Source organism: Nitrosopumilus maritimus SCM1, assembly GCF_000018465.1.
GTDB classification, from domain to species: Archaea; Thermoproteota; Nitrososphaeria; order Nitrososphaerales; family Nitrosopumilaceae; genus Nitrosopumilus; species Nitrosopumilus maritimus.
The window spans coordinates 786,976-1,248,348 of record NC_010085.1 but is presented as its reverse complement, the minus strand read 5'-3'; the positions used below and the strand labels follow the sequence as shown (position 1 = coordinate 1,248,348).

Here is a 461,373-nt window from a genome sequence, read left to right as displayed (position 1 = left end):
TTTTCTATTCTAGAGTTTTGACATAACAAACTGTATCATACCATTACAATCATCTCTATCTTTAATTTCAAATTTGCATATGGTGTATCATGTATGATCAACTAAAACCATGGGTTATAGTAAGCTCAATTGGAGATGATGCCTCAGAGAAAGACATTGAGAGAATTAGACCAAAAATCATATCACTGGTGGATGACTGGCAGTCATCAAAGGGCACAATGTGGTCTGGTTCTTTTAACAACCAGCCAAGCAGTATGGCAGTTTTTGAAGCAACAGAACAAGATGCAAAAAAATTCTATGCGGAATATTCCAAAGAATGTGATGGAGTTCTAGTACATCACATGTATCAGTGGGATGCAATGCCTATTCTTTCAGTTTTATCAAAATAATTGAAAGATTTTTTTATTTTTTGTACAAAAATGGATGTGATTTTTTTTGAATTCTTTTCCTCCCAAAATAAGACTCCATACTTCTACTAGTATGATTACATCGAAATATCTTTTAATTGACGAATTATGGTTTTTTGTATGATTGATTATTACAAGTATCTACAATGTCCAAAGTGTAAAGAATCGGGGCTATACTGCACCACTCATAGAAAAGAAGTAGAAAAGATACTTGAAAATGAAAATTAATTTTATTCCTAAAAACAGTTCAATCTAATGGGATTCAGACCAATATTCATAAAACAATTATTGATCTGTGAACCATTATGCGATTCAACAAAAAAGAAAAAATTAGTTGCTTCCTATGTGGAAGACAACGTGAACTGATGCTGTGACATCTTGTTCTGATGAGAACAGCTGTGTTGAACTGCTCTTCATTGCTGCATCAAAGACCATATTGCTGCCGCTAAATACTGGATATGGTGTTGGAATTCCAAATTCAGAAACAGAGATGCTCTTTACACCAATTATTTTCTGGTCAAGTGGAGCTAATACATTTTTGGCCTTTTCCTGTGCATTGATTACGGCCTGCTCAAGAAGCTGGTCTTTGAGACTCATCTGGGTTTCAGTAGACAGTGAATAGTAAACAGAGTCTACTTTGTTTGCGCCTGCATTAACTGATGCGTCAATGATTGATGCTGCCAAGTCAAGACTCTTTGTCTCTACTGTGACGATGTTGGATGCCTCGTATCCTACAAGCGTTCTTGTGTCTCTGTCACGTGTTTCATCGTAAACGTATTCGTACTGTGGACGAATGTTTAGTGATGACGTGCTGATTTCTGATTCAGAAATGCCCACGCTCTTTAAGGCCTGTAGTATTTTGCTCATCTGGGCAGAATTTGCAGTCAGTGCATCATTTGCAGTATCGCCTTTGGTCTCCAGTCCCAATCGAATTGTTAGAAGATCAGGATCTGTGGAAATCATTCCTATTCCTACAACGTCAATGGTTTTTTCAAAAGATAGCATTGATGTTGGCTTTTGTGCATCTGCCTCTGATGATACGGCAGTTGCAGACACTGCAACTACCAATACAGAAAGCATTACAACTGTTAGTTGTTTTTTATTCATGATGTGTGTGGGTGAATTTTGATTATAACGTTTGATTAAATTTGGATTTAACAAGAAGTCTTAATAATACACTAGTGCCCACACTTTTTTTATGGATTCCGATGAACCAAACATTTCTGACAAGGTTGACATTATATCAACAGAAGACGACAGACTAAAAGTTATCGGAGAAATACTATCATCTGATTCTAGCAGAAAAATACTGCAATTATTGTTTAATCAATCCTTTACTGCAAATCAGCTTGCACAAAAAACAGAACTGTCCTTGCCGCTTGTAATACACCATTTAAAAAAAATGCAGTCAGTTGGAGTGGTAAAAATAACAAACGTGGGAAAAAATTCAAAATCACACGACATGAAGTTCTACATTGTTGACAAAGTCGCACTTGTAATACTTCCAAACGCAATGTCCCAGCCCGCAAAAAAGAGCAAATCTTTGTTTAACTCATTTAACAGAATTCACAGACTGGCTACACTTGGCGGAGTGTCTGTTGCTGCGTGGTTCACATCACAATTCATGCAAAAGACATCAACAGTTTCTAGTCCAAGCCAGCCTGCTCCATCATCTGCACCGTTCATGTCAAGAAGTGCGGATTCAGAAATGACTGCACGGGTACCTGCAGGAAACATGGAATCTTCTGGAGCAGATTCTGCTGTAATGACAGGAGATGTGGCAGTTGATGTTTTCTTGTCTGTGATTGTGGTCCTTGCAATAGTTGTAATCGGGCTTGGAATTGAAGTTGCATTAAAGTCTAGAAAAAATAGATAAATGAAATATTGATGGGCAGAATTCCTGCCACAAACTTGTCATCAGACGATGTAATAATTACTGGTAATTTCTACAGTTGACAAACGTATATCTTAATTCTCTTCTGTCGTATCTCATGCAAGATACTGCTGTGGCAAAAAACAATAAAAGATATGACAAATTCCAAAAATACATGAAAAATAATTTTTTGGTATTTAGCTTTTCACTATTTAGTTTGGTTGCTGTATTGGCGGTTTCTCTTGTGTCGTATTCGTATGCAGATGATGTCAGGATACATGAAAAACATATTCCATACAACAATGTATGTGCACCAGGATTTGCATCTCTTGGGGACCTCTGTGTACTAAATGACAGATGCGGTCCAAGTGTCTATGCTGGAAAGGTTTGTGTGATGGATGGTGTCAAACAACCATACCTTAGACCCACTCAGCAAGGAAATGCTGGAATTGCAGCTTCTGATGTAATATGTGCAGAAGGATTGAATCTGATCTTCAAGTCTCGTGACGCCTCCCCTGCATGTGTCACTCCTGATTCTGCAGATAAACTTGAACAACGCGGATGGCAAACACAGTATCCTGTAATTGCATGTACACTAGAATATGCCCCCGTATGTGGAATTGACGGAAAGACATATGGCAACAAATGTGCCATAGACTCAAGTCACGTTGCAGTCAAACATGCAGGAGAATGTTCTGATGTAATTCCAACGGAATTTGAATTAGATGAAACTGTGTTACAACACACTCTGGTTCCTATTCAAACTGATCCTGATAAGGGATATGCTGTTCTAGAAATTGCTGATGGTGTATACTGGCTAGTTGGAAGTGGCTACCAGACAATGTTTCTAACTACCGGACAAGGAGTTGTTGCAGTTGATGCACCGCAACCTATAGGCGAAAAGTATCTTAGTGCAATAGATGAGGTAACTGATGAACCCATTACTCATATGATCTACTCGCATCATCATCAAGACCACACTGGTGCAGCTGGAGAAATATTTTCCCAAGATATTACATACATATCACACAAAGATGCTGCAGATGAATTAAAATCTGAAAATAATCCTGACAGGCCTATTCCAACTCAAATCCTAGAAGGAGACTTTAACACTCTTGAAATTGGCAACAAAACTATCGAGTTTTACAATCTTGGTGACTTTCATTCCAAAGGTAATTTGTTAATTCTACTTCCTAACTATAAGGTTGCAATGCTAGTTGACCTTTTGCGTCCTGCAGAGTCCCCATATCGTGCATTTGGAGTTACTCCTGATATTGATCTTTACTTGGATACACATGACACATTACAAAATTATGATTTTGAGGTTTTGATTTCAGGTCACACAAATCTTCTTGCAACAAAAGACCACATCAAAACAAACAAACAGTTTACACAAAGCGTCATGGATAACGCACAACTGGGACTAGATTCTGTTGATTCTGAAGCATTGGATGTTTGTACAACACTTACCATTGAACAATGGGAAGGCAAACTTGGAAATCTTGATGCATTCATGGATGATCATTGCAATGCCATGATTGAATACCTGACGCAATAACATGTGATATTAAACAGGATTAAACTAGTCTGCAAAATAGTTTTAATCTTTTAGGATTCAAACACATACTTACAAAATAACATTTGGTATGTATACTTGAATGTTGGACGTTAAAGAAAAAATTAAACCTCTTTTATGAGGGATTTTACTTTTGCAGTAAGGTCTGATGTCATCTCATCGTGTCCGTGGAGTTTTGCGTGCTCTGTTACTTTTTTCATCAACTCGTCTTCTGTTTCTTCTGTTGCACTCCATGAGCATTCTGAATGCACATGTGAGCAGCTAAATTCTTTTGCCATAATCTATAGCATGATATGAAATATTTATTTTTGTAGCATGTTTTTTCTATGGGATGAAACTTTGAGAAATTTCTCCTTGTTTTTAGAATTACGAGGACAAGATCTTAATCTGTATTTGCAGCATGGGCAAAACAATCCCTCCCAGTGAATAAAAATTTCACATGAATTGCATCTCTTTTGCCCTGCTGTATATCTGCCCTCATTGGAAGGCTTTTTGGCTTTGTACTTGTTGCAGATTCCATTACAGACTATGCCCAGTATTTCTCACCCATGATGTATGTTAACTAGAATACATGTTAAGTACCAGTCAACAAGAAAGCTTACCCAAAAATCCTCTTTGCATCAGTATTTTGATTTCAATCCCACACAACGTGTACCAGTTCTTTGAGATTTCTTCGTGGTTTTGGGAATTTTACCTGTTCAGGATACCCAATACACAGGACAGATGAGGGCGTCAGATCTGTTCCTATCACATCCATCACCTTTTGCTCGTCTAACATTCCAATCCATATGGAACTCAAGCCCAAGGCCTGTGCTGCCAATTGGGAATATGCAGCAGCCAATGTCGCATCCTGAATTGCAAATTTTTTCAAAATATGCTCTGGAAAGTCTAGCTTTACCCTGTCAGGATTTTTGCAAAACACCAGCACTAGTGGTGCATTAACATATGGCTGTTTGTTGCATGCTTCTATGAGCTCTTTTTTCTTTTGGGGACTCTTGATGTAAAATATCTCAAATCCCTGAAAGTTTCTTGCAGTAGGTGCAGTGTCTGCTGCGGCAATAATTTTGTCTACCTTTTCTGTTTCTACAATTTGCTTTTTGAATTTTCTTGTAGAGCGTCTCTTTGCCATTACTGCAAACAAGTCCGTATCGACAACTTCTGTAGGTGATGCCTTTAGAATTTCATTTAGAAGCTGATTTCTGATATTTGGATTCTCATCAACTTTTATTTTTGGCTCATAACCCTGAGGATAAATCTTCTTTGGATTGTCTTGCTCCAATAAACCCGATACTGTAATTATCTTATTTATTTATTCAAAAAGCAAATTAGATAAATACTGTAATGGTTAATCCCAATTTATGACAGTTGGAATTTACTTTGGCTCACAGACTGGCAAGACTGAGTTGGTATGTGCTAAGATAAAAAGCGAATTGGGTGATGCAGTTACAGACCCAAAAGACGTTTCTGAGCTTGGAGAAGATCCAAGTCAATTCCTAGAAATGGATGGACTCATTTGTGCCATACCAACATGGAATACTGGTGAAGATGAAAACAGATCAGGTACTGCTTGGGATGATCTGTTGGAAAAAATTGGCGAGTTAGACCTCAAAGGCAAACCCGTTGCAATATGTGGCTTGGGTGATGCTGCAGGTTATGCTGACAATTTTGTTGATGCAATGGAAGAGTTGCACAGGTATTTTCAAAAAGCTGGTGCAAAAATGGTAGGATATGTGAGCACTGATGGTTATACTTTCACAGGTTCAAAAAGCGTTATTGATGGCAAGTTTTGTGGACTGCCAGTTGATGAAGACAGTGAATCAGAACATACTGATGAAAGAGTCACAAAGTGGTGTTCCCAACTAAAATCTGAAATGGGATTGTAATTGAAATTATTTTCTAACAAATGATTTTCTACAACAAGCAATATTTGTGAATTAAGAAATACTTGTAAAACGGTATATGGGTGTAAACAAAGTGAGAATATTATGAATAAGACAGTTCCAATTGGCATAGGTATTGTAGTTGTTGCAATAATTGTTGGAATTTTCTATCTTGCACCCAATCTGTTTGTCGTTACAACAATGGACGTTCCTGAAGATCTTTTGCATGTGCAAATTGATGGTAAGATAAAACCATACGAGACACCACTCAATGCACCGCAAAGTGACAGAAAACCAGAATATGTGCTGATTCCTAACAAAATCTATTCAGAATTGCATGGTGCCATCCAAATTGCACTGTATAATGTAGGTACTCTGCCAGAAAATCTCCAACATGTCCAAGTTTCAGGATTCTATGATCCAGAAGCCCCTGACTGGTACTATCCAGAACAGGACAGGACAAAGCAGGTGATATTTGTCAATGATATTGTAGAGTTGGAACCCGTTGATCTTGGCAACAAATACACAACACAAGAACTTCGTGACAGATATGACCAAATACACAAAGAGTTTGAATTGCTAAAAGAAGAGTTTTCATCAGGCAATATGCCTCAAGAAAATTATCTATCTGCACTTCAGAGTCTGGCAGAGCATGAGGTAGAACTATTCCTGGACGTCAAGGAGCACACGTTTGAAAGAGATGAGATGACAGAGTACAACTTTTGGCATCGCGGTGTCATGAAGTTTCCAACAACATTGGAACAAGAAGTGACAAAACTAACCGTGAATTAAAAATGAAAACAAGGTATAGTCTGTTCAATCAGATCTAATTTTTCAAATGAAATTTGTCATTGCACAACTAGAAGTCAATTCCGTTTTGCAATTGTGATCAAAAACATTGGTAAGCTGTCAAGCTTACAGCTAATAATATCTGAGCACAAGAATACAAAAGCATGGAAACATGTCCAAAATGTTCAAATCTTGTTCAAAGAAGCGAGACAAACATCTCTCTACAAGCAGAACAGCCTTGGAGAAAGATTCAAGCAAAAATATGCTCTGGCTGTGATTTTGTAGAATTATTCCATAACTAATCATGAAAATCTTTAGAACGTGTATTCATTGTGGAAGAGAGTTTGCAAGCTTGTTTGAAAACATATGCTCAAACAAATGTGGAAAAGAGATTTCATGAATTGAAAACATCCAATTCTTGGAATTCCACTTTGTATTTTTTTAATTCCGTATATTCAAGACTGCGATTTTTGATTTCTCTTGCATTTCTTTGAGTTTTTGTGCCTGTTTTTGTAATTTTCTTCATTCATGGAATATCCACAATCGGGACAAACAACTTTCTTGGCTTTGGCATGAGATGTCATAAAATTGACCTAATTTGAAAAATGGTCACATATACTAGTTTGTCTTATTTTTGTCCTTTGAGAATTACCTCAAGATATTACTTGACACAGGTATGAATTTATTATGTATTTTTTATTGGGATTGACTGTGGCAAGACGCGTTACATTTGTAATTGACAGCTCTTTGGATAAAAAAATACGAACAATTCAAGCGCAATGGATGCAAAGAGACAAAAATCCTACAGCTATTCTGCAGTGATTAATGTGATATTGCGCAAATATCTGCAAAAACATAACTAAAATAATTTCTTGCCACAACATTGGCAAACTATGAGATTGGATTTGCCATTTGTCAAAACCCCTGTTGTAAAAACATCTCACTACATGTAAGCTTGGCAGCTTACCAATGTATATGATTTACAGTTGCGTATACTTCTCATGCAAGAGCACTGCTTCCCTAGACAAGAAGAAAATTATGAATCTGATATTCATAATGTTCTTGCATATTTTCCGCAAAAACTATCAAATCTATTTTCAAACAATTCAAAATCATCCTTACCACGTCACAAAAAATCATTTTACATTTTCTATGCTTTTTCTGCAATATCTGTAGTACTTCTCACATTGGGACTGTAGTGAGTCATCGTGGTAAAGCCAAATACAATCTATATTGTTGCAGGAATCATAATTGGATTTAGCATAGCATTTGCAATACTCTTACAGTCCCCTGAGATTCAAACAACTGTTGCAGACTCGTCTGACACTTTTCCAAAATTCAAAAACCCAAATCCGCAAACACTGTCTTATACTTTGATTGCACAAGATGCCGAAATTGAGGTGTCTCCTGGAGTCAGGGCCAAGGTTTGGACGTACAATGGAACGGTTCCTGCACCAACGCTTAGATTCTCTGAGGGAGATGACGTTACCGTAAAATTTGTAAATGATACTCCATATGCACATACCATTCATTTTCATGGAACCCATGATTCTGCAAATGACGGAGTCTTTCCAATGATAATGCCTGGAGAGGAATACACGTATCACTTTGTAGCAGAAGAAGCAGGACTGTTCATGTATCACTGTCATGCATTTCCTACGTCCGAGCATGTTAGAATGGGCATGTTTGGCACCATGATAATTGATCCTGCAATACGTCCAATGGATCCTGCACGTGAATACTTTTTTACTTTAAGCGAATTTGATCCAAATAACGCATTGGAGCATTTTACTGAATTTTATCCAATTAATGGATATGCCGGTCAGTACATGGATAATCCAATACGAGTTGTTTCAGGAGAATTGACCAGATTTTATGTTGTAGGTATTGGGGGAGTTTTACAGTCACCGTTCCATGTTCACAGCACAATCATGAAGGTGTACCCGTCAGGAATACTGTGGAATGAGCCATACTATGCACAGACACATCTGATAGGAAACGGTGACACTGCAATAATTGAAGCTACATGGACACAGCCTGGAATGTACCTCTTCCATGTACATGGAATACAAGAGGAACGTGGCTCCATGGCAATGATTGAAGTGCTTGAGGATGCATCATCATTATCAGACGTTCAAAGACCAAGCAACAACAAGGGAAGCTATTCCATGGTAGAGTGGCAAGAAGACCTAATCAGAACTTTGGAGCAACCACAGCTAATCTCATATGAAAACTTGGGAGAGTCTGCTGCCATATCATCTGAAAAAGTATCTGCTGACAAGGTATCAATTGTAAAGGATTCCTGGAATCCTGAAATCACAGAGTCATATGATCCTATTGCAATACAAGTTGACTCTGGTACTACCGTAACGTGGACAAATGATGACTCTGTAGTGCATACTGTAACTGACAATGAAAATTCATTTGACTCTGGATTCATACAGGCAGGAAATACATGGAGCTACTCCTTTGACAATCCAGGAGAGTTTGATTACATCTGTACTTTGCATCCTTGGATGAAAGGTACAATTAGCGTGAACTGACTTTATCATCATGAGCGCCACAGATGAATTACGTGCAGATCACATTCAGGTAAGAAGACTAGAAAAGATTGTCTTCAAATGTGCTGAGGAATTAAAAAACGGGGAGGACATTCCGTTTTCTGATCTTACAAAAATCACCATTGTAATATCTGAATTTGTTGATACAATTCACCATTCCCGAGAAGAGGACTCTTATTTTCCGTGCGTGGCAAGTCATGATTCTCTAAAAGATGAGATTCACAAATTTCTAGTAGAGCACGAGTTTGGAAGAAACGTTGCAAAGAAAATTCACCATCATTTGAAACGATGGAAGGCAGGAGAAGATGCACGAGAGTCAGTGTCAAGGTATCTCAAAACATATGCAGTATTTCTAAATGATCATCTAAACAAAGAGAACAAGTTCTTTGATGATGCAGAAGAAAAAGTACTTTCAGAACAAGAAGAGATAGACATGTACGAGCAGTACCGCTCAATTTTTGCAGTTGTAAAAAAAGTTGAGGACATGATTAAGGAAATTGATTATCTGGAATCCTGTCCGTGGTATCAAAAGTAAAATGTTTCCTGTCTTAGTTGAAGCTCATTTTCAACTAGTTTTTTTAGTGTATATCAGATGATCATACATGGAAGATCTTATTGATGAGGCAGCAGACTATGTTCTGGAATTAGCAAGTCCTCAGAGACTGAACATTTTATTCAAATTGCTAAGTAAAAATTTAACACCTTCTGAATGTGCCAAGGAAGTCGACTCAACAAGACAGGAAGTGCACCGAAATTTTGCACGTCTTGAAAAAAATGGACTGGTAAAAAAAACTCTTGACGGAAAGTACACTCTGACAACGTTTGGCAAGAGCATCTGCACGCAAGTGCCATCGCTGGTATTTCTTTTACAAAACAGAAAATATTTTGAGGGCCATGACTTTGGTGATCTTCCACACAAATTCAACATGCGTTGCGGCCAGCTTGCAATGAGCACTCATGTCAAAGGCGTATCAAAAGTCATAGAGCAATGGAAAAATATCTACAAGAATTCTGATGAGTATGTCTACGAGGTAATTGCAGAAGTGCCTCTGGATATTATTGAGCCGTTGGTAAAGCAAGTTAAGAAAGGCGTAAAATTCAACTATGTCTTTTCAGAGTCCACAATAGTTCCAAAAGGAAGAAAGGCGTTATTGAAAAAACTGGGCTTTGACAAATTGCTTGAGGCAGGGCTAGTTGAGAGAAAAATGATATCTAACATACAGACATCGCTTGTACTAAACGAAAAGGAGGCATGTGTCATGTTTCCTGACAACGAGGGCGAGTCTGACATTACTGAAATGTTCTATTCAAAGGATCCAATGTTTCACGAATGGTGTCTTGACTATTTCAGATACTGCTGGTATGGCTCTGACGTATTCCAGGAAAGCAAGCTAAAAGAATAAAAAAATAGTTTTGCTAGACGAACATTCCGCTAGCAACAAGGTAGGCGCCTACGCCCATTCCCATCACTGCTCCCATTCCCATGCATATGAGATCAAACTTTACGACCTTCTTGAATGGGGCGTGAACCATCTTATCCCAGTTTGAGATTTGTTGTGTTTTCATGTTTGTGATAAGTTGTAGAGTCTCATAGAGTCTGGTAAGATGTCCTCACTACAAGTAAGCTAAACAGCTGACCAAGGTATATGATCACATTATGCATATCAAAACCATGCGAGAACATTCTTCCCTAGACCAGACCGGCTGTGAGTCTTTTTTCTCACAATGTTCTCGTATCTTTTCTTTCAAAAAATCAAAACACTCTGCTAGAAAATTCGCTTTGGCCAGACCGCGTTACAAAAAGTCATTTTATGGATTCTATCTGATTTCAGCAGCATTGATTGTTATACTTTCTGCAATGCTATGATCTACAAAATTCTTGATTTTGCAATAATTGCAATAGGGCTGATGTTTTTTGCAGGTATTGTTTCATTTGAGTACAGTACAATTGGACTTTCAGAGCCTATACTATCTCTTCCTTATGAATCAAAACAGTTTTTTGATTTTCTGATTTGGCCTTTGATAATTTTGTTGGTGTTTGATCTGTACTTCAAGTATAACAAGGTAAGGGATCCAAAAAAATTTGTAAAAAAATACTGGATTGACATTGTAATGCTGACCTTGATTCCAATTTTTTCTGCATTCAAGTTTTTGAAAATAGGAATAAGTATAATTAAAAAATTAAAGACAGTAAAAATGGGAACAAAAGTTGCACATAAAACAAAAAAATCGTTAAGAAAGTGATTCTCTTGCTTTAGCAATAATCTTGTAATAGTCTGCTTCTGGCTCAGTACTGATTAACAATAATTCTTTTTTTTCAAGAGGAATAGTAATCATTGTAACTTTATCATATTCAATCACTGCTGATTTTTCATTACCTATCTTGTATGATAGATTGGTATGCTTTTCAGACCTATCCAGCGTATAATGAATTGACATCATCATTTCGTCTTTGCTAAGAAATTTCTCTTCAGGATTTTTGGAAATGCTTGCAATTAACTCACTTTTTGCATTTGTAACCCCACAAAATCGAATTTTAGAGTCAAAATGTAAAATATCCTTGCAAATCCTTTCGTAATCCATTTACCATTCTACTTCAAATTTCTATTAAAACATAGATCGTGCAAGTTTGACATGTGGTACAAATACCAAATTATTAATCATAATTAAAATACTCATAACTTCCATACGATACATGGGTTCATTTGTAAGCATCAGTACAAAATTAATTTTTTTAGTGCTTGCAATTAGCATAACATCCATTGCAGTAACTACTGGGCTGGCATACAATTTTGCAGATTCAATTATCAAAGAAAATTTCAAAGAATCACTCAAAGATGAATCTGAAACTAGAGGAAATACAATAGCCTCAATCATTGAATCAAGAATTGACAAGTTGGGAAACTTTGCACAAAACGAATCCCTTGTTAGTTCATTTGATGTTTTAATTCCTGTGTTGGATGATGTTTCCTTTAACAGGGCTTTAGAAGAGCAAACCCCACTACTGCACCATGAATTTCACTCATTCCAGTTAAATGAGTTTGAAGCAGGTATTCGTGATCTTCAAATTATTAACATGCGAGGAAAGCCCATTTTTTCATTAAACGAGCAGGTTGACCCTCTGAAATATGTTAAAGGAAACTACAAGGTATCAGAACCCACTGTAGAGTTTGTACAATCTTTAGATAAATCGCGCATTATGAAAATCTCATTACCCGTTTATTCTGATTCTGGAAAGCAAGAAGCAGTAATGATTGCAACAATGGGAACTTCGATTTTTGACGACATTTTGATGAATAGATTTGGCTTACATGATACAGGAGAAGTGTACCTTGTTAATCATAACAGAATGATGATTTCAGAATCAATATTTCTGGAAAACACTCCTTTTAATCAAAAAGTAGATACGTTTGCTGTCTCAGAATGCTTTGAGAACGGAAACAATGTAGAAGCATCAGAGTATACTGATTATAGGAATGTGGATATTTTTGGATACTCTTATTGTAAACCTGATTTAGGATTTGTTTTGCTTACAGAAGTGGATGAAGCAGGCATACTCAAACCAATAACTGAACTACAAACTAACATAGTGATTGTTGGAATTAGCCTCATAATTGTTGCAAGTATAGTCACATTTGTTCTCTCAAAGAGAATCTCAAAACCCATCATCAAATTACGTGATGCATCAAAACAACTATCTGCAGGCAACTTTGAGGTCAGAACAAATATTCAGACAAATGATGAGATTGAAGAATTATCTACATCATTTGATAACATGGCAAAGACTTTGCAAGAGACAATATCTGCAATTGGAAAACGAGAAAATATTATCAAACAACAGCAAGATATTCTCTTAAAGTTCTCTGAACAAAAAAGAGAAGGATATGTGTGTCTTGTTGACTTGGTAGGGTCACTCAAGTTGACACAAAATCTTTCTGATGATAAGAAAAAACGCTACACTGAAATCTTTACAGAGTCTGTTCTTCCAATTATCAAAAAACACGAAGGAATACCAATCAAAATCATAGATGATGCAATCTTGTTCTACTTCCCAATCTCTGCTGATAATCTGGAATCTCTATCAAATACTTTGAATTGTTGTCTAGAGATTACAAAGCTAGAGCATGAACTCAATGAGAAAACAGCTTCTGAAAACCTTCCTGGACTAGCGTATAGAATCAGCTCTGCATTTGGGTCAGTAAATGAATCTAAGACCTCTGATTCAAAATTGGATGATATTTTTGGAGAGCCTGTAAATGCTGTCTTTAAGATTAATCAGTACGCACTGCCTAATACTGTAGTAGTAGATCATTCTATCTATGAAAAGGCAAGTGAATCTGGTTTTGAATTTACCAAAATTGCTAGAAGTATAATCAAAGGTTTGGAATTTACTATTTTTGTGGTATCCTCCAAGTTCTAAATATTTTAAAATTAACAACTGACGATTACTGCGTTTTTTCCAGTTGTGAGAGTTTTTGTTAAATTAACTTGTTATTTGTAAAATGAATGTAAATTCTCTAAAAATCCAACGGGATGTACTTGTTTTGTTTTAACCAGTCTACTTGAGGCAATGTATATCTCCATAAAATATCTCCTCTTTGTTCCTTGCCAAATTCCCAAGGCGCAATGATTACCACGTCGTTGTCTCTGATCCATACCCTTCTTTTCAGCTTACCTCTTATCCTTCCTCTTCTTGCTATGTTGTCAGAGCATTTTACCATGACATTTTCTCCGCCCATCATTTTGATAACTCTGCCAAACATCTCCTCCTGTGTTTCAGGAAGTTTGATCTTTTTTAGAGCACTTTCGTTTTTTATTTGGCGTTTTCCCATGTTTGCAACAGTCCTCTAGTTTAATTAACACTGTTTATGGAAAAAACAGTAAATTATGTTTTGAAATTTAATTTCCATACATTAGCTTACAAAAGATTAACTTGTTTTACTCCAAATTATATTTGATGAGTGTTTCAGAATATCTGGTAAAAAATTTAATCAACATATTTGAAAAAGATGAATTACAAGTCATTCAAGCCAACTGTACTGGTTTTGAAAATCCTACTGATGTTGAAGGTGTGGCACCTGATGTGATCTGGTGGAATCCTCACAAAGAGCTGTATCATATTGGAATCGTGGCGGATTCTCAAACAGTCTCATCTGATTTAACTAAACAAAAAATCTTAACCCTGTCTAAACTAATGATGGGACGTGGTGCTTCTGAAGGCAAACGCCTGCCGTTTGTAATTGGTGTTCCACCTGAAGCAAGTAATGCCGTAGACAAGACATTTCAAGAAAATGAGATCAACTCTCAAGGAAACGCTCAAAAAATCATACTTTGATCATGACTTCTATTACATTTAGAGAGCCTCGAGTTGATGACGCTAACAAGATTTGGGAGTTGGTGCAAAACAACAAGCCTCTTGACGAGAATTCTAAATACCTCTATGTGCTCTTGTGCCACCAATTTTCAAAAACATGCGTAGTTGCAGAATATGATTCAAAAATTGTTGGATTTCTTTCAGGCTTTATCTCTCCAAAAAACCATGATACCCTCTTTGTCTGGCAGGCAGCAGTAGATGACTCGTATAGAAACAAGGGCGTGGCAAAAGAGCTTGTCTTTAAAGCATTTTCTCAAACGGATTATGATGTTAGATTTGTAGAGGCTACCGTCACTCCTTCTAACAAGGCATCTTTGAAATTTTTACAAAACTTTGCAGCACAACTGGATGCTGATTTTGTAAAGACTCCGTTGTTTTCATCAGATGTGTTGGGTGATGGCCACGAGCAAGAAGATCTAGTAAGGATTGGTCCTATTCAAAAAAGTCTTTTGGAGGTTACCGCATGAAACAAATCAACACAATTGAATCTCAGGTGAGATCCTACTGTAGGGCATATCCTGTAATGTTTGAAAAAGCAAAAGATCATCTCTTAATTGACAAAGACGGAAAAAAATATTTTGACTTTCTTTGCGGTGCTGGGTCATTGAATTATGGACACAACAACCACATACTCAAAAAAGAAATCATTGATTATCTGAACGAAGATGGCATCACCCATAGTTTGGATCTTGCAACAAGATCAAAAGAAGATTTCTTGAATTCATTTTCAAAATACATTTTGGAGCCAAGAAATTTGGATTACAAATTACAATTTACTGGCCCTACTGGCACTAATGCTGTAGAGGCGGCATTTAAAATTGCAAGAAAAATTACTGGCAGAACAAAAATAATTTCTTTTACAAACGGCTTTCACGGCGTAACGCTGGGAGCGCTTGCAGCTACGGGAAACAGTCATCATAGAGGTGGTTCTGGAATTCCTCTAAATGATGTCGTGTTTATGCCGTATGATGGTTACATGGGAAAGAAACTAAACACAATTGATTATCTTAGACGCTTACTAGAAGACAACAGCAGCGGAGTTGATCTTCCTGCAGCTGTAGTCTTAGAAACTGTTCAAGGTGAGGGTGGAATTAATATTGCAAGCTCAAAATGGCTTCAATCATTACAAGAACTGTGCAAAGAATTTGGAATTTTGGTGATAGTTGATGACATCCAAGTCGGCTGTGGAAGAACTGGAAGCTTTTTCAGCTTTGAAGGGATGGGGATAGAGCCAGACATGATAACCTTGTCAAAATCACTTAGTGGTTTTGGATTGCCATTTTCATTACTGCTGTTAAAGCCTGGCATAGACAAATGGGAGCCTGGTGAACACAATGGCACGTTTAGGGGAAACAATATGGCTTTTGTTACTGCAAAAACTGCCATTGAGCAATACTGGGCAAATGATGATCTTGAAAAACAAATTGCCACAAAATCTAATATTCTAAAACATAGGTTAGAGGAAATATCCGATGAATTTCCTTCTTCAGATATTCAGGTTAGGGGGAAGGGAATGGTGTATGGTATTGATTGCATACTAGAAGATTTGGCTAGCGAAATTAAACAAAAATGCTTTGAAAACGGTCTGATATTGGAGACATGCGGTCCTGATGATCAGGTTGTAAAACTTCTTCCACCTCTGACCATTTCCGAAAGCAATCTGACAAAGGGGTTGGATATTTTGGAAAAAAGCATCAAAGAAGTTATGCAAGAATCTGATTTTGATAAAAAATTGACTATGGTGACTGTGCAAAAATGATTGTCCGTAACATTGACTCGTTGCATGATGCAGAAAGAAAAGTCACTTCTGATAATTGGTCTAGCACAAGACTGTTGCTAAAAGATGATGGGATGGGATTTTCGTTTCACCAGACAACTGTTTTTCCCAAAACAGAAACAAAGATTTGGTACAAGCATCACCTCGAAGCTGTGTTTTGTCTGGAAGGAGTCGGCGAAATTGAAGAAGAAGACGGGACTAGACATGAAATTCATCCAGGAACAATTTATGCATTAGACAAACATGACAAGCATGTACTACGCGCATTTTCAGAAATGAAGATGATATGCGTCTTTAATCCTCCACTTGTGGGTCCTGAAACTCATGATACCCAAGGAGTGTATCCATTATTAACGGAGAAGTAAAATGTATCAAAATAACACTGAAATGGATTTTTATCCAACAAGAATGAATTCTGAATCAAAAATTATCCCAAGGACTGATCCTGTGGTATATCCAAGTTCTTTAACCTCTTTGACTAGGAAACAAGAGGATTTTTTTGAGAAAAACGGATATCTTGTATTTGAGAATCTGTTTTCTATAGATGAGGTGACTGCATTACTTGATGAACTAAAGGCATTGTCAAAAGATGACTCTAAAAAAGAACTGCCTCAATTCATCTTGGAGGAAACAAAAAAAGATGTACGTTCCATATTTGAAATACATAAACTAAGTGAGATTTTTAGCAGACTTTGCAAAGACAGTAGACTTGTAGATGTGGCTCAGCAGCTTTTAGGAAGCAAAGTGTACGTACATCAATCCCGAGTTAATCTGAAACCTGGATTTGATGGAAAAGAGTTCTACTGGCATTCGGACTTTGAGACGTGGCACTCTGAGGATGGCATGCCAAACATGCGTGCTGTCTCGTGCTCTGTCAGTCTTACAAAAAACTATGAGTTTAACGGTCCTCTGATGGTCATTCCAGGATCTCACAAAGAATTTGTCTCGTGTTCTGGTACAACTCCTGACAAACACTACAAACAATCCCTAAAAAGACAAGAGATAGGTACTCCTGACAAGAAAATCCTTGAGGATATGGTAGAAAAAGGAGGAATTGTATCTGCCAAAGGTGATGCAGGCTCTGCAATATTCTTTGACTGCAATATCATGCATGGCTCTAATGGAAATATTTCCCCTTATCCGCGAAGCAACGCGTTTATTGTATTCAATAGTATTCACAATAAACTAATCACACCATTTTGTGGATTGGAACCTCGCCCCAACTACATTGGATCCAGAGAGTTTTCTGTATTGGATCCTATAGAAAACTTTCTAAACTAAACTTGAAACGCATGTGAGAAGAAAATGGCTTTAGAAATCCATGCAATAATATCAATTCTAGTTACTGTTGTTGCCATTGCATCTGCAAAACTTGTTGATTTTTACAAGTTCAAAAAGCTAGAAGGATCCTACAAGGCACTAGTCGTCATTATATTGTTAATAGTTATTGCAGAGGGAATCTATCTTTCAATAAATTTTGATCTTCTAACGTATGCCTTGGAGACTGTAACGTCCCTTAGTGCAATACTGATTTTTGCAGCATTTGTGTATCTCAACAAATTACAAAATGCCGCATCTGGCATAAGCATAGCATTAAGCACAAACATTCATGTCGGTTCCAAGATTGAAATAGAAAATCGCAAAGGAACTATTCTCAAGCTGGGTTTGACAAAAACAATAATTGAGATTGATGAAGATAAAAAAAGAATCTGGATTCCAAATAAAAAATTTGACGAGGTTCTTGTTTCAATTTCTCGCAAAGAACAAAAACCCTCTACGATTAATCTAGAAAATAAAAACTAGATTTCTTTGAGTTCTGACAAAGATGTTTCAATTTCTTTCTGTTTTGCGGTAAGTTCGACAATTTTATTTGTTAACTGCAAATTGTAAGGATTGCTTGTTTTAAGCTCTTCGTATTCTGAAAGGAGATTCTTGTATTCGTCCTGCAAACTTTCGTATCTTTTTATTTTTTCAAATTCATTTTGAGACATCTTACTGTGTTATTCCAACATCAATGCTTTTGATGTATTTGGCAGCAAATGGTCTTACTAGTTTTATTATTTTTCTAATTGTAACTGTGCTTATGTTGGTTACCTTTGAAATTTTTGCCATGGACTTTGGCTCGTCATAATTTATTGCAGAAAGATACACAGCTGCAGCCGTAATCCCAAGAGGTCTTTTTCCTACATGTATTTTTTCTTTTTTGACATCGTTGATTATTTTTATTGCAAGCCGTTTTGTTTTTTCACTGACAGACAATGAGTTGGCAACCTGCGTCACAAAATCTGTTTCTGAAGGATCAATTTTCAGGTCCAGATTTTTTACAAGACGTTTGTATGCTTTTGACAACCTTCTTCTGCTGATGTTGGACACTCTTGTTGTATCGTCTGCACTTCTCGGAATTCCAAGTTGCTTGCATGTCACATAAACAGAGCCTGCTACCATTGTATGAATTGAGCTTCCTCTTATGAGGTTCTTCTCCAGTGCCTTTCTGTAGATATATGCTGCATGTTCTTTTGCGTTTTCTGGAATGCCCAAATTACTTGCATATGCGTCTAGTATTGAAAATGCTTTTACAAGATTTCTTTCGGCTCTGTCAGACTTGCTGCGTGAATCCCACAATCTTAGTCGTGAAAAATGCCTTTTTGCATCACTGTGCAGTTTTTGTCCTGCAGAATCCTGGTTTTTCTTTGAAATCATTGATGTCTTTGACATGTCTGAGATTGCAATTTTAGTTGGAGGGCCGTATTGAGTTCTATTCATAAAATCTTCTTTTGTATTGGCAGGTAAACCGTTTGAACGGTCAATAGTTTTTTCAACAATAACTGTACCACAATCACTGCAGCAAATCTCACCTGTAGTGATGTCTGTAATCGGAGATGTGTGGTTGTTCTTAAAACAATATTCCAGAACTTGCTTCATACGTTTAATTTCCCATCAAATCATATTATACTTCATACCGTTTTGAGCTGAAAATCAAGTTATTAGCTGAAATGTTATGCATTATTGAAATTTTTTCCAATATGCACGTATCTCATAAATTTCATTGATGTATTTTTTAAATTGAATCGAGATTGATGCAAAGAGAGTGTGTCTTGGGTAATATTCTAGCTCCTTGCATCAAAATCGTAATAACAGTATTACAAAGTTTGTTTAAAAATTATTGCATTAATAATTCACAGATATTTTTATCGATGGTTTTATAACATGTAAGGTGATAATATTTTGCCAACATGAAAGAATTGGCAATAGGTAAGATCATACGAGCACACAAATTTTCAAATCCCAATGTCGTCGGGAAGGTTTTTTGATCATATCATGAGTTCACAAGAAATCAAATGTCCTAGATGTGGAAAAAACGCGCTAGTCACTGATGTTGAATCGTCAGAAATATTTTGTTCAAATTGCGGTATTGTGGTTGAAGAGAAAACTAATGACCGCAGACCCGAAAGAGCATTTGCAAATTCAACTACCGATAAATCCCATACTGGCGACAAGACATCTTTGACAAGACATGACAGGGGACTTAGCACTGTGATTAACCCCTTTGACAAAGATTCTGCTGGAAGTCCCTTGTCTGCGTCAATGAAATCATCCATGACACGACTCCGGAAATGGGATAATCGAAGTCGCATAAAGACCAATGATGACAGAAATTTGCAACAAGCACTGCTGGAATTGTCAAAAATGAAAGAAAAATTGTCCTTGTCTGACGCAATTGCTGAAAAAGCATCGTACATCTATAGAAAGGCACTGGAGAAAAAACTGGTCAAGGGGCGTTCTATTGCATCTCTTGTTGCAGCTTGTCTTTATGCCGCATGCCGTGAATCAGAAGCTCCCAGGACACTCCGAGAAGTTGCAGCATCCATAGGAATTAAACGCAAAGAAATCTCTGCAACATACCGGCTCATATTCAAAGAGTTAGACCTTAAAATGCCCGTAATTGACTCTGTCTCCTGTATTGCAAAAATTGCAAGCAATGCAGAACTGTCTGAGAAAACAAAAAGATATGCCATAAAAATTCTAAAAAAGGCAGAAAAACAAAACATGTCTGCAGGGAAGCATCCTATGGGACTGGCTGCCTCTGCATTATACCTGGCGTCAATAGATTTGGAGGAATTTAGGACTCAAAAAGAAATTGCAGATGCAGCGGGAATCACAGAGGTTACTGTCAGAAACAGATGCAAAGGTCTCAAACAAATGATCTAAGTAAAACATCAATACCTCTGAAATGTGTTACATCGTAATACTTGATTAGATCTTAGCCCATGGAACTGATGTTGCAAATCTTGCCTAAAGAATTCTATGGATAGTTTTTTCTGCCAATCTTCCATTTCTCGAGTCTTTTTCTTTCGTATTCCTCCAAATCCCTATTTTTTGTCATGCTTACATTACGCTGGCATCACCTATAATCCCCATTCAACAAAACACTTGAAAATCAACACTTAAGCTTATGAAACAATAATAATGATTCTTGCTCAAAAAAGGTATGGATACATCGTATTTGCTTCTTACATGTGCGGTCAACAAGAACATTGAAGTTGCAAATTCTATCCAACAACTTTCTGGTGTAGAGGAAGCGACACCTGTCCATGGCGCATATGATTGTATTGTAAAAACTGAACTACCGCATGACAAACTACACAAACTAGTTCTATCCATTATCCGTCCTATGAGAAATGTACGTAGCGTTATTACATTACATGATGCACCATCTACAGTGATTTAGAAAATGTTTGGAAAGTCTAGACTTGACATCTATATTCTTGATGATGCTATAATTGTAAAAAACCAGAACAACGACACAAAACAGTTTCCACGATGCGGTATTACTAAAATTCAATCATTTGTTTTAGACATGGCTAAAAAAGGCCAGTTAGACGAACTGTTATAGTGAATTTAAGATCATCACAAGCACTTTAAAGAAGACGTTTCCTCTTTTTATCATGGTAGACTTTGAATACACATCTGCAGAATTTTTAGAACTTGCCAGCGAAATTAGATTAAAAATTTTATTTGATTTGATTCAAAAACCATCAAGACTTACTACGTTGGCAAAAAAATACAATGTATCGCCCCAGGAAATACACAGAAATTTTGAACGCATGGTCAACTCTGGACTGATAAGAAAACAAGAGAACAATTTCTACACACTTACAACTTTTGGAAGATCAATTAGCACTCAGATACACTCATTTTCATATTTGTCTCAAAACAAGAAATATCTGCAAACTCATGACTTTGGAAACATTCCTCCAAAATTCCTGCGACGCATAGGTGATCTTAGCAATTCAAAGGAAATTGTAGGCGTATCCAAGGTGCTTGAAACATGGAAGAAAATCTACAGGACGTCTGATGAGTATATCTTCAACATATTGTCAGAAACTCCCTTGGATCTGATTGAATTGATGATAAGACGTGTAAAGCGTGGCGTAAAGTACCGTCATATCATCTCTGAGAATGCGTCAATTCCTGCAGGGCGCAAGAAACTCTTGGAGAAATCCGGCTTTTATCCATTGCTGGAATCCGGAAAGATCGAAAGAAGGATGCTAAAAACAGTTCAGGTGTCTGTAATTCTAAACGAGCATTCTGCAGGATTGATGTTTCCTGATTTGAGTGGAAAACCAGACCTGCGTTCCATGTTCTACAGTCAGGATGAGGCATTTAGAGAGTGGTGTCTGGATTATTTCAAACACTATTGGAACATATCAGATGCATTCAAGGAGTTTAAATTAAAAGAATAAGCTGAAAATATCTCATTTAGCTTACGACATGCTATATTCTAAAAGATTCCTTGTTATCCTATGGACAAGCTGTTTGATCCAAACATGTCTTATCTTTCATGTGAAGAGAACATCAAGAATTATTTAAAAAAACTTTCAAACGAGCAGTTAAAGATATTTTATGAAAACGTAGAGTATACCCCGTTTCCAATATTGTTGATGCAAGAGTACAAAAAAAGATTCTCAAAACAAAAGAGGAGTTAAGTCTTGAGCGCAAAAACACAAACACATAAGAGAATCAAGAGCCAGAAGCTTTTTGACACATGCAAGCTGGTGGGTAAATGGAAACGAATCGACAAATTACTGCCACCTAATTACACCTCATTAGAAGATGGAGCTTCAGTGGAACTGTCAATCATAAAAGCAAACTATACAGAGTCATTTAGTTTTAAGAAGAATTCTGACATTGTAATCAAAGACAGCATCCTGGAATTCTTTGAAGAGGATATGTTGTATTGAGAATTGTCTGACATTTACTTAGCAGTAATATCACTAGCCATAACTGCAGTGCTATATTTCATTACAAGACAAGTCATCAATAACAAACTACAAGATCTGCAAGGCTCAGACAAATTGCTGGGAATGCTGCTAATCTTCATTACTCTGGGGGAGGCAATATATCTTGGAACTACTTTTGGACTTTTTGATCTAGCCCTTGAGGTAATCACGTCAATTGGGGCAGCCGCAGTAGTGATAGGAATTGCATTACAAAATCAATTAAAAAACATCATTTCAGGAATAGGAATATTCCTTAATCCTCAAATTAACGTAGGGGATAAAATAGAGTTTGATTATGTTCGGTGCCAAATTACCGGTTTGCATCTGACAAAGGTAGTTGCTGTGACAAATGACGGCAGTAAAATCATAATCCCAAATCACAAGCTAAGCGAAGAGATGGTGGAAATTTTCCCAAAAAAGCGTCACGTAAGCTAATATGTGTAAATTCAACATACCAGCTTAAGAGGTATTATTACAAGTAGAACACAAGCAAACTCATGCACAGTTTGATGAAGTATCAGTCAGAGTTTGACTATGCAAATTTTGGAACACATGATGTTGACGAACCATTAAGTTTGACATTTGCCAACAATGAAATTCAAATATCAAAAACAAATACGAATCAATTTCAATACATGCGAATATCTTCGGATTCACATATCAGACATGCATTGGATGTGGGGGATGATGTAAAAATTCACATTTGTCCTATGCTGCCCCTAAATGTACCTGAACCGATAACCTCGTTGCTGTATTTGGATCTTCAAAACCCGATACTTGTTGGAAAATCTGTAAGTGCAGAGATATCACTAAAGTGTCCAATTGAGATAGGCGTCTTTGCAAAGACTCCTAAAGAGGATGTACTGGTAGATTCTTTTTCATGTGATCCTCTGTTATCAAAATTTGCACTTTATGGATTGCCAACTGACGGGGATTTTTGTAAGTATTCCAAGATTGATGACAAAGAAAAAATCAAGCCATACCATCACGCAGTAGTAAATGTCAAAATAAAAAACAACTTGGATCATGCAGTCAAAGTCGGAAAAATAGTATTTGATGCATCTTCTCAAAACGTGTACTATTCAAATAACAAAATCATTGTCGACTCTATTTCTATGGAGATAAATGATGAGAAACATGCAACTCTTACCGTCAGTCCTTGTTCTGATAATCTAGAGAAATCATTGCGTACAGTTCCAGAAAAATCACAACCATTTGTAATGGATTCGGGGTATGATTAATGGTGCTGGAATTTCTTGACCAATACTCATTTGACATATTGGGAAACACGATTGGACTGGGTCTAGTAGCTACGTCATTGGTTTTTTTGTTGGCAGGATTTACAATCGCGTCAATCTCAAAATCCGTTTTTACAAAGAAATTTGCATCAAAATTGCCCGAGCATACATCAAAAAATATTGGGAAATTGCTGTACTATGGTATAATTTTGCTCTCCTTTGCAGGTGTAATGACAAGCACAGGAATAGATCTTAGCGGTCTATTGGTGGCAGGAGGTATTTTTGGAGTGGTCATTGGATTTGCCACACAATCAGTCGTATCCAACTTAATTTCAGGCATATTCTTAATGATAGAAAAGCCACTCAAGCATGGCGATACAATAGAAATTCCAGACATGGATGTGCTTGGAACTGTATTGGACATTACAATGTTCTCCACAATGGTCAGAAAGTTTGATGGAACAACAATGCGAATTCCAAATGACAAAGTATTCACGTCAAGAATTCGAGGATTTTCTTCAACAAATGCAAGACGTACATCTGTCTCAGTAGGAATCAGCTATTCTGCAAATACCAAGAAGGCAATTTCCAAATTGAAACAAACTTTGAATGAAAAAATGCCCTATATTTTGGCAAAACCCGAGCCGGAAATACATGTTACAGAGCTTGCAGACAGCAGTGTGAATTTACAAGTTATGGTCTGGCATCACAGGGATCACTGGGGCAAAGTCTATCCGGAATTGTGTGAGGTAGTAAAAACTACTCTTGATGAGAACGGTATAGAAATTCCATTTCCTCAAAGAGTCGTAGAAATTCACAACAAGAATTAATTTTTAAAATATGTTCTTTGTGATGGAATAATCCTGATGAGATTTTGGCCTGAATTCCAAACAGCTAAAAGTATCCCTTTGTGGGATGTCCAAGTTACAATCGCTTATGGGATGTATAGAAAGGGACATGGCGTTTTTTTGAAAACGGCATCAACTGTACTGTTGTAGTACATTTTTTCAGCATGTGTTCCGATTTTTGATTTACTCATCACAATTAAATCCGCGTTTTGATCTTTTGCATATTCAATGATTGATTTTGATTCCAAATCACTCTTGATTATCTTTGAGCTTGAAGGAATGCCAAATTTTGCTGCTTCTTTTTTCAGCCTTTCATGATGTCTCTCAGCTTTTTTCTTTTCCTTGGCAATCTCGCGTTTATCAGACTTTGTCTTAAAGAATCCAAATGTCGCCTTGTCATGTACACACGATAAAAATAGAATCTTTGAGTCATGCTTCTCAATTAGAGGCAGCACTTTTTTGACAGCCTTTTCGCTACTAGGTGTTGCATCGTATGGAACTAGAATTTTTTTGATTTTTATTACCATGAACATAATTTATGATGATTCTATTTAATACTTGGAGAAAAAAAATTACTTAACGGCCAAATTTTGTTTCAAGTTCTGAGAGTCGCTTGGCAGATGAATTGATTTTTTTGAACAGTCTTTCATTTTCTTTACATATTTTTTGACGCTTTTGCTGTATTCTTCTAATCGAGTCTTTGCTCAGTTTTTCTAATCCTGACATGGAGATTACAAGAGTTTGCAGCTTCTTGAGATTTTGTTTTAGTTTTTCAGAATCTTTTAATAAGATCTGTTTTTCATCTTTAATTTTTTCTCTTATGTTTGAATGCTTTTTGTTCTGATTCTGCTTGTTTTTTCTTTGTTTGGATATGTTTGTGATCTTAGGGCTTCCATGATTCTTTACTAATCGTTTTTTGTCAATTCCTAACGGATTGACTCTCACCTTTCTTTTTTTAGGCACGCGTAACACGTGTCCTGGTTTAATTCGTGGATTTTTTATATTCATTATTGTAATGTGAAAAATTGTTTATCTGCATTACATTCTAGGATTTTGTATCTAATAACTGGCAGTAAGCTCTGATATTGAAATTCAGCTAATAAGCTTAGGACTACTAATCAATATTGTCCCACAACAAAAATCATGACTGAATTCAAGCATATTTTGGTACCCTTTGACAATTCTGAAAAAGGCCTCAAGTCCATTACTACTGCGTCAAAAATTGCGGGAAATCTTGGAGGAAAAATCACAATTTTGCAATGTGTGGAAAAAAAGATTCCAAAATTCATGTTCTTTAAAACAAAACAAGACAAGATAGATGCCGCAAGAGATGTAAATATCGCTGAAAACGAGGCTTCTAAATTTAGAGAAATTGCAAAAAAGTATGGTGCTAATGTTGCAACAAAAATAGAAAAAATAGAGGATGATCCCCATCAATACATTATAGATTATGCAAACAAAAGTGACGTTGACCTGGTGGTTATGAATCCGTCTGAGAACATCAATACTACTGAGATTCACCAGAGTGTTGTTGACAAAATTTCAAGGAATCTTAATTGTTCTTTGTTGAGGATACAATGAGCTGTTATTTGCCAGAGTGTCATCTGGATGACCCATGTGAGCTTTGTAGTGATAAATTTGGAAGGCCTGCAAAATATTGTGAAGACTAAAAACTAATTCCTCTTTCTTATTATCTTCTTTTACGTTTTAGATAGTCTGAAATGATTTTTCCTGCAAATTCATCAGGTGACATGTCCTTTTTGTTTGATACTGTTGCAAGTCTTTTTGCATTTGTTTTTGAGATCTTAAATGACAAATTCCGTTTTATACGCATTGATTTTGCACGCTTTAGCAATTTTTGATGCGATGATTTTGGTGATTGGGATAACGCTTGGATGTATTTCTTTTTCAACCCCGAGTCTAGCTTTGAGATTCTTTGTGCTATTTTTTCTGCTTTTGTAATGTTTGGTATGATTCGATATACTTTTGTCATCTCGTCGCGCGAAAGAACTTTTGGTACCAGTAGCTTTAGTCTGTTTGGAACGCCTGAAAATCCAAGATACTTGTTCAGGGTTGGCAATGACATGCCCATAGATCTTGCAGCAGCTGATTTTCCCATCTGCTCTGTCAAAAATTTGCAAGAATCTGCAATTTCTTTGTGATTCATGTCGTTTCTGTGTATGTTTTCAACAACTGATGCTGCCTTTGCGTTCTCTAGATTATATGATGTCTGCTTTGTGAGCACATGTACTGGGATTTTTTTTGCGCCAAGTCTCTTCATTGCGGCAAGCCTTCGCTGCCCTGACATTAACAAAAAAGTGTTTTTGCCTTCTTTTTGAACTAGGGGAGGATTTAGCAACCCTTCATTTTTAATTGATTTTGCAAGTTCTGAAATGTTTTCTCTGTCTAGCTTGCGAGCTTGTGCTTCCTTCCACACTTTGATCTGTTTAATTGGTATTTCCTTTAGTCTGTAAGAAATTGTAGGCTTGTATTTTCTCACTGCTGTTTTATCGGATTCATCTTTAATGTAATGATCGGTTTATTGAAAACAATTATGACTCTAATTATTTCAACAAATTTGCATGAAAAGGATTCAAAAAAGTTGAGTTTGCTTCAAAATTATCTGATATGTCCTCTATTTAGTTAACATGTTTTGTCATTACTTTATGGCAACAAAGAAACGTGCTACCAAACGACGTTCTACTAGAAAAACTGCTTCTAAATCTAAGAAGACTGTAAGACGTTCAAAGCCTGTCAGCAAGGCAAAACGCAGAGCAACACTAGTAGCAAACAAAAGAAAACGAGATCTACAAAAAGCAAACAACAAGATCAAAAGTTTGAAAAAAGCACTAAGAACTGCTGAAAAAACTGCAAGAAAAAAGAAAGCAGACTACAAGAAAGCACAAAAACGAGCTTCTCAAACAAAGTAGCTGAGATTCAATTCTCATTTTTTTGTATTCAAACTTGATTTGCAATTGGACTAAATGAAAAAATTGTTCTCAAATGCTAGTCTTCCCTAGGAAGTTTCCCATTCTCATCAAACATGTTTTGAATGCTTTCTGTGGCGTTTCCATATTGCATGCTCAGATTCTTGTTAAATTCCATAACTTCTTGTTGGGTTACTGCAGCCTCGTTTTGAAAGATTTTCATGGCTTCAAATGACGTTCTTCCGTCTTTTAGTGCCATTTCTTTGGCTTCATGTGCCTGCTGAGTAATCCTTTCTGTAAACAAGAATTGTTGCCAGAATATTCCTCTGACAGAACTATCTACTTCTTGTATGAATCTGTAGAAGACATTTCGAGGACTGTTTACCTCGTTTCTTTTTTCAGACTCTGTCAGATCGTTTTGTAGGTCTTTTTGCGCCAGTCTTCTTTTCTCGCTGATTTCCTGCTGTTCTTTGATGCTTGTCTCTCTTTCTATTTTCTCTGCCTTTTGTTTTTCAAGCTCTTGAATCATTTTTGAGAAAGGATCTATCTCTTTTGGTTTCTTTGATTCTGGCTTAGTCTGTTTTGCTTCCTGAATGATTATCGGCTTGCTTTCAATTACATTGTATGTAATTTGTGAATTTGCCTGTTTGTTGTCTTTTCGAGCATATACTTCAATGTCTTTTTCTCCAACTTTGACTGGCAGTGGAGACGTTACCGAAAATTGTCCGGTAGCGTTTGTAGATGTTTTAATGATTTCAGATGGAAAGTACACATGAATTGTTACTTCAGATACCGGCTTGCCGTCCAATGTTTCTGTTTTGCCATTAATGATTGAATGTTGGCCTTCCTCATATTCAGACAAACTGCTGATTGTCAGCATGAAATTTTCTTCAGCCCATGATATGCTAGTCATTGATATTGCAATCATGCATGAGAGCAATACTGTAGATGTAATTTTTAACATGAAATTGATTTTATAAAAATAAAGTTAATTTGGAATATTCAAAAAAATGATCAATTCATCTGAAATTAGTAGAGTCAGATTGATGATTGTATTAAAAAAATAGCAACTAGTTAATCATACCTTAAAAGATTTCAATACTTGTAAAATTCTGATTGAATTGATTACATTGCTGGTTGTGTTTGATTAAAAGAATCAGTGCAAGAGAAAATCATGGAGATGTAAAATAACTTTTCTCATAGAGAGGGTTAATGACCTCAAAGTTTTTGGTAACTGTTGTAATGTTGTCATCAACAGTAATGGTATGTGTTCCTGACTCTAAATCCTCAGGAATGCTCCAACTTAAAGAGAAATCCCCGTCTTCTGTAGCAAACACCTCGAATTTTTCTATTACTTCACCTGATGTGATGCTAATTGCAATTTTAGATACGGTGTCTACGCCACTTCCCACCAATGTTAAAACATCTCCTGTCTCGTATGGCTCTACCTTGTCTATCTCAAAAGACAATGGGGGATCATTTCCGGTTACATGAAAAGTGGCTTCGTTAACTATGGATCTTCCTGTAGTTGCTATCTTCCATTCTCCTGTAGCTGCACTTGTAGGAAGATTAAACATGGTTGAAATTTTTCCAGATGCATCAGAGTATGATTCAATCTCGTGAACAAGATCACCATCAGGATTTATCACATCTAATGTAACTGCAGAATTACTACTTGCTGTTCCAAAAATTAGAACCCGTTCATTAGGAACATAGTGTTCTTTGGTGACACTGAGTGTTATTGGTAAGGTGGAACCTGTTTTTAGACCCACTGCAAAATCTACATCAACATCTTCGGTTCCATGTGTTAGCACTGCAGAGTAAACTCCTGACTTGTATCCGCTCAGATCTATGGTAGTTTCCGCATAGCCATTTGAATTGACGGTGATGTCAGATCTAAATTTTTCATGTTCTGCATAATCATACACTGCCAACTCTACTGTGGACAGAGGATCACTATACATCTCAATTAATAATTCGGAATCTAATTTGTTGTAAAAATCATCCACTACCAATTGAATGTCATTAGAATTATGTCCAATAGTTACAGGTGTTATTTCAGAGTCATCACTTTGTTCTGCAATCAGAAAGTAACGTCCCTCTACAAAAAAAGTCTCAGTTACTATTTGGAAGCTCACATTACCAGAAGAGTCCAATTCAAAAACCTCCGTGAAAACCTCTTTTTCGTTAGGATCAATCAAGGTTATCTCAAGATTCTGGTTACCTCTTGCCTTGCCTGAAAAATCAATTGTATCGCCAGGAAAGTAACCTACGTTTGTAGGCTCAATTACTATGGTTTTTTCAGCCTTTTGAGTAATTTCATCTTGCACTGTATTTTCAGATTCCTCTGTTTGTTTTTCTATGAGAGGAATTGGATTGTTTGGGACAACTATTGCAGAACCAGAGTCAGCTAGGCGAGTTGTAGAAGAATCTTTTACACATATGGCATTTCCACTGCTTCTAATCATTAGCTGTAATCCTTCCTTGCAAATTACATCCTCGGCAAGTACTCCTAATTTCATCTGTTTGTTTGGCGGTGCAATTTCTCCTAACACGGGAACAAACACGGACAAAGAAAGCAACAAAAAAATTGCTGTTACACTAGATATTGAAAACAATCTAATGCTATTCATTTGTTCTGAAATATGCTCTGTATTAAAATTACTTTATGGTGCAAGATTCGATTTCAAAAATAAAAAGAGCTCATGCAAAATTTTATTCAATATGTCGGCACACGTAACTAAAGCTTTGATAATTTTTACACGAAAACATGTTAAATATTGATTTTAAATCTAAAAACAAAGACCAGACAAGTCTTTAGATGTTGTTTTTCTTTTTTCTCATTATTCCAAAAAAGAAACTGATCAGAATTGCCATCATGATTATTGACAAGAACAAGTCAAAAGAGTCATCATCAATTGGAAATAATTCCTGTAGCGCTTCTGTTATTAGATAAATAGTAAACAGCGAAAATGCCAATGCAACATACTTTAATTGTGAGACTCCTGTTTTTCTATAAGCTGAAACTGCCATCACTGTCAAAAATATGGACAGTCCTGCAATTGCAACTGTCACAGATCCTGCAATAACGTCGTCCTGTGTTACAATGTCACTAGGATCATCAAAAGGATTGATGTAGTCAAGCTGCAGAAAAATATTTGATATCGCTAGCAGGTATGGCTCTAACATTATGCATCTGACTATTTCTGCTCAAATGCTGAAAATATATCTACCATGCTGTTGATCATAGAGTTCCATGTTGTTGAACTGCATTTTTTGAGATTCTCTAACACTTTTTCTCTGTCAACTAGACGATATAGGGTATATTTTCCTGAGTATTCTGATTCTACAATATTTGATTCTAACAATCTTTTCATGTGCCAGCTCACAGTTGATGATGATAACTCTATTCCTTTTGCTATCTCCTGATGCGTAGATGGCTGATGTTGAAGCAAATACATGATTATGCTTCGTGGGGATTCCAAGTTGAAAACAGATAACAGTTTTTCATCAGACTCGTTTATGTGGTAGTAATTTTTGTAAAATCTTGTTTTACTTGATTTTATCTTGCCTTCTTTTTCAAGTGTGTTTAGATGGTATTGAACTGTACCCATAGAGAACTGAACATTCTTTTTTATCATTCTCAAATGAGACCCTGGATTGTTTATTATAAAGTCCAAAATCTTCTCTTTTGGAGATGCCAGCACTTCGTCCATGAACTAACTTGCCAAATCACGAATTTAATCTATTCTACAAATTATTACATAATGTTGGTAAATTTTATTTTGTCAGATCTAGACTTGTATCATAGGATGCTCTGGTTAACTACAAATCAAAATGTCTGAAATTTTTTTGACTGTGGAACAAATCATTCCTGCCTGTTTTTAGTTTATTTTTAAAACTATTTCTGAAAATACAATTTAAATTCAATCTTGTATCACAAACAAAGTATATCTTATCTTTTTAAAAAAAACTGATTGATTAGCAGGTTTTTCATAATTCATATTATGATTGCAGTTGGCTTGTCTGTTACTGTTGTTGCAATAAATTTTGAAGAGTTTCCTGAAATAAATCTGGTAAGGGCAGATGCTGACAAAGATAGAATTAGCGATACTTCTGATAATTGTCCTACAATCAAAAATGAGAATCAGACAGACTTTGATAATGACGCTGTTGGGAATCTCTGTGATCCTGACGATGACAATGACGGCATTTTAGATATTCTTGATGTGTTTGATGATAATCCTGAAGAGTGGTCGGATTTTGACTTTGATGGGATAGGAAGTAATATAGATCCTGACGATGACAATGACGGAATCCTAGACTCTAGGGATGCTGTTCCTATTCCAATCTCTGAAGAGCTAGCCATAAAGTATCTTGAAGATATACAGGACTGTACAAAAATAGATGAGGGCTCATCTCGTTTGTTGTGTTACTCTCAATTTTTTGGCAAAGTTGCTCAGAATCAAGAAAACAACTCTGATGCCTTGGAATTGTCTATAGCATTATCAAAAATTGGACTAATTGACGATTGCCATTTTGTATCCCATGAAGTAGGACATGTGGCGTTCAATGAGAATCCCGATGTCATTGAAAATCTAATTGGAATGGATGGGACCATGTGCAGAGGAGGATATTTTCATGGCGTATTGGCTGCATATTTTCACGATGTTCAAGAAGATGGAGAGTCATTTCCCTCTGACTATGATTCTGTCTGTAATGCCTTGATAGGAACATCAAACTATCAGGACTGTATTCATGGTCTGGGACATGGTTTGGTTCATTATTTTGATGAAAACTTGGACTCGTCACTACAAATGTGCCATGATTTGTCGTTTTATCAGAATAGACTCTGCATGAAAGGAGTCATGATGCAGTATACAGACAATGTTTTGACCAGACAGGGAATGTCAGGAGATGTCTTGTCTGATCTTTGTAAAGAATCACAACTAAGTGGTATTGATTTTGCTGAATGCAGCATGTCTATTGGAACTACTTTGGCATTCTTTACAAATCATAATTTTGATGAAGGCGCAAAATCATGTAATCTGATTGAAAACAAGCAAGGACAGAACTATTGCCTAGAAGGACTGAAATTGGAAATTCAGGATTCAGAAAAATATGAAGAAGAGCCTCTGACTTTAGATAAAAGAGAAAAATTTCAGCCTCAGTTTGTAGATGAGACGTCTAAGGTAATTGACATACAAAGTCCTGCAATAATATCTGACTTTCAATTTGTACCTGAGGCAGGATTAATTTCATTTGTAATTGACAGGCCTCAGTACGTTGTAATGTATGTCCCAAATGAGTTTCTGACTTCAAAAATGGCAGTAACAGTTGATGGACAAATCCCCAACAGTATTAGTGCCAAGGGAAATGTTTTGGGAGACGATGTTTCCATGATCAGGTTTGTTCCTGATAATTCTGGATTGGTCATGATAACACCATTACCCAAGTAATGAAGTAAAAAAGTCAACAATTGATTCGATAATGTTTTTCATGACCTTGTTTGCAAAATTTGTATTTAATCTTGCTTCAAATTCAATCTTGTATTATGATTCCAATTATTTAGAATGATAGAGTCACAAAAACTATGTAAAAAATACTGACGTGCATAAAATGAAGGTTTTCATTCCGTTGGATTGCACCAACTACACGTAAGCCAATACTCGGTAAACAGTATTTGGCGTGCAAACCAATATCTCGTTTGATTTTTATGCCTAAATGGAACTTTTTTAGAGACAACTTGCTCTACTAGTCCGGTCGGATTCAAACCCCATTGCGGTATCGAAGTATTGGTTTGATACTCTTATTCTCTTAAAGGGAATTATCTGATTGGTTCAACCCTCTACACTCTCATAGGGTTTTATGATTTTGATTCAATACTCATGTAGAAATTTTTTATAAATTATTTTTATTTACAAAAAATTTCTTAGGTATCTTGGAGTGTTGATGCTACCTTACTTAGGCACAAATTTTCAACCTTACTAGCATCGATACTAAGATCTTAGTAAGGTATGGGTAAGAGATGGTAAGATCTTAGTAAGAGATGGTAAGATCTTGCTATCTACAGAATCGAGGCTAAATCAACTAAAAGATAGTATCTATACCAAGATCTTGGTAAGGTATGGTAAGATCTTACAAAAGATGCTGTATCTCTTGAGTATCTTTTGGTAAGGATAAAAAAGATATAATGAATTTGTGCCTATCAAAATTCTATCTTTGAAAAAATATAGACTAAGAATTTTTTATAAATAAAATTAATTTATAAATTAATTTTAGAAATTTATAAATTATTTTTTGTGCCCAAGTTATAGTCATGGCTTTTTTATCTGCTCTATTTTGTTGTGCTTAATTTTTTATAAATTATTTTAATTCATAAATTATTTTTTATGAACAATTTTCCTGCGTATCATTTTTGCATAAACAATTTTCTCAAGTGTAATTTTTTATAAATAATTTCAAAATAATTTATAAATTAATTTTTTATAAATAATTTCAGTTTGTAATACTATTTTGTTTTTGATTCTTTACAAACTCTATCTTGTCAAATACGTCCTCAAAGTATTCTTTCAAATATTCATCTACAATTGATTTTAAATCTGAATATCCTTTCTGATTCTTTTCTGATTCAATCTGTCTTTGCTCTAGCATCTTGATCTTTTCTTCAAGTTTTTTCTTTTCAGCATTTTCTTGCTCTTCTCTTTTTATTGCACTCTCAAGATTCAATGGTTTTCCACATTTTGTACATGTTACGCTGTCTGATGGATTGTACATTTCACAAAAATGACACTTTACAGGCATTTCTGGCATCTTTTCATCTTCTTTTTTGATTCCATAGTGCTTGAAGATTGCATCTTCCACATCAGAATTTACCAAGTGGACATATCTTGCAGGCATTTTAGAGTCAGACGACCATCCATGTCTTTTTCTCATCTGAGCTTCAGTCATGAAGTTTGCTGTAGTTGTGGCCTCACTATGTCTAAATAAATTCAGATAAACACGTTTTGAGATATTTGCAATCTTGCATCTTCTATGTAAGATCTGTCTTGCTGCAGCATATGTAATTGGACTGCCTTTCTTATGATGGCTAATATTTGGCCATAATGGCATTTCAGGTTCATCTTTGTATGGATGTACTGCAATCCATGCAGCCAAGTTTGGAGTAGCCCTTACGATTCTAATTGTTCTAGCTCCTGTCTTTCCGTCCACTTGAAGTACACAACCATGCTTGTCAAACTTTACATGTTTTAACTTCAAATTTAGAATCTCACCTGGTCTGGTTCCAGCTTCCATATGACAATCAATTAGAGCTCTGTCTCTTGCATTCTCGCCACATGCATACAGTATCTTTATTCTGTCTTCTTCATTTAGGAGGTCTTCACGTGCAATCTTGTCTTTGACTTTTTTCATCTTGACATTTTTTGTCTCAGGTGGATCTCCAACTTGAACAAATTCTCTAGAGCCAAGCTTGTACCATCTAAAGAAAATCTTGAGAATCTTTTTGTGATCATAAGAGTAATGTGTTTCCTGACCACTTTCATCTGCAAACTGGTCCATTATCAGAAATACCAAGTCATCAATATCATCCCTGGTCACATCCTTCCAGTTTTTCTTTAGCAATTTTGATAGTGTTAGCAATGTTCTTAGATGCTTTTGACGTGTTGCAATGGCAATTGATTGTGATACCATCTCCCTGTCATATTTTTTGATTAGTGAAATGTTCTCAAATGACAATTCTTGCTCGATCTGATTATTGACCTGTTTCATGCGTGATGGGTAGTTGTGAATGTCAATTTTTTGCCTTGAACCATACTTTGTATTCAATGACTTTACAATAGGTTGGGGGTGGGTTTTAAACTAATTTGTGTGTGCCGGGGGCGAGTTTCGAACTCGCGACCTCCAGATTATGAGTATTGCCTTAGTTGGAGAACCGCTAGAGTTTACCAAGTAACTGGCACTCTAACCAGGCTGAGCTACCCCGGCATAGTATAAGCCTGAAAATATGGGAAATTAAATGATTCTTTCAAAATTTTGATTGATTTTTCTGTTTTTTGACCATACTTTTTTGCCAAAAATGCACTGCACGGCAGTGAATACTTACTCTTTAACTTCTTTTTTTGATGTTTGTACCACAATGAGCAAATCCTACCCAAAATTCACTATTCTAACATCTATTTTGATAATTTCAACGATCATACTATCTACACAGGGTTTCTCAAATACTGTATTTGCTGATGATGAAGCAATTAGTCATGATTATGATTATGTTGCAGGAATTCATAATGTAATTACTTTTCATTTTAGAGATGGTGTAGAAACAGTAAACTTTCCCGTTTTTTCAACAACCTCTGATATAGTGTCTGATGCTGGAACAAGTTTTTCAATAGAGGGTGTGGTTGGTCATAATCCTCATCTTCATATGGCATTAGATGAAGCATTCAAACATAGACAATCAAAATTAACTGCTGGTAGTGCATTTGATTATGATCATCGATTTTTCGATGTAGATGTACAAGTAATGCAAGATACTACTGAGTTGAAATCATTCTCATATAGAAACTGTGAAATTTCTTCACAATCAGTAACAACTCAAACTGATGATTATGAATCCTACCATGTACCAAATTCTGGATTTGCTATTGTTAATTCAATAGAGTTTAACTGTGGTGGTGTTTCAATTAATCAAGAAGAAATTTTTGCAAGTGCACGTCCTAGCGATAAAATTTTTACAGATTATGGTTTATTGCCATTTAAACAAGCTAATGATATGCGTACTCTTCTAACATTTGACTTTGATAATGGTGCTGAAAAAATAGAATCAGTAATTTTTACATCAACTGGAGGATATAGCGAGGAAGATATTGGAACTCCTAGTTTTCAAATCATTACTGCAGTTCTACCTCACCCATTGATTGATAACGCAATCATAAAATCTCAAAAAGTAGGTGGTCTTGCAACAAGTTATAATGAAGATTTTGATGTAACTGTAGACCTTGTAATTCCTGAAAAGTTAACTGGATTAACAAAAACAGATACTCAAACAATACGTACTCTTAACTATGAAGATTGTATTGTGAGTGGTTATGATATACTCACTTTGCAAGATAAAGAAGAGGGTTATACTGGTAAGCGTGGATTTGCAACTGCCGAAATACTGGATGTTGAATGTTCTGGATTAAGTCCTGTGAATCCTGACAATGAACCTCAACCTGTAACTGTAAATTATAACATGGGTGCTGGTCCTAGAGCAGTAGCCACATTTAGCTTTGATAGCGGAACTGAAGTTGTAGAATTCCCTGAATTTTATCAAGGTAATTTGATTTCAAAAGCAAATCCAACATTTGAACTTGTAGGGGTACCTGGAGTCACTCCGTTGTTATATGAAGTAGTTGATGATTCCAGAAAAACTGGTGCAAAAACAACTGGCGTTTCTTCACTTGATGAGTTGTTTGATGTTAATGTTAGTATGATGTATGGAAATATTCATGCTCGTGGATATGATTATTCAAAATGTCATGTAACTGATTATAAACTTAAAACAGAACATGATCTTGAAGAGAGTTTTTACAAAGGCTTTGCATTAACTAATGAATTTCATTTTGAATGTATAGGATATTCTCCAGTGGAAATACACCTTACTTCAGCTGAAAAAGGAGATATGGAGTCTTCAAAAGATTATCAAGCAAAACAACGTTCTAGTTGGGGACCTGGATTTGCATATGTTCCTAAAAATTAATTTTTAATTATTTGATTTCCTTCCACTTTGTGTTTTCATTTTTGACCCAAAGGAATTTCTTTTGAAGTGCTGATGTGTATAGTTTCTCCCATTCTGCACCAACCTCATCTGTCCATGCTTTGAAAACACGTGGATCTATGTAATTTCTAAGTGACGTTCCAAGGTTGTAATCTCTAGTTTTCTCAGACAAGTCAACTTGTAATTTTAGTTTTTCAATTCTTTCTTTGTGTTTTTGTTTTTGTTTTTTGATTTGCTCATTTAATGTCTTGATTCTCTTTTCTTTGTTCTTTTTCTGAGTATCTGTTTTTGGCTCTGATGATTCTACTTTTTTGAGAGTTTGCTGTGTCTTTTCCCATGCTTTTTCTCTCTCTCTTTTCTTGAGAGTATCTTTCTTTTTTTGCAATGACTGCTCAAATGTTTTTGGAATTGTCCTTTTGTGATTACACATTATTGCAGCTTCTAGATTTGCCAATTTTGCATGGTATAATTTTTCATTATCTGATTTTCCCTTTATGTTGTCATGATTTACTAGGTAATTTTTAACCACGGTCGTTGCCTGATATGTTCTGAACACTTTTGCAGTTACTCCTTTCACAATTCCTGACAAATACTTGTTAACATCTCTAGATGTAATATCGTGGAAAATTTCCTCACTTGGTTTCTTCTTTTCAATTAATTTTTTGAGATTTTCTTGAAATTGTTTATCGTCTCCAACCACTTTTAATGTCTCTTGCCATCTAACACTATCTTTTCCCAAAAAGTCAAACTCAATTGTATCAGAAGTAATTTTGATATGTTCTTTTCTTAAGGTAGTTGCACCAACAGTATCTGCTTCATCTTCATCTTTTTCATCTCCAACTCTCATTGCAGTTTTGTAAATCAGATAACATGCAGTGGCAACGTTGTTCTTTTTAGAATCTTTCATGTCTTTGACCATTGCTTTTTTGATCTTCTCAATCTCCTTTTCAAGCTTGACAGCTTTTTCGTACTTTTCTTTGTCTCTTCCTTGTTTTAGGTCGGAACTATCTGAAAGCCAAACATACTTTCTTTTTTGTGTAAGAAAATCCATCCAACTTGCTAACCACATTGAATCTTTATCATGAATAATCTTACCCCACTTTCCTTCAGGAACTTTAGCTTCTTTTCCAAGATTTAGTGTTACATCTTTCGCAGTAACACGTGGTTTCCATCTTCCACGTAATGGATGTTCTCCTCTTCCAATAAAAATTCCTGGAGGCTCTGCCATGTAATTCCCAACTTCTACTTCTTTTCCATCCATCACCGCAACTCCATATTTTGATTTGAGTTCTTCTCTGAGTTCTTTTCTTTTTGCAGCAATTGCCTTTTTTTCTTCTTTTGTCATCATCTCCTTGAGATCTTTTTCTTTGTCAACTAGTTTGTAGGCATCTGAAAAATCAATATCTTCATATGAAATTTTTTTAAATTTAGAATCTAGAGTTTTTGCAAAGTCTGCTGTAAAGTTTTTTTGAAAAACCTTGTCTTGTGCATATGGTGTGTCCTTCTTTTTTGCCCATTGGTAAATCATCTCTTCTTGGTCTAAATTGAGATCGACTTTCTCTCCCTTGATCTTTATCTTGATTCCTTGTGCCTCATAGGCAGGAGGAAACAAGATTCCTTTGTGTTGTAGTGTTTTCCATTTCATTCTCTTTTCACCTTAAAATTGCGGACTTTGACAAAAACTGGGTTCTATGTGTATATCAAGTTAACGTACGAATAATGTTATCCTGGAAAGAGCTCTTTGCTCATGTATTTCTCAAATTCTAGGTCTGTCTTCATCTTTTTTGCCTCCATAAACATTGCAGCATCAGTTCCAACCACATATCTTGGAAGCATCTCATCATCATGAATTGCCTTGATAATTACTTCAGCTACTTGTGATGGAGCAGTGCCCATCTGAACCATCATCTTTAATCCTGCTAAGATGTGATCAGTTAATTCCTTGTATTTTGGGTCTGTCTTTGAATCTGGAATTTTCATTGATTCAAAAAAGTTTGTCTTGATAACTCCTGGTTCAATTAGAGTGGTCTTGATTCCAAACTGACCTAATTCATATCGTAAACATTCTCCTAGTCCTTCTAATGCAAATTTTGAGCTAATGTATGCTGGAGAACCTGGTAATCCCATTCTTCCAGCAACAGAACTAATGTTTATGATGCTTCCCGAATTTTGATTTCTCATAATTGGGGTAACTTCTTGAATAATTCTTACAATACTAAAGAAATTAGTTTCAAATTGTTTTCTAAAATCATCAACTGAGACATCTTCTGTACATCCAAACTGTCCATATCCTGCATTGTTAACTAAAACATCCAGTCTTCCTGCTGAATCTATTACTTTTTTTACTGCAGAAACAATTGATTCTTCTTTATCGACATCAAGCTCTATTACTTCGATTGGAAGATTATCTTTTTTTGCAGCATTCTCTAATTCTCCTGCTTTTGATGTGTCCCTCATACTGGCAAATGTGTGATATCCATCTTTTGCAAGTGCTAGTGATGCTTCTAATCCAATTCCTGAAGAACTTCCAGTTACAAGAGCTACTTTTTGCATAATGTCTCTAAATTTTTGTTATATTTATCCCATTTTGATTATACTAGAGGTCTGTCACCTTCAGTTGGATCAACTAGTTCTGTTTTCTCTCCTTTGTTAATTCTCTCCAAAATCTCTAGTGCTGAATATTTGTGCAGATATTCGTTGTTGTTTCCACATCTGTATGAGAATGTACATCTTGGACATCCGGCTTCATTTTTGCATGGACATTCCTTTACAATGAACATGCTTCTCTCCAGTGCCTGCTCAAATCTATCATAGAGAGCTTTGCTTGCCCCACTTCCTCCAATTGCCCCATCATAGATGAAAATCAAGCCTGATGTTCCCAGTGATATGCCTCCCAAATCCTGAGAGACTCCACCAGTAATCATATTGCTTCCCTCAATCACTACATGCTCTGTTGCATGGTATCCGCTGGCTTCAGTATATTCCTCATCTTCAGATTCTCCCATTACTTTGAGAGGTCTAGGTGCATGAAAGACAATCCCCTTTGTAACAAAATCATATTCTAGAGGTGTATCTAGCAGAACTTTTTCTCCTTGTGTTACTTCTTGTCCAAGCTCAATGTTGACATAGCCGTATACTTTTTTCTCAATGTGTAGTTTACAAAATGCAACTTCAACTCCGTTTGCAATCCTTTTATCAAAAACTGTCTCAATTGTAGGCCATTCTTCAGTTAGTGCTTTAGTATAGTATGGATAATCTCTTGGAATTTTCTCAATCTTTGCATAGTTTTTTTCTGGATAATCAAACTCTTTTACTTTATAACGAATACCTGCAAGAAAATAGATTGCATCTTTGTGTAACTCCTCTAATGCAATTGGTAAAATTCTATCTCCTACTTTTTTACCATTTAAGAAAATATCAATTGATTGTCCTATTCCTCTAATACTGTATTCATTGAGTAAAGAATTGATCTTGTCAAAATTTGGAATTATTCTATTGTTGAATTCTTTTAGATTCTCTTTGATGATGTGGTGCTCTATTACTTCTTGATGTTCTTTAAGCTCATGTTTTGAGATTGGTCTATCACATGCCATTGCTAATACCTGGAACTCTTCTACAAATGGATTCTTGGGATCGATGTAGGTTTTTTCAGTATCCTCAAAATAGTCATCTGGATGATTCTTGTAATATTGTGATATTGGGTCATTTCCCAATGCCAAAAATGCATAACCTCTTTGACCCTTTCTTGCGGCTCTTCCTATTCTTTGGATTAGTCGATTTACTGGTATGGTAGATGAGATAACACAGTCAACATTTCCCACATCTATGCCTAATTCAAGCGTGGGAGTGCATGAAATTGCATCAAGTAAATCATCTTTGAACTGTTTTTCAACAAATGTTCTGTAATTTGCCATCAGTCCTGCTCTGTGAACTTTGATGTTGACCTTTTGCTTTTTTGCCTGAATTGCTAAAAGTTCGGAATTTAGATGCGAGTTGTTAAAGACCATAGTCTTGTGATTTTTCTCAGTTAGTTTCTTTGTGAGTTCTACCATCAAAGCCCTTTGAGTTCGAAGTGATGGGAAAAGCATTGCAAAGTCTGTCTGGCCTTTCTTTCCTGACCCTTGAATTTTTTGCATCTTTTCTCCAAACAATTTTTCACAAAATTCTTTTGCATCTTCAAGTGTAGCTGATGCCGCAACAAATTGCAGCTTGTTTGTACATACTCTTTTGAGTCTCTTTATGATATAGTGAACATTAGAACCAAAAATTCCTGAATAGACATGTGCTTCATCTGTAACTATAATTCTTGTTGTTGTTAGTAATGATGAGAATTTTGTTTGGTGCCACATATGATAGTGCAATACATCAAAGTTTGTAACAAGAATTTGTGGTGGATTATCAATTATTTCTCTTCTGTCGTTTTGTTTTGTGTCTCCATCAAAGACCTCTACTCTAACCCCAATCTTTTCTACAAATTTTTTGATTTTAGGGAATTGGTCTCGTGCAAGTGCTTTTGTTGGGTATACAAAGATTGCAAAGACATTACCTTCGCTGGAATCTTTTTTTATTCTCTGAATTACTGGAATCAAAAAGGCTTCTGTTTTTCCTGAAGCAGTTGGAGCTTCAATTACTACATTTTCTCCATATGCAATCTCACTAATTGCCTCTTCTTGGAATTTGTAAAACTGTTTTATTTCCAATTCCTTTAGATGTTCTGTAATTGATTCATCTAGTCCCAAATCTTCTACTTTGCAGCCCATTTTAGGCTCAGGATTGCTCAAAACCTTGTATTGTGAAACATAGTCTTTTTTGGAATATAGAATCTCTTCAGTTATTTTGTCTGGCTTGTTTTTGCCAATCATATTTTTGATTTCAACTTCAGCACGGACAATTCCCTCATCTTTGAGGCCTTCAGAAAGTCCTTTCTCTGTGACTAGTCCCTTGTCATATCTTGAAAGAAATTCTAAAAACACTTCATCTACATTCTTTGAGAACTCTAGGAGATCTTCTATTCCACAACCACTACATGAGACGTGCATTTTTTTGTTGAAAGTCTTTTGGATCTCAATCCTGGACTTGCATTTTGGACATGATAGTTTCAAGATCTATTTGCTAAGAAACGATTAGTGATTTATTGTTACTTCATAGGATTTACCCATGACATTATTATGCTAGGAACTGGTCTTGAATTTAAAAATGAAAAAAATTGAGATTAACAAAATTTACAATCAAAATTGTATTGATGGAATGAGTTCTATTCCTAAAAACAAGATTGACTTGGTTATTACCGATCCACCATTTGCCATAAATTTCAAGGCAAAAAAAGCAAATTACAACAGAACATCATCTCGTGTTCTTTCTGGATATAATGAAATCAAACCTGAGGACTACTATGACTTTACATTTTCATGGATGACTGAAGTTTATCGAATCCTAAAGGATTCTGGAAGCATGTATGTATTTTCAGGATGGAATAATCTCAAAGATATTTTACGAGCCTTGGATGATGTTGGATTTGTTACCATTAATCACATAATCTGGAAGTATCAATTTGGTGTAGTTACAAAAAAGAAGTTTGTCACATCTCACTATCATTGTCTTTATGTCTGCAAAGATGACAAAAAAAGAAAGTTCTTTCCATTTTCTAGGTTCAAAAAAGAAGATAAAACAAAGGATGGTCGCAGTCTTCACTACAAAGACAAGGAAGATGTGTGGGATATCAAACGAGAATACTGGACTGGGGATGAAAAAACTCCAACCAAACTACCTTCTGAATTAATTCAAAAAATCTTGGAATACTCTAGTGAGAAAAAAGACATTGTGCTTGATCCTTTTATTGGTTCAGGACAAGTTGCAGTTGTAAGTAAATCTCTTGGTAGAAGATATCTTGGATTTGAAATTGTTCCAGACTATTACAAATTTGCAAAAAAACGACTTGACAAAGACCTGTATCGAATTAAAAAATCAAAATAATTACTGATTGTTTTCTGACTCGTCTATCTTTTTTTGACCAATCTTGTCTGCAATAATTTTTCGCAACTCATCATCAGTCTTTCCTTCAACTTTGACTCCAATTGATTTTGCAATTACCTCTAGTTTCTGTCTCTCTGATTCTACAGGTCCTGAAATCTTTGGTGCTTCTTCTGTAACTTCTTTCATACTTTCTTGAATGTCATTTTTTGCTTTGTTGTATTCATTGACTGCTTTTCCAAGCTTTCTTGCAGCACCAGGAAGCTTTCCTGTTCCCAAAATCAAAACCAGAGCAACAAAAATTATGATTATCCATTCACTACCTGCTACATTTAGTGAATAATCTATCATGATCTCAAAAGGCCTAATTTGAAATTAAACGTAATGTTTGAAATTATGCCTAGAATATTCATACATGAATATCACGAATGAGAAGTAGTTATTGATTTAAATAAATTCAAAATTATTTACCTGTATGAAAAAAGTTGAAGCAATAGTTAACGAATCTGCTCAAAATGCAGTTATTGATGCAATGAGAAAGGTTGGCATTAGCGGTGTAACTGTTAGCAAAGTTCAAGGTCAAGGCGCACAAGATCCTCCTTTAGTTGGTGACTTCTTTAGCAGGGTGTTAATCGTCTGTGTAGTCGATGATCCTAAACTAGATGAAATCCTTGATGCAATTGCAGGTGCTGCTTGTACTGGTACTAAAGGAGATGGCAAAGTCTATGTTTCAGATATTTGTGATGCTCTTGATATCTGCACTAAAAAGCGCGGAACAATGGATATCTAATCCAAGACTCTTTGTGGCTCTAGTTTCTTTCTAGTAATGATTGCAAGTAGTGCTACCCCAATTCCTATTACACAAAATATCAGATACGGTGTATCATCTCCTAGTGATTGTGATATTGGTCCACCAAGTGTTGGCCCTATTGCCCAACCCATTCCAAAGACTGTTTCATATACTCCTATGATTTTTCCTGAAATTCCTTTCTTAGTCTTGCTTAGAATAATCTCCAAAGTTAGCGGGAAGAATATACTGAATCCAAATCCCATTAGAACTAGTGCAATTCCAAAAGTAATGATAGAGTCTGCTACAACTGATATTGCCAGTCCAGCTGATACTGCAAATACTGCTGCAATCAATGTCTGACTAGTTTTTCTTGCAAACTTTCCTGCCAGTGCAAGTGAAATTACCCGTGAAATTCCAAAAACAAAAAACAATAACAAAATGTCTGTGTCTGTCATTCCATTGTCATTTAGAAATGCTGGATAGATTGTCAGAATTATTCCAAATGATGATGTACAAAAAAGCAACAAAATTATGACTTCAGGAAATCTCTTCATCTCTTTGATTGATGAAAATGAAAAATGTTCATGATGATTTCTAACGCTTTTTCTTGAAACTAGAATTGATGAAATCAATGCAGTTGCTAAAATGAATGCAGTAATCTGGAATAGGATTCTGTATGTTGTATCAAGACCCTCCAAAAATACGGTACCTAGTAGTGGTCCTACCATGAACCCAATTACAAAGAACATTGTAAACCACGAGATGTTCTTTACTCTGTTTTTCTCTGTACTTTCATTTGATATGATTGATTCACATGGAGGCCAGAAAAATGCATGAGCCACACCTGTCATAATTCTAAATCCCATAATCTCTGGTACTGATTGTGCAATTGATAGAAGGTAAATTGATGCAGAATTGATTGCAGTTCCCAATGCTAGCAAGTATCCATTATTGAATCTGTCAAGAAGAATTCCGACAAACAATGGAATGAACATGTAAGGAATGAAATTTGTTAATCCGATTAATCCAAGTTCAGAATATGTCGCACCTATGACATTTTTTGCAAAGACTGGAAGTATTGGTCCGTGTAGTCCATAAGAAATTCCAATAATCAGACCTGTAATGTTTACTAGAATCAGAACTTTGTTCATTTGTATGCAGCAACCATGATTGCTCCACCCATAAGATCTTTCTCAAATTCCACTCTGGAGAATTTCTCTAACAGTAAACCTTCAAGCTTTTTGTTTTGTGGCCATCTTTTGAAAGTTCCATAAAGTGTCCCAAACTTTAATCCAAGTTTTCCACCTGCACTAAATGCAAGAATTGGCAAGATGCATCTGAGATAAAATGCAACTCCTGCTCTGATGAATCCGCTATCTGGCTTTCCCAAATCTACAATTACAAATCGTCCATCTTTTTTCAAGACTCTGTGAATCTCTGATATTGCAATTCTCAAATTTATTGCATCTCTTAATGAATAACCACAAAGCACTGCATCAAACTCTTCATCTCTAAATGGAATGTGCTCAAAAACACCATTTGCCATGTCTGGTGTCTTTTCAAAATGGGTTCCAGTGTTCTTTAACATTGGAACCAGAGGATCATAAAGTGTAACTGAAATCTTTCCATCAGTTAGTTTTAGCGCAGTCTTTGACATATTACCAAATCCTGAACCTGCATCAAGTATCTTGTTTCCTGGAAGAACTCTGTTTGAAATTCCACGGTTACGATGTTCTACATCTTTTCCTAGCGATATGATTGAGTTTACCTTGTCATAAACTGGAATGATTTCTCGAAGTACTTCGATTACTTCGCTCCAATAACTACTTCCTAAACCCATTATCTATCATCTCATACACTAAAATGAATATCTTTCAAATCTGAGATTCTAAGGAACAAACTTTGATGCGTTTTGAGAATAATTTTGCAAGTCTGCTTCAGATACTTTTTCAAAGATTTTAGATTCAGTTGAAACCTTTGCCATCTTGATATCTTTGACTCCGCCCTTTTCCTCTGCCTTTAGATTAATTGCTGCAATTGCTAATGCTGCTGCATCTTCTAAACTCATGTCTTCTTTGTAATTTTTCTCCAAGAATGCATTTACATCATCTGAACCTGCTCCAATTGCAATTGCTGCAAATTGAACATATGTTCCACTTGGATCAGTTACATAGATTGATTCACCTTTCTGGTCAACACCTGCAATAATCATTGAAACACCATTTGGACGAACACCTCCATACTGTGTAAATTGATGAGCTTGGTCTGCTAGATGTTTTGCAACTGTAGCAACCTCTACTGATTCATCATAGGTCATTCTGTTTCCCTGTGAGAAGAATCTTGCACTGTCAACTTGAACACGTGCATCTGGGATGTATCCTGCTGCTGCAACACCAATGTGATAATCTACTTGGAAAATTTTCTGTGTAACATCAGTACTTTGTAATGTGCGAGGTTTTTCCTCAACTGCCATGATGACTCCTTGTTTACTGGCAACACCAATTGCTAAAGTTCCTCTTTTTACAGTCTCAATAGCATATTCGACTTGGTAAATTCTGCCGTCTGGAGAATACATTGTAGGGGTCATATCATAACCCTTTGATGCCATCATATCATCACGAGTTCATCCTCAGTCAATTTAAGGGTAATTGTCGAGGCTGAATATGGAAAAGATCTGGAAATACTGTTTTAAGCAAAACGAGCATATCTTCCTTAAGAAACATGACAAATCAATTACTAGAGTTTAAAGAAATTCTTAGATCTAGACAAGAATCTGAGCAAAGAAAACCCGATAAACAAACCAGAAAATTACTATTTTACTTGTTTACAAGCACTCGCGGTGGATTTACAAGACTTAGAATCATTATGAGTTTGCTTGATAAACCATACAACACTCATCAATTATCTCAAGAACTTGAACTTGATTACAAAGCCGTACAACATCACATGAAAGTACTTGAGAAAAACAACATGGTCTCAAAAATTGGTGAAAAATATGGTGCAATATTCCACTTGTCTAACTTTCTTGAAATGAATATCTCTGCTTTAGATGAGGCAATTGATAAACTGGACAGAAAGATGAATCACAAAAAAGTCTACATCTAATTCACATTTTATGAAATGCGATCAGGAATTTTTAACCAAACTTATATAATTGGAATATTCCTAGATCGATCGTCTTGGTAAAGAATGATCCTTTTGCAAATGCAACAAAACAGGTTAATGATGCATGTGATATTCTTGGAATTAAAGACAAAGGTATACGCGATTATCTTGCAATACCAAATAGAATTCTCAGAGTAAAAATTCCAGTTACTATGGATAATGGAAAGGTTAGAGTTTTCACCGGTTTTAGAAGTCAACACAATAACGATAGAGGTCCTTACAAAGGCGGTATCAGATACTTCAACCCAGAAGGTGGTGTTGAGTACATGGAACGCGAAGTCATGGCACTCTCATCTTGGATGACTTGGAAATGTGCCATTGTTGATGTTCCACTAGGTGGCGGTAAAGGTGGAATTTACGTTAATCCAAAAACTGAAAAGCTTAGTGAAAATGAATTAGAAAGACTTACTCGTGGATTTGCATATAAAATTTCTGAAGTTATTGGTCCAGAAAAAGACATCCCAGCTCCTGATGTTTACACAACAGGAAAAGAGATGACACAAATCATGGATACATTTAGCAAACTAAACGGAAACAAATACTCTCCAGGAGTTATTACTGGTAAACCAATCTCAATGGGTGGTTCTCTTGCAAGAAATGTTGCAACTGGTTTAGGTGCAGCATATACCGTTAGAGAAGCTGCAAAGACACTGAAAGTTAATCTCAAAGGAGCCAAAGTTGTTTTGCAAGGATTTGGTAATGCATCAACATTTGCAGGTGAATACTTGGAGAAGATGGGTGCAAAAGTAATTGCAGTCAGTGACTCTAAAGGTTCCATCTCAATTCCAAAAGGTGCAAAGGTTAGCAAAATCCTTGAACATAAACAAAAGAAAGGAAGCGTAGTTGGATTCCCTGGTAGCAAAAAAATCTCTACTGAAGAATTACTTACAACAAAATGTGATGTACTAGTTCCAGGTGCACTGGAAAATCAAATTGATGCTAAAATTGCTAAAAATCTAAAATGTAAAATTATTGCCGAAGCTGCAAACGGTCCAACACTACCTGAAGCAGACCCAATCATTTACAAAAAGAACATTTTGGTTATTCCTGATATCTTGGCCAACTCTGGTGGTGTATGTATCTCATACCTGGAGTGGGTTCAAAACAACATGGGTTACTATTGGACCTTTGATGAGGTTGCAAACAAGATGGAGAAGAACATCACTCAAGGATTCAAAGATGCTTATGCATTATCAAAGAAGCACAAAATCGACATGAGAAAAGCAACCATGGTTTTGGCAGTAGAAAGAGTTCTTGATGCCTTTAACACAAAAGGTATCTGGCCTTAGGCAAAGTAAGACTCGTAACAAACTAGTTGTTCAATAAACATTATCTTTCCTCTTGTAATTTGTCGTAATTTCTTTTTGTAAGAAAGATCCAATTTTGTTCTTCTTTGGAGTAATTGAATTGTTTTACCAGTTAGGTATCGTCCTTTTTTGTCTCTATCAAACAAAAGAATAATTTTTTTGTATTTAGCAACAGAGTCTGCAAAATTATTGATTCCACCAAACTTGTGAAATTCTAAAATTTCTCCTTGATATCCAATCTTTCTTAGTGCATTGAAATCTCTTTTACCTTCAACTATTACAACACCATTTCCTGAATTCAATTGAAAAACAAATTTTTGTAATTCTGAAATCTCTTGTTCTGTAACGAGCACACTTCTAAATTCATTTTAACATATTAAGCACTTTTGTATATACAAAACATGTCTGATGTATTACTTGTACAAAACACAAGAATCGAAGGTTCTGGATATCTTGGTGACTTGTTAAAGAAAGATGGATTTGATATTACATCAGTTAATGCAAAACATGAGAAACTTCCAGACAAAGATTTTTCTCTTGTTGTAATTTTAGGAGCTCCTGAAAGTGCAAATGATGATTTGCCTTATCTTAGAGATGAACAACAACTAATCAAAAATTCTGTTGAAAAAAATATTCCTGTTTTGGGAATTTGTTTGGGTTCTCAGTTAATTGCAAAAACATTTGGTGGCAAAGTTTACTCTGGTCTAAAAAAAGAGATTGGGTTTTACAATGATCTTCAGGTCTCATATAACTCTGGATTGTTTTCTGGCTTTCAAAACCCCTTTACTGTATTTCATTGGCATGGTGACACCTTTGACTTGCCTGAAGGTGCGATTAATCTAGCCTCATCTGAGCATTACCAAAACCAAGCATTCAGATACAAAAGCGCAGTTGGATTGCAATTTCATTTGGAGGTAAATGAAGAGATGGTAAATCTCTGGCTTGATAACACTGAAGAAAAATTGCAAAAAATCCCTTACATCGATCCAAAAAAAATCCGTTCTGATATTGATGAAAATATTTCAACTGTAAAATCGAATATGAAGAATTTTTACAATAATTTCAAATCAGAATTTCAACTTTGACCAAAGTTTAATATACTGAGTTTTGATTTCATCGATCGAACGATGGCTGCAGTTAAGAAAATTTTTGATGAAATTATTGAAACTGATCACAAAGTCATCACTGAAGAATCATCAAAATCTATTCTCAAAAACTATGGCGTTAAAGTACCACCATATGCATTAGTAACCTCTGCTGAAGAAGCAGCAAAAGAAGCTAAAAAAATTGGATTTCCACTTGTAATGAAAGTAGTATCACCACAAATCTTACACAAGACTGATGTTGGTGGAGTTAAAGTTGGTTTAGACAATGTCGCTGATGTAAAAAAGACATTTACTGACATGTATGGCAGACTCTCAAAGAAAAAGGGAGTTAATGTCAAAGGAATTCTTCTCGAAAAGATGGTTCCAAAAGGTGTTGAGCTTATTGTAGGTATTCAAAATGATTCCCAATTTGGTCCAATCATTATGGTTGGTATGGGAGGTATTATGACAGAAGTAATGAAAGATGTAGCATTTAGAATGCTACCAATTACAACTTCTGATGCAAAATCAATGTTAAACGAACTAAAGGGTTCAAAACTTCTCAAAGGATTCAGAGGAAGTGAACCAATTGACACTAACTTGGTTGCAAAAATGTTGGTAAACATTGGAAAACTAGGCGTAGAAAATGCAGATTACATAAACAGCATTGACTTTAACCCAGTAATCGTATATCCAAAATCTCACTATGTTGTTGATGCAAAAATTATCCTAAACAAAGAGAAGAAGAAAAATTCAATCTCAAAAGCAAAACCAAGCATTACAGACATGGAGACATTCTTTACTCCAAAATCAGTTGCACTAGTTGGAGCTTCTGCTAGTCCAGGAAAGATTGGTAACTCTATCTTAGATAGTTTGGTAAATTATGATTTCAAAGGTAAAGTATATCCAATTAATCCAAAGGCTGACAAAATCTTTGGACAGAAATGTTATCCATCTGTTGCTGATATTCCAGGTAAAGTTGATCTAGTTGTAGTTTCAGTAGACTTGTCTATGACTCCTCCAGTTCTAGAAGACTGTGCAAAGAAAGGAGTTCATAGTGTCGTAATTGTCTCAGGTGGAGGAAAAGAACTTGGTGGCGAAAGAGCAGCATATGAAGCTGAAGTTGCAAGATTATCTAAAAAACACAAAATCAGAATTATTGGTCCTAACTGTATCGGAATGTTCAATGCAGCAAACCGTCTTGACTGTGCATTCCAAGGACAAGAAAGAATGGTCCGCTCAAAACTTGGTCCTGTTGCATTCTTCTCACAAAGTGGAACAATGGGAATTAGTATGTTAGAGAGTGCTGACACATTTGGTCTATCAAAGATGATCAGCTTTGGTAACCGTTCTGATGTTGATGAGGCAGATATGATTTGGTATGCTGCAAATGATCCTCAAACCAAAGTAATCGGATTATATGTTGAAGGATTTGGTGATGGTAGAAAATTCATTAATGTCGCAAAACGTGTAATGAAAGAGAAAAAGAAACCAATTGTTATTTGGAAGAGTGGAAGAACTGCAGCAGGTGCAAAACAAGCAGCTTCTCACACGGGCTCACTTGGTGGCTCTAATGCAATCATTATGGGTGCATTCAAGCAAGCAGGAATTATCTCAGTTGACAGTTATCAAGAATTAGCAGGAGTTCTAAAGGCACTAGCATGGCAACCAGCCGCCAAAGGCAACAAGGTTGCAATGACAAGTAATGGTGCTGGTCCAATGATTGGTGGAATTGATCAATTAGAAAAATTCGGTCTTGCTATTGGAAAACTATCTCCAAAACTTCTCAAGAAGATGAAATCACGTTTCCCACCTGCAGTACCAATTCATAATGGTAATCCAGCTGATGTTGGTGGTGGCGCAACTGCTGATGACTATCAATTTGTAATTCAACAATTTATGGATGAGAAAAACATCGACATTGCAATGCCTTGGTTTGTATTCCAAGACGACCCATTAGAAGAAACAATAGTTGATCATCTTGCTGGTTTCCAAAAGAAAGCAAAGAAGCCACTTCTATGTGGAGGTAATGGCGGTCCATATACTGAAAAGATGATTAAATTAATTGAGAAACACAATGTTCCAGTTTATCAAGACCTCAGAACTTGGGTTGCAGCAGCATCTGCACTCCATCAATGGGGAAAAATTTCTAAAAAATAGATAACATTTAAGTCTCACATGGCTTGACAAATTCCCATGTCACTAGTTACCACATCTACTTCTGATGGCATTTGTACTGTCAAAATCAACAGACCTGACAAACTCAATGCTATGAACACTGATGTTGCAAAAGAACTAATCAAAACTTTTGAAGAACTAAACCACAATGATGATGTCAAAGTTATCATTTTGACTGGTGAAGGTGAAAAAGCATTTTCTGCTGGTGCAGACATTGAATACATGTCAAAAATCTCTGCAGATGAATCAGTAGAATATGCAAAGACTGGTCAACTTGTTACTGCAACAGTTGAATTAGTTAAACAACCAACAATTGCAGCCGTTAACGGTTTTGCATTAGGCGGTGGTTGTGAACTTGCAATGTCTTGTGATATTAGAATAGCAGCTGATACTGCTAAACTAGGTCAACCAGAAGTAACAATTGGTGTCCCTCCTGGATGGGGTGGAACACAAAGATTGATGAGAATTGTGGGAATAGCAAAGGCAAAAGAACTTGTTTACACAGGTAAAATGATCAAAGCTGAAGAGGCAAAAGAGATTGGTCTTGTAAACCATGTCGTTCCTCTTGCATCATTACAAGAAGAAGCTTTGAAAATGGCACAACAAATTGCTGGAAACTCTACAATGGGTGTTCAGATGTCTAAAGTTGCAATCAACAAGGGAAGAAATGCAGACCTTGATACTGGTCTTGGATTAGAAATCCTTGCTTGGAGAAACTGCTTTACACATCCAGACAGACAAGAGAGAATGACTGCATTTGTCAACAAGTCAAAGAAATAGCTATTTCCTATTTCCTTCTTATTTTATTATTTTTTGAGTTGTGTTGACTCTATGATACTGTAACTAGTCCTACTCTCCAAGGGTGGAAAGAACAATAGTACTTGTAAACACCTTCTTCTTCAAATACATGCTCAAATCTATCTCCTGTATTTAATGGTGGACTGTTAAATAACTGAATGACCTTTCCATTGACATCTATACTTTGGATGTTGTGTGGTACTGAATCATCATTTGTCCATGTTACTGTAGTTCCTACTGGAATCTCTAAATTCAATGGTGAGTAAAATCCTGCACCTGTGACATCATAGTTTCCATTTGGAATGATAATCTGTGCATCAGATACTTGAGGCATTGGTTCCTTTATGTTGTCTATTACAATTACCTCATTTTCAATCAAGAATTTTATCATATTGAGAAATTCTCCCTCTGAAACAATTCCTTCACCATACCACAATGCCGTATTTTTTACCCATTCTGGTACTGCTTGTGCACTTGCTACATTAATTGAAAGAGAAACTATTGAAACTGCAAAAATCATAACTAATACGGCCATTGTTTTTGAACTGCGTTTCATACCATATTATTGGAAATTCTGGGATTTATAAGATTTGAGTGCAGTGCAGTGCAATGTGTACTCGATTATTAAATCTGATAATCACCAATGATAATCATGCAAGAATTAGTTCAAACAAGAAAAATAATGGATGATGAAAGAAAGCAAATAATTTTAGAAGTCTTGGCAGACAAATATTGCAAACAAATCCTCCATGATACACTAGAAAAACCAAAATCTGCAATGGAGTTGTCTAGTGATAAAAAAATCCCTATTAGTACAGTATACCGAAGATTACAAACCCTATATGATGCAAAATTGCTTGCAATCTCCGGTTCCATAAATGAAGATGGAAAGAAATACTTTCTTTACAAGAGTAAGGTAAAGTCAATATCTCTTCAGTGCAATTTAGAAGAAACTTCCATCGAAATCGTTCCTAACTCGTCTAACGCGAGTTAGTTACATTTTATACTTGAGTGCCTGAAATATGTTGAAAGAAAAAATGGGTGCAAATCGGCAGGTCCACAACCAAAAAAAAGAATCTACCCGTAGTATTACCTATAGACTTCCAGAAAAACTCGTCAATGAACTAGAAACTGAAGCTACTATGAAGAGTATCTCTCAAAATGTCCTTGTAAAACAAATCTTAGAAAAATATGTTCAATGGGATAGATTTTCAAATAAAATTGGAATGATTCCTGTTCCAAAAACTATCGTAGAAACTTTGGGTAGTGAATTAGATGGTAGAGACATTGATGAAATTATCACACTAATCTTTCCAATGATTAAGGACACTGTTTTGTTCATCAAAGGTGGATATGATTTGAAACGATGTATTGAAACTCTAGAAGATTACATGAGAGCATCTGGAATGAACTCTGATCATAGAATTGAAGGTGATGTACATATATTTTTGATTCAACATGAGCTTGGAATGAAATGGTCTGTCTTTACTGAACAAATGTTAACTCAAGTCTTTCGTAGTTTCATGCCAGAAAAAGAACTAAAGTTTCAGACCACCGAATCTACAGTAATTCTTCATGTTCAATTGGGTTCTGATTTCAATGAACATGATTATCATGATTGAAATTCAGTAAATCCTTTGAAATATTACGTGACACAACCTTTTACATGAGTTCTGACACTGTTCATCAGAAAACTCTTGTCAAAGAAATTATGAGCAACTCTGTTATCTCTGTAGATTCTTCTATTACAGCAACTGATGCTGCAAAAATGATGGAAGACACTGGCGTTGGTGCAATTGCCGTATTAGAAAATGGCTCCCCTGTTGGAATTGTAACTGATAGAGATTTTGCAATAAAAATTACTGCTCATTCATATCCTATTGATACTCCTATCCGAAGAATAATGTCTGCCCCTCTCATTTCTATTGATCCTAATTCTGATCTATGGACTGCTTCTGATTTAATGACAACAAGAAATGTTCGGAAACTACCTGTAATTGATGATGATCGAATTATTGGTATACTCACTTCCAGTGATCTGGTCAAATATTTTGCTAGTCTTTAAAATTCTATTAAAAACACGGCCAATTTCTTGAATTACTAGTGTGTAGGGTTGGAAAAGCTTATTATATTTTGAGCCGACTTTTTTGTTCATTATGGCAACTGAGCAAACACAAAAGATGATCACAGTTACTGAAAAAGCAGCTGAGAAAATCAAAGAATTCATGAAAGAAGAAGCAGAATCTCCTGAATACCTTAGAGTATACGTTCAGGGTGGAGGCTGTTCTGGTTTGTCTTACGGAATGGGCTTTGAAAAAGCACCAGAAGAAGATGACATCGTCATGGAAGAAAATGGTGTAAAACTTTTAGTTGACAGTTACAGCGTTGACCACTTACAAGGTGCAAACGTTGACTATATTGAAAGCCTAATGGGTTCTGGATTTAAGATTAACAATCCAAATGTTACAAAATCCTGTTCATGTGGCCATTCATTTAGTACTGAATAAACACACCATCATTTTTCATTTTTCATTATACAATGCATACACTGCAGGCAGATTTTTTGAAAAATTCTAGTTTTTTAATGCAAATTTTTGCGATACCCTCATATATCGAATACAGAGACTCAAAACATGATAATTAAGGAGATGAATAATTTATGCCTCAATCAGGAATTGTCAAATATCATGTTAAACTTTCCTATGAAGTTGATGGGCTCGTTGAAAGAGCAGATATAATCGGAGCCATCTTCGGCCAAACAGAAGGACTGTTAGGCCCTGAGATGAATCTGAATGAACTGCAACGAGTTTCTAAAGTAGGTCGCATAGAAGTCAGTGCTAGAACTACTGCAAATACCACTGCTGGTGATGCATTAATTCCAATGAGTACTGATATTGATACTTGTGCATTGATTGCAGCAGGAATTGAAAGCATTGACAAAGTTGGTCCATTTGATTGTAAATTTACCTTAGAAGCAATTGATGATGTACGTGCTGCAAAGAAAGATGACATTGTAAAACGTGCAAAAGAAATCAAGCAAAAATGGGCAACTAAAACTGTTAGTGAAGGAGAAAGTATGCTAAATGATGTCCACCAAGGTGATTCTAAAAAATTAACCACTTATGGTCCATCCAAACTTACTTGCAGTTCTGGCCTAGCTGATTCTAACTGGGTAATTCTAGTTGAAGGAAGAGCTGATGTGATAAATCTTCTCAGAGCAGGATATGATAATGCACTTGCAATTGAAGGCGCAAAAATTGATGAATCTATCAAAGAATTATGCAATTCAAAAGAAACTGTTGTTGCATTCTTAGATGGCGATAGAGCAGGTGGATTTATTCTAAAAGAACTAAAATCAGTTGTCCCAATTGATTATGAACTAAGAGCAGACAATGATGTTGAAGTTGAAGAATTAACTCCACAAAGAATTGATGAAATTCTTAGTCCAGTTGCTGAAGAAATTAAAGGCGGTAAACCTGCACCAACACTCCAAAACGAAGATGATAAACCTCTTGCCGAGATGGCAGCAAAAGTTTTCCCAAATCTAAATGAAACTCTTGAAGCAGTTGCACTAGATGGTGATAACAATGAAATCTTTAAGGTTCCAATAAGTGAAGTTGTTAGCAAACTATCAACACAATCTGGAATCAAATATCTTCTACTAGATGGAATCATCACTCAGAGACTTTTAGAGGGCGCCAAAAACGCAGGAATTGAATGTGTAGTTGGTCACAGAGTAGCAAAACTATCAAACTCTGATGGAATGACTCTCAAAACATTCGGTGACCTGGGCGTAGCATAGGATCTTAGATGCCTGAACTAAAAATTCAGCACATCCTAACTTTATCTTATCTTCTCTCAAAAGGTGCTAAACACAACTATGTTTCAATAACAACCTCTTCATTGGGAAAGAGCATAAAAAAATCACAACAAGCAGCATCAAAACATCTGCTGGAACTAGAACAAAATCAATTCATTGATAGAATTATGAGTGGACGAAATGTTTCAGTAAAGATTACTCCAAAGGGATTTTCTGAAATGGTAAAACTTTCTACAACTCTACAAAAGAGTTTGAACTCATTTCCATCACATGTTGAACTAAAGGGAACTTTGGTTTCTGGAATGGGAGAAGGCGCATATTACATGGGGCTAAAAGGATATACCAAGCAATTCAAATCAAAAATTGGCTATGTTCCATTTCCTGGAACTCTTAACGTGCGATTAGACAAAAAAATCCACCAAGAAGCAGTCAAACAATTTGAAACTCTAGATGGGATCAAAATTAAGAGCTTTTCAGATGGAAAGCGAACTTATGGTTGGGTCAAGTGCTTTCCTGCAAAACTAAACAATTCAATTAATTGTGATATGATTCTTCTTGAGCGCACTCATCATGATAATTCTGTTGTAGAATTAATTTCAAAAACCTGTATGAGAAAGACTGGAAAACTAAAGGATGGCTCTAAAATAACCATCAAGATACCAATTTCATCTTAACCAAAAATTGATTAACAGTAAATTTCCTAGAATTAATGCTTGATTAAACAAATTACGGTAGCTATAATCACTCCAACCCATGACAAAAAGTCTTTTGATCTTGGATTGGAATTGGCAAAGAAACTGGGATGCTCTCTTTCTGTGATAGAGTGTTTTTATCAAAAACCTCCAACGTTTCATTTCTTTGAGACAAAGACTGACAAAATTGCCTTGCAAAAAAGAAAAGAACAAATCAAAAATGAACTTTCCAAATGGGAAAAGGCTGCAGCAAAGCAAAATGTACAAATCAAGACTAAATTTGCATTAACTGACTCTATAGCCCATTGGGTAATTGACTATGTGACTGAGAATAAGGTTGATTTGCTCATAGTTGATTATCCAAAACTATCCATGACTGAATCTACGCTTTATGATGACATTATCAACACCATTCATCACAAAGCAAAATGTCATGTTTTGACAACCAAGCAATAGTTTTGAAAAACTAAATTTTTTCATAGATTATTTATTTATGACAATTTTTGTATGAATATATGAAAATTGCTACTAAACTAATTTTAACTTATTTTCTAATAAGTGCGCTTGTTATTGTTTTAGGTATAATTTCTCTTTACCAGTTTTCACAGTTGTCAGAACCAATTTCTAATGAAATTCCATTACAAATAAGTGAACTTAATACAAAATCAGATCTTGATGCACATGCTCAATTAATTCGATATTATGATGAGGTACTAACACAGTCAGCCAGAAATTATGCTTTTACTTTGGATACAAAATGGAACCAAAGATATTTTGATACAGTTCCATTACTTGATGATGTCATAAATTATTCAATTGAATATGGAGACGAAAAAGAAAAACAGTTTTTTCAAAATGTTCATTTAGCCAATACTGCATTAATTGAAATGGAAACCAAAGCCATTCTTTTTGCTGACGAAGGTAATCCTGAACAAGCAATTGCAATACTAGAAAGTAATGAATATTGGACTCAAAAGACAATTTATGAACAAGGATTAAGAGATTATGTATACTCTCGTGGATTAGATTATGATGAAGCTTTAATCTCATCTTCTCTAACTTTAGAACAAGTTACTAATGATACTGAAGACATTCTAAATTTTGGAACTAGTATTGTACTAGTGTTTGTTATATGCGCAATTACCGTTTCTGTATTTTTAGGATTTCTTATACCCAAACTCATTACAAAACCTATTAAAAAACTTCAAAATGCTACTGAACAAATTATTCAAGGAAATTTTGATATTAAAACTGCAAGAAATTCTCAGGATGATTTAGGTCAACTATCAAGAAATTTTCAAAATATGATTGAAACCCTGAAAGACACAACTAATGTAAAAGAACAGCTTACCATACAACAAAATCTTAGAAAAGCACTTGAAGAATCCTCTATAGTGAGTATAATTGATAAAAATGGAAAAATCACTTATGTTAACGATAAATTTTGCCAAGTCTCAAAATACACAAAAAATGAACTCATAGGCAAACGTCAAGATATTTTGAGATCTAGAAAAATCCATCCTCCTGGATTCTATAAAGATTTGTGGACCACGATTTCGAGTGGAAAAATTTGGCATGGTGAAATTTGTAATACTGCTAAAGATGGAACTTTGTTTTGGAATGATACTACGGTTATTCCATTCTTAGATAAGAATGGACAAATTTTAGAATATGTTTCAATTAGAAATAATATTACTGAACAAAAAAATCTCACAGATAGATTGGTTCGTGCAGAAAGATTCAGTGCTATCGGTGAATTATCTGCTAGAATTTCACATGATATTCGAAATCCTCTGGCAATAATAAAAAGTGAATTTGAATTATTGAAACTTCAAAAACAAATTGATGAAAATGATTTTCGTAGAATTGATACCTCTATCAATCGAATAACACATCAACTAGATGACGTTTTAGAATATTTGCGTGATACACCTCTAGTTTACTCCAAATTCAACCTTACTGAACTTGTAACTGAAGTAATTGACACTTTGCAAATTCCTTCCAATGTAAAAATCACCATCAAAGACGATGAAATTTTTATGATAGGGGATAAAGATAAAATAAATATCATTTTAGTTAATTTGATTTTTAATTCTATTCAAGCACTTGAAGATGGAGGAGACATTGACATCATTTTATCTAAAACTAATTCTGAGATTGTTATTCAAATACGAGATTCAGGTATTGGTATCACTATAAAACCAATAGAAGCAATATTTGATCCGTTAACTACATCAAAACAAAAAGGAACAGGATTAGGACTTGCTAGCGTAAAAAATCTTGTAGAGCAACACGGTGGTATGATATCTGTTAAAAATAACCCTACAACTTTTACGATAAAGATTCCGCAAAAAGAGGATAAATCTGAATAAACTATACTCTATTTTGATAATCAAATCCCATGGATTGATTCGCCGTATTCTTTCTCAATTTTTGAGCTAGAACTATCTGGAATTGGGGATTGCAATCTTGCAACCTTTGCATCAAGATTGATTTTTTTGCATCCCTCTGTAATGAACTTCTCTTGATGAGCTTGGTCATATCCTAATGCGATTATTTGTGGTCTGACATTGTTTACTGTCTTGAAAATATCATCTTCTTGTCCAATTAGACAAAGGTCTACCATAGATAGTGAATTTACCAACTCTTGTCTTTGTTCTTGAGAATGTAATGGTCTTCTTTTTTTCATTTTTACTGCTGTATTGTCTGTTGCAACAACTACCACAAGAGCATCTCCTAGCTCTTTTGCAGCATTAAGGGTGTGGATGTGTCCTGGATGAATAATATCAAAAACACCTCCAGCCAAAACTACTTTCAACGAGTCTCGCCCTGATTCTGTTAGTGTTTTTTTGTCTTCATTGACAAGTTGTTTTTTTATCAACTCTTCAATCTTTGAATTGATTTGATCATCTGAAAATGCAGTTTTTCTTTTGATTTTCTCAATTGGATTAGTACCCTCTATCTGGCATACGTAAATTGTAGAAAGAATTGTTCTTTGACTTTGTTCCAACATTTTTCCTATTTTACTCCCTCTCTTTAATTCATCGCTGAAACTACATTTTGGGATCCAGGCCTTTTGCTAACCTTAATGCATCTACCAATCCATCTGCATAACCAATACTCAGGATTGCAACCTCATCTTGACCATCTTCCAAAAATTTCTCTGCATCTTTGACATACAATTCTGCATTTTCTAAAATTACTTGGAACTCTTTTTGATCCTTGTAGTATGGCTGTACTTCTTCAAGTGCTTCTCTTACCATTGGAACATACTTTTCAATCATTTGTACTGAAATTTTCCTTGTTTTTTCTGAATTGTCAAATGGTTCATCAATACATTCTCCCAAAACTTTGAGCGCATCTGATTCTGTAAAGTGTAATCTTCCTGGAATTATCACTGTGTGTGGTGGTTTTCCAAAATCTCTCTTTTTTAGGCTAGAAATTTTACCTGAAACTATCTCTTGGTCTTTGAATCCAATTCTTGATGCAACTATTGCAAAAGTTGATGGGCTAATCACCTTTCTTCTTTGTCCTTTTTCAGTTTCTAATAATTCGTTTAATGCATCTTTAGGATCTAAGAAAAAGTCTTTGTCTTGATTAAACTCCAAAAGTAGTACAGTGTGATTCCCTTCTATGACATTTTTGTAAATGACATAGTATGGTGTTGTAAGTGATTTCATTTCACTCATTATTGTTGCAATTCTTCCAACTTTGTAAAAGTGTAGACCGCACTCTCCGATCATTGAGGTTAATGATGAAGATGCATGAATGGAATATGTTTTGATTTTTTCTTTTATTGCTCTTTCTCGTAATTCAATATGTGTTGTAGCAATGTATGGATCTCCATAAGATAACAAGACAACTTTCTTTTTCTTTGCATTCTCTAAAATCTCATTTCCATCTTCTACTAACCATCTTTTTGCAGGTCTAAATTCCCCCTTTGTTGCATTTTTGATTTTAGTTAGATCTGATTTACCAATTGGACTTGTGAATTGCTCAAGATATACAATGTCAGCTTTTGCTAAAACATCAATTGCCTCATTGGGAATTGATTTGAATCCTGAAATTCCTAAACCTACAAACCAGAGCATTACTGCATCTTTCTATCGTGAAGTCTTTTTAAGTGCTGTAACATCTTCTTGAGAATTTCTATTCCTCTAAGATATTCATCAATTGAGACCTTTTCATCAATGGTGTGAGCTTCATGAGGATCCCCTGGACCATATGTTACAACTGGAATACTCCATTGAGTTCCTAGTACATTCATGTCTCCAGTACCTGTTTTTCTGATTAATTTTGGCCTAGTATGCTCTACATCCATAACTCCAAGCGTGAACGCACGCACTAGTGGGGAGTTATGTGCAGCCTCAAATGGCTCTGTTTCATCAAGAATTGAGTAAAACGCCTCTACCTCTCGTTTTTTTGAAATCTCCTTGACTAGATTTGCAATTTTTTGCTCAACGGATTTGCAGTTCATATCAACTGGAATTCTAATATCAAATGTGGTCTCACATTCTTTTGGTGTAACATTATGACTAGTTCCACCTTTTACTTCGGTCATGGTTGCAGTAAGCAACATTCCCTTTGTCCTGTCCTCTTGGTTTTCTTCTAGTTTCTCTTTTAGTTCTCTTGCAAAGATCATTGATTCTAAAATTGCATTTTTTGAAAGCCATGGTGCGCTAGCATGTGAACTATCTTCTACAGTAACCTTGAGATTTATTGCTAAACGTCCTTTGTATGCAATTGTAACTTGTTTGATTCCACTTGGTTCTCCAAAAACAGCATAATCTACACCCATCTCTTTTTTGACTAGGTTCTTTATACCCGTTGCATTTCCTTCTTCATCGACTGCGCCAACAAAGATTATTGTTCCATTATTGTTTTGTATTGATGCTGCAGCAAACAGCATTGCCATTAATGGTGCTTTTGCGTCAGACGCTCCTCTGCCATAAAGTGAATCTCCTTCTTTTCTTACCTTTACTTTTCCTGGAACAACATCCATGTGTCCACATAACATAATTTTTGGAGTACCTGAACCTTTTTTGGCAATTACATTACCAACTTCATCAATTTGTATATCTTCAAATCCTAAATCATCACACTTGTCTGCAAGAAACTCTGCCATTGGTTTTTCACTAAGAGATGGTGTGTACAATCGTAATGCTTTTTCAAGCATTTTTGTTGCAAATCTTGGTGTTACTGTAAAATGAGTGTCCAATTCTTACTTCTCTATCTTTAGTGCATAATCAAGCATTAACGAAGGAATGTCTACTTCGCATACTCTAACAGTGTTCTTGTATTCTGTTGTATTATTTACTTCGTGAACCACTAATCCTTTCTCTTCGCTTTCCATCAAATCTACTCCTACAATATCCCCTTGAACTGCATGTTTTGCCTTAATACACATTTCTTCCATTTCTTGTGTTACTTCGCATGGTTCTGCAACTCCTCCAAGAGCCATGTTTGTTTTCCAATGCTTGGAGTTGCGGTATATGGCTGCAACAATTTTGTCTCCTACCATAATTGCTCTAATGTCTCTGGGTGGTCTTTTTACAAATTCTTCTAGATAATGAACTTGATAAATTGGATACATGTTCTCTCTGCTTTCAATAACCCCCTCAGCAGAATCTTTATCATTTAATTTTGAGATTAGTCTGCCCCAGCTTCCAACTGTTGGTTTGATTACTTTGGGATATCCTTGCGTATCCAATGCTTCAAGGGCTGCATCTTTTGAGAAAGCAACTGTTGCATCTGGCGTTGGAACTCCAGCTTTCTTTAGTAGCATGTGTGTGAATAACTTGTTTCCTGCAAAGATTCCAGTGTTAAGACAGTTGATTACTTTGACTCCCAAACCTTCAAGAGCTGCAGTTGAATGCAAGTTTCTGTAATAACTTACACATCTTTGTATAACTACACCATAATCTTCAGGTTTTTTTTCTAAATCTACTGCTAACTTCTTACAATCAACCATCTGGATGTTGATGTTTTTTTTCTTACCTGCTTCTAAGAGGCCTTTTTCTTCCCAACGGATGGTATCATAAAGAATAGTAACGTCAGGACTCACTGTCCCCAATCCTCGCCAACCGTTTGGGCAGGCTTTAGATCGAAACCGTCTGAACCTTTTGCTAATTCAAAACTTGCGCCACATTCCGGACATGTTACAATTTCTCCTTCAAGTGCATCACTTGGTATAGAAATATCTGCATCACATTCTTCACATTTTGACATATTCTCTTCTCCACCTCCTCTCTATTTATCATTAATTATTTTTTCAAGTCTGTCTTCAAGCGGAATTTCAATTAAATCTCCCATTCTAAGACCCTTCAATCCAGCTGCAACTGCTTTTGCACTTTCATCATCCTTGTCTAATCCTAACAATGACATGAGATAAGCTGCTCCAGTCTTTCCTGCCAACTCTCCAAACACGATTCTTCTTCTGTTTCCTACTGCTCTAGGAGGAATAGGCTCGTATGCTGCAGGATTTCTCAATATTGCTGCAAGGTGTGTTCCAGCCTTGTGTTTGTATGCTGAAGAACCCACTATTGGTTTTGAGTCATAAGGCTTGATTGTAGTATACTCTTCAATTAATCTGGATAAATCTAGTAACATGTCTAATCTGAAATCATTTGGTGATTTGTACAAGTATGTCAATGCAACTGCCACTTCTGCAAGTGGGGGAATTCCTGTTCTTTCTCCAATACCGTCAATGGTTGTATGAATTTGATCAACTCCTGCATCACAAGCTGAAAAAGCATTAGCTACTGCAAAGCCAATATCATTATGAACGTGTGCATCTAGTGGAACATCAATAGAGTCTCTTACCTTCTTTACAAAATTGTACATTCCAATAGGACGCAAAATTCCAACCGTATCAGGCAAACTGATTCTGTCTACACCTGCTTCTTCAATTGCCTTGCAAACTTTGAGTAAGAACTCTGGTTCTGCTCTACTTCCATCTTCTACTGTAAATCTAATCTTTAGTCCATGAGATTTTGCATACTCTACTGTCTCAACAGCTCTTTCCATTGCATCTTCTCTTGAGATACGAAGTTTGTCTTTAAGATGAATATCTGAAATACCTAGATATGCTGCACACCACTTTGCATCACAATCTAATGAAACATCAATGTCCTCTTTGAGTGCACGTCCATGGGAAACAATGTCTGCCTTTAGTCCTTGTTTAATGATTGTCTTTGTTGCTTCTTTATGATCATTTGATACAACTGGTGAGATTTCAATTTGGTCTACGCCAAAATAATCTAACATCCATGCAATTTGGATTCTTTGTTTGTTTGTAAATGAAACACCTGGGTGTTGTTCTCCTTCTCTAAGAGTACTGTCTAACACTCTAATCTTCTTTGGATTCTTTTCATATGCGTTGTACAAGTTTGCATAGTGATTCGGATCTTTCATTACAGAATTCGTTGCCATAAATTGATGATATAAACATATTCGTACTAGTTTCGTTGGAAATAACTATAAACGATCCTAAACTAGTTTTGAATTAAAATTTTGAACCGAAAGTCGTCTTAGACGACTTTTCTTAGAATAATCACAGTATTGGTGTCAACTACACCTGGAATTTTTCTTAATGCATCAATACTGTTGTTAATCTCTGCAATACTTGATGCACTCATTATTGTTGTAATGTCGTATTGTCCTGTAATCTCATAAACTGTTTTTACACCTTCAAGCTTTGCAAGCTTTAGAGAAACTTTTGATGTGTCAGTAGCTGAATCAACTGATACCAAAACAATTGCACTAGTTGCGTTTTCTTCTCCTAATTCTAAAGTAAATTTTTTGATAGTTCCATTTCCTATGAGATTTTTTACACGTCTTCTTACTGCTGATTCAGAAAGCTTTAGTTTCTTTCCAATATCTACAAATGATTCCCTGGAATCTTCTTTGAGATATCCAATAATTTTCTCGTCTACGTTATCCTTGTACATTTCGCTTTTTCTCCTCTTCAGTTAGTATGACATCTAGGGCATGTAAAACTTTTGTTACATCCTCTTCAGTTATTACTAGTGGAGGTAGAATTCTTAGGATATTTCTTCCTGAATATAGCATAAGAACACCTTCTCTGATTAATCCCATCAAAATGTCTCGGACCTCAAACTTCATCTCAACTCCAATCATGAGTCCTTTACCACGAATCTCTCTAATCATTGTGTGATTTTCTTTTAATTTCTCTAGACCCTCTCTGAAAATTTTTCCCATCTTTTCAGAATTTTCAATTAATCCGTCTTCTGTAATTGATTTGAGTGCTGCAACTCCTGCTGCACATGATATTGGATTTCCTCCAAAAGTTGAAGAGTGCTCACCTTTACTCATTGAAGCTAAGATATCTGGTCTTACAAGAGTTGCACCCATTGGAACTCCTCCTGCAATTCCTTTTGCCAAACATAAAATGTCTGGTGCTGTGTTCCAATGATCACAAGCCCATAATCGTCCTGTTCTTCCTAAACCTGCTTGTATTTCGTCAAAGATTAACAGAATTCCTTTCTCATCGCAAAGCTTTCTTACGTCTTGCAAGAATCCATCGGGCGCAACAATAATACCACTTTCTCCTTGAATTGGTTCTAAAATTACAAATGCAGTGTCATCATCTATTGCTTCTTTTAATGATTCAATATCCCCATATGATGCAAATGAAACTTTGTCTACAAGTGGAGCAAATGCCTTTTTGTATTTTGGATTAAATGTAATTGATAATGCTCCAAATGATTTTCCGTGATAGGAACCTTTCATTGCAACCATTCCTTTTTTACCAGTAAACTTTCTTGCAAACTTTATTGCAGCTTCAATTGCTTCTGCACCACTGTTGTTAAGATGAACTTGTGTTAATCCTTTAGGAGCTAAACCAATTAATGTTTTCAAAAACTCTTCTCTTGTTTTATTGTAAAGTGAACTGTGTACTGTTATAATTTTGTCAACTTGTTCTTTGATTGCATTATTGACTCTTTGATTTTGATGTCCTACTAGAGCTACTCCGTATCCTCCCATACAATCGATGTATTCTTTTCCATCAACATCCCATACATGAGCTCCTTTGCCTTTCTCTACTGTAACTGGAAATCTCTGATAGAGATTGCCCATATGCTGGTCTTCACTCATGTTCAATCACCGTACAATTATCATGTGAAATGGCTGATGAAATTGGATTTTCTTTTTGACCATTTGCAATTAATGCTGTTGTAACTCCCATGTCTAGGGCCTCAGTTGATGCTAAAATCTTCTTTTCCATTCCTGGTCCAATTTTTGGTCTAATTTCTTTTGCTTCTGCTAGTGTTAGTTTTGGAACAACTTTGTCATCCATTAACAGACCATCAACATTTGTGATGAATAATACTTTATCACTTCCAACCTTTCCTGCAACATATGCTGCTGCTCTGTCTCCATCTACATTGAGAAATTCAGACTCTTCGCTTATTGCAATAGGTGAAATTACAGGCGTGAGACCTTGGTCTAGGAGTGATTTTATGAAACTAGCATTAACTTCTCTGATTTTTCCAGTATAACCGCCATCAATAGCTTGTTTTCGTCCTTTTTCATTTACGATTAGGAGTTTCTTTTTTCTGTCTGCTTCTATGACTTTGGCATCAACTCCTGATAGTCCAATTGCATTGATGCCGTTTTTTTGAAGCATTTGAACAATTGTTTTGTTGATTCTGCCAGACATTACCATTGTGAAAATTTCTGCAGTCTCTTTGTCTGTGTATCTACTTTTGATTCCACTAGGAGATGTTACAAACTTTGGTTCTTTTCCAAGTTGTTCACAAACTTTGGTAACTTCTTTACCTCCACCATGAACTAGAATTACTCCTTCTGATTCTGCAATTTTTTTGATGTCTGCAATAGTTGATGGATGTAAATCATCTACTACACTTCCACCAATTTTGATAGTAATCATTTCTAAACAGGTGTTAGTGGGGTATATCTTAGTCCATCCATTTCATCAAAACCACACATTACGTTCATGTTTTGGATGGCAGAGCCTGCTGCACCTTTCATCAAGTTGTCTGATGCAGATAATGCAATTAATCTATTATTGTCTTCGTCTAAATCAAATCCTATATCACAAAAGTTTGAACCAACCAAGAATTTTGGATCTGGGAATTTGTATAATCCTTTTTTGTCTCGAATTAATCTGACAAATTTCTCTTCACCATAAGTTTGACGATATAATTTCCACAACTCTTTTTCTTCCATGTCTTTTTGCATGAATGTGTGGTTTGTACAAAGAATTCCACGTACAACATCTACTGCATGTGGACTCATTGAAACATGAATCTTCTTTCCTGCAATCTCACTGAGCTCTTGCTCAATCTCACCAGTGTGTCTGTGTTTTGCTGGTTTGTATGGTCTGATTACTCCTGCTCTCATTGCGTGTGCAGTTCCTGAACCAGAACCTGCACCTGATGAACCAATTTTAGAATCTACTACAATGTGGTCTGTATCAATAATGTTGTTTCTAATTAATGGAGCAAGTGCTAGCATTGATGTTACTGCCATACATCCTGGACATGAAACAAGTTGTGCTTTTTTGATTTCTTCTCTGTGTAATTCTGGTACACCGAAAACTGATTTGTTCAAATAATCTGGATGTGGATGTTCCCAACCATACCATTTGTCATATGCATCTTGATCATGTAATCTGTAATCTGCACTCAAATCAATAATTTTGATACCTCTGTCATACAATGCTTTTACAATTTCAGTGGCAGTTCCATGTGGTACTGCTGTGAAAACCAAATCACATTTGTCAGTTAATTTATCATAATCTAATTCTGAGAAAGTCAGATCGGTAAAACCCTTCAAACTTGGTTGAACTCTGTGTAGATATTCTCCAACATGCTGTCTTGATGTGACCATTGTGATCTCTACATTTGGATGATTGACCAAAAGACGTAGTGTCTCTCCGCCGACATATCCTGATGCTCCTACAACACCTACTTTCATGATAAACCTCCTCGTAATGGAGTATAATTTATTTCCTAACGTAGTTTAGAGCGAATTCTACCATCTCTTTTGGTATATTTCGTTGTGCAACTCTTGCTAATCCTTTGAATTCTACTGTATTGTTGACTTCATGAACAACTAGGCCATTCTTTTCATCTTCCATCATGTCTATTCCTAGGATTCCTCCTCCCATTGCTTTTGATGCTTTTGCTGCCATATCTTCCATCTCTTTTGTGATCTCACAAAGTTCTGGATCGGCACCAAGTGCAATGTTTGTCTTGAATCCTCCTGAAGACTTTCTGTACATTGCTGCAACAGGCTCATCTCCAACAGTAATTACTCGAATATCTCTAGGTGGTCTTTCTACTAATTCCTGCAAATAGTAAATTCTATCATGTGGACTATCTGTAATATCTCTGATTTCAGAAATTGCATCAAACGTATCTCTGTCTTTAATTGGCATCACTCCTCTTCCCCAACTACCAATTACTGGTTTGATTACTAGTGGATATCCAGCTTTTTCTAAATTCTCAGCTGCACTTTCACTTGTAAATGAAAAATACGTCTTTGGTGTTGGTACTCCTGCTTTTTTCAAAAGCAATGTCATGAACATTTTATTTCCACAAATACTTGCAACATCAAATTTGTTTAGAACAGGAATGTCCATAAACTCAAGACTTGCAGTAAAGTGTAATCCTCTAAAGTAACTTACACATCTTTCTAAAACAACATCTCCCAAATCAAAATCTTCTTTTTTACTATCTGTGTTGACTTGAGTAATCTTTGCATCTAGCATTACAGTATCATGTCCAAGTTCAGATGCTTCCTTTTGAAGCATCTTCTCTTCCGCTCTTAGGCGATCAAACACAATACAGACTTTTGACATTACTCTCCCCAGTCTTCGCCTACGCTTTCTGCTTGTTTAAGCTCAACATTTGATCCGTCTTTTTTTGCGATTTCAAAGTCAGCACCACAATCAGGACAGGAGACAATTTCTCCTACTGCGGCATCATCTGGGATGTTTAGTGTTGCGTCACATTCTGGGCAGTTCATATTTTTGTTGACCTTTTCTTTTGTAATTTATTAGCTTCTGTTGATTGCATTCCCCACAATTCTACAAATCCTTTGGCCAATCTTTGGTCAAATGTGGATTCTGTACCATATGTGGCAATCTCATGGCTGTAAAGTGAGTTCTTGGACTTTCTTCCAACCACTCTTAGACTTCCTTTGTACAACTTTAGCTTGACTGTTCCTGTAACTGGCTTTTGGGATGCCTCGATAAATCCGTCTAAATCTGACTTTAGTGGGTCTTGCCACAATCCTGAATATGCTAGGTATGCCCACTCATCATCAATTATTGATTTGAACTTGTTTTCGTGTTTTGTGTGGACCATCTTTTCCAAGTCTGAATGGGCTTCAATCAAACAAGTAGCAGCTGGTGTCTCATAGACCTCTCTCGACTTTATTCCGACAACCCTGTCTTCAATATGATCAACAATTCCAACTCCTGCATCTCCTGCCTTTTTGTTGATGTACTCTATTAGTTTTTGACCATCCATTGTTTTTCCATCAACCCCAACAGGAATTCCTTTTTCGAATTTGATCTCCAAGTATGTTGGTTTATCTGGCAAATTTTTTGTCTTTACCCAAATGAATGCATCATCAGGTGGTTCGTTGTATGGATCTTCTAGTACACCGCCTTCGATTGCACGGCCCCACAAGTTTTGATCAATACTAAACTTTTTTGCTACAGTATCAATCTCTATTCCGTGTTTCTTTGCAAACTTTAATTCTGTAACTCTGTCCAAGTTTTTGTCACGAATTGGTGCAATGATTGGTAAGTTAGAACCAGAACGTAGTGTAATGTCAAAACGTACTTGGTCGTTTCCTTTTCCTGAACAACCATGAGCTAAAGATGTAACTTTTTCTTTTTTTGCAATCTCTAAAACTTTTTCAGCAATTAGTGGTCTTGCAAGTGCTGTTGCAAGACAATATTTCTTTTGATAAAGTGCATTTGCTTTAATTGATGGAAAAATGTAATCTTTGACAAACTCTTTTCTTGCATCAATGTTATAGTGTTTTTTTACTCCAAGCTTTTTTGCTTTTGCTGCAATTTTTTTATTGTCATCACCTTGTCCAACATCTACTGTAACTGTGATGACATCCATGTCATGTTCGTCTTGTAGATACTTTACAACAACTGAAGTATCTAGTCCTCCAGAGAATGCAAGAATTCCTTTTTGAGTCATAAAACATCTTTTCCGTTGTATTTTGGAATTTATCTTTTGTGATAGGCTTGATTGCGATTTTTTTCATTGAAAAATTTCTGGCTAGCTTGAGCTAAAATTCGATGATTATTTAACCGCCAAATATAACGCTGTTTTATGAAAATTCGTTCGGTAATTGCTGCAGGAATTGGGGCAATTATCGTATTTTCTGCACTTGGAATTGCTCTTAGCTCTAGTGATACTACCTATGAAAATAAAATTCGGATTGCTTACTTTCCAAACATTGGCCATGCCATTCCAATTGTAGGGATGGAAAAAGGATTCTTTGCAGAGCATCTTGGTGATGATGTAAAGATTGAAACCAAAGTTTTTGATAGCGGACCTCAAGCAATAGAATCTCTATTTGCAAACTCTATTGACATTGCATATGTCGGTCCTGGACCTGCAATTAATGGATTTTTGAATTCTAATAATCAAAATGTAAAAATTCTTGCTGGCGCTGCAAGCGGTGGTGCAAGTTTCATTGTACATCCTGATTCTGAAATAAACACTGCAGATGACTTTGCAGGAAAAAAGATTGCTGCCCCTCAAATTGGAAACACACAAGATGTTTCACTGCGTCATTTTTTGGCTGAAAACCAACTAAAGCCAGCTGAGAAAGGTGGAAACGTTGTTGTATATAATATTCCAAACCCTGACATCTATACTTTGTTTGTAAAAGGTGACATTGATGGTGCATGGGTTGCAGAACCTTGGGCAACAATTTTAGAAACCGAACTTGATGGAAAAAGATTATTCCATGAAGAAGAACTTTGGCCTGACAAAGAGTTTGCATCTGTTCTCTTAATTGGAAATGTAGATTACATTGATAAAAACAGTGTAGTATGGGCTGACTATATTCGTGCACATCATGAAACGCAAATTTGGATTGAATCAAATCCTATAGAAACTAGAAATGTTTTCAATGACTTTCTTGATTCTTACTTGGGACAATCACTTTCTGATGATGTTGTAGATGTTGCACTATCCAACATTATGATAACTGCAGATCCAAAACCAAACTCTGTGGTCTCATTTGCTGAAAAAGCAGATACTTTGGGATATCTTGGAAGAAATGGATATGATTTGTCTGGAATTTTTTACAGCTTTGATACAAATTCTCTAGAGGAGGCCAGCACGTAATGACCAAACTAGAGGCCAAAAATATTGTAAAGTACTTTAGCCATGATTCTCACAAGCTCAAGGCTCTAGGTGGAGTAGACCTCAAAGTAGAGTCTGGTGACTTTGTATGTTTGATTGGGCCCTCTGGATGTGGAAAGTCGACATTTTTGCGCATAGTTGCAGGCTTGGAAAAGCCTGATGAGGGTCAAATTCTCTTTGATGGCCGTCCTGTAAGTGAGACTGGACCTGAAAGAATCATGGTCTTCCAAGAAGGTGCATTGTTTCCGTGGCTTACAGTCCAAGACAACGTAGAGTTTGGACTAAAGATGGCCGGAATTCCAAAAGAAGAACGTGCAAAGATATCTCACAGATATCTTGACATGATGCAATTAACAAAATTCACTGATTCGTACACTTACCAACTTTCAACAGGAATGAAACAACGTGTAGCAATAGCAAGAGCTCTTGTGATGGATCCTGACGTATTACTAATGGATGAACCATTTGCAGCACTTGATGCACAAACTCGTGATTTGTTGTTAGTTGAGATGCAGTTGATCTGGGAGAAAACAAAAAAGACTATTCTGTTTGTAACTCATAGTGTTGCAGAAGCTGCAGTACTTGGAACCAAAGTTGCTGTTTTTAGTAACCGTCCATCAACAATCAAAAAAGAAGTTGAAAATGATTTTCCTAGACCAAGAGTTTCTGAAGATGAATCATTATTAAAATTCCAACAAGACTTGCTATCTGAACTAAGACCTGAGGTAAAGAAAAACAAACAGTGATTGATATGGCAAAGAATTACACCCCTCACAGAATTGCATTTTACATTGGTATTATCGCTGTTTGGCAAATAACTGCAATGACTGGACTTTGGCCTGATAATGTTTTTCCATCTCCATATGAGGTAGCTGAAGACTTGGCATATGGTGCAGCTGATGGAAGCTTGTTTTATGGTATTGCAACTAGTATGTGGAGATTGGCAGTTGGACTTGCAATTGCAATTGCTGGTGGCATTGTTTTAGGAATTTTCATGGCAAGAGTTGAAGTTGTAAATCAAACTGTTGGTTCTTTGGTATTGGGCTTACAATCAATTCCATCAATTGCATGGGTGCCACTTGCAATTCTTTGGTTTGGTTTGACTGATGCAGGAATTATCTTTGTTACTGCAATTGGTGCAATCTTTGCTGTAACCATTAACACCTACACTGGTGTCAAAAACATCAATCCTCACTTTATTGAAGCTGCAAGAAATATGGGTGCAAAGGGCAGTCAGCTAGTTACTGCTGTGCTGATCCCAGCTGCATTTCCATACATGATTTCAGGCTTTAAGCAAGGCTGGGCCTTTGCTTGGAGAGGTGTAATTGGTGCTGAAATTCTGTTTTCATTCCTAGGACTGGGCTTTTTGCTCAATGCAGGACGTTCACTAAATGATGTTTCTCAAGTAATTGCAATAATGCTTGTAATCATGGGAATCGGACTTGCAGTAGATGGTGTTGTCTTTAAGAAATTAGAAGACAAGGTAATGTCCAGATGGGGATTACGTTAATCAAAAAAAAAAGAAAAAAATTATTATTTTTATTCTATACTGTCTTAGATAACTCATGTCTTCTGATGAAATTACAAAATTTGAGCAATCTTGTCAGAAAATTCTAGAATTGCCCAAAATTCGATTTGTTGGTGTGATAAACAATATGGGCAGCAAAATTGCAGGCAATTTTAAAGAAGGTGTAACATCTTTTCTTCCTGATAAGGAAAATCGTAGAATGTATGTTCAATTAATGCTAGAATATATGATGCGAAAAGATTTTGATGAAAAATTAGGTTCTATTGATTACATTGTTTCAAGACGTACTAATGTCACTATGATCAGCATTCCAACTAAAGAATATCTTGTATTGATATCTGCAGAACGAGATGCCAACGCTCAAGATATAGTTCGAGAAGTAAATTCTGCATTTACTTCACTTCCAGATGTTAAACCCTAGTGATTGAACAAAAACATAGGCGCTGAGTCTATGGTTAATTTTCTGAATAAACCAGTACATTTGACAAATGAACCAGTTGTTTTTTCACCATTTTTGAAAAATCGTCTGTGTGTCTGATAGAGAATCTATGCTAACTGAAATAATTCATAAAAACCCTGGATTACACTATAGTGAGATAATTCGAGTATCTGGATTAAAGAACGGTGTTCTTTCTTACTATTTGACTAAACTAGAATCAAATGGAACAATCAAAATTGAACGTGAAAAAAACAAAACTAGATTTTTTACGCCTACAATCACGCATGAGGAAATCCGGATTATTGTTTTTTTAAGAAAAGAAACATCACGACGTATTTTGTCTGTACTAAGTGATTCAGATGGTCTCAAATTCAAAAGAATTGTAGAAAAGGTGGGAAAATCTGCACCAACTATTTCTCAGAATTTATCTAAACTAATAGCGTCTGATTTAGTGGTTTTGAAACTTGAAAATTCTGAAAAAAAATATTATCTTAAAAGAAATTCTACGCTGAAAAAATTAATTAAAAAATGTCAAATCAATAATTCTTACAAATAATTTTGAAAACAACTTTAAAAATTGCAATACTGGTATGTTTTACAAACGTAAAATGATTATTTCTAATCTACCAGTACAAGTTACTAATGTACCAATTTTGTTTTTAATATAATTGAAAAATTAAATTCAATGACTTTTCTAACACAGAAAAAAACATCTATGATTGCAGGCACTGCAATTCTAACAATTGCGTTAGCATTTGGTGGTTATTCATTTGCAAGTCACAGCTTTGAGGCTGGAGTATCAGGTGATAATATTCCTGATAACACACACATCTCTTTGAATGGTATTACATTGGGACCTGGTGAGGTCATGCCTTTGTACGATGCAAGTCCAAATTTTGTATCTGGCCATTTCTTACTAACTGATGAATGTGTACCTGTAGACGACGATACAAATGCACCAAGAGTTGCAGTAATTGCCGGACATATTGATGAGCACAACAGCGCTACCCATATTGAGCCAATGCCATTATTCTACATTGATCTGGTTTCCAACGGAGACAACAGATGTGTATGGCATGCACATATTCCAGATCCACTTAATGGTGGAGCACCAAGAGTTACTGATATAGCAATTGCTAATCTGGGAACCTCTGATGTTACATTCTCTGGACAACACATTGTTGATATCAATATCCAAAGCGTTCTAGGAAACATTGCTGATGCTCCATATACGGATGGTCCATATGTTGACTTGAGTGCTAACACAATCTATGACCTAAATGATGACGAACATGATAACGATGGATTAGGACATGGAGGTCATGACTAAAATGTTCTCAAAGAATACTTCAATGTTTATGATTGCATCTGTTGCAACAGTAATGTTGTTTTCAGTTGCTTCATCTGAGGAAGCCTTTGCACACGGTGGACAAGTAGTTTCATTTACTTTGCCAAACGGTGATCAACGTTTTATCACAATTATCATGGGACATAGCAACGAACCAACAAGAGCACAAGAAGCAGGAAAATGGTCTGGTGAACATAACATGGAGTTATTCATTAGTGACACTAGAACTAAACTAAATCTTGCAGAAGCTGATTTGAAAGTTGACAAATTCTATTACAAAAATGATAGACAGTACAACAAAGCAGTGGAAAAAGGTTTCAAACCTTTAGTAAAAGATGCTGATGTTGGCGGTGTTCATGGTGATCCAGGTCATTATTATGCTAGACAAATTCTAGCACAACCAGGAATCTATGGTTACCATGTAACTGGAACTGTTGACTACTTTGGTGTAATGGATGTTCCAATAGATGTAAAGGCAATTTGTCGTGATGCTCCTGACGGAGGCTCAGCATTCAACAATCCTTCATGGTTTGGAGGCTTTGGTTGTACTGCTGACATTGATGACGGCAAATTCCCAGCAAAAGGAAAAAAGTCTAATCACAATAACGACGATAAAGACGATTAACGTGATTAATTGACTATTCCAAATCATTTTTTCTTTTATTTTTTCTAAACTCCAAAAACTTCTTCTAATTCTGTTCTAGGCCAAGTTGGTTTTGTTGGTTTTCTAATTGATTTGCTAATGTCTATGTGTCTTGATTTGTATGCTGAAATTCCAATGAATACAATTGAACCTGCCATCCACAACCCAAAAAATGTATTCAAATCCATGAAACCATTCTGTAAGATTTTCTTAAAAACACTCCGAATTCTTTATGAGTGCTAACTCCATCACTCTGATAATTGACTGGTAAAATCATGCCTCTAAGATGTACTCATCTTACAGTTCATACTGTAATGTGCATGTATTGTGGAATGGTTATGTGTTCAGATTGTAAATTAAAACATAATTCAATCCATGTAAAAAATGGAGATAAAAAAATTCCAGAATCTGAGTTTGAAGATTAAATGATTTCTTACTAGAAATAAAAAAAGAAAAAAGAAATTGTCTATGGTTGAACTGCCATGACTCTTTCTTGAACTTTGTCATAGAATCCGTTTACTTCCATTGCTGGAATGTAAAATGAGGCTGAAACAACATCGCCTACCTTTGCGCTACACTCAGAGACTACGACACTTACACCATACATTGATTCTCCAACACAACCATACTCTGTAACTTCAAGTACAGTTATGGCTTCAGTTACTTCTACTGGAACAAAGTTCCATGGCGTTAACAATAGAATTAGCATAACAGCTAATCCTCCTGCCATCAATGCAATCACTGGAATTACTGGTGGTTTTTTTTGAGTTGTTTTTTGTTCTAACATTTGATTTTATTACGTCAAAATTTCTTAAATAATAATTGGAGACATTATCGAATGATTTTCAAATTAAAAAATAAAAAAGGATTAGTAATCTAAGATTACTGCACCTGAATCAATCAATCTCTGCATTTTAGGCATGTTTGGATGTGAATCAATTTCAACTCCTGGGAGCATATCACTCATACTGAAACCTGCCATGCCAACACAGTGCTGACATGCAATTACTCTTCCACCGTCTGCAAGAAATTGCTGTAGAAGATCATTGGATGCAGATAGATTTGAGTCTGGTTGATTAACCCCTGCTTTTACGCCATCTACATCAAGTAGAACTGCAACATTTTTTCCACTATCTAGCATTGCCTTTGCATGTTGAACCCCCATCAATACCCTGTGATTCTCATCAGATGTAATGTGGACCATTACTGTTCTTGCATATGCATCAGCAGGTTGTTCTTGTGCTGGCAATGCAGTTACTGCAAGCAGAAATACTGCTGCAAACACTGGAATAGACAGTGAATATTTTAGATATCCTTTCATTGTGAAAACTAGCACATTATGATAAAAAGCAGGTTTGGCGATTTTGTCGAATGTACCACTATAATGCCAAAAAGATATCTTCAGAGTGCTCTAGTTTTTCATCAAATAATTTAGTGAATTCTTTTTTGAATGTTTTTTTGAAAAGTTCTTTGTCTTTTACCCTGTAACATTGCTTGCCATCTTTTTTGCATTTCTCAACTACTCCTTCTTTCACAAGTTCAGATACATTCCAGGATATTGTTGAAGGACTTTTGTCAATTTTTAGGGTAAGATCTTTGAATGATGGATTACCTTCTACCATAATTCTAAAGAGTATCTCTTTTTTTGTTGGCTTGCGCATATTCCTAATTACTGGGAACTCTTTTTCTTCAACATCTACTGGATAGTACCTATGATATCTAGAACGTTTCTGTGTCCTTACGACTCCATCTTCTGTTAACTGTCTCAAATAATGTGTAACTACACCATTTTCAAAACTAGACTCTTTTATCACTCCCCTAACATGGATTCCAGGATTTGCTTGAATAATTTTTAGAATCTTTGTCTTTCTATCCAATGTATAGATTAGATGTTTTTTACATATCAACTTTGATACATTTCTCTGAAAAAATTTCATATGATTGATTCAACTCTCAAAGCATTTGATTATCTTTAAGTAAAGCTCAGAGTAAATTATCTCATTGAATAAAGTAATACCTGTAGGAATTGGAATTGCTGTAATTGTGGTAATTGCAATGGCTGCAGGATTTATCGGATATGAAGTTGAACCAACTCCTTCAGCAATCCCTATTGATCAACCATTTTCAATATCCTCAAGTGAACTAGAACAACAAATGACACTTGATCCTAATCTAGTAGTAATTGATATGCGGAATTCAAACTCATATGTGGATGGACATATTGCAGGTTCTTCAGTTGATGTAATGGAAGGTGCAACACTTGATAAGAGAATCAAAACAATGTTTGGCAGAATTCCTGAAGTAACACAAAATATGCATGTCGTTCTTGTTGGAGATTCCCAAAGTAGTGCATTAAACTCAGCACAAATTATGAATGATGCAGGAATTAAAACCTCTTTTCTTGTTGATGGGATACAGTCTTGGGATGAAAACCTTTCAACAAAGATGACTCCAACTGTAACCTCTTCAGAAGAACTCTATGAACAATTACAAAATCAAGATGACGTTTATCTTCTTGATGTACGAGAACCTTCTGAATTAGAAGTTACCATGATTTCAGGAAGCAAAAACATTCCATTAGCAGATATCTTTATTGAAGAAAATTTGTCTGAAATCCCAACTGATAAACCAGTAGTAATTATTTGTGGTTCTGGCAATCGTGCAACCATAGCAACATACGAGTTGGCACAACATGGAATTGACTTTCAGGTTTTAGAAGGTGGCATCATTGCATGGGATGCATATCTGGATGAAAACAATCTGCCTAAACACTGAAAATTTTACCTACCAAAGTTCTGAACTAGAATCTATAATTATCATACCTGATTTTTGAATTTAAGAATAAATATTCAAAATAATGTCATACTTTATTGGAAAAGATTTTGATTCCGTTTGATGGTTCAGGCTATTCTCAAAAGGCTTTTGATAAAGCATTGGAGATTGCCGAAAAATTTGCATCAAAACTTATCGTTACCACTGTTCTGCAATCCAAAGTGTCAGAATCTGCGGGTATTTCACTTGAAAGAATGCAGGAGATTCAAGATGAAGAGACAGACACTGCAACAGCTATGCTAAAAGAACTAGAATCACAAGCAAATGCCAAAAATGTACCATTTTCACTGGAAGTTATTCACAACCCTTCGCCTTCTGATGGAATAGTATCTTTTGCTGAAAAGAACAATGTTGATCTTATTGTAATTGGTTCTCATGGAAGAACTGGTTTTAGAAAGCTTGTATTGGGAAGTGTTGCAAACGGAGTAGTCGCACAAGCTAAATGCCCTGTATTGATAACTAAAGGAACAGAATAACAAAATAGGTTCAGGGCCTATTTTATTTCTAAACTTGATTTTCTTGTTTTTTTCTACTAAAAAATGACCACCATTTTTTCTTAGAATTTGTATTGTTTGTTGTATTTGATTCTGTCATGTATGTGATTAAGTTGAATTCATTTTAATCAAATTGGTACATTTCTAATTTGTACTGGTTTGTTTTTCAAAAATTCTTAATTGATAAAAAAATTGAAAAATAAACCAAGCTGAAGACTATAGCCCATTTCTCAAACATAATTTCGCAAAGTTCTAAAAAATACAATTGGTACAATTGAAAAATGTACCAGATCAATAATTAACAAATTTTCAAAATTCTTCTTTATATGAAATCAAAAACAGTTCTATTGGCAATCATGACTGTGGTTATTAGTACTGGAAGCATCAATGCTTTTGCAGATCATCCTCAAACTGAGATCTCTGTTGCTCCTGGCGCTAACCTCCCTGGTTGTGAAACTGCTGATGAATGTCTTGTTTCTTCTGAGGTTACAGTTAATGTTGGAGGAGAAGTGATTTGGACAAACAATGCTGAATCAAATACTACAATTTCAAGTGGAAATCCTGATGATGGACCTGATGGTATGTTTGATTCTGGATTACTTGGTCCTGGAGAAAGCTTTACCCATACATTTGATGAACCTGGAGAATACTCTTACTTTTCAATGATTCATCCTTGGATTCAAGGTGTAGTTATTGTACAAGAATCAGGAGATCATGACGAACACAGTGACGAGCACGGTGATGAACACAGTGACGAAATGATGATGCCAGAAGGTGATGCAACTGCAATGGGTATGCTATCTGATGGTACAATGGTTTCAATTTGGACTTCAGTCCCAACTGCAGGTGAAGCAATGGAAATTTCTATTGAGTTCAAAGATGCAGAACATGTTAATCATGACATAATGGTTACACAAAACGGTGATGAAGTTTTGCACGATGAAGGTGCACATCATCATGAAGGCACTGGCATGCATATGACTGCACCCCTAAGTTCTGCTGACCCAGTAGACATTACTATCACCTTCCAAGGTTATGGTATTGACGAAAAGACAGGACCAATTGGTGAAGAAGTAGTATTCACAAACGTTGTTCCAGAATTTGGTACAATTGCAATGATGATACTAGCTGTTGCAATCATAAGCATCGTAGCAGTCACTGCAAAATCTAGAGTAGTTCCAAGATTTTAGGAATTTTTTCCTTTTTTCTTTTATTTTTCCAATGATGATACTTGATTTCTTTTGTGAAAATAGGATTCACTGTTAATATGGAAGTATTTTTGGAAATGATTTATGGATCTTAACAGAATTTTAGTTCCACTAGATGGTTCAAAAAAATCCTTTCAAGCCTTAGATAGAGCCTTAACTTTAGCAGGATTCACTCATGGACAAGTTACTTGCATTCATGTAATTCCTCATGTTATTGATGGAGGCCCACGAACAAAAACATTTGATAAACAACTCCAAGAAGACGGAAAAATACTACTCAAAAAAGCAGAAAAACGAGCAGGAAACAAAAATGTAAAGTTTTCAACCAAACTTCTAAGAGGCTCCCCTGGACATGTGACACTTCACACTGCAAGAACAGGAAAATTTGATCACATTGTAATGAGTACTACTGGTTCAGGAAGTGCATCAAAAGATATGATTGGAAGTGTATCAAATCATGTTCTTCAAAAATCCAAAATACCTGTGTATCTGATAAAATAGGTGTCTTTTTGTCTGAACTAGTTTCTATCTCTCAAAAACCAATTACATCTGATAGTAATGAATCTCTAGACAAAATCATCACAAAGATGCTAAAGGACAACATCAGTCGGATTGTTCTTACCCAAGGAAATTCACCTGTTGGAATAATTACAGAAAAGGACATTGGATTGTTTCTTCTCACTGATGATACTGAAAGAAATCTTGCAGATATCCCTGCCTCGCAGATTATGAATAATTTCACATCCGTCAATGAATCAATGAGTGTTGAAAAGTGCGTAGAGCTTATGCTTGAACAAAATATCGGTTCTTTAGGAGTATCTTCATCTCAAAATGAACTTGTTGGAATAATAACAAAAACAGACATTGCAAAATATTATTCTCAAAACTATGTGGGCAAACACACGGTTGGAGATATTATGACAATATCCTACATTGCAGCAAACTCTGATGACTATCTAAAGGATGTTGTACAAAAAATGGTTGAAGAGAAAATCTCTAGAATTTTTCTAAAGAATAAAGAAAATGATCCTGAAGGCATTTTGACTTTTCGTGATTTATTTCATGTTGCATTAGAGAAGGGAAATACTGATGCTGTTCTTGATAATGCTGATGATGCAATCTCTGTGGTGTTTACTAGAAAAGGATTTTTGTCTGACTCTGGATTCGGAGCAACAACTATGGCAAAAGATGTCATGACAAAATCATTTGAAACAATAGATTTTGAAGAAGAGTTAACTGTAGCTTGTAAAGTTATGGCACAAAACAAGATTAATGGTCTAGGTGTAAAAATCAATGGAAAACTTGGAGGTGTCCTTAGTAAAACAGATACCCTCAAAGCAATCTATGTTGATAACCACTCAAAATAATCTAAAAATCTTTTACACAAGATCTTTAAATCTAAAATAAACTACAATAACACATGTCAAAGATTCTGTATTCTGATAAACACATCCAAATCTTTGAGGATAAGATTCGGTTCAAGTCTTGGTGTTTGCCTTGGGGGAAAAAGGACGTCAAACTATCTCATGTCAAAAAAATCTCTGAAAAGAAGATGGGTCTGTTCTCAGGCAGGCTGAGAATCTCTGGTTCTAATAATTTCAGAGATTGGTTTCATTTTGATGCAACAAGGCCTACAAAGAAAAAGGCTATTGTACTTGAGACTGATTTTCATGTGTACAAACGACTATGGATTACGCCTGAAAAACACAATACTGCGTTTAACATTATTAAAAAACTGATTTAGTTCTGGATTATTTTTTGATTTTCAGTGATACTGCAAAGGCACTAACAATGATGGCAATTGCAAAGTACATCACTGCAACATAGTCAAATGCAAATGCAATTCCACCTGCAATTACAGGACCAACTACTGTTGCAATTGATAGAGTTGAGCTAAATATCCCAGTTGAAGTTGAACGTGGGTTGTTGTCCATTAAGTGAAAGTTTCCACCAATAAACAAGAATGCCCATGTTGCACCAACCAGTGACATAAATGGCATTGCCATCCACCATTCAGTTACAAATGACAACCCTACAAAAACAAATGTTGTAGAGCCGACTCCTATCTTGAATTTAGTGACATTTGATAGATGAATTTTACTTGCCATTACATTCATCAAAATAAAAGCAGTCATTGTGTTTGCAGTATACACAATTGAAATGTGGTATAGTTCTCCTCCCCATCTATCTACAATCATTATTGGAAGAATGGTCCAAACAGCAGCAGCACCAATATGTCTTAGCAGTAATGACAAGAAAAGAAATTTGTTTTTTGAAATTACTCTTTTTGTAGTTCCAGGCTCTACTTCTTTTTCTTGCTCAGGATTTGGGAGTCTGATTGTAAATAACAGCCCTACTACAAATGATGCTGCACTTATCAAGAAAATTAACTGCAAGTCATTTGCAAGTCCAGCTGCTGCAATTCCTGCCATCCACCCTAATGCATGAAATGAGATTACTGTTGCTGCTCTTTTTTTGTCAACGTTTGCTTCATAGGTATATGCAATCATTGCTGGAATCATTATTCCACTTGCAATTCCTGCTGCAATTCTTACCAGAAAGAACATGGAAAGATCTGTTGCAAAGTAATGCATTCCAAATGCTATTGCACAGCCGATGAATCCAATTCTGATGAACTTGAGCCTGGTTCCCTTCTTGTCTGAGTGCCTACCAAAGTAGATTTCCGAGAGAATCTGGGCAAAACTAAATGAGGCTACCAAAAGGCCTATCTCAAAGACTGATTCTGTGACGCCTTGAGCAATAATAGGCATGAAAACAAAGACAATTGAGATACCAGCGTGCTGAAAAAATGTGGCACTTCGTACTAAATTGTTTACTTGAACTTTTTGCATAAATGTACTTGAAAATTCCGTTTGACCTAATTTCAACATACGTATCATTACTACTACAGTTGGTGGTTTTTTCTGAAAAGAGTTAAACTGTACAGATTCATTTTGAAATTAAATTGACTGAAAAAGAACCATTTTTGGATGCATTGCAAAACAGAGTTTTGCTTTTTGATGGTGCAATGGGAACTGAAATACAAAAGTTCAATCCAAAACCAGAAGACTTTCCAAACAATCAAGATGGATTCAATGATGGCTTAGTTGTAACTCGACCTGATTGGATTAAACAAATTCATAGACATTATCTGGATGCAGGAGCTGATTGTATTGAAACAAACTCTTTTGGTTCCAACAAAATTAAACTAGATGAATATGGTTTTGGTGATCAAACAATTGAATTTAACAAAAAGATTGCACAACTTGCATCTGAAGTATGTCAAGAATATTCAGACAGACCTCGATATGTGATTGGTTCTATGGGGCCATCCGGATTTTTACCAAGCTCAAATGATCCTGATTTAGGACAAAAACCACTTGATGAAATTAAAGAAGCATTTGAGCTACAAGCAGAAGGACTAATTCTTGGCGGAGTTGATGCATTATTAATCGAAACAAGTCAGGATATTTTAGAAGTAAAATTAGTAATTGAAGCATGTCATCAAGCAATGGAGAAAACTGGAAAGAAGATTCCAATAATTGCAAATACCACACTAGATCAATACGGCAAAATGTTACTTGGAACAAACATCCAAGCTGCATATACTACTGTTTCTGATATGGGAATTGATGTCTTTGGAATGAATTGTTCTACTGGTCCAATTGAGATGACACCCAGTGTGAGATGGCTTGATGAGCAAAATGAACATAATATTTTGGTGGTTCCAAATGCTGGAATGCCTGAAAACGAGGGAGGTCAGGCAGTCTACAAGATGACTCCTGAGAAGATGGGTGATGCATTAGGTGATTTTCTTAATCAATACAAAAAGGTACGAATAATTGGAGGCTGCTGTGGAACAAATCCTGAACACATCAAAGTTCTAAGAAAAGTAATTGACGAAAAAGCCAACTCTGTCGAGGGTTAAGTATTTAGAAAAACCGAGATGATTTTACACTATTGACTACACCTAGAGTAAGTTCTGCATTAAAGGCAGTTGATCTAAAACAAATTCCTGCCCCGCTAATCATTGGAGAGAGAATCAATACACAAGGTTCTCGTAAGGCAAAACAACTGGTTCTTGCAGATGATTATGACGGTCTAGTTGATTTAGGTAGAACTCAAGTTGAGGATGGAGCACATTGTCTTGATGTATGTGTTGCAACAACTGAACGTGCTGATGAAAAAGATTTCATGCTAAATCTAGTAAAGCGTTTGAGCTTGGAAGTTGATGCACCATTAGTAATTGATTCAACTGATCCAGATGTAATTGATGCATCTGTAAAACAGATTCCAGGAAGACCAATAATCAATTCTATTAATCTTGAAGGTGATGGAAGTAGATTTGAAAAACTTGCACCAATTATGGCAAAGTATGGTTTACCTGCAATAGCATTATGCATTGGACCAAACGGAATGGCAAAGACTCCTCAACAAAAACTAGAGACAGCTGAATTACTTTTTGAAACTGGTAAAAAATATGGATTAAAAATTGAACAATTTATCTTTGATGTTCTTACATTTACACTTGCAACTGGCGAGGACGAATTTCTTGAAGCAGGAAAAAATACTCTTGAAGGAATTCGACTAGTCAAAGAAAAATACCCTGAATCTTTTACTACCTTGGGTCTAAGTAACATTAGTTTTGGACTGGTTCCTTATGCTAGAAAAATTCTAAACTCTGTATTTCTACATCATGCAATAAAGTCAGGTCTTGATACTGCAATTGTTAATGCAAAAGAGATAATTCCTTATGGAGAGATTGATGAGAAGGAAAGAAAACTTGCCGAAGATCTAATCTTTAACACTCATCCTAATGCCTTATCTGAACTAATCACATACTTTGAGAATGCAGGACCTCAAACTAGTACTGCATCAAAGAAAGTTGATGTAGACCCATCTTGGCCTGCAGGAAAGAAGGCCAACTTTAGAATCGTAAACAGACTCAAGGATGGAATAGAAAATGATGTTGTATCTGCAATTGCTGATAAAGTTGGAAAAAATGAAATTCTAAAGGATACTGATGGTGTTCTTTCACTTGATGCTCCTCCTGAAGAAACTCATGATGGTGCAATTAGAACTCTCAATGAAGACTTGTTACCTGCAATGAAAGAAGTAGGTGATAAATTTGGAGCAGGAGAATTAATCCTTCCATTTGTTTTGAAATCTGCTGAATGTATGAAAGCAGCTGTTGGTGAACTTGAAAAGTATTTGGTCAAAGAAGAAGGCTCTAGCAAAGGAAAACTGGTTTTAGGAACTGTATATGGTGATGTTCATGATATTGGGAAGAATTTGGTAAAGACTATCTTTCAAAATAATGGTTATACTGTTTATGATCTTGGAAAACAAGTTCCACTGCAAAAATTCCTTGAGAAAATTGATGAAGTAAATCCTGATGCAATTGGGCTTTCTGCATTACTAGTTTCTACTTCAAAACAAATGCAATTCTTTGTAGAACATGCAAGAAAAAACAAGATGAATATTCCAATTCTATGTGGTGGTGCTGCAATTAACAGCAATTACATTAATCGTATTGCAAAAGAAGATGGAATCTATGAGCCTGGTGTCTTTTATTGTAATACAATGTTTGAAGGTCTAAAAACAATGGACACATTGATCTCTGATGAAAAACCAAAATTGTTAGCAGAATGGAAAGAAAAATTAGAAAACTGGAAAGAAAAATCTACTGCAACTGTTGATCCTGCCAGTCTACCAAAAAGTGACATCAAACCTGTACAAGCACCTACTCCAACAACTATTGGTGAACCTATTCGTCTCAAAGGAGAACAAATCAAGATGGATGAAGTATGGCAACTAATTGACAAGAAATCCCTCTTCAAGCTTTCATGGGGACTAAGAGGTAAAGCAGGCTCTGAATCAGAGGCTGATCACGAACAACTGCTTAGTCAATGGAAGATTAGAATAATTCGAGAAAAACTGTTTGAACCCGAAGTAGTTTATGGCTATTTCAAATGTCACAACAAGGATGGAAAACTATCTGTAGAAAATCCTCGTGGCGATGATGTATCCTTTGATTTTCCTCGTTCTACTAAACCTGAACATCTATGTTTAACTGATTATTTTGGTGATGATGATGTTGTTGCATTTCAAGCTGTAACAGTTGGTAACAAAGTTGCAGATATTATCGAACAATGGAATAAAGAGGACAAGTACACTGATGCATACTATCTTCATGGATTGGCAGTTGAAGTTGCAGAAGCATTAGCTGAATGGATTAATCGCAAAATAAAATCTGAATTGAATTTAGATGCAGGTGGTTTGAGATATTCTTGGGGTTTCCCTAGCTGTCCTGATGTATTGCAACATCAATTGGTATGGAAACTCTTGGAACCACAAAAATCTGGAATGGAATTAACTGAATCAGGTCAAATAATTCCTGAGCAATCAACTGCTGCTATAGTTGTACATCATCCTAAAGCACAGTACTTTGTACTTTAGAAACTTGTTTTACTCAAAAATTCGTTTAATCCTGTAAAATCATTTGGTGATGTTAGCAAGACATCACCTGTAATCTCATGTGCTTTTTTCAACAACTCTTCAAATTCTTGGCTGTATGATTCTAAATCTAAATCCAAAAATTCTGCGGATTTCTCATTTTTTTGTGAAGGAAATAGTATGATTGGAATGACTGAAAATTCCTTCAGATTATCTGCTAATGTCTGTACTTGTTCTACATTTTGAACTACTTGAGTCATGAACCCTTTTGGTTTTGCATCTTTCTTCTTTCCAAGTTTAGAGAAATTTGGTTTGTTTGATACTGAAAGATACAAATCAATTTTTGAATCTACATTTTTTTCTTTTAATTTTTTTACAGTCAAACTTGGAATCTGCCCTGAATCTGTTTTTCCTGTTTGTGAAGGATCTCCCATCAAAACTAGGATTCCTGAAAAGCCAATGTTAATACAATTCTCAACAAACTCTGAAATTTCTTCTTCGGATTTATCTCTGACTCGTAAACTTACTGTAATTGGTAAATCTGGAATTTCTTTTTTTATTATTTTTCCTACTTCTAGTGGAGAAACTCTCTGAAATCCTAACACATTTTCTGTAAGATGAATTGCATCGCATTTTTTTGAAATATCTTTTATCCTTTCAATGAATTTCTTTATTGATTGATCAGTATCTACATCAGGTAAAATTTTAGGTGGATTAGCTTCATACCTGATTGTCATATTGTCATTTTTTGCATCCTTGGTTAAAACCTTTGAATACCAAAACCCATATGGAAAAGTGGGACAATAATGTTGAATTTAGAACAAATACAATCTATATTTTCTACTCCAATTGATCCTGTATTGGAAAACACTGGAAAATATCGTTTGGCATCTGTTCTTGTTGTAGTTTATGGAGAAGAACCAATGGTTGTGATGACAGAAAAACCAAAAGACATGAAATTCCATGCAGGTGAAATTTCATTCCCTGGTGGAAAATTAGATCCTGCTGATTCGGATCTTTTGGATACTGCATTACGTGAAACAAGTGAAGAAATTGGTTTAACTATTACACGAGACCAAGTCATTGGACAATTAGATCCTGTAATAACATTGAATTCTGGTTTTCTTATTTTGCCTTTTATCTCTGTACTACGTGAAATTTCAAAACTATCTGCAAATTGTGAAGTTGAAAAAATTTTTCATATTCCGTTAGAATCGTTTTTGAAAACCATGGCCAAAGATCCTGATCCTTCTCATAACAAAATACAAGAAATGTATACATTTGAGTATCAGAATCAAATTGTCTGGGGAGCCTCTGCTAGAATCCTAAAACAGATGCAAAGTGGCTTAAAATCCTGAGATTCATTTAAAAAGAGCTCCGCGTGCCTGAAAATCTATGGCTGCTCGTAAGTCCTCTCCAAGGAAGATTCGTCTGTTAAAGAAAACAAAACAGGCATCACCAGTACCTGCATGGATTATTCTCAAAACAAAGAGAAGTGTAAGAACTAATCCAAAACGTAGAGCTTGGAGATCAACTGATGTGGAGGTAGGATAGATGTCTCAAGAATTAGAACGCGTTTACACAATTCCACTTGGTAAAGTATTACTCTCTCAGTCACAACACAGAGCAGTTAGAGCAATCAATATGATCAAAGAATTTGCTCGTCATCACATGAAAGTTGAAGATATTAAAATTGAAGAAGATTTAGCTCACCAAATTTGGGCAAAAGGAATTCGAAGTCCTCCAAGAAAGATTAGAGTTAGAATGAGCAAGACCGATGAAGGCTATGTTCTTGTTTCTCCATATGAAGAAGAAATTGAATCTAAAGTAACACCTGAAAAAGAAACTCCAAAAGTTGAAGACAAAGTAGAAGAGCCAACTAAGGAAGAAACTAAAGTTGAAGCAGAAGTAGAAGAACCAGAAGCAGAAACTAAAGTCGAGGCTGAAGTAGAAGAACCAACTAAAGAAGAGGCACCAGCAAAAGAAGAGAAACCATCTAAAGAAGAACCAAAGAAAGAAGAGGCACCAGCAAAAGAAGAACCTAAAGTTGAAGACAAAGTAGAAGAACCAACTAAAGAAGCACCTTCTGAAAAACCAAAGAAAGCAGAAAAAGAATAAACTCTTTCAAAAAATTATAATTTTAAAAAAATTATTTTATTCTAATTGGTATAAGTCTAATTCACAATCAATACTACAGTCTGGTGTAGACCAATCAAGTGTATCTTCTTGTGGAATCATTCCAAGAGGATCATAGTTATCAAATTTAGTCATTCCTTGAATGGATGATAGCATTACTACTTTGGATTCTTCATGTTCTGATGTCATGTCAATTTGTGAATTACTTTCACCTAGAATTCCACTTGTAAGATTGGTAATAGAATTTAGTACTCCTACTGGAATATTGCTTCCTCCAACAACATAAAGCATTGAGCGTTTTACTGCATTAGGTGGAGCATTTTCATATAACATTTTGAGTGAATCTCTAAGAGAATCTTCAATATCTTGTCCTTCCTTGCTTGTAGTGAGAATGTTTGTATCGTGAGACATTTCTGAGGTTCCAAGTGACTCTACTACGTGCATAATTGCAGAATTTGCAATATCATAGCATGCTTTTGGAGTCAAGTCTGGATTGCTTTCTAATAATGAATCATTATCAAGCACAACAGTGCATTCAGAGTTTTCTCTAACTCGTTTTAGTGATACACCTGAATTGAAAATTCTGTCTTTTTCATATTTGAAAGGCATAATTGCAAATGAAACTAGTCCGATGTCTGATTCTTTGCACATCTCTGATACAACCGGCGCCATTGCTGAGCCTGCTTTTCCAGCCAAATTACTCATCATAACAATAGTTGAATAGCCTGAAATTTTTGATTTGATTTCTTCTGAAGCATTGTAAGTTGAGCCTCTGATTAATTGCATTGATGGATTTACTACTGAATCTGTTGAAACATGCACAGAAGGAACATCTCCTGCAAAGTCCTTTGAATCATTGCTGATTAAGAGACAATCTGAATTTAGTGAATCTTTGGCTTTGAGTGCTAGTTTTGAGCCTGCACCACCAAGACCTACTACTAAAACTGGTTCTTTTACTTGAAAACTCATTTCAGATCCTATTCTCTGAATTCCATAAAAAACCTTCTTACGTTTTTTTAATCAAATTTTAGATCTAAAAAATTTAGCTTGCGATCTTTCCAAGAAGGCTATTTTGAGTAGCATCAATGATCTCAACTGCATGTAATTGACCAATGTCTACTTGTTCAGGGACAAAGACTGGCTTGTAAGCAAAGTTTCTACCTTTGATTCCCTCATCTGTCTGCTCATCAAAGAGAACGTCACCTTTCCAACCGATCCACTTTTTGTTGTTCTCCAATGATATTTTGTTGATCTGCTCAAAAATTCTCTTACTTCTTGATTTTACTTCTGCAACATCAATTTGCTCCCATTCAGCAGCTTCTGTTCCAGGCCTAGCGCTATATTTTGAGAGATTTACAACATCTGGTCTTGTCTCATCAAGCAGTTCTACTGTTTTCTCAAAGTCTTCTTTGGTCTCTGATGGGAATCCAACTATGATGTCAGTTGAAATGGTAAAGTCTGGGAATCTCTCTCTTGCTTTCTTTACAATCTCCCTAAAGGTTCCAGCAGTATGTCCTCTTTTCATGTCATGTAGAACTTTGTCACTTCCACTTTGTACTGGAATGTGTAGGAACTTGAAGACTTTGTCATTATCATATGATTCAATTAACTTTTCTTTGATTCGTGGCATGTACATTGGATTCATCATTCCAACTCTAATCATAAACTCTTCAGGAATTTCTGACACTGCATTAATCAAAGAAGGTAAATCTGTTCCAATGTCAAATCCATAACATCCATTGTCTGTTGATGTTAACCAGACTTCTTTACATCCTTCATTGATCTCTGTCTTTACTTGTCTTACAATGTCTCCTAGTCTGTAGCTTTGAAGATCGCCTTTTGAAATCTTAGTTTGACAAAATGTACATTCACTCATACATCCACTTGCAATTTCAACTATTCCTACTGCTGGATTCAATCTGACTTTGGGCAGCCCAACTTTTGAGAGATCAGTGTCTTCTAATGCAATCTTTTTCCTTCCTTTGAGTGTGGAATCAATAACTTGGAGAGTCTTTCCTAAAGAATTTGGACCAAGTAGACTTGCATTTTCAGAAAACTTTTCTACAGTTTCTTTTTCTGCCTTTGGTAGACATCCTGCCACAACTAGAGGCTTTGTCTTTAGTGACTTTATTCTGTGAACCATCTTGTTTGCAGTCGCATCCTTTACAGAACATGTTACCACAACATTGAGATCTGATTCTGAAGAATCTTCTACCAAAGTATGTCCTCCGTTTAGAATTAATCCTGAAATCATTTCAGAGTCTGCAAAGCTTGCAGAACATCCATAAGATTCTACAAATATTTTTGCCATACTTTATCCAAACAGAGAATCAATTTCTTTGTTAGTCATTAGTTTCTTTGAAACTACTAGTTCTCTGATAGTTTTTCCAGTCTTTAATGACTCTTTGAAAAGTTCTGCAGATTTTAGATATCCAATCTTTGGAGTCAGCAATGTTACAATCACTGGACTGTTTTCAATGTCTGCACGTAGCTTGTCTTTGTTTGCAGTAAGTCCATCAATTAGATTTGCAGAAAATATTGGCAAGAAGTTCTTTATCATGTCTGTTGACTCTAGCATGCACTTTAGCATTCCAGGTAACATGACATTAAGCTCAAACTGTCCACCTTGTGCTGCATATGATACTGCAGTATCATTTCCAATGATATTAAAGCAAATCATATTCATACATTCAGCTAATGATGGGTTTACTTTGCCTGGCATGATTGAAGAGCCTGCATGAACTGCAGGAATTCCAATTTCTGCCAAACCTGCAATTGGACCTGATGCCATTAGTCTGATATCATTTGCAAGTTTTCCAATTTCTAATGCCAAGTTACGTAATGCACCTGAACAATTTGCAACTGCGTACTTGCTTTGCAATCCATGTTGCATGTCTTTTTCAGGTCTTAATGGTAATTTTGAAATTTTTCCAAGCTCTGCAATTGCAATTTTTCTGTAACCTTTTGGTGTATTAGCTCCAGAACCAACAGCAGTTCCACCAAGTGCAACATTTTGTAATTCTTTTTGTGATGCAACAAGTTCGTTTCTTGCTTTAGTAATAGATGTAACATAAGCTGCAAACTCACTTCCCAAAGTTACTGGTAATGCATCCATAAGATGTGTTCTTCCAATTTTCTTAAATGATGAAAATTGTTTTGCTTTCTTTGATAATGACTTTATCAGAATATCAATTGCAGGAATTGTCTCTTTGAGATTCATCAAAATTGCAACATGCATTGCAGTTGGATATGTATCATTACTTGATTGTGACATATTGACATGATCATTTGGATGTAAGAACTCATACTGTCCTTTCTTTTTGCGCAGTATTTCTAATGCAACATTTGAAATGACTTCATTTGAATTCATGTTAAATGCGGTTCCTGCCCCAGAGTTTATCATATCTACAACAAATTGATCAACATGCTTTCCTGCCAAAATTTTGTCACAAGCTGAAACAATTGCCTTTCCTCGTTTTGTGTCAATTGCCTTTGTCTTCATATTTGCAACAGCAGCTGATCGTTTAATCATAACAAATGACTTTATCAAATTCTCATGAGATGTGTTTCCAGTAACATGATACTGTTTGATTGCTCTACCAGTAAATGCTCCATAATATGCGTCTGATGGAATTTTGACTTTTCCTAATGAGTCTTGATCTAATCTAAATTTCATACAAAATAGCCTCAACTACCCATTATTCATTCTTTTTCAGCATCATATCACATTTTCATAATTCCCAAATTGGGAAATTGTTATATAGGAACTGGGTACCATCGTGCATAATGAATAAGCGTGTTAGTATGCTCTTTACAATTGCAGCAGTAGCTGTAATGGGCGCAACCTTATTCGGAAGCACATACACACAAACCCAAATTGCTGGTCAATCTCTTGACATGGACCAAATGGATGTCTCTGTCATGGATAAGATCAGACACATGGGAGGTTTACAGCTTGTAATGCCTGAAGCATTCGCAGAAACTGATTGTGGTGCTCTAGAAAACTCTGGACGTAATGTCGTTGAGTTTAACTTGACTGGTGAAAGTGTCGAACTTCCAATCATGGGAGGAAAAACATATCACGCAATGACTTTCAGTGAACAAGTCCCAGGACCAACACTAAGAGTTACACAAGGTGATGTTGTTAAAATGACACTTACAATTCCAGATGATGAAGTTACTGGACACGGTAACGACATGCATGCATCACAAATGTCAGCAGGAAACTTTGAATCAGTTAATCCTGGTGAAACAAGTCAGTACTGTTACATCGCTGAATCTGCTGGTATGTTCAAATACCATTGTTCTGGTGTTAAACTAATTGGTATGGACCAACACGTACTTTCCGGCATGTACGGAATTACAATCGTTGATCCTGCAAATGGTTACAAGAAATTAATGGTTGAGAAAACAAGCGGAAGTGGTGAACTTGACAGAAAATTCTATGATGCAGATGCATTAGAGTTCCAACTCCAATACAATCAATTGTATCTTACACCTGAAGGCAACTATGATGCCGGTGCAATGTTCAAACATCAAAACACTGCAACAGTTGTAAATGGAATGCAATTTGGTTATGTACCAAACATGGCTCATAACTTACTCGTCAATGGCGATGTAAACAAGAACATCTTTGTTGCACAACCATGGAATGGACTTGAGCACAAGCAATACCAATCACAACTCTTATTTGTTGAAAATGATCAACACGTAAGATTATTCGTTGAAAACCAAGGTAACGAACCAGTATTCTTCCACATTGTAGGAGAAATTTTGGACAGAGTTACACAAGGTAACAGAGTACAATCCGCAGCAACTGAAACATGGTTACTCGGTGGCTCACAAGGAATGATTGTTGACTTGGTATTTGATGAACCAGGTGCATACGCAGCAGTTAACCATGACTATGCAGCAATTTACACTGGCGCAGCTACAGTATTTGTAGCAGGTGACCCATTCGGCTTGAACCCAGTTCTGGTTGAGAAAGGAGTTATCCCAGCACCAGTCGCATCTTATGCATATGCTTTGGGTAACCCAAGTAGTGCTGTCCCACCAATGGGAATGAACAGTATTGCTCACCCAGCAATTAACATTCATGGTCTTATGACTGACAACGTAGCTTCTGAAATGCAAGAAAGTGGCGATTATGTCGCATTATGGGAAGTAATTCCTGTAGTAGCAGAAATCTTAACTTCTTGATAACATAACATCTTTTTCTTTTTATTATTTTGAATGAATTATATTCCGTAGCTCTATTTTACATTTCATGGGATTTGACGAGTCTGTACTGATCTGTGATGAAGTAGATCCGATTTTGAATAAAATTTTACAAGATAATGGCTTGAAAATATCTTATGAACCAGAGATTACTCCTGAACAAATTTTAGAAAAAATTTCCGATTACAATATTGTGATTGTTAGAAGTAGAACTACCATCACAAAAGAGATGATCGATAAAGCAGACAATTGTAAGATTATTGCTCGTGTTGGTGTTGGACTTGATAATGTTGATCAAGAAGCCGCCAAAGCAAAAAACATCCGTGTAATTAATGCTGTAGAGGGTGCAATGAACGCTGTTGCAGAATTAGTATTGGGTTTGATGTTATCTCTTGCAAGACAAACTGCAAGAGGTGATAGAGGTATTAGGAATGAACAGTGGCTTAAAAAAGAATTGAAAGGAACTGAACTTGCAGGAAAATATCTTGGAATTGTTGGATTAGGAAACATTGGAAAAAGACTAGGAAGACTTGCACGTGCACTTAACATGAATATCATCGGTTATGATGTGGTTCCAATTGATGAAGAATTTTCAAAAGAAGTCGGTTTGATGAAAGCTGATTTGAATACTCTTTTACAAAGTGCTGATTATGTATCAATTCATGTTCCGTTACTTGATTCAACATACCATCTATTAGATGCACAAAAAATGTCCACAATGAAAAAGACTGCAAAAATTATCAATACATCTAGAGGTGGAGTAGTTGATGAGGATGCACTTTATGATGCACTCAAAAATGGAACACTTGGTGGTGCAGCATTGGATGTCTTTGAAAAGGAACCTGCTATTGGAACAAAGTTGGCAGAACTTGACAACGTCATTTTAACTCCTCACATTGGCGCTCAAACAAAAGAAGCACAATCCTTGGCAGCAAATGTGATTGCTGAGAAAATTGTCCAAATTTTGAGAGGCGTCATCTGATAATTCCTGCGTGATTCTTAAAAATACTCAAAAAAGTTGACTTTTACGTGATTAATTATCGTCTCTTTGTTTTTAACATCCATTTGGAGGAAGTCAATCGTTGAATAATCATAGTATAAGCCAATTACAATCTAATAGATTAAGAAATTTAACAAATGGTAATTCGCTGCTAAAGATATCCTTAGGCTTAATCTTCTTTACAATACTTTCATCTGCATTCGTATATGCTGAAACAATGTCTGTGGATGTAGATGGAACTGATTATGATGTTGATTATACTGTATCTGGAATGTCTGTATCTGGTATTGAGTCCGACACTGATTTTATTTCACTGATAATTTCAGTTGATGTTACTGATTCTCAAGGAATTCTAGATATTACATTTGATAGAACCTTCTTTGATTCTGTTTATGAAGGAGTAGATGATGACTTTATCATTTTAGCTGATGGTGATGAGCCAACTTTTTCAGAAACTGAAACTACATCTCAAAGTAGAACTTTAAGTATTGAATTACCTGCTGGAACTGAAGAGATAGAAATTATTGGTTCAGTATTTGGTAGAACTATAGAAGATACTCCAGTAGAAGAAACCCCTGTTGAAGAAACCCCTGTTGAAGAAACCCCTGTTGAAGATACTCCAGTAGAAGAAACCCCTGTTGAAGATACTCCAGTAGAAGAAACCCCTGTTGAAGATACTCCAGTAGAAGAAACCCCTGTTGAAGATACTCCTAGAACTGAATGTGGTCCTGGAACAATTCTTCAAGATGGTGTATGTGTTTTAGATGAAAGATGTGGTCCTGGAACAATTCTTCAAGATGGAGTGTGTGTTCTTGAACCACAAACATCTACACCTGAAATATCTACTCCAACATCAACTTCTTTCAAAGGACTAGGTAAGGAATTAGGTTACGGATTGATTGCAGCATTTGTTGTAACTGGTGCAATTGCAATCATCTTGGCATTAATGTCAAAGGCCGGTAAAAGTCGAGATTAATCACAAGTCAAATCTTCTACGTTCATCATTTGATCAAAATTAAATGCTGAAATTTGTGTAGTGGACGAATATGGTATTATGCCTAGAATAGGCGTGTGTGTTTGAACTACTACGATGAATTGATTTGGGTCTAATCTGATATCTCCTGAATCAAATTCAAAATCAAAGTTCATGAAAGTATGTTGTGCATTTGAAATATTCTCAGATGAAAAAACCCCTTCTTGAACTCCTGATGCTGATGGATTAAGTGTTAATGGTTTTACTTCATATGATCCAACATTTGTTCCAGTGTAAAACATTGAAACCTCAAACTTTTCAAATGTCATCCAAAATGGAAGTGTGTTACAAAACTCCATTTCCCCATGATTTGACATTGTAAAAAATGAAAAAGTTCCTGGAGAATGCCATCTGTATTCTAATTGTTGACTTCCAACAATATTCATTGTAGAAAATACAAATGGAGTAACAATTACTATGATTGCAATTGCAGTTATTACAGAATATTTATTCATATTTCATTTCCTGTCTCTTGTTCAAGTGAAATTATGTTTCTCTCAACGAGATTGTTTATTGCATTAACTAGATCATCGTCACTTATCATCCCTTCAAGCCACCAGTATCCTACATTTTTTACCCATTCTGGAATTCTAACATCATAAACAGTTGTTTCATTTATATCAAATGGAATTTTGAAAAGTTCTAAATCTTCTGTAAATTTTTCAAATGCATCAATTAGAAATCCATCTGATATGTTTCCTGAAAGCCAATTTGCCATGATTGGTTTTACTGTTTCTGGAATGCATACTTTACCTGAATCAATTAATGTAAACTCTGCAGTTGTCTGCACTCCTGAATACTCTATATCAATAAAGTATTTTCCTAACGGGAAAATTTCTTTTTCAAAAGCAACTCTTGATGGTACTGGATTTTCTAGTTCAGTTACTGGAAATGGAATTGCACTGCTTCCTTTCCCTGTCTCATCTCTAATGTGAATTATTGCAGGATTTCCTGTAACTTCTGAAACTTTGATTGTATAGAATAATTTTTCACAGTAACTGTAAGTCGTTTTCTCCATAATGATTTCTACTATGGGCTCTGCATGTGCAGATGGTAAAACAGTCAAACTTAGAACTATGATCGTAGATAATATCACATTTCTAACTCTCATCTTTTTTCATGCCCATTTTACTCAATAAAAATCTCAAAACAATTCTCAGGAATCCTTTTTAACAACTTTGGCGTAGTTGTTTTATCGAGTTTTCTGCGGATGCAACTCTTCGAGTGCGTGGAATGTGATGCCCCACTCAAGAGAATTTTAACTGCTTTAGCGATGCTTAGAATTACACGATTTACAGTTATTAAAGGGGATTTTACTATGCCCGATATGCCTAGTCGTCAAGACCAAGTATGGATCAGACTCTGGAAAGAAAACGCTCCAGAGCTACGTGAGCGTGTAGTTGGATGGCGTAAACAAAATGCAGTTACCCGAATTGACAAGCCTAGTAGAATTCAAAGGGCAAGAAGATTGGGATACAAAGCAAAACAAGGTGTTATTGTTGTTAGAATGCGAGTTGGTACTGGTGGCATGAGAAAGCAGAGACCTACTGGTGGTAGAAGACCAAAACATCTTGGTGTTACACGAATTAAGGCAGATGACAATATGAAAACTGTTGCTGAACGAAGAGTTAGTGAAAGATATCCAAACATGAAACTATTGGGTTCTTACTTTATCTACAAAGATGGTAAACACTACTGGTTTGAAGTAATCTTGGCAGACCCAGATCATCCAAGAGTTGCACAAGATAAAGAATTAACTAAACGTATTTCTCAAACAGCGTAAATTGAAAGTACTATTTTTCATTCCGTTATTATTACTTCTAATAATATCTCCTGTGTTTGGCCAACTTTCTGATAGAACAGGATTGTTAACCCGTCTTGATGTTGATACAAGTGGTCACACTTTTGAAGTTGTTACTGTTTCAAATTTTGATATTTTAGATCATGAGTTTAACAAAAATGAAAAACGATTAACTATATTCATTAACAGTGGTCTGGAAGATAATCTAGGTGAGGTAACAATTCCTAAAAACCTCCTTGGTGGCAATTTTACTTTTCAGATAAATGATGTTGAATCTATTCAAGAATACAAATCAAATGAAAGGATTTCATTTGTTACTTTGAACTTTACTGGAATTGGTAACAACAAAATCGATATCATTGGAACAGATGCACTTGTTGGTGTAAAAGAGATTGTAGAAGTTGTTCCTAATGAAAAAATTACTCATGAAGAACCTGGCGGTGGATGTTTGATTGCAACTGCAACATTTGGTTCTGAGTTGGCACCTCAAGTGCAACAGTTACGAGAATTAAGAGATGATAAATTACTACAAATAGAATCTGGAAAATCTTTCATGAATTCATTTAACGCATTTTATTATTCATTTAGTCCTCAAATGGCAGACTATCAACGAGAAAATCCTGTATTCAAGGAGATGGTGAGAATAGGAATTACTCCTATGATCACTACTCTATCTTTGATGGATTTTGCAGAAACAGAATCTGAGATTCTGTCAATCGGCGTATCTTTGATAATTCTAAATATTGGAATGTATGCTGGATTGCCTGCAATTGTTATCTTGGGAATAAGAAAAAAATCTATTTTCTAAACATAATCCATATTCTTGTTCCTACAAAAATCCCAACTGCTGCTGCAATTAGTAATGGAACAATAATTTGTCCTTCTTCCATAATCTTTGTTACATCAAATCGAATTAATGTTTTTTACAAATCCTTAAAATTTAGAGACCAAAGTTATCTTGTGGATAACGCAAAAATTGCTATTATTGGGGGTTTTATCACAGCTGTAGTACTATCAGTTACTGTTATTCTAATTAGATAATCTAATCTTCACTAAGTAATTTTTGAATCATTGCTTCTGCTTGTCCAACTTGACCAAATGAAACATCTCTTAGAACTCCTTTTCTATCTACTAGAATAGTTGATGGGGTTCCACGTAGTGCAAACTTTTCAAATGTTTCAGCAGAGTATTCTTTTGATTTCATATAGTCTTTGACTCTTTGTATGATTTGATTTCTATAATCTTCTGGTTGTGAATCAAATTCTGGAATTTGTGGATAGATAAACTCCATAATTTTTTCTTGGCTTATTTCACCTGTTGTCTTTACCAGGTTATCCATTGCTAAAGGAAATGGAATTTTGTATGGTAACTTGTCTCCTTCTTGTAGTTGTCCGCTCATTTGGAATGCACTTTTTGTTTCTCCAACTATTTCTCCTGTCTCAGCTAACATCTTCAAATTATCTAATGTATTTTTATCAAAATCTTCAAAAGCAGTAGCAATTCCAATTACTCTTACACCATCATCTTTGTATTTGTTGTAAATTTCAATTGCTTCAGGCAAGGCATGCATAAAACAACCTGGGCAGTTTACTTGGAATACCTCTACTAGAACTATATGGTCTTTTTCTTGGTCAAAGTTTGTTGGTGCACCTTGGACCCAATCTGAGACTCCAAAATTTGGTACCTTTTCACCAATTACTGCGCTCATGAGGAATTATCGTATTTTTTCCATTAAATACATACCTCAAAAATTTAAGATTCCGTCTGATTAACTAAATATAGGACGCAGAAATCTCAAAAAATATTGCAAGTAGTTACTGATGATCGATTGACTCTTTTTGCTGAAATGGAAAAAAAGTATGAGCAAAAGGATACTGAATACTTTGTAAAACTCTTAGATCATCCTGATTATGTGGTTAGAACCAGAGCTACGTGTATTTTAGTTGATTTTGGTGGAGAAGATAAAGTTCCCTATATTGCCAAAGTTTTGAAAGATGATGATAATGAATTGGTAAGACATGAAGCTGCCTTTTCTCTAGGCCAGATGTGTTATTCTAGTTCGGTCCCACCACTAACTGATGCAACTCTAAATGATCCTAGTATGTTTGTAAGACATGAAGCTGCAATTGCGTTGGGTGTTGTTGGCAATAAGGATGCAAAAGACGCATTGGAGAAGGCATTAGATGATCCTGATAAACCCGTAGTAGAATCTGCTGTTGTAGCTCTATCTAATATCGAATTTATGGAAAAGTTAAGTATGAACGAAAAGTTTGCAAAGTTAACAGGTGGATGAGATGAATTTTTCTTATGGAATTATAGCTGCAGTTGGAATTTTAGTTGCAATCTCAGTTGGATTAATTTCAATGTCTCCTGATGAGATTATTGAACCTAGAACAGTTGAAGAACAACCAATTGCTTGTACTATGCAATGGGATCCAATGTGTGGAGTTGATGGTGAAACTTACGGTAATTCTTGTATGTTGGATGCTGCTAATGTCAAACTAGATTATGTAGGTGAATGTGTTATCGCAGAGCCTGAGCCAGAACCAATTCCTGAACCAGAGCCTGAGCCAGAACCAATTCCTGAACCAGAGCCTGAGCCAGAACCAATTCCTGAACCAGAGCCTGAGCCAGAACCAATTCCTGAACCAGAGCCTGAGCCAGAACCAATTCCTGAACCAGAGCCTGAGCCAGAAACACAATCTGATTTACCAATGTCACTAACTATTTCTGCACCTGAAGGTTCAGGTGTTCCTGGATGTGAGGAAACTAATGAATGCTATTTACCTTATGAAGCAACTGTAGCAGTTGGTACAACCGTTACTTGGAGTAATGATGACACTGCAGCACATACTGTAACTAGTGGAAATGTAAGTGCAGGACCTACTGGAGTATTTGATTCAGGTTTGTTCATGTCTGGTGGAACTTTTGAATTCACATTTGAAGAAACAGGAACCTATGATTACTTTTGTATGGTTCATCCTTGGATGACTGGTATAATTCACGTGGAATAATTTATTCTAATAACTTAATTCATTAATCTTACAGTGTGGATAAATCTAGATTGTGTTTGATGAAAACAGATTGAAAAATCTGTTCCACAATTAACGCACCAAGGATCTGTTACTCTTGAAGAGTGATTACAGATAATACATAATTTTTGATTTTCTTTCATGATTGTTATGTAAATTTTGGTTTTAAAGATTAATTGAAGTTAATGCGGTATGCTATTGATTAGTTTTTTATCTGAATGTTTTTTGTGATTGTAAATTTTTGTAGAAACAATCTAAAAATTCTGGCATGTGTTTTGAACAATAATTATACGATTCCCATATTTCGATTCCGCATGTTCTGCATATTGTATTTGGCATTTTTTTCTCCGAAATAGGACTTGGGAGGAATTTCTTCCCCCCAAGGATAACATGAATTTCTATTATTACTACAGATAAGTGATATATGACAATACCAATCCATTTGCGGTATGGCTTTTGATTGATTTTGAATGAATTTTTACGTTGTATATTTTTTTAAATTATTTTGGAAAATTAGGAACGAAATAGGACTGCCGGGCCATAAAAAAATCGACCTGGCTGTCATTTGGGGCGTTTGATTAATTTAGATAATTGTTATATATGACAATACCAATCCATTTGCGGTATGTCTACAGAAGAAAATACTACAAAATATGGAAATCTATATTCATACAAATTCTATCTTAGGCCCACTGTTCATAGACTTTATGGTGATAGGTTCTCTTCAATTAAAAAAATCAAACATCATGAAAATGTCCAAAAATTGTTACATGTGTTGTTTCTTCATGGAACTTGTACTACATGGGAAATGGCAAAGATAAAACATCCAAATGATGTTTCTACAATTAGAACAAAAGAAAAAGAGTATAGACGATTAATCAAAGGACGTACTGATAGAGGTAAACACTCTTCTGGAATAATGGAATTAGGTTTAGTAATTAACGATGGTCAAAAGTTCAACAAAGGATATTCTGATACATACCGACTATCACTTCCAGGAATTCTTTATTGTCTTGATGTCTTGAATTTAAGTAAAAAAGAAATTGATCAAATGGCAGCAAAATATGCTATTTTTATGCCAAAACTTTTTGGAAAATGGGAATTTCTAAAATCCCTAGTAGATGATGATGTTTATAAAATTCAAATTCTTGCAAGAGGATTACTACTTGATAATCCTGAACTATCTTTGGAAAAATCACCTTTGTATGAACTAATGTCATATTTGAATTTCAAATATAGAAAATTTTATGAATTCATTTCTGAAAAAGATCTTTCTGAACAAATCTCGTACTGGTTTTACACTTGTATTCTATATCAAAATCAAAGAAAGGGGAAAAATACTCTTTCTGGCGTTGAAAAATTACATGCAATTTTTAAAAAGGACAAAGAAATTGCAACTTGGTATAAGGAATTTTTTAAGGAATCTGAACTCTATTTTAAAGATAGAACTAAAATCTTGAAAAACTCTGGAATTTTTTAATCGTTTTTTGCATATTTTTTTATCATTTTTTCATACTCATCAAAATCTGCAGGTTTGTTAATGATTCCACACAAATCCATCTCTTTTGCTTTTTTGTATTTTTCATTTTCTAATGCATAGCTTGACGCAAACACAATTTTTGCATCTGAATCTATCTTTTTTATTCGAAAAAATGCTTCATATCCATCAATTCCTGGCATCTTTATGTCTAAGAATACGATATCTGGCTTTGATTCTCGAAATTTTGTTATGCCGTCTTCTCCATTGATGGCAGGTATGACATCATAACCTTCATCCATTAACATTAACTGTGTAACTTCCAAGTAATCTGAGTCATCATCTACTAGTAGGATCTTAGTGGCTCTTTCCAATTCTATCCGATTACTTTTCTTTCCTTAAATTTTTTGGGATTTTAATGGTAAATGTTACTGGATTATTTGTCACCAAAATTGTACCTTGATGTTGCGTGATAATGTTCTGGCAACTTGAAAGACCAAGTCCTGTTCCTTTAAGTTTTGAGGTAAAGAGTGGCCTGAAAATTTTTGAAATGTTTTCTTCTGTAATATTTGGACCCGAATTCTCAAATGATATTGTAATTTCTTTTTCGTTTTGGTTTGAATTTATGCTAATTTTACCTTCTTTTGAATCAATTGACTGAACTGCATTTAGCAGTAGATTCTCAAAAACAACTTTGAATTTATCTGAATCACATTCAAATTTTATGTCTTCTTTTGGAATGTTAAGTTCAATATTTTTTGGGATGACAAGTGAGTTTATAGATGATTGAATTAAATCATTTAGTGAGTTTTCAGATAAATTGAGGGGAGTTGTTCTTACATAATTTAAGACACTTTCTACTTGGTGATTCATTCTTGCAACTGAGCGTTTGATTCTTTCTGTTTCTTGATTTATTGTTTCATTTATTGTTTCATTTTGTTTCTCAATTCTTGTAACTGAACTACGTATAGTTCCAAGAGGATTTCTTATATCATGTGCAATGTTTGATGCAAGCTGTCCTATGACTAACAGTTTTTCATTTTCAATCGATCTAACTCGTTTAATGACAATCACAATAAACAAAATTGTTATTATAAATAAAATTAAATTATTCTTTAGATCCTCAACAAATAGATTGTCTTCAATATCTTCAACTATTTGATTTACTGGAGTTGTTACAAAGAAAAAGAATCTGTTTTTTTCTTCTATTGATACAGGAGTTCCTGTGCTTATCACATCTCCAAATCTATGTGCTTCATACACAAATGAATCTGTATTTCCTAAGAAAATATTTTCATAATGAGAATTTTGAATTTCATTTTCCCCAAAATATCTTTGTGCAAAATAACTTGAAAATTCTTTTCCAAGTAAATCAGTATTTTCAGCAAATAGGATTTTTTGATTTTCATCAAATATGGTAATCGATGATATGTCAATTTCATAAATTCCGATATATTTTGAGATGATTTCTGATGGTTCAACTATCCCAAACACAATCCCTTTGAATTCCCCTGATTCTGAATCAATAATTGGGCTTGATACAAGTACTCGATAAATCCCATCTGTGCTAAATATCTCTCCTGAATACCCTGGTTTAGCCTTGAATTCTTCACTAGATTGAATATTTTGCAAATTTAATCCCACTAGGCGAAATTTTTCATCATTTACCTGTGATACTATTGTAAGTGAGTCATCTGTCAAAAATATGTCTGAGATCTTTGTAATTGAATTAATATTATTCCATCTGTTTGAAAGATATTCTTGTGTTTGACTACTTGTTAGACTTTCTTGAACTTGTGCAGATTCTGAAATAGTTTTCATATCTGTCAAAAGTCTCTGAAACTCTGAATTAACAGATGCTGCAAGACTTTTGGTCATAATCATTTGGATTTCAGTTTTTTCTTCAATTAGTGATTCACGAATGTTTGTTTTTGTAAAATCATTAATGTAGAATCCTGTGACTATAACCGATATTATGATTAATCCTAATAATCCCCATAAAATTTTATTTTTTCCTAATGCCATTTTGCCCCAATTTAGTTACCTGTATGCATTTATTTAATTAAATTTTTTATCACCTATGCTGCTTGAGCGTTAATTACTTTCATCTCTTCAGCAACTCTTGCTTTAAACTCTGCATTTGTCTCAAACCATTCTTGCTGAAATTTCTTTTCATCTGGAATTGTTTTTGTTTTCTTGTTTTTAGAACCCTTTGGTCTTCCTCTCTTTCGAACTTTTGGTATTTCTGGCGTAGACTCTAAATCTATTTTTTCTATTGATGTATTCTTAATTTCTTCTAATGTTTTTTCATTATTTTCTTTTATCTCTTTTTTAGAGATCAACATATTTTCTTGTTTTGTTTTCTGTTTTGATTCTGGAACTATTCTTAAACTAGAATGAATCTCTCCATTATCATCTAAGAAAAATCTGATGTCTATGGGTTTTGTATTTGAAAAAACAAACCTCACATCAGATGCAGGGGTATTGACGGTCTCGTTTGGTAAGGAAAAAACGAATGAAAAGCAACGACTAGAAGATGACTCTAAAAAACTACTGTCGTTTTCTTTTCCTGATGTGAGTGTTTGTTGATTCATAGAGTACAACACGAGTGGTGATATATCATAATACCAATCCTTTTGCGGTATGCCTTAGTTTGTGCTCAATTGAGTAATGTGACTCTGCTACCTTGCTCAGATGATTCAAATTTGTAAATTTGTTCCACTGTAGAATCTTCAAAAATCTCTGCATCGTGCGTAATTATGATAAATTGCATTGGTGTTTCTGAATTTGAAATATTTGATAACTGCGACAGCACACTAACTAGTGATTTTTTTCTCTCAGCATCAAGGTGGGTTGTAGGCTCATCTAGAATCATCAAGTTAAGATTTGATCCTCCAAGTAGATTTGCCATACCCAATCGTAATGATAATGCTACGCTGACCTTTTCTCCTCCGCTAAGTGATTCCAAATCTAACTCCTCACTCTTTGAATTACATATTATTGAAATATCTCTTGTCTTTTCAGTAAGTTGAATTCTTTGAATTTTTGTGTTAAGTAACGCAAGATACTCTGATGCTTTTGCTGAAATTGCATTCAGTGCCCATGATCTCAAACTTGTAGCTACTGGACCGTCTCTGCTAAATACATTATTCTGTATATCATCAAGATTTGTAACATATTCTTTTACAACTTTTAATTCTGAAATTGCATTTTCAAAAATTTTGATTTGCTCAACTCCTTTTGAAATCTTTTCTAAAATTGCTCCTATTTGTTGATCAATATTTGATAGTTTCATCTGTTTTTCGTTAACACTTTTTTTAAGATTAATGAATTCTTGCTCATCAAATCCCTTTGTTTCTGATTCTAATTGTGAAATATTTTCAAAAATTGTCTTTGCATGAGAGTCAATCTGTGATATTTCAATTAAATTTGAATTATTAGTTGAAGGAATTTTTTGTATGTTTTCTTTTTTTATCTTAACTTCTTCTTGAATCTTATCTAATTCTTCTTTGGATGAAATTGAATGAGCTCTGAGGGTTGCTTCTGCATCTCTTGCTGATTGTAGTTTTTCTGAGAATTCATTTCTTTTTTGATTGTACATCTGATGCTCTTTTTCTTTTAAGATAATTTGATCTTGAAGTGTTTTTAGTTCTTGTTTAAGGTGTTCTTCTTGGAATAATGGATTTAGCTTTTCTACATCTGAATCACATACTGGACATTTATTGTCCTTGAGCTGGAGTTTTGTAGCAAGTGATTGCTTTTCTCTAAGCGATGCAGTTTGGCTTTTCATCTCTTGTATTTTCTTTAATGTCTCCTCTACTGCCTGCTCAACTTTTTGAATTTTGGACTCTAAATCCTCTTTGAGGCTAGCGTACTCAAAACATCCCTCACAATCACGTATTTTACGCTCATTTTCGCTTATTTCTTGCTGAATCTCATGAATTGCCTCTTTTGCATATTCAATTAACTCTCTTTTTCTTGCTTCAAGTTGATTGAGTTTGTCAATTTTTGGGGCTTCAGTTTCCACTTTTTTCCTTAACTCTTCAACTTCACTCTGTAATTGTTTTTGTTTATTTTCTAATTGAATTTTTTGGGGCTCTGATTCCTTGATTTCGTTTTGATATTTTTCTAATTCTCTTGACAAAATATCGATATGTGTATCATCATATCCAATTCTTGATCTAATGCTTTCACGAAATTCTTTGTTTACGGTCTTCATTGATTCAGAAGCAACATCAAGCTTGTCAATCCCTATGATTGCATTCAGCAATTCTTTGAACTCTTTTGGTTTTGCATTGATTATTGCATTTAATTCTCCTTGTTGTACAATTGATGCAACTTTTAATTTTTCAAAGTCTAATCCAATTGCTTTTTCAACTTCTTGAGTCATTGATTCCCCAAACTGTTTTCGTTCACCTGCTGCAATCTCTATTTTTTCATCTCCTACAATTTCAGTGAATTTTGCTGAAAGAGTTCCTTTACTGTCAATCTTTCTTACAGCTTCAAAGGATTTTCCATTAACTGAAAAATTTACTTTGGAATATCCTTGATTTGCACCACGTTTGATTAACCCTTTGTTTGATTTTCTTGTATGTTGTCCAAACAATGCAAATGTAATTGCATCAATAATACTTGATTTTCCTGCACCGTTATGTCCTACAAAAACAGTTACCCCGTTATCAAACTCTAGTTTTGTATCTGAATGTGCTAAAAAATCCCCCAATTCAATTGATGTGATCATTGTTTTCTCTCCTTTTTGAATTTTTCAAAATTTTCAATGATTATCTGCGATGCTTCTTGAATTTGTCCTGATGATAAAACTGGTAGAAGTTCCTTGATGGCAAGATTGGCAGCCTGCTCTGAGCCTAATGCATCAACTGAAAGTCTAAACATCTCATCATCTATGATGTTTGGTTTGTCTAGGAATACTGATGAATCTGAAACTTGCTTTGTACTGATTCGCCAAAAACATCTCAAAACTATGGAGTTGAGCCTGGCAATTTGTGCCTGGATGTGGTCCGTCTCTATGTTTTCACCTTGAATGTTGACCTCCACGATAGGCTTTTTTGAAAGACTAGTAATTTTCTCTGAAATTTCATCTATGGTCTTTGATATCTCTTGATAATCTGTCTTGAATGAAAACTGTGGTCTTGTATCAAGTTCAATCCAGTTTGGATTTGCTTCTTGTCCTGAAATATCTACTTCGAAGAATCCTTTCTTTGTTTCTTTGATTCCTTCACTTGTTGTAAGTTCAATTGAACCCGGATATGCAATTGGTCCATTTAGATGATTGAATTTTTTAACATCTGTATCATGAAGATGCCCCATTGCATAATATGTAAAATTTTTTGGAAGATCAGTTGATTGCAACTCTCCTGCAAATTTGTTAAACTCTGTTATGCCTTGATGTAAAACTAAAATTTTATGTCCTGAAAAGTTTTGAGCAGCTTTGTCTACTTCTGCAAACTTTTCTTCGTATTGAGGAATTTCTGTTTTTCTTATCTTATCAAAACCTGCAAGAAGAACTCCTTTGTACTCTATTGGTTTTCCTTGACCAATATACTTTGAGAATTCTAAATTGTGGTATACATAGGGAATGGGTGTTGTTCTAATTCTACTAATATCATGTTCTCCTAAAATGAAAAATGAATCTATGTTGTTTTGTTTTAATCGCTTTAACCCATTTGCCATCTGTACAATTGCAGTGCCGTTTGGATTTGGAACATGAAAAATGTCCCCTGCAAATATTACAAAATCAACATGATCTTTAATTGACGTGTCAATTGCTTGGTTAAACACATCATAGACATCTTGTGCACGTTCTTCTGAACCATACTGTACTAATCCTAAATGAGTATCTGAAATATGTGAAAACTGCATCAGTCTAATAACAAATCTTTTTGAACGAGTCCTTGTGTTGATTCTACTGCAACTTCTTTCATCTTTTCTGCATTGGCCCAAGCATTTACTGCACTTTGGTCTGCTCCCATGATTTTTTCTTTTACTTCTTCAACATGTACTAGTGATGGCAAATTTGTCCATTGTCCTACTAGAACTGCATCACCCACATTCAGTGAGGTCAACTGAGCAATCAATTCACGGCTAGTTGACTCTGTTGCTGAGGCTATTTGGCGCTGATCATCTTCTTGAATTATCTTCATTATTGCAAAAGAGCCCATCTGACTGAGAACATTAAGATCTACACTTCGAGGTCTCTGAGATACAACTCCTAATCCCAATCCAAACTTTCTTCCTTCTCTGGCAATCTTTGCTGCCCAATATTTTGCACTAGTATCGTGGTCTTTTGGAATGAAAACATGTGCTTCTTCAATAATTACAAAAATAGGAGAATTGAATCTATAGTTTCTTTCTCTCTTACTTTTACCGTGTCTTGCAATACTTGCATCTTTTCTGTCTTTGAGTAGTTGTTGCAAGTAAAATGCAACTGCAACATTTGCTTGTTTTTCAGACAATTCTGAAATATTGAGAACATTGGTACGACCTTCTTTGATAAAACTAATTGGATCTCCCATATCAGGATCTAAAATATCTTCAAATCTTTTTTGAGCTTCTTCTATTATATCTTGAACTCTATATGCTGATGTTCTAATCTCTTTTAGTTTTTTATCTTCTGAATTCACAATAAAATCAATTTCATTTTCTAATTTACTCCAAAATTCTTTTGATTCTTTGACATGTTTTGTAAATGCCATTCTTAGTACTCTTTGTTGAACATTTGCACCGTCCCTGATTTCTAGAACTTCTGAAAGTTGATCTGCGTCAAGTAATCTTGGATTAATTTTTGCGTCAACCACATTAATTCTTGGAATGTTTAATGTTGTGTAGTCATTGTGATAATCAAAAATTATTACAGTCCCTTTTAATTTTGAAATTTGTTTTGTAACTAGTGATACAAGATTACTTTTACCCATACCAGTCATTGCTAAAATTCCTAAATGTCTTGAGACAATTTTATCCAAATTCACTTTAGCATCAATTGTCTTGTTTCTCAAAAGATTTCCAATCTTTACCCATCCATCATTTTTGGGACTAAAGATTTCCTCAAGGTCTTGTTTGCTTGGTTGAGTGATTTCCGTGCCTGGAATGGGAGGAATTGCAGGAATAATTGACTGACCTTTTCTCAAATTTTCTAAAAACCCCAAAATTCCAATATGTGCAGTAAACGTCTTATCTCTCTTGTTTAACTCTGCTATCTCTGTACTTTCAGCTGCTTCATCAAAATTCCTAACATCTGTAAATGCTGCACTTGTAACTGATGATTTTTCAACCAGTCCTAATATCTCTCCTTCATCAGAACCAATCTTGATGTATTCTCCAACAGACAAAGCTCTTGATGTTATTGCAGTGACAAATGTTGGTTTTGATTCACCAATTACAAATCCTAAACTCAACCTAATACCTCACGTGAACCGATCTCATTACTTAGACCTAACAAACTAACCATTTTTGCAAGTTCTTTATCAGATATTTTACAGTTATTATGTGCAAGCTTTAGTGCATATGGATATCCACCAATACTTGTTTTGTATAATTTGTTCATGACTGACTTTATGTCACCTTCACCATGTTGTTCTCCAAGAAATTCTAATTTGATAATTGGAGTTGAATCACTTAATCTTACAAATGTAGATGAAATGACCTTATCTGAACCATATTTTTTTTCTACAAATAATTTACTAAATCCTGGATTATTTGTTACATGATTATAGTAAAAAATATCTCCAGCAAGTGAACCTAATTTCTCAAATTGTTTTTTTGTGTTTGATGTTTTTGCAATAAAAATCACATTGTCTCTTTTTTTCATTGTTCTGACTACCTGTGCATCCAAAGCTGATTGTCTTGTCATAAACTGAGAATGCAAAGACCCATCCATCAGTACCAAATCTACTTGATCCACTGTTTTCTCACACGCGTCAATTTCCATCTTACTTGCAATTCGTGAAAGATCAGTATCTGAGCCTAATCCTGATTCATGTAAATCAACTAACACTTCTCCATCTGCCTTGATGGATACTGCTGTAGTTGCCCAAAGCTCAATTCCTTGGAATTTTGTGTTGTTAAAACTTGAATCAATGCCTGCAGTAACGACTTCTTCTTTTACAGGCGTAAATTCTACCCAATTTTCTCTTGCTTTTTGTATTATTTGTTCAAATTTTGGGCCCTTTAGAATAGACAACATTTTGTCTCTATTGATTATGGCATCTTTGTATACTGTATTGAGCACAACACTAGTTCGTTGGTTTGAATAAAATCTTTAGGTTATACTGAACCTTGACAAAACTGATCCATTCATCCAATCCTGCCTTTGAAAATTATTTTCTCTTCTGTTTCTGATGGTGTGCTTCTGTCAATGTATCTAATTTCATACTTGTCTCCAATGTGGATTGTTTTTCCATCCAATTCTCTTGGAATTTTGATCTTTACTTCAAACGTACTTGTGTTTGGGCCTGTTTCAATTAATGCCCAAGAATTTGCATCAAATTTTGGATTGGCTAAGGTGGTTCTAATCCCTCCATCTCCCCTATATTCAAATGAACTGAGAGATATTTTATCCTCATCTTTTGAATCCCTATTTGCATCAGGTTCATAGATTCTTAATGTAAATTCATGACCTATTCTAGAATTTTCTCCAGATGTTTCTACTTTGGCAAATGTTTTGGTTAATGCAATTGATTTTGTTAATACTCTCTTCTCTCCTGAATAATCTGATTGATCTAGATATCTGATTAAAACAACATCATCTTGTTTGACTGTATCAGGCAAATCTAATTTCAAATAAAATTTCCCTGTATCTGTGCCTGTTTCTATCATTGTCTCTGGTCCTTGTATTGGAACTCCGTTTATTGTGAACTCAAAAAGATCTTCTATATTTACGACATCAACACCACTATGGCTTGTATTCAGATCATCGTCTGAAATGTAAAAATTCACTGTGGTACTTTGGGATGCAGGTATGGTCTCAATCTCTTTTTCTGCTTTCTCAAACTTTTGAATGATTTGTTTCCAACCTCTTTCTTCTAATTTTTCAGCCGTAGCTGATTTTACACATGCAGGCATTCCTGATGTTTTTAACATCAAAACTAATCCTTCATTACAAGTGATTTTTTCAGGCAATACCCCTAATTTCATTTGTTTTTTTGGTGATTCTATATCTGCTAATGCTGGTTGAATAGCAACTAAAAATACTGTAAAAATTATCAAAACTTGAAATAATTTCATGGGTTTTTTTGAGTTTCTTTGCATAAATAACTTGATGATGAATTATTCTCTTTTGGAACTAGTTTGCCTAGAATTAATTAAGTGATGATTCCTAGATAATCTGTTTGAAACGAATAGCTCTTCTTGGATGCGGTTCAATGGGAACTCAAATTGCTCTTGCAATTGATTCAGAAAATTTCCCTGCTACTCTTACCCATGTATATGATGAATCAAAAGATGCATCCTTCTCCCTTACTCAAAAACTAAAAAACAAACCAGAAATCGTTGAAAATTCTCATCTCTTATCTTCTCAACCAATCGATATTGTTGTAGAGGCGGCATCACAAAATGCAGTAAAAGATGTTGCACTAAGTGTTATACAAAACAAAAAAGACTTGATGATAATGAGTGTTGGTGCGTTACTTGATGAATCAATTTATGATATTTTATCTGATGCATGTAATGATTTTAAAAAAACAATCTATCTTCCTTCTGGTGCAATTGCAGGATTGGATGGATTAAAATCAGTCAAAGACGAACTTGAATCCATATCTATCACAACAACAAAACATCCACGTTCTCTGAAAGGTGCAAAATTCTTTGAGACTTCTGACATTAACTTGGATGAAATTACTTCTTCAACTGTCGTGTATAAAGGAACTGCAAAAGAAGCTGTTACACTATTTCCTGCAAACATCAACGTTGCAGCACTATTGTCACTAACTGGAATTGGTAGTGAAAAAACTAGTGTAACAATTGTTGCAGATCCAAATACTGACAAGAACACACACCACATTGAGGCTTCAGGAAAGTTCGGAACGATGACCTTTACAATAGAAAATGTTCCTGATTCAAATAATCCAAAGACAAGTAGATTGGCAATCTTGTCTGCAATTGAAACTCTGAAAAAATACTGTTCAGATGATATTCAAATTGGCACATAACATGGCAATAATTGCCACTATTGCCAACATATGTGAAAATTCTAGGCGCGATCCCATTCTTTAAATCCCCACCACTCAAATTTTCTATGGTTTATGCTCGTACAACAAACCTCAAAACTCAAAGAAGAGATTGAACGTCTCAAGAAGGAAAAAGACGTGGTTATACTTGCACATAATTATCAAATTCCTGAAGTTCAAGATGTGGCAGATTTTACAGGTGATTCATTAGGATTATCAAGACAAGCAGCCAAAGTTCCACAAAAGACAATTCTTTTTTGTGGTGTGAACTTTATGGCTGAAACTGCTGCAATTATCAGTCCTCAAAAAAAGGTAATTTTACCTGACTTGGAAGCAGGATGCTCACTATCTGATTCAATCACTGTTGATGAATTAAGAAATTGGAAAAAACAACATCCTGGAGCAATTGCAGTTGGATATGTTAACACCACTGCAGAAATAAAAGCAGAACTTGATTATTGTTGTACATCATCAAATGCAGTAAATGTTGTTAAAGCAATTCCTGAAGACAAGGAAATTTTGTTTTTACCAGACATGTTCTTGGGTTCTTATGTTGCAAAAATGACTGGTAGAAAAAATATGCACATATGGGCAGGTGAATGTCATGTCCATGCAGGAATCACTCCTGAAGATGTTACTAAAAAACTAGATTCAATGAAAGATGCAGAATTTGTAATTCATCCTGAATGTAGTTGTACTACTCCCATGATGTATGATGTTGCTGATGGAAGTTTTGATAACCAAAAAGTTTCAATTCTTTCAACTGAAGGAATGTTAAATCATGTTAAAGAATCAAAAGCTAAAAACTTTGTTGTAGCAACTGAAACTGGAATTTTGTATAGAATGCGACAACAAAATCCTGATAAGAAATTCATCCCAGCTTCAGAAAAAGCTGAATGTCAATACATGAAAATGATTACACTTGAAAAAGTACACGATGCACTCGTAAATGAAAAAAATATCGTGACAGTTCCAAAAGATATTGCAGACAAGGCACGTTTAGCAATTGATAGAATGCTTGCAATAAGCTAATTGTGTGACTGTTTTGGTTGGATTATTTAGTAGAACTCCAAAAGATCCTAATCAAAAAAGAAATCAAGAAAAATTCAAAGAATTCAAGAAACTTGCCAAGCAAAAAAAGTATGATGATGCTCTAAAATTAGGTACAGAATATCTTAGGATGGTTCCAAACAACCACGATGCCTTGTTTACTGTAGGCGGAATCTATTATCTGAAGAAAAAATACAAAACTGCTATTTCTCATTTTGATCAAGCACTTGAAATTGGTTCGTATGATGTTGATGTCTTACTTTTGAAAGCATATTCACATCAAAAACTAGGTGAAAACAAACGTGCAATTCAATGTTGTGAAAAAATCCAAGAAGTAGATCCTAAAAATAAAGCAGCTTCTGAATTATTATCTCAATTAAATTCCTAAATTTCTAAACTTACATCAATTCCTTTTACGGAATTTGTAATACTTCCCACTGAAATAATGTCTACTCCTGTTTGTCCGTATTTGGAAATATTTTTTGAATTAATCCCCCCTGATGCTTCAAGCAAAACTTTTTTTCGTAATTTTTGATTCTTAAGAACTGCGATTGTTTTTCTAATTTGATTCGGAGTAAAATTATCTAACATGATAATTGTTGCACCTTCTTTTGCAGCAAGAACTGCATCAGGTGTATTTTCAACTTCAACTTCAAACTTTCTATGTTTCTTTTTTGCTTTTTTGATTAATGATTCAAGTGAACTACCTACTGCAATGTGATTATCTTTTATCATGACCATTTCATCTAGTCGTAATCTGTGTTTTTTACCTCCTCCTATCTCCACTGCTTCTTTGTCAAAGTATCGTAATCCTGGTGCAGTTTTTCTTGTAGCATAGAGTTTAGTTTTCTTTGGAATTTTTTTTACAAGTTCGTTTGTCTGCGTTGCAATTCCACTCATTCTTGTTAAAAGATTAAGTGCAGTTCTTTCACATGTCAAAATCTTTCCTGCATCCCCCGAAATGGTCATTATTGTTTCATTTGGACGTACCTTCGAACCATCTTTCTTCAATATTCTTGCATTACATCCTTTAATTTTGAAAATCTGTCTTGCATGTGCAGCTCCACCTACTATTGCACTTTCTCTTGAAATTATCCTAACTGTAATTTTCTTTTTAGGTAATAATGCACTTGTAATGTCTCCTTTACCAATATCTTCAGCTAGAAATTGTGACAACTGCTTTTTAGAATTAAATGACAACATTATGATAAAACGAAGTTTGATTTTAAATATTTAGAAATTTTATGTTACTTTAATTGCATACTTGCCTTTCTGAGTAATTCCAAGAGTTTTTGAAATCTCAGAGTTTGTTGGATCTACCACTAATACAACTCCACTCCAATCTGGTGTTAAATCTGATGATTTGCATACTGGACAAACTTTTCCAACAGTTACATACTTGCATTTTCTGCATGCCATTTCTCGTGCCATCTTAACTTGCCTCTACTTTAGCTTCTTTTGCTGGTTCTTCTGCACCGCCAGAAGATTTCTTAATCTCTTCTTCAATCCATTCATCTGCACCTAGGAATGGCTGTCTGCATGTAATTCCAATCTTTCCCATTGCAGCTGCTTTACCTAATGAAACTGCAGTGATTCTTGCACGAAGTGTTGAACCAACTTTTAATGTTCTTCCACTTTGATTAGCTAAAATCATTCCAGATTTTACATCACTCTTTAGATAATCATCCATAACTTGTGACAAGTGAAGTAATGCATCTGTAGGACCAATTCTTACAAATGCACCAAAGTCAGTAATGTCTACAATTTCTCCTTGTACAATTTCTTGTAATTTTGGATAAAATGTTAATGCTTCAAATTGAACTCTGTGGAATGTTCCTCCGTCTCCGGCAATCATCTTTCCCATTTCATCAACTTTAGCATCTAAAATCATAATGATGTAACCTAAATCTGCATTAATCATACTCTCGTACTTTTCTTTGAGAATGTTTACTGCTGCCTTTTTGAGTGTGGTTCCAAACAAGCTTGGAGGAATCCTGACAACATCAACTAGAGTAGATATAGAAAACAACTGTGCTGTTTTTCTTGAATTTCAATTTATGAATCTTTGGGTAATTTAGGCACATTTTTCCAAAGATTTTACTAATTTTAGAAAATAATGCCAATTTCTTTTGGTCCCCAACTTATGTTTAAATAATGTAGAAGGGCTTTTTGACGCAATGGTTGGCATAGATCAAGTCCTTGAAAAACTTAGTACAGTAATTGATCCTGACTTGAAAAAAGACATTGTATCAATGGGAATGATCAAAGATTTAGAACTTAATGATAACAACTTGAAATTTACACTAGAATTAACTACTCCTGCGTGTCCTTTCAATGTCGAAATTGAAGATGATGTAAGAAAAGCAATTGGCGAACTTACTGAATTGAAAAACTTTGACATGAATGTAACTGCAAAGGTAATGGAGGGACGCTCACTTGATGCAGACACTGGAATGGCTACAGTCAAAAATATTATTGGTGTCGCAAGTGGAAAAGGTGGTGTAGGCAAATCAACAGTATCTCTCAATTTAGCTTTGGCACTACAACAAACAGGTGCAAAAGTTGGATTACTTGATGCTGATATCTATGGCCCAAGTATTCCGTTAATGCTTGGAATGAAAGATGGATTTATGGAAGTTGAAGATAACAAACTTCAACCAGCAGAATCAAATGGTCTCAAAGTTGTTTCATTTGGTTTCTTTGCAGAACAAGCACACCAAGCCGCAATTTACCGTGGCCCAATTATATCTGGTATTCTAAAACAATTCTTAGTTGACACAAACTGGTCTGATTTGGATTATCTTATTGTAGATCTTCCTCCAGGAACTGGTGATATTCCATTAACTCTTGCACAAACAATTCCTATTACTGGAATTCTAGTAGTTACTACTCCTCAAGATGTTGCAAGTAATGTCGCAGTAAAAGCAATCGGCATGTTTGAAAAACTAAACGTTCCAATCATTGGTGTTGTTGAAAACATGAGTCATTTCATATGTCCAAATTGTGATGAAAGACATTACATCTTTGGTGATGGTGGTGCAAAGAAAATTAGTGAACAACACAACATGCCTTTCTTAGGTGAAATTCCATTAAACTCTGGAATCATGTCTGGTTCTGATATAGGAAAACCAATCATGATTACAAATCCTGATTCTCCAAGTGCTGATGCATTTAGAATTGCTGCCAAAAACATTGCAGCACAATGTAGTATTCTTGCAGCAAAACTTCAAGAAGAGATGGAGTCTGAAGGCTCTAATGAAGAATCTGCTCCAGAGGCAAGTACAAACTAGAATCGATTTTTGTGAAGTTACCTGATTCTCTTAGGGAACAAATGAAAATCCCTTTGGGCATTCTTTTGTCTGAAAATCAGGCAGACAAAGAAAATATTCTAAAACATCTTGAAGAAAACTCCTACATCATTACAGTTGGTGATAGAACTACTGAAAAGATGATTGATTTTGACTTGATTCCATCACTACAAATCGTAGATGGTATTGAAAAAAGAGAAAAGAGAGAACCTCCAAAACTTGTAAACACAACTGAGATTACAGTTGACAACCCTCCTGCAGAAATCACTTCCCAAAGCATTGATGTTATCAAAAAGGCATTCTCGATGGAATCTCCAGTAAGAATTCTTGTTACTGGTGAAGAAGACCTCTTGGTATTGCCTGTATGCATACATGCACCTGAAAATTCTGTTGTGATGTATGGTCAACCTAATGAAGGACTAGTAATAGTCAAAATTACCTCAGAAATTAGAAATAAAGTACAAAGTCTACTTGATTTAATGGAATAAAGGGTATGATGAGACGGTGGCTGTATGACTAATGATTACACTACTAAAACCTCTGACCCTATTAATTCCTAATTTTGAAGAATGAAAATCAACCAAATTTCTTACAAGAATTGACATTCCAAGATAAACACAGATTACAAGACTGGATTGTGTGAAGCTTGACCCTGAACTGAAATTACAAATTCTAGAAAAAGTTGGAATCTACTCTAATCGATTCTCAATACCCGAACCAACCATTCTATTAACAACAAAAGAAGTTCTTGATGCCCCAAAAGAGATGACTGAAGGAAGACGTACTTCTGCTTACAAGTACTATGGTGTATCTTATCTTCAACATAATCTAGTTTTCATAAATGTTAGAAAGATCCCTGATGAGAAAACTCTTGAGAATACAATTGTTCATGAGTTGATCCATATGCGATTCCCTTACCTTGCACATGGTAAGAGATTCAACAAGCTAGTAAGACAGGGCTTGCGTGGCAAATCATTTTTGCCATATAGAAAAAGAACCAAAGCCCACGCTATTTGATTTATATTTCCCAGACTTGGGCATGCGAGTATAACATGGAAATCTCTGAGATTCTGCCATTTATCGCAGGAATTGCATCATTTTTAGTTGCTGGTGGATTAGTTGCTTGGATTTCAAAGCAACCTGCTGGAACAAAAGAGATGATGGATATCTCAAATGCTGTCAAAGTTGGCGCTGCAGCATTTCTGAAAAGAGAGATGAAAATTATCATTCCTGTTGCAATTGCATTAACTGTAATTATTGGAGCATTCCTTACTCCTTCAAACGGTCTTGCATTTGCAGTTGGCGCAGCATTATCGGCTGTTGCAGGAATTATCTCATTAAAAATTACAGTAAAAGCAGCAGTAAGAGCTGCACATCTAAGCAATGACGGACTAGGAAAAACATTTGCCATGGCCTTTAGAGGCGGTGCAACCGTTGGTCTTGCAGTACCTGCAATGGCATTAATGGCAATTGCTGGTTTGTATGTAATTTATCCAGACCCAATTACAATTGCAGGTGTTGGAATTGGAGCAAGTCTTATTGCATTATTTATCAGAATTGGTGGTGGTATCTTCACAAAAGCTGCGGATATGGGAGCAGACTTGGTAGGAAAAGTTGAAGCAAATATTCCTGAAGATGATCCTAGAAACCCTGCAACTATTGCAGACAACGTAGGAGATAACGTTGGAGATGCAGCTGGAATGGGTTCTGATGTTTACGAATCTTATATTGTTACAATTTTGGCAGCATTACTAATTGCAGCATTAATTGGTGCACCAAACTATTTCCTTTATCCAATCTTAGTCGGTTCATCTGGAATGATTGCATCAATCATTGGTGTTGTTATTGTAGGTTCAAAAGGTGTTACGGATGTAATGAAACCGCTTAATCGTTCGTTTTATGTTTCAGCAGCAATTGCAATCGCATTAAACTATGTGTTTATCACTCAATTCATTGAACAAAACCAAGCAGCATATGCTTTGTTTGGAACTACCGTAATTGGAGTAATTTTGGTTCCTGTGATTCAAAAAATTACTGATAGATATACTAGTTACCAACACGGTCCTGTTAATGAAATTGCAGACTCTGCAAAATGGGGATATGCATCATTAACCTTGATGGGAATTATCAAAGGCATGCAATCAACTGGGCCATTCATGATTGCATTAGTTGTTGCAATTATCATATCTTATAGCATCGCAGCTGCAGCAGCTCCTGAAGGTGCAGACCCAGTACTATATGGCATATTTGGAACTTCTCTAACTGCTATGGCAATGTTGAGTCTTGCAGGAATTGTTCTAAGTATAGATGCATTTGGTCCAATTGCTGATAATGCAGGCGGTATTGTTGAGATGACTGGAATGGGAGAAGAAAATCGTAAAGTTACAGATGAAATTGATGCTGTTGGAAATACAACTAAAGCAGTTACAAAAGGATTTGCTATTGCCAGTGCTGCATTAGCTGCATTAGCAATGATTCAAGCATTCCAATTTGAAGCAGCACATATCTTTGAAGGCGTATTAGATTTAGATTATAGTTTAACAAATCCTGCAATCATTGTTGGTCTTTTGGTGGGTGGATTAATTCCATTCATCATCACTGGTCAGTTAATTAACGGTGTATCTCGTGCTGCTGGAAAGATGGTAGATGAGGTTAGACGTCAATTCAAATCTGATCCTGAAATTTTAACTGGTAAATCAAAACCTGATTATGCAAAGTGTGTAGATATTGCAACTGTTGCTTCTATCCGTGAACTTTGGAAACCAGCAATTGTTGCAATTATAGCTCCAATTATTCTTGGTATAATATTAGGTCCAACTGCCGTGGCTGGATTACTTATGGGTTCTGTTGTAACTGGCATTCTCCTTGCTTATCACTTGGCTAACACTGGTGGTGCATGGGATAACGCAAAGAAACTTGTTGAAATGAAAGGTGAGAAAGGTTCTGAAGTACACAAAGTAGCAGTCGTTGGTGATATCATTGGTGACCCATACAAAGACACTGCAGGTCCAGCTCTTAACACAGTAATCAAACTACTTAATACAATTGCAATAGTGTTTGTATCTGCATTTGTAGCAATACTTGCAATCTAAGCTTTTTCCTCAACTACTTGTGTCATATCTAATTCGTCGACTTGTGCTTGAATAGCTTTTTTCAAAGTATCTTCATGCATCTCGCAAAACTTGAAAAAATTATCTGCAGTTTGAAAACATCCACATATCCATTCAGTTTTTTTATCTCCTTCTACTGTCCATTTTGAATATTTGTGTTCGACCATACAAGCATGTAATGTTGTTAATCTAAAAAATGTGTCTTGTAGAAAAAGGAAAAAATGTTTAAGGACAGCCTTCCATTTTTTGGATAAAGTAGCCGTTTTCCTTAATTGCCTGTTCAACAGGCTCTGGTGCACCTTGGGAGTGACAAAATTGACATTCGTTTTGTGTCATTGTTGCATTTTCTTCTCCAATGGATTTCAACCACTCTTTACCATATGAGATGGCTTTGTCGTGGTCTTTTTCACCAGTAATTACATCAAAGTGCATAGTGTGACCGTCTGCTGCTTTGACATAAGTGTCGTATACGTGAATTTCCATGAATTTAATCAAAAAAAGGCATATTTAATTCAAAATGATGTTCTAAAGCATGAAACATAAAATTCACATTGATGTCGAATCTTCAAAAATAATCTTAAAGTTAGATGACACTTATTCTCCAAAAACTGTAAATGAATTTGTTGAAAAATTACCCTTTACAGTAGATCTTAATGTTTGGGGTGATGAAATCTATTCCTCAAAATCTCCCATTACTCAGCCTGAAGAAAATGCAAAGTCTCCTGTAGAACTAAATGATGTTGCCTATTGGCCAACAGGAAAAGCTATTTGCTTATTTTATGGTCCCACTCCAATTGGAAATCCTGGAGAGATAACTCCTGCATCACCTGTGAATGTAATTGGCAAAGTAGTGTCTCCTGACAAATCAATTCTTAGTATGGTTGATGGAACAAAGGCTACCTTTAGGAAGGCATGATTATCTTTCTTCAATTGGGATTTCTTTGATTTCGGATTCTAAGAAATATGCTCTAAAATCTTTGTTTACTCCAGAATAGATTACCCATGCAACAGGGTTGCTCTTCATGAATTTTTTATCTGTATTTGATGGATATGCCTCAGAATTTGGATGTGAATGAAAAATCCCTATCACGTCTATCTTTTTTTCTTCGGCAATCTTGTATCCTTCAATTAACTGCTCATTTGAAATGGTAAAATTTACTGGTGATTCTTCGATATTTTTTGTTAAAAATACCTCTGACACTGTATTATCCTTCCCAAACAGTATTGCACATGATTCATTTGGTTTTTCATTTTCAGCATGTTGTGTTAGAATTTTTTTATCTGAATTTGATAAGATAATTTTCTGCAAATCTATTCTACGTTAACAGTTCCTACCATCCATGGATGGAATGTACAGTAATAATCATAAGTTCCTGCTTCTGTAAATGTAAATTCAAAACTATCTCCTGCCATCATCATTTCAGAATCAAATACTCCTGTTGTATCTGTAGGTGGCACACCTGATGTTACTGTGTGTACTGTAGTATCTGCATTGTCCCATAGAACAGTGTCGCCAACAGATACTGTGATTACTTCAGGATCGTAATAGATTTGACCTTCTTCTGGAAGTGCTGCACCTTCTGGCATTACTACTTTGATTGGTTCTTTTGCACCTTCAATAGTTAATGTTGCAACCATCCAAGGATGTACAATACAAAAGTATTCGTATTCACCAATTTCTAAATTAGTTGTATCAAGTGTAAATGATTCTCCTGGACCTAATAATCCTGTATCAAATGTTTCTCCAAAGTCTGCAGAACTAGTTGCAGTATGTGCTGCTGAATCTACATTAACCCATTCTACAACATGCCCTTGTTGAACAACTGCTGCATCTGGTGCATAATCTGGATTTCCTTCTTCAGCTGAACCTTCTAGCATTTCAATTGTAGTGACTGGACCTGTTGGTGCAACTTCTTCTGCACTTGGTTCTTCTACTTCCACTTCTTGTGGAATCATGTATTGATCTGGACTAACAAATCCAAACGCAATCCATGCAATAATTCCTGCAGCTGATGCCATTCCTACTATGGAACCTACTGGTTTCAAGTATTGTGGATGCTTCATTGCAAGATATGCTATGATGATTGCTGGGAATGCTACTGCCATCAAAATTCCAGCTATTGTAACAGTATAAGCTGAAGTATTCATTGTGAATGCAAACATTCCAAATCCTAGTGATATTGAAGCAATTACCAAAACTGTGGCTTTTGCTCTATTACTGGTTGAGACTCCTCCATCTAAGATACCTGCTGCCAAGAAGATCAGTCCTACGAACATGGTAAGGCCAGTCAAGGCATGCATTCCGTCGATGAATGTATGTGCTATGTTGGAATATGATATGACGACTCCTGCCAATCCTATGGATGTGAGTCCCATTCCCGGCATCATGAGGTCCCAATTACTCATTTAACGTAGCTGGTAGGACTGAGATACTTATTCCTTTTGAAATGGCACAGATCTAGACGAAGAAATTAAATGGCTTTGGACTAGGATAGAGTGAGATTGGGATTTAATGAAATAATGGAGATATCCAAACCAAGGATAGTCGTTCTTCTAGTGATAACTGCAGTTACATCAATGTATGCTGCAAGCAAGCTTGTTCCAGGTACTCCTGAGCTTGATTATTGGGCTTATTTGCACATCATTATAGCCGGAGCATTGGCATCAGCTGGTTCTAGTGCTTTGAATCACTATTATGACAAAGATATTGATCCAAAAATGGAGAGAACAAGCAAAAGACCTATTCCTTCTGGAAGAATGGCTGCATCTCATGTTTTGATTTATGGTTTAGCAGTTAGTTGTATTTCTGTTATTTACGGATACTTTGCATTAAATCCAGTTTCTGCATTCTTTATTGCAGTTGGAATATTCTCTTATGTCATAATCTATACTGCTTGGCTTAAACGACTAAACACCTCAAACATTGTGATTGGTGGTATTGCAGGTAGTGCAGCTGCATGGGCTGGTTGGTCCGCAGCTACTGGAAGCATGGATCTTTTAGGATTCTTAGTTGGATTCTTAGTTTTTGTTTGGACTCCATCACACTTTTGGTGTCTTGCAATGAAAATCAAAGATGAATATGCACAAGCTGAAGTTCCAATGTTGCCTGTTGTAATTGGAATGCAAAAAACTTCAAAGTATATTTTAGGAAATACAATAATTCTTCTTCCTTATTCTTTGATACTGTCTTTCATCCCTGACGGAATGGGAGTTGTGTATACCATAATTGCAGCAGTGTCAGGTGGATTAATGTTGGCATATCATTACAAACTAACAAAGACTCCTACATCTGAATTTGCTTGGAAGGCATACAAAGTTACTGCGCCTTATCTTACAATAATTTTTGTTGCAGTAGCATTAGATGCAGCATTTCATATTCCGTTGTTCTAGGAATTATTTTTCAAAACCTGGGAAACTTGCTTCGTAGTCTTTTTCCATCATTTCCTTGTTTTGTTCATCTACTTCGTCCACTTCTTCTTTTTCTACGAAAACCTCTATTCTTCTCTCATCTTTTGTAATCCAAGACACTTTGATGAGTCCAAGAATCTCTAAATCCAAAAGTATTTTGTTGAATTTGGCTTCTGCCATGGTAAATCCTTCTTTTGTCAAAATTTTGTAAAGATCAACATCCGTTAATGAACCTGCATCTCTAATTTTGTCAAATACTGTATTTCTTATTGGAACTGCCATTTTTATCCGTAGAATGTTTTATCTCCTGTTTTTGGTACCACGTTAGATATACTTTCCTTAACTGATTTGTACCATTGATCCACTTCTTTTGTAATTGAAGGTCTAACATGTTTCAAACTGTTTGCAAAGTCTTGACTGGATATCTTTGTGGCATTATTTTGCATAGCTTGTACTGCTGCTTCTCTACATAATGCAGCTAAATCTGCCCCTGTATAGTTTTGAGTTGCTACGGCAATTTCTTGCAATTTCACATCACTGGTTAATGGCATTTTCTTAGTCAAAATTTTGATAATTTCTAATCGTCCTTTTTCATCTGGAGGTTCAACATACAAGACTAAATCTAATCTTCCTGTTCTAAGCAATGAATTGTCTACAACATCTGGTCTGTTTGTAATTCCTATTACTACCACTCGTGAAGAAACTCCATCTTCAATCTCTGTTAATAATTGACTGAGAATGTTTTCACCAACTCCTCCTTCACCTGATTTACTACGTGCTAGTGAATCCAATTCATCAAAAATAACTACGCATGGAGATGATGCTTTTGCTTTTCTGAAAATTTCTCTAACAGCTTTTTCAGACTCTCCTACCCATTTTGAGAGAATTTCGGGCCCTCTGACTAAAATCATATTTGCACCTGTTTCTGTTGCTAGTGCTCTTCCAAGCAAAGTTTTTCCACACCCTGGAGGTCCATAAATTAATGCGCCCTTTGGAGGTTTAATTCCCATTTTGGTAAATTTACCTGGTTCATTCATTGCTAAAATCAGATTGTCTGTCAATGATTTTTTAATTTCATCTAATCCTCCTACATCTTGCCACCAAACTTTGGGTCGTTCTACATAGACCTCTCTCATTGCAGTAGGTACAACCTCGTGCATTGCATCGTAAAAGTCGATTAGTTTGATCTTCATTGATTGTAGTACTTCAGAAGGAATTTTTTCTGTTTCAAGATCTATTTCTGGTAGATATCTTCTAATTGATTTCATTGCAGCTTCTCTACATAATGATTTGATATCTGCACCAGTGTATCCGTGTAATTCTGATGCTAAGTCTTTTAGATCAATATCCTCATCAATTGGCATGCCTCTTGTATGAATTTGAAGAATCTCTATTCTTCCATCCTCATTTGGAACTGAAATCTCAAACTCTCTGTCGAATCTACCTGGTCTTCTAAGTGCAGGATCAACACTATCTGGTCTATTTGTAGCTCCAAGAACAATTACATTTCCTCTATCATTAAGACCATCCATTAAAGCCAAAAGTTGTGCAACAACTCTTTTCTCAACATCTCCGTAAGCCTCTTCTCTTTTTGGTGCGATAGCATCTATTTCGTCAATAAAGATTATACTTGGAGAATTGTCTTTTGCTTCTTTGAAAATGTCTCTTAACTTTGCTTCTGTTTCACCATAATACTTGTTCATTATTTCTGGACCATTAATTGGGAACATGTTAGCTTCTGATTCACTTGCCATAACTTTTGCAAGCAAAGTCTTTCCACATCCTGGTGGTCCATAAAGTAAAATTCCACTATGTGGTTCAATTCCTAATCTGGAGAATAACTCTGGATGTCTTAGTGGAAGTTCTACAATCTCTCTCATTGCTTTGACTTTTTCTCCTAAACCTCCAACTTCTTCATATGTCACTCTGACTTTTCTATCTACTGCAGTTTCAGTTGAAATGTTAAGTGTAGTGGAACGGTCAATCTTTACTACTCCTTTTGGTGTTGTCTTTGTAATTTTAAAGTCCATTGAATTTCCTAGAATCATTACTGAAATTTCATCACCATGTGTAATTGGCAATCCTTTTAGTCTATTTTTTACAAAATCTGTGAATTCTTTATCAACTGTGACTGAATCATTAACTGGAGTTAAAGAAACAGATTTTGCAATCTTTGATGTTACTTTTCTAATCTTCACAATGTCATTTAGTGACGCACCAACGTTTTTTCTTGTTTGACCGTCAACTCTTATGATGTCTGGGAACTTTTCGTCTTCGTCTACTGGCCAAATTACTGCACAACTAGTTCTTGAGCCCATAACTTCAACTATGTCTCCTGGAGTCACTTTTAGAAAGTCCATTGCTTCAGGACCAATTCGAGCTCGTTTTTTACCTACGTCTCGTTGTTTTGCTTCTCCAATTCGCATCTGCAAAGGTTCTTCTTTGCGCACCAAAAAATCACCTATTTCATGTCAACTGACATTCGGCTCATATTGAGGACCTCAAATTCACTAACGCCCTCTGTATTTTTAACAGCATTTTCTAATGCATCACTTTGACCTTCTTTATCTTCTAAAACAAATTCAGCTTTCAAAAACTCTAATCCAAATGCTAATGGTTCTTTTGCATGTCTTTTCATCTGAATTCCTTCTGGAAGTGTACTCTTGAGTGTCTCTGCAAGTTTGTCAAGATCGACATCAGTTCCTTCTGGAAGAATTTTTGTGATAAATAGTAACTGTGCCATTTTCTTAAGGTCCCTGTGTGTTACATGAAGAACAAGTGTAATTTCTTGCTGCCTCTCTGCAACTTTGACATCTCCAAATTAAATCTGCACCACAATCTGGGCAATTGAATTTTACACATTTATCATTAGGCATAATATGTCTGTGACAACAACTACATGTTGGTAGCGATATTGTTGATGATGACATACCACGATTTTCTGCAAACATCATTTATACCTTCCTTGAAATTTAGGCGTGTTTTTATCGAAGTAGTTTTTTGAATTCTCCACCGATTAGTGTTTGAGCTGTTTTGATTGATCCCTTTAATCCTAATAGTTTTACAATTGAACCTGTATGAAAATCAAAATCATCTTTTTCTGAAATATCTTTTAGGATTTCAGGTGTTATTGATTCAAATAATTTGTTGATTGTGTTATTGTCTAGTCTTTCTAAAATTTTTCTTGCAAAAATTTGTTTTTCAAACTCTTTCCCAAATCTATCTGTCCATCTAGTTTGATATACTTCTAGTTTTGATTTTTCATCTGTTTTTAGAAATTCTGATATTGCTTGTCCTGCATAAACTCCTCCCATACCGCTAGTAAAAATACCTCCTGCAGTAGTTGGTTTTGCTTGTCCTGCAGCATCTCCTACAATTACGGTATTTCCTTCTACAAATTTTTCAATTGGTCCTTTTACCCAAATTGGCGCAAAAATCTTTCTTATTGTAGAATGCTTGCCTTTCTCTGCAAGAATTTTGTCCATTGTTTCTGAAACATTGATGCCTTTTCCTGCAACACCAATCTTTCCCTTCCCTTCATTTGATGGAATTATCCATGCAAAGAAACCTGGATATTTGTCTTGATCAAAGATCACTTCTACTTTTCCTTTTTTTATCCAGTCTGCATAGATTTCGTATTGTGCAGATGATAAAATCCCTGTTCTGTCTTTATGAATTAAAGATGATACTCCTCTTGCATCAACAAAAATTTTACAATCTATATTTTCTTCATTTGTTCTAACTCCCGTATTGGTCATCTCTTGAAAACTAGTTCTGACTTTGATTGTAGCTCCATTTTTTTGGGCTTGAAAAGCAATTTGTTTGTCCAGTTCTCTTCTACTAATTTCTATGACCTTTTGATTTTTTGAGTTTATCGAAAAACTTTTTCCGTTAGGAGCAGTTATTTCAGCTGATTCTATCATATGATCAAATGTCTTTCTAAATGGAATTACTCCTAACTCTTGTAGTCCTGAAATACTAACTAAACCACCGCAATGTTCTGGTGTGCCTATTTCATAATCTTCTTCTATAACTAATACTGAAAAACCATCTGCAGCAATCTCTCTTGCACAAAGTAATCCTGCAACACTACCCCCTGCAACAACTACATCGTAGTACACAGTTTTTGTTTCTTTGTCAATTATTTAATTCAATTATTTAGTGCACGAAGGGGATATAGTTGATTCATTCCTATACTAATCATGAAAGAAAGGTCAATTCTACGATTTGAGCAGGGAATAAAATCTCGTCAGACGCTAAACAATTACCGCGACCACCTAAAAAACTTTAGAAACTTTGCAGAGTTTGATTCCTTTGATGGATTGATTGCAAAGCCAGTTGAGGAAATCCAGACACTAGTTGAAGACTATCTAATCCATCTTAAAGAGAACAGACATCCAAATTCCATTCCAATTCTATTTCTTGGTGTAAGGCACTTTTTTGTAATGAACAGGATTCCACTCTACTGGGATATTATCCGCAAGATGTATCCTCCAAAGATAAAGTCTGCCGGATTCAAGCCTTGGACTACAGAGAAAATCCAAAAGATGCTTGCAGCAACTACTTCAAAGAGGAATCGTGCAATAATTCATTTCTTGGCATCAACTGGTGCAAGAATCGGAGTAATTGATGGCAACTTTACTCTAAAGTACATTCATGACATGCCAGAAGGATGCAAGGCCGTACTGTTGTATCCTAATGACAACGAGGAATACTGGGCGTTTCTGACTCCAGAGGCAACACAGGCACTAGATGAATACCATGAGGAACGAAGACAAAAGGGTGAGGAACTCACTGATAATTCTCCAGTATTCCGACGAGACTATTCTCGCGGAAAAAAAGTACTTCCGATGCAGAGAAGCGGAGTGATTTCTGTCATGTATAGGGTGATTAACAACGCAGGATTGGAGCGAACCAAAGTAAATCATCACTTTGATACTCAGATGGATCATGGCTTTAGAAAGCGATTCAATACCATACTCAAACTCAAAAACAGCGTAAACTCTAATGTTGCAGAAAAACTACTTGGACACAAGAACGGACTTGATGGCGTGTACCTAAAGCCAACGCGCGAACAGTGCTTTGCAGAGTTTCGCAAGGCAATAGTGGAACTGATGATTGATGATTCAGAGCGCCAGAGGCTCAAAATCAAGCAACTAGAGCGAGAAAAGTCAGAACTTGAGCACTATAGAACCAAGGTAGACGAGTTGTGGCAGGACAAGCTCAGAATGGAGCATGTGCAACTAAATCATGCATAAAGCCAGTCATTACCTATCTCTTCTCTCCTCATTCGTTTTCTCCAAATATCCGTAATTGGAATTTTCTTTTTTAGAATTTGTTGTATTTTCTTTTCTGTTTCTGATTTAAGATCTGGCTGAATTTTTCTTTTATGTCCAAATGTTCCTTCGTATTCTATGTCAATTCCATATTCTGGACGCGATAAAACCCCTGCATGTGTATTCCAAATGTCATAATCATTACCAATAGGATTTTTCATTTGTAATTCATCAAAATACAAATGCCATTTGAATACAAATGAACTGATCATATTTAATTTAATGTTGATTTTTTTTGAATGTATGTCTTCTACTGGTGATTCCATTAACGAGTGTAGTATTTTGGAATATTCAAAGTATTTCCTTAATGCCTGACGATATTCTTCTTCTCGTTTTTTATCAAGCATCATCGGAAATTCTTGATGAATGTATTCACTATGTGTTAAGATGAAATCTTCAATATACTCTTTCATACTTTTTCTCATTCTAATTGATGTTTCATTTGCCTCATGCCAAATCAAGAAAACTGTTATCTGACTCTTTATGTAATTAGTAATAACATCAAGTAACATGTTTTTTGTCTCAATATCTAATGTAGAATCAAAACCAGCTTCTTCTCCAACATTTTTTATTTTATCATCCAAGTAGTTATCAAGAAATGTAATGTATTTTTTGAACAGGTATGTTCTATCAAATGATATGTGTTTTGTTGCAAGTGATGCCAAAAATCCTTTTGTTGTTAGACAATACTCTTTGCCATATTTACCTGGTCTTCTTTTTTCAGGTTTTCTCTCTTTTATGAATTCATAATCAAGTAAGCTCAGATATTTTTCTTGTCCGTCAATTCTTCTTTTGATTGAATTTCGTTTGGCCTCCCAGTCTCCATAGTTTTCTATGGTTTTCACTAGTTTTGTTAATGATAATGTGCCTTCTCTGGATAATGTGTTTAGTATTGCCTCTTCAACTATGTCCTCTTCTTTTGGAAGCAAGGTTTTTCTAGAAGATCTTTTTACTATATTTAGTTCAGAAATTAAATTATCTGTAGAAATCATACCTATATTTAGTTCACAGTTTGTCTATAAACCTTCTGTTCCTTATGGTATGTATGGTTCAAAAACTTCAGTGCTGTTCAAAAACACCTGATTATCTTGTCACTTATTCCGTATCTGGTTCAGAAAAGGACTATCATGTATGTTCAGTATGTATCAAAAAAGAATGCTTTTCAAAATACATCATTAGAAGGCAGATTATAGAAAATAATAAAAAAAATTTTCAAAATGAACAATCTGGAATTTCTGATGAATCATCTGGCTTTTCTGAAAATTTCAATGAACATACTATACAAAATGAACAGGATAATGAACGTGGGGGATTTGTCCTATGAGAAAGCCATATTCTGATGAAACCCGTAATGATATAGTTGAAAAATACCTCTTGGGTGAATCTGTCCGAGAGATTCATGATAGTACTGGCGTTAGTACTGGTTCCATATCTGAATACATCAATGATTTTACATCAAAGATTGAAAGAAAAACAATTGATGCAATACATGACTTTTTTAAAATTATTAGAAAAAATGGAATGCAACCAAAGGATGCATTTTATGGGCATGTCGTATTTTCAATACTTTTAAAACACAACCTTGATCCAAAACAAATCCATTCGTTTGTAGAATCTGTGTTGTCTATGGCAAAACAAAATGAACTTTCTCCAGAACATCTTGTAGGATTATGCAATACTATTTCTAAAATTCAATCAAAATCTGATGTACCGTTACATGAAATTGAAAACCATTGTACAGAACTAGTAAAAACCAAAAATGAATTGGAATTATCAATTGACAAACTCTCCGATCAACACAAACAATCACAAAACAATCTGTCTGCATTACTAAAGAAAAACAAACTTACTGAACAGCAGGTTGAAAAAATAACACAAACCTTAGAATTTCTAGAAAAATCTGGATTTGATTTGTCTGATGCAGATTCTGTATGTAATGTGTTGCAGAATGTAAAATCTCAAGAGTATGATATTGCCAAGATCATTTCTTATCTGAGTAAGGATGAATCAGTCGATTTGAGATTGAATGAGAAACAGTCAAAGCTAGATGAAGTTGAGAAAAAGACTGGAAATCTGGAAAAAAAGTATAAGGAATTGTCTCTTAAGCACGAAAATCTACTTCTTAGGCACAAATCTATGGCTGAATCTATTTCCTCAGTAGAAAATTTGACGAAAAGTGGCGTTTTGGAACAAGACTTGATTTCTTGGCAGAAAATTTTTGATAGTTTTGAGATGGCTCCTAAGGAATTTCTCGAAGAACTGGAAAAGGCAGGAAATGCAAAAAAACTCTTCAGGAAACTCAACTCTGTTAACTCTAAACTCAAAAAAGAAAATGAGTCTTTGGAGAAGAAAAAATTATGGCTTGAATCTCACAATGATGAAATAAAATTAGAAATTTCAAACGGTACAGAGTTTGCAAAAAACAATCTAAATGATATTTCAAAACATGCAAAATCTGAACTAAATTCTGTCGTATCTCATACTGAAGATAAGATTAACAAACTTGTAAAACAAAACAAGATTCAGGCTGACCATATTCAAAAACAACATGAAGAATATCTGCAAGAATTAATTCATACATTTGAAACTCATCTGAAACATTCACACAAAATAGAGCATACTTTGGGAAAGTTAGAATCTCTCAAACCTCTCTTTGATCTTGTCAACGGAAAGTTTGATCCCATTGCCAGTATTGGTCAAATCATAACCCTCCTTGACAAGATATATGTTGGAATAAAGGGAACTGAATTTGACAAACATTCCATATCCTATGACATAAAACGACTGCGAGAAAACCTGTTGAAAGTAATCAGCCATGAATGACAGATTGTTTTATAGCTCACTGGAATATGTGGATGTGATTTATTCTGAAATTATTTCTGCTAGAAAAAACAATGGTGACGCATTTCACAGAATCTCTAAAGAAGTAATTTCTGAATCCTTTTCTAAAATCGAATCTCATGACACTGTATCTATTTGTGGTAGTTTGGCTGGCGTTGCAATAGTTTCAGCTTTTAAAAAATCTAGAGGGCGTTACAAATCAGGTTCGTTTGCAAAGTCGTTTAATGAGATAAATTCTCATGCTGGTCGTACCACTTTTGCTGATCTTCGTATAATTCAAAAATTCCTTGATTCTGCCAAATTTGATACTGTCCTGAAATTGCTACGACGTAACCGTAAATCTGGTTTCAAGTCGTGCCTGAATATGCTGAAATGATGCAAAATTAGCACAATGCAATCTTGGAAGCACATACAGAGTGAATTGGATCATCGGCATATTTCAGGCAGTGTGAACACTTTAGCTGGAGAGGCTGTGCACATACATTGCAGTATTTTAGAACATTTAACACATATCCACAATTACGGCACGAATCAACTCTCATATGGAATTTTGTGCAAAATTTGTATTAGATGCTTTGTGTGTATTTTATGTAGAACTCCAGTCAATACATAGTCTATTTTCTAATTTTTGTTTGTTTTCTCAATTTATATCAATTTTGTTTATATAGAAAATCAAACCCACTATCTAATTTTTAATGTGTATGAATTCTATAGTTTTTCTTATAGTATTATGGCAAACAGATTTAACTTTTAGTTTCATAACAATACCTGTCTTATGGCTCAAAATATCGTCTTATTCAATAATAAAGGCGGTGTTGGAAAAACTACTTTTTTGTTTCATTTAGGTTATGCCTTAGAGAAAATGGGGAAGAAAATTTTATTTGTGGATTTAGATCCACAGTGTAATCTAACGTCGTGTATTTGTACTGATGATGAACTTGATACATTGTGGAAAACACAAAACAGTGTATTTTATGCAGTTGAACCTTTAATCAAAGGTACTGGTGATATTGCTGATATTAAACCATACAAAGTTAAAGATAGAGAAATACGTCTAATTGCAGGTGATCTACTTCTTAGTGGTTTTGAAGAATTACTTTCTTCTGCTTGGACTGACACTCTTGCAGGTAACGAAATTGGTTTTAGACGAACGTCTTCAATTTATAGGTTGATCAAAAAAATTGCTAATGCAAATGATATAGACTATGTTTTAGTTGATGTTGGACCTAACTTAGGAAGTTTGAATCGTTCTGTGTTGTTATCTTGTGATTATTTCTTTGTACCTCTTGTACCTGATTTATTTTCTCTTCGAGGATTAGAAAATATTGGTATAACTTTTAAAAAATGGATTGATGATTGGACAAATGCAAAAAATCGATTTATTCAAAATAATGAATCATTGACAATTGATCTTCAAGATGGTAAACCTGTTTTTGCAGGTTACATCAACCAACAATTCAATATTTATCGTGGCGTTGAAACCAAAGCATGGAAACATTGGTCTGCTCAAGTACCTCAAATTATAGAAGAAAAACTCATTTCTAAATTAAGAGAAATTGATGAAAATATGGTCCTTGATTTGAATAATGGATCGTACAAATTAGGGAATTTTAAAAGTTATCACAGTTTAGCTCCTAAATCTCAACAAATGAAAAAACCTATTTTTGAATTAAGTGGACCTGGAATCGTAGGAATTCATAAAGAGAATTCTCTTAAATGTAAAGCTGATTTTGAAAAATTGGCAAAAAAAATCATCGCTAACATCTAGAAAAATATGTGAAAAATCTCCATTGTAACATTTATTGATATTTATTTTCTAAATTTTTTTTCCACTTTTGTTAACTTAGTCTAGAAATCTTAGATATTCCGTTTTCTTTTGTAACTTGAAAAATATTTTGTGCGTATCCTTCTAATTCTTTTTCATGAGATACTAGGATTATTTGTTCTGATTTTAATTCTGTTAGAATGGATTTGACTTTTGAAAGCTGAGATTTGCTAAACCCGTATGTTGGTTCATCCAAAATCAATAAATTGGATTTTAAACTTTCAGTTTCTCTTCTTAACATACTGTTTAAAGTTAATCTATATGCTAATGCAATACTTGTTTTTTCTCCTCCGCTTAAATGGTGTATTTCCATTTCATACCCTTCTTGCTCTACAATTGGTGTAAAATCATCATCTATTCTAGATTCTTTAGATGGATCTTCTACCAAAATAGAATACCAGTTTTGATATATGTTGTTAAAATCATATTGAAGATATTGCATTATTTTTGCTTCCATTATATCTACAATTGGAACGAAAAATCCTTTTAACCACTCATGAAAATTATTACATCGGTCGTATTTTTTCTTCGCGATTTCTGAATTTTCTATTTCAATCTTTATCTTTTGAAGTTCATCGTCAAGAAATTTTTTTCTAGTTTCAATTGACGCACTTTTTTTATTTATTAGAAGATATTTGTCATTAACTTCAGTTACATATTTTGAATATTTTTTTATATCGTTTTGAATATTTTTGAAAGATAAAATTTCCTTATTTAGTTCATCTTGACGTCTTGTATCAATTTCTAATTTTTTATTGGAATTACGTAAATTTTTTTCTAAAGTAAGAATTTTAATTCTAAATTCTCTACTTTCCTCTGTAATTTTTTTTATATCTTCTTTGGCTTTTTCATAATTTTGTAATTTATTATTAAGTTCTAAATAATATTTTATAGGATCATTAAATTCAGATTTATTTTCTTGCTGTATTTTTCTCTCTAACTTCTTTTTTAGAATTATTTCTTCATTGTGATTTTCTTTTATTTGTAAATATTCTACTAAGTATGGTCTTTGTGAAACTGATTTTTTTAATAATTCTTCAATTTTGCTAATTTTTGATTGTAATTCAAGAATCGAATCTTCATTAAATTTATTTTTACTAATGATTTCTTCTATCATTTTTTTATTTTTTAATAATTGGTTTTTATTTTCATTTTGAATTTTTTTAACATATTTTTCTTCAATTATTTGCTCACAAGTGGGACATTTAAAATCTAATTTTGAAATTTTTTTCAGTCTTTTTTCAATTTCTTCTGTTTGTACTTCTAATTGAGTTTCAATTTTTAGTAATTCATTCTTATTTTTTTCCATATTTTTTAATTGATTTTTTTCAATCTCTATACTTTCTTCTAAATTTTTTATACTCTGTTCTAATTTTTTAGGCGTATTTTTCTCATTTTTTCCAAGAATTTTTGACAACGTATCTAATCTGGAATTCATTTTTTCTATTTTGATTTTTATATTTGTTAACAAATCTTCATCTCTTCGATATTTTTCTATTTTCGTATCGATTTGTTTTATTGACATGGTTGTGGGTTTTTTTATTGATTTTAATTTAGAAATATTGTTTTTATTCAATGCAATTTTTTTCTCATATTTTATAATTTCATCATTTTTTTCTTTGATTTCTTTTTCTGTTTTTTTAATTTTTTCTATAATGTGTTTTTGCTCTTCATAAAATTTTATGAGATCTTTCTCTTTATTTTTTAACTGATTTAAATTCTCTTCAACGAATTCTTTCCTCTTTTCTAAATTTTTTATTTCCATTGATAATTCATTTTGATCCCTATGTGCGTTTGCAATAGCTTTTTGAGTTTCAAAATATTCTTTTTCTTTTTTCTGTAGGTTTTGTACTGTGGTTTCTAGGCTTACAGAAATTTTATCTAAAATATTGGCGATTAAATCTGAATTTAAAATTGCATTTTTGTATGCATCCATTTCAAATGCCTTTCGAATTGTTTCCAAACGTTTTTCTGAATCTGATAGTATCATTTTCATTTCTTCTTGTGGTGTATATACTGCATATCGAAATATTCTGCTATGTGCTCTACTTTCACTTGATTCATTGAATTTTAAAATTTGAATAATGCGTTTTTTTAATTCTGTTGCTGAGAGTGTTGTCTTTTTTTCATTTTCAATTATGTATCCACTATTCTGACTTATTGATTTGTTTTTTCTTTTTAATTTTCTACATATTTCATATTTTTTACCCTCTACACTAAATTCTAATTTAGTAAATCCTTCATCTTCATTAGTCTTTAATAACGAGTTTCCTTTGTTGTTGCCTATTCCAAAGAGACTAAATTCGATTGCCATTAAAATTGTGGATTTTCCTGAACCAATATCCCCTTCAAATAGTGTAATTCCAAGAGGAAATTCTATAATTTCATTAGTGTAACTTCTGATATTGTTTAATTGAATAGACTTTAGAATCATTTTTCCATTTCAATTCCCATCATTGCTAAAACTGCTGCACTAATTCTTTTTTGATAATCTATTTTCTTTTCATTTGTGTTTATTGGTTCTTTTAAAAATTGGAGTAATTCTTTTGCAAAAAGAATTCCTTTTTCGCCACTTAGTTCTGGTTGCTCAGTTTTGATTTTTTTAATATTTTCCTCAAAAATTTTATTTTCTAACTCTTCTTTTTTCCCTGCTTCAATTTTTTCAATATGGTATTTTTTTGAGAATAAATTAATTCTATTTACATTAACTTCTCTTGCTCCTGACTGTAATAATTTTTCTTTAAATTCTATAAAATTCACTTCGGTTGTTTTTCCAGATTTCAATTCTCCTTGTACTTTTAATAATATTATTTTATTTTCGGGTATGATTTGTGATATTTTTTTTAAAATCTCTATGTTTAATGCATTTGCGGTTTTTCCATTTGCATTAAATTCTAATAACTCATAATCTGTTTTTTTTATTTCACAAAATTTTACATTTTTAATTTTATTGTCAAACTCAACTATTACAAATCCTCTTTTAACTTGCTTGGCGTTTTCTTCTAAATCACTATGATATCCTGCAAATGGGGTTCCTGGATAACATATTTCTCCTAAATTCTTAACCTGTTTGTGTGAGAAAACATGTACATGTCCTCCTGCATAATAGTCGAATCCTTTTGGCAATGATTCTATGGGTATTGAATTAGTATCGATTTCTGAACTAGAGTTTAGTTCATCAATACCAATATGAAACAAAAATATCTTAAAGCTATTATCTAGTACTGGTAGTTCCAAATTTTCATAATTTTCTTTATCTATTCCTGCTGTTCTGCCTGAAATTCCTACTAATTTCACTTTTGTTTTTGGGTCTTCAGTAAAATCTAATTCTGTTTTTTCATTGTTTGTGTGTTCCTTTGAAACTTTGGTTAAGTATCCCACATCTGTTAGTAGATCTATCACTGAGTATTCTATAGGGCTAAAATCATGGCTGCCATATACTACATAAATTGGAATTTTTGCATCATAAAGTTTTTTGAAATTTTTAAATGCAAATCTTTGAACTCTCATTTCTGGAAGGTTTCTATGAAATAAATCACCTGTAATCAACACAAAATCTACTTTTTGTTTTATGCATGTGCAAACCACTTCTTCAAATACCTCTTGTTCTATTTTTTGAAGTTCTTTTTTGTCTTGAAATCCTAGGTGAATATCTGAAACATGTGCAAATTTATACAATTTTTAGATCCCTATCTGTTGGAGACTTCTTCCTAAAAAGTTGATTCTTAAAAGGTAATACCATAATAACCTCATGTTTTATTTATTTCCAGATAATTTTATCTCTTGAATAATTTGTTTTTGGAAAGTGTCAAGTTAAAATCATTAACAAATCAACTTAGATCTGAGATATTTTTAAAAATGTCATATACGTGGAACATTTGATTAATTTGTTGGTGTTGTATTGTGGATGTTTATGAAACTGTTGAATCAATACTTGATTCAAACAATGGTGAAATTGTTGGACGAACAGCGATCCATAAACTAGTATACCTTTCAAACAAAACTATTGAAGGACTTACACTCCCTGTTTACAAACCTCACTATTATGGTCCTTACAGTCCAGAACTTAGTTTAGCTTTAGAAAAAATGGTTACCTATTCTTTTATTGATGAAATTAAAATTCCTGGAAAAATGCATGAGGGCTATAAGTATCGTTTAACCCCTGATGGGCAAGATATGGCAAATCATGTAAAATCTACATTTCCTACAGAATATCAAAAAATTAAATATTTGGTATCTACATGTGATAAATTTTGTAAATTAAAAACTGCACCTCTTTCATATGCTGCAAAAATGTATTTTATGTTGGAAAACAATCCTGATAAAGAAAAAGTAATGGATTATGATGATGCAATAAAAACTGCAGAAAAACTTGGTTGGGAGCTTACTCCTGATGATGTATCTCAAGGTGTAGGACTTCTTAAAGAATTAAAATTAGTGAATATTGTCAAAAATTGATTTTAAGTATAAATCCATTAGAGATCCTCTGTATGGCTTTATAGATATTTCAAAAACTGAACAACAGGTGATTGACTCTTCACCCTTCCGTCGATTGTTGAACATAAAACAACTATCTCATGCATTTGTTGTTTATCCAACTGCAATTCATACTAGATTTGAACACTCTCTTGGGGCTACGCATCTTGCAGGTAAAGTATGTGATCAATTGAATTTTGATGATACTACTAAAGAAATTGTAAGACTGGCTGCATTACTTCATGATGTTGGACATGGACCCTATTCTCATCTATTTGAATCCGTAATCTCAAATGTTAATGAAAACAAAATTGATCATGAATGGATTTCTATGTTGATCATTTCAAAAAACCCTGAACTTCAAAGTATTTTAGGTGATAAATCTCAAAAAATAATCCAACTGTTAGACCACAAACCTGTTTCTGATTGGGATTCAGGATTGAGTACTCTGGCAAGTGATGTTATTTCAAGTGCATTAGATGTAGATAAGATGGATTATCTACGAAGAGATTCATATCATATTGGTGTTGCTTACGGACAATTTGATTTAGCAAGAATAATCCACACTATAACTAGTACTGAAACAGACGAACAAAGAATTTGCATTCAGGATAAAGGAAAAGACTCAATTGAAAACTATCGATTGGGACGCTATCTAATGCATGCTCAAGTATATCAACACCATGCAAGATTAACTGCGGATCAAATGTTTCTGCGAGCATTAGATTTAGCTACAAATGAAGAAGAAATCATCCCAATAGACAAACTAAAAGCTGATAATTCTACATTAAATGGTAATGATGAATTTTTAGAATACTACTTGAAATTAAATGATAAGACTATTTATGACGAAATTATTAACACTAAACCTGACAGCAAATCTGCAAGAATTTTAAAAAATATTCAAAAACGAAATTTGTTAAAACGTGCTTGTGAAATTCTCCCTGATAAAGAAATTGAAAATGCAATAATCAGAGATCAAGTAATGAAAATGGATTATTCCAAATTAAAACAATTTGCTGCAGAAATGTCTCAATCTTTGGGACTAGAATATTCTGATACAATAGCATATCTTTCAAAAATCCCTGTTGGTCTGTATGATGGGGAAATACTTGTTCTTTGGAAAAATATACCTCGAAAATTAGATGATTTCTCACCCATTACTGTAAAAAATTCTGCTATTGAACGATTTTTTGTTTTTGGTGATTCAAATAAAGATAATATGAATGCAATTGAAACTTATGTTAAAAACAAATTTGGTATGGATAACTGACATGGATATATCTGATAGTTTATTTGATTATGTCCTTGCAAATATTTTATAAAAAATATTGATTTTAAGTCTTAACTTGTGACAATATTTTCTTAAGTATTTGCAGAACTCAGAGTCAAACCAAAGCCCCAGTCCTTTTGAATAACTAGAGTCTGAATCCTAGTTTTCTTGTTAGAAACTATCTTTACTTCTGATTCTTTATGTGTATGGGCATACCGCATCCAATCAGACAATACTAATATTTTTTGCATAATTCAGTAAGTAATCCTTGAATTATTGTTCTTGTGGAAAAAAATATACTGAACTTGAGAAACTATTGAAACATGTGATTGATGCTGGACCTGGTCATTGGAAGGTAATTCCTAAAAAATCCCTAGAATAATGAAATTGTGAAAATGCTTTATGAACAAATGGCTCAACATTATGGGATTCAATCTAGTTTCTCACTAAACAAACACTGTAAAAATAATAAAAGAAAAAATAGGTGTTTACAGGGACTATTGTTTTAGTGTGTAACCTACCACTTGTACATTGATGGAATCTGGGTCTAAAGCCATTATGCGTACAACGTTTGTGGTCGACTTTTCTGCACTCAGTGCTGTTACGTTGTATTTGACTTCATTAATGTCTGATGATGCTTCTATGGCAATGTCTGCTAGGTTTAATGTGCCGCCAGTAATCTTGTAAATTAAGACATGAGAAACTGGATCAACAGAATTTTTCCTGTATTTGATTATGTTAAGCAAGTCAAGATCAGGCATATGATCCAACTCCTCCGTGACTTCTTGAATGGTATCTTCTTCTTCTATGTTGATTACAGGTTCTCTTATTTCAGAACACAGCTTGTCTCCGCATACCCTGTCCGCAGTCTTTATGCCGAATGAACTGGGTGATAGTCTTTGTACATCAGGATGAGTGGATTTTTGCACCTGGGCATATGATTGTTCTACTGTTGGAGTAATTAGTAGCATCATTGCTAGTGCTGGAAGCATTGTCATGATGACTGTTTGTTTTTTCGTCATTGTATGGATTTGCTGATGATGTTATTAGTTGATAGTCTACCATAATGCGGTATGTCTTTTTATATCCCTTAACCAAAAAATATATCCTTTCATTGCTTTGTTTAACAAAACTGCTTCAAGTATTGTGATGAAATCCCATTGAATAACGTATGGAAACTTTTTTCCAAATTTCATAACTAATTTCTGCAATGTTTAAAATGGAAAATATGTTGACAGATTCTACCAATATACATGATCGATCTTTGAAGTATGAATCATTGATTGATAAAAAATAATCAAGTCTTGGGAGCTAATTAAGAAATGTAGCACCAAGACTGTCAAGATTGCTGTTTTTGAGCACTGCTCCTGCAAAGGTACAATCTCCTTTTGCAAGACTTTTGTTGAACTCCAAAAGTATTTGATCCAAATCTGAATGAAGCATCATCTTTCCGAGTTTCATGGAACTGTCATCCGCACAAATTTTTACAAGATAATTTGCATAACCTGCGGTTCCTTCTCGTTTTTCAACAATGACTTTTTCTATGTTTGGATCGTGCTCATAGTTAGTGCTTTGTTGCGCTTCAGCTGCAGGTATATTTGAAAATACCAACAGCAAAGGAGCAAACAATGCAGCTAACAAAAGTATTTTTTGTTTCATGGTTTACATAGTCATAATTATTATTAGTTGATAGTCTTCCGTAGTACGGCATGCCTTTGAAACGCATTTTTAAAAATCTATCATCGCATGGGATAATGGGTGTCAAAATCTTTCTTTGTATTGCATGGAACACATATTCTAAAATTAGTTTTTTACATGTTGTACAATTTGATGGGGGACCAAGACACTACTGCACATCTTCATAAAAAATGTCTTTGGTAGCAAGAATTGTTTTTTTGAAGGTAGTGCCTTGGGCTGTCAAACAACTTCGACTTTCTGAATTATCTTGCAAAGTTCATCTAACCAGAATTTTCCTTGCATATAGTTCTGAATGTCTGAAATAATATTAGTCCTTATCTTGAATTAATGCGGTATGCCTCTGTTTGTAAAAAACCATAATGCAACATAACAATCTTTATGTGTTAAAACAATACAAGAACTCAGTTGAAGATATCTATCCTTTTAACAATAAACGTTGTTGCGTTGTTTCTAATATTTGCAGTCACTTCATTTGTCATAATTGATATAAATTCTCAAGAGTTGCGTAAATCCGTAGAACTGCGCAATACATCTTTGGCCGACTCTATGATTTTGGACATAGATCAATACATCAAAAACAGAATTGATGATTTTAAAACAATAACTACGGTGGAGGAAGTACGCTCTTCAATCGTGAAATCAAATGACATGTTTAGAAACATATCTGATATTGAAGAGTTTTTGGATAGTAAAGAACAGACAACAGACTCTGAATTTCGATTCTTAACTGAGGTGAACCTGGAGGATGCATCAGAGGAGCTAGCAGAGCTGATTATTTTTTATGAAGAATCTTTTGGCCATAACATAATAGATGAATTATTCATAACAAACGAATATGGAGCAAGCATAGCACTGGGTACCGGTACGTCAGACTATAGGCAAGACGATGAAGAATGGTGGCAATTGACCAAGAGAGACGGGATGTACATTGGCAAATTGGAATATAATGACAATTATGAAGAGTTTTCCATTCCCTTTGGAATGCGCATAGTGGATGATGAGGGAAATTTTGTAGGGGTGATGAGGGTTGCTTTGAGTCTTGATGACATCTTGTCTGATCTAGTAGACGACCATGAGATTTTACAGCAGACAGGCACTCGTAGTGTGTTCCTAGTTGACGAGTCAGGCAAAATATTGTATCCTGGAACCGAACAAGATTCCAGCATCCAAAAAACAATAGAGTATTTCCCACAAATATCAAAAAACCGTGATACATTTGAAATAAAAAATAATCTGGGAGAGCCTATCCTGGTAAGCTATTCCACATCAATAGGGTTCGAAGATTTCAGAGGGTTTGGATGGACTATCATAATAGAGCAAGCAGAACATCAGTTGCTAGATGATTTTTCTGAAATCAGAGAGACAGTCATTATTGCTTCTGTAATCGGTCTGATTTCTGCGTTGATCATTTCAATTTTGATATCTAGATCAATAACAAATCCTTTAAGTTATCTTGTAGATGTTGCCAGAAACATTGCGCAAGGAAATTTTGATGTCAAGCTGCAAAAACATCAGATAAGCGAGATCAAAACCATAGAAAAATCCTTTGAAAAAATGTCCGTTGACTTGAAAAATCTAGTAGAGACAGAAAAAGAGCTTGCAGAAACAAGAGCCAAAGTAAAAAATGAAAGATTTGCTGCAATGGGAGAGTTGTCTGCAAACGTGGCACATGATCTTAAAAACCCACTTGCATCCATAAAGTCTGCTACAAACATAATCAAACAAAACTCAAACAACATGGATCCAAAATTAAAAGAACTTGTTTTTCCAAAGATGGACCGAGCAATATCTAGAATAACTCATCAGATAGACGAGGTTCTAAACTATGTGAGGATCACACCAATCAATTTAATCGAAGTTTCAATTCAAAAAATAATAACCTCTTCTTTTGAATCATTAAGCATACCAAACAATGTCGAGATAGTGAAACCTGACATCGATTTTACCGTGAAATGTGATGTTGAAAAACTTGAGATCGTCTTTATCAACTTGATACTAAACGCAATTCAGGCATTTGAAGAAAAACAAGGTCGCATCAAAATCAATCTGATTGATGATAAAAAACAGAAAACCATCGAATTTGAAAATGATGGGCCTGCCATACCTGGTGATATTTTGCAAGACATATTCAAGCCTCTCTTTACAACCAAGCAAAAAGGCACTGGCTTGGGCTTGGCAATTAGCAAAAATGTGATAGAACAACATGGCTGGCAGATAACTGTGAAAAACAACCCTGTCACCTTCTCTATCATTGTCCCAAAACACATTCAAAATTCATAGTGGTTATATTTGCCCCTGTCATAACTTACTTGTCTTGGAAGGCGAAGATAAAACAGTTCTTTTGGTAGATGATGACATTGATTTGTTGGAGTTGAACAAGTTTTCGATCAGCAATATGGGATATAATGTGATTACAGCCACAAATGGCGAGGAGGCAGTTGCAGCATACAAGACAGCAAGACCTGACATTGTGATCATGGACATCAAGATGCCTAAAATGGATGGTTTTGACGCCTTTGCCCGTATGAAAAAATTTGATTCTGATTGTAAAGTGACCCTAATAACTGCATATGCCATTGATGAGAAAAAACTCCTCAATGCGCAAAGCATGGGTTTGCTTAATGTCATAAACAAACCATATGAGTTTGATGACATTGAAAAACTAATCAAAGAACATGTAGGAGACTAGGGAATCATTGATTTGATAAAATCAAATCTGTTTGAATAAAATTTGGACGTCTCTTTAATAAAATCAAAAAACCAAATGTTTAAATTTTCATCTTCTTCGAAAAGTTTTTTCCATTTCTCAGTCTTATTTTCTTCATCGTTTTCATTTACAGTAAATGGAACCAAAAGCGCAGCATAGAACAAATAGGATATCTGGTCTGCCAAATCATTTTCATCAATACTTTCGTAATAGTCCTGATATTTCACATTAAGGTATGTTATTATTTCAAAAATAGGAGTTTGAGAGATTTTTGTAATGTGGACGGTATCCAAAAACAGACCCCCTGTCAATAATCTGATGCGATAAACATCATCGCCAATAATTGACTTAAGATAATCCCATTTTCCAAAAATCATCGGAAGTATGTCCGAGTAGTTTGAGGCCATTTGATCAATTTCTTTTTTGCTAAAATCAAGCACGTCAAGGCAATACAATATGCCATGCAATGACAGCCTGTATTTCTTAGAAGTGTCTAGTTCCAAATTTTCAGTATTAGCTATTACCAGTCCAACATCAATTATGCCAAGTGTTTTCCTTCCTCTGTCCCTTCTCCCAACAACAAGTCTGCGCAGTTCTTTGTCCTTGGTTCTAATAGATGATATATCAGAATGAGACAACTTTGCAATCTCCCAAGTGGTCAATGCACCATTTAGTGCAAGCGCTTCTAACATTTTTTGGACATTTTCTTGGTGCTTGGAACTTTTTTTCTTTCTAAATGACATGCTGCCAAAGAGGTATTTTGCAGTAGGTTGCGTATAACGTAGATACGACTGAAGATTACCAAACTGGGTGTTTTGATTCATGATTGAATGTTCGATATCCTTAATGTGTTGAATTTTGATGAGATCAATATTATGCTCAATACGGATACTGTGAGAACCAACATCACGATTGCCCCGAACTCGGGTACGACATGAAACATTATGATCTCTCCTTTTGGCCCTGTCCACTGATCTTCATGGCCCGGTACGCCGATTCCATGCAACATAATGTTGACTTCTACTGGGGAGTCTGAAGTCAATTCATCAGTAGTAAGTATAGACGTACCATATGATGAATGCATGTTTTGAAGATTCAATACTACGTGGTTATCCTGCAATGCAGTTATATCGTAATTGATTTTTTCCACAATGTTTCCAGCAACATCCTGGAACTCCAGGTTGAATTTCATTGAGATTCCCTCACGTGGTTGTTCAGAAATAAGTTTGACTACCAAATAACCGTCATTGGACATTCCTTGGGAGACTATTTTTTGGTCTACGATTGTTTCTTGTTTGTATAAATTACTGTCCGTTTGCGGTACAATGGATGTGTTTATGGTGGATACGTCATATGTCTCAGCTATTGTAGTTCCGCCTATACATGTACCGGGTTTCAAATCGTGCTTTAGTGAGAGGATCTTTGTCTGAAGATCAGAGGAAACCGTAATTCTTGGCATTTCCAAATACTCATCATTCGAACACAACGTAAATGCAACTGATACTTTGTCATCTTCTACGGGCATTGGGTGAATTTTAGTTACTTGCACATCTGCTGCATATGCACTGCTTAGACCCACAAGTGTGCTACATGCTAACATTGCAAAAGTAATAACAAAAAAGCGTAAAATACGATCACTGGTATTTTGTAATTTTTTTGATGTGTTTTTCATGACATGCCATATTGCAAAAAATATTAGAGAATTGTTTACGTGTATGCGGTATGCTATACACATAAAGAGTTAGAAATAAAAAAATTCTCTATCAAGAGAAACTAGGTTGTACATATTGCTGTTTACATATGCAAGATATTCATAACTTGGCTAACATTGTCTTTTTTTGTTTTCCCTTAGCTTGTTTTTTATTAGGAGATAACCTACCATAGTGCGGCATGTCTAATAATTCTGAAAACGTTGCTTTTTACGGAAATCTTTATTCGTATAAGCTTTACACAAGACCTACGGCACTGCGCATGTTTGGAAGCAAGTCCTATAAAAAATCAAAGAGTTCAAAGCATCAAGAAAACATACAAAAAATGTTAAAGATTCTTGCTTTAAATGATCCACTAACTACATGGTCCATGGCAAAAATACAGCTATTTGAGGATACAGAAGCGGTAAGGGTAAAGGAAAAGGAATACAGAAGGATGCTTGTAGGTAGAAGAGATAGAGGAAAGAAGACGCCAGGGTTGCTAGATATTGGATTGGTTGTAAACGACGGAATACGGTATACCAAGGGTGCATCAAACCTATACCGACTATCATTGCATGGCGTCTTGTACTGTTTGGATGTGTTGGACATGACGGAAAAAGAGATCGACATAATGGCACAAAAATATGCAAAAGTTCTGCCATTTGTGTTTGGCAGGTGGAATTCGCTTAAATCTCATCTGGGAAGCGATGTACACAGACTGAAGGTTTTGGCAAGTGGCACTTTTCTTGACAACATACAGATATCAAAAGCCTCTAATTTTCCCGTTTATGAAATTCTTACGTATCTAAACGTAAAATATCAAGATGATTTTGAGACTATAAGCGAAAGTGATCTTGCAGATCAGATATCCTGCTGGTATTACACTACATTTTTACTGCCATCTCAACTGCGTTCAAAAAAAATGTCATCTGTTAACACTGCAAAATGGAAGAAAATATTTGAGAGAGATTTGGAACTAAAGGATTGGTATTTTGGATTTGTAGACGAAGCTGAAAAATTCTACAAGGCAAGATTTACAACCATAAGAAAACTAAAAAAGATTTGATTTTATCAAATCAATGATTTCCTAGTCTCCTACATGTTCTTTGATTAGTTTTTCAATGTCATCAAACTCATATGGTTTGTTTATGACATTAAGCAAACCCATGCTTTGCGCATTGAGGAGTTTTTTCTCATCAATGGCATATGCAGAAATTAGAATGATCTTTGCAGATTGATTCATTTTTTTGATTTTAAAAAAGGCGTCAAAACCATCCATTTTAGGCATCTTGATGTCCATGATCACAATGTCAGGTCTTGCTGTCTTGTATGCTGCAACTGCCTCCTCGCCATTTGTGGCTGTAATCACATCATAATCTAAGTTTTTTAGCATGAATGTGTTCAGTCCTAACAAATCTGTGTTATCATCTACAACTAAAATTACAGCCAATGTTGTTCTCATCTTTGACTGTCCAATTTATTTTCTGTGTGGGTTCTATTACTGATCCTCTAGTTGTGTTGCTTAATGTCCTTTCAAATGGACAAATCTAGGTTGCGGTATCTGAAATTTTTAATTCATGTAGTGCATCATTTGGATGTTTTGATTTCTTGATGGTTACAAGAAATATTCCAAAAATGGAAGTAACCTGTAAAATCTATTTTTTATAAATTTCTTGAACAAAGATATTGTAAAAATCATTAATAAACAATGTGAACAATTTGTTCATTAAAACAAAATTACGCACAATTTATCGGACATGCCGCAACTTGAAAGTTATTGCAAAATAACAACCATCTTGGTTTAGTTCAATAACATGTACAACGAAATAGGACGTAAAATAACTAGTCTTACATTAATGACAATTATGGTTGCCGGTGGACTGACCTTTGCAATTCCAGGTGTAATGCCTGAAGCAATGGCCGCCAACGCCAACCTATTTGTTTCCGCAGAAAACTCACAGTTTGATAACTACATGTCAGGACCTCAAGTAATTGAGGTCGTCGTAATTGATAGTGACATCAATGATACAGATGAGGCAAAAGGTGAGCCAGACGTAACTGTCAACGGCAAAAATCTGAGAATGGTTCAAGCAGTTGATGGTAACTGGTATGGTTACTTTGCAGACAGAGACCAAGCCCAAATTGCAGACTCTACTGCTACAACAATAGGTTCTGGATTGGACTTTGGTGTATTCTGTGCAGCATCCTCTGGTACAGCATTCTTGGGATTCTCAACAACTGAAACAGATGGTATCGCAGTTCCAATTACTGTTGCAAATGCAACAGCAACTGGTAACGGTACACAAACCGGTAGCAACAGTGGTGGTGCAATCACTACTACTTGTGCAGCAAATACACTTGATGCATCTACTGCTAATGGTACCATCAATGTTGTAAGAGAAGCCAAAGATCCTGTAGCAGTATCTGGTAGTGTCAGTGCAGGCCAAATCGGTCTAAAGAACGGTACCAACAATGGTGCTAACTGGCCTTTCATTCAGCTCTATGAATTAAACCCAACAGGTAACGTTGTCGTACAGTACAACAAAGGTGGTGGTGTTCAATCAACAACACTTACTTTTGACACTGTTGATCAATTTGCCGAATTAAGTTTGGATAGAGCTGTATACCCAAGAGTATCACAAGTTCACGCAACAATTACTGACTTATGGTTAAACATTGATCCAACTGATGAAGACTCTTGGACATTTGCTACCAACACGAAGAATACAACATCATCCTTCAATGTTGATACATTTTACCAAGTGTTCGATGAAAACGGTGCTTCAGGTGGAAGCGCATTAACCCTGAGAACAACATTACCAAACTTGATGTGTGAGGACAATTGTGTATTGAAATTAGATGTCGATGCACAAAGCTCTGGCACACCAGTTGTGACAATTCAGGATAACGGCGATTCAATCCTTACCCAACTTAACTCAACTGCCAACACCAACAATGCATCTGCATTTGGTATTTCCGCAGAGACAGGTGAGTTAGGTGTAGGTTCCATCCCAGTAACCATCACCGAACAAGGTCCAAACAGTGGTGTCTTTGGTACTTATGATGAATCTGATACATCAGTACTAAAGATTACAGATAATGCAAAGAGGGGAACCTCTGCATCACTCGATTACAATGAAACACCTCAAACTATCCTTGTAGGATTCTCCTTTGCTAGTATTGATATCCAGCCAGTTGATGATGAATGGACCTCTGGTGAAGAGATTCCAGTAGTCATTGTTGATGCTGATCAAAACAAAAACAGCAGAGTAGATGAAGACTTAGACCTAAACAACCCAGACGTAACCCTGATTCCAGCACTCGCTACTGGTGATCCATTCACTATTGATGAGGGTGGAACTCCTAGCTTGATCTTTACCAATGGTACAAACGGTGATGATAGTATCTTTGATACAGGTGCAATAAACAACACTGCAGCAGGTCAAGTAGGTAACTTTACACTCAACATCAACGTAACTGCATTCACCGGTGCAACCAACATCACTTCAACTGAATCTGTTGATACATTCAGTAAGAGATTAATCTCTGCACAGACTGCCAACAGTTCAGCAAACTTTGATGTTGACTTTGCAATCATTGATTTAGGAAGTGCAACTATGAAAACCCTAAAAGAAACTCTAGTTGATGAAGATAACACCACTATTGGTTTTAACTTCTTTAACTATGATGTGAAATCATTAGGGGCAGATACAGTAAGTATCGCATTGCTTAACACCACAGGAAATATTCTCCCATGGGTTAACAACGATACAAGAAATATTGACAAAAACAATGCAATATTGTTAGTCAGCAACTCAACTGAGTCACAGGATTACATTGATTTGACCAATGCAGTATCTGATGCTATTTACGGATCAACTAATGATGATGATAACGTAAACGTCGGACTTGCAATGTACTTCACAGGTGTCGATGACATCGCCGCCAAAGAAGTAATCGTCATGGACTTCTTCTCATTTGGTTTCACTGATGATGGTGCACAATCTGGTGAAAGATTTGCAAACCAAATAATCAGAATTGAAGCTGAAGAGACAGGTGACAACACAAGTATCTTTGAAGGTTCACTTGAGTATGTCATGGTTAACCAAATTAACATACAGGATGCTGGTACCTTCGCTGGTATCACACCAATCGCAGATGATCCAACATTCATCGTAATTGAGGATCTTACTGACGAGGATGCACCAAGAGTCAACTATAATGACTTGGGTGCAGATGGTGTAACAACTCCTGTATCTGACCAAGAAGATGCTCCAAGCCACTCTGGTGTTGTATCTCTAGATGCTGATTCTTACAAGATTGCTGACACTGTAGTAATAACTGTAGAAGACTTGGATCTTAACGTAGACTCTGATCTTATTGACATCTTTACTGTTGTCTCTGATACTGGAGCAGATACCTTTGATGTTGTTGGTTCAGCAACTACACAGGATCTCAGCTTTGGTGAACTCGGTAGATTACTAGATGTTAGCTTTAATGATGTAGTATGGAAGACTGCCCAAGGTACCTGTGATGACAACCAAGCAAGTAGTGATACTGGTCTTGGTGCAACTGGATTCACTCTAGTTGAAACAGGTAAAGCAAGTGGTGTCTTTGTTGGTGATTTCCAAATCCCAGTTGATTGGTGTAGATCTGACAATGCTACTCCTGAAACCATAACCGGTCTTGATATCGAAGTTAACTATGTTGACTTCAGAGATGCATCTGGTGAAATCATTCAGGTTAGTGATTCCGCAGGTATCAGAGCACACACTGGTTCAGTTAGTCTTGACAGAACTGTCTATCCAGTACCATTTGGTACGGTAGGAGAATCTAATGCAGCAGCAAACGCATCTCCAAATGGAAGATCAGTATTCCCAATTCACGCAACAGGAGTCACTAGTACTATTGATTCCACTGAAGAATTGGCAAATGGTGATCTAACTATCCACGTCAGAATTAACGATCCAGACTTTGACGAAAACCCATCTGGTGAAGATACCATGGACCAAGATGATGCACTCAAAATCTCTGTTATCAGAGGTTCTGATAGTGTAGTTCTCGGCTATGCAGGCGCTTCTGAAAGAACCGGAAAGATTGATGTTGGTGGTAACAATGGAACCATCTCAAACATCAGAAGTTTCGGTGAAATGGTTGAAATCGCACCAGATGCTGGTGTTTTCGAGTTAGAGCTAGACATTAAATTCACTGACGGTCCAGCATCAGCAAAATGTAACAGTCATGACACCATCTATACTGCTACCGACGGTACTACTGGTAAGGCTGATACCAACAGATTTGATGACGGTGCACCATCTGGCCAAGAATACTGTATCTTACAAGGAGATATTCTCCAAGTAGAATACACTGATCCAGCTGACGCATCCGGCGATGCAAATACTGTTACTGATTCTGCAACATTTGACCTAAGAAACGGTGTATTACAATCTGACAAATCCGTATACATTATCGGTTCAGACATGATCTTAACACTCATTGAGCCAGACTTTGATCTGGACAATGACAGTGCTGAGACCTATGACTTGGACTTGATCGAATGGGACTCTGATGCCGCCACCACTACCATGGGTAACAAAGGTGTAACCGGCGCAGCAGCTGCATTTGACCCAGAACCAACTGACTTTAGAGAAACAGGTGACTCTACTGGTATCTTCCAGATTGTCATCGAAATTCCTGAAGAACTTGATGGTGACAGATTAGAAAGAGGTGAGGAAATCATCCTAGAGTACACTGACTGGGGTCCATCCGGATCTGATTATGTAGGAGATGAAGATGAAGATGTCAACTTGACAATCTACACTTCAAACTTCGGAGCAACTGTAGAACTTGACCAAAAAGTATACACTTGGACTGACAAAGTATACATTACTATCGTCGCACCAGATCACAACTTTGACAGTTTCCTAGTTGATGAAATCGGCGAATCTGACAGAGATCCAATTAAGGTCTCTACCAGAGGATTTGATCTTGACAACTATAAACTCGTCGAGACTGGTACTGACACCGGCATCTTTACTGGTGAAGTAATCCTCACAGGATTTACTTCCCATGATGCTGATGGTGATGGAACTACTGGCGATGCAAAAGGTACCACTTCTGGTACTGGTCCAACAGATGGTCTCTTGGCCACTGACGATGATGACGGACTTACTATCTCCTTCGAATTCTCTGAAGATGAGACAATTGTAGGCTCTGCCCTTATCAGATGGAACATCGGTGAAGTCCAATGGCTTGAGGCAAGCTACCCAGCTAGCGGAACAGGTGTTGTAAGAGTAATTGATCCAGACATGAACTTAGATCCAGAAGCAGTCGACAACTTTAATGTTGACGTGTGGTCTGACTCCGATGCCGGAGGTATTGACCTAACTTTAACTGAGACTAATGAGGCAACCGGAATCTTTGAGGGAACTGTGTTCTTCACAGTTCATAATGAGTCATCTGGTCACAGACTCAGAGTTTCAGAAGGTGACACAGTCACTGCAGAATATGAGGACAATACACTACCTGATCCATACACAACTGCAGATGAACTTGATATTACTGCCACTTCACTAATTGGCACTGTAGTACCACCTCTCGAGAGAGCACCAGCTGCTAACTTGAGAGCCGTTGACGCATTCGGTAACAGCTTAGATTCTGTTTCCGTTGACCAACAGGTACAAATCAGCGCTGACTTAGCAAATGGTCAGGATAGAGAGCAATCATTTGCATACTTGGTACAGATTCAGGATGCAAACGGTGTTACCGTCTCACTAGCATGGATTACAGGTTCACTATCTAGCGGTCAATCATTCAGCCCAGCTTTATCATGGATTCCAACTGAAGCAGGAACATACACTGCTACTGCATTCGTCTGGGAGTCTGTTGATAATCCTACGGCATTATCACCACCAGTTAGTACAACTGTCAACGTAAGTTAGAAAAACTAGTTCACACTATCCTTTTTTTCTTTTTTTTGAATCACACTTAACGAAAGTTATGGACAATTATTCTATCGAGCATGCCGTAACTTGAAAGTTATTTCAAAATAACAATCCTTGGTATCAATACTAACTATGAATGAACTGTTTGTCTATCCGTTATTCATGTTGTGATTAGATTCTAACTGCATTCATAGTTTTTTTATCCCCCACATTTGAAAAAATTTTGTGACATTTTTCGTGTACTAAAAAAATTCCAGGCCTTTGAGAATTTTGTTCATCTGAAATTAATTTTTGTATTTGTTACTAACATAATTTTTATTAAAAAAATTGAGAAAAATGGAATCAATTTCCTGAGATCAATTCCCAGATTACTTCAAAGAATTCCTTGAACATATTTTTTATCTCGAAAAACGCAAATAATTTCAAAACTGAAAAATCATTTACATTGATCGAGTAAACTTTTTACCTGCATGGCAAATCTGATATTTCTAAATCTAATTCATGAAGGGTTTATGTTCTAAATACTATTCTTCAGGAGTTTCCTTGCAATTGGATGAAGATACTTCTGAAGCTATATGTGAAAATTGTAAAAACTAATTTTGTCTAATAAAGTTCAAAATTCCGGCATGATGATGGCAATATTTTCTGACTAATCTTTGGTTTTCATTAAATTTGATCTAGATCGCTAAAATAAATAAGCTCGTAAAGTACAACACTTTAATTCAAAAGTTTTTCATTATGCCTGTTTTTGATAATAGTATGGGAGATATCAAACAGGTTATTGTTGTTAGAACTGACCTTGAAATGGGTAAAGGAAAAATTGCTGCACAAGTAGGACATGCCTGTGTTCTTGGCGCAGAACATGTTAGAAAATCTCATCCTGAATGGTATGACCAATGGTGGGGTGGACAAGAAAAGGTAGTAGTCAAAGTTTCTGGAATAAAGGATTTGCAAGAAGTAAAGAAACATGCAATTGATCTGAATCTACCTTGGTCTGAAGTTACTGATGCAGGTCATACTCAGATTGCTCCTGGAACTACAACCTGTATTTCAATTGGTCCTGCTCCTGAAAATCTGATTGATAGAGTAACTGGTGACTTGAAGTTACTTTAGATATTTTGGAATAAGATATAACAAGGAAAGTTTGCTTTTTTATTTGTGAAAAAACGGACCAAAGGAATTTTGGCTTTTGTATTTTTAGGTGGAATAATGGTTACTTCTGGTGTTACAATTGCAATTCCTGGACTTTCTCCTGATGAGGAAAGTCCTGAAATGACAATAACTGGAACTCCTGCAGATAATTTTCCTGATGCAGAACGTCCTAGGTTTTGTGGTTCTGGAGATGCCCAGTCGACTAATTTTGTAACAGAATATTCTATTCCAACTGAGTGTACTAATCCTTTAGCAGTTGTTACTGATTATGATGGAAATGTTTGGTTTGCACAAACTAATACTGGAAAATTATCAAAATTTGATCCTAACACTGAATCATTTACTGAATATGAAAACCCTACATGGCCAAAAAATCAACGTTCCATGATGTGGGGAATTGATTATGCTCCTGACGGTTCTGTGTGGTTTACTGATGAGACATTTGATTCTATTTGGAAATTCAATACATTTGATGAAAAATATGATCGAATTGGATATCCCTCTGCAGATGATTCGCTGCCTCAAAGACTTCAGATTGATGGCTCTCGTATAATCATTAATGATTTTACTGGAAACAAACTAACATTCTTTGATATTACTCAATCCTCAGGAGATGTTGAATACATCAGCCTACCTTCTCCTGTTGATAATTCTGTAACTGCTGATTTTACTTTAGATGAAGATGGTAATGTGTGGTATACAAATTGGTTGTTCCAACAGGGCGGAGTTTTAGTAAAATTTGATTATGATGGTTATAGAAATGAAGTTCAAGAATCTGGACAAGAATTCTTTGCAGGAGAAATGTTTACAGAAATTTATCAATTGCCTGTCACATTATTGACTCCAAATGGAGCTGTATTTGATGATGGAAAAATTTGGTTAGCCGATACAACTTCCTCATCTTTCTTTAGCTTTGATCCAATTACTGAAGAATTTGTACAATATGTCACAGCAGATCCATTACTTAGCACATATGGAAACCAAACCGGCGTAATCAAATCTCCTATTTCTAGACCATATTGGATTGATTCTGATGAACAAGGAAGAATTATCTTCAATGAACAAAATGCAAATAACATATCTGTATTTGATCCAAAATCAAACTCTCTGGTAGAATATCACGTCCCTTCAAAGAATCCTTATTGGGGGGATTGTGATCCTGGAACTGGTTTAATGTTAGCTGACTGCGGATTAGCTCAAATCTTTGACTTTGCTGTAGATGGTGAAAAAATTTGGTTTACTCAATGGGTTGAAAATAACATCGGTGTAGTTGATACTTCTGTTCCACTACCTGTTGAAATCCAATTAGAATCAGAAATGATTTCTCTAAGTCCAGGCGATTCAAAACATTTCAACTTTATTGTATCTCCAAAATCAAATAACACGTTAGGCGGCTCTTTGATTCTAACTAGTTCTCATGACTTTTTGAGTGTGGAACTCTCACACGATAGTCCTGATTCTTTCCAATTGGTTTCTGGTACATCTCAACCAATTCATACGAATATTTCTGCATCTGGTGATGCAATTCCTGGAAAATATAATGTTCTAATTGGAATACAATTATCTGATATTGCGGTTAGCAAATATGTTACAGTGACAGTAGAGTGATACCTGATTTAGATTCTAAAATAGGAATTTCTGTTTATAGTACAAAATTTGACGGAATTGGGGGAAAAATTCGTACTACTCCTGAAGACTTTGAAGTCTCTGAAAAAATTTTAGAAAAAACTCTGAATTCAATTAATCAAGAAGAAGGATATGCTGTTTACAAATTAAAAAAGAAAAGAATTGATACAAATCATGCACTATCTGATATTTTTAGAAAGAAAGGTCTTAGACTAAAGTCTCTTGGATTAAAGGATGCATCTGCAATCACTGAACAGTTTGTTTGTTCTGGAAATAAAGGTAAATCAATTGAAGATTATTCAACTGAAAAATATTCTTTGAAAAAAATTGGCTTTGTAAAAAAACCTCTTTCAAAAAAAGATATGATTGGGAATCATTTTAAAATCAAAATCTCTGATTGTACCAATAAACTATCTTCATTTGAAGAGTTTAACAATGTCTTGAATTTCTATGGGTATCAAAGATTTGGCTCAAAGAGGCCTGTAACTCATTTGATAGGTAAAGCAATACTTCAAAGAGATTTTGATAAAGCAGTTGAACTTGTTTTGTCTTTTACTTCTGATTATGATTCAAAAGAAAATAATGAAATTCGACAAAAACTTGTTGATAAACAAAACTACAATCAATATTTTGAGAAAATACCAAAACAAATGGATATTGAAAGAATTGTCCTAAAAGAAATGATTGAACATGATGATGCATTTCGTGCAATACGTGCAATTCCCGTATCTTTGAGAAGATTTTACATTCAGGCATACCAGTCGTTTATTTTCAATAAATCTCTGAGTACTGCATTTACTGATGGTGAAAATATGTTTGAATCTGAATCTGGTGATGTTTGTTTTGATTTTAATGGAATCATTGGAAAATTTGTAAAGGGATTAGATCAAAAATTGGCTATACCTTTTGTTGGATATTCATATTACAAAAAAACAAGATTTGATTATCATATATCACAAATAATGCAGCAAGAAGAAATAACTCCCAAAGACTTCTTTATCAAAGAGATGCAAGAAGTAAGCAGTGAGGGAGGATTTCGACAAGCTGCAATAGATTGTTCTGATTACTCGTCTCGTGATGATGTTGTAGAATTTACTTTGTCAAGGGGATCTTTTGCAACAATTTTGTTGAGAGAGATTATGAAACCATCTGATCCTATTTATGCTGGTTTTTGAGATCTGCTTTTGAAAAATATTTTCTTAGATGTGTTTAAGTTAGTGTCTATTTGAAATAATTTAGAAATGGAAAAATCCTACATGTTAATTAGTTGTGAAATGGGAGAAGAACAATTACTTTATTCTCAATTAAAGGAAATTCCTGAAGTCAAAAATTGCTTGGTAACTTTTGGTAGTTATGATGTAGTTGCTGAATTTGAAACTGATAATCAATCACAAATGAACGAGGTAATTACAACAAAAATAAGAAAACTCAAAAAAATTCGAAGTACTATCACACTTCGTGCAATGAACTAATTTCGCTTTACTGCATGTATTACTATTCCTGATATGGTTATGATTATTCCTATAATCATAATTTGCGACCCATATGTTATCCAATCTGGATTAGAATACATGAATGATGATTCTGGTCCAATAACTGACTGGCCTTGAAAATGAAATATTGTCCCTAGAATTGTGATTATAGAACCAACAATTGCTATTGCTATGCCTAACATCATGTCCTGATTTGTCTACTTGTCCTAAAAAGGGTAAAGAGAATTGATAATTTGACCAAATGATTTTTGGATTTGGTCTTTAATGATTTTTGCATGACTGTGTAGAGTGTATAACTGGACTGATACTTACGAATCAAATAATCACAAGTATTTAGGATTGATTTTATTTGGGGCATCTGCATCACTTGCAGTAATTTTATTCCTCATATTTCATCCCCAAATTGATGAAATTAACAAACAATCTCCAATTCTAATCAATATTATGTTCATTCCTGCTATGGCAGTTGGTTTTCTATATGGTGTAAGAATTACTGAAAGAGCAGTAAAACCATCTGAAATTAGAAGTCCTCTAAAACGCTCAATTGTGAAAATTTTCTTGTTCTTCTTTGTTATTGGTGGAATGTTTAGCTCTGTAAACTTTGCAATAAATGGAGGTAGTATCATGCCTGATGTCTCCATCTTTGAAGATGGACTTTTGCCTTGGCTTAACAGCTTTATTACTGCAAATGGTGGTGCAACGTTTTTGATTATTACAAGTATTGCATTGATGGCAGCAGCTACTAAACGAATTGTTGGGATGAATTCTGGATTCTTAAATCGATTTGTGACTTCTGTTGGAACATTTGTATTTTTTACAATGCTTGCACTAAGCTTTACAAAATCAGATCCTACCTCTTCAGGTGTATTTTTGTATACATTTTATCAAGCAGGTATTGTTGGTGGTGCATTCTTTGCAATGAACCGTTTAACAAAGAATCAAAACATGTTAGAAGACTATTCAAACGGATTTTAGATACTATTCATCCAAATCCACATAAATTCCTGAGATTTGGTTGTTAATTCTATCCCAGTATTTCTCACAACCTTCAGTCTTGAAGTCATTTGCTTTACATTCGTTAAAGTGGAATGTGCTGTCTCTTTGTAAATTATCTGCGTATAACACATCGTCTGCCATAAACAAAGCCATTATTCCAATCACTGCTAGTGAAGCAGCTACTGCAATCATAGAATATCCTACCTTTGCATGATTGTGAGGATCTTTCATTTAAAAAAAATCAATTACTCTTGAATTTAATCTTTTCAAGTTATCATTTTGCGATCAATTTCATACCATTAGGCAATTTTCTTGGAAAAGAAGAAAAGTCAGTTCTTCAAAATACCTCTGTTGAGCATTCAAATTCTACAATATGAGTTCCTAGGACCTATTCCTCTTGATGAATGGGGGCCACCAATGGAAAAACTAGTGTTTTTGATAATGTCTAGGGATAAAGACCGATTCAACATTGTTTATGCTGGTGACTGTGAAAAAACAGACGATAAATCATTTTTTGTCCAACATCCAGGTTTCAAATGCTGGGTTGAAAAATCAGGCTCTGAAAAGTCACTATATCTTGCAATATTGCCTTTGTTTGATGCAAGTAAAGAACATCGAGAAAGTGTACTAAACAAAATCAAAGTACGTTACAATCCTTCATGCAATGTAGGTGAGATTGTTGAACCAAAACCCGATTATGTTGTTCGAAAATCCCCCGAACCTGAAAAATTCTCTTGTCCTTGTTGCGGATCTGAAATGAAAGCAGAACAGTTTTTAGAAAAATCGACACTTTACAGATGTAGTAGTTGTGGCATCAGCGACACTAAACTTAACTCTTGACTTTGTTTTGAACATCAAAGAGTTGTAATGTTAGTAAATCAATTGCTTTTTTCAAATGTCCAAATTCGTTTATTGAATGGATTTGTCCTTCCACTAGAGATCTCATAATTTTGATTGAATTTTTTTGAAAGTCATCTGATGCAACAATTTCCATAGCATTAATTTTTGACAATAAATTGTCTAAATCCTTTATCATCTCTTCAGATGGTTTGTGTTTGTCCATGGATATTTGAAATGATTTTGATATATGAATCGTTACAACAATTCTTCGTCAATTTCTTGAATTGGGTCTAAATATTGTTGACACATGCATGTTGGAATTTGGCATTTGCCCATTTTCATTAATGAATTGCTTTGTTCATTTGGGACATGTGCTTCATCCGTATGATGGCATCTCTTACAATTCATATCTTTGACTCTCCATTTCGATATTTAACTAGTTAAGGAATTAAAACTGCTCTAGCTTCAATCTCTGAATCTTTTAATTTTTTGAGAACTTTGTTTGCATCCTCTAGTGGAAATACTTCAGATACTACCTCGATATTTTTTTCATTACATGTCTTGATTACTTCTTCCATGTCTTTAGTTGAACCAATCAAAGTTCCTCTGATTGTCTTTTCTTCAAATGCTACAAAAGATGGATTCTCACCAATTGTCGCAATTACTACCATTCCTCCCTTCTTTATGGCCCTGATTGCAGTATCTGTTATAATGTCTGCAGGTGCAAAAACAATTGCAGCATCAAGCAGTCCATGTTTTTCTTTTAATTTTTCTAAAAATTCTTCTTGATTTTCAGAAAACTGTATGGCGTCAATTGCCCCTAGTTTCTTTGCAACATCTAGGTGACTTTGAGACCTTGAAAATGCAATAACCTCACAGTCTTGTACTTTTGCAAACTGTACAGCCATGTGTCCTACTCCACCAATTCCAAAAATTCCAATTTTTTTGTGAGTTTGTGGTTCTGCAGCTTTTACTGCTTTGTAAGCTGTAATTCCTGCACAAAATAATGGTGCTGCATACTCTGGTTTCATAGAGTCTGGTACTTTGGTTGCAAAGTCTTCAGTAACTGTTACGTATTCTGAATATCCTCCTTTGAGAGTTTCACCTAGAATAATTGAAGATTCACACAAGTACTCTTTTCCTTCTTTACAATATTGACATTCTTTACATGCTTCTAGTAATGGTGTAATTCCAGCTCTGTCTCCTACTTTGAACTTTGTAACTCCACTTCCAATCTCAACTACTTTTCCTACAACTTCATGTCCTGGAACTGTTGGTAATTGTGGTGGAATTCCAAGATCTTTCCAATCACCTTCTATTCCATGTAATTGTGAATGGCAAACTCCACATGCCTCAATTTTTAGTAAAATTTCATTTGATCTTTCAATTTTATGTCTATCAATTTCTGTTAACTTTAGTGGATTTGTCTCAATTGCTGCACATTCAGACAGCACCATTGCACGCATCTTGTCCATACAATAGGATTTTTTTCAAATAATTTTAAGATTCGCTCCAACCCACTAGAAAAATAAAGGACACAAATAATCTAATTTTGTGCCTGAAATCACTGATGAAGACCGAGAACGTGTAGAGTTGTTGCGCCTTGTATCCAGCTCAAAACATGAATTCAAAAACCTCACTTTGGAACAACTAAAAAGATTGCAAGAATTAGTCGAAAAGAAAGATTACAGTCATGACAAAAAGGCTCATAAATCAAAAGTAAAATTACTTGGAAAAATCAATGTCCGAATCTATGAGATAACTGAAGGCAGAGGAATTTGGGGTTAACCAATTAAGTACAAATATCAAAACAAATCTGAAAAATTGTGACAGAAAATAATCTTATTCATGAAACAAGTCCTTATCTTCTTCAACATGCTCATAATCCAGTTGACTGGTATGGTTGGAATGATGAAGCATTAAAAAAAGCAAAAGATGAAAACAAACCGATCTTTCTTAGTATTGGTTACAGTTCTTGTCATTGGTGCCATGTTATGGCACATGAATCATTTGAAAATGAAGAAGTTGCAAAATTCATGAATGAAAATTTTGTAAATATCAAAGTAGATAGAGAAGAACGCCCTGACATTGATGACATTTATCAAAAAGCTTGTCAGATAGCTACTGGTCAAGGAGGATGGCCTTTGAGTATTTTCTTAACTCCTGATCAAAAACCATTCTATGTTGGAACTTATTTTCCAATTCTGGATTCTTACGGTCGTCCGGGATTTGGGAGTATATGCAGACAACTATCTCAAGCTTGGAAAGAAAAACCTAAAGACATTGAAAAATCTGCAGATAATTTTCTTGATGCACTAAATAAAACTGAAAAAGTTTCTATTTCTTCAAAATTAGAAAGAACCATTCTTGATGAGGCAGCAATGAATCTTTTCCAACTGGGTGATTCTGCTTATGGTGGATTTGGTTCTGCTCCAAAATTTCCAAACGCTGCTAATGTTTCCTTTTTGTTTCGTTATGCAAAGATATCTGGGTTGTCAAAATTCACAGAATTTGGGCTCAAAACTCTCAAAAAAATGGCAAATGGTGGAATATTTGATCAAATTGGTGGTGGATTTCATCGATATTCTACAGATGCAAAATGGCTTGTACCTCACTTTGAAAAAATGCTCTATGATAACGCACTAATTCCTGTAAATTATGCTGAGGCATTTCAGATAACAAAGGATCCTTTCTATCTAGATGTCTTGAAAAAAACCCTTGATTTTGTTTTGCGTGAAATGACTTCTCCTGAAGGTGGTTTCTATTCTGCATATGATGCAGACTCTGAAGGTGTAGAGGGAAAATTCTATGTCTGGAAGAAAAGCGAGATTAAAGAAATTCTTGGTGATGATGCTGACATCTTTTGCTTATTTTATGATGCCACTGATGGTGGAAACTGGGAAGGAAACAACATTTTGTGTAATAACTTGAATATCTCTACAGTTGCCTTTAATTTTGGAACTACTGAAGAAAAGGTTAGAGAAATTCTTCAGGCCTGTTCTAAAAAGTTACTTGATGTTCGTTCCAAGAGAGTTGCCCCTGGACTGGATGATAAAATTCTAGTTTCGTGGAATTCTTTAATGATTACTGCCTTTGCTAAGGGTTATCGTGTAACAAATGAATCTAGATATCTTGATGCTGCAAAAGATTGTATCTCCTTTATTGAAAATAATTTGTTTTCAGGAGACAAGTTACTACGAACTTATAAAAACAAAACTGCAAAAATTGATGGCTATCTAGAAGACTATTCTTATTTTGTAAATTGCTTGTTAGATGTATTTGAAATTGAACCTGATCCAAAATATCTAAAACTTGCACTAAAACTAGGCCATCACTTGGTGGAACATTTCTGGGATTCAGAAAACAATAGTTTCTTTATGACTTCAGACAATCATGAAAAACTGATTATACGACCCAAAAGCAATTATGATTTGTCTTTGCCTTCTGGAAACTCTGTTTCTGCATTTGTCATGCTCAGACTATTCCATTTCTCTCAAGAACAACAATTCTTAGATATTGCTACAAAAATCATGGAATCTCAGGCACAAATGGCTGCTGAAAATCCATTTGGATTTGGATATCTGCTAAACACAATTTCAATTTATTTGGAAAAACCTGTTGAAATCACAATCATAAACACTGAAAATTCTCAACTTTGTGACTCAATTCTTTTGGAATATTTACCAAACTCAATTGTTGTCACTATTCAAAATTCTACTCAGTTGTCGGCTCTATCTGAATATCCTTTCTTTGCTGGAAAATCTTTTGAAGAAAAAACATCTGCATTTGTTTGTAAAAACTTTACTTGTTCATTACCTTTGCATACTATTGATGAAATAAACTCACATCTTTAGATTTTTTTCAAGTTTACTTCTATTGTGTTTCCTACTTGTGGTCTACCCATCCCATCATATCTTGCCTTTGGCATTGCAATTGTGATTTGAGTTTGTTGATATGATTTGATGTTTACAGTAGGCTGAGCTGACATTATTGCTTCTAACAATGGCATCACTTGTTCTTTTGTTTCTTGATCGAGTTTTTTTGAAACATTCTCAATAATCATTTGTTTTTGTGAGATTGGTTCTGTTGAAACATTCTCAATTAGTGTCAACTGCACGACCTGACCATTATCCACAATTTGTGTAATTTTAAATTCATTAGTTGCTGACAATACTATCTTAGAATTTCTTCATGATTTATCTTTAACGAATTGAAAAATATAGTGCAACTATTGCTGTGACTACTGCAGCAGCAGTACCTCCCCAAAAAATTATCTTACTGCCATCTACTTTCATATTCTTACAATTTTGTATCGAAATTAAACTGTATTGATTTTTTCTAAATACTTGAAAAATTTATTTCTCGTCATCTTTGATTTCATTTTTTGATTCTTCTTGTATGTCTTCTGTTTTCTCTATTACTGTGGGCTCAATTATTGCCTTTTTTATCAGAGCTGCTCGTTTTTTTATTATTTCGTTGAATTCTTTCATATCTTCTAGGCTTGGAGTTTGTTGTTGATTTTGATATGCCTGTAAAAATCCTGAATACACACATCCTGTAATGATTCCAAACGTTGTATCTGGAACCGATTCAATCTCTGGAACAAAATTTTCTGCAATCTGTGTATATGCTTCTGATTCGTTAATGTAGTAATCAATTAAACTATCAATGAATTCTTTATTTTCTTTAGAAATTGCCATGACTTTTCTTCTCTCTCCTAGTTTATTTAATTGTCTTTTATTTGTCTAAAACACATGAATTAGTTTTAGAATCCAAAACAGTTCCTGGTCCACATGGTGAATCTGTTTCACTTGATGTTTTTTCTGTAGCTTCACTCTCTAAAACACATGAATTAGTTTTAGAATCCAAAACAGTTCCTGGTCCACATGGTGAATCTGTTTCACTTGATGTTTTTTCTGTAGCTTCACTCTCTAAAACACATGAATTAGTTTTAGAATCCAAAACAGTTCCTGGTCCACATGGTGAATCTGTTTCACTTGATGTTTTTTCTGTAGCTTCAACTATGGTAGGTTTGACATTAACCTGTTCATCTTTTAATTCTGTTCTTTCAAATGTATTATCAAAATAACCTTGACTGTATGCTCCACCAATAATTGCTAAAATTATTACAGGAATCCCAATCATAATGGGAATTTTTAGATTAATTGTTCTATTGTTATTTTTCTTATTAGGTGAAGTTGGCTCTTGTTCTACTTTAGGTTTTGATGCAACATCAAATAACGATGCTCCACATACCATGCAAAAATTTGCCCCTAATGTGGTCTTTTTTCCACATTTCCAACAATGAATTTGTTCCTCATTTTCAGATTCATCTTCTATTTCTGCAGAATCTGATTCAAGGTTTGAATGTTTTATGAGATACTTGTCTACCATTTTTTGTAAATAATTTTTATCAGCATTCCAAATCGATTTATTCTGAATGTAGGCTTGTTTGATGTGTTCTAACCTATATGCATCTCCTACCCCTAGATTTAGCAGAGCATTTACATCGTCAACTACATCCCTATCTTCCATATTCCTCTCTGTTTGGGGTTATTCTAAATTGTTTTCTCCACATCAAGGAATGGTATATAAAAAAAATCATTTCATTTATGATGAACCTGATTGTGGAAGTTAGAGTTAGATGAAGAATATTTTCGCATTTATGATTCTAAAAAAATGATTGTAGGGTACTTTGATCCTGATTATGGTGATATTTTCCCTAAAGAAAACTCTGAACAAATCATTTCATCTATGCTAAAAAATCATGATAAAATCTTAGGAGGGATGGTAATGGTACCCTTGGTTAAATTTGGATTGTTTGACAAGGATTTGGATACCAGTATTACAGATGTTCATGAAAATGTTACTAGGGTAAATGTTCATTTGGATAAATGGAATGATGTATTATCTGAAATAAACTGTAAATTTCATTCAGTACGAATTTCTCATACTGATCAAGACATGCTTACCATAACTTTTCCTGTTTTATTTTCACAACCCACCCCTCTCAAAAAAGAAGAATTGGCAAAAGAACTTTTTTCTATTTTAGATTTGTTGCAGAAAAGAGATTTGTTATAATTTTTCCAGAATATCGTGTAACTCCAATATATGCAGATAACGTGAGTATAAGTAAGATAATTGTACTTATAGGAAACTCTGGTACTGCTGCATACTCTTCCGATTCTGCAATTAATGTATAATCATTAATTTCCTCAGTTTGGATTTTGTCTGGTACTGACAATACAAAGAATGCACTATCTTCTGCTCGTAGGTAATCAGGTTCAGGATTAACTCTTGACACTGCTGCAACATTTCCTTGTTTGTCATAAAGTGTTGCAATTACTGATACCATATTTGCCGTAATCTCTCCATTATTTGCTACAGTTCCTGTAATCATCAAATTATTGTGATTATCTCTACTAAGTGATGATTCAGTAATGTCAATAACTTGACTTTTTGGTGGACTAGCTTGATAATTCAGTTCCATAGAGTATGAATTAACATTCTTTGCTTCTCCATTTGTTAAAATAAGATCAAAAGGCCCTTTCATCCCAGGCATTATTGTATTGACCAATGAGTTTGTCTCTTTTGTTTGAATTAATTGCTGATTTTCATCAAACAAATCAATTTGTACATGAATTTGATTTAGTGGTATGTCTAGATTATTTACAATCTCACCTACAATGTGGATTGAACCATCATCCCCGATGTATTGTTGATCATTTTGTATATACACATCTGCAAATGCAAATGGCATTATACTTGCAAAAATAATTCCAACAATTAAGATTTTTTCCACAGTTATTCTTTGTCTTGTTCTTTAAAGTAGTTTATGTGGATCTGGTTATCTCTTATGGAAGATGCTCTATTTTCCATTTTTTAGCCTCATTTATACAATTAAACCACTCTACTTCTATTTCATCAGAATCAAATTCTTCTGATTCATTTTTAAATTTCTCATCACATTTGTTTGCCATATTTTCAGCAACTTGAATTACCTTTTGTGTTAAGCCACTTTGTGGGGCTTCAAATTTCAATTCTTCATCATATGTTTTAATTCCTGTTTTAGCTGAAAAATATTCCACCAACCCTTGTAATTCATAATTAAAAGATTCTTGAATCAATGTATCTGATCTTACTTTTGCAGATTCATCTCCAGTTTTCATCCATTCTATAAATTGAGAATCACTGGCTAATTGAGTTTCTGATGATAGCTTTAACAAATCTATTGAACTCTCAAAACCAAATCCTTTTGGTGGAGTCAATTCATCATACTTTGAAATTATTTCATTAAATTCTTCTAAATGTGTTCCGTAGAATTCTAACAGTTCATCTTTTGTAACATCTCCTTCTTCCCATTTAATTTTCTCAGAATAGAACTTTGATTGCAATTCTGTTACGTCGTTTTGAATTTGCTCTAATTCTTTTCCAAATTGTAATCCTGTCTGTTTAGTTTGATCTGCTGAATAATTGTAGCCTGCAATTGCACCTATGATACTAATTGCAACTATTCCGATAATGATATTTTGAATTTTTTTCTTTTTCAAAGATAATCTATGTAATTTCCATTTTCGTCTAATTTTAATTCAATTGTAAATTCTGTACCGCTGATAAAAGAATCATTACGTGTTGATCTTACTCTGCCTATCACTAACTCATAAGGCCAAATTTCTACCACAATTGAGCCTATTTTTGCAGTTGGCGTTTCAGTAATTTCCATGTCTTCTCGCTTTACCCCGTGTCTTTCTAGCATGTGTATGGCATGATCTAAAAGTGGTTTTGGGTTGTTGTAGTTTAGTACCCATACTGGTGCTTCATAATCGATTTTTTGCAATTTTACTCAATCCAGATTTTTCTCATATAACAATTATTCGGGACGAATTACATTGAGTGTCATTGTGCTGACTACCCTGGATAATTTCCTAATTACTGCAATTGCTTTTTCAAATCCATCTTGTTCTTCGGTTTCTATCTCTGCAATTACATCATATGCTCCAAAAGTTAGATATGCATTTTTTACATCTTGCATCTGATTGAGTTCATCTACAATGTATTCTTCAGCTCCTAGATCACAATTTAATAAAATGAATCCTTTGTGCATTACTTTATCTTAAATTAATTACGTAGTTCGGGCCTTTAAGTTTTACAGTTACCATCTACTGCGTCCACCGTAGTGGTTTCTATTACTTCCTCTATCGTTGTATCTTCGTCTTCCTCCTCCTCTATCATCTCTGGAATCTCGTCTTCCTCCTGATCTTCCGTATCCTCCAGAACGACCCCCTCTAGAATAGTTTGATCTTGATTGACCTCCATATCTTCTTGATGGCATTTGTCTTTTTAGTGGATCTGGAATTGCAATTTCAATTCCCATTTCCTCATTCAAATCTTTGATTGGAACTTTGATTTGACGTTTGATGAGGTTCCAATCCCCTACAGACGAATATGAAACAAATGTTACTGCTTTACCTTTTGCTCCTGCTCTTGCAGTTCTGCCGATTCTATGGAAATATGCCATTTCCTGATTTGGAACATCATAATTGATTACTAATTCTACTCTAGGAACATCAATACCTCTTGATGCAACATCTGTTGCTACTAGAATGTCTGCCTTTCCACTACGGAATTTTCCCATAGATTGCTCTCTTCTATGTTGTGACATGTCCCCTTCTATTGCTACTGCATCAAATTTTTCTTGATGTAGGAATTTTGCAACATCTCTAGTTCTATACTTTGTAGAACAAAATACAATGGCTTGGCCTTTTGTTGGTTTGATAAAGTCAATTAGATACTTGAATTTGTCTCTGTCTTTAATGACCAAATATGATTGGTCAATTCCTTCTCCACTAAGATCGTCTGCATCTAGCAAGAATTGCTTTGGATTGTTCAAATACTCTTCCGATAATCTGAGAATTTCAGTTGGCATTGTTGCTGAAAACAATGACATTACTCTATCTTCTGGTGCTAAATCTAAAATGAATCCAATATCATCAATAAATCCCATATCCAACATTGTGTCGGCTTCATCCAAAACAATGTGTGTGACATCTCTAAGCTCTATAGAACCTCTTTTGAGATGGTCAATCAATCTACCTGGTGTTGCTACTACAATCTCTACTCCTCTTTCCAGAGCATCTAATTGGAGTCCCATGCCTTGCCCTCCATAAACTGTAGCTACTTTGATTCCTGTATATTTTCCAAATTTTTTGATTTCATCTGTAATCTGCATTGCAAGCTCTCTTGTTGGTGCCATGATCAAACCTTGAATGCCATTTTTTGGTTGAATCTCTTGTAGCATTGATAATGAAAATGCTGCAGTCTTACCAGAGCCTGTATGTGCTTGCCCTACAACATCTCTTCCTGTAAGTAATACGGGAATTACTGCTTCTTGAATTGGAAATGCTTCTTCAAACCCAAGATCGTTTAATCCTTTCAGTATGTCTTCTTTTAATCCTAATTCTTGAAATTTTGTCATTTTGTTTTCTTCTCTTTAGCAATGACGAAAAGCTCATTGCCAGACGTCATTATTCCGATGCGTAAAGTCACAGTTTAGGTCTAATAAACGCTTGTTATTTTTTATGCCTCTAATTGTGCATCAATAACTTTCTTGAAACTTTCAAATGGCTGCGCACCTTTTAGTTCGACGTAACCTATCTCATCATTTCCTACAAAAAATCCTGGAGTTCCTGTTACATCGTAACTTCTACCATCATCAAGATCTTTTCGTATTTCTTCAATATACTTTCCACTGGTAAGACAAGAATCAAATGTTTCTTGATCTAGTTGTATCTGAGTTGCATATTGGCTAAACATAGATAATGCATCAACTGTTTCTTGATTACTCCATTGACCTTGATTATCAAATAACATGTCATGCATTGCTTTGAATTGTCCTTGTTCATTTGCACATTCTGCTGCTACTGATGCAGGAAGTGCATTTGGATGAATGCTTTGTATTGGAAAGTCTCTAAAAACTAGTTTTACTTTGCCCTGATCAATGTATTCCTCAAGAAGTAATGGAAGTGTTTGGACGTGGAATCGTGCACAGAATGGACATTGAAAATCAGAAAATTCTATTATTGTAATTGGCGCATCTGGATTTCCGATTATTGGATCATCATCTGCTGAAATCTTTACTGGTTCTGATGGTTGATTTGTAGGTAGTCTGTTTTGCAACATTTTGAGCTCAAGTTTGGCAATTGCATCATCCAAATCTTCTTGTGAAATCTGATCTGAATTTGCATTTGAGAAATACATTCCTGCAAAAAATGCTGCAACCCCTACTGCAACGATTAATCCAATTATTAGACCATTTGATTTTGATTTATTTTGAGTATGTTCATTTTGATTAATTTCATTATCGTCAAAACTCATGTAAGATTGTTCCAAAACCTAGTATAATTAACCGTATTGCCAAATTACACTTCAAAATTTTAAAGCCAATGATGGGATCTGAACCCATGACCTTTCGCTTACAAGGCGAATGCTCTAGCCAGGCTGAGCTACATTGGCACGAAGTAAAATGAAATTTTTGAAGGTTTAAAGTGTTACCTGTGTTCTTTTTGTAAGGATTTTTCTAGAAATTTCATAACCGTCAGTTTATAATAATGCCATTTTTTGATACCTGTTATGAGATACATTGAACCCACTAGAATCAAAGTTTTGATGATGATGTTCTTTGCAACTGGTACTTTGGGTATCATAATTGGTTTATCTCCTATCGCTGGACCTGACCAAACCATGTTCATTACATTCATGGGAGTTGTCAATGTTGGATTGGGCGCATTTTTCACCTTTCTCTTGCTAACACAAGAAGCAAAAACTCCTGATAAAAGAAAAAAGAAAAAGAAGCGAGATTAACATCTTAATACCTTCACTCTTTAACATTTCTGAAAAAATGTCTTTTTGATTAAAGTTAAATAATAATACATTTTCTAAAATTTTGAAATGCTGGATTTAGTTGCAAAGAAATTATTTCTTACAAGAGGAAAAGGAATTCATGAAGATAGATTAACCAGTTTTGAATATGCTTTGAGGGATGCCGGTATTGCAGGTACCAACTTAGTATTGATTTCCAGTATATTTCCACCAAAGGCAAAACTAATTTCAAGAAAAGAGGGGTTACAACAAATCAAACCTGGGCAGATTTTGTTTACAATTTATTCAAAGAATCAGACTAATGAACCTCATAGAATGTGTTCTGCATCTGTAGGAATCGCACAACCTAAGGACAAAGACAGATATGGTTATTTGTCTGAATACGAAGCCTTTGGGCAAACCGAAACCCAAGCAGGTGATTATGCTGAAGACATTGCAGCACAAATGTTGGCCTCTTCATTAGGTATTCCATTTGATGTTGATAAGAACTGGGATGAAAAAAGACAACAATGGAAAATATCTGGAGAAATTTACAAGACTCAAAACATTACTCAGCAAACACGTGGTGACAAAGATGGTAAATGGACTACTGTTTTTGCCGCAGCAGTACTTTTAGTATGATTATCTTTTGTATCCTTTAAGATAGAATAAAGCAGCTGCAATTGCAACTATTGAAATTATTATTACTACTATAAGTGAGTCATCTGATGATTCTGGTTGAATAGGTGGTGCATCACCTAATGAAAATTTTAATTTGTCTTTGCTAACTGAAGTTTCTTCTCCAAAAATATACATTCCCTGAATTCTTTGTCCTTCTTGAGGATCAAAAACCCATCCTTCCTTTGATATGTCTGTTGGAATTTTCTCATTATCAATTATTTGTGTTGGAACAATGTTTCCTCTAATGTTTGAAATGGTTTCATCTTCTGGTGATAGTATTACTACTTGAATGATTGAATTAAGTGGGTAAAATCCTGAGGAAAAATAATCTGATCTGTTGATTGTATTTGTTTTTAACAAATCTAATGGACTAACTTCAGAAATTGTAGAGGCTTCATTTGGATAATCCACTGATAATTTTAACTGTAAAAGTGATTTTGAATCTAAAGGTATTATAGAAAATGTCATCTTTGCATTTTCTTCAAATGAGAGATTTTTTGCAACTTCATAAAATCCGCCACTTTCTCTAATGATTTTTGGAATTAAAATTGCTGAAGTTTTTTCATACATTGCATTAGTATCCTCTGGTGACATTGTGTATACCACTGAAATCATTCCCTTGCCTGAAATCACTCCTGATGTCTCCAATGCCTCATTGGATGCATCGTCACTATGTACAAAAACTGAATGTAATTTTGAATTTACATCAAACACCTGATTTATCTCATCAATGTATGGCATTGCAACTTCTTTGGCTGCATCTTGAATCTCTATAATGCCTTTTGCTGTTGGGTCTCTCACCACATTAATCATTATGCATGATTCATCAAATACGCCCAAAACACATTGTTCTTGATTTGTAATAATTACTGCTTTAACCATTTCATCTTCTCTTAGTTTTTGTTCCAATTCTGCAGGAATTCTAATTTCTTGAATGCTTGTACTTTGTAGAGTGATAGATGCTGTCACATTTTGAGATATGCTTCTATCTACTAGCACTTGAGCCGTTTCTTGAAAAGTTGCTAAACCTATTTCTTGTGAATATGCAAAATTTGTAGAGATTCCAACAACTGCTACTAGTAGTAGAATCCAAAGTATCTTTTGCATTGGTTGTCCCTCCAGTCATGAAATTATTAACTTTACTCCTATTTTGTTTATTTTTCAAAGAATTTTTTGATGAATTTTTTTTATTTTTTTTACGAAAATTAGTCATCTTCTAACTAATATTCTATTTTTCACGAAATTATCCTAGTATTGGCCCTAATCCCATTTCTTGTTGATATATTTCAAGATCCAATTTTCTCTATTCTTGCAGTAATTGGAGCATTTGGAGTTGGATTATTTCAAGGGATTATTTTAGGCCGTGCGATTCTTGTTCGATTCCCACGACTACAAAATCATCTAAAAACAGTATCCATTACTTTGTTTGTTTTGTTTTTGGCAAATGCAATTTTGAGTGTTCCTCGATTTGCATCCCCTGAGAAAATTGAATTTTCAAATCTTTCTGCAGGAAGCCCTGCAGAACTTGCTTCATTATTGTTTCTTATTTTTGGAATGAATACTGGATTCCTAACAGTCCTGGCAATTTCTGTAACTGTTATGACTTTTGTTATTTTGAAATTCACAAATCTTCATGGAATTGTAAAATTATTTGTCTTCTTTTTTAGTTCGTTATTGCTTGTATTGACTGGAATTAGTAGATTTACAGATCTTACTCCTAGTACCTTTGAGGTGTTGTTGTATTTTTTATATCAATTAGGAATTACAATTGGAATCTTGGGTGGAACAATACGTAAAATCAAACCTAAGAAATTAGACTTGGAATAATTTCAAACGTTTAAATCAGATAATCTGCGATGGGGTTTTGACATCGAATTCAAACCGTTCGGGGAACAAAGCTGGCAGTCCTTGCGTTGGACTGTCAGCCCCATTTATTAAAAATCTAGTTTAGTGATGATAGTGCTTTTACCTGTCCGTTAACATAATCAAAACCTTCTTGCCAAAACTTGGTAGATTGTATATCTAATCCATGTTCTTTAAGGAGTTTTTCAGGTTTTTTTGAACCCCCTGCTGCAAGAATGTCAATGTATGCTGGAACAAAGTCTTTACCTTCTTTTTTGTATCTTTGGAATAATGATAATGCAAGAAGATTTCCAAATGAATATGCATAGCAATAAAATGGTGTGTGATAGAAATGTGGGATACAACTCCATTCTATTGCAAAGTCATCTGTAACATCAACTGATTTTCCAAATTGTTGTTTGAGATTTTGTAAATATGTTTTTGAAATTTCATCTATGGTTGTTCCTTCGCCAATTTGTTTATGAGCATCAATCTCAAAAATTGTAAAAAATGATTGTCTTAGAATTGTTGCATACAAATCATCAATTTTTTCAGATAACATTATTTTCTTTTCATCATCTGAAATCTTGTCTGAAATATTGTCATAAAGCAGTAATTCAGAAAATGTTGATGCTGTTTCAGCTAATGGTAATGGTGCATCTTGGACTAGAATTGATCTATCTTGTGCAGCTTGACTGTGGACCGCGTGACCTAACTCATGAGCTAATGTAAATACGTCTCTTGATTTTCCTGTAAAATTGACCAATACATAAGGCGTGATTTTGGGTGTTAATGTACTACAAAATGCTCCATCTCTTTTTCCTTGTCTTACTTCTGAGTCAATATGATTTTCATTGAAAACCTTTCTTGCAAAATCTTCTAATGTGTTACTAAATTTGCCTAGTGATTCAAAAACTAGTTTTACAGATTTGTTGTATGAATAATTTTTTTCTTTAATGTTTGCAGCAGCAGGTGCATAGATGTCATATCTTCTAAGCTTTTTCATTTTGAGCATCTTTGCTTTTTGCACAAAGAATTTTTGAAAGACTGGAGCATTTTTTTTGCAAACTAGAAGTAGTGATTCTATTGTTTTGTCATCTACATCATTTCCAATATTCCTCATAGAAATTGGCGTTCTGTAGCCTCGAATATCGATTCCTTCATCTTTCCAATTAAGTGCAATATTTTGATAAATTTCTCCAACAACACCTTTGTTTTCATTATATTTTCCTAGGATTGTTTTGTAAGCTGTTTCACGAATTTTTGGATTTGTATGTCGAACATAATTTGTTAATTCTTCTCTTGTCATCTTTTTTGTTTTGTTTCCGATTTTCATTTGGTATTCAAATGCATTAGTTATCTTGTCATACAATTTTACAAGTGCAGAAATACCTGTAACATCTAATGTGTTAATGATTCTCTCTTCAGGTTCACTGAGTGAGTATTTTGCAATTAGTCTTTTGTGTGCTAGATATTCTGAGAGTTCTCCTGCATCTTTAATCAATCTCTTTGCATTTTTTTCATCAACTTGCGTTTTCCACCATAAATCAAAAAACAATATTTTGTTTGAAATGTCTGATCCTAATTTTGACATTCTAGTCATTAATGATGTTGCTTCATCTGATTGTGTATCTGAAGAATATGAAAGAGATGCATATCCACCAATTTTACTCATTTTCTCAGAAATTTCTTCTACTTGACTAAGTATTTCCATGAATTTCTTTGATGACATTTTTGGGTCCAGTTTTGATTTAATTTTCTCAAATTTTTCAGCCTGATTTTCTAATTCTTTGATCTGTTTTTGAAATGCTGAACTTTTTGGATTTTTTGCTAATTCTGAAAGATTCCACATTCCTAACTGGTATTGAGACATTGCTAATCGTAATTTCCTAACTATTAAAAAATGAATATGCTAAGGTTTGGATTCTCTAGATTTTACAACCTTTCTAATGGTAGAGTATATGATCAAACCTCCTCCAAAAATTACCCAACCGTAACTATACGTTATGGTCTCTTCAACAAAACTTGGTGGACCCTCTCCTGCCAGTAAAATTCCCCAGCTAATTCCTCCTGCAATTAGAAATCCTATTCCTACCCAAAAAGTCCAGTGAAGTTTTTCTTTGTTCAATGTCTACGTGCTTGTTATATGTTGAAAATTAATAGTATTCTTTGCAAATGTAACACCATTTCCAAATATCTCCTGGAATTGCTTTCATAACTGGATGCCCTGTTTCTTCAAAGTGTTTTGTTGCGTGTTTTCCAATAGATGAATCACAGCATCCTACATGTCCACATGTCAAACACATCCTTATTGCAACTACTGGAAGATGTTCTTTTTCACATTCTTCACAGCTTTTTGTGTTTGGTGCTATCCCTTTTGTCTCTTCTAAAAAATGATTACACTCTTTTGACATCTTAAAATTTCTTCAAAGTATTCTTGTATCTTTTAATTGATTCAACAATTATGCTCTTTGCTTCTTTTGCTGATTGCCATCCTAGTATCTCTACTTTTTTCCCTTCCAAATCTTTGTACACTTGGAAAAAATGTGCAATTTCAGAACGATAATGATCTTCAATGTCTGAAATATCTGTAGTATGTAAATATCTTGGATCATTTGTTGAGACGCAAATAATCTTGTCATCTAAATCTCCTGCATCTTTCATTTGAAGTAATCCAATTGGTCTAGCTTCAATTAGAATTCCTGGATAAGTTGGGTTTGTAACAAGTACTAGTGCGTCCAGCGGATCCCCATCCTCAGAAAGTGTTTGAGGAACTAATCCATAATCGCCTGGATAATGAAATGGTGAAAATAAAACTCTGTCAAGTTTTATCATGTTGTGTTTTTTATCATATTCGTATTTGTTCATAGAACCTTTAGGAATCTCTACTACTACATTGATAATTTCAGGAATATCTGCTCCTGATTCTATATCGTGCCAAAAATTTTTACTCATTTTCTAGCTAGCATTTTCTTGAATAGTATATGAATTCTATGAAAAAAAGGAATGTTTAGACTAGTTGATTTGAGTTAGGAATGACTCTGTATATCATTACAGTATATTCGCCTTCAAAGGCTTTTTCCATATCTCCATTTTCATCAATACTAGTTACTCTAAACTTGTATTCGTAAGAACCATCTCCTTTGACATCAACTTGGGCAACATGTACCAAATCATTTGCTTCATCAAAGAATTGAATGATTACTGGATGTCTTTCAACATATTCTGAAGCACTACCTGTGACAAATCCCCATGGTAGTGTATTGCCTTCTGGAACAATCATTGTTGTGACTGTTCTTTGTAGACTGATTTCTTCATTGATTGGAGTGATTGTTGTCGTTTCTGAATTCTCTGCAATTGCCTCTGATGGAAACATCAGAACTGCAAATGATGCAATAATTGCTAGAACGATACTTGTTTTTGTCTTCATGTGACTAGCTTTTTTATGGTTGTTTAAAAGATTTATTGCAAATTTAATCATTTTATGGTAATTCATCTTCTAAATCAGAACATGCTGCATGAACCCACTGTTCTTTGGAATTTTTTAGAATTTCTTTTCCAACTTTGATTGCCTCCCCACATTCTACACATTTTCCAGGGAATCTTGCTTTCATGATTTTTTTGATTGGTTGTCTAATTTAAGTAAGTTGAATGACATTATCACCCAATCTTTGATCCAAATTTTAATAATCCAAAATTCACAACTCTTCAAATGAGTATTGCAAAAACAACAATTTTGCAAAAACTATTTGAGCCAAGTGATATTGCAATTCTGGTTTACTTCAGGATAATTTTTGGAGCTGTTATGCTTTGGGAAGTGTTTCGATATTTTGAACATGATTGGATATCTAAATACTGGATAGATCCAATATTCCATTTTACATACTATGGATTTGATTGGGTAAAGCCATGGCCTGGTGATCTGATGTATGTGCATTTTGCTGCAATGGGGGTTTTGTCTGTCTGCATAATGGTTGGATTCAAATACCGAATTTGTGCAATTTTGTTTTTCTTGGCTTTCTCCCAGATCTTTTTCTCAGAACAATCGAGATATCTCAATCACTTTTATTTGATTTGGCTTGTCAGCTTTATTCTTATCTTCATTCCTGCAAATAGATCACTTTCCATTGATTCATGGTTCAACAAGAAAATTAGAACTGATTTTATTTCAGCATACTCGTTATGGCTTTTGAGAATTCTAGTTGGAATTCCATACTTTTTTGGTGGCATTGCAAAACTAAATCCTGATTGGCTTGCAGGATATCCATTAAGATTCTGGCTTGAAAGTGAAGCTGATACGTTTCCTCTTTTAGGTCAGTTTTTTACTGAAGAGTGGTTTGTAATGTTTTTTGCATATAGTGCCTTGTTTGTTGATTTGCTTGCAGTACCGTTTTTGCTCTGGCGCCGTTCTAGAATTTTTGCATATGCAATTTTAGTTTCATTTCACCTTCTAAACGCACAACTATTTTCAATTGGAATATTTCCGTGGTTTATGATTTTTGCAACTTTGATCTTCTTTGTTCCTAGTTGGCCTAGAGTCTTAAAGAGATTCAAAGTAGCAAAAAAACCAAAATCCAAAATCACAACATTGACAAAAAACCAAAAAATTGTCTTATCCCTAATCCTGATTTTCCTTGTTGTACAAATTACCCTGCCCTTACGTCATTATGCATATCCTGGAAATGTTAGCTGGACTGAAGAAGGGCACAATTTTGCATGGCACATGAAGCTTAGAGACAAAGATACGTTGTTTATGGAATTTACAGCAACAGATCCTAGTACAGGAAGGAGTTGGACAGTAGATCATGATGAGGACCTAACTGCAAGACAAGAATCTAAAATGTCTACAAGACCTGATATGATTTTACAGTACAGCCATTTTCTTGCAGAAAAATATCGCAGTCAAGGATATGAAGACATTGAGATTCGAGTGGATATAACATCCTCTGTAAATGGGCGAGATTATCAAAAATTAATTTACCCAAACGTTGATTTGGCAAAAGAACCAAGAACACTTCTTCCAAAGTCTTGGATTGTCCCATTAGAAAACTAGTTGATTTTGATCTTTTTGCTATGAGTAAAAAGACTAGCAGATCTTACAAAGACTGCATTAGGTGCTTTACATCCCGCATCACATGTCTCTTCAACTATTGTTTGAATTGGTGCTCTTTTCTTTGAGAAAAGAATTTCTCCAATTAATGGTAACAATGCTGCACGACCACCATATGCATTTTTTCCATCAATAAACCAAAACATTTCTGTTGCACTAGAATCAAGATATTGTTTTCGAAGTTTTTCTCCCGTTTCAGAATAATGCCCAACTAATGCAATCTTCCCTCTAGCAAAAAAGTTAACTGTACTTGCAAACTTTGCACAAAGATGACATGCATTATCGTAAATTACAACAGGTGATATTTCTTGAATTTCCAATACTATCTTTTTGTCTTTTTAGAATAATAACTTTTTTTCAAAAACTCTGAAATTATGGTAGTGGACCGGATTAGATTACGGAGATTCCTGGGGTATTTTGGAGATTATTTTTTTATAAAAAACCCTCATCATAGGTATGGACTATTTACGATTGTAACCCACGGTGGGACATTTTTGAGATTTTATTTAAAGTTCAGATTCTGGTATGACTTGAACCAATTAAGAAAATACTTGTTCTAAATGTTTGATGAATCGTTGTTTATCATCATCAAAGTGAGGATTTTTGATTACATCATGACATGAAAAATGCGATAATTCTTCCATTCCACAATAAGTTTGGCTTAGACGCATAGGCAACAATACATCATCTCGACTAGCACCATCAAAGAATTCTCCTCCAAGTGCATCTGCAGGAGAATTCCAAGTTGTAGACAACATTACTTTTTTTCCTTTCATCAATCCACCAGAACCATAAGGTCCATCATTAAATGCAAAAAATTCACCATAAGCATAAACATCATCCAAATATTTTTTGAGAATTGGAGGCATCATGAACCAATAGATTGGATATTGGTAAATAATAAAATCAGATTTTTTCCATTTTTCAATTTCATCTGCAATTTCGTACCCTTCTTCAATTTTGGTTTCAATTACATCATATTTTTTTGAAAGTAATTCTTTTGCTGCTTCAAAAAGTCCTTTGTTATAGTTTCCAGCTGCAAATGCTCCTGTTTGTGAGCCTAAAATCAACAGAATTGTTGGCATTTGTATTCAACTCACATCTTTGTTTGGAGAATATTAAGAATTCTTTTTCAGAATGAATCTGTTAAAACTTGAACCATTGTTGTAGATGAATAGAATCTGCAAAACAACCTAGGAATGTAGTGGACCGGATGGGAATACTGGTGCATCATGGATGTTAAATACGACCTATGTCATGGCATCATCTGATGGAAATTACCCTAGAGAAGATAAACACAAGAAGTGATCCCTACCAACTTTTTTTGGACTCGATAAAACACAAGGAGACAAAAAGGAGATACAAGAATCTGCTGTACACGTTTCTAAAATTAATCCCAAACGAAATCTACCAAGATGCACTAGGAGAAAAACCTCCAAACAATGAAGCTACAACACTTGCAAAATTCTTTGTTGATGCTGCAAGAAAGAGTTCTGATCTAGCATCAGACATTATTGCCGCATACATCAAGGAAGACAAGAAGAGAGTGGAAGCAGGAGAGATTAGTCCGCAGACACTTCCAAATCATATCAAGCCAATTAAGGTACTACTTGACTCTAATCGAATTGCAGTTCACTGGAAGTCTTTGTCAAAACTGTATCCGAGGATTACCCGAGGCTCAAACGATAGAGCATACACCACAGAAGAGATGCAGAGAATGCTTGAGGTGTCAAACGACATTACCGACAAGGTAATAGTTACAATGTTTGCATCAGCAGGATTCCGACTAGAGTCATGGGATTATTTTACATGGAAGGACGTGGTATTTTTTAGAAATCCTGATGACAGCTTTAGAGGTGCAGCACTGTGTGTTTACAGAAATGACCCAGAACAATATTGGACATTTATCACGCCAGAGGCATGCAATTACCTTGACATGTATCGAGAAAAATGGAAGGCTGACATTGGTGTATATCCAAATCCTGATGATCCGCTGCTCAAGGCAGTAAAGTATCCTACAATACACAGACTAAATCACAAGGGCGTTCGAAGGAGAGTTGAGAATGTAGTTCGCGCAATTGGTCTTAGACCTCCTCTACCTCCAGGAAGGCGAAGACACGAGGTAAAACTGGACCATGGCTTTAGAAAATCCTTTAACACAAATCTCAGGCGAGCCAAGGTAGACTTCCTAGACAAGGAAGACATGATGGGACACAAGACAGGCTTGGAAAAGCACTATGAGCGATACGCTGAAGAGGATTTTGAGAGATTCTCCGAATATGAAAAGGCAATCCCATTTCTTACAATTTCAGACACTGAACGCGTAAAATTTGAAAATCAGAAACTCAAAGAAGCGAAAAAGAATCTTGAGGAACAAATTCCAACATTGGTGGATGATGCTGTTGAGCGGGTAAAAAAAGAATTAACGCAAAAAGGCTGGACTGTTACAGAATAGGATCTTTTGTTTTTGCAATATGTGAAATTTTTTCTTCTGTAATCCTGAACATTCCCTTGCATATCTCCAAACATTCTTCATCTAATTTTGACTCTGTTTCTAAAACGATCTTTTCACAGTTCTTGTAAATGATCTCAATTTTTTTCATGTCATGGATTTGAGCCAACTCTGCTATGCTCTTTGGAAACGGAATTCTTAATTGAAGTGCCTCTTGTAAAAATTCCTCTCTACTTCTTGTTCTTTTTCTAAAATTCTTTTCATCCTTGAACAACTTCCAGCTGAGCGCTTCTACATACATCTCATACACTCCTGCAAATTTTGAATAAAATTTAAGGAATTTTTTTGCCCCAATCCTTGACATTGTTTTGCCTAGGAAATTGTTTGTCTCTGTTTTTATCATCAATCCAATATGTGATGGAGTCATTCGTCCATTTGGAAGACAGTACCTTGGAACATCTTTGTACTCTATCTTTTCTAAAAAATTCTGTTCAACGAGTCTGTTTAGTCTTGCAATTACAGAACGCTTGCTTTTGTATTTTATTTCCTTACTTGCTAACTCTTTTTCGATTTGACTGACTGTTGCCTCTTCTACTTTTGCTAGAAATTTTTGAATTATCTGGAGTGTATTGCCATGCTCGGATCTTTTAGTAATTCGATTAACCATTCACTGGTGTAACAATCATCATTGTACTATATTCATCTTGTTCACTGAATATGATTAATGTCTTGCAGAACTACAATAACTGTCTCCTGTGACACAAAAGCAAAGCTGACGAAAATCGGTAAATTTGGCCAGTCCTATGAGGATATTATCAAAAAACTGCTTGATTTGGAGGCTAAAAAATGAGCATTTCCACCAATATGCTCTGCAAGGGCTGTTCTTGTGGAGACTGCTCTGAACATGTCTCTCAAATCTCTGTTGTAGATAGTGTAACGAATCTTGCAATAGACGTAAAGTGCAGCTGCAAATGCGAGGAGAATTCCAAATGAACTCTGATGTTTTAGCAAATGATTCTGTTGATGATCAATTTTGCCAAATGTGCGGAAAGTCTTCAACAAAAAATCCTCTGTCCAAAGTAACTGCAGATGACTCTGAGGAAAAAGAACTTGTAATGTGCAACACTTGCATTTGTCTTCGCAATCTGTCTCTTCTGTGTGTGAGTGAGAGTGAGAAAATTAGAAAAGATACGGGATATGAAACGGAAATTCAAATTAACAGAAGAAAAGAAGTGCGATTCCGCCTGTATGCTTATCAGCAGATATCAGAGTCAGAGAACTTGCGAGTTGAGGAACATGATCTGATAAATTCGGCTGCAGAAAAAATCAACATCTCTCCAATTACTGCACGACGATACCTTGACAAAATCTGTTCAAGCGCTGGCGTTCTAAAACGAGTAGATGATGGTGATAGTGTCTATGTAGAGTATTCTCTAAAAAAGGAGGACTTTCAATAATGTCTTTCCAAAAAATAAGTGTCAAAAATATTCGAATAGGCAAGCGGTTCAGAAAAGACATTGGTAGTATTCAACTACTTGAAAATTCTATTGCCACACTGGGACTGTTACAGCCAATAATAGTAAAACAGGAAACAAGTGGTGCATTTACACTTCTTGCAGGATTCAGACGTCTGCAAGCTTGCAAGTCTCTAGGATTTGAGAAAATTGATGCACATGTTATGGGGGATAAGAAATGATTGATGAGACACTTTTGCAGGACTTGCCTTTGGGTCAGCAAATAGAAATTACAGAAAACACAATTCGAAAAAACTTCACGTTTTCTGAAATGTGTGAGATAATTTCCAAGCTAAAACCCAAGCTAGATGAAGAGGCCAAAAAACGCCGCCAAGCTGGTGTCAAATTATCACCAGGTGAGCCAAAATTCAAGGTTCGTGACGAAATTGCGCATTATGTAGGCGTGTCTGGAGGCCAAATTGACAAAATCATGGCAATAGAGCAGCAGGTGAGGGAAAATCCAAAGGAATTTGGCAATATCCCTCAAAGAATAGAGTCCGGTATGAGCATAGACTATGCTCACAAAATGATCAACACTGCAAAAAAGGCCACAACTCCAACTCCCAATCTGCCAAAAAACCAGTACGAGGTAATTGTTGCAGATCCTCCCTGGAAATATGACTTGCCATTAGAAGGAGCACCTGATTACAAAACAATGACACTTGAAGAAATGAAATTGGAGATTCCTAATGTTCCCTCATACAAGGACTGCATTTTGTTTATGTGGACTACGAATCCCAAACTTGACGAGGCATTGTCTCTTATGAAACATTGGGGTTTTACTTACAAAACAAACATGGTGTGGGTAAAACAAAAAAACAACAAACTGCAAAACGGTACTGGGTATTACTTTAAGGGATCACATGAGCTTCTGCTTGTTGGCACCAAAGGAAACCCAGGAGTTCCACCAGAGTCTGTACGTGTGTCCTCTGTTGGAATGGCAGAAAGAACAAGACACTCTGAAAAGCCTCGCATGTTTTATCGTATGATTGAAAAATACTATCCTGCAAAAAAGAAGTTTGAAATGTTTGCAAGGGGCAAAGACTCTGCAGATGACGGAACATGGACTTATTGGGGAGATTCCGTCCAAGACTAAAATTCTGATCTCTGTTTTACCCGATCATAAAGCTGTCATCCTTAAAGGATGGTTGCTGTGCCTGAAAAATTACCGCAAATAAAAAAATTAAAAAAATCAAGCAGAATTTCTGATCTGTCTTATGTCCGATCACAAAGCTGTTATGCTAAAAGCATGGTTGGCACGCCTGAAAATAACTGTGTAAAAAAATAAATTATTTTTTTACAAGATATGGTGGATCGCATTTTCTAAAATTAATTTTAATAAAAATGAAGAAAGGATTTTTGTTATCCTCGTACTTCTCGTAAATGGCTTCGCGTAGCTTCTAACACAAAATCTGAAACTGATCTGTACCCGCCCGTTTCCGTAATCTCGTTAATTTGTTTGGCCAGTGTCTTTGGCAATTTGACTGATGTATACATCGTCATGTATCCACCTTTTATCCTCCTTGTATTAATGCCTTGCTTGTTCAAAATGACAATTTGGTTAATTTTTGGCATATTTTTTGACACCTTTACACGTATGCTGAGTATGAAAGCTCTTAAATGAAACAGAATAAACCAAGGATACAATGGTCATACGGACAGAAAACCACACTATGGGCAAAAACCAGACATTTTGTCTGTCTTTTGCTCTAATTTCTGCATCTGTATCAATTGGGGGAAAATCATGTATCTAGACTCTGCTGCAAAATACAGAATTAAAATTGATGTCGGCCAAATCATACAGAGTACAGTTGCATCCCAATGCGAAAGACATCTTGCAAATAATCTGAACTTTTTAGATCATCTTACCTGCAGTATTGCAAACAATGCAATTGAAATTATTTTTAATCCTCCAGACAACGTTACAGACAAGTATCTTTTTGAATTAATCACGACAACTCTTCAGCAAGCAGGAGTCTCTTACCTTCGTGCAATTTTGAGCATCTATGTTGGCAGCTCTGGGAAAACAGCAGGTGGAACTATTCTGGGAGCTCTGATGGGACTAAAGTTTGGTCCTATTGGAGGAGTTCTGGGAGCTGCAGCTGGTGCTGGTGCAGCAAAATTCCTATTTGATTGGAAAAATCTTTGTGAGTGTACCGATGATGAACTGGGACATTTGGTAATTCGAGACTATGGGGAGAATCATGATGGAAGACACTGAACAAATCGGCTGGAATTATGTTGAAGGCTGCATCACTGCATACCTTCGCGGAAAAAAGACACTGCCTTGGATTATTTCCATCATTAACGGCTCTGACACCAGACGATTAGAAAAAATAATTGAATCTACTGATGGCATTTCACAACGCAAAGATGAATTGTTGAGGAGCATACGATGAAAAAATTTCTAGACTATCACGAAGAACGTTGCACTTGCGGCAAGACATTAAAATTTCGAACAGAAAAGCAAAAAAAATTTGTAGAAAAATCTCACGCTACTAGCAATAGACATCGAAAGATGTTTGGGTGGTATTCATGACACTATATTCTTTTGACATGTTTGATCATGCTGGATCAAAAAATTCTACGATCATCTTTATTAGGTACAATGCGGTACTATTACCGTACCAAAACATGAATTCTGATAATACTCTAATGATTGTGAGGGCTGGTCTCTGATGGCAGTACGTGGACGAAATAGATGTGGCCAAGTCAGGGCAATAAAGGCAAAGCAAACCTCAAGGGTTCCATTTACCACATCGGGAATATCGAAAATTCCAAAAAGCCCTGGAGTCTACAAGATTAACCAATACGGAAAGACGCGTTATATTGGAAGCACTAATGACCTGCATAGGCGTGTAAAAGAGCATCAGCGCACAGGCAATACTGGTACATCTGTCAGCTACCAAAAAACCTCCACAAGAACACAGGCCTATAACCTTGAACGCAACTCCATTAGAAGAACATGTCCTTCTCGCAACAGAACAAAGCCTAACAGCTGCAAGGGTTTTTGGGAGAGATTTCTAGGGTGATAAAATGACTGCAATCATGGACAAGGCAAAAATCTCAGGGATTGTAGGGGCTCTTGGCGCACTGATTGCAGTTGCAGGTGGACACACAAGCATGTTCTTGTTTGCAGGATTTGGATTATTCTTTTTTACAATGATGATTCAGTACGGCGGAATACAATTTAAAATTGCAACATCTGCTGCCACACTTTTGGGAGTTGCATATTTTCTAAATCAGATGGGAGTGATCAATACATGAAGTTAACATGGAACGGTCCCATAACATATTCTGTCGGAGGAAAATTTACATATCCAAAATATTCCGGAGTGTACATTATTGCAAAAACAATTGATGGCATCAAAAAGGCAAAATACGTAGGCCAGGTAAATATTTACGAAAGAATGAAAGTCCATGAAAGCAATGACGAGTCAAACTCTTGTGTAAAAAAAGTAATGAGTAACCGTGATGACATCAAAGTCTACTACACTGAGATTAAAAACGAAACGGACAGAGACAATGCAGAATTTACACTTTACAATTTCTATGGTGGCTCGGACAAATTATGCAATGAAAATACGCCATTTGGAGAATATGATTACGACATTAGCGGTCCGTTCTTACAAGAGATAGAGCCCTAAAACGGAATGCTTTCTTTTGGCGGAGGATTGTTTATCATTCCGCACTCAACATGATAATATCCTCCAATAATCGGAGACTTGTTTTCCCACGTCCAATATCCTTTGTCAGGATTAATTTTCTGCCCGCATTTTTTGCAGTGCACAAAAAGACGAATGTGTAACTCTCTTAGCATGTGTACTGTATTTTTAAAATAGATCATAAGACAAGAAGTAAAATTTTTCTCACTCAATACCTTTCATGACATCCATTTTGAGGTTCGTTATAAAATGATGGATTTTTTTTGAAATTTCTATACATCTGTCTTTAGGACAATTTTGCCGTCTTCCTCAACAAATGCTAGAGTCTGACCGGACTCAATTTTCATAACCTTCCTGACATCCTCGGGTACTGTAATCTGATATCTAACAGTAACTTTACTTGAGCCTAGAATTTTTGCCATATCTCATGAAAATCAAAGATATCAAGAAAATTATGTATAGCCATGATTACCATGAATTCCATGAATATTCATATACTAGTACACGCTCCACACCATGCTTGCATCTGACGTATCTTGTATTGGCATTTGCTCTGATAATCCCGTCTTTTGCATATGCCCAAGAATCTGGTGATTTTCCAAACTGGTATACAGAATTTGTAATCATGTGGACGGAAAGACAAATTGCAGATGATGAATTTATCTTGTCAACAGAATATCTAGCAAACCAAAATTTGATTTCAGTGCCATTGTTTGATCCTACAAGTCCGTCCGCCGGAATTCCTGATTGGATAAAAAATACTGCAGACTGGTGGACAGACGGCATTGTGTCTGATTCCGAGTTTCTTTCAAGCTTGGAATTTTTGGTTGATACAAATGTAATTAAAAAAACATCGTACCAATCTGATTCTCTGTTTGATAATTTTACAATTGATGTTGAGAAATTAGAAAACGGTGAGAAAGTTACATGGACATCAAAGGATAGTTTGTCCCATACAATAACAAGCGGTACTCCTGCAAAACACACACCGTTGTTTTCTTCTGGAATTATTCACAAGGGAGAATCCGTATCCTATGTTCTTGAGAATGGTGTCTATTCTTTTTTCTGCATGATACATCCCTGGGAAACAGAAACTCTTACTGTACCTGTTGCATTGGAGAATTATCAAACGGCAGAATCTGATTTTCCTGATTCCAAAACAGAAGAAACAACTTTAGAACAAAAACAAGAAGAACACAAAACGCTGCAAGAAAAACAAGCAAAGAAAATTCTTGCAAATTTTGGCAGCACGTCATTGAACATTGTATCTGTTTCCAACTCTGACGGGCAATTACACTTGGAATACATGGAGGAATTTTTCACCAGACACATAGATCAATTCAATCCTCAAATTGTAGAGAACATAAAATTAATGGAAAACGATCCTGAAAAATATCTTGATTTGGCTTTGGCTGATGCAGGACTGTCTCGGGAATTTTATTCTGGGCAGATTTCAATATGGGGTGAAATTTTCAAGGTAAAATCTGAGAACCTTGATCAACAACATGTTCGTTCTTTGGAGGAAATGCAGTCTTTGGATTTGGAGGATTCCAAAAAAGAATACTATGTTGCAGAAATAAACAAGGCTAAGCAGACATTTGATGACATGTTAGAGTCCTCCGGCCTAACCATGATTCAGCCACTTGAGGAAAAAATTACAAAATCTGAACATTCTGACTCTTCTAAAGGTAAGATCCTTGAATCAAATTTGTCAGAAAATGACCATATTGGCAGAATAATTGCAACAATTTCTGATTTTATTACGTCCTTGTTATATGGAATCAAATCTTTGTTCTAAACTGTGTCCAAATTGGGCCTAAAACAATGTCTGGAACTTAACAGTCCCACTGTGTTGAAAATTTTTCTAAATTAATTTTTTACAAGCATTTGTTCCCTTTTCATTGCTTCGTGTTTCATACACATTTCTGCAAAGGCAATTTCATCAAAATTAACATTTTTCAAAGAATTTCTTTTCTCAATTTCTGGATATTCACTATACTTTCTTCTGTTAATTGTTCTTCCTCCAGATTTTGGTCTGAATCCTCCCCATTGTTTGAAAAATACTGGAACTTCTTGTTCTTTACATTGATCAATTATCTCTTCAATCCATTCTTTCTTTACTTTTCTAAAATGATGACCACTTTCTCCTCCAATTATTGCCCAATCAATACCTTTTAGGTTCACTTTTCCAACTGAACCAATAAGAGGTTCAAAACTAATGAATCTTGTATGGCATTTGACTTTTCGAAGATCTTTGATTCTTGAAACATATTGTTTATTTTCAATACTTGTTCCCATCCACATGAAATTAGGAATTTTATGACCAAAATATTCAAAAAATATTTTTGAGAATTCTGCCATTCTTTTTGGACGTTTTGTTAAAATTTGATAATCATGACGATCAGCCTGAATCATTGTTGCAAAACATTTGCCTGTAAACTCAAATGTTGAGTTTTCGTGGAAAAGATCTGACATGCTATTAACAAAAATCTTTTTGGGCTTTTTCCATGTTAGTGGTAGATTGACATCTGAAGGGTGTTCCACATATTGAAATCCTTTTTTATATTTTTGTTGCCCCATAGCTTTCAATCTTTTAGTAAGTGTCTCTGCATAGCAATTTTTACAACCTGGAGAAATTTTTGAACAGCCACTTGTGGGGTTCCACGTTGCCTCTGTCCACTCAATCCCCGACCCAATTGCCAATGACATAAGCTAAAAATCATTAATTTTAAATGTTTTAAGGCGAATTTCATAACGTAACACTGTAACTTTGCCTCCTAAAATGAAACAAGAAGATTGGATTCGAAATAAATTAGAAATTCTAACTAAAATTGCGCAGAAAGTGCCTGATTCTGAAATTAAAAATGAATATGCAGAATATACCGCATTAAAATTAATTTCTGTAAATTATTACAAAACTACTTTTCTGAATGTTGTAAGACGAAATGATAAAGCAAAAAAATATTATGATGGTGCTGTTTACATTGATCTTTTTTCCGGTTCAGGTTTAGTTAAATTAAGAGAAACTGGTGATATTATAGCAGGTTCTCCTCTTTGTGCGTTATCGCATCCGGACATGAATTTTGACTATGCTGTATGTGTTGAAAAAGATAAGAAGAAATCCCAAGTTTTAGAACAACGTTTAGACAAAATTCTTCCTAAAGAAAAATTTAATGTGATTCAAGGTGATTGTAATGCTGTTATTTCAAATGTTGTTAATAATATAAAATCTAAATTTAGTAATCCTATTGTTTTTACTTTTGTTGATCCTGAGGGTATGGAAATAAAAATGAAGACCCTAAAATTTCTTAGCGACTCATTTCCTGCTCAAGATTTTATGATCAATGTGGGTTCTCAGGGTCTTTTACGAGTTAAAGGCAAATTGGATAAGGGCGATACATCTACAGAATCTACTTGGAATGAATATTGGGGTGAAGAAAATGCTGAGGCTTTATTGTATGAGATATCACAAGGACAAACAATTGAGGATAAGTATCAAGAAAAACTTTCAGAAATTTTAGGAAAAAAATTAGGAGAAACTATTCCTATACGTGGAATTCCTGGAAATATTGAATACTATATTTTGGCATACTCTAGAAAAACTAAGGGCGATTCAAAATATGTTGGTTCATTAACCACATTGAAATCTAGAATTGAAAAAGAAGATAAAAAATCTGTAAAAAGAATGATGGATGTTCTTTCAGGAAGAAACCAAACATTATTCTAGAAAATTTTAGAAATTTCAACTCTATCTATGTATCTGTGTTCCTAGTGGGTAGTATTATTCACTGAAAAGATCCCATTTTTAGGCAAATTAACCTATTCCATACCATCCTCTCAATCATGTATTTAAAATACATAATAAGAAATGGAGAATTATGGATGAATTCAAAATTTATACTCCTGACTTGAGCCAATACCTTTTCTACATTACACATATTGACAATATTCCGTCCATGCTGCAAAATGGAATTCTCTCTCATGATCAAATTGTAAAACAAAAACTCGAATACACTTCAATTTATGACAGCGATATTGTTTCCAGTAGAAGAGAAAAAACCGCTAATGGGAAAAGTCTTTGGTATTTTGCTAATCTGTATTTCCAACCTCGAAATCCTATGCTGTACCGTGTAACTATGGAAAAATCTCCTGATTGCATAGCTGTTGTCGCTGTTGATAAAAAAATCCTTACTACTCCTAACACAATTATCACTGACGGAAATGCTGCAAATGGTCCTACACATTTCTATCCTAATACTGAATTCAAAACTATTGAACGACAAATTAACAGAATTACTAGTTTACAGTGGTGGACAGATAGTAATGCTACTAAAAGACAAATTATGGCTGAATGTCTAGTTCCAGAACGAATTCCACCTGAATTCATTCGTGCAATTTATGTTAGTAATCATACTCTTGCAGACGAAATACGAAATTCTATGTCTTCTAGCATTTCAATAATTCCTGAACCTTCTATGTTCTTCCAACCTGTAAGACAAATTCCACTCACTTCAAATCTTTCATTGGTAGAAGGAGATTTGTTTTTCTCAAAAATGCAAACCCTTACTGTAAGTGTAAATTGTATTGGAGTAATGGGAAAAGGGTTGGCCTCTAGAGCAAAATATCAATTCCCAGATGTTTATGTACACTATCAAGATCAGTGTAAAAGAAAAACACTTCGAATGGGCAAGCCTGTATTGTATCAACGTGAAGCCCCATATCATGAACAAATTGCAGATGATCCTAGCTCTTTAGGAAATAAAAAAGACACATGGTTTTTGCTTTTTGCTACAAAACAACACTGGCGAGATAATAGCGATATTGAGGGTATAGAGCAGGGATTAAAATGGCTTTTAGATAACTATGAACAAAAAGGAATAGAATCACTTGCAATTCCTGCACTAGGTTGTGGTTTAGGACGTCTAAGTTGGGAAGATGTTGGACCCATACTTTGCAAGTATCTATCTCAAATGAACATACCCGTGTGGATATATTTGCCTGCAGAAAAACAACTTTCTAATAATTTACTTACAAAGGAGTTTCTATTGGATAGTTAACTTCCATATTTGAAATTTTTATTTATGAAATTACTTTACTAATGACAAACTGCAACTATCTTCATCGATGTTTTGCAAAAGATTAATCACATCATTATATTCGGATTGCATCTCCACAACATTTTGTTTTTTGAAGTTGTAGCTTACAATCATTTTTTCTGCAAGACTGATGTTTGCATCCCCACATTGTAAATTAGTCATGTCATTCAATGACATCATATTACCGTCAATCCTAAACATTTTTTCATCTAAGAGTTCTTCTGAACTTTTATCGGCATAATACAATGCAAATAGTATCTTGTCATCGTGTCCAGCATTTGTCTTATAGTTTACATCAAGAGCAATTTCCAAAATTATTTTTGTTATTTCTAATGCTGCATCAGGGTCTTTTTTTGCAGCTTTGTGACCCAATATTGCATATTTTTTTAATAATTCACATTTTTGTGCGTCTATCTCCCGTTGACACAATTCATCTATAGATATGAGTTGATCCTCATGAGGTACAAGAGGTATTGAAAAAATGTATTCTGTACCTGTAACTAAGAATAACATCTCTTCATATGTCCGTTCTGGGAATAATGTATTCAAATGCTCTCCAAGAGATACTTCTTTTCCTGATTTAGGATCAATTGTGTGTACTTTTTCCATAACCTCAAATGCAATTTTTGTTGTAATCTCTTGTTTAGAATCCACACCTTCAAGATTTTCAGCATATGCCATTTGCATCATCATATCATCAATTGCAATCTGTTGTAATGGAATAGTGATTTCAGGAATATCTAAAATATCATCCGAATTCATTGAATGTGAAATAGAACTGATTAAAACATATTTTTCATATGTATAGAAATGATCTAGAAATTCTGGCACATCTGGAAATATTGTTACTAAAAGATCAAATTCATCTGGATATGTATTTTTGACATAGTGCAATTTGTCTCCAATCTTGGCTAAAATTTCATAATCTATCATACCATCATGTAATTTTTGAATTACGAAAGGTAATTCCCACATAAGCTCATTGATTTCAGCAGGTTTTGAAATTGGCTCAACTATTGATTCAAAAGTATTGGTTAGATCAAATGTTGGTAAACCCCAATTATCTGCATAAACATATTGTGCTGGTAGAATTAAAATCAGTGATGCGATCAGTGCAAGACAGACTGAATTTTTCACACAATTTGTTACCTTTCATGATATTTAATCCGCTACAAAACTGAACTTTGATTAACAATCATCACTCAACACAAATTTTGTTTGAAATATGTTGTTTTTAGGAACTTTTTTCAAGACACTTTGGTGGCATAGTCTGTAGAGATTGGAACCAACACTCGTAAAACAACTATTGGTCTGTGAACCAAACACTATCCATTAGTCTCACACTTCAGATTTTTTTAGATCACTTCGTGCATCTTTTATTATTGACCATGAGGATTGCAAAAAGAGACTTGCAATAATGCCTGCTACAATAAGATCAGGAAATGACGTGTCTGTCAAAAAGACAAAACCTGCACCGACTATGACCAAAATATTTCCAAGTGCATCGTTTCTACTAAAGAGCCATACTGCACGAACATTAGCATCACCTTTTCGATGTGGAAGCAATATGATAACTGCAATAACATTGATCAATAATGCACCAAAACCAAGTATTCCCATTAGTCCAGCTTCAGGGGTTTGTAGAACTTGCGTTCGGTAAATTGTGTACGCTAGAACACCAATTCCCATAACTCCTAGAAATATTCCTTGAATGAGTGCTGAACGAGCTCGAAGTTTAAGCCCCCATCCTATAGCAAGCAGTCCTAAGAATGTAATAGAACCATCTCCTAGAAAATCTAGTGCGTCTGCTTTGAGTGCTTGGGAATCTGCAAAGAATCCTCCAATCATTTCGACTAATCCATAACCCACATTAAGCAAAACAACTATCCATAATGCTCTACGATAAGCAGGAGTGATGTGTGCTAGATCTTTTGGTAAATCGTCATCGTCAGACATTTCATTTCCTCATGACAAATTGTGTTTGAATGCAAATCTTGCAACAATCAAAAGAATTTCCAATAAAGAACCACAAGATTATTTTTTGTAATTGACACAGGAATAGATTCCATCTGCAATGTCAGTCAAAATATCATCACTTTGTTTGAGAAGCTTGGCAACTCTTTTGTCTCCAATACTGTAAAATCTATTCTTGCCATCCTTCCTGCTCTTGACTAGACCACATTCTAACAAGCAGGACAAATGATTAGATACGTTTGGTTGGCTTTGCTTTAGTTTTTCTGCAATCTCTGTAACTGTCTTTTCTCCATCTGATACTGATTCTAGAATGGCTAATCTTGTCACATCTCCGAAACCTCTGAACAATTTTGCTTTAAGTTCCAGTTTGTCATTTACCATCTTTAACATATCATCAATTAATGATATAATATTATATAAATAGAACATTCTAAATTAATAGAATCAATTATGAAAATTGGAATTTCACTTAAATCCCATAATTACATAAAAAATTCATTGAATAACTACCTCTTTGCGGGAATTTTGGTTTTTACTCTAACAGTAATTTCATTTTCATTAATCTCTGAACCCGTTTTTGCTCAAATGACTCCTCATATGACCCCTAGACAACAAATGATGATGGGAACAAGTCCCGACCAAATCACATGTGTTGATGGCAAAGTTCTCATGATGAGAAATATGGGAACATCTGTCTGTGTCAATCCTGACAGCTATTTGAGATTGGCAGATCGTGGTTGGGGTAATTGGGATATGAACATGATGGCAAACGATCCTCAACAAATGCAACGAGTAATGAATAGTATGATGAACAATCCTCAAACTGGAAAGCTTTGGTATGATGTCATGACAAATGATCCTCAACATTTGCAGACAATGACTAATCAAATGATGTCAACTATGACAAACAACCCTCAGATGATGAGTCCTATGATGAATACTATGATGAATGATCCAGAACTACGTCAACAAATGATGGATATGATGATGCAACACCAACCAATGATGCAAACAATTCGGGGAAATGGTACTATGATGAACATGATGATGGGAGGTTCAATGAATCATGGTATGATGGGAATGATGAATGATCCTACTACTAGACAACAAATGATGGATATGATGACAAACAACCCTCAGATGATACAAGACATGATGAATAATGGAATGATGATGAACATGATGAAAGGTGGAATGATGATGGGCAACATGATGGGCTCAAACATGATGATGGGAAATAACATGATGAACAACAACATGATGGGTGGCTCTATGATGGGTAAAGGAATGATGATGAATAACATGATGGGAATGAATCACGGAATGATGTCAACTATGAACAATACAAGCATGATGGGAACTGCAATGAATGATCCTGAACTTAGACAGCAGATGATGATTGACATGATGAATCACCCACAAATGATGTATGATATGATGAACAATAATCAAATGATGAACATGATGAACATGAATCCTGTGATGAACAGTAACTGGACAATGAATAATCACCACATGATGAATAACATGATGAATCAGATGATGAGTAATCCACAAGCAATGCAGAACATGCATGATATGATGTTAAACAATCCTTGGCACATGCAAGGAATGATGGGTAACATGATGAGTTCAATAATGAACCAAATGATGGATGATCCAGAACTACGACAGCAAATGATGAATAACATGATGATGAATCCTCAAATGATGAATAACATGATGAACAATCAACAATTCATACAGAGTCTGAACAATCCTTAGAGAATACAAGTATTGGAATCCAAGAGAAAGCAGTTTTGCGGTTATTGCCCTGAAGACAAGTGTATGTTGGATTGTAAAATATGCAATCCAAAGTTTGGAAAAGGGTGCAAATGTGATTGTTAATTGTAGAAAATGATTATTTCATGTGTAACCAATACTTGCTAAACGACTATTGATCTGTGAACTAAACATTTGCCTAAAAATGGTTCAAACTTTGTGAGAATTGAGTCATTCACTTTGTTTTAAAATACTGTTTTTGATTCATTTTTTACAGATAATCTGTTTCGGATATTTTTTTAGATTCTAATGTATGACTCATCAATTTTTTATCACTATTTTTACTGGAAAACAATTAACACTTAATTTTATTAATTATACTTTGAACAAATTAGTTGATATCTCATAGTAGAAGAAGTTCTTGAACAAATTGGAATACTTACTCCTTCTTTAGTGATGGGATTAGGACTTGTAGTTGGAATTCAACATGCATTTGAACCAGATCATGTTGCTGCAGTAAGTACTCAGATATCAAAATCAAAATATCTGCAGAAATCCGTAGGAGCATCACTCAAAGAATCTCTTACAAAATCATCTATTCTTGGCGCACTTTGGGGAGCAGGACACACTACAACTCTAGTTCTGATTGGATTTTTAGTATATGTACTTGCAATAACAATTCAGGATCAGATCTTTTTTGGATTTGAGTTTGCAGTAGGACTGATGCTTGTATTTCTGGGAATAACTACAATTGTTAATAAAAAAATCCAACTCAAACACAAACACCCACATCAACACAAAGATGGAACTATTCATCTTGATGAACATAATCATAATGATTCTGATCATAGACATGCTCACAAATCATATTTGATTGGTTTAATCCATGGGTTGGCAGGAAGCGGAAGTCTTGTAGTGTTAACTGCCACAACTTTAGAAAATATTGAACTGGTTTTGAGTTTTATTATGATATTTGGAATTGGTTCGATGATTGGAATGACTCTAGTTGGAGGTCTCATGGGAATACCTCTTGTCTTTACTAGTAAAATTGGAATGATTCAAAAGACTTTCAGATATGTATCGGGAATATTCAGTCTTATTATTGGGTTTAACATAATATTTCAGATTGGAATTCTTGAGAATTTGATTGCGTTTTAATTTGATATATTTACGAAGAATAAACTCACTAATGATATACAATTTTCATACGTGAGCTACATCTTTTGATATCTTTCCCGTATCTTTTACTTTCAAAACGATACCTTTCACAAATTCCTCTACATGTCATTATGGGATCAAGAGTCTGCATTTTGGACATTTGTTTTTCTGTTTTGTGAAATAATGTATTGTGGAAATCCCTCCGCACAAACTGCAAATTTTTAGAGATGTCTGTCTACTCATTTTTGATACTTGTATTCTTGCTAAATGTTATTTTTGGTTCAAATTCCTTGATGCTGATTTTTACGTCTCTGATCAGACTTTGGTACAATCTATTTACGTGACCTGTTTTTGCAAAATCTGATTTCTCCAAAATCAATGAGCATTCTTTAAGGCTGTGAATTTTTTTGTAAACTGAGCTCATAGGAATTTTCAATTCTTTTGAAATCTCTTGTGTTGTTTTTGGTTTTTTTATGATTGAAAATAGAATGTGTCTTGATTCCAAATTGGCCAGCTCGTTGAAGATTTTATGAGAAATATCGTACTTTTCTACTAACAATGGCCTTAACTTCTTTGTCACAAAAAAATTTTGTAATTGTGCATGATATAAAAAAACTAGTAAATCCAAAAATATAGAATATGACTCTATAATCTGATTTTATCAAAGAAAACATCAACGCAATTTGTTTGAAATCATATAGACAACTAGGTAAGCAACATGTTGGTCAGCATTTACACAAGAATTCTAGATTGTTTGCCTGGTCGCTGTACGGATCAGTTGTCAAAAACCAGCCTGAAAGCCAATTCTTTTTTGGATAAATGTACACCTTGTTGTCTTCTTTGTACGTATAGAAACTGTATTTTTTTATTCGTAGCCAGTGTACGATAGTTTCTGAACGAAGTTCTTTCCCGTTAACTTCCACATGTGTTATGTTGCCAAAAAAATCCTGCTTGACACATGTAATTTCATATTCTTCCATGATTGTATTGTGATTTGAATTTATTATAAAAAATATTGTAACATAATATTTCAAAAAATAATCATATTACTTTTTAACAAAAACAACAACATTGTCTGCATGAATAGACGTTTTGCTATTGTAATTGCACTTTTAGGAATAGTAATTACGTTTGCAGTAATTATTGGCTCACCTGCAATAGGTGGATTTGATGCTATGAGATAATCTCTAGAATTTTAATATTTTGAGAATTAATTGATTATTTTACAATTGAAAACTTTACACTTGTAAAATTCAGTAGTTAATTATCTCTGATTTCATTCTTGATGTGATGCTGGTAAAAACATTTGTAAAAAATAATCTTGTGCTCTGTGTAGCATCAGTAGTACTGGTTGTTTTTTTTCTAGGATATCTTGTTGGAATGGAAGTTGGACAGGATACAGTTAGAAAACAAGAGCTAGCAAATTTAGAACAAAGACTAGCCGAGTTAAAAGATTCTAAATCTAATACTCCTTCCCAAATCTCAAAAGATAATGATCCTCTGTTAGGTGATCCTGATGCACCATTATCTATTGTTGAATTCTCTAATTTTCAATGCAAGTTTTGTCTTAGGTTTTATTCTGATACATTACCGTTACTGAAAACACAATATATCGATACAGGCAAGGTAAATCTGATCTATCGTGATTTCCCCATACCAAAAATTTATGATAATTCCATGTCTGCTGCACTAGCCTCAGAATGTGCTAATGAGCAAGGTAAATTTTGGGAATATCATGATATTTTGTTCGAAAATCAGCATACGTGGAGGCAAAACGAATCTGATTTATCCCTTTTAACATTCAAGCAATTTGCCAACACATTGGTCCTAAATCAAGAAAAATTTGACTCTTGTTTGGATTCAGGAAAATATGCTGATGAGATAAATTCTGATGTTGGTGACGGTCGTGATTATGCAGTTTCAGGCACTCCTACGTTTTTTGTTGGCAATGATAAAGTGGGATATTCCTCATTGTTTGGCACACAGTCATTTTCAGATTTTCAAAAAATCATTGATGAGAAATTAGAACAGTAGCTTTGTAAATTATTTATTCAAACAATATTTTGATTAATTAGTTTTGAAAAAACTATGTTCTATCTAAACGGATTGTTGATGATTCCTCTTTCGACTAAAATCATTAGTGCCACAGGTATTCCAACACTAATTAAAATTCCTGCTAACACAAAAACATCCTTGTTCATTTTGTTTTGAAAATTATTTTTATCAGTTATTACTTTGTATATTTACAACTGTAAAATGAAAAAAATTAATTTTACAATTGTAATGACGATACTACCAATTTTTCAATTAGATTTATTTATGATTTTAATTTCATATCTACAATGAAACTAATTTGGATAATTCTTCCACTAATTTTTCTTTTAACAATTGATGTTGAAAAATCATTTGCAGATGATTCGCCAGCACATGATGAATGCATCAATATGAATAATACAAAAAACATACTGTGTGATGAAACATTTGTACCTCAATCCGTGAGCATATTTAGTGTAGTGGACAGCTCTGTTGGAATTTTTGAGGATCCTGATACCAAATTACCTGTTGTTGATCTGGGAACTTTTTATGGAATAGGTGGGAATGGAACAATCCCTGATATGATCAACGTATACAGGGACAGCGTTCTCTGGAAGACAACTACCAAAGAAACAGGTATAGCTCCTTCAACTTCACACAGTGAATGGCAACTTCCTCAAACATTCTTCTTTAATGAGCTTCCTGGAAAATACAAACTTGTTTTAATCACAAATGATGTGGAAACATTAGTTTATGAATTTCTAGTAGTACAAATCATAGAAAAATTGGAAAACGATAATTTGGAATCAGATGTTAACGTAGATCCTCCTGCTTCAGACCTGGCGCCCCTAAAACAAGTTGCAAGTGGTATTTTACCTGATGACATTTTATGCAAAGAAAATTTGCAATTGGTACTCAAAACTACAGATAACAGTCCTGCTTGTGTTAGTTCCAATACTGCGGAAAAGCTAATTCAGCGTGGTTGGGCCAAAAATTAGAATTATCTGATTTATTCTGTACATTTCTTGATATGTGTTATTTTTTTTAAAATTCTGATATTCCTTACAATTGTAAAGACCTGTTATTATATTTCTTGAGAAATTACATGTTGTGTGGAAGATTTTGAATTCATTGAGGATCAAAAACCAGACAAAGAAATCTCTGTAAGCAAATCCACATTTAATCGGCTAATTGTGGCAATTGTTGCAGTATCTATCGTTTCTGCATTTTTGGGAGGTTATGTAATTGGTGGAGAGACTGCTGAGCCAAAAGAAGTTGTCATAAGGGAATCTGTTCCAAACCTGCAACCAAGTACTGCTTCTCAACAACAATTTGGGCCTCAGATTATTAGAAACATCTCTTTTGATGATGATCCTATGAAGGGAAATCCAAACGCATCAATTACCATAGTTGAATTCTCTGATTTCCAGTGCCCATTTTGCGCAAAATTTCATGAGACAACACTTCCACTAATAGAGCAAAACTATATCCAAACAGGAAAAGTGAACTTTGTTTACAGAGATTTCCCAATTCAAAACATTCATCCAAATGCTGTTCCTGCAGCACTGGCATCTGAATGCGCTGATGATCAAGGAAAGTTCTGGGAGATGCATGACATGATTTTTGAAGACCAACAAATTTGGAAAGACCTGCCTGTTGCTCAATCTGTTACACTTTACAAGCAATATGCATCAGAACTGGGTCTTGATTCTATCGAGTTTGATTCTTGTTTGGATTCAGGAAAATACATTGAGGAGGTTCAAAATGATCTCAATGATGGGCGCACGTATGGTGTCTCTGGAACTCCTGGATTCTTTGTAGGAAATGCAGATATCGGATTTACTCCTATATCTGGGGCTCAGCCATACTCTACATTTCAGAGAGTCATTGACGGGCAATTAAACAGGTAATGAAGTAAGATTTCATAGATAATACTCATCTCTAGCCAATAACTAGCATTTTTGTAATTTTACAATTGTAAAGTTTGGTTCATAAATATGGAAAGATTGTATGATAATCCATGCCTCATGAATTAGATGAAGTAGATATTGGAATAATCCAGTCTTTGCAGGAAGATGGAAGAAAGTCCTTTAGACAAATCTCACGTGAACTGGACATTAGTACTCCTACAATTCAGGCAAGATATCAAAGACTGGTTAATATTGGTTTAATAAAATCCATTTCTCCTATTATTGATTCATCAAATCTTGATAGCGACCACAAAGAAAAAATTGAAACGTGCAGTTGTCATTCTGATGGTCATCATGATGTTTCTTTAGAATCTGGAATGTCTGTAAAACTCAAATGTGATTTCTGTGAGGGTCCTGTTGGACAAAAACCTCATGTTTACAAATTTGCAAATTTTGAGAGATTTTTTTGTTGCAACACCTGCAAAACTCAATACAAAGAAAAAAACAATGGACGTATTCAATCTCTCATAGAAAAAGCAAGAGAAGAAAATTAATTTTACAATTGTAAAATACTATTGTTATTTATCCCATAATCTATCTTTTTTTTGTATTAGGTGCATTGCTTGTTTAGAAATAATTCAAAAATTTTGCTTGGAGGAGTAGTCTTTAGCGTTGTTTTGATGTTGGGGCTGTCTGTTGCGTTTCTGTCACCTGTACTTGCACAAGACAATTCCTACTCCTCTGAGAATCTTCAATCTAATGTTGAATCCTCTTCTGACCTTTCACTTGTTGAAATATTTGAACGCTCAGAATTTGGTGTAGTAAGTATTGCAGTTACAAAAACATCCCCTCATGGAGATGCTAGTGGTGTTGGCTCTGGATTTATTTTTGACAAGGAGGGTCACATCATAACAAACAATCATGTGGTAAGGGATAGTAAGAAAATTGATGTAACTTTTACTGACGGAACATCTTATCGTGCAAAAGTTGTAGGAACTGATCCTTATGCAGATATCGCAGTACTCAAAATTGATGTAAATTCTGAAAAACTTTACCCTCTACCAATAGGTGATTCCTCTAATCTCAAAGTAGGAGAGCAAATAACTGCAATAGGTAATCCCTTTGGATTGTCAGGCTCTATGACTTCTGGAATTGTGAGTCAATTAGGACGATTGTTGCCTACAGGTGTTGGATTTTCCATTCCTGATGTAATCCAGACAGATACTGCAATCAATCCAGGAAATTCGGGAGGACCACTATTGAATATGAAAGGCGAAGTAGTTGGGGTAAACACTGCAATTTATTCAAGTGATGGTAGCTTTTCAGGTGTTGGATTTTCAATTCCATCAAATGTTATTTTAAAAATTGTCCCTGTTTTGATTACGGATGGGGAATTTCATCATCCTTGGGTTGGAATTTCTAGTGCAAACATTACCCCTGATCTTGCAGAACTATTGAATCTCGAAGATGCAAAAGGTGTTTTAGTTATGACAGTTGTAAAAGACAGTCCTGCCAATAAAGCAGGCCTTAGAGGCTCATCTGAAACTGCAGTGTATGATGAAATTGAGTATACTATAGGTGGAGATATTATTTTATCCATTGATGGAAAGGAAGTAAGAAAAATTGATGATCTTTTAACACATTTGCAACGTGAGAAAAATGTTGGCGACACACTAGATTTGGGAATCATTAGAGATGGTAAGGCAATTAATGTCGTTCTTACTCTTGAACCAAGGCCTGGATCATAATTGTGGAGTTAAAGCATTTTATTTTAATCAATAATCAAAACTGTTAATTTTGGCATTGTAACTGTTGACACCTTGACTTTTTACAAAGTCAAAAAGATATCTGCAATAATAAAACTATGCAGATAGTTTTTCAAGTAATTCGTGTTTTTTTGGAATTCCTGTAAATACAAGCTTGTCGTCAATTACAACTCCGGGTGCAGTAAATATTGGATACTTTTCCAAGTATTCTGGTTTTTCTGTGACGTCAATTACTGTGTATTTTATATTCATTTCATCTAGCATTGCCTCTACCACTTTGCAATTTCCACAAGATGGCGTTGTTAGAATTTCTATCTTATGATTCATTTTCAAATTGCTCTGGATTATTTTCAAATGCCCATTTACAGCTGGCACAACAAAAACGATAATCTTTTCCATTGTAAGAAAAAACTTCTCCTTTTTCTTCAATCTCCATTCCACATACAGGATCTTTCATGCATTCACCTCCCTGATTTTTCTAACTGAACGTATGAACAACGGACTCAATACCAATACCGCTAACAAAGCTGTGTAAAATACTTTGAAATCTCTTCCTTCTACATGTCCGTGGTCATGTGTATGTTCGTCCATCTCAAATTCTGCTGGTATTCCTGTCATCTCAACGAGTTGATTCCATCCTTGATGGATGAATAGTTCTTCGTACCATTCGTGTCCCTCTGGCAGTCCGTTGATTATCAAAAATGCCCCAATCACTATTAGCATCCATCCTGATGCTCGCTCAATTGATTCTCGTTTTAGAGTCAAACTCTTTGTTGCATTGATTCCAATTACTGCAAGAACTGACATCAAAATTAGGGGAATTGCCCTTCCAACTCCGTGAACTACTCCTAATGAAGCTCCGACTTCGATACTGCCTGTTCCTGCAATGTAGATTAGTAGCCAGTAAAACAACGGATTGGGGCATCCAACTCCTGCATTTCCTAATAGTAATCCCATGAAAAATGATTTTGTATATTCTCCTCTGTTCTGGATAAACTTTGGAGTTCCTGAATACGATGGTAGCTTTAATGAAATAATTTTTAGTTGTGATAATCCAAAGACAAATGCCGCAATTCCTGCAATTAAGAACATGATAGTTGATGCTTGGTCTAGTGATGCACTTTGCCCAATTCCTGCAATTGCAATTCCATAAGATGCAATTGTAATGACTAGTCCTAGACCAAAAAGTAATGCCATGGCTAATCCTTTCTTGTACCCTTGTCCCATACTTAGTGGAACTATGATGAATACCAGTGGCAGTGTACATGGAAGAACAATCATGGACAATCCTGCAACATATGCAATTACTATCCATGAGAGGTATGTTGTGTGTTCTTTACCTTCTATTGTAAAATTTGTTCCAAGCGAAAAAATTATTCCAAGAAAGATTAATGAAAATAATGCAAATGAAATTATTACCATTGATTTTTTTGCAATTACCACCGTTGACATGTTCCTCTACACTCAATTTTGATACTTAACAAGTAGGCTTTACAATTGTAAGAAAACAATTCCTTACCATGTCGTTAGAATTGTTTCCTTATGTCATTGACTCGATTGTCTTTTCAAATACCGTGTATGGTTGTGGCCCTGCTATTTTCTCTTGTTCGCCGTTAGGTCCTATGACGAAAAATGTGGGCGTACCTGTGACTCCGTTTCTTTTTGACTCATCTGTGTTGAATTGAACACGTTTTGAATATTTCTCAGAATCAAGACAGCTTACAAACATCTCCATATTTAGTCCTAGATTGTTTGCATAGCCTTTCAAACTGTCTGAATTAGCCCAGCCATTGTCAATTGACATTTGATTTGAATACAAAAATCCGTGATATTCCCAATACTTGCCTTGTTCCTCGGCACAGTAAGTTGCAACTGATGCGGGACCTGAATCCTTTCCTAGGAATGCAATATCTACAAAGACCAGGTTAACTTTGCCTGTATCTATGTAATTTGTCATAATGTCCGGCTTTGTGTCTAGAAACCATTTTTTGCAATTTGAACACTGGTAATCTCCGAATTCTATTATTGTAATGGGAGCATTAGGTGATCCTAGTATTGGAGAGCCAAGCGATGTATCAACAGTACCGATTTTTCTATTCATGTCCAGATTAATTGATTCTGAATCATTTGATGTTGTTGAAAATATGGCTCCTACTGTTATTACTCCTGCAGCAATTACTATTAGAGAAAAGTATTGTATTTTCATTTGACTGCCTCTGATTTTAAAATTCTAAAAAACAACATTTTTTATAAAAAATTAACATACTTATTTTCTATACTTTACAAATGACAGTTTTTAGAATCTGCTTTTCTCCACTGAAATTTTTCCTTTCATCCAAGGATGTGGTTGGCAATGATATGGTATTTCTTGTTCTTCTGTAAATAAGAACTCGTACGTATCACCTGGCTTTAAAACTCCTGTAGAACCAAATTCTCCGCTAAATCCATCTGTATATCTATGATCAGGAGTTACAGTGTGTGCAGTATCGTCATTATTTTTCCAAATCACTTTGTTGTTTATTGTAAGTAGTGCAGTTGCTTTGTTTGGAACATAGCTTTCATTTCCTTCTATTACTGCTCCTGGAACAATTTCTATGATTAATTCTTTTTCAGGTTCCAATATATTCTCAGAGACAGACGGTTTTGCTAAAGATTCGGGAAGATAAAATGAAGTGTAAAAGACTACAGATGCTGACAACCCAACAAGCAATGTAATTAACCCAATACCATAAGCATGACTAGAAGTTGGAGTACTCAACGTTTGAATTGTTGAAAGTTGATATTTAACAAATACACTTTACAATCGTAATATTTCCTTGAGTATCGTTTTGTTTTACAAGTGTAAACTATATTGGTTAAGTATCTATTTTGTTTACAGAACATGTGCCTGTAGTTTGTTTTGATTCCCAATCTATAGAGCAATATTTTGAAGGAGACTTTTGCCTCTAGCACACCTCCTTCAAAATATTTTTTTCATTAATGGATTAGATTTTTACAATTGTAAAGTACTCTTTTTTAATACATAACATTTCTAATTTTCCCATATGGCTAACCAAACTTTATGGATAGGAATTACTGTAGGGGTATTTTTAGTAGGTTTACTTGTGGGATTGGGAATTTCCGCTAATTCCATGATGACTGGAAATATGCCCATGCAAAACCAAATGATGAATGATCCTCAATTAATGAATCAATGGATGGGAAATATGATGAATGATCCTGAAACAATGAATGAGATACACGATATGATGCTTAATGACCCTCAACACATGGAAATGATGATGGGACCTATGATGGATAGAATGATGAACGATCCTCAGATGCGACCACAGATGATGGATATGATGATGCAAAACCAAAACATGATGAAATCCATGATGGATAATGATCAAATGATGAATTCAGATATGATGGGACAAGGCATGATGATGAATCAGGAAATGATGATGCAAATGATGCAAGATCCTGAAACAAGGGAAGAAATGATTCAGATAATGTCAAAACATGTCTCTGAAATGCAAGAATTACTGTCTTCGGATTTAACAGATGATGAATTTAATATGAAAATGACAGAACTGATGCAAAGCCACATGGATGAAATGCAAGTTCTTATGTCTAATCACCCAATGATGCAATCTATGAATTAATATCATGAAATTAAGCAAAAAAATTATCATAGGTGCAATTATTATTGCAATCATATTTTTGTTGCACAGCTTGGTTTCCCCTGAGATAGACAAAAAATTTACTCCGGAAAATGATTCAGACACTCTTTCAAATAATGATTTTAACAGTGTACCTCCGTCAGTTTCCCCTGTAGTCGGTGATCCTGATGCTCCTGTAACAATTTTTGCATTCAATGACTACCAATGCACTTCTTGTAAATATTGGTATGATACTAACTATTCTGAAATCTCAGAAAAACTTGTTGAAACAAACAAAGCCAACATTGTATTTTTGGATGTTTCCCCGTTAGGAGATGATTCTATTTTAATATCTCAAGCTACTTTTTGTGCAGACGAACAAAAAAAGTATTCAGAATACCAGGAAATGCTATACGTGTCGCAACAAGAAATTGATACTTGGGCAAAATCTGATCAATTAAAGAATTTTGCATTAGAACTTGATTTGGATATAGACCAGTTTTCAAACTGCTTAGATTCAGGAAAATATGGCCAAGACATTCAATCTAATATTGATTACACAAATAGTCTTGGCGTTGAAAAAATTCCTTTATTCAAGATTGTCAATTTCAAAGGAGAGGAACATGTTTTCAAAGGTGGAATTCCAAGAGTGTTGTTTGAAGAAGTTGTTGATAGATTCCAGGATTAATGCCAAACATAATTTCTTTTTTTCTGAATTTCCTTTCTAGCCTTGTTTCCTCTAGGTGTAACTCTTAGTTTGATACTACAACAGGGGCATCTTACTTCTGGATACGTCATAAATATCTCGCACACCGGACATCTTTTTTGTCCCTTTTCATATCTGTGCTTTCCTACATACCCTGTCGCTCTAAATCTAACACAAATTCCTTTACATACGGTTGCCATGCTGGCTTTGTATTTTTTTGATACTTAACTAGTGGATGTTACAATTGTAAAGCACATCGAATTAATATCCAATCCCTGTAACTATGATATTGAATCTAAATAAAAAAACAAAAATGTATATTTTGCTTGCAGTGATTTGGTTTATCATTTCATTACCATTACCGTGGATAATTAACAATCCTGATGTTTCTGAATCGTCTTTTCTTACTATCTTGGGAATAATTGGCATAATGTCAATTCCGTTTGTAATGTTGGCAATTGTATGGAGTATCAAACCTGAACTTACTACTTGATATTTTACAATTGTAAGCTATTATCATTAAGTATGTACCTACATTATTTCTAACATGAAAATTTCAAACTGTGTTTGAAATACATGCATCAATTGATTTAAAATGATTAAACTAAAAATTAAAAATAATTTTGTAACTAGACATTCTCTTGTATTTTCTATTGCATTGTCATTGACTTTTGTTTTTTGGTTAGCTCACTATGAATGGCATGATGAAATGCGATTGTGGAGGGCGTTTGGCGATTCTGGATACACTTTGTTATTTGTAACTCTGATTATAGGTCCGTTAAGTAAGATATGGACACGAACATCTTTCTTGCTCAAGTGGAGAAGAGAATTTGGGATTTGGTTTGCTGCCCTTGCAACAACTCATGGAATTCTTATTGCACATGGATGGGCAAATTGGGATGTTGCCCAATTCTTTGGGTATGAATTTGTCCCCCAATTGGGCAGAATGGTGAGACTGGAACCTGGATTTGGGCTTGCAAACACGCTGGGATTTGTAGCATTTTTGTGGATTGCAATTATGGCCATAACCTCTTCAGATAGGGCAATGAAATGGTTAGGGGCATCATCTTGGAAGTGGATTCATACTGGTTCCCACATTGTTTTTTATCTAGTTGCCATTCACACGTCCTATTTTCTTTTCATTCATTATACGGAATCTTTCCACAAAAATGTGCCACCAGAAAGCACTTTCATAATTCCTTTTGTTGCTATGAGTGTGATAGTTCTCGCTTTGCAAATATCATCTTACATCAAAGTTGTAAGATCAAAAAACAAAAGAATTGTCCAAAAGTAAAATTCATCTCAAATTCTCTGAATCTTAAGATGTTTTTCTTTGAGTTTTGAATATCTTGATGAAACTCTAATTCTCATATTGCAACAAGGGCAATACAGTCCTTCCCAATTCATATACATGTTACAAATATTACATCTTTTTTGTCCTGCTTCATACCTGCTTGTGTTTTTAGGCTTTTTTGCTTTGTATCTTTGACATACCCCATTACAACTCATAACAAAAATTTTATTTTCAATAGTTGAAATACCTTTTGAAAATAACCCTCAATATTTTACAATTGTAAAACTATACAATTATCTATTATGAATTCGTAACATTAATTTCATTTGAAATTACAATCTAACAAAAAATTTTCTTTATTGATGATAATTGGCGGAATAGCATCTTATTTTTTACTTGTAAACATTCTACGATAATTTTTTTTGTAAAAATTCAAAAATTAATGTTGCAAGTTTTCATTTCTATATTCTTTGTTCACAGAAATATGATGATCTGCAGATACCGTTACAGATTCCATTTTGTTATTGTATGGAGGTGTAAGGATCATTCTGTCTCTTACGTCAAGTGTACCTAATTCCATTTTTTCGCCTTCCCCAAAGTCTATTTTGACCTCAGTTAGAGGTTTAGAGCCTGTATTTTGTATTAGTACTTGCCCTATTGGAGTAATTTCTTGTTCATCTATTACTGCATCAACACGTATGTCATAATCTGGTATGCCTACAAACATCTTTGCAATGGGAAATCCCATTACTCCTCCAATTATTACAATGACTGTTATGCCAAAGACAATCATGATGTTGTATGCTTTCAAATTTACAAAAAAATTATTGTAACGGTGATATTAATTACTTATCTCAAAAATTCTACTTACAAAATTTACATCTGAAAAATTAGTTTGTAATAATTAAATTAATTTTTTACAAATGTGACTGTATGCAACTTTACAATTGTAAAACAACTGATTATTATATGAATGGGATCTAAAAAAAATACATTTGAAATTTTACACCATTTTGATTTTGTTTATTATTTTTTCTGGCAGTATTTTTTTAAGTGGTATTGACAGTGCAGATGCACTAAAGGCTAAAAATGCAAAATCCCCAAAAAGCTTTGGAAAAGCAACAAGCAATATTGTCTGTGGGGATAAACTATGCGGTGAAATTCCTCAAAATGTCTCTGATGGCGGTGCCAAATTACTTTCAACAGTTTCCTCTGTATCTGTTTCAAACAATGACACATTTGATCTTACTGCAAGTCAAATCACAAAAAACATTGATGGTAAAACACTTCAAATGTTTGGCTATAATGAACAAACTCCTGGCCCTCTATTGATAGTTTCACAAGGCGACGAGATAACTGTAAATTTTACCAATAATCTTGATTTACCTACTACTGTTCATTGGCATGGGTTAAGACTTGATTCTGCTAGTGATGGAGTGCCTGGAGTTTCACAAGACCCTGTGCTTCCTGGAGAAACTTTTCAATATTCTCTAAAATTCCCTGACACTGGAATTTTCTTCTATCACCCTCATGTAAAAACAGAAATGCAAATGGATATGGGATTGTATGGAAATATTCTAGTTGAATCAAAAAACTCCGATAATCTCCCTGTAGACTATGAAATTCCATTATTCCTAGACGATATTTCGATTGTGGATAATGAACTGCAATCATTTGACCCTGATATTACCACTCATACGCTAATGGGACGATTTGGAAACACCATGATTGCTAATGGGGATGCAAATCTTTCACTTGAATTCAAACAGGGCGATATTGTGAGGTTCTACCTCACAAACGCTGCAAACACCAGAACTTTTGATTTTGGAATTGAACAGCAAAAAATCAAATTAATTGCAGATGATGCAAGTGAATATGAAAGACAAGAATTTGTTGACTCTGTAATTATGGCATCTTCTGAGAGAAGAACTATTGATGTATTATTTGAAGAATCAGGACAGTATGATATTACACATTCAACATCTGACAAAACATATGTTCTTGGAACTATCTCTGTCACCCCCTCTTTGAACAAAATTGATTCCAGTTTTTACTCTATAGAACAAAATTCTGACATAGTCCAAGAAATTGATCAGTTTAGAAAATTCTTCTCTGATCCTCCTGACTTGGAACTTGAATTTGACATTAAAACAATGTCTATGGATGATCATTCAATGAGTATGGGAGTTCATGAAAAAGAGATTGATGAAATTGAATGGGAAGATGAAATGCCAAAAATGAATGCGATGTCTGATGACGAAAACACAAAATGGATTATACGCGATATGAATTCCGGAAAAGAAGGATTTGATATTGGCTATCAGGTAAATGTTGGGGACGTCAAAAAAATCAGATTGTACAACAATCCAGAATCTGCCCATCCCATGCAACATCCAATACATATTCACGGACAACGAGTCTTGGTCTTGTCTGAAGATGGAATTCCAAATGAGAATTTGGCCTGGAAAGATTCTGTTTTAGTTCCTACTGGAAAAACTGTAGATATTCTAGTTGACTTCTCAAATCCTGGAAATTGGGTTATGCATTGTCATATTCTTGAGCATGCAGAAGCTGGAATGATTACTGAAATTACCGTAAATTGATTTTGTAAATGCAATCAAAAATTATTTTTTCAGTTTGATTTTACAAATGTAAACTCCATTGTATTACATTTTGAAACAAAGTAACATTATCTTGATATTGTGTTTCATCTAATAACTTTCAAATTCTAATGAGCTCTCTGTCTTATTCAAAACTATCTCAGGAAATGTTGTGGAAACTCAAAGTTCTCACATTTTCTTCTGGCGCTATTGTTATGGCCTTGGAAATTGCGACAAGCAGAATTCTTACTCCTGTATTTGGAAGCACAATTTACACTTGGGGAAGCCTGATTGGCGTAATCCTAAGCGGTTTGAGTCTTGGTTATTTTTTGGGAGGTCGCATAGCAGACAAACATCCGAAATTTGACAAGATTTGTGGAATTGTTTTTTCAGTAGGGCTCTTTATCGTGGGCATGCCATTTTTTGCATCACATGTCGTAGACTTTTCTCTTGCAATCATGCCCATTTCCCAATACACTCCATTGCTTGCAACTTTTTTGCTGTTGATGCTTCCGTCTGTCTTGCTTGGATTTGTCTCTCCTTATGTAATCAAGCTTGGCACAAAATCCTTGCAAAAAGTTGGAAATATGTCTGGCAATCTTTATTCTATTGCAACTGTAGGAAGTATTTTTGGAACATTTGTTACTGTTTTTGTTTTAATTCCTAATGTAACAGTACACCAGATAATTTTTGGATTAGGAATTGCATTAATTGCCAGTTCCCTAATTGGCCTTAAAATATCTCCAAAGATTATTGCAATTGGCATTGTTATAATTTTGATTGTTCCGTGGTCTTCTTTTTCTGTAAGTACAATATCTCACAATGGAATGCTAATTTTTGAAAAAGAAACTATGTTTAGCCATTTGGATATTATAGAATACGGCGATAATCGAAGTTTGTATCTTGATGGATTGCGGCACAGCTCTATGAACATGCGTGATCCGCTAGATTTGGTGATAGATTATACTGAGTACTTTCATTTGGGGATGATGTTTAATCCTGCAGCTAAAGATATTTTGTTTGTAGGTGGAGGGGGATTTTCAGGACCAAAAAACTTTCTGGCATTATATCCTGACACAAAAATTGATGTAATTGAAATTGATTCTGATGTAATTGATGTTGCCAAGACCTACTTTAATCTAGAAACAAATCCCCGGCTGCAGATATTCAATGATGATGCAAGAAAACATCTCTCAATGTTTGACAAGAAATATGATCTTATAATCCTGGATGCATATGCTACAAATTATGTTCCTTATCATTTGATGACTCATGAGTTTTTTCAATTACTTGAAAAAAGACTTGAGCCAAATGGCATTGTTGTATCCAATCTAATCGGCTCAATTGAAGGAAATAACTCCCCTTTGGTACGTTCTGTATACAAAACAATGAAAGAGACATTCCCAGTATCCTATGTTTTTCCAACTGAAGAAAAACCCACATTCATTCAAAATATCATGATAGTTTCATCAAATCAGCCTTACGAGTTTGACAGATTGTTGCTTTTGGAACTCTCAAAAAACAGTCCTGTGGATTATTTGAGTGATGAATTAAGCAGACAAGAGCACTTCTATACTGGAATAATCGCGACAACTGATGTTCCATTTTTGACTGATCAATACAATCCTTCGGAAGTTTTGATTAACCCTATTACAAAAAATCCATACCTTCAGGATCTTCCAGAAAACCAAATTGATGAAAAACAACATCTTGAATATTCTATGAACTTGATATTGGGAATTATATTGATTATTATTGCTGGAATGTGGTTGTTCTATTTCAAAAAACGAATATGGAATTTTAATTAAACTCAATTCTGTCTTTACATTTGTAAACTATTGTTCTAGACAACCAATAATGAAAACTATCTACTTGGTTTAAATTTATTGAAAACTGTTGGAAATTGTTTGAAAAATACAATACTTATAATGTTGTTGATGTTGGGTAGTGTCTTTGTCATGATGACTCCAGTTACCGTATACTCTGATTCACATGTTCAAACTGAAATGACTTTTGAACAGATTATGGCAATTGATGTTCATGAGAATAGCGTAGTTGTATATGCGCAAACAGAAATCCCTGTGGTCTGTGAAGTTGAATATGCTCTAAATGGAGATGGCTTTTCTAATTCAATGATTGTCTCACATGATTCTGTTCCTCATACTGGACATATAGTCAAAATTCCAGAATTGTTACTAAACACAGAATATGAATATAGATACATTGGAGAAATTTCTGAAGAAAAAATCACTTCTGAAATTTCTTCTTTTACAACTATCTAAAACGAAAGTAGATTGTGAATTTAGATTCTTCATTGCTGAATGATGTGTTGAAATTTAGGCTTTGTAAACAAAATTATCATGACAGTTGAGATTCCCAAAATCACAATTGACAAGACGCCGAATTCTGGAACGACTGTGTTGTGATATTTTTCAGTAATTCCACTAAAGCTAAAACCTGGAACTACTCCCCCGCCAATAAGATAGATGTTGTCCCCTACAGTTGATGATGCTAAGCCATGTCTTGGTATTGGCATTGGTTGCTGTGCAAACCATCCTTCTTCAGGAATGTATGCTTCATTTTCTTCAAATGTCCTTAGTGAGCTTTCTCCCCCAAAAACAAAAACTGCTCCGCTAATAACAGATGCAGCCAATCCACTTCTTGCAGTTGGAAGTGGTTCTAATATTTTCCAAGTATCTGAGGTATAGTCGTACATTTCGTTTGCATCAGAATTTACCTGTCCTGCCCTGCCACCAATGACAAACAACTGTCCGTCTAGAACTGCTGATGCTAGGTGTTCCCTGGCTGTAGGCATTGGGGCCATTTTCTCCCAAGAGTCGTCTGCAGGATCATACACTTCATTTTCAGTACGGGAATTCTCATTGAATCCTCCAACTGCATACAGCTTGCCGTCTACAAATTCTGCAGTCAGTGCACCGCGAGCAGTTGGCATATCCTTGCCCTGACTCCAAGAATCTTTGACAGAATCATAAATTAGTAATGCGTTTGATGGACTCCACCCTTTCATGTATCCTCCAACAACATACAGCTTCCCATCATGGGCTGCAGTTCCAGCATGATGTAATTCTATTGGCATTGGGGTTCCAGTACTCCATGATTCATCTTTGGTATCAAAAACAAAAACAGAATTTGATACTTGATTTGTATTGGCTATGCCTCCCACCACATAGATCTTTTCATCAATTGCAGCTGATTCCATCTCTGACCTTACTTCTGGCATGTCTGCCAATCTTTTCCACCCTTCTGAATCTTCTTCTGCAAAAATATCTGAAACAGGAAAAATTAACAGAATTAAGAAAAATGATATTTTTTTCATTTAATTTTGTTTCATTTAATTTGATTAAAGAATTGCTTTTGAAACAAAGTTTTACTTTACAATTGTAAATGTGATTCAAACAAATTCAATATTCAAAAGTTAAAATGTAATTGATAAGAAAAAAACATGTTGAAATCTTTAATTATCCCTACATTTTTGTTCCTTCTTGTATTTGCTATTGGGATGGTTTCTATGGTTGAGGCTCATCCTCATGCAACTCCGGAACTTATGAATTCCCATTCCCATAATATGGATGATGAAAATTTTCAAGAAGAATTCTTCTTACATGATTTTGAGCATGTGATAATATCTTTTGTTGACTTTATCAGCGGAATCTTAGTTGTTTAAATCGGTGTTGATATATTGATTAAAACATTATCCTTCTTCAAAAAAACTATTTTCAAAAACATAAAAACTAGACATGAAAAAAATTTGTGAGCAATAAAATGACTGGCAAACAAAAAGAGAAACCTTCTGTTAAAAAAGAAAAAAGACTAGAATCAATCAAAAAAGCACATAGCCAAAAAAATTCGTTTACTACAACTATGGAAGACTATCTTGAAGTGATCTATGAATTGGTTGAATTAAAAGGACACGCATCTCCTACTGACATTTCAAACTATATGGGAGTTCGTCCACCTAGCGTAACTAAAATGCTACAGAAATTAGATTCTGCTGGCTGTCTGGAATATGCCAAGTATCGTGGAATAAAACTAACTGCCAAAGGAATCAGTATTGCAAATGACATACGCCAAAAACACAGTGAATTGTTGAACTTTTTTGAAATTATTGGAGTGGATAGATCCATTGCAAACAAGGATGCAGAGGGAATAGAGCATCACATAAACCCAAAAACTATGAAACAACTAAGAAAATTTACCACTTTTCTAAAATCCAATCCTGATTTACTTGTTTTATTTAACAAATGAAATTTTCTATGAATCTGAATTTCAGAAATTCAATTTTTTTGATTTTTGTGGCATTGTTTTTAGATTTGCGTCAAGCTAATAATATTGCCTTGAGCTAATAAAGTTAGCCTAGGCTAACTTTATATTATTAGATTTTTTTGTAATTTTGATGATAAAATCACGTTCAGGAATTATGTTGATATTACTAATTGCAGTTGGAACCATCTCTGTACTCTTTACCGCATTTCCTGAGGGAATTGATGCTCAACAAGAAGAGAATACTTTTGTCACACATACTGGCGCTGTGGTAAAAACAACTGGAGAAGTACTGGATCCTCTGTATACTAGTGCAACAGTAGAGTTTGATCCTATGGAATATCTGCGAGATTTCAATTATGGTCGTATTTTACAATTAGATGATGGCACAACTCTGCGCGAATACACGATAATTGCTAATGATGATGAAATAATGGAAGTATCGCCTGGAATATTTTACAATGTTTGGACATTTAATGGAACAGTTCCAGGACCAACAATAAGAGCAACAGAAGGAGATGTTGTTCGAATCAAGTTCATCAATAACGGAGAAAAAGAACACACGATGCATTTTCATGGAATTCATCCTGCTGGAATGGATGGTGTTTTTGAACCTGTAGGTGGAAACGGGGGACAATTCGTTTATGAGTTTGAAGCAGGTCCTGTGGGCGTTCATCCTTATCACTGCCATGTAATGCCACTTGAAGAACACATTGTTCATGGTTTGTATGGAGTATTCATTGTAGATCCCAAAGAAGAACGTCCACCAGCTGATGAAATGGTTATGGTTCTAAACGGTCTTGATACTGATTTTGACACTGAAAATAATTTCTATGCTGCAAATACCATTCCATTCTATTATCAACATCATCCAATTCAAATCAATGCCAATGAATTGATTCGAGTTTATGTTGTCAACATGGTGGAATTTGATCCTATAAACAATCTTCACTTACATGGAAATCTGTACAAATATTATCCGACAGGAACTGACATTGTGCCGTCATTTTACACGGACATGATAACACTGTCTCAGACTGAGCGTGGAATTATGGAATTTGAATATGAATATCCTGGAAAATACCTTTTCCATGCGCACAAAGTGGAATTTTCTGAAAAAGGATGGGTTGGAATATTCATGGTAAATGAAGATGAAAATAATGTAGACTCCGAGGGATATGGAACTTAGTAACAAATCATCCAAAGTAAAGATAGTTGCAAGTGGCATTATCCCATTTGCATTTTTGGTAATTATGATTGCATACATTTTTGGTCCTGGTGCAGACCTGCTTGATTTGGGAATACCTTTACCTGAAATTACAATGGAGAGGGTAGATTTTGTAGAATCTGAAATACAAATCACAGTCAGAAATACTGGACCAATTCCAGTTGAAGTTGCAATGGCCGATGTTAATGACAGGATACAACCTGCTGCAGTCGAACCTGATAGATATCTAAACAGGTATGAGACAGCTTTGGTAAGAATTCCTTTTGAATGGAATGAAGCAGAGCCTTACATTGTAGGAATCACCATTGAAGATGGAACTAGATTTGAAAAAGAGATTGAAGCTGCGGCTCCTGCATTAGAACCAACAATTGAACTCGCTGCATTTTTTGCTATTATTGGAACTTATGTTGGAATTATCCCTGTGATGATCGGTTTACTTTGGTTACCCTTTATCAAAAAAATTAGCAAGCAGAAATACCACTTTTTTTTGGCATTGACTGCAGGATTGTTGTTATTTTTGGGAATTGATTCTATTGAGGAGGCAGTAGAAGTTTCTCAAGAAAATCTTGCTGGTAGCTTTAATGGCATGTTGCTTATTGCTACTGTTATCACATTTTCATTTCTTGGATTGTATTATACTGGAGAAAAATTAGTTCAAAGAGCAAGTTCTTCAAAACTTGCAAAACCTGTTGCAATTGCTTTGATGATTTCTATTGGAATAGGACTACATAACTTTGGTGAAGGACTAGCAATAGGTGCTGCAGTAGGCTTGGGTTCTATTGCATTTAGTACATTTTTGATTGTTGGATTTGCTCTTCATAATACTACTGAAGGAATTGCAATTGCTGCACCTATGTCTAGAGGAAAATTGATGATTGGGAAACTTGCTGCAATGGGCATGATTGCAGGTGCACCTGCAATTTTTGGCGCTTGGATTGGCGGATTTGTATATTCTCCATTTACCTCTGTTGTCTTTTTGTCTGTTGGCGCAGGCGCAATATTTCAAGTCATTATTACTGTTCTAAAATGGATTCGAGAAGAAGGTGACAAAAATCTCTCCAGTGCATCTGTAGCATCTGGATTTGCAGTAGGAATGCTTGTAATGTATCTGACAAGTATTCTAGTTTAGAGTACTGGAAATTTTATTGAATAATTTTTGTTAAACATGCACAATATCTGTTTTAGAATGTAACTTGTCACTATTTCATTTTAATTTAAAAAATATGTTCTACCAACAAAGTTAATCTTTAAAAGAAAAAATCTATTTTCCACACTGAATTAAAATACAATTCTTTTCAAAACATAACTGTTGATTGTTGTAGAACTCTTTACAATTGTAAACTGTTAATGAGTTTTAATTTTTATTTACATGTGTTAAACAAACTTGAATGTTTTTTCTTTTTGATTTTTTTTAAGATTGTTTTTCTCAATGAAATTTTATATTTGATTATGATTACAGTATGTCAGTATAGCTTTATGCTATATGTCTTCGTTATTTGTAGAGGAGAAATCCTCTGCAAATTTTACAAATGTAAAGTTGCTTGAAAAAAATTTAAAGTTTTTATGTTGTAATAATTTACAACACCTTGTGAAAACGCTAGCAATCTTTTCAGTTTTAATGTTGTTTAGTATCATTTCTTTATCTCCTGCTTTTGCAGATCATTCAGAAGTTACAGTTGTACCTGCAGATGGTTCTGGCTCACCTGGTTGTGAAAAAACTGCAGATGGATGTTACATTCCAAGTACTGCAACAGTTGATGTTGGCGGTGTTGTAATCATGTCAAACACTGACACTGCAGGACACACATACACTTCAGGAAATCCTGAAGATGGACCTGATGGTATCTTTGATAGTAGTTTGTTGATGACTGGAAATTCATTTGAATGGAGTCCAGATGAAGTTGGTGAATATGATTATTATTGTATGGTTCATCCTTGGATGTTGGGAACAATAATTGTTCAAGAAGTATCTGCAGAGGAGGATGATGTGATGGAGCAACCCATGAAGGCTGAAATGTTTGGTTGGGACAGATTTGAATCAATGCAAGATCCTGGCGTTGGCCATGAAGAGCATCAACTAGCAATTTTGTTGGCTCCAAGCGAGAATACCTATGCTGGAACATTAAGATATGATGCATCTGAACCTATTCAACTTGTAAGTTTGAGGGGTCCACTTGGATCTGATGAAACTGCTGGAAAAATTTGGACTCCTGACGGTAAGACTAAATTTGAGTTGACCCTAGTTGATCAAGAATCTTCTTCTGGCGAATGGGATTTTTCTGGAAATGCTCTAGCCGTTCATACTTTTAATACAAATCAGTTCGTAGTTGACGTTCAAATTGATTATGAAGAAATCCCTCCACAAAAATCTATGATGGAAGAAGACATGATGAAAGATGACTCTATGATGGAACAAGAAACTATGATGGCAGATGATTCTGTGATGGAAACAACATCTGATGAAGCAGAGTCTAGTGGTGGTGGGTGTTTGATTGCAACAGCAGCATATGGAACAGAACTGGCACCACAAGTTCAATTCTTAAGAGAAATTCGAGATAACACTGTAATGAGTACGGCATCTGGTGCATCCTTTATGACTGGTTTTAACCAATTGTATTATTCATTCTCACCAACAATTGCTGATCTGGAACGAGAAAACCCAATGTTTAAAGAATCTGTACGAGCATTCATCACACCAATGATTTCAACATTGTCTATTATGACATTGGCTGAAGATGGTTCAGAAGCAGAAGTTTTAGGATTGGGAATATCTGTTATTGCACTTAACTTGGCAATGTATATTGCAGCACCTGCTGTTGTTGTATGGCAAATCAAAAAGAGAATTTAGTTTTTTATCTACTACATGATTTAGGAAATTATTTCATGAACGAAAAAATGAATACATGTATCCAATCTTATGGCGATATATAAAAAAATCAAAAAGATTACTTGTCCTGAATGTGGTTATTCTATGGGTGAAAAATATTTCAAACAAAGGCATAAAAATTCAAAAAAATGTAAATTACATCAAAAGTCAAACTCTACAAAATAGTTATTTCATATTTGAAAAAAAGACGCCATGAACTACGATGTTATTTTAGTAATGGAATTTTACAAATGTAATGTCTCGTAATTAAATATGTTATTTTTTATTGAATCAAGGTGAATAATCAAATCAAAATAATACTTGTCGCATTTGGAGTGATTGTTCCTGTTATGTCGTTTGCTTTATGGAATGTTGACTCTCCTGCAGAACTACCTGACTCTGATTTAGAAATACAAAAAATCAATGTATTGGCCTCATTTTATCCCATTGAGGAGTTTACAAAAAAAGTGGGCAAAGATAAAGTGAATGTTTCATTATTAGTTAATCCTGGAGCGGAGCCTCATGATTGGGAGCCGCAAGTAAAAGATCTTCAAAGAATACAAGAAACAGATCTGATAATAATTAATGGTCTTGGATTTGAAACTTGGATTGATGATGTTGCTGAAATCAATTCTGATGTAAATGTAATCGATACTAGCAACGGTATAGACCCAATCTATATTGAATCCGATTACCGATTGCAAATTAGTGCAAAATCAAAAGAACTTACGACAGATCCTCATATCTGGCTTAATCCAATAACAATTAAAACACAAGTGCAAAATATTGCTGATGCGCTAATAGAATTCGATCCTCAAAATAAAATTTATTATCAAAATAACGCTGATGCATACAAACTTGAGCTTGATTCTATGGATAAAAAAATCAGAAATGAATTGGCGCAATGCAGCAAGAAAGATTTCTTTGCATTTCATGATGCATTTTCATATTTTGCCCAAGAATATGGATTGAATCAACATACTGTCTTAAAGTCAATTGATCCTCTAAGCGAACCCAGTCCGCAGGATATTCAGGAAGTAATTGATTTGGCAAGAATCTTGAATGCCAATGTCATATTTACTGAAGAGGGAGTAAATCCAAAAATGTCTCAAGTAATTGCTGATGAGATTGGCAGCAAAGTACTGATGTTGTCTCCGTTAGAGTTTGGAGATGAAGATGGCACCTTTATGGAAAGAATGGATAATAATCTCATTAATTTGAAAGATGCTTTGTGCAATTAGATTCATTTGCACAATCTAATTGAGATTATGTAAAATTACACTGTCTTCTCATAAATGTAAAACTAGATCATTGATCTTTTAAGCCAAGACCTGAATGAGATCTTTTAATGCCCGAACCCTTAGGTGCACTATTATCTGCAACTTTCTTAGCGTCATTTGGGTTGTCAATTCCATCAGCGATGATTTCTCTTTTACAAATAGACTGTGAGACAACACCTGCCAAGAACCAGCCTCCACCAACAACTTCTTTTTTGCTTGTTGGCTCTTGGCCTGGACACACTGTTAATTTTACTTTAATTGTTACTCTAAACTCATATCTGTATAATGTACCAATGTCGTATTTTGCAACTCGGTAAATGGTATTTGCAGTAGTGACACTGCCTCCACTTCCTAGTATTGTTGCTCCTCCTCCTGCAGGTTCTGAAGATGATTTTTCAACAATAATCACAGTACTGTGAGGCTCACATATGGAATGTAATCTGTGCTTGAAAATGTGAGTTCCTCGTCTTACAACACAATTGCCTTCTCTAGTAGCTGTTAACTTTCCTTGTTTGACAACTGTTAATCCCAATCCTCTTTTCGCCTTTTCTTTCCATTTGTCAGGTTCAGGAATTTCGTGTAAAGGAGACTTTTGACTAGCTAGGCCAGCTAAAACAATAGAGAGCGGAGTAAATACTGGTAATGTAGGATCAAATACATCTATCATATCATCTAAAATTTCTTTGTCTGAAGGAATTTTTTTAGTCATGCATATGTTAATACTTTCATTGATTTAAAGGATCTTTACATATAGCAAAAAAATTGTATAAAGCAATTGAATGATAAAATACACTTGAAATATTTTACATTTGTAAACCAATTGTACAATTCTACAAGATTATGAATTCTTACAGATTCAAATTTCACATCTTATTCTTTGGGGATATGGAAAAATCGATGAATATCTGCGTCCAAAATAATACCCATAAAGGTAGGTGGACCGGATGGGATTTGAACCCACGACCTTTGCGGAGAATTTTGTTCCCTTACGCAGTGTGAGTGCGTCATCCAAACCAAACTAGACGACCGGTCCAACAAAATTACGCAACTACGAGTTTTTTTGTCTTTAGATTCTGGATATTTTGTAATTACCAATCCCTTTAGTACTAAATTCTGAAAAATCATAACATGTCTTTACAGGAATTTGATGCATTAATTGACAGGATGAAATTAGCATTTGAGTATGCTGAAAATCTTGGACAATATACTGATGCTGCAAAGATTCTCTTTCAAATGAACGAACAACTACCTGATGATCTACAAATTGATCTAGAAGAGTTGGAGAATTCTGATTTAGCAAAATCTTTTGTAATGAGGTACAATTCTGATATAAAATCTGCAATTGTAGATTATAGACAAAGACTGATGAATTTCTAGTTCTATTTCTTTACGCCGAGATTTCTGTTCTTTAATCTCAAGTATGGGTTTCTGCATTTTCTGCATCTAGTAGCGCCAACATCGTTTCGTGCCCCACAATTAAAACAAATTCTCATGACAAGTCTAGCTTGCTGTGCAATTCGTTTCTTTTCTGGGTCTGTGATTGGCATTTGATTCTCTCCTAAAACACTCTCTTTTAATCTAATCGGATTTTTCCATCTTTCCTGCTAGCAAAACTGGTACTTCTGCAGGTCTTTTTGCTACAGGAATGTTTGCCTTGTTAAACATTGAAACTTTGGATTCAGCTGAACCATATGTTCCCATGACAATTGCACCTGCATGTCCCATTCTCTTTTCTTTAGGTGCTGCTCTACCTGCAATGTATGCAACAGTTGGTTTGTTAAATCCTGAATCAATAATTCTTTGAGCTAACATTTCCTCAGAGTCTCCACCAATTTCTCCTACAACTACCATTCCTTCCAAGTCTGGAATGTCTTTTACCATGTCAAATGCATCAATGAGTCTTGTTCCATTAACTGGATCTCCTCCAATGCCAATTGTAATTGATTGACCGAATCCTGCATTAGTTAATGCATCTGAAATCTCATAAAGTAATGTTCCGCTCTTTGATAAAACGGCAATCTTTCCTGCCTTGAAAGGCATTGGTGGCATAATTCCAATTTTAATTAATTCTGGAATCATTATTCCTGGAGTGTTTGGACCAATGACTACTGCTCCTTTTTGTTTTGCAAGCTCTAGTGTTTCCATTGTATCTCTAACTGGAACGTGCTCTGGAATTGCAACTAGTAGTTTGATTCCTGCCTCTAGTGCATCTTTTGCAGCACTAAGAAAGAACTTTGCTGGAACAAAGACAATTGATATTTTAGCATTAGTTGCATCTACTGCTTCTTGCATTGAATTGTAAATTGGAACTTTATCATCAAATTTCTGGCCACCTTTTCCAGGAGTAACTCCTGCAACAACATTTGTTCCATATGCAATCATGTTTCTTGCATGTAGTGAACCATATGCTCCAGTAATCCCTTGAACAATTACTCCTTTCTTCTCATAATCAGAATCTCCTGGATTTCCCTTTAGTAGTCCAAAAATGTCTGTCAATTCTTTACTCCCATTACTGCTGCGTTGATTGCTTCTTCAACTGTACTGAAAATTTTGGTTCTAGAACCTTGCAGCATCTCTGTTGCTTTTTCTGATTCTGTTCCCTTTAGTCTTGAAAATACTGGTAAGTCAATTACGTTATCCTCATATGCTTTGAGAAATGCTTCAGCTACTACTGTAGTCTTTACAATTCCTCCATAGAGGTTTACCAAAATTCCTTTTACTCTATCTAATTTACTAATCAAAGTTAGTGCTTCGTAAACTGATTCAGTTGTTGCACCGCCACCAACATCTAAGAAACATGCTGGCTTTCCTCCGTTATCTGATAACATATCTAATGTAGACATTACCAGTCCTGCACCATTACCTACTACTGCAATGTCTCCGTCTAATTCAACTAGTGAGAATCCGCTTTTTTCAGCTTGCTCTTCAATCTCTGACTTTTCTTGATACTTTTCTAACTCTGGATGTCTAAAGTTACTATTATCATCTGTAACAAACTTTCCATCTAGTGCAGTTATTGAATCGTCTTGCATAATTGCAAGTGGATTAATTTCAACAAGTTCTGCTTCTTTTTCAATTGTAAGTTTTGATAGTTTTTTCAAAGTGTCTACAACACCTTCAGCGTGTTTTCCTTCTAGTCCCATCTCTTTTGCAACTTCTTGTGCAAGATCATCTGAAACTTCACCTAATCCGATCTCTTTGATGATTTGGTTTTTCACTGATTCAATTTCAACACCGCCCTCATCAGATGCAATAATTGTATAACATCTCTTTGAACGATTCAAAAATATTGAAAGATACAACTCTTTTTTGATATCTGCCATCTTTTCCAAAAGAATGGCTCTTGCTTTTTCTCCCTTTATTGTCAAATCCATGACTTGGGGATATTTTATCTCAAATTCATCATCATTTTGGCATTTTTGGATACCTCCAGCCTTACCTCTGCCTCCTACTGGAACCTGAATTTTAATCACAAATGGATATCCTAACTCTTTTGCATGCTTTCTACCCTCTTCGATATTTGTAGATGAAATACTGTCTAGCAGGTTGATGCCATATTCACGAAATAGCTCTTTTGCCTGAAATTCTAGTAATTGCATGCAAAAATCCTGAATTTTACGGTCTTTATTAATTATGGCGTTATCTTAGTTGCTCATCAAGAAAGTCAATCATTTCTAAAAAGCGATCCTTGCTTTTTCTCAACAATTCTTGAGGATATTCTTCAATGGTAAATACAAACTGTTGGTGAAAACTTGGAACTAGGACTCCTCCTGATGTCACCATCTGCTCAATTACATATCCTTTGGTAAGTGTACACACAATCTCTTCATAAGATTCATCTTCTTCTTCTAGAGTTTGTCTGTAAAGGACAATAGGTCGATTAGTTTTCTCAACAATTTTAGAGCCCTTTTCAAGCAAGTCTGCTAGATGCTGAATCTGCCATGCATCAAGACTAATCTGCTTTACCATGATATCAATACGTAATTTTTCTATTTAACCGTGATAAAACAACGCATCTTCACTATTTGTCGTCATTAAAATTACATAAAATAAGAAAGAAGATGATCTGGCTTAGGCCATATCAAGAGCTCTAGAGTGTTTTCTTGTATGTGGTCTTTCTCCAGCATACTTTCTTCTCATGTGTCCTGATGGTCTTCCATAGATTAACTCTAAGAACCAAGACTCATGCTCGATCTCTTCAGCCAAGATGTCTTTTGCAATATCATATGTTGCTGGATCTTTTCCAAGTGTCATCTTGCAAATTTTATTCCAGTTGACAATTGCACCTTGTTCTGCTTTGAGACATTTCTCTAGAATTGCTTTGTGATCAGTTGGATTTGGTGGAAGTTGTAAAAACTCACATCCTGAAATTTTGATAAATTCAGTTGCATCATTTGGAAGTGAACCACCTAATTGATAGATTCTCTCAATACATGATTCAAAATGACTGAGGTCTTCTAGTCTGGCATCTTCAATAATTCCTTTGAGTCCTTCTCCCTCCATGCCTGTGCAGTGTGCTCTAAGGTTGGTAAAGTAGTAGTATGCAGTAAATTCTACGGCTGCATTTTTGATTAGCTCATTTACTAATTCATCAACATCTACACCATTTTGCTTTAGGACATTAATCCCAACTACGTTAGGTTCCTTTGATTCGGACATTTCCCTATGTCTACTATGATTCTAATAAAAATATTACATGAATCTAGAAATTAATTCTCAGAAGAGATAGGAGAAAATACTGGTTGGGGGACCTAGATGCCAATCTCTTCTGGAATATGATTGATTTTTTGTATTTTTTATTAATAAAAAGTGAGTCTGCACTGCAATCAAATTTTTTCTAGAACTTACTCTACTGAAATTCTAATCTTCTGACCATCAATGTCGTCATCTTTGTATTCTTTACATGATTCTGTAAAGTTGACTTGCTTTACTCTTACCAAGAAAGCCAAGTCTTCTGATTTTTCTTTGATCATTTCAAGTGATTCTTCATCTAAATCAAGAATTGATGCGACTCCTAAAACATCAGTTGGATTGTATCCTCTCTCTTTTCTCAAAGTTTGCAATCTTCTTGCAACATCTTTGACTAATCCTTTTGCCATCATCTCTTTGTTTCGCGATGTTGAGATAAACACTACATAATCATCTCTTTTTGACATTGCATAATTTTCATCAGCATCAAAGTCTACAACAAAATCTTCATTGTCAAGTGAAATCGTTTCATCATCAATATCAAAATCAAACTTTGAATTATTTTGTAAAGATGAAATTATTTCATCAGGATTTGTTTCAGAGAACTTTGCAACAAGTTTTCCCATGTGTTGTTTTGCTTTTGGCCCGATTCTCTTTCTTTCCAATTCAACAATTGGCTTTGCAGGCAGTCCTAGTTGTTTTAATTCTAAAATTTGTTCTAATCCTGATTCTTTTTCAGTTTCAGCAATGCTGAATTTCTCTACATTTAGCTGAGACTGGAGTAGTTCTGATAGTGATTCTAACTTTGACTTTAGTCCTTTCTTAACACAAATTTTTGCTTCATTTAATGGCCATCTTCTTTTGAGTTTGCCTTTCATTCTTGCAGCTGATGAAACTGATACTACATCTTTCATAATGTCAAATGATTCTTCAATCTCTTCATTGACTAGTGACTCTTGTGATTTTGGCCATTTGTCTAGTAGTATGCTTTGTTTTCCATCAAAGACTGTTTGGTACAGATGCTCACTGGTAAATGGACAAAATGGATGAATCAAGATATCTAATGTTCTTAGAACTTCCTCTAGTACTGCATAAATTGCAAGCCTTCTCTCCTTTTTATCCTCGTCTTCATCCCACAATTCTCCTCTTGTAATTGGAATGTAGATTTGACTTAGATTGTTAATGATAAAGTCGTCAATTGCTTTTGCACCTTCATGAAATTTGCAAGAATCATTGCGGTCTGTAATTTTTGAGATTAATTTTTGAAGTTTTGATAAGAGCCAAATGTCTGGTGATGTTAACAAATTCTTTTGTTTTGCCCACTCTATCGTGTTTTCTTTTTCAAAGTTATCATACTGGCTGTTTTGCTTAAAGTACAAGTGTAAATTGAATAGTGTGTTGATTACTTGATATGGTCTTGACATTAACTCTTCTGTACTGAAACTAAGTGGTTCAATTGGACTAGCCTTCCACATGAAATAAAATCTAATCAAATCTGCAGGATATTTTTCTAGTAATTCAATTCCTTCCAAAACATTGCCTTTACTCTTGCTCATCTTGCCTCCTTTCTCATCAAGTACATGTCCTTGGAACAAGAATGACTTGTATGGTGGGGTTGGTCCGTTGTTTAGAATTACATTTTCAATGAGTAGTGTATATGCCCATCCTCTAGTTTGATCAATTCCTTCAGTGAAGAATGGTGCTGGAATTTCGTTTGTGTACTCTTCATCAGTTAATGATGAATATGGTGCAGAACCACTATTGTGCCAAGTATCTAAAACATATTCTTCTCTCTTTGTTTTTGTACTGCCACATTTTTTACACTTTATTGTAATGTTATCAATCCATGGTCTGTGTAATTCAAAGTCTGGGCCATCAGGAAGATTGTCAGCTGATTCTACAATCTCTTTTCTTGTAAAAAACCAGTTTCTTTCATTGCATTCTTCACATGCCCATACTGGCAATGGACATCCCCAAATTCTCTCCCTTGAGATACACCAAGGATGTCTCTCTTTGATAATTCCTAAGAATCTGTTTTTTGGTTGTTCAAAATAATACTCTACACTTTCTGCTGCATCAATTGCCTTGTTATCTAGTCTGTCTAGTTTGTAGAACCAACCCTTTCTTGCAAGCCATACAATTGGATGGTGTGATCTCCAACAAAGTGGATACTTGTGTTTGATTTTGCCAATCTTTACTAGAGCATTACACTCTTTCAAATCTTCTACAATTGGTCTGTCCGCATCTCTGACAAACATTCCTTGGTATTTTCCTGCCTGAGAAGTGAACTTTACCTCGTCATCTATGGGGCTGAAAATCTTGACTTTTCTCTTGTTTGCAATCTTGATATCTTCCTCACCGTTTGCTGGAGACAGATGTACAAGACCACTACCAGTACTAGCATCAACGAACGATTCTGATACTGCTACATGGAAATTGTCTGCCTTTGAGCATTCGTTTAACTCTGGAATCAAATCCAATAATGGATGGATGTATTTTTTCCCTTCAAATTCTGAACCTTTGACAGTCTTTTCGATTTTGTAATCTTCAATTTTTACTTCAGTCATGAATTCTTCTAATCTTGTTTTTCCAACAACCCAAGTTTCATTTTCTACTTTGACATAAGCATAATCTTCTTCTGGCTGTAATCCTACCATTGCATCAGTAACTAGTGTAAATGGCATTGTAGTCCATACAATCAAAAATACATCTTCATCTACCAGTTTTACTTTATAGTATAGTGATGGGTCCTTTACTTCTTCATACCCTTGATTAACTTCTGCATGACTAAGTGATGTCTGACAACTAGGACAATATGCAATAACTGTAAAATCTTCTTCTAAAATTCCATTCTCGTGTGCTTTTTTTAGAACTTGCCATTCTCTTTCAATAAATTCATCTCTAAAAGTCCAATATGCTTTATCATGATTAAATGACATCCCAAGTAATTCATCAACTTCTACCCATGTCTTGTTGTATTTTTCAACAACTTTTTTGCATTCAGATACAATTCTCTCTACCCCAAATTGTTTGATTGCTTCAGTCTTTCCACCTGTAACTCCCAGCTCTTTTTCAACTTGTAGTTCTACAGGAAGTCCTTGTGTGTCCCATCCTCCATTAAATTCAATCTTCTTCCCTTGGAGTGTATTGTACCTATACCACAAATCTTTGATGACTCTGCCTCTAAGATGTCCTGCGTGAGGAATTCCGTTCATTGTAGGTGGACCTTCAATGAATCTGATCTTTTCAGGCTTGTCTGATGCAAAAATCTGCTTTTCTAAATCAATTGATTTTACATATTCTTTAATCTCTGATTCGATTGCTTTTGCATCAAACTTTGTAGATAGTTCCATCTGGCTTTTGGTAGATCTGTGGCATTATAAAGCTAAATTGGTTTTGTGAGACTTGGATTATATAATTGAGCAAAAAATAATTTTTGTTGGTAAATGTACTGGTAATTGGTTCTGGAGGAAGAGAACATGCTTTGTCATGGAAACTATCTCAAAGCCCCAAAATTGAAACTGTATTTACTGCTCCTGGAAATGGAGGAACAAAAAACAATGTTCCAATTGATGTTGATGATTTAGATGCTCTTGCAGATTTTGCTCAAAAAAATAATTGTTTTACAGTGGTAGGGCCTGAAGCTCCTTTAGCTGCAGGAATTGTTGATAAATTTAATCAAAAAAATCTCAAAATTTTTGGTCCTGCAAAAGATGCAGCACAACTTGAATCAAGTAAAATCTGGGCAAAAGATTTCATGAAAAGAAATGATATTCCTACTGCTAGATTTGAAATATTTGATGATGCTGAGAAAGCTCAAGATTATATAAAATCCCTTGATTATAATGTCGTAGTCAAAGCAGACGGCTTGGCTGCTGGCAAGGGTGTAATTGTCTGTAATAGTTCTGATGAGGCAATTTCTGCAATTCAAACAATTTTGGTAAAAAAGACATTTGGTGATGCTGGAAATCGAATAATCGTAGAGGAGAGAATTGATGGCATTGAGGCCTCATACATTGCTCTTTCTGATGGTAATGTTGCTATCCCTATGGCTTCTAGCCAAGACCATAAACGAATTTTTGATGATGATAAAGGTCCAAACACAGGTGGTATGGGTGCTTACTCTCCTACCCCAATAATTGATGAAGATTTGGCCAAAAAAATTCAAGAAAAAATTATTGATAAAACAATCCAGTCTATGAAAAATGAGGGAATTACATTCAAAGGATTTCTTTATGCTGGAATAATGATCAAAGACAACGAACCATATGTTTTAGAATACAATGTTAGAATGGGTGATCCTGAATGTCAACCCATTACCATGAGAATGGATTTTGATTTGTATGATTATTTTGTTGCAAGTGCTGATGGCAAATTATCCTCAATGCCTGAAATCTCTTGGAAGGACCAATACTCTGTATGTGTTGTTTTAGCTTCAGAAGGATATCCTGAATCTTATCCAAAGAATGAAGAGATTGTTGGTTTTGATTCTATTTCTGATAATGCACATGTCTTTCATGCAGGAACAAAACAGACTGATGGGAAAATTCTCTCAAATGGAGGACGTGTTTTGGGAGTGACTGCCTTAGGTGACACTTTGGAATCTGCAATTGCTAATGCATATACTGCATCTGAAAAGATTTCTTGGCCTCACAAGTTCTGCAGAAAAGATATTGGCAAAAAAGGATTGTCTTATCTATGAGTATCTATAATTCTGTCTTCAGTGACAACCCAATCAATTAGTATGTCATGATCAGATTTTGGGATATTTTTTACAACTTGTTTTTCAAGTGTTAGAGAAATTGTTGATATTTTGTGATTTGACAAAAATCTGTCATAGAATCCATGTCCGTATCCTAATCTGATTCCTTTTGGGGTAATGCCTACAGTAGGTACTAGAATTACATCCAAGTTATTTTCAGTCTCACAATCTATCTTTGGCTCCATTATCTCAAAACTTCCACTTTCTAGGCTCGAAAAATCACTAATTTTCTTAAAATCCATGTTTTCTCCTGACACTCTTGGCAAGAATACCTCTTTTCCATCACTGAGCAATTCTTGAATAATGTCTTGAGTTGGTACTTCACTTCCAATTGGATAGTATGCGCCAATCTTTTGAGCATCTCTGAAAGTTTTAATTTTTTTTAATTTTTTACTAATTTTTTCACTGGCAATCTTCATCAAATCAAATGATGTACCATCTCTTTTTTCTAAAAGAAGATTTCGCAGTGATTTTTTTTCAGAATTATTTTCCAATTTGACTACTCAATGATGCTGCAGTTATTGTATTTTTCAAAAGCATTGCAACTGTCATTGGACCAACTCCTCCTGGAACTGGTGTTGCAAAAGATGCTTTTTGAATAATGTCTTCATAGTCTGCATCCCCTACTAATTTTTCTTGGAATCTTGATATTGCAACATCAATAACAATTGCTCCTTCTTTTATCATGTCTGAAGTTAATGTGAACTTGTTTCTATCTCCCACTGCTGTAATTATGATATCTGCTGATTGACACAGTTCTACCAAATTCTTTGTTCTAGAATGACATGTAATTACAGTTGCATTCTTGTCTAACAATAAATGATATAGTGGTTTTCCAACAAGATTACTCCTGTTAATCAATACAATATTTTTTCCTTCTAATTCTATTCCATGATAATCAAACATCTCCATTACTCCTGATGGTGTACATGCAACAAGTGCTGCTTTCTTCATTGCTAATAATCCTGCATTGTGAGGTGTTAGACCATCCACATCTTTTAGTGGTGAAATCCTTGATGTTGTAGTAAATTCATCTAGCTGTTCTGGAAGTGGTAATTGAACAAGGATTCCATGAACTGAATTATCATTGTTCAAATTTTCGATAATTTCATTGAGTTGAGCCTGTGTTGTACTTGCATCAAGTTTATGATCCTTGGTAGTAATTCCTACCTCTTCACATGCTCTGTGTTTATTTCTTACATAAGTCGCAGAAGCTGGATTGTCCCCTACAAGAACTGTTGCCAGGCACGGGTTGATTCCTTGATTCTTTAACTCTTCAACGGCTTTTTTCACTCTGTCTTTGACTGACTGTGAAATTACCTTGCCATCAATCTTAGTTCCTGTCATGGTATGTTTTTGATTTGTAGATATTTAATTCTTGGAATTCTGCCGTTGAAATCTTAGAAAAGAAATTTAATGTCATTTTTTCTAGTTTCATCATGTTTGTAATGATAGCAGACGTTCAACTCAAAGATGGTGCTGAAGATGACTTCAAAAGTTGGTTTTCAGAATCAAACAAAGTTTTGGCAAACTTTCCTGGATTCATATCTAGAAAATTTCTAAAATCTGCTGATGGCAGTTATAGAATTGTTGTAGAACATGAAAGCAAGGAGACTTTTATCAAAATGCATAACAGTCCTGAACATGAAAAACTTCATCCACAAGGACATTCTTACATGAGTGAACCTCCTCAAAGAAAAACATACACTGTAGCTGCTGAATAAATTGAAACTAGAATTTGATTTAACCACGTATCTAGAAAAAATCAAAAACAGCAGTGATTATTTTCACACTTTTATTAATCGAGATAGTTTAGCTGCTGGAGTTTTAGTTCTTCAACCTGGAGAAGAAGATACACAAACTCCTCATGATAGTGATGAAGTCTATTATGTGATTTCTGGTGATGGATTTTTACGAATTAAGGATAAAGATTACAAGGTTTCAAAAGATAAGCTGTTTTTTGTTGCAAAAGATGTTGAGCATTATTTTCATGGAAATACAAAAGAGCTCAAAGTTTTGTACTTTTTTGGTGGCCCTGATTCTTAACTTATTTTTGTTCTACGATCTGTTACTTTGATCTTTTTTCTTGCAAAGAGATTGACTGCTTCAGGATAAATTCTGTGTTCTTCTTTTAGAATTCTTTTTGATAGTGATTTTTCAGTATCATTTTCTTTTACTTTGACTATTGATTGGATTATGACTGGACCCGTATCCATTCCTGCATCAACAAAATGTACTGTGCATCCAGAAAACTTTGCCCCATATTCTAATGCCTGTTTTTGTGCGTCTAATCCTGGAAATGATGGCAATAATGCTGGATGAATATTGATAATTCGATTCTTGTATTTTTTTACAAATTCTGGACTGATGATTCTCATAAAGCCTGCCAAACATACTAGTCCATTTCTTGGTGTAACTCCATATTTTGTTAAAACCGAAATAATTTTTTTGTCATATTCTGCTCTACTTCCTTTGAATCCTTTGCTTTCAACAACTTCAATGTCTACTCCAAGTTTTTGTGCAATTTTTAGACCCTTTGCATCTGGTTTGTTTGAGATAACCACTGCTGGATTGATTGGTATCTTTTTTTTCTTAATTGACTTTAGGATGGATTCCATGTTGCTCCCGCGACCTGAGATTAAAATTCCAAGATTTAGCAACTAGTAAATAGTAGATCAAACCTGCAATTTATATCAAATCTTATTTTCATGAATTTCATTGCCTAGAAAAGTCAGGATGACAAAAAATGGTATCCTGTGTGAGGTAAATGATAGACGCGTTTGTTTAGATCCAAAAAACGCTGATGCCACAGGAATAAATTTTGTATCTCATGCTCATGCTGATCATCTTCCATCAAAAAATGGTGGAACAATTTTGTCTTCAATTGAAACCAATGAAATTGCTAATCTGCGTGGATTCAAAATGGAAAATCACATTGAATCCCTTGATGATTTTTCACTAATTGATAGCGGCCACATCCTTGGAGCCAAAGGGCTACTATTTGATGATATTTTCTACACTGGTGATATCTGTACACGAAATCGTGGATTTCTTCAAGGTGCAAAAATTCCAAAATGCAAGACGTTAATCACTGAATGTACATTTGGCTTGCCCGAGTTTGTCTTTCCAAAAATGGAGGAAATCCAAAAACAGGTCAATGAACTAATTTCTGAATTGTATGGTAAAGGCATACCTGTAATTTTGATGGGATATCAGTTAGGAAAAGCACAAACCATTACTCAGCTATTTGGTCATTGGGGCCCTCTTTACTTTCATGATTCTGTTAAAGAAATGAATACTCTTCATCAAAAATTCGGTGTTGATCTAAAAGATGGAATGGGACATTCTGAGGCTCAAAAAAATGGATTGCTAGATAAGAAACCTTGGATTATGGTTGCTCCTATGATGTCTGCAAAAAGTAAATTCATTCAAGAAATGAAATTAAAGTATGGTGCAGTAACAATTGGATTTAGTGGATGGGCCCAGTCTACAAAATTTTCTTTTGGACGAAGAACTGATTATTCTATTCCAATGAGTGATCATTGTGATTTTAATGAACTTGTAGATATGGTGAACCAATCTGGAGCTGAACAAGTATACACAATCCATGGGTTTGTTGAGGAATTTGCAGAACATTTGAAGAAAAAACTTGGAATAAGCGCTCAACCATTACTTGAAAATTCTTTAGATGATTTTACTTGACAAATTTATGACAGTCACATTCGGCAACTAGACAGGTTTCAGCATTTCTTATGTGATCATGGGAATAATGTTTACATTTTTCATTTTTGCAAATTCTTCTTTGAGCTTCTTTTTGAACAACTGACTGTGCAATCTCATTTGCCTTTTCCTTAGTGTATCCTTTCTTATCCATGTAGAAATGAACTATTCTGTTATACAATACATCTGCATCAAATTGTTTTTCAAGCAATGTAATTCTGCATAAAATACGTCATTATGATATTAAAAGATCAGTTGCCAAAACCCTGAAAATTACCTCAAAATCACGCCTATATCCATGAGATTTGTGTGTGTAAAGTCAGTAACTATACTGCCTTTTTGCTTTTGAAAGAATCTCCCTGAATCACTATTCTTTAGAAATTCTTTCATTGTGTCAAGGTCTACTTTGAGATTTTCAGTAATTGCTCCTGCAAAAACAGAATTTCCATCAATTCCATCAGTCCCCATTGATGCAATGACTAATTTTTTGAATTTTTGAGTATTCTTTAAAATTCTTAATACTAATTCTTGATTTCTGCCTCCCATACCTTTTCCTAAAACTTTGACTGTTGTTTCTCCTCCAACAATCAAACACATCTTTTGGTCTTCTGAAATATTTTCAAGAATTTTCGTTACTGCTTCTTTGATATCTCCAAAGACTTGTAATGTTTTTACTTTGTATCCTTTCTTTTTTGCTTCTATCTCCATTGCTTTAAGACAGTTTTCATTGTTTGCTATGACTTGATTTTCAATCTTTGATTCTTTTGGAGTTTCTAATTTTTCATCTTCTACTCCTTTTTCCAAAATCTGTAAAACCTCTATTGGTGTTTTTCTTTTTAGTTTGTATTTCTCTAAAATCTCTAATGCATCTGAAAATGTAGTATTATCCATGTATGTTGTACCAGATGCAATAGAAGATAGGTCATCTCCCTCAACATCTGACATTATCAAACTTATGCCATCACATTTCATATTTTCAACTAATTTTCCACCTTTGATTTTTGATAGATGTTTTCGTACACAGTTGAACTCTTGAATGGATGCCCCTGACTTTAGTAATAATTTTGTAACAAAGATTTTGTCATCTAATGTTATTCCATTTGGCATGGCCAAAAGTGATGAACCTCCTCCAGAAACCAGGAAAATTATTAATTCATCACTTTTTTTGTTTTGAACAAATTTAATCACCTCTTTTGCTGCTTTTACGCTAGTTTGATCAGGCTCAGGATGCCTAGAATTGAAAATTTGGAATTTCTTTCCTTTGATTATTGATTTTGAGCCCTTTGGGATTACTATGATTCCACTTTTTACTGGAATTATTGCATTTAGTGCTCTTGTCATAGAATCCCCTGCTTTACCAAATGCTACAGAGTAAATGTTGGAATATTTTGTAATGTCAATGATTTTGCCATTAATTTTGATTTTTTCAGGTGTCACATACTTTGAGATGATATTTTCAGGATTTGCTGCTCTAAGACCTGATTCTAAAATCTCCAAACATTCTTTTTTCTTGTCATTTGTTGCCAACTCTTCGAAATTTTGAATGATCATACTTTCTCTCAATAATGCAAGATATAATAATAATCAATGACGCTGGTGAACTATGCACACAGTACGCATTCCAAAAGTTATCAACTTTGGAGAAGACGCACTTGGTCAAACAGAATATCCAAAAAATGCCCTAGTTGTTACAACTGTTCCACCAGAGCTCTCTGATAAATGGTTAGCAAAAATGGGAATTCAGGATTATATGCTGTATGACAAAGTAAAACCTGAACCATCAATTGACGATGTCAATACTTTGATTTCAGAATTCAAAGAAAAGAAACCTTCAGTCCTAATTGGATTAGGTGGTGGAAGTTCTATGGACGTTGTAAAATACGCTGCACAAGATTTTGGTGTTGAAAAAATCTTGATTCCAACAACATTTGGAACTGGAGCTGAAATGACAACTTATTGTGTTCTCAAATTTGATGGTAAAAAGAAATTGTTACGTGAAGACAGATTCTTAGCTGACATGGCAGTAGTCGATTCATATTTCATGGATGGTACTCCTGAACAAGTCATCAAAAACTCTGTCTGTGATGCATGTGCTCAAGCTACCGAAGGCTATGATAGCAAACTTGGTAATGACTTGACTAGAACTCTGTGTAAACAAGCATTTGAGATTCTTTATGATGCAATTATGAATGACAAACCAGAAAACTATCCTTATGGTTCAATGTTATCTGGAATGGGATTTGGTAATTGTTCAACAACCCTTGGACATGCTTTGTCCTATGTGTTCTCAAATGAAGGTGTACCTCATGGTTACTCCCTTTCATCCTGTACCACAGTTGCTCACAAACATAACAAATCAATCTTCTATGATAGATTCAAAGAAGCAATGGATAAACTAGGATTTGATAAATTAGAACTCAAAGCTGATGTTTCTGAAGCTGCTGATGTCGTAATGACTGATAAAGGACACTTGGATCCAAACCCAATTCCAATATCAAAAGACGACGTTGTAAAATGTCTTGAGGATATCAAAGCAGGCAATTTGTAAAAAATTCACAAATTTTTTACCTTTTTTCTATTTTCTTGATAAACTGCGAAATTGGCAGCTGAACTAAACTTTTTATTCTAATGATTCGACGTAAATGTACTTGACTGATAAGAAACTCAAATTTGGTATTCAAAACGGCCTAAATGTTGCAAGAGCCGGTTATACTGAGGACCAAATCTTAACAGCATGTATGCTGGCTGATAAAACCGGCTATGATTCTATTTTCTACATGGACCACACAAATGTCCCACAATGGAAGAATGCCATTGTTCTAGACCCTTGGGTTATGTTATCTGCAATTGCTGCAGTTACTAACAATGTAGAACTTGGAACTTGTGTAACTGATGCAATCCGAAGACATCCTTCAAACATTGCACTAGCTGCAATTACACTTGATAGAGTTTCTAAAGGTAGAGCCATTCTTGGTATTGGTGCAGGTGAAGCACAAAATCTAAAAGAATTCTGCATTCCGTTTGAAAAACCAGTATCAAAATGGGAAGAACAAATTGAAACTATTCATACATTATACAAATCAACTCCAGATAACACTGTAGATTATGAAGGAAAGTATTACAAACTTGAAGGTGCATGTTTGCAAGCCCCTCCTATTAGAAAACCACATCCACCAACTTACATGGCTTCTGGTGGAAAGAGAACTTTAGCATTAACTGGAAAACTTGGTGATGGTTGGCTACCAATTGGTTATACTCCAGAACTTTTCGAAGATCATGCTGCTCAAATTAAAAAATCAATGGATGAAAACAACAGAACACAAGAAGAGAAAGACAATTTCCAATATGCACTTGATATCGATGTATACTTTTCTGAAGATGCAGAAGAATCCTGGGCAAGAATGAAAGAAGCAGTAAAGGTCAGTCTATTCAAGCCTGAAGTTTTGAGAGTTCATAACTTGAAAGAAATTGAAGGATTTGATTTCGTAAAATACTTTACAGAATATTCTATGTCTAATCAAGAATGGATTGTAAAGATGAGAGAAGCTGCAACAAAGATTCCTGAAGCAGTTGCACGTTCTTCAACTGCAGTTGGAACTCCTGACGACATCATTCCAACATTTGAGAGATTCATGGATGCTGGTGTTAATCACTTTGTAATTAGATTCTGGGGTAAGAATTACTTTGGCTCTATTGACAAATTTGCAAGCCATGTAATGCCTGCCTTGAGAGAAAAAGCCAAACAATAAGACGTTTTATCCTTTAACACACAGAAAATCATTTACTTTACCACATTCCATGAATATTATGGACGATGACCTTCCTGAATCTGTAAAGAAATGTCTTGACATTTTAGAAGAGAATGTTGAGATTTTGGCAAATTTAGAACTAGAACTAGAAGATGAAAAAGAGAATGCATTAGTTCCTGATATGGAATTGCATCAACTTTATGATATGACTGAAGATGTTGCTGAATCTGCAAAACTAAAACGTGCTGAATCTAATTTTGCACAAAGACAAGCAGAAGATTCTTTATGATTTGTGAGGTCTTTTACTTTTTGCTTTTGTAAATGATTTTGCTCTACGTTTGTTTCTTTGTTTTTCTAATCTCTTTCTAGTGCGTTCTGTTGCTTTTGTTGAACCTGCAATAATCTTTGTCTTACTTCCATCTCTAAGCATAATTTCCTTTCCTTTGAATCTGAATTCAACATCTCTGCATTTAATGTAATATTTTCTCAAACAGAAAAAAATCCTGTTGTTTGTTCCATGCATTTCTTTGATTTCTCTTGATTTTTTTAATTCATTGAGAATGTTTCTCAACAATCCTTTGTCGATATCTGTAATTCTGTGAAGTTCTCGAAACCAAATGAATTTTGATTCTCCTCCCCATTCTTCAAGAACATCTAATACTTGATTCGTAGCCTCTTCTCGTTCTTCATCAAACTCATCCATGACTGCCATATGATTTCTCTTCAATTAAGTGATTTTATTTAATAAAAAAATTGAATGAATAAAGTCAAGTTTTAGGACGTTGTTGTTTTTTTGATATTTTTTGTGATTTGGTACTATGAATCAATATGAAGTTGAATGTAATGAATTGTCTTGCAAGATTTTAGATGTACAGGCATTAGCAAAAGAACTTGAAGAAGAAGATTAGGTTATTTTTTTAATCGTCTCTCTCTAATCCTTGATTTAGTAACCTTTGTAGATTGTTTTTGATTTTTCTCCATTTGTTTTGCGATATTATCTATCTGCTTGATAATTTTTTCTTGTTCTTGTGGTGAATCAGTCTTTAGAAGTTTCTTTTTTAATTTTTTCAAATCATTTGAGTATTTGTTAAAATCATTTTTTAATTCATCAAGATATGGATCTTTCATATTTTTTGGCATATTTTACTACATTTAGTTTATTAGATCACTTTGCAAATCCTAATCGATTTGAAACTAGTAGGACGCCTTGAAATCAAATCTTATGAGAAGATAAAGGAATTTCTTTCTCAAGAACATGTTGGCCGTATAGCAAGCATCGATGAGAATGGGTATCCTCAGATTATTCCTATGAATTTTGTATTTGCCAATGATGCTATCTACATGCATTCCTATACTAGAGGTGAGAAATTAGACAACATATCTAGAAATGACAAGGTTGGATTTGAAGTAGACCGTGAATTGGAGTTTCTCCCATCATACTTTTCACATCCTACTGATGCATCACAAGCTGATACTTTGTACATCAGTGTAGTTATCAAAGGAAAAGGAGTTTTTGTTGAAGATGATGATGAAAAAGCATTTGGTCTTAATGAATTGATGAAAAAATATCAGCCAGAGGGAAATTACATTCCAATACAAAATAATGATCTGGTACTCGATGAAGTTGCAGTTATCAAGGTAATTCCTGTTTCCATCAAAGGCAAATACAAAATCGGGCAACAATTACGATCTGATTCAAGACAAATTCTGGCACAAAAAATTCTAGAAAGAAAGTCTCCCACTTCAAAACAAACTCTGAAAATTATGGGTTTTGAGGAAACTCCTGATGGCCTAAAAATGGTTGATGAACCTGTCTGGTAGTTTTTGATATCACCATTGCTTTAAATTCAGTTTTTAGGAATTGTACCTGTTGGAACAGATAACTCAATTTGAATTAGCATCTGAATATGCCCCTACAGGTGACCAGCCTCAAGCAATTGATCAACTCGTCAAGGGTGTCAAAGATAAAACCGTTCAAACCTTGTTGGGTGTAACTGGTAGCGGTAAGACATTTTCTGTTGCAAATGTTATTGCAAGAACTGGCAAAAACACTCTAGTCATTTCTCATAACAAAACTCTTGCAGCCCAACTGTATTCAGAATTAAAACAATTTTTCCCAAAAAACAATGTTGGATATTTTGTTTCATACTATGACTATTATCAGCCTGAAAGTTATCTTCCTCAAACTGATACTTACATTGAAAAAGACACTCAAGTCAATGAAAAAATTGAAAAGCTACGACTAGAGGCAACTGCAATGTTGCTTTCAGGTGAACCTACAATAATCGTCTCAACTGTTTCTTGCATCTACTCTCTTGGAAATCCACAAGATTGGGAAGACTTGGCAATTACAGTAACTGCTGGTGATGAAATTAAACGAAATGAATTGATTCGGCAATTAATTGATGCAAGATATGAGCGAAATGATACTGAAGTTGCTCCTGGAAACTTTAGAGTAAAGGGTGATACCATTGACATTACTCCTGCATACTCTGAAGATCTTGTTAGAATCTCTATGTTTGGTGATGAAGTTGAAAAGATATCTGTACTTGATCATGTTTCATTAAAAGAAAAAAAGAAGATTAATCAAATGAAAATTTTTCCTGCAAAACACTATCTTATTGCAAAAGATGTTAGAAAAAAAGCAGTCCAATCAATTAAAGATGAACTCAAGAAACGTTTGCCTGAATTAAATGAATTAGAAAAACAGAGACTAGAGATGAGAACAAAATACGATTTAGAAATGATTGAAGAATTGGGATATTGTTCTGGTATTGAAAACTATTCTAGACATTTTGATGGACGAAAAGCTGGTCAAAAGGCATTTTGTTTGATGGATTTCTTTGGAGATGACTATCTATTGGTAATTGATGAATCTCATGTTACATTGCCACAACTACATGGAATGTACAAAGGTGATCATTCGCGAAAAAAAGAACTTGTGACATATGGATTTAGGTTGCCAAGTGCATATGATAACCGTCCACTAAAATTTGAAGAATTTGAAGAATATGTTCGAAACACCATATTTGTGTCTGCAACTCCTGCTGATTATGAAAAGAAAATCTCCTCTCAAATTGCCGAACAATTGGTCCGCCCCACAGGACTATTAGATCCTGAAGTTGAGATTAGGCCTACCAAAAACCAGATGGATGATCTAATTGAGGAAATCAACAAAAAAGTAGCCAATTCTGAACGTGTTTTGGTAACTACTCTGACTAAAAGAATGGCTGAAGATTTGGCTGAATATCTCTCAAAAAAACAAGTCAGAGTACGATATATGCACTCTGAAATTGAAGGGCTGCAAAGAACAGAACTAATCAGACAACTACGGCTAGGTGAGTTTGATGTTCTAGTTGGAATTAATCTGCTTAGGGAGGGGTTGGATATTCCTGAAGTTTCTCTAGTTGCAATATTGGATGCAGACAAAGAAGGGTTCTTGAGAAATTTTACCAGTTTGATTCAAACATTTGGCAGGGCTGCAAGAAACGAAAATGGAAATGTAATCATGTATGCTGATACTGTTACTCAATCGATGAAAAATGCTATGAATGAAACAAAACGTCGTAGAGAAAAACAAATGAAATACAACAAAGATAACAACATTACTCCAAAGACAATCATAAAATCTGTTCCAGAACAAGTCACAACACTTGATGACTCTAAACTAAAATCAACACATGACATTGCAACTGATATTATTGATTTAGAAGCCCAAATGAAAAAATATTCTGAAGACTTGGATTTTGAACGTGCAATTGAATGCAGAGATAGAATAAAAAGACTAGAAAAGGAGATTCAAATTAAAAATGACCGAAAATAAATTAAAAATTCGTGGTGCACGTCATCATAATTTAAAAAACATTGACATTGACATTCCAAAAAACAAACTAGTTGTAATTAGTGGACTGTCTGGATCTGGTAAATCAACTTTAGCATTTGATACAATATATGCTGAAGGACAAAGACGATATGTTGAATCCCTTTCAGCATATGCTCGTCAGTTCTTGGAGATGATGGACAAACCTGATGTTGACTCTATAGATGGATTATCTCCTGCAATTTCAATCCAACAAAAAACAACTAGTAAAAACCCTCGTTCTACTGTTGGAACAACCACTGAAATTTATGATTACATGAGATTACTTTATGCTAGAATTGGTATTCCATATTGTACTAATTGTGGCAGAAAAATCTCTACCCAATCAATTGAAACCATTTGTGATTCTGTGCTAAGAGAATTTTCTGGCAAAAAGATTCTGATACTGTCTCCTATCATCCAGCGAAAGAAAGGAACCTATGAGAAACTCTTTGAGCAGATCAAAAAGGACGGTTACTCTAGAATACGCCTAAATGGAGAAATTTTGAGCCTAGATGAGGAAATTCCTCCACTTGACAGGCAAAAATGGCACAATATTGAGATTGTAGTTGACAGAATAACTACTGAAAAATCTGAACGCTCAAGATTGTTTGAGGCTATTCAGACTGCAATAAAGGCATCAAAAGGAGATGTAATGGTTGCATCAGAAAAATCTGAAAAAGTCTTTTCTCAAAATAATGCTTGTCCTTATTGTGGATTAACAGTAGGTGAATTGGAACCAAGAAATTTTTCATTCAACTCTCCATTTGGCTTGTGTAAAGATTGCAATGGCCTTGGTGTTAAAATGGAGTTTGATCCTGATTTAGTAATTCCAGATAAAACAAAATCAATTTTGGATGGAGCAATTGTTCCTTGGAGTGGAAGATTTTCTTCCTTTAGAAGACAAGCATTAAGAGCAGTAGGCAAAAAATTTGGCTTTGATTTGATGACACCAATTAACAAAATAAAACCAAAACATCTCAAAATTATTTTGTATGGAACAGATGATCTAATTGATTTTAATTATCGTTCAAAATCTGGCGATTCTTCATGGCAATACACTAATGCCTTTGAAGGTGTGTTGGATAATCTTCAACGTGTTTTTATGGAAACTGATTCTGAATCAAAACGTGAATGGTTAAAACAATTCATGAGAGATACTCCCTGTAATGGATGTAATGGAAAAAAACTCAAACCTGAATCACTTGCAGTAAAAATCAATGATAAGGGAATCATGGATGTCTGTGATTTGTCTATTGACCATTGTTATGATTTCTTTTCTACGCTAAAACTAACTGAAAATGAACAATACATTGCAAGAGATGTTCTAAAGGAAATTAAAGAACGACTAGAGTTTTTGATGAATGTTGGTTTGAATTATCTTACTCTAAACAGATTAAGTTCTACATTATCTGGTGGCGAATCTCAAAGAATTCGATTAGCTACACAAATTGGTTCCAATCTTACTGGTGTTTTGTATGTGTTAGATGAACCAACTATCGGTCTTCACCAAAGAGATAATGCCCGACTCATTAAAACGCTAAATAAGCTACGAAATTTGGGAAATACTGTTATTGTAGTGGAGCATGACGAAGAAGTTATACGAAATTCAGACTGGATGGTTGATTTGGGACCTGGAGCCGGTGTAAATGGTGGTAGTGTTGTTTTTGAAGGAACTGTCAACCAAATTCTCAATGGTCACAAATCTGTAACTGGTGATTATCTTAAAGATAATTCTTTAATCATGTTGCAAGACAAAATTCGAAATAATTCTGGAACACTTGTTGTAGAAAAGGCATCTGAAAACAATCTCAAAGATATTGATGTTGAAATTCCATTAGGACTTTTTGTTTCTATTACTGGTGTTTCGGGCTCTGGAAAATCTACTCTGATTAATGACATTTTACTAAAAGCATTAGAAAATCATTTTTACAAATCTAATGTCAAACCTGGAACTCACAAAAAGATTGTTGGTTTAGAGAATATAGACAAAGTCATTGCAATTGATCAATCTCCAATTGGACGAACACCTCGTTCAAATCCAGCAACATACATTGGTGCATTTACTCCCATTAGAGAATTGTATGCAAATACTGAACTATCAAAAGAACGTGGATATGCTCCAGGACAATTTTCATTTAATGTTGCAGATGGAAGATGTTTTGCATGTGATGGTGATGGTGTAAAACAAATCGAGATGCAGTTTCTTTCTGATGTGTATGTAAAATGTGATGAATGTAAAGGAAAACGTTACAACTCTGAAACATTGTCTGTTCTTTACAAAGGGAAAAACATCTCAGATGTTTTGGATATGACTGTGTATGAAGCTCTAAACTTTTTTGAAAACATTCCTGCAATTAAACGAAAATTACAAACAATTTACGATGTTGGTTTGGGATATATCAAATTAGGCCAATCTTCTACAACTCTATCTGGTGGTGAGGCTCAAAGAGTGAAACTAGCCTCAGAATTATCAAAACGAGGAACTGGAAAGACCATGTACATCTTAGATGAGCCTACAACTGGTCTCCACTTTGCTGATGTACAAAAATTACTGGATGTCTTAAACAGACTGGCCAATCTTGGAAATACTGTTGTAGTAATTGAACACAATATGGACGTCATCAAAAACTCTGATTGGATAATTGATTTGGGTCCTGAAGGTGGAGATGAGGGTGGCAGAATTGTTGCCACAGGAACCCCAAAAGACATTGCAAAAGCTCCTGGAAGCTATACTGGAAAATATCTAAAGAAATTAGTTAAAAAATGACTTTTGATATCTCTAAAATCACAATTCCCACAGATCCTGGAATATATTTGATGAAAGATTCTGATGGAACAATAATTTACATTGGTAAGGCAAAGAATCTCAAAAAACGTGTAAAGTCATATTTCTTAAAAAATCAAAATTACAAAACACAAAAACTGGTTCAAAACATTTCTGATATTGAATTTGTTTTAACTGATAATGAAAGTGAAGCATTTCTTTTAGAATCAAATATGATCAAAAAATACCGTCCTAGATTTAACATCGAGTTAAAGGATCAACAACGATACACTTACCTTAGAATATCTGATGAAAAATATCCACGATTGTTAGTTGCAAGACGAACAAGAGATGGAAAATTTCTTGGTAAAGGAAAAACTTTTGGTCCTTTTACTCAAGGTAGCTCAAAACTGCTTACAATTGGTGCATTACGTAAAGCATTTCAAATCCGAATTTGTAAAACATTGCCAAAAAAAGTCTGCCTTGAATATCATTTGGGTAATTGTGAAGGTCCTTGTGAGTTTAATGATGCTCAGGATAGATATCCAAAACATGTTGCTGCATTAGAAGAAGTTCTAAAAGGAAAAAACCAGACAAAAATCTTTACTAAAAAATTAGAAGAAGAGATGCATCAGGCAGCTGAATTGCAACAATTTGAGCGTGCAAAAGATATTCGTGACACTCTGATTAGACTTGGCAGTCTTCAGACAAAACAAAAAATGGAATATGTAGAAAATTCTGATGAAGAATATTTCGGTATTGGAATTCAAGAACAATCTGCAACTGTGATGAATTTTAGAATGATTAATGGTGTTATTCGAGATAGTGACAAATTCTTTTTTGATCTAGTTGGTGACAACTCTTTTTCAAATTTTCTTTATCAATACTACTCAACACACAAAATTCCAAAATACATTATTGTAAGTGAACTTCCTGAAAATCAAAAACTTTTGGAATCTTTACTTTCTGAACAAGCTGGTTTTTCTGTAAAAATTTCTACTCCGACAAAGGGCAAGAAAAAAGACATTATGAATTTGATTTTGAAAAATATCAAACTAATTCATTCTAAAGGTGGAGAACCTGGATTAGTTGAATTAAAAGATATTCTGCATCTACCTGTAATTCCAAATGTTATCGAATGTTTTGATATATCTAATCATGGTGAAGATTTTGCAGTTGGATCCATGGCCCAATTTGTTAATGGTAAACCAAACAAATCTGGATACAGAAAATTCAAAATCAAAACTGTGTCTGGTAGAGATGATTTTGCAATGATTGGTGAAGTTATCAAGCGAAGATACTATAGATTGTTAGAAGAAAATTCTGAATTACCTGATTTGATAGTAATTGATGGTGGTAAAGGACAACTTAATGCTGCTACAAAGTCTTTACAGTCTCTTGGATTGAAACTACCTTGTATCTCTTTGGCAAAAGAAAATGAAGAAATCTACTTGCCTAAAACCAAAAATCCTGTTACTATTGCAAAGAACAAACCCTCTCTTCAAATTTTACAGCATGCTAGAGATGAGACTCACAGATTTGGCGTGGCATACAATAGGACTATTAGAAAAAATCAGATAAAATAAGAAAAAAGAAAAAATTTGGTTTAGTTCACTGTAACACTACCAACCATCCAAGGATGTACCATACAGAAGTAATCATAGGTTCCTGCATCTTCAAATGTGAATGAATAAGATGCTCCTCCCATAACTAAGCTGCTATCAAAGACACCAGATGGTCCATCTGCTGGACTGCCACCGGTAACTGTGTGTGCAGCGGTGTCGCTATTGACAAATTCTACTGTATCTCCAGCATTGATTGTGATGTTTGCTGGAATGTAACATTCGTTAGTTTCTTCACAACCTGGAACTGAAGTACCTGCTGGCATATCGACTGTGTGAGTCATTGGACCTGCTGGTTCTTCTTCATGAGTTTCTTCTACATGCATTTCATCTTCTACATGCATTTCATCCTCAGCTTCCATAACCATTGGTTCTGTTTCTACTAGATCTAATATCTTGTAATCAACTACGAATGTGTTAGTATAGAATGTGTGAACTGCTAAAGCATTACCGGAAAATTCCCATTCTCCTTTTGCATTCTTTGGGTCAACAAGTGTTAATTCAAATCTTGTTTCACCGTCTGGAGTCCAAATCTTTGATGGGTTTTCATCATCTCCGATTGGTCCTCTAAGTGAAACCAATTGAATATTTTCAGATGCATCGTAGAGAAGTGTACCTGAATATGTGTTCTCACTTGGTGCCAATAGCACTGCAAGTTGGTGTTCCTCATGTCCTATACCTGGGTCTTGTACAGATGTGGCTCTCTCCCAACCAGATTTCTTTGGTTTTTCGGAAGCTGCCTTTACTTCATCTGCAAGATCTGCAAATGGATCAGCTTGAACTGGTTCTTCCATTTGTGGTTCAGGTGCTGTAGTTCTTACAGCTGGAGTTGAAACACTGGGACCGGCATTTTGAGCTGCATCGCCATACATGGCAAATGCAACTCCTATAGCTACAATTGCGATTGAAAATCCAATTGCAGCCTTGTCTATACCTGCCATAGTTGATCAGTCACTCTCTATATGGTAAATAAATCTAATCTTCTTTCTTACTTTCATAATGACATTTTTCATGTTTTTTTCTTTCATGAGATTTGATTTCTGTAAAATTTTCAAATTTTTTCAAATTTTCTAAAAATTCATTGAAAATTACATATGATCGCTCTAATGCGACATTGATTGTTGTCAATGAAGTTGAACAATTCTTTCTTTTATGATTCTGTACTGTAATGCTATCATACAAAGCAACTGAGCTGTCACCATGTAACTAACCGTTTTTGGTCTTAAGCTCTTTTGCCTTTGAATTTTTGTGTGATTAAATTAACTCAAATTCCATTTTTAATTTTCTTTGAGAAATTAATTGTTTGATAAATCGCATTCTATTTTTGATAAACTCATCATCAATTTCTTTGTTAAATTTGAAATGTTCAAACATTGCTTTTTCGTTGAATTTTACTTTAACACTATCTTCATTTTTTATGATGAATACTCCAATTGCCCAAAATAGGCCTACATGAAATGCAATGTACTTTGATTGCAAATTTGTTACTTTATCTTTGTACATTTCTACATGTTCACGATTTTGTTCTGAAATGGAATCTCCTGTTTTGATTTTCCATGAGATTCTCTCACTATCTCCGTCAAAATGAAAAATGTGGTCCAATTGTCATCCAAAAAGTGGTTTTTTGTCAATATATTTTGAATTCTTCACTTATGATCAAAGATTGAAAGGTGTAGTTATGCTTGAATCTCACGCCTTCTTTTCAAAAATGGTGGATGAATTAGTAGAGTTCTCTGAGTATGATCCTGAACTAGCAGATGGTATAAAGTGGCTTGATGAACAGGCACAGAAGAAAGGTATCACATTTTATGATATGGTCTTTGAAGTCTTGTACAAGCATGATGTAAATTCTAAAGCTAAAGATTGGCTTAGTACAAGAAATTAAAAATTATTTTCTCAAGTCTAGTGTTTTGTATTCACAACCTTCTGGACCACAATACTTTCCAACATACGTTGCTTTTGGTCTATACAATGCTGGTTTTGGTGCAGCTTCTGCAAACTTTTCTTCAATAATATGAGCTGCCCATCCTACGACTCTTGATATTGCAAATATTGGTGTGTTCAAATCTACTGGAATTTTTAACATATAGTAAATTGATGCACTATACAAATCGACATTTGGATAGATGTCTTTTCCTTTCTGTGCTTTCATTTCAGAAATGGTTGTAGTTTCAACTTTTTCAGTCATATCAAACCATGGCTCTTTTGTTTTTTCTGCAAGTTTTCTTGAGAGCTCTTTTAGAACTTGTGCTCTAGGATCATATGTTCTGTAAACTGCATGACCCATTCCCATAATTCTTTCACCTGCACTCATTTTTTCTTTAATCCATGGTTCTACTTTGTCAATTTCTTTGATTTCTAGTAACATCTTCATGACTTCGGTGTTTGCCCCTCCGTGTAGTTCTCCACTTAGTGCACCAATTGCTGCACTTGATGCTGAATACATGTGAGCTCTTGTTGATGCAACTTGTCTAGCTGTAAATGTAGATGCATTGAATGTGTGGTCTGCATGCAAAATTAGACACACGTCAAAAACCTTCTCTACTTCAGGATCTGGTTTTTCTCCTGACATCATGTAAAGGAAATTTGCTGCATGACTAAGAGATGAATCTGGGTCTACAATTGGTAGTCCATTTCTAATTCGTTGCCAACTTGCAATTATTGTTGGAACTTTGGCAATTAGATTGATTGCTTTTTCATAACTTGCTTCCTTGTTTGAAAATTCCTCATCGTAGTATCCTGCCAGTGCTGAGACAAATGCCTGAAGCATGTCCATTGGATCTGCATCCTTTCTCCAATTTCCCATATTCTTTTGCATCTGTTTTGGGATGTATCGTGCTTCAACTAGTTTTTGATTAAATTCATCTAACTGTGCCTTTGTTGGTAGATTGTCATAAAGCAGCAAATATGCTGTCTCTTCAAATGTTGAATTTTTTGTAAGATCTAAAATGTCAAATCCTCTGTAGATTAATTTGCCTTTTTCACCGTCAATATTTGAAATTCTTGTATCTGCGACTTCAATTCCTCGCAAGCCAATATTTTTGGTCTCCATACTGAGCCTAGCAGAAATTCTTCTATTATATTTTCGCCAAAATTATGTCTATGAAATTTAGCATTTAGTCTAATATGCTAACTTTTGGCCCTAAATGAGAATTTTTAATCAAAAATTAAATGACTCCCAGTGAACGCAAAAATCTACAAAAACTTGATGACTTGGTTCTCAATGCATCTGCTGAAGAATTAAAAAAACTTCAAGAAATTGATTCTCAAAATCAGATGGAAGGACTCTCTCTTTATGAGGTATATTTAGATTCAAGTTCTCTGATAAATCAAAGCGTCAAAAACCCATCTAGAAAATCTTGAGATTTCATTCTTCATTTAAATGAGGGTTTGTAGTTTTTCCTAATGTTGGCCGCAACAAAGAAACCTGCTACAAAGAAATCAACAACTAAAAAGACAAAAACAACTACTAAAAAAACTACAACCAAAAAAGTTGTTAAAAAAACAACTAAAAAAACTGCAACCAAAAAAGTTGCTAAAAAAACAACTACTAAAAAAGTAACAAAATCAAATCGTACCAAAGTAATTTGCATATCTCACAAAGAAGATGCTGATGGTATTAGTTCTGCAGCATTAATTCGACAAGCATTTGGCGGTGATGCAATTTTAGTTGACTATCCTGGACAAATGGAAGCACTCCAACAAGTTGTTACTGATGAAAAATTAAAGTCATTATACATTTGTGATTTAGGTCTAAGCAAAAAAACTCAAGATGAATTTATTGATATTATGAAAACCCTGAGAAAAAATAAAGTTTCAATTACATACATTGATCATCATGACATTGATCCTAATGTTGTCAAATCATTAGAGAAACTCAAAGTCAAAGTAATTCACGACATTAACGAATGTACTACTGTTCAAGTTTACAATGCCTATAAATCAAAATTAAACGAACATGCTACTTTTGTTGCAACATGTGCTGCAATCACTGATTACATGGAGGATAGACCACTTGGTTCTAAACTACTTCAAATGTATGATAGACAATTTGCACTCATCAGTGCTACTGTTCTAACCTACAACATTGTAGGTCATCAAAAAGAACCTGACTATCTCTTGTACTTGGTTGAAGAACTAGCAGAATCCAAATTCCCTCATGATATTCCAAACACCTTTGAATTTGCACAAATTCAAGTTGAAAAACTCTCACAAATGATTGCCAAAGTAAAAGCCGGTATGAAAACAATGAAAAATCTAGGACACATGGAGATTCTTGATTCTGGTGCTAGTGGTGCTGTGAATTTTGTAATGGGTTTGTCTGGTAAGGATGTTGGTGTTGCATACAAAGAAAGAGTAGACCATGGAATTTACGCTGTATCTGTTAGAGGTTCTAAGAATTGTAAAGTACATTTAGGTAAAATTGTTAATTTGTTGGCAACTGATCTTGGTGGTTCTGGTGGTGGACATGATAGAGCATGCGGCGCTGTAATTCCAAAACCGAAAATAAAAAAATTCATTACAGAATTAAATAAAAAAATAAAGTAATCACTGTAAGAATCTAGGAATCTTTTTTGCTACATGAGATATTGAAATTCTACCTGGCCCTGCTGCTATGATTGCAAGTGTTGCAGCTAGCATTACTAAATCCCATTCCCATCCTCCTTTGGAAACAAAAAATCCATTTTCCCACCTGATGTGAAATATCGCTCCAAGTAAAATTACTGATAATATTACGGCAGAAATTCTAGACAGAACTCCTACAACAAGTAATACTCCTCCAATAAATTCAGCTAGAGCAATTGGTAATTGAAGCTCAGGTGGAATTCCTATTGAAATTAACCACTCTTGCCATCCAGGATCAAATTTCTTTATGCTATGAACAATGAATGTCACACCAATAGATGCGCTAATTCCCCAGTGGGTAATGTCATGTAATACATTTCCCTTTAGGGTTGCTTCTGTATTCATTGATTCTGGCCTTTGAAAAATCATTAAAAGGGTTTGTCCAAATCCTATCCAAAAGTTGGAATAATTTTTTAATAATTTAGAGGAGAAATCCTTACAAAATTGAATGCCAAGATTCTTGCTCCAGCAGTAGCTATAGGTATTGCACTTGTAGGTTTAGGTTTGTTCTTGTCTGAGGACTCTAGACCCTACACAACAATCACACCTACGTCATCCTCTGTTGTGGTGCCTGAAACTGGAATATCTGAATTTCAAATGATGGAGACTGATGGCATCAAACATCTGATTCCCTTAGATAAGATCAAAGGTGGTGGTCCTCCAAAAGATGGAATTCCTTCAATTGATAATCCCATATTTGCTGACATTTCAGACTCTCAATTCATGTCTGATTCAGATACTGTGATTGGTTTGGAAATTAACGGTCAGGCAAAAGCATATCCATTATTCATTTTGGTTTGGCATGAAATCGTAAATGACAAAGTTGGTGGGCTTCCAGTATCTGTAACTTATTGTCCACTGTGTTATACTAATCAAGTCTTTGAAAGAGTAATTGATGGACAAGAAGTAGAGTTTGGAACATCTGGAAAATTATACAACAGTAATTTGTTAATGTATGATAGACTGACTGAATCCTATTGGAGTCAAGCACTTGGGATTGCAGTAAAAGGAGAATTGTCTGGATATCAACTTGACTTGGTTCCTTTTGATGTAATTACTTGGGGTGATTGGAAAAAATTACATCCAGATACTTTGGTACTAACTACTGACACTGGTCATCTAAGATCTTATGCAACTGATCCTTATGGAAATTATTACGCAGAACCTCGAATAATGTTTCCTGTAGAGTATAGAGATGACAGAATGCATCCAAAAGAAATTATCGTTGGCTTTAATTTAGATGGAATTTACAAAGCTTACAAACAAAACGACATTGAATCTCAAATAGTGATAAATGATTCAGTTGGAAGTACTTCTATTTTGTTAGTGTCTTTATTTTCTGAAAACTCTCGCGCATTTGATAGAGTAGTTGATGGAGAAATTTTAGATTTTGAATATTTTGATGGAAAGATAATCGATTCTCAAACAAACTCTGAGTGGAGTTATGATGGATTGGCAAAATCTGGCTATTATGAGGGAAAACAACTAGAAAGACTCCCAATTGAGCCTGGATTTTGGTTTGAATGGGTCGCATTTCATCCTAAAACTCTAGTTTATGGTGATGTATCATGAAACCTATTCAAAAAGCAACTATTGTTGGAATAATTACCGTTACACTCTACTTGACAGTGGTAGTGGCAACTACTCCTGCCCTAGAACCCTATGCTGCAATCAGTGCTGCATTTCAACTAAACTCTATTGTGATAATTGGTATGGGAGTTGGAATTGGTCTTCAAGTGTTTTTGTCTGAAAAAAGTAAACTGCTTGGATGCAAACTAGATGTTAAAAGAAAAGCATTTGGTGGAAACTCTGGCAGTACTGCTGCAACATCCTTCTTTTCATTTTTCTCTCTAGTTCCACTTGGTTGTTGTGGTTGGTGGCTCTATGTATTGTCTTTACTTCCAAGTGTTGTTGGAACTGGAGTGTCTGCAGTTCTCATAGAGTATAGCCAAGTATTAGCATATGTCGGGTTGGCAATAATTTTTGGATTTGCTGGATTTACTGCTCTAAAACTAAAGAAAGAACAACAGTTACAAAATTCACTTGAGCTTAATTGAGAATGCTAACAGTTCTCCTTTGCTTTTAGTAAGGAATCTTGCCATCTTGGAGAAGAATCCATATTTTTTGTCTCTTCTTTTTACTGCATCTTTTGTTTTTTCTTCATCTAAAATCTCTGCAACACCTGAAACCCACTTTCCTTTGATTTCACCTTTAATGGTACATGTTGCAATTTTTACCTGAGTGTTGTTTTTGAGTCGCTTTACTTTTCCTGTTTGATCTCGAGTTACTACAAAGATTAAACCATTCTTTATTGTAAACCAAACTGGTGTCTTTACAGGATCACCGTTTTTTCTATATGTCTCAACTGAGATGTATTTTTCAGATTCAATCTCTTCTAGATACTTCAATTTAGCCTCGATTTTAGGATGCATTTGCTATATTTTTGAGTTTTCTGATGATTATATTCTTGGCAAATCATACTTTTTGCTTCTGGCTTTTGATCTTAATCTTGTTTTACAACATGGACATGAATTTTCCTCTGTGAGAAAAAATATTGCACACAATGAACACCACTTTTGCCCTATTTTGTAACGAAGATTGTTTGTAAATGATGTTGATTTTAATCGCTCACATAGTCCTTTGCACATTTGTACCATGAAACAAATTCTTTGAAAATATATTTAAGAAAATTTCCAAATCCTCAATTCTTTTCTCGCGTTATTTCATTAAACGCGCAAGATGCAGTAAGATCACCTGTGACATTTACCATGGTCCTGATCATGTCCAAAATTCTATCTACTGAAAGCAATAACAAAATTCCTACTGGAGGAATTCCAACTGTTACAAGTATTGTAGCTAAAACAACTGTTCCTGCTCCTGGAACTGCAGGTGTTCCAATTGATGCCAAAAGTGAAGTAATGATAATCACAAGTATGGAGAATATACTCAATTCAATTGCAAAGAGCTGTGCCAAAAAGAAGACTGCTATTACTTGATACAATGCAGTTCCATCCATGTTTACTGTAGTTCCAAGTGGAATGACAAATTTTGATACACGTGTATCTATCTTCAGATCCTCTTCTGCAGTCTTTAATGTCATAGGCATTGTTGCCATTGAACTTGCAGTTGAGAATGCCAAAGTCTGTGGGTTACGGAACTTTGAGAATGTAGATGAGATTGGTCTTTTTGCTACAAATTTTATGATCATTGTATAAACCAACAACATGGCTCCAAGCCCTAGGATCACTGTTGCCATGTATACTCCAAGTCCTGCCATTGTTTCTACTCCTACTTTAGCAACCATGCCTACAATCAAACCAAAGACTGCAAATGGTACAATCTTCATTGCCATAATCAAAATGTATAATGTGATTTTTTGAACAGATTCAAGTAAATCCAGTAGTGGTTTGACTGACTCTTTTGGAAGAGCAGCCATTGCCAATCCTACAATCATCGCCATTATCAAAATGCTTAACATTTGTCCTTCAAGATAAGATACAATTGGATTTCTTGGGATAATGTTTGATGCAATATCTGGAATTTCATCTACTGAGAAACCTTCTGTAACTTTCAAATCATCTTCAGAAAGATCATGAGTCTCTTGAAGTGCAGTAAGGTCTAGAATACTTCCAGGGGCAATAACTGATGCAAGAGTTATTGCAATTAGAATTGCAATTGTTGTAGTAATTACAAAATAAACTCCAATACCTAATCCTAGAGTTTTCATTTTTTCTTTTGTACCTAAATTAGTAATGGCAACCACAATTGATGCAAAAATTAATGGAACTATGATCATCAAAATTACACTCAAAAATATGTTGGCTGGAATTTTGAGATATGATGAAACAGTATCTAGAGTGTTGTCATCTAGACTGACCCCTACATCATCTCCTAAAACTAAACCAACTCCTAATCCCACTAGTAAAGAGATTACAACTTGAAGCCACAACTGTTTGAAAATATAATTTTTCAATTCCATTTAATACACTTCTAGATTTTTTGTATGTTCATTTGATATAAGAACTACCTCTCACATGTAATTTTATTCTGATAATTCTACGATGGCATCAATTTCAGTCATGGAATCAAGTGGTAAACTTCCTGCACCTAATGCTATTCTTGCATGTTTTCCTTTTTCTCCAAAAACCTCAAACATCAAATCTGATGCCGGATTGATTACTTTTGGATGCTGTGTGAATTCTGGAACTGAATTTACAAATCCTGACAGTCTTACGATTTTTGTTACTTTATCCAAACTTCCAGCTTCTCTTTTAATTTGAGCTAGAATGTTAATTGCACAACTTTTAGCTGATTTCTGAGCAGTCTCTAGATTGTCATCTGAAACTTTACCAGTGTATGCTACCTTGCCATTTTCTAGTGGAATCTGTCCTGATATGAAAAGTAGGTTTCCTGTTTTTACTGCTGGGATATAGTTTCCTGCAGGTATTGGGGCTTCTGGTAATTCTATTCCTAATTCCTTGAGTTTTGCTTCAGACATGACGATTGTTGCGTCATTTTCGTCTGATTTTAGTTTTTACTTATTTTGATGTGTACTTTTTCGCCCTTACTTGAGTTGTTTTGAAATACAGTTCTTGTCTTGTATCCTTGTTTTTGTAGACATCCATCTAAAATTGAGACCCATGGAAGAGAGTGACCGCTGTTTAGCTTTGATTCTACTGTGATGTTTTTTGTATTTGCCTCAAAATTCACATGTCCTGAACATGTAATTTGCAGCACAGCATCCATGATCTCTATGATGTCATCTAGTGATTTTGATTTCAAAGAGACACCACTCTTTTCTAATAGCTTAAACAAATCAAATTCAGGCTTTTTTGAGAACATTGTAGAGTTTAGAATGTGTGTTAGACCTGTTTCGTTTACTGTCTTGATAATTTTGTAAATCTCTTGGGCTTCTGCTTTTGTCATATCTGCAAGTGCCTTTGTCTTTGTTGCATTTTTCCAGACATGTGAGAATACCTTTTCTTGATTTACTCCAAGAATATCTGTTGATGAAAAGATGGCTCCTTTACCATTTTCATTATTTACCATTAGTAATTCTGTTTCATCAAAGATAAAGCAATTTTGTGTAATGTCTGATGCTCTAATTTCTACTCCATCAGGAATTATTCTATATGCTTCTGAACAAATTTGTGTTGGTGGTACTATAACTTTGACATCAAGATTTCTACGCAATACTGCAACTAGTTGTTCTTTACATTCAGCTAATAATCCAAATCCCCATTGATCAGCCATAATCTTAATTGAAGATTTACTTCCTTCAATCATAGTTTGAAGTTGTGATAGTACATTGTTTGCACTAATATGGAAATATCTTTTTTCTTCTGAACCTCGTGATTTCCTACTTTCCTCACTTGCTTTTTTGAGGTTTGATACCAAAGTATTCATTGCATTTACTTTGTTAATTTGTTCATGAATTATTCCATCAAATGCGTCTTCTGGTGCAATAGCAGTACACATTATTGGTTTACTTTTTGAAATTATTGCAAGTTTCTTGTTTTCAAGTTTTTGTAAAGTTGGGTAAATCTTTGTCCTTGGTATTTCAGAATAGTATGCTAATTCTCCTGCTGAAATAGTGCCCTTGGCAATCAGCGCAACATAGGCTTGTGCCTCATATTTACTCAAACCAAATTCTTCGAGACTAACTGTTAATGCGTGCTCATTGACCATGATTATGATTGATTTGTTATTAGGTAAAATTGAGAGCTAAATTCCTTTACACAAATACTCAAAAAAAATCAAAATTGTATCTGCAGATGGGTGTAACTGTGGTTACTAAATTAATTGTGACATCGTCCTCAAATACAAAATCTAGTAAAAATCACTCATGTCGGTAAAATGTGTAGAGATAGATAATGAGAATATTTCTCATTCTGTTACTTTAACTCCTAGATTGGAGTATTCTGCTTCTTTACTAGATGAAATTGTAACTGTCATATCTCAAAAAAGAGATGATTTGAAACAATCTAACAAGGATTTGATATCTGATTTTGATGAATCAGACAAAACTCATCTTCAAGCAATTGAGCTTGAGCGAACTATGGCATTTTCTCTTGAAATTCTAACCCTTGCAAAAAGAAAAACTAAAAGCATTACAAACATCCATTCTATTCCTCAAGTTTTACCTTCTTCTATTCCTCTGATTAGGACAATTAGCGCACAACTCTATGAACTAGTTCCTGACTGTAGTCAAAAACTCTCAGAACTCTCTGTTCATTTAGGTAGTATTGTACTTGATTCAGCAACACTTACTCATGCTAGTTTTGATTTTAGTCAATCAAACACTGAATCTTCAACTCTCTTAGATGAAGTAAAATTGATGGTGGACTCTAAAATAAGTAAGCAGTACCCTAATGTTGATTTTTTTAAATTATGCAATACTTGAATGTACTAAACTCTAAAAGAGATTTTTCAAAGGATATTGAGCGTATAAAATCACTATCTTCAAAGATTGATAAAAAAATTTCTGAGGTAAAATCATCTGATGATAAAAACATTGAAAAATTAACTTTAGAAGAACTACAAGATTTGAATAAAATTGTTGGAATTGCTGATTTTATGCTAGTCAAATATGCTGATAAAAAAGAGATGCGCTCAATTCTCAAATATTTTGTATCTGTAATTTCAGAGGCTGCAGGCTCAATTGAAGATTTGGATGATGAGATTTCTGAATTGATAATGTCTGCTGAGGATTCTATTAGTAAAGTAAAGGGAATCCATGTGGATATCTCAGAAAAATCTGATTTTAAGAAAAAATACCATGATGGCCCTGACTATGATGAGCACGAAACGAGTGCAATTAATTTAACCAATTTTGCTACAGAGATTAACACTGTAGAATACCAACAAAATTCTCAAGGGAATACTGCGTAGGTAATTTGAAATGAGTATGGCTCCCCAAGAACTAGAAAATACTGCTAGCAAATATGCTTCTGAGGCAATCAAATTTGATTCCCAAGGAGCACGTGGCCAAGCAATAACCTATTATCAGCAAGCCATTGATGCTCTGGTAAAATTATTACAGTTATACCCTAACAGCAAATTAAATCCAATTTACAAAGAAAGATGCAACTCTTATCATAATCGAATTAATGCATTGCAGCAGGCACATGGTGTAGAACCTGCAGTTGATCCAAAGGCTTCAGAAGAAGAACAAAAGAAATCTGTTCAGAGACAAGAGGCAGAAAATGACTTTGAAGACCTTATCATGAAAGAAAAACCAGATGTAACTTGGGACCAAGTCATTGGTTTAGATGACGCAAAAAGTGCATTACGTGAATCAATCGTATATCCAACTAAAAGACCTGATTTATTCCCATTAGGTTGGCCAAAAGGAATGTTACTTTATGGTCCTCCTGGAACTGGTAAAACAATGTTAGCAGCTGCTACTGCAAATGAGATGGATGGTTACTTTATCAATGTAGATGCATCATCTATGATGAGCAAGTGGTTAGGCGAAGCAGAAAAGAATGTTTCAAAATTATTTTCAATGGCAAGAAGTTATGCTGAAAAGGAAGGCAAACCTGTGATTTTGTTTGTAGATGAAGTTGATTCTCTATTAGGTTCTAGAAGCAGTGAAGTCGGTGGAGAAGTTAGAACTAAAAATCAATTCCTAACTGAGATGGATGGTGTTAATGGCAAAGGAAAAGATTTGATGATGTATGTAATTGGTGCAACAAACAAACCTTGGGCACTTGATTGGCCTTTCCTTAGAAGATTCCAAAAGAGAATTTACGTATCACTGCCTACTCAAGCAGCAAGAGAAAATCTCTTTGATCAATACACTGCTAAATTAAGCAAAGATTCTAGAGTAAGCACTACTGATCTTGCAAAACTCTTTGATGGTTATAGTGCAAGTGACATCAAAGATGTTTGCCAAGCTGCACAAATCAAAACAGTACATGAAATATTTGACTCTCCTGATTATCATGAACCAGTAGAAGGAGAAGAACCAGTTCAACCTAGAGAACTTACATCAACTGATTTCAAGGATATTATGGCAAGAAGAAAGCCAAGTGTTTCAACTGAAATGATTCGTGCATATCACAAATGGAGCGAAGAGTTCCAAGCACTATGATTTTCTCAAGTGATTTTTAGCCTAAAGTATTATTTCTTACCTAGTTTTTGTTTGAGTAAAATTGAAAAATTTACTTGTTTTACTTTTTGTTTTAGGTTTCAGTCTTGTTGGCTCTGCTGAACTAGTATTTGGACATGGATTTGGAAGCGAAACCTTGCCCCCTGCGTCCATAGGTGATAGAGATGTCACTTTTTCAATATCTGTATCGCCTTCTATTTTTGATCCTACTGTAAATGAACACTTGATAACCATGAATCTTTTTGATTCAAAAACAGAGGCAGCAATTGAACATGTGACATTTGAAGTAGAATTTTTAAAAAATGACCAACAACTTTTCAAAGAAGTTTTTCATGATGAAACTGGCACTCTGAAATTATCTGTAATATCTGATGATTCTGATGAGATTTCCATTCAAGGAACTCAAGAATCTGTTTTAGGAGGATGGCTAGTAGATGAACAACATCCATTAACATTTACTGGACCTGTTTTCACTTCTGGAGGCCTTTATGAGTACAAAGTAAAAATTTTGTCTATCGATTCTGATTCAAATGTTTTGAAAAAACCTATTGAATTTGAAGGTGGCATAAGTATTGCAGACCACCAATATTTCAATGTGGATGATCATTTGAAACAATCTCAAAAACTACATGTTGTTTCTTATTTTGATCAAATTCAAGATTTTAATTTTGACTCAAACCAACTAACTTTTACCATTCCTTTTGATTGGAATCAAAATTTTCAAGAGATAAGTGTGATTCATCAAGAAGTACGAATTCCAAATACGTTTAGTGATTTTCTTTCTACAAATTATGATTCATATGTAAATGGACTTTTACTGCCTCACGACATTACAACTATTGATGATTATTCTTTTGATGATCGAACTGTACACACTGTGATTACTCGTGATTTGCTCAAGTTGTTAAAGAATAATGTGCAAACATCTGATGAAATAATTGAGTTTAAACTACAACCAAATGACAAAGTTGATTTTCCATTAGATTTTACAACCTCTGATTATCAAGTATTCTTGTATTGGGAACCTGAAATTATTCATGCAGGTGAGGATGTGACATTTTTCATAGATTTTCAGCAAATCTTTTCAGACCATCATAAACACCATGTGGAATATGATTTTTCAGTAATCCAACAGGGTAAGACCATTTATCAAAATCATTTCAAAGGTGATATTGATTCTGATTATTCAAATATCCATCAAGTAAACTTTGATTCAAAATATTCTGGCTCAGCAAATCTTGTTGTATCTAACATTGATGGTGATTCTGAATCAAAAGGAAATTTTATTATCGTAATTGAGCCTGGCATATCTGCAAATTCTGAGACAAACGAAATTCCATCTTGGGTAAAAAGTAATGCTGGTTGGTGGGCAGATGGGTCAATTGATGATGATTCTTTCATTCAAGGAATTCAGTTTTTAATTGATGAAAACATTATTCAAATTCCTCCTACTTTGACTGGTTCAAATTCTCAAACAAACGAAGTTCCTGTATGGGTTAAAGTCAATGCTGGTTGGTGGGCTGATGGCACAATTGATGATGATGCCTTTGTACAAGGAATGCAATTTTTGATAAAATCTGGAATAATTTCTGTAAACTAACAAAACCCAATTCCAATAGCGATCATTTTTTTCAAAATACAATTCACATAAAACTTAAATTCGTATTACAACGGAATTGCTGAGGGTCACAATATCCACAAAGAAATCAACTCACGCAAAAAAGTTTGGAAAGCTCATTTTTGATGATGGAACTGTTCTTGACGGTGAAGGATTCGGATATTCGACGACTGTTTTTGGTGAAATTGTGTTCAATACTGGAATGGTTGGGTATACAGAAGCACTAACTGACCCATCCTACAAAGGCCAAATTCTTACACTAACTTATCCACTTGTTGGAAATTATGGAGTTCCCGATCCAGAAGTTAAAGATGACGATGGAATTCCAAAATATTTTGAAGCCAATGAAATCCAAGCTAGAGGTCTTGTAATACATGAACTATCTCATACTGCAAGTCACTGGAATCTATCCATGACTTTGGATGAATGGATGTACAATGAAAAAATTCCAGGAATTGCTGAAATTGATACTAGGGCATTAACAAAAAAACTTAGAACTAGTGGTGTCATGATGGCTGCTCTAGTAGTCTCAGATACTGAGATTGATGTAGAAGCAGTCAAAAAACAGCTTTCTGAGGCTACAAATTACAATTCTGAACAGTTTATGGATGCAGTATCCACCAAGGAAGAAAAAGTCTATGGAAACGAAGAGCAGACAGTTGTTGTAATTGACACTGGTGCAAAATTTGCAATTATTAGAAATGTTAGAGAACTTGGTTACAAAGTAGTTGTTGTCCCATGGAATACTTCATATGAAAAAATAATGTCATACAATCCAAAAGGAATTGTTTTGAGCAGTGGTCCTGGTGATCCTCAAAACTGTCCTGCAACAATTGAAACAACTAAAAAATTAATTGAAAATAATATACCAACACTTGGAATTTGTCTTGGTGCACAAATAATTGGAATTGCAGGAAACACTGAAACTTACAAACTAAAGTATGGACACCGTGGACAAAACAAACCATGTGTTAACTTGGAGACAAATCAAGTCTATGTCACAAGTCAAAATCATGGTTATGGAATAAAACCTGAATCCCTTGAAAAATCTGATTTTAATTTATGGTTTACAAATGCTGATGACAAAACAGTCGAAGGAATAAAACACAAAACAAAGAGGTGTATTGCAGTACAATTTCATCCTGAAGCTGCACCTGGTCCTTTTGATTGCAAGTATGTTTTTGAAGAACTAAAGGAACTAATGGAGAAATAAAATGCCAAAAAACGAATCACTAAACAAAATTCTTGTTTTGGGTAGTGGCGCCATTAAAATTGGTGAAGCCGGAGAATTTGATTATTCTGGAAGTCAGTGTCTTAAAGCAATTCATGAAGACGGACTCAAAAGCGTTCTAATTAATCCAAACATTGCAACAATTCAAACTGATACAAGATTTGCAGACCAAGTGTATCTTTTACCTGTTAATCCACAATATGTTGAATCTGTTGTAGAAAAAGAAAGACCTGATGGAATCATGTTGGCCTATGGTGGTCAGACTGCACTGAATTGTGGTGTTAAACTAGAAGAAGCGGGAATTTTGCAAAAATATGGTGTCAAAGTGCTTGGAACTCAGGTTCAAGGTATCAAAAATACTGAAGATAGGCAGCTTTTCAAGGATCAAATGACTGAAGCAGGCGTTCCTGTACTCAAGAGTAAAACTGTGACTAATGTCGATGATGCAAAGAAGGTAGCAGAGGAACTGAACTACCCTGTCATTGTCCGAGTAGCCTATACCCTAGGAGGTCGTGGCGGAGGAATTGCCCATAATGAAATTGAACTCCATGAAATCGTTGAACGTGGTCTTAATGCAAGTCTTGTAGGCCAAGTTCTAGTTGAAGAATACATTGGTCATTGGAAACAAATCGAATATGAAGTAATGCAAGACTATGATGGCAATAATGTAATTGTCTGTAACATGGAAAATGTTCTTTCAATGAAAGTTCACACTGGTGATAACATTGTAGTTGCACCTTCTCAAACAATCAACAACCATGAATATCACATGTTGCGTTCAGCTGCGTTACGTGCAACAAAACATGTTGGAATTGTTGGTGAATGTAATATTCAATATGCATTAGATTCAGATTCAGACAGATATGTTGCAATCGAAATCAACCCTCGTCTATCTCGTTCTTCTGCACTTGCAAGTAAAGCTACAGGCTATCCACTTGCATACATGTCTGCAAAAATTGGATTAGGTTATAGTTTGTCTGAACTAGTAAACAGAATTACAAAAAGTACAACTGCATGCTTTGAGCCTTCACTTGATTATGTTGTTTGCAAACATCCAAGATGGGACTTTTCAAAGTTTGAACAAGTCAATAGAAAACTTGGAGTTACGATGAAATCCGTTGGTGAAGTCATGGCAGTTGGACGAACATTTGAAGAATCATTACAAAAAGCAATCAGAATGCTTGCAATTGGAAATGATGGATTGGTATTGAATCGTGCTAATGGCAAAAAATACACTGAAGAAGAAATTGAATTCAAATTATCTCATCATGATGATGAGATTTTGTACAATGTTGCAATTGCCTTGAAAATGGGGATTTCAGTTGAGAGAATCTACAAACTTTCTGCAATTGATCCTTGGTTCATTGATAAAATACAAAATATCCTTAACGCGGAGGCCAAAATCAAGGAATCTGAACTAGACAAATCCTTGATGTGGGATATCAAAAAACTAGGCTTCTCTGATAATCAAATTGCCCGTGCAAAAGGAAGCACTCCTGATGAAGTGCGTGAAATACGCAAGGAATTAGGCGTGGTTCCATCTGTAAAGCAGATTGACACCCTTGCAGCAGAATGGCCTGCAGTTACCAATTATCTATACCTAACATATGGTGGACACTCTCATGACATTGAAATTCCAAAAGATGATCCAGGAATTGTTGTAGTTGGTGCGGGACCATATAGAATCGGTAGTAGCGTAGAGTTTGATTGGGGAACAGTAAACATGGTTTGGGGATTGCAAGAGAATGGAGAAAAGAATGTCTCAGTTGTAAACTGTAATCCTGAAACAGTATCAACTGATTATGATATCTGTACAAGACTGTACTTTGAAGAACTTACACAAGAAAGATTACTTGACATTACTGACTTTGAGAATCCAAAAGGAGTCATTACATGTGTAGGTGGACAAACAGCAAACAATCTGACTCCTGGACTAGCAGAACGTGGAATCAATATTTTAGGAACATCAGCAAAAGATGTTGACAGAGCTGAAGACCGTTCAAAGTTTAGTGCAGAATTAGATAAACTACACATTGGTCAACCAAGATGGCAAGCGTTCTCAAACCTTAATGAAGCAAAATCATTTGCACAAGAAGTGGGATTTCCTGTAATAGTTAGACCATCTTATGTTTTATCTGGAGCTGCAATGAAAGTAGTTTGGTCGCAAGAAGAACTCAAAACATATGTCAAAGAAGCAACTGATGTATCCCCTGATCATCCGGTTGTAATTTCAAAATTCATGTTAAACTCATTAGAAGTTGATGTTGATGGAATCAGTAATGGAAAAGAAGTTGTTATTGGCGCAATAGTTGAACATATTGATTCAGCTGGTGTACACTCTGGTGATGCAATGATGTGTATTCCTCCATGGAGATTAAGCAACAAAATTATCGAAACAATTACTGATTATACTAAACGAATTGCATTGACCTTTAATGTTAAAGGGCCATTTAACCTGCAATTCTTGATAAACAATGATCAAGTCTATGTTATAGAACTGAACATACGTGCATCACGTTCTATGCCATTTGTCTCAAAATTAGTCAAAATGAACCTAATTTCACTTGCCTCAAAGGCTATTTTGGACAAACCGTTACCTAAAATCCCTGAAAACAAGTGGCAGAAAATCCATAATTATGGAATCAAAGTTCCACAATTTTCATTCATGCAGCTAGATGGTGCAGACATTGCATTGGGTGTAGAGATGCAGTCTACTGGTGAAGCTGCTTGCTTTGGAAATAGCTTCCATGATGCACTTGCAAAAGGTTTGACATCAGTTGGAATCAAACTACCTCAAACTGGAACTGCAGTTGTTACTGTTGGGGGAACAGAAAACAAGGAGAAATTATTATCTTCAATTGCAAAACTAAAACAATTAGGATTCAAGATTATGGCAACAGAACATACTGCAGAATTCTTTGAAGAAAAAGTTGGTGGTATAGAAATCATTCACAAGATTTCAGAACCTGAACGTCTACCAAACATTGCAGATATGCTTTATGAAAGGAAGATAGACTTTATCATAAACATCCCAAGTACTTCTACAATTGAAAAATATGTTGGAATGCTTGATGATGAATATCAAATTAGAAGAAAGGCAATTGAACTTGGAATTCCAGTGCTAACTACAATAGAACTTGCTGATTCATTTGTTAAGACCCTTGAATGGTTACAACATAATGAAACAACAAAAGATCCTATTGAACCATATGACCCTATTGAATAATTATCATAAAACTTGATCAATAATTAATTCATTTCCAATAATTGTACCATCAAGCGTAACAATTCTTGCTTTTGCTACTGATTTTATTCTGTCAATTATAGGTGAAATTGATTTTTTGTATTTTTTTCTATGAGTGGCGTAAAAGTATTTGTTAAATGATGGAATTATGGTAATCTCCAACTCTCCTGATTTGTTTGGAAAAATTTTCTCTTTTTCAATCTTCATTGAAATCCAAACTCTTTGTCCATTAATCACAGAATCTTCTTGAAAAAACACTGGATGAACATGTCCCATGATGATTTTGTCTACATGTGAAAAATTCTCTGATGGCATTGTATGTCCATGAGTTAACAATGTATTTTCTTCAACCATTCCTGTAGAACTGATCATCGTAATGTTTTGTGGAACTAGTCTTGAGATGTTTGCATCATGATTTCCTGGAACTAAGACTATCTCACATTTCTGGCTGATTTTATCAAAAAATAACGGAACTTCGTCCCATTCACTTTTTGAAATGCTCTTCATACTTGATTTTATATCTCCAAGTAAAATCACTGAATCTGGTTTTTCTGTATCAATCATATCTGATAATTCTTGAATTGTTTCATTTATTGTGGAATTTTTTCCAATGAAAATTTCATTTGATGCCATACTGCTTTCAAATCCGATATGAAGATCTGTTACAACAAGATATTTTCTATCTCCTTCCAATACTAATGCTGGTTTAGATTGCATGATTCTAGTTTGCAACATCAAAGTTATACTGCAGATATCTGATTAAATTCTTGTGAACAAAGATCCTGATAGAATAGAATCCTTGGTGTCAGAAAAACGAGTAAAATTACATGTTTTTGAGCCTAGTCAAAGGAAAATTTGGACTGTAGTTGGTAAGGGCGAAGAACACTGGGTTGATCCATCTGGTCTTTATTGTTCATGTCCTGCATTTTATTTTGGAAAATTAAATGGAAAAGACACTTGCTATCATTTGGATTCTGTAAAACTTGCTCAAACTGAAAACAAGGTTGAGAAAATTATTTTTTCTGATGATGAATTTTCTGATTTTCTTTCAGGACTACTTTCAGATTTGTGATGATTTTTTATTCGAATGTATTAATAACTAGAAAATTTATTGACCAATATGGATGAAGCACAGCAAAATTCTGAAATTGAAAAAATTGCTAATCTGATGATTCATGATGGTATCTCCCCTGATGAACAAGAACCTGCAAAATTAGAAAAATACAAAAATCAAGTTAAGGAAGATTGTAATCTAAACGATGAAGATGCAATGAAACTAGTCTATGAAACATTGTTGTTTAGAAAATTAAAAAGTTCAGATTCTGGGGACCTTTTAGACAAAGGCTCTGATTTTGGTGCTGGATTTAGTTGAATCATTCCAATGGAATAGATTCAACATCTTCTTTTGAAACCCCTTTCCAAAGACCTATCATTCCTTCTGGTTCAACCTCTTCAACTTTGGTTATTTGTTGAATTTTGATTTGATTTGGTGCTGGTCCTGGTGGCCATAATTGAACCATATAATCCCCTACATTACCAACTTTTGTTGGTGCACCCATGGTGATCTTTTCTTCAGAACATCCTTTTGCAATCAAAACATCAGTTGCCTTTTGCTTAAGATCCATTTTTCCATGCAAGAATAGATAGAAGTCTTTTTGAGTGTCAATTTCTGTCATGAAACTACTAATTTTTTAAACTAAATCAACCTTCTGATCTACTCTTCCAAAAAGGGTTAAATTAGAATGGGCAAAATTTGAATTTGTGAAAATCTTCACTGTTGGAAGCAAATCATTTGTAACTAGTTTTCAGTTAGCAGGAGTTCCAGGCGTTATTTCTGATACTCCTCAAAAGGCTTTAGAAGATATCAGAAAATTAACTGATGATTCTGATGTTGGACTGGTACTAGTTAGTGATGATATCACTGAATCCATTAATGATGAATTGACTGCATTAAGGGCTGAAAAATCTACTTTGGTATTTGCATTACCTGCAACAGGAAGCGAAAAAACTGAAGTTGATTATAGAGTCATGCTCAAGAAGATTCTTGGTGTTTGATTTAATCTACTTATAATCAATTTTCTACTGAAAATCATGAAAACTGCATCTGTTAAAGAACCATCAGTTATCTCTGTAAGTGAAACAGAAAATCCTTCTTTGGAGTCTGGTGAAATTTTAGTTCAGATGCATGCATGTGGAATATGTGGCTCTGATTTGGAAAAAGTATTTGGACAATATGGACAACCATCAATGCGTCTAGGCCATGAACCTGCTGGTATTGTTTTAGATGTTGGTTCTGGTGTAACTGAATTCAAAAAAGGTGACAGAATATTTACTCACCATCATGTTCCTTGTTATGATTGTCATTTTTGTAATCATGGAAACGAGACAATGTGCAAAAAATACTATGAAACTAATCTGTCTCCCTGTGGTTTATCTGAGCAATATGTTGTTCCTGCATGGAATGTTTCTCATGGTGGAGTTTTGAAAATATCTGATTCTCTTAGTTTTGAAGAAGCTGCGATGATTGAACCACTTGCATGTTGTGTTCGGGCCTGGACAAAATACCATTATCAGGAAGGAGACAGTGCTGCAATCTTTGGAGTTGGTCCTACTGGAATGATGCATGTGATGCTTGCTCAGGCAAAGAAATTCTCCAAAATCTTCTGTTTTGATGTTAATGATTTTAGATTGGACTTTGCAAAAAAATTCAACATTACAGAATCCATCAACTCTATGGATGAAACTAAGAAACAGAAAATCTTAGAGCATACTGACAACCAAGGAGTTGATGTTGCTATTGTTGCAACTAGCAGTCTCAAAGCTCTTGATGATGCAATTGATATGGTTAGAAAAGGCGGTGCTATAATGATGTTTGGAGTTCCTTCAAAAGGTGCAAAAATGGATTTAGACATGAGTAAAATCTATTCAAAAGAAATCACTCTTGTTACTAGTTATGCTGCATCTGATAATGATACAAAAGAAGCATTGAATCTAATCGAATCATTACAAATTGATGTCAAACAGTTAATCACACACACTTATCCAATTGATGATACTCAAAAGGCATTTGATCATGCACGAAGTGGTGACAATGCAATGAAAATAATCATTACAAAATAAGAAAGGCTTAAGAAAGGCATCTCAAATTCGATGGAATATGGATTGGGGATTAAAAAACAGATTATCTAGTATAATTAAACCACACAATAACCGCGCACTTATGTTAGCAGTTGATCATGGATATTTTCTTGGACCAACTGAGAGATTAGAGAATCCAAAAAAGGTCATTGCACCTCTATTGAAACACTGTGATTCTTTGATGTTAACTAGAGGTGTTCAGAGAACATCTGTTCCTGCAGAAACTGATACTCCTATGGTACTTCGTGTATCTGGTGGTTCTAGTATTATTGGTGATGACTTGTCTCAAGAAGACATTACAGTATCAATCCAAGATGCCATTAGACTAAATGCTAGTGCCCTTGCAATGTCTATCTTTGTAGGCTCAAAATATGAATATCAAACAGTTGTTAATCTCGGAAAACTAGTCAGCGAAGCAGAGCAATATGGCATTCCGGTTTTGGCCGTAACTGCAGTTGGCAAAGAATTGGGCAAAGATGCAAGATATCTCTCTCTAGCTTGTAGAATGGCTGCAGAACAAGGCGCACATATTGTAAAAACATACTATTGTGATAATTTTGAAAAAGTTGTTGAATCTTGTCCTGTACCAATTATTGTTGCAGGAGGAAAGAAAATCCCAGAACGTGATGCATTACAATTAACTTACAATGCTGTCAAGGCAGGTGCTGTTGGTGTTGATATGGGACGAAACATCTGGCAATCTGATCATCCAGTTGCCATGATTAGAGCAACAAGAGCAATTATTCATCAAAATGCAAATGTTGATCAAGCTTTCAAACTATACAAAAAACTTGCAAACGAAGATTCAAACAAGAAACAAAAATCAAAAGGCAAAAAGCCAAACCAAAACAAATCAAAAGGAAAGAATCCTAATCAAAACAAAACCAAAGGCAAAAAGCCAAACCAAAACAAATCAAAAGGAAAGAATCCTAATCAAAACAAAACCAAAGGCAAAAAGCCAAACCAAAACAAGTCAAACAAACCCCAAAACAAACCTCAACCAAAAAAGAATTAATTCATCCATTAATCTTTGATAGGTGAATGTGTGCAATTTTCCATGTTGGTTGCTTTACTAAAACAAAAGTGGCTCTACCTTCAATTTCCATATGTTCTCCTGTGTATGCTTTGGTATCAACTAGCATTCCTTTCTGGTTTAATTCCATTGCAACAACTGCTGAATCTCCAAAAATACTGATTTTTGGATTTTTTATCTCATAACTATAATCTGAAATACTGACAAACTTGAGTTCCTCTAATTCTATGGTATTTTGATAATCTTTTAGGTCATATGGTGGCAAGTCACTGAAACTAGAAAATTTTGGGTCGTTGAGGTGAATGTCTTTTAGAACTGATGTGTCTTTTGTAATGCCTGCTTCAAACAATGCTTCAATTACTTTGATAATCTCTTCACTATCTGACAAACCGTATTTTCGAATATGAAAATAATCAGTTTAAATCTTCTGCTTTACCTGTGACATTTTTGTACTCTGATTTAAAAAATAGATATTTGATGAATCAGGAATTTTTACTTTAGAATTTATATAAATCAGTAAAGGTGTAGAAGGGTGCAGATAGGAAAGAAAATCCTACTTAGTTTTACAGTTATAATTACATCAATTGTGATTATGGGGTTTCTTATAGTTACTACGACACAAGATAATCTTATTGCCAACATTGGTCAGGATTATTCTCAATCATTATCTGATGTTGTCTCTGACATGACTCAAGGCATTGATGACAAAACCTATGGTTTGATTGAATTTTCTGATAAAGATCTTGTTTATGATGTTCTATTCGAATCAAATTCTCAATCTGTGGATTTGACTGATTCTCAGATAAGTGAAACAAACACTGAATGGAATGATGCACTTGATCAAAACCAAATTTTGCCTTTAATGGATGAAATCAAAGGCAATGAATTATCTGAAAAATTAGTTTTTGCATCAAATCTTGTTGAGACCAAATTCTCTTATCCAATATATGATCAAATTGGAATCTTTAATCAAAATGGAATCTTGGTTGCATATGACCGTGGCATTCCTGAATATTATGTAAAAGACGCTGAGTGGTGGAGTACTGTAGTTTCTACTGGAAATTTTGTAGATCCGGTATCTTATGATAATGATTCACAAGTTTATTCACAAAATATTGCAATTAGAATTGACAATGAAAATGGAGAATTTTTAGGTGTCTTGAAGACTACAATAAAACTTCAGGATTTGATAGCTGAAATTCATGATCTCCAACAGACAAACAAGTTCCTAGGAACGAATATTTTTCTTCATGATGATAAAGGCCAAGTGATTTACTCTACTACTGGCTCTGAATTTGGTGAGAATATCTCTCTTGTAGAATTTCTCTTGATGTCTGAAGAATCAGATTTTTACATTGCTCAAAGTGCTGAAGGAAGTGATATTCTCAAAGTTTATGCAAAACCTGATCAAACATCATTGCCTCTAGGGTGGAATTTAGTTGTAGAAAAGAACATTGATGAAGTTTTATCTCCTGTAATTGTATTAACTAACATAATTTTGATTGTACTTGTTACTACGATAATGTCTGCAGTAATTGTTTGGTTCTACATTAAAACATCTATTTCCAAACCTTTGATAGAATTACGTGATGCATCTTCTCAAATCGCAGATGGAAACTTTGATGTTTACTTTGACATTAAAACAGATGATGAAATAGGTGATCTTGCTAACAAGTTTGAATACATGAGAGATAGCATTAATTTTACAAACTCCAATTTGACTGATCTTGTAAAATTACGAACTGATGAACTAGAACGGGCATTATCTAAAATTGAAAAAACTGATTCATGGACAAAAAGCATAATGGGATTTATCTCTAAACAAACAAATCAATCAATTAGCGATATAGCTAAAAATGCAGATCTTTTAAAAAATAATAAACTAACAAAAGACGAAGTCCTTAACTCAATTGACAATACACTGTCTCAATTAAAACTGTTAACTGCTACTGTTAATGACATTTCCAATTTGGAACAAGGACAATTATCCTATGACATGAATGATGTTAAAATAAACGAAGTCATTACTTCTTCTCTCAAAGACATTGAAAAGACTCCAAAGAAAGAATTGGTGATGAACCTGGAACAATCTGATAATGCATATGTGTTTGCAGATTCCCATCAGTTGGAAAGAGCATTACGATACATAATTGATATTTTTATGACCTATCTTGATGAGGGTGCTATTCAGATGAAAACAACATCAGATGAAAACAACATCACTATCCAATTAACCTCTGACAAAAAGATGGATTCTGATATCTTTTCTCCCTTAAATGATAATGATGTTGGAATTGCTCAAACAGACCACATCCTGCTCTACATGGCTAAAGTAATTCTAAAAGACCATGCAGGCACGACAAGCATAGATGATTCTGATGACAAAACCACAGTCTCTATATCCATACCTGTTGTTGAGGTCTAGTTTTGTCAAGATCAATTGATCGGTAATTTATTAAGCAGATATCGGATCGCAAATTAGGCGAATTTCATTGGTCAATCTGTCTACAGAAGACACTGTAACGTTCCTAGAGGATCTCATCGCTCAGAATAAGGGTGATGTTGGTAGGCTTCGCCATATACTAAATTCTATAAAAAATAACAAAGTCCTTGCAAAGTCTGATAAGCAGTACCTTGAAGAGAAAGTTGAACAAGAATACACTGCTGATGAGACACAACCTCCAGAACAATCAATTGATTTTATCTCAAAACTAGTTTCTGAAGGATTTGGCGACTCTAACAGACTACGCTATATTTTACATTCTTTAAAACAAGGAAAAACAATACATGCATCTGACAAAAATTATCTTGACAGTGTAACTCAATCATATTATGCTGAGGTAGCTCAAAAGAAATCCTCTGAATCTACAACCGTCTCTTCCACAATTGATGAAGAACATAAACAAAAACAATCAGAACTTGATGCATTAAAAAAGACTTACGAAAGTTCACAAACTGAACTTCAAGAAAGTAAAAAACAACTAGAAGAGAAGATATATTCTCAGCAAAGTGAACTTGAGAGACTTCGTGGTGAAAGAGACCTTGCTAAAAAAGAAGCAGAGTTTGAATCTAAAAAAGTTGTAGAACAAGCAGAACTTGAAGAAAAAATCAAACAGCAACAAGAAGAACTCAGTCAATTATCTCGTGATTATAGTGTTGCAACAAGAAAAGCATCTCTTGAAAAAGCTAAACTTGAAGAGCAGATACACGTTCAACAAGCAGAGCTTGAAAGACTTGCTCAAGACAGAGAAGAAACAGAACACAAAATGAGTCTTGAAAAAGCTAAACTTGAAAAGATGAAGCTAGAAGAAAAAATTGCAACTCAACAAACACAACTTGAAAAACTAGCAAAAGACAGAGAACTACTTGCAAAAAAATCTGAGCAAGAAACAAATGACTTGGAAAAAATCAGCCTAACTGAGCAGATTCGAGCCCAGGAGGCTGAACTTGAAAAGATGGCCCATGACTATGAGTCTGTAAAACGAAAGGCTACAGCAGACAAGGCTATGTTAGAAGAGAAGATTCAGACACTACAAGTTGAACTCAAGGCTATCTCTGAAGAGCGTTCTACCTTTGAAAAGAAACTTGCAAGTGAAAAGGCAGCCCTTGAAGAACAACTCTACATTCAACAGGTCCAATTGGAAAATCTATCAAAATCTAATTCAATAAACAATGAACAACAAATAACGGATCTAGAAAACAATCTACAAGAAAAACAAGCAGAAATTGACACTATCAACAAACAACACCAATCCAAGATAGAACAAATACAATCCGAAAAGATTGCCCTTCAAAATAAGATCCAATCTCAGCAAGCAGAACTTGATGCAACCAAATCAAAATCTTCCTCAGCTAAAATGGAATCTCAATTACAATCTCAAGTTGATGATTACAAGAAAAAACATGCTCAACTAGATGATATTATGAAAGAATATCAAGCTGTAATGTCAAAGTCCCAGTCAGAAAAGACTGCACTTCATGAAAAAATACAAACACTACAAGCAGAACTTGATGCAACCAAATCAAAATCAATCTCTCCTGAATTAGAATCAAAACTCACTTTACAAAAAGAGCAACTACAAGAAAAACAAGCCGAGATTTATTCTCTAACAAGACAACACCAATCCAAGCTAGAACAAGTCCAATCAGAAAAGACTGCTCTCCAAAAACAACTAGATTCAAAACAAGCAGAACTTGAAGAAATCAAATCAAAACCTACAATCTCTCCTGAATTAGAATCTCAACTGGCTTTACAAAAAGAACAACTAGAATCAAAACAAGCAGAAATTGACACTATCACTAAACAACACCAATCCAAGCTAGAACAGGTCCAGTCAGAAAAGACTACACTTCAGAAATTGTTAGAAGTCCAAAAAGCAGAGCTTGAAGAACTCAAGTCAAAATCACCTTCTCCTGAATTAGAATCTCAACTGGCTTTACAAAAAGAGCAACTAGAATCAAAACAAGCAGAAATTGACACTATCACCAAACAACACCAATCCAAGCTAGAACAGGTACAATCAGAAAAGATTGCACTTCAAAATAAGATAGAGTTCCAACAAACTAAACTTGAAGAAATCAAATCCAAGCCTACTTCCTACCCTAAACTAGAGTCTCAACTGGCTTTACAAAAAGAACAACTAGAATCAAAACAAGCAGAAATTGATGCCCTAACCAAACAACACCAATCCAAGCTAGAACAGGTCCAGTCAGAAAAGACCGCACTTCAAAAACAACTAGAATCAAAACAAGCAGAACTCGATACAATTCAGTCAAAATCCTCACCCAAACTAGAATCTCAACTAACATTAGAAAGACAAGAACTGCAGAAAAAACAAGCAGAAATTGATGCCCTAACCAAACAACACCAATCCAAACTTGAGCAAGTTCAGTCAGAAAAGACTGCACTCCAAAATAAGGTAAAATTCCAACAATCCAAACTAGAAGAACTCAAGTCAAAATCACCTTCTTCTAAGATAGAGTCTCAACTCACACTAGAAAGAGAACAACTAGAATCAAAACAAGCAGAAATTGACACTATCACCAAACAATATCAATCCAAGCTAGAACAAGTTCAGTCAGAAAAGACTGCACTCCAAAATAAGGTAAAATTCCAACAATCTCAACTCGAGGAAATCAAATCCAAACCTACTTCCTACCCTGAATTAGAATCCAAACTCACCTTACAAAAAGAGCAACTAGAATCAAAACAAGCAGAAATTGACACCATAACCAAACAGCATCAATCTAAACTAGAGCAAATCCAGTCAGAAAAAACCGCACTTCAAAAACAGGTGAATTCTCAGCATGCTGATTTGAAAAAACTCACTGCAGAACGCAAAGAACTCGAAAAGAAATTATCTTCCAAACAAACCTCTCTAGTCCAGTCTGGTCAAGAAGAATCTGTAGACAAGAAACCATCCTGGCTTTCAAAGATACTGGGCAAGAAATCCAAAGCAAGACCTGTTGATCCTGTATCTTTGAATGAAAAGTTACTGCAAGCACAAATCAAGGAAGCTGAAGCAGGTGCGACTGTCACTAACGACCTACGAACCCAACAAATCAAACTAGTAGAATTGATGAAGAAACGTGATGAGGCAGAAAAGAAATCCCAAGTCATATCCCCTGCACTTGAAAAACAGATACAAAAATTACAAGATGAACTTGAAAAGTTTGAGCAAATCAGCGTACTTGCAGAACAAAGAGCACTAAAGAAGAAGGAATCCCTTGAAGCCCAGATTAGTTCTCTAAGAGAAAAAGAGTTTGAAAACAAGATGAGAATGGAAAGCCTTGAGCAAGAGAAAATAGACCTCGAAAAGAGTCACCAAGACCATGAAGACCAAATGATCAAACTTGCCGAAGATGAAATGCAGATAATTGATCAAATAAAACGAGAAAAAGCACAAATTAGAAGATTGTTGCAGACTCAGGTTAAACTAAAAGAACACATGAGCAAGACTTCTGCTGAAGTCCAAGAGGAACTAAAGGAGATTGAAGATCAAATTCTATTCTTGATTAATCGTCAAGCTGAAAAACCATTATCCACTGATGTGATAAAATCTCTAGAATCCTTGAATGACAAACTTAATGAAGTTTTGTCCAAAAATCAGTAGTTATTGTTATTAGCGTTTAATGAGAAATTGAACTAAATGAGCAGCAAGATCTTACTTTTGGCAATAGTACCTATTGTAATTGGTGTTATATCAGTAAGTTATCTTAATGATGAATCAATTGAAACTAAATTTCTACCAACATATTCTGTAGTTCCACTTGGAGGTGACGTATCTGAGATTGTTTTAGAAAAGAGTACTGCGGTTTTACAAGAAAATGAAGAACTAAAAGATCGTGTGGAGCAAACAGCAGAGCAAATTATCCAAGCAGAACAACAAAGAGCTGACCTTGCTGAAAAGATTAGTGCCCTTGAGAACCAAGTGTCTGTGATTGAAGATATTCGATCTTCATCTGACGAAAAAACAGAACTATTACAGCAAGAAATAACGAAACTCGAAGCACAAATTGAAGAATTCAAATCACAACCTGCCGCCACTGTACAACCTACTCCTGAACAAGAAGACAGTATTGCTGCACTAGAAGCAAAGATACGGGAATTAGAAGAAGCACAAGATGACCCCGATGAAGATTCCATATTTGCATCCTTGACTGGATTTGAAAGAGAAATTCTTGTTGAAACTTCCAAAGTACCTGAGGTTGCGATGGATGAAGGAACAATTAGTTGGGACTTTACCGATTCTAGAGGTAACTCGTACACTTTTTCAAAACTTTCAGATGATTTCATAGATGAAGTTGTTCGACTTCCTGCCCCTCAAGACACACTTTCAATAACTCTTGCTGGTGTAGGTCAAGGAGGTACAGCAGAGACTGTCGAAATACGTGATTTATCTAAATTTGTTACAGGCCAAATGCCTAAACCTATGAATGAGTTATACAATACTGTAACTACTCCTGGTGAATTCATCTTTGAAGTGTGGTGGATTGTGTCTCAGTTTGAACTAACATCTTATGAAATGCAACCTGATCCCAAACACCCACTTGATACCTTCTCAAAGGGTGAAGGTGACAATGAAGATTTGGCCATTTTGATGGCAGATATGATAAAGTCCTCTGATATTGGAAAAACTTGGGAACTAAGATTCATCTACTTTGATTCAGACAACCCATCAACTCCTCAAAAAATCAATCATGTTGCATTGTTAATAGAAAGTGAACAAGATACTTGGCTTGTAGAGCCAACTGCTAAGACAATTGAGGATGCTTTTGTAAAACGCGACAAAGTACGCGGAAACTTGGCCCCAATCTGATTTTGAGTTGTTTTGGACATAAAAATTAAGAAATTGGGTTGATCTTCATTTTATGAACTTAGGATGTTCCTAACAGGCGTAATTTTCCCAAATTTGGGATTTATTGACTGGTTTGTAAAAGATTTCAACCATAGCTGGTGAAATCTAGAAAATCCCATAATTAGGAAAATCGGTCTCTCTTTAAATAGCAAAAAGAGACTCAAAAAGTGCTTGAAACATAGTAGGGATGTATTCCTCAGTCGACTGTTAGTCTTTACCTTAGCTGTAATTCTACTCGTCCATCCTGCTACATTACCAATTTTTGATCCTTTACCTGAAGCATCTGCTCAAACTCCTTTACCTTATGAATCTGGTATAATTTCCACAGACGGTTGGACCACAGTATCCGTCTTGGGAACATATACTGATCCTGTAGTTATTGCGCAACCGACAGATGGTTTTGAGACTGGTGGCGCTGCATTGGAGATGGCAACTGCTGTTGTTAGAAATGTGTCTGCCTCCAGCTTTGATGTACAACTGTATAGAGGAGATGGCACTGGTAATTCTATTGCCGGTGATGTTGGTTATGTTGTTGTTGAAAAAGGTAATCACACACTTCCTGATGGTACACAATTACAAGCAGGCACTCTTAACGTATCTCAATATGATGCACGTGGCGGCCCTGGTAGTGTTTTTCAAACAATAACTTTTTCCCCTGCATTTAGTTCTGCACCTAATTTCATTGCAACTGCAAACACTGATAGTGCACAAGATTGGGTTTCTGCAAGATATCACTCTGGTAGTGGCCAACCAACTGCAACTACTGTAAGGGCATCTTTAGAGATTGGTGAAGGTCATGGAAGTGCACCAATATCTGCTTCTTCTGTTGGTGATGGTAATGACAATGTGATGGGCTGGCTTGCAATTGATAGAGGTACATTTGATGGAATAGAATCTGTTCGAACTACGGGTGTCGACGAAGATCCTGGCGCTGGCGACTGGAAAAGTGTAGGCTTTTCAAACACTTATTCTAATCCTGTATTTCTTGCTTTAACAAACCACAGTGGTTCTGATTCTACCACTGTTGGACGAAACAACCTTAGTGGTACTGGTGTTGAGTTTAGACTTACCGAAGAAACTTCTAGAGATGCTGAACTAGGGCACGCTACCGGCCATGTATTATGGGTAGTGTTTGAAAGCACTCCTACAGCATCTGTTCCAGGACAGCCACTTAACATCTCTGCAACTGCAGGTGATGAACAGGTTACAGTATCTTGGACAGCTCCTAATAGTGATGGCGGTGCTGCAATTGATTACTATACAGTACAATACAGAGTATCTGGAATACCTGCTTGGACTGATTTTGGTAATACTCCTGATGGAACTACTACATCTTTACCAGTAACTGGTTTGATTAATGGTGTAACTTATGAATTCCAAGTTTTAGCCCACAACTCTGTAGGTAACAGTAATCCTTCAGGTGCCGCAAACGCAACCCCTGAAGATTCTGTGACAGTTCCTGGTCAACCAACCGAATTAACTGCATCTGCAGGAAATCAACAAGTCTTACTATCCTGGACTGCTCCTTCTGATGGCGGTTCTGCAATTACTGATTATATTGTTGAAGTTGATGATGGTGATGGTTGGGAAACATTTGCTGACGGCACTAGTACTGACACCACAGCTACAGTTACTGGATTAACTAATGAACAAGAACACACATTCAGAGTATCTGCTGTAAATGATGAAGGTACTGGTAATACATCTGAAACTGCTACTGCAACACCAACTGGTCCTATAACAATTGAAGTTCGTGTAAACCACAATGATGATGATGCAGAAGAAGAAGTTGATGATGGCGATGTTGATCGTGGTAGCAGTGACTTGGAACTTACAGAAGATAGTGGTGATGAACAAGAAGTCGGTATTAGATTTAATGATGTAGCAATTCCTTCTGGCGCAATAATCCAGAATGCATATGTTCAGTTTACAGTAGATGAGGAAGACGATGATGACACTGACTTGCAAATCTTTGGTGAGGATACTGATGACTCTGAAAGATTTAGCAACAGTGATGATGATATTTCTGACAGAACAAAGACCTCTGCATCTGTTTCATGGTCTCCTGTTCCATGGGATACTGTTGGAGAAGCAGGACTTGATCAAAGAACACCAAACCTTTCATCTGTGATTCAAGAGATTGTTAACAGAGCAGGATGGCAAGAAGATAACTCACTTTCAATTATAATCACTGGTACTGGTGAAAGAACTGCTGAATCCCACAATGGTGATTCTAGTGCAGCCCCACTCCTTGTAGTTACTTATTCATTTGTAGCTACTGCACCTAGTGCCCCAACAAACCTCTCTGCAACTGCAGGAAATGAACAAGTCTCACTATCCTGGACTGCTCCATCTGATGGCGGTTCTGCAATTACTGATTATATCATTGAAGTTGATGATGGTGATGGTTGGGAAACATTTGCTGATGGAACAAGCACTGACACCACAGCTACAGTTACTGGACTAACTAATGGACAAGAACATACATTCAGAGTATCTGCTGTTAATGGCGAAGGCACTGGTAATGTATCTAGTACCGTTACTGCAACCCCAAATGCTACTACAACAATTGAAGTTAGAGTAAACCACGATGATGATGATGCTGAAGAAGCAATAGTCTCTGGTGGTGATGATGACGATGATGATGGCGGTGACGATGGTAACATGTATCTTGATAGTAGTGACTTGGAACTTACAGAAGACGGTAGTCTTGAGCAAGAAGTTGGTATTAGATTCAATGATGTTACAATTCCTTCTGGTGCAATAATTCAGAATGCATATGTTCAGTTTACTGTAGATGAAACTGACAGTGAGAGCACCAATCTTGAAATCTTTGGTGAAGACACTGATGACTCTGATAGATTCACCAACAGTGATTATGACATTTCAGATAGAATAAAGACCTCTGCATCTGTTTCATGGTCTCCTGTTGAATGGGATAGTACTGGTGAAGCAGGAACTGACCAAAGAACACCAAACCTTTCATCTGTGATTCAAGAGATTGTTAACAGAGCAGGATGGAGCAGTGATAATTCCCTTTCAATTATAATTACTGGTGATGGTGAAAGAACTGCTGAATCTCATGATGGCGATTCTAGTGCAGCACCACTCCTTGTAGTTACTTATTCATTTGAAGCCTCTGCACCTAGTGCCCCAACAAATCTTATTGCTACTGCAGGAAACACTGATGTTTCACTATCTTGGACTGCTCCATTTAATGGCGGTTCTGATATTACAGATTATGTTGTAGAGTACAGTAGTGGTTCTGGTTGGAATACTTTTGCTGATGGAACAAGTACTGATACCACAGCTACCGTTACTGGATTAACCAACGACCAAGAATACTCATTTAGAGTGTCTGCTGTAAATGCAGAAGGAACAGGACCTGTATCTAATATTGCAACTGCAACACCAATTGGTGCTTTAACAATAACAATACAAATCTCACAATCTTCTGATGATGCCGAACAAATTCGAACCGTTGATGAAGATGATGACGATGATGATGGTGGCGGTGGTGGTGTTTCATATTCTATGGATCTTGATGATGATGATCTTGATTTAGATGAAGACCGTTTTGTTGGTTTAAGATTTAACAACGTTGGAATTCCAAATGGTGCTACAATTACTGGAGCATATGTTGAATTTACCTCTCAAGACAATGATTCAGGTTCTTCATCTGTTACAATTTACGGTGAAGATGTAGATAACGCATCAACATTTACCACTGATTCTACTAACATATCTTCAAGAACTTCAACTAGTGCTACTGTATCTTGGAGCATTTCTGATTGGTCTGAAAATGAAATAAGTTCTGACACTCAAACTCCATCTCTTGTATCTATCGTTCAAGAAATAGTTAACAGAGGTGGATGGGTCTCTGGAAATTCTCTTGCACTCATATTTGAAGATGTTAATTCTGATAATGACCGAGATGCATTATCTTATGATGCTGATTCTTCTGAAGCACCTAGATTAATTATCACATATACTGCTGAATTAGGTGTCCCTGGTGCTCCAACAAATCTAACTGCTGAATCTGGAGATGAGCAAGTCTTACTCTCTTGGGCTCCTCCAGCAAGTAACGGCGGTTCTGCTATAACTGATTACATCATAGAATACAATGATGGTAATGGATGGCAAACATTCAACGATGGAACAAGTACTGATACAACTGATGTTGCAGTAACTGGATTAACAAACGGACAATCTTATGACTTTAGAGTATCTGCTGTAAATACAGAAGGTACTGGTGATGCATCTGATATTGCCACTGCAACTCCTGCAGGCGTACCTGATGCACCTGTAATCGATGAGGCTCTTGGTGGTAATGGGCAAGTATACTTGACATGGGAACATCCTCCAAACAATGGTGCTGCAATTACTGATTATATCATTGAAGTTAATGATGGTAATGGTTGGGAAGTATTCAATGACGGAACAAGTACCAACCGATTTGTAACTGTAGATAATCTAGAAAACGGAGAAACTTATTCATTTAGAGTAAAGGCAGTAAACTCTGCAGGTGAAGGTCCATTCTCTACTCCTGTCACTGCAACTCCTAGCTCTACTGCTACAGCTCCATTCTTGCATACTTTGACTCCTGGTGATTCTGAAGTATTTGTTGATTGGGATGCTCCTAATGATGATGGTGGTTCTACAATTTCTTCATATGAAATACAATATTCTACTGATGGAACTTTTGATCAAAACACTCCATCTGTAACTGTTTCTGGTAATCCTCCTCTAACTGAATACACTGTACCTGGATTAACCAACGGACAGACATACACATTCAGAGTTATTGCAATAAATGAAAACGGTTCTAGTCCTCCTTCTAATCTTGATACTGCAACTCCTGCAACAATTCCTGATGCACCAGTAATTGATCCTGCTCAAACAGTAACAGGAAATGAATTTGTAACTATTGCTTGGTCTACTCCATATAATGGCGGTTCACCAATTACCCATTATGTCATACAAGTAAAACCTGCAGGTGGTTCTTGGGAAACAGTATCTTCTAACTTTAATGATCCACAAAACATACTCACAATTCAGAATCTTGAAAATGGTGTTGAACACTCTTTCCGAGTTGCTGCTGTAAATGGTGTTAATCAAGGTCCATACTCTGCAATAGAGCTTGCAACCCCTGGTGATGTGCCAGCCCAAATTCTTGACCTTTCTGTTGAACGTGGAGATGAACAAGTTCTTCTTACATGGTCTGCACCTAACAACCATGGATTCCCAATTACTGATTATGTAATAGAAGTTGATTATGGAGATGGTAATGGATTTGTAGTTTACAATGATGGCCAATCAATTGACACTACTGATGTTCCTGTGACTGGATTAGAAAATGGTGTATTGCACAAATTCAGAGTATATGCTGTAAATGCACTTGGTAATGCAACTCCTTCTAATGAGGTTGAAGCAACACCAGCTAGAGCACCTGATGCACCAGTAATAACAGAACTCAATGCTGGCGATGGACAAATCGAAGTTATTTGGTCTACTCCAGACGATGGTGGTGAATCAATAGATGAGTACCGTCTTGAATGGTCCACTAATGACTTTTCATCAATACTTGATGATGTAACACTTTCAGGCAATCCTCCTGATACCACTTACACTGTGACTGGTTTGACAAATGGTGATACTTACTACTTTAGAGTAATTGCAATAAATGATGTCGATGAAAGTGATCCATCTGATGTAGAATCTGCAATTCCTGTAACTGTTCCAGCAAAACCAGTTCTTAACACTCCTGTTGTAGGTGACTCTTCACTTACTGTTTCATGGTCTGCACCAAATGATGGTGGCTCTCCATTAACTGGATATACACTTTCTATAACTGATGTTACTGGTGGTAACACTTTCCCTGATGTATCATTACCTGCAAATGCAATTGACTATAATGCAAGTGAATTAACCAATGGAAACACGTACTCTTTTACACTTATTGCAATTAATGCTGAAGGTTCAAGTGACCCATCTGATGCTGTAACTGGAATTCCAATTGGCGCCCCAGGACAAATTGATGACCTTGGTGCAGAATCAGGTGACAAACAAGTAGACCTCACTTGGACTCAACCAGACCTTAACGGCAGCGGTGACATTACATCTTACACCATTGAAGTACGTGACTCTTCTGGAACTCTAGTTGATACAATTGTCATAACTGGAACCGGAGGAAATCCCCCAGCAACTTCTACAACAGTTACTGGTTTGACCAACAATGAAACATACTCCTTTACAATTACTGCAACCAATGAAAACAATCTAACTAGCACTCCATCTGATCCTGTAACTTCCACTCCATTAGGAGCTCCAGCAGCACCAGGCAACCTTACACCAACTCCAGGTGACAAACAAGTAGACCTCACTTGGACTCAACCAGACCTTAACGGCAGCGGTGACATTATATCTTACACCGTTACAGTACGTGACCCAAGTGGTGCTGTAGTTCAAACAATTGTAATTGGTGATGATGAAGCATTAACAACCTCTTACCTAGTTACTGGTTTGACAAACAGCGTAAACTACACCTTTGAAGTAACTGCAACCAATGAAAACAACCTAACTAGCAGTGCTGCAACAACAACCTCCACTCCATTAGGTGCACCGGGACAAATTGACACTCCTACTGCAGAATCAGGTGACAAACAAGTAGACCTCACTTGGACTCAACCAGACCTTAACGGCAGCGGTGACATTACCTCTTACACCATTGAAGTACGTGACTCTTCTGGAACTCTAGTTGATACAATTGTCATAACTGGAACCGGAGGAAATCCGCCAGCAACTTCTTACACAGTTCCTGGACTTGATAATGGTGAAACATACTCCTTTACAATTACTGCAACCAATGAAAACAATCTAACTAGCACTCCATCTGATCCTGTAACTTCCACTCCATTAGGAGCTCCAGCAGCACCAGGCAACCTTGCCCCAACTCCTGGTGACAAACAAGTAGACCTCACTTGGACTCAACCAGACCTTAACAACAGTGGCGATATTACACTTTACACAATTACAGTACGTGACCCAAGTGGTGCTGTAGTTCAAACAATTGTAATTGGTGATGATGAAGCATTAGCAACAGAGACAACAGTTACTGGTTTGACAAACAGTGTAAACTACACATTTGAAGTAACTGCAACTAATGAAAACAACCTAACAAGCAGTGCTGCAACAACAACTGCAACTCCACGTGGAGCACCAGAACAAGTAACAGGACTTGAGGCAACTCCTGGTGATAGACAAGTATCTCTAGAATGGGATCCAGCAGATGAAAACAACAGTGGTGCCATTACCTCTTACACAGTTGAAGTTTATGATTCTTCTAACACTCTAGTTGACACTATTACTGTAACTGGAACTGGAGGAAATCCGCCAGCAACTTCTACAACAGTTCCTGGTTTGACAAGTGGTGAAACATACTCCTTTACAATTACTGCAACCAATGGACATGGATTGACCAGCATTCCATCTCTTCCTGTCACTGCAACTCCATTTGGTCCACCAAATCCCGTAACAGATCTTCAAGCAATTTCAGGTGACAAACAAGTAGACCTAATTTGGACTCAACCAGTTCCTAATGCTGGCGGTGCAATTGAAACTTATACAATTACAGTACGTGACCCAAGTGGAAACGTAGTTCAAACAATTGTAATTGGTGATGATGAACCATTAGCAACCTCTGTAAATATTGATGGATTAAACAATGGTGTAGAGTATACCTTTGAGATAATTGCAACTAATAGCAACAATCTAGATAGTAGTGCCGTAAGTACAACCGAAATTCCATTTGGTCCTCCAGGAGTAATTGACACTCCTACTGCTGATGCAGGAGATGGTGAAGTCACCATAGATTGGGAAGAACCAGAACTTAATGACAGTGGTGCAATTGAAACTTACACAATTACTGTAACTGACCCAAGTGGCAATGTAGTTCAAACAATAATAATTGGTGATGATGAAGCATTAGCAACTTCTACAACAGTTACTGGTTTGACTAATGGTGTAGAATACTCATTTACAATTACTGCAACAAATGAAAACAATCTAACTAGCACTCCATCTACTCCTGTGACTGCAACGCCTATTACTACACCTAACGCTCCAACTAATCTTGATGCAACTGCACTTTCTGATACTGAGATTGAATTAACTTGGACTGCACCTCCAACGAATCCACAATTTGGTACTTTGACAGGTTATCAAATTGAAAGACAAGCAGAAGGTGAAGCTGACTTTACAATAATTGTGGCAGATACCCAAACTACTGCTACTACATTTAATGACCTTGGATTATCAAGTGGTGTAGAATATACCTATAGAGTTTCTGCTATTACTACTGCTGGTATAGGTGATGCATCTAGTCCTGCAAGTGCAACTACATTTACTGTTCCAGCTAAACCAGTTCTTAACGAACCTGTTGTAGGTGACTCTTCACTTACTGTTTCATGGTCCAAACCATCTAATGGAGGAACTCCAATTACTGGATATACACTTAGTATTACAAATCTTACCACTGGTATTGATTTAGATGATGTTTCATTGTCTGCAGATGCAACTGATTATACTGCATCTCTACTAACAAATGGAAATGAGTACTCCTTTACACTTGTTGCAATAAACAGTGTTGGCTCAAGTGAATCTTCTGATCCTGTAACTGGAATTCCATTAGGAGCACCAGCAGCACCAGGCAACCTTACCCCAACTTCAGGTGACAAACAAGTAGACCTCACTTGGACTCAACCAGACCTTAACGGCAGCGGTGACATTACATCTTACACCGTTACAGTACGTGATCCAAACGGAGCTATTGTTGATACCATTACCTTGACTGGTTCACAGGGAGCCCCTCCAGCAACTTCTACAACAGTTACTGGCTTAACTAATGGTGTAAACTACACCTTTGAAGTAACTGCAACCAATGAAAACAACAGCACTGGTCCTGCCGCAACAACAACTGAAACTCCATTAGGAGCACCAGCAGCACCAGGCAACCTTACCCCAACTTCAGGTGACAAACAAGTAGACCTCACTTGGACTCAACCAGACCTTAACGGCAGCGGTGACATTACACTTTACACAATCACAGTACGTGACCCAAGTGGTGCTGTAGTTCAAACAATTGTAATTGGTGATGATGAAGCATTAACAACCTCTTACCTAGTTACTGGTTTGACAAACAGTGTAAACTACACATTTGAAGTAACTGCAACTAATGAAAACAACCTAACAAGCAGTGCTGCAACAACAACTGCAACTCCACGTGGAGCACCACTACAAGTAACAGGACTTGAGGCAACTCCTGGTGACAAACAAGTATCTCTAGAATGGGATCCAGCAGATGAAAACAACAGTGGTGCCATTACCTCTTACACAGTTGAAGTTTATGATTCTTCTAACACTCTAGTTGACACTATTACTGTAACTGGAACTGGAGGAAATCCACCAGCAACTTCTACAACAGTTACTGGTTTGGATAATGGTGAAACATACACCTTTGAAGTATCTGCAACCAATGAAAACAACAGCACTGGTCCTGCTGCAACTGCCACTGCAACTCCATATGGTCCACCAGCAGCACCAGGCAACCTTACCCCAACTCCTGGTGACAAACAAGTAGACCTCACTTGGACTCAACCAGACCTTAACGGCAGCGGTGACATTACACTTTACACAATCACAGTACGTGACCCAAGTGGTGCTGTAGTTCAAACAATTGTAATTGGTGATGATGAAGCATTAACAACCTCTTACCTAGTTACTGGTTTGACAAACAGTGTAAACTACACATTTGAAGTAACTGCAACTAATGAAAACAACCTAACAAGCAGTGCTGCAACAACAACTGCAACTCCACGTGGAGCACCACTACAAGTAACAGGACTTGAGGCAACTCCAGGTGATAGACAAGCATCATTATCCTGGAATGAAGCAGATGATAACAACAGTGGTGATATTTCATATTATACAATTACAATAACTGGTTCTGATGGTGTTCCTGTTGATCCAGTCCAAGTAACTGCACCTGCAGATAATACAGTAATTCCTGGACTAACAAGTGGTGTAGAATACGAATTTACAATTACTGCTACTAATGAACACGGATTAACTAGTACTCCATCTGCTCCTGCCACTGCAACTCCATTTGGTCCTCCAAACGCAGTAACAGGCCTTGGAGCAACTCCTGGTGACAAACAAGTAGACCTTGAATGGACTGAACCAGTTCCTAATGCAGGTGGTGAAATTGCATCTTACACAATCACTGTTACTGATCCAAATGGCAATGTAGTTCAAACAATTACAATCAATGCTCCAGCAGATGAGGCAAATATTGATGGTTTGAATAATGGTGTAGAATACACATTCACAATTACTGCTACTAACGTTAATGGTGTAACTGGTGATGCTGCAACAATAACTGCAATTCCTGCAACAGTCCCACTACCCCCAGTTCTTGACTCTGCTGACAGAGGCAACCAATCTGTAACCCTTTCATGGACTCCTCAATTTGATCAAGGAAGCACAATCACTCAATACACAATCCAATATTCTAGCGATAATTTCCAAACAACTGGAACTGTGGTGATTGGTGATGATGAAGCATTAGCAACTTCTACAACTATTTCTGGATTGACAAATGGATTGACATACCAATTCCAAGTAATCGCAAGTAATGCCTTTGGACCTAGTGATCCATCTAACATAAAATCTGCAAAACCAGCAACATTCCCTGATGCTCCAACGTTAGACTCTGCTGACAGAGGCAATCAATCTGTTGCACTTTCATGGACTCCAGGTAATAATGGTGGTGAACCAATTGACTCTTATCATGTAGAGTGGTCTGAAGATGAAAACTTTGCAAGCATCTTAGATACTGCAACAATTTCAGGTAACCCACCTGCTGAATCTTACACAGTTACTGGTTTGACAAATGGTGATACTTACTACTTTAGAATAATTTCAAGTAATGTAATCGATGACAGTGCACCATCTAATGTATTGTCACAAACTCCAGCTACTACTCCAAGTGAACCACTAAATCCTGCTGCTGAACCTGGACCTAACCAAGTTGAAGTTTCTTGGACCTTACCAGCCAGTGATGGTGGTGCTGAAATTGAATACTATGTAGTTCGTTACAGTACTGATGGCGGCTCTTGGACTGAGGAACAAACTGCTAATGGAAATACATTCTCCCTTGTAATTGATGAATTAACTAATGGTACACCATATCTATTTGAAATATTTGCACACAACGATGTTGGAGATGGTGATATCTCTGATAGAGTAACTGCAACTCCTGCAACAGCCCCATCTGCTCCACAGAATCTTGTTGCAACTCCTCAAACTGGTCAAGTTCTATTGGTATGGGAGAAACCATCAAGTAATGGAGGTGCCACAATCACATCTTACACAGTAAAGTGGACTCCTGGAGAAACATTTGATCCAAACAACTTTGAATCTGTAACAATTACTAGCGTTGATGGTGTAGCTCCACCTGTAACTACTACAACTGTTACTGGTTTGACAAACGGTCAAACATACACCTTTGTTGTAACTGCTACAAACTCTGCAGATGAAGGACCTGCATCAAACCCTGCAACAACAACACCTGCAAATCCACCTGATGCCCCAGTACTTGTATCTGTAACAAGTGATGATGATCAAGAAAGCACAATTGTATGGAACCAACCAGCAAATGGCGGTTCTCCAATAATCGATTATCTTGTAGAGTACACTTCTACTGGTGCATTTAATCCACAAGACACAGAATCTGTTGTTATCACTGCTCCACAAAACAATGATCCTATAACCACAACAATTGATGGACTAGATAATGGTGTAGAGTACTCATTTAGAGTAACTGCAAGAAACCTTGTTGATTCTGGTGACCCATCAAACGTTCTAACTGGAATTCCTTCAACTAATCCGCTACCTCCAAGAGACCTTCAAGTAACTGATAGCGGTAATGCATTTGTCTCACTTTCCTGGTTGACCCCATTAGATGATGGTGGAGATGACCTTGTAGGATACACAGTACAATATTCTGATGACAACTTTGCAACTATCTCTACACAAGAAATTATTCCTGTTGATGGTGTATTACCAACAACTGCAACAATATCTGGTCTAGATAATGGCTCAGAATACAAGTTTAGAGTAATTGCTCATAACGAAGATGATGGTGACAATGATGATACTGATGATTCTAGTGATCCATCAAACACAGTAAGTGCAACACCATCTACAGTACCTGATGCCCCAACATTACTTGAAGTCACAGACCATGGTAATGGATTTGTATCACTCTCATGGACTGCTTCTGTATTTGATGGCGGTTCTACATTAAACACCTATGTTGTTGAATACACTGACGATGAAAACGGAGTCTTTGATGAACCTCCATCATCTGTAATAATTGGTGATGATGAAACACTAGATACCCAAGCAACTGTCTCTGGTCTAGATAATGGTGTTGAATACACATTCCGTGTAAAGGCAACCAACGATAATGGTTCAAGTGGTTATTCTAATGAAGTAACTGAGACTCCAGCTAGAGCACCTGATGCCCCAACATTAGACTCTGCTGTTCGCGGTGATGAATCTGTAACCCTTTCATGGACTCCTGGATTTGACGGTGGTTCTGATTTGACTCAATATACCGTTCAATACACACCAACTGGAATATTTGATCCAGAAAACACTGTATCTGAAGTCTTTGATACTGAACCATTACCAACTACTGTAACAATTGACAGTCTAACAAATGGTGTTACTTACACATTCAGAGTATTTGCAACAAACATTGAAGACAACGGCCCAGTATCAAACACCCTTGACGCTAAACCTGCTACTGTTCCAACAAAACCACTACAACTCAACGCAGAATTTGGAAATCTGCTAGTCATACTGGATTGGCAATTACCAGCAGATAATGGTGGCGAGGAAATCATTGATTACATTATTGAATATAGACTTGCATCACAAATACCAGAAGCCACATGGCAAGTATTTGATGAAGGTGTTGGTGGTGTTAACACTAATCTCTTTGTAACTGTAACTGGTCTTACAAACGGATTAACTTACGAGTTTAGAGTCTCTGCTGAAAACGCAGTAGATGTTGGTCCTACATCTAATGTAGCAACTGCTAGACCTGCAACATTATCTGATGCCCCAACTGGACTAGATGCTGAAGCAATATCTGACACTGAAATTGATCTTGAATGGAATGCACCATTACTTACAGGCGGTGCTTCAATTGATGGATACCAAATTGAAAGACAAGCAGAAGGCGAGGCTGACTTTACAATAATTGTGGCAGACACCGGAAGCGCTGATACTACATACTCTGACACTGGCTTGGATAGAGGAACATCATACACTTACAGAGTTGCTGCTATTACTGATGCAGGAGTAGGAGACACATCCTCTACTGCAGAAGCCACAACATTTGATGTACCTGGCAAGACAGAAATTATCAGCTTAACTCCTGGTAATGCTCAAGTGGAAGTTGAATGGTCTGAGCCAACAAATGGTGGTACTCCAATCACTGGTTATAGAATTGAATACACTACTAATGAAACTGATGCAAACAATGGTGTCTTCACATCATCTGTTGATGTTGCAGCATCTCCATTATCTGCAACAATTAATAACTTGAACAATGGTGACACTTACTACTTTAGAGTAACTGCTACTAACAGCGTAGACTTTGGTGAACCATCTGATGTTGACTCTGCAACTCCAGCTAGAGCACCTGATGCTCCAACTGATCTAGTTGCAACACTTGGAGATGGACAAGTTACAATTGGATTTACTCCTCCAGTAGAGGATGGTGGTTCTGACATTATTGACTATTATATTGAATACAGTGTTGACAACGGAGATAACTGGTTTGAGTTTAATGATCAAACCGAATCAACTACTCCTGAGATTACCGTTACTGGTCTTAACAATGGGCAAGAATACCTCTTCCGTGCAGTTGCAGTAAACGGAGTGGGTCCTGGTGATGAATCAGTTCCAGTGGCAGAAACACCTGCTGCATTATCTGGTAATCCTACTGATCTAGTTGCAACTCGTGGTAATACTCAAGTATCCTTAACATGGGCCGCACCAGCTGTTACTGGCGGTGTTCCAGTTACATCATACATTGTTGAATACACTGATGATGCAAATGGTGACTTTGGTGCAAACCCATCATCACAAACCGTAACAAGTGAAACATTACCTGTACCAACTAATACTATAATTAACGGTCTTCAAAATGGCGTAACCTACACATTCCGTGTTATTGCTGTAAACACTGCCGGACCTAGTGGCCCATCAAACACTGATACTGCAAAACCAGCTACTGTTCCAGATGCCCCAACATTTGATGACCCACAACCTTCTGCTGGTACTGTTGGATTATCATGGACTCCAGGTAATACTGGCGGTGAACCAATAGAGCGATACAGAATTGATTATACTTCTGCTAATTCATTTGTAGAAGGTCAATACCAATCAGAGTTTGTCACTCACCCAACAACTGTAGTTGACATTGAAGACTTGGAAAACGGTGTAGAATATCAATTTAGAATATCTGCTGAAAACGAAGTTGGATTTGGTGACCCATCTGCACCAATAACTGCAACACCAGTTGATGGCCCAAGTCAAGTTACTGGTCTTAGTGGACAACGAGGTAATGGTGAAGTCTCACTATCTTGGTCTGAACCATTTGATGGTGGTGTAACCATTGATACTTATGTAATTGAATACTCTAAAGATGGATTTGCAAATACTCTTACTCAAACAGTAACTGGACTTCCACCAGTAACTAACGCCGTAATTGGTAACTTGGAGAATGGTGTGACCTATGAATTTAGAGTATATGCACAAAACGATATTGATGATGGACCTGTATCTACTACAATATCTGTAACTCCTGCAACTGTTCCAACCCCACCAACTAACTTAATTCCAACATTTGGTAGTACTCAAGTATCCCTTGGATGGACTGCATCCTCTGATGATGGCGGTTCTGACATTGATGATTACATTGTAGAATTCAAACTAAAGAGTGAATCTGATTGGCAAGTATTTAATGATGGAGTAAGTGATGTTCCTGGAGCTACAGTAACCGGTCTTACAAACGGACAAATTTACGAGTTTAGAGTAAAGGCTCACAATGATGTTGGTAACAGTGACCCATCAGAAGTTAAAGAAGCAACACCTGCTGCACCTCCTGCTGCCCCAGAGATACTAACTGCTGTTGGCAGTGATGAAACAGTCACAGTAACATGGAATCTTGCAGCTACAAATGGTGCACCAGTTACAGAGTATGAACTACATTACTCTATTGATGGATTCGAAAATGACATTGACAATATTATTGTCGTTGCAACACAAGAAACCGGACCAATATCTTATCCAGTAGAAGATCTTGAAAATGCCCGTACATATTCATTCAAGGTTAGAGCAAACAGCATTGCATCATTTGGACCATTCTCAAACACACTTGATGCTGTTCCATTTACAACACCAAACGCTCCAACTGACTTGGAAGCAACTCGCGGTAATGGCGAAGTTACACTACAATGGAACAAACCAGACTTTAACGGCGGCTCACTAATCACTTCATATGTAGTAGAGTATTCCTCTGACAGCTTTGCTACTGATCCAGAATCCCAAACTGTTACACCATCTGATGATCCAATAACTACTGTTATTTCTGGATTAGACAATGGCACATTGTACTCATTTAGAGTAAAGGCAGTTAATGCTGCAGGTGAAGGTGCATTATCTGATATTGCAACTGCAACTCCTGCAACTGTACCTGCTGCCCCAACACTTGACACTGCAACACCAGGAGATGAATCTGTACTACTTGGATGGACTCCATCTGAAAATACTGGCGGTGATGCATTAATCGATTATCTGATTCAATTCAGAGAATTAGATGCAACCAATGATGCAGAATCTAACTGGACAACCTTTGATGAAGGTAATGGCGGTGTTAACGTTTTGACCAGCATTACTATTGATGATCTAACAAATGGTGTAACTTACGAGTTTAGAGTATTTGCCAAGAACACTGTTCCAGGACAAAGTCTTCCATCTAATGTTCTTTCTGCAGAACCTTCCTCTGCACCTAGTGTGCCTAGAGACCTTAGAGTAACCAACATTGGTGATGAGTTTGTCTCAATTTCATGGTTGGCACCAGCAGATAATGGTGGCGATGACATTGTAGGATACACAGTACAATATTCTGATGACAACTTTACCACTATCTCTACACAAGAAATTGTTCCTGTTTCCGGTGTCTTGCCAACAGATGCAACAGTATCTAGTCTAGAAAACGGTGTAGATTACCAATTTAGAGTCATTGCTCATAATGAAGATGATGATCCACAAATTCCAGATTCAAGTGACCCATCTGACCCAGTAACTGGAACTCCTGGAACCGTACCTGGCATTCCAACTGATCTAGTCGCAACAACCCTTTCTGGTACTGAAATCCAACTAGTCTGGCAAGCTCCATCTGATGATGGCGGACGTGCAGTATCTGGTTATCTCATTGAGAGACTAGGTACTGATGGTGCATTTGCAGAAGTAACTACAACAACCATACCTGTACCTGAATCACCAACTGCTAGTGACACTACATTTACTGACACCGGACTATCTCTTGGAACCACATACACATACAGAGTATCTGCAGTTAACGTACTTGGAACTGGTGACCCATCAGACACAGATGATGCTACAACATTTGACTATCCATCTGCACCTGTACTTGATGCTGCAATACGTGGAAACGAACTTGTAACCTTACAATGGACTGCTCCATCTGATAATGGTGGAACTCCACTAGAAAATTACATTGCTCAATTCAGATTACTAGGTGCTAGTGATTGGACTACCTTTGATGACGAAATTTCATTATCCCCAACTGAAATTAATGTAGATTCTGGTTTGACTAATGGACAGACCTATGAATTCAGAGTTATTGCTGAAAACTCTGTTGGTGAAAGTGAAGCCTCTAATGTCTTACAAGCAAAGCCTGCAACCACTCCAAGCAAACCTCTACAAGTTGGAGCAGAATTTGGTGACAGACAAGTATCACTTACATGGTTAGAACCAGAAATTTCTGGTGGAGAAGACATCTTTGATTATATCTTAGAGTTTAGACTTGCATCCCAAACACCAGAAGCTTCATGGCAAACATTTGATGAAGGCCTTGGTGGCGTTAACACTAACTTATCTGCAATAATCACTGGTCTTACAAACGGACAAACTTATGAGTTTAGAGTATCTGCTGAAAACGATGTAGGTGTTGGTGATGTATCTGATGTTGCAACTGCAACTCCTGCAACTGCTTCAAATGCCCCAACCGCACTTTCAGCTACTGCAATCTCTGGTACTGAAATTACACTCTCATGGATTGCTCCACAAAATACTGGTGGATTTGCAATCACTGGTTACTTGATAGAACGTCATGATGGTGATGGTAACTTTGATGACGTTACAACCCTATCTGTATCCTTACCTCCACTACCAACTGACACTACATTTACTGACACCGGACTATCCCAAGGAACCACATACACATACAGAGTATCTGCAGTAACTCAACTTGGACCAGGTATTGCATCTGGTACTGACAGTGACACCACATTTGATGTTCCAGATAAACCCGAAATTACCTCTGCAGACCGCGGCAATACTCAGGTAGACCTTTCATGGACTGAACCTGCAAACAACGGTGCGGCAATAACTGCATACTTGGTACAATACTCTGATGATGGTACATTTGATAACACTACTCCATCTGTAACTTTGGCAACAGCTGACCTTACTGAACTATCTACAACCATTGATGGACTAGAGAATGGCGAAGAATACTCATTTAGAATTATAGCAATCAACTCTGTTGGACAAAGTGATCCATCTGATATAGTCACTGCAACTCCAGCCACATTCCCAGATGCCCCAACAATTACCTCTGCAACATTTGGTGATGGACAAGTCACACTAACTTGGACCGGACCAACAGAAGATGGCGGTTCTGATGTACTTGATTACACTATTACAATCACTTCATCTCTTGGAACTGACACTCTAGTTGTTCCAAACACTCCATTTACCCGACTAATTGATGGACTTGACAATGGTGTCTCTTACACCTTTACCATCTCTGCTAGAAACGATGTTGGTTCTGGTCCTGACTCTGCACCTGAAACTGTAATCCCTGCAGCAAAACCTGATGTTCCAACAGACCTTGAAGCAGAAGCAATCTCTGGTACTGAAATTGATCTTACATGGCTTGCACCAGTAAACACTGGCGGTCTAGGAATTACTGGTTATCTAATTGAAAGACATGATGGTGATGGAAACTTTGCAACTGTTACAACAACTTCTGTTTCTGTACCTCCATCTACTGATGATACAACATTCAATGATACTGGATTAGAACTTGGTACCACCTACACATACAGAATATCTGCAATAACTGGTGCTGGTACTGGCTCTTCATCACAACCTGCAAGTGATACCACATTCAACGTACCTGACAAACCAACAATTACTGAAGTTAATGTAGGTAATAATGAACTTGAAATTGTTTGGACCGCTCCAACAGATAACGGCGGCTCTCCAGTAACCTCTTACACTGTAGAATACAAACTAACCACTGATAATACATGGCAATTATCCCCAGTACCTCCAGCTGATGGCGCCCTTGATGTAACAGTCATTGGACTTGAAAACGGTGAAGAATACGAGTTTAGAGTATATGCAATTTCTACTGTTGGCACAAGTTTGCCTTCTGATGTTGCAACAGGAATTCCTGCAACCACCCCAAGTGCTCCACTCAATGTAGTTGCTACTAGAGGTGACACCGAAGTTTCATTAACATGGGATCTTCCAGCAGATGATGGCGGTTCTGCAATACGTGATTACCTAGTTGAATATGCATCAGCTGAATTGAACCTTATCTATACACCATTCGTTGAACCAGAAGAAAGCACTGACAGATTTACAACTGTGACTGGTCTTACAAACGGTGTTGAATATACATTCAGAGTACAAGCAGTAAACGAAATTGCTGCAGGAGATTACTCTGCAGTAACTGCTGATTCTGCAGCAGTTCCAGCAGGAGATCCATCCACACCAGTAATTAGTACAGTAATTGCTGATGATGAGCTAGTCAATCTTACATGGCTTGCATCTGATGCAAACGGTGGAAACAACCTAGTATATCGCATTGAAACTTCTACTGATGGATTTACCACATTAATTGAAGATCCTGCTCCAACTACCTCTAACTTGGTATACAATGTTGATGACTTGCAAAACGGACAGGAGTACTCATTTAGAATAACTGCAATTACTGATGCAGGTTCTAGTGACCCAACTGCCCCAGTAACTGCAACCCCATTTGCATTACCAGATGCACCAGTGCTTGATGGAAGTCGCGGAAACACTGAAGTCACTCTAACATGGACGCAAGGAGATACCGGCGGATTTGCAATTCAAGAATTTGTAATTGAATACACTGCTGATGAATTTACTTCAGATACTCCAATTGTAAGAACAAATGACGATGATGACGACGATGATGACGACGATGATGACGATGGTAATGGAAATTCATCTGTTACATCAATTACCGTATCTGCTGATGCTGTAAGTCACACTATAGAGGGATTAGCAAATGGTGTAGCATATGACTTTAGAATATTTGCAAAAACCAGTATTGGATACAGTGCATCATCTAATGTAGTTACATTTACTCCTGCAACTATTCCTGGAGCTCCAACTCCACTTAGTGCTCAATTCGGTAATGCACTTGTAACTTTGACATTTTCAATTCCATCTGATAATGGTGGTGAATCTGTAGATGACTTTGTAATACAATACAGATTGCAAAGTGCTTCTGAAGATACACCATTTACCACATTTGCAGATGGCTCTGACACATCAACTACTGTTACTGTTACTGATTTGACAAATGGTGAAGTGTATGACTTTAGAGTCATTGCAGTCAATGAAGTGGGTCAAAGTGATCCTGCAACTGCATCTGCAAAGCCTGCAACCACTCCTGGTGCACCTGATGCACTTCAGTTAGACTTTGCTAACCAACTAGTATCCCTTGAATGGGCAGTTCCAACTGATGATGGTGGTGATGAGATAGATGATTACATTGTTGAGTACAGTCTTGATACTTCAGAATGGATTGTATTCCCAGATAACGTAACTCCCGCAAATTCAACTGCTGTAACTGTTACTGACTTGATTAACGGATTCCAATACTTCTTTAGAATATCTGGTGTCAACATAGCCGGAATTGGTGAGCCATCTGAATTCAGAGCAACAACTCCAGCTACCTTGCCTTCTGCCCCACGTGACTTGGAGGCAACACGAGATAATACTTCAGTACATCTAACTTGGAATGTTCCAGAAGACTTGGGTGGCGCTCCACTATCTGCCTACATGGTAGAATATCTCCCACCTGGACAGTCTACCTGGATAAAGTTTGGTGATGATTTGCCAGCAACCCAGACCAGCGTAACTGTTGATGGTCTAACTAATGGTGATCAATACCAATTTAGAATTACTGCAAAGAACACTGCTATAACTGACTTTGGACCAGCAAGTGATACTGTATCTGCAACTCCAGCTACTACCCCAACTGCACCTAGAGACCTAGTTGTCATAGCTGGCAATAACCAGGCAACATTATCTTGGAATGTTCCAGAATCAAATGGCGGTGATTCAATTACCGATTACAAGATTGAAATTAGAATTGCTGGTCAGGATTGGGATGTATATGATGATGGAGTCAGTACAACAACTCAAGGAATAGTAATTCCAAATCTTACAAATGGTGTTACATATGAGTTCCGTGTTACTGCAATAAACTCTGTAAATCCAGGTCCAGCATCTGATGTAGTTCCTGGAAAACCTGCCACTATTCCAACACCACCAAAGAAACTAGTTGTAATCCCAGGTGATACAAAGCTTGATGTAACTTGGACAAAACCAACTAACAACGGTGGCTCTGCAATTACATCTTACCTTGTGCAGTACAGCACCGATGGCACATTTGATGCCAGTACCCCATCTGTTACAGTAACTGATCTAACCAACCTCATGGTTACTATCTCTGGTCTTGAAAATGACGTGCCAATTCATGTTCAAGTAACTGCAATTAACGGTGTTGGTTCTAGTGGACCTGCCGGACCTGTAATTGGAGTACCATCTCTTGGTTCATCTTCTCCTGTAGGTCTATTTGCTGATGCAATCTCTGACACCGAAGTCTTTGTATCTTGGAGTCCTCCACAAGAATTGGGTGACAGAACCCTAGAAGGATTTGTACTTGAAAGATTAGACGCCAATGGCAATGTACTTGAAACATTTACAATTAATGATCCAACAAAACTAGACTTTACTGATACTGGATTACTACCTGGTACTACTTACAAGTACCAAGTATCTGCATTACTCTCCTTAGAGGGTGCTGATACTGTACAAAGTGACCCATCAAGCAGAACCTCAGTAACTACTTTGGATGCCCCTGGTGCACCTCTTAGCCCATCTGCAACTCCAGGAAATGCTCATGTTGATTTGTCTTGGTCTGCACCAAACGATGGTGGCTCATTAATAACAGAATATAGAATTCAATACAGCACTGATGGTACATTTGATGAGACAACTCCAGAAATATCTGTATTTGGTACTTCAACTGAACCACCTCAAACATCTGTAGATGTAACCGGACTTACAAATGACCAAGAGTACACTTTCCGTGTTATTGCAGTAACTGTAATTGATACTAGTTTGCCATCTGTTACTGTAACTGCTACACCATATACCGTACCTGATGCACCATCTAATCTAACTGCAAATCGTGGACCTGGAGAGGCAAAGTTAAGCTGGGGTGTACCTAATGATAACGGCCGTTCAATCACACAATACGTTGTAGAATATACTGATGCTACTGATGGCATATTTACTGTTGCAAATACTCTAACTGCAACTGTTTCTGCCAGTGAAACAAGTACTACTATCACTGGTTTAGGTATAGGTAATTCATTTACATTCAGAGTTTCTGCTGAAAACTTGGCAGGACAAGGACCTCCATCTGACTCTGCAATCGCAACACCAGCTACAGCACCTGATGCTCCAACTGGTTTGTCTGCTACTCGTGGTGACCCAGATGTTTTAGCTATCTGGTTTAACCCACCAAGTGATGGTGGCTCACCAATCTCTCACTATGTATTAGAATATACTACAAGTCCATTCTTTGTTCCACCAGAGATTGCTGACTTTACAAGCAAGACCAACGTAATTACTGAATCTACTTCAGTTGAATTAGATGATCTTGAAAATGGATTATACTATTACTTTAGAGTACGTGCAATCACAACTGTCGGCTCTAGTATTCCAACTGATCCTGTATGTTTGGTAAATGGTGGTGGCTCTAATTCTGCTGCAAATGCTGGCGGTGCATGTATTCCAATGTTTGATAGACCTGTATTCCAGGACACCATAATCGGAACACCATTTGATGCAGCAGCAGAATTGAGATGGAATACTCCTGCAGCTGATAACGGTTCTCCAATTACTGGTTACCAAGTACAACGTCAAGTAGTATCTGGTACCTCAGTAGTTCTCGAACAATTTAATCAGAACCAAATCATCTACGGTTTCGATGACTTGACGATGGATGATATAGATGGATTAGAGGACATTGACTTTGATGAATTTGATTTCGTTGACTTTGATGAGTTAGGTTTGACCGAAGAGGAGATAAACAAACTACAAGGTATCACTAGTCTAGTTATTACTGGACTTGAAAATGATAAAAAGTATGTATTTGAAATTGCACCAGTTAACGAAGCCGGTCCTGCACGTTCTACAAACACTGTAGTAGTCGTCCCACACGCAGAAACAGATGAGGAAGAGGACTCTATATTTGTAGAAAATCCAGATATTCCAGATGAGGAAACAATCCAAAAACAACTCGGCCTTGGATTACAGGAAGGAAACTTTATTCCACCATCTTCCAGCTTGGTAGATGCTGACAAGTTTAGCTTCTTTGATCGTACTTTCAATCAGAATCAGGTCTTTAACACTAATGTAACTGATGCAGAACTTGACAAACCAAAAGATCTTGCAGAGAAATTCGGACTTACTAAATATCAAGTTCCAAAAGAACTAAAATCTGGTCAGATTTGGGCTGTTCCTGGTGCTATCATAGAAGTTGAAGGTGATGAAACCTTTGAGGAGATTGTGTTGCCAGATCCACCTGGTACTCCAACAAACCTCTCCTACATTGGTAGTGATAGACGAGTTGACATTACATGGGATGAATCAACAGGAACTGTTGATAGATATCTACTAGAATTCTCTCTTAATGATGGAGAAGAATGGTTAATTGTTGAAGAAAAGGACGATAACGTTCCATCCTTCTCTAAAGATGGCATGGTAAATGGTAAAGTCTACTTGATTCGTGTATCTGCTGCAAATGCTGGCGGTATCAGTAACTCAACTTCTCCAATACCTGTAAGTGCATTTACTATACCTGGTAAGCCATTTGATCTTACCACCCAATTTGGTGACAGCCAAGTAACCCTGTTGTGGAGTGCTCCAGTAAATAATGGTGGTGAAGAAATCACTAACTATGTAATTGAATATTCCTCTGATAATGGTGCAAATTGGAATGTGTTTGATGATGGAACAAGTGCTGACCCAACTGCTACAGTAACAGGTCTTACAAATGGACAGGAATACAAATTCAGAGTTTCTGCTGAAAACATTGCAGGTGTAGGCCTACCATCAAAAACTGCAAGTGATGTTCCTGCAACCCAATCTTCCAGACCTACTGGTCTTTCTGCAACTCCTGCATTGGATTCCATCACAATAACATGGAATGCCCCTGAAGACATTGGAGGTGCAACTGAAATATCTGGATATGTAATTGAGAGAAGTATCTCTTCAGGATTCTTTAATCCATATGTAGATGATACTGGAAGTGCTTTGACTAGTTTTGTAGACACTTCACTATTTTCAGGAACTGATTACTCTTACAGAATAGCTGCAATTACTTTGCTACCTAGTGGTGAACCTGTAGTTGGAGACTTTTCAGGTGAAGTGTCAACAACTACTCTGGACCTTCCAGATGAACCAACATCACTACAGGTATTTGCTGATAGAGGACAGCTTACCTTAACCTGGATTGATCCAGAGGACACCTCAGGATTACCTGTTCTAGGATATGAGATAGAACGACGTTCTACTGGTGCAGAGTTTACTACAATTGTAGAAAATACTGACTCTGATGAGACTATCTATACTGATTCAGGACTTAATGATAACACTTCATACTCATACCGTGTATCTACAATCACTGCTGCTGGTACTAGTGACCCATCTCAAATTGTCCGTGGAACAACATATGGTCTACCAAGTGCCCCACTTGACCTTGAAGCTGATGCAAAGAAGAAAAAAGTTCGTCTTTCATGGACTGCACCAGTAAATGATGGAGGAAGCCCAATTACTGATTACAAGATAGAATACAAGCTAGCAACAGATACTAATTGGTCTGTATATGCTGATGCTGAGCGTATAAAACCACAAGCAACTGTTGACTCTCTTACAAATAGCAAGATTTACCAATTCAGAGTTTCAGCTGTCAATGAATTTGGCGCAGGTTTGACGTCTTCAATTGTTCAAGCAAAACCCTCTGTTGCAGGTGCAACAGCAGCATATAATATCCAAGAGATACCTTCTGGCCAAGATGTATTCTTGCCACACAATGCTGAAGACACATTAGAAAATGGTGGCAAACTGGCTGGTCTTAAGATCAAACCAAAGAATACTCTAAGTGAAATTGCCATGACTTCAACATTCACAAAGGATGCTCCAACTGGAGTTACACAAGAAGCAAAGATGTATCTCAAATTCGAGTTAGACTTTGTTGAAGATGTGGAAACAGATGCTTCTGTACCTGGACAAGTTACATCTGTTGTTGCAACAGCAAGTGCAGGTAAGGTAGAGTTGACATGGAGTGCACCTGATAGTGATGGAGGTGCAGATATTTCTGGATACAAGATTGAACAAAGTACAGACAACAATACCTGGACTGTACTAGAAACTACCACTTGCCAATGTACTGATTATACTGATAACTCTCTAGAAAACGGTCAAACCTACTATTACCGTATCTCTGCAATCAACGCAAAGGGAACTGGCACTGCATCTGATGTTGCAAGTGCAACTCCACTAGATGTTCCAGGACCTCCACGAAATCTACAAACAACTCCTGGTAATGCTCAGGTTACACTTGCATGGGATATTCCATCTACTGATGGTGGAATTACTGCTGATAACGGTGGCTCTATAATTACTGGTTATGTCGTACACTATGCAATTGACACTAACTTCTGGAAGACCTTTAACGAGGAACCAATTACTGAACGTACTGTAGATGTAACTGGTCTTACAAATGGACAGAATTACAAATTCAGAGTATTTGCAGTTAATGAAGTTGGATTCTTACACCCCTCCCTTGTATCTAGTGAAATTCCAGTAACTGTGCCAGAAAGACCATGGGGATTGACTATAACTGCTCCATCACAAAACCAAATTAATCTATCTTGGAAGACTCCTCTGGATAACGGAGGCTCTACAATAACAGGTTACAAGATTCAAAAGACAATTGGCAAACCTACCACAAACTCTGTATGGAGTGATGCCCCATCTGGAACTTTAGGTACTGTCAATTCTTGGTCTGATACTAATCTTATTCCTGGAACTACGTACTCTTATAGAGTAATTACACTTACTGACGCTGTACCTGATGGAGATTCAAATAGTGCCTCTGGCGCTATCTTTGCTACAACATTGTCTGTACCTGGTGCTCCTAGAAACTTGACTCTGGAAGCAGAAGGCAAGAAGATTGTAATTGACTGGGTTGCTCCTACAAGTAACGGTGGAACTCCAATCGTCAACTATTTGATACAATGGAGTGATAATGGCGGAAGCAAATGGAACACTCTCAAACGTGATGCTAGTGCAGTAACTTCTGCTACTGTAAAATCATCTAACATTGTCCTTGGTACTGAATACCAAATTAGAGTATACGCTGAAAACACAATTGGACCAGGTCCAGCATCTTCAGTAAAGTCCGTTACTCCAACGACTATTCCAACTGCCCCACGTTCACTTGTGACAGATCCTCAAGATGGACAAGTAGTATTAAGTTGGTCAAAACCACTTTCTGATGGAGGCTCTGCAATTACTGATTATCTTGTAAGATACAGTGAGGCTGGAAGCGGACAATTTGTAACATTTGCTGATGGTGTTAGTACTAGTACTACTGCAACTGTAACTGGTCTTACAAATGATGTCACATATGAGTTCAGAGTTGTTGCTGTAAACTCTGTAGGTAACAGTCCTGCATCTACTGGTAAATCTGTTGCAGTTGGAGAGGGCAACTCATCTGAAGAAATTCACTCATTTGAAACAATTCAATTAACAATTTTGATGGGACCTGTAGAGGGCTCTGCACACCCAACAATTCCTGAAAACTCTGCAACTGCTGCAACAGCAGATCCTACTGATGACATTATTGCACCAGATGTCCAAGTTTACTTTATCGATGATAACAACAATACTGTCTTTGATGGAATCACTGTTGATAGATATCCTGCAGGTGACACTCTTACAGAATCAGCATACATTGTAACACTTGAACACTTCTCAACATATGGTGTAAACACAGTTCTCTCCAAGTTTGCAGTTGGCTCTGCAGGTCTTGCTACTGCTGGAGCTGCTGGCGGTAATGCTGCAGCACCTCCAATAATCACTGGTGCTTCATTATACTCATTTGGCTCTCCAAGTATAGATAATGAAGGAAAGATAGTTTACCAAAAGACTGGAAACTATGTCCCATTCCCAGAATATAGCAACTCTCCTGTTACTACCACACTTGAGGCTGGAAAACCATCTCAGATTGCTGCTAGAGTGTTCAATTATGGTGGCCCTGAAGCAGTACAACACACTGGCCTGTATCTTAACATGTTTGGTGAACAATATGAAACTGAACATAGTGATACCTATATTGAGTGGAGTAAAGATCATGACGGCAAGGAAGATGTTCTAGTAGTTGATCCTCATGGATTGATGAGTGGTGTTAATGTATCTACACAAATTGAAGATGATTTGCTATGGGTATTGTTTGATCTAACCTTTGAAAAGGAACTTGAGACATCAAATATCAACATCAATGCATGGAATAACCATAGATCTATTGGTGAGGTAGTTGCTTACAATGCATTAGAAGTAATTGATCCTGCTGAAACAACACTTGATGAAGAAATTAAAACCTCTGTTGTTAGTGACTCTTCCTTCTACTTGGTAGAATCAACTGCACAGGATTGTGATGAATACTGCTATTTGCCATTCCGTGTTGGCATAAGTGATAATGAAATTACATGGACCAATACTGATCCTGCAGTCAGAACCATAATCAGTGGTGATCCAGTTGGAGGATTTGATGACAACTTTAAGAGTGTCTTCATCTTTGAAGGCAGTTCTTATTCTGCAATAATTGAAGACTCTGGATATTACACAACATATGATCTACTAGAAGAAGATTATGCTGGTACAGTATTGGTAGAAGTATCTGGTGATCCTATTGTTGATGCTAGAGTCTACGAAAGACCTACAATGCCAACTCATCATACTGCAAGACAAATTGTCTCTGCAAACTCTGACGGTTTACTTGGTGCAGATCTTTCTACAAATGGCTTTATCAAACTATTTGGAACTGTTGAAGGTGTAGATACACGTCAAGCTGTATTGATAGACATTACTAAACCAGATGGAAGCATAGAAAACATCAAGACCTCTTCAAACAATGCTGGAGACTTTACTATGATTTATGAATCTGGCCAACTAGATGACGGTAATTATGTAATATCCTTTGGAACATCTTCCAAATCTGTAGCCACTGCTTTCCTCAGAGCAGATGCTGGTAAGATAATCCCAACATTTACTGCTCAAGAGACTGTCGTGGAAAGTGCTGAAACCTTTGCCAGAACACTTGATCCAGAATTGATATTGACTAATACTGATTTGTCCGAATACGATGACACATTACATATTGATGGAACTGTTAATTCTGGTTATTCCTCTGTGAAAGTATCTGTTGAATTCCCAGATGAAACTGTACAAGAATTTAACGTCAAACTTAGCTCAAAGGGAACATACTCTCTTCCATTAAAGCAATCTGAATGGCCATTTGGCAAATACACAGTTTCAGTATCTGATGAAAGAACTAACTTTGCCACTGAAACATTTGAGCTGATTGATAAAGAAGATGTAATAACATTTGATGGAGAACCTGCAAAGAAGGTAGAAGAAAAATATCTCATTGCAGATGTAACAACTCAAGTCATAGAACTTGATTCCGACTATCTTGAAACAATCAATGAGTTTACAGATGAAAGCGAACTCGGTTCATTGACAGTTACTAGACCTGATATTACAAAATCATCTAGCATGCTAGAAATATCTGGTACCGTTAATTTGCCTGGAATACAAGGAGAACTAATTGAACTCAAATTGACACTTCCAAATGGAGATGTAGATGAACTCAGAACAACTGTTACATCTACAAATCAATTCCAGACTATACTTAATGATGCATGGATTCCAGGAGAATATCATCTTGAAGCATCCTTTGAAGGAACTGAAGTTGTAGACTTGGTATTTGCAATAGGATTGCATTCCTCAGAGAGTTTGATAAGTGCACTTGACTGTCCAACTGATGTATGTGCATCTATCTCTTCTGACACTATTGATGATAGTAAATCTGCACCAATCATGATTGAAGTCAAAGGAATATTTGAAAACATAGATTCAGATGAAACCTTTGATGTTGTGATTATCAGACCAGATAACACCCCTGTCGAACTCACTACAACTCTTGCTGGTATGGATCATCTCACACAAGTATTCCATGCAGAAGAATGGATGAAGGGAATATACACTGTGACAGTAAGTTATGATGACAAGCAGATATCTGCAACATCCTTTAGAAAGTAACCTGCACTATCAGTGTTAACTAAATAATGGATATTCGTGCCTGCCTCTAATCAGCTAATTTTATAAGCAATCTTCATTTTCTTCTCATTATGATCAATCCAGTAGCTGCTTCTTCTATTCTACTACTGGAGGTTCTGTACTAAAACAGAAAGATCTTTTTGTTTTAACACATTAAAATTATGGAGAGAAATCTGATGAGTGATATGGAAAATATGATTGGTGCAAAGGCCTTGATGACTGCAATGGAAAAAGAAGGCGTCAAGGAAGTATTTGGTTTACCTGGAGGTGCAAATCTTCCAATGTATGATGAATTTGCTAGATGTGATATTAGACATATTTTGGCAAGACATGAACAATCTGCAGCTCATATGGCTGATGGATTTGGAAGAGTAAGTCGAAAGCCTGGAGTTTGTTTTGCAACATCTGGACCTGGCGCTACCAATATTCTTACTGGCATTGCAACAGCACAAGCTGACTCTGCACCAATGGTTGCAGTAACTGGACAAGTTCCTACTCCTATGATCGGAAAAGATGCATTTCAAGAAAGTGATATTATTGGAATGGCAAATCCTGTTGTAAAATATGCATTTCAACCAAGACATGCTTCAGAAATCCCTGAAGTTGTAAAGAAAGGATTCTTCATTGCAGAAACTGGAAGACCTGGACCTGTTTTAATTGACATTCCAAAAGATGTGCAACAAAACGAAGCTGAAATGGTTTTTCCTGATGAATTTAAAATTCAAGGTTATCATCCTTGGGCTGATCCTGATATTGTTGCAGTTGAAAAAGCAATTGATATGTTACTTCATGCTCAAAAACCTGTAATCTTAGCTGGTGGTGGAACAATCATTTCATCCGCATTTGCAGAATTACAAGCTGTTGCTGAAGCATTAATGCTTCCTGTAGTTACTACCTTCAAAGGAAAAGGCGCATTTCCTGAAAACCATCCTTTATCATTAGGGCCAATTGGAATGCATGGTCATGCAGAAGCAAACAAAATCATGACTGAGGCTGATTGTGTTTTAGCAATTGGTACCAGATTTTCTGACAGGTCTGTTGGAACTTTTGAAGAGTTTGAGAAAAATCTAAAGATTATCCACATGGATGTTGATCCTGCTGAAATTGGTAAAAACCAAACAGCACAACTTGCAGTAGTTGGTGATGTACAGATGAATCTTAGAATTATGGTAAAGTTACTTTTGCAAAAAGCAATCAAAAAGACTGACGAGACCCCTTGGGTAAAACATGTTAAGGAAACTAAAGCCTATTGGCAAGAAAATTTGAAATTACATCCTGGTGAAATGGGTGCTGCAAAAATTTTACGTAAATTAAGAGAGATATTACCAAAAGAATCTATCATCACAACAGAAGTAGGACAACATCAAATGTGGGCATCCTTATTTTATGATGTAATTCAACCTGGAACTTTCTTTAGTTCTACTGGACTTGGTACTATGGGTTGGGGATTCCCAGCAGCAATTGGTGCCAAAGTGGCAAAACCTGATGTTCCTGTTGTAGATATTGCAGGAGATGGTAGTTTTGCAATGACTGAAAACTCTCTTGCAACTGCAGTGCTAGAAGACATTCCTGTAATTGTATTTGTAATGAACAACTTTACATTGGGAATGGTAGCTCAATGGCAAAGAACATTTTATGAAAGAAGAATGATTGGAGTGGACCAGGGAAAATGGTGTCCTGATTATGTTAAATTAGCAGAATCTTATGGAGCTCAAGGAATAAGAGCACAATCCATGGATGAACTTGATAAGGCAATCAAAGACGCATTGAGTAGTGATGTTGCAACAGTAATTGATATTCCAATTGATCCTGAAGAAGACGTATTGCCATTTGTAGCTCCTGGAACTTCGCTTAAGGATATGATATTACCATCATAGTGATTGACATGTGGGCCATTCTTTCTATATTAGTTGAAAACAAACCTGGAATCTTATTCAAGGTCACACACCTATTTCGTGCAAGAGATTTCAATATTGACAGCATCTCTGTAGGTGTGACTGAAAATCCTGAATATTCCAAAATGACAATTACCACATTTGGTGATGAAAAACAGATAGACCAGATTGTAAAACAACTCGATAAAATGATTGATACTGTGAGAGTAGAGCGTTTAGATGAGCACAAAACAGTCTACAGAGAACTTAGTATTTTTAAGATTAAACTAAGTAATGCTAATGATAGTATGGAGGTAAACAAATTGGCAAATGCATATGGTGGTAAAGTCCATGATGTCAAAAAAGACTCTATTATGGTAGAATTAACTGCAACACCTGATCAAATCAAAGCATTTGAAGAATTAGCAAAACCATTTGGCATCCTTGATGTTGCAAGAACTGGTGTTGCAGCTTTGCAAAGGAGTGGTGCTGAATGACAAATGTTAGAATTTTTGATACAACATTAAGAGATGGAGAGCAAACACTTGGTGTTTCATTATCTCCTGATCAAAAATTAGCAATTGCAAAAAAATTAGATGAATTAGGCGTTGATGCTATAGAAGCTGGTTTTCCAGTAATTTCAGAAGGTGAATTACAAGCAGTCAAGATGATTACTGCTGCTGGATTGTCATCTGAAATTTGTGGATTAACTAGAACTATCAAAAAAGACATTGATGCAGCAATTGATGCAGGATTAAACTATGTGCATACTTTTATTGCAACATCTGACATTCACTTGGAACACAAACTCCAGATGACCCGTGAACAAGCATTAGAAAAAGCAATTGAGGCAGTTGAGTATGGTAAATCTCATGGTTTGCAAGTAGAGTTTTCAGCTGAAGATGCTTCTAGAACTGATAGGGAATTTTTGAAAAAAGTTTTCAGCGAAGTTGCAAAAGCAGGAGCTGATAGAGTAAACATTCCTGACACTGTTGGTTATTCCACTCCAGAATATATGGCACAAATTACAAAAGATACCATCGAAGCTACAAACTTGCCAGTAAGTGTTCACTGTCACAATGACTTTGGATTAGCTGTCGCAAATGCTTTGGCTGGAATTCATGTTGGTGCAGCATGTGCACATGTTACAATCAATGGAATTGGTGAACGTGCAGGCAATGCCTCATTAGAGGAATTATCCATGGCACTCAAGTGTTTGCCATATGAGCAAAAATATGAGACTAATATCAAATCAGAATTAATTTATGATGTATCTCGATTCATCTCTAAAACTGTAGGAATTATTGTTCAACCAAACAAGGCTATAGTTGGTGCCAATGCATTTGGTCATGAATCCGGCATTCACACTCATGGTGTATTGAATAATCCCTTAACTTACGAACCAATCAGCCCTGAATTAGTAGGACGAAAGAGATGGCTCAAAGTAGGAAAGCATGCAGGAGTTCATGGAATGAATGCAATGTTAGAAGAGTATGGAGTAAAACCCACTGAAGATCAAGCAAAACAAATCTTGGAAAAAGTCAAGGTGTTAGGTGACCAAGGAAAACAAATCACTGATGTTGAACTCTTGTCCATGGCAAGTGAAGTTTTAGGTAAAAAAGATCTTAAACGAATTGTACAGTTAACTGGATTCTCTGTTTCAACTGGAATTGGAACAATGCCTTATGCATTTGTTAAACTCAACGTTGATGGACAAGATCATATTGGAACTGACTATGGAGTAGGTCCAGTTGATGCAGCATTAAACGCAATTCAGAAAATTACTGGCAAGATTTCAGAAATTAGAATCAAAGACTATGGATTGGCATCAATCTCTGGCGGTTCTGGTGCTTTATGTGAAGTTACTGTAAAGGTGGAGGATCCATTAGGTAACAAGGTTTCAGCAAAATCAGTTGGAGAGGACATTGTTACTACTTCTGTTAAGGCAGTTATTGATGCAATTAACAGAATCATGCTCAAAAAGATGCTACAAGAAAAACAGGTAAGCTAAATCCTAAAATCCCCTTTAGATATAGTGATGTAAATGTACAAAATCTCGTTAATTACTGGTGATGGAATTGGTCCAGAGTTGTCTGATTCTGCAGTATCTGTGTTGGAAACTATTCATGACAAATTAGATTTGAAATTTGGTATTACAAAATTATCTGCTGGTGACAAGGCATTAGAGCAAACCGGTAAAGCACTTCCTGATGATACGGTATCTGCCATAAAACAATCTGATGCCTGTATGAAGGCGCCAGTTGGAGAATCTGCAGCAGATGTTATTGTTGTATTGAGACGAATGCTTGATTTGTATGCAAATATTCGTCCTGCAAAATCTTACCCGCACATGCCTGCATTACGTGATGATATTGACATGGTAATTGTTCGTGAGAATACTGAGGATCTCTACACTGGAAAAGAATTCAGTTTGGGTGACTCTTCAGTAGCATTGAGAATAATTTCTGAGCAAGCTTCCAAAAGAATTGCCAAATATGCATTTGAAACAGCTAAAATGCGTAATGACAAGAAAAAGGTAACATGTGTTCACAAATCAAATGTAATGAGAGTTACAGATGGAATGTTTGCAAAAGCATGTACTGAAGTTTCAAAAGACTATCCTGATATTTCATTTGAGCAAATGTATGTTGATGCATGTGCAATGAACTTGATTCGTCAACCTCAAGAATTTGATGTTGTAGTAACTACAAACTTGTTTGGTGACATTTTATCTGATGAATCTTCTCAAGTTGTTGGTGGATTGGGAATGGCACCAGCTGCCAACATTGGTGATAACTTTGCATTGTTTGAGCCAGTTCACGGTGCCGCATTTGATATTGCAGGACAAAACATTGCAAATCCTTCATCATTCTTACTTTCAATTAAGATGATGCTTGATTGGCTTGGAACAAAGAATAGTGATTCAAAATGCTTTGAGGTTGGTCAAAAGTTAGAATCTACAATATTTAATTTGGTAAAAACTGGTGTTAAAACAAAAGATATTGGTGGAGATAAAACCACTTCAGAATTTACAAAACAGATAACTGATAATCTCTAATCTCTTCTTTTCTTTACATCTGATTTTGGTGGATTTAATGACCAGAAGAACATGGCTAAACACACTGGAATTAAAATCAAGACTGCTGCAACAACTGAGATTACATAGAATCCTCCCTCTAATCCAGGCATAAATGGTCCTGGAAAAACTGCATAAAACCATAAAATTCCAATAAAAACAAAAACCAGTTTGTTTTTTCTAATCAGTTGTCTTGCACTTAGTTTTCTTTTATGGATGTAGCATTCCTTACAGCGTGTTCTATCATCTGTCATACATGATGTGCAACAATTTTTCTCACAAAAGTAGCAGACTCTATCTCCAAAATTTGATCCACAGAAATCACATTTGTACACTAACATAGATCCCCTTCTTTGGATTTATCTCTTTTTCAGATTCCCAATTCTTATTAATTGCACTTTTAATGAATCCTTATGGCAAAATGTTGTATCTGTAAACTTGTTGAAGGTACGCTGAAAATTAAAGACGGTAATCCAAAGTACAAAGGAAAACCTATCTGCAAAGAATGTCAGGGTTACAGAAAATTATTGTTAGAGACAAAATAACTATTCTGATTTTGGTTTATTCTTTTCTGCCCACTCTTCGTACATCTTGATTAACTCATCTACATCTTTTCCGTCTTCAGAATATGTCACAATTACTCCAAAGTTTCCTTTCTTGTCATGACCTCTTGCAAAATATCCCCAAAAAGAATCTGGCAGTTTTTGAAAACTAGTTGAATCATGTGAAACTCCAATCAAATTATTTCCAATGACTTCTACTACTTTTTTTGCATCTTCTTGTTCTATCATGAATTGATGTAATTTTATTACAATAAAAATCTGAATGACTATGGACTTAATCTGTCAGGATCTCTTGGATACAAGACAACTTCACGGACATTATCAATTCCAATCAATGTAGTCATCAACCTGTCTAACCCCATTCCCCATCCCGAATGTGGAGGCATTCCCCAATCAAATGCCTTGAGATGGTCAGTAAATTGTGCAGGATCCAAATCTTGCTCTCTTAATCTGTTCTTTAACCTCTCTGGATTGTGAAGCCTTGTTCCACCTGAGGACAACTCTAGATATCCATATTGCAAGTCAAATGAGCGTGATAGTTCTGGGTCTTCATCTTTCTCTCTAATGTAAAATGGTTTTAGTTTCATAGGCCAGTCAGTCAAAAAGAAGAATCCTGGATGATTGTTTCCTATGATTCTAAGATGTGAATCGAGCAAATCATCTCCAAATTCCACCTTTTCTCCTGCACTCTTTAGTTCCTCAATACACTGATTGTATGTGATTCTCTCAAATGGTGATTTTGGAACCTCTATAGTGTGGCCGATTATCTCTTGTTCTTTTTTACAATTTTCTGATGTAAACTTGTACACGTCCATAACCAGTGACTCTAAAACATCCATGACATCATTGTAATCCATGAATGCTGCTTCGATATCTATACTAGTAAATTCACTAAGATGTCTTCCGGTATGAGAGTTTTCTGCTCGATAAAAGTTTGAAATCTCAAACACTCTTTCTAATCCTATTGTCATCTGTTCTTTGTATAATTGTGGACTCTGTGCCAAGTATGCTTTCTTTCCAAAATATTCTAATGAAAAGAGATTTGCTCCGCCTTCACTTGCACTGCCAATAATTTTCGGTGTGGTGATTTCAATGAATTTTTTTCCAACTAATGTCTTTCTTAATGATTGCAAAACATAATGTCTTAATTTGAAAATCGATGCTGTTTTTTGATTTCTCATGTCTAGTGCACGATGATTCAATCTTGTGTCAATGTTACTTTCTACTCTTCCAATTGGATCAACTGGTAATGGATGAATTGCTTTTCCTAACACTTCAATTTCTTCAGCTTTAATTTCAAATGCAAAGTCTCTTGCTTTAGTTTCCTGAACAATTCCTTTTACACTTACAACACTTTGGCGATTAATCTCTCCAAGATTATCATTTAACTCGCCCTTTACAATAACTTGGGAAATTCCAGACACATCACGTAACGTGATAAATGACATCTTTCCCAACTTTCTTAAATCCTCAATCCATCCTCCCAAAACAACTTGCTTTCCAATTAACTCTGATGTGAGTTCTGAAATATCGTGAGTTTTTACAAATACCATTATTTCCTACCTTTATCCTCAAATTCTATCTCAATGTCAAGGTTTCGGGCATTTCTTACAATTTCTACTACTTTTTCTGTGTCAATAGGGAATCTAGGCGTCCATTTGCCTGAAATCACTGCTTTTGTCTTTTGAACTCCACCTGGAGCCCAAACTGAATTAATTGAAAGAACCTTGGTTGGAAAGAAGAGATCTTCTATGAATCTCTTGTCTGTCTCATCTGCCTCTACTAGCCAAATTTTACCCTTGAATTGATCTTGAAGCAATCTGTATAGTGTTCTACTCTGTCTGATTATCATAATATCATTTTTTGCCAAGGATAGTACAAAATTTCCTTGAAATTCTTTGCAGGAATATAGTGTAAAGTTTTCAATCTCATTATTTGATTTTGCAATTTTTGCTAAAACTATAGATGCATCAACATCTGCTTGTGTTATTTCTCCTGATTCAACTTTGCTTTCACATTGTGGACAAAGTATTGCATTTTTTGCATCAAAGCCGCATATTGGAAGTTTCATTTGAATCGCTTTTTACATTCTGACAGAGTTGTTTATATCCCTTAGTACAAAACAAAAATTCTAGTTTGGATATGAAAAATACATGGCATTTCTAACTGTTAATGGATTAACATCACGATACGATTCATCAAAAGGTCCAGTTTATGCTGTAGAAGATGTTGATTTTACATTAGAAGATGGTGAATCAATAGGAATTGCAGGTGAAAGCGCATGTGGAAAGAGTACTCTGGGGTTGTCTATTATTAGGATGCTTGCAGGTGGAAAAACTCAAGGCAAGATCCATTTTGATGAAAATTCAATCTTGGATGTTGATGAGAACACATTTGAAAAAACATTTCGATGGAAAAAAATTTCCATGGTCTTTCAGGGCGCAATGAATTCTCTTGATCCTGTTTTTACAATCAATGATCAATTTCTTGAAATTTTAAAACAACATAATTTTGATGGTGATTCAAAACAGGTAATTGCTGATGCAATGAACTCTGTTAATCTTGATGTAAATGTGCTCAAAAAATATCCTCACGAACTTAGCGGTGGAATGAAACAAAGAGTTGTAATTGCCATGGCTTTGTTGTTAAAACCAAAGTTTGTGATTGCAGACGAACCAACAACTGCACTTGATGTGTTGATTCAAGCACAAATAATCAATCTACTAAAATCTCTAAAAAAATCCGGCATGTCATTTATGCTAATTACGCACGATTTAGCCGTGCTTTCTGAGATTGCAGACAAAATTGGAATTATGTATGGCGGACAGATTGTAGAATTTGGTTCGTCTCAAGAGATTTACAAAAATCCAAAACATCCATACACTCAAGGACTTTTACAGTCAATTCCTACTCTAAAAGGAAACAAGCCAACATACATCAAAGGAATTCCTCCCAGTTTGCTTGACGCACCAACGCAATGTCGATTTATTGACAGGTGTCCCTTGGCAGTTGAAAAATGCAAACAACTTCCGCCCAAATTTAAAACCAAGACTGGTTATGTCCAATGCTGGTTGTATGAAGATAAATAATTTCAAGATTTCTATTATTCATCAAACGTCAAAACGATATTCTTGAATACTACTTTGAATTGTAAATTATGTTGACCGAAGTTTCTTTTGAAGCAATAGGTTCTATAGCTACTGCAGCTGCCACAATTGTACTTGTTGTTTTGCTGTATAGGACAGTCAAACAGTTCGAATCTACTGTAGAAGTAAGTAGGATACAAACTGAATATCGTTTTCGTCCTTGGATAGGTCATCTTGGCGCTATCAAAAAAATGGATGATTCAATAAATGGCGATTGCCAATTTTCGATAACTGTTAGAAACTTTGGGGAGTTACCAGCTTCTGGAGTTACTGCAAAATTTGCATTGTTTTCAAAATTGCCTTCAAAGGATGAATTAAAGACAACAGATATGTCATCATTTTCTTTAGGCCCAATGCTTCCTGGAATGGATAAACAATATTGGTTTTTCATTCCAAATGACAAATGGAAAAAGGCAGCAGATGGACAAGAAAAAATTTTTACTGCACTATACTTTGATTATGCCGCATCTGGAAACAAAAGCGGATATGGAATAATTAGTGAATACAATGCTGACGCAAAAAATTTTATTCACAAAGAAATGTGGATTGATGATTCAAAGTTATAGTAAATTTACCACTCTATACGGTATGTTTTCCCTTTAGGAATATCTTCCATCGTCCACTTTATGATTTCCTGAGTACCTTCTGTGCTTATCTCTGGTACAATTTTTGATGGAGTTTTGGCCTCTGTCTCTTGGTTAATTTCTAATAACTCTGGTCGCTTGATTCCATTTCCTGTAGGGTATTTGAATGCCATGTTGAATTTCTGACAATCAATCAAAAACGCATTCTCAAAATATCTTTCAGGCTCTTCTACTGCATATTGTAAAGTGTATTTTTTACCCGTGTCTTCTTTTGTTATTGGCTCACTAAATTGAGTAGTAAACTCTTTGACATCTGGTTTATCCACATTAATACTTGTGATTGGACATTCTCTGTCTTTTTCATCATACACGTTAATGTTCATGTCGTTAATGTCTGGAATGTCTACATCTGTTGCAATTCCATGTAATACTGTCTTGATTGGTTCATTTGATGTGTTTACAACTTCGTATGTTCTTTTGTGTTCTACTATCATCTTTTCTGGATCTATTACTGACAATACTAAATCAATTGATGGGTATAGTGTTGTTTTTTGTAATCGAAGTATTTCTTCTCCGTACTTACTTCGCATGGATGCTCCTTTTTCTGGGTGTTTCTTGTTTCCAAATCCTTCACCATATGCAGAATAAAGTAGCATTGTCATTCCATGTTTTAGTACTACATCGTGAACTGGTTTGATGACTTCTCTATATTCGTCTGATAACGAACGTAAATCTTCAGCTAGTGATGGAGATAGGAGAATATGTCCATCATCTCCAAAGTCCATAACTCTTCTTGCATAGATAATTCCTGGTCCCCATGTGTTTCTTTGACCAAGTAAGTCATTTACTAGAAAACAGTTACCACTATGTAATCCGATTCTTACCCTAACTGTTTCACTTGGAATCTTTGCTTTATTGTATTGTGCTAATTTCTCATGTAGTTCTATTGCAAGCAACAATGGTAATTCTGGTCCTTGCAAAAATCCAATACAGCAGCCATCTCCTGTTGGTAAAAGAAGTAGTGAATCTATTGGAACTGATTGGAATGATTTGCAGTCTGAAATACATTTATTCAAAGTTTCAATTTTTTTTATCTGAGTTTTAGTCGACATTGATGTATCTGATAGCCCAACTATATCTACAAAGAAGAAATTTGCATGGATTAGTCGTAGAGATGCTGTAAAATCCATAATAACTACAACATAAGTCAAACAAATAACATTTTTGATTTTAATTAAGATATTATGATAATTTTTTCTGAATGTGCTATTTCGAGAAAGTAATTTGATACTAAATTATCATTATTGGTTAGGAACCATGTTCTGATATGCCTGTTTTAATTCTGTCATCATACATGTGTTGTAAGGTGATTGTTCATTTCCCTTACAATTTTGATCCATTTGCATTAGTGCTTTTGCTCTACAACCTTGAGCAATAGATTCATCTTCATTATTTTCAGACAAACAATAAACAAAAATTTGCTCATTAAGCAATTTCACACATTCTTCACCTGTAGGATGAAGTTGAGTCTCTACACTGGTTACTCCGTCACAAGCTTTTGGTAATTCTGATGAATATGTAACTGGTTCATCTTCTTTAGAAATCTCTGGATTACTTCCTTCTGATTCTATCATATAATGCTCCAAGAATCCTCCTGCTAGTAACAGGCCTATGACTATGGCAATTTCTGCCCCTGTTGGTTTTAACAACGACTTGAGATTATTCTTTTTGATGATTCCTACAATTAGGATAAAACCTCTTGAAATACCAAGAGAATAGGCTACAATTTCCATAAATCCGTAAGGGGAATAATATAGAATTGAAAATGCTGGGGTTTCTGCAAGCCCTGGTGTGATTGCAGCTATATTGGCAAATGCATATCCTGTTGACCAAGCTGAAAATAATCCCCATGCTACACCAATTCCTGGAATGAACATTGGAAGTGATAGTGTTGTATTGTGAACAAATAATCCTATGGCATCAATGTCTTCTGTGACATTTTCAAATTCTTCCATGAATACTTCTACTTCTTCTCTTGTTGGTTCTGACATTGAACCGATTTGAAAGATCAAAGAGTATATTCCCATAAAAACAAAAAACCAGACTACTCTTTTGATATTCATAAAAGTCATTATTTGGATGGATATTTGAGGTTGTCTGTAAGACTTGAAATGGATTTGTTTTTTGATTCAGGTAAAAGATGATTTTTAGAAACTCATTTTGATTTTATGTATTCCTCATCAATTTTTTCTAGATATACTTCTTGAATCTGTGTAATCTCTCTTTGTGTGGTGTTTTTACAAATCATCTTGGCATATTGGATTAAATCTGGATTGTCCTGTGTTTTTTCAAATTCTTCAATTTTTTTAAAAGACTCTCTTTCAAATTCCATCACATCTTTGAGCTCTTTACTAATTTCCTCGACTTTCATATTCTTGTAATCCTTGGAATTTGCTTTTCGAAAACTGATCTCATCAATTAATTTCTGAATTTCATCAGGTTCTTCCATATTGTTTAATGATTCAAGTTATACAAAAAACTTAATCTTGATTTTCTTTTTTATGCTCTAAAACATGTTTCAATCCATCTGTCATACTAAGTGAGTCTAAATCAATCTCACAATATGGGCATTTCAATTTCTATGAATATTTTTTTACAATTGGCAGGCAGGCATCAATAATCCTGAGCATCTCTGATCTAATTACTTTTTTATCAATTGAAATCCAAACCCTCTGCTTTTTGATTGCAAATGATATGGTCTGAACCTTTTTGCGTTCCTCCCATACAAATTCAATCTCACCTAGGTTTTTATCAAAAAACCCCTCCAAATCCGTCTTTATGGCAATATGTGAAAATTGATACTGTGTATTTTTCTCATTCAATAAAGGCACCAAATCTTGTCTTCTTTTATATGCCAACAATTCGCCACTTTCTCCAATTACACCTACAAATCTAATGTATGGGCTAATTGTTGCTATTGTATCACATACGTCTCTGCAATCGTTTTGTTTCATTTATTGAGGTTGATAAAAGATGATATTTTAATGATGTCACGTTTTCTCATCTAGTTTTGATTAAATAATACGTGAAAACAGTCTGAATAGTGGATTTTGTTGATCTTTTTCCATTTGCACCTGAAGTAGGTTATCTTAGCTTAGCACTAGTTAATTTTTTTGGCTCACTTGTTCCCTTTGTTCCTTTACCTGGATTCTTGTTGTTAGCTACCATGTCTGTTGGTGATCAATTTGATCTGCATGTCTTGGCAATTTTATCTGCAGTTACTGCTACTGTTGCAAAACAAATCATATTCTATGTAAGTTATGGTGGACGAAGAATTATCAAAGAAGAAACTAGAAAAAGAATGAGACCTTTTGAGAGATTAGTAAAAAGATATGGTGCAGGTGCTGCATTCTTTGCAGCTGCAACCCCCATTCCTGATGATTTAGTCTATGTTCCATTAGGACTTGCAAAATACAATCCAAAACGATTCTTTATAGCTACATTGACTGGAAAATTTGTTCTAAGTTATACCATTGTTTTTGTTTCTCATTATCTTGGATTGTCTTTAGTTGAGCCATTCCTTGAAAACATTGATGATGCAACTCCTGTTTACATTGGAATTATTGCTTTTGGAGCCATGATGACTGCAGTTGTAGTTTTACTTTTGAGATTAGACTGGCAAAGAATTCTTGGTAAATTTGCTCCTTGGACATTAGATGAAAACAACAAAGATTAGATATTTATCTTAAAATTCCATAACTTGTCTGTTGCCTCTTTGATTCCTATTCTAGGTGATGAAGTTATTTTTTTTACCTCTATTCCTTTGGTAATGTATAATTTTGAATCTTTAGTCAAATCTACGCCGTATTGTTCTTTAGTGATTTCTAATGCTTGAGTTAATTTTGCAGGTCCGTTTGTAAGATTTTTCAAATCTTTTTTATTCCGATTTTCTTGCATTCTTTTAATTCCTTTTTCTGGTTCAATTGCTCGAATCAATACTGCTCCTGCTGCAACTTTTGGGTTTCTAGCTACTACATTAAAACAGTAATACATCCCATATGTGAAATACACGTAAGCAATTCCCACATCGCCAAACATTGCCTTGTTTCTATCTGTAATTTTTCTATATGCGTGACTTGCAGGATCGTCTTTGTGTTTGTAAGCTTCTGTCTCTGTGATTATTCCTGAAATTTCATTCCTTCCTATTTTTCTGATTATTTTTTTACCTAACAAATTTTTTGCAACAGTTACTGTGTCTTGAAGATAAAATTTTCTAGGAAGTGTATTCAATATCAATTGAAACTATTTTGTTGTTTTTTAACTCTGTGATTAAATTAAAGAGTTTTTTAATATCTTCATTTAATGTGGAGATTAATTCTTGATTGTATATTGTTGCAGCAGGATGAATTGTCAAAAAATACAATTGGTTATCTTTTCTCACTAATTTTCCTCTGAATTTTGTAATCTCTGAACCGCCTAGAACTGAATTAAATGCTGTATTTCCTAAAACACAAATAATTTTTGGTTTGATTATTAAAATTTCATTTTTTAGATACTCTTTACACGTGTCTCTTTCGTTCGTATTTGGTACTCTGTTGTTTGGAGGTCTACATTTTACAACATTGGTAATGTATACATCCTCTCTAGAAACTCCTGCCCCTTCTAATGCTGCAGAAAGTTTCTTTCCTGCTGCACCTACAAATGGCTCTCCATTCTTATCCTCGTTTCTTCCAGGTGCCTCCCCAACAAATATCACGTCTGATTGAAAATTACCTTTACCTGGAACTGAATTTGTTCTTGTTTTATACAAATCACATTTTGTACATTTAATCACATTCTGTTTTATTGTCTCTAACTGGTTCATCTAGTTCACACTCTTTACTGTTGCAACCCCTCTAATAGAAGGTCCTCCATTTCCCATGATCATTGACTGCATCGGATCTCCTTTTCCACAATTTGTAATTGGTCTTACTGTAAAGTCATTTCCACATGCGTCAATTGATTGGAAAAATTCTGGCGCAGTTCCCATAACAATGACATCTCTAAGCAAGTCAGTCACTTCTCCATTCTCAATTTTTTGTGCATATTGACAAGATATGCTCCAATTGTATCTCTTCATATCAATTGATGGAATCTTCATGTTTGAAATCAAATATCCGTTTTTTACTTCTTTAATCATTTCATCTACATCCCAGTCTCCATTTTCAATACATGTGCATGCCATTCGAATCAATGGCATGAATCGATAGTTTGTTGCCCTCATATTTCCAGTGGGTTCTTCATTGAAAATTTTCCCTGTCTCTCTATTTTGCATATGATTCTTCAAAACTCCTTCTTCTACTAGAGTTGTCTTTTTTGTTTGAACTCCCTCATCATCAAAAAGATACCATCCTAAACTCTCTTCAATTGTAGGATCATCAAAGACATTTAGATGCTCAGAACCAATTTTTTCTCCAATTTTTCCTTTCCACCATGCTCCTCCTGCCCATGCCATCTCTTTTCCTAAAACTCTGTCTGCCTCTGATGGGTGACCCAATATTTCGTGTGTGAGTAATGAAACAAAATCTGGATTCATAACCACGGTGGCTTTTTCTTCTTTTGCAGGTTTTGCTGATAATAATTTCGATGCCTTTTTTGCAATCTCTTGTGCGCTGTTTTGTGCTTTGTCTCCTTTAGTAATTTGTTCTATGCCACCTCTACCACCTTCTGTTATGTTTACTGATTGAGTTAATCCTGATTCGTGTGCAATAGCAACCATATCAATTACAACATCTGAAAAATTCTGTGAAATTTTTGAGCCTTCACTGTTTGCAAAATATTTTGAGTTATTTGTATACCATGGATTTACTATTGATTTGATAATTTTTGGAGTATCTGAAATGATTTTGTTACATATTGTGCCTATTTTGATTAATTCCTCTAAGTTTGGTTTTTGTTCTGTATGGTAGTCTATCTTTTTTTGAATGCTTTTATTTGGATAAAGTGAAAATGATTCTTTTTTGTTTTTTGCATAATGCATTGAATTTTTAATGGAACTGTCAATTGCTTTTCTTACTTGCTCTTTTGATTCTGGATTTGTAATTGAACAAAAACTCCATGTCCCATCTTTTACTAATCTTATTCCAATTCCTGAATCATTAATTGTTCTAACGTGTTCTGTTTCTCCATTTTCAATTAGTATTGATACTCTTTCTTGTTCTTCAGATCTTATGTCACAATACTGCACTTTTGCATCATCTGCATATTTTATGGCATAATCTGCAAATTCTTCTAGTTGGGTATCCATATGCTATGGAACTTGGAGGTATTCCTAAGTCTTCTGGTCTCTAACTGTTAGATATTGCAGGCATGGTAAAATAGTACTCATCTTCAAACTCATAGTCTGTTCTTCCAATTTTACGCAAGAATTCAAAATATTGTGTACAGTTTTTGTAAAATTCTTTGTTTTTTTCATGTATGCTCATACTGTATTTTGTCAAATTAGCATTTTTTGAACAGAGTGAGTGATTTTAGTTCTTGGAGCTTATTTTCTTTAAGCAGCATGATTTCTTGAATATGATGATTTGCTACGATACATGAAAATGACATTTTTTGCCAATGAAAAACATTTTGATTTAAGCCCTCAAAAATCTCCTTGTAATATTTTCAGGAAACGATAATTAGTATACGCCTTAACGATAATCTGTAATATGTCAAAAATTGTAGTTGATACCAGTGTTATAATTAATGGTCAATTAATATCTCAAATAGAAAAAGGATCTGTTAAAAACTCCCAAATCATCATTCCTCAAGCAGTATTAGACGAATTACAATCACAAGCATCAAATAAAAAAGAGCAGGGATTTGTGGGGTTAGAAAAAATTCGTAAACTAAAAGATCTTTCTGGCAGTTTTGGTTTAGAAGTAATCCAAAAAGGCACCCATCTGTCTTCTGATGAAATTAAACTTGCCGGAGGTGGAAGAATTGATGCTTTAATTGCGGATATGGCAAAACAAAACAATGCTACCCTTTACACATCTGATCATGTTCAGCATTTAGTTGCACAAGCAGAAGGAATTCAAACTGTATTTTTGAAAACAGAGATCCCTAAAGAAACTTTGGAATTTCTAAAGTTTTTTGATGCTGAAACAATGAGTGTCCATCTAAAAGAAAACCAACATCCACTTGCTAAACGCGGTAAACCTGGTGCCTTTTTACTTACAAAAATCAGCGATGATATTCTTTCACGAGAGTATCTGGAAATGATTTCTTCTCAAATTCTAGATATTGCAAATGCAAATGATTCTGGCACTATTGAAATATCAAAAACAGGTGCTTCAGTAGTACAGCATGAAGACTATCGAATCGCAATTACTCATCCTCCATTCTCTGAATCTTTTGAGATAACAATAGTTCATCCAATAATCCAAATGTCTCTTGAAGATTATGATATCTCTGAAAAACTAATGGAGCGATTCTCTGATAGGGCAGAAGGAATTGTAATTTCAGGTGCTCCTGGTTCTGGAAAAAGTACTTTGGCTTCAGGACTAGCAAATTTTTATCATAACAAGGGAAAGATTGTAAAAACATTCGAATCTCCTCGTGACTTGCAAGTTGATCCTGGTATTACTCAATACAGTAAGCTTGATGGGAGTTTTGATAATACTGCTGATATCTTGCTCTTAGTTCGTCCAGATTATACTGTCTTTGATGAGGTAAGGAGACGCGAAGATTTCAGAACCTTTGCTGATTTGAGATTGACTGGAGTTGGGATGGTGGGAGTAGTTCATGCAAATTCTCCTTTAGATGCAATTCAAAGATTCATTGGAAAGATTGAGCTTGGAATTATTCCAAATGTTTTGGATACTGTCGTGTTTGTTAAAGATGGACAAATCAAAAAAGTCTATGATTTAGAATTAAAGGTAAAGGTACCTTCTGGAATGACTGAGTCTGATCTTGCTAGACCTGTTATTGAAATTCGTGATTTTGCTGATAATACGTTGGAGCATGAAATCTATACATTTGGAGAGGAAAATGTGATAGTTCCTGTAGGGAAAAAAACCAAAGTAGGAATTGAAAAACTAGCTGAAGAGAAAATTCGTGAGACATTCAAAAAGTATGATCCTAGAGCACAAGTTGAGATTCTATCTGATAACAGAGTTAAGGTGATGGTTGATGAACAATACATACCATCAATCATTGGTAGAGGAGGTTCTAACATTAATGAAATCGAAAAATCCCTTCAAGTACATGTTGATGTGGTTCAAAAAGACTCTGAACACTATAATTTAGACTCCAACGATTTGCCTTTTACTTTTTCAGAATCAAAAACAGCTCTAATCCTCACTGTTAGTAAAGAGTACACTTCAATGCATGCAGACGTTTATGTTCGTGATGAATACATTACATCAACTAGGATTGGTAAAAAGGGACAAATCAAAATTCCAAAACGCTCTGATGTTGCAAGGACCTTGATGAAACTAGCTTCATCCCAAAACGATATTCAATTATTTCTCAAAGATTTTTGAAATTTTCAATAATCTTTGGATTTGCTTTTAAAAATGTAATGAATTTTCTTAATTGTTTTATTGTCTTTGGATTTAGATGATGTTCAATTCCTTCTGTGTCTTGATTTGCAGTATCATATCCAATACCTAAAATCTCAAAAAATTCTAACAATATTCCATGCTTCTGTCTTATTCCATCTGCAACTTCTATTCCTTTTTTTGTTAAATTGATTCCATGATATTTTTCATATTCTAGATATCCTCCTTCATCTAATCTTTGTAACATTTTGGTAACGCTGGGTGCGCTTACATTCATGTATCTTGAAATATCTAAAGTAGTTGCATATCCCTTTAATTCAACTAATTCTGAAATAATTTCCAAATAATCCTCCATTCTAGTACTAGAGCGAGCTCTTTCTGATTGATGTGCTGCTTTTATGGAATCTAGTCTTTTGGAATTTTTGGTCTTCATGTAATCTTTGTATCTAAATTTTATCTACTATAATTGAGTGTCTTTTTCAGAGATTTTTGGTTACTCTTTGTTGACTCAGAAGTAACCGTTGTTGATCTTTGAATCTTAACTAATTTTTCCAATATTTGATATAAGAATGGCAGATCCTCTAAAAGAACGACTAGAAAAAATAAGAAAAATCTCCGAATCAGCAAAACGAAGAGCAAATTTGTACTCTGATGTTGCAAAAATGGATGATAGTCGTACTGCTCGTTCATTAGGTGCCCTTCAGAAAGCTCCTGCTCCTGGCAAAAAACTCCAAAAAATAGGCTTTTTGATGTTGTGGATTCCAGAACCTACTGGTGTGACTTGTGCAGTCGGTGGCCCTATGATAGTTGCAGGTAGATATTTGGAGAAGAAATACAACAGTGCCACAATTCACGATATTGGACATCAAACAAAAAACACCATTACATCAATTAGTGATTTTAAAACATCTGTAATGAATCACTAGATGTTTTCTTAGATGAGAATATCTTTATCTGAATTAACTAGTGGTTTTTTTGGCACATCAAATATCTCAAATGAATCTAAATACTTCAAGTGTTTTGAAATCGATGTTTCATCTAATGTAATTAGTATTCTGTCATTATGTTGAATTTCATACTGTGATATGTCTGATGAGAATTTTTCTCCGTTAAGATAAACATGAACTATTTTCTTTTCATCTGCACAAAACTCATTAACTTTATTGGAAAAATCATATTCGATAAAAATACACTCTTGTGTTATTTTTAATCCAATTGATACAAATAGCATTTCTAATGGTACTCCTGTTGCATGTTTATGAATCAAATATGGATTATGATCTTCAAAATGAATGTATTTGCTGGCTAATTGAAATTGTGGTAATCCAAAATTCAATTGTTCTCCATCTAATACTACAAGTATTGCAGCATGTGCATGATCACTACCATACTTTCCAACATTGTATTGATTTGCCAAAATTTGTTCAGGACTAATGTTCAATGTATTTTGTACAATTTGTGAATCAATTTCATTTTGGTTTAAAAAATAATATGAAAAAAACCCTGTTGATATGATTGCAAAAGCTATTACTCCTATTGCAAGACCTTTACTTTTAGATCTTGGTGTGTTTTCGTAAGATATAGCTGGTTGTTCATATGTAAAATTACTTTCTTCATAACGACCCGGTAAGCTGTAATCTGAATCACTATCTTTTGGTAATACTTTATCTTCAGACAATTATTGTAATTTCTAATTATTTGTATAAATGTCCTCGACTTCAAAAATAATTAACGTATTTTAAAAGCCGTACTCAATTCAAAACATGACTACTAGGGCTCAGGCACTAATCCCCATATCTATTGCTGCTGTTATTATTGGGGTTGTAGGCTTGATGTCTATTCCTGAAGAAAGTAAGTTGGAATCAGTTGAATTTCCTAGGGGTACGATCAAAGTTGATGATGTCCCGCTTGAAGTACAGATAGCAGATAATGAGCCTCGAAGAGTACGTGGTTTGATGTTTCAAGATCAATTACCCTATGATCAAGGCATGATCTTTGTCTTTGATGAATCTGGATTGTATTCTTTATGGATGCTTAATATGCAATTTTCACTTGATATGATGTGGTTTGATGAAAATGGAAAAATGGTCCACATGGAACAAGATGTACCTCCATGCAAAGCCGCTCTAGAAATTGCTACATGTCAAAGTGTGGTACCTGAAAATGAAGCATTGTATGTTCTTGAGGTGACTGCTGGCTTTATTGAACAAAACAACATCACAAAAGATTCTGTTCTAACAATAATTTCAATTTAGAATTGCAAAACCTTATCTTTGCATAACAGATTTGTTGTTTGTGAATAAATTAATTATTATTCCAATTATTCTTGGAATTGCAGCTGTTGCATCATATGCAATGTTAATTCCTGAAGAATCTACTGAATCACTTACCACTCCAATTTATAATTCTGGTTTTACTTATTATGATATTGAAGATATCCAAACATCTCTAAAAGAACATGACATTTTTGTTTCATCTCCAACTGCAATAACTGATCATACTATTAGTCAATACTGTACATTTTTTGAAAAAGGACTTCCAAAAAATGTAGAATATTGTACCACTACTGCTGTCTTAAATTCTAATGGTGATACTATCGGAAATATCAACGTTGGTGGAAGTACTGCATCCCCGATTATGGCAATTGCCAATCTTGAAACCAATACTTTGGAATCTGATAAAGAAATGACGTATGCAATATTTGAGACTGTGATCCAAACGCTTGTTTGTGATTGCTGGGAAGAAGAATCTACTGAGTTTGAATCCATTCCTGAATGGTTAGACGCTGTTCATACTTTCTATTATGACTCCGACAAGCGTAACATCAAATCAAAAATTGATAATTTGGCCGACACTGAAATTCTCTTAGAGATTACTACAAAAGATGATTCTGTATTGCAGACATTAATCATTACAAAGCACCTCTAATTATATACAACAAAATTATTTGATTGGCGATTGATATGATTGATCAACTATGGCTTATTCCATTAGGATTTGCGGCAGGTGTGTTGGGTTCTATGATTGGATTGGGTGGAGGTGTTATTGTTGTTCCTGTTTTGACTTTTCTAGGATTCCCTCCAACTGCTGCTGCAAGTAATAGTCTTTTTGCAGCTCTTAGTAATGCTGTTGCATCAACTATGTCTTATTCTAAACAAAAACGAATTGAATATTCTTTAGGATTGAAGCTCGGATTGTTATCTGTTCCTGGAACCATATTAGGTGCAATTGTTTCTAGTGATGTAGGTTCTGATATTTTCAAGGCACTGTTTGGATTTGTATTAATTGCGTCTGCTGCTTATATCTTCTTGAGAAAGAAAATCGAATCAAAAGAAAAGAAAATTTCTTTACAAATGATGATTTTTGCAATAGGTGCTAGTTTCTTTGCAGGAATCATATCTTCTTTCTTTGGAATAGGTGGAGGAATCGTGTTTGTTCCATTGATGGTAGTTGGTATGGGTATGACAATGAAAAAAGCTGCCCCCACTTCTCAAATGATACTACTATTTGCTTCATCATCAGGAGTAATTGTTCATAGCTTGTTGGGCCATCCTGATTTTCTTCAATCTGGCCTACTTGCAATTGGTTCTTTTATTGGTGGACTAGTCGGAGCAAGACTATCTATTGATATCAAAGAAAGATCTCTCCAAATTTTGGTTTCAGTAGTTATCTTGATTGCCGCAGGAAAATTGTTCTTTGATTCTTTAACTGGAAATTCTGTTTTGTTAGGATTTTAGGCTCAAAATTTTCTTTGTGCTTTTATACAAATTTTGTAATGTATATTGTTCGTCAGGTCTTATGATCTGAGGGCGGGGGAGACTAGTCGGCTCTCCTGTATTTTACTTACAACAAATGATGAACAAATATGGGTTAATCTAATTGATCAAAAGACCGATGATTTTTTTCTTCTAATTTATTAAAAATCAGCGTAAATTGACATTAAATTGGAAAAAAATCTTGTTTTAAGCCTGTTTTTGATTGGAATGATTGCAATAATCCCGACTGCATATGCTGATGTGGAATTTTCATTCAAATTTGGAACTCTTGGTTCTGATGACGATGAACTGGATAATCCTACTGATGTTATAGTGAAAAGTAATGGGCGGGAAATTTATGTTGTAGATAACAACAATAATCGAATAAACGTATTTGATGATGATGGTGATGCTGATTTTCTATATGGTACTTTCTGTAATGTAGCACAAATTCAAGATTGTAATGATAATGCTGATGGCGCTGAAGAAGATGGAGATGGACAGTTTAACACTCCTCTTTACATTGCTATGGATGCATTAGGTAAATTTTTTGTAGTAGATTCTGAAAACGAGCGAGTACAAGTATTTGACGATGATGGAGAATTCCAATTCAAACTTGGTTCATCTGATAGTGGTGACGATGAATATCTTGGCGGTGCACAAGGTGTGACAATTCAAGATTCTTCAAGAAAAATATTTGTTTCAAACACTGAAAATGACTCAATCTCTGTTTTTGGCTCTACTGGAAATTTTCTATTTGATTTTGACTCTTTTAACGGAAATGATGATTTTACAAATCCAAGTGAAATGATCATTGACAATTCTAATGATTTGTTATATGTTGCAGATTCTGGAAATGATAGAATAGTCATTTTTGAGATTGTTGATGGAACTACGTGTCCTGATGGTACAATAGAATCAGTAGATGGAATATGTTATGTCAAAGAATTCGGCTCTTCGGGAGATGATGAAGGTGAATTTGATGATCCTTCTGGCTTGGCATTAAATTCTGAAAATGATTTGTTATATGTTTCAGATTCTGACAATGACCGAATCCAAATTTTTGAGATTGTTGATGGAACTACGTGTCCTGATGGTACCGATGAAATTATTGATGGCGTGTGTTTTGTAGATGAGTTTGGCTCTACTGGAACAGCCGATGGACAGTTTGATTCTCCTCTTGGAATTGCTTTAGACAATTCTAATGATTTGTTATATGTTGCAGATTCTAAAAATGACCGAATTCAAGTGTTTGATCTAAACTCTGAACCTGCCGTGCAAACCCCTGAAAAACCAGTAAATGTTGATGCATCTCCTGTTTCCCCTACATCTATTATTCTTACTTGGGATGCTCCTGAACAACATGAAACCATTCCAGAAATTACTGGATACAAGATTGAGTATAGGATAGGTTCTGAAAACTATATTGCGATAACTCCTGATGCATCTAGCAATGTATTTTCATTTGTTCATGATGGATTATCTGAAAGTGAAACCTACAGTTACCGTGTATATTCTATCAACTCTGTGGGAACTAGTAGTGCATCATCAATTGCTACAGTTAAACCAGAATCCACAACCACTCCTGTAGCATTAACTGCCTCTGCAATTTCTCCTAGTCAGATAAAACTTTCATGGATGGCACCTTCTGAAACATTCCAACAATCAATTAGCGGATACAACATAAAACGCGTACTTACTCCTGGCGTTTATGATGATGTTGGAAGTACTAATGGACAGACTTTGACATATGTTGTTTCTAATTTGGCAACTGACAAAACTTACACGTATGCAGTTACTGCAAATATTGGATTTGGTCAAACAGGGGAATCAAACACTGCCTCTGCAACCCCTAGATCCGATTCTACTGATACTACTGAAGATCCACTAGTTTCAACATCTGTAGATATGACTGTTCCTTCATCACCTATCAAATTAACCGCATCTACCAAAACTTCCACTTCTATAACTCTCACATGGGTCTCTCCTACTGATGATGGCAATTCTGAAATTACCGGATACAAGATTGAATCTAAAAAAGATAATGGTTCTTTTAGTACTGTAGTTGAAGACACCCAAAACTCTTCTACAACATATGTTCACTCTGAGCTTGTAGAGAATTCAAAATATGCGTATAGAGTTTCAGCAATAAACTCTGTAGGTGTTAGTGAACCTTCAAATGAATCATCTGCAACTGCCAAGATTACTGGTCTTGCACTCAGTCCTATGGGCAAATTGACAGTAAATGAAGGCCAATTGCTGTCATTTGCAGTTAAACTAACTGATAATACAATCAAAGATCCTGTGTTTAGTCTAAAGAATGCTCCTTCTGGTGCAAAAATAATCTCAAACACTGGTGCATTTGCATGGACACCTTCATCTTCTGATGGTGGTCAGACATACAATATTGTAGTTGAAGTTAGGAAAAATGAATTATTTGATTCCCAAACAATAGAGATTAAAGTAAATGACTCATCTGTTTCAGAACCCATATCTGAACCAACCTCCGAGCCAACATCTGAACCTGTAAAGACAGAACCTGGTGAATTGGGACTGGCTTCATTTGTGGATGAATCTGTAGACCCTCAAAACTATGTTGACCGATACAACAATGAACCAAATTACAAGAAGTGGTTTGATGACAATTATTCAGAATACGATTCAATTTATCAGGCAGTCGGATTAGAGAAACCTCCACAAATTCCTGCTGATTTTGTAGATGAATCAATGGATCCATACTATTATGTTGCACGTTACAACATTGATCAAAAATTCCAGAAGTGGTTTGATGATAATTATTCTCAATACTCTTCAATAGGTCAAGCAGTTGATTTTCATGATTCTGGAGAGCCTCAAAAGGTGTATGGTTTCTGTGGTACTGGCACTAAACTAATTGATGGCGTGTGCACTGTTATCAGAACTACTGAATCTACTCCTTAATTTTCTGAACTTACAAATTTTTAATCAACAAATGAAATCAAAGTTTTTGTTTTGTATTTTTTAATTCTTATGTCCAATCCTTTGAATTTTTTTCCATCAGATCTTGTATGTCAATTTGAATTGCTAAAAATCCAATAATCTCATTTTCAGAGTTTTCATCTGGAATTATGATCTTTTTTTCCCAAAAATATGAACCGTCTTTTGCTTTATTTTTTAAATTCCCTGTCCAGATCTTTCCTGATAGAATGGTTTTCCACATTTCACGATAAAACTTTTCATCATGATATCCTGATCTTAGAATCTTTTGATTTTGTCCCATTAACTCTTCTTTAGTATATTTTGTCATCTTGCAGAATTTTTCATTAACATATGTCAAGTCTCCATTAATGTCAAATTTTGATATTGCAGTTGATTGGTCTATTTGATTGTAAAATTTCTTGGCATCTGCAAGACTGCTTTTCATTGCCTGCTCGTATTCTTTTAATGTGTGCTGTGATTGACTTAACGATTTTGTCATCTTGTTAAATGCATTACCAAGTTGAGAAATCTCATTATTTCCTTTGATATTGATCAAATCTCCACTCTCCCCTTTTTTTATTTTGAGAATTTTTTCAGTTAGAACTTCGATTGGTTTTGACATGTGTCTTGAAATTATTATGGTGACAACTATTGTTATTGCCAAAAAGGGAATCATGACTAGTTGTACGTCTGACCTCAATTGCTCAACTGACAAAAATAATTCTTCTTCTGTAGTTACTGATACTACCACCCAATAATTTGATGTATCATTTTTGTCATAAGATATCTTGTTCCATATCCTATATTCTTGCTCATCTTCATCATAGTGGAATTTATTATCTGATATCTCCAAATTTTTCTTCAATTCTGGCTGATCTGAAAAATAATTGATACCTGTGCCTAATTTATCGCCAAATATTTTTGATTTATCGGGATGATCAATGAAATATCCTTTATTGTCTATTGTTAGCATTTTTCCACTTGCACTCTGACTGAGTTCATACAAAAAATCTTGCATGTCATAAGTGATTTTCAAATATCCTAATTGTTCATCATTACTAAGAAAAATTGGCGTAGTTACCTCGAGAATTGGTTTGTGAGGAACTTCGATTTTGTTATTTACTTCACTAAGTTTTATACTTGATATTTCCACTTCATTATTTTGTAACTTTGTTACTTTTTGTAACACATCGTTACTCATTGAATGTTTGAGTTCATTACTATCTTCTACGTGTAGTCCACTATTCTCTGAAAAAATATGTATGATTTCATTTCCGTTAAAACTAAAAATTTGAATTTGATGGATATTTGGATTGTTTTTTATAATTTCTGTGAATTTTTCTTCTAATAACTCTGACCAAAACCCTTCATCAAATTGAAAGCTTCCCGAACTGCCATAATCTGTAAACTTTACAATCCCTTGAATCTCTGGCATAATTGATAGCAGTTTTGTTTGCTCTATGTTTGAACGAACCAAATCTCTAAAATCCGCTGCTTTGAAATTTATTTCAAATTGTTTTTCAGATAAAATATTTTCTACTTTGTCATTTTTGATGCTTTCAAAAACTATTCCTGCAAGGATAAGTACTACTGCAATATTTAATGTACTAAGAACAATTGCATTTCTGTAAAATAATTTCATGTCTCTAACTAGTAGAAGGTTTGATTGTCAATGATACAAGTATGTCGTTTAGTTTTTCAATTGAAATTGGTTTCTCAACACATATCTTGACTCCTTTACTAATCATGTCTTGTACTTCTTGTTCAGATGGCAATAACCCTGTCAAGACAATAATATTTTGCGATGAAATGACTCCTACCTTTACTAACTCATCGATGAAATCATTTCCAGTAAATTCTGGCATGTCTAAATCTAAAATTATGGCATCATACTTGTTTGTCAAAGCCATTTGCAGTGCCTCTTTTCCATCATTTGAGACATCACATGTGTGATCATGCAGTTCCAATAATTTTGAGAGTACTTCTGTGAAAGTAGCATTATCATCTATGTGTAAAATTTTCATACCTTAAGTAGATCTTACCTTAAGAGTATTTAAACGAATATGATTATTTTCATGTATCGTATTTGAATCAAAGCTTGTTTTATCTTGGAGGCTCTTTTTTGATTCTGTAGATGTTTCTTTTAGACAGTACTATTGTTTCCCCCTCGTTATCTGTCCCTTCATAATCTACTCCTATCTTTCCAAATTCATCGTCCATATCTTCTACTTGTGATATTGTGAATTTTAATTTCAAAACTTGATCTGTGTATAATGGTTTGAGAAATCGTGTGTTTCTATTCTTCCAGTCTGGATCTCCATCTGTTCCAAGAAAAATAATATGATTTCCATAAATCTGACTTAGTCTTGTAAATTCTCCTTCCATTCTAGATAAGATTGCTCGTCCTGAAACAATTTGCTCACCTTTCTGTTTGTCTTCCAAGAATGCATTTCTAACTCTTGAAAAATTTAGGTATTCTTCTAATTCTTTTTCTGAAATGCTGCATGTAGAGTGAAATGCATCACCTACTCTAAACTCTGAAAATTTTTTCATTCTTATCTTGATTCGTCAACACAGAAAGTTACTTCAGATGATGAAGCAGAATTTTCTGATACTAGGAAATTAAATGCATCCGCAATTTTTTGATTGTCTGGCTCTATTCCTGTTACAGAACCTGGGAATACAGTAAACATTCTGATTTTAGATTTTAGTACGTCACTTAATTCTTGATTAACTGTTGTTGTAAATGGTCTTAATGCTCCTCTGAAAACTTCCACTTGTGCTCTTTGTGTTCCTGAAACTTTTTTTCCAACTGGCAAGTCTGGACCAATAATCATGATAGAACCTGTTTTGTCTTTGTAGAGTCTTGGATCTTTTCCTCCTCCTGGGACAAATTGCTCTAGTGCTTTTTGGGCAACAGTTGCTGGTGTTGATATGAATTTTGCAACTAATTCTTCCCAGCCTGCTCTGGTTAGTTCAGTTAGATTTCCTACTTCTGGTAGTTTACCTGTAACATGAACCACTGCTAGGATTTCTCCAATGTTTGTCTTGGCAGTGTTTAACCATCTTTCTACTTCCTCAGGATTCTTGATATCTACTACATGAGAGTGGAATTTTCCACTAATAGAATCCTGAATTTCTTGAGGTGTTGATTGTGAAATGAAACATGCAACTTTACCGCCATTTTTCTCAACATGGCTTGCCAAAAATTCAACTCTTTCTGCATCTGTCTTGTCTGTTCCATCAATGGTAAAGACTACTGCTTTTCCTGTAAAGTCTGGTTGATGAACTCCTGGTGCTGTGGTTCCAATGTGAGGTTTTACTGCATAAAATACTCTATCTCCTGGAATCACTTTGCCGTTGATAATCTTTGCAATTTCATCATCACACAAGTTGAGAACTGTTTCAGATACTTGTGCTTGTGACAAAAATTCTCTATTTGCAATCATGTGAGAAGTGTTGTTTTGTACTTTCTCAGCTATAGTTTTAATTTTTGTTAATAGATTTGTAAATGTCTCTGTTAATTTTGCGACATCTCTTCCATTTGCTAATTTTTCTGCTGTCTTTGCAATTCCCTCTTTGTTAATTCCGTCTGCTTCGATACATTCTAGTAAATCATCTTTTGCTTCTTCAACCTGAACTGGAGTTAAGTCCTCAAATCCGCTAACTCTCATAAATTCTGCTGCTGCTTTTGGATATACTGTCTTGTAAATTCTATCTGAATGAACTGGACCTGGATTTGTTGCAATTGATATAATTCCTTTATCCGTTAATTCCCATGACATGCATTCCGCAAGTCTGTTCTTTGCACCTTGTGATGCTGTGTATGGACTTCTAAATCTGTATGGTCTTTGCTCTAGAGGCTTTTCTTCAGTAAAGAATGTTGAAATTGTAATTATTTTTCCTCCTTCTTTCATTACTTTTAGTGCTTGAACTGAACCCCAAAAGGTTCCAGTCAAATGAATTGCAATAGTACTTTTGAATTCATCTAATGGCGAATTTGCAAAACATGTAACAGGACCAGAAACTCCTGCATTGTTAATAATGTAATCTACATTGGTTCCTTCATTTTTTAATGTGTCAAACATTTCATTCATTGCTGTTTCATCTGCAACATCTACTCCTGCAAAAATTTTGACTGTTGCATTTACTCCTTGTGGGATTTTTCCTTCAAGTTCTGTTGCAGCCTCTTGAAGTGGTTCTTTTCTTCTACCTAGAATAATCACACTTGCACCATTTTCTACAAATTTTGTTGCGATGGCTTTTCCAATACCTGTTCCGCTTCCTGTAACCAGTGCGACTTTGTCTTGGAATTTTAACATAGATAGAAATCTCAAATCTTTTGTGATATTTAATTGGATTGATCTCTAGGAAATTTTTCTTGATATCTTTATTTGTGGGTATGATTCATGATTTTTGATGCATGATACAGAGCCAGATACATTCGTCTATCAAACATGGCCTGAGAAATTTAGTAGTATGTTAAAGGAGATCGGTATAGATTCTGAATCCAAAGAGATTGGAACCGATGATGTTGAACAAGGTGATTATTACAGTAGATATTTTGCTCATACAGCAAGAATGATAACAAATAGAGGATGTCTTGATGTCAAGAACTCTAACATTGACGTAATTCAAATTATTCAAAAGGGGTAAAAATGCAAGATCCAAATCCAATGCCTTGGGGCGCACTAGACAGATATCAAGCACACTTTATCGTTAGAAAAGACACTGGTAGAAACGTTGGTAACTTTGTTGCAAAAACACAACTCAAAACTAGAGGTCATTTTGCAGCAAAAACTGTTGAAAGTGTAAGTTGGAATGGCACTGGTGCTCTTGCTGAAAAACTAAATCATGATTCTGAATTAAATGAGATGATTGCACAACAATCAGTAAAAGATGCAACCATCTATGTTGAACCTACTGAGAATGCAGTTAGAATTCGTAGTAAATGGGATAACCATTTGGCATTTGGAATCACAAAAGAGCTTTTTGATATCTATGATCGTATTGCCGGTCACATAAAATCTGTTTAACACTATTTGATAATATTATCAAATTCAAAAATCAAATTCATCCTTTTATGCGCTCATTTTTCACTATGAATATGAATAAAAAAATATTTTTTTTATTTCTTTCATTATCTGTATTATTTTCATTTATGTTAAGTGAAGATGCATTTGCTCAAACTAAACCCGATAGAGTGAGGGGACTTTCTGCAACTGCAATCAGTACGACCCAGATTGACTTGTCTTGGAATGAACCTTCTGACGGAGGATTGCCAATAACAGGATACCAAATTGAACGCAAAAAAGCATCAGACCCTTGGGAAATCTACATTGCTGATACTGGCAATACAAACACAACATATTCTGATCAAGGTTTAGATCCTGATACAAGATATCGTTACAAAGTTGCTGCAATTAACGCAATTGATATTGGTCGTTCATCCACTGCCAAAGCTGCTACAACTTTTGCAATAACAGAACCAAATAGAGTAACAGGACTCTCGGCCACTACAATCAGTCCAACACAAATTGACTTGTCTTGGAATGAACCATACGATGGTGAGTCTCCAATAACAGGATACCAAATTGAACGCAAAAAAGCATCAGACCCTTGGGAAATCTACATTGCTGATACTGGCAATACAAACACAACATATTCTGATCAAGGTTTAGATCCTGATACAAGATATCGTTACAAAGTTGCTGCAATTAATGCAATTGGGATTGGAACTGCATCCACTGCCAAAGCTGCTACAACTACTGAGATAACAGAACCCGATAGAGTAACAGGACTTACTGCGACTGCAATTAGCCATACTCAGATAAACTTGTCTTGGAATGAACCATACGATGGTGAGTCTCCAATAACAGGATACCAAATTGAACGCAAAAAAGCATCAGACCCTTGGGAAATCTACATTGCTGATACTGGCAATACAAACACAACATATTCTGATCAAGGTTTAGATCCTGATACAAGATATCGTTACAAAGTTGCTGCAATTAACGCAATTGATATTGGTCGTTCATCAACTATTGTAACTGAGACTACGTTACTACCTGGTGTTTATTTGCCCCCTGTTGATACCTCTACAGGCACGTCAAAAATTAGACCTCCTCCACAAATTCAAGGAATTGGTCTTTACAAATTCACAACACATGTTGGTGATGATGGTGATACCAAAGAATATGATGCTCCTCTTAATCTCCCATTTGATCAATATTTCCCATACAGTAAATTTTCAGATGAAACTGATTTTAAGAATTACAAAGAAATGGGAGCGTATAAAAAATTAGGACTATATCATGATTTTTCTAAAAAAACACTAGCTCCTAAATTCTTTGCAGAAACAAATCAACCAGTTCAACTTCAAATTCGTTTATGGGATATGCTTTCAAGTTCAAAAATTGAACATCTTTCATTATACACTTATTCTACATCCTCTACAACTGTAGAAAACAGTGACGTTGAAATTATTTTTGATAAAGGAAAACCTCTTGATGTTATAGATCCTAATGATATTTTCAAGTATGTTGAAGTATATCCTTCTTATGAAGATGAATGGTTATGGATTAATCTTGATTTGATGTTTCAAAAGCCTATGACTTCATCTAATATTCTACTGCAATCCTGGCATGAATCTAGAATCCCTTCATTTGTTCAAGTTGATGATATTTGGGAAATCTCTAATCCTCAATCAAATACTGATCATGTTGATGAGGTTAATCTTACTGAAGAAGTTGAAATTACTCATGGTACATCAAATCCCACATGTAAAATGGATGATTCATGTTTTACTCCCTCCGATGCAAAAATCTTAGAAGGGGGAATTATAACTTGGTTTAACACCGATTCTTTTACACACACTGTAACTAGTGGTTCTGTTAATAATAATGATAATAGATTTGGATACATTTTGTTTCCTGGTCAAACAGTACAACATGAATTTCCTTACAAAGGAATCTATGATTATTATTGTGCACTTCATCCTTGGGCTAATGGCTCTGTCATTGTATATGGTGCAGATTTTGAAAAACCAGAGACTAGTTTTGATGAATCACAACCAACATTACTTGTAAAATCTACCTCTGGGGGCTCGTTAATAATTGAAAATAATGATGTGTATGTTACTTCGTCAAGGGATCTCCACATGAATATCTCTGGACATATTCAAGAACTATCTACATCAAATACTGTTAAAATCATAATTATTCATCCAGATAAAATCACAAAACACATGACTGCTATTGTAAATAGTGATGGATTTTATTCCATGCCTGTAGTTCTTAACAAACACTGGATGGAAGGAACCTACGAAATAATTACTGAATATCGTGGTGAACAAGTGGCACAATTATCTTTTCTAGTATCTGACAAACCTGTAAGATGATTTCTAAAGTATGGAGAAAGCTCTTTTTTGATTTGTTTTGTCAGTTTAGGCTTTCCACCAATCTAAAGCCAAAAAATCTACATTGTCTTTACCTTTGGGAATTGCTAAGATGAATTGTTTTTTCACTGACGTTGCAAGTCTACCTGCAAGTACAATTCCTGTTGACGTTATTGGTTCACTTCTATTGTACACTTGAATCAAAAATGGTGCGTGGTCTATTCCTGGACCTTTCTCATAAACTGCAAAATCACAACCAAACTTTATTCCTGGATTAATGATGTATCCTTTATCTCTAAAGTTCTTGTACACTAAATATTTTTTATCAAAATCATGATGTTCATTTTTACAAATATCTATCATTTGTTCTACTGTAACTTTATGTTTTGATTTTGAAATTGATATTTTTTTATTTTCTAGTAAGTATAACGATTCAATTAAATCTAAAACAAGAGGAGCATCAATCTCTTCGATTTTTGGTTTTGGAATGCCTATGGGTTTCCCATAATATCCGCCACCAAACAGCTTTCGAGAATCTTCAATATTCCAAACAATCACTCTGTTTTCAATTAATTCTCCTTTCATAATTTTTCAAAACTTCTAGTGTATATGAATTCATTAGATTAATGATGCTTATGAAAATAGAAAATAAAGTAAAAATGTAGATGTGATTTGCTTATAGGCTCAATGCTAACAAAATGAAAGAATCTGATACTCTCTGGCATTTGTCTGCCATTTCTTCAATTCCCTCAATCACGTCTTTCATTAACATTAATTCTTTGGTGTTTGTTACTTCTGTTAGAAGCTTTATTGTTGCTTGTCTGTATTTGATGTCTATTTCTCTTTCAATTGTTTGTGTTTCTTGTGCTAACTCAATTGCGCTTGCAGTGTTTGTGTTAAGACTTCTAATGATTTCATTTAGTTTGTAGACTTCATCTACAACTAATTCGATTAGTTTTGTCAAGTCTTTGTCTAGTTTTGCACTTTTCAGAGTAGTTGGTTTTACATTTGATAGTTTGAATGAAATTCCAGTGATGTAACCTGCAATCTCATCCATTGTATATGCTGTGTTTAGGAGATTTTCTCTGTTCATGATTAAACCTCCAACATCTGCTACTTCGCGTGTAATTTTTCTTCTTAGATTTTCTACTTCTTCTTCAATTGTAGAAATTTGTTCTAATGTGTTTTTGATTCCTGTCTTGTCTTTTTTCATCATTAGTTCTGGAAGTGTTGCCAGTTCTCTAGATGCATTTAGAATTCTATTGATTTCGTCTTGTAAAACTGCTATAGCCTTTCTTTTTGCTTGAACTTCAAGCTCTCCGCTATACATAACAAAAACTACCAAATCCAATGGTAATTTAAATCCTCTATGATTTTTGATATCTTTTGAGCATGATTACATGAGACTTTTGTCATGTGCCACTTTTTTCTGACCTTGGTATAATGTGATCACTTCTTCATTAGTAGATGCATCTTCTGCCATTTTTTCAACTCTCATCTTTCCTGTAAATTTTGGAAATCTCAATGCAAGTCCTGCTCCCTTTCTAATTTTGTCTCTAGCTGCTTTGTGAATTGGACTAAGTGTAATCTCTGATGCAACCACCTCTATTACTAATTCTGGTTCAAACCAAACATCTGCTTCCATTTCACTATTAATACGCGGATTTTTCTTGATTGTTACTTTGGGATTTAGAATTTGATATAATTGATCTAAATCTTCATCTGAAAAACCTGTTCCAACTTTACAAATGCTGGTGAATGTATCTTCATCTTCTTCGTATGTTGCTAACAATAAAGTTCCATAGTTTCCTGTCCGTCTTCCTTTCCCAAAGAATCCTCCTATCACAACAAGATCTAAACTATCTCCAAGTTCATTTTGATATTCTCTTTTCAGTTTTAACCAGTGACTTCCTCTTGAACCTGCTTGATATGGACTAACAAGCGTCTTTAGCATTAGTCCTTCACTTCCTGCATTGATGCTGTTTTCAAAAAAGTCTTCAATATCATTTTCATTTTTGACAATGGCCATGGGAATGTGCTTTACAAAATCATCTTCTTTTACCACTTTTTCCATTTTTTCTCTTCTTTCTTTATAGTCTAATTCAAGACAACTCTTTCCATTACAATACAAGATATCAAAGAGATTTACCGTTATGGGATATTGTGTAACTGCTTTTTCTATTTTGTATTTTCTTCTTCTATGCATTAATTCTTGAAATGGCAAAAACTCTCCTGTGTTTTCATTGATTGCTACTGCTTCTGCCTCTAGTACAATATTTTCTGCTTGAATTGTTTTTGGAATTTTTTCTATAATATCTGGATAATAACTTGAAATATTTTCTAAACTTCTTGAAAATAAAACTACTTTGTCTCCTTCTATGTGTAGTTGTACTCTTTCTCCATCTAATTTGTATTCAGCTGCAAATTCATTCCCCATTTTTTCAATTGCTTCTTGTTCGCTCTTTACTCTGTCTGCAAGCATTGGTCTGATTGGATTAAACAAAATTATTTTGAATTTTTCAACTTCTGCTAATCCTTCAGTTGCTAAAACTTCTGCAACTTTTCCCAAATCACTAGAAACATTGTATGCATGCTCCAAAATTTTTCTATTTTCTTTGTTGCCTGAAAATGCTAATGCTAATGCATCCATTACAGTATTTTCTGCAATTCCTAGTCTTAGTGTACCTAACAATATTTTTAGAATAAAGCTTGCCTCTAACGGACTTGCATCATTAAGTAAGCTTGAAATGTATTTCATCTTCATGTCTTGTGATCTATTGCCCTCTAACTTTGCAATCTTGAATAATGTCTCATAGACTCGTTCAACTGTAATGTCTTCTACGAGAAATGTTGTCTGCGTTTTTTGCTCTAGAATTGTAGTGGCTGCATGCCCCAAGTCTCCACCTTTTCTGTATTCTTCTTCAATTTTTTTAATTGGTATTCCTGAAGATTTTGAGATTGCTCTTATTGCAAGTTTTTCTGCAACTCCCAACTCCACTCCTTCAAAGTCTGGTCTTAGTTTTCCTTGAAGTAAATAGACTATCTTTGAAATCACTTCTTGTGGAGTTTTTTTAAATAATTCTACCAAGTACTGTGTTAGTTCTAATCTTTTTCTAGTTGATTCCATCTTGTTAAACGAATCAGCTAAGATAGAAAACTCCATTCTAATACTTAGTGTACTGTGGAATAAAAATTGAATCTAGATGTATCTGAAAATTGTTGGTTTGTCTGACTTTGGAAGATCTGATACAAGCGCAAAATTGTATAGTGGGTATGATTTCTTGTATTGTTTCATGAAACTCCATGCCACATCATGTGTTTTGAATTCTGTTCTCAATCCATCAATCTGGCTCTTTTTTCCATACACATCAAAGACTACTACAGAGTATTGTTTTGGGCGATTGTGAGGCTTTGCTTTGAGTAACCATGCAAGAGCAAATACAAAGACTGCTCCTAACACAACGTATTCTCCTGCAACTTTGAAAAAGTCTAGTACTACATTTGGTATGGTCTGGCCAAATAATACTGCCATGAAATTTGAAAATGAGATTACTGCTAATGCTGTGAAAATGTATGTTTTCCAATCAAAAATCTTCTGAAAAATCATCTTGGTCAAATAATGTACGGCCTGTTTTGATTTAACTATTTCTTATGATTTGCAGTTTTTGAAATTACTAATCTGGATCTTCGTAATTCTCTTTTCTGTCACCGCTAGAATCAGTTCCTTCCATTGGTTTCATCTTACTTTCAAGAACATCCATTCTAGCTCTATAACCTTCAGCATATTCTAGTTCTGATGGTACAAGTGTTGCTGGATGGATAAATCCTTGGCTTCTAATTGCCATGGCTTTCTCTGTTGCTCTCTCTCTGATTAGATCCCAATCTGGAGTTGAGAATCCATCAAATGGTCCTGTAAACTTTCCGTTATGCATACTAAATACAAGTGCCTCAACGATTGGAATACAAAAGTTGATTGTAGCTGCAGAGTTTAGTTTTACAGGCATTAATGGCATATTATGACTTCCTCTTGTGTTTCCTGCAACAAAATGTGGATTGTTAAACACACTTCCTACTTCTTCAGTTGCAGGGAATTTCTTTTGTGTTCTGACAACACAAATTGGATCGTCTTTTCCAACATATGTTCCTGCAATATTGTGTAATCTATCAGTTGATGCGGCAAGAATTGGTTCTCCATCTTTTGTTGTAACTGAATCTACAACGTATCTACCTGGATACATTAATGCTGCTTCAATTGTTGGTTTATCTTCCCATAATTGCAACTCTGCAATCTGAGCCTTTTCAACATCCATGATATTAATTTTAACCCCGTCTGCAAGATTCTTGTTTACAATTAATCCTGTGTTACTTAGTGCATCTACAAACATTCTGTAAATTGGATAGTTGAATGCACCTGGTTCTGTTTTGTCAGCTGCAAATACTGTAAATGCTTCATTTGGTCTTTCTTCAAATTCCATTTCTGCAACTCCTGGACCCATTCCTTTTACGTTTCCAGAGAAAGAGTCTTTGAGCAAGTCTTGTCCTGCACCATACAATCCCTCTTCTTTTGCAACTTGAGTTCCTGCCATGAATGCATCCCATGCTAGTTTGTGAATTTGTTGATTGTCTACACCATGAGTGTGAGACATTACGATATGGGTGTCATCACCACAATATCCAATGTAATAATCGATAAGCAAATCTGCTGAATTTTTAACGGTATTTCTAATTGCGTCTAATAATCCGTCACTAGGTTTTGTATGTCCTCCGACACCGCCGACATCGGCTTTGATAACTGAAACTGTAATTTTCATATTTTCCATTTTTGCCCCTTTGATTTATGTGCTTTTAGCAAAGTCTTCTGATCTGAAATTAATTGAAAAATTTTGAATTTTTCTTCAAAAATTCATAACAGTAATAAATGCCCTCAGACACGCACTGTACATGGCAGATAAACCACACTTGAACCTGATTGTTACAGGTCATATTGATAATGGAAAATCAACAACTATGGGTCATTTCTTGATGGATCTTGGCGTTGTAGATGAAAGAACAATTGCATCCCATGCATCCGAATCCGAGAAGACCGGAAAAGGTGATACTTTCAAGTATGCTTGGGTAATGGATAACATTAAGGATGAAAGAGAGAGAGGTATTACAATCGATCTTGCATTCCAAAAATTCGAGTCCCCAAAGTACTTCTTTACTTTGATTGACGCTCCTGGTCACAGGGACTTTATTAAAAACATGATTACTGGTGCTTCTGAAGCCGACGCAGCAGTCTTAGTACTTTCAGCTAAAGAAGGTGAAACCGATACTGCAATTGCTGCAGGTGGTCAAGCAAGAGAACACGCATTCTTGCTTAAGACTTTAGGTGTAAACCAACTAATCGTTGCAATCAACAAAATGGATGATAGCAACTATTCTGAAGAAGCATTCAAAGTAGCCAAAGAAAAAGGTGAAAAATTAGTAAAATCTGTAGGTTACAAACTAGAAAATGTACCATTCATTCCAGTTTCTGGATGGAAAGGTGACAACTTGGTTAAAAAATCCGAAAACATGTCATGGTACTCTGGTAAAACACTACTTGAAGCATTTGATGACTTTACAGTATCTGAAAAACCAATCGGTAAACCACTACGTGTTCCAATCCAAGATGTTTATACCATCACTGGTGTAGGTACCGTTCCAGTAGGTAGAGTTGAGACCGGAGTTATGAAAGCAGGAGACAAAATCGTCGTAATGCCTTCAGGTGCTCCTGGTGAAATCAAATCTATTGAAACTCACCACACAGAGATGCCATCTGCAGAAGCAGGTGATAACATTGGTTTCAACCTTAGAGGTGTTGAGAAGAAAGACATCAAGAGAGGAGATGTTCTCGGAAGTCCTGACAACCCACCAAATGTTGCAAAAGAATTCAAAGCACAAATTATTGTAATTCACCACCCAACAGCAATCGCACCTGGTTACACACCAGTTATGCACGCACACACTGCACAAGTTGCAGCAACAGTTACTGAGTTCTTACAAAAGATCAACCCAGCATCTGGTGCAGTTGAGGAAGAAAATCCAAAATTCCTCAAAGTTGGTGACTCTGCAATTGTAAAAATCAGACCGGTGAGACCAACATGTATCGAAACTTTCCAAGAATTCCCTGAGATGGGTAGATTCGCCCTTAGAGATATGGGTGCTACTATCGCAGCAGGAATCGTTAAGGAAATTACCGAAGAGTACAAACCATAGGCGGATTTTTTATGACCCAAACCGCCCGTGTAAAACTCACATCAACCAGTCTACCAAAGTTAGATGGAGTATGTGGGGAAATCATGGGTATCGGTAAAAAAACCGGTGTTAAGGTAAAGGGTCCAACCCCACTTCCTGTTAAAAGATTACACGTTGCTACTAGAAAATCTCCTTGTGGCAACGGAACTGAAACTTATGAGAAATGGGAGATGAAGATGCATAGAAGAATTATCAACATCAACGCTGACGACAAAGCAATAAGGCAATTAATGAGACTAAAAATCCCTGATGACGTCTACATTGAACTTTCATTAACATAATCTCTAAATTATAGAAATTTTGATGATAAACATGGCTGAAGAAAATTTTGATGAAGTAGAAGAAACACCTGTTGAAACATTTGATGTAAACTATTCTTGCCTTAGATGTGGAACTATGGTTTCAAACACTGAATTATCTCGTTTACCTGAAATCAAATGTATTTGTGGATTCAGAGTATTTACCAAAGTTAGACCTCCAGTAGTTAAGACCGTCAAAGCAATTTAGTTATCTGTCTTTTTTGTAACTGTGTTCTCTTTGTAGATGAGTTCTCATGTCTTCCATATTTGAAAAAAATTTGTTACACTCTTTGCAATCATATTGCAAATCCTTTCCATGAACAATCTGTTTGTGATTCATCAATTCTTCTTGTTTTGAAAATTTATTATCACAAATATCGCATTTGATTTTTTTAAAAAATCCCAACTACTATCCTAACTCTGCCTTTTTTTCATCCCAGCACTTTCTGCATAGTTGACCATCAATCTTCCATTTTCCTTTTGGATTATATCTAATCAATCCCATCTTTCCACCACACAATGAACAAAAATTTTTCTTTTTTCCATGTGATTCTTCTTTTTTATCAAAACATGGTTTGCAAAGAAGTCCTTCCATATCCCATTGCCATCGTGGTTCCCACAAATCTGTAATTTTTTGAGTTTTACCACATTCTACACATGGTTGCCTTACCTTGCCTTCATAGTACTCTTTTTGTTTTTCAAAATGACACTCTCCGCAAAGTGGACCTTTGATGTTCCATTCTCTTTTTGGTTTGTGTTTGTGGGTTAGTTCTTTATCACAAATAGTACAAAATGATGGTTTTCTGCTAAATAATCCCATTACAAATCTACCTAGTATAGCTTATTCTATAAATGTAAACAAAATAAAAATAACAAAAAAGCGTTTATTCGCTTAGGATTTTTTCAAGAGCTTGGCTTGCATTGAGCATACCGTTTCTCTTGGCATATTCTTCGATCATTTTGTATTGTTTTTCAGTAAAACATACTGGCATTGAACGTCTTTCCATGTAATAACAACCGTATTTTTTACTAATATCCTTTTCTCTCGGAAGATATTTCAAACCTGTTTCTAAATATTTAACATGGTAAAGAAACGTCAGATCCTGGTAATTGGAAATAACACTAATGGTTGTACTCCAGAACATGAGAAAATTGCATATGATATCGGTGTAGAAATTGCAAAATCTGACTCTGTGTTGATTACTGGTGGATTGGGTGGAATAATGACTGCTGCATCTCGTGGTGCAAAAGATACAGATGGGTTAACTGTTGGAATAATTCCTCAAGATGATGCTTCTGAGGCTAATGAGTACTGTGATATTGTAATTCCTACTGGAATGGGATTTACTCGTGATTTTCTTAATGCACTGAGTGCTGATGGTGTCATAATTGTTGGTGGTGGTTCTGGCACATTATCTGAGGTTTGTGCATCATACATGTCAAAAAAACCAATGGTTGCAATTAGAAATCTCAACGGTTCAGTGGAACAATATATTGATGGATATTTGGATCATAGAGAAAATGTAAAAATTGTTGGTGTAGATAATGCTCAAGAAGCAGTTACAAAAATAATAGAACTAATCTCTGCATAATCTTCTTTAATCAAAAGTGTGTATACAATTCATGGCAATTCAAGATGATGAAGAATGCAAACAACTTATTGATAAATTGGATAAAGGATTGCCTCCTCAAATGATTGATGAAATCATTTCTTATTTAGAGAAAACAAACAACTCTGAATTTACTATGACCTTGGTAAAATATTTGAATAATCAAAATATCCAATCAAGAAACTCTGTTTGGGCATTAAGTAGTCAGATATCTATGATTGGAGAAGATGTTACTAAAATCAAAGAACATTTGGGAATTAATTGATTCACTGCATTGATGTGAGCAGTGGGTCTGGTTTGTAAAACTCTCCATGTTCTTCGGCAAGTTTGTTTAACTCATCTACAATATTTTTAATGCCAATTTCTTTTGCTGTTTCAAATAGCGGTTTTTTCAATCCTAACCCTAACTGAGCGGCTTTTTCAATTTCTTCTATGTCGCTTGCACCATTAGTTACAAGCCATGCTGCATTGTTTAGAATATTTGCTACTAGTTGAATGGGATTAAATTTCTGAGCAAGCTCTTGAGAAAGTTCAACTCTTTCATATTTGTCATCTGAATACTTGTAGTATCCTTCCCCTGATTTTTGTCCTAGTTTCTTTTCATCAAACATTTTCTCAACTGTTGGATGTGGGTTGATTACTTTTTTGTCTCTCAAATGCATCTCAACTGTTGCTTTGTGAATCACATCCATTCCTGTAAAGTCTGCTAACTCAAAGATTCCCATTGGAAATCCTAGATTGAATTTTACTGCTGAATCAATCTCTTCAAGAGTTGCACCTGTTCTATCTTTTGCATAACATGCTTCATGAACCATTGGAATGAATAACCTGTTTATGATAAATCCTGGAACATCTTTTCTACATAATACAGCTTGTTTGTTAACTGACTTGACATAATCTTTAGTTAAATCTGTAATTTCTTGCGATGTTTTCTCCCCTGGAATTACTTCTACTAATTTCATCAGTTGCGGAGGATTAAAGAAATGAATTCCAATGAATTTGTCTGGTCTTGATGTTGTATTTGCAATTTCAGTAATTGGCAATGTACTGGTATTTGATGCAAAGATAACTTCTGGTGCTGCTACTTCATCTAGTTCTGCATAGACCTTTTTCTTTAGATCCATAATTTCTGGAACTACTTCTATTACCAACTCTGCATCTTTCACTGCCTCTTTCAAATCTACAACTGGTGTGATTCTACCAAAAATTGAATCTCCTTCTTCTTTTGAAATTTTTTCTTTTGAAACTAGTTTATCTAAACTCCATCTGATCTTTTCCATTGCTTTATCTAAAAATCCCTGTTCGATATCTCGTAGAACCACATTATACCCTGCAGTAGCTGATACCTGTGCAATACCGTGTCCCATTACTCCAGAACCTAAAATTGTGATATTTTTTACTGCCATGTTCTACCAAAAATCACGTATCCTTTATAATGTATTTCAAAATTTTAACAAAATATGGGATTGTTTAACCGTAACAAAGACAATGATAGTAAAACTAAGTGTGATACTTGTGGTACTGAATTACATGATCCTGAACGTCTGAAAAGACACATGAAAAAAGCACATGGAAATGTTCCTGCAAAGAAATTAGATCCTAATGCCGGCGATGGCGGTACTTGGTAAAATGGAACTAACTTCCGGCCAAAAAGGTGGATTGATTTTTGGTGGTGCTTTAATAGTTGCAGGACTAGTATTGTCTACAATTGTTTTCCCATTCTGGAATTTAATTCGAGAAGATGTCAATGAAGAAGTAGAAATTTTGACTAATGATAATGGTCAATGCTATGTTGAAACTAGTGATAATATTCCAAAAATAATTGAGGATTGTACATTGCAACCAGGTGATGTAGTGACTATTACATATGGTGAAGGTTTAGCATGGGCAAAGATTACTGAGCCATGATTAATGATTTAATATTAAAAAAAATATGAAATATCATGGATTGTATATTTTGTAAAATCATTGCAAAAGAAATTCCTTGTAAAATTCTTGGAGAAACCTCTTCATCAATATCATTTCATGATGCCTTTCCTTTGGCAAAAGGACATGTTTTAGTAATTCCAAAGAACCATCATCAGAAAATTCAAGAAATGTCTGATGAAGAAAACACTGATCTGTTTTCTCTTGTACATAAGATGATTGCAAAAGTTGATTCTATCACTGGTGCAACCTTGGTTGCAGTTCATAATGGAAAAGAAGCAGGACAAGAAGTGCCACATGTTCATGTGCATTTAGTACCTAGGTCTTCAGATGACTCTGCATCTGCAATACACAGTATGTTTGATGGTACTTTGAAATTATCTGAATCCGAATCAGATGAACTTTATGATAAATTAAAACTCTAACTAGTAAGGATACATTCTTTCTTTTGTATCTATATCTTCTACGATTATTGCCTTTGTAGGGCATGTCATTGCTGCATCCATAATCTTGTTTACTCCTGCACCTTTTGGATCAATCACTGAAGATTTCGGATTCATCATTTTCTCTTTGTTAATTTGAAAAACATCTGGAGCAATTATCTCACAACTACAACAGCCAATACACAGACTCTTATCCACATCTACATAGAGATTGGGCTGTTTTTTAGGCTCTTTTGCCTTTTCATACTCTCCGTTTCTTCCATCTGGGCGAACTCTAGCATTGTACTCTTCCCAGAAATTTTTTTCATACTCTTTCCAAAAATCAGGATCCCCCTCTTCAAACTCTTTTGTGTATTTTCCCCAATCTTGTTCTGGAATTGTCTCATCATCTGGAGCTCCCCATGGTTTTCTTTTGAAGTTTGATTTTGGTTTTGATTGGGATTGTACATTGTGATACACATCATTTCTTTGATGATGATTTTTCTTGAGATATTCATATGCCTCTGTAATTTTTTTAAACTCTAAATCCTCATTTTTGTTCTTATTCTTATCTGGATGATGCTCTAATGCTTTTTTTCTAAATGCTGCCTTGATCTCTTCTTGTGATGAATTGGAATCTACATCTAGTACTTTGAGAGCCTGGTAAGTATTCACTGTATTTTTAGAGATTTGGCATATTTTAAAAATAATTTCATATTGCTTTGAGTAGGAATTGCCTATTCTAGTATGATTTCATCATCTGCTTTCCATGCTGGCTCTACTATACATAGGAACCTTAAATTCTCCTCTCCAATGTTCTTGATATTTTGTTTAGAGTTTGGGGGAACATATGCTGAATCATCTTTTTGTAGTTCCATGATTTCATCATCAATTCTCAAGTTTGCTTTCCCCTCTAGAATATAGTAAATTTCAGATGATTTTAGCATGTGAAGTTTTGATTCTTTTCCAGGTTCTAGTGTAAATTGAGCAAGACTGTATCCTATTCCTTCAAGCGTATTGTGTGGATGGAAAAACTGCTTGATGCTTGTTCCTTCTGCCCCTTGAATTGATTCTATTTCTGAATTTTTTCTCAGTGACATCTTTAGATGACTTCTGTTGCTTTAGTTTTAAAATCTGACTCCCACCAAACTGTTTTGTATTCAGAATTTTTTCGTGGCAATATGTTTATTGCAATATGGGAAAAAGTCTTTTTCTTATCTGTTGAACCATGAGTGTGCAATGTTTTTGCTGGAATGTGAACAATATCCCCTTCATTAAGAGTAATTTTTTGAGTCTTTTTTATCTTGAAATTATTTTTACTTGTTCCATATCTTCTAAAAATCTCTAAACTTCCCTTACCTTTGGTTGCAATTAATACTTGATTTCCATTATGTGCATGTAGTTTTGTTCTAGAACCTTTTTCAAAATGAACATGATAGATGTCTTGATCTTTTGATTTTATTTTTTCAGATAATACTTTCATCCATGTCTTTGATGTAAACCAATTTGGATTTACATTTCTTTTATCATTACTTCCTTGAATGTTTGTTTTTTTCATTTTAAATTCTTTCCAGAATTTTCTTTTTCTTTGCCTGAAACTCTTTTTCAGTAAGAACTCCTGCTTTTCGTAATTTTCCTAATTTCTCAAGTGTTGCCAAATCTTCTTCTGTGTTTGATGTTGCATTTTTTGCAGCAGAAAGTCCTTCCTCAATCTTTTTGGTACCTTTTTTGTGTATTGCTTCACTTTCTTTTTTTGCTCTTAGTTGTATGTCCTTACTTGCTTTTGCAGCCTGTTTTGCAGTCATTGTTCCAAATTCTACTGCATCCTCTAGAACTTCATCAGCCCTTTTTACTCCATCATCAATTGCCTTGTCTGCTTTTTTCAAAAATCGTTCAATATACCCAACTTTCTTTTTTGTTGCCATGCTTTATTTTCTAAAATCTATTATTTAATTCCTAGTAGAATTGGTTTAATAACTAGAATCATGTACTTTGTATAGTTTTGAGCAAGTCCTATGATGTAAAGACAGTTGTTCTTAGAAAAAACATCGAACTTGAAGAAGCAACTGAGATTATAGAAGAAAAGAAGACAAACCCATTCAAATCACTATTGTCTAGACCAAAAAAAGAACAAGTTCACATCCACTCCGTCAAATTATACTATGAATGCATTTTACTAGTGTCTGGAAAATATGTTGCTGACTATTATCGAAAGGCAACCCATACAATCTCTGTTCCCTACAATGTAAAAGAAGTTGAACTTGGCGATGGCGTATTTCAGACTCGCTCTAAATCTGGGTTTGAAAAGGCGTTAACTGGAAAGAAAGGAAAAAACAAGATTGACATAAACTTGGAAGAACACGTATTTGTTAAAGAAGAAGATGAACTTGCATTTGATCATCACGGAAGAGAGATAAAATTCCCATTCAAAGTAAATTCTGATACGGTGGAAAATTATCCTAAACGATTACTACAAAAAAATGAACCAAATGTAAAAAGACCTGAAATAACATATGATGCTGCATTAGAGAAACTTCAGTCTCAATTGAAAAAACCTCTTGAGACCGATGTGAGAGAACTATCTGAAGAATTTGTATTGCGTGAAATCACCGAACTCTATGTACCGATTTTTGAGGGCCGACTAATTGGTCCAAAAAAGAAGGTCGAAATAATCCGAATCGATGCAGTACGAAAAAAGATTCTATAGTTTTACAATCTTTCTAAATTCATCATTACTGTGCAATTTTGTGAAAATTGGCTCTTCTTTTGCCCATGCTCGAATAACTTTGGGACTTTTGGATACTGCTTGTTTTAGTAATTCTAGTGATTCAGGATACTTTTCAAGTGCTGCCATACTGCGTGATTTTGCATAAATCACATTCACGTTGTCTTTGTATTTTTTTAAGAGTTCATCAAACACATCTAGTGCTTTTTTATGTTGGTCTAATTCAGCTAGCTGAACTCCTTTTTGGAAAAATGCATCCAAATTGTTTGGATATTTTTTGCAAACATTTGAAAAGCAATTCAATGCCTCTTCGTTTCTTTTGAGTTTACCTAGAACTATTCCCTTGTAGATCATGGCATTTGGCTTTCTTGGATCAATTGTTATTGCTTTTTCTAAAACTGTTAATGCCTCTTCATGTTCTTGGAGTTTGTCTAGTAGTACGCCTTTGTTGAAATAAGCTGATGCATATTTGGAATCTGCCTCAATTGCCCTGTCATAATATTCTGCAGCCCCCTGGATGTTGCCTGTCTCTGCCATGGATATTCCTCTGTTGTTTAGGGCTTGGGCATCTTTAGGATCAATTTCTATTAATTTATCAAAACAAGTAATTGCATCTTGGTATTTTTTTATCAAGTTTAATGCCAACCCCTTTTGAAGTAATGCCTCTGTATTTTCTGGCTCTTGTTTTAGGACCTTGTTGAAAAATGAAATGGCTGCCTTTGGCTGATTCTTTTCCATCATGCCCACACCCTCGTACATCAAATCTTCAGGGTCTTCTTTTTTTCCAAACAATCCCATAATTTTCTACAACCTTTATTCTATAATCAAATCTTGCTAATTATTCAATGATTTGAATTTCTTGATTGCCTCTCTTGCCAAGTCTTCTTGAGATTTTGCATCTGCTTTAGTTGGGTCCTCTGTGGCATAGGCCTCTTTTTCCTCTTTTTTCTTTTCCATGGTTTTTGAGATCAGTTATTTTATAAAAACATGCAAATTAATTCTGATATTGTCTGAAGTTTCTTTTCTAGCTGAAAAAGTCTTTGTACACAGATGGCCTCATGACACTCCACTGTGGGATGATTCTGTAAAACAGAAACTCGATGAGACTGTCTCCAAAAATGCTGAACCAAAGAAAATTACAGTTTCTGGCAAGTCAATTATAATCCAGGATTTTGAATTTTCTCATCTCAAAAAGATTGGCATATCTGTTCCTTTTTTCAAGGATGAATGCAGGATGATATTTGAGTCTCAGTTTGGAGAGTTGTATACCCATGTCCACATTACCGTAAAATCCTCTGAATACATGGATATTTTTGCAAAACTCAAATCTTGGAAATCAGAATTTTTTCCAAATGACTCTAACAAGTAAATTCTTCTGATGCCTTTACAATCTTCTTGATATCTTCTTTAGAATGTGCATTTGATATTGCCCCTAGTTTGCCTGGCAAAAAGAAGATTCCATCATGGGCAATCATTTTGAAATGATATTTTGCCAATAGCCCTCCATTACATTTTGCGGCATCTGCAGAGTTTCTAATCTCTGATATGCCGTTTTGTAAAAAGTGAGTCATAAACAGAGAGCCTTTTCCAGTAACTGCTACTTTGCCATCAAAAGCCTTGCCAATCTCTTTTCTGGCAAATTTGCCCAAATCATTGATTTTTGAATAAACTGTCTTTTTTGATTTTAGATAATCTAGAGTTGAATATCCTGCCACCATTGAGGCTGGATTGGCTGAAAACGTACCTCCTCCAACATAACTTCTCTCTGATTTTTTCTTTCCTGTAGTGTCTGCTGCTTCCATGATTTCCTTTTTGCCACACATCACACCAATTGATAATCCTCCTCCAACAATTTTTCCCAAAGTAACAATGTCTGGATCAAGTTTCATTGTAGGGTATAGACATCCAAACCTGAATCGAAATCCAGTAACTATCTCATCTAGGATAAACAATGAATTATTCTTCTTACAAAATTCCTGAACTCCTTTCAAGTATTCTGAATCCGCTGGAATGCATCCCCCTCCACCTAATACTGGTTCAATGATTACTCCTGCCAAGTCCTTGGAATATTTTTTCAAAATGGATAATGACTTTTCTAAATCATTGTAAGGAATTGAAACAATCTGTTCTTCATTTACAACTCCGGAACTTTCAGATTCTGAAAATGGCCAATTTACTGACTTTAGTAAATCCGATGTATATCCGTGCCATCCTCCATCTATCTTGGCAATCACTTTTCTGCCTGAAACTGAACGGGCCAATCTTACTGCATACATTGTAGCTTCAGTTCCAGATGTAACATAACGAATTTTTTCTGCTACTGGAACTGCCTTTGAAATTAATTCTGAAAGTTGAATCGTCTGCTCATTTACCGTTCCATACATCCAGCTTTTCTCAATTTGTTTTTGCAGATTCTTTTTCACACTATTTGGACCATGTCCCAAAATCAAAGCCCAATGACCCATCCAGTAATCAGTATACTTGTTAGAGTCAACATCTACCAAATTTTTTCCTGCAGATTTTTTTACAACAAATGGATATGGTTCATAAAATCTTATGTTATGAGAAACACCATTGACATGCAGTTTAGCTGATTTTGAAAATAGTTTTGCTGATGTCTTTGTTTTCTTTTTGTATTCTTTGATGTAATCCAAAAGCAAATTCACAAAATTCCTTCTATCATTTTAACATTGAAAATGGCATAGTTTGGCATAGTTATCAGGCTCAATTTTTCCAAAACTGCATAGTTCTGCATAGTTGTAACATTGTAATTTTTACAAGAAATAGGGTCGATCAGGCATAATTTCTCGCATGGTTTATATGGATTCTGGCATGTGATGCTTTTGCATACGTAACGCAATAGGCGGCGCTTGCGATGAAGTATGGTAATATACCATTTTGTGATTCGTGGGCCTCCAGTTACGCATACAAAAATGAGGACTTTGATCAAGTGATCAATATCTGAGATGTGAAGATTATGTGCATCCGTCAATTCCAATTAAAGTACAAATGTACTTCAATAATCAAAAATCAAAAATTCAGAATCCGGTTGATCCTGCCGGACCTGACTGCTATCGGATTGATACTAAGCCATGCGAGTCATTGTAGTAATACAAGGCAGACGGCTCAGTAACGCGTAGTCAACCTACCCTATGGACGGGAATAACCTCGGGAAACTGAGTATAATGCCCGATAGAACACTATACCTGGAATGGTTTGTGTTCCAAATGATTTATCGCCGTAGGATGGGACTGCGGCCTATCAGTTTGTTGGTGAGGTAATGGCCCACCAAGACTATTACAGGTACGGGCTCTGAGAGGAGTAGCCCGGAGATGGGTACTGAGACACGGACCCAGGCCCTATGGGGCGCAGCAGGCGAGAAAACTTTGCAATGTGCGAAAGCACGACAAGGTTAATCCGAGTGGTTTGTGCTAAACGAACCTTTTGACAGTCCTAGAAACACTGTTGAATAAGGGGTGGGCAAGTTCTGGTGTCAGCCGCCGCGGTAAAACCAGCACCTCAAGTGGTCAGGATGATTATTGGGCCTAAAGCATCCGTAGCCGGCTCTGTAAGTTTTCGGTTAAATCTGTACGCTCAACGTACAGGCTGCCGGGAATACTGCAGAGCTAGGGAGTGGGAGAGGTAGACGGTACTCGGTAGGAAGGGGTAAAATCCTTTGATCTATTGATGACCACCTGTGGCGAAGGCGGTCTACCAGAACACGTCCGACGGTGAGGGATGAAAGCTGGGGGAGCAAACCGGATTAGATACCCGGGTAGTCCCAGCTGTAAACTATGCAAACTCAGTGATGCATTGGCTTGTGGCCAATGCAGTGCTGCAGGGAAGCCGTTAAGTTTGCCGCCTGGGAAGTACGTACGCAAGTATGAAACTTAAAGGAATTGGCGGGGGAGCACCACAAGGGGTGAAGCCTGCGGTTCAATTGGAGTCAACGCCAGAAATCTTACCCGGAGAGACAGCAGAATGAAGGTCAAGCTGAAGACTTTACCAGACAAGCTGAGAGGTGGTGCATGGCCGTCGCCAGCTCGTGCCGTGAGATGTCCTGTTAAGTCAGGTAACGAGCGAGATCCCTGCCTCTAGTTGCCACCATTACTCTCAGGAGTAGTGGGGCGAATTAGCGGGACCGCCGTAGTTAATACGGAGGAAGGAAGGGGCCACGGCAGGTCAGTATGCCCCGAAACTCTGGGGCCACACGCGGGCTGCAATGGTAACGACAATGGGTTTCGAATCCGAAAGGATGAGGTAATCCTCAAACGTTACCACAGTTATGACTGAGGGCTGCAACTCGCCCTCACGAATATGGAATCCCTAGTAACTGCGTGTCATTATCGCGCGGTGAATACGTCCCTGCTCCTTGCACACACCGCCCGTCGTTTCATTGAAGTGAGCTTTTAGCGAGGTGACGTCTGATTGGCGTTATCGAACTTGAGGTTCGTGACAAGGGAAAAGTCGTAACAAGGTGACCGTAGGGGAACCTGCGGTCGGATCACCTCCTTAGATAAGGAAAGTGTACGGATGCACTAATCTTCACATCAAATCATCGATGCAATGCATCACCAAAAGTGATGTATGAAGGATGTAGTGGGTCTCTGCCAGGAGACCTGCAATGATCGTCGTGCATAGTCGTGTAATATGTGGCTGAATTTGCCGGTGTAAAGACGGTAATAGGTGGATTGCTAGGCTTGAGGAGAGATGAAGGACGTGGCAAGCTGCGATAAGCTCGGGGTAGGCGCACGCATCCTATGATCCCGAGATGTCCGAATGAGAATCTTACACTTTTGTGTATTCCAGTACACTAGTATTGGAAGTCGAACCGTGGGAATTGAAGCATCTTAGTACCACGTGGAAAAGAAATCAATTGAGATTTCCCAAGTAGAGGCGATCGAAAAGGAAATAGCCCAAACTGAATCCTTCGGGAGATGTGGTGTTTTGGTATGATAATATGGAATCTTGAAACACAGCTGAAATGTTCTGAAAAGTACTGACATAGAGGGTGATATCCCCGTAAGCGAAATGGGAAGAGTCCTATTCATACCCGAGTAGTTGTCCTTGGTAGTGGGCAATGAATACAGGTGAAAGTAGCATCTGAGGCTAAATATCTCTCAAGACCGATAGTGGACTAGTACCGTGAGGGAAAGCTGAAAAGTACCCCGGAAGGGGGGCGAAAAGTGCATGAAACCTATTACTTACAGACGTGCATGGCATGGAAGGTGATTTTTTCATTTTGGAGATTCTAGCAATAGAGTTGAAGATTTGATGTTCAAGTCATCAGTGTCATGCGTTCCGTCTCGAAACACGGGCCAGGGAGCTAACTGTCATGGCAAGCTTAAATCTTTAAAGATGTAGGCGAAGGGAAACCGAGTTCTCGCAGCATTGTGAGGAGAAGCGTGTGAAAGTGCGTAGAGTCATGGCGGCTAGGCTAGAAGCCAGTCGATCTATTCCTGGGCTAGATGAAGGCGGGCGAAAGCCCGCTGGAGGTCTTAAGACGTTCTGACGTGCAAATCGTTGTTGTGACCTGGGAATAGGGGTCAAAAACCAATCTAGACTGGCGCTCGCTAGTTCCAACCGAAGCGTCTCGCAGGGCGTGCTTTGTGGAGATAGTGTTTCCGGTAGAGCACTGATAGAGCGGCGCGGGGGAGAAATCCCTCACCGCTCATTCAAACTCCGAACGGATATACATCGTAGAAGCAAGGACACGGGTTCATGTGGCGTAAGGCTCATGACCGAAAGGGGTTTAACCCAGACTGAAGTTAAGGTCCCCAAATTTTTGCTAAGTGTCAAGCTAAAGAGCGTGTTCTCGCCAAGACAGCAGGGAGGTAAGCTCAGAAGCAGCTATCCTTTAAAAAGTGTGTAACAACTTACCTGCCGAGGGGGGATGCCTCAAAAACGGACGGGGCTAAAGCAAAGTACCGATACTTTAGATAAACATCAATGGATGTTTCGTGGTAGGTTGGCGTAGTGATTGGGTCGAAGCAGGGCGGTAACGTCCTGTGGACCGGTTTCTATTGCAGATCCTGGCGGCAGTAACAGCATAGTATGGTGAGAATCCATACCACCGTAAGCGCAAGGGTTTCCAGGCAATGCGTTATCAGCCTGGAGGTAGTCGATCCTAAGATGTACCTCAACAGAGTACACCGAATGGGAAACTAGTTAATATTCTAGTACCTTGCATGGAGCGTTTGAGCTATATGGTTTGCTTCCGGATAGGGGTTGTACAATCGTCGTTGTATCTAACTATTCGAGAACTGGGGAGTGTCGTAATGACGAGAACCAGTTCGAGGTAGGAATGGCTCCGCGTTAGCGGAGTTTTCTCGATTCCAGGAGACCATGAAAGACTGTGTAGTTAGCAAAGTGCAAGCTCGTACCCAGAACCGACACAGGTGCGCTGGCTTAGTAAGCTAAGGTGCTACGGGTATACCGTATGGCGAGGGAATTCGGCAAATTAGTCCTGTAGCTTAGGTATAAGGGATGCCTGCGATCTTCATGAGGAATGGGGACCGCAGGTTGCAATGACAAGGGGGTTTCGACTGTTTAATAAAAACACAGGCGACTGCTAGTCCGAAAGGATTTGTATAGTCGCTGAATCCTGGCCGGTGCCGGTACCTAAAACTTGGGTTCAACCGAGCTAAGGGCCGGTTAACGCCGGGAGTAACTCTGACTCTCTTAAGGTAGCCAAATGCCTTGTCGGGTAAGTTCCGACGCGCATGAATGGAACAACGAGAGCCCCACTGTCCCCGCCTACAACCCGGTGAAGCCACATAAGGTGGACGAACAGTCCATCGCCTTCCATCGGGGAGAGAAGACCCCGTGGAGTTTTACTGCAGCTTGTGCTTGTGGTATAGTAAGAATTGCACAGGGTATCTGGGAGCCATGCTTAACACTCTCCGGGGTGTTGGGAAGCAACGATGTAACACCAGACTCTTTTTGCAGTACCACTTATCCAGTGAAGACCGGAGACACGTGCAGGTGGGCAGTTCGGCTGGGGCGGCACCCCTTTGAAAAGATATCAAAGGGGCCCAAAGTTGAGTTCAAACGGGGCAGAAATCCGTTGAAGAGGGCAAAGCCAAAAACTCGACTGAATGGATTTCCAAACGCACGGAATTCATAGACGAAAGTCTGGCTTAGCGATCCTTCGTGTGCCCACTATTGGGGCCCGGAGGTGACAGAAAAATTACCCCAGGGATAACAGGCTCGTCGCGGGCGAGAGCTCCTATCGACCCCGCGGTTTGGTACCTCGATGTCGGCTTTTCCTATCCTGGTCCTGCAGCAGGGGCCAAGGGTGAGGCTGCTCGCCTATTAAAAGGGAACATGAGCTGGGTTTAGACCGTCGTGAGACAGGTCGGTCTCTGCCTGATGGAAGCGTGAATAACTGAGGGGAAGTTGCTCCGAGTACGAGAGGAACAGAGCAGCGTGGCCACTGGTTTACCGGTTGTCTGACAAGGCAGGCCGGGCAGCTAAGCCGTTTAGGCTAAGTGCTGAAAGCATCTAAGCACGAATCCTATCCCGAGACAAGTTATTCTTTCGTAAGATGAAGGTCGGCAGCAGAAGACTGCGTTGATAGGAAGGTGGTGTAGATCACAAGCTTCGGCGAGTGGTGAGCCAGCCTTTACTAATAGACCAACACATCGGTTCAGCCACTTACATAGAGACTATGCGCGATGAATCATTTTATTCATCAAAGTGGAATATACACGACTTGTACGATGATTTTATTTTTAATCACTCTTAGCGAAAGCTATAGAATTTTTTGTGAATTAAAAATCCCTAGTGGACACTAAGCTTTGATTTTATTCTTCTAACTCAATGTCGTTTTGCAGTTCATCTGCTAATCCTACCCACCATTGTTTTTGGTTTTCAGACATCAAGAGAACAGATCGAAGGTTGCTAATAGATCTGTTGGTAAATTCTTCAAAGTAATGGTTAAAGAAAATCTGACTTTTCTAGTAGTTCAATTATGTGACGTCTGAGAATTTTTTTATTTTTGATTCTGATTAACATTACAATATTTCTGCACCTTTGCCAAAGTATGCTTTGACATGTGGACGATACAAGTAGTACAATATTACAAAGTTAATTGCTAGACTAATTGGATTCATTGATGGAATGCTGATAATCACATTGAGAATAGTAAAAATTAGAGTAACAGTCCATGCCCATGATTTTCCTTTGAGTAATCCCCAAGCCAAAACAAAAGCTACTACGCCCATAGCAACCATGGTGCCACTGACAATTCCCATAATACTAGTACCAATCATATCAAAAACATCTGCACCAACAAAGCCCACCAACATACTGAAAACTGCACCAATTACTATTGAAGAAATTCCAGAAATAATTTCCAAAATAGCAATGATAGTTACACCTAAAGGTCTCACGTAATTTCTTGTGGAAGTAACACGAATTTCATTAGGTTTTGTAGAATTTGGTTTATTCTCATTACTGTTATTTTGTAGAGTCTTATTTTGAGTAGTTTCTTTTTTTGTATCATTTTTCAAATCAGTATTTTCAGAATCAGGCAAATGGGTTTGGATGAGATTCTCCAAATATTTTGCATCTGAAGCGTATAGTTTTAGATCTTGTTCTAACATACTTTTGATATGTCTTAATCTACCTTCATCACCAATGCCAAGAATCAAAAGTTCTTGAACTTTATCAAGCAAAGCTTTGTCCAACAATATTGGGATTGTAATGTGTTTTATCAAGGATTCTGTTTTGTAGAGTTAAACCAATACTTGTAAAACATGATTTGGATTATGGTCTTGCTTTATCATTAAAGGTTAAAACCTCTAAAGATTTGAATCCATGTTGGTAAAATCTCATTTTCATCAAACCCTATTAACTACTATTTCTTAGATTTTTCATGAAACTAATTATTGCTATTTCATTATTTTTGTTAGGCACATTTGCAATTTCAAATTCTTTTGCAGATGAAACAATCTCTGAAAACTATTCCTCAATTAATCAACAAGAACTCAAAGTTATGGTTGAGAATTGGATGAACAACCCTGATGAAGATGATACCCGTCAACGCCTTGAAATCATGAAGGCATATTATGCATTTGAGGAAACAGGAAACCAACTATCTCATGATCAAGAAGGACTAGTCTTGATGAACCAGATTAGAAAAATGGTCAGTCTACAGATTCCAGTAGAGGAACTTGATGAGTTACGAAAACAAGTTAGAATAGAGTTGGGATTAGAAGTTCCTTACGAGACTAAAATCTTCCATGTTGATTCAAGTCTGGTTGACTGTGTTGGTGTAGGACCTATGAAATGCATGCAAATCCGTGAAGATCCTAATTCTAACTGGCAAAATTTCTATGATTCTATCCAAGGATTTGATTATGCTGAAGGAAAGTCTTACAAAATTTCTGTAAAAGTCACTGATGTAGAGAGTCCTCCAGCTGATGCATCTAGCAAAAAATATGAGTTAATTGAAATTTTAGACCAAAAATCATTTGCAAAACACATTCCATACAAAGGAGTATGTGCTCCAGGATTTGTGTCGCTTGGAGAAATATGTGTCCTAAATGATAGATGTGGTCCTGGGATATATCCTGGCAAAGTATGTGTCATGGATGGAGTAAAACAACCATATCTTAGACCATCTCAACAAGGAGATGCTGGTATTTCATCTGCAGATGTAATATGTGCTGAAGAACTGAATCTGATTTTCAAATCTCATGACGGCTCACCTGCATGTGTAACTTCTGAAACAGCAAAGAATCTTGAACAACGTGGATGGCAAATACCTCTTCCAGTATTTGCATGCACTTTAGAGTATGCACCTGTCTGTGGAGTTGATGGGAAAACATATGGAAACAAATGTGCAATTGCATCAAGCCATGTTACAATAAAACATGTAGGTGAATGTACTAATGACATTCCTTAAAACTAAATTCGTGCAACCTCAACTTTGTATTTCTTGCATCTTGGTCTAGTTCTAAGTCGGTGATGGCAACAAGGACACATCACTCCATCATATAGTATCCATTGATCACATGCTTGGCATAGTTTCTGACCCAACTGGTATCTTTTTCCCACCTTTGGTTTTTGTGCTTGAAATTTTATGCATTTTCCAATACATGATGGGTGAGGATCAGATTCTCTTGACATTATGCAACCTCTGATATTGTTGGTGTATAGTTCATGTCAACTAGTCTGCATATGGAGTGAATTTGCTCATCTGTCTCAACCTTGCAATTTTTACATTCAAATTTTTTTGGTTCTTTGCATACAGAACAGTTTTGTCTAATTTCTAATTCTGTACCACATTTTCTACAACTCTCTACTCGCAATTCATTTTCACTCCTATAATATAGCGAGAACTTGTGACAAAAATTTCACAGTTCTGTAACTTGTCTAGGGTGACAGTGTGTTCTCGCATAGTATAGTTACGTTACTTTTGAACATATACCCTAGTCAGCTATCAAGCTGACTTTGTGATACGCCTCACCAAATCATTTCCTTAGTTTTAGCTTATTTCCAACTAGTTTTTTAGGAAACAAAATGGTGAGTCTTTCATGGCTGACTTGATTGATGAGACTGCAGATTATGTCTTGGAGCTTGCAAGCTCTCAGAGATTAAGCATACTGATTGGATTGCTAACAAAACAATCCACCCCTACTGCTTTTGCCAAAAGCATCGACTCTACAAAACAAGAAGTACACAGAAATTTTTCAAGATTGGAAAAAGCCGGATTGATAAAGAAAAATGTTGGAGGAACGTACTCTCTTACAACATTTGGTCAAGTTGTATGCACACAGGTCCCATCACTTGTGTTTTTGTCACAAAACAGAAAATATTTTGAAGAACACAATTTTGGTGATGTCCCACACAAGTTTCAAATGCGTTGTGGACAATTAGCAAACTCCCAATATGTAAAGGGAGTATCCAAAGTTTTAGAAACCTGGAAGACTATATACAAAAATTCTGATGAATACGTCTATGAGATTTTATCTGAAGTTCCACTTGATCTTATTGAACCGCTTGTAAAAAGAGTCAAGAAGGGTATACGATTCAACTATATCTTTTCAGAGTCTGCTGTCGTTCCAAAGGGAAGAAAGACATTGCTAAAAAAACTTGGATTTGACAAGCTTATGGAAAAGGGACTCGTTGAAAGAAAGATGGAAAAGGATGTCAAAACAGTAGTTGTTCTAAACGAAAAAGAAGCCTGCATAATGTTTCCTACATTGGATGGTGAGTCTGACATTAGTGAGATGCTCTATTCTGATGACCCAATGTTCCATGAATGGTGTCTTGACTATTTTAGATATTGTTGGTATGGCTCTGATATATTCAAAGAAAGCAAACTAAAAGAGTAATCAAATGTAAATTCCCTGCAAAGTTCTCAAACTCTTCTTCTTTTTGTGTTCGTGTCTGTGATCTCCTTTCTCCTCACATGATCCTCCTTCACATGTAACATAAGAGATTGAAGTCCAAAATGCCTGAGGACTCTTTTCTTCCATTTTATCTGATGCAACAAAGTGATACGACAAGATTGCCATAATCACAAACATTGCTTTGATACTTGTTTTCATGATATGGTGTAGATTTGCCACATCATAGAGTGCGGTAAGCTTTCAAGCTTACCTGTAATGACTTGGTTTTACCAGAATCTATGTTCAACTATGTGCAACTAGTATCATGAAAACACAACAAATCTCAAACTGGGATAAAATGGTTCACGCCCCATTCAAAAAGGTCGTAAAATTCGACCTCATCTGCATGGCAATCGGTGCAGTAATGGGAATGGGTGCAGGTGCCTACTTTGTTGCTAGCGGTTTACTCGGCTAGCAACACATTTTTTTATTTTATATCTGGTCCAAAACTCATAGAATTCTAATCAAATAGATTTGTCTTGATGCTTTTGAGTTGTATTGGAATTTTTCAATTTGGACCGCATTAATTCTGGGATTTTCCAAAAAATGTGTATATGCAGTATAATCTGATGTAATCAAGTTGCATCCTTGTTCTTCACAGAATGTACCTATCTCCTTATCATTGCTACCTTTTGGTGGGGCAGGTTTAGTTCCGACAAAAAATATTTTTTCGTATTTTTGATGGATTAAATCTTGATTGTCTTCTCCCCATCCTAAAGCCTGTTCATCGACTAGAACCTTGTGAACCATGTTCTAAGTATTATCAACATCAAGCAAAATAACCGGACAAGTAACATTTTCTACTACTTTTCTAGATACGCTTCCTAGTGACAACAGTTTTTTTACTCCTTTTAATTTTCTACGTTTTGCCATTACGACTAAATCTATATTCTCATTTTGAATTGTATCTAGAATGATCTCAGCTGCATCTCCCATCTCAACTTTAACTTTGGTTTCAATGCTTTCATCATTGCATTGTTGACTAAGTTTTTCCATCACTTTTTCCATCTCTTGACGTATTGATTCATTTGCATCTTTGATACTGTCAAATATTTTCTCTCTTTCTGACTCTGCTAGACCAAATGATATTGGTGGCCTTTGAATCTCTTCAATAATGTGTAGGATTATTATCTTGGCAGATGAATTCTTTGCAGCATGTATTGCATGTTTTAGTGCATTGTCTCCTGCTGGAGTTCCTGCATGAGGAACAAGTATGGCTTTATACATTACAGGTGTGTTTTGATATTCCTAAATAAATTGTTGACTGCCAAAAGAACAAAATAAATCAAATCTTTAGAACTATAACCCAAATTTTGTGTTTTTATGTATGAGGTGAAAGGAAAAAGACATCAAAATCATCTAATTCTTTTTTATAATGTTTGATATATCAAGTGTTGTGAAATACAAAGCAATTGAGCCCTCTTACACAACAAAAGATGGATGTCGAATTGTATGGGAAGGGGTTGATGAGGATGACACTGATGTCGTAATACTAAACAAAAATGAATTATCAAATCTTGTAGAACTTTTTAAAAAAAACTCTGTTGGTGAAGTGGAATTAGAAGATCAATCAAGCTATATTCGAGTGAATTCTGATGTTACTCAGTTTAATTTGAGTAATCATGGATTGTTAGAGGTAGACACAAATCAAATTCAAGAAGACGTTTTAGAGTATGCCAAAGTCCCACATGAACCCCAGTATGTCTACATTGGAACAAAAGAGTTCTATCCCTCTATATGGATTCGAGATGACGATAAAGTACAAAGAGAAATTTCTATCAAAGATCCAAAAAAATCTTTGATTCAAGCTATCCTGTCTTCAGAACCTGAAAAAATTAGGCAAGACTTGTCTCCTACTGATTTGTTTAGGGTATTTGCAACTAGACGCTCAACAAGGAAATTTGACAAAACAAAGGTTGAGGATTGGAAGATTGACAAGATTCTTTCGGCAGCTGATGTTGCACCTACTGCAGGAAACTTTCAAGGTTTCCAAGTATTTTTGATAAAAAATAAAAAAACAAAAGAAGCCCTTGTAGAGGCTGCAAACAAGCAACCTTATGTCAACGCACCAGTTGTACTGGTGTTTTGTACAGATCCATCCCGAGTGAAATTGAAATTTCCTCCTGAAATATTAGACAAGTTTTCTTTGCAGGATGCAACAATAGCTGCAACATTTTCCTTGTTAGCCGCTTCAGGTGTTGGATTAAGTACCATTTGGATAGGAATGTTTGATGAAGAAAAAGTAAAGAAGATTCTTGGAACTGACTTGAGACCATCATCTATTCTTTGCATTGGTTATCCTGATAAGAAAAAACCACCAAAGTCAAGAAGACATCTAAAAGAACTAATCAGAGTCATTGAATAACCCAGAATGATATTTATTTAATTTCAAATGAGTTTTTTCATGGCAGATGAACCCGAATCAACATCTATCAAACATGAAATTTTAGACAAGATTGCTGCACTCATTGCTGCAGCCTTTGGTTTGGTAGCCGCACTTGCTTGGAATGAAGCAATCAAGGCGTTGTTTCGTGAGTACTTTGGACCAACTGATCAAGTAGGACCAATGATAGTTTACGCAATTATTGTAACCATGATTGCAGTTGTTCTGACAATTTTTGTTGCAAGAGCTGCATCTCAAGCAAAAGCTCTGTTAGGAAAACGAGATTACAGGTGTGCATTATGTAATTTTAAGACATATGTAGAAGCAGAATTTATGGAGCATCTATCAAAAGAGCATTCTGCAAGCGATGACAAGTTTATTTCAAAATAAACAAAAAAGTCTCTAAAAATAATACATGTAATTTGGCTTAATGGTTGACCACTAAGTTAAGTTAAATATTTACTGAGACACACTACATTATGTTTGCCCTAATTTTCGGTCTTTTTACGTTTGCAGGAATTACAATAGATGAAAACATAATCACATACTTTACTGATTTTGAAAATATCACAAGTCAATTTGGAACAGATGTGTCCTTCACTGATTTGATAGGATATTCCATAGGGATGGTTGTATATGGAATTTTTATCTGGAATTTTTACAGATTCCTTGCAAGACGTGAAATGATTCCTTTACGTCTAAAAAAATATGAGACAGATGGAAAAAAGATCACTTCGATTATTGTCTATTTTGTAAAATATGTTGTTGTATTTCCTCTGGTTGTTCTAGTTTGGTTTGTAGTTTATTCTACATTTTTGTTCTTTATGGCACCAGATTTGCCAATAGAACATGTATTTCTAATTGTAATTTCATTGGTAGTAACTGTTAGAATATCTGCATACTACAAAGAAGATCTTGCAAAGGATTTTGCAAAATTAATACCCTTTGCATTATTGGGTATCTTCCTTACTAGTAGTATTTTCTTTACTGCAGAAGATGTGGCAGAACGAACATTTGGATTCCTTCCATTTTTAGGAAAAATCCTAGGATTTGTTACATATGCAATTATCGTTGAGGCATTTTTACGAATTTTGTTCTTGATAAAACGAAAAATTTTGCCTGTTGCAGAAGAAAAATTAGAAGAACAAATTGAAAAACAAATAGATGAAAAAATCAAAATCCATGTAGAAAAAATAGAAGATAAACAAGAAGATCTAGAAAAGAAGATAGATAAGGAAACTGATGAAATTGAAAAGAAGATAGAAAAAGAAACTGAAAATATTGAAAAGAAAATAGAAGAAGAAACAAATGATATTGAGAAAAAAATAGAAAAAGAGACTGATGATGTGGAGAAAAAACTGCAAGACGAGGTAAAAAAATCAAAGGACAATAACGGAACTTGATCAAATCTGTTGTAACATAACAATTAGAAAAAAAGAAAAATTAGTTTCCTGAGACCAAATCCCAGATGAATTCAAAGAATTCTTTTACCATGATAGTAATTCTTCAAAAAAGTAGTTAATTTCATATCTGAAAATTCATTGACAAACACTTGACACTTTTTTATTTAATCATAGGTGTGCAGTATTTGGATAATTAGTTGTATGATGCCATTTTTTGTTTCATTTTAGTTGACTTGGATCTGAATTAAAACAACTAGTTATTTGGTTTTTGTATGAACTCAAAAACATCATTCTTTAAAGCATTAAAGAAATATCAAAATATATGCGATGCCCGAATTGTGGAAATCAAGCAAGTTGGAGAGATCCTGACTGTAACAAATGTGATGCAAAGTTACACCAAAAAAACTGTAAAGGTAAGGCTCCTGACTGCAAATGTCATGATGTCAATGAACAGGCATGGATTCTCAAATCCCAACCAAATTAAAATTAAATACAATCAAAAAATATTGTGAATATCTCATGAAAGTATCACTAATCTATAATGAAAAGAAGATAGATCCAAATGATGTCATCAATGTTTTTGGAATGACAACAAAAGAGCATTACAGCTCAAAAGCTGTTGAAAGAGTTGCAAGAGCATTAGAGAAAGGAGGTCATTCTGTCAAAGTTATTGAAGGTGATATCCATCTTGCTGATGAATTACGTGAGTTTATGCCCAAAGTAGTTTCAGGCGAAAAGCCAGGGATGGTTTTCAATATGGCATATGGAATTCAAGGGCAAAATAGGTACACACATGTTCCAGCCATGATGGAGATGCTTGGGATTCCTTACATTGGCTCTGGTCCTGCAGGTCATGCAATTGTACAAGATAAGGTGATGACCAAAATTGTTCTTCAAAAAAATAATATCCCAACCCCTGGTTTTTGGGTATTCAAGACACCAGACGATAAATTTGATGATCTAGTTTTCCCCGTAATTGTAAAACCAAAACTAGAATCAACTTCTATGGGAATGGAAGTAGTTGATAATTGGGATGATTTGCGAAATGCTGTCAAAGTTCAGATTGAAAAATATCAACAAGACATTCTAGTAGAACAATTTATCTCTGGACGAGAGTTTGCAGTAGGATTAATTGGGAACAGTCCAAACATTGAGGTTCTTCCAATCGTTGAAATTAATCTTGGAGATCCTGACAAAATTCAAACAATTTCAGATAAAAAGAAAACAGGTGGTGTTGATAAAACATGTCCTGCAAAATTATCCAAAGAAAAAACAGAATATATGAAAAAGATTTGCATTGATGCATTCACAGCTTTGGGTCTTAATGACTATACTAGAGTTGACTTTAGAATGGATAAAGATGAGAATATCTACATTCTAGAACTAAATTCCATGGCGAGTTTGGGAATGGGTGGTTCTTTGTTTTATGCCGCAAAAACAGCTGGATACACTTACGAATCTTTAATCAATAAAATTTTAGACGTTGCAACCATGAGATATTTTGGTTCGTCTCAATTGCCTGAAACTGAACATGAACCTGACCTTACACAACCACTGCGGATTGTTGCACGCACTTATCTGAGAAGTCACCTACAAAACCAAAAAGACACTTTGAAAGATTTTGTTAACTTGAATACGCATGTACATAACATCGATAATGTAAACAAATTAGGCACAATGTTGTCTAGGAGGATGAAACACTTGGGCTTCTCTGAGCATTTGCACAGGCAGTTTGAGATTGGAGATTTTCATTATTTTAAGAACCATGAGGATGAGAAAAACGATGTTCTGATAATATCTCATATGGATACTCATTATGGTCCAAATGATTTAATCTCGTATTTTGAAGATGATGATAGGATTTACGGTTCAGGAATAGCTGAAAGTAAGGGCGGTCTAACTGTAATGCTGGGTGCATTGCATGCTTTACGCTTTGCAAAACGTCTAAAGAAAATAAAATGTGGTGTCTTGCTTACAACCGATGATAGTCTAGGCGGACGTTTTAGTAAAAAACTTGTCCAACAATATTCTAAAAAATCAAAGTATGTTATAGGATTAAAATCTGCAAGCAAAGATGGAGGTATAATTACTACTTGTTATGGAAGAAATGACTATCAAATTCGATTCACCACTCCTAATTCCACATCCTCTGATATTCATGGAATAATTCCTATACTTGGTAAAAAGATTACAGCAATTGAAAAACTTTCAAAAGATGAAAAAAATTATCGTCTGAGAACAACATCTGTTATAGCTCAAGGCACTCATGGCCATGCGCCAAATTATGCAACGTTATCTATAGTTTGTAGTTTTAAAACTCCTGCATTAGGTAAAACAATGGATTCTAAAATTCGAACTATTATGCAAAAAAAAGAATCCGGACAAAAAAATTTGGAAGTTGCAATTAATCAAATACAAACAAGACCTCCAGTCATTGAAGAAGAATCTGATAAAAAATTCTACGAGCAAGTAGAAGATTTGGCTAAAAAACATGAATTAAAAATAAGACGCCATGAACAGATAATGTCCTCAGATATTAGTAATGTGCCTTCAAGATTGCCTGCACTAGATGGGTTTGGTCCTGTTGGTCACAAATATCGCTCTACACAAGAATACATACTTCATGATAGCATCACAGAACGTTCTGCTCTGCTTGCATCTGTGTTGTATAGGTGTAGTGGAAATTGAGCTTAGAATATCAACTAGCTGCACTTGCAGGTCTAATTGGTCTTTCTGGTTTTTTCAGTGGTCTTGAAGTTGCACTTGTGGGTACAAGTCAAGCCACAATTGAGAGACTCGTCAAAGATAATGTAAAGGGCGCAAAATCTCTTCAGAAATTAAAGGCCAATCCTGGATGGATGATGTCTAGTGTCAATCTTGGAAATAATCTTGTCAATATAGGCTCTGCATCCCTTGCTACTATAGTTGCAATTGAAATTTTTGGAGATAACGGAGTGGGAATTGCAGTTGGTATTATGACTTTTCTTGTAATAATATTTGGTGAAGTAACTCCAAAAACTTATTGTAATGCAAATGCCACAAAAGTTGCTTTACGATGCAGTAGAATTTTGTTAACATTCAGTTATGTTTTCTATCCTGCAGTTTGGATTCTTGAAAAGATAACTCGTGGAATTATCAAAATAACTGGAAGTGATTATCAACCTCCTGCCCTAACTGAGGATGAAATTAAAGGAATTATTGCTCAGGGTCATAGAGATGAAGCTTTAGAAAAATCTGAACGAGATTTACTTTACGGTGCTCTCAAATTTGATGATACTGTGATAAGATCTGTAATGATGCCAAGAACTAGAATGTTTAGTTTGCATGGAGATATGGAACTAATTACAGCTGCAGATAAGATTCACAAGAGTGGTCATTCTAGAATCCCCATATATGGAAAGGATCATGATGACATACTTGGTATTCTTCATGTAAGAGATATTCTCAAACATCTAAAAGATAAAGAACTGCAAAAAATGAAACTACGAGAATTTGTAAGAGAACCAATCTATGTGTCTCAGGAAAAACGAATGAGCGAACTTCTCAAACAAATGCAGGCAAAAAATACCCATATGGCCATAGTTGTTGATGAATTTGGTGGCGTTGAAGGCCTTGTTACTCTAGAAGATCTTATTGAAGAGATAGTTGGCGAAATTCATGATGAGACTGATCTAAAGAGTCCTCATTATCAAAAAATCAATAATGATGTAATTCTTGCAAATGGAGAAATTGAAATAGACGAGATTAATGAAATCTTCAAATCCAATCTTCCTAGAGGTGATGATTATTCTACATTAAATGGCTTGTTGCATGAGAAACTTCATGATATTCCTCAAGTTGGAAATGTCATAAACATTGATGCATTAGAAATCAAGGTTGAAAAGGTTTCAAAAAACAAACCTGTTTCCTTACGAATTACTAAGAAAAAACCTCTTGAGGAGAATCTAGATTGACAAATGTAGCTGGTTTGGTTGTAAATCGACTTGTGTATGGCTTTGTCTTTGCATTTTTGTATCAAATCGTTGTCGCAGTTGCTACGTCTTTGTTATCCATTCCTTTAACTGGAAACATTCAAGATCTTATCACTGGATTTGAACACATTGAAAAAGAACAGGGATACTTGCTTATCTTCTGGTGGATTATTTCTACAATTATTATTACTGCTCTTTCTTTGATAATTGTACGATACAAAAAATACATCTCTCCTTACAAAAATGAACCAGACATTGACATCCCTCCAAAAATAACTGCTGTTACTGCAATTGTGATTGGTGCAATAATCTCTTTCTTGTTTTTCTTACTTGATTCAATACTTGGCTCTATAGTAAAAATTGATTCTGCAACTGATGTTCAGGCTATTTATGCTGCTGCAAGTAACGGGGATTTTATACCTCTTGTTGTAAGTATTGTATTTTCAATTATTGCTGGATTCATAATAGTTGGTGTTGCTAGTAAAACTGCAAAAGTTAAAGAGTTGACAAAGAAAGTTGATATTTCAGAATTTTCCAAATTTTCAAAATTAATGTCAAAAAAAGATGATGATGTTACGACATTATCTGATACCGTTGGACTTCAACCTGGAGCACTAGTGCATGTTGGTGAACAGCATGTCAAGAAAGTATTAATTCAACAAATTGAATATGATGTGAATAATCACACCGTAAAAGATTTTGAAAATATTGATGATTGCTTAAACACTCATGACAACTCCCTTGTTTCTTGGACCAATATTGTAGGACTTCATAACCCAGATCTTATTAGGAAAATTGGTCAATACTATAATCTACATATCCTTACACAAGCCGATATCATGAACACACAACTAAGACCCAAACTAGACGCCCAAGATGAAAATTTGTTTTTGATCTTAAAACTACCTCATATTACAAATGAAGGAAAATTATTCATGGAGCAGATCAGTCTTATTTTGGGAAAAGATTTTGTCATATCTTTCCAAGAGACCGAAGATGATGTCTTTAATCCAATTAGAGAGAGACTTGAAAAGTCTATAGGCGCATTAAGAACCAAGAAGAGCGATTATCTTGCTTATGCTCTAATTGATGCAGTAATAGACCACTTTTACGTAGTTATGGAACACATTGGAGCCAGGACTGAAGTCCTTGAAGAAGAATTAATGTCAAATCCTACTGCTCAAACATTAGAAGTAATTCATACGCTCAAACGAGAAATGGTGGTTCTAAGAAAGTCCATTTGGCCTCTACGTGAGGTGATTGATAGTTTGGAGAGAACTGATTCTGAATTAATTGAAGACAGAACAAAAAGATACCTTCGTGATGTTTATGGTCATACTGTTCAAGTTATGGATAACATTGAAGGACTAAGAGATATGATTGGGGGAATGTTGGATACCTATCTGTCTAGTGTGAGTAATAAAATGAATGAAATCATGAAAACATTGACAATAATTGCAAGCATCTTCATTCCAATAACATTCATTGCTGGAATTTATGGTACAAACTTTCAATACATTCCTGAATTAGAATGGGAGGGCAGTTATTTTGTTATGATTTTTGTAATGGTAATAATTGTAATGGCAATGCTTGCGTGGTTTAAGAAAAAACAATGGTTGTAACATATGCCAAACAAAGTACTTCAACGAACCTATGAGATTTTAGAAGGAACAACTAATGATAAAATCACAAAAATATTTCAATATTTTATCATAGCTTTAATTTCAGTTAATGTTCTCTTTGTAATTATTGAAACAGAAGAATCTGTTTTGGATGAATATGGTTATTTGTTCACTCCATTTGAAGTATTTTCTGTAATTGTTTTTACTTTAGAATATGCTGGAAGAATAATTGTTTGTAAATTAAACCCAAAATATCAAAACAAAAAATTTGGAATTCTACGATTTGTCTTTACTCCTATGATGCTAGTTGATTTAGCAGCCATATTGCCATTCTTCTTACCATTTGTGGTTATGGATATTAGATTCATCAGAATAATACGACTTTTGAGATTATTTAGATTGTTCAAACTCGCAAGATATTCTGACTCTATGCAGACTCTGGGTAATGTCTTTAAGGCAAAAGCAGGAGATTTGTCTGTCGCATTTTTCATCCTGTTTGTTGTTCTTATTTTTGCATCTAGCCTGATGTATCATGCAGAAAAAGATGCTCAACCAGAGATTTTCTCAAGTATTCCTGCATCTATGTGGTGGGGAATCATTACTTTAACTACAATTGGATATGGGGATACTTATCCAATAACTCTCATGGGAAAAATTGTCGGTAGTATAGTAGCTATTTTGGGAATCGCAGTATATGCTATTCCGACAGGTATCATGGCATCTGCATTTACAGAAGAATTGAGAAAAAGAAAAGAGCAGAAAAATAACACTTGTCCTCACTGTGGAAAGGATATAACACATAGTTAGGAGAAAAAACAGATTGGATGTAAGTTCTATAGAAAAATCATTTGTTACAACTAAGAACAAAAAGTGCTCTGTTGCAAAAAATGGGATGGTTGCATCTGCATTTCCTGATGCAACAAAGGCAGGAGTTGAAATGCTCAAAAAAGGAGGAAATGCAGTAGATGCTGCTTGTGCTACTGCATTGGCCTTGGGAGTGTGTGAACCTCAGGCATCCGGAATAGGCGGACAATCAATGGCTATCTTGCATGTTGATGGAAAGACATTTGCTGTTGATGGTTCAAGCAGGGCTCCTTCTTTAGCACACATATCGTTTTTTGAAAAACGCTCTCGCAGCCTCATTGGGTACAAGGCAACCACTGTGCCAAGTACTGTGGCAACATTAGGTTATCTTAATGAACGATATGGGCAATTGGATTGGTCAACCATTGTAAAACCATCAATTCGTATTGCTAAAAGAGGATATAGAATTACAAAACTACAATATGAACTGCAAGAAAAACATCTCAAAAATTTCTTTAAAGTTAAATCAAAATCTGGCGCAAAGTATTTTCTTAAAGACGGCGAAGTACCATATGAAATAGGAGATCTTTTTGTACAAGATGATTTGGCATACACTCTTGAGCAATTAGCAACATATGGTTATCGTTCATTTTACCATGGAATGATTTCTACACTAATTGACAAAGATATGAAACTAAATCGTGGATTCCTAAGAAAGGAAGACCTTGCACTAATCCCAATGCCTATTGAGAGAAAAGTGATAAGCAGAAGATATAGGGGTATTCGCGTTTATACTGTTCCTCCTCCAGGAGCTGGTTCTACAATGTTGTTGGTGTTGATGATGTTAAACAATCTTCCATCCAAGTTTCTCACTAGGACTCCAAGAGCATATCACTATGTATCTGAAACTCATCGAAAGGCATTGTTGTATAGAGAACAACGAAGATTTAACCCTGAAACATATCATCAAATTGATAAAAAAATTCACTTGAGTAGGAATTTTGCAAAAACGCTTGCAAAATCTATTAGAGATACAATTGATCCAACACTTCCATTAAAAGAATCCCTTGATACTGAAGATACAACACATCTTTCTGTAATGGACAAGGATGGAAATGCTGTGGGAATTACTCAGTCCATAGAACTGGTTTATGGCTCAAAAGCAGCAGCTGATGGTTTGGGATTTTTGTATAATAATTACATGTCTGCATATGAGTTTGATAATCCAAACCATCCATTCTATCTACGTCCAAATGCTATTCCATGGACATCTGTATGTCCTTCAATAATTTTTTACAATCATGAACCATGGATGGTATTGGGAACTCCAGGCAGTGCAAGAATATTTTCAACATTGAGTCATTTTATTTCTCGAGTAATTGATCACAATAATTCCATAGATCAAGCCATGGAAAAACCTAGAATCCATTGTACTGTTGATGGAAAAATTAGTTTGGAGGACGACGATTCGCTTGTTGAAATAATTAAACATCTCAAAAAAATGGGATATAAAATTGACATTAGAGAGCGATACTCTTTCTTTTTGGGTGCAATTCATGCTGTACTCAAACGTCAAACTGGAGATGGTTTTCAAGGAGTTGCCGAAGTCAGACGTGATGGAACAGCAGAAGGATTAAGATGAAAAAATTTCCAGTATTGCTATCCATTCCCCATGGAGGATTGAAAAAACCTGCAGAGCTTGATGGACATTTAACAATCACAAACAAAGATTTGTTTGATGATGCTGATCCTTTTGTCATAGAACTATATGACTTGGGAGACAAAGTACAACGTGTAATTAAGACCGATATTGCAAGAGCGTTTGTAGATCTTAATCGTTCCCTACAAGACATGCCTCCAGATAATCCTGATGGTTTGATAAAAAGCATGACTTGTTATGAAAAACCAATTTACATCAAAGGAAAAGAACCTAATGAGTCTCTAAGAGATTTGCTTGTTGAATTTTATTACATGCCATATCATAGAGCACTTCAAAAGAGTTTTTCAGAACTGGATTTGCAGTTATGTCTTGATTGTCATTCTATGGCATCTGTAGCACCTGGAATTTCACCTGATGGTGCCAACAAAAAAAGACCATTGTTTTGCCTTTCAAATCAGGATGGAAAAACATGTTCAGATGAAATGCTTGAACTTTTAGCTGATTGTATCTCTAGTTCATATTCAATTGATAGAAAAGAAATATCTCTAAATGACCCATTTCATGGAGGTCACATCACAAAGACATATGGAAATAACCCCTTACCATGGATTCAAATTGAGATGAACCGTTCACTATATTTGTCTCCACCCTGGTTTGATCAAGAATCTCTTTCTGTAGAAAACACACATCTTCAAAAACTAAACAAACAATTTGAAAATTCATTAGAACTTTTCTTTTCAGAAATTAGAACTCTGTAATAATTTTTCCACTTTTTAGTGTCCACTTGCAATTATTATTGAAATTATTTTAGTTGAGAATGATCTTAAATGGTAGAAATTGTAATTTCGTCAAATATTTCTTCTGCTTTTTTGATGATTTTTTTGTCATCTGCATCAGGCTCTGCTGTAATTAGTACCAAATTCTCTCCAATTGGTACACTGATTATCAACTGATTAGTTCGTCTAGATGTGATATAGTCTATAGGTCCTAGAATATCGTCTAATTCTTGTCTCATGTTAAAATCAAGTTGCATCTGCATGTAGACCATTCTTACCTTATCATCTGAAAGCAAAGGGGTAACACCTTTTTTGAATCCTCCCGCAACCAATCGTCCTAATTCACTAATCCCTCCTACGTGCCTTACTTTTTCCTCATTTGACAGTTCAACACATGCTGCATCTAATCTCTGTACGTCATTCACTGATAATATTGCCATGTTTGCTCCCTTTTTCAGATGTATATTTACCTAATCTAGTCATCATCGATACTGCCTCCCTGACCATATAGAACATGCATGGTATAGGTATCTGTTACATCGGGATGGTTTCTCAATCTTTGCACAATTTGATCTATCTTGTTTGTGTCTGTTGTAGAAATTTTTAAAAAAATATCATATTTCCCCCATATGCCATTTATCTCCACAATTTCTGGCATATCTTTGAGTTCAGATATTACTGTTGTTTCACTTCCAGTATTACATGAAATAAGAATATATGCTAACATGTTTTTATTTCACCTGTTCTCATATCTTAATCTTATCCCTGATGAATTGTTTTTTAATCTTGGATGTGCCCATTTGTACATAGCATACGTGTATGGTATTTACATTGTTTACTTTGTCTAAATACATTTTATTTTATCTCTTCTACACATTTTTGACTACACAAGTTTTCTGAAAGTGATACAAATTCTCGTCCACAATGAAAACAAACTCTACATAATCTCATTTTGTTACCTCAAAAAAAGAATAAGAGAAATCACATGTCTTGATAACATTCAAGATCATCGTCTTCATCTCCGTTGTCATAAAGTTTCCGTCTTGGCATATTTTTTATCAAACACCCCCTCTTAGGTAATCTAAGTAAAAATTATTAGAAAATCTCATTTTTATCACTTGAAACTTTCTAACAATTCTTCATCAAATTGTAAGGGAAATCTTTTTTTCTTGAAGCGATTTTCAAGTGCATCCATTATTCTGTTAAAACCGTTTCCATAAAATGGACTCATTTAGAAAACACCTCTGAAGTCTTCCCAAGTAATAACTTGTATTTTGGTTGATTCATTAGCTGAAAGTTTTTTGCTTTCTTTTACTGGTATGCTTTCAACCAGGATCTTTCGTGGCTCGAGTTGCCTAGTCTTATTGTAAGACATTGTCAAAGTTGTACTCATAAAAAGAGAAAGTCAATTTTTGGTATTAAGCCAAGATAATTTTGTCTAGATGTTGTTTCAATAAAACCAGTTATGTTGAGCCAAAAACTAGTCATCTAGTTGTCTTGATACTCATAAATAGTCAAGTAATTTTACACCTGTATGGGACTATCTTCTCCTAATCTCAACGGATTACGAGTATTTCCCCCATCCTCGTTACTTGATGGTTCACTTGGTTTCTTTGAGTTTTTTCGATATGAGACAAAATCCCTAAGAGACGAAAGTAATGTTCTCAAAGATGATTTTTTAGAACTCATTCCAAAAAGTACAAAAATTAAGAAATCTTCAAAAATCAAAAAATCTGAACTTGCAAAACAGTTTGATGAATTTTGTAAAATCTTAGACAGGACTTTATTCATCAAAAACACCAAGGATGAACTATCTGATATAAAATGGGCCCGAATAGACAATTTTTGTAAATTATTGCGATTAATTGAGAGAAGTGATGAACGAAAAATTCGTTGGGCATTATATTATATTTTTACAGCTGGCAAAACAAAAATCTCAAAACAAAATCTAAACGAGTTATTAAATAATTTTAAAATAAAAAATCTAGACAAAATTCTTGCAAAAATAATTAAAACAGAAACATTATCTGGCCTTGATGCAACATATGATGGAAAAACTTTCACTATTAACCATGATTCTGGAGATAAGGTTGTTTTACATTACTTAGCTGATGCAATAGAAGAGGCCTCAAGACGTTCTCCAGGTGAATTAGAAGAAGAGATACTAGAGTTAATTGATGAGGGTTCTTATTCTAACCAAGAAATATCTCAAGCACTATTGATTGACGAAGGACTTGTATCACGAACTATCTCCAAATTACGTGATCAAGATAAAATTGTTCTTTCAAGTTTTGGTCAACGTGGAGCTAGATATTTTACAACAAATTGTGATAACTGCCCATTTGGAACAACAAAGGCATCTTGTAGAAAAGAGGCCATATCATACATCACTTCTGCATTCATGAAAGATTTTGGATTGGACCTCTCTGCAAATGATTTTGAATCTGTTGAGACAAACCAAGCTCTACTGAAGATCAAAAGAATCGTAATGATGGCAAGAAAGGAAAAAAATACCAAACTTGAGCGTAATTTGGGTGAGAATCTAGATATTTTACTATCCAAAGTAGTTGACAAATTCACTGAAATTGAGACCCCTGATAAAAAATCTCTGAATGTACCTGAAATCAAGATGCAAGTCACCTCAAACATGTCAAAACTTCCAATGCTCTACCAACTCGGACTCAAGAAGGGGGCTAGAGGGGGAATTAATCTAATGGATGAGATACTTCATCTGGCTTCCAAATCCATCAAAAAAGAAGACAGAATTAAAATTAAAAAACATGCACTAAATGAATCCAACAATTTCTTAAAAAACATTGGTCTAGAACAAAAGAGCTCTAAATAGAATAAACTCATTTTATCTCGCAGAATAACCTCAATTTTTACAATATGTTTTTTAATAATAATTTTCAAGCATTACTGTGAAATCAATCTCCTTTCTAGTATTATTCCTAGGCTTTATTCTTGTTTCAAGTACTTTTACAACTTCAAGTTTTGCAGATGTTATTAGTCCAAGAATGCAAATGAAGTTGGATTTTACTCCTGATCAAGTTGTATGTAGTGAAAATCTTGTAAAACTAATCAAAAAAACCACTGGTGATGCATCATGTGTAAAACCAAAGACTGCTGAACGACTGTCTGAATTAGGTTGGTCAAACCCTCTCTCTGAGAAAAAAATAGAAGAGATATCTGCCAAGAAGGCAAAAAAGGGTGAACCTGCAGGAACTATCGAAAAGATTGCAACATTAAAACAATCTACCAAAGTTATCAAAGGCTCAACTGCTACAGGAGTTACTGGATATGCTTTTGTCTTTGATGCATGTGCTGATTCAAAAACAGTTAGAAATCCTGAAATTTTTGTAACCTCTGATAGTGAAACTAAATCTGTAAAACTAGGAAGTATGTTAAAAGCTAATTCTTGTTACACTAGTTCTGTAATTATCAAAGCTGCAGATCCTAATTCTATTTCTGCAACTCTATTAAACAAGGGTGGAATATCTGAAAAAATCTCTTCTCTTGAAACCCAGATTACTGATTTGAAAGAAAGAATCACTGCTGCAAAACAAAAAATTCCTCGAGATGGAGAACCAAGTCCTGAAAACTTGAGCAATATTTCAACACTTAAAAAAGAACTCAAAAGTCTTCAAGATCAACTTAGAAGATATTTGATGGTATTGTATGTGCCTCCAAATACTAAAGCAACAGAACTTGATCTTCCAAAATCCATAACTGGTCAACCTCTTGAAGGAATGAGTACAAATCTTATCTCTGTAACTGAAGCAGTTGCAAAACCTGACTCTTCAAATCCTGATTTAAAGAGATATGATGTTGTCTTTGAGGCATGCACAGGTAAAGATACTGTAAGGATTCCTGTAATTGACATTGTATCTGATTCTGCATCTACCACTGTAAAACTGATTGATAGAATTGTGCCAAATTCCTGCCAAGTTGGAATTGCAAAGATTAACGCACTTGATTCTGAGTCAATTGAACCTAAAATCAGTACTCACTCAAAAGCATCTTCTGAAGTTGAAAAATTAGAAAAGAAAATTGATAAACTACAAACAGATCTATCTGAGCAAAGAAAATCACTAAATCAACTAACCTCAAAGAAACTAGATTCTACAGGTGAAGAACAGGCAACAGAAATAGTACAAAATATTGAAAAACTACGTCTTGATCTATTAGAGAATAGAACAAAATTATACAAACTTTTGCTCCTAGTCTGATAAAAAATAATTAAACAATGTAAAATACTATACTGTGATGACTCTAACTTTCCATGAAAATAATTCTAATAGCATATTGAACAAAAATGTAACTCATACTAGAAAATTTTCTTTGATGTTTCTGGCTAGTTTTCTTGCAGTATTGTTACTTACTAGCATAGTTGCTTCAGTTCCTTTTGCCAGTGCTGAAATTGACGATGCAAATTCAGAAAAATTAGAGAAAATTGAGCAAGGTTTTAAAAAAATTCGTTCATCCATTGCAGAACAAAGAACAGATAATGTTTCTTCAATGTCCTTTGAATTTCGCACAATTGGAAATGCCTTAGTTGGTATTCAACCTACATTGTCATTAGAAGAACAAGAAAATCTGATTTCTGAGTTTAATCAATTATTGACTATGTATAAGAAACAGACTACAAAGAATGAACAAGTATCAAAGCATTTTTCTTCACATGAAAAGCAAATATTACAAAAACTTACTCAACATGCAAATAATGTAAATTCAAAATTAACAAAATCTGTTGACAAACAGAAAAAATCAGATTTTATTAAATCTGAAATTCTAAATCTAAAAGAAATTAAAGAATATCGAAAAATATTTGCTAAAATTAATCAACAAGAATACAAAGGAACAGGTTTTGCATCGAAAGTAACTGACAAAGTCTTTGCTTTGACAATAAACGAATTGATACAAAACGAAAGATGGAATATGTTAATTAAAGCACTAGAACATCAAGCAAAACTACAACCATCAAAACGAACAGATCTTTTGGAAACTAGGGATGCAATAGAATCCTTAATTAAAAAACAACAAAACAAAAACAGTCAAAACTCTAAACAAAGTTATGTTGTAAATACTCCTACTCCTACTGAGCCCTCAACTCCTACTGAGCCCTCAACTCCTACTGAGCCCTCAACTCCTACTGAGCCCTCAACTCCTACTGAGCCCTCAACTCCTACTGAGCCCTCAACTCCTACTGAGCCCTCAACTCCTACTGAGCCCTCAACTCCTACTGAGCCCTCAACTCCTACTGAGCCCTCAACTCCTACTGAGCCCTCAACTCCTACTGAGCCCTCAACCCCCTTAACTAAAGCACAGAAAAAAGCATTGAATCAACTAAACAATGCAATAAAAAATGAGCAAAAACGAGAAGTGCAATATCAAATAGCTATTGAAAAAACATTAGCTGCAAAAACAGCAGTTGATCTTGCAAAAGAAAGACTCGATAAAGCTCCTTTAGGAAGTAAAGAAGAACAAAGGGCAATCAAGGCACTTGAAAAAAGGCAAAATACTTTGCTCAAATTTGTGACTTTTGAAGAAAATAAAAAAGAAAAATTAGATATTGCTAACCAAAGAGTTCAATCTGCACAAACTCAACATGATACAGTATTCCAAATCTTGTCAACTCCTGTGCCAGATAATTTGCCCACACAAAATGCATCTGAAAATAACAATGATGAATTTGACACAAGTAATGATTCACAAAATTCTGAAATAATTAACGAACCCGTGATCTCTGATAGTGGAGACTCTGATAGTGGAGACTCTGATAGTGGAGACTCTGATAGTAATAACTAAAAACAATAAAACATTAGAAATCTCCAAAACCTATGCAGACTAGGATGATTTCTTTTGATTTCCAATCTCTTCTGTTTATCTCAATTTACATCTGAATGAATCCATTTTTGACCTAAAAGATGATGAATTTTGTTAACTATGCTCTCTGAACCGTATTTGATGTGTAAACTAATACTCAAATTTTCAAAATGCGTTGATCATTAGTTGACACCAATTGCAACACATCTGATTTATCTATCTAAAATTATCAAAACATATGAAAGCAAAATTTGCAACATCTTGTGTCTCTTGTGGTGATAAAATTCAGCCAGGAAAAGAGATCTCTAAAAACAAAGATGAAAAATGGGTCCACAAACATTGTGCTGAAGACTCTGAAGGATTACCCTAGAAATTAATATGACTCTGTTCAATTAATTTTGAATTTATTTTTGGTATCGATTAACCCTCTAGAACTATTCTTGTGGACTTTTCGTAGAAATGAAAAAGACACTGTCAATCTTTACAACACATTATCTCCCGTAATGCAACTTGCAACAGGTGGATCTATGCTTAATTTTGGGTATTGGTCTCAAGAACACTCTGAACCAATATCTGCTCAGGAAAATCTGTGCATGGTTTTTGCAGAACTTGCTGAATTATCTTCTGCAAAACATGTAGTTGATGTTGGAAGTGGGTTATCTGCTCCCTCTCATCTATGGCAACAAGAATTCCCCCATATTCTGCTATATGATGTAAACATCAACTATTCACAATTATCTTTTGGAAAAAAACAAAAAATTGAATTTCTAAACTCTTCTTCTACAAAACTCCCCTTTACAAACAACTCTGTAGACCGTGTCTTGGCATTAGAATCTGCACAGCATTTCAAACCTCTATCTGAATTTGTTTCTGAATCAAAACGGGTATTGACTGATTCTGGATTACTTGTAATTGCTATACCTATAACCCTTGGAAATTCCTCTCTCAAGGATTTGGGTATGCTGAAATTTACCTGGTCATCTGAACACTATTCTTTAGATGATGTAAAAAATACCCTCAACTCGGGCGGTTTTGAAATAAACCATGAAAAACTCATTGGAAATTCTGTATATGATCCTCTTGCAGATTATTATCTCAAAAATAGAGAAGAACTCAAAAAATCTATTTTAGAAAAATATCCAAACTATGTTGAAAACATTCTATACAAATCGATAATTAAAATGAAAACCGCCTCTGAAAAAGGGATTATTGATTATGCACTTCTAAAATGTACTCTAAAAATCTAGAAATGAGATCTTCAACCTCTGTCTTAAGTCAAATATATTCATCTGTGACTATTATTGACTAGGTTTTTATTTTTGATATCTTAAATTGAATCATATGACTAGTCCTGATGGTTTGAATCTATATGCTGAAAAATGCAAAAAATTACTAGAAGAATCTGAGATTAGATTTGCTGGAATTGTTGACAAAGATGGCCAATTGATTTCAGGTGGCTTCAAAGAAGGACTTACTCCTTATGAAGGCGATGAAACTAGGCTGCAATCATTCTTGGATTTTGTCTCAAAAGCATCTATCAGGAAAGAATATGATGAAAGTCTAGGTCCTATCAACTATTTGGCTGCAAGAAGAGACAAGGCAGTTCTTGTTAGTTTCCCATTTCCTATAACTCAAATTCTCTTGCTGATTTCTGCGGAACCTACTGCAAACATTGAAAATTTGGCTAAAAAAGTAGTTGAAATTTTTACTGATGTTTCCAAAAAAATGACAGGAACTTAGAAAAAATTCTATAATATTTTCTAGCAAATAGTTTTAATTCTGTTTATGTTTTAGAGTTTTTGAAATGAAGGCAACATTTGGCGCAGGATGTTTTTGGCATGTTGAAGATTTGCTTAGCAAAACAAAGGGAGTAAAATCTACTCAAGTAGGTTACATTGGTGGAAATTTACCAAACCCCACTTATGAAGAAGTATGCACTGATAGAACTGGACATGCTGAAGCAGTTGAAGTAGAATATGATCCTAATGAAATTTCATATGAAGAACTCTTGGATGTTTTTTGGAATAATCATAATCCCACAACACTAAATCGTCAAGGCCCTGATGTTGGAATCCAATATCGTTCTGCAATTTTTTACCATGATGAAAAGCAAAAAGAGGTTGCAGAAAAATCAAAGACTCAGTTAGATTCTTCTGGGAAATTCAATGATCCAATTGTTACTGAAATAACTCCTGCTCCTACATTTTACAAAGCAGAAGAGTATCATCAAAAATATTTCAAAAAGAATGGGTTTTGAATTACTTTACAACTGAACCTATTCCTAGGAATTCTGAGTAGGAGGGGTGAATTGAAAATACGCCTGTTATGGTTGCCACATATTGTCTAGATGGCGTAATGGCCATTTCCAAGCCTCTTTGAGGGTTATTAGAGCCATCTAGGGGAACTAGTATTTTTGAGATTTTTTCTTTATCACACATTTACATAATTGTGGTCATAAAAAACATACTTGGAGTTCATAACAGATTTTTCTAAAAAATTGTGATTTTCGATGATCGCAGAATTAACTAAAACTTATCTATTGATGGTAATTGAAGCAAAATTAGTGAATGAGAAATTTCTCCAAATTGATGGCAATAAGATTCGTTATTTAGAGTCTGGAAATTCTGATAAAACATTAGTTCTAATTCATGGGCTAGGGGCCTCTGCTGAAAGATGGGAACAAGTAATGCCTATTTTTGCAGAGCATTTTCGTGTTGTAATCCCTGATCTAATAGGCTTTGGATATAGTGACAAACCCCTTGCAGATTATACTATCGACTTTTTTTCAGATTTTCTTGGCAAATTTATGCAAACAGCGAATATTGAGTTACCTTATCTGATTGGTTCTTCTTTAGGTGGACAAATCTCTGCTGAATACACTGCTGCAAATCAAAATGATGTAGATAAACTAATTTTGGTATCTCCCTCCGGAGTAATGAAACAGTCTACTCCTGCACTCGATGCATACATTATGGCTGCACTATATCCTAATGAACAAAATGCAAAAAATGCGTTTGAACTGATGGAGGGTTCTGGTGAAAGCGTCGATCCAAAAATTGTCTCTAGTTTTATTGAAAGAATGCAAATGCCAAACGCAAAACTTGCATTCATGTCTACAATACTTGGTTTGAAAAATGCTGAAATTATTACTAAAAAACTCCAGGCAATTTCTACCCAAACTATGTTAATTTGGGGAAGTGTTGATCCTGTAATTCCAATTAATCATGCTGATGACTTTATTCAATCTCTAAGCGATTGTAGATTCATTAGGATGGATGGATGTGGTCATACCCCTTATGTGCAAGCACCTCGTTTATTTTCAGAAAAAGTTTTGGATTTTCTTAATGTAAAATAAACACCCTTATATACCAGTTAATTCCTGTAATTACCAATGAGTGGTAATACAAACCAATATGATCCAACTGCTATGTTCAAAGACTGGATTCAAAAAAGTGGACGCGCACAAGCAGAATTTATGAAAAATTTTGGTGCTTTGATGACCAATCAAACTAGTAAAACATTCAACCCACTTGACACACTCAAAGAAGTTTCAGATAACACTAGACAAGCCCAATCAAACATGATGGAAAACATGACTTCTATGCAAAACAAAAGCATGGATACCATGTTTAGCATTGGACAAATGCTTCCTTCCTTTATGAATTGGGGTGCATACAAAACTACCATCAGTAGTAATGGTAGAATTTCCATTCCAGAGGCAGAACGTAATGCCCTTGGATTAGGCGAAGGTGACTTGGTTCAAGTCATCGTTCTTCCAATAGCAAAAAAATCAAAAGCTAGGGAGGTGAAAAATTGAGTAAGAACGAACAGACACAATCAAATCCAAAAGATCTATTTTCCGTATATCAACAAAATGTAGATAAATTCTTCAACGGTATTAGAACATCAGTACCACAGTATCATCAAGCAATTACAAACGTACAACAGGAATTCATACAAGCATACGAAAACATTGCAGATTCAACCTTGACACTACAAAAAGAATTTGCAAAGAAAGCAGGTATGGCAGCAAACATTCCTGAAGCTACCATCAAAGTAATGCAAGATACAACTGAAGAAGTCGTAAAGGCTACATCAATTCAAAACCAAGTAACACTTGCAACAATTGATGCAACACAACAAAACATCAAGACCTTTAACGACAACGCAAAATCATTTGCTGAGTTAAACAGAAACATTCTACAATCTTGGATTTCTGCATTCACCACAAAGAACAACTAGTGGCGAATCAAATTTTTTAATTTTTTCTTTTTTCCTTTTATGATCTTTCAGCCAACCAACTTCCCAGCTCAGGCAAAACCTTCTTCTGAGATAGTGAACTGGCAATCATACCCACATGTCCTGTAGGGTACATTCTCAATGTTTTATCTTCACTACCTACTGCATAGTGGAGTGGCATACTACACTCAGGTGAAACCAAATGGTCTCCAACTGCCACTTGTGTGAAGATTGGCATGTCTATTTTTTTCAAATCTACTAGTTGACCCTCTACGTGCATCTTGTTTTGAATAAGCAAGTTGTCTTGATAGATGTCTTTAATCCATTGTTTGAACAATTCTCCTGGAATAGGTGGTGTATCTCCTAACCATTTTTCTACTCTGAGGAAACTGTCAACAAATTTCTTATTTTCAATATTTTTGAAGAAATTGACATACTTTTCAATGCCTTGCTCAAATGGCTTGAGAACTGAAAAAGCATAATACATGAATTCTGGAGGCATGTTTCCAATAATTTCGACCATTTTGTCTACGTCCATGTGTTTTGCAAGGTTGCTAATTACGGTGGTATCTCTCCAGCCATCAATTACAGGTGCAGTTGCAATGTAATTTTTGACACTTTCTGGATGTAATGACGCATATGTTGTGGCAATTGTTGCTCCTGTACAATATCCTTGCAATGAGATCTTTTCAGTGGATGATTCATTTTTGATGTATTCTACATATGCATCCAAATACCCGTTTACATAATCATCAAAATCAAGATACTTGTCCATACTTGTTGGTGTTCCCCAATCAAGCATATACACATCAAATCCTTGTTGAAGTAAATTTCGAACCCAACTCTTTTCAGGTTGTATATCTAAAATATGAAATCTGTTAATCAATGCGTATGAAATCAATAAAGGAGTCTTGTGTTGTTTTTCTGTAATTGGTTTGTAATGCAATAGACGTGTTTTGTCCATTTGTTGGACTATATCGTGTGGAGTGACCTCTAAACTAATTTCATCTGGTGCCGCCACCAACTTTGGAGCTTCAATTACGTTTTTACTAAATTTTAAAATCTCTTCAATAATTTTTGGATCTACTTTTGATTCACTTTGCATTGTTTTTCATCTCCTTTTTCTTTAACTCTAATTCTAATTTTGCAACTCTTTTTTTCAATGAATGCATCTCTTTGTACACTTCATCAATTTCTTCTTTGCTTGGAAGATTAACTGATTGCAATACTACATTTGCAATATTGTTCCAATGCTTTGTTAATTCTAATTCTTTTGAAACTAATTTTCCATAATTTTCTCCAAATTTTTCAGAGTCAAATAATTCTGTAAAATCATTATCAAATATGTCAATCCAAATTCTTTTGACTGCCTCTATTTGTTCAATATCTTGAGGAATTTCAGGTGCTTTTAGATTGACTTTTTTCTGTGAATCTATCCAAGTGTCTGTAAGTTGTTTATAGTATTCAGTTAGGTGTTTGTTAAACTCCATCAAATCTTCGTTGATTTCAATGAGTTCAGTTGATATCTTCTTTGAATTAGCTGCAAATGCTCTCATTGGACCAATTGATGCTAATGCCTGTGGTTTACTTGACATTAAATGTACAATATCTGTCCAGAATAGTGAAAGATGCTTGTAGTAATCTGTAATGTCTTTACCTGATTCTGATTGCATAGACACCTATTGAAACAGATCGCAATAAATAGTTCGCTTGTAAAATTAAACAAATGGGAAACATCGAAGAACTTGAGAAACTCTGCAAAAAGATAACTAAATTGGACCCAAAGATGCGTTCTGCTAGGCTCATCAACAGTAGAGGTCATTTGATGGCAGGTGGCATGAAGGAGGGATTGTTGTCCCTTGAGGCACAAAAACAAGATGAAATGATGTTTATGGAATTGGCATTACGTGTTCGAATGAGACATGAATTTGATAAAGAATTTGGTGTAGTTCATTTCTCAATGTCTTATCGTGATAAGGTAATCGTCATGAGTTTTCCATTATCCAATGATGATGTTTTACTAGTCTCTTGTGAAAAAGACATCAACTTTGGAAAAATCCCATTTAAGATTCTCAAACTTATTGAACCATTGAAAAATTCTCCAATGAAGACCTTCTAAACATAACAACTTAATTCGACTCATTCTGGTTTTACTATGTTGTCTCAGGATGTAGATTGGTCTGAAATAGAATCTATTGTTAAAAGACTCTCAAACAAAATCGCAAAATTACCTAGAACCTTTTCTAGTATCACTACTGTTAGTAGAGGTGGATTGGTCCCTGCGCGTTTGATTGCAGACAATCTTGGAATAAAGAAAATCTTTGTAGATAAAAGAAAAATTGATTCAAATTCTTTGTTTGTTGATGATATTTACGACACTGGAGATACGTTTAATGAAATTATCCAACTAGTTGACATTCCATCAAAACTAGTCTTTGTAACATTATTTGCAAGACGTGGGCAAAAATATCCTAAACAATTACTGTATGGTAAAAAAACAAACAACAATGCATATGTAGTGTTTCCTTGGGATAAATTAGAGTTTGAACGTTCTCAGAAATGATTTTAATCGTTAATCATCTTTCTTAATCCTGCACATCTGTTTCTGATAGTAACCTCAGTTACTCCAGATGCTATGGATATGTCCTTTTGAGATTTTACCTCTCCTGTACTGATACATGCAAGATAAAGTGCTGCAGCAGCTATTCCCATTGGATCTTTTCCTGCCACTACTCCCATCTTCTTTGCTTCATTAAGAATTGCAATTGCTTTACGTTTACTTTTCTCACTAAGCTCTGCAATGCTTGCAATTCTTGAAACTCCTTTTACAGGATCAACTACTGGCATTTTTAGTTCTAGTTCTCTGAAAATTAATCTATAACATCTGGCAACATCTTTTCTTCTAATGTTGATTCCTTTTGCAACATCATCTAGTGTTCTTGGAGTTTCTGTATTTCTACAAGATGCATAAAGACATGCTGCAACTAATCCTTGAATTGAACGACCTCTGACTAGTTTCTTCTCCATTGCTTTTCTGTAAATGTAAGCTGCTTTTTCAATTACTGCATCAGTTAATGCAAGTTTGTCTTTTAGTTTGTCCATTTCATTGAGTGCTTGTCTCAGATTTCTGTCTGCTGAAGAATGTGCTTGACTTCTACTGTCCCAAGTTCGTAGTCTTTCAATTGAACTTTTGACACTTGCAGATAGTGGTTTTCCTGTTGAATCTTTGTTGGCTGCACCAATTACTGTTGATAATCCCATATCATGCATTGTAAGTGATGTTCCTGCACCTGTTCTGGCTTTGTTTCCTTCATCATTTGAGAAAGAACGCCATTCAGCACCTGTGTCTGCAATTTTATCTGATACTACAAATCCACATTTTCCACAAAATAATTCTCCGGTGTTCTCATCTGTAATCATTTTCTTATCGCCACAGGCTGGACATTTTGATCCTGTGACCATTTGATTTCTAAGCATAATTACTTGGATTTCAGCAATTGCCTTATTATCCATTTTACCTAATTTCTACCGGTTATTTGTGTGTAGGTTAAGCTAACTGAGATTTTTTTTGAAAAATTTTGAAAATTAACTTAGCAAACAATATGCGTATGAAGGATTGAATGATGGATACATTATACTTGTTCTATCCTCGACATGTTTCAAACCTATAGAATGACCTAACTCATGTGTCATGATTGTTCTTACACTATCTACATCATACAATTGAAAACTTCCATCACAATTGAAATCACCTAATGCTACTTCGACAATTCCTTTACCAAGATGTGCATGTCCTAAAACCCCTTCACCAAGGTTTCGAACTACCCATGTTACCCAAACATTTGCTTCATGCTTCAAGTTTGTTACCTCGAATTTTATTTTTAATTTTTGATTATTAACTGACAATTCTTGTTGTTCCCAAAATGCAAATGAGTCAGTTAATGTGCTGACGTGATCTAGTGGCAATCCAGAGGGTTGCTCATTAATGTACACTTTGTAATATACAATGTATGTGTCATCAATAATTTCGTATGTGGGATCTGGGAATTTACTAGATGCTTTCTTTACTTCTTCTTCAAAATTCCATTTTACATAATCTCTGAGAAATTTTTTGATTACATCTTGACTAGGGTTTGGAAATTCTATGTAACGCTTTTCTTTTGATATGTTGTTTGAAATGTCTCTTAGATATCTTTCAAACAGATAAAATTCATGATCTAACTCCTCTTGTGTTTTTTGTGTTGCTTCTTCAACTTTGATTATGATTAATCCTTTTTCTATCATGTATTGTATTCCTTGAACAAATGCATCATCGTCAATTTCTCCATCTGCCCACCACCCTGCATTGTTCTTTATCCACTCTGGGATTTTTTCTTCAGAAACTTCTTGTGTCTCGACTGGAGGAATTTCAATAATTTTATTATTAATCATAAACATTAATGCTGAAACAAACTCTGCATCATCAATACTATTTGTTGACCACCATTTTGCTATCGGTTTTACCCAATCTGGAATGGATGCGGTTGTTTTTCCGTCTAACCCATCAGGCTTTTCTGTAGGTGTGTATGGATATTTCGTAATTACATTATTGATAAATTCCATGTAATTTTGTATGACTATGCTATTTGGCTTTTCTTTGAGTGCCTTTTCAAAATATGATGTTGCCTCTTGATATTCACCTAAATATCCTAACCCTACACCCATTCCAGCTAATGATATGACATCATTTGGTCGGTGTTGTAAAACTGTAAAGAATTGTTCTAGCGATTTTTTATGATCCCCTTGATTACTCTGAGCTATTCCTTTCATTTTTAATGTGGAAATGTTGTTTGGCGCAATCTCTAGTATGTCATCATAAATTGATATTGCTTCCTTGTACTCGCCATTGTGAAACAATTCTGTTGCTTGATTAAACATCACTTCAGGTTCTTGATTAATTTGAGCAAACGAAATTCCTGTAAAACTTTGTGTACAAAGTATGATAATTGCTAAAAGACAAGAAATTTTTTTAAAATTACTTAGCATGTTTAATGACAGATTCGTGGTTTATTTCTATTTTCTACTAATTTGTACGCATGTTAATTCTATTGTTTTTCTAACCTTGGAAAATCTTTAATTTATTCGGGATATGTCTTTTGATATTGGAAAAAGTTGGAGTTGGCAACATCATTTATGATCTACGCAAAAAAATACAACAGGCAGAAGCAGATTTAGCACAACTAAGCGATCCTGTATCTGATATTCCTGAACTAGTTGAGACTGCAAATCTCATAAGATCTAATGAATATCTTCAAAAAACAAATCTTAAACAAACTGAACTTCTTGCAATATATCAAAAATATTCTGATGCATTAGAAGAATTGCTTTCTACGGTGTTTGAAATACAAAATGATCTTAAAGAAATTGTAAAGGAACAATCCTCTCTACTTTCAAAACCAAAACGAACTCCTGCAAAACGAATTTCTACAAAACGAAAAACAAAAACTACAAAAAAATAACTATTTTGATACGTGAATAATATCTCCTGCTATCACTCTGTTTGTATCCTTGTTGTCAGATACAACCAGTGCTCCATCGTCATCAATCCTAATTGCTTTTCCCTTAATTTCCCCATCAACTGTGTTTAGTTTTACATTTTTTCCAATCGTTGATGACCTTTTTGTCCATTCTGAAATGATTTTTTTTGTTTGTTTTGTATCTAGCAATTTGTAAATTTTTTCTAATTCTACCAAAAACGATTGGACCAATTCTACTGGTCTGATTTTTATTTTTTTCTCATTAAGTGATGCAACTCCGTAAAAATTTGGTGTTCCTTTGAGATTTTTCTCAATCTGTTTCACATCTACATCAAAATTAATCCCTACACCCAACACTAGATTCTCAATTTTGTTTGATTCTAATGATACATCAACTAGCATCCCTGCTAATTTTTTACCTTTGATTGTAATGTCATTTGGCCATTTTAGTTCTGGAGAAATCTTGAATGTCTTTTCAAGTGCAATTGATAATGCTAATGCCGATGCAATTGGAAATAATGTTGTTATTGATATGTCAAATCTTGGATGTAATATGATAGAAAACCATATCCCTCCTTTTGGCGAAACCCATTTTCTACCAGATCTCCCTCTCCCACCAGTTTGTTTTTCTGCTACTATTATCGCACCATTGTTTTCTGGTTCTATTGCCATCTTTAATGCCTGATTTTGCGTTGAATCAGTTGAATCAAAGTAAAATGCATGCTGACCAAGTGTTTTTGTTTTCAAACCTGAAGTAATTTCCCAAGGAAGTAAAGCATCCGAATTTTTTGTTAATTTGTATCCTAGTTTTTGTTTTGACTCTACTGTATATCCTAACTCTTGAATTTTTTTGATATGTTTCCATACTGCAACTCTGCTAATTCTTAACACATCACTCAAATCTTGTCCAGAAAGATATTCTGTATTGTGAGTTTGCAAAAATGTAAGAACTTTGACTAGTCCTGGATTATCAAACGAATTGTAAATCAATTGTAGTTTGTTTTTGTTTCAAGTATAAAATTTACACTAGAAACCAATGTCGATGTCAAAACCGCCATCATCCATGCCTCCGCCGTCCATGCCGCCATCATCCATTCCTCCATCGGCACCATCTGGCATACTCTCAGCTGGGACATAATCTCCCATACTAGCTCCAATCATGCTAAACATCATGCTAAACATCATGATATCCATGACACCAAAAAACATCATCATTGGAAAAAATGATCTGTTGTCATCCATGAATCCCTGAAGCTTTTTCTTATCTCCACTTTGATACAATGCTTGCATTTGACTCCATTTTTCTTTAACTTCGTGTAATCTTTGGTCTAATTCGTTTGAGCCTTTTTCTGTAACACTCAATTCAATTTTTTTGCCTAGCCACCCTTTCTTTTCTTCTACCTTGATGAATCCTCTTTCTTCTAATTTTTCTAAAATTTCATTGAGCTCTTCAGGTTTGATTTGAGTTGATCTTTGAATTTTATCAAATTTTCTCTCTCCTCTTCTGATTGCTCCTAAAACAATAATGTCCTTTGCCTCTTCTTCCATGTGTTTTGTTTTTGTCTCCCACTAAAAAATTCTTTGTGTAATTTTTCAAAAATTATATTCATGATGATTGTAGATTTGTTGTGGAACAAGACGATCATACTGACAAACAGATTCAAGACATTTTGTCTATGAAAAAAGTAGCCGTTATTGGAATGTCAAAAAACCCTTCAAAGGCTGCTCATTACGTGCCTAGATATCTCTCTGAAAATGGATTTGATATAACCCCTGTAAATCCTTCTGCTGATGAAATTTTAGGAAAAAAATGCTATGACTCTGTATCTGATATTGATGAGGATGTTGACATTGTAGATGTCTTTAGACCTTCTGATGAAGTCTTGCCATTTGTTCAAGAAGCAATAAAGAAAAAACCCAAAGTAATATGGCTTCAAGAAGGAATACACAATGCTGAAGCTGAAGAACTAGCTAGAAACGCAGGAATCACCGTTGTATTCAACCGATGTATGCTAGCTGAACATCAGAGGCTATGTTGATATGGAAAATTTTGAGGGCTTCTATCATGATTTACTTGATTTGGCAAAAAAATATGAAACAAAAAACATTCCACTAAAAATTGAAAAAGATCTTGATAATGACATTGTAAAAATATTTGGCGAAAAAATCACTTCTTTGGCAAGGGCACAAAACGGCCTAAACGATGTTACTGAATTATCCTATACTACTGCTGAGCACCACCCATACTGGAATTTATTGTACAATTCCTCAGAGATTGCAACCAGTGTTTTAGAAAAATGGAAGGGTTCACTATCTGATGAAGATGTGGCTGATATAGAGTGGGCAATCAAAGAACTAATAGAGTCACTTGAAAAAATCAAAAACAAAACCAATGCTGATTCCTAGGCAGAGATAAATATTCTCAAATGAAAATCCATTCATGCCAATCAAACTTGGATTAATTGGTAAAACCAACACTGGCAAAACTACTTTCTTCAACTCTGCAACTTTGTCTTCAGAAGAAATCTCATCTTATCCATTCACTACAAAATCACCTGTGTCTGGAATTGCAAATGCAATCACACTTTGTGTACATCCTGAATTCAAAATTCAAGATAATCCTAATAATTCCAAATGTGTTGATGGTTGGAGATACATTCCAATTGAACTAATTGATCTTCCTGGATTGATCAAAGATGCCTGGAAAGGAAAAGGATTGGGAAATCAATTTCTTTCAATTGCAGCACAATCTGATGCATTGTTACATGTGGTTGATGCATCAGGTGGTATAGACTCTACTGGAAAAATTACTGAGGTTGGAACAGGTGATCCAATATCTGACTTTGCAGATATTGAAGAAGAATTGATAATGTGGTATCATAAAATTCTTGAAGGAAATAGAGAAAAAGTATCCAAGTTAATTAATTCTGGCTCTGAATTTGTTGATACTGTAACTGATCTTTATCGTGGAATTGGTGTAAACAAATTTCATGTCAAGGAATCTCTTGTTGCAACTGGTCTTGAAGAGAAAAACTTTGATGATTTTGATATGGTTGACAGCAAAAAGTTTGCAAGTCATTTAAGAAAAATTTCAAAACCCACACTGATTGTCGCAAATAAAATTGATGTAGATGGTGCAGACAAGAATTTTGCTAGGCTAAGGGAACGCTACAATGATTCTATTGTGATACCTGCTAGTGGTGATAGTGAATTTAGTCTAAGACGTGCAGAACAAAAAGGACTGATAAAATATTCGCCTGGCTCTGAACAATTTGACATCCTCAAATCTGATGAACTAAATGAAAAGCAAATCAACGCTTTGGATTTTATCAAAAAAGGAATCATGGGTGAATACATGCGTACTGGAGTTCAATTTGCCATTAACGTTGCAGTATTCAAATTACTCAAAATGAATTCAATATACCCTGTTGCTGATGAAACAAAACTTGCTGATAAGAAAGGAAGAATTCTTCCTGACTTGATTTTACTAAAGGATGGTGCTACCATTAATGATCTTGCAAAAGAGATTCACACTGACCTAACAAAGGGTCTTTTGTATGGTAAGGATTTGAGATATAATCTTAGATTGCCTGTGGATTACCAACTACGAGATAGAGATGTTGTATCTCTAGTTAGTGCTGCAAAAAAGTAACTACTTTTTCTTACTCCTTGGTTTTGTTCTAAGTACTGCTTTACAACACATACATCTTGCATCACATGTTGACATGAATATGCCACAAAATGTACATCTTTTTTGTCCAATCTCATATCTAATTTTATTTGGAACTGGTATTGCTTGATGCATTTCACAAATTCCCCTACATGTCCTACCCATTAATTTCACCTCCTATCTTTTTCAAAATTTCTTTTGTTCTATCTCTGATTGTAACTGCACTAATGCCAGAGACTTTGGAAATTTTTAACTGAGAAATTCTTTCATCGTTTTTTACTGATGCGAGATATGTTGCAGCAGCAGCCATTGCCATTGGATTTTTACTTTCTAATACTCCGTTTCTTGCAGAAAGATCTAAAATTCTAAATGCCAATCTTTCTGTTTTCTCAGAGATGTCTACTGCCTTTGCAATTCGTGTTACAAATTCTGTTGGATGATAAATTTCTGGTGTAATGTCTAATTCTCTTGCAAGAAATCTGTATGTTCTTTGAATGTTTTTTTTATTTACATTTCCAGCATTTGCCACATCTTGTAAAGTTCTTGGTGTATTTGTCATTCTGCATGTGATGTAAATTGCTGCACAAAGAATCCCTGCTGTAGATCTTCCTGCAAGAATCTTTTTTGCAGCAATTTTTCTAAATAGATATGCAGTTTGTTCTATTACTGGCTCTGGAAGTCCTAGTTTAGCACTGATTCCATCAAGCATGGTGAATGCCTTTTGAAATGATTTGGCGGTACTTGCAGAACGACTATTTCTATCCCACATTCTTAGGCGATAAAACATTCTCTTGTTCTCATTTGATAGCCCTTTTCCTGTTGCATCTTTGTCTTTAGCCTCAATAATGGTTGATAATCCCATGTCTATCATTTTTAATGAAATTTTTCTTCCAACTCTACTGTTGGTTTGATATTCTTCTCCAGTCATCCCTAGACTTTCTGGACCACTGTCAACTACTCTTTCAGAGAGTACTGCACCGCAATTCGTGCATGCAATCTCTCCTGTATTCAGATCAGTTACAATCTTGTTTTTTTTACAACTCTTTTGATGTACAAGTTCTGTAATCATTTTATTCTCTCCACAAAAGAATACCACAATCTTCACATGAAATTCCATATTCATGTGAATCAACTTTTGAATTTCCACAATTGATACAAATTTTTACATTCTTATTTTTGATTTTTAATTCATTTTTATTTTCCTGAATCAATTCTTGTTTCATGAATTAATTTTGTTTTGAAATTATTTAAGAGAAAGAAAATATTTTTTCTAGTGCTAATTTTATTCTTTTATTGTAAATAATATCACGATGTGGTTACAATTAGAGCAAACGTTTGTTCACATTCTTTTTTAGATATCATTTTGAGTAATTCTTTTTTTGTATCTGCAATTACTGCATATGTTGATTCCATTTTATACTCTACTTTTCTTTTGTTTTTGTTTTATTTTAATAACAAAAAAATTGGATTCTAGTGCTAATTTATGACTAATTTTAATAAAAGTTGATTTAATTTACCACTATGCAGTTTTAAAATAAACTTAAATCTTTCTTAAAATTTTAGGAACTTCCTCAAGACCGCAATCTGGAATTATCTGGCCTGTAAATTTGGGAATTTTCTTTGCTTGAAGTGCATAGCCACCAACTAGTATGGGAATGTTTGTATGGTCACTTATTTTTTTGACTAATCTCTGCCCTGCTGCTAGGTTGTCTTCTAATGTGATTGATACCAACACAACATCTGGTTTATTGTTGTCAATGAAACTAAGAATTGATTCTGTTGGCATTGATGTTCCCATATTAAAAATTTTGAATCCTTTAATTGATAGATATGTTTCTAATACATCGCATCCTAAATGATGTTCTTCTCCTAATGGAACACATATGAGAATTTTCTTTTTATTTCCACCAGATGATACTTGGTCCATTATTATTTTTACAAGTGTTTGAGCAACATTGCTTGCAACATGTTCTGTGGCTATGCTGATTTTACCTATGGACCATTCATCACCAATTCTATACATTGTGGGTTTTAGAATTCTATCAAAGAAATCGGATGCATTAAAAATTTTAATATATTCTTCATAAATTTTTACACAATCTTGAATACTCCCTTCAGTTAGTTTCTTGTATAGTTGTTGTTTTGATTTCTTTGTTGCGTCTTCTCTTTTCTTGATATCTTTTGGATTGTAAGATGCTAAAACTGATAATACTTTGGGATCATTTCTATAATCTATTGGAATGTCATCTTTTACAACTTCCGATGCCTTTCCAAGATATTTGACAATTTCTTGTTTTGATGTGCTCTTTTTTGAGTCCCATACACTTTTGACTAGATACAGATATTGGTCTGATTTTACCTTTTTTGCTCGTATGTAGACCATGATTTTCTTTAGTGGTATGTTATATAACTAATGCTAACCTCTTTTTCTAGTGCTAAATTACTGCTTTCTTATCCATTTTACAAATGTTTATTCCTAAATTAGTCACAAAAACTGCTATTTTACCACTAGTTAAATTGATTATCACTAGTTTAAATAATTTGAAAAGAAAAACCCACCATGTGTAAAATATTTCGTAGGTGCCATAAAAAATGAAACAAGTGATTTCATCATCTAAATCTTCTGATTACAAACCATTTTCAATCTTGGTTACTGGTGCAACGGGATTTATTGGCTCAAGATTAATTTCATCTCTTGTTTCTTCAGGTTACACTGTAAAGGGTCTGAGTAGAAAACAATTATCTGGTAATGATAAAGTAAAATATGTTAAAGCAGATGCATTCAACTTTGATGAATTAAAAAATGCAATGTTTGGTATTGATACTGCATATTATTTACTTCACTCTATGGAAGGTGATAAAGGTGATTGGCAAGAATTTGCTACACGAGAAAATAATCAAGCTCAAAACTTTCTCAAAGCTGCCACAGAATCTGGTGTAAAACGAATTATTTACCTTGGTGGTTTAGTTAATGATAGTCTTGGTCTCTCACCTCATATGCGTAGTAGGAAAGAAGTAGGGGAAATTCTTGCATCTGGAAATATTCCTGTTACAGAATTTAGAGCTTCTATAATTATTGGTGCAAAAAGTGGTTCTTATGCTATGCTTCGTTATCTTGTTGAAAGATTGAGTGTGATGGTATGTCCTTCGTGGGTCAAGTCATTGGCCCAACCAATTGCAGTTGATGATGTGATTAGTTATCTTGCTGAATCTCTATCAAAACCTGAAACAATGGGTAAAATTTTTGAGATTGGAGGTCCTGATAAAATGACTTATGAGGAATTAATGCGTGTGTATTCAGCATATCTGAACAAAAATCTGTTTGTCATTCAAATCCCATTTCTAACCACTAGACTATCTTCGTATTGGGTTGATCTTATCACTCCTGTAAAGGCATCACTTGCAAGGCCTCTGATTGATAGCTTGGTTCATGATACTGTTGTCGCCGACGATTCTATAACAAAAATCATTCCTATGCATCTAAAATCCGTTCGTGAAGCAATTGATATCGCAACAAAAGAAATGAAATCTGATCCTCCGCAAATGGAACAAAAAGAGGAGAAAACAGGGTTTAAAATCAATCAAAAATTAATTCAAGTTTCTCTATTTGCATTAGCTATTATTGGTTCAAGTTATTATTGGCTAGATGATAGAACTGATGTCTATGAACCTATGTGGTTAATTGGTTCTGCCTTTTGGTATATTGCTATTGGATTTGCAATAATACTAATTCACAACAAAACCCGTTTAGGTTATTTGATAGCAGGTGTATTATCCTGGATTACTTTGGTGTTCTGGTTGTTTGACAATTACTATGTTATTTTTGAAAATTCATTGATAGCAACTACTCCAAATGAATTAATGACAATAAGGAATTTTATTGGAATATTCATAGTTGCATTAACTGTTATTGCATCTCATAACTTGTTCCACAAAGTAATTGATTATCAGTACAAGGGTAAACCCCTATGATGAAATTTATTGGTAAACATTTGCAAAAGAATTTTCTGAAACATTAACATCATCAAATGTTTCTGGATGGATTATTTTTGCAAGTATCTCTATTCCCTCAACTGTTCTGATGCTGGGCTTGCTGAAAAAAGAATTGGCATCCACTGCAAAAACTGCCTGATTTTGCACTGCCTTGAGCATGTTCCATTTCTCATCTCTTTCTAGAATGTCTTTGTATTCTGAAACTGTACGTTTTGTGTCAAATCCACATGGCATGAGAATTATAATGTCTGCATCAGAATTTGATATTTCTTCAAAGTCCATACGTCTTGAATGTTCTCCTGTTTTGCTTATCGTGTTTTTTCCACCAGCAATTTCTATCATTTCTGGAACCCAATGACCAGCTGTAAAAAATGGCTCTATCCATTCGATTGCTAGAATTTTTGGTATGTTGGTATGAACTTTATTTTTTATTTTTTGAATTCTTTTTTCTAATGACTCTGAAATCTCTTTTGCTTTACTTTCTTCTTCTAAAATTTTTCCTAATTTGATAACTGACTCTATGATTTCTGATATGTTGTGAGGATCCATTGAATGAATTATTGGTTTTCTCTCAAGAATTTGGAGTGCTTTGTTTACTTGATTAGTATATGCTGCACATACCTCACATGTTTCTTGAGAAATTATAAGATCTGGATTGGCATCTTTTAGATTTTTTTCATTTAAAATGAAAATATCTTTTCCTTCATTGAGTAGTTGACATGTTTGTGTATTGATTTCATTACTTGATAATTTCTCAGAGTCTATTACTGAACTAATTACCTGTGGTTTAGAAATTGCCTCACTAGGGTACTTGCATTCATGTGTGACTCCGTATACTTTGTTTTGAACTCCAAACTCGTATAGTAATTCTGTTGCACTAGGTAAGAATGAGACTATTCTATTTACTGTCATGATGATTCTGTATATTTGGTAATAACAAGTGTTTACCTCTCGTCAACTTCGATAATTAGTCAAGTTATTAGGCACAAATCTAGCATTAATTTCAATGTCTTCTGACTCTCAGGATATTCGCCGTTCAATTTTAACAAAATGGCATGAGACATTATCAAAATATGGAAATTTGTTTTCATCTGATTCAATAAGTGGTACTAGTCCTCCATCTGTATTTGTTGGGTCGTACAATTATCCTAAGGTCTTTGTTGGTCCAATGGTTCCACCAATTCATGGAGATACAAGTTTACTTGACAGTCCTGAAAAATGGAAGGGAAAGTCTTTAGAAGAAATTGTAAACTTTAGATTGAATTTAGTTCGTGGCACACAAAAACTATCTATCGATAAAACTGATGGACGATACATTGAAAATCTCCAAGAAGTAACAATGTCTTCAAAACCAACTGATTCTGATTTAATATTTCAAAAATCTGTATCTTCAAACATTTCCCTTGATGGAGAAAGTGCTCCATTTGGTCCTGTTGGGGAAATCAAATCTGCAAAATTCTCTGGAACCTCTTCTGTAAAGTCTATTGAAAAGACATACTATGATAAAGATTTGAAGGCACAGGATGCTGTCATGAACTTATACAATTCTGGAATTGATATTTCAAAAATTCAAAAATGCTTTAGCATTGGAATGCTTGGCCAAAAAAGAAAACTCGTTCCAACAAAATGGAGTATTACTGCAACTGATGACATTATATCACAATCTCTTGCTGACGAAGTATTAGATTATGCCCTAATTGACTCTTGTAAGGTCTTCTCATATTCTCATTTGGGAAATCATTTCTCTGTGGTTTTGTTCCCTCATAGATGGATATACGAAATGGTTGAGGCATGGTATTCTAATGGAATTCTAGGGTTTGGCTCTGATTTTGAGGATGCCCGGGGTATTGACCATCCTCCTGCCATAGCTGGTGCGTATTTTGCTGCCAAATTAGGTGTTTTAGAGTATCTCAGTGCAAAAAAGATTCAATCTGGAGCCGTAATTTTAAGAGAAATCCGACCTGAATATGCAATACCTGTAGGCGTCTGGCAGGTTCGTGAAGGAATTAGAGAAGCAATGAAACAAACCCCAGTAATTGCAAATAATTTTGATCATGCATTGAATTTGGCATCCGAGAAACTAAGCATTAGCAAGTCTGAATGGCTTGCACATGGAAATATCTCCAAACTAATGAGACAAAAAACTTTGTCAGACTTTTTCTGATTTATTTTTGAGACAACATGTGAAACAAATTTCCTGGTTGAGGATCTGAATATAGTAGAAAATATGTCTGATTTGCAAGATATGTGTTGTTGAATCGATAAATGATTGGATTTATTTCTGATAGAATTTTTCCAATTGTGATTTCTTCTCCTTTGAACTCATTTAGTAATTTGAAAAATTGTTCTTTTTCTAATTGACTGAAATTTTTTGAAAAATACCCAAAAATATGCATTATTACGTTAGAATGTGATTTAATGGTTGGCGGTTTTTCTAATGCCATCTTTAGATGTTTTTCATATTCTGTCATTATATCTAACAATGAAATTTTTTTGTAACCGGCAACAATATTTCCTAAAATTTGTAATTCATCTTGATTATGTGCCATAATCATGTATTTGTTCATAGATTGAAATGAAACAAGATTTTTTATTTTCTCTTTTTTTACCTCTTTGAATCTTTCTAGCACGTATTCTTTGATATCGTGTTCTGATAATCTTGATGTGCCTGTCATTTCTTGTTTTTTATTCACTTTTGAAGATCGATTCTGTTTGCATATAAAGAAGAACAATTAGAAATGTAATTACCACTAGTTTCAGTGGCTGTTAATTCAAAAATTTAGCACTAGTCAAATTCTTTAGCACTAGCTTATATACAATGAGCACAAAAATGCATTAATGAAAACCGCAATAACTGCAATCGCTGCAATTTTACTGGTTGCAACAACTGTATCTTCTGCATATGCTGAAGTACCAGGCTGGGTTAAGAACAATGCAGGATGGTGGGCAGAAGGAGTCATATCTGAATCTGAATTTCTCACAGGAATTGCTTTTTTGATTTCTGATGGAATAATTACAGTTCCTACCACTACTGTATCTTCTGAAACTGCCGATAGTGTCCCAGCTTGGGTTAAGAACAATGCAGGATGGTGGGCAGATGGAACAATCTCTGATGGTGAATTTGTTAACGGTGTACAGCATTTGATTCAATTTGGATTACTTTCTGTTTCATTAACATCAGAACAACCAATAATGTCTGATGAACCAAAAAACACTGATTCAAAATTAGCATCATTAGAAGCTGAACTTGAACAATGTTCTGAAATTACCAAAGCCTACAAAAGACTAGATTGTGAAAAACCACTCAAACAAGCAATCAAAGTACATGAATACAAATCTGGAGCTCAAAAATTCGACTTGGGACCAATCACATATTATTGGACTGGAGTCGGTTCTGAAGGAAATGAGTTTGAGATTACTGCTACAGGACAACCTCTATTGTCTGTTAGAATGCTTGCTGAGAACACCAGTTCTGAAATTGCCGCTCTAAATTGTACTAGTCCTCAAATATGTGCATATGATGTATGGGATGGCTCAAAGGCCTACAAGTACTCTGGCATGGACTTTACCAGTGGACAAATTGTGCTAAATCCAGGTGATGCAAGAGAGTTTAACATACTCTTTGGTCCAAATATTGGATATGGTGGAACCGAATTTGAATATGATTCTTCAAAAGATTATGTCTTTAGAATCGCAGAAGACTTTGGTAGTGCAAGTATTCCTCTAAACTTGGAGTAATGCCCACTTTCTTATTTTTTCTTCTTGTCAAGTATAAATGTGTGAAATTCCATGTTTTGATATGAGTTCTGATCAAGAACAAAATTTTTTGAATTATGGAATCTATACTATCACTGATGATGTTGAATTTAATTTTCCCGGTACCGAAATAAAATTTAAAAAACTTTCAGAAAACGCATTTTTGTATCAAAAAAATGATCTGACTGAAAAAATTGTTGAAAAAAACATCCCTTCACCATCTGGAACAATTCAGGTTGAAATTTGTCCCATTAGACCATTAAACTATCCTGCTAGGAGAACTGATTATGTTTATCTTGATTTTACTACCCCTGTTTTTCTACCAAGTGGTTCTTCTGTAGTCATAAACGCTTTATGTCAAATTGAAATCGGTATATTTGTAATTCACGATTCTACCAAGGATTCTCTTGATTGGTTTGATTGTAATCTGGATGATTCTCGATTTGCCTTGTATGGTGCACCTGATTCTGGTGTATTGTGCAAGTATTCAAAATCTCCTATAGTATCTTCTGATATTGATTCTGATCCATATGAAAACGCATCCATCCAAATTACAATTAAAAATGAACTTTCTGATGGTCGTTCTGTAAGACGTGTTGTTTTTCGTGCAACTGCGTTTTCATTATATTATAAAGATAATAAAGCAAAATTTGATAATGCCACTGCTGTATTGAAAAAGAAATTGGCTTTAGAACTGATTGATGTTTCTGCAGAAAAAATTCAAACTGATTGGCAAGAATCAACAACATATGAAATATCTTCAACTGTAAAACATTCAGAGATGGGAGTTGATTAATTTGATGGAGTTTTTTGATTCACTTAACCAAATTGAGATAACTGAAACTCTTAGCTTGCTTAGTCTTTTGATTGGTGGAATAATCATGGCTGTCGGTGTGATTATTGCAAGAACTGTTAGACTCTTTTTTAAAAAATACTATGCTCCAAAGCTTTCTAAAGACAGTGCAAACAATATTGGAAAATTAATTTATTTTGGAATAATCGTTATTGCGTTTCTAATTTTTGTATCTACTACTGGTGTTGATTTCTCTGGAATGCTTGTAGCTGGAGGTATATTTGGAGTTGTAATAGGATTTGCAACACAATCTGTAGTTTCTAATTTAATATCTGGAATTTTCTTGATGATTGAAAAACCTGTTAGACAAGGAGATTCTGTTGAAATTCCTGCTGAAAATATTTCTGGTACTTTGATAGATATCAGCACATTCTCTGTTCGTGTTAGACAGTTTGATGGGACCATCATTCGTATCCCTAATGAAAAATTCTTTACCTCTAACCTTCGCTCTCTTACCTCTTCTCCTGTAAGACGTTCCCAAGGAATAGTGGGGATTGCATACAAAGAAGACATTGATGGTGCAATTCTGGTTCTTCAGAAGGCTATCGCAAAATCAATGCCTTTTGTATTAGTTGAACCTGCTCCTGAATTTCGTATTAGTGAATTAGGTGACAGCAGTGTAAATATTGAAATCTTGGTTTGGCATCCTCGTGAAGACTGGGGAGAAGTTCAACCAAAATTACTCAAAATTGCAAAAAATGCTTTAGATGAGGCTGGAATAGAAATCCCATTTCCTCAAAGAGTTATCTGGCAAGGAAAAGAATAGTTATGCTGCTTTTGCAGCAAGTCTTTTTTGTGATTGTCTTTTCTTGAGAAGGCTGTACATGATCATTCCAACATTAACAATTGAAACAATCTCGATCAAGTCTACTCCATACAAGAACCAATCAATTACTGGATGGACTCTTGAAACAAGCCCTGCTTCTAACATTAGGTCTGCATTCCATACCATGTGAGGAACTTGAATAAATTGAATAACTGCAATTACAATTATACTTCCAAGTATTTTATTTTCATACCATTTCCAAAATTTATTCCATGCATTCATAGATTGATTTAGTTTTCAATTCTATTAAACCCCGTGAAAATTAGATGATCCTAATTAGACTAAACTAATTTTTTTGTGCGTATTTTTTTTAAAATTAGCTAAAGCTTTTTTTATTTTTTTTAGCACTAGTTCAAAATTTTATTTTTTTTAAATATTGAAAAATCTTTTTTTCTTTATGCAAAGATTTTTGGTTTTATCTTTAACTGATTTAGAATTGTTTGGAGAAAAAAGAAAATGAGAATCTGGGATATCCCTCCAAAGAAATTATGCAGAAACCATTTGCTAGGTGAACATAGGGAACTTCATGCCATGTGGGCAGTAATCACTGAGGGTAAGAAGGGATATTCCTTGCATCCTGAGACTGTACGTTGGAAAGGAAAACTAAAAGCTCTCTATTCTAGGCATGAAGAATTGGTTTCTGAGATGACTCGTAGGGGGTATTCTCACCAGAGCCCACTGGATAAGAGAAAAGCAACTGGTAATTCTAAACAGGATACTTTTGTTGACTCTCCATCAAGACAAATTCAAATTTTAAAAAAGAAAGGTTGTGATTGTAAAATTTGAATAATTGGCACTAGAGCAAAAAGTTTCCTCTTGGTTATATTTTGTAAAATGTAATTTCTATTGAGGAGAAATGCAACAAACCACACAAACAAAAACACCTCGGCTAAAGTTCATGGTAATTTTGGCTGCAGCAACTTCAGTAATACTAGTTTTCACATTAACTCCTTGGAATATAGTTCCAACACTAGTTACTGAAGATGTATCGGTCATTGCTGTTACTGATTATGGCTGTGTTGGTGAGTCTGTTTTAGGTCACTCTGTTGTTGTAGCAGATTGTGGTGCAGGTGTTGGAGATGTAGTTTCTGCAACATTTTATGTTCCTGCTATGGACCAAAATGGATACTATGACAGAATTGAGGCAAAATTAACAATGGTTAACCCTTAATTCTTTTCTTTTTTATTTTTCAGCTTTGATGTTTTCTTTTTTCATCCAGATTGTTTTTCCTTTATGATCAATCAACTCGATATTCATCTCATTGAGCTTATCTCGAATCTGATCTGCTTCTTGGAATTGTTTTTCTTGTCTGAATTTTTCTCTATTCTCAATCATTGTGTCGATTTCTTGTTTCATTCCTTCAGTCATCTCTGGAATATTTAGTCCTAAAATTTTTAACATTCTTAGAAATTCTGTTTTGATAATTTTGGCATCTTCTTTTCCCAACTTTTCTTCAGCAGCCAATCTGTTTGCTTCTTTGACTAGTTGGAAAAATGCAGATAATGCCAGGTGAGTGTTTACATCATCTTCTAATGCTTTATCAAATTCCGAGCCTAGTTTTTCAACTATAGAGCCTACCTTCTCACTATTTTCACTATTTGCGTGAATCAACTCATAGTAGCAAGTTTCAGCTTGTCTCCATTTAGTTAGGTTTTCCTTTAGTAGTTCTTCAGAATAATCAATTGGTTTTGAATAGTGTCCAGACAAGCAAAACAATCTGATGATGTTTGGCCCCCAATTCTCTAAAACATGTTTGATTGATTTTATGTTTCCAATTGACTTTGACATTTTCTCTCCATCAATCGTAACCATTCCTACATGCATCCAGATTTTTGCAAATTGATTACCTGTAAATGATTCAGATTGGGCAATCTCGTTTTCATGATGGGGAAATATCAAATCTCTTCCTCCCCCATGAATGTCAAAATTCTCTCCAAGATACTTTGTACTCATTGCAGAACATTCAATGTGCCATCCCGGTCTTCCCTTTCCCCATGGGCTGTCCCATAAAGGTTCAACATCTGAAAATTTCCATACTGCAAAGTCTAGCGGATTATTTTTTGCCTCATCAACTTCGATTCTTGCTCCTGATTCTAATTCATCAATCTTCTTTTTTGATAACTTTCCATATTCTGGAAATTTTGAGACTGCAAAGTACACACCATTCTTTGAGACATATGCAATCTCTTTCTCAATTAATTTTTCAATGAATTTGATGATATCTTCTATGTGCTCTGTTGCCTTTGGATAGTTTGTAGCATGTTTGACATTTAGCCCATCAAAATCTTTGAAATAATTTTCAATGTATTTTGTACTAATTGCTTCAGCACTGGTGTTTTCTGCTTGTGCTCTATTGATTATCTTGTCATCTACATCAGTAAAATTTTGAATAAATTCTATCTCTATTCCCTTGTCTTCTAGGTATCTTCGTAGTACATCAAAGACTATGATTGTTCTTGCATGACCAATATGGGATTCATCATATACTGTTACTCCGCAAAGGTAAATTTTGACTTTTTTTGATGTGTCTAATTCTTGCTCAGCATTTGATAATGTGTCTTGTAGTTTCATCTCGAATCTCTATCTGGTTTTTGTGCTGGCAATCTTTTATGTTCACTGTTTTTGTTTAGTTCTTGAATTTTTTCTATTGTGGACATTTCTATTCCTGTTGTTTTTTGAGTGTCCTCAGTTGAGAGTTTTTTCTCAAACAAACAATACAAAATGGAATCTACTTCTTCATATGAAATTCCAAGTTCATTTTCAGCTTCATGATCTTTCCACAAATGAGGGCTGCTCTTCTTTAAAATCACATTCTCTGGAACGCCCAAATACTTTGCAATCTCTCTTACTTGGAGTTTGTATAATGAAACAATTGGTGTAATGTCTGATGCACCGTCACCAAATTTTGTAAAATATCCAATAAGATACTCACTTTTGTCACTTGATCCTAACACTAGATAGTTTTTGGCATTTGCATAATAGTACAAAATATTTGTTCTAACTCTTGCACGAAGATTCCCTTTTGCTCTTTCATTTGGTTCCAAATACATGGAGTATTCGTTAACTATTGGATTGATGTCAAGTAACTTGTATTGTATTCCTGTTAATGATATCATCTTTAGTGCATCGTCTGTTTCAGTTTTTGGTGTAATGGCAGTATCTGGCATGATTAGTGCTGTTGTTTTATTTGCAAATTTTCTTTTGCAAATGTATGCTAGTACTGCAGAATCAATACCTCCACTTAATCCTAGTATGAGACCTTCGGCATGGTTTTTTTCCATCTGTTCTTCTAGAAAATTTTCAATTGTACTTGTAATGGAAGAATAATCTTGATTTTTTATCTCATCGATAATCTCTTGATTCAATGAATGATTTGCAAAAACTGAGAATAAAAATTGTGCCTAAAAATTTCTAAACATCTACGTAGATGCCGTCATCTCTTGCTTCTACAGGATAAGTTTCTAATTTTACATCTTTGAGATAATCTGTTAATTCTCCTGTTTTGATGTTATAATGCCAAAAGTGTAATGGGCACTCTACAATATCTCCATCAAGTTTACCTGGTGCAATTGAACCGTCTTGATGAACACAGAGATCATCTATTGCATGATATCCATCTTGATTAAAAATTGCAATCTGTTTCCCATCGATTTCAAAGGCCTTGCCTTTGCCTGCATCAATGTCTCCTTTCTCTGCAATCTTCTTCCAAGCCATGGGTTTTTGTTAATTTTGTCATTTATTTACATTCGCATGATAGGATTTTATATCTGGGAACGGGGGTTTTTTTGTGAGCAAAGTAAAGTCTAGTGCAAAACTGATCAAAGAAGGAAAACTGTCCTATGAATGGGCAAGATCTCATATGCAAATTTTAGATAATACCATTAATCGATTAAAAAAATCAAAACCTCTCAAAGGAGTTACCCTTGGATTCTGTCTCCATATTACAAAAGAGACATCTGTCTTGCTAATGGGTGCAAAAGAACTTGGAGCAACTGTCGCATGTTGTGGTGGAAATCCATTAACTACCCAAGATAACATTGCAGCATTTTTGGCATCACAAGGAATTCATGTTTATGCATGGCATGGCCAATCTGTAAAAGAATATGATTGGTGTATTGATCAAGTCCTAAAACACAAACCAACAATTCTCACTGATGATGGTGCAGACATGAATGTCAAAGCTCACTTTGATAAGCGATTCAAGAACATGAAAATTTTGGGTGCCACTGAAGAGACAACAGCCGGTGTAACTAGAATTAGAGCAGTTGAGAATCAGGGAAAATTACGATATCCTGTAATCTTGGTAAATGAAGCATATACAAAACACATGTTTGATAACAGATACGGTACTGGTCAAAGCACAATAGATGGATATCTTCGTGCAATGAATTTGCTTATGGCATCAAAACGTGTTGTAGTTGTAGGTTATGGTTGGGTTGGACGTGGTGTTGCAGCAAGATGCCATGGAATGGGTTCCAAAGTAATTGTAACTGAAATTGATCCTGTAAAAGCTCTTGAAGCTCACATGGATGGCTTTGAAGTAATGCCAATGGCACAAGCAACAAAGCTAGGTGACATCTTTATCACTTGTACTGGAATGACTAGTGTAATTAGAAAAGAACACATTCTAAAGATGAAAGACGGTGCAATCATGGGAAATGTTGGTCACTTTGATGTTGAAATTGACAGTGAATTTTTGCTAAAGAAATCAAAATCAGTCAAAGAAGTAAGACCTGCACTTGATGAATGTGTACTCAAAAATGGAAAGAAGGTCTATCTAATTGGTCAAGGACGTCTTGCAAACTTGGTTGCAGCAGAAGGTCACCCCCCAGAAGTAATGGCTCAATCATTTTCAAATCAAATACTATCTGTCATGTATATTCTCAAGAACCACAAAAAGATGGAAAACAAAATCATCAATGTACCTGAAGAGATTGATACTCAAGTTGCAGTTGATGCACTAAAGGCAATGGATGTAAAGATTGACAAACTTACTCCAGAGCAAGTAAAATACGCAAACAGCTGGTAAAACTTCTTAACCCTAATACTGCCTTTGAGATTATCTAATGAACAAAAAAGCTATCATTACTAGTGCATTACCTTATGCAAATGGTGAGATTCACCTAGGTCATGTTGCATCTACCTATCTGCCTGCAGATGTAACAACTAGATTTCTAAAACAAAACGGCGTAGAGGCATACTATGTATGCGCATCAGATGATTTTGGAACTCCTATCTTGATTCAATCTGAAAAAGAAGGAAAAACTCCTGCAGAATATGTTGCTCATTGGAATAAACGTGATTATGAGGATTTTAGTGCATTTGATATTGATTTTGATTATTTCTACAAGACTAGCTCTGATGAAAATATCCAATTTGTTCAAGATGTTTTCAAAAAACTCAATGATGCTGGTCACATATACGAGCAAGAGATAATTCAATTCTATTGCAACAATGACAAAAAATTCCTACCTGACAGATATGTCAAAGGCACTTGTCCTTACTGTAAAGCCGAAGATCAATATTCTGATCTTTGTGAGAGTTGTGGTAGAGTTCCTGAAGAGATCACAAATCCAAAATGTTCTCTATGTGGCCAACCTCCAACAAAAGAAAAAACAACACACTATTTCTTCAAACTCAAAAATTTTGGAGAACCACTTTCTAAATGGCTAGATGAAAATGATCATCTTCAAAAAGATGTAAAAAAATACGTACAAAATTGGATAAAATCGGGTTTAATTGATTGGGACATTACTAGGGACATTACTTGGGGAGTTCCTGTACCTCTTGATGATGCCAAAGATAAGGTATTCTATGGTTGGTTTGATAATCACTTGGCATACATTTCAACTGCTCTAAAATTCTTAAATGACAAAGGTATTGATGGAAAAGAATTTTGGAACTCTGCTGACATTTACCACTTTATTGGAAAAGACATTGTATATCATCACTATCTGTTTTTACCTGCAATGAGATTGGGAATTGAAAGTGAATACAAACTACCTGATTACATTCCAACAAGAGGGCATCTAACACTTCAAGCAAAAAAAATCTCAAAAAGCAGAAATTGGTATATTGGCCTCAAAGAATTCCTAGAATACTATCCTGCAGACTATTTGAGATTTTATCTGGTATCTATCAATCCTTATTCCCAAGATGACTTGAATTTTGACTGGGATGATTTTACAACTAGAATTAATTCAGAATTAATTGGAAATCTTGGAAATTTTATTAATCGTGCATTAGGATTCACAAAAAAAGCATTTGATGGAAATATTCCAGACCCTGAAGATTTTGATGAAAAAGATTCTGAAGCAGAACAAAAAATCAAATCTCTTGCATCTGAAGTTGGCTCTCTAATGGAGCAAAATCATCTTGATAGGGCATTAAAGAAGATTATGGAGTTTTCATCTTACTTTAATCAGTATTTTCAGCACAAAGAACCTTGGAAGAAAGGACCAGGTACTGCAAGTTGCGTGTATCTCTCAGTAAATGCTGTTAGAAGTTTGGCAATTGCAACATTCCCATTTATTCCAAAATCTGCACAAAACATATGGACTCAACTTGCACTAGATGGCAAAATAAATGACCAAAACTGGAATGACATGTCTGTTTTAGGCGTATCTTCAGGCCATACACTTGGTGATGCATCTCCATTATTTGCAAGAGTTGAAGATGCAGACATTGAAAAATACAAAAAACAATTAGGACCTTCAGAATAAAATGAAACCTGTCCCAAGAATTTCCACTCGAGGGTACTATGATCTAAAAACTGGTAAAACCCTAAAGCGGAACAACTATTACCTTTATCCAAAAAAAGATTTTCAAAAATTAATTGATTCTAAAGAGTTAACCATTATGATTCATGGTCTAAGAAATGACAATGCTGGTGCTATTGCAAAAGCAGTTTTGGCACGTAATCGATTGAGAAAATTAGGATATTCTCATCCAGTAATTGGATTTAGTTATGATTCAAACACCACTGGTGCTCATTTAATCAAACATGCAAAACATGCTTTAGCTGTAGGACAAAGTATTGCAAAAAAGAACGGACGGAATCTCGGAAAATTCATTGAGGATTTTAAAGAATCTAGTCCAAAAACAAAGATACGATTAATGGGACACTCTCTAGGTTCTCAAGTGATTCTCAGTACAATTGAATATCTTGCTAAAAAGAAACAAAATTCTGGAATCCTAGAAAGTGTCTATTTCTTTGGAGCCTCTATAACTGAAGATGTTCCGTCTTCAAAAAAGTATGGTAAGCTACTCCAAACTGTTGTCAATAAAAAAATCCTAAATCATTATGCTCCTTCTGATGAGGTTCTAAGTTGGGCTGATGACAAAAAGTATGTTTTGGGACCCTTAGGTCTAAATGGTGCAATTGGAAAACCTATCAAAAAATATCATCAGAAACTAGTCAAACCAAAAAACCATAGATTTGCAAGTTATGCTGCTGTACTAAACACATTTCCGTAGAACCATTTCGTATAGTTTTTAGTGCCTAATTCTAGAATTTTCTTGTGGTAAAATCCGTTAACTTTGTTGTTTTAGGTAAACAAGACATTGCATCTGAATTTGGTAAAAAAGGAACTGAAACTGATCTGACTCTTTATGATAGAAAGGAATCTGACATTATCAAAACATGGGTTGCACCCAGTGGATTTCCTGATAAAATACAGCCTTTGTTTCAGGCAATCAATCTTGCAGAATACGTGATACTTTATGTCGATAAATTAGATAAATTCACAGGAGAGCAAATCATTGCACTTGATTCTCTCAAAAAAGAAAACGGAATATTATCTCATACCTTTGATGTAGATGAATCAAAACTAGATGCAATGATCAAGGGTACTGTTGTTGAAAAATATACCAAAGTTGATCAGGATAAAATCAAAGAAGAAATGGACAAACTTGAACCTATTTCATCTGATGGTTCTTCTGAAATGGTGATTGATCATTGCTTTGACGTGAAGGGAGTTGGAACCGTGATTTTGGGCAAAGTCACTAATGGCAAAGTAAAACAATATGATAATCTGAAACTATATCCAGCTGGAATTGATGTACTCATAAAATCAATTCAAATGCATGATGATCCTGTTGAAGAATCCATATGTCCTGCTCGAGTTGGTTTGGCTGTAAAAGGTGCAAAACCTGATGAAGTTGGACGTGGTGATGTTATCTCTGAAGAAGGAGTTGTGGACATCAAAACAGAAATCGAAATTGATTTTCAAAAAAGTCCTTTTTACAAGAGTGAAATTGCAGAAAATCAAGGATGTCTAGTCAACATTGGATTGCAAATCAAAGCTGCAAAGTTTACTTCAATATCTCCACTCAAACTTGCTTTTGAAAAACCAATTGTATGCAAATCTGGACAAATTGCAATTATCTTAAAACCCGAATCCCCTACAATCAGAATCTTGGGTAGTGGCCAAATAAAATAGTCTAATTTAATAAAATCAAATTTGTTGATTCACTATGCGCGGATTGATGATGGGAAGGTTTCAACCATTTCATTTGGGTCATTTAGAATTAGTCAAACAGATTCTTGATCAATGCGATGAAGTAATTATTGCCATAACTAGTGCTCAATTCAATTATTTGGAAAAAGATCCTTTTACTGCTGGTGAAAGAATTGAGATGATTCACAACTCTCTAAAAGAAGCAAACTTGGATTTGAAAAAATGTTTTGTCATATCTATTGAGAATCAGTTTAACATTGCAACTTGGAGTTCCTATCTCCAATCTGCATTACCTCATTTTGATAAAGTGTACAGTGGTAATGATTATGTCTCTATGCTTTTAGCTGATTCTGGAATAACTGTTGTAAAACCTGAATTTCTAGATAGAAAACAATACAATGCAACTAAAATCCGCTCTATGATAATTTCTGATGAAAATTGGAAAGAATCTGTTCCAAATGCAGTTTATGAATTTCTAACAAAGATTGATGCAAAAAATAGACTATCCGTAATTTCTAAATCTGATACCAATCCTACAAAACACTAATGGAACCTGTACGCGCTTGTCCAATTTGTCCTGAGTGTGGCTCTAAGAGATTTACCAGATTGCCTGGAGACAAGGTAACTGTAAAGTGTCGTTCATGTGAAAAAATCATCGAAATCTAGGTTTCATAGTTAATATTTGCAATAGAATCTGCCAAAACCATGGCACAAACATGGAAAGATACCGATATCAGTCTTGATCCAATAAAAGATCAAACCATTGCTGTAATTGGTTATGGAATCCAAGGTGATGCACAAGCTAACAACATGAAAGACTCTGGTCTTAATGTCATAATTGGTCTCAAAGAAGGCGGTAATAGCTGGAAAAAGGCCGAAGCTGATGGTCACAAAGTAATGTCAGTAGCTGATGCCACAAAACAAGCAGACATTATTCACATATTGATTCCAGATATGATTCAAGGTCAAGTATACAAAGATGAAATCGGACCAAATCTTTCTGAAGGAAAAGCATTGTCATTTTCTCATGCAGCTGCAATCTATTGGAAATGGATTGAAGCTCCAAACAATGTTGATTTAATCATGATTGCACCAAAAGGACCTGGTTCAAAAGTAAGAGAAACCTATCTTGATAATTTTGGAACTCCAGCAATTGTTGCAGTTGAACAAGACTTTACAGGAAAAGCTTGGGATAGAACATTGGGAATTGCAAAAGCAATCGGAAGTGCAAGAGCCGGATTAATCAAAACTGCTTTCAAAGAAGAAGTAGAAACTGATTGGTTTGGTGAGCAAGCAGACCTTTGTGGTGGTGCAGCTTCTATGGTAACAAATGCATTTGAAACTCTAGTTGAAGCAGGATATCAACCAGAAATTGCATACTTTGAAGTTTTACATGAACTAAAACTCATTGTAGATATGATTCAAAGATATGGAATTAATGGAATGTGGAGACGTGTAAGTGAGACTGCAAGATATGGTGGTTTAACACGTGGACCAATGGTGATGGATTCTGCAAACAAAGAGAACATGAAAAAAGTTCTAACCATGATTCAAGATGGTACATTCAACAACGAGTGGATTTCTGAATACCAGAAAAACGGCAAAGATGCATTTGACAAATACATGAAACAATATGACGAACACCAAATTGAAAAAGTTGGTAAAGAAATGCGTAAAATGATGTGGCCTGATTCCACAGAATAATTCTTTTTTTCTTATATTTTTCTTAATTTACCTACGCCTGTATTGATATGATCAATAATTGTAGGTAATGGTGTTCCTGGACCAAACACGTGGTCAACTCCTGCCTTGATCAAATCTTTATGATCAATTTCTGGAATTACTCCTCCCCCAACAACTAGAACGTCATTGATCTTTTTCTTTTTGAGAGCTTTGACTACTCTTGGGAATAAAGTTCCATGTGCTCCATTAAGTAAACTCATTGCAATTGCATCAACATCTTCGTCTTCTGCAATCTGTGCAACTCTTTCTGGTGTTGCAAAAAGTCCTGAATAGATTACTTCCATTCCTGCATCCCTAAATGCTCTACACAAAACAAGTGCTCCTCTATCATGTCCATCAAGGCCTAATTTAGCAACTAGAATCTTGATGTTTCTTGTTTGTGTTTTTTGTTTCATAATGTTACTCGTTATTTGGTATATTTTAAAGGCTTTATTTGATTTTCTGATTTGCGTTTTAATAGAAAATCTACTTAAAGAGTATCAAAATCATCTCAAACGTGGACGTTAATCCCATAAATTATGAGTTAACATTTGAGCCAGATCTTAAAAAATTCACATTCTTGGGAACAGAAATTATTACTGTTTCTTGCAATAAAGCAATTAATCTTATCACACTAGATTGTGCAGAAATTAAAATAAAATCTTGTACTGTAAAGTCTGGCTCTAAAATAATAAAATCTACTCCAAAGACTGATGAAAAAAAAGAGAGACTGTCAATTAAACTAGGAGAAAAAATCAAAGGCAAAGCAACAATCCATCTAGAATTTCAAGGAATTCTAAATGACAGATTACTGGGATTTTATCGAAGTCAATACAAACAAGGTGGAAAAACAAAGTATCTTGCAACTACTCAATTTGAGGCAGCTGATGCAAGACGTGCATTTCCATGTTGGGATGAGCCTGAAGCAAAGGCAACATTTGAGATTTCAATTATTGCAGAAAACAAATTCACTGCCATTTCAAACATGCCAGTCCAATCAAAGAAAAAAATCAAAAATAAAACATTATACAAGTTTGGCAAAACACCTGTTGTCTCAACATATCTCATCTATCTTGGAGTTGGTGAGTTTGAATATCTAACTGGCAAAACGGGCAAAGTTCAGATTAGAGTTGTAACTACAAAGGGAAACAAATCAAAAGGAAAATACTCTTTAGAATTAGGCAAGAAACTATTAACCTCTTATGAAAAATATTTTGGAATAAAATATCCTCTACCTAAATTAGATTTGATTGCAATTCCTGACTTTGCAGCAGGAGCAATGGAGAACTGGGGTGCAATAACATTTAGAGAAACAATTCTACTTTATGATCCTAAAACATCTTCTACTAGAACAAAACAATTCATTGCTGAAGTAATTTCACATGAGATTGCACATCAATGGTTTGGTAATCTCGTCACTATGAAGTGGTGGAATGATTTGTGGCTTAACGAAAGCTTTGCAACATTCATGGCAACAAAGTTTGTTGACAAATTCTATCCTGAATGGAATTTGTGGGATCAATTCATTGAAGATGCAATGAATACTGCCATGGGATTAGATGCTCTTAAAACCACTCATCCAATTGATGTCAAAGTAAAATCTCCTGCTGAAATTCGAGAAATCTTTGATGCAATATCTTATGATAAAGGTGGATGCGTTTTGAGAATGCTTGAACACTATGTTGGTGAGAAAAATTTCCGAGCCGGTCTCAAAAAATATCTTTCAGCATTCAAGTATGGAAATGCCCAAGGACAAGACTTGTGGGATGCAATTGGCAAAGCCTCAAAAATGCCAGTAAGCTCTATGGTCAATACGTGGCTAAAACAGCCTGGATTTCCTCAAATTGATATCACTCAAAATAACAATGATTTGATAATTAAACAAAACCGCTTTTTGATGGAACCTACAAAGAAAACCCAAAAAGGATTGTGGCATGTCCCAATTACCTATGGTTTAGGAAAGGAGACCAAAACAAAACTATTAACAAAAAAATCTATGACTGTCAAAGCTCCTAAAGGACCTGGATTTGTAGCAAACATTGGTCGTACTGGATTTTATCGTGTAAAATATGATGATGGAATCTTACTTGATCTCAAAATGTTAGTTGATCAAAAACAAATTCCTCACATTGATAGATGGGCAATTCAAAATGATTTGTTTGCATTATGTGTTGCAGGAAAAGAAGATGTAGAAAATTACTTGGATTTCTCTGATGCATATTTTGATGAAGACTCTTATCTTCCACAAACAAATGTTGCAAACAATCTAAACTTTTTAGCATCATTAACTTTCTTTGAGGATTTCACAGAACAAATCAGAAGTTATGCTATCAATTACTTTAGAAAGATTTTATCTAATCTTGGTTGGGTTCCTCAAAAAACAGACAAACATACTGATGCATTCATGAGAGGTTATGCAATAACTGTATTGGGTAAATTTGGTGATGAACATGTACTTGAGCAGGCACAAATTAAATTCAAAGAATTTTTGAAAAACCCATCATCACTTCATCCTGATATTAGAGAACCTGTTTTCTCAATTATTGCACGTACTGGTAATGCAAAGACTCATTCACAATTTGTAACATTATACAAAAAAGCAAAAACAACTGAGGAAAAATTAAGATTCTTGGGTGCAATGTGCAGTTTCAAGAATGAAAAATTATTGATCAAAACTTTACAATTCTCTCAAACCGCAGAGGTTCGTTCTCAAAACATGCAATTACCAATCATGAAGATTGCTGCAAATCCCTATGGAAAGAAGATTCTTTGGCCTTGGTTAAAGAAGAATTGGGGCAAATTGAGCAAAAAAGTAGGCTATGGTAATCCTTTGTTTAATAGAATTGTTGCAAGTATTGCACTAGTTGCAGATGACTCTATGGAAAAAGACATCAAATCATTTTTCAAATCTCATCCAACTCCTGGAACAGAAAGAACTCAAGCTCAAACATTAGAAAAGATACGAATCCATTCCCGATTCTTACGCCAAATGAGAAAAGAATTCAAGTAATATGGCAAGAAAACTTCTTTCCCCAATATTTCTTGGAGTATTTACTGTTCTTGCAATATTCTTTTTGACTGGCGGAGCTGATGATGACAAGGATGAACTCCGTCAAACATTTCAAGTAAATGCAGTGTATTATGATACGGGACATGTTGAAGTTGCATTTTCTGATAAATCTGAAAAAACTGATTCTGTTGTAATGGAAATTCTTGGAATGGAGGAGACATACCAAAAAACATTCTCTAGTCCTGCATTCATTGAAATTGTTCCATTTCCAGGTGAACCAAAATATGGATGGGAAATTCATCCTGTTGTTTTAGAAATAGACCATCCGGAACTAGGGCATGTTCAACTAAAAACAGAGATATACCAATTAGGTGATTCTGCTCCTCCTGTGATTTATTCAAGACCTTAGATCACATACAAGATTTTATTGCACCTCTAAAGATTACTTTGTATTGGATTTGCTTGTTGATTTAAAGAAAGGAAAACGTGGAGCAATTGCAAAAGCTATCACTGTAGTAGAAAATGATCAAAAAGAATCAAAAAAACTCTTAAAGAAAATTTTCAAAAATACTGGAACTTCTATTATTATTGGAATTACTGGTCCTGCAGGAGCTGGAAAAAGTTCTCTGATAAACAAAACTGCAGTGGCAATGAAAAAACTAGGCACAAAACCTGCCGTTTTGGCAGTAGACCCAACTAGCCATGTTACTGGCGGTGCAATCTTGGGTGATAGAGTCCGAATGACTGAATCAACTGATTCAGGAACATACATCCGTAGTATTGCATCTCGTGGTGCAACTGGTGCAGTTTCACGTTCTCTTAGAAATAGTATCCGTGTTTTAGAGTATGCAGGATTTAATCCAATTATTATTGAAAGTGTAGGAGCTGGACAAACTGAAGTTGAAATTTCAAACATTGCAGATATTACAGTTGTAGTCTTTAATCCAAACACGGGTGATAGTATTCAAACCATCAAAGCTGGTTTGACTGAAATTGGAGATGTCTATCTTGTCAACAAGAGTGACCTTAGCGGAACAAATCAACTCTTTGATGCAGTACGTGATTTTATTGGTGATTCTGACAGAAATCCTGCAATTCTAAAGACTTCGGTAAAAAAGAATACTGGAATCACTGAATTTGCAAAGACTCTGAAAAATTTGATGGCATTAAAAAAGAAATCAAAGAAACAAAAGGACCAAGAACGATTAGAGACAGAACTAAAAGATATCGTTTTAAATAACGTGCGAGAAAAGATTGATGAGATGTTAGATTCTGATAAAACCTTTTCAAAATATTTAAAGAAATTACAATCAAAAGATATAGACCCATTTGATGCAGGAGATAAGATTACAAAATCTATGTTAAAGTGATGTATGATGGCAGCAAAAAAATCAAAATCAAAACAACCTGAAAAGAAAGTCTTTACTGATTCTAATTTTCCAGTAAAACGAATCTATCAAAAATCTTCCAAGAAGAAACCTTCAGAAGATTCTGGTAAATATCCATTTACACGTGGAATTCACCCTGGAATGTTCCGTGATAGATTTTGGACTATGAGACAGTATTCTGGATTTGGTGATGCCAAGCTCACAAATGAGCGATTCAAATTCATGCTTGAAAAAGGTCAGACTGGTCTTTCTATGGCATTTGATCTTCCGACCCAGATTGGATATGACTCTGATGCTCCTCAAGCAGAAGGTGAAGTTGGTAAGGTTGGAGTTTCTATTACATCAATTAAAGATATGATGACTGCCTTTGATGGCATTCCTCTTGGAAAGGTCAGCTCTTCGATGACAATCAATTCTACTGCATCAACATTACTTGCATACTATATTGCAGTTGGAGAATCTCAAGGATTCAAAAGTCATGAATTACGTGGAACCACTCAAAATGATATTCTAAAAGAATACATTGCAAGAAATACCTACATCTATCCTCCACAACCTTCTATGAGATTAATTGGTGACATGATTGGATATTGTGCAGAAAAAGTTCCTTCATGGTACCCTGTATCAATTTCTGGTTACCATATGAGAGAAGCAGGATGTACTGCAACACAAGAAGTTGCATTTACATTAGCAAATGCAATTGCATACATTCAAACTTGTTTAGATAAAGGACTAAAGATTGATGACTTTGCACCACGTTTGTCATTCTTCTTTTGTTGTACTATTGAATTCTTTGAAGAAGTTGCAAAGTTTAGAGTCGCAAGAAAAGTCTATGCAAAGATTCTCAAAGAAATGTTTAATGCTAAAAATCCAAAATCTCTGCAACTAAAATTCCATACTCAAACTAGCGGTGAATCATTAACTGCACAGCAACCTGATAACAACATTATCCGTGTAGCAATTCAAACAATGGCTGCAGTTGCCGGTGGTACTCAGTCTCTTCACACAAACTCTAGAGATGAAGCATTGGCCCTTCCAACACAAGAATCTGCAAAAATAGCCTTGAGAACTCAACAAATTGTAGCACATGAGAGTGGAATTACAAAGACTGCTGATCCACTTGGTGGTTCTTACTATCTTGAGGAGCTATCTGACCAAATTGAAGACGGTGTTTGGAAATATCTAAAGAAGATTCAGAAAATGGGTGGCTCTGTAAAAGCAATTGAGAAAGGATTCTTCCAATCTGAAATTAGACAAAACGCATATCGCTTAAAGAAAGAGACTGATGATGGTGAAAGAGTCCTAGTCGGTGTAAACAAGTATGCTGAAGAAGAAGAACAACCAGAACTACTTAGAATTGGTGGTAAAGTTGAGATTCAACAGAAAAAAGCACTAAAACAATTACGTGCATCAAGAGACAAAAAGAAGTGGGAAAAAGCCTTGTCTGCAATGCAAAGCGCAGCTGAGACTGATGAGAATTTGATGCCATACATTATTACTGCTGCAAAAGCTTTTGCTACTACTGGTGAAATTAGTAATGCATTCCGTGAAGTATTTGGTGAATATCGTCCAAAGGAGGTATTCTAGATGAAGATTGATCATATTGCAATTGCCGTAAATGATGTTGAAGAATCTGCCAAAGTTTACCAACAAGCATTAGGTGTTGACTCTGTAGAATTTGAGACAGTTGAATCTGAAGGTGTCAAAGTTGCAATTATTCACTTGGAAAACGGTCGTGTTGAATTAATGCAACCAACAAATGATAACAGTCCAATTAAAAAATTCTTGGAGAAAAAAGGCCAAGGACTACATCACATGGCACTTGAAACTGACAATATTGAGGGTGAAGTTGAAAGAATGGAAGGCTGTGGAGTTCAATTTCTAGGACAAATTAGACCTGGTTCTGCAGGAACTAAAGTTACCTTTATTCATCCAAAATCCCTTCATGGTGTCTTGGCTGAACTTTGTGCTCATCCAAAATAAATTCAGAAAAATTATTCCATCATTTTCAATGTATCTGATGCGGTGATAATTCCCATTATCTTTGATTTCTTTGTAACTAGAATACATTTGGAATATCTAATTAATGGAACAAGAACGTTTGCTGGTGTTTCAAAGTCGACTATTGGTGGAACTGGATCCATCGTATCTGCAAGTTTTGCGTTCTTTAGTTCAGCTTCACCTACATCTGCAAGATGTTTGACAATTCCATCTTCAGATACAACACCAACTATCTCTTTTCCTTCAAAAACTGGAATTTGACTGATTGATAATTGATGCATCTTTTTGATTGCATCATGTAATGTATTGGATGGTTTTAGCTTTACAATGTCTTGACTACAAAAGTCTCCTGCTTTGTGAGATGATGATCTGCTCTCCAAATTTGATAGATTCTCAAAAATCTTTTTTGCAGTTTCATAACTTGGTTGGCTTCTTCCTGATTCTATCTGGTTAATCATAGATGTACTGACTCCAGTCATGCTGGCAAGTTTTTTCTGAGTAATTCCTAATTTCTGTCTCATTTGCTTTATTGATTCAACATTTGGGAGCATTTGAGATTTAGTAATGATTAATCTCTATTAAATGATACTGGATTATTTTTTCTTTGATTGTTCAATTGCTGCCTGGGCTGCTGCAACAATGGCAATAGGAATTCTGTGTGGTGATGCACTAACATAGCTTAGTTTTGCGCCATGGCAGAATTTGATTGAATCAGGGTCTCCTCCATGTTCTCCACAAATTCCAACTTCCATATTTTTTCTTATTCCGCGACCATGATCAATTCCAATTTTAATTAGACTTCCAACACCGTTTACATCAATTGATTGGAATGGACTTCTTTCAAGTAGTTCTTTCTCCATGTACTCTGGAAGGAATTTTCCTTCTACATCTTCTCTGCTGAAACTAAATGTTCCTTGAGTAAGGTCATTGGTACCAAAGCTAAAGAATTCTGCAGTAGTTGCAAGTTCATTTGCTGTTAATGCAGCTCTTACTACTTCGATCATAGTACCAAAGTTAATTTTTAATTTCATCTTGTTTTTAGTTTCAACTTCTTTCTTTATTTTGTCATAAATTTTCTTGATATGATTCAATTCTGCAATACTGCTGATTTGAGGAATCATGATTTGTGGGTGTGCCTTTACTTTTTGTTTTGTCAAATCAACTAGTGCTTCAAAGACTGCACGAATTTGCATCTCGTAAATTTCAGGATATGTTACTCCAACTCTAACACCTCTGTGACCCATCATTGGGTTTACTTCTGCAAGCTCTCTTGCTCTTTTTAGAACTACTTCAGCCTTTTTGATTTCTTTAGTTGCTTTCTTTGCTTTTAATTTCTGAATTTTTTCTGATAACTCTTCAGGGTTCGGCAAGAATTCGTGTAGTGGAGGATCTAATAGTCTGATTGTAACTTCGTATCCTTCCATTGCTTTTAGAATTTGTTTAAAGTCACTTTTTTGTAATTGTCCTAATTTCTTTAGAACTATTGCTCTTTTTTCGGCATTTTCAGCCATAATCATGTCTACAAACAGGCCGATTCTGTCATTTGCATTGAACATTCTCTCTGTTCTACATAATCCAATACCTTGTCCTCCGAATTTTCTAGCAAGTTTTGCAGCCTCAGGAGTATCTGCATTTGCTCTGATTCCTAGAACCTTGGTTTTTTGTGCCCAATCTAGAATTTGTTCAAAGTCTTTAGTTACTTTTGGCTCTACTGTTGGAACTTCTCCGATGAAAACAGTACCGACACTACCATTAATTGAAATAACTTCTCCTTCCTTTACGGTCTTACCGTTTGCAGTACATGTGTTCTTGTCATAATCAATTTTCAATTCTGCACATCCTACGATACATGGTTTGCCCATTCCTCTTGAGACAATTGCTGCATGAGATGATTTTCCTCCCAAACTTGTCAATACTCCTTCTGATGAAAAGAATGCTGGAACGTCTTCAGGTTTTGTTTCTTTTCTGATTAGAATTACTTTCTTTCCTGCTTCTCCTAACTCGATTGCTTTTTTTACATCAAATACTGCAATTCCACTTGCTGCACCTGGTGATGCTGCAATTCCTTTTGCTAATTGTTTATAGTTTTTTAGTTTTGACTCATCCATTGTTCTGTGGAGTAATGCTTCAAGTTGTTGTGCTGGAATTCTTGTAAGTGCTTTGTTTTTATCAATTAATTTCTCTTTTACCATGTCTACTGATGTTTTTACTAGTGCACCTGCACTCATCTTTGCAGTTCTTGTTTGTAACAAGTAGAATTTGCCTTGTTCAATTGTAAATTCGATGTCTTGTGGTTCTCTGAAGTGTTTTTCTAATTTTGAACATGCATCAGATAATTCTTTATGGGATTTTGGCATCTCTTTTTTGAGTAATGCAACATTCTTTCCAGTCCTAACTCCTGCAACTACATCTTCACCTTGTGCATTGATTAGATATTCTCCCTCAATTTCCTTTTTACCATTATGCCCATTTCTTGTAAAGACTACACCTGTGGCACTGTCATCTCCCATGTTTCCAAATACCATGGTAACAACATTGACTGCTGTTCCATTTGCAATATCTTTTGTAATGTTATTTTTTTCACGATAAACTATTGCTCTTTCTCCCATCCAACTTTTGAAAACTGCTTCAATTGCTAATCCTAATTGCTCATTAGGCGAATCTGGGAATTTTCTTTTTGTGTGTTTTTCACAGATTTTTTTATACTCTGATACGATTTTCTTTAAAGATTCTACATTTAGTTGACTGTCATCTTTTACTTTTTGTTTGGTCTTTGCAGACTCTAACACATGATCAAATTTTTCATCATTTACTCCAAATACAACTTTTCCAAATAATTGGATAAATCTTCGATAAGAATCCCAAGCAAAACGTGGGTTCTGTGTTTGTGTTGCTAACCCCTCAACTGTTTTTTCATTTAATCCTAAATTCAAAATTGTATCCATCATTCCTGGCATTGAAATTGCTGCGCCAGATCTTACTGATACTAGTAATGGATTCTTTGTTGAATTCCATTTTTTTCCAGTCTTTTTTTCAATTTTTTCAATGTTTTTCATCACTGATGGCATGACGTCTTTTGGTAGCTTTCGATTGTTTTCGTAATACTTGTTACAAACCTCAGTTGTGATTGTGAATCCTGGAGGTACAGGGAGTTTTAATCGAGTCATCTCGCTTAATCCTGCTCCTTTTCCGCCTAGAAGCATTCTTTGTTTGCTGTCTGCCTCTTCAAATGCATAAACTGGTTTTGTTTTTGCCATGCAAGAATGCGTAAATTTTTTGGCTTTTTAAACTAATGCCTTGGCAAATTCAGAAATTATTTTGTCCCAATTCTTTGCTTTGATAATGCCGCTTGCCACAAGGATCCCTTTTGATCCTAATTCTACTGCCTTTGAAACATCTTGTCCAGAAACAATTCCTGCACCACAAAGAAGTTTTGTATTGTTATTTGCACTTTTTACAGCATTTGCTGCTTTTGTAATTAATTCTGGTCTTTCAGTTGACACTGCTTTCCCTGATCCAATAAGCTCTGGTGGCTCTATTGCAATATAATTTGGGTTTAGTTTTGCATATTTTCTTGCTTCAGCAACATCTTTTACACAAACAATTGATGTCATCTTCAATTCTTTTAGTTTTGATACTAGTTTTGTGATCTCTTTTGATGAAATTCTATGTTCGCTATGATTGATTAGTGATCCATTTACTTGGGATTTTTTTAACAATTCTGGAATTACAAATCCAGTTGTGCTACCTACTTTGGAATCATCAATGTGTTGTGCAAAAATTGGAATTGAACTGTTTGCAACAACGCCAATCAAATGCTGAGGTGGGCAAATTGCAATTTTTACTTTGAATTTTTTTGATACTTTTTCAGCAGTCTTTACAAATTTAGTAATCTTTTCACCTGAAATCTCTTCATAGTTTTTACAATTAATAACAAACATCTTTCTTTGAACCTTCTTGTATTGTATTTAATCTTTAATTTAACTTCTTAATTTTTTATCATATGTCTTCTTCATAGCTAGTACAATCATCATCAATGCAATTGCAGCTAGATTTGTTCCAATGATGAATACGTCTTCAACTATTATTCCATAGATTAACCACAAAATTGCACCTGCTGATATGAATATCATTAAAAATTTTGATACATCTTTGAGACTTTTTGTCTTGTAGCCCTTGTAGATTTGCTCTACCCATCCAGTCAGAATTAAAATTCCTGCAGCTACTCCTAGAATTGTTAGTAGTGTTCCATCAACTTCCATTTTATTCACTAATTCCAGAAAAATTCGTCTAATCCTGTCTGTTTTGGTTTTCCTAAAATTGTATCAAAATCCAAATCCATTGATGATGTGATTTGCTCAAGTGTTGATTCCATAAACTCCATGTATTTTTTAGAATCGATTTCCTCTTTTTTTGCCATTTCCACTGGTTTGACCCCTGGCTTGTTTAGAATTTTGATGTAAGAAATTCTGTCTCCTTTCTTTATCTCTCGTATAGTTTCAAGTTGTTTTGCTGCACGTATGTGTTGTGGAATTGTTTTTGTGTATTCTGATGGAGCTTTACTAAGCATTACGTTAAATGTCAAATCTTCTAATGGTATCTCTTTTGCCTCTACTTTTTTGCCACAGGTTGCAATTTTTTCAGAAATCTCTTTTTTTGCTTTCTCGAAATCTTCTATTGTCTGAACTTTAGATAAAACATCAAGTAATTCATAAAATAATTTTTTGATAAATGGCGGAGTGTGTGATTTTTTTCCTGTGAGTCCTTTGACATCTACTTTTCCTTCTTTGGTAACTCCAAGATAGTTTTTCTTTCTGTTACTAAGTACACAGTACCTGTATGTCTTGTCAATTTCTAAATCAACACCATGATCTTTTTTTGCTTGATCAATTACAATTTGGATTTGTTCCTTGGTTGGATTCTTGATAAACAACGAGTCTGTATCTCCATAAAGAACTTCAATACCTGCAGATTCACATTTTTTGATAGTCTCTAGAATTGTATGTCTACCAATTGCAGTTGTAGCTTCTGCTGCAGGAAGGAAATACAATGGAAATATTTCAGCTCCCATTACCCCATAGCTTGCGTTTAGAATTACCTTGAGTGCTTGGCTGACTACTGTGTATTGCTGCCTTTGCTCATCAGTTAGCGTCTCTTTTTTTGATAAACTCTTGTAGTAATTTACCCTCAAATCCCTTAGTGAGCCAATAATCATGGATGTTAGACCGTTCTTCTTTGAGCAAGTCCAGTGATTTGTTCCTGGAACTTCATTTCTCTTACAATCCTCATGTGGACATCTGACTGTTTCATATGATAGATTTCTAACCTTGATAATGCTTGGATATAGACTTGCAAAGTCCATTACTACTACATCAAAATGTATTCCTTCTTTTGGTTCAACAACTAGACCTCCTCTGTATTTTTTATCTTTGATTACTGCATCTGACATTACTCCTTCTGATCTTCTTTCAAGCTCCTGTCTTTTTGGAATTAGACAATTTCTCTTTCTGTGTTCATAATACAAAAGACTACGAATCCATTGTGATACTCCCATTCTTGCAATATCGTCAATTGGCATTCTTCCAATTCTTGCAATGATTACAAGTAGTTGCATTAACAATTCGCTGTTAAAACTTGTAAGTTCATAGGTTAACAGAGCGTCATTATAACAATAGTTTGCAGTTTGGTATAGTGTTAGTTGATCAAACTCTAATCCATAGTCTATTTTCTCTTTTCCAAGTAGTGCCTTTGAAACTTCATTTAATGAGAAATTTGTATATTTTTGACTAAAGGCATAGATTTGAAATGATCTATTTGAAAACGTTCTATACAAATCAAGATGAACTCCGTGTTTGAGTGTTGCAGAATCCCTCATCATGTAAAATGGATTCTCTGAACTCTTTATTCCCAATCTTTCTGCTCTGTTGTACAAATATGGTAAATCAAATTCATCGCCATTGTATGTTACAACAAATGGAAATTCTTTGATTATCTTAAATGCATCATAAATCATCTCTTTTTCTTTGTCTAAATCATAAAATGTCACTTTGATATTTTGGTCCAATTCGTTTGTTCCTTGTTCAGTTCCCTCTGTTTTGAGCACAAAAATCTGGTCAAATCCATCAGAACCTTTCAATCCAATTGCAGTGACTTTCTTTTCGGCAATTTTTGGGTCGGGAATTCTTCCAATCTCTGCTTCTACTTCAATATCTACACTGAGTCGTTTTATTTTTGGAATAGGTTGATTGAGCAAATCTGCCCACTCTGAAACAAACTTTTTGAATCCTTCAGCATCTACCATGCTTTCACTATCTACTTTATCCCACAACAAACTCTTCAAAGCAATCTTTACTTCATCAGAAATCTCAAGATCATGTGATACTATTTTCCCATCTTTGATTTCGTAATATTTTCCAACTATTAGTTTTCTATCATATAGATAATTTTCATAATATTTGATGTCTGATTCCCATGTCTCTATTACATTTCTAATACTCTTGTCTCCTGCAGTTCCTCCGATTGCAAGAGGATCTGCTACTGTAATCTTTGACATGTCAATTTCTTTATCTTTGATTAAATCATATCTTTGAGTTGTTTTGATTTCTAAAACATCATCTCTTTCTTGAAGAAAATCTAATTCATCTGGAGCTAATCGTGAATAACAATATGGTTTGTGACCAATTTCATCTTTCCACAAAAATAATTTTTGAGATTCTGGTTCATAGAATTTTAAAACTGCTGATTTTGAATTATTATCATATGTAGCTGATACTAACATGGATGGCGGCATTGATTCTATTTTTTTAGTTTCTTCCATGTTGACTTGCATTTTATCATCCAGAATTGTATTTGTTAACTAGTTCTTGAGCCCATTTTGCAATTTTTGCTTTATCTAATTGTATGACTTCTACTCCTGCTTCTTTTAGCAAATCAAAGTCTGTTTCTGGATAAGAGTCAAGGCATACAAATTTTCTAATTCCTATTGTTATTGCCATTTTGGTGCATTCTAGGCATGGAACAAATGTCGTATACAGAACTGCTCCTTCTATACCTGCTTCAATTCCTAGTATTGCACAATGCATTATTGCATTGGCTTCTGCGTGGTTACATAGACATCTGTCAAGTGATGCACCTGATTCTATTTTTCCTTCCATTCTCAATTGGCATCTCTTACAACCTCCATCAAAACAATTTTTGATTCCCGGAGGTGTCCCGTTGTACCCTGTTGCTAACTGTCTGTGATTTCTCACAATTACTGCTCCAACTTGTCTTGTGATGCAGTTTGAACGTAGCTTAGCAAGTTCTGCTTGTAGCATAAAATATTCGTCCCAGTTTGGTCTCTCAAAAGTACTCAATACCAATTCTGTTGGTCTGTTCAATATATGGATCACGTTAAATTCTGATTTTTTTGCGATCAATATGTTCGTGAACAACATGTACACAAACTTCTTTAACTTCCTCCAAACTGGAGATTTGATGGCAAGTTATACTGCTGAAGTAAACGCTATTCACAAAAAATTCAACAATGCTGTAAAAAAAGCAAAGACCAAGAAATCTTTGAACAAAGCTTACAGTGTTCACAAAAAAGCACATGAGCGATTACTGAAAAAGCATCTTCGAGAGGAGACTGCTATGATTAACCGAGCAAAGAAAAAACTAGAATAGTTTTCTTTCTCATTTTTTCTTTTTTACTTTTTATCGAGATTTTTGACCAATTCTAAGAATTTGTCAATTATAATTTTTGGTTGCGAGTCTGCAAGTGCTAACATTGCTCTTCCCATCTCTGAAATTATTGCTTGTTGTTCTGGTGTGAGATCTTTTTTGATCAACTCGTATTTTTCTAATTGTTCTTCCACTGTTCTCCAATTAGGATCTTTGTTTAATGACTCTAGCAATGATTGAAAATATTCCTCATTGGGATTTTTCTCACTCATGACTTTATCTTGCAATAATGGGATAAAAATGGACTTGTTTTTTTGATTTTTTTAGAAAAAATGCCTCTCTTAGGCACAAATTTTTGTTAATTTGAAACTAAAGAGTATACATTTGTCAATGGTTAACTACACGAAAGCATAAAATCGATAAATTACAAATTTTCTTTATACGTTGACTGAATTTATTGAAAAAAGATATGTCAAAAAAGACTCTATTGAAAAGCGAGATTACCAAGTAAACCTTGCAAATCAGGCTATCTCTGAAAATTGTATTGTAGTTTTGCCAACTGGTCTTGGAAAAACTGCAATTGCATTACAAGTTATTGCGGAATATCTCTCCAAAGGTACTGGCGGTGCATTGTTTTTAGCACCTACAAGAGTACTTGTAAACCAACATTATGAATTTCTAAAAGAGAATCTAACATTAGATGACATTTCTCTAATAACTGGTGAGGATACTATTCAAAAAAGAACCAAACTTTGGAATAACAGTGTAATTTGCGCCACTCCTGAAATTGCAAAAAATGATTTGGATAGGGGAATTGTTTCGTCTAACCAATTTAATCTCATAATATTTGATGAAGTACATAGAACAGTTGGAGATTATGCATATTCTGGAATCGCAGAACGTTTTGTTAATTCTGATGGAAGAATTGTTGGAATGACTGCAACATTGCCTAGTGAAAAAGACAAGGCAACTGAAATTTTAACTAAATTAAAAATTGCAAGTGTTGCTGAAAGAACAGAAAATAGTCCTGATGTCAAACCATATACTCAGGAGACCAACACTGAATGGATAAATGTTGAACTCCCACCAGAACTAAAAACAATTCAAACATTATTGAAATTAGCCCTTGATCAAAGATATCAAACATTACGTGATAATGGAATCAAACTAGCTGAACAACAATCACTTTCTGCTCTATTAAGAATTAGACAATTTGTATTAAATCAGAATAGACGTTCTGCAAAACCACTATTCACTGCAATTAGAATTCACTATGCACTAAACATCTTAGAGGCACATGGAATTACGCCGTTTTTGAAGTTCTGTGAGCGTGCCAAGGCAAAAAAAGGTGCAGGAGTAAAGGAACTCTTTGAGGTTGACCCAAATTTTACTCGTGCAGTACATCTTGCAAAAGAAGCTCAATCTAGGGGAATTGAACATTCTAAGATTCCTAAACTAAAAGATATCATAGAATCTGTACCTGGAAAGGCTTTGATTTTTACAAGCTATCGTGATTCTGTTGATTTAATTCATAGTAAATTGACTGAACTTGGAGTTTCTGCGGGAATTCTGATTGGTAAAGCAGGTGAAACCGGCCTAAAACAAAAAAAGCAAATTGAAATTGTACAAAAGTTTCGTGATGGTATCTTTGATGTTTTAATTGCAACTCGTGTTGGTGAAGAAGGGTTGGATATTGCTGAAGTAAACCAAGTTATCTTTTATGATAATGTTCCTAGCTCTGTTAGATTTATTCAAAGACGAGGTAGAACTGGAAGAAAAGATACTGGAAAACTAGTTGTTCTAATTGCAAAAAATACTATTGATGAGACATACTATTGGATTGGTAAACGAAAAATGTCTGCATCAAAAGCAATGGGTGATAAAATGACTAAGGTATTGGAAAAAAATCAAGAAGTTGTTTCTAAAAAGACAGGATTAGATGCGTTTATCTAATTTTTGTATTGTTTAGTAATGTTTTGAATAATTACTTGTTTTCTTTGAATAATTTTATTTTTCATTCCTGATTCTAAATGATGTGTACTGGAACCTTTTGCCACAAGTAAATTCTCTAATCTGATTTCAAATTGACTTTCTAGAAAATTTATTGTTCCTTCAAATCCTCCACTTACTTCTAAATTCTCAAATGCATCTTTGGCTAGATTTGTGATTGATTTTTCTAAATAATCTAAAATTTCTTCTATTGCATTTTCTGTAAGTACTGCCATATCTGTGACTAAATTATCCGAATCTCTTGATAATATGATATCCGAACTCTGATTTTATTGGCTCAGATACCTCTCCAACTTGTAACTTGAATGCTGCATCTTCAAAGGGCTTAACCATCATGCCTTTTGTAAAATATCCTAGATTTCCATTTTTTTTGGCACTTCCTGAATCAATGGAAAGTTCTTTTGCCAATTTTCCAAATTTTTCTCCACTCTTTAATTTCTCCATTATTGCAAGTGCTTCACTTTGTTTTGAAACAAGGATGTGTGAACATTTGATTTTGTTTGACATGCTCTATTCTTTTGGGTGTGTTCTTTATTTGTTGGGGTGTTAATTCTTCAACATTTGAAAATAATGAAATTGTTTTTCTATATCTCATTTCATAATCTTTTGTGCATTGTAATGGATCTTGTAAGAAATACAAGGCAACAAGTACTGGTCTTGATGGTAGTAGATATGATCTGGGACAAAAGAGATGTCCTGAATGTGAACTGTTCATTGATTGGGAAGGATTGTGGTGTCCTTGCTGTGGACGTTTACTCAGAACAAAACCTCGAGCAAAAAAACTAAAGAGTAAAAGAAAATAAAATCTTCCCTTAACTGTAAAAGAATATTATTTTGTGTTTAGACCCCAACTGCTTTTGTTACTGGGGATAATTTTTAGAAATGGTGCTTCATTTTCTTTCCAAGGATCTCGTCGAACCCATTCAAATTTTTCATGGAATATTTCATAAAATTTTTGAAATTCTTTTCCGTTTTCTATAATCTCTGTCTGTCCTTGGATTACTATTGCCTTGTGTCCTCCTGATTTGTAAATGTCAATTGTTACACTTGTGTTTGGATTTGTTTTTAGATTCTTGTACGTTCTTGTTTCATAATCTGTTGCAACAATAATTGCATTTTTGTATAATACAAAAGATACTGGCTTTACATGTGGAATGTCTTCATGTGATGTTGCTATTCTAGCCTCCTCTAATGAATTGAGAAACTCTGTTTCTTTTTCACTAAATTCTATCAATTGAAAATCCGTTCTCTAATCTCTGGTATGTGTTTGTAGACAATGTCTCTCACTTTGATTTGATCTTCTGGTGTTGGCATTTCTTTTTGTGCACTAAGTATTGCTCCACTCATTCCTAATGCCATGCCCATCACAATTCCATAAACAAACTCTTTTGGGTCTTCTACTTTTAGAACTTCTTTGTTTTCTTTTATCTCGTCAAGATATGCTGGAATTGTTGCTACAGCACCATTGATTGTTTGAACTATTAGTGCCTCTAATTGTTCTTCACTCATGTTTTTCATCATGTAGTTTTACTAATAAATCTGCACCTAAGATTTTTAATTCAGAACCATTCAGAGTTTACATGTTCTCATTTTTTACTACAAATGAAGCAAATGAAGCACTTCCTGATGTGATAAAAAAATACGAATATGCTTTGGCAAAACAAAATGAAGTAAAAAAACTTGAACAGCAATTACAAATGAGTGTGTCTACAACTAATTCCTTTGAAGAATATGTGACTTTAAAACAACAACTAAACTCTGCAATCACCAAATTTTATGAGGCAGTTGAAATTCTTGAGAGTACTGGAGTTGTTGTAAAAAGTATAGAACAAGGATTGCTAGATTTTCCTTCCAAACGATTTGATGATGAAGTTTGGTTGTGCTGGAAGTATGGTGAAACAGAAATAAAATTCTGGCATGAAAAAGACTCTGGATTTATGGGTAGAAAACCTATTGAAGTAAGTGATGAATCTCTAGTCTGATTTTCTCAAAAATTTTACAACTTTAGTCTCTACGTTTCTTATCTCTGCAAATTCCACAAAGATAATTTTTCTTAAAATTCTCCAACTCTACTTGAAATTCTTGTGTTTGGTAGTATGATTCACCTGTTTGGAGACCTCCTGGTACTTTTTTACCGCAATTTGTGCAAATAATCTCTTCATCGAATTTTACTTTCTTTTCATTTTCTAAAATTCTACCAATAATCATGATAAGGTTTGGTTGATTTTTTTTATAAATAATGATCTAACGCTCAATCTCATGAATATTATACTGAAAAACTGTATTATTTTTGATGCTCTCAGTATGGTTTAGGGTTATTCGAATTCGCTTTCTTTTGGCGTCAGTAATTGCAGTATCTGTTGGTCTTGCTCTAAATTGGTGGCAAAATTCAACCATTGAACCGTTTGATGCATTTTTGACTTTTGCAGGAGTTATGGCATTACATGCTAGTGTTGATTTGCTAAATGATTTTTGGGATTTTAAACGTGGTATAGATGCCAAAACCCCAAAAACAAAGATGAGTGGTGGAACAGGTGTTTTACCTGAAGGATTACTCAAACCATCTAGTGTTTATCGTGCAGGAATTGCATTTTTGGTAATAGGCTCTGCAATTGGTGCATATTTTGTAATTACTGATGGAATAATCATTGCAGTCATTCTTGGTTTTGCAATATTATCCATCTACTTTTACTCTACAAAAATTGTTGATTCTGGATTAGGTGAATTTTTTGTTGCAGTAAAAGGTTCTATGATTGTACTTGGTACTTTCTTCATTCAATCTGGACAAATTACTGTGGAATCCATTCTTGCAGGAATTGTGGTAGGTTCGCTGTCTTCTCTAGTGTTATTCATTGCATCATTTCCTGATCATGATGCTGACAAGTCAAAAGGAAGAAAAACGTTAGTTATTGCAGTTGGCAAGCAAAAGGCAACAAAACTATTTTGGATATTTCCTATTGTTTCTTATTGTGTAATAATTTTGGGAGTATCTTTGAATCTATTTCCAACAATCACTTTGGTTACCTTTCTTAGCGTTCCTCTTGTAATAAAATCTGGATTTGGTTTGAAAAAGACTTATGATTCTGTTGAAAAACTAGTTCCTTTCATGTCCTCCACCTTGATGTTTAGCAGAATTACTGGTGCACTGTTTGTCCTGAGTTTTTTGATTGGCATTACAGTTTAAACATAAATTTAGTAAAAATTTAGACAAAATATGATTTCTGGATTTGCAACCCCTGAAGGAACCAAACAATTTGCCCAAAACTCAGGCGTAAATCAAGACAATTTTAAAGAATTTGAAAATCTGACTTTGTCCAACATTGGAATTGGAACCTATCTTGGTGATCCTGATACTAGAACTGATGAACTAGTATCTGGTGCAGTAAAACAATCTATCTTATCTGGTGTCAATGTAATTGATACTGCAATAAACTATCGTTCTCAAAAAGCAGAGAGATCTGTTGGAAAAGCAATCTCTGAGCTAATTCAAGAAAATAAAATTTCCCGTGATCAAATATTTGTCTCTACAAAAAATGGATATGTTACAAATGATGCTGATGTTCAGTTAGGTTTTTGGGAATATGTAAAAGAAGAATATACTCAAAAAGGCGTTGTCAAAGAAGGAGATATTACTTCAGGTTATCATTGTATGACTCCTGCCTATCTCTCTGATCAGTTAGATCGTAGTTTGAAAAATCTTGATTTGGAATGTGTTGACTTGATGTACCTTCACAATGCAGTTGAAGGACAAATTAAAGATGTTTCAAGAGAACAATTTTTGCAGAATCTCCAAACTGTTTTTGAGTTATATGAACAAAAACGTGATGAAGGAAAAATCAAATTTTACGGAATGGCTACCTGGGAATGTTTTAGAGTTTCAACTGACAATCCCCAATACCTTTCATTAGAAGACACCGTAAACATGGCAAAAAAAGTTGGTGGAGAAAATCACGGATTTAAGTTCATTCAATTACCTTTCAACTTGTATTATGATCAAGCATTACTTGGAAAAACTCAAACAATTCAAAACAACCCTGTTTCTGTTTTAGAATCTGCAACAAGATTGGGAATTGGTGTTTTCACAAGTGTGCCGCTAATGCAAGGAAGATTATTGCAACCTGGTGTTATGCCTGAATTTAGTGATTTGAAACCCTCAATGAGGGCATTGCAGTTTATCCGTTCATCTCCTGGAGTTATTGCACCTCTTGTTGGTCAAAAATCTGCAGAACATGTATCTGAGAATCTTGAAGTGATGAAAATTCCTCCTTATTCTGATGAGGAATTTCTTAGTCTTGTGAAAAAACTCACTTCTTAGAATTTTATCATCTCAACCTCAAAATTTTATAGAAAGCTAATAAGTGGGGGATCTTTGAGTCAAGACGCATGTCTGGAAAGATATATGATTACTCAAAAATCTGTGATACCATCAAAGACGCTGACCCAAAAATCAGATTTGCTGGTGTAATTAATGAACGAGGACGATTGGTTGCAGGTGGGATGAAACCAAATGTTGAGCCATTGGAAAGTGAAAAAGATGACGAAATGATTTTCATGGAACTTGCCTTACGTGTAAAAATGAGAAGAGAGTTTGATAAGCAACTTGGAACTGTAAATTTTGCATTGGCTTCTCGTGAACGTGCTTTAGCAATCAGCGTTCCAATCAATGAAGATATTTTGTATGTTGCAGCAGAACCTGACTCTGATTATGGCGCTCTGCCAAAAAAAATCCTTGAAATTGTTAACTCTTAGTACGATCTTTTAGTGAATCTATAAATAGAATTTACAGAAGAAAAACTTGTGCCAGTAGATCCTGTTTGCGGAATTGAACTTGACGAAGAACTAGCATTGTTACATGAACATGATGGAAAGAAATTCTATTTTTGTTGTAATGGATGTAGAAGAATATTTATCAAAAAACCTCGTAAATACAAATAATATCAAATAGGAAAAGCACCGCACATTCTGCAAAATTTTGAATTCTCAACTTTATGTTTGCAGTACGGACACACAGATTTTGCTTCTTTGTCTACAGGAGAACCGTATAATTTCTTAAAAATCTCATAATAGTGCATTGATTCTCTACTTCTGATGACTACATTGTCTTCTTTTTCAACAGTTAATTTCTTTTCAACATACTTTTCTTCTTCAATGATTGATTCAAACAGGTTTGTCAACCCTGATGTTCCTGAACCTTCTTGCATTGGTGATTTTTCCCTCCATGTGATTTGTTCTGGAATGTAAGGCTCGAATGTTTTACGTAAAATCCATTTTCCATGTCTCTTCTTGTTCTCTTCTTTTACCTTCAAATTTGCAGGTATTTTTTTTGCCAGACTGATCACTTTATCACTCAAGAATGGTGATTCTATCTTAATTCCTAATGCTTTGCCAATCCCTTGTGTTGGAAAATGCATAATTGAGCAGACTCTATTGATCTCAGATTCTAACTCTTCTTCTGATTTATGAACTAGGAAATTATATCCTGCAAATAGTTCATCTGCGCCATCTCCTGTAATGATCGATTTTTCTCCATTATCTTTTGCCCATTTTATGGCAAGATACATGACAACATTATTTCTAATTTCAATATCGTTAAAGTTTTTTAGAATTTTTATTGTTTGTTCAACTGCTTCAAGAATTTCTGCAGTTTTTACATTGAAAATTGTTAATGGTAAATCCATTTCTTTTGAAACTAGTTGGCAGTATGTTAGATCTGTTGAAACAAAATCTTCTGCAATTATTGCTAATGTGTTTGGTTTTCTTTCTTTGAGAAAATATGCGATAATTGAACTATCTAGCCCTCCTGATAAAGAAATTAAATTTGACTTGCAAGAATTACATGATTCTTGTAATGCCTCATAAAGATCCTTTGAGGTGTTATCCAATGCAAAATAGAATCTTTTGAAATTAAAATAGATATGCCTGACATTGATATCATTTGGCCAGACTAATTTCTGCAAACTTTAAATTCATTATGAAATACCTCTGAGTAAATGCTACTTCCTGCTGAGATTGAATCCAAAACTCTAATTCCTGCCTTACGTGCAATTCTTGCAAAAAAACTGGCTGAAGATCATAACATTAGAGAAGATGAGATATCTAAAATGCTTGGAGTTACACAAGCTGCAGTTAGTAATTACATTCGAGGTACTAGAGGTGACCCTTCTTTAATTGCAAAACTCTTGGCAGAAAAACAAGTTGCAGACATGATTGATGAACTAAGTGATAATCTGTCATCGGATATGGCATACACTCCATCTAGCTTGTCTAAATTCATTGGATTGTGCAACTATATCAAATCAAGTTTGTTAATCTGTGAGATACATCATAACTTGGAATCTGATATTGATGAGCAAGTTTGCAAAGAATGTGAAAATATGCTTCTTAAAGGTCCAGGCAGTGTATACTAGATCTTAAGTAAAATAATTTCTATAGTTGAAGTCATTCTTCCGATACCTGCTGCTGCATCGGTATCGAGATTAATTTTCTCTACTTTGGAATTCCCGTTTAACATCTTTTCTGTAATGATATTTGCAACTGCCACTGCATTTGGTATGGAATTCCCTTTTGATTTGATTGTGATTTTTTTCTTATTTCCTAATATCGATAATACTTCTAATGCAGATTGCATTACAGGATCATTTCCAATATACACTATGGATTCATCAGACTTTTCGGTCTGCTCGTGACCTTGCGGTTCATATGTCTCGTCATTGAGCATTATTCAACAATCAGCAATTTTATCTTCTTTTAAGTTTTATCGACCAATGATTCATTTTTCAAAGTAGTCGATAGGGATATTCTGATAATCTCCGTTTGGAAGAACTCTTCTAATTGTGATTGGGATCACTCTTTGTTCTAATTCTTCCATTGAAATATCCAATGAAATTCTTGCAGTCTTTGGGATTGGGATAAATGGTGGTGCTCCTAGAGACAACTGCAATGCTCTTGCACCCATGATTCTTGCCTTTTCAAATCTGGTTAGTGTTGGTGGGCCAATTGTGACCTTGTTTTTTTCACAAGGAATCTCTACTGGGTCATGTTCTTCTACTGTTTCAACAATTTCTCTACTTTCAATCTCTTTGATCTTCTTTTCAAGATCATCTTGTTCTTTTTCAGTTAATGGTTCAGCATCAACTTTCTTTTCAATTAATTTTCGATAAGTATCAAGTGCTTTGTTTAATCCTGCGTTAGTCTCAACTTCTGGTTCAGCAATCTCTTCAGTTGATTGAATTTCATCTTCGGCGACTTCTACGACTTCAGTATTATTGGCATCAGACAAGTACCGATTTTTTCTTAAAACGTTATATAATCTAATCATTTTAAACTACGAATTGAGCACCTCGTCTGTATCTAGAAAACAACTAATTTTAGAAATTAGGGGTAAGGCAAAAATCTCATGTGATCTAAAACGCCATCTATCTCCAAGGACTGTTGGAACTATTATGAGATCCTTGCCATTGGAAGGTCATGCACATCTTTTAGGAAAAAGTATTGTATATTTTGAAACGTCTGTTGATTCTGGTATAGAACGAGCAAGATCTGAATTCAAAAAAGGTGATGTGGCATTTTTGCCTTCGTCTGGAAGTTTTTGTTTTTTTACAAATGATGTTGCATCTGCAAAAACAATGACTCCTATAGGAAAATTATCTGATAACATTGATGCGTTAAAGGATGTTAAATCTGGAGACGTGTTATGTATCTATGAAGAAACTGCTTGATACAAGTGATGTCCTGAATAACCACCAACTCTTTTTACAATTCCTTTTTCTGCTGATTCTTTAAGGAATTTGTTTGCTGCAGAAATTTTTACTCCTGTTTGTCTTGCCATGTCTTGAACTGTAATCACTTTGGCACTTTGGATGATCTTCATTGCTTGTTGTTCATTAACCATTACTGTGATCTCTGCTTTCTTTGGACCGCCTTCACCTTTGTCTTTCTTACCTTTCTTAGAGTCTTTTGGACTAGATGATGTATCTTTTTTTGCGGCAGTTGGTTTCTTTGCTCCACCCATGGACTGAGAAAAAAATATTCCTCTTATAAACGATGAACCTACAGTTTGATTATCTTTAGAATTTTCAAATATAAATAACATCTTGGATTAGATAAGATATGGGTGTAGTATCCAAAGGCGCAAAATGCAATGTTGATGGATGTGACGATGATGGTGCACGTTCACTTAATACTTCCAAAGTCGAAAATGCTGGTTTAAGAGTCAACTCTTCAGGCAAAAAAACAGTACTATGTAAAACACATTACAAAGAATACAAAAAAGAATCTAAAGATGACCGCGAACTCGAGCGGGCAAGATTCGACAGATTTTGATTAAGTTAAAAATTTACTTTTTGTTATTCAAATAATCTGACTGTAGTTTTTTATAGAATTTATCTAGATCTTTGAAAATTCTTTTTGGTTTTCTTTTCTTTTGTGTGCTGATTGCATATAGTGCTAAAATTGGAAACGCAATTGTTGCATCTGCATAAACTGTGACAACATCTTCATGAGCATCTTGAACTTTGCCCCAACTCTTTCCTTCCTGTAGTGTTGCTCCTGAAAGTCCTCCTGTGTCTGGTCTGGCATCAGTTATTTGTATGATGTAATCTTGTCCCCCATCTTCTCTGTCAAGAATTTGATCTAGTGTCGGCCCTGTTTGCTGAGCTGTGTTCTTTGGAACTCCTCCACCTAATTCTAAAATCCCTGATTTTTTTGAGTTGTATAGAATTGCTGCTTGCTCTAACAACTCTTTGACAAAATCAAAATTGTATTCTTTTCCACGCAGTCTATGTACTGCTAAATTCATTGCAATTGATGAATCCCCGATTGTTGAAATGTATACTGGAACATCGTATTTGTATGCTGATGCTAGGAAACTTTTTTCTGGATTTTTTGCTTTTTCTTTAGTTATTTTGCCGATAAAATTACACAACTCGGCACTTGTAAATGATTTATCGATAAATTTCTCTTTAAACATATTTTGCATAATCTTATCTTCTGCTTTCATCGTTTTTTCAAAATCAATATAGACATCACGAATTCTTACAATTCCTTTTTCATAGAGAACCATGTCATCTACATCGAAATGTCCTTGTTTAACAGGTAATTTGTGTGCAAAATGATCTTCATGATACACATTTGCACCTGTCGTGATAATCCAATCAACAAAACCTCTTTCAATTAATGTTTTGAAAATTCCTCCAAACCCTACTGGTGTCATTGCACCTGCAATGGTTAAACAAATGGTAGCACCATCATCAATCATTTTTGCATAAAGTTTTGCTGCTTCACCTAACTGTCGTCCATTGTATCCTGATTGTGCAAATACTTCTACTACATCTTCAATTTTCATATTTGGTTTTAATTCAATATGTGGAATGTTTTTTCCATGAAAATTATGATGATCCATTTTTTTCTGAAAGACTTTCAGAGTAAATAACACTTCCGACTAAACTTTAAACTGTGATTTACATATTGAAAATATCTTGAATATTATAGATTTACACGATCCAGAGAGAGTTAATAGAACTCCTGATGAAGTTGAGGTTTTACTTTCTTCAGGAAATTTCATTCAAGACGAATTTAAAATTTACAAAGTTGAATTGCGTCTTTACTTGGAAAAAAATGATGAAAAACTTGGTGATTACTCTTTGATTACTTCCTTTGTTGAAACTGACAAGGGCACTGTTGAGATGGTTTATGATGAGGGATTTCGTGGTCAAGACTCTTTGAAGAGGGCATCGGCATTTCTCACATCTAATTTGGGTATGTCTGGCTTGATTTTACGCTCAGTAATTTCATTACGTGGTAAAACATCCTAAAAGAAACCCCAGCATTTCAGCAAACACTTATTTCAATTATAATTTCTGTTTGAAATTATGCGAATACTGCAACTACACTGTGATAGCATAGAATACACTCCTACAAAAAAAGAGATCAAATCAGCTGAAGAGATTGAAAATCCTCAAACTCAGAGACTAGAAGAGATTGTAGTGGCCTTTGTCGCAATTGAAGATGGAGATGATTCTTCTGTTGCAAAAAATGCAATATCTCAGATAAAAAACTCTATGGAAAAAATTGGTTGCAAAAAATTATTGTTATATCCTTATGCACATCTTAGCTCAAATCTTGCAAAACCTTCCACTGCTATGTCTTTGTTACAAGAAATGGAATCTGAAGCATCAGATCTTGAAGTTTCTCATTCTCCTTTTGGTTGGACAAAATCTTACAAAGTTCAAGTTAAAGGACATCCATTAGCAGAAAGCTCCAAAGTTGTTACTAAAGACTCTACTACTAAAGATGATGACGAAGATACTTCTGATGCACTAAAAGGAGAATCTACAATTCGTTCTTACTGGAAAATAATGTCTCCTGATGGAACAATGATTAACATTGGAGACTATGATTTTTCTAATCATAAAAAATTAGAGATTTTAGCCAAATACGAATCTGCAAAACAACGTCAAGTTGATGAACCCCCTCCACATGTTGCATTAATGAAAAAACTTGCAATTGCAGATTACGAACCTGCATCTGATTCTGGAAATATGAGATTCTTTCCAAATGGGCGTTTGATGAAATCTCTTATTGAGAGATATGTTACTGACAGAGTAAAGGAGTATGGTGGTTATGAGGTTGAAACTCCAATCATGTATGACTCTGAACACCCAAGTATGGTTAGTTACTTTAATCGATTCCCTGCAAGACAATACAATATTGATTCAGAAGGAAAGAAACTCTTTTTGAGATTTGCAGCCTGTTTTGGACAATTCCTTATGGCAAATCAATTCCAAATGTCTTACAAGAATTTACCATACAAACTCTATGAGCTTACTAGGTATAGCTTTAGACGTGAACAATCAGGTGAATTAGTCGGTCTGAGAAGATTACGTGCATTTACAATGCCTGATTGTCATGCATTTTGCAAAGATATTCCGCAAGCAGTAGATGAGATAAAGGTCAGATTTGATTTGTCTCAAAGTGTTCTCAAAGAGTTGGGAATTGATGAATCTGATTATGACATGGCAATTAGATTTACTGAGGATTTTTACAATGAAAACAAATCTGCGATTGAAGAATTAGTCAAGAAACATGGTCGACCTGTATTAGTTGAGATGTGGAAAGAGAAATTCTTTTACTTTGTTCTAAAATGGGAATTCAATTTTATTGATAATTTAGGAAAGGCATCTGCTTTGTCAACTGATCAAATAGATGTTGAAAATGGAGACCGATATGGAATTGAATTTGTAGATGAAAACAACACTGCACAACATCCAATTATTCTACACAACTCCCCAAGTGGTGCAATTGAAAGAATAATCTATGCATTATTAGAAAAAGCTGCAGATGATTCAAAGAAAGGAAAGAAACCACAACTTCCATTGTGGCTTGCACCAACACAAGTTAGAATCATTCCATTAAAAGAAGAGTTTTATGACTTTTGTAATAATTTGTGTGATAAAATATCTGCACAAAATGTCCGTGTTGATGTTGATGATAGAAATGAGAGTATTGGTAAAAGAATACGTGAAGCTGAAAAGGAATGGATTCAATACATTTTGGTAATAGGTGAGAAAGAAGCAGGTTCTGAGAATCTAAGTATCCGTGACAGACAGACTGGAAATGTACGAGAAGTCTCATTTGATGATTTCATGAATGAAATTAATGAACAAACTTCAGGTAAACCATATACTGGACTAAACCAATCACAACATCTCTCAAAGAGACCTCAATTAATGGTGTAGATTATGAGCTTTCTTGATTTATACATGAACAAAAATCCCATGATTACTGCCTCAGACGATGATTCTGAACCTGTAGCAACCGTTTTTGGAATTCCTTTTGATGCAACCCATTCATACAAACCTGGTTGTAGATTTGGTCCTGATGCAATTAGAGATTCTTTTAACAATATTGAGATATTTCATCCTGAACTCTCTATAGATTTAGAAACTGTACACATTGAGGATTTGGGTAATACTCGTCACACAGTTGTAGCATCTGAGATGATTGACATGGTAAAAAAAATTACAACTGAACTTGTTGCAAAACAAAGACAGTTGTTCATTTTGGGAGGTGAACACTCTATCACATATGGAACGTACACTAGTTTTCCAAAAGATACTGGTTATGTTGTATTTGACGCCCACTATGACTTGAGAGATGAATTTGCAGATATCAAACTCAGTCATGCATCTTATCTTAGACGCGTTGTTGAAGAACGAGGTGCAGAAAACATTCTACATGTTGGAGCTCGTGCATTTGTTAAAGAAGAATTGGAATTTCTAACTGAACATAAAATCAAAACCATTTCTGACAAAGAAATTCGTGACGGAAAAGGCCCCCAGTTACTAAAAGATCATGTTTCAACTTTTGATACAATGTATTCTAGTTTTGATCTTGATGTTCTTGATCCTGCATTTGCACCTGGTGTTGGAAATCCTGAAGCTGTAGGAATAACTTCTAGAGAATTATTTGATATGATTTACTCTCTTCAAGAAACCAAAGTTATTGGTGCTGATATAGTTGAACTAAACCCTTACCATGATAATGGTGCCACTGCATCTCTTGCAGCAAAGATAATGTCCACGCTTATTGCAATTAATCTATCTCAAAATCAATAAATCTCAAAAAATTGACTATGCTTTGCCTAGTTTTCACTCCTATTCACTTTATTAGCTAGTATTGTTGGGGTTATCACGTGTTAAACAATCTCCGAGATTCACTCAAACCTACACTTGAAAAGATTGGTAAAGGATTTGCATCCACAGGACTGTCTCCTAATTTCTGGACTGCAGTTGGTTTGGGCGTTGCATTTCTTTCTGCAATAGTGTATGGACTTGGAATTGAATTTGGATTAATTATTGGAGGTATTTTGTTACTTGTTTCAGGATTCTTTGATATGGTGGATGGACAAGTTGCCCGTGTAACTGGCAAAACATCTCAAAAGGGCTCGTATTTAGATTCAATGTTTGATAAAATTGCAGAGACTGCAATATTTTTGGGAATTTTAGTTGGTGGATATGCTGAACCATATTTGGTATTACTTGCAATCACTTTGTCACTATTGGTAAGTTATGCAAGAGCAAAATCTGATGCAATAAATGTAAAATTACAAGGTGTTGGAATTGGTGAAAGAGCAGAGAGGTTACTTGTTATTGCAATTATTGGAATAATTGGATTTATGGAAATAGCTGTTATCATTGTAGTAATAATTGCGGCAATAACATTAATTCAAAGAATGATTGTTACTGCAAAAAACATCAAAGAATAAGACTATCGTAGTTTTCCACGTTTTCTTCTATTGTCTGCAGATCTAATTTTTAGAATCTTAAAGTGAATTGCACATGAAATACAATACCATTTTAGAACTGTAGGTGATGCAATGTATGCTCCTTGTGCTCGTAATTCTTTGGCTAGTGTATGTTCGACTAGGTTAAGTCTAGATGTTACTTTTTTTGCCTTGTCTTTTGGAACGGTTTGTCCGCAGTTTGTACATTGTACAACACCTGAAGATCCTTTTCCTCCTTTTGTACGACCTCTACTTGCACGCTTAAGTGGCATGACTGTGAACTGATTTACCTACTTATATTCTTGTGGCCATTTCTGAAATTCTGTTTGATTTGTGCCTAAAAATGAACCAAAAATACTCCATGTTTTAATTCTAGATCGTGTAATTCCATTTAGAGAATATGCGTGGTCTTTGTCACAGTTGTTATAGTTCTGGAGTTGAGGTCTTTATGCTAAAGGGAGAAATTCTTTGCAAATCCTGTTTTGACAAAAACAATGCAAAAAACTAAATCTACACTATATTGAATCAAGAGAAATGAAATTAGCAGTTTTTGCTCATTGTGCAGTTGATACCATTACTATTGGAGAAAACAATTATGAGCAAATTGGAGGTTCTGCATGCTATTGTGGATTAACTGCAAGAGAATTCAAATTTGACGTTGATCTGTATACGAAATGTGGAAATGATTTTCCAATACAATATCTTTCAGATAATAAAATCAACCTAATTAATTCTGAATCTGCTAAAAACACCACAAAATTTGCAATATCTATTACTGGTGCTGACCGAACTCTAAAACTTGAAAACCAATGTGATCCCATTGAATATTCTAATACAAAAGCAGATGGTCATCTTGTCAGTCCCATTTTTCACGAAATTACAAATGAAACACTAAAGAAAATTAAAGATGATTCAAATTTTTTGTTTGTTGATCCTCAGGGATTTCTTAGAGAAAAAGATTCAGAAAACAATGTTTTCTTGCAAAAAAAGGATTTGGATTTATCAAATGTTAATGCAATCAAAGTAAATCCTGAAGAAGCACAACAACTTGTTACTGGTACTCATGATGAGATGATGGTTGCACTTCAGAAAAGAGGTGTTGAGCATGTATTACTAACAAACAAAACTGAAGTTTCTCTATTGGTAAAAGATAAGGTATATTCTATTACTCTTCCAAATAAAGAAATTCATGACACAACTGGTATAGGTGATATCTTTTGTGCTGCGTTTTGTTGTACGATGCTTAAAGAAAAAGACTACCTGTGGGCTCTTTGTTTTGCTGGTGGTGCTGCTCAGGCTGCACTTGATTCAAAAAACGTTGGATTGCAGAAAATCCCTCGTAAAGGAGTAATCCAAAACAATGCCTCATACTTTTACAATTTGGTAAAGTTTCGAGACTTGTAGATGCATTATTCTTTTATTGAAGCATTTCAAATGTTTACTCTATGCAAATAGGCATCTATGGTTCTGGAACTACTAGCAATGCAGCTAAAATTGTAAAAAAAATACTTGATGATGCTGGAATCAAATCCTTTACAATAACAAAATCAAAGAGTAAACCTGCTGATTGCGTTATAGTTTTAGGTGGAGATAAAGGAGTCCGCAATTATTTTCATAGAACATTTGATTCTACCTTGCCAATTTTAGGAATTAGCGAAGGTGAAACAAGTGGGTTTTTGGCTCAAATTGATCTAAAAGAATTTGCATCATATGTTGATATTTTGAAAAAACAGAAGTATACAATTGAAGAAGTACCTAGACTGGGTGTAAAAATAGATGGGAAGAATGTTTATCCTGTACTAAATGATGTTGCAGTTTTTTCTTCTCGAAGTGCAATGTTGATGGAACATACTTTGCGTGTTAATGGTGAGGAAGTATGGCATGATAATAGTGATGGAATTATTGTTTCAACACCAATTGGCTCTTCAGCATACTCAATGTCTGCTGGTGGACCTGTGTTATTTCAAGACTCTGCAGTTTTTGAAATTATATCTGTAAACTCTCTTGATGTAACAAGAAGACCAATTATTGTATCCAATGACAGCTCAATTGAGATTGATGATATTTCTGCACGATTACATTGTGAAGTAGTACTTGATGGTCTTGATAGATACAAAGTAAACAAAACTGTTGAATGTACCCAATTCTTTCCTCCTGCAAAGATAATTCGTCTAAAAAAAGACTCTACTGCAATTTCTGCTCTTGCAAAAAAAGTACATTTAGCAGAAGAACTACTCAGTATGCCTCCTAGCTCCAAATTACTCTTGAAGACTTTAGAATATGAGGGTGCATTAACGCAAAAAGATTTGGCAAACAAAACACTTCTTCCAGATCGAACTGTTAGATTGGCATTAAGTCATTTGTTAAAGAAAGGATATGTGAAAAAGAAAGTTTCCATACGTGATGCTAGACAAAAAATTTATGAAATATCTAAAATTGAATAATATACTATTATGCAAAAATTACCTTTCATTGTTTTAGGAATAGGAATTTCTTTTCTTTTAATTTGGGTTTTTGGAATAACTCCCGAACTATTAACTAGTCACGACATCTTAGAAATTACTGCTGAAAATGTTGGAATGATTCAATTTGCTGACTGTGTTGGATGTGAACTTTCTGAACCTACAAAAATGCTATTTCATTGGGATCGAGAAATTCTGGAAGTAAATGGCAATGCATTATTGTTACGTACTACATATGATTACAAAGATATCTTAACTGCTGAGAGTTTTTGGGTTACCGATTTTACTGAGGCTGTGGATAAAAACACTCGTGAATATTTAGACAAAACTGGTCACTTTGCATTCCCTCCACACGTAGAGAAAAAAGACTACTTTGTTTATGATATTGGTGGAGTTGTAATGCATTATCATTTTGTTGAAGAAACTACTCTTGATGGAGTAACTGTTTACAAATTTGAGGGTGAAGAAATTTTTGATGTATCTGATGTTTATCCTGATTTTTCAGAACAAATTTGGGAACATTATAGAGCTACAAATCACATTGAACCTGTAACAGGAATGGATGTTTCATTTAGTGAACAATTTACAGATTATGCGTTAGTTGATGATCAAAAAATTGTTGTTTTAGATGCATGGGATGAACCAACAGAATTTTCTGAAAAAACATTATTGAAACAAGTAAAGAATCTCAAATCTCTTTATTTTATGTATGAAAATATTATCCCATCTATAATTGGTCTTGCTACCTTAGCAGGATTTATTGTGACAATGTTAGCTGGTAGAGTTTCAAAAGGTGAGACAAAGATTGCAGAACTAGAAGAAATTGATAAACAAAAAGATGAACTTGTTTCTATGGTTAGTCATGAGATAAAAAATCCTTTAACTCCAATCATTTTGGCATGCCAATTATTGCTTACAGAAAAAGAAGGCCCTTTAACTCAAAAACAAAAACATAGAATCAAGCAAATTTTGGTAAATTCTAACCAAGTTACTGCTTTGTTATCTGATTTGTCTGATATCAAAACTTTAGATAGAAATGATATGAATTTGCGTAAAGAAGATGTCAATGTTGATATTCTATTGAAAAAAATTATTCCCAACCTAAAAGATATGGTCGAATCACGAGGGGCTGTTTTGGAATTAAAAGTTAAAAAATCTAAAACAATCTCATGTGACGCTGCTCGTATCTCTCAAGTTGTTACAAACATTGTCAAGAACGCTGTTGACTTTGTTCCAACAACAAATGGAAAAATTGTCATTTCATCTGATGTCACTGATGATGGCCAGACTTTGATTAGCATTGAAGATAACGGAATAGGGATTCCTGAGGAACATCATGAAACCGTATTTGAGAAATTCCATCAATTAGATACTCCTAAAGATATTTCTCACCAAGGAACTGGCCTTGGATTGGCCATTTGCAAGGGAATTGTTGAATCTCATGGTGGAAAAATCTGGGTTGCAAAAGACTACACTGGTGGTGCTAAATTCAATATTCTTTTGCCTTAATTTTTGATTATTTTTCAGAGGCTGCTTTGATAAATGCTGCAAATGCTTCTTCTGGGAATCCTGGCCTGCTGTTAAACTCTGGGTGGAACTGTACTCCTAGATAGAATTTATGACTAGGAATTTCCAACATCTCCATTCTTTTACCATTGTCACTGTCTGCTGAAAATATCAAACCGTTTTCTTCAAATTTTGGAATGTACTCTTTGTTAATTTCATATCTGTGTCTGTGTCGTTTGCTAATTGTTGTGGTACCATAGATTTTTTGAGCATTTGTGTTTTCTTTGATTAATACTTCGTTTGCTCCTAATCTCAATGATCCTCCCATGTCTGAAACATCTTTTTGTTCTGGAAGTAAATCTACAATTGGATTTGCTGTATTTGGCTCAATCTCTGTAGAATTTGCATCATCTAATTTCAAAACATTTCTTCCAAATGCTATTACTGCTAATTGAAATCCAAAACATATTCCTAGATATGGTATATTATTTTCACGTGCATAGTTTGCAGTTTGAATAATTCCTTCTGAACCACGTGTACCAAATCCTCCTGGAACTAATATTCCATCATATTTTGATAATACAGAATAATCTGTAATTGACTCTGAATCAATCCAATCAATATCTATTGATTTACCAATTTGCGCTCCTGCGTGTTTTAATGCATGGTTTACGCTAACATAACTATCTGCTAATGTGACATATTTTCCAACCATTGCAATCTTTACTTTTTGATCTTCGTGATTTACCATATTTTGTGCAATTGTATTCCATTTGTCCCAGTTAGCTGATGCGTTAACCATCCCAACTATTCCAAATTTGGTAAATATTGCATCCATGATTCCTTGGTCATACAACATTTGTGGAACTTCAAAAATTGATTTTGCATCATGGCATGAAAGAACATCTTTTGCAGTTACATTTGTAAACATTGCAATCTTTTTCTTTGTTTTTTCTTCTAATGGTAAGGTACACCTTACTGCCAAAAAGTCTGGCTGAATACCAATTCTTCTTAATTCCTGTGCACTATGTTGTGTTGGTTTTGTCTTTTGTTCTCCTACCACATCAAGTGATGGTGCAAGTGTTACATGAACAAAAATTACTCCTTCTGGTCCTTCTTCTACTCTCATTTGTCTTAATGCTTCTAAAAATGGAAGCGATTCAATATCTCCAACTGTTCCACCACACTCTACGATTAGAAAATCTAATTTTTCATTTTCAGCAATATTTCTAATCCGGTTCTTTATTTCATCAGTTACATGTGGAATGATTTGGACACATGCTCCTAGGTATTCTCCTTTTCTTTCTGCTTCTATTACTGAAGAGTACACTTGAGCAGTTGTAATGTTGTGGCTTTTTGGAATGTCTTGATTAAGAAACCTCTCATAATTTCCAATATCCATATCACATTCCCCTCCGTCATCTGTGACGAATACTTCGCCATGGGCTACTGGATTCATGGTTCCTGCGTCATAGTTAAGATAAGGATCTATCTTGATACAAGAGACCTTTTGATCTGCTAACTGTAATAATTTTGCAATTGAGGAAGTTGTTACGCCTTTTCCAAGGCCAGACATCACACCACCTGTGACAAAAATAAACTTCGTCTGCACATTAATGAAACGAGTATCTGGTTTTTGTATGTTTTGTCGATCATGGCTTGGTTGAAATACTACTTTACAGTTGTATAATTATGAAGTATGCACTTGCAGTTTTACCTCTAATGGCAATATTGATGGTCGGTTCAGGTTTTGCCTTTGCTGAAAGCTATGAAATTAAAATTCCTTCAGGTGCATCTGATGAAAACTTTCCTTACTTTTGGTCTCAAAAAGACACTGGTGAGACATCTGGTATAATCACTATTTTTCCAGGAGATACTATCACATGGTCTAATGCTGATACTGCATTTCACACTATAACCTCAATCAATCCTACAGGGGAACGAACACCTACACCTGATGATGAAAATGGACTATTTGATAGTGGATTTTTCACTGCAGGAAAATCTTTCACTCATCAGTTTGATGAACTTGGTGATTTTTACTATTATTGCACACTTCATCCTTGGATGAATGGTGTAGTTCATGTTGTTTTGGATCCTGGCAGTGTTAAATCCATTGATGGAATAGCATCTGGTTATACTGATGATGGGTTAGGATTTGAAGTAAAATATTTCCTAGATGCACATTTGGCTCCTGCAGTACACGTTAATCCTGATGAGAAAACTTTGACATTTACTTTAACAGGGGAGAGTAACAATGAACATCTTACCATAACTCTGCCAAAGGAACTAATTGACAATCCTACATCTGTTTGGGTTGATGGAAATATGGTAGAGTTTGAATCTGATTCTACAATTAGTGGTAATACTGCAACTCAACTAGTCATCCCACTTGATAATACTTCAAGAGAAGTCAAGATAATGGGTTCTAAAGTAATTCCTGAATTTGGAGGAATTGCCTTGTTGGTTCTCACAATCTCTATAATCTCAGTCATCATCTTTTCAAAAAAGACTAGTTTGATTGCTCTAAGATGAGCCTATTTTTACAATAACCCTCTCTTTTAGGCTCAATTTTACTAACATATCTGGTGAGAGAGATTCGTCTTAAACTAAATGACACTGATTATCTGGGATTTCTAAGTATTGCAACTGCTGATCAATTAACTGTGGAAGAAAAACTAAAACAAATTATCAATTACCATTTGATTATTTATCGAAATAAACAAAAACTAAAAAATGAACGCTTGATGTAAATTAAAACTTAAGTTTACACAAACTTCAGAAACTATGTGGAAAATACTAATCCAAACTATAGGGCCACACTAGTTATCTTAAATGATATTGAAAAAAATGGATTGTATCATTTTAATCCAAAATATCATGATGAAAAATTCTTTTTGAACTTTATTGGATTTCAAAAGGGATTCTCCAGTTCTTTTTCAGAGGTGATTAGAAAATTAGATGACTTTGATACAAAACGTGAGGATGTGATTATTTTTGCAGTCTACTCTATGATGTCATTTGTCAACTCTCATCTTGCCGTATTTGAAAAGTTTTTGAAAATCATTTTAGATTCTACAAAACTTAAAGGAGGATTTGATGAAGATACAACTCTGAGTCAAATTCTTAAAAAAGTCTGTAACAAAATGCAATACAATCCAAAATTAAAAAATGCAATACGTGGTTTGTTTTTAGCTGATTTTGCTGATGCACTTGCATATAATCAATATTTAATTTCAAAAGACGGTCATTTGATAATTTATCCTAAAGATGAAGAGAAGAAAAAACAAATCAGTATAGATGAGTTGTATGATGATTCACTACAAGTCCGTGCTATCTTTAATGCCATGCTTGATTGGTCAGATACTACTGATGACCCTCCAAAAAATAAAACTGATACACTTGATGATGTAGTGAAAAATCTGATAAATCAAGTTAATTCGTTAGATAGAAAATTAGACCGTATTTCCTGATAAATTTGAGGCTGAAATTTTGCCTATTTTGTGGCTAGACTAGTTTTGATTCATCTTTTGAACAGATTCTATCAATATCCTTAAGTTACTGACTTTTCTAATTTGTTTATGGGATTTAAGAAAACTCTTGCAAAATTTTGCGTAATGAAAAAAGTAAGAGACAAGGCAAATGAGCCAGATGAATCTGATGAAAAATAACTCTATTCTTAAAATTATACAATTGTAAAAAAATTTCTTAATTTTTGAACAATTTTAAATTTTTTAGAACGTGGATTTTTTATTTTTCTTTTACTATAATACTCTGAGAACATCTAGTTGGGTGGTCATAACTGAAATTGAGTTTCCCCTCTATGTCGGTTTGTAAACCTGGCCACCTTACTTAGACGGTTCTTATTTTTTCTGCAATGTCTGTTTTTTTAGTGATTTTGTAAATGATGCTATTTTTGACTCTAGTTTGTTTTGAGGAGTTTTCTCAATTAATTTCAAAAAAGCACTACCTACAATTACTCCATCTGCTCCTGCTTTGATGTATTTTTTTACATCATCAGGTGTTGAAACTCCAAACCCTACACCAACTGGAATTTTTCCTTTTGTTTGCTTTTTGACATTTTTGATAGCATCTATAGTGTAATTTTTAATTCCTGTTTTTACTCCTGTAGTTCCATAAACTGCAACAAGGTACAAAAATCCTGAAGATGCTTTGGCAATCTTTTGAATTCTTGTTTTATTGGTATTGGGGGATATTAGAAATATTGTGTCTGCATTTTTTCTTGCAGCTTTAAGATAATCTTTTGATTCTTCTATGGACATATCTGGTAGAATAAATCCATCAATTCCTGATTTTTTTGCCTCTGCTATGAATTTTGAATATCCTTTGTGGTATAGGATATTGGTGTATGTCATGAGTACTAGAGGAATATCTGTCTCCTTTCTGATTTTTTTTACTAGCGCAAAAAATTTGTCTATTTTTGTGCCTTTCTCAAGGGATATCGTGCTTGCATTTTGAATAACTGGCCCATCTGCAAGAGGATCAGAGAATGGAAATCCCAACTCGATAATATCTACTCCTCCCTTTACTAATCCTCTAACAACTGACATTGTTGATTTTTCATTTGGAAAACCTGCCATAATATATGAAATTAGGGCCTTTTCTTTTCTTGTTTGCAATTCTGCAAACTTTTCTTTAATCTTTGACATTTTTACTCAGATAATTTTGAACTTCTTCTACGTCTTTGTCTCCTCTTCCAGAAAGTGTTACTACAATTGATTCAGATTTTTTACTCTTTCTTGCAACTTTGATTGCTTCTGCAATTGCATGAGCTGATTCTAAAGCTGGAATGATTCCTTCTGTTCTAGTTAACATGAGAAATGCGTCAATTACTTCTGTATCTGTTGCTGCATGATATTTTACTCGTTTAGTGTCTTTAAAGTAAGAGTGCTCTGGTCCAACACCTGGGTAATCAAGTCCAGCTGAGATGCTATGTGTCTCTGTAATTTGTCCTTCTTTATCTTGAAGCAGATATGTCATCATGCCATGAAGAACTCCTTTACTTCCAGCTGATAATGTTGCTGAATGTTTTTTTGATTTTAATCCATGACCTGCAGCTTCTACTCCAATAATCTCTGCATTAGAATCCACTAGTGGATAAAATGTGCCGATTGCATTGGAACCTCCACCTACACATGCAATTACACTGTCAGGTGTTTTGTTTAGTTTTTTCATCTGTGATTTTATTTCATTTCCAATAACACTTTGAAAGTCTCTGACCATTACAGGGTATGGGTGGGGTCCTACTGCTGAACCAAGTAGATAGTAAGTAGTCTCTACATTTGTAATCCAATCTCTGATTGCTTCATTGATTGCATCCTTGAGTGTTTTAGAACCTGATTTTACTGGGTGAACTTTTGAGCCCAGTAAATTCATTCGAAATACGTTTAGTTTCTGCCTGATAGTGTCTTTGTAGCCCATGTATACTTCGGCTTTCATTCCTAATGTTGCACATGCCATGGCAGTTGCAACTCCATGCTGACCTGCACCAGTTTCAGCAATGATTCTTTTCTTTTTCATCTTTTTTGCAAGTAGTGCTTGTCCAAGTGTATTGTTTATCTTGTGAGCTCCTCCATGCAACAAGTCTTCTCTTTTGAGATAAATTTTTGCACCACCTAGTTTCTCTGATAAGTTTTTTGCATAATATAGTGGGGTTGGACGACCTGCGTAAACCTTGAGATAATAATCTAGTTCTTTTTTGAAATTTTTGTCATTTTTAAATTTAAGATAGTTTTCTTCCAATTCTTCTATTGCAGGAACTAGGGTTTCTGGAATGTACTTTCCACCAAATTCTCCAAATCTGCCATTTTTAGGATACTTCAATACGCATTCACCAATTTCTTTACTTGTTCTTCAATGTTGTCACTTTTCATTATACTTGATCCTATCAGAAATGCATCTGCTCCACACTTTTTTAGATATTGAATGTCTTCAGGTGTGTCTATGCCACTTTCAGATAGTATTGGTCTTGATTTGTCAATTCCTGATAATATTGTCTCAGTGGTTTTTAGATCAATTTCTAATGTGTCTAGATTTCTATTGTTAATTCCAATCAAATCAGCTTCTGTCTTTAATGCATTTTCAAATTCTTGTTTTGTATGTACTTCTAGTAGAATCTGAAGTCCTTGTTTGTGTCCATATGCAATAAACTCATCAATCTCTTTTAGAAAATTTTGATCAAATAATGACTGAATTACTAACATAAAGTCTGCTCCAATATTTTTTGCAGCATCAATCTGAACTTTGTCAATCATGATATCTTTCATTAACATTGGAACATCAACTGCCTGTCTTACTTTCATGAAATACTCTGGTGAACCGTTGAATAGATGTGGTTGTGTTAATACGGATAGTGCCTTTGAGCCTCCTGCTATCATTTGAGATGCTATGCTTACAGGGTCTGTAATCGTGCGAATCTTGCCTAACGATGGTGATGAAAATTTCACTTCTGTGAGTAATGGCGCATGTCCGCTAGTCTTGATAATTTGAATAAAGTCCTTGTTTGATTTTTCTAAATTACCTTCAACTTCGTATACTCCATCATTAATTGCCATCTGTGAATTGTTTACTAGTTTTCTTAGAATATTTTCAGCCATCAGCAATCTCCTTTAATTTTGAAATGTCTCCTGTATCTTGTACAAATTTCTCTAATAATGAGAATGCTTTGCCATCTTTAATTGTGTTTAACGCTAATTCAACTGCTTCTTCAAAGTTATTTGAGATATTTGCAACAATTAACCCTCCTGCTGCATTAAGTGCAGTTGTCTCAATCATTGCTTGATTTGCAGTATTGTTCAAAACTCCAACAAATGATTCTATTGCGTCTTCTTTAGTTTGAATTTGAATATCTGTTAATGATGATTTGTGTAATCCCACTACTTCTGGATCAATTGCATTCATCAAAACTTTATCATCTCTCAAAACACACACTCTGTTAGTTGAACTAGTAGAGAACTCATCCATTCCATCATCTGAACGAACAGTCATGATATTTTGTGCACCTTTTCTCTTTAGGATTAATGGTAATCTATCTAGATACTCTATTGAGAAAACTCCTACAAGTTGGTTTTTTACTTTTGCCGGATTGGATAATGGACCAAGTAAATTAAACGCAGTTCTCTTTCCTAACTGCTTTCTTGCTACAGACACATGCTTCATTGCTGGGTGAAATTTTTGTGCAAACATAAAACAGATGTTGTGTTTTTCTAGAATTTCTGCAATTTTAGGTGGTTCTAAATTCAAGTCATATCCAAAATACTCAAAAATATCTGCACTGCCTGAAATTCCTGAACTTGAACGATTACCATGTTTTGCTACAACTCCTCCTGCAGCAGCCACAACAAATGATGCTGTAGTGGAAATATTGAATGTCTGTAGCTTGTCTCCTCCTGTTCCACACATGTCAATAATGGTTCCAGTGTTTTTAGGCTCAATTTTCAATGAAAATTCCTGCATTTTGTCAAGCATGCCTAATAATTCATCATCTGTTTCGCCCTTGTCTGTAAGATTTGATAGAAAATCTGCATTTTCTGAATCAGTTGTCTTGCCAGAAAGGACATCTGTCATTACTTGATTCATCTCATCATATGTGAGGTCTGTTTTTTCTTGTAATTTTGAAATTAAGTCTGAAATCATTTCTGTTTCTCCTTTACTTGTTGGATAAAGTTGGATAGGATTTTTTTACCATCTTCTGTCATGATTGATTCTGGATGAAATTGAACTCCTTGAATTAGATAGTCTTTGTGCTCTATTGCCATAACTTCTCCGTCATCTGATGCAGTTGCGGTAACTTTTAGAACTTCTGGAATTATGGTCTTATCTCCTACTAGACTATGATAACGTGTTGCTCTAAATGGATTTTTAACATCTTTGAATAATTTTGAATCCTCATGATTAACAGGACTTGTTTTTCCATGTCTTACACATCCTGCATTAGTTACCTTTCCCCCAAATGCATCAATGATTCCTTGATGTCCAAGACAGACTCCTAGTATTGGTGTGCTTGAACCCATGTCTTTGATTACTTCACTGCATACTCCAAAGTATTTTTTGTCTTCTGGTGTTCCTGGACCTGGAGAAATAATTATTGCATCATATTTCTTTTCTTGAATTTCATTTAGGGTAATCTTGTCATTTCTAATCACATCACAATCCACTCCTAATTCTCCTAGATACTGTGCAATGTTGTACACAAACGAATCATAATTGTCTATGATCAAAAATTTCATGATGATGCCTCCTTTAATGCTTGCAGCATTGCACCTGCTTTGTGCTCTGTCTCTTTGAATTCATTTTCTGGGATTGAATCAGAAACAATTCCTGCACCTGATTGGACAAATCCCTTTCCGTCTTCGATGAATATGCTTCTAATTGCAATAGCAAAATCACAACATCCATTGTATGAAAAATATCCGACTGCACCTGCATATGGGCCTCTGGACTCAGTCTCTAACTCATCTATAATCTCCATGGCTCTTACCTTGGGTGCCCCTGATACTGTTCCTGCTGGAAATACTGCCTGAAATGCATCAAACATGTCATTTTCAGGCGCCAAATTGCCTACAACATGGCTGACAATATGTTGGACATGACTGAATCTCTTTATCTCCATTAATGATTCTGGATGAACTGTTCCATATTTGCAAACTCGTCCAATATCATTTCTTCCCAAATCTACAAGCATTGTGTGTTCTGCTAACTCTTTTTCATCATGGATTAACTCTTCAGCTAGTTGCTTATTTTTCTCTTCATCATCTGTAATTTTTCTAGTTCCTGCAATGGGGAATGTTTCTACTTTATCATCTGTAATTCTAACTAACATTTCTGGAGATGCACCAATTATTGTTTTATTTTCTTGTTTTAGATGATACATGTATGGTGATGGATTTAATTTTCTTAGTGTTTTGTATAATGTAAGATTATCTCCAGATGTGTCAAATGCAAACTTGCGTGATAGCACTACTTGGAATATGTCCCCATCATGAATGTACTCTTTTGCTTTGTTTACGATTTCTGAAAATTTTGTCTTGTCCATGTTTGGTGTGACCTCACTTGAATGAAATTCTTCAAACTCATCATCACTCATAACTAATTTTTCAAATCTGTTTTCATCATGATAGAAATAAAATAATTTTTTGTGTACATTGTCATATAACAACCCATCATCATAAATTCCAAATTCCATTAATGGTTGAGGTGAATTATGAGTATCTGGAATGTCTTCTACCATTCTAATTGCATCATAATTTACAACTCCTACTGCCCCTCCGAGATATCTGTAACTTTGATCATCTGATTTTCCAAGTAGTTTTTTTAATTCTGAAAATGGGTCGCTAGTTTGTATGGTCTTTGTTTTGCCTTCTTGAATTATCTCTACCTTGTCTGAATATCCCTTGAGAATTACTTTTGGGTCAAAACCCATCACTGATGTTTCAGCTAAAACTTCGGGACCGGTAAGTGATTCAAATAGAAATGAATGTGAATAATTTCTTGAAATTTTATTGTAAATTTGAAACTGGTTTTCAGATAAATCTAGGGGTATTACTTTTGCTTGAGTCTTTCCAAAGGTGTCCACCCATAGACAAAATTTTAGTGGTTTATTATTTAAATTGTAAAGTAGGTTTTGTTGTCACAATTCTTGTCTAAATTGGCTTATCTTCTAGGCTCATAGTGGTTACCGTATAGTACGGTACCTTTATAGGCTAGTTGATCGTAGTATAGTTACCATGCAGGGGGTAAATCGAGCAATTATGCAGGACATGCAAATTCTCAAAAAACAAGACATTCAGACTTCAGTAAGCAAAGTAGAGTGCTATGTGTGTGGCAAAGGATTGGAAGATGGCCACTCTATTACTGCAAAAACTTTGCCAAATGGAACTGTGCTATTTTGTGATGTCCATTATTCATTACAGTAAACAAAGGAAAGCGAAATTTTTCTAGTTTCGTTTTTCTTCTCCTATTTCTCAAAAATACCCTTTGTTAGTATTGTATGTTATTTGATATTGTAAACACAGTTACAGTTTCCATATATTCTGCATTTAGAAAATATGTTTTTTCTTCTGGGTTCATTTCTATGGGCAGATAAAATGTTCCATTATCAAGACTACGAACTTTTACATGTTGAATTTCTTTGTCTAGGTTTGTTACATATTTTATATCGACTCTAATATCTCTAGGAAATCCTGTACCTTCAAACGATACAATTTCATTGCCATTTTTCTGGTCTGTACGCAACATGATTTTTGGTCCTGTCTTTTCTGGTTCATCTGACTCTTTGTTTAAAATTTTGGTCTCATCTAATTCTTTGTTAGAATTACTTTGTTCATTTTCCTCTATATGGTCATAAATTTCAGTTACTATCTCATTAAGTAAATCATAATGTTCAATTTTTACTTCGTGACTATTCATTAATTGAAAAATTCTTTGAAATTTTTGCTCAATTACATATTTCATTTCTATGGGAATTTCATTGGTATTTTCAAAATACATGTGAGCTCTAATTGCCATGGTGTCTGCATGTTGTTTTTTCAATAATGATTCAACACCTGCTGTTTCTTGAGATTCAATATACTCTGTCTTTACAGATTCTAATAATAACATCACAACAACCAATCTAAAGAACTTTTCATCATTTAGGTCAGACGTAATCAAATCTGTACCTGAATTCAATAACGGAAATAGTTTTTTTGCATGTTCAATAAAGACTGCTTTTTCATTAAATCCGCTATTTTCTATTTCTAATAATGTGTGTTTTAATTCATCTTGATAATCAGCATGTTCTGAATAATAATTTTCCATAACTTCCAAATTATGTTTTAGAATATGATCAAAATGCATATTACTCAACTCGCTATAGATTCCATCTTTTCCAAGATTATCGTATATTGCAATCATGTGAGCTATAACTTTTTGAGATTCAACGGCATATGCAACTTTTTCATTGTATGTGAATTCTTCTGCATATGCCTCTAAAACACCTCCAATAACTATGAACATCATAATGGTGCCAAGGAATACCTTCATACTATTCCCAAAAATGGGAATTGTATTTAAATCTGATCGATCATTATGTGATCAGTTATATCATAAAATTACAAAAAATCTATATACATTTTTAAAAATATAGTTAAATTTTAAACATCTAATTTCAGTTTAATTCATAAAATTAACCAATTGCGATCATAATTAGAACTCTTGACATGGATTTTTGTGGATAAATATTGTAATGTTTACTAGTATGTTCTTAGTTTTTCCTATATTCCGTATTTTTTTCGATGGGCATTTTGCCATGCAGTTGCAGTGTCTCTTTCTTCTTTTGTTATGTCATCAATCTCTAAAGGATACTCTGGTAGGATTCCGTACTTTGTCAATATACTACGATATGTTCTAAAGTATGCCTCCATCTCTTCTACTAATAATTTGACTAGATCTTGAACCTTGTTTGCTTCTTCATCCATCTCGTGATTTCTCAAATTGTTAACTTTTTTCTGTGTAATCTTTAACTGTTTAAGTCGCCTATTATATTCAGCAAGTATTCTCAATTCTGAATTTTCATTTAATGATTCTGAATCTTTCTTAAATTTCATAGTTTTTACTCCTTTTCATAATACTTGCTGAGAATAATTTCTTGAACATCATCTTGATTCTATTTTTTTAATTTCTTTTTTAATTTTTTCAATATTGTCTGTCCATATTTTTATCATTTTTTTAGAATTTTCTAACCCTTCTGTGTTTTGAGTATTTTCAAATTTTTTCATTTCATCTATGTATTTTTTTAGAGTATCTTCAGCTGAAACAAGTTTCTTTTTTTGAAAATCTAGCACTTTTTTTGATATAAAATTCAATGATTTCTGTTTACAGCATTCACTAAAAAATCAATTCTTTTTTTTTGAACCTATATCTCTCGTTTTTTACCCCATTTGTGCTCAATTTGAAGATGATCTTCGAGCTTTCTAGGAGTTCCTAAAACAATGTTACAAATAAGACATTTGTATCCCAAGGAGATTTTTAGGCTGATTTTGGTTTAAAATCTGAGGTTATTATGAACTATTCTTCATCTATTGTCTTGTTGTACTCTTCTACTTTTTTATTATATTCGTCAATCTCTTTATTTTCTTCATCAATATCTTCAAACAGTTCTGGGGTTTCCTGTTGTGCTTTTTTCATTAGTTTAGCAAATGTTTCGGGATCATCTTTTTGCAATTCTAGTAGAATTTTTCCAATTGAATCATCAAGATTGCTCATAAATTTACTAAAAAATCGTGATACTTAACAATACTGAAATTCTTTGATAGTATATGCCTCTGGACAAAATGAGTAACACTGAAGATTTTATTCCTACTCACAAATCTGTTATTTTACATCTTCAAGGCAAACCCGTTGCATGTGTAATTGATACTCAAAATAACTATGATGCGATAAATGATAATCCTTCTCTTCGAGCTAGTCTGACAGGATTTCTAAACAAAGATGAAGAATTTGGCCTTTTGATGGGGTTTCAATTAAAAATAAAAACTGATGAAGAATTCTTTCAGTTCACTGTTTATCCTAATGATGAATTTATTGAAACTGTAATCTTTGATGAACGGATTTTCATCATTAATGACAAAATGGATCCTCTCTTTTCACTCAAACTTAACACAGATCAATTTGTGAAAACAAAATCTGAATTTGATAAATTTCAAAAGATGATCAAATGACTTAGCATTAAATTACTAGTACTCCAAACAAATTCATGCCTAATTTTGCTCAGATGTTGAAAATAAGAGAGCCCACATTACTTGACCGAGACGATGGCCATTGGTATCAGACAAAATTTGATAAAATTTACCCTTCCATAAACACCATCTTGTCTGCAACTGCTCCTGAAGAAAAGAAAAATGGTTTGGCATCTTGGAAAGAAAATGAACCTGCTCATCAATACATCACTGCACAATCTCAACATATTGGCACCCAGTCTCATCAAATCATTGAAGACTATTTGAGTAGAAATTTGAATTTAGATGATTTTGATTTACTTCCTATTGCTCATTTTCATAATCTAAAACCCTATTTGGAAAACATCTCTGATGTTACATGTATTGAACAACGAATGTATTCAGACAAACTAAAAGTTGCAGGAACCAGTGACCTTATTGCAAAATACAATGGAGAATTATCTATTATTGACTATAAAACAAAAAGAAAACCCCAAGTTGATGAATACATGTATGAATATTATTTGCAAACCACTTGTTATGCTCAAATGTTTCAAGAAGTCACCGGCCAAAAAATCAATCAGGTAGTCATTCTTGTTAGTAGTGAAAAAAACACTCGACAAGAGTTTGTCAAAACCTGTGATGATTATGTAGAACCTCTCTATGAGCGACTTGAACAATACTATCTAAACAATGAAGTGATGTTATGAAATCGTGGATGCCTCCTGCAATCTTGATTGTTATTCTCTCAGGGGTTTTAATTTACATGTCTTATGGAAAATAATTATCAACGTGAACAACCACATTTTGTATAAACTACCTTGAATTCTCCCTCACTCTTTATGTTGTGAGACATTGGTCTTCTACAATGCTGACATTCTGTAAATCCATGATATTCTTCGACTGGAACAATTTTGTATTGCCATGACTTTGTTTCTTCATCCCAATATACTGAATTGATCTCAGTTGGATTTTCCATGATTGGTTTTTGTGTCTGACAATATTTGAGAATTTCTAGGCTCAAACCAACTATATAGAATCATAGAAAATCATAGTTCCTTTACTGAAGATCTATTTACTTTGAATTTGTACGATAATCATGAAATACGAAGAATTTGATTTCATCGAATGTTATGATGACGATGATTATGACTTCGATGACGATTAGTTAGTTTTCTTAACTAATCACTAATTTCTTGAAAAAGATCCTCTATGGATTTGATGCTGTCTTCTAACCTAGCATATTCTTCTTTACAATCTTGTATGAAGGTGTGGTTAGGAGACCCATTCATGATGATTTATTTGAATTTGATAATAAAAACAATCTTGGAATTTCCCAGAAATGGAATTATTGCCATACTTTTTTCTTCATAAAAACAGACACGTTATTTTCAAAATTGGATATTCACATCTTTATTTTTAAGGAATATTTGATATGCTTTGATAATGAAAATTGGATATTCTGCTTTATTCCTAATTGCAATTGTTTTATCAATGGCAATTACAATTCAAATTGGTTCCATAGAATCTGTTGATGCTGCAAAAGCTCAAGGTGTAAAAAGTTCAAAATATGGAATGGAAACAAAGCACAAAGTTTGTGGAGATAGATTATGTACTCCTGAAGATTTCACTTCTGACGGTGAACGTAAATCCTTGCCTGAATTACGTGGCTCATCAATAAGTTCTCAAATGGCTATGGCCAAAATGGAGAGATTATTTGAGCTTCATAGAACCCAACTTGTATCTGCATGGGATTCATTGAATGATTCTGAAAAATCCCATATGATGAAGATGTTTGATAAAATGTATGAAAAGATGCAATCAATGAGTTTTGTTGATCATATGCAACACATGTCTCACATGATGAATGATAAACAACATGACATGAAAGACAAACATGGCATGAGTGGTTCTTGTAAAGATAGTTCACACGGTAAAGATGGTGCACATGGTGAACATAGCTGTTCTTGTAAATGTGGTAAACATAGTGAACATGATAGAGATGACAAACATGGCATGGGTGGTTCTTGTAAAGATAGTTCACACGGTTCATCTTGTGGTGGCAAAGAACACAACTGCTCCTGTCATAAATGAGATGATTTCAGAAATCTAGTCTTTTTTATTTTTTAGGCCTCTTACGAGGATTTTTTTCATAATATTTTTCTACATTTTCATTCCATTCTTTGTTCTCTGGTAATCGTGAACGTGGATGTGGTCTTTTGCCTTTTTTTGACAAGATATCGCTATGCTCTTCATAAAATCTATCTATCTCTGTAATCAACACATCAAGAAATTTTGATGCATCTTTGGCTTCTTGACTTTTTGGATCTCTATGCGTCAATATCGATTTTACAAGCGTATCTACTCTAGCTGTTTTTATTTTGTATTCGTAGCGCACTCTATTTTCAAATGTAATCATCTGAGTTTGTATTGTAAATTACTAGTGTATATTCATTTCATTTCAAATAATACTGTGGTTGCTTTTTACCTACTAGTTTAAATTCTCACAAATTATCAAAAAATTATGTCCGAAAAATCTCAAAATAACGATTTTGAGTTATTTGAAAATATAAACAAAAAGTATTTTCTAGAGTTAGAACAAAATGTTCCTCACATCCAACAAACATTGTTTGATTTACAAAACGAGTATTACAAATTATGGAAAAACTATGTAAATTCACAACTTTCCCTTCAAAAAGAATTTTTTAATAAATCTGGATTAGATTATTCATTTCCTGACACTGCAAAAGATATTATCAAAAACATGTCTGATGAAACAATAAAGTTTCGCTCTATCTTGCATAAAATGGCAATTGCAAATGTTGAACAAAACAAAAACTATGCAAAGACGTTAAATGATAATTCAGACACTTTTGTTGATTTGAACAAAAAGATTATGCAAAACTGGATTTCCATGTTTAAAACAAATCAAAATTCCTGATTTGAGCACTTGTTGCTAATATGTTTAGATTTTTGCTAGGATCTTTTTCTTTGTATCTTGGAATTCTTTGGCAGTGATTAATCCTTGTTTCTTTAATTCCCCTAATTTTTCTAATTCTTCTAGATGTTTCTGTGTAGATGTCTTTAATTTCGTTGAAATTCTTTTTTTGACAGTACCTGGTTTTGCTGTTTTTTTGAGTTTAGTGGCAAGTTTTTCTTTCTTTTTTGAAATTGCTTGACTAATTTCAAATCCTCTCTTTTTTGCATGTTTGATGATTTCATCAGATTTTTGCTTCGTAACATCATCTACCAGTTTGTGTCTTTTTGCCATTTTGCCCAATTCTTGAGTTTTTTTACGTGCTAACCTACTCTGATACTTCAAATCCTTGATAATCTCATTTTTTGTCTTTTTCTTGAACCTCCTGGTATATTCTTCAATAACTAGGATTGGAAATGGACTGTATTCTACATCTAGGTAGTATTTGATTATGGTGTCATCCGGTAATTTTTGGAGATATTCTTTGATTGATTTTTCTGATTTTAGCATCATGATTTTTTCTAAACTCATTCTCTTAAAAAGATTGATTTGAAAATCATATTTCGAATCTATTTTCCTGATATTCTTTATCGTAAATTTTCTTTATTTTGTTTTCTTTAAACAATTCATCAAGGATATTATCAATCTCTTCTTCTACGATTCCAAATCTTCTGTGAATGTGTCGTGTTGCAGTTGTTTCGTTGATCTCTGATCTATTTTTAATGTATTCTAAAATTTTTTCTTTAAGATCAGATCCTTCACTCATGATTAATTATTCAAAGAATATTATTTTAAAATTAGTATCCGGAAATTAATGTACATTCCATAGAACAAATACTAGAGTTTGAATCAAGATTTCTTCCACAAACTTTACAACTTTTTTCCATGTTTTGTTATGAAAAAATTTTCTATTAAACGCTTTGAAAATTAGTCTCTTCTAATTAGTGCAAACTAATTAGCATGACCTAATTAGTCTGTTCTAATTTTAATATGGTTTAAATTAATTTTTTTACAAATAAAACTCATGAAAGATATATCTTGCCGAAAGTGTGGTGAACAATTGTACGTTTACAAAAAATGTAATGTGTGTTTCAAGCCAATCCAATTCACATGTGGAAAACTTGGGCACACAACTGATGAAGAAATACATATGCAGTGTATGATGATGCATATGGATCATACCATTCTTTCAAACTAGGCTCAATTTTTCTAAAATTATTCATTCATTCCAAATTGGTTGTGACTTGAGCCACGATATCAAATCTTGATATAATTTGCTTTTACTCATATTCAACACGCCAATTTCTAGGTTTGTTGATGATTTAACTGTCTTTGAATAGTTTTCATATTTTGCAAAAATAATTTTATCTAGATACATCTCATTTTGCATCTCTTTTTTAGCCAGTTCTTCTGATTCAGTCATAGCAAAACTGGCAAATAATACCCCCTCAACCCAGTAAGCATTTGCAGATTCTAAGGATGACATCATACCAATAAGATCGTCTAAATCAAGCTTGATCATGTCTCTGACGTATATTTTCTCATAAGGATTGTGAGTAAATTCAGTCATATTTCAAACCAATATGATAGTTTTATGAATATTTGGAAATTTTATAACTAGTTTTTGAAAAATTGATTCATGACTAAAGACTCTGATTTTTCTGAACATGAATTATTTGTTACAGAATTCCCTAAACAAGGATTTGGTATAGTTGATTATCTTCAAGGCCGGGTTCATTTTGCATTACTTGATCAAATGAAACTCATGCATACCTCTGGAATGACTAAAGATCAAATCAAAGAAACTGTGTTGATTCGTGTAAGTGAAATTATTGAAAATTTTGAACCTGAAAAAGACTCAAAAAGTTCTTGATTCCATATTTTT

At 35.2% G+C, this 461,373-nt stretch carries 507 protein-coding genes, 3 tRNA genes and 2 rRNA genes; 271 read left to right on the top strand and 241 right to left on the bottom strand.

Annotated elements, in window-relative coordinates; all coding sequences use genetic code 11:
• The first annotated feature begins 89 nt into the window (after window positions 1-89).
• On the top strand, window positions 90-389 hold the full coding sequence (locus tag NMAR_RS07300) for a hypothetical protein (protein ID WP_012215744.1): 300 nt from the start codon (window positions 90-92) through the stop codon (window positions 387-389).
• 348 nt (window positions 390-737) lie between these two features.
• On the opposite strand, the gene NMAR_RS07295 is transcribed toward NMAR_RS07300, so the two are convergent.
• Window positions 738-1,514 carry an SIMPL domain-containing protein gene (locus tag NMAR_RS07295; RefSeq protein WP_012215743.1) on the bottom strand — a complete coding sequence of 259 codons (777 nt, stop codon included), beginning with the start codon at window positions 1,512-1,514 and terminating at the stop codon, window positions 738-740.
• A 91-nt stretch (window positions 1,515-1,605) separates the two neighbouring features.
• Here NMAR_RS07295 and NMAR_RS07290 point away from each other — a divergent pair, with 91 nt between their 5' ends.
• Together NMAR_RS07290 and NMAR_RS07285 are read left to right on the top strand one after the other, a co-directional pair.
• On the top strand, window positions 1,606-2,283 hold the full coding sequence (locus tag NMAR_RS07290; protein ID WP_012215742.1) for an ArsR/SmtB family transcription factor: 678 nt from the start codon (window positions 1,606-1,608) through the stop codon (window positions 2,281-2,283).
• Window positions 2,284-2,398: 115 nt separating this feature from the next.
• The gene (locus NMAR_RS07285; RefSeq protein ID WP_012215741.1) at window positions 2,399-3,838 is read left to right on the top strand and encodes an MBL fold metallo-hydrolase; all 1,440 of its coding nucleotides are present in this window, start codon (window positions 2,399-2,401) and stop codon (window positions 3,836-3,838) included.
• Between the two features lie 122 nt (window positions 3,839-3,960).
• Here the strand turns inward: NMAR_RS07285 and NMAR_RS07280 are convergent, their stop codons facing one another.
• The 3 genes from NMAR_RS07280 to NMAR_RS07270 form a co-directional block, all read right to left on the bottom strand.
• The gene (locus NMAR_RS07280) at window positions 3,961-4,134 is read right to left on the bottom strand and encodes a DUF1059 domain-containing protein (protein ID WP_148680201.1); all 174 of its coding nucleotides are present in this window, start codon (window positions 4,132-4,134) and stop codon (window positions 3,961-3,963) included.
• A 104-nt stretch (window positions 4,135-4,238) separates the two neighbouring features.
• Window positions 4,239-4,376 carry a hypothetical protein gene (locus NMAR_RS09810; protein WP_187146529.1) on the bottom strand — a complete coding sequence of 46 codons (138 nt, stop codon included), beginning with the start codon at window positions 4,374-4,376 and terminating at the stop codon, window positions 4,239-4,241.
• 114 nt (window positions 4,377-4,490) lie between these two features.
• Window positions 4,491-5,135 carry a nitroreductase family protein gene (locus NMAR_RS07270; RefSeq protein ID WP_012215740.1) on the bottom strand — a complete coding sequence of 215 codons (645 nt, stop codon included), beginning with the start codon at window positions 5,133-5,135 and terminating at the stop codon, window positions 4,491-4,493.
• Between the two features lie 79 nt (window positions 5,136-5,214).
• On the opposite strand from NMAR_RS07270, the gene fldA reads away from it, so the two are divergent.
• The 3 genes from fldA (at window position 5,215) to NMAR_RS09805 (ending at window position 6,827) form a co-directional block, all read left to right on the top strand.
• Window positions 5,215-5,739 carry a flavodoxin FldA gene (fldA, locus tag NMAR_RS07265; protein WP_012215739.1) on the top strand — a complete coding sequence of 175 codons (525 nt, stop codon included), beginning with the start codon at window positions 5,215-5,217 and terminating at the stop codon, window positions 5,737-5,739.
• Between the two features lie 102 nt (window positions 5,740-5,841).
• Window positions 5,842-6,528, top strand: a complete 687-nt coding sequence (locus NMAR_RS07260) for a hypothetical protein (RefSeq protein WP_012215738.1) — start codon at window positions 5,842-5,844, stop codon at window positions 6,526-6,528.
• Window positions 6,529-6,689: 161 nt separating this feature from the next.
• Window positions 6,690-6,827, top strand: a complete 138-nt coding sequence (locus tag NMAR_RS09805) for a hypothetical protein (protein ID WP_187146528.1) — start codon at window positions 6,690-6,692, stop codon at window positions 6,825-6,827.
• A 92-nt stretch (window positions 6,828-6,919) separates the two neighbouring features.
• On the opposite strand, the gene NMAR_RS10040 is transcribed toward NMAR_RS09805, so the two are convergent.
• Window positions 6,920-7,051 (bottom strand): hypothetical protein, encoded by a 132-nt coding sequence (locus NMAR_RS10040; protein WP_274377688.1) that lies wholly within the window; start codon window positions 7,049-7,051, stop codon window positions 6,920-6,922.
• A 475-nt stretch (window positions 7,052-7,526) separates the two neighbouring features.
• On the opposite strand from NMAR_RS10040, the gene NMAR_RS07255 reads away from it, so the two are divergent.
• The 5 genes from NMAR_RS07255 to NMAR_RS07235 all read left to right on the top strand — a co-directional run bounded on the left by NMAR_RS07255 (window position 7,527) and on the right by NMAR_RS07235 (window position 11,330).
• Entirely contained in the window at window positions 7,527-7,724 is a 198-nt protein-coding gene (locus NMAR_RS07255; protein ID WP_148680200.1) for a hypothetical protein, read from the top strand.
• Window positions 7,725-7,733: 9 nt separating this feature from the next.
• Window positions 7,734-9,068: a multicopper oxidase domain-containing protein gene (locus tag NMAR_RS07250; protein ID WP_012215737.1), complete on the top strand. Its 1,335-nt coding sequence runs from the start codon at window positions 7,734-7,736 to the stop codon at window positions 9,066-9,068.
• A 10-nt stretch (window positions 9,069-9,078) separates the two neighbouring features.
• Window positions 9,079-9,621, top strand: a complete 543-nt coding sequence (locus tag NMAR_RS07245; RefSeq protein ID WP_012215736.1) for a hemerythrin domain-containing protein — start codon at window positions 9,079-9,081, stop codon at window positions 9,619-9,621.
• A gap of 67 nt (window positions 9,622-9,688) precedes the next feature.
• The gene (locus NMAR_RS07240; RefSeq protein WP_012215735.1) at window positions 9,689-10,489 is read left to right on the top strand and encodes a helix-turn-helix transcriptional regulator; all 801 of its coding nucleotides are present in this window, start codon (window positions 9,689-9,691) and stop codon (window positions 10,487-10,489) included.
• 460 nt (window positions 10,490-10,949) lie between these two features.
• On the top strand, window positions 10,950-11,330 hold the full coding sequence (locus tag NMAR_RS07235) for a hypothetical protein (RefSeq protein WP_012215734.1): 381 nt from the start codon (window positions 10,950-10,952) through the stop codon (window positions 11,328-11,330).
• On the opposite strand, the gene NMAR_RS07230 is transcribed toward NMAR_RS07235, so the two are convergent.
• Window positions 11,319-11,669, bottom strand: a complete 351-nt coding sequence (locus tag NMAR_RS07230) for a DUF6659 family protein (RefSeq protein ID WP_012215733.1) — start codon at window positions 11,667-11,669, stop codon at window positions 11,319-11,321. The genes NMAR_RS07235 and NMAR_RS07230 overlap by 12 nt on opposite strands.
• A gap of 112 nt (window positions 11,670-11,781) precedes the next feature.
• On the opposite strand from NMAR_RS07230, the gene NMAR_RS07225 reads away from it, so the two are divergent.
• Window positions 11,782-13,506, top strand: a complete 1,725-nt coding sequence (locus NMAR_RS07225) for a cache domain-containing protein (RefSeq protein WP_012215732.1) — start codon at window positions 11,782-11,784, stop codon at window positions 13,504-13,506.
• A 97-nt stretch (window positions 13,507-13,603) separates the two neighbouring features.
• Here NMAR_RS07225 and NMAR_RS07220 read toward each other — a convergent pair whose 3' ends face one another.
• Window positions 13,604-13,918, bottom strand: a complete 315-nt coding sequence (locus NMAR_RS07220) for a translation initiation factor eIF-1A (protein WP_012215731.1) — start codon at window positions 13,916-13,918, stop codon at window positions 13,604-13,606.
• A 125-nt stretch (window positions 13,919-14,043) separates the two neighbouring features.
• Here NMAR_RS07220 and NMAR_RS07215 point away from each other — a divergent pair, with 125 nt between their 5' ends.
• Genes NMAR_RS07215 through NMAR_RS07190 form a run of 6 tightly spaced genes read left to right on the top strand, consistent with a single transcriptional unit; the run spans window position 14,044 to window position 18,040 of the window.
• A complete protein-coding gene (locus NMAR_RS07215) occupies window positions 14,044-14,421 on the top strand; it encodes a hypothetical protein (protein ID WP_012215730.1) in 378 nt (125 codons plus the stop codon).
• Between the two features lie 2 nt (window positions 14,422-14,423).
• On the top strand, window positions 14,424-14,927 hold the full coding sequence (gene ectA, locus NMAR_RS07210) for a diaminobutyrate acetyltransferase (RefSeq protein ID WP_012215729.1): 504 nt from the start codon (window positions 14,424-14,426) through the stop codon (window positions 14,925-14,927).
• A complete protein-coding gene (gene ectB / locus NMAR_RS07205; protein ID WP_012215728.1) occupies window positions 14,924-16,219 on the top strand; it encodes a diaminobutyrate--2-oxoglutarate transaminase in 1,296 nt (431 codons plus the stop codon). The genes ectA and ectB overlap by 4 nt, the downstream gene beginning before the upstream one ends.
• Window positions 16,216-16,602: an ectoine synthase gene (locus NMAR_RS07200; RefSeq protein WP_012215727.1), complete on the top strand. Its 387-nt coding sequence runs from the start codon at window positions 16,216-16,218 to the stop codon at window positions 16,600-16,602. Before ectB ends, NMAR_RS07200 begins: the two co-directional genes overlap by 4 nt.
• Window position 16,603: 1 nt before the next feature.
• Window positions 16,604-17,518: an ectoine hydroxylase gene (thpD, locus tag NMAR_RS07195; RefSeq protein ID WP_012215726.1), complete on the top strand. Its 915-nt coding sequence runs from the start codon at window positions 16,604-16,606 to the stop codon at window positions 17,516-17,518.
• Window positions 17,519-17,542: 24 nt separating this feature from the next.
• Complete coding sequence (locus tag NMAR_RS07190) at window positions 17,543-18,040, top strand: mechanosensitive ion channel domain-containing protein (RefSeq protein ID WP_012215725.1); 498 nt, start codon at window positions 17,543-17,545, stop codon at window positions 18,038-18,040.
• On the opposite strand, the gene NMAR_RS07185 is transcribed toward NMAR_RS07190, so the two are convergent.
• A complete protein-coding gene (locus tag NMAR_RS07185) occupies window positions 18,037-18,228 on the bottom strand; it encodes a hypothetical protein (protein WP_148680199.1) in 192 nt (63 codons plus the stop codon). The genes NMAR_RS07190 and NMAR_RS07185 overlap by 4 nt on opposite strands.
• A gap of 1 nt (window position 18,229) precedes the next feature.
• Window positions 18,230-19,159, bottom strand: coding sequence for a transcription initiation factor IIB (locus NMAR_RS07180; RefSeq protein ID WP_012215724.1), 930 nt, complete (start codon window positions 19,157-19,159; stop codon window positions 18,230-18,232).
• 396 nt (window positions 19,160-19,555) lie between these two features.
• On the opposite strand from NMAR_RS07180, the gene NMAR_RS07175 reads away from it, so the two are divergent.
• The 8 genes from NMAR_RS07175 (at window position 19,556) to NMAR_RS07140 (ending at window position 24,586) form a co-directional block, all read left to right on the top strand.
• On the top strand, window positions 19,556-20,446 hold the full coding sequence (locus tag NMAR_RS07175) for a transcription initiation factor IIB (protein WP_148680198.1): 891 nt from the start codon (window positions 19,556-19,558) through the stop codon (window positions 20,444-20,446).
• 280 nt (window positions 20,447-20,726) lie between these two features.
• A complete protein-coding gene (locus NMAR_RS07170; protein ID WP_148680197.1) occupies window positions 20,727-20,966 on the top strand; it encodes a hypothetical protein in 240 nt (79 codons plus the stop codon).
• Between the two features lie 3 nt (window positions 20,967-20,969).
• The gene (locus NMAR_RS09800; protein ID WP_187146527.1) at window positions 20,970-21,131 is read left to right on the top strand and encodes a hypothetical protein; all 162 of its coding nucleotides are present in this window, start codon (window positions 20,970-20,972) and stop codon (window positions 21,129-21,131) included.
• Between the two features lie 52 nt (window positions 21,132-21,183).
• The gene (locus NMAR_RS07165; RefSeq protein WP_012215721.1) at window positions 21,184-21,981 is read left to right on the top strand and encodes a helix-turn-helix transcriptional regulator; all 798 of its coding nucleotides are present in this window, start codon (window positions 21,184-21,186) and stop codon (window positions 21,979-21,981) included.
• Window positions 21,982-22,227: 246 nt separating this feature from the next.
• Complete coding sequence (locus NMAR_RS07155; RefSeq protein ID WP_148680195.1) at window positions 22,228-22,479, top strand: hypothetical protein; 252 nt, start codon at window positions 22,228-22,230, stop codon at window positions 22,477-22,479.
• Between the two features lie 3 nt (window positions 22,480-22,482).
• Complete coding sequence (locus tag NMAR_RS07150) at window positions 22,483-22,953, top strand: mechanosensitive ion channel domain-containing protein (protein ID WP_148680194.1); 471 nt, start codon at window positions 22,483-22,485, stop codon at window positions 22,951-22,953.
• Between the two features lie 74 nt (window positions 22,954-23,027).
• Window positions 23,028-23,759, top strand: a complete 732-nt coding sequence (locus NMAR_RS07145) for a DUF432 domain-containing protein (RefSeq protein WP_187146526.1) — start codon at window positions 23,028-23,030, stop codon at window positions 23,757-23,759.
• The gene (locus NMAR_RS07140; RefSeq protein WP_012215718.1) at window positions 23,759-24,586 is read left to right on the top strand and encodes a mechanosensitive ion channel family protein; all 828 of its coding nucleotides are present in this window, start codon (window positions 23,759-23,761) and stop codon (window positions 24,584-24,586) included. The genes NMAR_RS07145 and NMAR_RS07140 overlap by 1 nt, the downstream gene beginning before the upstream one ends.
• A gap of 104 nt (window positions 24,587-24,690) precedes the next feature.
• Here the strand turns inward: NMAR_RS07140 and NMAR_RS07135 are convergent, their stop codons facing one another.
• Both NMAR_RS07135 and NMAR_RS07130 read right to left on the bottom strand, forming a co-directional pair.
• Window positions 24,691-25,131, bottom strand: a complete 441-nt coding sequence (locus tag NMAR_RS07135; protein WP_148680193.1) for a universal stress protein — start codon at window positions 25,129-25,131, stop codon at window positions 24,691-24,693.
• A gap of 49 nt (window positions 25,132-25,180) precedes the next feature.
• A complete protein-coding gene (locus tag NMAR_RS07130) occupies window positions 25,181-25,612 on the bottom strand; it encodes a hypothetical protein (RefSeq protein ID WP_148680192.1) in 432 nt (143 codons plus the stop codon).
• A gap of 135 nt (window positions 25,613-25,747) precedes the next feature.
• Here NMAR_RS07130 and NMAR_RS07125 point away from each other — a divergent pair, with 135 nt between their 5' ends.
• On the top strand, window positions 25,748-26,185 hold the full coding sequence (locus NMAR_RS07125) for a universal stress protein (RefSeq protein ID WP_012215715.1): 438 nt from the start codon (window positions 25,748-25,750) through the stop codon (window positions 26,183-26,185).
• Window positions 26,186-26,294: 109 nt separating this feature from the next.
• Here the strand turns inward: NMAR_RS07125 and NMAR_RS07120 are convergent, their stop codons facing one another.
• Entirely contained in the window at window positions 26,295-27,104 is an 810-nt protein-coding gene (locus NMAR_RS07120; protein WP_012215714.1) for a ParB/RepB/Spo0J family partition protein, read from the bottom strand.
• A 166-nt stretch (window positions 27,105-27,270) separates the two neighbouring features.
• On the opposite strand from NMAR_RS07120, the gene NMAR_RS07115 reads away from it, so the two are divergent.
• Complete coding sequence (locus NMAR_RS07115) at window positions 27,271-27,534, top strand: hypothetical protein (RefSeq protein WP_148680191.1); 264 nt, start codon at window positions 27,271-27,273, stop codon at window positions 27,532-27,534.
• A gap of 76 nt (window positions 27,535-27,610) precedes the next feature.
• On the opposite strand, the gene NMAR_RS07110 is transcribed toward NMAR_RS07115, so the two are convergent.
• From NMAR_RS07110 to NMAR_RS07095, 4 genes are all read right to left on the bottom strand, one after another.
• Window positions 27,611-28,495, bottom strand: a complete 885-nt coding sequence (locus tag NMAR_RS07110) for a hypothetical protein (protein WP_012215712.1) — start codon at window positions 28,493-28,495, stop codon at window positions 27,611-27,613.
• A gap of 208 nt (window positions 28,496-28,703) precedes the next feature.
• Window positions 28,704-30,164 carry a hypothetical protein gene (locus tag NMAR_RS07105; protein ID WP_012215711.1) on the bottom strand — a complete coding sequence of 487 codons (1,461 nt, stop codon included), beginning with the start codon at window positions 30,162-30,164 and terminating at the stop codon, window positions 28,704-28,706.
• A 184-nt stretch (window positions 30,165-30,348) separates the two neighbouring features.
• Window positions 30,349-30,720 carry a hypothetical protein gene (locus NMAR_RS07100; RefSeq protein ID WP_012215710.1) on the bottom strand — a complete coding sequence of 124 codons (372 nt, stop codon included), beginning with the start codon at window positions 30,718-30,720 and terminating at the stop codon, window positions 30,349-30,351.
• A gap of 11 nt (window positions 30,721-30,731) precedes the next feature.
• A complete protein-coding gene (locus NMAR_RS07095; RefSeq protein WP_012215709.1) occupies window positions 30,732-31,247 on the bottom strand; it encodes a winged helix-turn-helix transcriptional regulator in 516 nt (171 codons plus the stop codon).
• Window positions 31,248-31,538: 291 nt separating this feature from the next.
• On the opposite strand from NMAR_RS07095, the gene NMAR_RS07090 reads away from it, so the two are divergent.
• Entirely contained in the window at window positions 31,539-32,990 is a 1,452-nt protein-coding gene (locus NMAR_RS07090) for a thrombospondin type 3 repeat-containing protein (RefSeq protein WP_012215708.1), read from the top strand.
• Between the two features lie 1,039 nt (window positions 32,991-34,029).
• Here NMAR_RS07090 and NMAR_RS07085 read toward each other — a convergent pair.
• Together NMAR_RS07085 and NMAR_RS07080 are read right to left on the bottom strand one after the other, a co-directional pair.
• Complete coding sequence (locus tag NMAR_RS07085; protein WP_012215707.1) at window positions 34,030-35,301, bottom strand: tyrosine-type recombinase/integrase; 1,272 nt, start codon at window positions 35,299-35,301, stop codon at window positions 34,030-34,032.
• A 102-nt stretch (window positions 35,302-35,403) separates the two neighbouring features.
• Window positions 35,404-35,517, bottom strand: a tRNA-Met gene (locus tag NMAR_RS07080).
• Window positions 35,518-35,668: 151 nt separating this feature from the next.
• Between NMAR_RS07080 and NMAR_RS07075 the strand changes: the two genes are divergently transcribed.
• Window positions 35,669-37,270: a hypothetical protein gene (locus NMAR_RS07075; protein WP_148680189.1), complete on the top strand. Its 1,602-nt coding sequence runs from the start codon at window positions 35,669-35,671 to the stop codon at window positions 37,268-37,270.
• Between the two features lie 7 nt (window positions 37,271-37,277).
• On the opposite strand, the gene NMAR_RS07070 is transcribed toward NMAR_RS07075, so the two are convergent.
• From NMAR_RS07070 to NMAR_RS07060, 3 genes are all read right to left on the bottom strand, one after another.
• Window positions 37,278-38,933, bottom strand: a complete 1,656-nt coding sequence (locus NMAR_RS07070) for a DNA topoisomerase I (protein WP_012215705.1) — start codon at window positions 38,931-38,933, stop codon at window positions 37,278-37,280.
• Between the two features lie 77 nt (window positions 38,934-39,010).
• Window positions 39,011-39,841: an SDR family oxidoreductase gene (locus tag NMAR_RS07065; protein WP_012215704.1), complete on the bottom strand. Its 831-nt coding sequence runs from the start codon at window positions 39,839-39,841 to the stop codon at window positions 39,011-39,013.
• Between the two features lie 38 nt (window positions 39,842-39,879).
• The gene (locus NMAR_RS07060; RefSeq protein ID WP_148680188.1) at window positions 39,880-42,390 is read right to left on the bottom strand and encodes a DEAD/DEAH box helicase; all 2,511 of its coding nucleotides are present in this window, start codon (window positions 42,388-42,390) and stop codon (window positions 39,880-39,882) included.
• 94 nt (window positions 42,391-42,484) lie between these two features.
• On the opposite strand from NMAR_RS07060, the gene NMAR_RS07055 reads away from it, so the two are divergent.
• Window positions 42,485-43,261, top strand: a complete 777-nt coding sequence (locus NMAR_RS07055; protein WP_012215702.1) for a DNA-methyltransferase — start codon at window positions 42,485-42,487, stop codon at window positions 43,259-43,261.
• On the opposite strand, the gene NMAR_RS07050 is transcribed toward NMAR_RS07055, so the two are convergent.
• Window positions 43,262-43,609 (bottom strand): Sec-independent protein translocase subunit TatA/TatB, encoded by a 348-nt coding sequence (locus tag NMAR_RS07050; protein ID WP_012215701.1) that lies wholly within the window; start codon window positions 43,607-43,609, stop codon window positions 43,262-43,264. It abuts the gene before it with no gap.
• Between the two features lie 124 nt (window positions 43,610-43,733).
• Here NMAR_RS07050 and NMAR_RS07045 point away from each other — a divergent pair, with 124 nt between their 5' ends.
• The gene (locus NMAR_RS07045) at window positions 43,734-44,048 is read left to right on the top strand and encodes a P-II family nitrogen regulator (protein ID WP_012215700.1); all 315 of its coding nucleotides are present in this window, start codon (window positions 43,734-43,736) and stop codon (window positions 44,046-44,048) included.
• Here the strand turns inward: NMAR_RS07045 and NMAR_RS07040 are convergent.
• From NMAR_RS07040 to NMAR_RS07030, 3 genes are read right to left on the bottom strand one after another with little or no spacing between them, the layout of a single operon-like run.
• Entirely contained in the window at window positions 44,045-45,199 is a 1,155-nt protein-coding gene (locus NMAR_RS07040; RefSeq protein WP_012215699.1) for an MFS transporter, read from the bottom strand. The two genes, NMAR_RS07045 and NMAR_RS07040, sit on opposite strands and share 4 nt — an antisense overlap.
• A complete protein-coding gene (locus NMAR_RS07035; RefSeq protein ID WP_012215698.1) occupies window positions 45,196-45,888 on the bottom strand; it encodes a class I SAM-dependent methyltransferase in 693 nt (230 codons plus the stop codon). The genes NMAR_RS07040 and NMAR_RS07035 overlap by 4 nt, the downstream gene beginning before the upstream one ends.
• 48 nt (window positions 45,889-45,936) lie before the next feature.
• Complete coding sequence (locus NMAR_RS07030) at window positions 45,937-46,659, bottom strand: archaeal proteasome endopeptidase complex subunit alpha (RefSeq protein WP_012215697.1); 723 nt, start codon at window positions 46,657-46,659, stop codon at window positions 45,937-45,939.
• 110 nt (window positions 46,660-46,769) lie between these two features.
• Here NMAR_RS07030 and NMAR_RS07025 point away from each other — a divergent pair, with 110 nt between their 5' ends.
• A complete protein-coding gene (locus tag NMAR_RS07025; RefSeq protein WP_012215696.1) occupies window positions 46,770-47,153 on the top strand; it encodes an ArsR/SmtB family transcription factor in 384 nt (127 codons plus the stop codon).
• Window positions 47,154-47,227: 74 nt separating this feature from the next.
• The gene (locus NMAR_RS07020) at window positions 47,228-48,502 is read left to right on the top strand and encodes a Glu/Leu/Phe/Val family dehydrogenase (RefSeq protein WP_012215695.1); all 1,275 of its coding nucleotides are present in this window, start codon (window positions 47,228-47,230) and stop codon (window positions 48,500-48,502) included.
• On the opposite strand, the gene NMAR_RS07015 is transcribed toward NMAR_RS07020, so the two are convergent.
• Window positions 48,499-48,873, bottom strand: a complete 375-nt coding sequence (locus tag NMAR_RS07015) for a toprim domain-containing protein (protein ID WP_012215694.1) — start codon at window positions 48,871-48,873, stop codon at window positions 48,499-48,501. The genes NMAR_RS07020 and NMAR_RS07015 overlap by 4 nt on opposite strands.
• A gap of 48 nt (window positions 48,874-48,921) precedes the next feature.
• On the opposite strand from NMAR_RS07015, the gene NMAR_RS07010 reads away from it, so the two are divergent.
• The 3 genes from NMAR_RS07010 to NMAR_RS07000 are packed head-to-tail and all read left to right on the top strand — an operon-like array spanning window position 48,922 to window position 52,563.
• On the top strand, window positions 48,922-49,605 hold the full coding sequence (locus tag NMAR_RS07010) for a type 1 glutamine amidotransferase (RefSeq protein WP_012215693.1): 684 nt from the start codon (window positions 48,922-48,924) through the stop codon (window positions 49,603-49,605).
• Window positions 49,606-49,647: 42 nt separating this feature from the next.
• Window positions 49,648-51,765, top strand: a complete 2,118-nt coding sequence (locus NMAR_RS07005) for a 3-hydroxypropionate--CoA ligase (RefSeq protein WP_012215692.1) — start codon at window positions 49,648-49,650, stop codon at window positions 51,763-51,765.
• A gap of 36 nt (window positions 51,766-51,801) precedes the next feature.
• A complete protein-coding gene (locus NMAR_RS07000; protein ID WP_012215691.1) occupies window positions 51,802-52,563 on the top strand; it encodes an enoyl-CoA hydratase/isomerase family protein in 762 nt (253 codons plus the stop codon).
• Window positions 52,564-52,612: 49 nt separating this feature from the next.
• Here the strand turns inward: NMAR_RS07000 and NMAR_RS06995 are convergent, their stop codons facing one another.
• Window positions 52,613-53,137 carry a cupredoxin domain-containing protein gene (locus tag NMAR_RS06995; protein WP_012215690.1) on the bottom strand — a complete coding sequence of 175 codons (525 nt, stop codon included), beginning with the start codon at window positions 53,135-53,137 and terminating at the stop codon, window positions 52,613-52,615.
• Window positions 53,138-53,233: 96 nt separating this feature from the next.
• Between NMAR_RS06995 and NMAR_RS06990 the strand changes: the two genes are divergently transcribed.
• The 8 genes from NMAR_RS06990 (at window position 53,234) to NMAR_RS06955 (ending at window position 59,465) form a co-directional block, all read left to right on the top strand.
• Window positions 53,234-53,575, top strand: a complete 342-nt coding sequence (locus NMAR_RS06990; protein ID WP_148680186.1) for a helix-turn-helix domain-containing protein — start codon at window positions 53,234-53,236, stop codon at window positions 53,573-53,575.
• A gap of 28 nt (window positions 53,576-53,603) precedes the next feature.
• Window positions 53,604-54,203 (top strand): hypothetical protein, encoded by a 600-nt coding sequence (locus NMAR_RS06985; protein WP_012215688.1) that lies wholly within the window; start codon window positions 53,604-53,606, stop codon window positions 54,201-54,203.
• 44 nt (window positions 54,204-54,247) lie between these two features.
• A complete protein-coding gene (locus NMAR_RS06980; protein WP_148680185.1) occupies window positions 54,248-54,646 on the top strand; it encodes a CBS domain-containing protein in 399 nt (132 codons plus the stop codon).
• Between the two features lie 91 nt (window positions 54,647-54,737).
• Window positions 54,738-55,088 (top strand): iron-sulfur cluster insertion protein ErpA, encoded by a 351-nt coding sequence (erpA, locus tag NMAR_RS06975; protein WP_012215686.1) that lies wholly within the window; start codon window positions 54,738-54,740, stop codon window positions 55,086-55,088.
• Window positions 55,089-55,240: 152 nt separating this feature from the next.
• Complete coding sequence (gene dnaG, locus NMAR_RS06970; RefSeq protein WP_012215685.1) at window positions 55,241-56,383, top strand: DNA primase DnaG; 1,143 nt, start codon at window positions 55,241-55,243, stop codon at window positions 56,381-56,383.
• A gap of 8 nt (window positions 56,384-56,391) precedes the next feature.
• Entirely contained in the window at window positions 56,392-57,075 is a 684-nt protein-coding gene (locus NMAR_RS06965) for a DUF120 domain-containing protein (RefSeq protein ID WP_012215684.1), read from the top strand.
• 39 nt (window positions 57,076-57,114) lie between these two features.
• Window positions 57,115-57,549 (top strand): universal stress protein, encoded by a 435-nt coding sequence (locus NMAR_RS06960; protein WP_148680184.1) that lies wholly within the window; start codon window positions 57,115-57,117, stop codon window positions 57,547-57,549.
• Window positions 57,550-57,608: 59 nt separating this feature from the next.
• Window positions 57,609-59,465, top strand: coding sequence for a sensor histidine kinase (locus NMAR_RS06955; protein WP_012215682.1), 1,857 nt, complete (start codon window positions 57,609-57,611; stop codon window positions 59,463-59,465).
• 20 nt (window positions 59,466-59,485) lie between these two features.
• Here NMAR_RS06955 and NMAR_RS06950 read toward each other — a convergent pair whose 3' ends face one another.
• From NMAR_RS06950 to NMAR_RS06890, 13 genes are all read right to left on the bottom strand, one after another.
• Entirely contained in the window at window positions 59,486-60,106 is a 621-nt protein-coding gene (locus tag NMAR_RS06950; RefSeq protein ID WP_012215681.1) for an FAD synthase family protein, read from the bottom strand.
• 40 nt (window positions 60,107-60,146) lie between these two features.
• Window positions 60,147-61,184, bottom strand: coding sequence for a diphthine synthase (dph5, locus tag NMAR_RS06945; RefSeq protein ID WP_012215680.1), 1,038 nt, complete (start codon window positions 61,182-61,184; stop codon window positions 60,147-60,149).
• Window positions 61,184-62,311 carry a M20/M25/M40 family metallo-hydrolase gene (locus NMAR_RS06940; RefSeq protein WP_012215679.1) on the bottom strand — a complete coding sequence of 376 codons (1,128 nt, stop codon included), beginning with the start codon at window positions 62,309-62,311 and terminating at the stop codon, window positions 61,184-61,186. The genes dph5 and NMAR_RS06940 overlap by 1 nt, the downstream gene beginning before the upstream one ends.
• A 3-nt stretch (window positions 62,312-62,314) precedes the next feature.
• On the bottom strand, window positions 62,315-63,157 hold the full coding sequence (gene lysX / locus NMAR_RS06935; RefSeq protein WP_012215678.1) for a lysine biosynthesis protein LysX: 843 nt from the start codon (window positions 63,155-63,157) through the stop codon (window positions 62,315-62,317).
• The gene (gene lysW/argW / locus NMAR_RS06930) at window positions 63,154-63,321 is read right to left on the bottom strand and encodes an alpha-aminoadipate/glutamate carrier protein LysW (RefSeq protein ID WP_012215677.1); all 168 of its coding nucleotides are present in this window, start codon (window positions 63,319-63,321) and stop codon (window positions 63,154-63,156) included. Before lysW/argW (NMAR_RS06930) ends, lysX (NMAR_RS06935) begins: the two co-directional genes overlap by 4 nt.
• 21 nt (window positions 63,322-63,342) lie before the next feature.
• A complete protein-coding gene (locus NMAR_RS06925) occupies window positions 63,343-64,506 on the bottom strand; it encodes a LeuA family protein (protein ID WP_148680183.1) in 1,164 nt (387 codons plus the stop codon).
• A gap of 116 nt (window positions 64,507-64,622) precedes the next feature.
• Window positions 64,623-65,042: an HTH-type transcriptional regulator LysM gene (gene lysM / locus NMAR_RS06920; protein WP_012215675.1), complete on the bottom strand. Its 420-nt coding sequence runs from the start codon at window positions 65,040-65,042 to the stop codon at window positions 64,623-64,625.
• A complete protein-coding gene (locus NMAR_RS06915) occupies window positions 65,029-66,210 on the bottom strand; it encodes an aspartate aminotransferase family protein (RefSeq protein WP_012215674.1) in 1,182 nt (393 codons plus the stop codon). Before NMAR_RS06915 ends, lysM begins: the two co-directional genes overlap by 14 nt.
• Window positions 66,203-67,006: a [LysW]-aminoadipate/[LysW]-glutamate kinase gene (locus tag NMAR_RS06910; protein WP_012215673.1), complete on the bottom strand. Its 804-nt coding sequence runs from the start codon at window positions 67,004-67,006 to the stop codon at window positions 66,203-66,205. Before NMAR_RS06910 ends, NMAR_RS06915 begins: the two co-directional genes overlap by 8 nt.
• A gap of 2 nt (window positions 67,007-67,008) precedes the next feature.
• A complete protein-coding gene (gene argC / locus NMAR_RS06905; RefSeq protein WP_012215672.1) occupies window positions 67,009-68,055 on the bottom strand; it encodes an N-acetyl-gamma-glutamyl-phosphate reductase in 1,047 nt (348 codons plus the stop codon).
• Window positions 68,056-68,083: 28 nt separating this feature from the next.
• Window positions 68,084-68,941, bottom strand: a complete 858-nt coding sequence (gene lysX, locus NMAR_RS06900; RefSeq protein ID WP_012215671.1) for a lysine biosynthesis protein LysX — start codon at window positions 68,939-68,941, stop codon at window positions 68,084-68,086.
• Entirely contained in the window at window positions 68,941-69,108 is a 168-nt protein-coding gene (gene lysW/argW, locus NMAR_RS06895; RefSeq protein ID WP_012215670.1) for an alpha-aminoadipate/glutamate carrier protein LysW, read from the bottom strand. Before lysW/argW (NMAR_RS06895) ends, lysX (NMAR_RS06900) begins: the two co-directional genes overlap by 1 nt.
• Entirely contained in the window at window positions 69,105-70,304 is a 1,200-nt protein-coding gene (locus tag NMAR_RS06890; RefSeq protein ID WP_012215669.1) for an argininosuccinate synthase, read from the bottom strand. The genes lysW/argW (NMAR_RS06895) and NMAR_RS06890 overlap by 4 nt, the downstream gene beginning before the upstream one ends.
• 135 nt (window positions 70,305-70,439) lie before the next feature.
• Here NMAR_RS06890 and NMAR_RS06885 point away from each other — a divergent pair, with 135 nt between their 5' ends.
• The 7 genes from NMAR_RS06885 (at window position 70,440) to NMAR_RS06855 (ending at window position 75,423) form a co-directional block, all read left to right on the top strand.
• The gene (locus tag NMAR_RS06885; RefSeq protein ID WP_012215668.1) at window positions 70,440-71,465 is read left to right on the top strand and encodes an ABC transporter substrate-binding protein; all 1,026 of its coding nucleotides are present in this window, start codon (window positions 70,440-70,442) and stop codon (window positions 71,463-71,465) included.
• The gene (locus tag NMAR_RS06880) at window positions 71,465-72,229 is read left to right on the top strand and encodes an ABC transporter ATP-binding protein (RefSeq protein ID WP_012215667.1); all 765 of its coding nucleotides are present in this window, start codon (window positions 71,465-71,467) and stop codon (window positions 72,227-72,229) included. The genes NMAR_RS06885 and NMAR_RS06880 overlap by 1 nt, the downstream gene beginning before the upstream one ends.
• A gap of 5 nt (window positions 72,230-72,234) precedes the next feature.
• Window positions 72,235-72,993 (top strand): ABC transporter permease, encoded by a 759-nt coding sequence (locus NMAR_RS06875; RefSeq protein WP_012215666.1) that lies wholly within the window; start codon window positions 72,235-72,237, stop codon window positions 72,991-72,993.
• A gap of 55 nt (window positions 72,994-73,048) precedes the next feature.
• Window positions 73,049-73,432, top strand: a complete 384-nt coding sequence (locus tag NMAR_RS06870; RefSeq protein WP_012215665.1) for a DUF6659 family protein — start codon at window positions 73,049-73,051, stop codon at window positions 73,430-73,432.
• Between the two features lie 109 nt (window positions 73,433-73,541).
• The gene (locus NMAR_RS06865; RefSeq protein WP_012215664.1) at window positions 73,542-74,006 is read left to right on the top strand and encodes a winged helix-turn-helix transcriptional regulator; all 465 of its coding nucleotides are present in this window, start codon (window positions 73,542-73,544) and stop codon (window positions 74,004-74,006) included.
• A 129-nt stretch (window positions 74,007-74,135) separates the two neighbouring features.
• Window positions 74,136-74,780 (top strand): hypothetical protein, encoded by a 645-nt coding sequence (locus NMAR_RS06860; protein ID WP_012215663.1) that lies wholly within the window; start codon window positions 74,136-74,138, stop codon window positions 74,778-74,780.
• Window position 74,781: 1 nt separating this feature from the next.
• Window positions 74,782-75,423, top strand: a complete 642-nt coding sequence (locus NMAR_RS06855; RefSeq protein WP_012215662.1) for a hypothetical protein — start codon at window positions 74,782-74,784, stop codon at window positions 75,421-75,423.
• A 44-nt stretch (window positions 75,424-75,467) separates the two neighbouring features.
• Here NMAR_RS06855 and NMAR_RS09795 read toward each other — a convergent pair whose 3' ends face one another.
• Window positions 75,468-75,629 carry a hypothetical protein gene (locus tag NMAR_RS09795; protein WP_187146525.1) on the bottom strand — a complete coding sequence of 54 codons (162 nt, stop codon included), beginning with the start codon at window positions 75,627-75,629 and terminating at the stop codon, window positions 75,468-75,470.
• A gap of 72 nt (window positions 75,630-75,701) precedes the next feature.
• On the opposite strand from NMAR_RS09795, the gene NMAR_RS09790 reads away from it, so the two are divergent.
• The gene (locus NMAR_RS09790; RefSeq protein WP_187146524.1) at window positions 75,702-75,866 is read left to right on the top strand and encodes a hypothetical protein; all 165 of its coding nucleotides are present in this window, start codon (window positions 75,702-75,704) and stop codon (window positions 75,864-75,866) included.
• 41 nt (window positions 75,867-75,907) lie between these two features.
• Here the strand turns inward: NMAR_RS09790 and NMAR_RS06850 are convergent, their stop codons facing one another.
• From NMAR_RS06850 to NMAR_RS06840, 3 genes are all read right to left on the bottom strand, one after another.
• Entirely contained in the window at window positions 75,908-76,228 is a 321-nt protein-coding gene (locus NMAR_RS06850; RefSeq protein ID WP_012215661.1) for a hypothetical protein, read from the bottom strand.
• Between the two features lie 81 nt (window positions 76,229-76,309).
• Entirely contained in the window at window positions 76,310-76,762 is a 453-nt protein-coding gene (locus tag NMAR_RS06845; protein WP_012215660.1) for a DsrE family protein, read from the bottom strand.
• Window positions 76,763-76,820: 58 nt separating this feature from the next.
• Window positions 76,821-77,318, bottom strand: a complete 498-nt coding sequence (locus NMAR_RS06840; RefSeq protein WP_187146523.1) for a winged helix-turn-helix transcriptional regulator — start codon at window positions 77,316-77,318, stop codon at window positions 76,821-76,823.
• Between the two features lie 124 nt (window positions 77,319-77,442).
• Here NMAR_RS06840 and NMAR_RS06835 point away from each other — a divergent pair, with 124 nt between their 5' ends.
• The 6 genes from NMAR_RS06835 (at window position 77,443) to NMAR_RS06810 (ending at window position 81,719) form a co-directional block, all read left to right on the top strand.
• A complete protein-coding gene (locus NMAR_RS06835; RefSeq protein WP_012215658.1) occupies window positions 77,443-78,216 on the top strand; it encodes a rhodanese-like domain-containing protein in 774 nt (257 codons plus the stop codon).
• 95 nt (window positions 78,217-78,311) lie between these two features.
• Entirely contained in the window at window positions 78,312-78,749 is a 438-nt protein-coding gene (locus NMAR_RS06830) for a universal stress protein (RefSeq protein WP_012215657.1), read from the top strand.
• 344 nt (window positions 78,750-79,093) lie between these two features.
• Window positions 79,094-79,957, top strand: a complete 864-nt coding sequence (locus tag NMAR_RS06825; protein WP_012215656.1) for a PEFG-CTERM sorting domain-containing protein — start codon at window positions 79,094-79,096, stop codon at window positions 79,955-79,957.
• A 102-nt stretch (window positions 79,958-80,059) separates the two neighbouring features.
• The gene (locus tag NMAR_RS06820) at window positions 80,060-80,476 is read left to right on the top strand and encodes a universal stress protein (RefSeq protein ID WP_012215655.1); all 417 of its coding nucleotides are present in this window, start codon (window positions 80,060-80,062) and stop codon (window positions 80,474-80,476) included.
• A gap of 8 nt (window positions 80,477-80,484) precedes the next feature.
• Window positions 80,485-81,342 (top strand): CBS domain-containing protein, encoded by an 858-nt coding sequence (locus NMAR_RS06815; RefSeq protein ID WP_012215654.1) that lies wholly within the window; start codon window positions 80,485-80,487, stop codon window positions 81,340-81,342.
• 53 nt (window positions 81,343-81,395) lie between these two features.
• Window positions 81,396-81,719 carry a hypothetical protein gene (locus tag NMAR_RS06810; protein ID WP_012215653.1) on the top strand — a complete coding sequence of 108 codons (324 nt, stop codon included), beginning with the start codon at window positions 81,396-81,398 and terminating at the stop codon, window positions 81,717-81,719.
• A 7-nt stretch (window positions 81,720-81,726) separates the two neighbouring features.
• On the opposite strand, the gene NMAR_RS06805 is transcribed toward NMAR_RS06810, so the two are convergent.
• Window positions 81,727-82,827, bottom strand: coding sequence for an MFS transporter (locus NMAR_RS06805; RefSeq protein ID WP_148680336.1), 1,101 nt, complete (start codon window positions 82,825-82,827; stop codon window positions 81,727-81,729).
• A 113-nt stretch (window positions 82,828-82,940) separates the two neighbouring features.
• Here NMAR_RS06805 and NMAR_RS06800 point away from each other — a divergent pair, with 113 nt between their 5' ends.
• Window positions 82,941-83,903, top strand: coding sequence for a homocysteine S-methyltransferase family protein (locus NMAR_RS06800; protein ID WP_012215651.1), 963 nt, complete (start codon window positions 82,941-82,943; stop codon window positions 83,901-83,903).
• 32 nt (window positions 83,904-83,935) lie between these two features.
• Window positions 83,936-86,434 carry a methionine synthase gene (locus tag NMAR_RS06795; RefSeq protein ID WP_012215650.1) on the top strand — a complete coding sequence of 833 codons (2,499 nt, stop codon included), beginning with the start codon at window positions 83,936-83,938 and terminating at the stop codon, window positions 86,432-86,434.
• On the opposite strand, the gene NMAR_RS06790 is transcribed toward NMAR_RS06795, so the two are convergent.
• Window positions 86,431-87,246, bottom strand: coding sequence for a methylenetetrahydrofolate reductase (locus tag NMAR_RS06790; RefSeq protein ID WP_274377699.1), 816 nt, complete (start codon window positions 87,244-87,246; stop codon window positions 86,431-86,433). The genes NMAR_RS06795 and NMAR_RS06790 overlap by 4 nt on opposite strands.
• On the opposite strand from NMAR_RS06790, the gene NMAR_RS06785 reads away from it, so the two are divergent.
• The 3 genes from NMAR_RS06785 to NMAR_RS06775 are packed head-to-tail and all read left to right on the top strand — an operon-like array spanning window position 87,238 to window position 88,549.
• The gene (locus NMAR_RS06785; RefSeq protein ID WP_012215648.1) at window positions 87,238-87,789 is read left to right on the top strand and encodes an NUDIX hydrolase; all 552 of its coding nucleotides are present in this window, start codon (window positions 87,238-87,240) and stop codon (window positions 87,787-87,789) included. The two genes, NMAR_RS06790 and NMAR_RS06785, sit on opposite strands and share 9 nt — an antisense overlap.
• Window positions 87,790-87,826: 37 nt before the next feature.
• Window positions 87,827-87,985: a 50S ribosomal protein L39e gene (locus NMAR_RS06780; protein WP_012215647.1), complete on the top strand. Its 159-nt coding sequence runs from the start codon at window positions 87,827-87,829 to the stop codon at window positions 87,983-87,985.
• Window positions 87,986-88,549 carry a 50S ribosomal protein L31e gene (locus tag NMAR_RS06775; RefSeq protein WP_012215646.1) on the top strand — a complete coding sequence of 188 codons (564 nt, stop codon included), beginning with the start codon at window positions 87,986-87,988 and terminating at the stop codon, window positions 88,547-88,549.
• Window positions 88,550-88,585: 36 nt separating this feature from the next.
• Here NMAR_RS06775 and NMAR_RS06770 read toward each other — a convergent pair whose 3' ends face one another.
• From NMAR_RS06770 to NMAR_RS06760, 3 genes are all read right to left on the bottom strand, one after another.
• A complete protein-coding gene (locus NMAR_RS06770; RefSeq protein ID WP_012215645.1) occupies window positions 88,586-89,536 on the bottom strand; it encodes an FtsZ/tubulin family protein in 951 nt (316 codons plus the stop codon).
• Window positions 89,537-89,609: 73 nt separating this feature from the next.
• Entirely contained in the window at window positions 89,610-90,878 is a 1,269-nt protein-coding gene (locus NMAR_RS06765) for a tRNA (N(6)-L-threonylcarbamoyladenosine(37)-C(2))-methylthiotransferase (protein WP_012215644.1), read from the bottom strand.
• A gap of 3 nt (window positions 90,879-90,881) precedes the next feature.
• Window positions 90,882-92,243, bottom strand: a complete 1,362-nt coding sequence (locus NMAR_RS06760) for an aspartate ammonia-lyase (RefSeq protein ID WP_012215643.1) — start codon at window positions 92,241-92,243, stop codon at window positions 90,882-90,884.
• Window positions 92,244-92,371: 128 nt separating this feature from the next.
• On the opposite strand from NMAR_RS06760, the gene NMAR_RS06755 reads away from it, so the two are divergent.
• The 3 genes from NMAR_RS06755 (at window position 92,372) to NMAR_RS06745 (ending at window position 95,760) form a co-directional block, all read left to right on the top strand.
• Window positions 92,372-93,766 carry a multicopper oxidase domain-containing protein gene (locus NMAR_RS06755; protein ID WP_148680335.1) on the top strand — a complete coding sequence of 465 codons (1,395 nt, stop codon included), beginning with the start codon at window positions 92,372-92,374 and terminating at the stop codon, window positions 93,764-93,766.
• A 67-nt stretch (window positions 93,767-93,833) separates the two neighbouring features.
• The gene (locus tag NMAR_RS06750) at window positions 93,834-94,766 is read left to right on the top strand and encodes a D-2-hydroxyacid dehydrogenase (RefSeq protein WP_012215641.1); all 933 of its coding nucleotides are present in this window, start codon (window positions 93,834-93,836) and stop codon (window positions 94,764-94,766) included.
• Window positions 94,767-94,866: 100 nt separating this feature from the next.
• Complete coding sequence (locus tag NMAR_RS06745; RefSeq protein ID WP_012215640.1) at window positions 94,867-95,760, top strand: hypothetical protein; 894 nt, start codon at window positions 94,867-94,869, stop codon at window positions 95,758-95,760.
• Here NMAR_RS06745 and NMAR_RS06740 read toward each other — a convergent pair.
• On the bottom strand, window positions 95,757-96,272 hold the full coding sequence (locus NMAR_RS06740) for a hypothetical protein (RefSeq protein ID WP_012215639.1): 516 nt from the start codon (window positions 96,270-96,272) through the stop codon (window positions 95,757-95,759). The two genes, NMAR_RS06745 and NMAR_RS06740, sit on opposite strands and share 4 nt — an antisense overlap.
• Window positions 96,269-96,928 (bottom strand): hypothetical protein, encoded by a 660-nt coding sequence (locus NMAR_RS06735; RefSeq protein ID WP_012215638.1) that lies wholly within the window; start codon window positions 96,926-96,928, stop codon window positions 96,269-96,271. The genes NMAR_RS06740 and NMAR_RS06735 overlap by 4 nt, the downstream gene beginning before the upstream one ends.
• A gap of 216 nt (window positions 96,929-97,144) precedes the next feature.
• Between NMAR_RS06735 and NMAR_RS06730 the strand changes: the two genes are divergently transcribed.
• Together NMAR_RS06730 and NMAR_RS06725 are read left to right on the top strand one after the other, a co-directional pair.
• Window positions 97,145-97,600 carry a 50S ribosomal protein L15e gene (locus NMAR_RS06730; RefSeq protein WP_148680333.1) on the top strand — a complete coding sequence of 152 codons (456 nt, stop codon included), beginning with the start codon at window positions 97,145-97,147 and terminating at the stop codon, window positions 97,598-97,600.
• A gap of 1 nt (window position 97,601) precedes the next feature.
• Window positions 97,602-98,426 carry a CFI-box-CTERM domain-containing protein gene (locus NMAR_RS06725; RefSeq protein WP_187146522.1) on the top strand — a complete coding sequence of 275 codons (825 nt, stop codon included), beginning with the start codon at window positions 97,602-97,604 and terminating at the stop codon, window positions 98,424-98,426.
• A gap of 234 nt (window positions 98,427-98,660) precedes the next feature.
• Here the strand turns inward: NMAR_RS06725 and NMAR_RS06720 are convergent, their stop codons facing one another.
• A complete protein-coding gene (locus tag NMAR_RS06720) occupies window positions 98,661-99,326 on the bottom strand; it encodes a TlpA family protein disulfide reductase (protein ID WP_012215635.1) in 666 nt (221 codons plus the stop codon).
• Window positions 99,327-99,422: 96 nt separating this feature from the next.
• Here NMAR_RS06720 and NMAR_RS06715 point away from each other — a divergent pair, with 96 nt between their 5' ends.
• The 3 genes from NMAR_RS06715 (at window position 99,423) to NMAR_RS06705 (ending at window position 102,130) form a co-directional block, all read left to right on the top strand.
• Window positions 99,423-99,911, top strand: coding sequence for a HEAT repeat domain-containing protein (locus tag NMAR_RS06715; RefSeq protein ID WP_012215634.1), 489 nt, complete (start codon window positions 99,423-99,425; stop codon window positions 99,909-99,911).
• Window position 99,912: 1 nt separating this feature from the next.
• Complete coding sequence (locus tag NMAR_RS06710; RefSeq protein ID WP_012215633.1) at window positions 99,913-100,632, top strand: plastocyanin/azurin family copper-binding protein; 720 nt, start codon at window positions 99,913-99,915, stop codon at window positions 100,630-100,632.
• 643 nt (window positions 100,633-101,275) lie between these two features.
• Window positions 101,276-102,130, top strand: a complete 855-nt coding sequence (locus NMAR_RS06705; RefSeq protein WP_012215632.1) for a hypothetical protein — start codon at window positions 101,276-101,278, stop codon at window positions 102,128-102,130.
• On the opposite strand, the gene NMAR_RS06700 is transcribed toward NMAR_RS06705, so the two are convergent.
• From NMAR_RS06700 to NMAR_RS06665, 8 genes are all read right to left on the bottom strand, one after another.
• The gene (locus NMAR_RS06700) at window positions 102,127-102,501 is read right to left on the bottom strand and encodes a response regulator (RefSeq protein WP_187146521.1); all 375 of its coding nucleotides are present in this window, start codon (window positions 102,499-102,501) and stop codon (window positions 102,127-102,129) included. The two genes, NMAR_RS06705 and NMAR_RS06700, sit on opposite strands and share 4 nt — an antisense overlap.
• Window positions 102,502-102,511: 10 nt before the next feature.
• Window positions 102,512-104,152: a PAS domain-containing sensor histidine kinase gene (locus NMAR_RS06695; protein ID WP_012215630.1), complete on the bottom strand. Its 1,641-nt coding sequence runs from the start codon at window positions 104,150-104,152 to the stop codon at window positions 102,512-102,514.
• 53 nt (window positions 104,153-104,205) lie between these two features.
• Window positions 104,206-104,721: a hypothetical protein gene (locus tag NMAR_RS06690; protein ID WP_012215629.1), complete on the bottom strand. Its 516-nt coding sequence runs from the start codon at window positions 104,719-104,721 to the stop codon at window positions 104,206-104,208.
• A gap of 65 nt (window positions 104,722-104,786) precedes the next feature.
• Window positions 104,787-106,868, bottom strand: a complete 2,082-nt coding sequence (locus NMAR_RS06685) for an AAA family ATPase (RefSeq protein ID WP_012215628.1) — start codon at window positions 106,866-106,868, stop codon at window positions 104,787-104,789.
• Complete coding sequence (locus tag NMAR_RS06680; RefSeq protein ID WP_012215627.1) at window positions 106,865-108,007, bottom strand: metallophosphoesterase family protein; 1,143 nt, start codon at window positions 108,005-108,007, stop codon at window positions 106,865-106,867. Before NMAR_RS06680 ends, NMAR_RS06685 begins: the two co-directional genes overlap by 4 nt.
• Window positions 108,007-109,539, bottom strand: a complete 1,533-nt coding sequence (locus NMAR_RS06675) for an ATP-binding protein (protein ID WP_012215626.1) — start codon at window positions 109,537-109,539, stop codon at window positions 108,007-108,009. Before NMAR_RS06675 ends, NMAR_RS06680 begins: the two co-directional genes overlap by 1 nt.
• Window positions 109,536-110,327, bottom strand: coding sequence for a DNA double-strand break repair nuclease NurA (locus NMAR_RS06670; RefSeq protein WP_148680330.1), 792 nt, complete (start codon window positions 110,325-110,327; stop codon window positions 109,536-109,538). Before NMAR_RS06670 ends, NMAR_RS06675 begins: the two co-directional genes overlap by 4 nt.
• Window positions 110,328-110,437: 110 nt before the next feature.
• Window positions 110,438-111,367 carry a hypothetical protein gene (locus tag NMAR_RS06665; RefSeq protein WP_148680181.1) on the bottom strand — a complete coding sequence of 310 codons (930 nt, stop codon included), beginning with the start codon at window positions 111,365-111,367 and terminating at the stop codon, window positions 110,438-110,440.
• A 104-nt stretch (window positions 111,368-111,471) separates the two neighbouring features.
• Here NMAR_RS06665 and NMAR_RS06660 point away from each other — a divergent pair, with 104 nt between their 5' ends.
• The 3 genes from NMAR_RS06660 (at window position 111,472) to NMAR_RS06650 (ending at window position 113,746) form a co-directional block, all read left to right on the top strand.
• On the top strand, window positions 111,472-112,290 hold the full coding sequence (locus tag NMAR_RS06660) for an aspartate dehydrogenase (RefSeq protein ID WP_012215623.1): 819 nt from the start codon (window positions 111,472-111,474) through the stop codon (window positions 112,288-112,290).
• A 93-nt stretch (window positions 112,291-112,383) separates the two neighbouring features.
• Complete coding sequence (gene nadA, locus NMAR_RS06655) at window positions 112,384-113,340, top strand: quinolinate synthase NadA (RefSeq protein ID WP_012215622.1); 957 nt, start codon at window positions 112,384-112,386, stop codon at window positions 113,338-113,340.
• Between the two features lie 4 nt (window positions 113,341-113,344).
• Window positions 113,345-113,746 carry a tetratricopeptide repeat protein gene (locus NMAR_RS06650; protein WP_148680180.1) on the top strand — a complete coding sequence of 134 codons (402 nt, stop codon included), beginning with the start codon at window positions 113,345-113,347 and terminating at the stop codon, window positions 113,744-113,746.
• On the opposite strand, the gene nadC is transcribed toward NMAR_RS06650, so the two are convergent.
• The 3 genes from nadC to NMAR_RS06635 are packed head-to-tail and all read right to left on the bottom strand — an operon-like array spanning window position 113,743 to window position 115,387.
• The gene (gene nadC / locus NMAR_RS06645) at window positions 113,743-114,561 is read right to left on the bottom strand and encodes a carboxylating nicotinate-nucleotide diphosphorylase (protein WP_012215620.1); all 819 of its coding nucleotides are present in this window, start codon (window positions 114,559-114,561) and stop codon (window positions 113,743-113,745) included. The two genes, NMAR_RS06650 and nadC, sit on opposite strands and share 4 nt — an antisense overlap.
• A gap of 39 nt (window positions 114,562-114,600) precedes the next feature.
• A complete protein-coding gene (gene spt4 / locus NMAR_RS06640; protein ID WP_012215619.1) occupies window positions 114,601-114,789 on the bottom strand; it encodes a transcription elongation factor subunit Spt4 in 189 nt (62 codons plus the stop codon).
• Between the two features lies 1 nt (window position 114,790).
• Window positions 114,791-115,387: a DNA-directed RNA polymerase gene (locus NMAR_RS06635; RefSeq protein WP_012215618.1), complete on the bottom strand. Its 597-nt coding sequence runs from the start codon at window positions 115,385-115,387 to the stop codon at window positions 114,791-114,793.
• Window positions 115,388-115,535: 148 nt separating this feature from the next.
• Here NMAR_RS06635 and NMAR_RS06630 point away from each other — a divergent pair, with 148 nt between their 5' ends.
• The 4 genes from NMAR_RS06630 (at window position 115,536) to NMAR_RS06615 (ending at window position 119,758) form a co-directional block, all read left to right on the top strand.
• Window positions 115,536-116,648 carry an Mrp/NBP35 family ATP-binding protein gene (locus tag NMAR_RS06630; RefSeq protein ID WP_012215617.1) on the top strand — a complete coding sequence of 371 codons (1,113 nt, stop codon included), beginning with the start codon at window positions 115,536-115,538 and terminating at the stop codon, window positions 116,646-116,648.
• 41 nt (window positions 116,649-116,689) lie between these two features.
• Window positions 116,690-117,154 (top strand): GTP-dependent dephospho-CoA kinase family protein, encoded by a 465-nt coding sequence (locus NMAR_RS06625; protein ID WP_012215616.1) that lies wholly within the window; start codon window positions 116,690-116,692, stop codon window positions 117,152-117,154.
• Window positions 117,155-117,305: 151 nt separating this feature from the next.
• Complete coding sequence (locus tag NMAR_RS06620; RefSeq protein WP_012215615.1) at window positions 117,306-117,683, top strand: hypothetical protein; 378 nt, start codon at window positions 117,306-117,308, stop codon at window positions 117,681-117,683.
• A gap of 35 nt (window positions 117,684-117,718) precedes the next feature.
• Window positions 117,719-119,758 (top strand): sodium-translocating pyrophosphatase, encoded by a 2,040-nt coding sequence (locus NMAR_RS06615; RefSeq protein ID WP_012215614.1) that lies wholly within the window; start codon window positions 117,719-117,721, stop codon window positions 119,756-119,758.
• Here NMAR_RS06615 and NMAR_RS06610 read toward each other — a convergent pair.
• Entirely contained in the window at window positions 119,755-119,943 is a 189-nt protein-coding gene (locus NMAR_RS06610) for a hypothetical protein (RefSeq protein WP_012215613.1), read from the bottom strand. The genes NMAR_RS06615 and NMAR_RS06610 overlap by 4 nt on opposite strands.
• Before the next feature lie 58 nt (window positions 119,944-120,001).
• Entirely contained in the window at window positions 120,002-120,259 is a 258-nt protein-coding gene (locus NMAR_RS06605; protein ID WP_012215612.1) for a DUF2024 family protein, read from the bottom strand.
• 49 nt (window positions 120,260-120,308) lie between these two features.
• Between NMAR_RS06605 and NMAR_RS06600 the strand changes: the two genes are divergently transcribed.
• A complete protein-coding gene (locus NMAR_RS06600) occupies window positions 120,309-120,692 on the top strand; it encodes a cyclophilin-like fold protein (protein WP_012215611.1) in 384 nt (127 codons plus the stop codon).
• Here NMAR_RS06600 and NMAR_RS06595 read toward each other — a convergent pair whose 3' ends face one another.
• Together NMAR_RS06595 and NMAR_RS06590 are read right to left on the bottom strand one after the other, a co-directional pair.
• On the bottom strand, window positions 120,693-121,085 hold the full coding sequence (locus tag NMAR_RS06595; RefSeq protein ID WP_012215610.1) for a M67 family metallopeptidase: 393 nt from the start codon (window positions 121,083-121,085) through the stop codon (window positions 120,693-120,695).
• A 2-nt stretch (window positions 121,086-121,087) separates the two neighbouring features.
• Window positions 121,088-122,182 carry a plastocyanin/azurin family copper-binding protein gene (locus NMAR_RS06590; protein WP_148680179.1) on the bottom strand — a complete coding sequence of 365 codons (1,095 nt, stop codon included), beginning with the start codon at window positions 122,180-122,182 and terminating at the stop codon, window positions 121,088-121,090.
• A gap of 96 nt (window positions 122,183-122,278) precedes the next feature.
• Here NMAR_RS06590 and NMAR_RS06585 point away from each other — a divergent pair, with 96 nt between their 5' ends.
• Window positions 122,279-123,166, top strand: a complete 888-nt coding sequence (locus tag NMAR_RS06585) for a heme o synthase (protein ID WP_148680178.1) — start codon at window positions 122,279-122,281, stop codon at window positions 123,164-123,166.
• Window positions 123,167-123,169: 3 nt separating this feature from the next.
• Here NMAR_RS06585 and NMAR_RS06580 read toward each other — a convergent pair whose 3' ends face one another.
• From NMAR_RS06580 to NMAR_RS06560, 5 genes are read right to left on the bottom strand one after another with little or no spacing between them, the layout of a single operon-like run.
• Window positions 123,170-123,466: a hypothetical protein gene (locus NMAR_RS06580; protein ID WP_012215607.1), complete on the bottom strand. Its 297-nt coding sequence runs from the start codon at window positions 123,464-123,466 to the stop codon at window positions 123,170-123,172.
• 2 nt (window positions 123,467-123,468) lie between these two features.
• Window positions 123,469-125,637 (bottom strand): CDC48 family AAA ATPase, encoded by a 2,169-nt coding sequence (locus NMAR_RS06575; RefSeq protein WP_148680177.1) that lies wholly within the window; start codon window positions 125,635-125,637, stop codon window positions 123,469-123,471.
• A gap of 8 nt (window positions 125,638-125,645) precedes the next feature.
• Complete coding sequence (locus NMAR_RS06570) at window positions 125,646-125,927, bottom strand: elongation factor 1-beta (RefSeq protein ID WP_012215605.1); 282 nt, start codon at window positions 125,925-125,927, stop codon at window positions 125,646-125,648.
• A gap of 4 nt (window positions 125,928-125,931) precedes the next feature.
• Entirely contained in the window at window positions 125,932-126,114 is a 183-nt protein-coding gene (locus NMAR_RS06565; protein WP_014963629.1) for a zinc finger domain-containing protein, read from the bottom strand.
• 54 nt (window positions 126,115-126,168) lie between these two features.
• On the bottom strand, window positions 126,169-127,305 hold the full coding sequence (locus NMAR_RS06560; protein WP_012215603.1) for an NAD(P)/FAD-dependent oxidoreductase: 1,137 nt from the start codon (window positions 127,303-127,305) through the stop codon (window positions 126,169-126,171).
• An 81-nt stretch (window positions 127,306-127,386) separates the two neighbouring features.
• Here NMAR_RS06560 and NMAR_RS06555 point away from each other — a divergent pair, with 81 nt between their 5' ends.
• Window positions 127,387-128,442, top strand: coding sequence for a tyrosine-type recombinase/integrase (locus NMAR_RS06555; protein ID WP_012215602.1), 1,056 nt, complete (start codon window positions 127,387-127,389; stop codon window positions 128,440-128,442).
• Here the strand turns inward: NMAR_RS06555 and NMAR_RS06550 are convergent.
• Window positions 128,433-129,512, bottom strand: a complete 1,080-nt coding sequence (locus tag NMAR_RS06550) for a hypothetical protein (RefSeq protein ID WP_012215601.1) — start codon at window positions 129,510-129,512, stop codon at window positions 128,433-128,435. The genes NMAR_RS06555 and NMAR_RS06550 overlap by 10 nt on opposite strands.
• A 53-nt stretch (window positions 129,513-129,565) precedes the next feature.
• Here NMAR_RS06550 and NMAR_RS06545 point away from each other — a divergent pair, with 53 nt between their 5' ends.
• The 4 genes from NMAR_RS06545 (at window position 129,566) to NMAR_RS06530 (ending at window position 133,129) form a co-directional block, all read left to right on the top strand.
• The gene (locus tag NMAR_RS06545; protein WP_012215600.1) at window positions 129,566-129,844 is read left to right on the top strand and encodes a hypothetical protein; all 279 of its coding nucleotides are present in this window, start codon (window positions 129,566-129,568) and stop codon (window positions 129,842-129,844) included.
• Window positions 129,841-131,343: a coiled-coil domain-containing protein gene (locus tag NMAR_RS06540; protein WP_012215599.1), complete on the top strand. Its 1,503-nt coding sequence runs from the start codon at window positions 129,841-129,843 to the stop codon at window positions 131,341-131,343. Before NMAR_RS06545 ends, NMAR_RS06540 begins: the two co-directional genes overlap by 4 nt.
• A gap of 34 nt (window positions 131,344-131,377) precedes the next feature.
• On the top strand, window positions 131,378-131,737 hold the full coding sequence (locus NMAR_RS06535; RefSeq protein WP_148680175.1) for a hypothetical protein: 360 nt from the start codon (window positions 131,378-131,380) through the stop codon (window positions 131,735-131,737).
• A 399-nt stretch (window positions 131,738-132,136) separates the two neighbouring features.
• Entirely contained in the window at window positions 132,137-133,129 is a 993-nt protein-coding gene (locus NMAR_RS06530) for a ParA family protein (protein ID WP_012215597.1), read from the top strand.
• 70 nt (window positions 133,130-133,199) lie between these two features.
• On the opposite strand, the gene NMAR_RS06525 is transcribed toward NMAR_RS06530, so the two are convergent.
• Together NMAR_RS06525 and NMAR_RS06520 are read right to left on the bottom strand one after the other, a co-directional pair.
• Window positions 133,200-135,620, bottom strand: a complete 2,421-nt coding sequence (locus NMAR_RS06525) for an AAA family ATPase (RefSeq protein ID WP_012215596.1) — start codon at window positions 135,618-135,620, stop codon at window positions 133,200-133,202.
• A complete protein-coding gene (locus NMAR_RS06520) occupies window positions 135,617-136,864 on the bottom strand; it encodes a metallophosphoesterase family protein (protein WP_012215595.1) in 1,248 nt (415 codons plus the stop codon). Before NMAR_RS06520 ends, NMAR_RS06525 begins: the two co-directional genes overlap by 4 nt.
• A gap of 225 nt (window positions 136,865-137,089) precedes the next feature.
• Between NMAR_RS06520 and NMAR_RS06515 the strand changes: the two genes are divergently transcribed.
• A complete protein-coding gene (locus NMAR_RS06515; protein ID WP_012215594.1) occupies window positions 137,090-137,644 on the top strand; it encodes a hypothetical protein in 555 nt (184 codons plus the stop codon).
• A 97-nt stretch (window positions 137,645-137,741) separates the two neighbouring features.
• Window positions 137,742-138,935: an HD domain-containing protein gene (locus NMAR_RS06510; RefSeq protein WP_187146520.1), complete on the top strand. Its 1,194-nt coding sequence runs from the start codon at window positions 137,742-137,744 to the stop codon at window positions 138,933-138,935.
• 497 nt (window positions 138,936-139,432) lie between these two features.
• Here the strand turns inward: NMAR_RS06510 and NMAR_RS06505 are convergent, their stop codons facing one another.
• Window positions 139,433-139,957 carry a hypothetical protein gene (locus NMAR_RS06505; RefSeq protein ID WP_012215592.1) on the bottom strand — a complete coding sequence of 175 codons (525 nt, stop codon included), beginning with the start codon at window positions 139,955-139,957 and terminating at the stop codon, window positions 139,433-139,435.
• Between the two features lie 289 nt (window positions 139,958-140,246).
• On the bottom strand, window positions 140,247-140,594 hold the full coding sequence (locus tag NMAR_RS06500) for a hypothetical protein (protein WP_012215591.1): 348 nt from the start codon (window positions 140,592-140,594) through the stop codon (window positions 140,247-140,249).
• Between the two features lie 444 nt (window positions 140,595-141,038).
• On the opposite strand from NMAR_RS06500, the gene NMAR_RS06495 reads away from it, so the two are divergent.
• Window positions 141,039-142,913 carry a sensor histidine kinase gene (locus NMAR_RS06495; protein WP_148680173.1) on the top strand — a complete coding sequence of 625 codons (1,875 nt, stop codon included), beginning with the start codon at window positions 141,039-141,041 and terminating at the stop codon, window positions 142,911-142,913.
• 34 nt (window positions 142,914-142,947) lie between these two features.
• Window positions 142,948-143,322: a response regulator gene (locus NMAR_RS06490; protein ID WP_148680172.1), complete on the top strand. Its 375-nt coding sequence runs from the start codon at window positions 142,948-142,950 to the stop codon at window positions 143,320-143,322.
• On the opposite strand, the gene NMAR_RS06485 is transcribed toward NMAR_RS06490, so the two are convergent.
• Together NMAR_RS06485 and NMAR_RS06480 are read right to left on the bottom strand one after the other, a co-directional pair.
• The gene (locus NMAR_RS06485) at window positions 143,319-143,978 is read right to left on the bottom strand and encodes a hypothetical protein (protein ID WP_238523163.1); all 660 of its coding nucleotides are present in this window, start codon (window positions 143,976-143,978) and stop codon (window positions 143,319-143,321) included. The two genes, NMAR_RS06490 and NMAR_RS06485, sit on opposite strands and share 4 nt — an antisense overlap.
• Window positions 143,979-144,160: 182 nt before the next feature.
• Window positions 144,161-145,012 (bottom strand): PEFG-CTERM sorting domain-containing protein, encoded by an 852-nt coding sequence (locus NMAR_RS06480; RefSeq protein ID WP_187146519.1) that lies wholly within the window; start codon window positions 145,010-145,012, stop codon window positions 144,161-144,163.
• Window positions 145,013-145,230: 218 nt separating this feature from the next.
• On the opposite strand from NMAR_RS06480, the gene NMAR_RS06475 reads away from it, so the two are divergent.
• On the top strand, window positions 145,231-146,097 hold the full coding sequence (locus NMAR_RS06475) for a hypothetical protein (protein ID WP_012215586.1): 867 nt from the start codon (window positions 145,231-145,233) through the stop codon (window positions 146,095-146,097).
• 21 nt (window positions 146,098-146,118) lie between these two features.
• On the opposite strand, the gene NMAR_RS06470 is transcribed toward NMAR_RS06475, so the two are convergent.
• Window positions 146,119-146,481: a response regulator gene (locus tag NMAR_RS06470; protein WP_238523162.1), complete on the bottom strand. Its 363-nt coding sequence runs from the start codon at window positions 146,479-146,481 to the stop codon at window positions 146,119-146,121.
• Between the two features lie 364 nt (window positions 146,482-146,845).
• On the opposite strand from NMAR_RS06470, the gene NMAR_RS06465 reads away from it, so the two are divergent.
• The 5 genes from NMAR_RS06465 to NMAR_RS06445 all read left to right on the top strand — a co-directional run bounded on the left by NMAR_RS06465 (window position 146,846) and on the right by NMAR_RS06445 (window position 156,225).
• Complete coding sequence (locus tag NMAR_RS06465) at window positions 146,846-151,972, top strand: hypothetical protein (protein WP_012215584.1); 5,127 nt, start codon at window positions 146,846-146,848, stop codon at window positions 151,970-151,972.
• A 762-nt stretch (window positions 151,973-152,734) separates the two neighbouring features.
• The gene (pth2, locus tag NMAR_RS06460) at window positions 152,735-153,088 is read left to right on the top strand and encodes a peptidyl-tRNA hydrolase Pth2 (protein WP_148680171.1); all 354 of its coding nucleotides are present in this window, start codon (window positions 152,735-152,737) and stop codon (window positions 153,086-153,088) included.
• Window positions 153,089-153,133: 45 nt separating this feature from the next.
• Entirely contained in the window at window positions 153,134-154,735 is a 1,602-nt protein-coding gene (locus NMAR_RS06455; protein ID WP_012215582.1) for an NHL repeat-containing protein, read from the top strand.
• Complete coding sequence (gene truD / locus NMAR_RS06450; protein ID WP_012215581.1) at window positions 154,732-155,928, top strand: tRNA pseudouridine(13) synthase TruD; 1,197 nt, start codon at window positions 154,732-154,734, stop codon at window positions 155,926-155,928. Before NMAR_RS06455 ends, truD begins: the two co-directional genes overlap by 4 nt.
• 66 nt (window positions 155,929-155,994) lie before the next feature.
• Window positions 155,995-156,225 (top strand): Lrp/AsnC ligand binding domain-containing protein, encoded by a 231-nt coding sequence (locus tag NMAR_RS06445; protein WP_012215580.1) that lies wholly within the window; start codon window positions 155,995-155,997, stop codon window positions 156,223-156,225.
• Here NMAR_RS06445 and NMAR_RS06440 read toward each other — a convergent pair.
• Window positions 156,222-156,431 carry a hypothetical protein gene (locus NMAR_RS06440; RefSeq protein ID WP_148680169.1) on the bottom strand — a complete coding sequence of 70 codons (210 nt, stop codon included), beginning with the start codon at window positions 156,429-156,431 and terminating at the stop codon, window positions 156,222-156,224. The genes NMAR_RS06445 and NMAR_RS06440 overlap by 4 nt on opposite strands.
• A 103-nt stretch (window positions 156,432-156,534) precedes the next feature.
• Between NMAR_RS06440 and NMAR_RS06435 the strand changes: the two genes are divergently transcribed.
• Window positions 156,535-157,221, top strand: coding sequence for a hypothetical protein (locus NMAR_RS06435; RefSeq protein WP_012215579.1), 687 nt, complete (start codon window positions 156,535-156,537; stop codon window positions 157,219-157,221).
• Between the two features lie 3 nt (window positions 157,222-157,224).
• On the opposite strand, the gene NMAR_RS06430 is transcribed toward NMAR_RS06435, so the two are convergent.
• Window positions 157,225-157,473: a hypothetical protein gene (locus NMAR_RS06430; protein ID WP_012215578.1), complete on the bottom strand. Its 249-nt coding sequence runs from the start codon at window positions 157,471-157,473 to the stop codon at window positions 157,225-157,227.
• 120 nt (window positions 157,474-157,593) lie between these two features.
• Here NMAR_RS06430 and NMAR_RS06425 point away from each other — a divergent pair, with 120 nt between their 5' ends.
• Entirely contained in the window at window positions 157,594-158,082 is a 489-nt protein-coding gene (locus NMAR_RS06425) for a PaaD family protein (RefSeq protein ID WP_148680168.1), read from the top strand.
• Here the strand turns inward: NMAR_RS06425 and NMAR_RS06420 are convergent.
• From NMAR_RS06420 to NMAR_RS06415, 3 genes are read right to left on the bottom strand one after another with little or no spacing between them, the layout of a single operon-like run.
• Window positions 158,072-158,305 carry a hypothetical protein gene (locus tag NMAR_RS06420; RefSeq protein ID WP_148680167.1) on the bottom strand — a complete coding sequence of 78 codons (234 nt, stop codon included), beginning with the start codon at window positions 158,303-158,305 and terminating at the stop codon, window positions 158,072-158,074. The genes NMAR_RS06425 and NMAR_RS06420 overlap by 11 nt on opposite strands.
• 32 nt (window positions 158,306-158,337) lie before the next feature.
• On the bottom strand, window positions 158,338-158,490 hold the full coding sequence (locus NMAR_RS09785; protein ID WP_187146518.1) for a hypothetical protein: 153 nt from the start codon (window positions 158,488-158,490) through the stop codon (window positions 158,338-158,340).
• Window positions 158,491-158,522: 32 nt separating this feature from the next.
• On the bottom strand, window positions 158,523-159,557 hold the full coding sequence (locus tag NMAR_RS06415; protein ID WP_012215576.1) for an alcohol dehydrogenase catalytic domain-containing protein: 1,035 nt from the start codon (window positions 159,555-159,557) through the stop codon (window positions 158,523-158,525).
• Window positions 159,558-159,636: 79 nt separating this feature from the next.
• Here NMAR_RS06415 and NMAR_RS06410 point away from each other — a divergent pair, with 79 nt between their 5' ends.
• Together NMAR_RS06410 and NMAR_RS06405 are read left to right on the top strand one after the other, a co-directional pair.
• Window positions 159,637-159,870 carry a hypothetical protein gene (locus NMAR_RS06410; protein WP_012215575.1) on the top strand — a complete coding sequence of 78 codons (234 nt, stop codon included), beginning with the start codon at window positions 159,637-159,639 and terminating at the stop codon, window positions 159,868-159,870.
• A 38-nt stretch (window positions 159,871-159,908) separates the two neighbouring features.
• A complete protein-coding gene (locus NMAR_RS06405; RefSeq protein ID WP_012215574.1) occupies window positions 159,909-161,936 on the top strand; it encodes a thioredoxin domain-containing protein in 2,028 nt (675 codons plus the stop codon).
• On the opposite strand, the gene NMAR_RS06400 is transcribed toward NMAR_RS06405, so the two are convergent.
• The 3 genes from NMAR_RS06400 to NMAR_RS06390 all read right to left on the bottom strand — a co-directional run bounded on the left by NMAR_RS06400 (window position 161,933) and on the right by NMAR_RS06390 (window position 163,617).
• Complete coding sequence (locus NMAR_RS06400) at window positions 161,933-162,253, bottom strand: hypothetical protein (RefSeq protein WP_148680166.1); 321 nt, start codon at window positions 162,251-162,253, stop codon at window positions 161,933-161,935. The two genes, NMAR_RS06405 and NMAR_RS06400, sit on opposite strands and share 4 nt — an antisense overlap.
• Window positions 162,254-162,437: 184 nt before the next feature.
• On the bottom strand, window positions 162,438-162,782 hold the full coding sequence (locus NMAR_RS06395; protein ID WP_012215572.1) for a hypothetical protein: 345 nt from the start codon (window positions 162,780-162,782) through the stop codon (window positions 162,438-162,440).
• A 37-nt stretch (window positions 162,783-162,819) separates the two neighbouring features.
• A complete protein-coding gene (locus tag NMAR_RS06390) occupies window positions 162,820-163,617 on the bottom strand; it encodes a zinc-ribbon domain-containing protein (RefSeq protein ID WP_012215571.1) in 798 nt (265 codons plus the stop codon).
• Between the two features lie 90 nt (window positions 163,618-163,707).
• Here NMAR_RS06390 and NMAR_RS06385 point away from each other — a divergent pair, with 90 nt between their 5' ends.
• Window positions 163,708-164,163, top strand: coding sequence for a hypothetical protein (locus NMAR_RS06385; RefSeq protein ID WP_012215570.1), 456 nt, complete (start codon window positions 163,708-163,710; stop codon window positions 164,161-164,163).
• Here NMAR_RS06385 and NMAR_RS06380 read toward each other — a convergent pair.
• The 7 genes from NMAR_RS06380 to NMAR_RS06350 form a co-directional block, all read right to left on the bottom strand.
• Window positions 164,126-164,884, bottom strand: a complete 759-nt coding sequence (locus NMAR_RS06380; protein WP_012215569.1) for a DUF3426 domain-containing protein — start codon at window positions 164,882-164,884, stop codon at window positions 164,126-164,128. The two genes, NMAR_RS06385 and NMAR_RS06380, sit on opposite strands and share 38 nt — an antisense overlap.
• Before the next feature lie 52 nt (window positions 164,885-164,936).
• Window positions 164,937-165,632 carry a hypothetical protein gene (locus NMAR_RS06375; protein WP_012215568.1) on the bottom strand — a complete coding sequence of 232 codons (696 nt, stop codon included), beginning with the start codon at window positions 165,630-165,632 and terminating at the stop codon, window positions 164,937-164,939.
• Window positions 165,629-165,919 (bottom strand): hypothetical protein, encoded by a 291-nt coding sequence (locus tag NMAR_RS06370; RefSeq protein WP_012215567.1) that lies wholly within the window; start codon window positions 165,917-165,919, stop codon window positions 165,629-165,631. Before NMAR_RS06370 ends, NMAR_RS06375 begins: the two co-directional genes overlap by 4 nt.
• A gap of 33 nt (window positions 165,920-165,952) precedes the next feature.
• Window positions 165,953-166,186, bottom strand: coding sequence for an Lrp/AsnC ligand binding domain-containing protein (locus NMAR_RS06365; protein WP_012215566.1), 234 nt, complete (start codon window positions 166,184-166,186; stop codon window positions 165,953-165,955).
• A 48-nt stretch (window positions 166,187-166,234) separates the two neighbouring features.
• A complete protein-coding gene (locus NMAR_RS06360; RefSeq protein WP_012215565.1) occupies window positions 166,235-167,557 on the bottom strand; it encodes a DEAD/DEAH box helicase in 1,323 nt (440 codons plus the stop codon).
• A gap of 101 nt (window positions 167,558-167,658) precedes the next feature.
• Window positions 167,659-168,456: a DsbA family protein gene (locus tag NMAR_RS06355; RefSeq protein ID WP_012215564.1), complete on the bottom strand. Its 798-nt coding sequence runs from the start codon at window positions 168,454-168,456 to the stop codon at window positions 167,659-167,661.
• A 63-nt stretch (window positions 168,457-168,519) separates the two neighbouring features.
• Window positions 168,520-168,594, bottom strand: a tRNA-Thr gene (locus tag NMAR_RS06350).
• A gap of 117 nt (window positions 168,595-168,711) precedes the next feature.
• Between NMAR_RS06350 and NMAR_RS06345 the strand changes: the two genes are divergently transcribed.
• Both NMAR_RS06345 and NMAR_RS06340 read left to right on the top strand, forming a co-directional pair.
• Window positions 168,712-168,942, top strand: a complete 231-nt coding sequence (locus NMAR_RS06345) for a hypothetical protein (protein WP_238523161.1) — start codon at window positions 168,712-168,714, stop codon at window positions 168,940-168,942.
• Window positions 168,943-169,029: 87 nt separating this feature from the next.
• Window positions 169,030-169,581, top strand: coding sequence for a pyruvoyl-dependent arginine decarboxylase (locus NMAR_RS06340; protein WP_012215563.1), 552 nt, complete (start codon window positions 169,030-169,032; stop codon window positions 169,579-169,581).
• Here NMAR_RS06340 and NMAR_RS06335 read toward each other — a convergent pair whose 3' ends face one another.
• Entirely contained in the window at window positions 169,582-170,727 is a 1,146-nt protein-coding gene (locus NMAR_RS06335; protein ID WP_012215562.1) for a hypothetical protein, read from the bottom strand.
• 147 nt (window positions 170,728-170,874) lie between these two features.
• On the opposite strand from NMAR_RS06335, the gene NMAR_RS06330 reads away from it, so the two are divergent.
• On the top strand, window positions 170,875-171,447 hold the full coding sequence (locus NMAR_RS06330) for a hypothetical protein (RefSeq protein ID WP_012215561.1): 573 nt from the start codon (window positions 170,875-170,877) through the stop codon (window positions 171,445-171,447).
• Window positions 171,448-171,562: 115 nt separating this feature from the next.
• Here NMAR_RS06330 and NMAR_RS06325 read toward each other — a convergent pair whose 3' ends face one another.
• From NMAR_RS06325 to NMAR_RS10035, 6 genes are read right to left on the bottom strand one after another with little or no spacing between them, the layout of a single operon-like run.
• Window positions 171,563-173,335 (bottom strand): M3 family oligoendopeptidase, encoded by a 1,773-nt coding sequence (locus NMAR_RS06325; protein ID WP_012215560.1) that lies wholly within the window; start codon window positions 173,333-173,335, stop codon window positions 171,563-171,565.
• Window positions 173,336-173,374: 39 nt separating this feature from the next.
• Window positions 173,375-173,590, bottom strand: coding sequence for a hypothetical protein (locus tag NMAR_RS06320; protein ID WP_148680164.1), 216 nt, complete (start codon window positions 173,588-173,590; stop codon window positions 173,375-173,377).
• A gap of 28 nt (window positions 173,591-173,618) precedes the next feature.
• Window positions 173,619-173,876, bottom strand: coding sequence for a ubiquitin carboxyl-terminal hydrolase 14 (locus NMAR_RS06315; RefSeq protein ID WP_012215559.1), 258 nt, complete (start codon window positions 173,874-173,876; stop codon window positions 173,619-173,621).
• Window position 173,877: 1 nt separating this feature from the next.
• A complete protein-coding gene (locus NMAR_RS06310; RefSeq protein WP_012215558.1) occupies window positions 173,878-174,417 on the bottom strand; it encodes an inorganic diphosphatase in 540 nt (179 codons plus the stop codon).
• Between the two features lie 55 nt (window positions 174,418-174,472).
• Window positions 174,473-174,892, bottom strand: a complete 420-nt coding sequence (locus NMAR_RS06305; protein ID WP_148680163.1) for a hypothetical protein — start codon at window positions 174,890-174,892, stop codon at window positions 174,473-174,475.
• A gap of 52 nt (window positions 174,893-174,944) precedes the next feature.
• The gene (locus NMAR_RS10035; protein ID WP_012215556.1) at window positions 174,945-175,076 is read right to left on the bottom strand and encodes a hypothetical protein; all 132 of its coding nucleotides are present in this window, start codon (window positions 175,074-175,076) and stop codon (window positions 174,945-174,947) included.
• 98 nt (window positions 175,077-175,174) lie between these two features.
• Between NMAR_RS10035 and NMAR_RS06300 the strand changes: the two genes are divergently transcribed.
• A complete protein-coding gene (locus tag NMAR_RS06300; protein ID WP_148680162.1) occupies window positions 175,175-176,515 on the top strand; it encodes an HTTM domain-containing protein in 1,341 nt (446 codons plus the stop codon).
• Here the strand turns inward: NMAR_RS06300 and NMAR_RS06295 are convergent.
• Together NMAR_RS06295 and NMAR_RS06290 are read right to left on the bottom strand one after the other, a co-directional pair.
• Complete coding sequence (locus tag NMAR_RS06295; protein ID WP_012215554.1) at window positions 176,512-176,892, bottom strand: thiol-disulfide oxidoreductase DCC family protein; 381 nt, start codon at window positions 176,890-176,892, stop codon at window positions 176,512-176,514. The genes NMAR_RS06300 and NMAR_RS06295 overlap by 4 nt on opposite strands.
• A 219-nt stretch (window positions 176,893-177,111) precedes the next feature.
• Window positions 177,112-177,657, bottom strand: a complete 546-nt coding sequence (locus NMAR_RS06290; RefSeq protein WP_012215553.1) for an NAD(P)H-dependent oxidoreductase — start codon at window positions 177,655-177,657, stop codon at window positions 177,112-177,114.
• Window positions 177,658-177,842: 185 nt separating this feature from the next.
• Here NMAR_RS06290 and NMAR_RS06285 point away from each other — a divergent pair, with 185 nt between their 5' ends.
• Window positions 177,843-179,027, top strand: coding sequence for a site-specific integrase (locus NMAR_RS06285; RefSeq protein ID WP_148680161.1), 1,185 nt, complete (start codon window positions 177,843-177,845; stop codon window positions 179,025-179,027).
• Here NMAR_RS06285 and NMAR_RS06280 read toward each other — a convergent pair.
• The gene (locus tag NMAR_RS06280; RefSeq protein ID WP_012215551.1) at window positions 179,017-179,691 is read right to left on the bottom strand and encodes a hypothetical protein; all 675 of its coding nucleotides are present in this window, start codon (window positions 179,689-179,691) and stop codon (window positions 179,017-179,019) included. The two genes, NMAR_RS06285 and NMAR_RS06280, sit on opposite strands and share 11 nt — an antisense overlap.
• A gap of 322 nt (window positions 179,692-180,013) precedes the next feature.
• Between NMAR_RS06280 and NMAR_RS06275 the strand changes: the two genes are divergently transcribed.
• The 7 genes from NMAR_RS06275 to NMAR_RS06240 all read left to right on the top strand — a co-directional run bounded on the left by NMAR_RS06275 (window position 180,014) and on the right by NMAR_RS06240 (window position 184,185).
• The gene (locus NMAR_RS06275) at window positions 180,014-180,481 is read left to right on the top strand and encodes a hypothetical protein (RefSeq protein WP_148680160.1); all 468 of its coding nucleotides are present in this window, start codon (window positions 180,014-180,016) and stop codon (window positions 180,479-180,481) included.
• A complete protein-coding gene (locus tag NMAR_RS06270; RefSeq protein ID WP_012215549.1) occupies window positions 180,481-180,720 on the top strand; it encodes a ParB N-terminal domain-containing protein in 240 nt (79 codons plus the stop codon). Before NMAR_RS06275 ends, NMAR_RS06270 begins: the two co-directional genes overlap by 1 nt.
• On the top strand, window positions 180,717-181,634 hold the full coding sequence (locus NMAR_RS06265; RefSeq protein WP_012215548.1) for an MT-A70 family methyltransferase: 918 nt from the start codon (window positions 180,717-180,719) through the stop codon (window positions 181,632-181,634). Before NMAR_RS06270 ends, NMAR_RS06265 begins: the two co-directional genes overlap by 4 nt.
• A 648-nt stretch (window positions 181,635-182,282) precedes the next feature.
• Window positions 182,283-182,759, top strand: coding sequence for a hypothetical protein (locus tag NMAR_RS06255; protein WP_012215547.1), 477 nt, complete (start codon window positions 182,283-182,285; stop codon window positions 182,757-182,759).
• Window positions 182,743-182,937: a hypothetical protein gene (locus tag NMAR_RS06250; RefSeq protein WP_148680158.1), complete on the top strand. Its 195-nt coding sequence runs from the start codon at window positions 182,743-182,745 to the stop codon at window positions 182,935-182,937. The genes NMAR_RS06255 and NMAR_RS06250 overlap by 17 nt, the downstream gene beginning before the upstream one ends.
• A 637-nt stretch (window positions 182,938-183,574) precedes the next feature.
• Window positions 183,575-183,805: a hypothetical protein gene (locus NMAR_RS06245; protein ID WP_012215546.1), complete on the top strand. Its 231-nt coding sequence runs from the start codon at window positions 183,575-183,577 to the stop codon at window positions 183,803-183,805.
• Window positions 183,802-184,185 (top strand): hypothetical protein, encoded by a 384-nt coding sequence (locus NMAR_RS06240; protein ID WP_012215545.1) that lies wholly within the window; start codon window positions 183,802-183,804, stop codon window positions 184,183-184,185. Before NMAR_RS06245 ends, NMAR_RS06240 begins: the two co-directional genes overlap by 4 nt.
• 290 nt (window positions 184,186-184,475) lie before the next feature.
• Here NMAR_RS06240 and NMAR_RS10080 read toward each other — a convergent pair whose 3' ends face one another.
• A complete protein-coding gene (locus tag NMAR_RS10080; protein ID WP_148680157.1) occupies window positions 184,476-184,625 on the bottom strand; it encodes an AbrB/MazE/SpoVT family DNA-binding domain-containing protein in 150 nt (49 codons plus the stop codon).
• Between NMAR_RS10080 and NMAR_RS06230 the strand changes: the two genes are divergently transcribed.
• The gene (locus NMAR_RS06230; protein ID WP_187146585.1) at window positions 184,604-186,001 is read left to right on the top strand and encodes a cupredoxin domain-containing protein; all 1,398 of its coding nucleotides are present in this window, start codon (window positions 184,604-184,606) and stop codon (window positions 185,999-186,001) included. The two genes, NMAR_RS10080 and NMAR_RS06230, sit on opposite strands and share 22 nt — an antisense overlap.
• A gap of 71 nt (window positions 186,002-186,072) precedes the next feature.
• Here the strand turns inward: NMAR_RS06230 and NMAR_RS06225 are convergent, their stop codons facing one another.
• Window positions 186,073-186,912, bottom strand: a complete 840-nt coding sequence (locus tag NMAR_RS06225) for a DUF5131 family protein (RefSeq protein ID WP_012215543.1) — start codon at window positions 186,910-186,912, stop codon at window positions 186,073-186,075.
• A 73-nt stretch (window positions 186,913-186,985) separates the two neighbouring features.
• On the opposite strand from NMAR_RS06225, the gene tcmP reads away from it, so the two are divergent.
• Entirely contained in the window at window positions 186,986-187,930 is a 945-nt protein-coding gene (tcmP, locus tag NMAR_RS06220; protein WP_012215542.1) for a three-Cys-motif partner protein TcmP, read from the top strand.
• Window positions 187,931-188,081: 151 nt separating this feature from the next.
• On the top strand, window positions 188,082-189,260 hold the full coding sequence (locus NMAR_RS06215) for a DarT ssDNA thymidine ADP-ribosyltransferase family protein (RefSeq protein WP_012215541.1): 1,179 nt from the start codon (window positions 188,082-188,084) through the stop codon (window positions 189,258-189,260).
• A 30-nt stretch (window positions 189,261-189,290) separates the two neighbouring features.
• On the opposite strand, the gene NMAR_RS06210 is transcribed toward NMAR_RS06215, so the two are convergent.
• The 3 genes from NMAR_RS06210 to NMAR_RS06200 all read right to left on the bottom strand — a co-directional run bounded on the left by NMAR_RS06210 (window position 189,291) and on the right by NMAR_RS06200 (window position 191,663).
• Window positions 189,291-190,436, bottom strand: coding sequence for a hypothetical protein (locus tag NMAR_RS06210; RefSeq protein WP_012215540.1), 1,146 nt, complete (start codon window positions 190,434-190,436; stop codon window positions 189,291-189,293).
• A gap of 201 nt (window positions 190,437-190,637) precedes the next feature.
• The gene (locus NMAR_RS06205; protein WP_012215539.1) at window positions 190,638-191,255 is read right to left on the bottom strand and encodes a cation efflux transmembrane domain-containing protein; all 618 of its coding nucleotides are present in this window, start codon (window positions 191,253-191,255) and stop codon (window positions 190,638-190,640) included.
• Between the two features lie 78 nt (window positions 191,256-191,333).
• On the bottom strand, window positions 191,334-191,663 hold the full coding sequence (locus NMAR_RS06200; RefSeq protein WP_148680155.1) for an ArsR/SmtB family transcription factor: 330 nt from the start codon (window positions 191,661-191,663) through the stop codon (window positions 191,334-191,336).
• 108 nt (window positions 191,664-191,771) lie between these two features.
• Between NMAR_RS06200 and NMAR_RS09780 the strand changes: the two genes are divergently transcribed.
• Together NMAR_RS09780 and NMAR_RS06195 are read left to right on the top strand one after the other, a co-directional pair.
• Complete coding sequence (locus tag NMAR_RS09780) at window positions 191,772-193,037, top strand: hypothetical protein (RefSeq protein WP_187146516.1); 1,266 nt, start codon at window positions 191,772-191,774, stop codon at window positions 193,035-193,037.
• Window positions 193,038-193,490: 453 nt separating this feature from the next.
• Entirely contained in the window at window positions 193,491-194,192 is a 702-nt protein-coding gene (locus tag NMAR_RS06195; protein WP_012215536.1) for a high frequency lysogenization protein HflD, read from the top strand.
• 235 nt (window positions 194,193-194,427) lie between these two features.
• Here the strand turns inward: NMAR_RS06195 and NMAR_RS06190 are convergent, their stop codons facing one another.
• Together NMAR_RS06190 and NMAR_RS06185 are read right to left on the bottom strand one after the other, a co-directional pair.
• A complete protein-coding gene (locus NMAR_RS06190; protein WP_148680153.1) occupies window positions 194,428-194,772 on the bottom strand; it encodes a helix-turn-helix domain-containing protein in 345 nt (114 codons plus the stop codon).
• Between the two features lie 145 nt (window positions 194,773-194,917).
• Entirely contained in the window at window positions 194,918-195,172 is a 255-nt protein-coding gene (locus tag NMAR_RS06185) for a hypothetical protein (protein ID WP_012215534.1), read from the bottom strand.
• 310 nt (window positions 195,173-195,482) lie between these two features.
• Here NMAR_RS06185 and NMAR_RS06180 point away from each other — a divergent pair, with 310 nt between their 5' ends.
• The 5 genes from NMAR_RS06180 to NMAR_RS06160 all read left to right on the top strand — a co-directional run bounded on the left by NMAR_RS06180 (window position 195,483) and on the right by NMAR_RS06160 (window position 199,884).
• Entirely contained in the window at window positions 195,483-196,226 is a 744-nt protein-coding gene (locus NMAR_RS06180) for a DsbA family protein (RefSeq protein WP_012215533.1), read from the top strand.
• A 308-nt stretch (window positions 196,227-196,534) separates the two neighbouring features.
• Window positions 196,535-197,224 (top strand): hypothetical protein, encoded by a 690-nt coding sequence (locus NMAR_RS06175; RefSeq protein ID WP_012215532.1) that lies wholly within the window; start codon window positions 196,535-196,537, stop codon window positions 197,222-197,224.
• A 114-nt stretch (window positions 197,225-197,338) separates the two neighbouring features.
• Window positions 197,339-198,136: a DsbA family protein gene (locus tag NMAR_RS06170; RefSeq protein ID WP_012215531.1), complete on the top strand. Its 798-nt coding sequence runs from the start codon at window positions 197,339-197,341 to the stop codon at window positions 198,134-198,136.
• Between the two features lie 110 nt (window positions 198,137-198,246).
• On the top strand, window positions 198,247-198,690 hold the full coding sequence (locus tag NMAR_RS06165) for an AsnC family transcriptional regulator (RefSeq protein ID WP_012215530.1): 444 nt from the start codon (window positions 198,247-198,249) through the stop codon (window positions 198,688-198,690).
• Window positions 198,691-198,759: 69 nt separating this feature from the next.
• On the top strand, window positions 198,760-199,884 hold the full coding sequence (locus NMAR_RS06160) for a S1C family serine protease (protein WP_012215529.1): 1,125 nt from the start codon (window positions 198,760-198,762) through the stop codon (window positions 199,882-199,884).
• Window positions 199,885-199,998: 114 nt separating this feature from the next.
• Here the strand turns inward: NMAR_RS06160 and NMAR_RS06155 are convergent, their stop codons facing one another.
• The 5 genes from NMAR_RS06155 to NMAR_RS06135 form a co-directional block, all read right to left on the bottom strand.
• Window positions 199,999-200,229 carry a glutaredoxin family protein gene (locus NMAR_RS06155; RefSeq protein ID WP_148680152.1) on the bottom strand — a complete coding sequence of 77 codons (231 nt, stop codon included), beginning with the start codon at window positions 200,227-200,229 and terminating at the stop codon, window positions 199,999-200,001.
• The gene (locus NMAR_RS06150) at window positions 200,219-200,359 is read right to left on the bottom strand and encodes a YHS domain-containing protein (RefSeq protein WP_148680151.1); all 141 of its coding nucleotides are present in this window, start codon (window positions 200,357-200,359) and stop codon (window positions 200,219-200,221) included. Before NMAR_RS06150 ends, NMAR_RS06155 begins: the two co-directional genes overlap by 11 nt.
• Window positions 200,356-201,354, bottom strand: a complete 999-nt coding sequence (locus NMAR_RS06145; RefSeq protein WP_012215527.1) for a cytochrome c biogenesis CcdA family protein — start codon at window positions 201,352-201,354, stop codon at window positions 200,356-200,358. Before NMAR_RS06145 ends, NMAR_RS06150 begins: the two co-directional genes overlap by 4 nt.
• Window positions 201,355-201,442: 88 nt before the next feature.
• Window positions 201,443-202,108: a DsbA family protein gene (locus tag NMAR_RS06140; protein ID WP_012215526.1), complete on the bottom strand. Its 666-nt coding sequence runs from the start codon at window positions 202,106-202,108 to the stop codon at window positions 201,443-201,445.
• A gap of 90 nt (window positions 202,109-202,198) precedes the next feature.
• Window positions 202,199-202,660 carry a cupredoxin domain-containing protein gene (locus NMAR_RS06135; RefSeq protein WP_012215525.1) on the bottom strand — a complete coding sequence of 154 codons (462 nt, stop codon included), beginning with the start codon at window positions 202,658-202,660 and terminating at the stop codon, window positions 202,199-202,201.
• 286 nt (window positions 202,661-202,946) lie between these two features.
• Here NMAR_RS06135 and NMAR_RS09775 point away from each other — a divergent pair, with 286 nt between their 5' ends.
• The 4 genes from NMAR_RS09775 (at window position 202,947) to NMAR_RS06110 (ending at window position 205,546) form a co-directional block, all read left to right on the top strand.
• The gene (locus NMAR_RS09775; protein WP_012215524.1) at window positions 202,947-203,549 is read left to right on the top strand and encodes a hypothetical protein; all 603 of its coding nucleotides are present in this window, start codon (window positions 202,947-202,949) and stop codon (window positions 203,547-203,549) included.
• 4 nt (window positions 203,550-203,553) lie between these two features.
• Window positions 203,554-204,234 carry a DsbA family protein gene (locus NMAR_RS06125; protein ID WP_012215523.1) on the top strand — a complete coding sequence of 227 codons (681 nt, stop codon included), beginning with the start codon at window positions 203,554-203,556 and terminating at the stop codon, window positions 204,232-204,234.
• A 301-nt stretch (window positions 204,235-204,535) separates the two neighbouring features.
• Window positions 204,536-204,745 carry a hypothetical protein gene (locus NMAR_RS06115; RefSeq protein WP_012215522.1) on the top strand — a complete coding sequence of 70 codons (210 nt, stop codon included), beginning with the start codon at window positions 204,536-204,538 and terminating at the stop codon, window positions 204,743-204,745.
• A 102-nt stretch (window positions 204,746-204,847) separates the two neighbouring features.
• Complete coding sequence (locus NMAR_RS06110) at window positions 204,848-205,546, top strand: ferric reductase-like transmembrane domain-containing protein (RefSeq protein WP_012215521.1); 699 nt, start codon at window positions 204,848-204,850, stop codon at window positions 205,544-205,546.
• A gap of 8 nt (window positions 205,547-205,554) precedes the next feature.
• Here NMAR_RS06110 and NMAR_RS06105 read toward each other — a convergent pair whose 3' ends face one another.
• Both NMAR_RS06105 and NMAR_RS06100 read right to left on the bottom strand, forming a co-directional pair.
• Window positions 205,555-205,761, bottom strand: a complete 207-nt coding sequence (locus tag NMAR_RS06105) for a hypothetical protein (protein WP_148680149.1) — start codon at window positions 205,759-205,761, stop codon at window positions 205,555-205,557.
• A gap of 224 nt (window positions 205,762-205,985) precedes the next feature.
• The gene (locus tag NMAR_RS06100) at window positions 205,986-206,339 is read right to left on the bottom strand and encodes a hypothetical protein (protein WP_187146515.1); all 354 of its coding nucleotides are present in this window, start codon (window positions 206,337-206,339) and stop codon (window positions 205,986-205,988) included.
• A 226-nt stretch (window positions 206,340-206,565) separates the two neighbouring features.
• Between NMAR_RS06100 and NMAR_RS06095 the strand changes: the two genes are divergently transcribed.
• The 3 genes from NMAR_RS06095 to NMAR_RS06085 all read left to right on the top strand — a co-directional run bounded on the left by NMAR_RS06095 (window position 206,566) and on the right by NMAR_RS06085 (window position 210,428).
• Window positions 206,566-208,149 (top strand): multicopper oxidase family protein, encoded by a 1,584-nt coding sequence (locus NMAR_RS06095; RefSeq protein WP_148680147.1) that lies wholly within the window; start codon window positions 206,566-206,568, stop codon window positions 208,147-208,149.
• 128 nt (window positions 208,150-208,277) lie between these two features.
• On the top strand, window positions 208,278-209,954 hold the full coding sequence (locus tag NMAR_RS06090) for a spermidine synthase (protein ID WP_012215518.1): 1,677 nt from the start codon (window positions 208,278-208,280) through the stop codon (window positions 209,952-209,954).
• A gap of 99 nt (window positions 209,955-210,053) precedes the next feature.
• Complete coding sequence (locus NMAR_RS06085; protein WP_148680146.1) at window positions 210,054-210,428, top strand: hypothetical protein; 375 nt, start codon at window positions 210,054-210,056, stop codon at window positions 210,426-210,428.
• A 29-nt stretch (window positions 210,429-210,457) separates the two neighbouring features.
• Here the strand turns inward: NMAR_RS06085 and NMAR_RS06080 are convergent, their stop codons facing one another.
• On the bottom strand, window positions 210,458-211,483 hold the full coding sequence (locus NMAR_RS06080) for a Kelch repeat-containing protein (protein WP_012215516.1): 1,026 nt from the start codon (window positions 211,481-211,483) through the stop codon (window positions 210,458-210,460).
• A 126-nt stretch (window positions 211,484-211,609) separates the two neighbouring features.
• On the opposite strand from NMAR_RS06080, the gene NMAR_RS06075 reads away from it, so the two are divergent.
• From NMAR_RS06075 to NMAR_RS06045, 6 genes are all read left to right on the top strand, one after another.
• Window positions 211,610-211,831: a hypothetical protein gene (locus NMAR_RS06075; RefSeq protein WP_148680145.1), complete on the top strand. Its 222-nt coding sequence runs from the start codon at window positions 211,610-211,612 to the stop codon at window positions 211,829-211,831.
• A 98-nt stretch (window positions 211,832-211,929) separates the two neighbouring features.
• Window positions 211,930-212,412, top strand: coding sequence for a metal-dependent transcriptional regulator (locus tag NMAR_RS06070; protein ID WP_012215515.1), 483 nt, complete (start codon window positions 211,930-211,932; stop codon window positions 212,410-212,412).
• A 148-nt stretch (window positions 212,413-212,560) separates the two neighbouring features.
• Window positions 212,561-213,616, top strand: a complete 1,056-nt coding sequence (locus tag NMAR_RS06065) for a multicopper oxidase domain-containing protein (RefSeq protein ID WP_012215514.1) — start codon at window positions 212,561-212,563, stop codon at window positions 213,614-213,616.
• Window positions 213,606-214,784 (top strand): ZIP family metal transporter, encoded by a 1,179-nt coding sequence (locus NMAR_RS06060; protein ID WP_012215513.1) that lies wholly within the window; start codon window positions 213,606-213,608, stop codon window positions 214,782-214,784. The genes NMAR_RS06065 and NMAR_RS06060 overlap by 11 nt, the downstream gene beginning before the upstream one ends.
• A gap of 459 nt (window positions 214,785-215,243) precedes the next feature.
• Complete coding sequence (locus NMAR_RS09960) at window positions 215,244-216,503, top strand: cupredoxin domain-containing protein (RefSeq protein ID WP_238523160.1); 1,260 nt, start codon at window positions 215,244-215,246, stop codon at window positions 216,501-216,503.
• 314 nt (window positions 216,504-216,817) lie between these two features.
• Complete coding sequence (locus NMAR_RS06045) at window positions 216,818-217,762, top strand: metal ABC transporter substrate-binding protein (RefSeq protein ID WP_148680144.1); 945 nt, start codon at window positions 216,818-216,820, stop codon at window positions 217,760-217,762.
• Between the two features lie 67 nt (window positions 217,763-217,829).
• On the opposite strand, the gene NMAR_RS06040 is transcribed toward NMAR_RS06045, so the two are convergent.
• Window positions 217,830-218,510 carry a hypothetical protein gene (locus NMAR_RS06040; protein ID WP_012215510.1) on the bottom strand — a complete coding sequence of 227 codons (681 nt, stop codon included), beginning with the start codon at window positions 218,508-218,510 and terminating at the stop codon, window positions 217,830-217,832.
• 227 nt (window positions 218,511-218,737) lie between these two features.
• Window positions 218,738-218,834, bottom strand: a tRNA-Val gene (locus NMAR_RS06035).
• A gap of 95 nt (window positions 218,835-218,929) precedes the next feature.
• Between NMAR_RS06035 and NMAR_RS06030 the strand changes: the two genes are divergently transcribed.
• Complete coding sequence (locus tag NMAR_RS06030) at window positions 218,930-219,178, top strand: hypothetical protein (protein ID WP_012215509.1); 249 nt, start codon at window positions 218,930-218,932, stop codon at window positions 219,176-219,178.
• A gap of 2 nt (window positions 219,179-219,180) precedes the next feature.
• Here NMAR_RS06030 and NMAR_RS06025 read toward each other — a convergent pair whose 3' ends face one another.
• The 6 genes from NMAR_RS06025 to ileS form a co-directional block, all read right to left on the bottom strand.
• Complete coding sequence (locus NMAR_RS06025; protein ID WP_012215508.1) at window positions 219,181-219,348, bottom strand: 50S ribosomal protein L40e; 168 nt, start codon at window positions 219,346-219,348, stop codon at window positions 219,181-219,183.
• 31 nt (window positions 219,349-219,379) lie between these two features.
• On the bottom strand, window positions 219,380-220,297 hold the full coding sequence (locus tag NMAR_RS06020) for a succinate--CoA ligase subunit alpha (protein WP_012215507.1): 918 nt from the start codon (window positions 220,295-220,297) through the stop codon (window positions 219,380-219,382).
• Window positions 220,294-221,400, bottom strand: a complete 1,107-nt coding sequence (locus NMAR_RS06015) for a succinate--CoA ligase subunit beta (RefSeq protein WP_012215506.1) — start codon at window positions 221,398-221,400, stop codon at window positions 220,294-220,296. Before NMAR_RS06015 ends, NMAR_RS06020 begins: the two co-directional genes overlap by 4 nt.
• A gap of 40 nt (window positions 221,401-221,440) precedes the next feature.
• Window positions 221,441-221,770 carry a hypothetical protein gene (locus NMAR_RS06010; RefSeq protein WP_012215505.1) on the bottom strand — a complete coding sequence of 110 codons (330 nt, stop codon included), beginning with the start codon at window positions 221,768-221,770 and terminating at the stop codon, window positions 221,441-221,443.
• Between the two features lie 102 nt (window positions 221,771-221,872).
• Complete coding sequence (dps, locus tag NMAR_RS06005; RefSeq protein ID WP_012215504.1) at window positions 221,873-222,460, bottom strand: DNA protection during starvation protein; 588 nt, start codon at window positions 222,458-222,460, stop codon at window positions 221,873-221,875.
• 185 nt (window positions 222,461-222,645) lie between these two features.
• Window positions 222,646-225,843 carry an isoleucine--tRNA ligase gene (ileS, locus tag NMAR_RS06000; protein ID WP_012215503.1) on the bottom strand — a complete coding sequence of 1,066 codons (3,198 nt, stop codon included), beginning with the start codon at window positions 225,841-225,843 and terminating at the stop codon, window positions 222,646-222,648.
• Window positions 225,844-225,929: 86 nt separating this feature from the next.
• Here ileS and purD point away from each other — a divergent pair, with 86 nt between their 5' ends.
• Window positions 225,930-227,192, top strand: a complete 1,263-nt coding sequence (gene purD, locus NMAR_RS05995; RefSeq protein WP_148680143.1) for a phosphoribosylamine--glycine ligase — start codon at window positions 225,930-225,932, stop codon at window positions 227,190-227,192.
• Here the strand turns inward: purD and NMAR_RS05990 are convergent.
• A complete protein-coding gene (locus NMAR_RS05990; protein WP_012215501.1) occupies window positions 227,183-227,746 on the bottom strand; it encodes a 5-formyltetrahydrofolate cyclo-ligase in 564 nt (187 codons plus the stop codon). The two genes, purD and NMAR_RS05990, sit on opposite strands and share 10 nt — an antisense overlap.
• Window positions 227,736-228,599, bottom strand: a complete 864-nt coding sequence (locus NMAR_RS05985; protein WP_012215500.1) for a bifunctional 5,10-methylenetetrahydrofolate dehydrogenase/5,10-methenyltetrahydrofolate cyclohydrolase — start codon at window positions 228,597-228,599, stop codon at window positions 227,736-227,738. Before NMAR_RS05985 ends, NMAR_RS05990 begins: the two co-directional genes overlap by 11 nt.
• A gap of 92 nt (window positions 228,600-228,691) precedes the next feature.
• Between NMAR_RS05985 and NMAR_RS05980 the strand changes: the two genes are divergently transcribed.
• Together NMAR_RS05980 and NMAR_RS05975 are read left to right on the top strand one after the other, a co-directional pair.
• A complete protein-coding gene (locus NMAR_RS05980) occupies window positions 228,692-228,976 on the top strand; it encodes an antibiotic biosynthesis monooxygenase family protein (protein ID WP_012215499.1) in 285 nt (94 codons plus the stop codon).
• A gap of 1 nt (window position 228,977) precedes the next feature.
• The gene (locus NMAR_RS05975; protein ID WP_012215498.1) at window positions 228,978-229,298 is read left to right on the top strand and encodes a cupin domain-containing protein; all 321 of its coding nucleotides are present in this window, start codon (window positions 228,978-228,980) and stop codon (window positions 229,296-229,298) included.
• Here NMAR_RS05975 and purN read toward each other — a convergent pair.
• Window positions 229,295-229,912: a phosphoribosylglycinamide formyltransferase gene (purN, locus tag NMAR_RS05970; protein ID WP_148680142.1), complete on the bottom strand. Its 618-nt coding sequence runs from the start codon at window positions 229,910-229,912 to the stop codon at window positions 229,295-229,297. The two genes, NMAR_RS05975 and purN, sit on opposite strands and share 4 nt — an antisense overlap.
• Before the next feature lie 76 nt (window positions 229,913-229,988).
• Here purN and NMAR_RS05965 point away from each other — a divergent pair, with 76 nt between their 5' ends.
• A complete protein-coding gene (locus tag NMAR_RS05965) occupies window positions 229,989-230,954 on the top strand; it encodes an MBL fold metallo-hydrolase RNA specificity domain-containing protein (protein WP_012215496.1) in 966 nt (321 codons plus the stop codon).
• Here NMAR_RS05965 and NMAR_RS05960 read toward each other — a convergent pair.
• Together NMAR_RS05960 and NMAR_RS05955 are read right to left on the bottom strand one after the other, a co-directional pair.
• Window positions 230,947-231,183, bottom strand: coding sequence for a hypothetical protein (locus tag NMAR_RS05960; protein ID WP_012215495.1), 237 nt, complete (start codon window positions 231,181-231,183; stop codon window positions 230,947-230,949). The genes NMAR_RS05965 and NMAR_RS05960 overlap by 8 nt on opposite strands.
• Before the next feature lie 62 nt (window positions 231,184-231,245).
• A complete protein-coding gene (locus NMAR_RS05955; protein ID WP_012215494.1) occupies window positions 231,246-232,523 on the bottom strand; it encodes a glycerate kinase type-2 family protein in 1,278 nt (425 codons plus the stop codon).
• A gap of 52 nt (window positions 232,524-232,575) precedes the next feature.
• Here NMAR_RS05955 and NMAR_RS05950 point away from each other — a divergent pair, with 52 nt between their 5' ends.
• From NMAR_RS05950 to NMAR_RS05940, 3 genes are all read left to right on the top strand, one after another.
• Complete coding sequence (locus tag NMAR_RS05950; protein WP_012215493.1) at window positions 232,576-233,520, top strand: iron-containing alcohol dehydrogenase; 945 nt, start codon at window positions 232,576-232,578, stop codon at window positions 233,518-233,520.
• Between the two features lie 94 nt (window positions 233,521-233,614).
• Entirely contained in the window at window positions 233,615-234,721 is a 1,107-nt protein-coding gene (locus NMAR_RS05945) for an LLM class flavin-dependent oxidoreductase (RefSeq protein ID WP_012215492.1), read from the top strand.
• A 58-nt stretch (window positions 234,722-234,779) separates the two neighbouring features.
• Window positions 234,780-235,010, top strand: a complete 231-nt coding sequence (locus tag NMAR_RS05940) for a hypothetical protein (protein WP_148680141.1) — start codon at window positions 234,780-234,782, stop codon at window positions 235,008-235,010.
• On the opposite strand, the gene NMAR_RS05935 is transcribed toward NMAR_RS05940, so the two are convergent.
• Window positions 235,005-235,424 carry a hypothetical protein gene (locus tag NMAR_RS05935; protein WP_148680325.1) on the bottom strand — a complete coding sequence of 140 codons (420 nt, stop codon included), beginning with the start codon at window positions 235,422-235,424 and terminating at the stop codon, window positions 235,005-235,007. The genes NMAR_RS05940 and NMAR_RS05935 overlap by 6 nt on opposite strands.
• Window positions 235,425-235,630: 206 nt before the next feature.
• Window positions 235,631-235,849 carry a hypothetical protein gene (locus tag NMAR_RS05930; RefSeq protein ID WP_148680140.1) on the bottom strand — a complete coding sequence of 73 codons (219 nt, stop codon included), beginning with the start codon at window positions 235,847-235,849 and terminating at the stop codon, window positions 235,631-235,633.
• 60 nt (window positions 235,850-235,909) lie between these two features.
• On the opposite strand from NMAR_RS05930, the gene NMAR_RS05925 reads away from it, so the two are divergent.
• From NMAR_RS05925 to uvrC, 4 genes are read left to right on the top strand one after another with little or no spacing between them, the layout of a single operon-like run.
• The gene (locus NMAR_RS05925; protein WP_148680324.1) at window positions 235,910-236,542 is read left to right on the top strand and encodes a pyridoxamine 5'-phosphate oxidase family protein; all 633 of its coding nucleotides are present in this window, start codon (window positions 235,910-235,912) and stop codon (window positions 236,540-236,542) included.
• 49 nt (window positions 236,543-236,591) lie between these two features.
• Window positions 236,592-238,544, top strand: coding sequence for an excinuclease ABC subunit UvrB (gene uvrB / locus NMAR_RS05920; protein ID WP_012215488.1), 1,953 nt, complete (start codon window positions 236,592-236,594; stop codon window positions 238,542-238,544).
• Entirely contained in the window at window positions 238,531-241,350 is a 2,820-nt protein-coding gene (gene uvrA / locus NMAR_RS05915; RefSeq protein WP_012215487.1) for an excinuclease ABC subunit UvrA, read from the top strand. Before uvrB ends, uvrA begins: the two co-directional genes overlap by 14 nt.
• Complete coding sequence (gene uvrC / locus NMAR_RS05910; RefSeq protein WP_012215486.1) at window positions 241,347-242,933, top strand: excinuclease ABC subunit UvrC; 1,587 nt, start codon at window positions 241,347-241,349, stop codon at window positions 242,931-242,933. Before uvrA ends, uvrC begins: the two co-directional genes overlap by 4 nt.
• Before the next feature lie 20 nt (window positions 242,934-242,953).
• Here the strand turns inward: uvrC and NMAR_RS05905 are convergent, their stop codons facing one another.
• The 3 genes from NMAR_RS05905 to NMAR_RS05900 form a co-directional block, all read right to left on the bottom strand.
• Window positions 242,954-243,910, bottom strand: coding sequence for a cupredoxin domain-containing protein (locus tag NMAR_RS05905; RefSeq protein WP_012215485.1), 957 nt, complete (start codon window positions 243,908-243,910; stop codon window positions 242,954-242,956).
• Between the two features lie 34 nt (window positions 243,911-243,944).
• Window positions 243,945-244,097: a hypothetical protein gene (locus NMAR_RS09770; protein ID WP_187146514.1), complete on the bottom strand. Its 153-nt coding sequence runs from the start codon at window positions 244,095-244,097 to the stop codon at window positions 243,945-243,947.
• Between the two features lie 126 nt (window positions 244,098-244,223).
• Window positions 244,224-244,571, bottom strand: coding sequence for a hypothetical protein (locus tag NMAR_RS05900; RefSeq protein ID WP_012215484.1), 348 nt, complete (start codon window positions 244,569-244,571; stop codon window positions 244,224-244,226).
• A 22-nt stretch (window positions 244,572-244,593) separates the two neighbouring features.
• Between NMAR_RS05900 and NMAR_RS05895 the strand changes: the two genes are divergently transcribed.
• On the top strand, window positions 244,594-244,854 hold the full coding sequence (locus tag NMAR_RS05895; protein WP_238523159.1) for a hypothetical protein: 261 nt from the start codon (window positions 244,594-244,596) through the stop codon (window positions 244,852-244,854).
• Between the two features lie 3 nt (window positions 244,855-244,857).
• Here the strand turns inward: NMAR_RS05895 and NMAR_RS05890 are convergent, their stop codons facing one another.
• Entirely contained in the window at window positions 244,858-246,021 is a 1,164-nt protein-coding gene (locus NMAR_RS05890) for a citrate synthase (RefSeq protein ID WP_012215482.1), read from the bottom strand.
• A gap of 119 nt (window positions 246,022-246,140) precedes the next feature.
• Here NMAR_RS05890 and NMAR_RS05885 point away from each other — a divergent pair, with 119 nt between their 5' ends.
• Both NMAR_RS05885 and NMAR_RS05880 read left to right on the top strand, forming a co-directional pair.
• Complete coding sequence (locus NMAR_RS05885; RefSeq protein ID WP_148680139.1) at window positions 246,141-246,332, top strand: hypothetical protein; 192 nt, start codon at window positions 246,141-246,143, stop codon at window positions 246,330-246,332.
• A gap of 42 nt (window positions 246,333-246,374) precedes the next feature.
• A complete protein-coding gene (locus NMAR_RS05880) occupies window positions 246,375-247,517 on the top strand; it encodes a DHHA1 domain-containing protein (protein WP_012215481.1) in 1,143 nt (380 codons plus the stop codon).
• On the opposite strand, the gene NMAR_RS05875 is transcribed toward NMAR_RS05880, so the two are convergent.
• Window positions 247,518-247,940: a DoxX family protein gene (locus NMAR_RS05875; RefSeq protein WP_148680138.1), complete on the bottom strand. Its 423-nt coding sequence runs from the start codon at window positions 247,938-247,940 to the stop codon at window positions 247,518-247,520.
• 99 nt (window positions 247,941-248,039) lie between these two features.
• Here NMAR_RS05875 and NMAR_RS05870 point away from each other — a divergent pair, with 99 nt between their 5' ends.
• A complete protein-coding gene (locus NMAR_RS05870; RefSeq protein WP_012215479.1) occupies window positions 248,040-249,167 on the top strand; it encodes a DUF3179 domain-containing protein in 1,128 nt (375 codons plus the stop codon).
• Entirely contained in the window at window positions 249,164-249,652 is a 489-nt protein-coding gene (locus tag NMAR_RS05865; RefSeq protein WP_012215478.1) for a hypothetical protein, read from the top strand. The genes NMAR_RS05870 and NMAR_RS05865 overlap by 4 nt, the downstream gene beginning before the upstream one ends.
• Here the strand turns inward: NMAR_RS05865 and NMAR_RS05860 are convergent.
• From NMAR_RS05860 to NMAR_RS05840, 4 genes are all read right to left on the bottom strand, one after another.
• Window positions 249,635-250,003 (bottom strand): PPOX class F420-dependent oxidoreductase, encoded by a 369-nt coding sequence (locus NMAR_RS05860; protein WP_148680137.1) that lies wholly within the window; start codon window positions 250,001-250,003, stop codon window positions 249,635-249,637. The two genes, NMAR_RS05865 and NMAR_RS05860, sit on opposite strands and share 18 nt — an antisense overlap.
• 293 nt (window positions 250,004-250,296) lie before the next feature.
• On the bottom strand, window positions 250,297-251,574 hold the full coding sequence (locus tag NMAR_RS05850; RefSeq protein ID WP_012215476.1) for a dicarboxylate/amino acid:cation symporter: 1,278 nt from the start codon (window positions 251,572-251,574) through the stop codon (window positions 250,297-250,299).
• A gap of 63 nt (window positions 251,575-251,637) precedes the next feature.
• Entirely contained in the window at window positions 251,638-252,093 is a 456-nt protein-coding gene (locus NMAR_RS05845) for a RidA family protein (protein WP_012215475.1), read from the bottom strand.
• 29 nt (window positions 252,094-252,122) lie between these two features.
• On the bottom strand, window positions 252,123-253,283 hold the full coding sequence (locus tag NMAR_RS05840) for a TrmB family transcriptional regulator (RefSeq protein ID WP_012215474.1): 1,161 nt from the start codon (window positions 253,281-253,283) through the stop codon (window positions 252,123-252,125).
• Between the two features lie 157 nt (window positions 253,284-253,440).
• On the opposite strand from NMAR_RS05840, the gene NMAR_RS05835 reads away from it, so the two are divergent.
• The 6 genes from NMAR_RS05835 to carB all read left to right on the top strand — a co-directional run bounded on the left by NMAR_RS05835 (window position 253,441) and on the right by carB (window position 261,783).
• Complete coding sequence (locus NMAR_RS05835; protein WP_012215473.1) at window positions 253,441-253,998, top strand: hypothetical protein; 558 nt, start codon at window positions 253,441-253,443, stop codon at window positions 253,996-253,998.
• Window positions 253,986-254,486 carry a hypothetical protein gene (locus NMAR_RS05830; RefSeq protein ID WP_012215472.1) on the top strand — a complete coding sequence of 167 codons (501 nt, stop codon included), beginning with the start codon at window positions 253,986-253,988 and terminating at the stop codon, window positions 254,484-254,486. Before NMAR_RS05835 ends, NMAR_RS05830 begins: the two co-directional genes overlap by 13 nt.
• Before the next feature lie 10 nt (window positions 254,487-254,496).
• Window positions 254,497-255,690 carry an AAA family ATPase gene (locus NMAR_RS05825; protein WP_012215471.1) on the top strand — a complete coding sequence of 398 codons (1,194 nt, stop codon included), beginning with the start codon at window positions 254,497-254,499 and terminating at the stop codon, window positions 255,688-255,690.
• Window positions 255,691-255,751: 61 nt separating this feature from the next.
• Window positions 255,752-257,308 (top strand): hypothetical protein, encoded by a 1,557-nt coding sequence (locus NMAR_RS05820; RefSeq protein ID WP_012215470.1) that lies wholly within the window; start codon window positions 255,752-255,754, stop codon window positions 257,306-257,308.
• A 76-nt stretch (window positions 257,309-257,384) separates the two neighbouring features.
• Entirely contained in the window at window positions 257,385-258,539 is a 1,155-nt protein-coding gene (gene carA, locus NMAR_RS05815) for a glutamine-hydrolyzing carbamoyl-phosphate synthase small subunit (RefSeq protein WP_012215469.1), read from the top strand.
• 1 nt (window position 258,540) lies between these two features.
• On the top strand, window positions 258,541-261,783 hold the full coding sequence (carB, locus tag NMAR_RS05810) for a carbamoyl-phosphate synthase (glutamine-hydrolyzing) large subunit (RefSeq protein ID WP_012215468.1): 3,243 nt from the start codon (window positions 258,541-258,543) through the stop codon (window positions 261,781-261,783).
• Between the two features lie 3 nt (window positions 261,784-261,786).
• On the opposite strand, the gene NMAR_RS05805 is transcribed toward carB, so the two are convergent.
• Window positions 261,787-262,536: a metallophosphoesterase gene (locus NMAR_RS05805; RefSeq protein WP_012215467.1), complete on the bottom strand. Its 750-nt coding sequence runs from the start codon at window positions 262,534-262,536 to the stop codon at window positions 261,787-261,789.
• A 34-nt stretch (window positions 262,537-262,570) separates the two neighbouring features.
• On the opposite strand from NMAR_RS05805, the gene NMAR_RS05800 reads away from it, so the two are divergent.
• Together NMAR_RS05800 and NMAR_RS05795 are read left to right on the top strand one after the other, a co-directional pair.
• On the top strand, window positions 262,571-262,873 hold the full coding sequence (locus NMAR_RS05800) for a hypothetical protein (protein WP_012215466.1): 303 nt from the start codon (window positions 262,571-262,573) through the stop codon (window positions 262,871-262,873).
• A gap of 48 nt (window positions 262,874-262,921) precedes the next feature.
• On the top strand, window positions 262,922-263,173 hold the full coding sequence (locus NMAR_RS05795; protein WP_012215465.1) for a hypothetical protein: 252 nt from the start codon (window positions 262,922-262,924) through the stop codon (window positions 263,171-263,173).
• Window position 263,174: 1 nt separating this feature from the next.
• Here the strand turns inward: NMAR_RS05795 and NMAR_RS05790 are convergent, their stop codons facing one another.
• Window positions 263,175-263,477 (bottom strand): hypothetical protein, encoded by a 303-nt coding sequence (locus NMAR_RS05790; RefSeq protein WP_012215464.1) that lies wholly within the window; start codon window positions 263,475-263,477, stop codon window positions 263,175-263,177.
• Window positions 263,478-263,562: 85 nt separating this feature from the next.
• On the opposite strand from NMAR_RS05790, the gene NMAR_RS05785 reads away from it, so the two are divergent.
• Genes NMAR_RS05785 through lsrF form a run of 3 tightly spaced genes read left to right on the top strand, consistent with a single transcriptional unit; the run spans window position 263,563 to window position 265,954 of the window.
• Window positions 263,563-263,856 (top strand): V-type ATP synthase subunit F, encoded by a 294-nt coding sequence (locus tag NMAR_RS05785; RefSeq protein WP_012215463.1) that lies wholly within the window; start codon window positions 263,563-263,565, stop codon window positions 263,854-263,856.
• Between the two features lie 36 nt (window positions 263,857-263,892).
• Window positions 263,893-264,921, top strand: coding sequence for a zinc-dependent dehydrogenase (locus tag NMAR_RS05780; protein WP_012215462.1), 1,029 nt, complete (start codon window positions 263,893-263,895; stop codon window positions 264,919-264,921).
• Window positions 264,922-264,958: 37 nt separating this feature from the next.
• The gene (gene lsrF, locus NMAR_RS05775; RefSeq protein ID WP_012215461.1) at window positions 264,959-265,954 is read left to right on the top strand and encodes a 3-hydroxy-5-phosphonooxypentane-2,4-dione thiolase; all 996 of its coding nucleotides are present in this window, start codon (window positions 264,959-264,961) and stop codon (window positions 265,952-265,954) included.
• Between the two features lies 1 nt (window position 265,955).
• Here the strand turns inward: lsrF and NMAR_RS05770 are convergent, their stop codons facing one another.
• Entirely contained in the window at window positions 265,956-266,360 is a 405-nt protein-coding gene (locus tag NMAR_RS05770) for a nuclear transport factor 2 family protein (protein ID WP_012215460.1), read from the bottom strand.
• A gap of 144 nt (window positions 266,361-266,504) precedes the next feature.
• On the opposite strand from NMAR_RS05770, the gene NMAR_RS05765 reads away from it, so the two are divergent.
• The 8 genes from NMAR_RS05765 to NMAR_RS05730 all read left to right on the top strand — a co-directional run bounded on the left by NMAR_RS05765 (window position 266,505) and on the right by NMAR_RS05730 (window position 307,389).
• Window positions 266,505-268,397, top strand: a complete 1,893-nt coding sequence (locus NMAR_RS05765; protein WP_012215459.1) for a HAMP domain-containing protein — start codon at window positions 266,505-266,507, stop codon at window positions 268,395-268,397.
• Window positions 268,398-268,464: 67 nt separating this feature from the next.
• Window positions 268,465-272,085, top strand: coding sequence for a chromosome segregation ATPase-like protein (locus NMAR_RS05760; protein WP_012215458.1), 3,621 nt, complete (start codon window positions 268,465-268,467; stop codon window positions 272,083-272,085).
• 36 nt (window positions 272,086-272,121) lie between these two features.
• The gene (locus NMAR_RS05755) at window positions 272,122-273,291 is read left to right on the top strand and encodes a coiled-coil domain-containing protein (protein ID WP_012215457.1); all 1,170 of its coding nucleotides are present in this window, start codon (window positions 272,122-272,124) and stop codon (window positions 273,289-273,291) included.
• Between the two features lie 210 nt (window positions 273,292-273,501).
• A complete protein-coding gene (locus tag NMAR_RS05750) occupies window positions 273,502-302,439 on the top strand; it encodes a fibronectin type III domain-containing protein (protein WP_148680135.1) in 28,938 nt (9,645 codons plus the stop codon).
• Window positions 302,440-302,633: 194 nt separating this feature from the next.
• Window positions 302,634-304,334, top strand: a complete 1,701-nt coding sequence (gene ilvB / locus NMAR_RS05745) for a biosynthetic-type acetolactate synthase large subunit (RefSeq protein WP_012215455.1) — start codon at window positions 302,634-302,636, stop codon at window positions 304,332-304,334.
• Window positions 304,335-304,342: 8 nt separating this feature from the next.
• Window positions 304,343-304,828 (top strand): acetolactate synthase small subunit, encoded by a 486-nt coding sequence (gene ilvN, locus NMAR_RS05740; protein ID WP_012215454.1) that lies wholly within the window; start codon window positions 304,343-304,345, stop codon window positions 304,826-304,828.
• Complete coding sequence (locus NMAR_RS05735; RefSeq protein WP_012215453.1) at window positions 304,825-306,342, top strand: 2-isopropylmalate synthase; 1,518 nt, start codon at window positions 304,825-304,827, stop codon at window positions 306,340-306,342. The genes ilvN and NMAR_RS05735 overlap by 4 nt, the downstream gene beginning before the upstream one ends.
• 33 nt (window positions 306,343-306,375) lie before the next feature.
• The gene (locus NMAR_RS05730; RefSeq protein WP_012215452.1) at window positions 306,376-307,389 is read left to right on the top strand and encodes an isocitrate/isopropylmalate dehydrogenase family protein; all 1,014 of its coding nucleotides are present in this window, start codon (window positions 306,376-306,378) and stop codon (window positions 307,387-307,389) included.
• Here NMAR_RS05730 and NMAR_RS05725 read toward each other — a convergent pair.
• On the bottom strand, window positions 307,386-307,661 hold the full coding sequence (locus tag NMAR_RS05725; protein ID WP_012215451.1) for a hypothetical protein: 276 nt from the start codon (window positions 307,659-307,661) through the stop codon (window positions 307,386-307,388). The genes NMAR_RS05730 and NMAR_RS05725 overlap by 4 nt on opposite strands.
• Before the next feature lie 159 nt (window positions 307,662-307,820).
• On the opposite strand from NMAR_RS05725, the gene NMAR_RS10030 reads away from it, so the two are divergent.
• Window positions 307,821-307,952, top strand: a complete 132-nt coding sequence (locus tag NMAR_RS10030) for a hypothetical protein (RefSeq protein WP_274377686.1) — start codon at window positions 307,821-307,823, stop codon at window positions 307,950-307,952.
• Here the strand turns inward: NMAR_RS10030 and NMAR_RS05720 are convergent, their stop codons facing one another.
• From NMAR_RS05720 to NMAR_RS05710, 3 genes are read right to left on the bottom strand one after another with little or no spacing between them, the layout of a single operon-like run.
• The gene (locus NMAR_RS05720; protein WP_012215450.1) at window positions 307,953-308,198 is read right to left on the bottom strand and encodes a hypothetical protein; all 246 of its coding nucleotides are present in this window, start codon (window positions 308,196-308,198) and stop codon (window positions 307,953-307,955) included.
• Between the two features lie 38 nt (window positions 308,199-308,236).
• Complete coding sequence (gene aspS / locus NMAR_RS05715) at window positions 308,237-309,523, bottom strand: aspartate--tRNA(Asn) ligase (RefSeq protein ID WP_012215449.1); 1,287 nt, start codon at window positions 309,521-309,523, stop codon at window positions 308,237-308,239.
• The gene (locus NMAR_RS05710) at window positions 309,523-310,041 is read right to left on the bottom strand and encodes a transcription elongation factor NusA (protein ID WP_012215448.1); all 519 of its coding nucleotides are present in this window, start codon (window positions 310,039-310,041) and stop codon (window positions 309,523-309,525) included. Before NMAR_RS05710 ends, aspS begins: the two co-directional genes overlap by 1 nt.
• 82 nt (window positions 310,042-310,123) lie before the next feature.
• Here NMAR_RS05710 and NMAR_RS05705 point away from each other — a divergent pair, with 82 nt between their 5' ends.
• Both NMAR_RS05705 and NMAR_RS05700 read left to right on the top strand, forming a co-directional pair.
• Entirely contained in the window at window positions 310,124-311,059 is a 936-nt protein-coding gene (locus NMAR_RS05705) for an ABC transporter ATP-binding protein (protein ID WP_012215447.1), read from the top strand.
• A 68-nt stretch (window positions 311,060-311,127) separates the two neighbouring features.
• Window positions 311,128-311,682: a hypothetical protein gene (locus NMAR_RS05700; protein WP_012215446.1), complete on the top strand. Its 555-nt coding sequence runs from the start codon at window positions 311,128-311,130 to the stop codon at window positions 311,680-311,682.
• 5 nt (window positions 311,683-311,687) lie between these two features.
• Here NMAR_RS05700 and NMAR_RS05695 read toward each other — a convergent pair whose 3' ends face one another.
• The 4 genes from NMAR_RS05695 to NMAR_RS05680 form a co-directional block, all read right to left on the bottom strand.
• Window positions 311,688-312,890 (bottom strand): nucleotidyl cyclase domain-containing protein, encoded by a 1,203-nt coding sequence (locus tag NMAR_RS05695; protein WP_148680133.1) that lies wholly within the window; start codon window positions 312,888-312,890, stop codon window positions 311,688-311,690.
• Between the two features lie 111 nt (window positions 312,891-313,001).
• The gene (locus NMAR_RS10065; RefSeq protein ID WP_338037100.1) at window positions 313,002-313,823 is read right to left on the bottom strand and encodes a hypothetical protein; all 822 of its coding nucleotides are present in this window, start codon (window positions 313,821-313,823) and stop codon (window positions 313,002-313,004) included.
• A gap of 92 nt (window positions 313,824-313,915) precedes the next feature.
• Window positions 313,916-314,209, bottom strand: coding sequence for a hypothetical protein (locus NMAR_RS05685; protein WP_012215443.1), 294 nt, complete (start codon window positions 314,207-314,209; stop codon window positions 313,916-313,918).
• A gap of 130 nt (window positions 314,210-314,339) precedes the next feature.
• The gene (locus NMAR_RS05680; RefSeq protein ID WP_012215442.1) at window positions 314,340-314,714 is read right to left on the bottom strand and encodes a hypothetical protein; all 375 of its coding nucleotides are present in this window, start codon (window positions 314,712-314,714) and stop codon (window positions 314,340-314,342) included.
• 89 nt (window positions 314,715-314,803) lie between these two features.
• Between NMAR_RS05680 and NMAR_RS05675 the strand changes: the two genes are divergently transcribed.
• Window positions 314,804-315,436, top strand: a complete 633-nt coding sequence (locus NMAR_RS05675) for a VTT domain-containing protein (protein WP_012215441.1) — start codon at window positions 314,804-314,806, stop codon at window positions 315,434-315,436.
• On the opposite strand, the gene NMAR_RS05670 is transcribed toward NMAR_RS05675, so the two are convergent.
• Genes NMAR_RS05670 through NMAR_RS09765 form a run of 4 tightly spaced genes read right to left on the bottom strand, consistent with a single transcriptional unit; the run spans window position 315,433 to window position 318,164 of the window.
• Window positions 315,433-315,990: a DNA-3-methyladenine glycosylase gene (locus NMAR_RS05670; RefSeq protein ID WP_148680132.1), complete on the bottom strand. Its 558-nt coding sequence runs from the start codon at window positions 315,988-315,990 to the stop codon at window positions 315,433-315,435. The two genes, NMAR_RS05675 and NMAR_RS05670, sit on opposite strands and share 4 nt — an antisense overlap.
• On the bottom strand, window positions 315,974-316,564 hold the full coding sequence (locus tag NMAR_RS05665) for a uracil-DNA glycosylase (RefSeq protein WP_012215439.1): 591 nt from the start codon (window positions 316,562-316,564) through the stop codon (window positions 315,974-315,976). The genes NMAR_RS05670 and NMAR_RS05665 overlap by 17 nt, the downstream gene beginning before the upstream one ends.
• On the bottom strand, window positions 316,565-317,986 hold the full coding sequence (locus NMAR_RS05660; protein WP_012215438.1) for a TldD/PmbA family protein: 1,422 nt from the start codon (window positions 317,984-317,986) through the stop codon (window positions 316,565-316,567). It lies immediately after the preceding gene.
• 40 nt (window positions 317,987-318,026) lie between these two features.
• Window positions 318,027-318,164 carry a hypothetical protein gene (locus tag NMAR_RS09765; RefSeq protein WP_187146513.1) on the bottom strand — a complete coding sequence of 46 codons (138 nt, stop codon included), beginning with the start codon at window positions 318,162-318,164 and terminating at the stop codon, window positions 318,027-318,029.
• A 225-nt stretch (window positions 318,165-318,389) separates the two neighbouring features.
• Here NMAR_RS09765 and NMAR_RS05655 point away from each other — a divergent pair, with 225 nt between their 5' ends.
• Window positions 318,390-320,207 (top strand): PINc/VapC family ATPase, encoded by a 1,818-nt coding sequence (locus NMAR_RS05655; protein WP_012215437.1) that lies wholly within the window; start codon window positions 318,390-318,392, stop codon window positions 320,205-320,207.
• On the opposite strand, the gene NMAR_RS05650 is transcribed toward NMAR_RS05655, so the two are convergent.
• Window positions 320,194-320,658, bottom strand: coding sequence for a metal-dependent transcriptional regulator (locus NMAR_RS05650; protein ID WP_012215436.1), 465 nt, complete (start codon window positions 320,656-320,658; stop codon window positions 320,194-320,196). The two genes, NMAR_RS05655 and NMAR_RS05650, sit on opposite strands and share 14 nt — an antisense overlap.
• Window positions 320,659-320,794: 136 nt before the next feature.
• Between NMAR_RS05650 and NMAR_RS05645 the strand changes: the two genes are divergently transcribed.
• On the top strand, window positions 320,795-321,151 hold the full coding sequence (locus NMAR_RS05645) for a hypothetical protein (protein ID WP_012215435.1): 357 nt from the start codon (window positions 320,795-320,797) through the stop codon (window positions 321,149-321,151).
• An 8-nt stretch (window positions 321,152-321,159) separates the two neighbouring features.
• Here the strand turns inward: NMAR_RS05645 and NMAR_RS05640 are convergent, their stop codons facing one another.
• A complete protein-coding gene (locus NMAR_RS05640; RefSeq protein ID WP_012215434.1) occupies window positions 321,160-321,903 on the bottom strand; it encodes a hypothetical protein in 744 nt (247 codons plus the stop codon).
• Between the two features lie 85 nt (window positions 321,904-321,988).
• On the opposite strand from NMAR_RS05640, the gene NMAR_RS05635 reads away from it, so the two are divergent.
• From NMAR_RS05635 to NMAR_RS05620, 4 genes are all read left to right on the top strand, one after another.
• Window positions 321,989-322,480: a DUF192 domain-containing protein gene (locus NMAR_RS05635; protein WP_012215433.1), complete on the top strand. Its 492-nt coding sequence runs from the start codon at window positions 321,989-321,991 to the stop codon at window positions 322,478-322,480.
• A gap of 40 nt (window positions 322,481-322,520) precedes the next feature.
• A complete protein-coding gene (locus tag NMAR_RS05630) occupies window positions 322,521-323,153 on the top strand; it encodes a hypothetical protein (protein ID WP_012215432.1) in 633 nt (210 codons plus the stop codon).
• A 35-nt stretch (window positions 323,154-323,188) separates the two neighbouring features.
• Window positions 323,189-323,962, top strand: coding sequence for a sulfite exporter TauE/SafE family protein (locus NMAR_RS05625; RefSeq protein WP_012215431.1), 774 nt, complete (start codon window positions 323,189-323,191; stop codon window positions 323,960-323,962).
• Window positions 323,963-324,169: 207 nt separating this feature from the next.
• Entirely contained in the window at window positions 324,170-326,920 is a 2,751-nt protein-coding gene (locus tag NMAR_RS05620; protein ID WP_148680130.1) for a fibronectin type III domain-containing protein, read from the top strand.
• Window positions 326,921-326,987: 67 nt separating this feature from the next.
• Here NMAR_RS05620 and NMAR_RS05615 read toward each other — a convergent pair whose 3' ends face one another.
• The 4 genes from NMAR_RS05615 to NMAR_RS05600 form a co-directional block, all read right to left on the bottom strand.
• A complete protein-coding gene (locus tag NMAR_RS05615) occupies window positions 326,988-328,580 on the bottom strand; it encodes a PAS domain S-box protein (protein ID WP_012215429.1) in 1,593 nt (530 codons plus the stop codon).
• Window positions 328,581-328,584: 4 nt separating this feature from the next.
• The gene (locus NMAR_RS05610; RefSeq protein WP_012215428.1) at window positions 328,585-328,962 is read right to left on the bottom strand and encodes a response regulator; all 378 of its coding nucleotides are present in this window, start codon (window positions 328,960-328,962) and stop codon (window positions 328,585-328,587) included.
• A 79-nt stretch (window positions 328,963-329,041) separates the two neighbouring features.
• The gene (locus NMAR_RS05605) at window positions 329,042-329,491 is read right to left on the bottom strand and encodes a hypothetical protein (RefSeq protein WP_012215427.1); all 450 of its coding nucleotides are present in this window, start codon (window positions 329,489-329,491) and stop codon (window positions 329,042-329,044) included.
• Between the two features lie 2 nt (window positions 329,492-329,493).
• Window positions 329,494-331,260 (bottom strand): SDR family NAD(P)-dependent oxidoreductase, encoded by a 1,767-nt coding sequence (locus NMAR_RS05600; protein ID WP_012215426.1) that lies wholly within the window; start codon window positions 331,258-331,260, stop codon window positions 329,494-329,496.
• A 97-nt stretch (window positions 331,261-331,357) separates the two neighbouring features.
• Between NMAR_RS05600 and NMAR_RS05595 the strand changes: the two genes are divergently transcribed.
• The 3 genes from NMAR_RS05595 (at window position 331,358) to NMAR_RS05585 (ending at window position 334,337) form a co-directional block, all read left to right on the top strand.
• Window positions 331,358-331,594, top strand: coding sequence for a hypothetical protein (locus NMAR_RS05595; RefSeq protein ID WP_012215425.1), 237 nt, complete (start codon window positions 331,358-331,360; stop codon window positions 331,592-331,594).
• A gap of 2 nt (window positions 331,595-331,596) precedes the next feature.
• Window positions 331,597-331,974, top strand: a complete 378-nt coding sequence (locus tag NMAR_RS05590) for a hypothetical protein (RefSeq protein WP_012215424.1) — start codon at window positions 331,597-331,599, stop codon at window positions 331,972-331,974.
• 71 nt (window positions 331,975-332,045) lie between these two features.
• Entirely contained in the window at window positions 332,046-334,337 is a 2,292-nt protein-coding gene (locus NMAR_RS05585) for a fibronectin type III domain-containing protein (protein WP_187146512.1), read from the top strand.
• Window positions 334,338-334,382: 45 nt separating this feature from the next.
• On the opposite strand, the gene endA is transcribed toward NMAR_RS05585, so the two are convergent.
• The 5 genes from endA to fbp form a co-directional block, all read right to left on the bottom strand.
• Window positions 334,383-334,919, bottom strand: a complete 537-nt coding sequence (gene endA, locus NMAR_RS05580) for a tRNA-intron lyase (protein WP_012215422.1) — start codon at window positions 334,917-334,919, stop codon at window positions 334,383-334,385.
• Window positions 334,920-335,010: 91 nt separating this feature from the next.
• The gene (locus tag NMAR_RS05575) at window positions 335,011-335,664 is read right to left on the bottom strand and encodes a DUF47 domain-containing protein (RefSeq protein ID WP_012215421.1); all 654 of its coding nucleotides are present in this window, start codon (window positions 335,662-335,664) and stop codon (window positions 335,011-335,013) included.
• A 66-nt stretch (window positions 335,665-335,730) separates the two neighbouring features.
• On the bottom strand, window positions 335,731-337,497 hold the full coding sequence (locus tag NMAR_RS05570; RefSeq protein WP_012215420.1) for an ATP-dependent DNA ligase: 1,767 nt from the start codon (window positions 337,495-337,497) through the stop codon (window positions 335,731-335,733).
• A 36-nt stretch (window positions 337,498-337,533) separates the two neighbouring features.
• The gene (locus NMAR_RS05565) at window positions 337,534-337,941 is read right to left on the bottom strand and encodes a hypothetical protein (RefSeq protein WP_012215419.1); all 408 of its coding nucleotides are present in this window, start codon (window positions 337,939-337,941) and stop codon (window positions 337,534-337,536) included.
• A gap of 67 nt (window positions 337,942-338,008) precedes the next feature.
• Entirely contained in the window at window positions 338,009-339,145 is a 1,137-nt protein-coding gene (gene fbp / locus NMAR_RS05560; RefSeq protein WP_148680129.1) for a fructose-1,6-bisphosphate aldolase/phosphatase, read from the bottom strand.
• 130 nt (window positions 339,146-339,275) lie between these two features.
• Here fbp and tuf point away from each other — a divergent pair, with 130 nt between their 5' ends.
• Genes tuf through NMAR_RS05545 form a run of 3 tightly spaced genes read left to right on the top strand, consistent with a single transcriptional unit; the run spans window position 339,276 to window position 341,120 of the window.
• Window positions 339,276-340,574, top strand: coding sequence for a translation elongation factor EF-1 subunit alpha (gene tuf, locus NMAR_RS05555; protein ID WP_012215417.1), 1,299 nt, complete (start codon window positions 339,276-339,278; stop codon window positions 340,572-340,574).
• A gap of 11 nt (window positions 340,575-340,585) precedes the next feature.
• Entirely contained in the window at window positions 340,586-340,894 is a 309-nt protein-coding gene (gene rpsJ / locus NMAR_RS05550; protein ID WP_012215416.1) for a 30S ribosomal protein S10, read from the top strand.
• 22 nt (window positions 340,895-340,916) lie between these two features.
• Complete coding sequence (locus tag NMAR_RS05545) at window positions 340,917-341,120, top strand: TFIIB-type zinc ribbon-containing protein (protein ID WP_012215415.1); 204 nt, start codon at window positions 340,917-340,919, stop codon at window positions 341,118-341,120.
• Here the strand turns inward: NMAR_RS05545 and NMAR_RS05540 are convergent, their stop codons facing one another.
• The 3 genes from NMAR_RS05540 to NMAR_RS10025 form a co-directional block, all read right to left on the bottom strand.
• Window positions 341,121-341,318 carry a C2H2-type zinc finger protein gene (locus NMAR_RS05540; RefSeq protein WP_148680128.1) on the bottom strand — a complete coding sequence of 66 codons (198 nt, stop codon included), beginning with the start codon at window positions 341,316-341,318 and terminating at the stop codon, window positions 341,121-341,123.
• A gap of 3 nt (window positions 341,319-341,321) precedes the next feature.
• Complete coding sequence (locus NMAR_RS05535) at window positions 341,322-341,732, bottom strand: hypothetical protein (protein ID WP_012215414.1); 411 nt, start codon at window positions 341,730-341,732, stop codon at window positions 341,322-341,324.
• A gap of 64 nt (window positions 341,733-341,796) precedes the next feature.
• Complete coding sequence (locus NMAR_RS10025) at window positions 341,797-341,919, bottom strand: hypothetical protein (RefSeq protein ID WP_255430769.1); 123 nt, start codon at window positions 341,917-341,919, stop codon at window positions 341,797-341,799.
• A gap of 75 nt (window positions 341,920-341,994) precedes the next feature.
• On the opposite strand from NMAR_RS10025, the gene NMAR_RS05530 reads away from it, so the two are divergent.
• Together NMAR_RS05530 and NMAR_RS05525 are read left to right on the top strand one after the other, a co-directional pair.
• Complete coding sequence (locus NMAR_RS05530) at window positions 341,995-342,504, top strand: TIGR00725 family protein (RefSeq protein WP_012215413.1); 510 nt, start codon at window positions 341,995-341,997, stop codon at window positions 342,502-342,504.
• Between the two features lie 31 nt (window positions 342,505-342,535).
• On the top strand, window positions 342,536-342,787 hold the full coding sequence (locus NMAR_RS05525; protein ID WP_012215412.1) for a hypothetical protein: 252 nt from the start codon (window positions 342,536-342,538) through the stop codon (window positions 342,785-342,787).
• A 1-nt stretch (window position 342,788) separates the two neighbouring features.
• On the opposite strand, the gene NMAR_RS05520 is transcribed toward NMAR_RS05525, so the two are convergent.
• Window positions 342,789-343,928, bottom strand: a complete 1,140-nt coding sequence (locus tag NMAR_RS05520) for a 3-hydroxyacyl-CoA dehydrogenase (protein ID WP_012215411.1) — start codon at window positions 343,926-343,928, stop codon at window positions 342,789-342,791.
• Window positions 343,929-343,982: 54 nt separating this feature from the next.
• Here NMAR_RS05520 and NMAR_RS09760 point away from each other — a divergent pair, with 54 nt between their 5' ends.
• From NMAR_RS09760 to NMAR_RS05510, 3 genes are read left to right on the top strand one after another with little or no spacing between them, the layout of a single operon-like run.
• Window positions 343,983-344,150, top strand: coding sequence for a hypothetical protein (locus NMAR_RS09760; protein ID WP_012215410.1), 168 nt, complete (start codon window positions 343,983-343,985; stop codon window positions 344,148-344,150).
• A 1-nt stretch (window position 344,151) separates the two neighbouring features.
• Window positions 344,152-344,430, top strand: a complete 279-nt coding sequence (locus NMAR_RS05515; protein ID WP_148680127.1) for a hypothetical protein — start codon at window positions 344,152-344,154, stop codon at window positions 344,428-344,430.
• Window positions 344,431-344,465: 35 nt separating this feature from the next.
• The gene (locus NMAR_RS05510; protein ID WP_012215408.1) at window positions 344,466-344,873 is read left to right on the top strand and encodes an HIT family protein; all 408 of its coding nucleotides are present in this window, start codon (window positions 344,466-344,468) and stop codon (window positions 344,871-344,873) included.
• Here the strand turns inward: NMAR_RS05510 and NMAR_RS05505 are convergent, their stop codons facing one another.
• The 4 genes from NMAR_RS05505 to NMAR_RS05490 all read right to left on the bottom strand — a co-directional run bounded on the left by NMAR_RS05505 (window position 344,874) and on the right by NMAR_RS05490 (window position 346,795).
• Window positions 344,874-345,545 (bottom strand): DnaJ domain-containing protein, encoded by a 672-nt coding sequence (locus tag NMAR_RS05505; RefSeq protein ID WP_012215407.1) that lies wholly within the window; start codon window positions 345,543-345,545, stop codon window positions 344,874-344,876.
• Window positions 345,546-345,607: 62 nt separating this feature from the next.
• A complete protein-coding gene (locus NMAR_RS05500; protein WP_012215406.1) occupies window positions 345,608-345,970 on the bottom strand; it encodes a cupin domain-containing protein in 363 nt (120 codons plus the stop codon).
• 2 nt (window positions 345,971-345,972) lie between these two features.
• Complete coding sequence (locus NMAR_RS05495; protein ID WP_012215405.1) at window positions 345,973-346,428, bottom strand: cupin domain-containing protein; 456 nt, start codon at window positions 346,426-346,428, stop codon at window positions 345,973-345,975.
• Window position 346,429: 1 nt separating this feature from the next.
• Window positions 346,430-346,795, bottom strand: coding sequence for an SHOCT domain-containing protein (locus NMAR_RS05490; RefSeq protein ID WP_012215404.1), 366 nt, complete (start codon window positions 346,793-346,795; stop codon window positions 346,430-346,432).
• 77 nt (window positions 346,796-346,872) lie between these two features.
• Here NMAR_RS05490 and NMAR_RS05485 point away from each other — a divergent pair, with 77 nt between their 5' ends.
• Window positions 346,873-347,577, top strand: coding sequence for a hypothetical protein (locus NMAR_RS05485; RefSeq protein WP_012215403.1), 705 nt, complete (start codon window positions 346,873-346,875; stop codon window positions 347,575-347,577).
• On the opposite strand, the gene NMAR_RS05480 is transcribed toward NMAR_RS05485, so the two are convergent.
• Window positions 347,572-348,393, bottom strand: a complete 822-nt coding sequence (locus NMAR_RS05480) for a tetratricopeptide repeat protein (RefSeq protein ID WP_012215402.1) — start codon at window positions 348,391-348,393, stop codon at window positions 347,572-347,574. The two genes, NMAR_RS05485 and NMAR_RS05480, sit on opposite strands and share 6 nt — an antisense overlap.
• A gap of 36 nt (window positions 348,394-348,429) precedes the next feature.
• On the bottom strand, window positions 348,430-348,552 hold the full coding sequence (locus NMAR_RS10020; RefSeq protein WP_274377685.1) for a hypothetical protein: 123 nt from the start codon (window positions 348,550-348,552) through the stop codon (window positions 348,430-348,432).
• Window positions 348,553-348,601: 49 nt separating this feature from the next.
• Between NMAR_RS10020 and NMAR_RS05475 the strand changes: the two genes are divergently transcribed.
• Complete coding sequence (locus NMAR_RS05475) at window positions 348,602-348,964, top strand: hypothetical protein (RefSeq protein WP_012215401.1); 363 nt, start codon at window positions 348,602-348,604, stop codon at window positions 348,962-348,964.
• Here NMAR_RS05475 and NMAR_RS05470 read toward each other — a convergent pair.
• Window positions 348,954-350,255 (bottom strand): aspartate aminotransferase family protein, encoded by a 1,302-nt coding sequence (locus NMAR_RS05470; RefSeq protein WP_148680321.1) that lies wholly within the window; start codon window positions 350,253-350,255, stop codon window positions 348,954-348,956. The two genes, NMAR_RS05475 and NMAR_RS05470, sit on opposite strands and share 11 nt — an antisense overlap.
• A gap of 382 nt (window positions 350,256-350,637) precedes the next feature.
• Between NMAR_RS05470 and NMAR_RS05465 the strand changes: the two genes are divergently transcribed.
• Window positions 350,638-352,108: ribosomal RNA gene (locus NMAR_RS05465) — 16S ribosomal RNA — on the top strand.
• Between the two features lie 148 nt (window positions 352,109-352,256).
• Window positions 352,257-355,246 (top strand): 23S ribosomal RNA (locus NMAR_RS05460).
• Together the 16S and 23S rRNA genes form the textbook arrangement of a ribosomal RNA operon.
• A gap of 364 nt (window positions 355,247-355,610) precedes the next feature.
• Here NMAR_RS05460 and NMAR_RS09955 read toward each other — a convergent pair.
• Window positions 355,611-356,285 carry a DUF2127 domain-containing protein gene (locus tag NMAR_RS09955; protein ID WP_238523157.1) on the bottom strand — a complete coding sequence of 225 codons (675 nt, stop codon included), beginning with the start codon at window positions 356,283-356,285 and terminating at the stop codon, window positions 355,611-355,613.
• 188 nt (window positions 356,286-356,473) lie between these two features.
• Between NMAR_RS09955 and NMAR_RS05450 the strand changes: the two genes are divergently transcribed.
• The gene (locus NMAR_RS05450; protein WP_012215398.1) at window positions 356,474-357,505 is read left to right on the top strand and encodes a DUF4377 domain-containing protein; all 1,032 of its coding nucleotides are present in this window, start codon (window positions 356,474-356,476) and stop codon (window positions 357,503-357,505) included.
• A gap of 2 nt (window positions 357,506-357,507) precedes the next feature.
• On the opposite strand, the gene NMAR_RS05445 is transcribed toward NMAR_RS05450, so the two are convergent.
• Complete coding sequence (locus NMAR_RS05445; RefSeq protein ID WP_148680126.1) at window positions 357,508-357,729, bottom strand: hypothetical protein; 222 nt, start codon at window positions 357,727-357,729, stop codon at window positions 357,508-357,510.
• The gene (locus NMAR_RS05440; RefSeq protein WP_148680125.1) at window positions 357,729-357,911 is read right to left on the bottom strand and encodes a hypothetical protein; all 183 of its coding nucleotides are present in this window, start codon (window positions 357,909-357,911) and stop codon (window positions 357,729-357,731) included. The genes NMAR_RS05445 and NMAR_RS05440 overlap by 1 nt, the downstream gene beginning before the upstream one ends.
• Before the next feature lie 225 nt (window positions 357,912-358,136).
• Between NMAR_RS05440 and NMAR_RS05435 the strand changes: the two genes are divergently transcribed.
• The gene (locus NMAR_RS05435; RefSeq protein ID WP_012215397.1) at window positions 358,137-358,937 is read left to right on the top strand and encodes a helix-turn-helix transcriptional regulator; all 801 of its coding nucleotides are present in this window, start codon (window positions 358,137-358,139) and stop codon (window positions 358,935-358,937) included.
• Here the strand turns inward: NMAR_RS05435 and NMAR_RS05430 are convergent, their stop codons facing one another.
• The gene (locus NMAR_RS05430) at window positions 358,938-359,153 is read right to left on the bottom strand and encodes a hypothetical protein (protein WP_148680124.1); all 216 of its coding nucleotides are present in this window, start codon (window positions 359,151-359,153) and stop codon (window positions 358,938-358,940) included. It abuts the gene before it with no gap.
• Window positions 359,154-359,259: 106 nt separating this feature from the next.
• Here NMAR_RS05430 and NMAR_RS09755 point away from each other — a divergent pair, with 106 nt between their 5' ends.
• Window positions 359,260-359,409, top strand: a complete 150-nt coding sequence (locus NMAR_RS09755; protein ID WP_187146511.1) for a hypothetical protein — start codon at window positions 359,260-359,262, stop codon at window positions 359,407-359,409.
• Between the two features lie 35 nt (window positions 359,410-359,444).
• On the opposite strand, the gene NMAR_RS05425 is transcribed toward NMAR_RS09755, so the two are convergent.
• Window positions 359,445-359,744 carry a hypothetical protein gene (locus NMAR_RS05425; protein ID WP_012215396.1) on the bottom strand — a complete coding sequence of 100 codons (300 nt, stop codon included), beginning with the start codon at window positions 359,742-359,744 and terminating at the stop codon, window positions 359,445-359,447.
• 3 nt (window positions 359,745-359,747) lie between these two features.
• On the bottom strand, window positions 359,748-360,221 hold the full coding sequence (locus NMAR_RS05420; RefSeq protein ID WP_012215395.1) for a universal stress protein: 474 nt from the start codon (window positions 360,219-360,221) through the stop codon (window positions 359,748-359,750).
• A 169-nt stretch (window positions 360,222-360,390) separates the two neighbouring features.
• On the opposite strand from NMAR_RS05420, the gene NMAR_RS05415 reads away from it, so the two are divergent.
• The 10 genes from NMAR_RS05415 (at window position 360,391) to NMAR_RS05370 (ending at window position 371,595) form a co-directional block, all read left to right on the top strand.
• Window positions 360,391-361,359, top strand: a complete 969-nt coding sequence (locus tag NMAR_RS05415) for a nitroreductase family protein (RefSeq protein ID WP_148680123.1) — start codon at window positions 360,391-360,393, stop codon at window positions 361,357-361,359.
• A gap of 39 nt (window positions 361,360-361,398) precedes the next feature.
• Window positions 361,399-361,767, top strand: a complete 369-nt coding sequence (locus NMAR_RS05410; protein WP_148680122.1) for a DUF5654 family protein — start codon at window positions 361,399-361,401, stop codon at window positions 361,765-361,767.
• An 89-nt stretch (window positions 361,768-361,856) separates the two neighbouring features.
• Window positions 361,857-362,780, top strand: a complete 924-nt coding sequence (locus NMAR_RS05405; RefSeq protein WP_012215392.1) for a hypothetical protein — start codon at window positions 361,857-361,859, stop codon at window positions 362,778-362,780.
• 272 nt (window positions 362,781-363,052) lie between these two features.
• The gene (locus NMAR_RS05400) at window positions 363,053-363,292 is read left to right on the top strand and encodes a hypothetical protein (protein WP_148680121.1); all 240 of its coding nucleotides are present in this window, start codon (window positions 363,053-363,055) and stop codon (window positions 363,290-363,292) included.
• Between the two features lie 7 nt (window positions 363,293-363,299).
• The gene (locus NMAR_RS05395) at window positions 363,300-365,468 is read left to right on the top strand and encodes a M20/M25/M40 family metallo-hydrolase (protein ID WP_148680120.1); all 2,169 of its coding nucleotides are present in this window, start codon (window positions 363,300-363,302) and stop codon (window positions 365,466-365,468) included.
• Complete coding sequence (locus tag NMAR_RS05390) at window positions 365,465-366,733, top strand: hemolysin family protein (RefSeq protein ID WP_012215390.1); 1,269 nt, start codon at window positions 365,465-365,467, stop codon at window positions 366,731-366,733. The genes NMAR_RS05395 and NMAR_RS05390 overlap by 4 nt, the downstream gene beginning before the upstream one ends.
• Window positions 366,730-368,373, top strand: coding sequence for a magnesium/cobalt transporter CorA (gene corA, locus NMAR_RS05385; protein ID WP_012215389.1), 1,644 nt, complete (start codon window positions 366,730-366,732; stop codon window positions 368,371-368,373). The genes NMAR_RS05390 and corA overlap by 4 nt, the downstream gene beginning before the upstream one ends.
• Window positions 368,374-368,376: 3 nt before the next feature.
• Window positions 368,377-369,180, top strand: a complete 804-nt coding sequence (locus NMAR_RS05380) for an ion transporter (protein ID WP_012215388.1) — start codon at window positions 368,377-368,379, stop codon at window positions 369,178-369,180.
• 13 nt (window positions 369,181-369,193) lie between these two features.
• Complete coding sequence (locus tag NMAR_RS05375; protein WP_012215387.1) at window positions 369,194-370,819, top strand: gamma-glutamyltransferase family protein; 1,626 nt, start codon at window positions 369,194-369,196, stop codon at window positions 370,817-370,819.
• Complete coding sequence (locus NMAR_RS05370; RefSeq protein ID WP_012215386.1) at window positions 370,816-371,595, top strand: N-formylglutamate amidohydrolase; 780 nt, start codon at window positions 370,816-370,818, stop codon at window positions 371,593-371,595. Before NMAR_RS05375 ends, NMAR_RS05370 begins: the two co-directional genes overlap by 4 nt.
• 65 nt (window positions 371,596-371,660) lie before the next feature.
• Here the strand turns inward: NMAR_RS05370 and NMAR_RS05365 are convergent, their stop codons facing one another.
• The 3 genes from NMAR_RS05365 to NMAR_RS09750 all read right to left on the bottom strand — a co-directional run bounded on the left by NMAR_RS05365 (window position 371,661) and on the right by NMAR_RS09750 (window position 373,006).
• Complete coding sequence (locus tag NMAR_RS05365; protein WP_012215385.1) at window positions 371,661-372,053, bottom strand: DUF6659 family protein; 393 nt, start codon at window positions 372,051-372,053, stop codon at window positions 371,661-371,663.
• A gap of 35 nt (window positions 372,054-372,088) precedes the next feature.
• Entirely contained in the window at window positions 372,089-372,340 is a 252-nt protein-coding gene (locus NMAR_RS05360; RefSeq protein ID WP_012215384.1) for an Lrp/AsnC ligand binding domain-containing protein, read from the bottom strand.
• Between the two features lie 504 nt (window positions 372,341-372,844).
• Window positions 372,845-373,006 (bottom strand): hypothetical protein, encoded by a 162-nt coding sequence (locus NMAR_RS09750; RefSeq protein WP_187146510.1) that lies wholly within the window; start codon window positions 373,004-373,006, stop codon window positions 372,845-372,847.
• Between the two features lie 141 nt (window positions 373,007-373,147).
• Between NMAR_RS09750 and NMAR_RS05355 the strand changes: the two genes are divergently transcribed.
• The 10 genes from NMAR_RS05355 to NMAR_RS05310 all read left to right on the top strand — a co-directional run bounded on the left by NMAR_RS05355 (window position 373,148) and on the right by NMAR_RS05310 (window position 381,681).
• Window positions 373,148-374,458 carry a hypothetical protein gene (locus NMAR_RS05355; protein WP_012215383.1) on the top strand — a complete coding sequence of 437 codons (1,311 nt, stop codon included), beginning with the start codon at window positions 373,148-373,150 and terminating at the stop codon, window positions 374,456-374,458.
• Window positions 374,459-374,534: 76 nt separating this feature from the next.
• Window positions 374,535-375,842, top strand: coding sequence for a hypothetical protein (locus tag NMAR_RS05350; protein WP_238523156.1), 1,308 nt, complete (start codon window positions 374,535-374,537; stop codon window positions 375,840-375,842).
• A gap of 37 nt (window positions 375,843-375,879) precedes the next feature.
• Window positions 375,880-377,421, top strand: coding sequence for a hypothetical protein (locus NMAR_RS09950; protein ID WP_012215381.1), 1,542 nt, complete (start codon window positions 375,880-375,882; stop codon window positions 377,419-377,421).
• 256 nt (window positions 377,422-377,677) lie between these two features.
• On the top strand, window positions 377,678-377,809 hold the full coding sequence (locus tag NMAR_RS10015) for a hypothetical protein (protein WP_255430772.1): 132 nt from the start codon (window positions 377,678-377,680) through the stop codon (window positions 377,807-377,809).
• A 28-nt stretch (window positions 377,810-377,837) separates the two neighbouring features.
• Complete coding sequence (locus NMAR_RS05340) at window positions 377,838-378,686, top strand: class I SAM-dependent methyltransferase (RefSeq protein ID WP_012215380.1); 849 nt, start codon at window positions 377,838-377,840, stop codon at window positions 378,684-378,686.
• 94 nt (window positions 378,687-378,780) lie between these two features.
• Window positions 378,781-379,179, top strand: coding sequence for a DUF6659 family protein (locus NMAR_RS05335; RefSeq protein ID WP_012215379.1), 399 nt, complete (start codon window positions 378,781-378,783; stop codon window positions 379,177-379,179).
• Window positions 379,180-379,243: 64 nt separating this feature from the next.
• Window positions 379,244-379,696 carry a peptide-methionine (S)-S-oxide reductase MsrA gene (msrA, locus tag NMAR_RS05330; protein ID WP_012215378.1) on the top strand — a complete coding sequence of 151 codons (453 nt, stop codon included), beginning with the start codon at window positions 379,244-379,246 and terminating at the stop codon, window positions 379,694-379,696.
• Window positions 379,697-379,948: 252 nt separating this feature from the next.
• Window positions 379,949-380,794: an alpha/beta fold hydrolase gene (locus tag NMAR_RS05320; RefSeq protein ID WP_012215377.1), complete on the top strand. Its 846-nt coding sequence runs from the start codon at window positions 379,949-379,951 to the stop codon at window positions 380,792-380,794.
• Window positions 380,795-380,830: 36 nt separating this feature from the next.
• Window positions 380,831-381,256 carry an AbrB/MazE/SpoVT family DNA-binding domain-containing protein gene (locus NMAR_RS05315; protein WP_012215376.1) on the top strand — a complete coding sequence of 142 codons (426 nt, stop codon included), beginning with the start codon at window positions 380,831-380,833 and terminating at the stop codon, window positions 381,254-381,256.
• Window positions 381,253-381,681, top strand: coding sequence for a hypothetical protein (locus NMAR_RS05310; protein WP_012215375.1), 429 nt, complete (start codon window positions 381,253-381,255; stop codon window positions 381,679-381,681). Before NMAR_RS05315 ends, NMAR_RS05310 begins: the two co-directional genes overlap by 4 nt.
• 37 nt (window positions 381,682-381,718) lie before the next feature.
• Here the strand turns inward: NMAR_RS05310 and phaC are convergent, their stop codons facing one another.
• Complete coding sequence (gene phaC / locus NMAR_RS05305) at window positions 381,719-382,783, bottom strand: class III poly(R)-hydroxyalkanoic acid synthase subunit PhaC (protein ID WP_012215374.1); 1,065 nt, start codon at window positions 382,781-382,783, stop codon at window positions 381,719-381,721.
• Entirely contained in the window at window positions 382,773-383,351 is a 579-nt protein-coding gene (locus NMAR_RS05300; protein WP_012215373.1) for a poly(R)-hydroxyalkanoic acid synthase subunit PhaE, read from the bottom strand. Before NMAR_RS05300 ends, phaC begins: the two co-directional genes overlap by 11 nt.
• A gap of 53 nt (window positions 383,352-383,404) precedes the next feature.
• Between NMAR_RS05300 and NMAR_RS05295 the strand changes: the two genes are divergently transcribed.
• Together NMAR_RS05295 and NMAR_RS05290 are read left to right on the top strand one after the other, a co-directional pair.
• Window positions 383,405-383,797, top strand: coding sequence for a DUF6659 family protein (locus tag NMAR_RS05295; RefSeq protein ID WP_012215372.1), 393 nt, complete (start codon window positions 383,405-383,407; stop codon window positions 383,795-383,797).
• Between the two features lie 36 nt (window positions 383,798-383,833).
• Entirely contained in the window at window positions 383,834-384,241 is a 408-nt protein-coding gene (locus tag NMAR_RS05290) for a phosphoribosyltransferase (RefSeq protein ID WP_012215371.1), read from the top strand.
• A gap of 2 nt (window positions 384,242-384,243) precedes the next feature.
• Here NMAR_RS05290 and NMAR_RS05285 read toward each other — a convergent pair whose 3' ends face one another.
• Together NMAR_RS05285 and NMAR_RS05280 are read right to left on the bottom strand one after the other, a co-directional pair.
• Window positions 384,244-385,155: a transcription initiation factor IIB gene (locus NMAR_RS05285; RefSeq protein WP_148680318.1), complete on the bottom strand. Its 912-nt coding sequence runs from the start codon at window positions 385,153-385,155 to the stop codon at window positions 384,244-384,246.
• Window positions 385,156-385,263: 108 nt separating this feature from the next.
• Window positions 385,264-386,703: a M57 family metalloprotease gene (locus NMAR_RS05280; RefSeq protein WP_012215369.1), complete on the bottom strand. Its 1,440-nt coding sequence runs from the start codon at window positions 386,701-386,703 to the stop codon at window positions 385,264-385,266.
• A gap of 116 nt (window positions 386,704-386,819) precedes the next feature.
• On the opposite strand from NMAR_RS05280, the gene NMAR_RS05275 reads away from it, so the two are divergent.
• Window positions 386,820-387,176, top strand: a complete 357-nt coding sequence (locus NMAR_RS05275) for a hypothetical protein (RefSeq protein WP_148680118.1) — start codon at window positions 386,820-386,822, stop codon at window positions 387,174-387,176.
• Here NMAR_RS05275 and NMAR_RS05270 read toward each other — a convergent pair whose 3' ends face one another.
• Together NMAR_RS05270 and NMAR_RS05265 are read right to left on the bottom strand one after the other, a co-directional pair.
• Window positions 387,177-388,184: a biotin--[acetyl-CoA-carboxylase] ligase gene (locus NMAR_RS05270; protein ID WP_012215367.1), complete on the bottom strand. Its 1,008-nt coding sequence runs from the start codon at window positions 388,182-388,184 to the stop codon at window positions 387,177-387,179. It lies immediately after the preceding gene.
• Between the two features lie 36 nt (window positions 388,185-388,220).
• Window positions 388,221-388,742 carry a hypothetical protein gene (locus NMAR_RS05265; RefSeq protein ID WP_012215366.1) on the bottom strand — a complete coding sequence of 174 codons (522 nt, stop codon included), beginning with the start codon at window positions 388,740-388,742 and terminating at the stop codon, window positions 388,221-388,223.
• 80 nt (window positions 388,743-388,822) lie between these two features.
• Between NMAR_RS05265 and NMAR_RS05260 the strand changes: the two genes are divergently transcribed.
• From NMAR_RS05260 to NMAR_RS05250, 3 genes are read left to right on the top strand one after another with little or no spacing between them, the layout of a single operon-like run.
• Window positions 388,823-389,233 carry a CoA-binding protein gene (locus NMAR_RS05260; RefSeq protein WP_012215365.1) on the top strand — a complete coding sequence of 137 codons (411 nt, stop codon included), beginning with the start codon at window positions 388,823-388,825 and terminating at the stop codon, window positions 389,231-389,233.
• A gap of 1 nt (window position 389,234) precedes the next feature.
• A complete protein-coding gene (locus tag NMAR_RS05255; protein WP_012215364.1) occupies window positions 389,235-389,600 on the top strand; it encodes a hypothetical protein in 366 nt (121 codons plus the stop codon).
• 34 nt (window positions 389,601-389,634) lie between these two features.
• Entirely contained in the window at window positions 389,635-390,846 is a 1,212-nt protein-coding gene (locus tag NMAR_RS05250; RefSeq protein WP_012215363.1) for a redox-regulated ATPase YchF, read from the top strand.
• Here the strand turns inward: NMAR_RS05250 and NMAR_RS05245 are convergent, their stop codons facing one another.
• The 4 genes from NMAR_RS05245 to NMAR_RS05235 form a co-directional block, all read right to left on the bottom strand.
• Complete coding sequence (locus NMAR_RS05245) at window positions 390,847-390,999, bottom strand: hypothetical protein (protein ID WP_238523155.1); 153 nt, start codon at window positions 390,997-390,999, stop codon at window positions 390,847-390,849. It abuts the gene before it with no gap.
• A 22-nt stretch (window positions 391,000-391,021) separates the two neighbouring features.
• The gene (locus tag NMAR_RS05240) at window positions 391,022-391,933 is read right to left on the bottom strand and encodes a transcription initiation factor IIB (RefSeq protein ID WP_012215362.1); all 912 of its coding nucleotides are present in this window, start codon (window positions 391,931-391,933) and stop codon (window positions 391,022-391,024) included.
• A 1-nt stretch (window position 391,934) separates the two neighbouring features.
• Window positions 391,935-392,087, bottom strand: coding sequence for a hypothetical protein (locus tag NMAR_RS09745; RefSeq protein ID WP_187146509.1), 153 nt, complete (start codon window positions 392,085-392,087; stop codon window positions 391,935-391,937).
• Between the two features lie 317 nt (window positions 392,088-392,404).
• Complete coding sequence (locus NMAR_RS05235; RefSeq protein WP_012215361.1) at window positions 392,405-393,247, bottom strand: cobalamin B12-binding domain-containing protein; 843 nt, start codon at window positions 393,245-393,247, stop codon at window positions 392,405-392,407.
• Window positions 393,248-393,456: 209 nt separating this feature from the next.
• Here NMAR_RS05235 and NMAR_RS05230 point away from each other — a divergent pair, with 209 nt between their 5' ends.
• Window positions 393,457-394,836, top strand: a complete 1,380-nt coding sequence (locus NMAR_RS05230) for an NAD(P)H-binding protein (protein ID WP_012215360.1) — start codon at window positions 393,457-393,459, stop codon at window positions 394,834-394,836.
• 6 nt (window positions 394,837-394,842) lie between these two features.
• Here the strand turns inward: NMAR_RS05230 and NMAR_RS05225 are convergent, their stop codons facing one another.
• Window positions 394,843-395,769, bottom strand: coding sequence for a cobalamin-binding protein (locus NMAR_RS05225; RefSeq protein WP_012215359.1), 927 nt, complete (start codon window positions 395,767-395,769; stop codon window positions 394,843-394,845).
• Between the two features lie 94 nt (window positions 395,770-395,863).
• On the opposite strand from NMAR_RS05225, the gene NMAR_RS05220 reads away from it, so the two are divergent.
• Entirely contained in the window at window positions 395,864-397,021 is a 1,158-nt protein-coding gene (locus tag NMAR_RS05220) for an Nre family DNA repair protein (RefSeq protein WP_012215358.1), read from the top strand.
• Between the two features lies 1 nt (window position 397,022).
• Here the strand turns inward: NMAR_RS05220 and NMAR_RS05215 are convergent, their stop codons facing one another.
• A complete protein-coding gene (locus NMAR_RS05215) occupies window positions 397,023-397,550 on the bottom strand; it encodes a DUF1722 domain-containing protein (protein ID WP_012215357.1) in 528 nt (175 codons plus the stop codon).
• A 145-nt stretch (window positions 397,551-397,695) separates the two neighbouring features.
• Here NMAR_RS05215 and NMAR_RS05210 point away from each other — a divergent pair, with 145 nt between their 5' ends.
• The 3 genes from NMAR_RS05210 (at window position 397,696) to NMAR_RS05200 (ending at window position 400,232) form a co-directional block, all read left to right on the top strand.
• A complete protein-coding gene (locus tag NMAR_RS05210; protein ID WP_012215356.1) occupies window positions 397,696-398,595 on the top strand; it encodes a hypothetical protein in 900 nt (299 codons plus the stop codon).
• Between the two features lie 61 nt (window positions 398,596-398,656).
• Window positions 398,657-399,409 (top strand): DUF432 domain-containing protein, encoded by a 753-nt coding sequence (locus tag NMAR_RS05205; RefSeq protein ID WP_148680116.1) that lies wholly within the window; start codon window positions 398,657-398,659, stop codon window positions 399,407-399,409.
• Window positions 399,410-399,413: 4 nt separating this feature from the next.
• Complete coding sequence (locus NMAR_RS05200) at window positions 399,414-400,232, top strand: mechanosensitive ion channel family protein (protein ID WP_012215354.1); 819 nt, start codon at window positions 399,414-399,416, stop codon at window positions 400,230-400,232.
• Here NMAR_RS05200 and NMAR_RS05195 read toward each other — a convergent pair whose 3' ends face one another.
• Window positions 400,233-400,514: a hypothetical protein gene (locus tag NMAR_RS05195; protein WP_012215353.1), complete on the bottom strand. Its 282-nt coding sequence runs from the start codon at window positions 400,512-400,514 to the stop codon at window positions 400,233-400,235.
• A 234-nt stretch (window positions 400,515-400,748) separates the two neighbouring features.
• Between NMAR_RS05195 and NMAR_RS05190 the strand changes: the two genes are divergently transcribed.
• Both NMAR_RS05190 and NMAR_RS05185 read left to right on the top strand, forming a co-directional pair.
• A complete protein-coding gene (locus NMAR_RS05190; RefSeq protein WP_012215352.1) occupies window positions 400,749-401,078 on the top strand; it encodes a pyrimidine dimer DNA glycosylase/endonuclease V in 330 nt (109 codons plus the stop codon).
• 70 nt (window positions 401,079-401,148) lie between these two features.
• A complete protein-coding gene (locus NMAR_RS05185) occupies window positions 401,149-401,463 on the top strand; it encodes a hypothetical protein (protein ID WP_012215351.1) in 315 nt (104 codons plus the stop codon).
• Between the two features lie 12 nt (window positions 401,464-401,475).
• On the opposite strand, the gene cysS is transcribed toward NMAR_RS05185, so the two are convergent.
• The 3 genes from cysS to NMAR_RS05170 are packed head-to-tail and all read right to left on the bottom strand — an operon-like array spanning window position 401,476 to window position 404,007.
• Window positions 401,476-402,864: a cysteine--tRNA ligase gene (gene cysS / locus NMAR_RS05180; protein WP_012215350.1), complete on the bottom strand. Its 1,389-nt coding sequence runs from the start codon at window positions 402,862-402,864 to the stop codon at window positions 401,476-401,478.
• Window positions 402,861-403,658 (bottom strand): NAD+ synthase, encoded by a 798-nt coding sequence (locus NMAR_RS05175; RefSeq protein ID WP_148680115.1) that lies wholly within the window; start codon window positions 403,656-403,658, stop codon window positions 402,861-402,863. The genes cysS and NMAR_RS05175 overlap by 4 nt, the downstream gene beginning before the upstream one ends.
• A 46-nt stretch (window positions 403,659-403,704) precedes the next feature.
• The gene (locus NMAR_RS05170; protein ID WP_012215348.1) at window positions 403,705-404,007 is read right to left on the bottom strand and encodes a Rieske (2Fe-2S) protein; all 303 of its coding nucleotides are present in this window, start codon (window positions 404,005-404,007) and stop codon (window positions 403,705-403,707) included.
• A 73-nt stretch (window positions 404,008-404,080) separates the two neighbouring features.
• On the opposite strand from NMAR_RS05170, the gene NMAR_RS05165 reads away from it, so the two are divergent.
• Genes NMAR_RS05165 through ilvC form a run of 7 tightly spaced genes read left to right on the top strand, consistent with a single transcriptional unit; the run spans window position 404,081 to window position 410,456 of the window.
• Window positions 404,081-405,322 carry an adenosylhomocysteinase gene (locus NMAR_RS05165; protein WP_012215347.1) on the top strand — a complete coding sequence of 414 codons (1,242 nt, stop codon included), beginning with the start codon at window positions 404,081-404,083 and terminating at the stop codon, window positions 405,320-405,322.
• A 37-nt stretch (window positions 405,323-405,359) separates the two neighbouring features.
• Window positions 405,360-407,015, top strand: a complete 1,656-nt coding sequence (gene metG, locus NMAR_RS05160; RefSeq protein WP_012215346.1) for a methionine--tRNA ligase — start codon at window positions 405,360-405,362, stop codon at window positions 407,013-407,015.
• 1 nt (window position 407,016) lies between these two features.
• Window positions 407,017-407,769 (top strand): DUF726 domain-containing protein, encoded by a 753-nt coding sequence (locus NMAR_RS05155; protein ID WP_012215345.1) that lies wholly within the window; start codon window positions 407,017-407,019, stop codon window positions 407,767-407,769.
• 44 nt (window positions 407,770-407,813) lie between these two features.
• Window positions 407,814-408,734, top strand: a complete 921-nt coding sequence (locus tag NMAR_RS05150) for an EF-Tu/IF-2/RF-3 family GTPase (RefSeq protein ID WP_012215344.1) — start codon at window positions 407,814-407,816, stop codon at window positions 408,732-408,734.
• Window positions 408,735-408,768: 34 nt separating this feature from the next.
• A complete protein-coding gene (locus NMAR_RS05145; RefSeq protein WP_012215343.1) occupies window positions 408,769-409,299 on the top strand; it encodes a nicotinamide-nucleotide adenylyltransferase in 531 nt (176 codons plus the stop codon).
• A complete protein-coding gene (locus tag NMAR_RS09940; protein ID WP_238523153.1) occupies window positions 409,299-409,418 on the top strand; it encodes a scaffold protein involved in DNA repair in 120 nt (39 codons plus the stop codon). Before NMAR_RS05145 ends, NMAR_RS09940 begins: the two co-directional genes overlap by 1 nt.
• A 39-nt stretch (window positions 409,419-409,457) precedes the next feature.
• A complete protein-coding gene (ilvC, locus tag NMAR_RS05140) occupies window positions 409,458-410,456 on the top strand; it encodes a ketol-acid reductoisomerase (protein ID WP_012215342.1) in 999 nt (332 codons plus the stop codon).
• A gap of 11 nt (window positions 410,457-410,467) precedes the next feature.
• Here ilvC and NMAR_RS05135 read toward each other — a convergent pair whose 3' ends face one another.
• Complete coding sequence (locus NMAR_RS05135; RefSeq protein ID WP_012215341.1) at window positions 410,468-410,890, bottom strand: cobalamin B12-binding domain-containing protein; 423 nt, start codon at window positions 410,888-410,890, stop codon at window positions 410,468-410,470.
• Window positions 410,891-410,991: 101 nt separating this feature from the next.
• Here NMAR_RS05135 and NMAR_RS05130 point away from each other — a divergent pair, with 101 nt between their 5' ends.
• From NMAR_RS05130 to mce, 5 genes are read left to right on the top strand one after another with little or no spacing between them, the layout of a single operon-like run.
• Window positions 410,992-413,484, top strand: a complete 2,493-nt coding sequence (locus tag NMAR_RS05130) for a M1 family metallopeptidase (RefSeq protein WP_012215340.1) — start codon at window positions 410,992-410,994, stop codon at window positions 413,482-413,484.
• A 1-nt stretch (window position 413,485) separates the two neighbouring features.
• Window positions 413,486-413,893, top strand: a complete 408-nt coding sequence (locus NMAR_RS05125; protein WP_012215339.1) for a hypothetical protein — start codon at window positions 413,486-413,488, stop codon at window positions 413,891-413,893.
• 43 nt (window positions 413,894-413,936) lie between these two features.
• The gene (gene meaB / locus NMAR_RS05120; protein WP_012215338.1) at window positions 413,937-414,854 is read left to right on the top strand and encodes a methylmalonyl Co-A mutase-associated GTPase MeaB; all 918 of its coding nucleotides are present in this window, start codon (window positions 413,937-413,939) and stop codon (window positions 414,852-414,854) included.
• A 6-nt stretch (window positions 414,855-414,860) separates the two neighbouring features.
• The gene (locus NMAR_RS05115) at window positions 414,861-416,459 is read left to right on the top strand and encodes an acyl-CoA mutase large subunit family protein (RefSeq protein WP_012215337.1); all 1,599 of its coding nucleotides are present in this window, start codon (window positions 414,861-414,863) and stop codon (window positions 416,457-416,459) included.
• The gene (mce, locus tag NMAR_RS05110; protein WP_012215336.1) at window positions 416,460-416,855 is read left to right on the top strand and encodes a methylmalonyl-CoA epimerase; all 396 of its coding nucleotides are present in this window, start codon (window positions 416,460-416,462) and stop codon (window positions 416,853-416,855) included.
• An 11-nt stretch (window positions 416,856-416,866) separates the two neighbouring features.
• On the opposite strand, the gene NMAR_RS05105 is transcribed toward mce, so the two are convergent.
• From NMAR_RS05105 to NMAR_RS05080, 6 genes are read right to left on the bottom strand one after another with little or no spacing between them, the layout of a single operon-like run.
• Window positions 416,867-417,424, bottom strand: coding sequence for a helix-turn-helix domain-containing protein (locus NMAR_RS05105; RefSeq protein ID WP_012215335.1), 558 nt, complete (start codon window positions 417,422-417,424; stop codon window positions 416,867-416,869).
• A 42-nt stretch (window positions 417,425-417,466) separates the two neighbouring features.
• The gene (ppdK, locus tag NMAR_RS05100) at window positions 417,467-420,130 is read right to left on the bottom strand and encodes a pyruvate, phosphate dikinase (protein WP_012215334.1); all 2,664 of its coding nucleotides are present in this window, start codon (window positions 420,128-420,130) and stop codon (window positions 417,467-417,469) included.
• Window positions 420,131-420,157: 27 nt separating this feature from the next.
• Window positions 420,158-420,814, bottom strand: a complete 657-nt coding sequence (tpiA, locus tag NMAR_RS05095) for a triose-phosphate isomerase (protein ID WP_012215333.1) — start codon at window positions 420,812-420,814, stop codon at window positions 420,158-420,160.
• Between the two features lie 39 nt (window positions 420,815-420,853).
• Window positions 420,854-421,135: a SemiSWEET family sugar transporter gene (locus tag NMAR_RS05090; protein WP_012215332.1), complete on the bottom strand. Its 282-nt coding sequence runs from the start codon at window positions 421,133-421,135 to the stop codon at window positions 420,854-420,856.
• Window positions 421,136-421,143: 8 nt separating this feature from the next.
• The gene (locus NMAR_RS05085) at window positions 421,144-423,702 is read right to left on the bottom strand and encodes a DNA-directed DNA polymerase I (RefSeq protein ID WP_012215331.1); all 2,559 of its coding nucleotides are present in this window, start codon (window positions 423,700-423,702) and stop codon (window positions 421,144-421,146) included.
• 4 nt (window positions 423,703-423,706) lie between these two features.
• Complete coding sequence (locus NMAR_RS05080; protein ID WP_148680114.1) at window positions 423,707-424,252, bottom strand: deoxycytidylate deaminase; 546 nt, start codon at window positions 424,250-424,252, stop codon at window positions 423,707-423,709.
• Between the two features lie 55 nt (window positions 424,253-424,307).
• On the opposite strand from NMAR_RS05080, the gene NMAR_RS05075 reads away from it, so the two are divergent.
• Entirely contained in the window at window positions 424,308-424,538 is a 231-nt protein-coding gene (locus NMAR_RS05075; protein ID WP_238523216.1) for a hypothetical protein, read from the top strand.
• A gap of 23 nt (window positions 424,539-424,561) precedes the next feature.
• On the opposite strand, the gene NMAR_RS05070 is transcribed toward NMAR_RS05075, so the two are convergent.
• Window positions 424,562-424,807, bottom strand: coding sequence for a hypothetical protein (locus NMAR_RS05070; protein ID WP_012215328.1), 246 nt, complete (start codon window positions 424,805-424,807; stop codon window positions 424,562-424,564).
• Between the two features lie 172 nt (window positions 424,808-424,979).
• Between NMAR_RS05070 and NMAR_RS05065 the strand changes: the two genes are divergently transcribed.
• Window positions 424,980-426,488, top strand: coding sequence for a DEAD/DEAH box helicase (locus NMAR_RS05065; RefSeq protein ID WP_012215327.1), 1,509 nt, complete (start codon window positions 424,980-424,982; stop codon window positions 426,486-426,488).
• Here NMAR_RS05065 and NMAR_RS05060 read toward each other — a convergent pair.
• Together NMAR_RS05060 and NMAR_RS05055 are read right to left on the bottom strand one after the other, a co-directional pair.
• Window positions 426,485-426,760 carry a hypothetical protein gene (locus NMAR_RS05060; RefSeq protein ID WP_012215326.1) on the bottom strand — a complete coding sequence of 92 codons (276 nt, stop codon included), beginning with the start codon at window positions 426,758-426,760 and terminating at the stop codon, window positions 426,485-426,487. The genes NMAR_RS05065 and NMAR_RS05060 overlap by 4 nt on opposite strands.
• A 13-nt stretch (window positions 426,761-426,773) precedes the next feature.
• On the bottom strand, window positions 426,774-427,052 hold the full coding sequence (locus NMAR_RS05055) for a peptidylprolyl isomerase (protein ID WP_012215325.1): 279 nt from the start codon (window positions 427,050-427,052) through the stop codon (window positions 426,774-426,776).
• 101 nt (window positions 427,053-427,153) lie between these two features.
• Here NMAR_RS05055 and NMAR_RS05050 point away from each other — a divergent pair, with 101 nt between their 5' ends.
• A complete protein-coding gene (locus NMAR_RS05050; protein WP_148680113.1) occupies window positions 427,154-427,348 on the top strand; it encodes a hypothetical protein in 195 nt (64 codons plus the stop codon).
• A 26-nt stretch (window positions 427,349-427,374) separates the two neighbouring features.
• Here NMAR_RS05050 and NMAR_RS05045 read toward each other — a convergent pair whose 3' ends face one another.
• Both NMAR_RS05045 and NMAR_RS05040 read right to left on the bottom strand, forming a co-directional pair.
• Complete coding sequence (locus tag NMAR_RS05045) at window positions 427,375-427,779, bottom strand: pyridoxamine 5'-phosphate oxidase family protein (protein WP_012215324.1); 405 nt, start codon at window positions 427,777-427,779, stop codon at window positions 427,375-427,377.
• The gene (locus tag NMAR_RS05040; RefSeq protein ID WP_148680112.1) at window positions 427,776-428,054 is read right to left on the bottom strand and encodes a hypothetical protein; all 279 of its coding nucleotides are present in this window, start codon (window positions 428,052-428,054) and stop codon (window positions 427,776-427,778) included. The genes NMAR_RS05045 and NMAR_RS05040 overlap by 4 nt, the downstream gene beginning before the upstream one ends.
• A 71-nt stretch (window positions 428,055-428,125) precedes the next feature.
• Here NMAR_RS05040 and NMAR_RS05035 point away from each other — a divergent pair, with 71 nt between their 5' ends.
• A complete protein-coding gene (locus NMAR_RS05035) occupies window positions 428,126-428,527 on the top strand; it encodes a DUF2203 domain-containing protein (protein WP_012215322.1) in 402 nt (133 codons plus the stop codon).
• A gap of 22 nt (window positions 428,528-428,549) precedes the next feature.
• Here the strand turns inward: NMAR_RS05035 and NMAR_RS05030 are convergent, their stop codons facing one another.
• Window positions 428,550-428,753 carry a hypothetical protein gene (locus NMAR_RS05030; RefSeq protein ID WP_148680111.1) on the bottom strand — a complete coding sequence of 68 codons (204 nt, stop codon included), beginning with the start codon at window positions 428,751-428,753 and terminating at the stop codon, window positions 428,550-428,552.
• Window positions 428,754-428,838: 85 nt separating this feature from the next.
• Between NMAR_RS05030 and NMAR_RS05025 the strand changes: the two genes are divergently transcribed.
• The 4 genes from NMAR_RS05025 (at window position 428,839) to NMAR_RS05010 (ending at window position 431,480) form a co-directional block, all read left to right on the top strand.
• Complete coding sequence (locus NMAR_RS05025) at window positions 428,839-429,729, top strand: prenyltransferase (RefSeq protein ID WP_012215321.1); 891 nt, start codon at window positions 428,839-428,841, stop codon at window positions 429,727-429,729.
• A 30-nt stretch (window positions 429,730-429,759) separates the two neighbouring features.
• Window positions 429,760-430,860, top strand: coding sequence for an aldo/keto reductase (locus tag NMAR_RS05020; RefSeq protein WP_012215320.1), 1,101 nt, complete (start codon window positions 429,760-429,762; stop codon window positions 430,858-430,860).
• A 68-nt stretch (window positions 430,861-430,928) separates the two neighbouring features.
• Window positions 430,929-431,294 (top strand): DUF6659 family protein, encoded by a 366-nt coding sequence (locus tag NMAR_RS05015; RefSeq protein WP_012215319.1) that lies wholly within the window; start codon window positions 430,929-430,931, stop codon window positions 431,292-431,294.
• A gap of 48 nt (window positions 431,295-431,342) precedes the next feature.
• Entirely contained in the window at window positions 431,343-431,480 is a 138-nt protein-coding gene (locus NMAR_RS05010; protein ID WP_014963322.1) for a YHS domain-containing protein, read from the top strand.
• 2 nt (window positions 431,481-431,482) lie between these two features.
• Here the strand turns inward: NMAR_RS05010 and NMAR_RS05005 are convergent, their stop codons facing one another.
• Window positions 431,483-432,427 carry an asparagine synthase C-terminal domain-containing protein gene (locus tag NMAR_RS05005; protein WP_148680110.1) on the bottom strand — a complete coding sequence of 315 codons (945 nt, stop codon included), beginning with the start codon at window positions 432,425-432,427 and terminating at the stop codon, window positions 431,483-431,485.
• Between the two features lie 108 nt (window positions 432,428-432,535).
• Between NMAR_RS05005 and NMAR_RS05000 the strand changes: the two genes are divergently transcribed.
• Window positions 432,536-432,952, top strand: a complete 417-nt coding sequence (locus NMAR_RS05000) for a transcriptional regulator (protein WP_012215317.1) — start codon at window positions 432,536-432,538, stop codon at window positions 432,950-432,952.
• On the opposite strand, the gene NMAR_RS04995 is transcribed toward NMAR_RS05000, so the two are convergent.
• Together NMAR_RS04995 and NMAR_RS04990 are read right to left on the bottom strand one after the other, a co-directional pair.
• The gene (locus tag NMAR_RS04995; protein ID WP_012215316.1) at window positions 432,949-433,263 is read right to left on the bottom strand and encodes an AlbA family DNA/RNA-binding protein; all 315 of its coding nucleotides are present in this window, start codon (window positions 433,261-433,263) and stop codon (window positions 432,949-432,951) included. The two genes, NMAR_RS05000 and NMAR_RS04995, sit on opposite strands and share 4 nt — an antisense overlap.
• Window positions 433,264-433,314: 51 nt before the next feature.
• A complete protein-coding gene (locus NMAR_RS04990; RefSeq protein ID WP_012215315.1) occupies window positions 433,315-433,863 on the bottom strand; it encodes a DNA-directed RNA polymerase subunit K in 549 nt (182 codons plus the stop codon).
• A 13-nt stretch (window positions 433,864-433,876) separates the two neighbouring features.
• On the opposite strand from NMAR_RS04990, the gene NMAR_RS04985 reads away from it, so the two are divergent.
• Complete coding sequence (locus tag NMAR_RS04985; RefSeq protein ID WP_187146572.1) at window positions 433,877-434,263, top strand: cyclophilin-like fold protein; 387 nt, start codon at window positions 433,877-433,879, stop codon at window positions 434,261-434,263.
• Here the strand turns inward: NMAR_RS04985 and NMAR_RS04980 are convergent.
• Complete coding sequence (locus NMAR_RS04980) at window positions 434,245-434,556, bottom strand: Fic family protein (RefSeq protein WP_012215313.1); 312 nt, start codon at window positions 434,554-434,556, stop codon at window positions 434,245-434,247. The genes NMAR_RS04985 and NMAR_RS04980 overlap by 19 nt on opposite strands.
• Before the next feature lie 98 nt (window positions 434,557-434,654).
• Between NMAR_RS04980 and NMAR_RS04975 the strand changes: the two genes are divergently transcribed.
• Window positions 434,655-434,867 (top strand): hypothetical protein, encoded by a 213-nt coding sequence (locus tag NMAR_RS04975; RefSeq protein WP_012215312.1) that lies wholly within the window; start codon window positions 434,655-434,657, stop codon window positions 434,865-434,867.
• A 13-nt stretch (window positions 434,868-434,880) separates the two neighbouring features.
• Here the strand turns inward: NMAR_RS04975 and NMAR_RS04970 are convergent, their stop codons facing one another.
• On the bottom strand, window positions 434,881-435,945 hold the full coding sequence (locus NMAR_RS04970) for a homospermidine biosynthesis protein (protein ID WP_012215311.1): 1,065 nt from the start codon (window positions 435,943-435,945) through the stop codon (window positions 434,881-434,883).
• Window positions 435,946-436,021: 76 nt separating this feature from the next.
• Here NMAR_RS04970 and NMAR_RS04965 point away from each other — a divergent pair, with 76 nt between their 5' ends.
• From NMAR_RS04965 to NMAR_RS04950, 4 genes are all read left to right on the top strand, one after another.
• Entirely contained in the window at window positions 436,022-436,357 is a 336-nt protein-coding gene (locus NMAR_RS04965) for a hypothetical protein (protein WP_012215310.1), read from the top strand.
• 57 nt (window positions 436,358-436,414) lie between these two features.
• A complete protein-coding gene (locus NMAR_RS04960; protein ID WP_012215309.1) occupies window positions 436,415-438,280 on the top strand; it encodes a threonine--tRNA ligase in 1,866 nt (621 codons plus the stop codon).
• Between the two features lie 3 nt (window positions 438,281-438,283).
• Window positions 438,284-439,159 (top strand): agmatinase, encoded by an 876-nt coding sequence (gene speB, locus NMAR_RS04955; protein ID WP_012215308.1) that lies wholly within the window; start codon window positions 438,284-438,286, stop codon window positions 439,157-439,159.
• Window positions 439,160-439,236: 77 nt separating this feature from the next.
• A complete protein-coding gene (locus NMAR_RS04950) occupies window positions 439,237-439,809 on the top strand; it encodes a CDP-alcohol phosphatidyltransferase family protein (protein WP_012215307.1) in 573 nt (190 codons plus the stop codon).
• 2 nt (window positions 439,810-439,811) lie between these two features.
• Here NMAR_RS04950 and NMAR_RS04945 read toward each other — a convergent pair whose 3' ends face one another.
• Window positions 439,812-440,099: a 30S ribosomal protein S26e gene (locus NMAR_RS04945; protein WP_012215306.1), complete on the bottom strand. Its 288-nt coding sequence runs from the start codon at window positions 440,097-440,099 to the stop codon at window positions 439,812-439,814.
• Window positions 440,100-440,361: 262 nt separating this feature from the next.
• On the opposite strand from NMAR_RS04945, the gene NMAR_RS04940 reads away from it, so the two are divergent.
• From NMAR_RS04940 to NMAR_RS04930, 3 genes are read left to right on the top strand one after another with little or no spacing between them, the layout of a single operon-like run.
• Window positions 440,362-441,231, top strand: a complete 870-nt coding sequence (locus NMAR_RS04940) for a PfkB family carbohydrate kinase (protein ID WP_012215305.1) — start codon at window positions 440,362-440,364, stop codon at window positions 441,229-441,231.
• A gap of 41 nt (window positions 441,232-441,272) precedes the next feature.
• A complete protein-coding gene (locus tag NMAR_RS04935) occupies window positions 441,273-442,271 on the top strand; it encodes an NAD(+)/NADH kinase (RefSeq protein WP_012215304.1) in 999 nt (332 codons plus the stop codon).
• A gap of 9 nt (window positions 442,272-442,280) precedes the next feature.
• Window positions 442,281-443,798 (top strand): porin PorA family protein, encoded by a 1,518-nt coding sequence (locus NMAR_RS04930; protein ID WP_012215303.1) that lies wholly within the window; start codon window positions 442,281-442,283, stop codon window positions 443,796-443,798.
• 7 nt (window positions 443,799-443,805) lie between these two features.
• Here the strand turns inward: NMAR_RS04930 and pyrG are convergent, their stop codons facing one another.
• On the bottom strand, window positions 443,806-445,407 hold the full coding sequence (pyrG, locus tag NMAR_RS04925; RefSeq protein WP_012215302.1) for a glutamine hydrolyzing CTP synthase: 1,602 nt from the start codon (window positions 445,405-445,407) through the stop codon (window positions 443,806-443,808).
• An 80-nt stretch (window positions 445,408-445,487) separates the two neighbouring features.
• Between pyrG and NMAR_RS04920 the strand changes: the two genes are divergently transcribed.
• Both NMAR_RS04920 and NMAR_RS04910 read left to right on the top strand, forming a co-directional pair.
• Window positions 445,488-446,330, top strand: a complete 843-nt coding sequence (locus NMAR_RS04920; protein WP_012215301.1) for a cupredoxin domain-containing protein — start codon at window positions 445,488-445,490, stop codon at window positions 446,328-446,330.
• A 254-nt stretch (window positions 446,331-446,584) separates the two neighbouring features.
• Window positions 446,585-447,268, top strand: a complete 684-nt coding sequence (locus NMAR_RS04910) for a hypothetical protein (RefSeq protein WP_012215300.1) — start codon at window positions 446,585-446,587, stop codon at window positions 447,266-447,268.
• Window positions 447,269-447,658: 390 nt separating this feature from the next.
• Here NMAR_RS04910 and trpA read toward each other — a convergent pair whose 3' ends face one another.
• Genes trpA through NMAR_RS04880 form a run of 6 tightly spaced genes read right to left on the bottom strand, consistent with a single transcriptional unit; the run spans window position 447,659 to window position 453,390 of the window.
• Complete coding sequence (trpA, locus tag NMAR_RS04905) at window positions 447,659-448,465, bottom strand: tryptophan synthase subunit alpha (protein ID WP_012215299.1); 807 nt, start codon at window positions 448,463-448,465, stop codon at window positions 447,659-447,661.
• Window positions 448,452-449,639 (bottom strand): tryptophan synthase subunit beta, encoded by a 1,188-nt coding sequence (gene trpB / locus NMAR_RS04900; RefSeq protein ID WP_012215298.1) that lies wholly within the window; start codon window positions 449,637-449,639, stop codon window positions 448,452-448,454. Before trpB ends, trpA begins: the two co-directional genes overlap by 14 nt.
• Entirely contained in the window at window positions 449,636-450,412 is a 777-nt protein-coding gene (locus NMAR_RS04895) for an indole-3-glycerol phosphate synthase TrpC (RefSeq protein WP_012215297.1), read from the bottom strand. The genes trpB and NMAR_RS04895 overlap by 4 nt, the downstream gene beginning before the upstream one ends.
• Window positions 450,405-451,451 carry an anthranilate phosphoribosyltransferase gene (trpD, locus tag NMAR_RS04890; protein WP_012215296.1) on the bottom strand — a complete coding sequence of 349 codons (1,047 nt, stop codon included), beginning with the start codon at window positions 451,449-451,451 and terminating at the stop codon, window positions 450,405-450,407. The genes NMAR_RS04895 and trpD overlap by 8 nt, the downstream gene beginning before the upstream one ends.
• A complete protein-coding gene (locus NMAR_RS04885) occupies window positions 451,448-452,044 on the bottom strand; it encodes an anthranilate synthase component II (RefSeq protein ID WP_012215295.1) in 597 nt (198 codons plus the stop codon). The genes trpD and NMAR_RS04885 overlap by 4 nt, the downstream gene beginning before the upstream one ends.
• Window positions 452,041-453,390 carry an anthranilate synthase component I family protein gene (locus NMAR_RS04880; protein ID WP_012215294.1) on the bottom strand — a complete coding sequence of 450 codons (1,350 nt, stop codon included), beginning with the start codon at window positions 453,388-453,390 and terminating at the stop codon, window positions 452,041-452,043. Before NMAR_RS04880 ends, NMAR_RS04885 begins: the two co-directional genes overlap by 4 nt.
• A gap of 151 nt (window positions 453,391-453,541) precedes the next feature.
• Here NMAR_RS04880 and NMAR_RS04875 point away from each other — a divergent pair, with 151 nt between their 5' ends.
• Window positions 453,542-453,730, top strand: a complete 189-nt coding sequence (locus NMAR_RS04875; protein WP_148680108.1) for a hypothetical protein — start codon at window positions 453,542-453,544, stop codon at window positions 453,728-453,730.
• A 64-nt stretch (window positions 453,731-453,794) separates the two neighbouring features.
• On the opposite strand, the gene NMAR_RS04870 is transcribed toward NMAR_RS04875, so the two are convergent.
• From NMAR_RS04870 to NMAR_RS04855, 4 genes are all read right to left on the bottom strand, one after another.
• Window positions 453,795-454,838 (bottom strand): hypothetical protein, encoded by a 1,044-nt coding sequence (locus NMAR_RS04870; protein WP_012215293.1) that lies wholly within the window; start codon window positions 454,836-454,838, stop codon window positions 453,795-453,797.
• Between the two features lie 230 nt (window positions 454,839-455,068).
• Window positions 455,069-455,401, bottom strand: coding sequence for a hypothetical protein (locus NMAR_RS04865; protein WP_012215292.1), 333 nt, complete (start codon window positions 455,399-455,401; stop codon window positions 455,069-455,071).
• A gap of 48 nt (window positions 455,402-455,449) precedes the next feature.
• Window positions 455,450-455,638, bottom strand: a complete 189-nt coding sequence (locus NMAR_RS04860) for a hypothetical protein (RefSeq protein WP_238523210.1) — start codon at window positions 455,636-455,638, stop codon at window positions 455,450-455,452.
• Between the two features lie 223 nt (window positions 455,639-455,861).
• Window positions 455,862-456,059 carry a hypothetical protein gene (locus NMAR_RS04855; protein WP_012215291.1) on the bottom strand — a complete coding sequence of 66 codons (198 nt, stop codon included), beginning with the start codon at window positions 456,057-456,059 and terminating at the stop codon, window positions 455,862-455,864.
• A gap of 68 nt (window positions 456,060-456,127) precedes the next feature.
• On the opposite strand from NMAR_RS04855, the gene NMAR_RS04850 reads away from it, so the two are divergent.
• Both NMAR_RS04850 and NMAR_RS04845 read left to right on the top strand, forming a co-directional pair.
• Window positions 456,128-456,514: a hypothetical protein gene (locus NMAR_RS04850; RefSeq protein WP_238523209.1), complete on the top strand. Its 387-nt coding sequence runs from the start codon at window positions 456,128-456,130 to the stop codon at window positions 456,512-456,514.
• 35 nt (window positions 456,515-456,549) lie between these two features.
• Complete coding sequence (locus NMAR_RS04845; protein ID WP_012215289.1) at window positions 456,550-457,221, top strand: PD-(D/E)XK nuclease family protein; 672 nt, start codon at window positions 456,550-456,552, stop codon at window positions 457,219-457,221.
• A gap of 77 nt (window positions 457,222-457,298) precedes the next feature.
• Here the strand turns inward: NMAR_RS04845 and NMAR_RS04840 are convergent, their stop codons facing one another.
• Entirely contained in the window at window positions 457,299-457,490 is a 192-nt protein-coding gene (locus tag NMAR_RS04840) for a hypothetical protein (protein WP_148680106.1), read from the bottom strand.
• A gap of 467 nt (window positions 457,491-457,957) precedes the next feature.
• Between NMAR_RS04840 and NMAR_RS04835 the strand changes: the two genes are divergently transcribed.
• Window positions 457,958-458,605 carry a hypothetical protein gene (locus tag NMAR_RS04835; RefSeq protein ID WP_012215288.1) on the top strand — a complete coding sequence of 216 codons (648 nt, stop codon included), beginning with the start codon at window positions 457,958-457,960 and terminating at the stop codon, window positions 458,603-458,605.
• 25 nt (window positions 458,606-458,630) lie between these two features.
• On the opposite strand, the gene NMAR_RS04830 is transcribed toward NMAR_RS04835, so the two are convergent.
• Entirely contained in the window at window positions 458,631-458,930 is a 300-nt protein-coding gene (locus NMAR_RS04830) for a hypothetical protein (protein ID WP_012215287.1), read from the bottom strand.
• A gap of 105 nt (window positions 458,931-459,035) precedes the next feature.
• Here NMAR_RS04830 and NMAR_RS04825 point away from each other — a divergent pair, with 105 nt between their 5' ends.
• Complete coding sequence (locus NMAR_RS04825; protein ID WP_012215286.1) at window positions 459,036-459,452, top strand: hypothetical protein; 417 nt, start codon at window positions 459,036-459,038, stop codon at window positions 459,450-459,452.
• Between the two features lie 24 nt (window positions 459,453-459,476).
• On the opposite strand, the gene NMAR_RS04820 is transcribed toward NMAR_RS04825, so the two are convergent.
• From NMAR_RS04820 to NMAR_RS04810, 3 genes are all read right to left on the bottom strand, one after another.
• A complete protein-coding gene (locus NMAR_RS04820; RefSeq protein WP_012215285.1) occupies window positions 459,477-460,019 on the bottom strand; it encodes a hypothetical protein in 543 nt (180 codons plus the stop codon).
• A 25-nt stretch (window positions 460,020-460,044) separates the two neighbouring features.
• Window positions 460,045-460,254, bottom strand: coding sequence for a hypothetical protein (locus tag NMAR_RS04815; RefSeq protein WP_012215284.1), 210 nt, complete (start codon window positions 460,252-460,254; stop codon window positions 460,045-460,047).
• A gap of 453 nt (window positions 460,255-460,707) precedes the next feature.
• Entirely contained in the window at window positions 460,708-461,058 is a 351-nt protein-coding gene (locus NMAR_RS04810) for a hypothetical protein (RefSeq protein WP_012215283.1), read from the bottom strand.
• A gap of 69 nt (window positions 461,059-461,127) precedes the next feature.
• Between NMAR_RS04810 and NMAR_RS04805 the strand changes: the two genes are divergently transcribed.
• Window positions 461,128-461,361 carry a hypothetical protein gene (locus NMAR_RS04805; protein ID WP_012215282.1) on the top strand — a complete coding sequence of 78 codons (234 nt, stop codon included), beginning with the start codon at window positions 461,128-461,130 and terminating at the stop codon, window positions 461,359-461,361.
• Window positions 461,362-461,373 lie beyond the last annotated feature (12 nt).

What these genes read in the sequence shown, in the direction of transcription:
- NMAR_RS07300 (WP_012215744.1), top strand. Translation starts at nt 90, where the DNA reads ATGTATGATCAACTAAAACCATGGGTTATAGTAAGCTCAATTGGAGAT.
- NMAR_RS07295 (WP_012215743.1), bottom strand. Translation starts at nt 1,514, where the DNA reads ATGAATAAAAAACAACTAACAGTTGTAATGCTTTCTGTATTGGTAGTT.
- NMAR_RS07290 (WP_012215742.1), top strand. Translation starts at nt 1,606, where the DNA reads ATGGATTCCGATGAACCAAACATTTCTGACAAGGTTGACATTATATCA.
- NMAR_RS07285 (WP_012215741.1), top strand. Translation starts at nt 2,399, where the DNA reads ATGCAAGATACTGCTGTGGCAAAAAACAATAAAAGATATGACAAATTC.
- NMAR_RS07280 (WP_148680201.1), bottom strand. Translation starts at nt 4,134, where the DNA reads ATGGCAAAAGAATTTAGCTGCTCACATGTGCATTCAGAATGCTCATGG.
- NMAR_RS09810 (WP_187146529.1), bottom strand. Translation starts at nt 4,376, where the DNA reads ATGGAATCTGCAACAAGTACAAAGCCAAAAAGCCTTCCAATGAGGGCA.
- fldA (WP_012215739.1), top strand. Translation starts at nt 5,215, where the DNA reads ATGACAGTTGGAATTTACTTTGGCTCACAGACTGGCAAGACTGAGTTG.
- NMAR_RS07260 (WP_012215738.1), top strand. Translation starts at nt 5,842, where the DNA reads ATGAATAAGACAGTTCCAATTGGCATAGGTATTGTAGTTGTTGCAATA.
- NMAR_RS09805 (WP_187146528.1), top strand. Translation starts at nt 6,690, where the DNA reads ATGGAAACATGTCCAAAATGTTCAAATCTTGTTCAAAGAAGCGAGACA.
- NMAR_RS10040 (WP_274377688.1), bottom strand. Translation starts at nt 7,051, where the DNA reads ATGAAGAAAATTACAAAAACAGGCACAAAAACTCAAAGAAATGCAAGA.
- NMAR_RS07255 (WP_148680200.1), top strand. Translation starts at nt 7,527, where the DNA reads ATGCAAGAGCACTGCTTCCCTAGACAAGAAGAAAATTATGAATCTGAT.
- NMAR_RS07245 (WP_012215736.1), top strand. Translation starts at nt 9,079, where the DNA reads ATGAGCGCCACAGATGAATTACGTGCAGATCACATTCAGGTAAGAAGA.
- NMAR_RS07240 (WP_012215735.1), top strand. Translation starts at nt 9,689, where the DNA reads ATGGAAGATCTTATTGATGAGGCAGCAGACTATGTTCTGGAATTAGCA.
- NMAR_RS07235 (WP_012215734.1), top strand. Translation starts at nt 10,950, where the DNA reads ATGATCTACAAAATTCTTGATTTTGCAATAATTGCAATAGGGCTGATG.
- NMAR_RS07230 (WP_012215733.1), bottom strand. Translation starts at nt 11,669, where the DNA reads ATGGATTACGAAAGGATTTGCAAGGATATTTTACATTTTGACTCTAAA.
- NMAR_RS07225 (WP_012215732.1), top strand. Translation starts at nt 11,782, where the DNA reads ATGGGTTCATTTGTAAGCATCAGTACAAAATTAATTTTTTTAGTGCTT.
- NMAR_RS07220 (WP_012215731.1), bottom strand. Translation starts at nt 13,918, where the DNA reads ATGGGAAAACGCCAAATAAAAAACGAAAGTGCTCTAAAAAAGATCAAA.
- NMAR_RS07215 (WP_012215730.1), top strand. Translation starts at nt 14,044, where the DNA reads ATGAGTGTTTCAGAATATCTGGTAAAAAATTTAATCAACATATTTGAA.
- ectA (WP_012215729.1), top strand. Translation starts at nt 14,424, where the DNA reads ATGACTTCTATTACATTTAGAGAGCCTCGAGTTGATGACGCTAACAAG.
- ectB (WP_012215728.1), top strand. Translation starts at nt 14,924, where the DNA reads ATGAAACAAATCAACACAATTGAATCTCAGGTGAGATCCTACTGTAGG.
- NMAR_RS07200 (WP_012215727.1), top strand. Translation starts at nt 16,216, where the DNA reads ATGATTGTCCGTAACATTGACTCGTTGCATGATGCAGAAAGAAAAGTC.
- thpD (WP_012215726.1), top strand. Translation starts at nt 16,604, where the DNA reads ATGTATCAAAATAACACTGAAATGGATTTTTATCCAACAAGAATGAAT.
- NMAR_RS07190 (WP_012215725.1), top strand. Translation starts at nt 17,543, where the DNA reads ATGGCTTTAGAAATCCATGCAATAATATCAATTCTAGTTACTGTTGTT.
- NMAR_RS07185 (WP_148680199.1), bottom strand. Translation starts at nt 18,228, where the DNA reads ATGTCTCAAAATGAATTTGAAAAAATAAAAAGATACGAAAGTTTGCAG.
- NMAR_RS07180 (WP_012215724.1), bottom strand. Translation starts at nt 19,159, where the DNA reads ATGAAGCAAGTTCTGGAATATTGTTTTAAGAACAACCACACATCTCCG.
- NMAR_RS07175 (WP_148680198.1), top strand. Translation starts at nt 19,556, where the DNA reads ATGAGTTCACAAGAAATCAAATGTCCTAGATGTGGAAAAAACGCGCTA.
- NMAR_RS07170 (WP_148680197.1), top strand. Translation starts at nt 20,727, where the DNA reads ATGGATACATCGTATTTGCTTCTTACATGTGCGGTCAACAAGAACATT.
- NMAR_RS09800 (WP_187146527.1), top strand. Translation starts at nt 20,970, where the DNA reads ATGTTTGGAAAGTCTAGACTTGACATCTATATTCTTGATGATGCTATA.
- NMAR_RS07165 (WP_012215721.1), top strand. Translation starts at nt 21,184, where the DNA reads ATGGTAGACTTTGAATACACATCTGCAGAATTTTTAGAACTTGCCAGC.
- NMAR_RS07145 (WP_187146526.1), top strand. Translation starts at nt 23,028, where the DNA reads ATGAAGTATCAGTCAGAGTTTGACTATGCAAATTTTGGAACACATGAT.
- NMAR_RS07140 (WP_012215718.1), top strand. Translation starts at nt 23,759, where the DNA reads ATGGTGCTGGAATTTCTTGACCAATACTCATTTGACATATTGGGAAAC.
- NMAR_RS07135 (WP_148680193.1), bottom strand. Translation starts at nt 25,131, where the DNA reads ATGGTAATAAAAATCAAAAAAATTCTAGTTCCATACGATGCAACACCT.
- NMAR_RS07130 (WP_148680192.1), bottom strand. Translation starts at nt 25,612, where the DNA reads ATGAATATAAAAAATCCACGAATTAAACCAGGACACGTGTTACGCGTG.
- NMAR_RS07125 (WP_012215715.1), top strand. Translation starts at nt 25,748, where the DNA reads ATGACTGAATTCAAGCATATTTTGGTACCCTTTGACAATTCTGAAAAA.
- NMAR_RS07115 (WP_148680191.1), top strand. Translation starts at nt 27,271, where the DNA reads ATGGCAACAAAGAAACGTGCTACCAAACGACGTTCTACTAGAAAAACT.
- NMAR_RS07110 (WP_012215712.1), bottom strand. Translation starts at nt 28,495, where the DNA reads ATGTTAAAAATTACATCTACAGTATTGCTCTCATGCATGATTGCAATA.
- NMAR_RS07105 (WP_012215711.1), bottom strand. Translation starts at nt 30,164, where the DNA reads ATGAATAGCATTAGATTGTTTTCAATATCTAGTGTAACAGCAATTTTT.
- NMAR_RS07100 (WP_012215710.1), bottom strand. Translation starts at nt 30,720, where the DNA reads ATGTTAGAGCCATACCTGCTAGCGATATCAAATATTTTTCTGCAGCTT.
- NMAR_RS07095 (WP_012215709.1), bottom strand. Translation starts at nt 31,247, where the DNA reads ATGGACGAAGTGCTGGCATCTCCAAAAGAGAAGATTTTGGACTTTATA.
- NMAR_RS07090 (WP_012215708.1), top strand. Translation starts at nt 31,539, where the DNA reads ATGATTGCAGTTGGCTTGTCTGTTACTGTTGTTGCAATAAATTTTGAA.
- NMAR_RS07085 (WP_012215707.1), bottom strand. Translation starts at nt 35,301, where the DNA reads ATGAAACAGGTCAATAATCAGATCGAGCAAGAATTGTCATTTGAGAAC.
- NMAR_RS07075 (WP_148680189.1), top strand. Translation starts at nt 35,669, where the DNA reads ATGAGCAAATCCTACCCAAAATTCACTATTCTAACATCTATTTTGATA.
- NMAR_RS07070 (WP_012215705.1), bottom strand. Translation starts at nt 38,933, where the DNA reads ATGAAATGGAAAACACTACAACACAAAGGAATCTTGTTTCCTCCTGCC.
- NMAR_RS07065 (WP_012215704.1), bottom strand. Translation starts at nt 39,841, where the DNA reads ATGCAAAAAGTAGCTCTTGTAACTGGAAGTTCTTCAGGAATTGGATTA.
- NMAR_RS07055 (WP_012215702.1), top strand. Translation starts at nt 42,485, where the DNA reads ATGAAAAAAATTGAGATTAACAAAATTTACAATCAAAATTGTATTGAT.
- NMAR_RS07050 (WP_012215701.1), bottom strand. Translation starts at nt 43,609, where the DNA reads ATGATAGATTATTCACTAAATGTAGCAGGTAGTGAATGGATAATCATA.
- NMAR_RS07045 (WP_012215700.1), top strand. Translation starts at nt 43,734, where the DNA reads ATGAAAAAAGTTGAAGCAATAGTTAACGAATCTGCTCAAAATGCAGTT.
- NMAR_RS07040 (WP_012215699.1), bottom strand. Translation starts at nt 45,199, where the DNA reads ATGAACAAAGTTCTGATTCTAGTAAACATTACAGGTCTGATTATTGGA.
- NMAR_RS07035 (WP_012215698.1), bottom strand. Translation starts at nt 45,888, where the DNA reads ATGGGTTTAGGAAGTAGTTATTGGAGCGAAGTAATCGAAGTACTTCGA.
- NMAR_RS07030 (WP_012215697.1), bottom strand. Translation starts at nt 46,659, where the DNA reads ATGATGGCATCAAAGGGTTATGATATGACCCCTACAATGTATTCTCCA.
- NMAR_RS07025 (WP_012215696.1), top strand. Translation starts at nt 46,770, where the DNA reads ATGACAAATCAATTACTAGAGTTTAAAGAAATTCTTAGATCTAGACAA.
- NMAR_RS07010 (WP_012215693.1), top strand. Translation starts at nt 48,922, where the DNA reads ATGTCTGATGTATTACTTGTACAAAACACAAGAATCGAAGGTTCTGGA.
- NMAR_RS07005 (WP_012215692.1), top strand. Translation starts at nt 49,648, where the DNA reads ATGGCTGCAGTTAAGAAAATTTTTGATGAAATTATTGAAACTGATCAC.
- NMAR_RS07000 (WP_012215691.1), top strand. Translation starts at nt 51,802, where the DNA reads ATGTCACTAGTTACCACATCTACTTCTGATGGCATTTGTACTGTCAAA.
- NMAR_RS06995 (WP_012215690.1), bottom strand. Translation starts at nt 53,137, where the DNA reads ATGAAACGCAGTTCAAAAACAATGGCCGTATTAGTTATGATTTTTGCA.
- NMAR_RS06990 (WP_148680186.1), top strand. Translation starts at nt 53,234, where the DNA reads ATGCAAGAATTAGTTCAAACAAGAAAAATAATGGATGATGAAAGAAAG.
- NMAR_RS06985 (WP_012215688.1), top strand. Translation starts at nt 53,604, where the DNA reads ATGTTGAAAGAAAAAATGGGTGCAAATCGGCAGGTCCACAACCAAAAA.
- NMAR_RS06980 (WP_148680185.1), top strand. Translation starts at nt 54,248, where the DNA reads ATGAGTTCTGACACTGTTCATCAGAAAACTCTTGTCAAAGAAATTATG.
- erpA (WP_012215686.1), top strand. Translation starts at nt 54,738, where the DNA reads ATGGCAACTGAGCAAACACAAAAGATGATCACAGTTACTGAAAAAGCA.
- dnaG (WP_012215685.1), top strand. Translation starts at nt 55,241, where the DNA reads ATGCCTCAATCAGGAATTGTCAAATATCATGTTAAACTTTCCTATGAA.
- NMAR_RS06965 (WP_012215684.1), top strand. Translation starts at nt 56,392, where the DNA reads ATGCCTGAACTAAAAATTCAGCACATCCTAACTTTATCTTATCTTCTC.
- NMAR_RS06955 (WP_012215682.1), top strand. Translation starts at nt 57,609, where the DNA reads ATGAAAATTGCTACTAAACTAATTTTAACTTATTTTCTAATAAGTGCG.
- NMAR_RS06950 (WP_012215681.1), bottom strand. Translation starts at nt 60,106, where the DNA reads ATGTTGGAACAAAGTCAAAGAACAATTCTTTCTACAATTTACGTATGC.
- dph5 (WP_012215680.1), bottom strand. Translation starts at nt 61,184, where the DNA reads ATGCTCTGGTTTGTAGGTTTAGGAATTTCAGGATTCAAATCAATTCCC.
- lysW/argW (WP_012215677.1), bottom strand. Translation starts at nt 63,321, where the DNA reads ATGTCAAAATGTGAAGAATGTGATGCAGATATTTCTATACCAAGTGAT.
- NMAR_RS06925 (WP_148680183.1), bottom strand. Translation starts at nt 64,506, where the DNA reads ATGAAAGATCCGAATCACTATGCAAACTTGTACAACGCATATGAAAAG.
- lysM (WP_012215675.1), bottom strand. Translation starts at nt 65,042, where the DNA reads ATGTACAAGGATAACGTAGACGAGAAAATTATTGGATATCTCAAAGAA.
- NMAR_RS06915 (WP_012215674.1), bottom strand. Translation starts at nt 66,210, where the DNA reads ATGAGTGAAGACCAGCATATGGGCAATCTCTATCAGAGATTTCCAGTT.
- NMAR_RS06910 (WP_012215673.1), bottom strand. Translation starts at nt 67,006, where the DNA reads ATGATTACTATCAAAATTGGTGGAAGTGTAGTAGATGATTTACATCCA.
- argC (WP_012215672.1), bottom strand. Translation starts at nt 68,055, where the DNA reads ATGAAAGTAGGTGTTGTAGGAGCATCAGGATATGTCGGCGGAGAGACA.
- lysX (WP_012215671.1), bottom strand. Translation starts at nt 68,941, where the DNA reads ATGTCAAAAGTCTGTATTGTGTTTGATCGCCTAAGAGCGGAAGAGAAG.
- lysW/argW (WP_012215670.1), bottom strand. Translation starts at nt 69,108, where the DNA reads ATGAACTGCCCAGAATGTGACGCAACACTAAACATCCCAGATGATGCC.
- NMAR_RS06890 (WP_012215669.1), bottom strand. Translation starts at nt 70,304, where the DNA reads ATGACTCAAAAAGGAATTCTTGCATTCTCTGGAGGACTAGATACTTCA.
- NMAR_RS06885 (WP_012215668.1), top strand. Translation starts at nt 70,440, where the DNA reads ATGAAAATTCGTTCGGTAATTGCTGCAGGAATTGGGGCAATTATCGTA.
- NMAR_RS06880 (WP_012215667.1), top strand. Translation starts at nt 71,465, where the DNA reads ATGACCAAACTAGAGGCCAAAAATATTGTAAAGTACTTTAGCCATGAT.
- NMAR_RS06875 (WP_012215666.1), top strand. Translation starts at nt 72,235, where the DNA reads ATGGCAAAGAATTACACCCCTCACAGAATTGCATTTTACATTGGTATT.
- NMAR_RS06870 (WP_012215665.1), top strand. Translation starts at nt 73,049, where the DNA reads ATGTCTTCTGATGAAATTACAAAATTTGAGCAATCTTGTCAGAAAATT.
- NMAR_RS06860 (WP_012215663.1), top strand. Translation starts at nt 74,136, where the DNA reads ATGACTTTTCTAACACAGAAAAAAACATCTATGATTGCAGGCACTGCA.
- NMAR_RS06855 (WP_012215662.1), top strand. Translation starts at nt 74,782, where the DNA reads ATGTTCTCAAAGAATACTTCAATGTTTATGATTGCATCTGTTGCAACA.
- NMAR_RS09795 (WP_187146525.1), bottom strand. Translation starts at nt 75,629, where the DNA reads ATGGATTTGAATACATTTTTTGGGTTGTGGATGGCAGGTTCAATTGTA.
- NMAR_RS06850 (WP_012215661.1), bottom strand. Translation starts at nt 76,228, where the DNA reads ATGTTAGAACAAAAAACAACTCAAAAAAAACCACCAGTAATTCCAGTG.
- NMAR_RS06845 (WP_012215660.1), bottom strand. Translation starts at nt 76,762, where the DNA reads ATGAAAGGATATCTAAAATATTCACTGTCTATTCCAGTGTTTGCAGCA.
- NMAR_RS06825 (WP_012215656.1), top strand. Translation starts at nt 79,094, where the DNA reads ATGAAATCAAAAACAGTTCTATTGGCAATCATGACTGTGGTTATTAGT.
- NMAR_RS06820 (WP_012215655.1), top strand. Translation starts at nt 80,060, where the DNA reads ATGGATCTTAACAGAATTTTAGTTCCACTAGATGGTTCAAAAAAATCC.
- NMAR_RS06810 (WP_012215653.1), top strand. Translation starts at nt 81,396, where the DNA reads ATGTCAAAGATTCTGTATTCTGATAAACACATCCAAATCTTTGAGGAT.
- NMAR_RS06805 (WP_148680336.1), bottom strand. Translation starts at nt 82,827, where the DNA reads ATGCAAAAAGTTCAAGTAAACAATTTAGTACGAAGTGCCACATTTTTT.
- NMAR_RS06785 (WP_012215648.1), top strand. Translation starts at nt 87,238, where the DNA reads ATGTTGAATTTAGAACAAATACAATCTATATTTTCTACTCCAATTGAT.
- NMAR_RS06780 (WP_012215647.1), top strand. Translation starts at nt 87,827, where the DNA reads ATGGCTGCTCGTAAGTCCTCTCCAAGGAAGATTCGTCTGTTAAAGAAA.
- NMAR_RS06775 (WP_012215646.1), top strand. Translation starts at nt 87,986, where the DNA reads ATGTCTCAAGAATTAGAACGCGTTTACACAATTCCACTTGGTAAAGTA.
- NMAR_RS06770 (WP_012215645.1), bottom strand. Translation starts at nt 89,536, where the DNA reads ATGAGTTTTCAAGTAAAAGAACCAGTTTTAGTAGTAGGTCTTGGTGGT.
- NMAR_RS06765 (WP_012215644.1), bottom strand. Translation starts at nt 90,878, where the DNA reads ATGGCAAAAATATTTGTAGAATCTTATGGATGTTCTGCAAGCTTTGCA.
- NMAR_RS06760 (WP_012215643.1), bottom strand. Translation starts at nt 92,243, where the DNA reads ATGAAATTTAGATTAGATCAAGACTCATTAGGAAAAGTCAAAATTCCA.
- NMAR_RS06755 (WP_148680335.1), top strand. Translation starts at nt 92,372, where the DNA reads ATGCTCTTTACAATTGCAGCAGTAGCTGTAATGGGCGCAACCTTATTC.
- NMAR_RS06750 (WP_012215641.1), top strand. Translation starts at nt 93,834, where the DNA reads ATGGGATTTGACGAGTCTGTACTGATCTGTGATGAAGTAGATCCGATT.
- NMAR_RS06740 (WP_012215639.1), bottom strand. Translation starts at nt 96,272, where the DNA reads ATGAATAAATATTCTGTAATAACTGCAATTGCAATCATAGTAATTGTT.
- NMAR_RS06735 (WP_012215638.1), bottom strand. Translation starts at nt 96,928, where the DNA reads ATGAGAGTTAGAAATGTGATATTATCTACGATCATAGTTCTAAGTTTG.
- NMAR_RS06730 (WP_148680333.1), top strand. Translation starts at nt 97,145, where the DNA reads ATGCCTAGTCGTCAAGACCAAGTATGGATCAGACTCTGGAAAGAAAAC.
- NMAR_RS06720 (WP_012215635.1), bottom strand. Translation starts at nt 99,326, where the DNA reads ATGAGCGCAGTAATTGGTGAAAAGGTACCAAATTTTGGAGTCTCAGAT.
- NMAR_RS06710 (WP_012215633.1), top strand. Translation starts at nt 99,913, where the DNA reads ATGAATTTTTCTTATGGAATTATAGCTGCAGTTGGAATTTTAGTTGCA.
- NMAR_RS06705 (WP_012215632.1), top strand. Translation starts at nt 101,276, where the DNA reads ATGTCTACAGAAGAAAATACTACAAAATATGGAAATCTATATTCATAC.
- NMAR_RS06695 (WP_012215630.1), bottom strand. Translation starts at nt 104,152, where the DNA reads ATGGCATTAGGAAAAAATAAAATTTTATGGGGATTATTAGGATTAATC.
- NMAR_RS06690 (WP_012215629.1), bottom strand. Translation starts at nt 104,721, where the DNA reads ATGAATCAACAAACACTCACATCAGGAAAAGAAAACGACAGTAGTTTT.
- NMAR_RS06685 (WP_012215628.1), bottom strand. Translation starts at nt 106,868, where the DNA reads ATGATCACATCAATTGAATTGGGGGATTTTTTAGCACATTCAGATACA.
- NMAR_RS06680 (WP_012215627.1), bottom strand. Translation starts at nt 108,007, where the DNA reads ATGCAGTTTTCACATATTTCAGATACTCATTTAGGATTAGTACAGTAT.
- NMAR_RS06670 (WP_148680330.1), bottom strand. Translation starts at nt 110,327, where the DNA reads ATGTTGTCTATTCTAAAGGGCCCAAAATTTGAACAAATAATACAAAAA.
- NMAR_RS06665 (WP_148680181.1), bottom strand. Translation starts at nt 111,367, where the DNA reads ATGAAATTATTTCAAGTTTTGATAATTTTTACAGTATTTTTAGTTGCT.
- nadA (WP_012215622.1), top strand. Translation starts at nt 112,384, where the DNA reads ATGCTCGTACAACAAACCTCAAAACTCAAAGAAGAGATTGAACGTCTC.
- nadC (WP_012215620.1), bottom strand. Translation starts at nt 114,561, where the DNA reads ATGTTGTCATTTAATTCTAAAAAGCAGTTGTCACAATTTCTAGCTGAA.
- spt4 (WP_012215619.1), bottom strand. Translation starts at nt 114,789, where the DNA reads ATGGCACGAGAAATGGCATGCAGAAAATGCAAGTATGTAACTGTTGGA.
- NMAR_RS06630 (WP_012215617.1), top strand. Translation starts at nt 115,536, where the DNA reads ATGGTTGGCATAGATCAAGTCCTTGAAAAACTTAGTACAGTAATTGAT.
- NMAR_RS06625 (WP_012215616.1), top strand. Translation starts at nt 116,690, where the DNA reads ATGAAAATCCCTTTGGGCATTCTTTTGTCTGAAAATCAGGCAGACAAA.
- NMAR_RS06615 (WP_012215614.1), top strand. Translation starts at nt 117,719, where the DNA reads ATGGAAATCTCTGAGATTCTGCCATTTATCGCAGGAATTGCATCATTT.
- NMAR_RS06610 (WP_012215613.1), bottom strand. Translation starts at nt 119,943, where the DNA reads ATGGTCGAACACAAATATTCAAAATGGACAGTAGAAGGAGATAAAAAA.
- NMAR_RS06605 (WP_012215612.1), bottom strand. Translation starts at nt 120,259, where the DNA reads ATGGAAATTCACGTATACGACACTTATGTCAAAGCAGCAGACGGTCAC.
- NMAR_RS06600 (WP_012215611.1), top strand. Translation starts at nt 120,309, where the DNA reads ATGAAACATAAAATTCACATTGATGTCGAATCTTCAAAAATAATCTTA.
- NMAR_RS06590 (WP_148680179.1), bottom strand. Translation starts at nt 122,182, where the DNA reads ATGAGTAATTGGGACCTCATGATGCCGGGAATGGGACTCACATCCATA.
- NMAR_RS06580 (WP_012215607.1), bottom strand. Translation starts at nt 123,466, where the DNA reads ATGGCAGTTCCAATAAGAAATACAGTATTTGACAAAATTAGAGATGCA.
- NMAR_RS06570 (WP_012215605.1), bottom strand. Translation starts at nt 125,927, where the DNA reads ATGGCACAGTTACTATTTATCACAAAAATTCTTCCAGAAGGAACTGAT.
- NMAR_RS06565 (WP_014963629.1), bottom strand. Translation starts at nt 126,114, where the DNA reads ATGTCATCATCAACAATATCGCTACCAACATGTAGTTGTTGTCACAGA.
- NMAR_RS06555 (WP_012215602.1), top strand. Translation starts at nt 127,387, where the DNA reads ATGAAAGAAAGGTCAATTCTACGATTTGAGCAGGGAATAAAATCTCGT.
- NMAR_RS06550 (WP_012215601.1), bottom strand. Translation starts at nt 129,512, where the DNA reads ATGATTTCTACAGATAATTTAATTTCTGAACTAAATATAGTAAAAAGA.
- NMAR_RS06545 (WP_012215600.1), top strand. Translation starts at nt 129,566, where the DNA reads ATGGTTCAAAAACTTCAGTGCTGTTCAAAAACACCTGATTATCTTGTC.
- NMAR_RS06540 (WP_012215599.1), top strand. Translation starts at nt 129,841, where the DNA reads ATGAGAAAGCCATATTCTGATGAAACCCGTAATGATATAGTTGAAAAA.
- NMAR_RS06530 (WP_012215597.1), top strand. Translation starts at nt 132,137, where the DNA reads ATGGCTCAAAATATCGTCTTATTCAATAATAAAGGCGGTGTTGGAAAA.
- NMAR_RS06525 (WP_012215596.1), bottom strand. Translation starts at nt 135,620, where the DNA reads ATGATTCTAAAGTCTATTCAATTAAACAATATCAGAAGTTACACTAAT.
- NMAR_RS06505 (WP_012215592.1), bottom strand. Translation starts at nt 139,957, where the DNA reads ATGACGAAAAAACAAACAGTCATCATGACAATGCTTCCAGCACTAGCA.
- NMAR_RS06500 (WP_012215591.1), bottom strand. Translation starts at nt 140,594, where the DNA reads ATGAAACAAAAAATACTTTTGTTAGCTGCATTGTTTGCTCCTTTGCTG.
- NMAR_RS06480 (WP_187146519.1), bottom strand. Translation starts at nt 145,012, where the DNA reads ATGAAAAACACATCAAAAAAATTACAAAATACCAGTGATCGTATTTTA.
- NMAR_RS06475 (WP_012215586.1), top strand. Translation starts at nt 145,231, where the DNA reads ATGTCTAATAATTCTGAAAACGTTGCTTTTTACGGAAATCTTTATTCG.
- NMAR_RS06465 (WP_012215584.1), top strand. Translation starts at nt 146,846, where the DNA reads ATGTACAACGAAATAGGACGTAAAATAACTAGTCTTACATTAATGACA.
- pth2 (WP_148680171.1), top strand. Translation starts at nt 152,735, where the DNA reads ATGGGAGATATCAAACAGGTTATTGTTGTTAGAACTGACCTTGAAATG.
- NMAR_RS06445 (WP_012215580.1), top strand. Translation starts at nt 155,995, where the DNA reads ATGGAAAAATCCTACATGTTAATTAGTTGTGAAATGGGAGAAGAACAA.
- NMAR_RS06440 (WP_148680169.1), bottom strand. Translation starts at nt 156,431, where the DNA reads ATGATGTTAGGCATAGCAATAGCAATTGTTGGTTCTATAATCACAATT.
- NMAR_RS06430 (WP_012215578.1), bottom strand. Translation starts at nt 157,473, where the DNA reads ATGAAAGATCCTCACAATCATGCAAAGGTAGGATATTCTATGATTGCA.
- NMAR_RS06420 (WP_148680167.1), bottom strand. Translation starts at nt 158,305, where the DNA reads ATGGACAAACACAAACCATCTGAAGAGATGATAAAGGATTTAGACAAT.
- NMAR_RS09785 (WP_187146518.1), bottom strand. Translation starts at nt 158,490, where the DNA reads ATGAATTGTAAGAGATGCCATCATACGGATGAAGCACATGTCCCAAAT.
- NMAR_RS06415 (WP_012215576.1), bottom strand. Translation starts at nt 159,557, where the DNA reads ATGGACAAGATGCGTGCAATGGTGCTGTCTGAATGTGCAGCAATTGAG.
- NMAR_RS06395 (WP_012215572.1), bottom strand. Translation starts at nt 162,782, where the DNA reads ATGGCAATTTCTAAAGAAAATAAAGAATTCATTGATAGTTTAATTGAT.
- NMAR_RS06390 (WP_012215571.1), bottom strand. Translation starts at nt 163,617, where the DNA reads ATGGAAGATAGGGATGTAGTTGACGATGTAAATGCTCTGCTAAATCTA.
- NMAR_RS06365 (WP_012215566.1), bottom strand. Translation starts at nt 166,186, where the DNA reads ATGCACAAAGGATTCATTTTATTAAATTGTGATCTAGGAGCTGAAGAA.
- NMAR_RS06360 (WP_012215565.1), bottom strand. Translation starts at nt 167,557, where the DNA reads ATGACAAAATTTCAAGAATTAGGATTAAAAGAAGACATACTGAAAGGA.
- NMAR_RS06355 (WP_012215564.1), bottom strand. Translation starts at nt 168,456, where the DNA reads ATGAGTTTTGACGATAATGAAATTAATCAAAATGAACATACTCAAAAT.
- NMAR_RS06345 (WP_238523161.1), top strand. Translation starts at nt 168,712, where the DNA reads ATGAGATACATTGAACCCACTAGAATCAAAGTTTTGATGATGATGTTC.
- NMAR_RS06340 (WP_012215563.1), top strand. Translation starts at nt 169,030, where the DNA reads ATGCTGGATTTAGTTGCAAAGAAATTATTTCTTACAAGAGGAAAAGGA.
- NMAR_RS06335 (WP_012215562.1), bottom strand. Translation starts at nt 170,727, where the DNA reads ATGCAAAAGATACTTTGGATTCTACTACTAGTAGCAGTTGTTGGAATC.
- NMAR_RS06325 (WP_012215560.1), bottom strand. Translation starts at nt 173,335, where the DNA reads ATGTCTCAATACCAGTTAGGAATGTGGAATCTTTCAGAATTAGCAAAA.
- NMAR_RS06315 (WP_012215559.1), bottom strand. Translation starts at nt 173,876, where the DNA reads ATGTCAAAAGAGTGTAATCATTTTTTAGAAGAGACAAAAGGGATAGCA.
- NMAR_RS06310 (WP_012215558.1), bottom strand. Translation starts at nt 174,417, where the DNA reads ATGAGTAAAAATTTTTGGCACGATATAGAATCAGGAGCAGATATTCCT.
- NMAR_RS06305 (WP_148680163.1), bottom strand. Translation starts at nt 174,892, where the DNA reads ATGAAGACAAAAACAAGTATCGTTCTAGCAATTATTGCATCATTTGCA.
- NMAR_RS10035 (WP_012215556.1), bottom strand. Translation starts at nt 175,076, where the DNA reads ATGAAAGCAAGATTCCCTGGAAAATGTGTAGAATGTGGGGAGGCAATC.
- NMAR_RS06300 (WP_148680162.1), top strand. Translation starts at nt 175,175, where the DNA reads ATGAGTATTGCAAAAACAACAATTTTGCAAAAACTATTTGAGCCAAGT.
- NMAR_RS06290 (WP_012215553.1), bottom strand. Translation starts at nt 177,657, where the DNA reads ATGCCAACAATTCTGTTGATTTTAGGCTCACAAACAGGAGCATTTGCA.
- NMAR_RS06285 (WP_148680161.1), top strand. Translation starts at nt 177,843, where the DNA reads ATGGAAATTACCCTAGAGAAGATAAACACAAGAAGTGATCCCTACCAA.
- NMAR_RS06280 (WP_012215551.1), bottom strand. Translation starts at nt 179,691, where the DNA reads ATGGTTAATCGAATTACTAAAAGATCCGAGCATGGCAATACACTCCAG.
- NMAR_RS06275 (WP_148680160.1), top strand. Translation starts at nt 180,014, where the DNA reads ATGAACTCTGATGTTTTAGCAAATGATTCTGTTGATGATCAATTTTGC.
- NMAR_RS06270 (WP_012215549.1), top strand. Translation starts at nt 180,481, where the DNA reads ATGTCTTTCCAAAAAATAAGTGTCAAAAATATTCGAATAGGCAAGCGG.
- NMAR_RS06265 (WP_012215548.1), top strand. Translation starts at nt 180,717, where the DNA reads ATGATTGATGAGACACTTTTGCAGGACTTGCCTTTGGGTCAGCAAATA.
- NMAR_RS06255 (WP_012215547.1), top strand. Translation starts at nt 182,283, where the DNA reads ATGTATCTAGACTCTGCTGCAAAATACAGAATTAAAATTGATGTCGGC.
- NMAR_RS06250 (WP_148680158.1), top strand. Translation starts at nt 182,743, where the DNA reads ATGATGGAAGACACTGAACAAATCGGCTGGAATTATGTTGAAGGCTGC.
- NMAR_RS06245 (WP_012215546.1), top strand. Translation starts at nt 183,575, where the DNA reads ATGACTGCAATCATGGACAAGGCAAAAATCTCAGGGATTGTAGGGGCT.
- NMAR_RS06240 (WP_012215545.1), top strand. Translation starts at nt 183,802, where the DNA reads ATGAAGTTAACATGGAACGGTCCCATAACATATTCTGTCGGAGGAAAA.
- NMAR_RS10080 (WP_148680157.1), bottom strand. Translation starts at nt 184,625, where the DNA reads ATGGCAAAAATTCTAGGCTCAAGTAAAGTTACTGTTAGATATCAGATT.
- NMAR_RS06225 (WP_012215543.1), bottom strand. Translation starts at nt 186,912, where the DNA reads ATGTCATTGGCAATTGGGTCGGGGATTGAGTGGACAGAGGCAACGTGG.
- tcmP (WP_012215542.1), top strand. Translation starts at nt 186,986, where the DNA reads ATGAAACAAGAAGATTGGATTCGAAATAAATTAGAAATTCTAACTAAA.
- NMAR_RS06215 (WP_012215541.1), top strand. Translation starts at nt 188,082, where the DNA reads ATGGATGAATTCAAAATTTATACTCCTGACTTGAGCCAATACCTTTTC.
- NMAR_RS06205 (WP_012215539.1), bottom strand. Translation starts at nt 191,255, where the DNA reads ATGTCTGACGATGACGATTTACCAAAAGATCTAGCACACATCACTCCT.
- NMAR_RS06200 (WP_148680155.1), bottom strand. Translation starts at nt 191,663, where the DNA reads ATGTTAAAGATGGTAAATGACAAACTGGAACTTAAAGCAAAATTGTTC.
- NMAR_RS06195 (WP_012215536.1), top strand. Translation starts at nt 193,491, where the DNA reads ATGGGATTAGGACTTGTAGTTGGAATTCAACATGCATTTGAACCAGAT.
- NMAR_RS06185 (WP_012215534.1), bottom strand. Translation starts at nt 195,172, where the DNA reads ATGGAAGAATATGAAATTACATGTGTCAAGCAGGATTTTTTTGGCAAC.
- NMAR_RS06180 (WP_012215533.1), top strand. Translation starts at nt 195,483, where the DNA reads ATGCTGGTAAAAACATTTGTAAAAAATAATCTTGTGCTCTGTGTAGCA.
- NMAR_RS06175 (WP_012215532.1), top strand. Translation starts at nt 196,535, where the DNA reads ATGAAACTAATTTGGATAATTCTTCCACTAATTTTTCTTTTAACAATT.
- NMAR_RS06165 (WP_012215530.1), top strand. Translation starts at nt 198,247, where the DNA reads ATGCCTCATGAATTAGATGAAGTAGATATTGGAATAATCCAGTCTTTG.
- NMAR_RS06155 (WP_148680152.1), bottom strand. Translation starts at nt 200,229, where the DNA reads ATGAATCATAAGATAGAAATTCTAACAACGCCATCTTGTGGAAATTGC.
- NMAR_RS06150 (WP_148680151.1), bottom strand. Translation starts at nt 200,359, where the DNA reads ATGAAAGATCCTGTATGTGGAATGGAGATTGAAGAAAAAGGAGAAGTT.
- NMAR_RS06145 (WP_012215527.1), bottom strand. Translation starts at nt 201,354, where the DNA reads ATGTCAACGGTGGTAATTGCAAAAAAATCAATGGTAATAATTTCATTT.
- NMAR_RS06140 (WP_012215526.1), bottom strand. Translation starts at nt 202,108, where the DNA reads ATGAAAATACAATACTTTTCTCTAATAGTAATTGCTGCAGGAGTAATA.
- NMAR_RS09775 (WP_012215524.1), top strand. Translation starts at nt 202,947, where the DNA reads ATGGCTAACCAAACTTTATGGATAGGAATTACTGTAGGGGTATTTTTA.
- NMAR_RS06125 (WP_012215523.1), top strand. Translation starts at nt 203,554, where the DNA reads ATGAAATTAAGCAAAAAAATTATCATAGGTGCAATTATTATTGCAATC.
- NMAR_RS06115 (WP_012215522.1), top strand. Translation starts at nt 204,536, where the DNA reads ATGATATTGAATCTAAATAAAAAAACAAAAATGTATATTTTGCTTGCA.
- NMAR_RS06110 (WP_012215521.1), top strand. Translation starts at nt 204,848, where the DNA reads ATGATTAAACTAAAAATTAAAAATAATTTTGTAACTAGACATTCTCTT.
- NMAR_RS06105 (WP_148680149.1), bottom strand. Translation starts at nt 205,761, where the DNA reads ATGAGTTGTAATGGGGTATGTCAAAGATACAAAGCAAAAAAGCCTAAA.
- NMAR_RS06100 (WP_187146515.1), bottom strand. Translation starts at nt 206,339, where the DNA reads ATGATTGTCTTTGGCATAACAGTCATTGTAATAATTGGAGGAGTAATG.
- NMAR_RS06090 (WP_012215518.1), top strand. Translation starts at nt 208,278, where the DNA reads ATGAGCTCTCTGTCTTATTCAAAACTATCTCAGGAAATGTTGTGGAAA.
- NMAR_RS06080 (WP_012215516.1), bottom strand. Translation starts at nt 211,483, where the DNA reads ATGAAAAAAATATCATTTTTCTTAATTCTGTTAATTTTTCCTGTTTCA.
- NMAR_RS06075 (WP_148680145.1), top strand. Translation starts at nt 211,610, where the DNA reads ATGTTGAAATCTTTAATTATCCCTACATTTTTGTTCCTTCTTGTATTT.
- NMAR_RS06070 (WP_012215515.1), top strand. Translation starts at nt 211,930, where the DNA reads ATGACTGGCAAACAAAAAGAGAAACCTTCTGTTAAAAAAGAAAAAAGA.
- NMAR_RS06065 (WP_012215514.1), top strand. Translation starts at nt 212,561, where the DNA reads ATGATAAAATCACGTTCAGGAATTATGTTGATATTACTAATTGCAGTT.
- NMAR_RS06060 (WP_012215513.1), top strand. Translation starts at nt 213,606, where the DNA reads ATGGAACTTAGTAACAAATCATCCAAAGTAAAGATAGTTGCAAGTGGC.
- NMAR_RS06040 (WP_012215510.1), bottom strand. Translation starts at nt 218,510, where the DNA reads ATGACTAAAAAAATTCCTTCAGACAAAGAAATTTTAGATGATATGATA.
- NMAR_RS06030 (WP_012215509.1), top strand. Translation starts at nt 218,930, where the DNA reads ATGTCTTTACAGGAATTTGATGCATTAATTGACAGGATGAAATTAGCA.
- NMAR_RS06025 (WP_012215508.1), bottom strand. Translation starts at nt 219,348, where the DNA reads ATGCCAATCACAGACCCAGAAAAGAAACGAATTGCACAGCAAGCTAGA.
- NMAR_RS06015 (WP_012215506.1), bottom strand. Translation starts at nt 221,400, where the DNA reads ATGCAATTACTAGAATTTCAGGCAAAAGAGCTATTTCGTGAATATGGC.
- NMAR_RS06010 (WP_012215505.1), bottom strand. Translation starts at nt 221,770, where the DNA reads ATGGTAAAGCAGATTAGTCTTGATGCATGGCAGATTCAGCATCTAGCA.
- dps (WP_012215504.1), bottom strand. Translation starts at nt 222,460, where the DNA reads ATGTCCGAATCAAAGGAACCTAACGTAGTTGGGATTAATGTCCTAAAG.
- ileS (WP_012215503.1), bottom strand. Translation starts at nt 225,843, where the DNA reads ATGGAACTATCTACAAAGTTTGATGCAAAAGCAATCGAATCAGAGATT.
- NMAR_RS05985 (WP_012215500.1), bottom strand. Translation starts at nt 228,599, where the DNA reads ATGACAGGAACTAAGATTGATGGCAAGGTAATTTCACAGTCAGTCAAA.
- NMAR_RS05980 (WP_012215499.1), top strand. Translation starts at nt 228,692, where the DNA reads ATGTTTGTAATGATAGCAGACGTTCAACTCAAAGATGGTGCTGAAGAT.
- NMAR_RS05965 (WP_012215496.1), top strand. Translation starts at nt 229,989, where the DNA reads ATGACAAAAAATGGTATCCTGTGTGAGGTAAATGATAGACGCGTTTGT.
- NMAR_RS05955 (WP_012215494.1), bottom strand. Translation starts at nt 232,523, where the DNA reads ATGATCATTCAAAATTTCGAAGAGTTGGCAACAAATGACAAGAAAAAA.
- NMAR_RS05950 (WP_012215493.1), top strand. Translation starts at nt 232,576, where the DNA reads ATGCACACAGTACGCATTCCAAAAGTTATCAACTTTGGAGAAGACGCA.
- NMAR_RS05945 (WP_012215492.1), top strand. Translation starts at nt 233,615, where the DNA reads ATGTACTTGACTGATAAGAAACTCAAATTTGGTATTCAAAACGGCCTA.
- NMAR_RS05940 (WP_148680141.1), top strand. Translation starts at nt 234,780, where the DNA reads ATGGACGATGACCTTCCTGAATCTGTAAAGAAATGTCTTGACATTTTA.
- NMAR_RS05935 (WP_148680325.1), bottom strand. Translation starts at nt 235,424, where the DNA reads ATGGATGAGTTTGATGAAGAACGAGAAGAGGCTACGAATCAAGTATTA.
- NMAR_RS05930 (WP_148680140.1), bottom strand. Translation starts at nt 235,849, where the DNA reads ATGAAAGATCCATATCTTGATGAATTAAAAAATGATTTTAACAAATAC.
- uvrA (WP_012215487.1), top strand. Translation starts at nt 238,531, where the DNA reads ATGACCGAAAATAAATTAAAAATTCGTGGTGCACGTCATCATAATTTA.
- uvrC (WP_012215486.1), top strand. Translation starts at nt 241,347, where the DNA reads ATGACTTTTGATATCTCTAAAATCACAATTCCCACAGATCCTGGAATA.
- NMAR_RS05905 (WP_012215485.1), bottom strand. Translation starts at nt 243,910, where the DNA reads ATGGCAGGTATAGACAAGGCTGCAATTGGATTTTCAATCGCAATTGTA.
- NMAR_RS05890 (WP_012215482.1), bottom strand. Translation starts at nt 246,021, where the DNA reads ATGGAGACCAAAAATATTGGCTTGCGAGGAATTGAAGTCGCAGATACA.
- NMAR_RS05885 (WP_148680139.1), top strand. Translation starts at nt 246,141, where the DNA reads ATGACTCCCAGTGAACGCAAAAATCTACAAAAACTTGATGACTTGGTT.
- NMAR_RS05880 (WP_012215481.1), top strand. Translation starts at nt 246,375, where the DNA reads ATGTTGGCCGCAACAAAGAAACCTGCTACAAAGAAATCAACAACTAAA.
- NMAR_RS05875 (WP_148680138.1), bottom strand. Translation starts at nt 247,940, where the DNA reads ATGAATACAGAAGCAACCCTAAAGGGAAATGTATTACATGACATTACC.
- NMAR_RS05865 (WP_012215478.1), top strand. Translation starts at nt 249,164, where the DNA reads ATGAAACCTATTCAAAAAGCAACTATTGTTGGAATAATTACCGTTACA.
- NMAR_RS05850 (WP_012215476.1), bottom strand. Translation starts at nt 251,574, where the DNA reads ATGGAATTGAAAAATTATATTTTCAAACAGTTGTGGCTTCAAGTTGTA.
- NMAR_RS05845 (WP_012215475.1), bottom strand. Translation starts at nt 252,093, where the DNA reads ATGTCTGAAGCAAAACTCAAGGAATTAGGAATAGAATTACCAGAAGCC.
- NMAR_RS05840 (WP_012215474.1), bottom strand. Translation starts at nt 253,283, where the DNA reads ATGGTCAATGAGCACGCATTAACAGTTAGTCTCGAAGAATTTGGTTTG.
- NMAR_RS05835 (WP_012215473.1), top strand. Translation starts at nt 253,441, where the DNA reads ATGTCGGTAAAATGTGTAGAGATAGATAATGAGAATATTTCTCATTCT.
- NMAR_RS05830 (WP_012215472.1), top strand. Translation starts at nt 253,986, where the DNA reads ATGCAATACTTGAATGTACTAAACTCTAAAAGAGATTTTTCAAAGGAT.
- NMAR_RS05825 (WP_012215471.1), top strand. Translation starts at nt 254,497, where the DNA reads ATGAGTATGGCTCCCCAAGAACTAGAAAATACTGCTAGCAAATATGCT.
- carB (WP_012215468.1), top strand. Translation starts at nt 258,541, where the DNA reads ATGCCAAAAAACGAATCACTAAACAAAATTCTTGTTTTGGGTAGTGGC.
- NMAR_RS05805 (WP_012215467.1), bottom strand. Translation starts at nt 262,536, where the DNA reads ATGTTGCAAACTAGAATCATGCAATCTAAACCAGCATTAGTATTGGAA.
- NMAR_RS05795 (WP_012215465.1), top strand. Translation starts at nt 262,922, where the DNA reads ATGGATGAAGCACAGCAAAATTCTGAAATTGAAAAAATTGCTAATCTG.
- NMAR_RS05790 (WP_012215464.1), bottom strand. Translation starts at nt 263,477, where the DNA reads ATGACAGAAATTGACACTCAAAAAGACTTCTATCTATTCTTGCATGGA.
- NMAR_RS05780 (WP_012215462.1), top strand. Translation starts at nt 263,893, where the DNA reads ATGAAAACTGCATCTGTTAAAGAACCATCAGTTATCTCTGTAAGTGAA.
- lsrF (WP_012215461.1), top strand. Translation starts at nt 264,959, where the DNA reads ATGGATTGGGGATTAAAAAACAGATTATCTAGTATAATTAAACCACAC.
- NMAR_RS05755 (WP_012215457.1), top strand. Translation starts at nt 272,122, where the DNA reads ATGAGCAGCAAGATCTTACTTTTGGCAATAGTACCTATTGTAATTGGT.
- ilvB (WP_012215455.1), top strand. Translation starts at nt 302,634, where the DNA reads ATGAGTGATATGGAAAATATGATTGGTGCAAAGGCCTTGATGACTGCA.
- ilvN (WP_012215454.1), top strand. Translation starts at nt 304,343, where the DNA reads ATGTGGGCCATTCTTTCTATATTAGTTGAAAACAAACCTGGAATCTTA.
- NMAR_RS05735 (WP_012215453.1), top strand. Translation starts at nt 304,825, where the DNA reads ATGACAAATGTTAGAATTTTTGATACAACATTAAGAGATGGAGAGCAA.
- NMAR_RS05730 (WP_012215452.1), top strand. Translation starts at nt 306,376, where the DNA reads ATGTACAAAATCTCGTTAATTACTGGTGATGGAATTGGTCCAGAGTTG.
- NMAR_RS05725 (WP_012215451.1), bottom strand. Translation starts at nt 307,661, where the DNA reads ATGACAGATGATAGAACACGCTGTAAGGAATGCTACATCCATAAAAGA.
- NMAR_RS10030 (WP_274377686.1), top strand. Translation starts at nt 307,821, where the DNA reads ATGGCAAAATGTTGTATCTGTAAACTTGTTGAAGGTACGCTGAAAATT.
- NMAR_RS05720 (WP_012215450.1), bottom strand. Translation starts at nt 308,198, where the DNA reads ATGATAGAACAAGAAGATGCAAAAAAAGTAGTAGAAGTCATTGGAAAT.
- aspS (WP_012215449.1), bottom strand. Translation starts at nt 309,523, where the DNA reads ATGGTATTTGTAAAAACTCACGATATTTCAGAACTCACATCAGAGTTA.
- NMAR_RS05710 (WP_012215448.1), bottom strand. Translation starts at nt 310,041, where the DNA reads ATGAAACTTCCAATATGCGGCTTTGATGCAAAAAATGCAATACTTTGT.
- NMAR_RS05705 (WP_012215447.1), top strand. Translation starts at nt 310,124, where the DNA reads ATGGCATTTCTAACTGTTAATGGATTAACATCACGATACGATTCATCA.
- NMAR_RS05700 (WP_012215446.1), top strand. Translation starts at nt 311,128, where the DNA reads ATGTTGACCGAAGTTTCTTTTGAAGCAATAGGTTCTATAGCTACTGCA.
- NMAR_RS05695 (WP_148680133.1), bottom strand. Translation starts at nt 312,890, where the DNA reads ATGGATTTTACAGCATCTCTACGACTAATCCATGCAAATTTCTTCTTT.
- NMAR_RS10065 (WP_338037100.1), bottom strand. Translation starts at nt 313,823, where the DNA reads ATGAATATCAAAAGAGTAGTCTGGTTTTTTGTTTTTATGGGAATATAC.
- NMAR_RS05685 (WP_012215443.1), bottom strand. Translation starts at nt 314,209, where the DNA reads ATGGAAGAACCTGATGAAATTCAGAAATTAATTGATGAGATCAGTTTT.
- NMAR_RS05680 (WP_012215442.1), bottom strand. Translation starts at nt 314,714, where the DNA reads ATGAAACAAAACGATTGCAGAGACGTATGTGATACAATAGCAACAATT.
- NMAR_RS05665 (WP_012215439.1), bottom strand. Translation starts at nt 316,564, where the DNA reads ATGAACCAGTTAGAGACAATAAAACAGAATGTGATTAAATGTACAAAA.
- NMAR_RS05660 (WP_012215438.1), bottom strand. Translation starts at nt 317,986, where the DNA reads ATGGATACCCAACTAGAAGAATTTGCAGATTATGCCATAAAATATGCA.
- NMAR_RS09765 (WP_187146513.1), bottom strand. Translation starts at nt 318,164, where the DNA reads ATGAGCATACATGAAAAAAACAAAGAATTTTACAAAAACTGTACACAA.
- NMAR_RS05655 (WP_012215437.1), top strand. Translation starts at nt 318,390, where the DNA reads ATGTCAAAAATTGTAGTTGATACCAGTGTTATAATTAATGGTCAATTA.
- NMAR_RS05650 (WP_012215436.1), bottom strand. Translation starts at nt 320,658, where the DNA reads ATGAAGACCAAAAATTCCAAAAGACTAGATTCCATAAAAGCAGCACAT.
- NMAR_RS05645 (WP_012215435.1), top strand. Translation starts at nt 320,795, where the DNA reads ATGGCAGATCCTCTAAAAGAACGACTAGAAAAAATAAGAAAAATCTCC.
- NMAR_RS05635 (WP_012215433.1), top strand. Translation starts at nt 321,989, where the DNA reads ATGACTACTAGGGCTCAGGCACTAATCCCCATATCTATTGCTGCTGTT.
- NMAR_RS05625 (WP_012215431.1), top strand. Translation starts at nt 323,189, where the DNA reads ATGATTGATCAACTATGGCTTATTCCATTAGGATTTGCGGCAGGTGTG.
- NMAR_RS05615 (WP_012215429.1), bottom strand. Translation starts at nt 328,580, where the DNA reads ATGAAATTATTTTACAGAAATGCAATTGTTCTTAGTACATTAAATATT.
- NMAR_RS05610 (WP_012215428.1), bottom strand. Translation starts at nt 328,962, where the DNA reads ATGAAAATTTTACACATAGATGATAATGCTACTTTCACAGAAGTACTC.
- NMAR_RS05605 (WP_012215427.1), bottom strand. Translation starts at nt 329,491, where the DNA reads ATGAAAAAATTTTCAGAGTTTAGAGTAGGTGATGCATTTCACTCTACA.
- NMAR_RS05600 (WP_012215426.1), bottom strand. Translation starts at nt 331,260, where the DNA reads ATGTTAAAATTCCAAGACAAAGTCGCACTGGTTACAGGAAGCGGAACA.
- NMAR_RS05595 (WP_012215425.1), top strand. Translation starts at nt 331,358, where the DNA reads ATGCATGATACAGAGCCAGATACATTCGTCTATCAAACATGGCCTGAG.
- NMAR_RS05590 (WP_012215424.1), top strand. Translation starts at nt 331,597, where the DNA reads ATGCAAGATCCAAATCCAATGCCTTGGGGCGCACTAGACAGATATCAA.
- NMAR_RS05585 (WP_187146512.1), top strand. Translation starts at nt 332,046, where the DNA reads ATGAATAAAAAAATATTTTTTTTATTTCTTTCATTATCTGTATTATTT.
- endA (WP_012215422.1), bottom strand. Translation starts at nt 334,919, where the DNA reads ATGAAAGGAGAATTAATTGAAAACAGAGTGATTGTTTGGAATATTGAA.
- NMAR_RS05575 (WP_012215421.1), bottom strand. Translation starts at nt 335,664, where the DNA reads ATGTATAGCGGAGAGCTTGAAGTTCAAGCAAAAAGAAAGGCTATAGCA.
- NMAR_RS05570 (WP_012215420.1), bottom strand. Translation starts at nt 337,497, where the DNA reads ATGGAGTTTTCTATCTTAGCTGATTCGTTTAACAAGATGGAATCAACT.
- NMAR_RS05565 (WP_012215419.1), bottom strand. Translation starts at nt 337,941, where the DNA reads ATGATTTTTCAGAAGATTTTTGATTGGAAAACATACATTTTCACAGCA.
- fbp (WP_148680129.1), bottom strand. Translation starts at nt 339,145, where the DNA reads ATGAAAATTACAGTTTCAGTTATCAAAGCCGATGTCGGCGGTGTCGGA.
- tuf (WP_012215417.1), top strand. Translation starts at nt 339,276, where the DNA reads ATGGCAGATAAACCACACTTGAACCTGATTGTTACAGGTCATATTGAT.
- rpsJ (WP_012215416.1), top strand. Translation starts at nt 340,586, where the DNA reads ATGACCCAAACCGCCCGTGTAAAACTCACATCAACCAGTCTACCAAAG.
- NMAR_RS05545 (WP_012215415.1), top strand. Translation starts at nt 340,917, where the DNA reads ATGATAAACATGGCTGAAGAAAATTTTGATGAAGTAGAAGAAACACCT.
- NMAR_RS05535 (WP_012215414.1), bottom strand. Translation starts at nt 341,732, where the DNA reads ATGGGATTATTTAGCAGAAAACCATCATTTTGTACTATTTGTGATAAA.
- NMAR_RS10025 (WP_255430769.1), bottom strand. Translation starts at nt 341,919, where the DNA reads ATGGAAAGACGTTCAATGCCAGTATGTTTTACTGAAAAACAATACAAA.
- NMAR_RS05530 (WP_012215413.1), top strand. Translation starts at nt 341,995, where the DNA reads ATGGTAAAGAAACGTCAGATCCTGGTAATTGGAAATAACACTAATGGT.
- NMAR_RS05525 (WP_012215412.1), top strand. Translation starts at nt 342,536, where the DNA reads ATGGCAATTCAAGATGATGAAGAATGCAAACAACTTATTGATAAATTG.
- NMAR_RS05520 (WP_012215411.1), bottom strand. Translation starts at nt 343,928, where the DNA reads ATGGCAGTAAAAAATATCACAATTTTAGGTTCTGGAGTAATGGGACAC.
- NMAR_RS09760 (WP_012215410.1), top strand. Translation starts at nt 343,983, where the DNA reads ATGGGATTGTTTAACCGTAACAAAGACAATGATAGTAAAACTAAGTGT.
- NMAR_RS05515 (WP_148680127.1), top strand. Translation starts at nt 344,152, where the DNA reads ATGGAACTAACTTCCGGCCAAAAAGGTGGATTGATTTTTGGTGGTGCT.
- NMAR_RS05510 (WP_012215408.1), top strand. Translation starts at nt 344,466, where the DNA reads ATGGATTGTATATTTTGTAAAATCATTGCAAAAGAAATTCCTTGTAAA.
- NMAR_RS05500 (WP_012215406.1), bottom strand. Translation starts at nt 345,970, where the DNA reads ATGTCACTGAGAAAAAATTCAGAAATAGAATCAATTCAAGGGGCAGAA.
- NMAR_RS05495 (WP_012215405.1), bottom strand. Translation starts at nt 346,428, where the DNA reads ATGAAAAAAACAAACATTCAAGGAAGTAATGATAAAAGAAATGTAAAT.
- NMAR_RS05490 (WP_012215404.1), bottom strand. Translation starts at nt 346,795, where the DNA reads ATGGCAACAAAAAAGAAAGTTGGGTATATTGAACGATTTTTGAAAAAA.
- NMAR_RS05480 (WP_012215402.1), bottom strand. Translation starts at nt 348,393, where the DNA reads ATGGGATTGTTTGGAAAAAAAGAAGACCCTGAAGATTTGATGTACGAG.
- NMAR_RS10020 (WP_274377685.1), bottom strand. Translation starts at nt 348,552, where the DNA reads ATGGAAAAGAAAAAAGAGGAAAAAGAGGCCTATGCCACAGAGGACCCA.
- NMAR_RS05450 (WP_012215398.1), top strand. Translation starts at nt 356,474, where the DNA reads ATGAAACTAATTATTGCTATTTCATTATTTTTGTTAGGCACATTTGCA.
- NMAR_RS05445 (WP_148680126.1), bottom strand. Translation starts at nt 357,729, where the DNA reads ATGTCAAGAGAATCTGATCCTCACCCATCATGTATTGGAAAATGCATA.
- NMAR_RS05435 (WP_012215397.1), top strand. Translation starts at nt 358,137, where the DNA reads ATGGCTGACTTGATTGATGAGACTGCAGATTATGTCTTGGAGCTTGCA.
- NMAR_RS05430 (WP_148680124.1), bottom strand. Translation starts at nt 359,153, where the DNA reads ATGAAAACAAGTATCAAAGCAATGTTTGTGATTATGGCAATCTTGTCG.
- NMAR_RS09755 (WP_187146511.1), top strand. Translation starts at nt 359,260, where the DNA reads ATGAAAACACAACAAATCTCAAACTGGGATAAAATGGTTCACGCCCCA.
- NMAR_RS05425 (WP_012215396.1), bottom strand. Translation starts at nt 359,744, where the DNA reads ATGGTTCACAAGGTTCTAGTCGATGAACAGGCTTTAGGATGGGGAGAA.
- NMAR_RS05420 (WP_012215395.1), bottom strand. Translation starts at nt 360,221, where the DNA reads ATGTATAAAGCCATACTTGTTCCTCATGCAGGAACTCCAGCAGGAGAC.
- NMAR_RS05410 (WP_148680122.1), top strand. Translation starts at nt 361,399, where the DNA reads ATGGCAGATGAACCCGAATCAACATCTATCAAACATGAAATTTTAGAC.
- NMAR_RS05405 (WP_012215392.1), top strand. Translation starts at nt 361,857, where the DNA reads ATGTTTGCCCTAATTTTCGGTCTTTTTACGTTTGCAGGAATTACAATA.
- NMAR_RS05400 (WP_148680121.1), top strand. Translation starts at nt 363,053, where the DNA reads ATGAACTCAAAAACATCATTCTTTAAAGCATTAAAGAAATATCAAAAT.
- NMAR_RS05395 (WP_148680120.1), top strand. Translation starts at nt 363,300, where the DNA reads ATGAAAGTATCACTAATCTATAATGAAAAGAAGATAGATCCAAATGAT.
- NMAR_RS05380 (WP_012215388.1), top strand. Translation starts at nt 368,377, where the DNA reads ATGCCAAACAAAGTACTTCAACGAACCTATGAGATTTTAGAAGGAACA.
- NMAR_RS05370 (WP_012215386.1), top strand. Translation starts at nt 370,816, where the DNA reads ATGAAAAAATTTCCAGTATTGCTATCCATTCCCCATGGAGGATTGAAA.
- NMAR_RS05365 (WP_012215385.1), bottom strand. Translation starts at nt 372,053, where the DNA reads ATGGCAATATTATCAGTGAATGACGTACAGAGATTAGATGCAGCATGT.
- NMAR_RS05360 (WP_012215384.1), bottom strand. Translation starts at nt 372,340, where the DNA reads ATGTTAGCATATATTCTTATTTCATGTAATACTGGAAGTGAAACAACA.
- NMAR_RS09750 (WP_187146510.1), bottom strand. Translation starts at nt 373,006, where the DNA reads ATGAGTACAACTTTGACAATGTCTTACAATAAGACTAGGCAACTCGAG.
- NMAR_RS05355 (WP_012215383.1), top strand. Translation starts at nt 373,148, where the DNA reads ATGGGACTATCTTCTCCTAATCTCAACGGATTACGAGTATTTCCCCCA.
- NMAR_RS09950 (WP_012215381.1), top strand. Translation starts at nt 375,880, where the DNA reads ATGACTCTAACTTTCCATGAAAATAATTCTAATAGCATATTGAACAAA.
- NMAR_RS10015 (WP_255430772.1), top strand. Translation starts at nt 377,678, where the DNA reads ATGAAAGCAAAATTTGCAACATCTTGTGTCTCTTGTGGTGATAAAATT.
- NMAR_RS05335 (WP_012215379.1), top strand. Translation starts at nt 378,781, where the DNA reads ATGACTAGTCCTGATGGTTTGAATCTATATGCTGAAAAATGCAAAAAA.
- msrA (WP_012215378.1), top strand. Translation starts at nt 379,244, where the DNA reads ATGAAGGCAACATTTGGCGCAGGATGTTTTTGGCATGTTGAAGATTTG.
- NMAR_RS05320 (WP_012215377.1), top strand. Translation starts at nt 379,949, where the DNA reads ATGATCGCAGAATTAACTAAAACTTATCTATTGATGGTAATTGAAGCA.
- NMAR_RS05315 (WP_012215376.1), top strand. Translation starts at nt 380,831, where the DNA reads ATGAGTGGTAATACAAACCAATATGATCCAACTGCTATGTTCAAAGAC.
- phaC (WP_012215374.1), bottom strand. Translation starts at nt 382,783, where the DNA reads ATGCAAAGTGAATCAAAAGTAGATCCAAAAATTATTGAAGAGATTTTA.
- NMAR_RS05300 (WP_012215373.1), bottom strand. Translation starts at nt 383,351, where the DNA reads ATGCAATCAGAATCAGGTAAAGACATTACAGATTACTACAAGCATCTT.
- NMAR_RS05295 (WP_012215372.1), top strand. Translation starts at nt 383,405, where the DNA reads ATGGGAAACATCGAAGAACTTGAGAAACTCTGCAAAAAGATAACTAAA.
- NMAR_RS05290 (WP_012215371.1), top strand. Translation starts at nt 383,834, where the DNA reads ATGTTGTCTCAGGATGTAGATTGGTCTGAAATAGAATCTATTGTTAAA.
- NMAR_RS05285 (WP_148680318.1), bottom strand. Translation starts at nt 385,155, where the DNA reads ATGCTTAGAAATCAAATGGTCACAGGATCAAAATGTCCAGCCTGTGGC.
- NMAR_RS05280 (WP_012215369.1), bottom strand. Translation starts at nt 386,703, where the DNA reads ATGCTAAGTAATTTTAAAAAAATTTCTTGTCTTTTAGCAATTATCATA.
- NMAR_RS05265 (WP_012215366.1), bottom strand. Translation starts at nt 388,742, where the DNA reads ATGGAAGAAGAGGCAAAGGACATTATTGTTTTAGGAGCAATCAGAAGA.
- NMAR_RS05255 (WP_012215364.1), top strand. Translation starts at nt 389,235, where the DNA reads ATGGAAAATTTTGAGGGCTTCTATCATGATTTACTTGATTTGGCAAAA.
- NMAR_RS05250 (WP_012215363.1), top strand. Translation starts at nt 389,635, where the DNA reads ATGCCAATCAAACTTGGATTAATTGGTAAAACCAACACTGGCAAAACT.
- NMAR_RS05245 (WP_238523155.1), bottom strand. Translation starts at nt 390,999, where the DNA reads ATGCATCAAGCAATACCAGTTCCAAATAAAATTAGATATGAGATTGGA.
- NMAR_RS05240 (WP_012215362.1), bottom strand. Translation starts at nt 391,933, where the DNA reads ATGATTACAGAACTTGTACATCAAAAGAGTTGTAAAAAAAACAAGATT.
- NMAR_RS09745 (WP_187146509.1), bottom strand. Translation starts at nt 392,087, where the DNA reads ATGAAACAAGAATTGATTCAGGAAAATAAAAATGAATTAAAAATCAAA.
- NMAR_RS05235 (WP_012215361.1), bottom strand. Translation starts at nt 393,247, where the DNA reads ATGGTCTACATACGAGCAAAAAAGGTAAAATCAGACCAATATCTGTAT.
- NMAR_RS05230 (WP_012215360.1), top strand. Translation starts at nt 393,457, where the DNA reads ATGAAACAAGTGATTTCATCATCTAAATCTTCTGATTACAAACCATTT.
- NMAR_RS05225 (WP_012215359.1), bottom strand. Translation starts at nt 395,769, where the DNA reads ATGACAGTAAATAGAATAGTCTCATTCTTACCTAGTGCAACAGAATTA.
- NMAR_RS05220 (WP_012215358.1), top strand. Translation starts at nt 395,864, where the DNA reads ATGTCTTCTGACTCTCAGGATATTCGCCGTTCAATTTTAACAAAATGG.
- NMAR_RS05210 (WP_012215356.1), top strand. Translation starts at nt 397,696, where the DNA reads ATGAAAACCGCAATAACTGCAATCGCTGCAATTTTACTGGTTGCAACA.
- NMAR_RS05205 (WP_148680116.1), top strand. Translation starts at nt 398,657, where the DNA reads ATGAGTTCTGATCAAGAACAAAATTTTTTGAATTATGGAATCTATACT.
- NMAR_RS05200 (WP_012215354.1), top strand. Translation starts at nt 399,414, where the DNA reads ATGGAGTTTTTTGATTCACTTAACCAAATTGAGATAACTGAAACTCTT.
- NMAR_RS05195 (WP_012215353.1), bottom strand. Translation starts at nt 400,514, where the DNA reads ATGAATGCATGGAATAAATTTTGGAAATGGTATGAAAATAAAATACTT.
- NMAR_RS05190 (WP_012215352.1), top strand. Translation starts at nt 400,749, where the DNA reads ATGAGAATCTGGGATATCCCTCCAAAGAAATTATGCAGAAACCATTTG.
- NMAR_RS05185 (WP_012215351.1), top strand. Translation starts at nt 401,149, where the DNA reads ATGCAACAAACCACACAAACAAAAACACCTCGGCTAAAGTTCATGGTA.
- cysS (WP_012215350.1), bottom strand. Translation starts at nt 402,864, where the DNA reads ATGAAACTACAAGACACATTATCAAATGCTGAGCAAGAATTAGACACA.
- NMAR_RS05170 (WP_012215348.1), bottom strand. Translation starts at nt 404,007, where the DNA reads ATGGCTTGGAAGAAGATTGCAGAGAAAGGAGACATTGATGCAGGCAAA.
- metG (WP_012215346.1), top strand. Translation starts at nt 405,360, where the DNA reads ATGAACAAAAAAGCTATCATTACTAGTGCATTACCTTATGCAAATGGT.
- NMAR_RS05155 (WP_012215345.1), top strand. Translation starts at nt 407,017, where the DNA reads ATGAAACCTGTCCCAAGAATTTCCACTCGAGGGTACTATGATCTAAAA.
- NMAR_RS05145 (WP_012215343.1), top strand. Translation starts at nt 408,769, where the DNA reads ATGCGCGGATTGATGATGGGAAGGTTTCAACCATTTCATTTGGGTCAT.
- NMAR_RS09940 (WP_238523153.1), top strand. Translation starts at nt 409,299, where the DNA reads ATGGAACCTGTACGCGCTTGTCCAATTTGTCCTGAGTGTGGCTCTAAG.
- ilvC (WP_012215342.1), top strand. Translation starts at nt 409,458, where the DNA reads ATGGCACAAACATGGAAAGATACCGATATCAGTCTTGATCCAATAAAA.
- NMAR_RS05135 (WP_012215341.1), bottom strand. Translation starts at nt 410,890, where the DNA reads ATGAAACAAAAAACACAAACAAGAAACATCAAGATTCTAGTTGCTAAA.
- NMAR_RS05125 (WP_012215339.1), top strand. Translation starts at nt 413,486, where the DNA reads ATGGCAAGAAAACTTCTTTCCCCAATATTTCTTGGAGTATTTACTGTT.
- NMAR_RS05115 (WP_012215337.1), top strand. Translation starts at nt 414,861, where the DNA reads ATGGCAGCAAAAAAATCAAAATCAAAACAACCTGAAAAGAAAGTCTTT.
- mce (WP_012215336.1), top strand. Translation starts at nt 416,460, where the DNA reads ATGAAGATTGATCATATTGCAATTGCCGTAAATGATGTTGAAGAATCT.
- NMAR_RS05105 (WP_012215335.1), bottom strand. Translation starts at nt 417,424, where the DNA reads ATGCTCCCAAATGTTGAATCAATAAAGCAAATGAGACAGAAATTAGGA.
- ppdK (WP_012215334.1), bottom strand. Translation starts at nt 420,130, where the DNA reads ATGGCAAAAACAAAACCAGTTTATGCATTTGAAGAGGCAGACAGCAAA.
- tpiA (WP_012215333.1), bottom strand. Translation starts at nt 420,814, where the DNA reads ATGTTTGTTATTAATTGTAAAAACTATGAAGAGATTTCAGGTGAAAAG.
- NMAR_RS05090 (WP_012215332.1), bottom strand. Translation starts at nt 421,135, where the DNA reads ATGGAAGTTGATGGAACACTACTAACAATTCTAGGAGTAGCTGCAGGA.
- NMAR_RS05085 (WP_012215331.1), bottom strand. Translation starts at nt 423,702, where the DNA reads ATGCAAGTCAACATGGAAGAAACTAAAAAAATAGAATCAATGCCGCCA.
- NMAR_RS05075 (WP_238523216.1), top strand. Translation starts at nt 424,308, where the DNA reads ATGTACACAAACTTCTTTAACTTCCTCCAAACTGGAGATTTGATGGCA.
- NMAR_RS05070 (WP_012215328.1), bottom strand. Translation starts at nt 424,807, where the DNA reads ATGAGTGAGAAAAATCCCAATGAGGAATATTTTCAATCATTGCTAGAG.
- NMAR_RS05060 (WP_012215326.1), bottom strand. Translation starts at nt 426,760, where the DNA reads ATGGCAGTACTTACAGAAAATGCAATAGAAGAAATTTTAGATTATTTA.
- NMAR_RS05055 (WP_012215325.1), bottom strand. Translation starts at nt 427,052, where the DNA reads ATGTCAAACAAAATCAAATGTTCACACATCCTTGTTTCAAAACAAAGT.
- NMAR_RS05040 (WP_148680112.1), bottom strand. Translation starts at nt 428,054, where the DNA reads ATGAGTGAAGAACAATTAGAGGCACTAATAGTTCAAACAATCAATGGT.
- NMAR_RS05035 (WP_012215322.1), top strand. Translation starts at nt 428,126, where the DNA reads ATGTTCTCATTTTTTACTACAAATGAAGCAAATGAAGCACTTCCTGAT.
- NMAR_RS05030 (WP_148680111.1), bottom strand. Translation starts at nt 428,753, where the DNA reads ATGATTATTGGTAGAATTTTAGAAAATGAAAAGAAAGTAAAATTCGAT.
- NMAR_RS05025 (WP_012215321.1), top strand. Translation starts at nt 428,839, where the DNA reads ATGCTCTCAGTATGGTTTAGGGTTATTCGAATTCGCTTTCTTTTGGCG.
- NMAR_RS05020 (WP_012215320.1), top strand. Translation starts at nt 429,760, where the DNA reads ATGATTTCTGGATTTGCAACCCCTGAAGGAACCAAACAATTTGCCCAA.
- NMAR_RS05015 (WP_012215319.1), top strand. Translation starts at nt 430,929, where the DNA reads ATGTCTGGAAAGATATATGATTACTCAAAAATCTGTGATACCATCAAA.
- NMAR_RS05000 (WP_012215317.1), top strand. Translation starts at nt 432,536, where the DNA reads ATGCTACTTCCTGCTGAGATTGAATCCAAAACTCTAATTCCTGCCTTA.
- NMAR_RS04995 (WP_012215316.1), bottom strand. Translation starts at nt 433,263, where the DNA reads ATGCTCAATGACGAGACATATGAACCGCAAGGTCACGAGCAGACCGAA.
- NMAR_RS04990 (WP_012215315.1), bottom strand. Translation starts at nt 433,863, where the DNA reads ATGATTAGATTATATAACGTTTTAAGAAAAAATCGGTACTTGTCTGAT.
- NMAR_RS04980 (WP_012215313.1), bottom strand. Translation starts at nt 434,556, where the DNA reads ATGGGTGGAGCAAAGAAACCAACTGCCGCAAAAAAAGATACATCATCT.
- NMAR_RS04975 (WP_012215312.1), top strand. Translation starts at nt 434,655, where the DNA reads ATGGGTGTAGTATCCAAAGGCGCAAAATGCAATGTTGATGGATGTGAC.
- NMAR_RS04970 (WP_012215311.1), bottom strand. Translation starts at nt 435,945, where the DNA reads ATGGATCATCATAATTTTCATGGAAAAAACATTCCACATATTGAATTA.
- NMAR_RS04960 (WP_012215309.1), top strand. Translation starts at nt 436,415, where the DNA reads ATGCGAATACTGCAACTACACTGTGATAGCATAGAATACACTCCTACA.
- speB (WP_012215308.1), top strand. Translation starts at nt 438,284, where the DNA reads ATGAGCTTTCTTGATTTATACATGAACAAAAATCCCATGATTACTGCC.
- NMAR_RS04945 (WP_012215306.1), bottom strand. Translation starts at nt 440,099, where the DNA reads ATGCCACTTAAGCGTGCAAGTAGAGGTCGTACAAAAGGAGGAAAAGGA.
- NMAR_RS04940 (WP_012215305.1), top strand. Translation starts at nt 440,362, where the DNA reads ATGAAATTAGCAGTTTTTGCTCATTGTGCAGTTGATACCATTACTATT.
- NMAR_RS04935 (WP_012215304.1), top strand. Translation starts at nt 441,273, where the DNA reads ATGCAAATAGGCATCTATGGTTCTGGAACTACTAGCAATGCAGCTAAA.
- NMAR_RS04930 (WP_012215303.1), top strand. Translation starts at nt 442,281, where the DNA reads ATGCAAAAATTACCTTTCATTGTTTTAGGAATAGGAATTTCTTTTCTT.
- NMAR_RS04920 (WP_012215301.1), top strand. Translation starts at nt 445,488, where the DNA reads ATGAAGTATGCACTTGCAGTTTTACCTCTAATGGCAATATTGATGGTC.
- trpA (WP_012215299.1), bottom strand. Translation starts at nt 448,465, where the DNA reads ATGTCAAAGATTAAAGAAAAGTTTGCAGAATTGCAAACAAGAAAAGAA.
- NMAR_RS04895 (WP_012215297.1), bottom strand. Translation starts at nt 450,412, where the DNA reads ATGGCTGAAAATATTCTAAGAAAACTAGTAAACAATTCACAGATGGCA.
- trpD (WP_012215296.1), bottom strand. Translation starts at nt 451,451, where the DNA reads ATGATTTCAGACTTAATTTCAAAATTACAAGAAAAAACAGACCTCACA.
- NMAR_RS04885 (WP_012215295.1), bottom strand. Translation starts at nt 452,044, where the DNA reads ATGAAATTTTTGATCATAGACAATTATGATTCGTTTGTGTACAACATT.
- NMAR_RS04875 (WP_148680108.1), top strand. Translation starts at nt 453,542, where the DNA reads ATGCAGGGGGTAAATCGAGCAATTATGCAGGACATGCAAATTCTCAAA.
- NMAR_RS04870 (WP_012215293.1), bottom strand. Translation starts at nt 454,838, where the DNA reads ATGAAGGTATTCCTTGGCACCATTATGATGTTCATAGTTATTGGAGGT.
- NMAR_RS04865 (WP_012215292.1), bottom strand. Translation starts at nt 455,401, where the DNA reads ATGAAATTTAAGAAAGATTCAGAATCATTAAATGAAAATTCAGAATTG.
- NMAR_RS04855 (WP_012215291.1), bottom strand. Translation starts at nt 456,059, where the DNA reads ATGAGCAATCTTGATGATTCAATTGGAAAAATTCTACTAGAATTGCAA.
- NMAR_RS04850 (WP_238523209.1), top strand. Translation starts at nt 456,128, where the DNA reads ATGAGTAACACTGAAGATTTTATTCCTACTCACAAATCTGTTATTTTA.
- NMAR_RS04845 (WP_012215289.1), top strand. Translation starts at nt 456,550, where the DNA reads ATGCCTAATTTTGCTCAGATGTTGAAAATAAGAGAGCCCACATTACTT.
- NMAR_RS04840 (WP_148680106.1), bottom strand. Translation starts at nt 457,490, where the DNA reads ATGGAAAATCCAACTGAGATCAATTCAGTATATTGGGATGAAGAAACA.
- NMAR_RS04835 (WP_012215288.1), top strand. Translation starts at nt 457,958, where the DNA reads ATGAAAATTGGATATTCTGCTTTATTCCTAATTGCAATTGTTTTATCA.
- NMAR_RS04830 (WP_012215287.1), bottom strand. Translation starts at nt 458,930, where the DNA reads ATGATTACATTTGAAAATAGAGTGCGCTACGAATACAAAATAAAAACA.
- NMAR_RS04825 (WP_012215286.1), top strand. Translation starts at nt 459,036, where the DNA reads ATGTCCGAAAAATCTCAAAATAACGATTTTGAGTTATTTGAAAATATA.
- NMAR_RS04820 (WP_012215285.1), bottom strand. Translation starts at nt 460,019, where the DNA reads ATGAGTTTAGAAAAAATCATGATGCTAAAATCAGAAAAATCAATCAAA.
- NMAR_RS04815 (WP_012215284.1), bottom strand. Translation starts at nt 460,254, where the DNA reads ATGAGTGAAGGATCTGATCTTAAAGAAAAAATTTTAGAATACATTAAA.
- NMAR_RS04810 (WP_012215283.1), bottom strand. Translation starts at nt 461,058, where the DNA reads ATGACTGAATTTACTCACAATCCTTATGAGAAAATATACGTCAGAGAC.
- NMAR_RS04805 (WP_012215282.1), top strand. Translation starts at nt 461,128, where the DNA reads ATGACTAAAGACTCTGATTTTTCTGAACATGAATTATTTGTTACAGAA.